Annotated in this window: 424 protein-coding genes, 11 tRNA genes, 1 other RNA gene and 1 pseudogene (2 of these 437 cut by a window edge); 161 read left to right on the top strand and 276 right to left on the bottom strand. The window is 72.7% G+C overall.

Annotated elements, in window-relative coordinates:
• Both AA0Z99_RS02485 and AA0Z99_RS02480 read left to right on the top strand, forming a co-directional pair.
• Positions 1-1,174: the final stretch of an AAA family ATPase gene (locus tag AA0Z99_RS02485; RefSeq protein ID WP_413319143.1), read on the top strand. It extends 1,910 nt beyond the left edge of the window; 1,174 of the gene's 3,084 nt are visible here — the last part of the coding sequence; its start codon lies beyond the left edge, outside the window; it ends in the stop codon at positions 1,172-1,174.
• A gap of 58 nt (positions 1,175-1,232) precedes the next feature.
• Entirely contained in the window at positions 1,233-2,393 is a 1,161-nt protein-coding gene (locus AA0Z99_RS02480; RefSeq protein WP_413319141.1) for an LOG family protein, read from the top strand.
• Positions 2,394-2,405: 12 nt separating this feature from the next.
• On the opposite strand, the gene AA0Z99_RS02475 is transcribed toward AA0Z99_RS02480, so the two are convergent.
• From AA0Z99_RS02475 to AA0Z99_RS02465, 3 genes are all read right to left on the bottom strand, one after another.
• Positions 2,406-3,113, bottom strand: coding sequence for a hypothetical protein (locus AA0Z99_RS02475; protein ID WP_413319139.1), 708 nt, complete (start codon positions 3,111-3,113; stop codon positions 2,406-2,408).
• Between the two features lie 34 nt (positions 3,114-3,147).
• On the bottom strand, positions 3,148-4,644 hold the full coding sequence (locus AA0Z99_RS02470) for an MDR family MFS transporter (protein WP_413319137.1): 1,497 nt from the start codon (positions 4,642-4,644) through the stop codon (positions 3,148-3,150).
• Between the two features lie 81 nt (positions 4,645-4,725).
• Positions 4,726-5,133, bottom strand: coding sequence for a VOC family protein (locus AA0Z99_RS02465; protein ID WP_413319135.1), 408 nt, complete (start codon positions 5,131-5,133; stop codon positions 4,726-4,728).
• Positions 5,134-5,205: 72 nt separating this feature from the next.
• On the opposite strand from AA0Z99_RS02465, the gene AA0Z99_RS02460 reads away from it, so the two are divergent.
• The 4 genes from AA0Z99_RS02460 (at position 5,206) to AA0Z99_RS02445 (ending at position 7,877) form a co-directional block, all read left to right on the top strand.
• Positions 5,206-5,859, top strand: coding sequence for a TetR/AcrR family transcriptional regulator (locus tag AA0Z99_RS02460; RefSeq protein ID WP_413319133.1), 654 nt, complete (start codon positions 5,206-5,208; stop codon positions 5,857-5,859).
• Positions 5,860-5,966: 107 nt separating this feature from the next.
• Complete coding sequence (locus AA0Z99_RS02455) at positions 5,967-6,587, top strand: CDP-alcohol phosphatidyltransferase family protein (RefSeq protein WP_413319131.1); 621 nt, start codon at positions 5,967-5,969, stop codon at positions 6,585-6,587.
• A 9-nt stretch (positions 6,588-6,596) separates the two neighbouring features.
• Complete coding sequence (locus tag AA0Z99_RS02450) at positions 6,597-7,052, top strand: hypothetical protein (protein ID WP_413319129.1); 456 nt, start codon at positions 6,597-6,599, stop codon at positions 7,050-7,052.
• Positions 7,053-7,148: 96 nt separating this feature from the next.
• On the top strand, positions 7,149-7,877 hold the full coding sequence (locus AA0Z99_RS02445) for a DsbA family oxidoreductase (RefSeq protein ID WP_413319127.1): 729 nt from the start codon (positions 7,149-7,151) through the stop codon (positions 7,875-7,877).
• On the opposite strand, the gene AA0Z99_RS02440 is transcribed toward AA0Z99_RS02445, so the two are convergent.
• Both AA0Z99_RS02440 and AA0Z99_RS02435 read right to left on the bottom strand, forming a co-directional pair.
• A complete protein-coding gene (locus tag AA0Z99_RS02440) occupies positions 7,856-8,599 on the bottom strand; it encodes a class I SAM-dependent methyltransferase (protein ID WP_413319125.1) in 744 nt (247 codons plus the stop codon). The two genes, AA0Z99_RS02445 and AA0Z99_RS02440, sit on opposite strands and share 22 nt — an antisense overlap.
• A 26-nt stretch (positions 8,600-8,625) precedes the next feature.
• Entirely contained in the window at positions 8,626-10,776 is a 2,151-nt protein-coding gene (locus AA0Z99_RS02435; RefSeq protein ID WP_413319124.1) for a DEAD/DEAH box helicase, read from the bottom strand.
• Positions 10,777-11,012: 236 nt separating this feature from the next.
• Here AA0Z99_RS02435 and AA0Z99_RS02430 point away from each other — a divergent pair, with 236 nt between their 5' ends.
• The gene (locus AA0Z99_RS02430; protein ID WP_413319122.1) at positions 11,013-11,888 is read left to right on the top strand and encodes a hypothetical protein; all 876 of its coding nucleotides are present in this window, start codon (positions 11,013-11,015) and stop codon (positions 11,886-11,888) included.
• A 96-nt stretch (positions 11,889-11,984) separates the two neighbouring features.
• Here AA0Z99_RS02430 and AA0Z99_RS02425 read toward each other — a convergent pair whose 3' ends face one another.
• The gene (locus tag AA0Z99_RS02425; RefSeq protein WP_413319120.1) at positions 11,985-12,434 is read right to left on the bottom strand and encodes an SRPBCC family protein; all 450 of its coding nucleotides are present in this window, start codon (positions 12,432-12,434) and stop codon (positions 11,985-11,987) included.
• A 100-nt stretch (positions 12,435-12,534) separates the two neighbouring features.
• Here AA0Z99_RS02425 and AA0Z99_RS02420 point away from each other — a divergent pair, with 100 nt between their 5' ends.
• Positions 12,535-13,398, top strand: a complete 864-nt coding sequence (locus tag AA0Z99_RS02420) for a TIGR02206 family membrane protein (protein ID WP_413319118.1) — start codon at positions 12,535-12,537, stop codon at positions 13,396-13,398.
• Here the strand turns inward: AA0Z99_RS02420 and AA0Z99_RS02415 are convergent.
• On the bottom strand, positions 13,395-14,633 hold the full coding sequence (locus AA0Z99_RS02415; RefSeq protein WP_413319116.1) for a saccharopine dehydrogenase family protein: 1,239 nt from the start codon (positions 14,631-14,633) through the stop codon (positions 13,395-13,397). The genes AA0Z99_RS02420 and AA0Z99_RS02415 overlap by 4 nt on opposite strands.
• 207 nt (positions 14,634-14,840) lie before the next feature.
• Between AA0Z99_RS02415 and AA0Z99_RS02410 the strand changes: the two genes are divergently transcribed.
• The 5 genes from AA0Z99_RS02410 (at position 14,841) to AA0Z99_RS02390 (ending at position 19,006) form a co-directional block, all read left to right on the top strand.
• Positions 14,841-16,394: an APC family permease gene (locus AA0Z99_RS02410; RefSeq protein ID WP_413319114.1), complete on the top strand. Its 1,554-nt coding sequence runs from the start codon at positions 14,841-14,843 to the stop codon at positions 16,392-16,394.
• The gene (locus AA0Z99_RS02405) at positions 16,391-16,810 is read left to right on the top strand and encodes a universal stress protein (RefSeq protein WP_413319112.1); all 420 of its coding nucleotides are present in this window, start codon (positions 16,391-16,393) and stop codon (positions 16,808-16,810) included. The genes AA0Z99_RS02410 and AA0Z99_RS02405 overlap by 4 nt, the downstream gene beginning before the upstream one ends.
• Before the next feature lie 72 nt (positions 16,811-16,882).
• Positions 16,883-18,223, top strand: coding sequence for an aspartate aminotransferase family protein (locus AA0Z99_RS02400; protein ID WP_413319110.1), 1,341 nt, complete (start codon positions 16,883-16,885; stop codon positions 18,221-18,223).
• A complete protein-coding gene (locus AA0Z99_RS02395) occupies positions 18,220-18,669 on the top strand; it encodes an Lrp/AsnC family transcriptional regulator (protein ID WP_413319109.1) in 450 nt (149 codons plus the stop codon). Before AA0Z99_RS02400 ends, AA0Z99_RS02395 begins: the two co-directional genes overlap by 4 nt.
• 22 nt (positions 18,670-18,691) lie before the next feature.
• Complete coding sequence (locus AA0Z99_RS02390; protein WP_413319108.1) at positions 18,692-19,006, top strand: biopolymer transporter Tol; 315 nt, start codon at positions 18,692-18,694, stop codon at positions 19,004-19,006.
• 77 nt (positions 19,007-19,083) lie between these two features.
• Here AA0Z99_RS02390 and AA0Z99_RS02385 read toward each other — a convergent pair whose 3' ends face one another.
• From AA0Z99_RS02385 to AA0Z99_RS02375, 3 genes are all read right to left on the bottom strand, one after another.
• Positions 19,084-19,368: a DUF3072 domain-containing protein gene (locus tag AA0Z99_RS02385; RefSeq protein WP_413319107.1), complete on the bottom strand. Its 285-nt coding sequence runs from the start codon at positions 19,366-19,368 to the stop codon at positions 19,084-19,086.
• Positions 19,369-19,496: 128 nt separating this feature from the next.
• Complete coding sequence (locus AA0Z99_RS02380; protein WP_413319105.1) at positions 19,497-21,161, bottom strand: ABC-F family ATP-binding cassette domain-containing protein; 1,665 nt, start codon at positions 21,159-21,161, stop codon at positions 19,497-19,499.
• Positions 21,162-21,211: 50 nt separating this feature from the next.
• On the bottom strand, positions 21,212-22,054 hold the full coding sequence (locus tag AA0Z99_RS02375; protein WP_413319103.1) for a formate/nitrite transporter family protein: 843 nt from the start codon (positions 22,052-22,054) through the stop codon (positions 21,212-21,214).
• 90 nt (positions 22,055-22,144) lie between these two features.
• Here AA0Z99_RS02375 and AA0Z99_RS02370 point away from each other — a divergent pair, with 90 nt between their 5' ends.
• The 4 genes from AA0Z99_RS02370 to arfB all read left to right on the top strand — a co-directional run bounded on the left by AA0Z99_RS02370 (position 22,145) and on the right by arfB (position 23,855).
• Complete coding sequence (locus AA0Z99_RS02370; protein ID WP_413319101.1) at positions 22,145-22,477, top strand: YrhK family protein; 333 nt, start codon at positions 22,145-22,147, stop codon at positions 22,475-22,477.
• A gap of 115 nt (positions 22,478-22,592) precedes the next feature.
• The gene (locus AA0Z99_RS02365; RefSeq protein ID WP_413319099.1) at positions 22,593-22,886 is read left to right on the top strand and encodes a TraR/DksA C4-type zinc finger protein; all 294 of its coding nucleotides are present in this window, start codon (positions 22,593-22,595) and stop codon (positions 22,884-22,886) included.
• A 125-nt stretch (positions 22,887-23,011) separates the two neighbouring features.
• The gene (locus tag AA0Z99_RS02360; RefSeq protein WP_413319098.1) at positions 23,012-23,386 is read left to right on the top strand and encodes a ribonuclease inhibitor; all 375 of its coding nucleotides are present in this window, start codon (positions 23,012-23,014) and stop codon (positions 23,384-23,386) included.
• 28 nt (positions 23,387-23,414) lie between these two features.
• On the top strand, positions 23,415-23,855 hold the full coding sequence (gene arfB / locus AA0Z99_RS02355; protein ID WP_413319096.1) for an alternative ribosome rescue aminoacyl-tRNA hydrolase ArfB: 441 nt from the start codon (positions 23,415-23,417) through the stop codon (positions 23,853-23,855).
• A gap of 88 nt (positions 23,856-23,943) precedes the next feature.
• Here the strand turns inward: arfB and AA0Z99_RS02350 are convergent, their stop codons facing one another.
• The 9 genes from AA0Z99_RS02350 to AA0Z99_RS02310 form a co-directional block, all read right to left on the bottom strand.
• The gene (locus AA0Z99_RS02350) at positions 23,944-25,230 is read right to left on the bottom strand and encodes a flavin monoamine oxidase family protein (protein ID WP_413319094.1); all 1,287 of its coding nucleotides are present in this window, start codon (positions 25,228-25,230) and stop codon (positions 23,944-23,946) included.
• Positions 25,230-25,889: a response regulator gene (locus AA0Z99_RS02345; RefSeq protein ID WP_413319092.1), complete on the bottom strand. Its 660-nt coding sequence runs from the start codon at positions 25,887-25,889 to the stop codon at positions 25,230-25,232. Before AA0Z99_RS02345 ends, AA0Z99_RS02350 begins: the two co-directional genes overlap by 1 nt.
• Positions 25,886-27,172, bottom strand: a complete 1,287-nt coding sequence (locus AA0Z99_RS02340; protein WP_413319090.1) for a sensor histidine kinase — start codon at positions 27,170-27,172, stop codon at positions 25,886-25,888. Before AA0Z99_RS02340 ends, AA0Z99_RS02345 begins: the two co-directional genes overlap by 4 nt.
• An 11-nt stretch (positions 27,173-27,183) precedes the next feature.
• Positions 27,184-28,035, bottom strand: a complete 852-nt coding sequence (locus AA0Z99_RS02335; RefSeq protein WP_413319088.1) for a hypothetical protein — start codon at positions 28,033-28,035, stop codon at positions 27,184-27,186.
• Positions 28,032-28,943, bottom strand: a complete 912-nt coding sequence (locus AA0Z99_RS02330) for an ABC transporter ATP-binding protein (protein ID WP_413319086.1) — start codon at positions 28,941-28,943, stop codon at positions 28,032-28,034. The genes AA0Z99_RS02335 and AA0Z99_RS02330 overlap by 4 nt, the downstream gene beginning before the upstream one ends.
• A 108-nt stretch (positions 28,944-29,051) precedes the next feature.
• The gene (locus AA0Z99_RS02325) at positions 29,052-29,339 is read right to left on the bottom strand and encodes a transcriptional regulator (RefSeq protein WP_413319084.1); all 288 of its coding nucleotides are present in this window, start codon (positions 29,337-29,339) and stop codon (positions 29,052-29,054) included.
• 7 nt (positions 29,340-29,346) lie between these two features.
• A complete protein-coding gene (locus AA0Z99_RS02320) occupies positions 29,347-29,790 on the bottom strand; it encodes a hypothetical protein (protein WP_413319083.1) in 444 nt (147 codons plus the stop codon).
• A 77-nt stretch (positions 29,791-29,867) separates the two neighbouring features.
• The gene (locus AA0Z99_RS02315) at positions 29,868-32,438 is read right to left on the bottom strand and encodes an excinuclease ABC subunit A (protein ID WP_413319081.1); all 2,571 of its coding nucleotides are present in this window, start codon (positions 32,436-32,438) and stop codon (positions 29,868-29,870) included.
• The gene (locus AA0Z99_RS02310; protein ID WP_413319080.1) at positions 32,435-33,160 is read right to left on the bottom strand and encodes a competence/damage-inducible protein A; all 726 of its coding nucleotides are present in this window, start codon (positions 33,158-33,160) and stop codon (positions 32,435-32,437) included. The genes AA0Z99_RS02315 and AA0Z99_RS02310 overlap by 4 nt, the downstream gene beginning before the upstream one ends.
• 80 nt (positions 33,161-33,240) lie before the next feature.
• Between AA0Z99_RS02310 and trxB the strand changes: the two genes are divergently transcribed.
• The 6 genes from trxB to AA0Z99_RS02280 all read left to right on the top strand — a co-directional run bounded on the left by trxB (position 33,241) and on the right by AA0Z99_RS02280 (position 38,566).
• Entirely contained in the window at positions 33,241-34,215 is a 975-nt protein-coding gene (gene trxB / locus AA0Z99_RS02305; RefSeq protein ID WP_413319078.1) for a thioredoxin-disulfide reductase, read from the top strand.
• A complete protein-coding gene (gene arsB / locus AA0Z99_RS02300) occupies positions 34,212-35,351 on the top strand; it encodes an ACR3 family arsenite efflux transporter (protein ID WP_413319076.1) in 1,140 nt (379 codons plus the stop codon). The genes trxB and arsB overlap by 4 nt, the downstream gene beginning before the upstream one ends.
• Positions 35,348-36,328 (top strand): metalloregulator ArsR/SmtB family transcription factor, encoded by a 981-nt coding sequence (locus AA0Z99_RS02295; protein ID WP_413319074.1) that lies wholly within the window; start codon positions 35,348-35,350, stop codon positions 36,326-36,328. The genes arsB and AA0Z99_RS02295 overlap by 4 nt, the downstream gene beginning before the upstream one ends.
• 106 nt (positions 36,329-36,434) lie before the next feature.
• Positions 36,435-36,845 carry an arsenate reductase ArsC gene (locus AA0Z99_RS02290; RefSeq protein ID WP_413319072.1) on the top strand — a complete coding sequence of 137 codons (411 nt, stop codon included), beginning with the start codon at positions 36,435-36,437 and terminating at the stop codon, positions 36,843-36,845.
• Positions 36,846-36,847: 2 nt separating this feature from the next.
• The gene (locus AA0Z99_RS02285; RefSeq protein WP_413319070.1) at positions 36,848-37,513 is read left to right on the top strand and encodes an arsenate reductase ArsC; all 666 of its coding nucleotides are present in this window, start codon (positions 36,848-36,850) and stop codon (positions 37,511-37,513) included.
• A gap of 195 nt (positions 37,514-37,708) precedes the next feature.
• Positions 37,709-38,566, top strand: coding sequence for a DUF2268 domain-containing protein (locus tag AA0Z99_RS02280; RefSeq protein ID WP_413319068.1), 858 nt, complete (start codon positions 37,709-37,711; stop codon positions 38,564-38,566).
• Positions 38,567-38,614: 48 nt separating this feature from the next.
• On the opposite strand, the gene AA0Z99_RS02275 is transcribed toward AA0Z99_RS02280, so the two are convergent.
• Positions 38,615-39,451, bottom strand: a complete 837-nt coding sequence (locus tag AA0Z99_RS02275; RefSeq protein WP_413319066.1) for an SDR family NAD(P)-dependent oxidoreductase — start codon at positions 39,449-39,451, stop codon at positions 38,615-38,617.
• On the bottom strand, positions 39,448-40,359 hold the full coding sequence (locus tag AA0Z99_RS02270) for an SDR family NAD(P)-dependent oxidoreductase (RefSeq protein WP_413319064.1): 912 nt from the start codon (positions 40,357-40,359) through the stop codon (positions 39,448-39,450). Before AA0Z99_RS02270 ends, AA0Z99_RS02275 begins: the two co-directional genes overlap by 4 nt.
• Positions 40,360-40,423: 64 nt before the next feature.
• On the opposite strand from AA0Z99_RS02270, the gene AA0Z99_RS02265 reads away from it, so the two are divergent.
• A complete protein-coding gene (locus AA0Z99_RS02265; protein WP_413319062.1) occupies positions 40,424-41,023 on the top strand; it encodes a TetR/AcrR family transcriptional regulator in 600 nt (199 codons plus the stop codon).
• 139 nt (positions 41,024-41,162) lie between these two features.
• Here AA0Z99_RS02265 and ychF read toward each other — a convergent pair whose 3' ends face one another.
• Positions 41,163-42,236 (bottom strand): redox-regulated ATPase YchF, encoded by a 1,074-nt coding sequence (ychF, locus tag AA0Z99_RS02260; RefSeq protein ID WP_413319061.1) that lies wholly within the window; start codon positions 42,234-42,236, stop codon positions 41,163-41,165.
• 112 nt (positions 42,237-42,348) lie between these two features.
• Between ychF and AA0Z99_RS02255 the strand changes: the two genes are divergently transcribed.
• The 4 genes from AA0Z99_RS02255 (at position 42,349) to AA0Z99_RS02240 (ending at position 45,308) form a co-directional block, all read left to right on the top strand.
• A complete protein-coding gene (locus AA0Z99_RS02255) occupies positions 42,349-43,167 on the top strand; it encodes an FkbM family methyltransferase (protein WP_413319059.1) in 819 nt (272 codons plus the stop codon).
• Positions 43,168-43,268: 101 nt separating this feature from the next.
• On the top strand, positions 43,269-43,697 hold the full coding sequence (locus AA0Z99_RS02250; RefSeq protein ID WP_413319058.1) for a hypothetical protein: 429 nt from the start codon (positions 43,269-43,271) through the stop codon (positions 43,695-43,697).
• 47 nt (positions 43,698-43,744) lie between these two features.
• Positions 43,745-43,990, top strand: a complete 246-nt coding sequence (locus tag AA0Z99_RS02245; RefSeq protein ID WP_413319056.1) for an acylphosphatase — start codon at positions 43,745-43,747, stop codon at positions 43,988-43,990.
• 253 nt (positions 43,991-44,243) lie between these two features.
• Positions 44,244-45,308 (top strand): Glu/Leu/Phe/Val dehydrogenase dimerization domain-containing protein, encoded by a 1,065-nt coding sequence (locus AA0Z99_RS02240; protein WP_413319054.1) that lies wholly within the window; start codon positions 44,244-44,246, stop codon positions 45,306-45,308.
• On the opposite strand, the gene AA0Z99_RS02235 is transcribed toward AA0Z99_RS02240, so the two are convergent.
• On the bottom strand, positions 45,305-45,955 hold the full coding sequence (locus tag AA0Z99_RS02235) for a DinB family protein (RefSeq protein WP_413319052.1): 651 nt from the start codon (positions 45,953-45,955) through the stop codon (positions 45,305-45,307). The genes AA0Z99_RS02240 and AA0Z99_RS02235 overlap by 4 nt on opposite strands.
• Before the next feature lie 77 nt (positions 45,956-46,032).
• Here AA0Z99_RS02235 and AA0Z99_RS02230 point away from each other — a divergent pair, with 77 nt between their 5' ends.
• Positions 46,033-46,491 carry a hypothetical protein gene (locus tag AA0Z99_RS02230; protein WP_413319051.1) on the top strand — a complete coding sequence of 153 codons (459 nt, stop codon included), beginning with the start codon at positions 46,033-46,035 and terminating at the stop codon, positions 46,489-46,491.
• 32 nt (positions 46,492-46,523) lie between these two features.
• Here the strand turns inward: AA0Z99_RS02230 and AA0Z99_RS02225 are convergent, their stop codons facing one another.
• Complete coding sequence (locus tag AA0Z99_RS02225; protein WP_413319049.1) at positions 46,524-46,907, bottom strand: VOC family protein; 384 nt, start codon at positions 46,905-46,907, stop codon at positions 46,524-46,526.
• A gap of 157 nt (positions 46,908-47,064) precedes the next feature.
• On the opposite strand from AA0Z99_RS02225, the gene AA0Z99_RS02220 reads away from it, so the two are divergent.
• On the top strand, positions 47,065-47,253 hold the full coding sequence (locus AA0Z99_RS02220) for a hypothetical protein (protein ID WP_413319048.1): 189 nt from the start codon (positions 47,065-47,067) through the stop codon (positions 47,251-47,253).
• A gap of 24 nt (positions 47,254-47,277) precedes the next feature.
• Here the strand turns inward: AA0Z99_RS02220 and AA0Z99_RS02215 are convergent, their stop codons facing one another.
• From AA0Z99_RS02215 to leuC, 6 genes are read right to left on the bottom strand one after another with little or no spacing between them, the layout of a single operon-like run.
• Positions 47,278-48,390 (bottom strand): D-alanine--D-alanine ligase family protein, encoded by a 1,113-nt coding sequence (locus tag AA0Z99_RS02215; protein WP_413319047.1) that lies wholly within the window; start codon positions 48,388-48,390, stop codon positions 47,278-47,280.
• A gap of 1 nt (position 48,391) precedes the next feature.
• Positions 48,392-49,390 (bottom strand): NAD(P)H-dependent glycerol-3-phosphate dehydrogenase, encoded by a 999-nt coding sequence (locus tag AA0Z99_RS02210; protein WP_413319045.1) that lies wholly within the window; start codon positions 49,388-49,390, stop codon positions 48,392-48,394.
• Positions 49,383-50,183 carry a lysophospholipid acyltransferase family protein gene (locus AA0Z99_RS02205; protein WP_413319043.1) on the bottom strand — a complete coding sequence of 267 codons (801 nt, stop codon included), beginning with the start codon at positions 50,181-50,183 and terminating at the stop codon, positions 49,383-49,385. The genes AA0Z99_RS02210 and AA0Z99_RS02205 overlap by 8 nt, the downstream gene beginning before the upstream one ends.
• Entirely contained in the window at positions 50,183-51,499 is a 1,317-nt protein-coding gene (gene murA, locus AA0Z99_RS02200) for a UDP-N-acetylglucosamine 1-carboxyvinyltransferase (RefSeq protein WP_413320732.1), read from the bottom strand. The genes AA0Z99_RS02205 and murA overlap by 1 nt, the downstream gene beginning before the upstream one ends.
• A 41-nt stretch (positions 51,500-51,540) precedes the next feature.
• Positions 51,541-52,149 (bottom strand): 3-isopropylmalate dehydratase small subunit, encoded by a 609-nt coding sequence (gene leuD, locus AA0Z99_RS02195; RefSeq protein ID WP_413319041.1) that lies wholly within the window; start codon positions 52,147-52,149, stop codon positions 51,541-51,543.
• Between the two features lie 2 nt (positions 52,150-52,151).
• Positions 52,152-53,576 (bottom strand): 3-isopropylmalate dehydratase large subunit, encoded by a 1,425-nt coding sequence (gene leuC / locus AA0Z99_RS02190; protein ID WP_413319039.1) that lies wholly within the window; start codon positions 53,574-53,576, stop codon positions 52,152-52,154.
• A gap of 166 nt (positions 53,577-53,742) precedes the next feature.
• On the opposite strand from leuC, the gene AA0Z99_RS02185 reads away from it, so the two are divergent.
• The 3 genes from AA0Z99_RS02185 (at position 53,743) to AA0Z99_RS02175 (ending at position 58,063) form a co-directional block, all read left to right on the top strand.
• Positions 53,743-54,774: a malate dehydrogenase gene (locus tag AA0Z99_RS02185; RefSeq protein ID WP_413319037.1), complete on the top strand. Its 1,032-nt coding sequence runs from the start codon at positions 53,743-53,745 to the stop codon at positions 54,772-54,774.
• A gap of 235 nt (positions 54,775-55,009) precedes the next feature.
• Positions 55,010-55,870, top strand: a complete 861-nt coding sequence (locus AA0Z99_RS02180) for an endonuclease domain-containing protein (RefSeq protein ID WP_413319035.1) — start codon at positions 55,010-55,012, stop codon at positions 55,868-55,870.
• Between the two features lie 297 nt (positions 55,871-56,167).
• Positions 56,168-58,063, top strand: a complete 1,896-nt coding sequence (locus tag AA0Z99_RS02175; RefSeq protein WP_413319033.1) for an FAD-binding monooxygenase — start codon at positions 56,168-56,170, stop codon at positions 58,061-58,063.
• Between the two features lie 103 nt (positions 58,064-58,166).
• Here AA0Z99_RS02175 and AA0Z99_RS02170 read toward each other — a convergent pair.
• Together AA0Z99_RS02170 and AA0Z99_RS02165 are read right to left on the bottom strand one after the other, a co-directional pair.
• Positions 58,167-58,242 (bottom strand) — tRNA-Glu (locus AA0Z99_RS02170).
• Between the two features lie 138 nt (positions 58,243-58,380).
• The gene (locus AA0Z99_RS02165) at positions 58,381-59,271 is read right to left on the bottom strand and encodes a diacylglycerol/lipid kinase family protein (protein ID WP_413319031.1); all 891 of its coding nucleotides are present in this window, start codon (positions 59,269-59,271) and stop codon (positions 58,381-58,383) included.
• A 117-nt stretch (positions 59,272-59,388) separates the two neighbouring features.
• Between AA0Z99_RS02165 and AA0Z99_RS02160 the strand changes: the two genes are divergently transcribed.
• From AA0Z99_RS02160 to AA0Z99_RS02150, 3 genes are all read left to right on the top strand, one after another.
• A complete protein-coding gene (locus AA0Z99_RS02160) occupies positions 59,389-60,021 on the top strand; it encodes an MBL fold metallo-hydrolase (protein ID WP_413319029.1) in 633 nt (210 codons plus the stop codon).
• 87 nt (positions 60,022-60,108) lie between these two features.
• Entirely contained in the window at positions 60,109-60,822 is a 714-nt protein-coding gene (locus tag AA0Z99_RS02155) for an IclR family transcriptional regulator (RefSeq protein WP_413319027.1), read from the top strand.
• Positions 60,823-60,825: 3 nt separating this feature from the next.
• On the top strand, positions 60,826-61,578 hold the full coding sequence (locus AA0Z99_RS02150; protein WP_413319025.1) for a TSUP family transporter: 753 nt from the start codon (positions 60,826-60,828) through the stop codon (positions 61,576-61,578).
• Positions 61,579-61,598: 20 nt separating this feature from the next.
• Here the strand turns inward: AA0Z99_RS02150 and AA0Z99_RS02145 are convergent, their stop codons facing one another.
• Positions 61,599-64,643: a cytochrome P450 gene (locus tag AA0Z99_RS02145; protein WP_413319024.1), complete on the bottom strand. Its 3,045-nt coding sequence runs from the start codon at positions 64,641-64,643 to the stop codon at positions 61,599-61,601.
• A 109-nt stretch (positions 64,644-64,752) separates the two neighbouring features.
• Here AA0Z99_RS02145 and AA0Z99_RS02140 point away from each other — a divergent pair, with 109 nt between their 5' ends.
• On the top strand, positions 64,753-65,688 hold the full coding sequence (locus tag AA0Z99_RS02140) for a LysR family transcriptional regulator (RefSeq protein WP_413319022.1): 936 nt from the start codon (positions 64,753-64,755) through the stop codon (positions 65,686-65,688).
• Positions 65,688-66,104, top strand: coding sequence for an HtaA domain-containing protein (locus AA0Z99_RS02135; RefSeq protein ID WP_413319020.1), 417 nt, complete (start codon positions 65,688-65,690; stop codon positions 66,102-66,104). The genes AA0Z99_RS02140 and AA0Z99_RS02135 overlap by 1 nt, the downstream gene beginning before the upstream one ends.
• Before the next feature lie 50 nt (positions 66,105-66,154).
• On the opposite strand, the gene AA0Z99_RS02130 is transcribed toward AA0Z99_RS02135, so the two are convergent.
• The gene (locus tag AA0Z99_RS02130; protein WP_413319018.1) at positions 66,155-67,564 is read right to left on the bottom strand and encodes an MFS transporter; all 1,410 of its coding nucleotides are present in this window, start codon (positions 67,562-67,564) and stop codon (positions 66,155-66,157) included.
• Between the two features lie 115 nt (positions 67,565-67,679).
• Entirely contained in the window at positions 67,680-68,381 is a 702-nt protein-coding gene (locus AA0Z99_RS02125) for a phosphotransferase family protein (protein WP_413319016.1), read from the bottom strand.
• 93 nt (positions 68,382-68,474) lie between these two features.
• Here AA0Z99_RS02125 and AA0Z99_RS02120 point away from each other — a divergent pair, with 93 nt between their 5' ends.
• The 6 genes from AA0Z99_RS02120 to AA0Z99_RS02095 are packed head-to-tail and all read left to right on the top strand — an operon-like array spanning position 68,475 to position 74,967.
• On the top strand, positions 68,475-69,989 hold the full coding sequence (locus AA0Z99_RS02120) for a fumarylacetoacetate hydrolase family protein (protein WP_413319014.1): 1,515 nt from the start codon (positions 68,475-68,477) through the stop codon (positions 69,987-69,989).
• Positions 69,986-70,687 (top strand): GntR family transcriptional regulator, encoded by a 702-nt coding sequence (locus AA0Z99_RS02115; protein WP_413319012.1) that lies wholly within the window; start codon positions 69,986-69,988, stop codon positions 70,685-70,687. The genes AA0Z99_RS02120 and AA0Z99_RS02115 overlap by 4 nt, the downstream gene beginning before the upstream one ends.
• A gap of 9 nt (positions 70,688-70,696) precedes the next feature.
• Positions 70,697-72,190 carry a 5-carboxymethyl-2-hydroxymuconate semialdehyde dehydrogenase gene (gene hpaE, locus AA0Z99_RS02110; protein WP_413319011.1) on the top strand — a complete coding sequence of 498 codons (1,494 nt, stop codon included), beginning with the start codon at positions 70,697-70,699 and terminating at the stop codon, positions 72,188-72,190.
• A 58-nt stretch (positions 72,191-72,248) separates the two neighbouring features.
• A complete protein-coding gene (hpaD, locus tag AA0Z99_RS02105) occupies positions 72,249-73,343 on the top strand; it encodes a 3,4-dihydroxyphenylacetate 2,3-dioxygenase (RefSeq protein WP_413319009.1) in 1,095 nt (364 codons plus the stop codon).
• The gene (locus AA0Z99_RS02100) at positions 73,340-74,170 is read left to right on the top strand and encodes a 2-keto-4-pentenoate hydratase (RefSeq protein ID WP_413319007.1); all 831 of its coding nucleotides are present in this window, start codon (positions 73,340-73,342) and stop codon (positions 74,168-74,170) included. Before hpaD ends, AA0Z99_RS02100 begins: the two co-directional genes overlap by 4 nt.
• Positions 74,167-74,967 carry an HpcH/HpaI aldolase family protein gene (locus tag AA0Z99_RS02095; protein ID WP_413319005.1) on the top strand — a complete coding sequence of 267 codons (801 nt, stop codon included), beginning with the start codon at positions 74,167-74,169 and terminating at the stop codon, positions 74,965-74,967. The genes AA0Z99_RS02100 and AA0Z99_RS02095 overlap by 4 nt, the downstream gene beginning before the upstream one ends.
• A 25-nt stretch (positions 74,968-74,992) precedes the next feature.
• Here the strand turns inward: AA0Z99_RS02095 and AA0Z99_RS02090 are convergent, their stop codons facing one another.
• The 4 genes from AA0Z99_RS02090 to AA0Z99_RS02075 all read right to left on the bottom strand — a co-directional run bounded on the left by AA0Z99_RS02090 (position 74,993) and on the right by AA0Z99_RS02075 (position 77,411).
• Positions 74,993-75,241 carry a hypothetical protein gene (locus AA0Z99_RS02090; RefSeq protein ID WP_413319003.1) on the bottom strand — a complete coding sequence of 83 codons (249 nt, stop codon included), beginning with the start codon at positions 75,239-75,241 and terminating at the stop codon, positions 74,993-74,995.
• Positions 75,242-75,367: 126 nt separating this feature from the next.
• The gene (locus tag AA0Z99_RS02085) at positions 75,368-75,766 is read right to left on the bottom strand and encodes a DUF1304 domain-containing protein (RefSeq protein WP_413319001.1); all 399 of its coding nucleotides are present in this window, start codon (positions 75,764-75,766) and stop codon (positions 75,368-75,370) included.
• A gap of 47 nt (positions 75,767-75,813) precedes the next feature.
• Positions 75,814-76,611 carry an ABC transporter permease gene (locus AA0Z99_RS02080; RefSeq protein ID WP_413318999.1) on the bottom strand — a complete coding sequence of 266 codons (798 nt, stop codon included), beginning with the start codon at positions 76,609-76,611 and terminating at the stop codon, positions 75,814-75,816.
• Complete coding sequence (locus tag AA0Z99_RS02075; protein ID WP_413318997.1) at positions 76,608-77,411, bottom strand: ABC transporter ATP-binding protein; 804 nt, start codon at positions 77,409-77,411, stop codon at positions 76,608-76,610. The genes AA0Z99_RS02080 and AA0Z99_RS02075 overlap by 4 nt, the downstream gene beginning before the upstream one ends.
• 111 nt (positions 77,412-77,522) lie before the next feature.
• Here AA0Z99_RS02075 and AA0Z99_RS02070 point away from each other — a divergent pair, with 111 nt between their 5' ends.
• Both AA0Z99_RS02070 and AA0Z99_RS02065 read left to right on the top strand, forming a co-directional pair.
• The gene (locus AA0Z99_RS02070) at positions 77,523-78,725 is read left to right on the top strand and encodes a sensor histidine kinase (RefSeq protein ID WP_413318995.1); all 1,203 of its coding nucleotides are present in this window, start codon (positions 77,523-77,525) and stop codon (positions 78,723-78,725) included.
• Positions 78,722-79,360 carry a response regulator gene (locus tag AA0Z99_RS02065; RefSeq protein ID WP_413318993.1) on the top strand — a complete coding sequence of 213 codons (639 nt, stop codon included), beginning with the start codon at positions 78,722-78,724 and terminating at the stop codon, positions 79,358-79,360. The genes AA0Z99_RS02070 and AA0Z99_RS02065 overlap by 4 nt, the downstream gene beginning before the upstream one ends.
• Positions 79,361-79,414: 54 nt before the next feature.
• Here AA0Z99_RS02065 and AA0Z99_RS02060 read toward each other — a convergent pair whose 3' ends face one another.
• From AA0Z99_RS02060 to AA0Z99_RS02010, 11 genes are read right to left on the bottom strand one after another with little or no spacing between them, the layout of a single operon-like run.
• Positions 79,415-80,620 carry a hypothetical protein gene (locus AA0Z99_RS02060; RefSeq protein WP_413318991.1) on the bottom strand — a complete coding sequence of 402 codons (1,206 nt, stop codon included), beginning with the start codon at positions 80,618-80,620 and terminating at the stop codon, positions 79,415-79,417.
• Positions 80,598-83,432, bottom strand: coding sequence for an FAD-binding and (Fe-S)-binding domain-containing protein (locus tag AA0Z99_RS02055; protein WP_413318989.1), 2,835 nt, complete (start codon positions 83,430-83,432; stop codon positions 80,598-80,600). Before AA0Z99_RS02055 ends, AA0Z99_RS02060 begins: the two co-directional genes overlap by 23 nt.
• Before the next feature lie 57 nt (positions 83,433-83,489).
• Entirely contained in the window at positions 83,490-84,248 is a 759-nt protein-coding gene (locus tag AA0Z99_RS02050; protein ID WP_413318987.1) for a glucosamine-6-phosphate deaminase, read from the bottom strand.
• Positions 84,245-85,867 carry an ABC transporter ATP-binding protein gene (locus AA0Z99_RS02045; RefSeq protein WP_413318985.1) on the bottom strand — a complete coding sequence of 541 codons (1,623 nt, stop codon included), beginning with the start codon at positions 85,865-85,867 and terminating at the stop codon, positions 84,245-84,247. The genes AA0Z99_RS02050 and AA0Z99_RS02045 overlap by 4 nt, the downstream gene beginning before the upstream one ends.
• On the bottom strand, positions 85,864-87,006 hold the full coding sequence (locus tag AA0Z99_RS02040) for a serine hydrolase domain-containing protein (protein WP_413318983.1): 1,143 nt from the start codon (positions 87,004-87,006) through the stop codon (positions 85,864-85,866). The genes AA0Z99_RS02045 and AA0Z99_RS02040 overlap by 4 nt, the downstream gene beginning before the upstream one ends.
• On the bottom strand, positions 87,003-88,082 hold the full coding sequence (locus AA0Z99_RS02035) for a dipeptide epimerase (RefSeq protein WP_413318981.1): 1,080 nt from the start codon (positions 88,080-88,082) through the stop codon (positions 87,003-87,005). Before AA0Z99_RS02035 ends, AA0Z99_RS02040 begins: the two co-directional genes overlap by 4 nt.
• 2 nt (positions 88,083-88,084) lie before the next feature.
• Positions 88,085-89,254: an anhydro-N-acetylmuramic acid kinase gene (locus AA0Z99_RS02030; RefSeq protein ID WP_413318980.1), complete on the bottom strand. Its 1,170-nt coding sequence runs from the start codon at positions 89,252-89,254 to the stop codon at positions 88,085-88,087.
• Complete coding sequence (gene murQ / locus AA0Z99_RS02025; protein WP_413318978.1) at positions 89,254-90,171, bottom strand: N-acetylmuramic acid 6-phosphate etherase; 918 nt, start codon at positions 90,169-90,171, stop codon at positions 89,254-89,256. The genes AA0Z99_RS02030 and murQ overlap by 1 nt, the downstream gene beginning before the upstream one ends.
• A complete protein-coding gene (locus AA0Z99_RS02020; RefSeq protein WP_413318976.1) occupies positions 90,168-91,052 on the bottom strand; it encodes an ABC transporter permease in 885 nt (294 codons plus the stop codon). The genes murQ and AA0Z99_RS02020 overlap by 4 nt, the downstream gene beginning before the upstream one ends.
• Entirely contained in the window at positions 91,049-92,020 is a 972-nt protein-coding gene (locus AA0Z99_RS02015; RefSeq protein ID WP_413318974.1) for an ABC transporter permease, read from the bottom strand. The genes AA0Z99_RS02020 and AA0Z99_RS02015 overlap by 4 nt, the downstream gene beginning before the upstream one ends.
• A gap of 46 nt (positions 92,021-92,066) precedes the next feature.
• Positions 92,067-93,623: an ABC transporter substrate-binding protein gene (locus tag AA0Z99_RS02010; RefSeq protein WP_413318972.1), complete on the bottom strand. Its 1,557-nt coding sequence runs from the start codon at positions 93,621-93,623 to the stop codon at positions 92,067-92,069.
• Between the two features lie 171 nt (positions 93,624-93,794).
• Here AA0Z99_RS02010 and AA0Z99_RS02005 point away from each other — a divergent pair, with 171 nt between their 5' ends.
• The 4 genes from AA0Z99_RS02005 (at position 93,795) to trxA (ending at position 96,640) form a co-directional block, all read left to right on the top strand.
• A complete protein-coding gene (locus tag AA0Z99_RS02005) occupies positions 93,795-94,685 on the top strand; it encodes a MurR/RpiR family transcriptional regulator (protein WP_413318970.1) in 891 nt (296 codons plus the stop codon).
• Between the two features lie 63 nt (positions 94,686-94,748).
• Positions 94,749-95,600, top strand: a complete 852-nt coding sequence (locus AA0Z99_RS02000; RefSeq protein WP_413318968.1) for an alpha/beta fold hydrolase — start codon at positions 94,749-94,751, stop codon at positions 95,598-95,600.
• Positions 95,593-96,141: a TetR/AcrR family transcriptional regulator gene (locus AA0Z99_RS01995; RefSeq protein ID WP_413318966.1), complete on the top strand. Its 549-nt coding sequence runs from the start codon at positions 95,593-95,595 to the stop codon at positions 96,139-96,141. Before AA0Z99_RS02000 ends, AA0Z99_RS01995 begins: the two co-directional genes overlap by 8 nt.
• 115 nt (positions 96,142-96,256) lie before the next feature.
• Positions 96,257-96,640, top strand: coding sequence for a thioredoxin (trxA, locus tag AA0Z99_RS01990; RefSeq protein WP_413318964.1), 384 nt, complete (start codon positions 96,257-96,259; stop codon positions 96,638-96,640).
• Positions 96,641-96,690: 50 nt separating this feature from the next.
• Here the strand turns inward: trxA and AA0Z99_RS01985 are convergent.
• From AA0Z99_RS01985 to gltX, 3 genes are all read right to left on the bottom strand, one after another.
• Positions 96,691-96,762: transfer RNA gene (locus AA0Z99_RS01985), tRNA-Gln, on the bottom strand.
• A gap of 188 nt (positions 96,763-96,950) precedes the next feature.
• Positions 96,951-97,862: an NAD(P)/FAD-dependent oxidoreductase gene (locus AA0Z99_RS01980; protein ID WP_413318962.1), complete on the bottom strand. Its 912-nt coding sequence runs from the start codon at positions 97,860-97,862 to the stop codon at positions 96,951-96,953.
• On the bottom strand, positions 97,862-99,352 hold the full coding sequence (gltX, locus tag AA0Z99_RS01975; RefSeq protein WP_413318960.1) for a glutamate--tRNA ligase: 1,491 nt from the start codon (positions 99,350-99,352) through the stop codon (positions 97,862-97,864). The genes AA0Z99_RS01980 and gltX overlap by 1 nt, the downstream gene beginning before the upstream one ends.
• A 37-nt stretch (positions 99,353-99,389) precedes the next feature.
• Between gltX and AA0Z99_RS01970 the strand changes: the two genes are divergently transcribed.
• A complete protein-coding gene (locus AA0Z99_RS01970) occupies positions 99,390-100,070 on the top strand; it encodes a permease prefix domain 1-containing protein (protein WP_413318959.1) in 681 nt (226 codons plus the stop codon).
• On the opposite strand, the gene AA0Z99_RS01965 is transcribed toward AA0Z99_RS01970, so the two are convergent.
• The 5 genes from AA0Z99_RS01965 to AA0Z99_RS01945 all read right to left on the bottom strand — a co-directional run bounded on the left by AA0Z99_RS01965 (position 100,039) and on the right by AA0Z99_RS01945 (position 104,216).
• The gene (locus tag AA0Z99_RS01965; protein WP_413318957.1) at positions 100,039-100,365 is read right to left on the bottom strand and encodes a PadR family transcriptional regulator; all 327 of its coding nucleotides are present in this window, start codon (positions 100,363-100,365) and stop codon (positions 100,039-100,041) included. The two genes, AA0Z99_RS01970 and AA0Z99_RS01965, sit on opposite strands and share 32 nt — an antisense overlap.
• 132 nt (positions 100,366-100,497) lie before the next feature.
• Positions 100,498-101,139 carry a DUF937 domain-containing protein gene (locus AA0Z99_RS01960; RefSeq protein WP_413318955.1) on the bottom strand — a complete coding sequence of 214 codons (642 nt, stop codon included), beginning with the start codon at positions 101,137-101,139 and terminating at the stop codon, positions 100,498-100,500.
• Positions 101,140-101,191: 52 nt separating this feature from the next.
• Positions 101,192-101,965 (bottom strand): fumarylacetoacetate hydrolase family protein, encoded by a 774-nt coding sequence (locus AA0Z99_RS01955; RefSeq protein WP_413318953.1) that lies wholly within the window; start codon positions 101,963-101,965, stop codon positions 101,192-101,194.
• Positions 101,965-103,080 (bottom strand): branched-chain amino acid aminotransferase, encoded by a 1,116-nt coding sequence (locus AA0Z99_RS01950; RefSeq protein ID WP_413318951.1) that lies wholly within the window; start codon positions 103,078-103,080, stop codon positions 101,965-101,967. Before AA0Z99_RS01950 ends, AA0Z99_RS01955 begins: the two co-directional genes overlap by 1 nt.
• Positions 103,077-104,216 carry a 3-isopropylmalate dehydrogenase gene (locus AA0Z99_RS01945; RefSeq protein ID WP_413318949.1) on the bottom strand — a complete coding sequence of 380 codons (1,140 nt, stop codon included), beginning with the start codon at positions 104,214-104,216 and terminating at the stop codon, positions 103,077-103,079. The genes AA0Z99_RS01950 and AA0Z99_RS01945 overlap by 4 nt, the downstream gene beginning before the upstream one ends.
• Positions 104,217-104,387: 171 nt before the next feature.
• Between AA0Z99_RS01945 and AA0Z99_RS01940 the strand changes: the two genes are divergently transcribed.
• The gene (locus AA0Z99_RS01940; protein ID WP_413318947.1) at positions 104,388-104,645 is read left to right on the top strand and encodes a DUF6458 family protein; all 258 of its coding nucleotides are present in this window, start codon (positions 104,388-104,390) and stop codon (positions 104,643-104,645) included.
• An 81-nt stretch (positions 104,646-104,726) separates the two neighbouring features.
• Here AA0Z99_RS01940 and AA0Z99_RS01935 read toward each other — a convergent pair whose 3' ends face one another.
• Together AA0Z99_RS01935 and AA0Z99_RS01930 are read right to left on the bottom strand one after the other, a co-directional pair.
• Positions 104,727-105,434: a lipase family alpha/beta hydrolase gene (locus AA0Z99_RS01935; RefSeq protein ID WP_413318945.1), complete on the bottom strand. Its 708-nt coding sequence runs from the start codon at positions 105,432-105,434 to the stop codon at positions 104,727-104,729.
• 55 nt (positions 105,435-105,489) lie between these two features.
• Entirely contained in the window at positions 105,490-107,028 is a 1,539-nt protein-coding gene (locus tag AA0Z99_RS01930) for an MFS transporter (RefSeq protein WP_413320730.1), read from the bottom strand.
• Between the two features lie 44 nt (positions 107,029-107,072).
• On the opposite strand from AA0Z99_RS01930, the gene AA0Z99_RS01925 reads away from it, so the two are divergent.
• Complete coding sequence (locus tag AA0Z99_RS01925; RefSeq protein WP_413318943.1) at positions 107,073-107,606, top strand: TetR/AcrR family transcriptional regulator; 534 nt, start codon at positions 107,073-107,075, stop codon at positions 107,604-107,606.
• Between the two features lie 4 nt (positions 107,607-107,610).
• Here the strand turns inward: AA0Z99_RS01925 and serA are convergent, their stop codons facing one another.
• Complete coding sequence (serA, locus tag AA0Z99_RS01920) at positions 107,611-109,203, bottom strand: phosphoglycerate dehydrogenase (protein ID WP_413318941.1); 1,593 nt, start codon at positions 109,201-109,203, stop codon at positions 107,611-107,613.
• Between the two features lie 150 nt (positions 109,204-109,353).
• On the opposite strand from serA, the gene AA0Z99_RS01915 reads away from it, so the two are divergent.
• Positions 109,354-109,749: a DoxX family membrane protein gene (locus AA0Z99_RS01915; RefSeq protein ID WP_413318939.1), complete on the top strand. Its 396-nt coding sequence runs from the start codon at positions 109,354-109,356 to the stop codon at positions 109,747-109,749.
• A gap of 18 nt (positions 109,750-109,767) precedes the next feature.
• On the opposite strand, the gene AA0Z99_RS01910 is transcribed toward AA0Z99_RS01915, so the two are convergent.
• The 8 genes from AA0Z99_RS01910 to ilvD form a co-directional block, all read right to left on the bottom strand.
• Complete coding sequence (locus AA0Z99_RS01910; RefSeq protein WP_413318937.1) at positions 109,768-110,208, bottom strand: hypothetical protein; 441 nt, start codon at positions 110,206-110,208, stop codon at positions 109,768-109,770.
• The gene (locus AA0Z99_RS01905) at positions 110,205-110,615 is read right to left on the bottom strand and encodes a hypothetical protein (RefSeq protein ID WP_413318936.1); all 411 of its coding nucleotides are present in this window, start codon (positions 110,613-110,615) and stop codon (positions 110,205-110,207) included. The genes AA0Z99_RS01910 and AA0Z99_RS01905 overlap by 4 nt, the downstream gene beginning before the upstream one ends.
• Positions 110,612-111,616 (bottom strand): DUF2332 family protein, encoded by a 1,005-nt coding sequence (locus AA0Z99_RS01900; protein WP_413318934.1) that lies wholly within the window; start codon positions 111,614-111,616, stop codon positions 110,612-110,614. Before AA0Z99_RS01900 ends, AA0Z99_RS01905 begins: the two co-directional genes overlap by 4 nt.
• A 41-nt stretch (positions 111,617-111,657) precedes the next feature.
• Positions 111,658-113,130, bottom strand: coding sequence for an FAD-dependent oxidoreductase (locus AA0Z99_RS01895; RefSeq protein WP_413318932.1), 1,473 nt, complete (start codon positions 113,128-113,130; stop codon positions 111,658-111,660).
• Between the two features lie 179 nt (positions 113,131-113,309).
• A complete protein-coding gene (ilvC, locus tag AA0Z99_RS01890; protein ID WP_413318930.1) occupies positions 113,310-114,335 on the bottom strand; it encodes a ketol-acid reductoisomerase in 1,026 nt (341 codons plus the stop codon).
• Between the two features lie 51 nt (positions 114,336-114,386).
• Positions 114,387-114,905, bottom strand: coding sequence for an acetolactate synthase small subunit (gene ilvN / locus AA0Z99_RS01885; protein ID WP_413318928.1), 519 nt, complete (start codon positions 114,903-114,905; stop codon positions 114,387-114,389).
• Positions 114,905-116,692, bottom strand: coding sequence for an acetolactate synthase large subunit (locus tag AA0Z99_RS01880; RefSeq protein ID WP_413318926.1), 1,788 nt, complete (start codon positions 116,690-116,692; stop codon positions 114,905-114,907). The genes ilvN and AA0Z99_RS01880 overlap by 1 nt, the downstream gene beginning before the upstream one ends.
• 61 nt (positions 116,693-116,753) lie before the next feature.
• A complete protein-coding gene (gene ilvD, locus AA0Z99_RS01875) occupies positions 116,754-118,451 on the bottom strand; it encodes a dihydroxy-acid dehydratase (protein WP_413318924.1) in 1,698 nt (565 codons plus the stop codon).
• Positions 118,452-118,575: 124 nt separating this feature from the next.
• Here ilvD and AA0Z99_RS01870 point away from each other — a divergent pair, with 124 nt between their 5' ends.
• Complete coding sequence (locus AA0Z99_RS01870) at positions 118,576-119,427, top strand: sugar phosphate isomerase/epimerase family protein (RefSeq protein WP_413318922.1); 852 nt, start codon at positions 118,576-118,578, stop codon at positions 119,425-119,427.
• An 8-nt stretch (positions 119,428-119,435) separates the two neighbouring features.
• Here AA0Z99_RS01870 and AA0Z99_RS01865 read toward each other — a convergent pair whose 3' ends face one another.
• From AA0Z99_RS01865 to AA0Z99_RS01835, 7 genes are read right to left on the bottom strand one after another with little or no spacing between them, the layout of a single operon-like run.
• Positions 119,436-121,067 carry a class I adenylate-forming enzyme family protein gene (locus AA0Z99_RS01865; protein ID WP_413320729.1) on the bottom strand — a complete coding sequence of 544 codons (1,632 nt, stop codon included), beginning with the start codon at positions 121,065-121,067 and terminating at the stop codon, positions 119,436-119,438.
• Between the two features lie 2 nt (positions 121,068-121,069).
• Positions 121,070-122,248 carry a cytochrome P450 gene (locus tag AA0Z99_RS01860; protein ID WP_413318920.1) on the bottom strand — a complete coding sequence of 393 codons (1,179 nt, stop codon included), beginning with the start codon at positions 122,246-122,248 and terminating at the stop codon, positions 121,070-121,072.
• Positions 122,245-123,036: a glycosyltransferase family A protein gene (locus AA0Z99_RS01855; RefSeq protein WP_413318918.1), complete on the bottom strand. Its 792-nt coding sequence runs from the start codon at positions 123,034-123,036 to the stop codon at positions 122,245-122,247. Before AA0Z99_RS01855 ends, AA0Z99_RS01860 begins: the two co-directional genes overlap by 4 nt.
• Positions 123,033-124,055: a 3-oxoacyl-ACP synthase III family protein gene (locus AA0Z99_RS01850; protein ID WP_413318916.1), complete on the bottom strand. Its 1,023-nt coding sequence runs from the start codon at positions 124,053-124,055 to the stop codon at positions 123,033-123,035. The genes AA0Z99_RS01855 and AA0Z99_RS01850 overlap by 4 nt, the downstream gene beginning before the upstream one ends.
• A gap of 46 nt (positions 124,056-124,101) precedes the next feature.
• Positions 124,102-126,285, bottom strand: a complete 2,184-nt coding sequence (locus AA0Z99_RS01845) for a hypothetical protein (protein WP_413318914.1) — start codon at positions 126,283-126,285, stop codon at positions 124,102-124,104.
• Positions 126,282-129,239 (bottom strand): MMPL family transporter, encoded by a 2,958-nt coding sequence (locus AA0Z99_RS01840; RefSeq protein WP_413318912.1) that lies wholly within the window; start codon positions 129,237-129,239, stop codon positions 126,282-126,284. Before AA0Z99_RS01840 ends, AA0Z99_RS01845 begins: the two co-directional genes overlap by 4 nt.
• Positions 129,239-129,877, bottom strand: coding sequence for a TetR/AcrR family transcriptional regulator (locus tag AA0Z99_RS01835; protein WP_413318910.1), 639 nt, complete (start codon positions 129,875-129,877; stop codon positions 129,239-129,241). Before AA0Z99_RS01835 ends, AA0Z99_RS01840 begins: the two co-directional genes overlap by 1 nt.
• A 122-nt stretch (positions 129,878-129,999) precedes the next feature.
• Here AA0Z99_RS01835 and AA0Z99_RS01830 point away from each other — a divergent pair, with 122 nt between their 5' ends.
• The 4 genes from AA0Z99_RS01830 to AA0Z99_RS01815 all read left to right on the top strand — a co-directional run bounded on the left by AA0Z99_RS01830 (position 130,000) and on the right by AA0Z99_RS01815 (position 133,034).
• Entirely contained in the window at positions 130,000-130,224 is a 225-nt protein-coding gene (locus AA0Z99_RS01830; protein WP_413318908.1) for a hypothetical protein, read from the top strand.
• A complete protein-coding gene (locus AA0Z99_RS01825) occupies positions 130,221-131,120 on the top strand; it encodes a PfkB family carbohydrate kinase (protein ID WP_413318906.1) in 900 nt (299 codons plus the stop codon). The genes AA0Z99_RS01830 and AA0Z99_RS01825 overlap by 4 nt, the downstream gene beginning before the upstream one ends.
• 71 nt (positions 131,121-131,191) lie before the next feature.
• A complete protein-coding gene (locus tag AA0Z99_RS01820) occupies positions 131,192-132,418 on the top strand; it encodes a pyridoxal phosphate-dependent aminotransferase (RefSeq protein WP_413318904.1) in 1,227 nt (408 codons plus the stop codon).
• 4 nt (positions 132,419-132,422) lie between these two features.
• On the top strand, positions 132,423-133,034 hold the full coding sequence (locus AA0Z99_RS01815; protein ID WP_413318902.1) for a GNAT family N-acetyltransferase: 612 nt from the start codon (positions 132,423-132,425) through the stop codon (positions 133,032-133,034).
• Positions 133,035-133,130: 96 nt separating this feature from the next.
• On the opposite strand, the gene AA0Z99_RS01810 is transcribed toward AA0Z99_RS01815, so the two are convergent.
• Together AA0Z99_RS01810 and AA0Z99_RS01805 are read right to left on the bottom strand one after the other, a co-directional pair.
• The gene (locus AA0Z99_RS01810) at positions 133,131-133,697 is read right to left on the bottom strand and encodes a sugar O-acetyltransferase (RefSeq protein ID WP_413318900.1); all 567 of its coding nucleotides are present in this window, start codon (positions 133,695-133,697) and stop codon (positions 133,131-133,133) included.
• Positions 133,684-134,619 (bottom strand): helix-turn-helix domain-containing protein, encoded by a 936-nt coding sequence (locus AA0Z99_RS01805; RefSeq protein ID WP_413318898.1) that lies wholly within the window; start codon positions 134,617-134,619, stop codon positions 133,684-133,686. The genes AA0Z99_RS01810 and AA0Z99_RS01805 overlap by 14 nt, the downstream gene beginning before the upstream one ends.
• 198 nt (positions 134,620-134,817) lie before the next feature.
• On the opposite strand from AA0Z99_RS01805, the gene AA0Z99_RS01800 reads away from it, so the two are divergent.
• Positions 134,818-135,852 carry a zinc-binding dehydrogenase gene (locus tag AA0Z99_RS01800; protein ID WP_413318896.1) on the top strand — a complete coding sequence of 345 codons (1,035 nt, stop codon included), beginning with the start codon at positions 134,818-134,820 and terminating at the stop codon, positions 135,850-135,852.
• Positions 135,853-135,913: 61 nt separating this feature from the next.
• On the opposite strand, the gene AA0Z99_RS01795 is transcribed toward AA0Z99_RS01800, so the two are convergent.
• Positions 135,914-135,989 (bottom strand) — tRNA-Lys (locus AA0Z99_RS01795).
• A gap of 70 nt (positions 135,990-136,059) precedes the next feature.
• Between AA0Z99_RS01795 and bcp the strand changes: the two genes are divergently transcribed.
• Complete coding sequence (gene bcp, locus AA0Z99_RS01790; protein WP_413318894.1) at positions 136,060-136,530, top strand: thioredoxin-dependent thiol peroxidase; 471 nt, start codon at positions 136,060-136,062, stop codon at positions 136,528-136,530.
• A gap of 50 nt (positions 136,531-136,580) precedes the next feature.
• On the opposite strand, the gene AA0Z99_RS01785 is transcribed toward bcp, so the two are convergent.
• Entirely contained in the window at positions 136,581-136,985 is a 405-nt protein-coding gene (locus tag AA0Z99_RS01785) for a hypothetical protein (protein ID WP_413318892.1), read from the bottom strand.
• 138 nt (positions 136,986-137,123) lie between these two features.
• Between AA0Z99_RS01785 and AA0Z99_RS01780 the strand changes: the two genes are divergently transcribed.
• Entirely contained in the window at positions 137,124-137,372 is a 249-nt protein-coding gene (locus AA0Z99_RS01780) for a WhiB family transcriptional regulator (RefSeq protein ID WP_072314150.1), read from the top strand.
• 108 nt (positions 137,373-137,480) lie between these two features.
• Here AA0Z99_RS01780 and AA0Z99_RS01775 read toward each other — a convergent pair whose 3' ends face one another.
• Genes AA0Z99_RS01775 through AA0Z99_RS01765 form a run of 3 tightly spaced genes read right to left on the bottom strand, consistent with a single transcriptional unit; the run spans position 137,481 to position 140,858 of the window.
• Entirely contained in the window at positions 137,481-138,992 is a 1,512-nt protein-coding gene (locus AA0Z99_RS01775; RefSeq protein ID WP_413318890.1) for a sensor histidine kinase, read from the bottom strand.
• Positions 138,993-138,996: 4 nt separating this feature from the next.
• Positions 138,997-140,250: an AAA family ATPase gene (locus AA0Z99_RS01770; RefSeq protein ID WP_413318888.1), complete on the bottom strand. Its 1,254-nt coding sequence runs from the start codon at positions 140,248-140,250 to the stop codon at positions 138,997-138,999.
• The gene (locus AA0Z99_RS01765) at positions 140,247-140,858 is read right to left on the bottom strand and encodes a hypothetical protein (RefSeq protein ID WP_413318886.1); all 612 of its coding nucleotides are present in this window, start codon (positions 140,856-140,858) and stop codon (positions 140,247-140,249) included. Before AA0Z99_RS01765 ends, AA0Z99_RS01770 begins: the two co-directional genes overlap by 4 nt.
• A 109-nt stretch (positions 140,859-140,967) precedes the next feature.
• Here AA0Z99_RS01765 and AA0Z99_RS01760 point away from each other — a divergent pair, with 109 nt between their 5' ends.
• Positions 140,968-141,216, top strand: coding sequence for a helix-turn-helix domain-containing protein (locus AA0Z99_RS01760; protein ID WP_413318884.1), 249 nt, complete (start codon positions 140,968-140,970; stop codon positions 141,214-141,216).
• Positions 141,217-141,222: 6 nt separating this feature from the next.
• On the opposite strand, the gene AA0Z99_RS01755 is transcribed toward AA0Z99_RS01760, so the two are convergent.
• On the bottom strand, positions 141,223-141,792 hold the full coding sequence (locus AA0Z99_RS01755; RefSeq protein WP_413318882.1) for a hypothetical protein: 570 nt from the start codon (positions 141,790-141,792) through the stop codon (positions 141,223-141,225).
• A 144-nt stretch (positions 141,793-141,936) separates the two neighbouring features.
• Between AA0Z99_RS01755 and AA0Z99_RS01750 the strand changes: the two genes are divergently transcribed.
• Complete coding sequence (locus tag AA0Z99_RS01750) at positions 141,937-142,350, top strand: Rv3235 family protein (RefSeq protein WP_413318880.1); 414 nt, start codon at positions 141,937-141,939, stop codon at positions 142,348-142,350.
• A 56-nt stretch (positions 142,351-142,406) separates the two neighbouring features.
• Here AA0Z99_RS01750 and AA0Z99_RS01745 read toward each other — a convergent pair whose 3' ends face one another.
• Complete coding sequence (locus tag AA0Z99_RS01745) at positions 142,407-142,697, bottom strand: hypothetical protein (RefSeq protein ID WP_413318878.1); 291 nt, start codon at positions 142,695-142,697, stop codon at positions 142,407-142,409.
• Positions 142,697-143,551, bottom strand: a complete 855-nt coding sequence (gene mca / locus AA0Z99_RS01740) for a mycothiol conjugate amidase Mca (RefSeq protein WP_413318876.1) — start codon at positions 143,549-143,551, stop codon at positions 142,697-142,699. The genes AA0Z99_RS01745 and mca overlap by 1 nt, the downstream gene beginning before the upstream one ends.
• A gap of 142 nt (positions 143,552-143,693) precedes the next feature.
• Between mca and AA0Z99_RS01735 the strand changes: the two genes are divergently transcribed.
• Positions 143,694-144,086 (top strand): DUF4307 domain-containing protein, encoded by a 393-nt coding sequence (locus tag AA0Z99_RS01735; RefSeq protein WP_413318874.1) that lies wholly within the window; start codon positions 143,694-143,696, stop codon positions 144,084-144,086.
• A 55-nt stretch (positions 144,087-144,141) separates the two neighbouring features.
• Positions 144,142-144,630 (top strand): transcription elongation factor GreA, encoded by a 489-nt coding sequence (gene greA / locus AA0Z99_RS01730; RefSeq protein ID WP_413318872.1) that lies wholly within the window; start codon positions 144,142-144,144, stop codon positions 144,628-144,630.
• Positions 144,631-144,696: 66 nt separating this feature from the next.
• Here greA and ilvA read toward each other — a convergent pair whose 3' ends face one another.
• Positions 144,697-146,004, bottom strand: a complete 1,308-nt coding sequence (gene ilvA / locus AA0Z99_RS01725) for a threonine ammonia-lyase (RefSeq protein WP_413318870.1) — start codon at positions 146,002-146,004, stop codon at positions 144,697-144,699.
• Positions 146,001-147,227 carry an AI-2E family transporter gene (locus AA0Z99_RS01720; protein ID WP_413318868.1) on the bottom strand — a complete coding sequence of 409 codons (1,227 nt, stop codon included), beginning with the start codon at positions 147,225-147,227 and terminating at the stop codon, positions 146,001-146,003. The genes ilvA and AA0Z99_RS01720 overlap by 4 nt, the downstream gene beginning before the upstream one ends.
• Before the next feature lie 69 nt (positions 147,228-147,296).
• Between AA0Z99_RS01720 and AA0Z99_RS01715 the strand changes: the two genes are divergently transcribed.
• Positions 147,297-148,505, top strand: coding sequence for a winged helix-turn-helix domain-containing protein (locus AA0Z99_RS01715; RefSeq protein ID WP_413318866.1), 1,209 nt, complete (start codon positions 147,297-147,299; stop codon positions 148,503-148,505).
• Between the two features lie 37 nt (positions 148,506-148,542).
• Here AA0Z99_RS01715 and AA0Z99_RS01710 read toward each other — a convergent pair whose 3' ends face one another.
• From AA0Z99_RS01710 to eno, 7 genes are all read right to left on the bottom strand, one after another.
• The gene (locus AA0Z99_RS01710) at positions 148,543-149,091 is read right to left on the bottom strand and encodes a LemA family protein (protein ID WP_413318865.1); all 549 of its coding nucleotides are present in this window, start codon (positions 149,089-149,091) and stop codon (positions 148,543-148,545) included.
• A gap of 32 nt (positions 149,092-149,123) precedes the next feature.
• On the bottom strand, positions 149,124-150,416 hold the full coding sequence (locus tag AA0Z99_RS01705) for a D-arabinono-1,4-lactone oxidase (protein WP_413318863.1): 1,293 nt from the start codon (positions 150,414-150,416) through the stop codon (positions 149,124-149,126).
• Positions 150,413-151,627, bottom strand: coding sequence for an alanine racemase (locus AA0Z99_RS01700; RefSeq protein WP_413318861.1), 1,215 nt, complete (start codon positions 151,625-151,627; stop codon positions 150,413-150,415). The genes AA0Z99_RS01705 and AA0Z99_RS01700 overlap by 4 nt, the downstream gene beginning before the upstream one ends.
• A 158-nt stretch (positions 151,628-151,785) precedes the next feature.
• A complete protein-coding gene (locus tag AA0Z99_RS01695; protein WP_413318860.1) occupies positions 151,786-153,120 on the bottom strand; it encodes an NAD(P)/FAD-dependent oxidoreductase in 1,335 nt (444 codons plus the stop codon).
• A 76-nt stretch (positions 153,121-153,196) separates the two neighbouring features.
• Positions 153,197-153,685: a DUF501 domain-containing protein gene (locus AA0Z99_RS01690; protein ID WP_413320727.1), complete on the bottom strand. Its 489-nt coding sequence runs from the start codon at positions 153,683-153,685 to the stop codon at positions 153,197-153,199.
• 68 nt (positions 153,686-153,753) lie between these two features.
• A complete protein-coding gene (locus AA0Z99_RS01685) occupies positions 153,754-154,206 on the bottom strand; it encodes an FtsB family cell division protein (protein ID WP_413318858.1) in 453 nt (150 codons plus the stop codon).
• A 62-nt stretch (positions 154,207-154,268) separates the two neighbouring features.
• The gene (eno, locus tag AA0Z99_RS01680) at positions 154,269-155,549 is read right to left on the bottom strand and encodes a phosphopyruvate hydratase (RefSeq protein ID WP_413318856.1); all 1,281 of its coding nucleotides are present in this window, start codon (positions 155,547-155,549) and stop codon (positions 154,269-154,271) included.
• A gap of 176 nt (positions 155,550-155,725) precedes the next feature.
• Here eno and AA0Z99_RS01675 point away from each other — a divergent pair, with 176 nt between their 5' ends.
• The gene (locus AA0Z99_RS01675; RefSeq protein WP_413318854.1) at positions 155,726-157,063 is read left to right on the top strand and encodes a hypothetical protein; all 1,338 of its coding nucleotides are present in this window, start codon (positions 155,726-155,728) and stop codon (positions 157,061-157,063) included.
• Between the two features lie 42 nt (positions 157,064-157,105).
• On the opposite strand, the gene AA0Z99_RS01670 is transcribed toward AA0Z99_RS01675, so the two are convergent.
• Complete coding sequence (locus tag AA0Z99_RS01670) at positions 157,106-158,356, bottom strand: histidine--tRNA ligase (RefSeq protein ID WP_413318852.1); 1,251 nt, start codon at positions 158,354-158,356, stop codon at positions 157,106-157,108.
• Between the two features lie 84 nt (positions 158,357-158,440).
• Between AA0Z99_RS01670 and AA0Z99_RS01665 the strand changes: the two genes are divergently transcribed.
• Together AA0Z99_RS01665 and AA0Z99_RS01660 are read left to right on the top strand one after the other, a co-directional pair.
• Positions 158,441-159,124, top strand: a complete 684-nt coding sequence (locus AA0Z99_RS01665) for a Pr6Pr family membrane protein (protein ID WP_413318850.1) — start codon at positions 158,441-158,443, stop codon at positions 159,122-159,124.
• On the top strand, positions 159,121-159,279 hold the full coding sequence (locus tag AA0Z99_RS01660) for a hypothetical protein (RefSeq protein ID WP_413318849.1): 159 nt from the start codon (positions 159,121-159,123) through the stop codon (positions 159,277-159,279). Before AA0Z99_RS01665 ends, AA0Z99_RS01660 begins: the two co-directional genes overlap by 4 nt.
• Positions 159,280-159,331: 52 nt before the next feature.
• On the opposite strand, the gene AA0Z99_RS01655 is transcribed toward AA0Z99_RS01660, so the two are convergent.
• The 16 genes from AA0Z99_RS01655 to AA0Z99_RS01580 form a co-directional block, all read right to left on the bottom strand.
• Positions 159,332-160,735 carry a PepSY-associated TM helix domain-containing protein gene (locus AA0Z99_RS01655; RefSeq protein ID WP_413318847.1) on the bottom strand — a complete coding sequence of 468 codons (1,404 nt, stop codon included), beginning with the start codon at positions 160,733-160,735 and terminating at the stop codon, positions 159,332-159,334.
• Positions 160,732-161,514, bottom strand: coding sequence for a DUF1775 domain-containing protein (locus AA0Z99_RS01650; RefSeq protein WP_413318846.1), 783 nt, complete (start codon positions 161,512-161,514; stop codon positions 160,732-160,734). Before AA0Z99_RS01650 ends, AA0Z99_RS01655 begins: the two co-directional genes overlap by 4 nt.
• Before the next feature lie 131 nt (positions 161,515-161,645).
• Positions 161,646-162,257, bottom strand: a complete 612-nt coding sequence (locus AA0Z99_RS01645; RefSeq protein ID WP_413318844.1) for a hypothetical protein — start codon at positions 162,255-162,257, stop codon at positions 161,646-161,648.
• Entirely contained in the window at positions 162,254-162,988 is a 735-nt protein-coding gene (locus tag AA0Z99_RS01640; RefSeq protein ID WP_413318842.1) for a MazG family protein, read from the bottom strand. The genes AA0Z99_RS01645 and AA0Z99_RS01640 overlap by 4 nt, the downstream gene beginning before the upstream one ends.
• On the bottom strand, positions 162,985-166,431 hold the full coding sequence (gene mfd, locus AA0Z99_RS01635; protein WP_413320725.1) for a transcription-repair coupling factor: 3,447 nt from the start codon (positions 166,429-166,431) through the stop codon (positions 162,985-162,987). The genes AA0Z99_RS01640 and mfd overlap by 4 nt, the downstream gene beginning before the upstream one ends.
• Positions 166,432-166,523: 92 nt before the next feature.
• Positions 166,524-166,997 carry a hypothetical protein gene (locus AA0Z99_RS01630; RefSeq protein ID WP_413318840.1) on the bottom strand — a complete coding sequence of 158 codons (474 nt, stop codon included), beginning with the start codon at positions 166,995-166,997 and terminating at the stop codon, positions 166,524-166,526.
• Between the two features lie 51 nt (positions 166,998-167,048).
• On the bottom strand, positions 167,049-167,627 hold the full coding sequence (gene pth, locus AA0Z99_RS01625) for an aminoacyl-tRNA hydrolase (RefSeq protein ID WP_413318838.1): 579 nt from the start codon (positions 167,625-167,627) through the stop codon (positions 167,049-167,051).
• 21 nt (positions 167,628-167,648) lie between these two features.
• Positions 167,649-168,290 (bottom strand): 50S ribosomal protein L25/general stress protein Ctc, encoded by a 642-nt coding sequence (locus AA0Z99_RS01620; RefSeq protein WP_413318836.1) that lies wholly within the window; start codon positions 168,288-168,290, stop codon positions 167,649-167,651.
• A 199-nt stretch (positions 168,291-168,489) separates the two neighbouring features.
• Positions 168,490-169,899: a GntP family permease gene (locus tag AA0Z99_RS01615; RefSeq protein WP_413318834.1), complete on the bottom strand. Its 1,410-nt coding sequence runs from the start codon at positions 169,897-169,899 to the stop codon at positions 168,490-168,492.
• Positions 169,900-169,963: 64 nt separating this feature from the next.
• Complete coding sequence (locus AA0Z99_RS01610; protein WP_413318832.1) at positions 169,964-170,548, bottom strand: gluconokinase; 585 nt, start codon at positions 170,546-170,548, stop codon at positions 169,964-169,966.
• Positions 170,545-171,609 carry a zinc-binding dehydrogenase gene (locus AA0Z99_RS01605; protein ID WP_413318830.1) on the bottom strand — a complete coding sequence of 355 codons (1,065 nt, stop codon included), beginning with the start codon at positions 171,607-171,609 and terminating at the stop codon, positions 170,545-170,547. Before AA0Z99_RS01605 ends, AA0Z99_RS01610 begins: the two co-directional genes overlap by 4 nt.
• 17 nt (positions 171,610-171,626) lie before the next feature.
• On the bottom strand, positions 171,627-172,442 hold the full coding sequence (locus AA0Z99_RS01600; RefSeq protein WP_413318828.1) for a glucose 1-dehydrogenase: 816 nt from the start codon (positions 172,440-172,442) through the stop codon (positions 171,627-171,629).
• Positions 172,442-173,497, bottom strand: a complete 1,056-nt coding sequence (locus AA0Z99_RS01595; RefSeq protein ID WP_413318826.1) for a D-2-hydroxyacid dehydrogenase — start codon at positions 173,495-173,497, stop codon at positions 172,442-172,444. Before AA0Z99_RS01595 ends, AA0Z99_RS01600 begins: the two co-directional genes overlap by 1 nt.
• Positions 173,498-173,575: 78 nt before the next feature.
• Positions 173,576-174,364 (bottom strand): fumarylacetoacetate hydrolase family protein, encoded by a 789-nt coding sequence (locus AA0Z99_RS01590; RefSeq protein ID WP_413318824.1) that lies wholly within the window; start codon positions 174,362-174,364, stop codon positions 173,576-173,578.
• On the bottom strand, positions 174,364-175,788 hold the full coding sequence (locus AA0Z99_RS01585; protein WP_413318822.1) for an MFS transporter: 1,425 nt from the start codon (positions 175,786-175,788) through the stop codon (positions 174,364-174,366). The genes AA0Z99_RS01590 and AA0Z99_RS01585 overlap by 1 nt, the downstream gene beginning before the upstream one ends.
• A 105-nt stretch (positions 175,789-175,893) precedes the next feature.
• The gene (locus tag AA0Z99_RS01580) at positions 175,894-176,691 is read right to left on the bottom strand and encodes an IclR family transcriptional regulator (protein WP_413318820.1); all 798 of its coding nucleotides are present in this window, start codon (positions 176,689-176,691) and stop codon (positions 175,894-175,896) included.
• Positions 176,692-176,791: 100 nt separating this feature from the next.
• Here AA0Z99_RS01580 and AA0Z99_RS01575 point away from each other — a divergent pair, with 100 nt between their 5' ends.
• On the top strand, positions 176,792-177,715 hold the full coding sequence (locus AA0Z99_RS01575; RefSeq protein ID WP_413318818.1) for an NAD(P)-dependent oxidoreductase: 924 nt from the start codon (positions 176,792-176,794) through the stop codon (positions 177,713-177,715).
• Here AA0Z99_RS01575 and AA0Z99_RS01570 read toward each other — a convergent pair.
• Positions 177,712-178,671: a TIGR03557 family F420-dependent LLM class oxidoreductase gene (locus AA0Z99_RS01570; RefSeq protein WP_413318816.1), complete on the bottom strand. Its 960-nt coding sequence runs from the start codon at positions 178,669-178,671 to the stop codon at positions 177,712-177,714. The genes AA0Z99_RS01575 and AA0Z99_RS01570 overlap by 4 nt on opposite strands.
• 138 nt (positions 178,672-178,809) lie before the next feature.
• Between AA0Z99_RS01570 and gndA the strand changes: the two genes are divergently transcribed.
• The gene (gndA, locus tag AA0Z99_RS01565; RefSeq protein WP_413318815.1) at positions 178,810-180,252 is read left to right on the top strand and encodes an NADP-dependent phosphogluconate dehydrogenase; all 1,443 of its coding nucleotides are present in this window, start codon (positions 178,810-178,812) and stop codon (positions 180,250-180,252) included.
• Between the two features lie 18 nt (positions 180,253-180,270).
• Here gndA and AA0Z99_RS01560 read toward each other — a convergent pair whose 3' ends face one another.
• The 9 genes from AA0Z99_RS01560 to AA0Z99_RS01520 all read right to left on the bottom strand — a co-directional run bounded on the left by AA0Z99_RS01560 (position 180,271) and on the right by AA0Z99_RS01520 (position 190,678).
• Entirely contained in the window at positions 180,271-181,314 is a 1,044-nt protein-coding gene (locus AA0Z99_RS01560) for a mechanosensitive ion channel family protein (protein ID WP_413318813.1), read from the bottom strand.
• A gap of 94 nt (positions 181,315-181,408) precedes the next feature.
• Positions 181,409-182,680 carry an APC family permease gene (locus tag AA0Z99_RS01555; RefSeq protein WP_413318810.1) on the bottom strand — a complete coding sequence of 424 codons (1,272 nt, stop codon included), beginning with the start codon at positions 182,678-182,680 and terminating at the stop codon, positions 181,409-181,411.
• Between the two features lie 49 nt (positions 182,681-182,729).
• Positions 182,730-182,858, bottom strand: coding sequence for a putative transporter small subunit (locus AA0Z99_RS01550; protein ID WP_413318808.1), 129 nt, complete (start codon positions 182,856-182,858; stop codon positions 182,730-182,732).
• A gap of 12 nt (positions 182,859-182,870) precedes the next feature.
• Entirely contained in the window at positions 182,871-184,574 is a 1,704-nt protein-coding gene (locus tag AA0Z99_RS01545) for a sodium:solute symporter family protein (protein ID WP_413318806.1), read from the bottom strand.
• Between the two features lie 257 nt (positions 184,575-184,831).
• Positions 184,832-185,959: a methyltransferase domain-containing protein gene (locus tag AA0Z99_RS01540; RefSeq protein WP_413318804.1), complete on the bottom strand. Its 1,128-nt coding sequence runs from the start codon at positions 185,957-185,959 to the stop codon at positions 184,832-184,834.
• A 9-nt stretch (positions 185,960-185,968) separates the two neighbouring features.
• Positions 185,969-187,255 (bottom strand): hypothetical protein, encoded by a 1,287-nt coding sequence (locus AA0Z99_RS01535; protein WP_413318803.1) that lies wholly within the window; start codon positions 187,253-187,255, stop codon positions 185,969-185,971.
• Between the two features lie 46 nt (positions 187,256-187,301).
• Positions 187,302-188,279 carry a ribose-phosphate diphosphokinase gene (locus AA0Z99_RS01530; RefSeq protein WP_413318802.1) on the bottom strand — a complete coding sequence of 326 codons (978 nt, stop codon included), beginning with the start codon at positions 188,277-188,279 and terminating at the stop codon, positions 187,302-187,304.
• Between the two features lie 11 nt (positions 188,280-188,290).
• Entirely contained in the window at positions 188,291-189,733 is a 1,443-nt protein-coding gene (gene glmU, locus AA0Z99_RS01525; RefSeq protein ID WP_413318801.1) for a bifunctional UDP-N-acetylglucosamine diphosphorylase/glucosamine-1-phosphate N-acetyltransferase GlmU, read from the bottom strand.
• Positions 189,734-189,757: 24 nt separating this feature from the next.
• The gene (locus AA0Z99_RS01520; RefSeq protein ID WP_413318800.1) at positions 189,758-190,678 is read right to left on the bottom strand and encodes a glycosyltransferase family 2 protein; all 921 of its coding nucleotides are present in this window, start codon (positions 190,676-190,678) and stop codon (positions 189,758-189,760) included.
• Positions 190,679-190,744: 66 nt separating this feature from the next.
• On the opposite strand from AA0Z99_RS01520, the gene AA0Z99_RS01515 reads away from it, so the two are divergent.
• A tRNA-Gln gene (locus AA0Z99_RS01515) sits at positions 190,745-190,815 on the top strand.
• Positions 190,816-191,110: 295 nt separating this feature from the next.
• The gene (locus AA0Z99_RS01510; protein ID WP_072314195.1) at positions 191,111-191,599 is read left to right on the top strand and encodes a MarR family winged helix-turn-helix transcriptional regulator; all 489 of its coding nucleotides are present in this window, start codon (positions 191,111-191,113) and stop codon (positions 191,597-191,599) included.
• A 63-nt stretch (positions 191,600-191,662) separates the two neighbouring features.
• On the opposite strand, the gene ahcY is transcribed toward AA0Z99_RS01510, so the two are convergent.
• The gene (ahcY, locus tag AA0Z99_RS01505) at positions 191,663-193,099 is read right to left on the bottom strand and encodes an adenosylhomocysteinase (RefSeq protein ID WP_413318797.1); all 1,437 of its coding nucleotides are present in this window, start codon (positions 193,097-193,099) and stop codon (positions 191,663-191,665) included.
• A gap of 116 nt (positions 193,100-193,215) precedes the next feature.
• Between ahcY and AA0Z99_RS01500 the strand changes: the two genes are divergently transcribed.
• Complete coding sequence (locus AA0Z99_RS01500; protein ID WP_413318795.1) at positions 193,216-195,291, top strand: acyltransferase family protein; 2,076 nt, start codon at positions 193,216-193,218, stop codon at positions 195,289-195,291.
• Between the two features lie 34 nt (positions 195,292-195,325).
• Here AA0Z99_RS01500 and AA0Z99_RS01495 read toward each other — a convergent pair whose 3' ends face one another.
• The 5 genes from AA0Z99_RS01495 to AA0Z99_RS01475 all read right to left on the bottom strand — a co-directional run bounded on the left by AA0Z99_RS01495 (position 195,326) and on the right by AA0Z99_RS01475 (position 201,047).
• A complete protein-coding gene (locus AA0Z99_RS01495) occupies positions 195,326-196,768 on the bottom strand; it encodes a sugar nucleotide-binding protein (RefSeq protein WP_413318793.1) in 1,443 nt (480 codons plus the stop codon).
• A 5-nt stretch (positions 196,769-196,773) separates the two neighbouring features.
• Complete coding sequence (gene rfbB, locus AA0Z99_RS01490; protein WP_413318791.1) at positions 196,774-197,772, bottom strand: dTDP-glucose 4,6-dehydratase; 999 nt, start codon at positions 197,770-197,772, stop codon at positions 196,774-196,776.
• Between the two features lie 637 nt (positions 197,773-198,409).
• Positions 198,410-199,303 carry a UTP--glucose-1-phosphate uridylyltransferase GalU gene (gene galU, locus AA0Z99_RS01485; RefSeq protein WP_413318790.1) on the bottom strand — a complete coding sequence of 298 codons (894 nt, stop codon included), beginning with the start codon at positions 199,301-199,303 and terminating at the stop codon, positions 198,410-198,412.
• A gap of 66 nt (positions 199,304-199,369) precedes the next feature.
• Positions 199,370-200,758: a phosphomannomutase/phosphoglucomutase gene (locus AA0Z99_RS01480; RefSeq protein WP_413318788.1), complete on the bottom strand. Its 1,389-nt coding sequence runs from the start codon at positions 200,756-200,758 to the stop codon at positions 199,370-199,372.
• Positions 200,759-200,786: 28 nt separating this feature from the next.
• Positions 200,787-201,047 carry a DUF3499 family protein gene (locus AA0Z99_RS01475; RefSeq protein ID WP_413318786.1) on the bottom strand — a complete coding sequence of 87 codons (261 nt, stop codon included), beginning with the start codon at positions 201,045-201,047 and terminating at the stop codon, positions 200,787-200,789.
• Positions 201,048-201,106: 59 nt separating this feature from the next.
• Here AA0Z99_RS01475 and AA0Z99_RS01470 point away from each other — a divergent pair, with 59 nt between their 5' ends.
• On the top strand, positions 201,107-201,529 hold the full coding sequence (locus AA0Z99_RS01470) for a hypothetical protein (protein WP_413318784.1): 423 nt from the start codon (positions 201,107-201,109) through the stop codon (positions 201,527-201,529).
• Positions 201,530-201,580: 51 nt separating this feature from the next.
• Here AA0Z99_RS01470 and AA0Z99_RS01465 read toward each other — a convergent pair whose 3' ends face one another.
• From AA0Z99_RS01465 to manA, 5 genes are all read right to left on the bottom strand, one after another.
• Entirely contained in the window at positions 201,581-203,182 is a 1,602-nt protein-coding gene (locus tag AA0Z99_RS01465) for a DUF5719 family protein (RefSeq protein ID WP_413318782.1), read from the bottom strand.
• Entirely contained in the window at positions 203,179-205,953 is a 2,775-nt protein-coding gene (locus AA0Z99_RS01460; RefSeq protein WP_413318780.1) for a glycosyltransferase, read from the bottom strand. The genes AA0Z99_RS01465 and AA0Z99_RS01460 overlap by 4 nt, the downstream gene beginning before the upstream one ends.
• A gap of 74 nt (positions 205,954-206,027) precedes the next feature.
• Entirely contained in the window at positions 206,028-207,230 is a 1,203-nt protein-coding gene (locus tag AA0Z99_RS01455; protein ID WP_413318778.1) for a glycosyltransferase family 2 protein, read from the bottom strand.
• Between the two features lie 30 nt (positions 207,231-207,260).
• Positions 207,261-207,518: a WhiB family transcriptional regulator gene (locus tag AA0Z99_RS01450; protein ID WP_072315077.1), complete on the bottom strand. Its 258-nt coding sequence runs from the start codon at positions 207,516-207,518 to the stop codon at positions 207,261-207,263.
• A gap of 186 nt (positions 207,519-207,704) precedes the next feature.
• On the bottom strand, positions 207,705-208,856 hold the full coding sequence (manA, locus tag AA0Z99_RS01445; protein ID WP_413318776.1) for a mannose-6-phosphate isomerase, class I: 1,152 nt from the start codon (positions 208,854-208,856) through the stop codon (positions 207,705-207,707).
• A 138-nt stretch (positions 208,857-208,994) separates the two neighbouring features.
• Between manA and AA0Z99_RS01440 the strand changes: the two genes are divergently transcribed.
• Positions 208,995-210,173: an acyl-CoA dehydrogenase family protein gene (locus AA0Z99_RS01440; protein ID WP_413318774.1), complete on the top strand. Its 1,179-nt coding sequence runs from the start codon at positions 208,995-208,997 to the stop codon at positions 210,171-210,173.
• Here the strand turns inward: AA0Z99_RS01440 and AA0Z99_RS01435 are convergent.
• Entirely contained in the window at positions 210,148-210,891 is a 744-nt protein-coding gene (locus AA0Z99_RS01435) for a polyprenol monophosphomannose synthase (RefSeq protein WP_413318772.1), read from the bottom strand. The two genes, AA0Z99_RS01440 and AA0Z99_RS01435, sit on opposite strands and share 26 nt — an antisense overlap.
• A gap of 148 nt (positions 210,892-211,039) precedes the next feature.
• Here AA0Z99_RS01435 and AA0Z99_RS01430 point away from each other — a divergent pair, with 148 nt between their 5' ends.
• From AA0Z99_RS01430 to AA0Z99_RS01410, 5 genes are all read left to right on the top strand, one after another.
• On the top strand, positions 211,040-212,320 hold the full coding sequence (locus tag AA0Z99_RS01430; protein WP_413318770.1) for an O-antigen ligase family protein: 1,281 nt from the start codon (positions 211,040-211,042) through the stop codon (positions 212,318-212,320).
• Positions 212,321-212,367: 47 nt separating this feature from the next.
• Entirely contained in the window at positions 212,368-214,512 is a 2,145-nt protein-coding gene (locus AA0Z99_RS01425; protein ID WP_413318768.1) for a glycoside hydrolase family 99-like domain-containing protein, read from the top strand.
• Positions 214,513-214,514: 2 nt separating this feature from the next.
• A complete protein-coding gene (locus AA0Z99_RS01420) occupies positions 214,515-216,650 on the top strand; it encodes a rhamnan synthesis F family protein (RefSeq protein ID WP_413318766.1) in 2,136 nt (711 codons plus the stop codon).
• A gap of 106 nt (positions 216,651-216,756) precedes the next feature.
• Positions 216,757-217,671: an ABC transporter permease gene (locus AA0Z99_RS01415; RefSeq protein ID WP_413318764.1), complete on the top strand. Its 915-nt coding sequence runs from the start codon at positions 216,757-216,759 to the stop codon at positions 217,669-217,671.
• Positions 217,671-218,882: an ABC transporter ATP-binding protein gene (locus AA0Z99_RS01410; protein ID WP_413318761.1), complete on the top strand. Its 1,212-nt coding sequence runs from the start codon at positions 217,671-217,673 to the stop codon at positions 218,880-218,882. Before AA0Z99_RS01415 ends, AA0Z99_RS01410 begins: the two co-directional genes overlap by 1 nt.
• A 38-nt stretch (positions 218,883-218,920) precedes the next feature.
• On the opposite strand, the gene AA0Z99_RS01405 is transcribed toward AA0Z99_RS01410, so the two are convergent.
• The 3 genes from AA0Z99_RS01405 to AA0Z99_RS01395 form a co-directional block, all read right to left on the bottom strand.
• On the bottom strand, positions 218,921-220,993 hold the full coding sequence (locus AA0Z99_RS01405; protein ID WP_413318759.1) for an acyltransferase family protein: 2,073 nt from the start codon (positions 220,991-220,993) through the stop codon (positions 218,921-218,923).
• Positions 220,994-221,052: 59 nt separating this feature from the next.
• Positions 221,053-221,919, bottom strand: coding sequence for a glucose-1-phosphate thymidylyltransferase RfbA (gene rfbA, locus AA0Z99_RS01400; RefSeq protein WP_413318758.1), 867 nt, complete (start codon positions 221,917-221,919; stop codon positions 221,053-221,055).
• 61 nt (positions 221,920-221,980) lie between these two features.
• The gene (locus tag AA0Z99_RS01395; RefSeq protein ID WP_413318756.1) at positions 221,981-222,955 is read right to left on the bottom strand and encodes a hypothetical protein; all 975 of its coding nucleotides are present in this window, start codon (positions 222,953-222,955) and stop codon (positions 221,981-221,983) included.
• Between the two features lie 95 nt (positions 222,956-223,050).
• Here AA0Z99_RS01395 and AA0Z99_RS01390 point away from each other — a divergent pair, with 95 nt between their 5' ends.
• Entirely contained in the window at positions 223,051-224,454 is a 1,404-nt protein-coding gene (locus tag AA0Z99_RS01390) for a cell wall-binding repeat-containing protein (protein WP_413318754.1), read from the top strand.
• 27 nt (positions 224,455-224,481) lie between these two features.
• Here the strand turns inward: AA0Z99_RS01390 and AA0Z99_RS01385 are convergent, their stop codons facing one another.
• Complete coding sequence (locus AA0Z99_RS01385; RefSeq protein ID WP_413318752.1) at positions 224,482-225,996, bottom strand: hypothetical protein; 1,515 nt, start codon at positions 225,994-225,996, stop codon at positions 224,482-224,484.
• An 80-nt stretch (positions 225,997-226,076) separates the two neighbouring features.
• Here AA0Z99_RS01385 and AA0Z99_RS01380 point away from each other — a divergent pair, with 80 nt between their 5' ends.
• Together AA0Z99_RS01380 and AA0Z99_RS01375 are read left to right on the top strand one after the other, a co-directional pair.
• Positions 226,077-227,087 (top strand): glycosyltransferase family 2 protein, encoded by a 1,011-nt coding sequence (locus AA0Z99_RS01380; protein WP_413318751.1) that lies wholly within the window; start codon positions 226,077-226,079, stop codon positions 227,085-227,087.
• A complete protein-coding gene (locus tag AA0Z99_RS01375; RefSeq protein WP_413318749.1) occupies positions 227,084-228,046 on the top strand; it encodes a hypothetical protein in 963 nt (320 codons plus the stop codon). Before AA0Z99_RS01380 ends, AA0Z99_RS01375 begins: the two co-directional genes overlap by 4 nt.
• Here the strand turns inward: AA0Z99_RS01375 and AA0Z99_RS01370 are convergent.
• Complete coding sequence (locus AA0Z99_RS01370) at positions 227,978-229,051, bottom strand: glycosyltransferase (RefSeq protein WP_413318747.1); 1,074 nt, start codon at positions 229,049-229,051, stop codon at positions 227,978-227,980. The genes AA0Z99_RS01375 and AA0Z99_RS01370 overlap by 69 nt on opposite strands.
• Positions 229,052-229,155: 104 nt before the next feature.
• Between AA0Z99_RS01370 and AA0Z99_RS01365 the strand changes: the two genes are divergently transcribed.
• The 3 genes from AA0Z99_RS01365 to AA0Z99_RS01355 all read left to right on the top strand — a co-directional run bounded on the left by AA0Z99_RS01365 (position 229,156) and on the right by AA0Z99_RS01355 (position 232,368).
• Positions 229,156-230,103 (top strand): glycosyltransferase, encoded by a 948-nt coding sequence (locus AA0Z99_RS01365; RefSeq protein WP_413318745.1) that lies wholly within the window; start codon positions 229,156-229,158, stop codon positions 230,101-230,103.
• A gap of 130 nt (positions 230,104-230,233) precedes the next feature.
• On the top strand, positions 230,234-231,217 hold the full coding sequence (gene rfbB, locus AA0Z99_RS01360) for a dTDP-glucose 4,6-dehydratase (RefSeq protein ID WP_413318743.1): 984 nt from the start codon (positions 230,234-230,236) through the stop codon (positions 231,215-231,217).
• Entirely contained in the window at positions 231,214-232,368 is a 1,155-nt protein-coding gene (locus AA0Z99_RS01355) for a glycosyltransferase (protein WP_413318741.1), read from the top strand. The genes rfbB (AA0Z99_RS01360) and AA0Z99_RS01355 overlap by 4 nt, the downstream gene beginning before the upstream one ends.
• 3 nt (positions 232,369-232,371) lie before the next feature.
• Here AA0Z99_RS01355 and AA0Z99_RS01350 read toward each other — a convergent pair whose 3' ends face one another.
• From AA0Z99_RS01350 to AA0Z99_RS01325, 6 genes are all read right to left on the bottom strand, one after another.
• Positions 232,372-233,745 carry an LCP family protein gene (locus tag AA0Z99_RS01350; RefSeq protein WP_413318739.1) on the bottom strand — a complete coding sequence of 458 codons (1,374 nt, stop codon included), beginning with the start codon at positions 233,743-233,745 and terminating at the stop codon, positions 232,372-232,374.
• Positions 233,742-234,284, bottom strand: coding sequence for a 5-(carboxyamino)imidazole ribonucleotide mutase (gene purE, locus AA0Z99_RS01345; RefSeq protein WP_413318737.1), 543 nt, complete (start codon positions 234,282-234,284; stop codon positions 233,742-233,744). Before purE ends, AA0Z99_RS01350 begins: the two co-directional genes overlap by 4 nt.
• Before the next feature lie 65 nt (positions 234,285-234,349).
• Entirely contained in the window at positions 234,350-235,471 is a 1,122-nt protein-coding gene (locus AA0Z99_RS01340) for a 5-(carboxyamino)imidazole ribonucleotide synthase (RefSeq protein ID WP_413318735.1), read from the bottom strand.
• A complete protein-coding gene (locus AA0Z99_RS01335) occupies positions 235,468-236,811 on the bottom strand; it encodes a UDP-glucose dehydrogenase family protein (RefSeq protein WP_413318733.1) in 1,344 nt (447 codons plus the stop codon). Before AA0Z99_RS01335 ends, AA0Z99_RS01340 begins: the two co-directional genes overlap by 4 nt.
• A 40-nt stretch (positions 236,812-236,851) precedes the next feature.
• Positions 236,852-237,391 carry a PH domain-containing protein gene (locus AA0Z99_RS01330; RefSeq protein ID WP_413318731.1) on the bottom strand — a complete coding sequence of 180 codons (540 nt, stop codon included), beginning with the start codon at positions 237,389-237,391 and terminating at the stop codon, positions 236,852-236,854.
• Positions 237,392-237,408: 17 nt separating this feature from the next.
• Complete coding sequence (locus AA0Z99_RS01325) at positions 237,409-238,134, bottom strand: biotin--[acetyl-CoA-carboxylase] ligase (RefSeq protein ID WP_413318729.1); 726 nt, start codon at positions 238,132-238,134, stop codon at positions 237,409-237,411.
• A gap of 231 nt (positions 238,135-238,365) precedes the next feature.
• Between AA0Z99_RS01325 and AA0Z99_RS01320 the strand changes: the two genes are divergently transcribed.
• Genes AA0Z99_RS01320 through AA0Z99_RS01305 form a run of 4 tightly spaced genes read left to right on the top strand, consistent with a single transcriptional unit; the run spans position 238,366 to position 242,396 of the window.
• On the top strand, positions 238,366-239,937 hold the full coding sequence (locus AA0Z99_RS01320) for an acyl-CoA carboxylase subunit beta (RefSeq protein ID WP_413320723.1): 1,572 nt from the start codon (positions 238,366-238,368) through the stop codon (positions 239,935-239,937).
• A 23-nt stretch (positions 239,938-239,960) separates the two neighbouring features.
• The gene (locus tag AA0Z99_RS01315) at positions 239,961-240,200 is read left to right on the top strand and encodes an acyl-CoA carboxylase epsilon subunit (RefSeq protein ID WP_413318727.1); all 240 of its coding nucleotides are present in this window, start codon (positions 239,961-239,963) and stop codon (positions 240,198-240,200) included.
• A gap of 37 nt (positions 240,201-240,237) precedes the next feature.
• A complete protein-coding gene (locus AA0Z99_RS01310; RefSeq protein ID WP_413318725.1) occupies positions 240,238-241,200 on the top strand; it encodes a DNA topoisomerase IB in 963 nt (320 codons plus the stop codon).
• Between the two features lie 59 nt (positions 241,201-241,259).
• Positions 241,260-242,396 (top strand): FAD-dependent monooxygenase, encoded by a 1,137-nt coding sequence (locus AA0Z99_RS01305; protein ID WP_413318723.1) that lies wholly within the window; start codon positions 241,260-241,262, stop codon positions 242,394-242,396.
• Positions 242,397-242,598: 202 nt separating this feature from the next.
• On the opposite strand, the gene AA0Z99_RS01300 is transcribed toward AA0Z99_RS01305, so the two are convergent.
• Positions 242,599-243,867: a class I SAM-dependent RNA methyltransferase gene (locus tag AA0Z99_RS01300; RefSeq protein ID WP_413318721.1), complete on the bottom strand. Its 1,269-nt coding sequence runs from the start codon at positions 243,865-243,867 to the stop codon at positions 242,599-242,601.
• 70 nt (positions 243,868-243,937) lie between these two features.
• On the opposite strand from AA0Z99_RS01300, the gene AA0Z99_RS01295 reads away from it, so the two are divergent.
• Positions 243,938-244,582: a Maf family protein gene (locus tag AA0Z99_RS01295; RefSeq protein ID WP_413318719.1), complete on the top strand. Its 645-nt coding sequence runs from the start codon at positions 243,938-243,940 to the stop codon at positions 244,580-244,582.
• Positions 244,583-244,601: 19 nt separating this feature from the next.
• On the opposite strand, the gene AA0Z99_RS01290 is transcribed toward AA0Z99_RS01295, so the two are convergent.
• The 4 genes from AA0Z99_RS01290 to AA0Z99_RS01275 all read right to left on the bottom strand — a co-directional run bounded on the left by AA0Z99_RS01290 (position 244,602) and on the right by AA0Z99_RS01275 (position 250,018).
• Positions 244,602-246,632: an ABC transporter ATP-binding protein gene (locus AA0Z99_RS01290; RefSeq protein WP_413320721.1), complete on the bottom strand. Its 2,031-nt coding sequence runs from the start codon at positions 246,630-246,632 to the stop codon at positions 244,602-244,604.
• A 124-nt stretch (positions 246,633-246,756) separates the two neighbouring features.
• Positions 246,757-248,487, bottom strand: a complete 1,731-nt coding sequence (locus tag AA0Z99_RS01285; protein ID WP_413318717.1) for an ABC transporter ATP-binding protein — start codon at positions 248,485-248,487, stop codon at positions 246,757-246,759.
• Between the two features lie 2 nt (positions 248,488-248,489).
• A complete protein-coding gene (locus AA0Z99_RS01280) occupies positions 248,490-249,137 on the bottom strand; it encodes a TetR/AcrR family transcriptional regulator (RefSeq protein WP_413318715.1) in 648 nt (215 codons plus the stop codon).
• Between the two features lie 77 nt (positions 249,138-249,214).
• Complete coding sequence (locus AA0Z99_RS01275; protein ID WP_413318714.1) at positions 249,215-250,018, bottom strand: hypothetical protein; 804 nt, start codon at positions 250,016-250,018, stop codon at positions 249,215-249,217.
• 131 nt (positions 250,019-250,149) lie between these two features.
• Between AA0Z99_RS01275 and AA0Z99_RS01270 the strand changes: the two genes are divergently transcribed.
• Positions 250,150-251,916 carry an acetyl/propionyl/methylcrotonyl-CoA carboxylase subunit alpha gene (locus tag AA0Z99_RS01270; protein WP_413318712.1) on the top strand — a complete coding sequence of 589 codons (1,767 nt, stop codon included), beginning with the start codon at positions 250,150-250,152 and terminating at the stop codon, positions 251,914-251,916.
• 167 nt (positions 251,917-252,083) lie between these two features.
• Here AA0Z99_RS01270 and AA0Z99_RS01265 read toward each other — a convergent pair whose 3' ends face one another.
• From AA0Z99_RS01265 to AA0Z99_RS01255, 3 genes are all read right to left on the bottom strand, one after another.
• Positions 252,084-252,965 (bottom strand): hypothetical protein, encoded by an 882-nt coding sequence (locus AA0Z99_RS01265; protein ID WP_413318710.1) that lies wholly within the window; start codon positions 252,963-252,965, stop codon positions 252,084-252,086.
• A gap of 170 nt (positions 252,966-253,135) precedes the next feature.
• Positions 253,136-254,575, bottom strand: a complete 1,440-nt coding sequence (locus AA0Z99_RS01260) for an NAD(P)H-quinone dehydrogenase (protein ID WP_413320719.1) — start codon at positions 254,573-254,575, stop codon at positions 253,136-253,138.
• Between the two features lie 46 nt (positions 254,576-254,621).
• Entirely contained in the window at positions 254,622-255,161 is a 540-nt protein-coding gene (locus tag AA0Z99_RS01255; protein WP_413318708.1) for a YaeQ family protein, read from the bottom strand.
• A gap of 97 nt (positions 255,162-255,258) precedes the next feature.
• Here AA0Z99_RS01255 and AA0Z99_RS01250 point away from each other — a divergent pair, with 97 nt between their 5' ends.
• Together AA0Z99_RS01250 and AA0Z99_RS01245 are read left to right on the top strand one after the other, a co-directional pair.
• Positions 255,259-256,089 (top strand): purine-nucleoside phosphorylase, encoded by an 831-nt coding sequence (locus AA0Z99_RS01250; RefSeq protein ID WP_413318706.1) that lies wholly within the window; start codon positions 255,259-255,261, stop codon positions 256,087-256,089.
• On the top strand, positions 256,086-257,759 hold the full coding sequence (locus tag AA0Z99_RS01245) for a phospho-sugar mutase (protein WP_413318704.1): 1,674 nt from the start codon (positions 256,086-256,088) through the stop codon (positions 257,757-257,759). Before AA0Z99_RS01250 ends, AA0Z99_RS01245 begins: the two co-directional genes overlap by 4 nt.
• A 60-nt stretch (positions 257,760-257,819) precedes the next feature.
• Here the strand turns inward: AA0Z99_RS01245 and AA0Z99_RS01240 are convergent, their stop codons facing one another.
• From AA0Z99_RS01240 to AA0Z99_RS01195, 10 genes are all read right to left on the bottom strand, one after another.
• The gene (locus tag AA0Z99_RS01240; RefSeq protein WP_413318702.1) at positions 257,820-258,278 is read right to left on the bottom strand and encodes a PTS sugar transporter subunit IIA; all 459 of its coding nucleotides are present in this window, start codon (positions 258,276-258,278) and stop codon (positions 257,820-257,822) included.
• Positions 258,275-259,381 (bottom strand): adenosine deaminase, encoded by a 1,107-nt coding sequence (locus AA0Z99_RS01235; protein WP_413318700.1) that lies wholly within the window; start codon positions 259,379-259,381, stop codon positions 258,275-258,277. The genes AA0Z99_RS01240 and AA0Z99_RS01235 overlap by 4 nt, the downstream gene beginning before the upstream one ends.
• Positions 259,382-259,493: 112 nt before the next feature.
• Entirely contained in the window at positions 259,494-260,783 is a 1,290-nt protein-coding gene (locus AA0Z99_RS01230; protein ID WP_413318698.1) for a thymidine phosphorylase, read from the bottom strand.
• Positions 260,776-261,201, bottom strand: a complete 426-nt coding sequence (locus tag AA0Z99_RS01225; protein WP_413318696.1) for a cytidine deaminase — start codon at positions 261,199-261,201, stop codon at positions 260,776-260,778. The genes AA0Z99_RS01230 and AA0Z99_RS01225 overlap by 8 nt, the downstream gene beginning before the upstream one ends.
• Before the next feature lie 9 nt (positions 261,202-261,210).
• Positions 261,211-262,506 (bottom strand): ABC transporter permease, encoded by a 1,296-nt coding sequence (locus AA0Z99_RS01220; RefSeq protein ID WP_413318694.1) that lies wholly within the window; start codon positions 262,504-262,506, stop codon positions 261,211-261,213.
• Positions 262,503-263,909 carry an ABC transporter permease gene (locus AA0Z99_RS01215; RefSeq protein ID WP_413318692.1) on the bottom strand — a complete coding sequence of 469 codons (1,407 nt, stop codon included), beginning with the start codon at positions 263,907-263,909 and terminating at the stop codon, positions 262,503-262,505. The genes AA0Z99_RS01220 and AA0Z99_RS01215 overlap by 4 nt, the downstream gene beginning before the upstream one ends.
• Positions 263,906-265,435, bottom strand: coding sequence for an ABC transporter ATP-binding protein (locus AA0Z99_RS01210; RefSeq protein ID WP_413318690.1), 1,530 nt, complete (start codon positions 265,433-265,435; stop codon positions 263,906-263,908). Before AA0Z99_RS01210 ends, AA0Z99_RS01215 begins: the two co-directional genes overlap by 4 nt.
• Before the next feature lie 129 nt (positions 265,436-265,564).
• Complete coding sequence (locus AA0Z99_RS01205) at positions 265,565-266,707, bottom strand: BMP family lipoprotein (protein ID WP_413318688.1); 1,143 nt, start codon at positions 266,705-266,707, stop codon at positions 265,565-265,567.
• Positions 266,708-266,828: 121 nt separating this feature from the next.
• A complete protein-coding gene (locus tag AA0Z99_RS01200) occupies positions 266,829-267,908 on the bottom strand; it encodes a BMP family lipoprotein (RefSeq protein ID WP_413318686.1) in 1,080 nt (359 codons plus the stop codon).
• An 86-nt stretch (positions 267,909-267,994) separates the two neighbouring features.
• Positions 267,995-269,107, bottom strand: a complete 1,113-nt coding sequence (locus tag AA0Z99_RS01195; RefSeq protein WP_413318684.1) for a mannose-1-phosphate guanylyltransferase — start codon at positions 269,105-269,107, stop codon at positions 267,995-267,997.
• A gap of 164 nt (positions 269,108-269,271) precedes the next feature.
• On the opposite strand from AA0Z99_RS01195, the gene AA0Z99_RS01190 reads away from it, so the two are divergent.
• The 6 genes from AA0Z99_RS01190 (at position 269,272) to AA0Z99_RS01165 (ending at position 275,175) form a co-directional block, all read left to right on the top strand.
• On the top strand, positions 269,272-270,423 hold the full coding sequence (locus AA0Z99_RS01190) for a glycosyltransferase family 4 protein (RefSeq protein WP_413318682.1): 1,152 nt from the start codon (positions 269,272-269,274) through the stop codon (positions 270,421-270,423).
• A 231-nt stretch (positions 270,424-270,654) separates the two neighbouring features.
• Positions 270,655-271,011 (top strand): succinate dehydrogenase, cytochrome b556 subunit, encoded by a 357-nt coding sequence (sdhC, locus tag AA0Z99_RS01185; RefSeq protein ID WP_413320716.1) that lies wholly within the window; start codon positions 270,655-270,657, stop codon positions 271,009-271,011.
• On the top strand, positions 271,011-271,466 hold the full coding sequence (locus tag AA0Z99_RS01180; protein WP_413318680.1) for a succinate dehydrogenase hydrophobic membrane anchor subunit: 456 nt from the start codon (positions 271,011-271,013) through the stop codon (positions 271,464-271,466). Before sdhC ends, AA0Z99_RS01180 begins: the two co-directional genes overlap by 1 nt.
• Positions 271,467-271,488: 22 nt before the next feature.
• Complete coding sequence (sdhA, locus tag AA0Z99_RS01175; protein WP_413318678.1) at positions 271,489-273,276, top strand: succinate dehydrogenase flavoprotein subunit; 1,788 nt, start codon at positions 271,489-271,491, stop codon at positions 273,274-273,276.
• On the top strand, positions 273,276-274,133 hold the full coding sequence (locus AA0Z99_RS01170) for a succinate dehydrogenase iron-sulfur subunit (RefSeq protein ID WP_413318676.1): 858 nt from the start codon (positions 273,276-273,278) through the stop codon (positions 274,131-274,133). The genes sdhA and AA0Z99_RS01170 overlap by 1 nt, the downstream gene beginning before the upstream one ends.
• 166 nt (positions 274,134-274,299) lie before the next feature.
• A complete protein-coding gene (locus AA0Z99_RS01165) occupies positions 274,300-275,175 on the top strand; it encodes a TspO/MBR family protein (protein ID WP_413318674.1) in 876 nt (291 codons plus the stop codon).
• A gap of 46 nt (positions 275,176-275,221) precedes the next feature.
• Here the strand turns inward: AA0Z99_RS01165 and AA0Z99_RS01160 are convergent, their stop codons facing one another.
• Positions 275,222-275,632, bottom strand: a complete 411-nt coding sequence (locus AA0Z99_RS01160; protein WP_413318673.1) for a hypothetical protein — start codon at positions 275,630-275,632, stop codon at positions 275,222-275,224.
• A complete protein-coding gene (locus tag AA0Z99_RS01155; RefSeq protein WP_413318671.1) occupies positions 275,619-275,813 on the bottom strand; it encodes a helix-turn-helix transcriptional regulator in 195 nt (64 codons plus the stop codon). Before AA0Z99_RS01155 ends, AA0Z99_RS01160 begins: the two co-directional genes overlap by 14 nt.
• 123 nt (positions 275,814-275,936) lie before the next feature.
• Here AA0Z99_RS01155 and AA0Z99_RS01150 point away from each other — a divergent pair, with 123 nt between their 5' ends.
• The 3 genes from AA0Z99_RS01150 (at position 275,937) to AA0Z99_RS01140 (ending at position 280,082) form a co-directional block, all read left to right on the top strand.
• On the top strand, positions 275,937-276,419 hold the full coding sequence (locus AA0Z99_RS01150) for a hypothetical protein (RefSeq protein WP_413318669.1): 483 nt from the start codon (positions 275,937-275,939) through the stop codon (positions 276,417-276,419).
• A 67-nt stretch (positions 276,420-276,486) separates the two neighbouring features.
• Entirely contained in the window at positions 276,487-278,385 is a 1,899-nt protein-coding gene (locus tag AA0Z99_RS01145; RefSeq protein ID WP_413318667.1) for a dynamin family protein, read from the top strand.
• Entirely contained in the window at positions 278,382-280,082 is a 1,701-nt protein-coding gene (locus AA0Z99_RS01140) for a GTPase family protein (RefSeq protein WP_413318665.1), read from the top strand. Before AA0Z99_RS01145 ends, AA0Z99_RS01140 begins: the two co-directional genes overlap by 4 nt.
• A gap of 158 nt (positions 280,083-280,240) precedes the next feature.
• Here AA0Z99_RS01140 and ptsP read toward each other — a convergent pair whose 3' ends face one another.
• Entirely contained in the window at positions 280,241-281,914 is a 1,674-nt protein-coding gene (ptsP, locus tag AA0Z99_RS01135; RefSeq protein ID WP_413318663.1) for a phosphoenolpyruvate--protein phosphotransferase, read from the bottom strand.
• A gap of 56 nt (positions 281,915-281,970) precedes the next feature.
• Here ptsP and AA0Z99_RS01130 point away from each other — a divergent pair, with 56 nt between their 5' ends.
• The 4 genes from AA0Z99_RS01130 to AA0Z99_RS01115 are packed head-to-tail and all read left to right on the top strand — an operon-like array spanning position 281,971 to position 285,405.
• Positions 281,971-282,936, top strand: a complete 966-nt coding sequence (locus tag AA0Z99_RS01130; RefSeq protein ID WP_413318661.1) for a YhjD/YihY/BrkB family envelope integrity protein — start codon at positions 281,971-281,973, stop codon at positions 282,934-282,936.
• 60 nt (positions 282,937-282,996) lie between these two features.
• Positions 282,997-283,824 (top strand): exodeoxyribonuclease III, encoded by an 828-nt coding sequence (locus tag AA0Z99_RS01125; protein WP_413318659.1) that lies wholly within the window; start codon positions 282,997-282,999, stop codon positions 283,822-283,824.
• A 7-nt stretch (positions 283,825-283,831) separates the two neighbouring features.
• Positions 283,832-284,827 carry a tryptophan--tRNA ligase gene (gene trpS / locus AA0Z99_RS01120; RefSeq protein WP_413318657.1) on the top strand — a complete coding sequence of 332 codons (996 nt, stop codon included), beginning with the start codon at positions 283,832-283,834 and terminating at the stop codon, positions 284,825-284,827.
• A 17-nt stretch (positions 284,828-284,844) separates the two neighbouring features.
• Positions 284,845-285,405, top strand: a complete 561-nt coding sequence (locus AA0Z99_RS01115; protein WP_413318655.1) for a GNAT family N-acetyltransferase — start codon at positions 284,845-284,847, stop codon at positions 285,403-285,405.
• A 285-nt stretch (positions 285,406-285,690) separates the two neighbouring features.
• Here AA0Z99_RS01115 and AA0Z99_RS01110 read toward each other — a convergent pair whose 3' ends face one another.
• The gene (locus tag AA0Z99_RS01110; RefSeq protein ID WP_413318653.1) at positions 285,691-286,551 is read right to left on the bottom strand and encodes a DUF559 domain-containing protein; all 861 of its coding nucleotides are present in this window, start codon (positions 286,549-286,551) and stop codon (positions 285,691-285,693) included.
• 483 nt (positions 286,552-287,034) lie between these two features.
• Between AA0Z99_RS01110 and ribD the strand changes: the two genes are divergently transcribed.
• The 5 genes from ribD to AA0Z99_RS01085 all read left to right on the top strand — a co-directional run bounded on the left by ribD (position 287,035) and on the right by AA0Z99_RS01085 (position 292,093).
• Entirely contained in the window at positions 287,035-288,051 is a 1,017-nt protein-coding gene (gene ribD, locus AA0Z99_RS01105) for a bifunctional diaminohydroxyphosphoribosylaminopyrimidine deaminase/5-amino-6-(5-phosphoribosylamino)uracil reductase RibD (RefSeq protein ID WP_413318651.1), read from the top strand.
• A complete protein-coding gene (locus AA0Z99_RS01100; RefSeq protein WP_413318649.1) occupies positions 288,051-288,674 on the top strand; it encodes a riboflavin synthase in 624 nt (207 codons plus the stop codon). Before ribD ends, AA0Z99_RS01100 begins: the two co-directional genes overlap by 1 nt.
• Positions 288,671-289,972 carry a 3,4-dihydroxy-2-butanone-4-phosphate synthase gene (gene ribB, locus AA0Z99_RS01095; RefSeq protein ID WP_413318647.1) on the top strand — a complete coding sequence of 434 codons (1,302 nt, stop codon included), beginning with the start codon at positions 288,671-288,673 and terminating at the stop codon, positions 289,970-289,972. Before AA0Z99_RS01100 ends, ribB begins: the two co-directional genes overlap by 4 nt.
• Before the next feature lie 2 nt (positions 289,973-289,974).
• On the top strand, positions 289,975-290,469 hold the full coding sequence (ribH, locus tag AA0Z99_RS01090) for a 6,7-dimethyl-8-ribityllumazine synthase (RefSeq protein WP_413318646.1): 495 nt from the start codon (positions 289,975-289,977) through the stop codon (positions 290,467-290,469).
• Positions 290,470-290,740: 271 nt separating this feature from the next.
• Complete coding sequence (locus AA0Z99_RS01085; protein ID WP_413318644.1) at positions 290,741-292,093, top strand: MFS transporter; 1,353 nt, start codon at positions 290,741-290,743, stop codon at positions 292,091-292,093.
• 80 nt (positions 292,094-292,173) lie between these two features.
• Here the strand turns inward: AA0Z99_RS01085 and surE are convergent, their stop codons facing one another.
• From surE to AA0Z99_RS01060, 5 genes are read right to left on the bottom strand one after another with little or no spacing between them, the layout of a single operon-like run.
• Positions 292,174-292,932 carry a 5'/3'-nucleotidase SurE gene (gene surE, locus AA0Z99_RS01080; protein ID WP_413320714.1) on the bottom strand — a complete coding sequence of 253 codons (759 nt, stop codon included), beginning with the start codon at positions 292,930-292,932 and terminating at the stop codon, positions 292,174-292,176.
• Positions 292,932-293,888, bottom strand: coding sequence for a PfkB family carbohydrate kinase (locus AA0Z99_RS01075; protein WP_413318642.1), 957 nt, complete (start codon positions 293,886-293,888; stop codon positions 292,932-292,934). The genes surE and AA0Z99_RS01075 overlap by 1 nt, the downstream gene beginning before the upstream one ends.
• A 29-nt stretch (positions 293,889-293,917) precedes the next feature.
• The gene (locus AA0Z99_RS01070; protein WP_413320712.1) at positions 293,918-294,745 is read right to left on the bottom strand and encodes an ABC transporter permease; all 828 of its coding nucleotides are present in this window, start codon (positions 294,743-294,745) and stop codon (positions 293,918-293,920) included.
• Between the two features lie 5 nt (positions 294,746-294,750).
• Positions 294,751-295,599: an ABC transporter permease gene (locus tag AA0Z99_RS01065; RefSeq protein WP_413318640.1), complete on the bottom strand. Its 849-nt coding sequence runs from the start codon at positions 295,597-295,599 to the stop codon at positions 294,751-294,753.
• Entirely contained in the window at positions 295,596-296,522 is a 927-nt protein-coding gene (locus tag AA0Z99_RS01060) for an ABC transporter ATP-binding protein (RefSeq protein WP_413318638.1), read from the bottom strand. Before AA0Z99_RS01060 ends, AA0Z99_RS01065 begins: the two co-directional genes overlap by 4 nt.
• A gap of 103 nt (positions 296,523-296,625) precedes the next feature.
• Between AA0Z99_RS01060 and AA0Z99_RS01055 the strand changes: the two genes are divergently transcribed.
• Positions 296,626-296,829, top strand: coding sequence for an AsnC family protein (locus tag AA0Z99_RS01055; protein WP_413318636.1), 204 nt, complete (start codon positions 296,626-296,628; stop codon positions 296,827-296,829).
• 33 nt (positions 296,830-296,862) lie between these two features.
• Positions 296,863-298,668, top strand: coding sequence for an ABC transporter ATP-binding protein (locus AA0Z99_RS01050; RefSeq protein ID WP_413318634.1), 1,806 nt, complete (start codon positions 296,863-296,865; stop codon positions 298,666-298,668).
• Between the two features lie 157 nt (positions 298,669-298,825).
• Here the strand turns inward: AA0Z99_RS01050 and AA0Z99_RS01045 are convergent, their stop codons facing one another.
• The 4 genes from AA0Z99_RS01045 to AA0Z99_RS01030 form a co-directional block, all read right to left on the bottom strand.
• A complete protein-coding gene (locus tag AA0Z99_RS01045; protein WP_413318632.1) occupies positions 298,826-299,254 on the bottom strand; it encodes a hypothetical protein in 429 nt (142 codons plus the stop codon).
• Between the two features lie 8 nt (positions 299,255-299,262).
• Positions 299,263-300,732, bottom strand: a complete 1,470-nt coding sequence (locus AA0Z99_RS01040) for an NAD-dependent succinate-semialdehyde dehydrogenase (RefSeq protein WP_413318630.1) — start codon at positions 300,730-300,732, stop codon at positions 299,263-299,265.
• 63 nt (positions 300,733-300,795) lie between these two features.
• On the bottom strand, positions 300,796-302,958 hold the full coding sequence (locus AA0Z99_RS01035) for an MMPL family transporter (protein ID WP_413318628.1): 2,163 nt from the start codon (positions 302,956-302,958) through the stop codon (positions 300,796-300,798).
• A gap of 68 nt (positions 302,959-303,026) precedes the next feature.
• Positions 303,027-303,599 carry an isochorismatase family protein gene (locus AA0Z99_RS01030; protein WP_413318626.1) on the bottom strand — a complete coding sequence of 191 codons (573 nt, stop codon included), beginning with the start codon at positions 303,597-303,599 and terminating at the stop codon, positions 303,027-303,029.
• Positions 303,600-303,704: 105 nt separating this feature from the next.
• On the opposite strand from AA0Z99_RS01030, the gene AA0Z99_RS01025 reads away from it, so the two are divergent.
• Positions 303,705-303,947, top strand: a complete 243-nt coding sequence (locus AA0Z99_RS01025; RefSeq protein ID WP_413318624.1) for a hypothetical protein — start codon at positions 303,705-303,707, stop codon at positions 303,945-303,947.
• Positions 303,948-303,981: 34 nt separating this feature from the next.
• On the opposite strand, the gene nhaA is transcribed toward AA0Z99_RS01025, so the two are convergent.
• Together nhaA and AA0Z99_RS01015 are read right to left on the bottom strand one after the other, a co-directional pair.
• On the bottom strand, positions 303,982-305,199 hold the full coding sequence (gene nhaA, locus AA0Z99_RS01020) for a Na+/H+ antiporter NhaA (RefSeq protein ID WP_413318622.1): 1,218 nt from the start codon (positions 305,197-305,199) through the stop codon (positions 303,982-303,984).
• Between the two features lie 195 nt (positions 305,200-305,394).
• Positions 305,395-305,467, bottom strand: a tRNA-Thr gene (locus AA0Z99_RS01015).
• Between the two features lie 170 nt (positions 305,468-305,637).
• Here AA0Z99_RS01015 and AA0Z99_RS01010 point away from each other — a divergent pair.
• Entirely contained in the window at positions 305,638-308,040 is a 2,403-nt protein-coding gene (locus tag AA0Z99_RS01010) for a phosphoketolase (RefSeq protein ID WP_413318620.1), read from the top strand.
• Between the two features lie 36 nt (positions 308,041-308,076).
• Here AA0Z99_RS01010 and AA0Z99_RS01005 read toward each other — a convergent pair whose 3' ends face one another.
• From AA0Z99_RS01005 to AA0Z99_RS00960, 10 genes are all read right to left on the bottom strand, one after another.
• On the bottom strand, positions 308,077-309,627 hold the full coding sequence (locus tag AA0Z99_RS01005) for an alpha/beta hydrolase (protein WP_413318618.1): 1,551 nt from the start codon (positions 309,625-309,627) through the stop codon (positions 308,077-308,079).
• 70 nt (positions 309,628-309,697) lie between these two features.
• A complete protein-coding gene (locus tag AA0Z99_RS01000) occupies positions 309,698-310,861 on the bottom strand; it encodes a DNA polymerase III subunit delta' (protein ID WP_413318616.1) in 1,164 nt (387 codons plus the stop codon).
• A gap of 66 nt (positions 310,862-310,927) precedes the next feature.
• Positions 310,928-311,560, bottom strand: coding sequence for a dTMP kinase (gene tmk / locus AA0Z99_RS00995; RefSeq protein ID WP_413318614.1), 633 nt, complete (start codon positions 311,558-311,560; stop codon positions 310,928-310,930).
• Positions 311,557-314,322 carry a type I DNA topoisomerase gene (topA, locus tag AA0Z99_RS00990; protein ID WP_413318612.1) on the bottom strand — a complete coding sequence of 922 codons (2,766 nt, stop codon included), beginning with the start codon at positions 314,320-314,322 and terminating at the stop codon, positions 311,557-311,559. Before topA ends, tmk begins: the two co-directional genes overlap by 4 nt.
• A gap of 156 nt (positions 314,323-314,478) precedes the next feature.
• The gene (locus AA0Z99_RS00985; protein WP_413318610.1) at positions 314,479-314,853 is read right to left on the bottom strand and encodes an Rv3654c family TadE-like protein; all 375 of its coding nucleotides are present in this window, start codon (positions 314,851-314,853) and stop codon (positions 314,479-314,481) included.
• Positions 314,854-314,885: 32 nt separating this feature from the next.
• Positions 314,886-315,212 carry a hypothetical protein gene (locus AA0Z99_RS00980; RefSeq protein ID WP_413318608.1) on the bottom strand — a complete coding sequence of 109 codons (327 nt, stop codon included), beginning with the start codon at positions 315,210-315,212 and terminating at the stop codon, positions 314,886-314,888.
• Entirely contained in the window at positions 315,193-315,366 is a 174-nt protein-coding gene (locus tag AA0Z99_RS00975) for a DUF4244 domain-containing protein (RefSeq protein WP_413318606.1), read from the bottom strand. The genes AA0Z99_RS00980 and AA0Z99_RS00975 overlap by 20 nt, the downstream gene beginning before the upstream one ends.
• Positions 315,367-315,466: 100 nt before the next feature.
• The gene (locus AA0Z99_RS00970; protein WP_413318604.1) at positions 315,467-315,673 is read right to left on the bottom strand and encodes a hypothetical protein; all 207 of its coding nucleotides are present in this window, start codon (positions 315,671-315,673) and stop codon (positions 315,467-315,469) included.
• A 9-nt stretch (positions 315,674-315,682) separates the two neighbouring features.
• Positions 315,683-316,582, bottom strand: coding sequence for a type II secretion system F family protein (locus AA0Z99_RS00965; RefSeq protein WP_413318602.1), 900 nt, complete (start codon positions 316,580-316,582; stop codon positions 315,683-315,685).
• A complete protein-coding gene (locus tag AA0Z99_RS00960; RefSeq protein ID WP_413318600.1) occupies positions 316,579-317,607 on the bottom strand; it encodes a TadA family conjugal transfer-associated ATPase in 1,029 nt (342 codons plus the stop codon). The genes AA0Z99_RS00965 and AA0Z99_RS00960 overlap by 4 nt, the downstream gene beginning before the upstream one ends.
• 286 nt (positions 317,608-317,893) lie before the next feature.
• On the opposite strand from AA0Z99_RS00960, the gene acs reads away from it, so the two are divergent.
• Positions 317,894-319,840 (top strand): acetate--CoA ligase, encoded by a 1,947-nt coding sequence (gene acs, locus AA0Z99_RS00955; protein ID WP_413318598.1) that lies wholly within the window; start codon positions 317,894-317,896, stop codon positions 319,838-319,840.
• Positions 319,841-319,965: 125 nt separating this feature from the next.
• Here acs and AA0Z99_RS00950 read toward each other — a convergent pair whose 3' ends face one another.
• A complete protein-coding gene (locus tag AA0Z99_RS00950; RefSeq protein ID WP_413318596.1) occupies positions 319,966-320,424 on the bottom strand; it encodes a RidA family protein in 459 nt (152 codons plus the stop codon).
• The gene (locus tag AA0Z99_RS00945; protein ID WP_413318595.1) at positions 320,421-320,594 is read right to left on the bottom strand and encodes a hypothetical protein; all 174 of its coding nucleotides are present in this window, start codon (positions 320,592-320,594) and stop codon (positions 320,421-320,423) included. Before AA0Z99_RS00945 ends, AA0Z99_RS00950 begins: the two co-directional genes overlap by 4 nt.
• Positions 320,595-320,642: 48 nt before the next feature.
• On the opposite strand from AA0Z99_RS00945, the gene AA0Z99_RS00940 reads away from it, so the two are divergent.
• The 3 genes from AA0Z99_RS00940 to AA0Z99_RS00930 all read left to right on the top strand — a co-directional run bounded on the left by AA0Z99_RS00940 (position 320,643) and on the right by AA0Z99_RS00930 (position 324,270).
• The gene (locus AA0Z99_RS00940; protein ID WP_413318593.1) at positions 320,643-323,219 is read left to right on the top strand and encodes a transglycosylase domain-containing protein; all 2,577 of its coding nucleotides are present in this window, start codon (positions 320,643-320,645) and stop codon (positions 323,217-323,219) included.
• A 19-nt stretch (positions 323,220-323,238) separates the two neighbouring features.
• On the top strand, positions 323,239-324,153 hold the full coding sequence (locus AA0Z99_RS00935; protein ID WP_413318592.1) for a metallophosphoesterase: 915 nt from the start codon (positions 323,239-323,241) through the stop codon (positions 324,151-324,153).
• A 43-nt stretch (positions 324,154-324,196) separates the two neighbouring features.
• Positions 324,197-324,270, top strand: a tRNA-Pro gene (locus tag AA0Z99_RS00930).
• 104 nt (positions 324,271-324,374) lie between these two features.
• Here the strand turns inward: AA0Z99_RS00930 and AA0Z99_RS00925 are convergent.
• Genes AA0Z99_RS00925 through AA0Z99_RS00915 form a run of 3 tightly spaced genes read right to left on the bottom strand, consistent with a single transcriptional unit; the run spans position 324,375 to position 327,122 of the window.
• A complete protein-coding gene (locus AA0Z99_RS00925) occupies positions 324,375-324,971 on the bottom strand; it encodes a thymidine kinase (protein ID WP_413318590.1) in 597 nt (198 codons plus the stop codon).
• A gap of 2 nt (positions 324,972-324,973) precedes the next feature.
• A complete protein-coding gene (locus AA0Z99_RS00920; RefSeq protein ID WP_413318588.1) occupies positions 324,974-325,594 on the bottom strand; it encodes a helix-turn-helix transcriptional regulator in 621 nt (206 codons plus the stop codon).
• Between the two features lie 10 nt (positions 325,595-325,604).
• On the bottom strand, positions 325,605-327,122 hold the full coding sequence (locus AA0Z99_RS00915) for a malate:quinone oxidoreductase (protein ID WP_413318586.1): 1,518 nt from the start codon (positions 327,120-327,122) through the stop codon (positions 325,605-325,607).
• Positions 327,123-327,236: 114 nt separating this feature from the next.
• Here AA0Z99_RS00915 and AA0Z99_RS00910 point away from each other — a divergent pair, with 114 nt between their 5' ends.
• Complete coding sequence (locus AA0Z99_RS00910) at positions 327,237-327,593, top strand: hypothetical protein (protein ID WP_413318584.1); 357 nt, start codon at positions 327,237-327,239, stop codon at positions 327,591-327,593.
• A 36-nt stretch (positions 327,594-327,629) separates the two neighbouring features.
• Here the strand turns inward: AA0Z99_RS00910 and AA0Z99_RS00905 are convergent, their stop codons facing one another.
• The 5 genes from AA0Z99_RS00905 to ffs all read right to left on the bottom strand — a co-directional run bounded on the left by AA0Z99_RS00905 (position 327,630) and on the right by ffs (position 333,186).
• Positions 327,630-328,706, bottom strand: a complete 1,077-nt coding sequence (locus AA0Z99_RS00905) for an aspartate-semialdehyde dehydrogenase (RefSeq protein ID WP_413318582.1) — start codon at positions 328,704-328,706, stop codon at positions 327,630-327,632.
• Positions 328,703-329,977: an aspartate kinase gene (locus AA0Z99_RS00900; RefSeq protein ID WP_413318580.1), complete on the bottom strand. Its 1,275-nt coding sequence runs from the start codon at positions 329,975-329,977 to the stop codon at positions 328,703-328,705. The genes AA0Z99_RS00905 and AA0Z99_RS00900 overlap by 4 nt, the downstream gene beginning before the upstream one ends.
• 70 nt (positions 329,978-330,047) lie before the next feature.
• Positions 330,048-330,647, bottom strand: coding sequence for a recombination mediator RecR (recR, locus tag AA0Z99_RS00895; RefSeq protein ID WP_413318578.1), 600 nt, complete (start codon positions 330,645-330,647; stop codon positions 330,048-330,050).
• Position 330,648: 1 nt separating this feature from the next.
• Complete coding sequence (locus AA0Z99_RS00890; RefSeq protein WP_413318576.1) at positions 330,649-333,039, bottom strand: DNA polymerase III subunit gamma and tau; 2,391 nt, start codon at positions 333,037-333,039, stop codon at positions 330,649-330,651.
• Between the two features lie 50 nt (positions 333,040-333,089).
• Positions 333,090-333,186, bottom strand: an RNA gene (ffs, locus tag AA0Z99_RS00885) — signal recognition particle sRNA small type.
• A 56-nt stretch (positions 333,187-333,242) separates the two neighbouring features.
• Here ffs and AA0Z99_RS00880 point away from each other — a divergent pair.
• A complete protein-coding gene (locus AA0Z99_RS00880) occupies positions 333,243-334,079 on the top strand; it encodes a cytochrome b5 domain-containing protein (RefSeq protein ID WP_413318574.1) in 837 nt (278 codons plus the stop codon).
• Between the two features lie 6 nt (positions 334,080-334,085).
• On the opposite strand, the gene AA0Z99_RS00875 is transcribed toward AA0Z99_RS00880, so the two are convergent.
• Entirely contained in the window at positions 334,086-335,273 is a 1,188-nt protein-coding gene (locus tag AA0Z99_RS00875; RefSeq protein WP_413318572.1) for an acetate/propionate family kinase, read from the bottom strand.
• Complete coding sequence (gene pta, locus AA0Z99_RS00870; RefSeq protein ID WP_413318571.1) at positions 335,270-337,405, bottom strand: phosphate acetyltransferase; 2,136 nt, start codon at positions 337,403-337,405, stop codon at positions 335,270-335,272. The genes AA0Z99_RS00875 and pta overlap by 4 nt, the downstream gene beginning before the upstream one ends.
• Before the next feature lie 227 nt (positions 337,406-337,632).
• Between pta and AA0Z99_RS00865 the strand changes: the two genes are divergently transcribed.
• Positions 337,633-341,496, top strand: coding sequence for a cell wall-binding repeat-containing protein (locus AA0Z99_RS00865; RefSeq protein ID WP_413318569.1), 3,864 nt, complete (start codon positions 337,633-337,635; stop codon positions 341,494-341,496).
• A 91-nt stretch (positions 341,497-341,587) separates the two neighbouring features.
• A tRNA-Ser gene (locus AA0Z99_RS00860) sits at positions 341,588-341,672 on the top strand.
• Positions 341,673-341,803: 131 nt separating this feature from the next.
• On the opposite strand, the gene AA0Z99_RS00855 is transcribed toward AA0Z99_RS00860, so the two are convergent.
• From AA0Z99_RS00855 to AA0Z99_RS00845, 3 genes are read right to left on the bottom strand one after another with little or no spacing between them, the layout of a single operon-like run.
• Complete coding sequence (locus tag AA0Z99_RS00855) at positions 341,804-343,630, bottom strand: helicase HerA-like domain-containing protein (protein WP_413318567.1); 1,827 nt, start codon at positions 343,628-343,630, stop codon at positions 341,804-341,806.
• A gap of 43 nt (positions 343,631-343,673) precedes the next feature.
• The gene (locus tag AA0Z99_RS00850) at positions 343,674-344,897 is read right to left on the bottom strand and encodes a multidrug effflux MFS transporter (RefSeq protein WP_413318565.1); all 1,224 of its coding nucleotides are present in this window, start codon (positions 344,895-344,897) and stop codon (positions 343,674-343,676) included.
• Entirely contained in the window at positions 344,894-346,114 is a 1,221-nt protein-coding gene (locus tag AA0Z99_RS00845) for an amidohydrolase (protein WP_413320898.1), read from the bottom strand. The genes AA0Z99_RS00850 and AA0Z99_RS00845 overlap by 4 nt, the downstream gene beginning before the upstream one ends.
• A gap of 149 nt (positions 346,115-346,263) precedes the next feature.
• Between AA0Z99_RS00845 and AA0Z99_RS00840 the strand changes: the two genes are divergently transcribed.
• The gene (locus tag AA0Z99_RS00840) at positions 346,264-346,893 is read left to right on the top strand and encodes a hypothetical protein (protein WP_413318564.1); all 630 of its coding nucleotides are present in this window, start codon (positions 346,264-346,266) and stop codon (positions 346,891-346,893) included.
• 27 nt (positions 346,894-346,920) lie between these two features.
• On the opposite strand, the gene AA0Z99_RS00835 is transcribed toward AA0Z99_RS00840, so the two are convergent.
• Complete coding sequence (locus AA0Z99_RS00835) at positions 346,921-347,367, bottom strand: SRPBCC family protein (protein WP_413318562.1); 447 nt, start codon at positions 347,365-347,367, stop codon at positions 346,921-346,923.
• A gap of 81 nt (positions 347,368-347,448) precedes the next feature.
• Here AA0Z99_RS00835 and AA0Z99_RS00830 point away from each other — a divergent pair, with 81 nt between their 5' ends.
• Entirely contained in the window at positions 347,449-348,807 is a 1,359-nt protein-coding gene (locus AA0Z99_RS00830; protein WP_413318560.1) for an MFS transporter, read from the top strand.
• A 21-nt stretch (positions 348,808-348,828) separates the two neighbouring features.
• On the opposite strand, the gene AA0Z99_RS00825 is transcribed toward AA0Z99_RS00830, so the two are convergent.
• Positions 348,829-350,034, bottom strand: coding sequence for a cystathionine gamma-synthase (locus AA0Z99_RS00825; RefSeq protein WP_413318558.1), 1,206 nt, complete (start codon positions 350,032-350,034; stop codon positions 348,829-348,831).
• A gap of 1 nt (position 350,035) precedes the next feature.
• Positions 350,036-351,466 (bottom strand): cystathionine beta-synthase, encoded by a 1,431-nt coding sequence (locus tag AA0Z99_RS00820; protein WP_413318556.1) that lies wholly within the window; start codon positions 351,464-351,466, stop codon positions 350,036-350,038.
• Between the two features lie 217 nt (positions 351,467-351,683).
• Here AA0Z99_RS00820 and AA0Z99_RS00815 point away from each other — a divergent pair, with 217 nt between their 5' ends.
• Complete coding sequence (locus tag AA0Z99_RS00815; protein WP_413318554.1) at positions 351,684-352,061, top strand: MGMT family protein; 378 nt, start codon at positions 351,684-351,686, stop codon at positions 352,059-352,061.
• A 70-nt stretch (positions 352,062-352,131) separates the two neighbouring features.
• Here the strand turns inward: AA0Z99_RS00815 and AA0Z99_RS00810 are convergent, their stop codons facing one another.
• From AA0Z99_RS00810 to AA0Z99_RS00765, 10 genes are all read right to left on the bottom strand, one after another.
• Complete coding sequence (locus AA0Z99_RS00810; protein WP_413318552.1) at positions 352,132-353,244, bottom strand: substrate-binding domain-containing protein; 1,113 nt, start codon at positions 353,242-353,244, stop codon at positions 352,132-352,134.
• A 73-nt stretch (positions 353,245-353,317) separates the two neighbouring features.
• Positions 353,318-354,598 (bottom strand): multiple monosaccharide ABC transporter permease, encoded by a 1,281-nt coding sequence (gene mmsB, locus AA0Z99_RS00805; protein WP_413318550.1) that lies wholly within the window; start codon positions 354,596-354,598, stop codon positions 353,318-353,320.
• A complete protein-coding gene (gene mmsA / locus AA0Z99_RS00800; protein ID WP_413320896.1) occupies positions 354,595-356,112 on the bottom strand; it encodes a multiple monosaccharide ABC transporter ATP-binding protein in 1,518 nt (505 codons plus the stop codon). The genes mmsB and mmsA overlap by 4 nt, the downstream gene beginning before the upstream one ends.
• Positions 356,113-356,241: 129 nt before the next feature.
• Positions 356,242-357,411 (bottom strand): ROK family transcriptional regulator, encoded by a 1,170-nt coding sequence (locus AA0Z99_RS00795; protein WP_413318548.1) that lies wholly within the window; start codon positions 357,409-357,411, stop codon positions 356,242-356,244.
• A gap of 117 nt (positions 357,412-357,528) precedes the next feature.
• Positions 357,529-359,382, bottom strand: coding sequence for an ABC transporter ATP-binding protein (locus AA0Z99_RS00790; protein WP_413318546.1), 1,854 nt, complete (start codon positions 359,380-359,382; stop codon positions 357,529-357,531).
• Positions 359,383-359,457: 75 nt separating this feature from the next.
• Complete coding sequence (locus AA0Z99_RS00785; protein ID WP_413318544.1) at positions 359,458-359,670, bottom strand: helix-hairpin-helix domain-containing protein; 213 nt, start codon at positions 359,668-359,670, stop codon at positions 359,458-359,460.
• A 123-nt stretch (positions 359,671-359,793) separates the two neighbouring features.
• Entirely contained in the window at positions 359,794-360,180 is a 387-nt protein-coding gene (rplL, locus tag AA0Z99_RS00780) for a 50S ribosomal protein L7/L12 (RefSeq protein ID WP_413318542.1), read from the bottom strand.
• Positions 360,181-360,213: 33 nt separating this feature from the next.
• Positions 360,214-360,732, bottom strand: a complete 519-nt coding sequence (gene rplJ / locus AA0Z99_RS00775; RefSeq protein ID WP_413318540.1) for a 50S ribosomal protein L10 — start codon at positions 360,730-360,732, stop codon at positions 360,214-360,216.
• 222 nt (positions 360,733-360,954) lie between these two features.
• The gene (locus AA0Z99_RS00770) at positions 360,955-362,451 is read right to left on the bottom strand and encodes a sensor histidine kinase (RefSeq protein ID WP_413318538.1); all 1,497 of its coding nucleotides are present in this window, start codon (positions 362,449-362,451) and stop codon (positions 360,955-360,957) included.
• 19 nt (positions 362,452-362,470) lie between these two features.
• Complete coding sequence (locus tag AA0Z99_RS00765) at positions 362,471-363,214, bottom strand: response regulator transcription factor (protein WP_413318536.1); 744 nt, start codon at positions 363,212-363,214, stop codon at positions 362,471-362,473.
• A 130-nt stretch (positions 363,215-363,344) separates the two neighbouring features.
• Between AA0Z99_RS00765 and AA0Z99_RS00760 the strand changes: the two genes are divergently transcribed.
• Together AA0Z99_RS00760 and AA0Z99_RS00755 are read left to right on the top strand one after the other, a co-directional pair.
• Positions 363,345-364,076, top strand: a complete 732-nt coding sequence (locus AA0Z99_RS00760; protein WP_413318534.1) for a YqaJ viral recombinase family protein — start codon at positions 363,345-363,347, stop codon at positions 364,074-364,076.
• Complete coding sequence (locus AA0Z99_RS00755) at positions 364,076-364,819, top strand: alpha/beta hydrolase (protein ID WP_413318532.1); 744 nt, start codon at positions 364,076-364,078, stop codon at positions 364,817-364,819. The genes AA0Z99_RS00760 and AA0Z99_RS00755 overlap by 1 nt, the downstream gene beginning before the upstream one ends.
• A gap of 148 nt (positions 364,820-364,967) precedes the next feature.
• Here the strand turns inward: AA0Z99_RS00755 and AA0Z99_RS00750 are convergent, their stop codons facing one another.
• Entirely contained in the window at positions 364,968-365,693 is a 726-nt protein-coding gene (locus AA0Z99_RS00750; protein ID WP_413318530.1) for a DUF998 domain-containing protein, read from the bottom strand.
• Between the two features lie 102 nt (positions 365,694-365,795).
• Here AA0Z99_RS00750 and AA0Z99_RS00745 point away from each other — a divergent pair, with 102 nt between their 5' ends.
• Together AA0Z99_RS00745 and AA0Z99_RS00740 are read left to right on the top strand one after the other, a co-directional pair.
• A complete protein-coding gene (locus tag AA0Z99_RS00745) occupies positions 365,796-366,749 on the top strand; it encodes an NADP-dependent oxidoreductase (RefSeq protein ID WP_413318528.1) in 954 nt (317 codons plus the stop codon).
• 38 nt (positions 366,750-366,787) lie between these two features.
• Positions 366,788-368,470, top strand: a complete 1,683-nt coding sequence (locus AA0Z99_RS00740; RefSeq protein ID WP_413318526.1) for a dipeptide ABC transporter ATP-binding protein — start codon at positions 366,788-366,790, stop codon at positions 368,468-368,470.
• A gap of 57 nt (positions 368,471-368,527) precedes the next feature.
• On the opposite strand, the gene AA0Z99_RS00735 is transcribed toward AA0Z99_RS00740, so the two are convergent.
• The 3 genes from AA0Z99_RS00735 to AA0Z99_RS00725 all read right to left on the bottom strand — a co-directional run bounded on the left by AA0Z99_RS00735 (position 368,528) and on the right by AA0Z99_RS00725 (position 372,193).
• Positions 368,528-369,442 (bottom strand): ABC transporter permease, encoded by a 915-nt coding sequence (locus AA0Z99_RS00735; protein WP_413320893.1) that lies wholly within the window; start codon positions 369,440-369,442, stop codon positions 368,528-368,530.
• 14 nt (positions 369,443-369,456) lie between these two features.
• Complete coding sequence (locus AA0Z99_RS00730; protein ID WP_413318524.1) at positions 369,457-370,461, bottom strand: ABC transporter permease; 1,005 nt, start codon at positions 370,459-370,461, stop codon at positions 369,457-369,459.
• Between the two features lie 109 nt (positions 370,462-370,570).
• Complete coding sequence (locus AA0Z99_RS00725) at positions 370,571-372,193, bottom strand: ABC transporter substrate-binding protein (protein ID WP_413318522.1); 1,623 nt, start codon at positions 372,191-372,193, stop codon at positions 370,571-370,573.
• 272 nt (positions 372,194-372,465) lie between these two features.
• Here AA0Z99_RS00725 and AA0Z99_RS00720 point away from each other — a divergent pair, with 272 nt between their 5' ends.
• Both AA0Z99_RS00720 and AA0Z99_RS00715 read left to right on the top strand, forming a co-directional pair.
• Positions 372,466-373,914: a sensor histidine kinase gene (locus AA0Z99_RS00720; protein WP_413318520.1), complete on the top strand. Its 1,449-nt coding sequence runs from the start codon at positions 372,466-372,468 to the stop codon at positions 373,912-373,914.
• Between the two features lie 7 nt (positions 373,915-373,921).
• Positions 373,922-374,572, top strand: coding sequence for a response regulator (locus AA0Z99_RS00715; protein ID WP_413318518.1), 651 nt, complete (start codon positions 373,922-373,924; stop codon positions 374,570-374,572).
• Positions 374,573-374,675: 103 nt separating this feature from the next.
• On the opposite strand, the gene AA0Z99_RS00710 is transcribed toward AA0Z99_RS00715, so the two are convergent.
• The 6 genes from AA0Z99_RS00710 to AA0Z99_RS00685 all read right to left on the bottom strand — a co-directional run bounded on the left by AA0Z99_RS00710 (position 374,676) and on the right by AA0Z99_RS00685 (position 379,335).
• A complete protein-coding gene (locus tag AA0Z99_RS00710) occupies positions 374,676-376,688 on the bottom strand; it encodes a bifunctional metallophosphatase/5'-nucleotidase (protein WP_413318516.1) in 2,013 nt (670 codons plus the stop codon).
• A 218-nt stretch (positions 376,689-376,906) separates the two neighbouring features.
• Positions 376,907-377,596 (bottom strand): 50S ribosomal protein L1, encoded by a 690-nt coding sequence (gene rplA / locus AA0Z99_RS00705; protein WP_413318514.1) that lies wholly within the window; start codon positions 377,594-377,596, stop codon positions 376,907-376,909.
• Positions 377,597-377,690: 94 nt separating this feature from the next.
• Complete coding sequence (gene rplK, locus AA0Z99_RS00700; protein WP_072314333.1) at positions 377,691-378,122, bottom strand: 50S ribosomal protein L11; 432 nt, start codon at positions 378,120-378,122, stop codon at positions 377,691-377,693.
• A gap of 75 nt (positions 378,123-378,197) precedes the next feature.
• Positions 378,198-378,980, bottom strand: coding sequence for a transcription termination/antitermination protein NusG (nusG, locus tag AA0Z99_RS00695; RefSeq protein WP_413318512.1), 783 nt, complete (start codon positions 378,978-378,980; stop codon positions 378,198-378,200).
• Positions 378,925-379,194, bottom strand: a complete 270-nt coding sequence (secE, locus tag AA0Z99_RS00690; protein WP_413318510.1) for a preprotein translocase subunit SecE — start codon at positions 379,192-379,194, stop codon at positions 378,925-378,927. The genes nusG and secE overlap by 56 nt, the downstream gene beginning before the upstream one ends.
• 68 nt (positions 379,195-379,262) lie before the next feature.
• Positions 379,263-379,335 (bottom strand) — tRNA-Trp (locus tag AA0Z99_RS00685).
• A gap of 182 nt (positions 379,336-379,517) precedes the next feature.
• On the opposite strand from AA0Z99_RS00685, the gene AA0Z99_RS00680 reads away from it, so the two are divergent.
• Together AA0Z99_RS00680 and AA0Z99_RS00675 are read left to right on the top strand one after the other, a co-directional pair.
• A complete protein-coding gene (locus AA0Z99_RS00680) occupies positions 379,518-380,711 on the top strand; it encodes a pyridoxal phosphate-dependent aminotransferase (protein WP_413318508.1) in 1,194 nt (397 codons plus the stop codon).
• Positions 380,712-380,716: 5 nt separating this feature from the next.
• Complete coding sequence (locus AA0Z99_RS00675) at positions 380,717-381,619, top strand: alpha/beta hydrolase (protein WP_413318506.1); 903 nt, start codon at positions 380,717-380,719, stop codon at positions 381,617-381,619.
• A gap of 37 nt (positions 381,620-381,656) precedes the next feature.
• Here AA0Z99_RS00675 and AA0Z99_RS00670 read toward each other — a convergent pair whose 3' ends face one another.
• The 5 genes from AA0Z99_RS00670 to AA0Z99_RS00650 all read right to left on the bottom strand — a co-directional run bounded on the left by AA0Z99_RS00670 (position 381,657) and on the right by AA0Z99_RS00650 (position 384,040).
• Positions 381,657-382,868, bottom strand: coding sequence for a UDP-N-acetylmuramate dehydrogenase (locus AA0Z99_RS00670; protein WP_413318504.1), 1,212 nt, complete (start codon positions 382,866-382,868; stop codon positions 381,657-381,659).
• 10 nt (positions 382,869-382,878) lie between these two features.
• On the bottom strand, positions 382,879-383,325 hold the full coding sequence (locus AA0Z99_RS00665; RefSeq protein WP_413318502.1) for a MaoC/PaaZ C-terminal domain-containing protein: 447 nt from the start codon (positions 383,323-383,325) through the stop codon (positions 382,879-382,881).
• The gene (locus AA0Z99_RS00660) at positions 383,322-383,771 is read right to left on the bottom strand and encodes a MaoC family dehydratase N-terminal domain-containing protein (protein ID WP_413318500.1); all 450 of its coding nucleotides are present in this window, start codon (positions 383,769-383,771) and stop codon (positions 383,322-383,324) included. The genes AA0Z99_RS00665 and AA0Z99_RS00660 overlap by 4 nt, the downstream gene beginning before the upstream one ends.
• 84 nt (positions 383,772-383,855) lie before the next feature.
• A tRNA-Met gene (locus tag AA0Z99_RS00655) sits at positions 383,856-383,929 on the bottom strand.
• Between the two features lie 39 nt (positions 383,930-383,968).
• Positions 383,969-384,040 (bottom strand) — tRNA-Thr (locus AA0Z99_RS00650).
• Positions 384,041-384,108: 68 nt separating this feature from the next.
• Between AA0Z99_RS00650 and AA0Z99_RS00645 the strand changes: the two genes are divergently transcribed.
• The gene (locus tag AA0Z99_RS00645; RefSeq protein ID WP_413318498.1) at positions 384,109-385,107 is read left to right on the top strand and encodes an epimerase; all 999 of its coding nucleotides are present in this window, start codon (positions 384,109-384,111) and stop codon (positions 385,105-385,107) included.
• Here the strand turns inward: AA0Z99_RS00645 and AA0Z99_RS00640 are convergent.
• Positions 385,104-386,024, bottom strand: a complete 921-nt coding sequence (locus tag AA0Z99_RS00640) for a LysR family transcriptional regulator (RefSeq protein ID WP_413318496.1) — start codon at positions 386,022-386,024, stop codon at positions 385,104-385,106. The two genes, AA0Z99_RS00645 and AA0Z99_RS00640, sit on opposite strands and share 4 nt — an antisense overlap.
• A gap of 71 nt (positions 386,025-386,095) precedes the next feature.
• Here AA0Z99_RS00640 and AA0Z99_RS00635 point away from each other — a divergent pair, with 71 nt between their 5' ends.
• Positions 386,096-387,031, top strand: a complete 936-nt coding sequence (locus AA0Z99_RS00635; RefSeq protein WP_413318494.1) for an EamA family transporter — start codon at positions 386,096-386,098, stop codon at positions 387,029-387,031.
• Positions 387,032-387,139: 108 nt separating this feature from the next.
• Here AA0Z99_RS00635 and AA0Z99_RS00630 read toward each other — a convergent pair whose 3' ends face one another.
• The 8 genes from AA0Z99_RS00630 to AA0Z99_RS00595 form a co-directional block, all read right to left on the bottom strand.
• A complete protein-coding gene (locus AA0Z99_RS00630; protein ID WP_413318492.1) occupies positions 387,140-389,110 on the bottom strand; it encodes a glycoside hydrolase family 13 protein in 1,971 nt (656 codons plus the stop codon).
• Between the two features lie 80 nt (positions 389,111-389,190).
• The gene (locus AA0Z99_RS00625) at positions 389,191-390,771 is read right to left on the bottom strand and encodes a cation acetate symporter (RefSeq protein ID WP_413318490.1); all 1,581 of its coding nucleotides are present in this window, start codon (positions 390,769-390,771) and stop codon (positions 389,191-389,193) included.
• Complete coding sequence (locus tag AA0Z99_RS00620) at positions 390,771-391,115, bottom strand: DUF485 domain-containing protein (RefSeq protein ID WP_413318488.1); 345 nt, start codon at positions 391,113-391,115, stop codon at positions 390,771-390,773. Before AA0Z99_RS00620 ends, AA0Z99_RS00625 begins: the two co-directional genes overlap by 1 nt.
• 148 nt (positions 391,116-391,263) lie before the next feature.
• Positions 391,264-391,392 (bottom strand): MetS family NSS transporter small subunit, encoded by a 129-nt coding sequence (locus tag AA0Z99_RS00615; RefSeq protein WP_413318486.1) that lies wholly within the window; start codon positions 391,390-391,392, stop codon positions 391,264-391,266.
• Complete coding sequence (locus tag AA0Z99_RS00610; protein WP_413318484.1) at positions 391,389-392,921, bottom strand: sodium-dependent transporter; 1,533 nt, start codon at positions 392,919-392,921, stop codon at positions 391,389-391,391. Before AA0Z99_RS00610 ends, AA0Z99_RS00615 begins: the two co-directional genes overlap by 4 nt.
• A 68-nt stretch (positions 392,922-392,989) precedes the next feature.
• Entirely contained in the window at positions 392,990-393,922 is a 933-nt protein-coding gene (locus tag AA0Z99_RS00605; protein WP_413318482.1) for a sugar ABC transporter permease, read from the bottom strand.
• Positions 393,922-395,526, bottom strand: coding sequence for an ABC transporter permease subunit (locus AA0Z99_RS00600; RefSeq protein WP_413318480.1), 1,605 nt, complete (start codon positions 395,524-395,526; stop codon positions 393,922-393,924). Before AA0Z99_RS00600 ends, AA0Z99_RS00605 begins: the two co-directional genes overlap by 1 nt.
• Positions 395,527-395,601: 75 nt before the next feature.
• Entirely contained in the window at positions 395,602-396,864 is a 1,263-nt protein-coding gene (locus AA0Z99_RS00595) for an extracellular solute-binding protein (protein WP_413318478.1), read from the bottom strand.
• A gap of 189 nt (positions 396,865-397,053) precedes the next feature.
• Between AA0Z99_RS00595 and AA0Z99_RS00590 the strand changes: the two genes are divergently transcribed.
• Complete coding sequence (locus tag AA0Z99_RS00590) at positions 397,054-398,700, top strand: glycoside hydrolase family 13 protein (protein ID WP_413318477.1); 1,647 nt, start codon at positions 397,054-397,056, stop codon at positions 398,698-398,700.
• A gap of 76 nt (positions 398,701-398,776) precedes the next feature.
• Here AA0Z99_RS00590 and AA0Z99_RS00585 read toward each other — a convergent pair whose 3' ends face one another.
• Both AA0Z99_RS00585 and AA0Z99_RS00580 read right to left on the bottom strand, forming a co-directional pair.
• Positions 398,777-399,913 (bottom strand): M23 family metallopeptidase, encoded by a 1,137-nt coding sequence (locus tag AA0Z99_RS00585; protein ID WP_413318475.1) that lies wholly within the window; start codon positions 399,911-399,913, stop codon positions 398,777-398,779.
• Positions 399,914-400,176: 263 nt separating this feature from the next.
• Positions 400,177-400,980: an inositol monophosphatase family protein gene (locus tag AA0Z99_RS00580; RefSeq protein WP_413318473.1), complete on the bottom strand. Its 804-nt coding sequence runs from the start codon at positions 400,978-400,980 to the stop codon at positions 400,177-400,179.
• Between the two features lie 99 nt (positions 400,981-401,079).
• Between AA0Z99_RS00580 and AA0Z99_RS00575 the strand changes: the two genes are divergently transcribed.
• Positions 401,080-401,162, top strand: a tRNA-Tyr gene (locus tag AA0Z99_RS00575).
• 119 nt (positions 401,163-401,281) lie between these two features.
• Here the strand turns inward: AA0Z99_RS00575 and AA0Z99_RS00570 are convergent.
• Positions 401,282-401,626 carry a hypothetical protein gene (locus AA0Z99_RS00570; RefSeq protein WP_413318471.1) on the bottom strand — a complete coding sequence of 115 codons (345 nt, stop codon included), beginning with the start codon at positions 401,624-401,626 and terminating at the stop codon, positions 401,282-401,284.
• A gap of 148 nt (positions 401,627-401,774) precedes the next feature.
• Here AA0Z99_RS00570 and AA0Z99_RS00565 point away from each other — a divergent pair, with 148 nt between their 5' ends.
• On the top strand, positions 401,775-402,263 hold the full coding sequence (locus AA0Z99_RS00565) for a YajQ family cyclic di-GMP-binding protein (RefSeq protein ID WP_413318469.1): 489 nt from the start codon (positions 401,775-401,777) through the stop codon (positions 402,261-402,263).
• Between the two features lie 16 nt (positions 402,264-402,279).
• Complete coding sequence (locus AA0Z99_RS00560) at positions 402,280-403,725, top strand: phospholipase D-like domain-containing protein (RefSeq protein WP_413318467.1); 1,446 nt, start codon at positions 402,280-402,282, stop codon at positions 403,723-403,725.
• A gap of 6 nt (positions 403,726-403,731) precedes the next feature.
• Here the strand turns inward: AA0Z99_RS00560 and AA0Z99_RS00555 are convergent, their stop codons facing one another.
• The 4 genes from AA0Z99_RS00555 to AA0Z99_RS00540 all read right to left on the bottom strand — a co-directional run bounded on the left by AA0Z99_RS00555 (position 403,732) and on the right by AA0Z99_RS00540 (position 407,815).
• Positions 403,732-404,577, bottom strand: a complete 846-nt coding sequence (locus AA0Z99_RS00555; protein WP_413318465.1) for a sulfite exporter TauE/SafE family protein — start codon at positions 404,575-404,577, stop codon at positions 403,732-403,734.
• Positions 404,578-404,632: 55 nt separating this feature from the next.
• A complete protein-coding gene (locus AA0Z99_RS00550) occupies positions 404,633-405,985 on the bottom strand; it encodes an FAD-dependent oxidoreductase (RefSeq protein WP_413318463.1) in 1,353 nt (450 codons plus the stop codon).
• A 67-nt stretch (positions 405,986-406,052) separates the two neighbouring features.
• Positions 406,053-407,063: a polyprenyl synthetase family protein gene (locus AA0Z99_RS00545; protein ID WP_413318461.1), complete on the bottom strand. Its 1,011-nt coding sequence runs from the start codon at positions 407,061-407,063 to the stop codon at positions 406,053-406,055.
• Entirely contained in the window at positions 407,063-407,815 is a 753-nt protein-coding gene (locus AA0Z99_RS00540; protein WP_413318459.1) for a class I SAM-dependent methyltransferase, read from the bottom strand. The genes AA0Z99_RS00545 and AA0Z99_RS00540 overlap by 1 nt, the downstream gene beginning before the upstream one ends.
• Before the next feature lie 88 nt (positions 407,816-407,903).
• Between AA0Z99_RS00540 and AA0Z99_RS00535 the strand changes: the two genes are divergently transcribed.
• Entirely contained in the window at positions 407,904-409,112 is a 1,209-nt protein-coding gene (locus AA0Z99_RS00535; RefSeq protein WP_413318457.1) for an isochorismate synthase, read from the top strand.
• 231 nt (positions 409,113-409,343) lie between these two features.
• On the opposite strand, the pseudogene AA0Z99_RS00530 reads toward AA0Z99_RS00535, so the two are convergent.
• From AA0Z99_RS00530 to AA0Z99_RS00510, 5 genes and pseudogenes are all read right to left on the bottom strand, one after another.
• Positions 409,344-410,174, bottom strand: a pseudogene (locus tag AA0Z99_RS00530) (PPK2 family polyphosphate kinase); the annotation flags it as partial.
• Between the two features lie 9 nt (positions 410,175-410,183).
• The gene (locus tag AA0Z99_RS00525) at positions 410,184-411,452 is read right to left on the bottom strand and encodes an AI-2E family transporter (RefSeq protein ID WP_413318455.1); all 1,269 of its coding nucleotides are present in this window, start codon (positions 411,450-411,452) and stop codon (positions 410,184-410,186) included.
• Positions 411,452-412,315 (bottom strand): SDR family oxidoreductase, encoded by an 864-nt coding sequence (locus AA0Z99_RS00520; protein WP_413318453.1) that lies wholly within the window; start codon positions 412,313-412,315, stop codon positions 411,452-411,454. Before AA0Z99_RS00520 ends, AA0Z99_RS00525 begins: the two co-directional genes overlap by 1 nt.
• Positions 412,302-414,035, bottom strand: coding sequence for a 2-succinyl-5-enolpyruvyl-6-hydroxy-3-cyclohexene-1-carboxylic-acid synthase (menD, locus tag AA0Z99_RS00515; protein ID WP_413318451.1), 1,734 nt, complete (start codon positions 414,033-414,035; stop codon positions 412,302-412,304). Before menD ends, AA0Z99_RS00520 begins: the two co-directional genes overlap by 14 nt.
• The gene (locus tag AA0Z99_RS00510; RefSeq protein ID WP_413318449.1) at positions 414,028-414,570 is read right to left on the bottom strand and encodes a PLDc N-terminal domain-containing protein; all 543 of its coding nucleotides are present in this window, start codon (positions 414,568-414,570) and stop codon (positions 414,028-414,030) included. Before AA0Z99_RS00510 ends, menD begins: the two co-directional genes overlap by 8 nt.
• Before the next feature lie 49 nt (positions 414,571-414,619).
• Between AA0Z99_RS00510 and AA0Z99_RS00505 the strand changes: the two genes are divergently transcribed.
• Entirely contained in the window at positions 414,620-414,964 is a 345-nt protein-coding gene (locus tag AA0Z99_RS00505; RefSeq protein ID WP_413318447.1) for a DUF4229 domain-containing protein, read from the top strand.
• Positions 414,965-415,031: 67 nt separating this feature from the next.
• Here AA0Z99_RS00505 and AA0Z99_RS00500 read toward each other — a convergent pair whose 3' ends face one another.
• The 7 genes from AA0Z99_RS00500 to AA0Z99_RS00470 form a co-directional block, all read right to left on the bottom strand.
• Positions 415,032-416,045, bottom strand: a complete 1,014-nt coding sequence (locus tag AA0Z99_RS00500) for a 1,4-dihydroxy-2-naphthoate polyprenyltransferase (protein ID WP_413318445.1) — start codon at positions 416,043-416,045, stop codon at positions 415,032-415,034.
• A gap of 26 nt (positions 416,046-416,071) precedes the next feature.
• The gene (locus AA0Z99_RS00495) at positions 416,072-417,070 is read right to left on the bottom strand and encodes an AMP-binding protein (RefSeq protein ID WP_413318443.1); all 999 of its coding nucleotides are present in this window, start codon (positions 417,068-417,070) and stop codon (positions 416,072-416,074) included.
• Between the two features lie 50 nt (positions 417,071-417,120).
• The gene (locus AA0Z99_RS00490; protein WP_413318441.1) at positions 417,121-418,020 is read right to left on the bottom strand and encodes a 1,4-dihydroxy-2-naphthoyl-CoA synthase; all 900 of its coding nucleotides are present in this window, start codon (positions 418,018-418,020) and stop codon (positions 417,121-417,123) included.
• Between the two features lie 67 nt (positions 418,021-418,087).
• The gene (locus AA0Z99_RS00485; protein ID WP_413318439.1) at positions 418,088-419,164 is read right to left on the bottom strand and encodes a hypothetical protein; all 1,077 of its coding nucleotides are present in this window, start codon (positions 419,162-419,164) and stop codon (positions 418,088-418,090) included.
• A 186-nt stretch (positions 419,165-419,350) separates the two neighbouring features.
• Positions 419,351-420,544, bottom strand: a complete 1,194-nt coding sequence (locus AA0Z99_RS00480) for a hypothetical protein (protein WP_413318437.1) — start codon at positions 420,542-420,544, stop codon at positions 419,351-419,353.
• A 48-nt stretch (positions 420,545-420,592) separates the two neighbouring features.
• Positions 420,593-421,006 carry a hypothetical protein gene (locus AA0Z99_RS00475; RefSeq protein WP_413318435.1) on the bottom strand — a complete coding sequence of 138 codons (414 nt, stop codon included), beginning with the start codon at positions 421,004-421,006 and terminating at the stop codon, positions 420,593-420,595.
• A 55-nt stretch (positions 421,007-421,061) separates the two neighbouring features.
• On the bottom strand, positions 421,062-421,394 hold the full coding sequence (locus tag AA0Z99_RS00470) for a hypothetical protein (RefSeq protein WP_413318433.1): 333 nt from the start codon (positions 421,392-421,394) through the stop codon (positions 421,062-421,064).
• A 34-nt stretch (positions 421,395-421,428) separates the two neighbouring features.
• On the opposite strand from AA0Z99_RS00470, the gene AA0Z99_RS00465 reads away from it, so the two are divergent.
• Both AA0Z99_RS00465 and AA0Z99_RS00460 read left to right on the top strand, forming a co-directional pair.
• Positions 421,429-422,400: an o-succinylbenzoate synthase gene (locus tag AA0Z99_RS00465; protein WP_413318431.1), complete on the top strand. Its 972-nt coding sequence runs from the start codon at positions 421,429-421,431 to the stop codon at positions 422,398-422,400.
• Between the two features lie 326 nt (positions 422,401-422,726).
• Entirely contained in the window at positions 422,727-423,605 is an 879-nt protein-coding gene (locus AA0Z99_RS00460; protein WP_413318429.1) for an endonuclease domain-containing protein, read from the top strand.
• A 135-nt stretch (positions 423,606-423,740) separates the two neighbouring features.
• Here the strand turns inward: AA0Z99_RS00460 and ccsB are convergent, their stop codons facing one another.
• Genes ccsB through AA0Z99_RS00435 form a run of 5 tightly spaced genes read right to left on the bottom strand, consistent with a single transcriptional unit; the run spans position 423,741 to position 428,304 of the window.
• Entirely contained in the window at positions 423,741-424,637 is an 897-nt protein-coding gene (ccsB, locus tag AA0Z99_RS00455; protein ID WP_413320891.1) for a c-type cytochrome biogenesis protein CcsB, read from the bottom strand.
• Positions 424,638-424,684: 47 nt separating this feature from the next.
• Positions 424,685-426,319 (bottom strand): cytochrome c biogenesis protein ResB, encoded by a 1,635-nt coding sequence (locus tag AA0Z99_RS00450; protein WP_413318427.1) that lies wholly within the window; start codon positions 426,317-426,319, stop codon positions 424,685-424,687.
• On the bottom strand, positions 426,303-427,058 hold the full coding sequence (locus AA0Z99_RS00445) for a cytochrome c biogenesis CcdA family protein (protein ID WP_413318425.1): 756 nt from the start codon (positions 427,056-427,058) through the stop codon (positions 426,303-426,305). The genes AA0Z99_RS00450 and AA0Z99_RS00445 overlap by 17 nt, the downstream gene beginning before the upstream one ends.
• Complete coding sequence (locus AA0Z99_RS00440) at positions 427,055-427,630, bottom strand: TlpA family protein disulfide reductase (RefSeq protein WP_413318423.1); 576 nt, start codon at positions 427,628-427,630, stop codon at positions 427,055-427,057. The genes AA0Z99_RS00445 and AA0Z99_RS00440 overlap by 4 nt, the downstream gene beginning before the upstream one ends.
• A 20-nt stretch (positions 427,631-427,650) precedes the next feature.
• Positions 427,651-428,304, bottom strand: coding sequence for a histidine phosphatase family protein (locus AA0Z99_RS00435; RefSeq protein ID WP_413318421.1), 654 nt, complete (start codon positions 428,302-428,304; stop codon positions 427,651-427,653).
• 111 nt (positions 428,305-428,415) lie between these two features.
• Between AA0Z99_RS00435 and AA0Z99_RS00430 the strand changes: the two genes are divergently transcribed.
• A complete protein-coding gene (locus tag AA0Z99_RS00430) occupies positions 428,416-428,682 on the top strand; it encodes a hypothetical protein (RefSeq protein WP_413318419.1) in 267 nt (88 codons plus the stop codon).
• A 10-nt stretch (positions 428,683-428,692) separates the two neighbouring features.
• On the top strand, positions 428,693-430,000 hold the full coding sequence (gene aspS / locus AA0Z99_RS00425) for an aspartate--tRNA(Asn) ligase (RefSeq protein ID WP_413318417.1): 1,308 nt from the start codon (positions 428,693-428,695) through the stop codon (positions 429,998-430,000).
• Positions 430,001-430,076: 76 nt separating this feature from the next.
• On the opposite strand, the gene AA0Z99_RS00420 is transcribed toward aspS, so the two are convergent.
• The 3 genes from AA0Z99_RS00420 to AA0Z99_RS00410 all read right to left on the bottom strand — a co-directional run bounded on the left by AA0Z99_RS00420 (position 430,077) and on the right by AA0Z99_RS00410 (position 431,376).
• Complete coding sequence (locus AA0Z99_RS00420; protein ID WP_413318415.1) at positions 430,077-430,325, bottom strand: glutaredoxin family protein; 249 nt, start codon at positions 430,323-430,325, stop codon at positions 430,077-430,079.
• A 105-nt stretch (positions 430,326-430,430) separates the two neighbouring features.
• Positions 430,431-430,529: a 30S ribosomal protein bS22 gene (locus AA0Z99_RS00415; protein WP_021011861.1), complete on the bottom strand. Its 99-nt coding sequence runs from the start codon at positions 430,527-430,529 to the stop codon at positions 430,431-430,433.
• A gap of 148 nt (positions 430,530-430,677) precedes the next feature.
• The gene (locus AA0Z99_RS00410) at positions 430,678-431,376 is read right to left on the bottom strand and encodes an ArsR/SmtB family transcription factor (RefSeq protein WP_413318412.1); all 699 of its coding nucleotides are present in this window, start codon (positions 431,374-431,376) and stop codon (positions 430,678-430,680) included.
• Between the two features lie 92 nt (positions 431,377-431,468).
• Between AA0Z99_RS00410 and AA0Z99_RS00405 the strand changes: the two genes are divergently transcribed.
• The 4 genes from AA0Z99_RS00405 to AA0Z99_RS00390 all read left to right on the top strand — a co-directional run bounded on the left by AA0Z99_RS00405 (position 431,469) and on the right by AA0Z99_RS00390 (position 434,540).
• Entirely contained in the window at positions 431,469-432,932 is a 1,464-nt protein-coding gene (locus AA0Z99_RS00405) for a TrkH family potassium uptake protein (RefSeq protein ID WP_413318410.1), read from the top strand.
• Positions 432,933-432,957: 25 nt separating this feature from the next.
• Positions 432,958-433,365: a hypothetical protein gene (locus AA0Z99_RS00400; RefSeq protein WP_413318408.1), complete on the top strand. Its 408-nt coding sequence runs from the start codon at positions 432,958-432,960 to the stop codon at positions 433,363-433,365.
• Between the two features lie 96 nt (positions 433,366-433,461).
• A complete protein-coding gene (locus AA0Z99_RS00395; protein ID WP_413318406.1) occupies positions 433,462-434,133 on the top strand; it encodes a potassium channel family protein in 672 nt (223 codons plus the stop codon).
• Positions 434,130-434,540 (top strand): YchJ family protein, encoded by a 411-nt coding sequence (locus AA0Z99_RS00390; RefSeq protein ID WP_413318404.1) that lies wholly within the window; start codon positions 434,130-434,132, stop codon positions 434,538-434,540. The genes AA0Z99_RS00395 and AA0Z99_RS00390 overlap by 4 nt, the downstream gene beginning before the upstream one ends.
• 29 nt (positions 434,541-434,569) lie before the next feature.
• Here AA0Z99_RS00390 and proC read toward each other — a convergent pair whose 3' ends face one another.
• Positions 434,570-435,400: a pyrroline-5-carboxylate reductase gene (proC, locus tag AA0Z99_RS00385; RefSeq protein WP_413318402.1), complete on the bottom strand. Its 831-nt coding sequence runs from the start codon at positions 435,398-435,400 to the stop codon at positions 434,570-434,572.
• Positions 435,401-435,479: 79 nt separating this feature from the next.
• On the opposite strand from proC, the gene AA0Z99_RS00380 reads away from it, so the two are divergent.
• Together AA0Z99_RS00380 and AA0Z99_RS00375 are read left to right on the top strand one after the other, a co-directional pair.
• Positions 435,480-436,442: a cation diffusion facilitator family transporter gene (locus AA0Z99_RS00380; protein ID WP_413318400.1), complete on the top strand. Its 963-nt coding sequence runs from the start codon at positions 435,480-435,482 to the stop codon at positions 436,440-436,442.
• Between the two features lie 32 nt (positions 436,443-436,474).
• A complete protein-coding gene (locus tag AA0Z99_RS00375; RefSeq protein WP_413318398.1) occupies positions 436,475-436,894 on the top strand; it encodes a hypothetical protein in 420 nt (139 codons plus the stop codon).
• A gap of 73 nt (positions 436,895-436,967) precedes the next feature.
• On the opposite strand, the gene tadA is transcribed toward AA0Z99_RS00375, so the two are convergent.
• A complete protein-coding gene (tadA, locus tag AA0Z99_RS00370; protein ID WP_413318396.1) occupies positions 436,968-437,429 on the bottom strand; it encodes a tRNA adenosine(34) deaminase TadA in 462 nt (153 codons plus the stop codon).
• A gap of 63 nt (positions 437,430-437,492) precedes the next feature.
• Between tadA and upp the strand changes: the two genes are divergently transcribed.
• Both upp and AA0Z99_RS00360 read left to right on the top strand, forming a co-directional pair.
• On the top strand, positions 437,493-438,131 hold the full coding sequence (gene upp, locus AA0Z99_RS00365) for a uracil phosphoribosyltransferase (RefSeq protein WP_413318394.1): 639 nt from the start codon (positions 437,493-437,495) through the stop codon (positions 438,129-438,131).
• Positions 438,132-438,553: 422 nt separating this feature from the next.
• Positions 438,554-439,300 carry a winged helix-turn-helix domain-containing protein gene (locus tag AA0Z99_RS00360; protein ID WP_413318392.1) on the top strand — a complete coding sequence of 249 codons (747 nt, stop codon included), beginning with the start codon at positions 438,554-438,556 and terminating at the stop codon, positions 439,298-439,300.
• A 219-nt stretch (positions 439,301-439,519) separates the two neighbouring features.
• On the opposite strand, the gene AA0Z99_RS00355 is transcribed toward AA0Z99_RS00360, so the two are convergent.
• On the bottom strand, positions 439,520-440,278 hold the full coding sequence (locus tag AA0Z99_RS00355; protein ID WP_413318390.1) for an alpha/beta fold hydrolase: 759 nt from the start codon (positions 440,276-440,278) through the stop codon (positions 439,520-439,522).
• A gap of 90 nt (positions 440,279-440,368) precedes the next feature.
• On the opposite strand from AA0Z99_RS00355, the gene AA0Z99_RS00350 reads away from it, so the two are divergent.
• A complete protein-coding gene (locus tag AA0Z99_RS00350) occupies positions 440,369-441,058 on the top strand; it encodes a type 1 glutamine amidotransferase (RefSeq protein WP_413318388.1) in 690 nt (229 codons plus the stop codon).
• 27 nt (positions 441,059-441,085) lie between these two features.
• Entirely contained in the window at positions 441,086-441,772 is a 687-nt protein-coding gene (locus tag AA0Z99_RS00345) for a Type 1 glutamine amidotransferase-like domain-containing protein (protein ID WP_413318386.1), read from the top strand.
• 21 nt (positions 441,773-441,793) lie between these two features.
• On the opposite strand, the gene AA0Z99_RS00340 is transcribed toward AA0Z99_RS00345, so the two are convergent.
• Genes AA0Z99_RS00340 through AA0Z99_RS00325 form a run of 4 tightly spaced genes read right to left on the bottom strand, consistent with a single transcriptional unit; the run spans position 441,794 to position 444,343 of the window.
• Positions 441,794-442,711 (bottom strand): asparaginase, encoded by a 918-nt coding sequence (locus AA0Z99_RS00340; RefSeq protein WP_413318384.1) that lies wholly within the window; start codon positions 442,709-442,711, stop codon positions 441,794-441,796.
• A gap of 9 nt (positions 442,712-442,720) precedes the next feature.
• Positions 442,721-443,350, bottom strand: coding sequence for a methylated-DNA--[protein]-cysteine S-methyltransferase (locus tag AA0Z99_RS00335; RefSeq protein WP_413318382.1), 630 nt, complete (start codon positions 443,348-443,350; stop codon positions 442,721-442,723).
• Entirely contained in the window at positions 443,343-443,822 is a 480-nt protein-coding gene (locus AA0Z99_RS00330) for an RNA polymerase sigma factor (RefSeq protein WP_413318380.1), read from the bottom strand. Before AA0Z99_RS00330 ends, AA0Z99_RS00335 begins: the two co-directional genes overlap by 8 nt.
• Entirely contained in the window at positions 443,819-444,343 is a 525-nt protein-coding gene (locus AA0Z99_RS00325) for a methylated-DNA--[protein]-cysteine S-methyltransferase (RefSeq protein ID WP_413318378.1), read from the bottom strand. The genes AA0Z99_RS00330 and AA0Z99_RS00325 overlap by 4 nt, the downstream gene beginning before the upstream one ends.
• Positions 444,344-444,435: 92 nt before the next feature.
• On the opposite strand from AA0Z99_RS00325, the gene AA0Z99_RS00320 reads away from it, so the two are divergent.
• Entirely contained in the window at positions 444,436-444,981 is a 546-nt protein-coding gene (locus AA0Z99_RS00320; RefSeq protein WP_413318376.1) for a histidine phosphatase family protein, read from the top strand.
• On the top strand, positions 444,978-446,321 hold the full coding sequence (locus AA0Z99_RS00315; RefSeq protein ID WP_413318374.1) for an FAD-binding oxidoreductase: 1,344 nt from the start codon (positions 444,978-444,980) through the stop codon (positions 446,319-446,321). Before AA0Z99_RS00320 ends, AA0Z99_RS00315 begins: the two co-directional genes overlap by 4 nt.
• Before the next feature lie 79 nt (positions 446,322-446,400).
• On the opposite strand, the gene AA0Z99_RS00310 is transcribed toward AA0Z99_RS00315, so the two are convergent.
• Complete coding sequence (locus AA0Z99_RS00310; RefSeq protein WP_413318372.1) at positions 446,401-446,772, bottom strand: FKBP-type peptidyl-prolyl cis-trans isomerase; 372 nt, start codon at positions 446,770-446,772, stop codon at positions 446,401-446,403.
• 55 nt (positions 446,773-446,827) lie between these two features.
• Positions 446,828-447,133: the end of a cation:proton antiporter gene (locus AA0Z99_RS00305; protein ID WP_413318370.1), read on the bottom strand. The gene runs 1,404 nt beyond the window's last position; the window shows 306 of its 1,710 coding nt (coding positions 1,405-1,710); its start codon lies beyond the right edge, outside the window; its stop codon occupies positions 446,828-446,830.

Genomic DNA, 447,133 nt, shown 5'->3' with positions numbered 1-447,133 from the left:
CCTGCTGGCCGCGCACGACGAGGAGGCGCGCGGGCGCGATGCGCGCATCCTCGAGCTCGAGCAGCGCGCTGCAGCCGCGCGCTCCGCTGCGGCGGCCGCCGCTGCTCGACTGGCCGACGCGCAGCGGCGCCTCGACGCAGAGCTCGGCGAGCACGCGGACGCGAGCGCGCTGCTGATCGATCGCACGGAGCGCGCCGGGGTGCTGCGCGCGTGGCTCGAGGCGGACGCGGAGCACGGCCGTGCCGCCGAGGAGCACCGCGAGGCACAGGCGGCGGGAGCCGCAGCGCTCGCCGAGCACGGCCTGCCGGAGCGGGCGGCGACCGCCGCGATGCGCCTGGAGCCGAGCGCGCGCACCGCGCTGCGCGAGCGCATCCGCACCCACGACGATGCCGTCGCGAGCGCGCGCGGCGTGCTCGCGCAGCCTGAGCTCGCCGAGCTGGAGGGCGAGGCGCCGACGCTCGACCCGCACGAGGCGGCGCTCGAGGCGGCCGAGGCAGCCGCCCGCGCCGCCGCCACGGCGGCGGCTGCGGCCACCACCGCCCGCGACCGCACGCTCGCCGACGTCGATGCTGCGCGGGCGGCGATCCGCGCCCTCGCCGACGGCGCTGCCGAGGCGGCGACCGTGCGGTCGCTCGCTCGCGCGCTGCACGGCGACAACGAGCTGCGGCAGGACATCGAGACCTACGTGCTCGCGACGCGACTGGGCGCCATCGTCGACGCCGCGAACCTGCGGCTCTCCGGGATGACGGCTGGGAGGTTCGCGCTGCTGCACGACGAGTCGACGGCTTACCGGCGCGCGGCCTCCGGCCTCGGCATCCAGGTGCTCGACGCGCACACGGGCGTGCCGCGCACCGCGGCGTCGCTCTCCGGCGGCGAGACCTTCCTCGCCTCGCTCGCGCTCGCGCTCGGCCTCGCCGACGTGGTGCAGGCGGAGTCGGGCGGCATCTCGCTCGAGACGCTGTTCGTGGACGAGGGGTTCGGCTCGCTGGACCAGGAGACGCTCGAGTCGGCCATGGCGACGCTGGACGAGCTGCGCGCGGGCGGGCGCAGCGTCGGCGTCATCAGCCACGTGCAGCAGATGCAGGAGCGCATCCCGGCGCGCATCCGCGTCCTGCCCGAGCCCGGGGGCGGGAGCCGCATCGTCGTCTCCTCCGGTGCGGCCCCGCTCGGCTGAGCCGCGCGCGACCGGGACGCCCCAGGAGCCCCGGGCGCGCGCTGGGTAGGCTCCCCGCATGCGCGACTTCGATCAACGACCGCAGCACGGCCGACGGCTCGACATCTCGTCGATCGCCGCCTTCGACCACTTCTCGCGCGATGCGTCGAGCATGCAGGGATGGCGGATCCAGGACGTCGACCTGCGCCAGCGGGCCGACGTGCTCGAGCGGCTGCACGGCGACGGCGCCCTCATCATGGGCTCCGAGCTCCCGCAGCCCGAGAAGGAGCGCTTGATCCGCGAGGGTGCCCTCGTCTTCGACGACGTGCCCGACACGCCCTTCAACGCCTACCGCTCGTCGCTGTACACGCCCGACGAGCTGGTGCAGGGCATCGAGCGCGGCTACGCCGAGAGCTTCGACGCGCGCGTCTACGCGTGGTCGCGCACGCGGCACCACGATGTCGCGGACACCCTCGCCGCAGCGCTGCACGACCACTCCATCGACGACGCGCTCGCCGAGTGGGTGCAGGGGCGGCAGATCGTCGGCATCATGGGCGGCCACGCGCTGCGACGCGATTCCGAGGAGTACCGCCAGGCAGCGCACCTCGCGCACGGGCTCGCGCGCGCCGGCCGCGTCGTCGCGACCGGCGGCGGCCCGGGGGCGATGGAGGCCGGGAACCTGGGCGCGCGCGCCGTCGGGCTCTCCCCCGACCAGCTCGACGCCGCGATCGACGAGCTCGCGAGCGTCGCCTCCTTCCACGGCGCGATCCCCGAGTGGATCGCCTCGGCGCGCAGCATCGCGCAGCGCGTCGGCGACGGGGTCTCGCTCGGCATCCCCACCTGGCACTACGGCCACGAGCCGCCCAACTCCTTCGCGACGTCGATCGCGAAGTACTTCCAGAACTCCGTCAGGGAGGACATCCTGCTGCGGGTGGCGAACGCGGGCATCGTCGTGCTGCCCGGCGGGGGCGGCACGACGCAGGAGATCTTCCAGGACGCGTGCGAGAACTCCTACGCCGAGGAGGGCGCGTGGGCACCGCTCGTGCTCGTCGGCGAGCGCTTCTGGAGCGAGACGCTGCCCGCCTGGCCGCTGCTGCAGGCAGTCATGCGCGGCAAGCCGGGCGAGGCGGGCATCGCGCTCGTCGACACGGTGGCGGATGCGGTCGCCACCGTCACGGCGTTCGAGCCGACGCAGGGGGCGGAGGCGCTGCACGCCGCAGCCCCCGAGGATCGCCGCTGACCGCAGCGGCGGCTACGCCTCGATCTCACCAGCGATGCGGCGCTCGATGTCGTGCGCGGTCGCGTCGGGCAGCGCGATCAGCCCGTCGAGCTCGCGACGCGCCTGGCGGTAGGCGCTCTGCCGCTCCGCCGGGGTCGAGGCCTCGTTCTCCGCGAGCGCCATCAGGCGCTGGGCTGCCTGCAGCCGCCCGCGCTCCGCGTCGTCGAAGTCGCTCTGGGCGCGCCGCTTCGCCTCGCGCACCGCGGCCTCGAAGGCCACCTCGTAGTCGCGCACCGCGTCGCGGTAGCGCTCGAGCGCGCCCTCGAGCCGAAGCTCCGCCGGATCCTCCGGCCGCAGCCCGTCCGCGATCCGCTTCGCGCGGTGGAAGGCCTGCGTCAGCGGCTCGCGCATGTCGGTGACGAGCGGGTAGTCGATGAGCTTGGCGACGTCGAGCTCGAAGTCGAGCCAGCGGCGGTCCACCTCGTCGTGATCGGCGAGGATCCGCTCGATCTGCCGATCGCGATCGACGGCGGCGGCAACCGCCGTCGCCGCTGCGTCCGCGACCGGGTGCGCGCCCTCCACCGGCGCCAGCGGCGCCCGACGGACGCGCTCGAGCTCGATCCGGTCGCGGCGCCGACGCTCGTCGTACTTCGCGACGCCGCCGATCCATCCGCCGACCACCGGCCCGATGATGAAGATCAGCCACCAGTAGTCGCCAGCGAACCGAAGGATCTCTTCCACACGCGCAATCTATCGGGCCCGGTGGGCCGGGCGATCAGGCGGGAGCGCTCCGCTCGGCCTCGCGCTCGTCCGGCACGACGTCTGCGGGCTTGCGCATCCAGAACGTCGCGGCGACGCCCACGAGCCACAGCGCCGCGGCGCCCATGAACGCGATGCGCGCGCCCTCCAGCAGCGCGTCGCCGCGCGAGACGCCCTCGGCGACCAGCTGGCCCTGCCTGGTCGCCATGACGGTGACGAACAGCGCCGTCCCGGCAGCGCCCGCGACCTGCTGGACGGTGCCGACGATCGCGGAGCCGTGGCCGTAGAGCCGCTTCGGCAGCGCCGCGAGCGACACCGTGAACAGCGGCGGGAAGGTGAAGGCGAAGCCCAGCATCAGCACCATCTGCATGATGAGCACCATCCACCAGGGCGTCGACGGGCTGAGGGTCGTGTAGAGCACGAGCGCCGCGAGCACGACCAGGCCGCCCGGGATGACGAGCGGGCGCGGGCCGAAGCGGTCGTAGAGGTTGCCGACCACCGGGCCGAGGAGCCCCGTCAGCAGCGCGCCGGGCATCGTGATCAGGCCCACCTGGAGCGGCTCGAGCCCCATGGAGTCCTGCAGGATCAGCGGCAGCATGATGAGCGTGCCGAACATGGCGGCCATCGCGAGCATCATGATGACCACGGTGGTGGTGAACAGCGGGTGCCGGAAGGTGCGGAGATCGAGCAGCGCGTCGTCGGTGCGCTGCAGGCGCAGCTGGCGGAGCACGAAGGCGACGAGGCTGAGCACGCCCACCGCGAGCGAGAGCGGCAGCTGCCAGGCCGGCAGGCCCTCGGCGCCGAGCAGCGAGAGGCCGTAGACGAGGCCGCCGAAGCCGAAGGCGGCCAGCGGGATCGAGAGCCCGTCGAGCTTGGGCCGGTCGTCGAGCGCGGCGCTGCTGAGGTTGCGCGCGCCGATCAGCAGCATGAGCAGCGCGAGCGGTGCGACGCCGAGGAAGATCCAGCGCCACGAGCCGAACTGCAGGATCACGCCGGAGACCGTCGGGCCGAGGGCGGGTGCGACCGACATGACCATCGAGATGGTGCCCATGAAGGCGCCGCGACGGGCGGGCGGCACGAGCTGCATGACCGTCGTCATGAGCAGCGGGAACACGATCGCCGTGCCCGAGGCCTGCACGATGCGGCCCAGCAGCAGCAGCGGGAAGGAGGGAGCGAACCCGGCGACCACGCTGCCGAGCACGAAGGTGCCCATGGCGGCGATGTAGAGCGTGCGCTTGCTGAAGCGCGCCATCAGCCATCCCGTGGTCGGGATGACGACCGCCATCGTGAGCAGGAACGCGGTCGTGAGCCACTGCGCCGCGCGCTCGTCGATGCCGAGCATCGGATCGGTGATGAGGGTGGAGATGGCGACGTTCATCGCCGTCTCGTTGAGGATCACGACGAAGGCCGAGATCAGGAGCGTGGCGATGATCAGGGCACCGCCGGCGGGCAGGCGCTGGGGCTCGGATGCGGGCTGCGGCGCGGGCCGCTCGTTCTGGGTGTCGATCTGCATGGTGCTCCGTGATGGCGAGACGAACCCAGCGGGAGTGCTCCCGCTGGGTTCGCGTCGGTGCGTGAGAGGAGGCGGCGCAGGTCAGGCCTGCGGGGCCTCCATGAAGAAGAAGTCGATGATGTGGCCGTCGGGATCGGTGAGCTGACCGCCGTACATGCCCCACTCATCCGCCGTGACCGGCTTCGACAGGGTACCGCCTGCGGTCGTGCCTGCAGAAGCGAACGCGTCGACCTCCGCTGTGCTTCCCAAGAGCATCGCGAGCAGGTTCTCGACCGATCCCTGCGGCGCGCGCTGCTGATCGCCCACCAGGAACTCGTCGAAGCGGTCGTGCTCGAGCAGCATGATCGAGGCCTGCTCGCTCACGACCATGCAGCTGGTGCGCTCATCGCTGAACATCTCGTTCTTCGAGAAGCCGAGGCCCTCGTAGAAGGCGGTCGCGCGCGCGATGTCGGCGACGGCGTAGTTGGGGAAGATCATCTGGACTGCCATGGCTGCTCCTCAGGGAACCGAGAGTGTGAACGGCGTTCACATTAGTGCGGGGGCCTAGTAGCGTCAAGGGCGATGGCACGGACCGGCTACTTCCACGGCGACCTGCGCAGAGCGCTGCTCGACGCCGGCATCCACGCTGCCCGCGACGGCGGGCCCGACGCGGTCAGCGTGCGCGAGCTCGCGCGCGCGACGGGCGTCGCCCCCTCCGCCGTGTACCGGCACTTCGACAGCCACCAGTCGCTCGTCTCAGCGCTCGCGCTGCGCGCGCTCGCCCAGGTGGCGGATGCGATGGAGCAGGAGATCGCGCAGGTGCCCCCCTCCGACGGCTCGCAGCACGGCGATCGCGCCTGGGCGGACGGCGCGATCGCGGCGGTCGGGCTGGGCTACATCCGCTGGGCATGGCGCGAGCCGGGCTTGTTCCGCCTCGCCTTCCGCGTGCATCGCGACCTGGATGCCGTGCACCTGGAGGAGGCGCGCGGCGCGTGCGGGCGCACGCCCTACGAGCAGCTCGAGCGAGCGCTCGACGCGCTCCAGGCCGCCGGCGAGCTCTCCCCCGCCGCCCGCCCGGGCGCCGAGGCGCTCGCCTGGTCGGCCGTCCACGGGTTCGCATCGCTGACGGTGGAGGGGCCGCTGCGCTCGCTCGACGACGACACCCGTCGGATGCTGTCCTGGCGGGTCGTCGAGATGGTGCGCCTGGGGCTGGCCGAGGCGACGCCGGAACCCTGACCGCCCCCGCGGCGGGCATGCGCTGCTCGGCTCCGTCGTCGCCCGGCGCCGGGGCGCCAGCTGCCCGTCGCTCGCCCGCGCCGGCGAGCCCGTGCTATCAAGAATGCATGCCCCGCACCTCGGATCGCGCTCGCGATCCGGACGACCCCTTCTTCACGCGCGTCCTGACGCTGCCCAACCTCGTCACGCTCGCCCGGCTGCTGCTGCTGGTGCCGGTGTGCTGGCTGATCGTCTTCGGCGCGCAAGGGTCGTGGCTGCCCGTCATCCTGCTCGCGCTCTGGGCGGCCACCGATTGGATCGACGGCGTGCTGGCGCGGGCGCTGCACCAGGAGTCGCGACTGGGCGAGGTGCTCGACCCGATCGCCGACCGCATCGGCATCATCGGCGTCACCCTCGCCCTCGCCCTCGGCGGCGCGGTCGACTGGTGGATCCTCGCCGTGATCTTCGCCGTCGACGTCGCGACCGTCGTGTTCGCCGGCAAGGCCGCCCGCGACGGCAGCATCCACGTCTCGTGGGCCGGCAAGGTGCGCACGGCGATGCTGCTGACCGCCATCGTGGTGCTGCTGATCGGCCACACCGTGCTCGCCTGGGCCATGCCGGTGGGCATGACCCTGATGGTGCTCGGCGTGGGGCTCCACGTGGTGGCCGGCATCGACTACATCGTGCAGGCGCGTCGCCCGCGACGGGTGCAGACTGGACGCGGTGAGCACACGGGTGGGGATCGATGAGGGGGATCGATGAGCGACTGGCTTGACGATCGCGAGCGGATCGCCGCGCGAGTCGAGGACGTGATGGCCGGGTGGCACGACACGGTCGAGCGCGTCGCGGGCGAGGACGGCGACGCCGACTCGATCGTGGGTCGTGACGGCGATCGGGTCTCGGCGATCCTGCTGCTGGACGAGGAGAACGTCGAAGCGCTCGCCGAGGCCGACGCCGACGGCACCCTCGCGCAGTGGCTGCGCGAGGAGCTGGCCGAGGATGACGAGCGCGACGAGGACGACGCGGAGGACGGCGACGACGAGCTCGACGCTGCCGCCGACGCGTGGCTCGGCGACGATGCCGACCCGGCCGACGCGCTGCCGGTCGTGCCCGCTCCGGCCGCCGCGGTCGCCGCGGGCGATGACGACGACTTCGACCTCGACGACTGGGACGACCCAGAGGCCGACGCGCTCATCGACGAGCTGCCGCGCTGAGCCCGCCGCGCTGAGCCGAGCGCTCCACGCCGCGGGGCATCCGGCAGCGGCTGCCGCAGCCGGAATCCCACGGCGACGGGAGCTGTTGCCTCCACCATGCAGATCGACATCTGGTCAGACGTGGCGTGCCCGTGGTGCTTCATCGGGAAGCGCCGCTTCGAGCGAGCGCTGGGCGCCTGGGAGCATCGCGAGGAGGTCGAGGTGACGTGGCACTCGTACCAGCTCGACCCCGGCCTGCCCGGGCACTACGACGGCACCGAGGCCGAGTACCTCGCCGAGCGCAAGGGCATGCCGGTCGCGCAGGTGCGGGAGATGTTCCAGCACGTGACGCAGCAGGCCGCCGGCGAAGGGCTGGCCTACGACTTCGACGCGCTCGTGGTCGCCAACAGCCTGCGAGCCCACCAGCTGCTGCACCTCGCGAAGTCGCACGAGCAGCCGGGTGCTGCGGATGCGGTGAAGGACGCCCTGCTGTCGGCCCACTTCGAGCGCGGCATCGACATCGGCGACGTCGATGCGCTCGTGGACATCGGCGCGGGCGCGGGGTTGGACGAGCAGGAGATCCGAGCGGCGCTCGCCGACGAGCGCCACCTCCCCGCCGTGCGCGCGGACATCGCGCAGGCGCAGGAGCTCGGCGTGACCGGCGTGCCGTTCTTCGTCTTCGACATGCGGCTCGGGCTCTCTGGCGCGCAGCCGGCGGAGGTCTTCGCGCAGGCGCTCGACCAGGCTCGCGCGTCGGCGCTGCAGGAGACCGTGCCCTCGACGAGCGATCCGGCCCAGGGGCGACCGGCTCAGGGGCGACGGGCTCAGGGGCGACGCGCCACGTAGACCCATTCGCGGCCCGGGCGGTCGGGCGCGTCGCGCACGTCGAGGACCTCGAAGCCGCACGCCTCGAGCGCGCGCTCGATCGCCTCGCGCGGCCGGAAGCGCAGCGTCGACGTCGAGTCGATCCGGTGCCCGTCGCGGTGGAAGATCGTCGGCGAGACGAAGGTGACGATCGCGCCGCCGTCGGCCGTCGCATCCACCGCCGTCACGTCGACCCAGTCCTCCACCTCGCCCTCGTGGGGCACGTCGACGACCTGCCGGCTCGCCTCCGGCGTCCACTCGAGCCAGGCGCGACCCTCGACCCGGCGTGCCTCGACCACCAGCGTGCCACCGGGCCGCAGCCGCTCGTGGGCGGCTGCGAGCACCGCGCGCCAGGCGGCGTCGTCGACGAAGACCTGCGCGACGTTCGCCGTCATGGTCACGGCGTCGACGGCCATCGGCGGCAGCGCATCCGCCGTGCCGACGTGCCACGCGACCCGCTCCGCCCCCGGCTTGCCGCGGGCGACCTCGACGGATGCGCCGGCGGGATCGACGCCGACCACCGCGAGCCCCCGCTCGGCGAGCATGAGCGCGAAGGTGCCGGTGCCGCAGCCGATGTCGAGCGCCGTTCGGGCGCCGAGCTCGTCGGCGACGAGCGCGGCGTAGACCTCGAGATCGCTGCGATCGGCGTCGAGCGCGTCGTAGACCGCGGCGAGGCGCGGATCCTCGAAGATCGCGTCTGCCACGGCCCGCCCTCGCTCCCGCGCGCCGACTAGGCGCGGCGGCTGCGCGCCACGACCGCGTCGCGCAGCATGCCGACGACCGCCTCGAGCCGCAGGTCGCCGCTCGTGGGCTCATCGCCCGCCGTGCCGTCGATGGCGCGGCCGACGAGGCCGGCCTTCGCGTCGAGCAGCTCGGCGATGCGCGTGTCGATCGTCTGCGCGGCGAGGATGCGCCACACCGTGACGGGCATCGACTGCCCGATGCGGTGGATGCGGTCGATCGCCTGGGTCTGCTCGGCGTCGGTCCACGAGAGCTCCGCGATCACCATGTCGGCTGCCGCCTGGAGGTTGACGCCCACGCCCGCGGCCATGAGCGAGCAGACGATGACCTGCACCGACTCGTCGTTCGTGAAGGCGTCGATCGCGCGCTGCCGCTGCGTCGGCGTCTGGTCGCCGCGGATCGAGACGGTCGAGATGCCCGCCTTCGCGAGCTTCTGCTCTGCGGTGTCGAGCACATCGATGTGTTTGGCGAAGAAGACCACCTTGCCGACCGAGTGCGCGAGCTGCGCCGTGTAGTCGGCGGCGAGGTCGGCCTTCGCGCGACCGATGCGGCGGGCGAGCGCGAACACGTTCTCGCCCGTGCCGCCCTCCTGCGTCTCGACCTCGCTGCGGGCGATGCGGCGGATCAGCTCCTCGTCGATCGTCGCGTCGTGGTCGGCGGTGCGCTGCAGCAGCGCGGCGTCGTAGCGCCGGACCATGCGGTCGATCAGCTCTCGCTCTGCCGCGCGGATCGAGCGCACCTCGGATTCGTCGAGCTCGACGGGGATGTCGGCGATGCGGCGAGCGGGGATGTCGCTCGCGACGTCGATCTTGCGGCGACGCACGATGCCCATGTCGATGACGGCCTTGCGGGCCGCGGGGTAGAACCCGCGATCCATCGGCGTCAGCCCGATCTGCTCGAGGTCGTCCGTGAGCTCGGCGTTCGGCTCCTTCTGATCGATCCAGCCGAGGAACCGCCAGATCGCGCCGAAGTCCTCGATGTCGTTGATGAGCGGCGTGCCGGTGAGCGCCATCAGCAGCGGGTTGCCGATGCGCTCACGCAGCGCTGCCGCGATCTGCAGCACGTGCCTTGAACGCTTCGAGCGCGTGTTCTTGATGAAGTGCGCCTCGTCGACGACCATGCCGCGGAACCCGAAGCGCTCGAGCCAGCTGAGGTGCCGGTCGAGCACCTCGTAGTTCACGACGACGACGTCGGCGAAGGCGTCCAGCTCGTCGCCGTCGCCCTGCACGACCGCCGCGCGCCGACCGGGCACCCAGCGCTCGGTCTCGCGCGCCCAGTTGATCTTGACGACGCTCGGCGCCACGACGAGCAGCGGGAAGGCGTCGGCCGCCTGCGCGGCGAGCAGCGCCTGCGCGGTCTTGCCGAGGCCGGGCTCGTCGGCGAGCAGGAAGGTGCGGTGACCCTCGCGCGCCGACTGCACGAGCTGCGCCTGATGCAGCATGAGCTCCTTGCCGCCCGGCGCGATGCGTCGCTGCGGCTCGGGCAGGGGCATGCACGCGGGCTTGCCGTCCGCGGCGACCTCGAACGAGAGGTAGAGGGGCGAGAGCAGGTCGAAGCCGGCGAGCCGGTCGCGCTCGGGCTTGCGGCGGATGTGGGAGAAGTCGGGCTCGAGGAACGGCTTCGCCAGCTGCACGCGGCGCACCGACGGCGGCACCACCTGCGGCGCGAGCGGCTCGGTGGGCTCGGGCTCGGGTGCCGACCGCTGCTCGACCTCGGGCTCGAGGCCCGCCGCCAGCAGCATCTCGCGCTTGCGCTCCCGCACCGCGTCGGTGATGGGCGCGCCCTCGCCGAGCAGCGGCAGCAGCGTGGGCTCGCGGCTGGCCGCCTTCGCCAGGATCATCGCGATGCCGTCGAGGCGCTTGAGATCCTCGGCGCGCTCCGCGTCGCTCAGCGCCGTGTCGGCGCGCACGCGGGCGCGCTCCTCGCGCGCGAGCATCGCCACGACCTGCAGCTTGACGCGGGTCGAGCGCGATGCGGCACCGCGCTTGACCCCGGCCTCGACCTGGCGCACGGCGCGGGCGAGCTGCGGGATGAGGGCGTCGCGGTCGCGCGACGGGTGCTCGGGCGATGCGTCCGGCTCGACGATGTCCGAGGGATCGGCATCCGCCTGAGGCGCATCGATGATCGCGGCGTCTGCCACATGTCCTCCATTCGAGGCGGGGCCGATGTCACGACCCCGGCGTTCATGCTGCGACGAGTGTGCCGCTCGACACGACCTGCATGTGCGGCGGCGACTCGACGAGCCGGCGACGGCGGCTGCGGTGCGCGGGATGCCACGATGTGACACCGGCGAGGACCGGCGAGCTGACGCCTGCGCACCATGCTACCCCTCGACCGAGGATCCGCGCGCAGGCCGTGCACAGCTAGCCTGTCGCCATGCGTGTCACGGACGACGTCGGGCGGGGCGCCTGGCTGCGCGATCGGCTCGGGGCGTGGGCGACGGTCGCCGGCGTCGCGGGCGGCGGCTTCGAGCGCTACGCGCGGGTGCTGCACCCCGTCGGTGCCCGCCGCCTCGATCTCACCACGACCGACGCGTGGGTCAGACACCCCGTCGCCGAGGAGGCGCAGTGGCCGTGGCGGGAGCTCGCCAAGCGCAACGGCAGGACGATGCATCCGCTCGTGCAGTGGCAGCGCATCACCGACGAGGAGCGAGCGCTGGAGTTCTCCGACGGCTGGGGCGCTGAGCAGAGCCGCGACGGCTGGTTCGATCCCGCGCTCATGGCCAGGCTCACCTCGAGCCTGCGCACGCACACAGCGGAGCCAGACGACATCACGGTCGGGATCTGGAACGGGTGGGGCACGCCCGCCCCCTTCGGCACGTTCGTGCCCGACGACGACGACGACGCCGCTGCTGCCGTCGTCGCGGCCCAGCTCCTGCGGCAGGAGCGGGCGGCCGGCGCCTCCGCGTTCTCCCCCGCGTTCCTGCGGGCGCGCGAGCGAGGGCCCCTGCTGCACCTCCCCCACCGGGACTTCGTGCTGCTCGCGGCGACGCTGACCGAGCTCGCCGATCCCGACTGGGGCTACCGCGCGGGCATCGGCTGGGACCCGCTCTTCCACGGCGCCCCTTCGCCGCAGCTCGTCTGGCCGGCCGATCGCGCATGGATCGTCGCCACCGAGATCGACTGGGACTCCACGCTCGTCGGCGGTCCCGCCGCGCTCATCGCCGAGGTGCTCGCCGACCCGGCCTTCGAGGCCTTCGAGGTCGCCGCCGACGCCGACCTGAGCTGGAGCGGCGACACCATCAACCGGTGACGCTCGGCAACCGGTGACGCTCGGCAACCGGTGACGCTCGGCAACCGGTGAGGCTCGGCAACCGGTGACGCTCGGCGATCGCTGCCGCTGGGCGGGTCAGCCCTCGAGCAGCCCCGCGAGGCGATCGATGGATGCGCGCAGGTTCTCGGCGCGCGTGGAGCGAGCGCGCTCGAGCCGGCTCTCGTCGTGCAGCTCGCTCCAGTCGTAGGTGTGGGTCACACGCGTGCCGTCGCCCTCGGGCTCGAGCTCCCATCGCCACACGTGCCCGATCGGCTGCCCGCCCTCGACGGCCGGCTTCCACGCGATGCGGCGGCCCTCCTCGAGCTCGACCACGTGGTTCTCCCGCACGGCGCCGTTCGTGAGCGTCATCGCGAAGACGTCGCCGACGGCGCGCACGCGCTGGCCGCCTGCCGCCGCACCGAGGTTGTCGTTGCCGTCCCAGGCGGGCTGCTTCGCGGGATCCGCGATGTGCTCGAAGACGGTCGCCGCCGGTGCCGCGATGACGCGGCTGGCCTGCACGACCCTGGATTCGCTGCTGCTGCTCATGGGTCGATCCAAGCGCACGAGCATGGCAGGCGCCCCGGCGACCGGCATCGTCTGTGGTGATCGCGCACCGAAGAGCGCCAAACCTACCTAGACTGCAAGAATGTTGCACGCTGCACCGGCGGTCGAGCGCATGGAGCCGTACGGCGCAGAGCACTTCGCAGCGCTGGCGCTGACCATCGCGCTCATCGTCGTGCTGCCGCGCCTCGTCCGCCGGGCGCGCGATCAGCGGCTCGTCGAGCGCTGGATGAGCGTGGCCGGATGGGCCCTCCTCGTCATCACGGTGCTGTGGACGGTGTGGGGCATGCTCCCCCACAACTACGACGTCCTCGAATCGCTGCCGCTCCACTTCTCCGACGCGCTCCGCGTCATCACCGCGGTCGCGCTGATCCGTCGCTCCGGCTGGGCCATCGCGGTCAGCTACTTCTGGGGCCTGACGCTCAACCTGCAGTCCATGCTGACACCGGACCTCACCTACGCCTTCGGCGTGCCCTGGCTCGACTCCGCCATGTACTGGATCCTGCACATCACGGTGATGGTCGCCCCGGTCGTGCTCGTGTGGGGCCTCGGGTACCGGCCGACGTGGTTCGGCTACGGCACCGCCTTCGCGCTCGCCGTCGGCTGGGCGGGGCTCGCGCTGGTCGCCAACGGCGCGATCGGCGCGAACTACGGCTACCTGAGCTACGCCCCGGAGGGGCCGACGCTGCTCGACGTGCTGGGGCCGTGGCCGATCTACATCCTCTGGGAAGCAGTGCTCGTCGCCTCGGTGTGGGCGCTGATGACCTGGCCGTGGACGACCGCTCGCAGCATCGCCTCCGCACCCATCGACGACCGCCTCGGCATCGTGCGTCGCAAGCGACTCGGCGCGGTGCGACCGCTGGCGAGCGTGGCCCGGAACGCAAGGGGCCGGCGGCGCACGGGCGTCGCGACGCAGGAGGCCGCGACGCCCGAGACCGCGACGCTCTAGACCGCGGGCGCGACCTCCATCTGCCCCCAGGGGCTGCCGTACTCGCCGAGCAGGTCGAGGAACGGCTTCGGCGGCATCGCCTCCGGCCCGAGCACGCCCGCGCCCGACCAGGCACCGGTCGCCAGGAGCTCTAGCGCGATGACCGGGTTGATCGCCGTCTGCCAGACGACGCACTGGTGGCCGTACTCCTCCATCGACCAGGCGTTGTCGACCACGTGGTAGAGGTAGGTCGAGCGTTGCTCGCCATCCTTGCCGGTGCCGCGCACCCAGACGCCGGCGCAGGTCTTGCCCGTCATGACCGGGCCGATCGTCGCGGGATCGGGCAGGCACGCCGCCACGACGTCGCGCGGCGACACCTCGACGCCGCCGACGCGCACCTTCTCGGTGCGGTCGAGGCCGAGCGTGTGGAGCGTCTGCAGCACGCCGATGAACTCGGCGCCCAACCCGTACTTGAAGGTCACGCGGTCGCAGTCGAGCCAGCGCGGCATCAGCAGCACCTCCTCGTGCTCGACGTTGACGCACTCGACCGGCCCGATGCCCTCGGGGAATTCGAAGACCTCGGGCTCGCTGAACGGCTCGGTGGTGTACCAGCCTCCGTCGACGCCGGCGCGTGCGCGCTCCCAGATCACCGGCGGGTTGAGGCACTCCTCGATCGTCGTCCAGATCGAGAACGACGGCGCGAAGATCTCGTTGCCGTCGTCGTCGTGCACCGCGAGGTTCGCGCCGTCGCGCGTGCCGAGCTCGTCGATGTGGTCGAACAGCTCGTCGGCGGCGTAGCGGGCCAGCACGTTCGAGAGCCCGGGCTCGACCCCGATGCCCACGAGCGCCAGGCGACCGGCCGACTCCCACGCCTGAGCCTTCGCGAACTGCTCGTCGCCGAGCTTCACGCCCACCTTCGCGTAGGGCTCGTCGGGGTGGCGCGTCGACAGGCTCATCGCCATGTCGAGGTAGTCGGCCCCGGCCGCGAGCGCACCGTCGAAGATCGGCATGACGAAGCGCGGGTCGACGGCGTTCATCACGTGCGTGATGCCGTGCTCGCGGCAGAGCGCCGCGACCGAGTCGGGGTCGGATGCGTCCACTCGCGCGGCCGTGAAGCGCGCATCGACGTCGGCGGCGCGCTGCGCGCGGGCCTCGTCGTAGTCGGCGATCACGATCGCCTCGTAGAAGTCGCGCCTGGCCGCGATCGCGGCGAACGCCCCTCCGACGCCCCCGGCGCCGACCAGCAGGATCCGCATGATGCTCCTCTCGAGGCCAGCGCCGCGGGCGCGAGCCGCGCGTGCCGCCGACCCTGGCCGTGCCAGACTCTAGCGCAGCGGCAGCGGAATCTATAGGCTTCGACACCAACGACGACGGATGCCATGTTCCAAATGGCGCTTGGCGAACGAATCCGTCGCGCGATCATCTGCGGGCCAGCGCCGGCAGCAGCACTAGGAGGAGCGCTCGTGCCCCACGATCCCACCACGACCGCCGCCCCCGATGGCGGCCCGAAGCTCAAGGCGAACGCGATCGGCTTCTTCGACGCGCTCGTCATCGGTCTCGCCTCGACCTCCCCCGCCTACACGATCGCCGCCATCATCGGCGGCCTCGTGCTGTACACCGGCGTGCACGCGCCCGGCGTGATGCTGCTCGCGTTCGTGCCGATGCTGCTCATCGCCTCGGCCTTCTACTACCTCAACACCGTCGACCAGGACTGCGGCACCACCTTCTCGTGGGTCACGCGCGCGATGGGGCCGTGGTTCGGCTGGATCGGCGGCTGGGCGATCACGATGACCGGCGTGCTCATCGTCGGCTCGCTCGCCGAGGTGGGCGTGCGCTACTCGCTGCTCACCTTCGGCCTCGAGGATCTCGCGTACGACCCCGTGCTCATCCGCGTGCTGACGGTGCTGCTGATCGTGCTGATGACCGCGATCTGCGTGTGGGGCACCGAGATCTCCGCGCGCGTGCAGAACGTCCTCATCGTCTTCCAGGTCGTCTCGCTCCTCGTCTTCGCGGTCGTGGCGCTCTGGCAGGTCTTCTCGAACAGCTCTGCCTACGACTCCATCACGCCAGAGTGGGCGTGGCTCAACCCCTTCGGCGGCGGGTGGACGGGCGTGACGGCCGGGCTCCTGCTGGGCGTGTTCGCCTACTGGGGCTGGGAGTCGGCGGTCAACCTCACCGAGGAGACCACCGATTCCTCGCAAGCGCCCGGCAAGGCGGCGATCTGGTCGACGATCGTGCTGCTCGTCACCTACCTCTCGGTCACGATCGCGGTCGTGGCGCTCGCGGGCACCTCGTTCCTCGCCGAGACCGCCGATGAGGAGGACGCGATCTTCCAGGTGATCGCGAGCGACACCATGGGCCCGTGGGCGTGGGTCGTGATGCTGTCCGTCGCGACCTCGGCGATCGCCTCGACGCAGACGACGATCATCCCCGCCTCGCGAACCGGGCTCAGCATGGCGCGGCGCAAGGCGCTGCCGGCGATGTTCGGCCGCATCCACCCGCGCTTCCGCACGCCCGACGTCTCGACCTGGTGGGTCGCGGTCATCGCGAGCGCCTACTACCTCGTCGTCGGCGTCCTGAGCGAGACGGCCCTGTGGGACACGCTCACGGCGCTGGGTCTGCTGATCGCCTTCTACTACGCCCTCACCGGCATCGCGTGCGCCATCTACTTCCGCAAGCGGCTCACCGCGAGCGTGAAGAACTTCGTCCTCATCGGCGTCGGACCGGTGGTGGGATCGCTCATGCTCATCGCGCTGCTCGTCGCCGCGATCATCGACTACGGCAACCCCGAGAACTCCTACAGCGAGACCGCGTGGTTCGGCCTCGGCCCGCCGCTCGTGATCGGCATCGGCATCTTCGTCACCGGCGTCGTGCTGATGATCATCTGGTACTTCCGGGATCGCCGCTTCTGGGAGGAGCGCCCGAGCACGGCCGAGCAGGACATCATCCGGTTCCAGACCGGCGCGCTGCCGCAGGTCTCGCCCACGACCGCCGCTGACGAAGGAGGCAAGCAGTGAGCATCATCCTCGGCTACGACGAATCCCCGGGTGCCAGGTCGGCGCTCGCCGTCGCGATCGACCTGGCGCAGAAGTACGGCGAGCAGCTCGTGATCGTGCACGGCACCGCACCGCCCTCGACCCTCGGCGAGGAGCAGCGCAGCCACGCCGACGCGCTGGCGCAGCTCGGGCGCGCCGCCCTCGGCCGGGGATTGGAGGCGGCCCGGGCCGCGGGCGTCGACGCCGTCGTCGCGGAGGTCCCGGCGAAGCCGGTCGACGCCCTGCTCGAGCAGGCGGAGGCGCGCGACGCGACGGTCATCGTCGTCGGCACCTGGGGCGAGAGCCCGATCCGCGGCGCCATCCTCGGTGCCACCCCGCACAAGCTGCTGCACCTGAGCCGGTGGCCGGTGCTGTGCGTGCCGGCTCCCGCCGCGTGACCGAGCGGCCCCCGGGGCCACCGCCGGGCACGCGAGCGACACCATGACGACGCTGACGATGGGACGAACGACATGAGCGCATCCACCGACCACCTCTGGCTGCACTTCAGCCGCATGGCCGGCGCCGACCGAGCGCCGGTGATGGTGCGCGGCGAGGGCGCCTATGTCTTCGACGACCGCGGCAAGCGCTACCTCGACGGGCTCGCCGGGCTGTTCGTGAACCAGCTGGGCCACGGCCGCGCCGATCTCGCCGAGGTCGCGGCAGAGCAGGCGCGCACGCTCGCGTTCTTCCCGATCTGGTCGTACGCGCACCCGAGCGCCCTCGCGCTCGCCGACAAGCTCGCGGCGCTGGCGCCCGGCGACCTGAACCGGGTCTTCTTCACGAGCGGCGGCGGCGAAGCGGTCGAGAGCGCCTGGAAGCTCGCGAAGAACTACTTCAAGCTGGTCGGCAAGCCGCTCAAGCACAAGGTGATCAGCCGCGCCATCGCCTATCACGGCACGACGCACGGCGCGCTCTCGATCACGGGCCTGCCGCCGCTGAAGCAGCAGTTCGAGCCGCTCGTGCCCTCGACGTTCCGAGTGCCGAACACGAACATCTACCGCGCGCCGGTGCACCGCGACGACCCCGAGGCGTTCGGCCGCTGGGCCGCCGACCAGATCGCGGTCGCGATCGAGCAGGAGGGGCCGGAGACGGTCGCCGCGGTGTTCCTCGAGCCGGTGCAGAACGCGGGCGGCTGCTTCCCGCCGCCGCCGGGCTACTTCGAGCGCGTGCGCGAGATCTGCGACGAGCACGACGTGCTGCTGGTCTCGGACGAGGTGATCTGCGCCTTCGGCCGGCTCGGCACGATGTTCGGCGCGGAGCGCTACGGCTACCAGCCCGACATCATCACGTGCGCGAAGGGCCTGACCTCCGGCTACGCGCCGCTGGGCGCGATGATCGCGAGCGACCGGCTCTTCGAGCCCTTCACCGAGCCTGGCGCGATGTTCGCGCACGGCTACACCTTCGGCGGGCACCCGGTGGCGACCGCGGTGGGCCTGGCGAACCTCGAGATCTTCGAGCGCGAGCAGGTGCTCGAGCACGTGCGGGCCAACGAGGGCGGCTTCCGCTCGACGCTCGAGCGGCTCACCGACCTGCCGATCGTCGGCGACGTGCGCGGCGACGGCTACTTCTACGGCATCGAGCTCGTGAAGGACACGGCGACGCGCGAGACCTTCGACGAGGAGGAGAGCGAGCGCCTGCTGCGCGGCTTCCTGTCGGATGCGCTGCTCGACGCCGGGCTCTACTGCCGGGCCGATGACCGCGGCGACCCCGTGATCCAGCTCTCGCCGCCGCTGATCTGCGGCCAGTCGCACTTCGACGAGATGGAGCAGATCCTGCGCGGGGTGCTGACGGATGCGTGGGCCCGCCTGTGACCGAGCCGGACGGCATCGACAAGGCCATCATCGCCGAGCTGCAGCGCGACGGCCGCGCCTCCTACGCCGCGATCGCCGAGGCGGTGGGGCTCAGCGAGACCGCCGTGCGCAACCGCGTCAGGCGGCTGACGGACGCGGGGGTCATGCAGGTCGTGGCCGTCACCGACCCGACGCAGCTGGGCTTCGCCCGCCAGGCGATGATCGGCATCCGCGCCTCCGGGGCCCTCGAGCCGGTCGCGGAGGCGCTCGCCGCGCTCTCGGAGGTCGACTACGTCGTCATCACCGCGGGCAGCTACGACCTGCTGGCCGAGGTGGTGTGCGAGAGCGACGGCCACCTGCTCGAGCTCGTGTCCGGCAGGATCCGCGCGATCGAAGGCGTGCGAGAGACCGACACGCTCATGTACCTGAAGCTGCAGAAGCAGTCCTACGCGTGGGGCGTGCGCTGAGCGCAGGTGGCATGCTCGAGGCATGACGGCTCCGGAGCGCACCGACGACGGCAGGTGGATCGTCGTCGACGGGCGGCGGTGGCGCGCGGAGGACCCGTCCCTCGACGCGGACGCGGCCGCGCGGCTGCGCTCCCACCTGGGCCGCGCGCGCTCCGCGGTGCGGAACGCCGAGGACGACGCCGCGCGCGAGGCTGCGCGCGACCGGGTGCAGCTCGCCAAGGAGGGCCTCGGGGAGCGCGGCGATCACTGGTGGGACCTCGCGCCCGCCGAGCGCGCCGCCCGCGCGAGCGACCGCCTCGCCGCGCTCGACTCCCTCGCGCCCCCAGCAGCCCGATGAGGCCAGAGCCGCACGTCGAGGCCGTCCCGCACGTCGATCGGATGTGACCGCCGGCTGCGCCGATCAGGCCTGGCCGATCAGGCCTGGCTGCCGGCTGCGCCTGCCTCGTCGCGACCGCCCTGCAGCCGCTCGATGTGCTGCGAGGCCTCGGCCTTCGTGAGGCTCGCGGGCAGCTCCTCGCCGGCCTCGCGGGCGAGCGTGTCGAGGTAGGAGCGCTGGGCCGCGGTCATCGGGTCGTCGCCGCTCACCCAGTCGGACGGATCCTTCTCGACCGAGGGGTCGGCGGCGCCCGGCGTCGCGCCGATCGTCTCGCCGGCGTCGGCGGATGCGTCGTGGGGCTCGGGGTTGGTCGCTGCAGCCATGGTGCTCCTCCTCAGGCGGTCGCGTGGATCGCGCCCGTGCCGGAACCCTAGCCTCCGCGCCCGAGCGCCCCGCTCAGCGACCGCAGGGCTCAGGGCTCAGGGCTCAGCGACCTCGGGGCTCAGCGAGCTCAGCGCTCGGTGACCGCGCCGCCCTCGACGTGCCAGCGCCGGTCGACGCGCACGGTGTCGAGCATCCGCCGGTCGTGCGTCACGAGCAGCAGCGCGCCGTCGTAGCCCTCGAGCGCCTGCTCGAGCTGCTCGATCGCCGCGAGGTCGAGGTGGTTCGTCGGCTCATCCAGCACGAGCACGTTGACGCCCCGCGCCTGCAGCAGCGCGAGCGCTGCACGGGTGCGCTCACCGGGCGAGAGCTCACCCGCGGGGCGACCGACGTGGTCGGCGCGCAGCCCGAACTTCGCGAGCAGCGTGCGCACCTCGCCGGACGCCATCTCCGGCACGAGCGCCTCGAACGCCGCCGCGAGCGGCTGCGACCCCGTCAGCAGCGAGCGAGCCTGGTCGATCTCGCCGATCGCGACGCTCGCGCCCAGGCTCGCGCTGCCCTCGTCGGGCGCCTGCCTCCCCAGCAGCGCGCGCAGCAGCGTCGACTTGCCGGCGCCGTTCGGGCCCGTGATCCCGATCCGCTCCCCAGCGCTCACCTGCAGGGAGACGGGGCCGAGCGTGAAGGACCCCAGCCGCACGATCGCGCCGCTCAGCGTCGCCACGACCGAGCTCGAGCGGGGCGCCGCGCCGATCGTGAGCTCGAGCTGCCACTCCTTGCGCGGCTCCTCGACCTCGTCGAGCCGCGCGATGCGGCTCTCCATCTGCCGCACCTTCTGCGCCTGCTTCTCGCTCGACTCGGTGGATGCCTTGCGGCGGATCTTGTCGTTGTCGGGCGCCTTCTTCATGGCGTTCCGCACGCCCTGGCTCGACCACTCGCGCTGGGTGCGAGCGCGGGCGACGAGGTCGGCCTTCTTGTCGGCGAACTCGTCGTACTGCTCGCGCGCATGGCGGCGGATCGTCTCCCGCTCCTCCAGGTAGGCGTCGTAGCCGCCGCCGTAGATGCGGTTCGAGTGCTGCGCGAGGTCGAGCTCGAGCACCCGCGTCACGCAGCGGGCGAGGAACTCGCGGTCGTGGCTCACGAGCACGACGCCGCCGCGCAGCCCCTGCACGAAGGCCTCGAGCCGCTCGAGTCCGTCGAGGTCGAGGTCGTTCGTGGGCTCGTCGAGCAGCACGACGTCGAAGCGCGAGAGCAGCAGCGCGGCGAGCCCGACGCGCGCCGCCTGGCCGCCGGAGAGCGCGGTCATCGGCACGCGCTCGATCGGCTCGCCGTCGAAGGCGAGGCCGAGCTCGGCGAGCACGATCGGGATCCGCTCCTCCAGGTCGGCGGCACCGCTCGCCAGCCAGCGCTCGAGGGCGGATGCGTAGGCATCGGCCGGTTCGGCACCGGGCGCCGCGAACGCGGGTTCCGCGAGCGCCTGGGCTGCCGCGTCCATCTCGCGCGTCGCAGCCGCGCACCCGGTGCGGCGGCCGATGTAGTCGACGACGCTCTCCCCCTCGACACGCTCGTGCTCCTGCGGCAACCAGCCGATGAACGCGTCAGCGGGGGCGAGCGCGACCGTGCCGGCCTGCGGCTGGTCGATGCCGGCGAGGATGCGCAGCAGGGTCGACTTGCCCGCACCGTTCGCGCCGACGATGCCGACCACGTCGCCGGGCGCGACGGTGAGGTCGAGGGAGTCGAAGAGCGTGCGGTGGCCGTGCCCGCCGGCGAGGCCCTGCACGACGAGGGTTGCGGTCATCCCACGATCCTCTCAGCAGCGGGCCGCCTCGGCGGTCGTCGGCGCGCTGCTCAGCTGCCCTGCTCCTCCGCGGGCTCGAGCGAGACGGTGCCGGCGCGGATGCCGCGCAGGACCCGCAGCGTGCGCACGACGCGCGGCAGCGCGATGATGAGCAGACCGCCGAGCATGTTGCACGGGATGACGATCACGAACCAGAGGGCGAGGTCGCCGAGCGCGATCGGCGCTCCCGCCAGCATCGCGCCGAAGATGACGATCGCGTTCAGCGCCCCGTGCAGCATGCCGAACCCGATCACGAGCAGGCCCGAGATCATGCAGGTGATTGCCGTGACGACGTCGTTCGAGGTGCCCTGCTGCATGCGGGTCGAGAGCGTGATGGTGGCGCCGGCGAGCAGGGCGAGCGCGACCATCACCGGCAGCGACGGCTGATCCATGTAGCCGAGCGCCGAGTCGATCATCGTCTGGTGGTAGTCCGGCAGGCCGATGACGACGATCGCCATGAAGCCGAGGCCGCCGAGCAGGTTGGTGACGAGCGTCACGCCCCACAGCCGCAGCACCTGCACCCACGTGCCCTGCCCGGCGATCACCGCGTTGAGCGGCAGCAGGAACTCCTCGGTGAAGAGCTCGGAGTGCGCGAGCTTCAGCGCGAGCAGGCCGACGCCGAACGCCATGCCCGCGAGGATGTCCGAGCCGGTCGCCTGCTTGACGAGGACCATCGCGAGGATCCCGAGGCCGACGTCCACTCCCCCGAAGAACCCGGTGACGATCAGCTCCGGCCACTTGCGGTTCAGCCGCTCCGAGCCCTTCACGACCGTCGTGACCGCCTCGTCGAGCAGCGCGTCCTCGATGTCGAGATCGCTGTCGCCGAGCTTGCGCCGCTGCTCGCCCTCATCCATGGGCACAGCGTACGGAGGCGGTGCTGGGTGTCGGGCAGGGGGTGCGGCGACTGCCACCGGACGGCCAGGCTCGCCTGCGACGATCGACGCATGTCCCCCGACGACCGACCCGGCGATGGACGACGCGCAGGCGCGGATCCGGGCCCCGACGACCTCGAGATCCCGGTCTCCCGCAGCGACGAGATCGTGATCCGCAACCGCTACGAGACCCTCAGCATCCTGAACGACGTGCTGATCGGGATCCTGTTCGTGGTCGGCAGCGTGCTCTTCCTGTCGGAGTCGACCTCGCAGGTCGGCACCTGGTTCTTCGTCGTCGGCAGCGCACAGTTCCTGCTGCGGCCGGTGATCCGCCTCTCGCGCCGCTTCCACCTCAAGCGCTTCGGGCCCGAGCGGGATCGCACCGATCACGCGGGCGACTACTGAACGGGCGACGGCCGTGCGGCGCCCGGGGCCCGCTCGGTGCCAGCGGCAGCGGCAGCGCTACGCTGACGGGATGACGGCCTCTCGGGCCGCGCGGATCGCGCGGAGGCGCACCGAGGTGAGCGAGCAGCTCCTCGCCATCGAGCACGAGCTCACCGAGCTGCGGCGCATGCGCCAGCGGCAGCACGACGACGACGAGCACGATCCCGACGGCGTCTCGCTCTCCTCCGAGTGGTCGCGCCTGGAGGGGCTCAGGCGCACGCAGCTCGACGCGCTCGCAGCCGCCGACGAGGCCGCTGCTCGCCTCGCGGCCGGCACCTCGACGGCATGCAGCGCCTGCGGCGGTCCGATCGCCCCTGAGCGCCTCGACGCGCGACCGGACGCGACCACCTGCATCGCCTGCGCGCGCTGAGGCGCCCTGGCGGCGCTGCTGATCCTGCGTGCGCGACTCCGGCGCCGCGTCGTGGTGGGATGGAGCCATGGTGCACGAGCGCGGATGGGACGTCGCACGATGATGCAGCGCGCGCGAGGCGAGCGGTGAACCGCTTCCGCATCGATGGCGCGGCCATCCACGGCATCGACGACCTCTACGAGCAGCTGGACGCGCTGCTCATGGCGGACGAGGAGTGGCGGCTCGGCCCCAGCCTCGATGCGCTGCACGACGTGCTCCACCGCTTCGACCGCGCGCCTGCCGCGTTCGTGTGGACGGATCACGCGCACAGCCGCGCTGCGCTCGGCGTCGACGCGACCCGTCGGTGGCTGCAGGGGAAGCTCGATCCCACCGGCCGCTTCGACCAGGCCCGCATCCGCGCTGACCTCGACGCGCTCGAGGCGGGCACCGGCGCCACCTACTTCGAGCTCGTGCTCGAGGTCTTCGCGCAGCACCCTGCGATCGCGCTCGAGCTGCGCTGACCGGGCGCCGGTGCGCCACACTCGAGGGGTGGACGATCTGCGCGTACCCCCCGCGCCCGGGGCGCCGCACGGCCTGCGGGTGCCGGCGGCCGAGCTCTTCGAGCAGTTCTCGCGCTCCTCGGGCCCCGGCGGTCAGGGCGTCAACACCGCGGATTCGCGCGTGCAGCTGAGCCTGGACCTCGCCACCACGACAGCCCTGGACGAGGCGCAGCGCTCGCTCGCCCTCGCCCGCCTCGCCGTGCGCCTCACCGGCACGGTGCTGACGATCACCGCCTCCGAGCACCGCTCGCAGCTCGAGAACCGGGCGGCAGCGCGACGGCGGCTCGCCGCGCTCCTGCAGGACGCGCTCGCGCCCAGCAGGCAGCGGCGCGCCACCCGGCCGACCCGCGGCGCCCAGCGCCGGCGGCTCACCGCGAAGCGCGTGCGCGGCGAGACGAAGCGCAACCGGCGGCCTCCTCGCGACGACTGATCGGCCGGTGCGGCGCCCCCGCACCGGCCCCCCGGCCGGTGTCAGCGCTGCAGCCGCTCAGCGAGCCGCGATCCGCGCCGTCGAGCCATCACGCATCGCGCGGCGCGCCGCCCCACCGGGCGACGACGGCCCGCGCCGCCGTGGCCCCGGCGACGAGGGCCCCCTGGATGGAGGCGGTCTCGCGGTGGTCGCCCGTCACGAGCACCCGCGACCCTCGCCACTCCGGACCCCGATCGAGGGGGCCGGGCGGCTGCGCCGGCACGGCGTGCGGGATCACGTGGTGCGCCAGCACCTCCCACCGGCGCGTCGGGGCGGCGTAGATGCGCGCGAGGTCGCGGCGCACGTCGGCCTCGGGGGCCATGCCGTCGGCGCGGCTGAGGAGCGTGGTGGCATGCACGAGGTGCTCACCGGGAGGGGCGTAGCCGGCCGCGACCTGCGAGATCGCGGAGGTGTTGATCACCGGCCCGCGCGGCCCGCCACCGGTCGCGGATGCGTCGAGCACAAGGAAGCGACCGGTGCGCGGCTGCCCCGTCGCCCGGAACCACCAGGTCGTCAGCCCGTGCGTCGGCGGCGGGGTCGCAGCGGTGAGCTCGCCCAGGTGCTCCGGGCCCACGGCGACCACGGCCGCCCGCGCGGTGAGCGCTCCGGCATCGGTGTCGATCATCACGGCGTCACCGCGCTCGCGCAGGCCGCGTGCCGGAGTGCGCAGCCGCACGGGAGCGCGCAGGGTGCCGGCCAGCTGCTCCGGCAGCGCCTGCATGCCGCGAGCGGGGAGCCCGGGCGCTCCGAGGGCGAACGAGCGCAGCAGCAGTCGCACGTAGTTCGCCGAGGCGCCGCCCGAGTCGTCCGCGAGCACCCCGGCGAGGAAGGCGTCGAGCACGTCGCGGCGCAGGCGACCCGTCAGCCCCACCCGGTCGAGCGAGTCGCGCAGCGCCTCGTCGTGCGCGGCGCGCGAGGCGAGGGTCGGCCGCGCGAGCGTCGGCCCCAGCCAGCGCGCGAGGGCGATGAGGTCGGATGCGGGGGTCAGGTCGCTGAGGATCGTCTCGAGCGCGAGGCTCGGGTGCCGCAGCGGGTGCGCGAGCCGCGAGACGCGCGCGCCCCGGCGCACGATCGCTCCGACCGCGAACCGCTGGAGGTCGAGCGCGGCCAGGTCGATCGCGCCGAGGTCGGCCGCGCGGCGCACCGCGGGGTAGGCGGGGTTCAGCACCTGGAAGCCGCGGTCGACGCGGAAGCCGTCGATCGTCTCCGTGCGGATCCTGCCGCCCACCGCATCCGAGGCCTCGAGCACGATGACGGCGTGGCCGGCGCGCTCGAGCAGCCCGGCGGTGCGCAGGCCCGCGAGGCCGGCACCGATGACGACGACGTCGGCATCCATCAGCGCCCCACCAGGCCCAGCTCGTAGGCCAGGATCACGAGCTGCACGCGGTCGCGCGCGCTGAGCTTGCGCAGCAGGCGGCCGACGTGGGTCTTCACGGTCGACTCCGACAGCACGAAGCGCGCCGCGAGCTCGTCGTTGGTGTCGCCCTCGGCGATGGCGATGAGGAACTCGCGCTCGCGCGGGGTGAGCACGTCGAGCACGGCGCCGTCGTGCTCGACGCTCGGCGTCGAGCGGTCGGAGGCGAACCGCTCGAGCATGCGTCGCGTCACCGTCGGCGCGAGCGCCGCGTCTCCCGCGTGCACCGCGCGGATGGCGGCGATCAGCTCCGCCGGCCGCGCATCCTTCAGCAGGAACCCGCTCGCGCCGGCGCGGAGGGCCGCGTAGGCGTACTCGTCGAGGTCGAAGGTGGTGAGCACCAGCACCTTCGGCAGGGGCCCAGCCGCACTGATGCGCTCCGTCGCCGCGATGCCGTCGAGGCCGGGCATGCGCACGTCCATCAGCACGATGTCGACCCCGCCGCGCGCCGCGAGCGCCACGGCCTCCGCGCCGTCCGACGCCTCACCGACCACAGCGATGCCCTCCTCCGCCTCCAGCACCATGCGGAACCCGAGGCGCACGAGCGACTGGTCGTCGGCGATGGCGATGCGGATGGTCATGGCGCTCCAGTCTCGGTGAGGGTGACGGCGACGCGCCACCCGCGTGGCGCTCGCGGGCCCGCGTCGACGCTGCCGGCGAACATCGCGGCGCGCTCGCGCATGCCGACGATGCCCCGCCCTGCGCCCGCGGTGGTCGCCGGAGCGCCCGAGCCGTCGTCGAGCACCTCGAGCCGCACGGCGCCGCCCTCGTGGCGCACGTGCACGTCGACGCGGCGCGCGTCGGAGGCGTGGCGCAGCACGTTGGTGAGCGCCTCCTGCGCGATGCGGTGCACCGTGAGCGCCATGGGCGCGTCCTCGAGCGCAGCGCCGGAGGTCGTGAGGCTCACGGGCATGCCCGCCTCGCGGAACGAGGAGACGAGCGCGTGCAGGTCGCCCGAGGCCGGCTGCGGGGCGAGCGATGGGTCGTCGCCTGGCTCGCGCAGCACCCCCAACAGCCGACGCATCTCGATCAGCGAGGCCCGCCCCGTCTCTGCGACGCTGCGCATCGTGGCGCTCGCGCGCTGCGGATCACGGCCGGCCTGGGCGGCAGAGCCCTCGGCGAGCGTCACCATGACGGTGAGCCCGTGGCTGACGACGTCGTGCATCTCGCGTGCGATGCGGGCGCGCTCGGCGGCGACGGCGAGGCGCGCCTGCTGATCGCGATCGCGGTCGAGGTCGGATGCCCGGGCGATCAGCTGGTCGACGTACGAGCGCCGCGAGCGGGCCGAGATGCCGAGCAGCACCGCGACGGCGTAGGAGGAGATCGCGAGCAGGTTCACCGACACCAGCGGGCCCACCATGCCGGGATCCGCGACACCCATGTCCGCGAGGCCCGGCAGCAGCGCGGGCAGCAGCGCGGTCGCGATCACCGAGCACACGGACGCGATGGCTGCCGCGATCCACGCGTGCAGGGCCCGGGCGTGCGCACCGACCGAGAACAGCGCGATGGCGAGCGCGATGAGGGCGCCCCCCGCGGCGTCGAAGGGCAGCGTGGTGAGGAGCGCGCAGGCGACGCTGACGAGCAGCGGCAGGCGACGGCGCCACAGCAGCGCAGCACCGGCGGCGACGGCGACGGCGATGAGGCCGAGCCCCTCGGGCAGCAGCGCGGGCGACCACGCGCCCGTCGCCGCCCCGAGGGCGAGCACGCACCCGACCGCGATCGGCAGCAGCTGCGGGCAGACGGCGAGCAGCCAGTCGACGAGGCTCGGATGCGCCAGGCCGAACCTCCGGAGCACCCCGGGCGGGCGGGGCATGCGCACGAGGCCCCCCGCGGGATCGCGGGGGGCCTCGTGCGTCGTGCTCACGTGGGCCGAGCCTACGCGTCGCGGCGCAGCATCGCCGCGGCAGCGCCCAGCAGCGCGACCGCCGGCCACGCGACGGTGACGGCGAGGGCGCGCCAGAACTCCTCGCCCGGCTCGGCGCCCGGCAGCGACATCGTCAGGCCCGCGTTCGGCAGCAGGTAGGGCCCGGCCTCCTGCACCGCCTCGAAGGGGATGAGGCCGACGACGGTCGGCAGCACGAGCAGCACGCCGAGGGCGATGGCGATGGCGCCGGCACCGGAGCGCACCAGTGCGCCGACCGCGAGCGAGAAGACCGTCAGCAGCGCGAGGTAGGTCGCGCCGCCGAGGATCGTGAACGGCACCTCGAGGCCGAGGCCCATCGTCTCGAGCTCGAGGCCGAAGGCGAGCGCGACGCCGATCGTCGACGCCATGCCGATGGCGAGCGCGATGCCGCTGGCGACGAACGCGATGACACCGAGCACGAGCGCCTTGCCGCCGAGCACGGGCAGCCGCCGCGGCACGGCGGTGAGGCTCGAGCGGATCTGCCCGCTGCCGTACTCCCCTGTGATGGCGATGACGCCGAGCACGGCGAAGACGAGCTGCGAGACCAGCAGCCCGGAGGCCCCGAGGCTCGCGACGGGCATCTCGCCGAAGAGGCCCTGCTCGATCGCGCCCTCCGGAGCGGTGGCGAGCGCCGCGAGGGTGGCGAGCGTGCCGACCCCTGCGGTGATGACGACGGCGATGGCGATCGCCCAGCCGATCGAGCGCACGCTGGTGAGCTTCACCCACTCGGAGCGCAGCACGCCCGCGAAGGTCACGCGGTGCTGCGTGGGGCGGAAGGTCGCGCGGCGGGACTCCGCCTCTGCCGCGCTGGTGGTGGTGGTCATCGGAGCGCCTCCGTCCGGTACTCGACTGCGTGGTTGGTGAGATCCATGTAGCGCTCCTCGAGCGTCGCCCTCCGCGGCGCGAGCTCCTCGAGCCCGATCCCGTTCGCGACGGCGATCTCGGCGATGCGCGGGGCGGGCACGCCTGCGACGTCGACGGCGTCGGGCGCGACCTGCGTGACGGTGACGTCGGGCCCGGCGAGGAGCTGCGGCAGCCGGTCGACGCCGGCGCCGCGCACGTGCACGTGCTGCGTGCCGCGCTGCGAGAGCATCTCGTCGATCGACTGGTCGGCGAGCACTCGCCCGCGGCCCAGGACGACGACGCGGTCCGCGACCTGCGCCATCTCGCTCATGAGGTGGGAGGAGAGCAGCACGGCGCGCCCCTCGCTCGCGAGCGAGCGCAGCAGCCCTCGCACCCATGCAACTCCCTCGGGGTCGAGCCCGTTGACCGGCTCGTCGAGGATCAGGGTGTGCGGGTCGCCGAGGAGCGCCGCGGCGATGCCGAGCCGCTGCCCCATGCCGAGCGAGAAGCCGCCCACGCGCTTGCGCGCCACGGCCTCGAGGCCCGTCAGCTCGAGCACCTCGTGCACGCGCGCCTTGCCGATGCCGTGGGTGGCGGCCATGCCGAGCAGGTGGCGCTCCGCGGTGCGACCCGGGTGCCACGCCTTGGCGTCCAGCAGCGCCCCGACCTCCGACAGCGGCGACCGCAGCTCGCGGTACGGCACGCCCGAGACGGTGACGGTGCCGTGATCGGGCCGGTCGAGGCCGACGATCATGCGCATCGTGGTGGACTTGCCTGCGCCGTTGGGGCCGAGGAACCCGGTCACGAGGCCCGGGCGGACCTCGAACCCGATGTCGTCGACCGCGACCTTCGCGCCGTAGCGCTTCGTGAGGTGCTCTGCTGTGATCATGCGTCCAGCCTCGCGCGCAGGCGCGGCGAGCGCGTCAGCCTGGAGGTGGAACCCCGCACCCGCGCACTGGTACCTGGGTACGACGGCGGGCCGCCCGTCCGGATCGCGTCACCGACCCGCGATGCGGTTGAGCGTCGCGAGGAGGGCCGTGAACGTGGCACGGCCCTCGGCGGTGAGCCGCACCAGCGTCGTGCCGTAGCGAGTGCGGCGCTCCTTGGTGACGGCCACGAGCCCGCGCTCCTCGAGGTCGCGGACGATCTTGGAGAGATCCGGGGTCGAGAGGCCTGTGGCCCCCTGCAGCCCGGGGTAGTCGGCCTGCTCCACCTGGTGGAGGTGCGCGAGCGTGACGAAGCGCTTCGGGGCGACGAGGTGCGCGTCGAGCTCCTGGAAGGTCATCGGAGCCTCAGCGGCGGATGAGCAGGACGAGGTAGTAGGCGAGCCACGCGAGCGGCGCGAGACCGGCGAACAGGAACGCCTCCGGGAACGGGATGACCTCGCCTCGGGTGATGCCTCGCCAGATCGGGATGATCAGCCACACGGTGAACACGACCGTGACCATCGCGGCAGCCCGCAGCCGTGGCTCGTTGGCGAGGCGCTGGCGCCGCGCCACCCAGTGGTGGGAGACGACCAGCGCACCGAGCCCCGGCAGGGTCGCCCACCATGGGTGGCCCGCGAGCGCGAGCGCGCCGGCGGCGAAGGAGAGCGCGATCGTCGCGAGCGCGCTGAGGTGGTCCATGGCGCGGAGTCGCCGTCGCGGGCGCGGCGGCACTGAGGCGAGGAGGCGCTGGGCCTCGCTCGCCGTCATGGCGTCGGGTGTCGACCTCGGATCGTCGGTTCGCTCGTCCATGTCGCCACCGTATCTACCACTTGCACATTCTGCAACTGGTTGCAGCGAGCTCGCGCACCGGGTGCCGCCCGCCACGATCAGGCGGCGGAGCCAGCCCTCCGCAGCGCCGCGGCGAGGTACGGAGCGGTGCGGCTCGCCGAGCTGGCTGCGACCTGCACGGGCGTCCCCTCCGCGACCACGGTGCCTCCGGCAGCGCCGGATCCCGGCCCGAGGTCGACCACCCAGTCGGCTCCAGCGACGACCCGCATGTCGTGCTCGACCATGATCACCGTGCTGCCGCCGTCGACGAGGTGGTGCAGGTGCGTCATCAGCCGGTCGGCGTCTGCCGGGTGGAGGCCGGAGGTCGGCTCGTCGAGCAGGTAGAGCGTGTCGCCCCGCTGCCCCCGGCGCAGCTCCGCCGCCAGCTTCACGCGCTGCGCCTCGCCGCCGGAGAGCTCGGTCGCCGGCTGGCCGAGCGCGACGTAGCCGAGCCCGACGTCGAGCAGCGCATCGAGGTGGCGGTGCACGTCGTCGTCCTCGAACCAGGCGCGCGCATCCGCGACGCTCATCGCCAGCACATCCGCCACCGTCTTGCCCTGCAGGTCGACCTCGAGCGTCTCGGGGTTGTAGCGGCTGCCGCCGCACGTGCTGCACGGCGCGTGCACGGTCGGGAGGAACAGCAGCTCGACCTCCATCGTGCCCTCGCCCTTGCAGGTCGGGCAGCGCCCGGCGGGCAGGTTGAAGGAGAAGCGGCTCGCCGAGTAGCGACGCCGGCGTGCTTCCGGGGTGGCGGCGAAGAGCGCGCGCACCCGGTCGAACAGGCCGGTGTAGGTGGCGACGTTGGAGCGCGAGGTGCGCCCGATGGGCCGCTGGCTGACCTGCACGATGCGCCGCAGCCGATCCTTCGGACCGCGAGCGGCGCCCGTGGTGGTCGCCGCCGTCGAGGCGGCCAGCGGGTCGTCGTCGGCGCTCGCGCCATCGTCGGAGGCGGCGTCGGCATCCACCTCGCTCGCCAGGCTCGCCTGCAGCAGCTCGGGCAGCGCCTGGGCGACGAGCGTCGACTTGCCGGAGCCCGATACGCCGGTGACCGCGGTGAGCGCGCCGAGCGGGAAGGTCACCGAGAGGTCGCGAACGGTGTGCCGGCTGACGCCGACGAGCTCGAGCCGGCCGCTCGCGTCGCGCGGGACCCGCGCGGTGCGCGCCGTCCGCGGAGCGTCGAACAGGTACTCCCGGGTGACGGAGGCCTCGGCATCCCGCAGCCCCTCCGGCGGGCCGGAGTAGACGACCGTGCCGCCCTGAGCGCCGGCGCCCGGGCCGATGTCGACGATCCAGTCGGCCGCTCGGATGACGTCGAGCGAGTGCTCGACGAAGTAGACGGTGCTGCCCGAATCGCGCAGGCGCGCCAGGATGCGCAGCAGCGGCTCGGTGTCTGCCGGGTGCAGGCCAGCGGAGGGCTCGTCGAGCACGAACACGACGCCGAACAGCTGCGAGAGCACCTGCGTCGCCAGCCGCATGCGCTGCAGCTCGCCGGAGGAGAGCGAGCCGGTGGTGCGGTCGAGCGAGAGCGAGCCGAGCCCCAGGTCGACGATGGGCGCGATGCGGGAGAGCGCCTCGGAGACCAGGCGCTGCGCAGCGAGCAGCTGCTCGGGGGCGAGGCCGCCGTCGGAGGCTCGCTCGTGCGAGGAGGCCCACGCCGGCGTCAGCACCTGCTCGAGCAGCGCCGCGACCTCGTCGAGCGGCATCGCCGAGAGCTCGACGATGTCGCGGCCCTCGAAGGTGACGGCGAGCGCCTCCGGCTTCAGGCGCTTGCCGTCGCAGCTCGGGCACGCGATGGAGACCATGAACGACGCCGCCCGCTCGCGCATCCGCGCGCTCTTCGAGCCCGCGAACGTGCTGAGCACGTAGCGCCGCACGCCGAGGAACGTGCTCATGTAGCGCGGCTCGACGCCCTCGGCGACCGCCCGCCGCACGTCGGCCGGCGAGCGATCGGTGTAGACCGGCACCTGCGGCGACTCGTCCGTGTGCAGCGCCCAGTCGCGCTGCTCCGGGCTCAGGTCGCGCCACGGGATGTCGATGTCGTAGCCGAGCGAGATGAGGCTGTCGCGCAGCTGCTTGCCGTGCCAGGCGGTCGGCCAGGCGGCGAGCGCCCCCTCGCGGATCGTGAGCGAGTCGTCGGGCACCATCAGCCGCTCCGGCACGTCGTGCACGCGGCCGAGGCCGTGGCAGGTGGGGCACGCGCCCTGCACCGTGTTGGTCGAGAAGTCCTCCGCGAGGAGCATCGGTGCACCGCCTGGGTAGGCGCCGACCCGCGAGTAGAGCATCCGCACCACGTTCGCGATCGTCGTCGCGCTGCCGACGGTGGAGCGGGCGGAGCCGCCGGAGCGCTGCTGCGGCAGCGCGACCGCGGGTGGGAGGCCCGTGATGGCGTCGACGTCGGGGCTGCCGACCTGGTGCATCAGGCGGCGGGCGTAGGGCGCGACGGACTCGAAGTAGCGCCGCTGCGACTCGGCGTAGATCGTGCCGAACGCCAACGAGCTCTTGCCGGAGCCGGAGACGCCCGTGAAGGCGACGAGCGCGTCGCGCGGGATGTCGAGGTCGACGCCCTGCAGGTTGTGCTCGCGGGCGCCGCGCACGCGGACGCGGTCGAGGTCGTGCTCCGGCGCCGTCACGCGACGGCTCGGCGGATCGCCTCGAGGCGCTCGATCGCGACATCGATGCGCGCGGCGTCGGTGCCGCGCACGACGATGGTGGTGCCGAAGATCGTCCCGTCGTGGAACGGGTAGGAGCCGATGCTGACCTCCGGCAGCTCGAGCGCGAGCTCGCGCAGCGGCGCTGCGATGCGCCCCTCCCCCACGTCGAACCGCAGCTCGCGCGAGTGCACCGGCAGGCCTGCCTCGAGCGTCGGCAGCAGCGCGTCGAGCATGGCCGCGAAGATCGCCGGCACACCCGCCATCACGTGCACGTTCTCGATCGAGAAGCCCGGTGCTCCGCTGATCGGGTTGACGATCAGCTCGGCGCCGTGCGGGATGCGCGCCATGCGCAGGTGCTCGGGCGTCAGCTGCCTGCCGGGGCCGACGGCCGCCTGCATCGCCGCGCGGGCGTCGTCGCGCACGTCGATGCCGACCCCGAGCGCGGCGGCGACCGCATCCGCCGTGATGTCGTCGTGGGTCGGCCCGATGCCGCCGGAGGTGAGCACGTGCGCGTGCCTCGAGCGCAGCGCGTCGAGGGCCTCGACGATCAGCGCGTGGTCGTCGGGCACCACCCGGATCTCCCGCAGGTCGATGCCGCGCCGCCCGAGCTGGCCGGCGGCATGGTGGGCGTTGGCCTCGCGCGTGCGGCCGGAGAGGATCTCGTCGCCGATCACGAGCATGGCAGCGGTCGGGTTGGTCATGGCTCCAGCCTGCCGCTCCTGCCGGCGCGACGCGAATCCCGGCACTTGCGCGCTGCATCGAGAGCAGCCAATATAGAAACATGTCAATACAGCGCGCTGAGCTCGTCATCGTCGGATCCGGACCAGCTGGATACACCGCAGCCATCTACGCGGCGCGCGCGGGGCTCGCACCCGTCGTGATCGCCGGCTCCGTCACCGCTGGCGGCGCGCTGATGACGACGACGGAGGTCGAGAACTTCCCGGGCTTCGTCGACGGCGTCGACGGCCCGCAGCTGATGGAGTCGCTGCGCGCGCAGGCTGAGCGCTTCGGTGCCCGCATCGTGTTCGACGACGCCACAGAGCTCGAGCTCGAGGGACCGGTCAAGCGCGTCCGCACGGGGGCTGGGGAGGAGTACGGCGCGAGCGCCGTGATCCTGGCGATGGGTTCCGCCTATCGCCGCCTGGGCCTGCACTCCGAAGACCGCCTCAGCGGCCACGGCGTCTCGTGGTGCGCCACGTGCGATGGCTTCTTCTTCCGCGAGCGGGAGATCGCGGTCATCGGGGGCGGCGATTCGGCGATGGAGGAGGCGCTGTTCCTCACCCGATTCGCGTCGAAGGTGACGATCGTGCACCGCCGCGACGCCTTCCGCGCCTCACGCATCATGGCCGAGCGTGCCCTCGCGCACCCGAAGATCGAGGTGTGCTGGAACAGCGAGGTCGTCGATCTCGTCGGGGAGCAGCAGCTCGAGTCGATCCTGCTGCGCGACACCGTGACCGGCGCCGAGCGCTCCCTGCCTGTGAGCGGAGCGTTCATCGCGATCGGCCACGACCCCCGCTCGGAGCTGGTCGCCGGAGAGGTCACGACCGACGCCGAGGGGTACGTGGTCGTCGACCATCCCTCGACGCGCACGAGCATCGCGGGCGTCTTCGCCGCGGGCGACCTCGTCGATCACACCTACAGGCAGGCGATCACCGCCGCAGGCACCGGCTGCGCGGCCGCGCAGGACGCGCAGCACTACCTCACGACGCTCGAGCTCGCAGCAGCTGGCCAGCGCGTCGGGAGCCTCGTCGCATGACCGCCCGGACCAGCGCCGAGCAGGCGCCGATCGCCGCGGCCGCTCCACCCCGCCTCTCGGCGCTGGACCGCTGGCTCCCGCTCTGGATCGCGCTGGCGATGGGCGCCGGACTGCTCCTCGGCAGCGCCATACCCGCAGTGGGGACCCTCCTCGCGCAGCTCGAGATCGGCGGCATCTCCGTGCCGATCGCGCTGGGCCTGCTCGTCATGATGTACCCGGTGCTCGCCAAGGTCCGCTACGACCGCGTCGCCGCGATCACGGGCGACCGACGCCTCCTCATCTCCTCCCTCGTGCTGAACTGGCTCGTCGGACCGGCGCTCATGTTCGCCCTGGCCTGGCTGCTCCTGCCCGACCTCCCCGAGTACCGCACCGGCCTCATCATCGTGGGGCTCGCGCGCTGCATCGCGATGGTCGTCATCTGGAACGACCTCGCCTGCGGCGACCGGGAAGCGGCCGCGGTGCTCGTCGCCATCAACTCCGTCTTCCAGGTCGTCGCCTTCGCGCTGCTGGGCTGGTTCTACCTGACCGTGCTGCCGACATGGCTCGGCCTCGAGACCCACGGACTCGACATCTCCGTGGGAGAGATCGCGATCAACGTGCTCATCTTCCTCGGCATCCCCCTGGCGGCAGGCTTCGCATCGCGCTGGATCGGCGAGCGCACCCGAGGCCGGGACTGGTACGAGCGGACCTACCTCCCCGCTGTCGGCCCCTGGGCGCTCTACGGGCTGCTCTTCACGATCGTGCTGCTCTTCGCGCTCCAAGGCGAGAACGTCGTGCAGCGACCGCTCGACGTCGCCCGGATCGCGCTGCCGCTGCTGGTCTACTTCGCACTGATGTGGTCGATCGGCCTCGTCACCGGCAAGGCGCTCGGGCTCGGCTACGCGCGCTCCACGACCCTCGCGTTCACGGCCGCGGGCAACAACTTCGAGCTCGCGATCGCCGTCGCGATCGGCACCTTCGGTGCCGCCTCGGGTCAGGCGCTGGCCGGCGTGGTCGGACCGCTGATCGAGGTGCCGGTGCTCGTCGGCCTCGTGTACGTGTCGCTGTGGGCCGGCCGCGTCTGGTTCCGCACCGCTCCGGTGCCTCACGACCTCGACGTCGCTTCGCAGCGCGGTCACGAACGGGGTGGAGCATGACCACGGCGCCTGAAGCAGCACGGTGCTCGCCGGTCACGTCGCACGCCATCAGCGAGCATGCCGCCGCAGCGGTCGCGGCCGCGCTCAAGTCGCTGGCAGACCCGCTGCGGCTCCGCATGCTGTCAGCGATCGCCTCCGACCCGCGGGGAGAGTCGTGCGTGTGCGACCTCGCGGAGCTCGCGGACGTCTCGCAACCCACCGTGTCCCACCACCTCAAGGTGCTCAAGGACGCCGGCGTGCTCGTCTCCGAGCGCAGGGGCACGTGGGTCTGGTACTCGATCGACGCGGCCGCGCGCCCCGCGATCACCACCCTCCTCGAGAGCTTCGCTCCAGCAGCGCTCGCCGCACCCCGCGGCGGCGACGCGTACCGCGGTCTCGACGACGTCGACGAAGCCCTCACGCATCTCGCCGCCGCCCTCGCGGGCCGGTTCCCGCAGCTGAGCGCCGACGCGGTGACCGGCGTCGTCCGCGAGTCCTACGCCGGCCTCGCGCGCACCGCGCGGATCACGACGCACCTGGTGCCGCTCACGGAGCGATTCGCGCGTCAGCGCCTCGTCGACCTGACGCGGGACCGCGCGGGAGGCGTGCCGCAGGTGCTGTTCGTGTGCGTCGCCAACGCCGGGCGGTCGCAGCTGGCGGCGGCGCTCGTCAACCAGGCAGCGGGCGGTCGCATCCTCGCACGCTCCGCGGGCTCCTCCCCCGCGTCCGCCGTCCACCCGGCCGTGCGTCCGCTCCTCGAGCAGATCGACGGCGCCGCCGCGTCCGAAGCCTTCCCCAAGCCGCTCACCGACGACGCCGTCAGGGCCGCCGACGTCGTCGTGACCATGGGGTGCGGCGACGTCTGCCCGATCATCCCCGGCGTCCGCTACGAGGACTGGGCCGTCGGCGATCCCGCACTCGCATCATCCGAGGGCGTCGCGGCGATCCGCGACGACATCGCCCAGCGCGTCGAGCGCCTCGTCTCCGAGCTCGCCTGAGCCGCCGGCCTTGCCCAGCACTGCCCCTCCACCCGCCCACGACCCCTGACCCCTGCACGCGCAGCGGCGCCGGCCCAGATCGACGCCAGACCGAGAGAGAGTCACCATGACCGAGAACCCCACCGTCCTGTTCGTCTGCGTGCACAACGCGGGCCGCTCCCAGATGGCCGCCGGCTTCGCGACGGCGCTCTCGAACGGCACCGTCGAGGTGCTGTCCGCCGGCAGCGCGCCGAAGGACCAGATCAACCCCGTCGCCATCGAGGCGATGGCCGAGATCGGCATCGACATCGCCGGCAACACCCCGAAGGTGCTGACGGTCGACGCCGTCCGCGAATCCGACGCCGTCATCACCATGGGCTGCGGCGACGCCTGCCCGATCTTCCCCGGCAAGCGCTACGAGGACTGGGAGCTCGAGGACCCGGCGGGCAAGGACATCGAGACCGTCCGCCGCGTCCGCGACGACATCCGCGGCCGCGTCGAGCGCCTGCTCGCCGAGCTCGTGCCGAGCGCGAGCTGACCATGGACCGGCTCGACGTCGGCGCACGCCGCGGACTGCCTGGCATCACCTATCCCGAGCGCTTCCTGCACACGCTCACCGATGACCTGAGGTCGGAGTTCGAAGGGATCTTCGCGGCCGAGACGATCGAGCGCTACGTCCTGGAGTCCTACGCGGCGCTGCTGCGCACATCGGCGGTGAAGGCGCACCTCGTCACACGCGTCACCCGGTTCGCGAAGGACCGACTGCATGCCCTTGCCGAGGCGAAGGGCGCGATCGCGCAGGATCGCCCCAGCGTGCTGTTCGTCTGCGTGCAGAACGCGGGGCGCTCGCAGATGGCCGCCGCCATCGCCGCCGAGCGCTCGGGCGGACGCCTCGTGGTGCGCTCCGCCGGATCGATGCCCGCCACCTCCTTGAACCCTGCCGTCGTGTCCGCGATGGGCGAGATCGGCCTCGACCTGACCGTGGAGTTCCCGAAGCCGCTGACCGACGACGTCGTGCGCGCCGCGGACGTCGTCGTGACGATGGGCTGCGGCGACGCATGCCCCATCTACCCCGGCAAGCACTACGAGGACTGGCAGCTCGATGATCCCGAGCACGCGACGCCGGACGATGTGCGACGCATCCGCGACGAGATCACCGACCACGTCGATCGCATGCTGCGTCAGCTCGGCGTGACCCCCGCCTGAGCTCGAGCGGAAGCCCCACGGCGCGCAGCGCGCGCCCGTCACCGCGATCGGCCCGCGGCGTCGTGCGGCGTGGCGCGGGTCGGGCACCCGTGACCCTCGGCTCGATCGTCGCGTCGGCTCGATCGTTGCCGGGCGGTGCGACGACGTCTATCGTGCCTTCCCATGACGGTTTCGGTGATCGACAGTGCGACAGCCATGCGACGCATCCTCGAGGCAGCGCCAGGCGCGCGCGAGGGGCTCGTCCGCGAGATGTGGTCCCCGCTCGCGGGGATGTACCGCTTCGTCCCGGGAGGCGCAGACCTGGCGGCGGTGCACCGGCAGGGCTTCGGCTTCGACTGGCAGGAGTCGGGCGCTCTGGTGGCCCAGGCCATCCAGCAGCTCGAGGACGCGCACGCATGGCGGCGCATCAGCGAGGCCCTGCACGATGGGCTCGCGCGCGTGGAGGCTGCGGGCTCCGCCGTGGAGGTGCCTGATCTGCGCGTGCTGCTCGTCCTGGGGGATCCGGCGAACGCGCACTTCATGGACGAGATCGAAGGCCTCTCGGCGTTCGGCGGCATCAGCGGCTTCATCACGCTCACGCTCTGGCCGACGAGCCAGGTGCTCGACCGTCTCGAGGCGATCGCCGTGCACGAGCTGCACCACAACCTCCGCTACTCGCCCGGTGGCATCGTGTGGGATCCCGCGACGGTCACCGTGGGCGAGCAGGTGATCGCCGAGGGCCTCGCCGACGAGTTCGCCGCCGAGCGATACGGCGAGCTCGGGTACACGCACTTCGTCAGTCAGCAGACCCGCGAGGACGACGACGTGCTCAAGAAGGTCGCGTCGGGGATGAGCATCACCGGCATGCAGGAGTTCACCGCGTGGATCCATGGAGACGCGAGCGCTCGACACGTCGGAGCGACGCCCGTCGGGCTGCCGACCGGCGCCGGGTACGCCGCGGGCAGCCGGATCGTGCGCGCATACCTCGATGCCGTGGGGACCACAGCGGCCGGGGCGCTCACCGCCACCGCAGACGAGATCATCGCCGTCGCGGCCCCGCGGCTGGGTCTCTGACGCGCCCGAGGAGGCCTCCAGCGCCGCCGTCCTCGGACCTCGCTCGCGTCACCGGGCGACGACGCGATCCATGAGGCGGTCGGGCATGACGCGGCCCAGCGGGAGCATGACGCCGGCGTCGACGCCGAGGGCGTACCGGATGCGCGGGCGCTTGGCGGTGGCGATCCTCGCGATCTTCGCCGCGGCCCGCTCCGCCGTGGTCGCCCGATGCAGGAAGGCGGACTGCAGCCGCACGGTCGAGGAGATCAGGTCGCCGTAGAGGCGGGAGTGCTCCGCATCCATGTCCCAGGCGAGCGCGAGGGAGAGCGGCCCGCTCTTGGCCGCCATCGGGGTCTGCACCCCGCCTGGCTGCACGATGACGACCTGGATGCCCTGCGACGCCACCTCCCGGCGAAGCGCATCGCTCGCGGCTTCGAACGCGGCCTTGGAGCCGGCGTACGCGCCGTAGATGGGGAGGGCGAGCTCCGCGCCGACGGAGCTGATGTTCACGATCCGGCCCCGGCTCTGCCGCAGCGCCGGCAGCAGCGCCTGGATCACGCGGATGTGGCCGAAGAGGTTGACCTCGAACTGCTCCCGCCACGTGTCGAGCGGCAGGACCTCGATCGGCGCGTTGATCTCGATGCCGGCGTTGTTGATCACCGCCCGGAGCGGCCGCCCCAGCGGATCATCGGCGATGCGGGATGCGAGCGCATCGACGTGCTCGCCGTCGGTGATGTCCAGCAGCACGGGCTCGATGCGCGGTGCGCGGATCGCCTCGGCGTCCGCATCCCGTCGGACGCCGGCGAGGATGTGGTGGCCGCGGGCGGCGAGCTCGCGGGCGACGGCAGCCCCGATCCCGGTCGAGGCGCCGGAGACGACGACGAGCTCCCCTGTCGGCGCGCTCATCGCAGCGCGTCCATGCCGAGCTGGTCGACGCTCCGCGGGAAGGCGGTGCCGGTGAGCCGCTCCGACTCCTCCCACAAGCGCCGCGCCACCTCGACCCTGCGAGCCTTGGCTGCGGGCTTCGCCAGCGCGGGCGACCCGCGCATGCCCAGCATCCGGCTCGGGCCGACGGAGCTGTCGCTGGGGATGTCAGCGGTCGCGGCAGTGAGGCTCGGCAGCGCGCCGGCGTCGGCGGACTGCGCGATCGCCCGGAGGACGGCTCGCTCGATCCGATGCCGCAGCCTCCGGCTCCCGGCATCCACCAGGTTCGTCGTCGCGATGCCCGGATGCGCGACGACGGATCTCACCGGCGAGCCGAGCGCGCTCAGCCGACGGTGCAGTTCGTGCGCCGTCAGGTGGTTCGCGAGCTTCGACTGGGCGTACGCGGCGGAAGGGCTGTACCTCCGGGTGCGCCAGTGCAGGTCGGTGAGGTCGATCGAGCCGATCAGGTGCGCGAGCGAGCCGACGGTCACGACGCGGTCGCGCACCTGCGGCAGGAGCAGGTTCGTGAGCGCGAAGTGGCCCAGGTGGTTCGTCCCGATGTGCGCTTCGAACCCGTCGACGGTGCGCTCCAGGGTGGGGATCGAGATGCCCGCGTTGGTGATGAGCGCATCGATCGGGTCGCCCCATCCCTCCGCGAACGACCGGACCGACGAGAGGTCCGCCAGGTCGAGACGACGCACGTGCGTGTCGCCGCCCATCGCGGCGGCGACCGCTCTGCCCTTCTGCTCATCGCGCACGGCGAGGATCACGCGTGCGCCGCGAGCAGCGAGGACGCTCGCGGTGACGCGCCCGATCCCGCTGGTGGCTCCGGTGATGACGAACGTGCGCCCCTCCGCGGAGGGGATCTCGGGTGCGGTGCGTGCAGTCATGCCCTCAATGTAGGCACCGCCTACACATGTTGTCAATGCCTACTCGCTGGCCTAGGATGGGGGCATGCAGGAGCAGGCAGCCCAGGCCCCGTATCACCACGGCGCCCTGCGCGCGGCGCTCCTCGAGGCTGCCGAGCGCAGCCTGCGCGAGCGAGGAGCAGCGCAGCTCTCCCTGCGCGACCTCGCGCGAGAGGTGGGCGTGAGCCACGCGGCCCCGCGGCGCCACTTCCCCGAGCGTCAGGATCTGCTCGACGCCCTGGCGGATGCGGGGTTCCGTCGTCTCGGCGAGCGCATCCGCCAGGCGATCGCGGAGGACGACCACGACTTCGCGACCCGGGTGCGGCGCGCGACATCGGCGTTCGCGGTCTTCGCCACCGAGCACCCTGCGCTCCTCGAGCTGATGAACGCGACGAAGCACCGGGCGCAGCAGGCCGCTGTCACGCAGTCGGCGGAGCGAGCCTTCGCTCCCCTCGTCGAGCTGATCCACGAGGGCCAGGACAAGCGCATCCTGCGACAGGCGCCTCACGAAGCGATCGGGCTCATCCTCTACGCGACGGTGAACGGCCTCGCCACCCTGGTCAACAACGGGCTCGTCGATGCCAGCAGGCTGGGCGAGCTCACGGACGACGCGGTGGACCAGTTCCTGCAGGGGAACGCCCCGTGAGGCCGTCGACCGCGCCGAGCGAGGCCCCCGCGCCCATGCCCGAGGGCGCCGGCCTCACGCTCGCCGCCGATGGCGTGGGTGCGGTCTCCGCAGCGCTCGGCGGGAACCCGCTCCATCAGGCGCGGCGTCGCCGCAGGACTCACACGTTGAAGCGGAACTCCACCACGTCGCCGTCGGCCATCACGTAGTCCTTGCCCTCGATGCGCACGCGGCCAGCGGCCTTCGCATCCGCCATCGAGCCGTGCGCGTCGAGATCCTCGAAGGAGACGACCTCTGCCTTGATGAAGCCGCGCTCGAAGTCGGTGTGGATGACGCCGGCAGCCTGCGGGGCCGTCCAGCCCTTGCGGATCGTCCAGGCCCGCGACTCCTTCGGCCCGGCGGTGAGATAGGTCTGCAGACCGAGCGTCTCGAAGCCGATGCGGGCGAGCTGGTCCAGCCCCGACTCCTCCTGGCCGAGCGACTGCAGCAGCTCGAGCGCCTCCGCGGGCTCGAGGTCGACGAGCTCCGACTCGACCTTCGCGTCGAGGAAGACGGCCTTCGCCGGCGCGACCAGCGCTGCCAGCTCGGCCTTCTTCGCCTCGTCCGACAGCACATCCTCGTCGACGTTGAAGACGAACAGCACCGGCTTCGCGGTGAGCAGCCCGAGCTCCTTGATGGGCGTCGTGTCGAAGCCCGCCTGCGAGAGCGTGCGACCAGAGCTGAGGATCTCGTTGGCCTCGACCGCCGCCGCGAGCACCGAGGCGTCGGCCTTCTTGCCCTTGACCTCCTTCTCGAGGCGCGGGATCGCCTTCTCGAGGGTCTGCATGTCGGCGAGCATCAGCTCGGTGTTGATCGTCTCCATGTCGGAGCTCGGGTCGACCGTGCCCTCGACGTGCACGACGTCGCTGTCGCCGAAGCCGCGCACGACCTGCGCGATCGCGTCGGCCTCGCGGATGTTGGCGAGGAACTTGTTGCCGAGGCCCTCGCCCTCGCTCGCGCCCTTGACGATGCCGGCGATGTCGACGAACGACACGGCGGCGGGCAAGATGCGCTGCGAGCCGTGGATCTCGGCGAGGCGCGTCAGGCGCGCATCCGGCAGCTCGACCACCCCGATGTTCGGCTCGATCGTCGCGAACGGGTAGTTCGCCGCGAGCACGGTGTTCTTGGTGAGTGCGTTGAAGAGGGTCGACTTGCCCACGTTGGGGAGCCCGACGATGCCGATGGTGAGTGCCACGACAGACCAGCCTAGCGACCGGGCGGTCAGGCCACGGCCAGCGGGCTGCTGGGCAGCGCGGGTAGGGTCGCGGCACGGCGCTGCAGCCGTCACCTCGATCTCGGGAGGCACCATGGCGGATGGCTCGACGGCGGAGGTCCCGGCTGTCCTCACCCCTGTCCCTCCGAGCCCGCGCGCGGCGAGCCCCGGGCGGATCGCGGTCGTCGCCGCGAGCCTGCGCCGCGCCGCCCGCTGGCGGCTGCTCGAGCCCGAGGTCCTGGGGCTCGAGCAGCTCGTGCGGCCCGGTGACGTCTGCATCGACGTCGGTGCCGCCTACGGCATGTACAGCTATCCCCTGGCGCACCTCGTCGGGCCCAGCGGTGCCGTGCACAGCTTCGAGCCGCAGCGCAAGGCGCACGCACTGCTGCGCGCGGGGAGCGCGCTCGCCGGCGCCAGGATCCGCCTCACGCGATCCGGCATCGGCCGCTCCGCCGGCGAGGCCGAGATCGTGCTGCCGATCCGCTTCGGGCTGCCGATCCACGGCCACGCGCACCTCGTCGACGGGCTCCTGGAGCGCTCCCAGCCGCGCCGCTGGCACTCGCGCACCAAGCGCATCCGCGTGCCCGTCACCACGATCGACGAGGTGTGCGCGGCGCGCGGCATCGAGCGTGTCCGCTTCATCAAGGTCGACGTCGAGGGCTTCGAGCCCGGTGTGGTGCACGGCGCGAGCCGGGTGATCCAGCGCGACCGGCCGAGCCTGCTGCTCGAGGTCGAGGATCGTCACCTGGAGCGCTACTCGACGACCGCCGCCGCCTTCACCTCGAGCCTGCGGGAGCTCGGCTACCGGATGCACGTGTGGCGCGACGATCGCTGGCAGCGCGTGGAGCGCGTCGAGCTGGGCACGCGCAACTACCTGTTCGCCACCGACGACGCGTGGGATCGCTCAGCGTGAGCCCGCCTCGCGCCGACGGTTCACCCAGGTGGTCGGCGTAGCGTCACCACCACACCGCCGCGAGCCGATCGGCGCGGGCGACGAGCGAAGGGCGATGCACCATGGGCGCTGACCAGACCGACCCCGACTACGACCGCCGACAGGGCGACCCCGTGAACCACGAGCAGGCCCCGGCGGACAGCGGCTCCGCCAGCTCGTTCGCCTCGCGGCACAACGAGTTCGCCCCTGGCGACGGGCACGACGCCGCAGCGCACGACCCGAAGACCGGCGAGCCCGTGCACGGCGACGGCACCCCGGTCGAGGCGCCTTCCACCAGCTGGGACAAGGGCGAGGCCAGCGGGCAGGATCCGGCCGCGCAGGAGGTCGAGGACCGCGACGCTCCGCATGAGCGCGAGCGTGCGGGCGACGCGCAGGCGCGCGAGGCGCACCCCGATCACGAGCCGCAGACGACCGAGCCGCACGAGGGTGCGGGCCGGCTCGACGAGGCGGAGCCCGGCGCGGCGCAGCCCGACGCGAGGGAAGAGCGCTGACGAGCAGCACCGAGAGCGCCGGCGGCACCGTCCGCCGGCGCTTCGTCGTGCACGGCAGCGTGCAGGGCGTGGGGTTCCGCATGGCCGCTACCACCGAGGCCCGGCGACTCGGTGTCGCCGGCACCGTGCGCAACCGCTTCGACGGCACGGTCGAGGCCGAGGTCGAGGGCGGTGCGGATGCGGTGGCCGCCATGGGCACGTGGCTCGAGGGCGGCCCGCCCTCGGCCCGCGTCGACCGCGTCGACGCCGACGAGCTCGAGCTGCGCGGCGACGAGGGGTTCCGCATCGCCTGACGGGTCGCGTCGGCCGCTCGCGGGCGACGACCGAACGGCCCCGGATGCCGGCCGCGGCACGACGGCGCGCACCCTCGTACCGTCCAGGTGCGCAGCGCCGCGTGTCGCAGCGCGCAGTCGCGCGCGACCGCAGCAGCCGGCGCTGCGCGAGGCGCGCAACCGCGATGCGCTCGCTTGCGCGCTCCGCGCATCCGATGCATGCTCGAAGGAGCCGCGCGATCCGCGGCGACCAGCACTCAACGAGGAGAGCACCATGAGCGCCATCCCTGAGTTCTCGCACGAGCGCGTCCTGACATCGCAGGGCGCCCGCAGCGGGCTCGTCATCACCGTCGCACTGCACTCGAGCGCCCTGGGCCCCGCGCTCGGCGGCTGCCGGATGTGGGCCTACCCGAGCTGGGCCGATGCGCAGGCCGACGCGCTGCGCCTGTCGGCCGCGATGACGCTCAAGAACGCCGCGGCCGGCCTGGATGCGGGCGGCGGCAAGTCGGTCATCGCACTGCCCATGGGCGAGCACGTCGACCCCGAGCGGCGCCGCGCGGCCCTGCTCGACCTCGGCGACCTCATCGAGATGCTCGACGGCCGCTACCGCACGGCCGAGGATGTCGGCACGACCGAGCACGACATGGTCGTCGTGCGCGAGCGCACCGAGCACGTCGTCGGCCTGCCCGCTGAGACGGGCGGCGCTGGCGAGCCCGCCGGCGCCACCGCGCTCGGCGTCTACTCGTCCGTCGCCCCGACGCTGGAGGCCGCGTTCGGCTCGGCGGAGATCGAGGAACGCTCCTTCGTGATCGCGGGGCTCGGTCAGGTGGGCGGGCGTCTCGCACGCATGCTCGCCGGGCACGGGGCTCGCCTCTTCGTCACCGACATCGACGAGCGCAAGCAGGCGCTGGCGCGCGAGATCGGTGCCGAGTGGATCGCGCCGACGCAGGCGCTCACCACCCCCGCCGACGTCTTCGTACCCGCGGGGCTCGGCGGCATCCTCACCGACGCGGCGATCGACGCGCTGCCCGTGCGGGCCGTCGTCGGCCCCGCGAACAACCCCCTCGCCGAGCGCTCTGGCGCCGAGCGGCTGCAGCAGCGCGGCATCGTCTACGCGCCCGACTTCGTCGTGAACGCCGGCGGCGTCATCCACCTCGAGGGCATCGCGAACGGGCTCGAGTGGCCCGCGATCGCCGAGCGCCTCACCGGCATCGCCGACACGCTGCGCGATGTCTTCGCGAGCGCGCGCGAGGGCGGCACGACGCCGCTCGCAGCCGCGGAGGCGATCGCCATCGCGCGCATCGCCGCGGCGCGGTCGCGCCAGGCGGTGGCCGCCTAGGAGGGCGCGGAGCCCGGGGCCATGACCTGCGGCCCCGCAGAGCTCGGCGCGGCGGCAGCCGGCCGCTGCGCCGAGGCCCCCTCGGCGACGGCCCGGAGGCGCGCGACGTAGGCGCTCCACCACCGCGCATCCTGCTGCGGCAGGTTCGAGACCCCGTCGCGCAGCCCGGCCGTGCCGTCGAGGGCCTCGCGCACGATGTCGGCGTGGCCGGCGTGGCGCGCGACCTCGGCGATCATGTGCACGAGCAGCCGCTGCAGCGTCGTGTCGCCGCGGTCGCCCCACCAGGGCACGTGCGCGGGCGCATCCAGCGGCAGCGCCGCGATGGAGGCGTCCGCGTGCGCCCATGCGCGATCCCAGAGCCCGAGCACCGACTCCGGCGACTCGTCGGCATCGGCCCACATGTCGGCGTTGTCCTCGGCCCTCTCGTCGTTCCACGCCAGCTGCTCGGGGAAGGGCCGGCCGACGCAGGCGCCGAAGTAGTCGGTCGTGACCGTCGCCACGTGCTTGACGAGGCCGAGCAGGTTGGTGCCGGTATCGGTCATCGGCATGCGCAGCTCGCGCTCCGAGAGCCCCTCGAGCTTCCATCGCAGCGCATCCCGCTGGGCCGTCAGGTATCGCTGCAGGGTCTCCTTGGCGTCGTCGCTCATGCGGGCATCCTGACAGACGGCGAGCGCGCTGGGCTCGACCGAAGGAGACCGCCGACGCCGGCTGGCAGACTCGACCCATGAGCGACGAGATGCTGCAGGGCACGTGGCACGTGGTCGCGTCGAGCCTCGGGATGTGGCAGCGCCGCAGCGAGCCGAGCATCACCTACGCGCCGCTGCCCGACGGCAGGATCAGCGACACCGTCCTCTCGAGGGGTCGTGGCGGCTGGAGCACGATCGTCGGCATCGACGAGCGGCAGCCCGACGGCTCGCTCGTCTGGCGGGGGCTGCAGCCGCTCACCCTGCTCGTGCGCAGCCGGTGGCGCGTGCTGCTGCACGACGAGCCGCTCGCCGCGATCCGCTTCGAGCGCACCCCGTTCACCGAGGCGGGCATCGACATCCTCGCCCGCGATGCCGGGGCCGCGCCGGAGGCGGTGGCCGAGATCGCGCGCCGCCTCGCCGCCGACCCCTCGGCGGCCTCCTTCGTGCCTCGTCTGCGCCCACCCAAGGGCCGCGGCGGCACGGTCGCTCCCGGCTGAGCCCACCGCACTGCGGGGCACCCGGCGGTCGGTCAGTCGACGCTCGAGCCGTCGCCCTCCATCAGCGCGATCACGTTGCCGCTCGGGTCGGTCGTCCAGGCGATGTCGGGGCCCATCCCGCGGGCGATGCCGCGCTCATCCTGCTCGAACCCGTCGTAGCGCTCGAACACGACACCGCGCCCGACGAGCTCGTCGACGGCGACCCGCAGATCGGGCACCACGAGGTTCAGGATGGTGAACACCGCGGGCGAGTGGTCCTCCTTCGGATAGGCCAGCACGACGGCGCCGCCAGGCAGCGTCAGGTGCAGCATCCCGTGCTCCTCCGCGACCTGCAGCTGGAGCACCTCGCCATAGAACGCCTTCGCCGCCGCCACGTCGGGCACGGCGAAGCCGCTGAAGCCATCGTCGTAGTGCATCCGGCACCTCCCGCGCACATCCTCCCCACAGCGCGCCCGGCGCGCAAGGCCCAGCTCGCTCGACCGGGGCAGAGCCAGCGCGCTCGGCGCACGCAGAGGTGCACCGCCTAGGGTCGGGCATGCGCGACCACGCGATCGCGCCGACGACGGGACGCACATGAGCGAGCAGCACGAGCAAACCCACGACGACCGCAGCGGCCAGACGGGACCCGACGGCGCCATGGGCGGCGACTACGGCGACCCGGGCGAAGCCGAGAGCCTCGCCGGCCAGCCGGTCGAGGAGACGGGCGCCGACGACAACGAGCCTGCGAGCGGCGAGGCGCCGCAGGAGCCGACCGACCGCTGATCCGCGGGCCGAGCGGTCGACGCGCTACCGCTGCGCGTCGACGCCCAGCTCGATGAGCTCGGTGATGAGGTCGCCGTAGGCGATGCCCGTCGCCTCCCAGACGACCGGGAACATCGAGATGGACGTGAAGCCGGGCATCGTGTTCACCTCGTTGAGGACGATGCCGCCCTCGGGCGTCACGAAGAAGTCGACGCGCGCGAGGCCCGAGCCGTCGATCGCCTCGAAGGCGCGGATGGCGGCCTCCTGCAGCGCCTGGATCGTCGCCTCGTCGAGGTCGGCGGGGCACTCGGTGCGCGCCGTCGCGAGCCCGCGGTACTTCGCGTCGAAGTCGTAGAACGTGCCCTCGTCCAGCACGATCTCCCCCGGCAGCGATGCTCGGGCGCGGCCGCCGCCCCGGCCACCGAGCACGCCCACCTCGACCTCGCGGCCCGCGACGCCCGACTCGACGAGCGCGCGCGTGTCCTCCGCGAGCGCGAGCTCCATGGCGCCGTCGAGCTCGGCCGCCGAGGCGACGCGGCTGACGCCCACCGACGAGCCGGCGCGCGCGGGCTTCACGAACACCGGGAACGACAGCTCGCCGAGCCTCGCCCGCACGGCCTCGGGGTCGTGCGACCACTGCTGGCGGGAGACCGTGACCCACGGCGCGACCGCGATGCCGGCGTGCTCGATGACGGTCTTCGCGAAGTGCTTGTCCATCGCCACCGCGCTCGCCAGCACCCCGTTGCCCACGTAGGGCACGTCGATCAGCTCGAGCAGGCCCTGCACCGTGCCGTCCTCGCCGAAGCGGCCGTGCAGGATCGGGAGCACGACGTCGACGTCGCCGAGCTGGCGCACCGCGCCCGAGGCATCCGTCACCGACAGCGCGCGCGAGGCGCTCGAGGCCGGCAGCTGCACCGCATCGCCCTCCACGACCTCCGGCACGCGCTCCAGCGCGAGCGGGGCGGGGTCGTCGGCCTGCAGGACGAAGCGGCCGTCGCGGGTGATGCCGATCGGCACCACCTCGAAGCGATCGCGGTCGATGTGCTCGAGCACGCTGCCGGCGGTCGCGCACGAGATCGTGTGCTCGCTCGAGCGGCCGCCGAAGAGCAGCGCGACGCGCGTCCTGCCGGGTGATGCGGATGGGGAGAGCTGTGCCACGTCATTCCTCGATCGGCTCGTCGTCGGTCGTCAGGTGGGGAGCGATGTCCCGCGGATCCATCTGCCCGTCGAGCACGAGCTTCACCTGCTCGAGGATCGGCATCCGCACCCCCTTGGCAGCCGCCAGCTGCGCCACCGGGTCGACGGAGGCGAGCCCCTCGGCGACCTGCTCCATGCGCGCGACCACGTCGGTGCGCGAGTAGCCCATGCCGAGCAGCCTGCCGGCCGTGAAGTTGCGCGAGAGCGGCGAGGCGCAGGTGGCGATGAGGTCGCCGAGGCCGGCGAGGCCGCGCAGCGTCTCGCGCTCCGCACCGTGCGCGACCGCGAAGTCGGTGACCTCGGCGAGGCCGCGGGTGATGATGGACGCCTTCGTGTTCTCGCCGTAGCCGACGCCGTCGACGATGCCGATCGCGAGCGCGACGAGGTTCTTCAGCACTCCCCCGAACTCGGTGCCGATCACGTCGGTGTTGATGAAGCTGTGGAAGTAGTCGTTGCGCGCGCGCTTGGCCACCGCGCGAGCCGTCTCGGCGCTCGCCGACGAGACGACGGCGGCGGTCGGATGCTCCTGCGCGATCTCGAGCGCGAGGTTCGGCCCCGAGACGACCGCGATGCGCTCGGCTCCGAGGCCGAGCTCCTCAGCGATCACCTCGCTCATGCGCATGCGCGAGCCCGCCTCGACGCCCTTCATAAGGCTCACGATGGGGGCGCCGGGCTCGATCGCGTCGCCGTGCTCGCGCAGCAGCTGCCGCAGCTGCTGGCTGGGCACGGCGAGGTACACCTGGGATGCGCCGGCCAGCGCCGCGCGCACGTCGCTCGTGGCGTGGAGGGTAGCGGGCAGCGTGATGCCCGGGAGGTAGCGGGTGTTGCGGCGGGCCTCGTCGATCTCGCGGGCCGCCTCGGGCCGGCGGGCCCAGAGCACGGTCTCGGAGCCGCCGTCGGCGAGCGCCTTCGCGAACGTCGTGCCCCAGCTGCCGGCGCCCAGGACGACGGCGTCAGCCATCGGCGCGCTCGCCCTCAGCGGCACCCGGCGCGTCCCGTCCGTGATCGAAGCGGCCGGTCTCGGCCTGGCCGTGCTTGCTCGGATCGTGGCGCTCGGCGGGCGGCGCCTCGCCGCGCAGCTCGCCGAGCAGCGCGGCGATCGCGGCCATCACCCGGTCGGTCGCGGCGTTCATCGCCTGCTGGTCGGTGCGGCCCTGGAACTCCGTCAGGTCGACCGGCGGTCCGAAGAGGATGTGGATGTCCTTCCGCGGGAACGGGTGGATGCGCTTGCCGTAGCGCGGCATCAGGTGCTGCGTGCCCCAGTGCGCCGCCGGGATCAGCGGCACGCGCGCTTCGAGCGCCATGCGCACGGCACCGGTCTTGCCGCGCATCGGCCACAGCTCGGGATCGCGGGTCAGCGAGCCCTCGGGGTAGATGATGACGCCGAGCTCGTCGCGCACGACCGTGCGCGCGGCCTCCATCGGCTGGCCGTGCGCGCTGGGGCGGCCGCTGCGCTCGACCGGGATCTGCCCGGCGGCGCGCAGGATCCGGCCGACCACGGGGATGCCGAACAGGCTCGCCTTCGCCATGAAGCGCGGGATCCGGCCCGACTTGTAGATCGCGACCGCCATCACGAGCGGGTCGATCTCGCTGTAGTGGTTCGGCGAGATGATGAACGCCCCGCGCGCCGGCACGTGCTCGTTGCCGCGAATGTGCAGCTTCGCCATCGCGGCGATCGCCGGCAGCACCGCAGCCGCGAGGCCGCGGTACACCGGCGTGCGCTCGTGCTTCGGCGGCTTGCCGGGCAGGCTCATCAGCCCTCCACGTCGAAGTCTGCGCCCAGCGTCTCCAGCTTCTCAATGAAGCGCTCGTAGCCGCGGGCGATGATGCCGACGTTCGAGATGCGGCTCGTGCCCTCGGCGGTGAGCGCTGCCACGAGGTGGCTGAAGCCGCCGCGCAGGTCGGGCACCGTGACGTCGGCGCCGTGCAGCTCCACGGGCCCGGCGATGACCGCCGAGTGCTCGTAGTTGCGCTGGCCGAAGCGGCAGGCGTGGCTGCCGAGGCAGTCGGTGTGGATCTGGATGCGGGCACCCATCTCGACCAGCGCCTCCGTGAAGCCGAATCGCTGCTCGTAGACCGTCTCGTGCACGATCGAGATGCCGTTCGCCTTCGCGAGCGCGACCACCAGCGGCTGCTGCCAGTCCGTCATGAAGCCGGGGTGCACATCCGTCTCGACCACGACGGGCTTCAGGTCGCCGCCCGGGTGCCAGAAGCGGATGCCGTCGTCCTCGATCTGGAAGGCGCCGCCCGCCTTGCGGTAGACGTTGAGGAAGGTCGTCATCTCGGGCTGGCGGGCGCCCTCGAGGAAGATGTCGCCGCCGGTCGCGAGCGCCGCGCACGCCCAGGAGGCCGTCTCGTTGCGGTCGAAGAGCGCCGTGTGGCTGTAGCCGACGAGCCGCTCGACGCCCTCGATGCGGATGGTGCGGTCGGTGTCGACCTGGATCTCCGCGCCCATCTTCTGCAGGATCGCGATGAGATCCATGATCTCGGGCTCGACCGCCGCGTTCGTGAGCTCGGTGCGGCCGCGCGCGCGCACCGCGCCGAGCAGCACCTGCTCGGTCGCGCCCACCGAGGGGTAGGGCAGGTCGATCTTGGCTCCGTGCAGGCCGTTCGGCGCCGTCATGCGGATGCCGCTGGGCAGCTTCTCGACGACCGCGCCGAAGTTGCGCAGCACCTCGAGGTGGAAGTCGATCGGGCGGTCGCCGATGTGGCAGCCGCCGAGGTCGGGGATGAAGGCCTCGCCGAGCTGGTGCAGCAGCGGCCCGCAGAACAGGATGGGGATGCGGCTGGAGCCGGCGTGCGCGTTGATCGAGGTCTCGTGCGCGGTGCGCACCTTCGCCGGGTCGAGGCGCAGGGTGTCGCCGTCGCGCTCGACGGTGACGCCGTGGAGCTCGAGCAGGCCCTGCACGACGCGCACGTCGCTGATCTGCGGCACGCTGCGCAGCTCCGAGGGGCCCTCGCCGAGGAGCGAGGCGACCATGGCCTTCGTGACCAGGTTCTTCGCGCCCTTCATCTGGATCCGGCCCTGCAGCGGCTTGCCGCCGCGCACGGTGATGCGGTCGACGTTCATGCCGACGGCTGCACCGGCGCTCTTGCTGAACTCGGTCAGGTTCACTGGGTTCCTTCCCTGACGGGCTGCGTCGTGGGCATCCACGTCGGTCGGTTCGCCTCGAAGGCCGTGATGGCGGCTTCGTCGCGAAGGGTCAGGGCGATGTCGTCGAGCCCTTCGAGCAGGCGCCAGCGAGTGTAGTCGTCGATCTGGAAGGGATGCGTCACGCCGTTCGCCGTGGCGGTGCGCGCCTCGAGGTCGACGGTGATCCCGGCGCCCGGCGTCTCGCGAGCGATCGCCCAGAGGGCCTCCATCGCCTCCTCGGAGATCTGGCCGACGAGCAGGCCCTGCTTGCCGGCGTTGCCCCGGAAGATCTCGCCGAAGCGCGGGCCGAGCACGGCGCTGAAGCCGAAGTCGCGCAGCGCCCAGACGGCGTGCTCGCGGCTCGAGCCGGTGCCGAAGTCGTGGCCGACGACGAGGATGCCGCCGTGCTTGTAGGGCTCCTGGTTCAGGACGAAGTCCGGATCCTGCCGCCACGAGTGGAACAGCGCGTCGTCGTAGCCGGTCTTCGTGACCCGCTTCAGGAACACCGCGGGGATGATCTGGTCGGTGTCCACGTTCGACCGCTCCAGCGGCACGATGGGGCCCGTCAGGGTGCTGATCTTCTCCATGCTCAGACCTCCTCGGCCGTCGGCTCGTGCAGATCCCAGGGGCTCGAGAGGGTGCCGCGGATCGCGGTCGCCGCCGCGACGAGCGGCGAGACCAGGTGCGTGCGCCCGCCCTTGCCCTGGCGACCCTCGAAGTTGCGGTTCGAGGTCGAGGCGCAGCGCTCGCCGGGGGCCAGCTGATCGGGGTTCATGCCCAGGCACATCGAGCAGCCCGCGAAGCGCCACTCGGCCCCGAAGTCGGTGAACACCTTGTCGAGGCCGAGCGCCTCTGCCTCGAGCCGCACCCGAGCCGAGCCGGGCACGACCATGACCTTCACGCCATCCGCCTTCTTCTTGCCGCGGATGATCTCGGCGGCGGCCGTGAGGTCCTCGACGCGGGAGTTGGTGCAGGAGCCGATGAAGACGGTGTCGACCGGGATGTCCTTGAGCTTCGTGCCGGGCTCGAGGTCCATGTACTCGAGGGCGCGCTCTGCCGCGGCGCGGTCGGTGGGGTCGGTGAACGACTCGGGCGAGGGCACCTCACCGGAGAGCGAGACGCCCTGGCCGGGGTTCGTGCCCCAGGTGACGAAGGGCTCGAGCTCGTTCGCGTCGAGGAAGATCTCGGCGTCGAAGACCGCGTCGTCGTCGGTCGGCAGCGTGCGCCAGTAGTCGAGCGCGGCCTCCCAATCGGCGCCCTTCGGCGCGTGCGGCTTGTCCTTGACGTAGGCGAAGGTGGTCTCGTCCGGCGCGACCATCCCGGCCCGCGCACCCGCCTCGATCGACATGTTGCAGATCGTCATGCGGCCCTCGACCGAGAGCGAGCGGATGGCGCTGCCGCGGTACTCGAAGACGTAGCCCGCGCCGCCGCCGGTGCCGATCTGGGCGATCACGGCGAGGATGATGTCCTTCGCGGTGACGCCGGGTCGCAGCTCGCCCTCGACGTTCACGGCCATCGTCTTGAAGGGCTTGAGCGGCAGCGTCTGCGTCGCCATGACGTGCTCGACCTCGCTCGTGCCGATCCCGAAGGCCATCGCGCCGAACGCGCCGTGCGTGGAGGTGTGCGAGTCGCCGCAGACCACCGTGACGCCGGGCAGCGTGAGGCCCAGCTGCGGGCCGACGAGGTGCACGATGCCCTGCTCCTTGTCGCCGAGCGAGTGGATGCGGACGCCGAACTCGGCGGCGTTGTGGCGCAGCGTCTCGATCTGCTTGCGGCTCGTCGGATCCTGGATCGGCTTGTCGATCGCGAGGGTCGGCGTGTTGTGATCCTCGGTGGCGACCGTCAGGTCGGTGCGACGCATGGGGCGGCCCGCCTGCCGCAGGCCGTCGAAGGCCTGGGGGCTCGTGACCTCGTGCACGAGGTGGAGGTCGATGTAGATGAGGTCGGGCGCGCCGTCCTCGCCCTTGACGACGACGTGGTCGTCCCACACCTTCTCGGCCAGCGTCTTGCCCATATCGTTCTCCCCCAACACGGCCGGGCAACCGTCGTGCCCGTCTGCCAAGTCTACGCGGGGGCCCGTGCTGACCCCCTGCAGGCGAACGCCGCCGCGGCTGCGCGTGTTCCCGCGGCTCGGCCGCGACGCCCTGGTGGTGCGGTCGGCGACGCGGCACGATGGGGGCATGAACGCTGACGCCTCCCCCGCCGCTGCCGCGCAGCCCGCGGGCACCCGCACGCCCGTCACCGTCGCCGTCACCGGCGGGGCCGGGCAGATCGGCTACCAGCTGCTGTTCCGCATCGCGGCGGGCGACATGCTCGGGCCGGAGCAGCCCGTTCGTCTGCGGATCCTCGAGGTCGAGCAGGCCCTGCCCGCCCTCGAGGGCGTCGTCATGGAGCTGCACGACGCGGCCTTCCCGCTGCTCGCCTCGGTCGACACGACGGCGGATGCGTCGGTCGCCTTCGAGGGGGCGGATCACGCGCTGCTCGTGGGCGCGCGGCCGCGCGCGAAGGGCATGGAGCGCGCAGACCTGCTCGCCGCCAACGGGGCGATCTTCGCCGCGCAGGGACGCGCGATCCAGGAGGGCGCGAGCGACCGCATCCGCATCACCGTGACGGGCAACCCGGCCAACACGAACGCGCTCATCGCGGCAGCAGCCGCGCCAGACATCCCGCGCGAGCGGTTCTCGGCGCTCACCCGGCTCGACCACAATCGCGCGATCGCGCAGCTCGCCGCGAAGACGGGCGCCGCGGTCGCCGACGTGCGTCGGATGATCGTGTGGGGCAACCACTCGGCGACGCAGGTGCCCGACGTGACGCACGCGCTCGTTGCCGGGCAGCCTGCGGTCGACCTGGTCGAGCGCGAGTGGGTGACGGGCGAGTTCGTGCCGACGGTGGCGAACCGGGGCGCGGCGATCATCGAGGCGCGCGGGGCGTCGTCTGCGGCCTCTGCCGCCTCGGCGACGGTCGACCACGTGCGCTCCTGGGCGCTCGGCACGGCCTCCGACGACTGGACGTCGATGTCGGTGCTCTCGCGCGGCGAGTACGGGGTGCCGGAGGGGCTCGTGTCGTCGTTCCCCGTCACCGCGGCTGGCGGCGAGTGGTCGATCGTCGAGGGGCTCGCGATGGATGCGGACGTGCGCGCGCAGCTCGACCGCTCGGTCGCCGAGCTGGCCGAGGAGCGCGACGCCGTGCGGGCGCTCGGCCTGCTCGGCTGAGCCGCCGCGCTGCCTCGCCCCGACGCCCCCGCGCCGCGCGATCACCAGCGGAGGCGTTGCTGCGCGGACCACCACCTGCGGAGGCGATCCGCGCCTCGACGCGGCCGTCTCGCCTCCTCTGGTGAGCGCCGTGCGCCCGTCGCTGCCGGCCCCGGAGGCCCACCGGCCGCCACGTGGATCCACAGGCGGGCACGCGGCGCCTGCGCGATCCCCCGCGCCCGCGCATCCTGTGCTGATGCGCGACCTCTGCACCGACGTGCACGCCGCCGGCGGCGCCACGACCCGCGGGGCGCTGCGCCGGCTCGGCCATCCGTACGGCGCCATCCGCGCGGCGGTGCAGCGCGGAGACCTGCTGGCCATCGGCAAGCGCTGGGTGCTGCTGCCTGCTGCCGACCCCTCGATCGGAGCGGCGCTCGCGCTCGGCGGCGTCCTGGGCGGCGCGACGGCACTGCGCTCCTTCGGCGTGTGGGTGACCCATCCCGCTCCGCTGCAGATCGCCACGCGCCCGCACGCCGGGCTCGGGCCCGCCGTGGGCGGTCAGCGCATCTGGGGCACCTTCGCGCTCGACGACCGCCCGTGGAGGGTCTCGCTGCTGGACGCGCTGACCCAGCACTGCAGCCGGGTGCCCAGGGAGGATGCGATCGCCTCGATCGACAGCGCGCTGCACCAGGGCCTCATCGGCCCATGCGAGCTCGAGACCCTGTTCCAGGCGCTGCCGGGCCGCTGCCGCTCGTGGCGGCGTGCCGTCGATGGGAGCGCGGAGTCCGGGCTCGAGTCGCTGCTGCGGGTGCCCTGCCGCGACCGCGGATGGCGGGTCGAGACGCAGGTCCCGGCGCCCGGCGGCGGGCGCAGCGACCTGCTGCTGGACGGCTGGCTCTTCGTCGAGGCCGACGGCTCGCGGTGGCACGACAACCCCGAACAGGCGGCGAAGGATCGGCGTCGCAACGCCGCGATCACCGCTGCGGGTGACCGGTGGCTGCGATTCGGGTACGCCGATGTCGTGCACGAGCGACCACGCGCGCTCGCGCTGATCGCGCTCGTGCTCTCGCAGGGCCGGCCGCGCGGGGCCCCGGGGCCCGGTCGGTTCGGTGCCTGAGCGAGCTGTCGAGCGCCACGACGCCGGGCCGGGCCGGTGTGGCGCAGGCACGAGACGAGGCGGCCGCCGTGCGGAAGCACTGGCATCACCTCCGCTGCTGCACGACCGCGGGACATCGCCTCCCCTGCTGAAGCAGCCAGGGGGTGGAGGGCGGGAGGGTGCGGCGGGCGGGGGCGGGTGCTTGTCGGCGGGAGGTCACCGCCGTATGCTCGGAGCAATAATCGAAGCGTGCGTTCAGATAACGAACGTGCAGCGTGACGAAGACGTCCGTCGTCTCACACAGGAGTGAGGAAGCCCGTGCAGTTCCACCACCACGGTTACGTGTCCACCGACCCGCGCGTGCAGCCTGCGGCCGGGATCGGCCTCGATCGGCCCGCCGAGCTGCCGGACGAGGTCGACGTGCTCATCGTCGGCTCCGGGCCTGCCGGCATGATCGCCGCCGCGCAGCTCGCGCAGTTCCCCGACGTCAACGTGCGCATCGTCGAGCGCCGCCCCGGCAGGCTCGCGATCGGCCAGGCCGACGGCATCCAGGCGCGCAGCGTCGAGACCTTCCAGGCGTTCGGCTTCGCCGAGAGCATCACGGCCGAGGCCTACCGCATCACCAAGATGTCGTTCTGGGGCCCGGATCCCGACGACCGCTCCCGCATCATCCGCACCTCGAACCCCGAGGACGACCCGGCCGGCATCAGCGAGTTCCCGCACCTGATCGTCAACCAGGCGCGCGTGCTCGACTACTTCGCGCAGGCGGCGCTCAACGCTCCCGGCCGCGTGCGGCCCGACTACGGGTACGAGTTCGCGGGGCTGCGCGTCACCGGCGAGGGCGAGCACCCCGTCGAGGTGACCCTCAAGCACAGCGCCGGCGAGCAGCTCGGCCAGGAGCGCACGATCCGCGCGAAGTACGTCGTCGGCGCCGACGGGGCGCGCAGCGGCGTGCGCACGGCGATCGGCTGCACCCTCGCCGGCCAGTCCGCGAACCACGCCTGGGGCGTCATGGACGTGCTGGCGAACACCGACTTCCCCGACATCCGCACCAAGTGCGCGATCCAGTCGGCCTCCGGCGGCAACATCCTGCTGATCCCGCGGGAGGGCGGCTACCTCTTCCGCATGTACGTGGACCTGGGCGAGGTCGCCGAGGGAGACGGCCGCAAGGTGCGCGACACCCCGATGGAGGCCGTCATCGCGAAGGCGAACGCGATCATCGCGCCCTACACGCTCGACGTGAAGGACATCGCCTGGAGCTCGATCTACGAGGTCGGCCACCGCATCACCGACCGCTTCGACGACGTCACGCCCGAGGAGCGCGGCACTCGCACGCCGCGCGTGTTCATCGCCGGGGACGCCTGCCACACCCACTCGGCGAAGGCCGGCCAGGGCATGAACGTCTCGATGCAGGACGGCTGGAACATCGGCTGGAAGCTCGGCCACGTGCTCGACGGTCGCGCCGACGCCGCGCTGCTCGACACCTACTCGCTCGAGCGCCAGGTGGTGGCGCAGCACCTGATCGACTTCGACAAGGAGTGGTCGACGCTGATGGCGAAGCCGGCGAGCGAGCTCGGCAGCCCGCAGGAGGTCGCCGAGTTCTACACGCGCACGATGGAGTTCCCGGCCGGGTTCATGACGGAGTACGAGCCGTCGATGATCGTCTCGGGCGAGCCGCACCAGCAGCTCGCCACCGGGTTCCCGATCGGCAAGCGGTTCAAGTCGGCGCGCGCCGTGAAGGTCGCCGACACGAACCCGGTGCACATCGGCCACTTCCACACCGCCGACGGCCGCTGGCGCATCTACGCCTTCGCGGACGCCGCCCGGCCGGGCGAGGCATCCGCGATCGCCGACTGGGCCGAGTGGGTGCAGCACGACCCTTCGTCGCCCATCGCGGTGCACACGCCCACCGGTGCCGACACGAGCGCCCTGTTCGACATCCGCGCGATCTACCAGCAGCCGCACGACGAGATCGACCTGGGCGACGTGCCGGACGCGTTCAAGCCGGTCGTCGGGCCCTTCGAGCTCGTCAACCTCGAGAACGTCTACGCGACCCTGCCCGAGGAGGACATCTTCGACGTCCGCGGCATCTCGCGCGACGGCGCGGTGGTCGTCGTGCGGCCGGATCACTACGTCGCGCACATCCTGCCGCTGACGGCGACGGCAGAGCTCGCGGCGTTCTTCCGCGGCGCGCTCCTGCCTGCCGCGCGCTGACGCCTCGCCGCCCGTCGGCCCGCGAGGTCGACGGGCGGGCCCGGTCGACGTCCTGCCGCCAGAGATGCGAAAGAGCCCCGGTCCGTGGACCGGGGCTCTGCGCTGGTGACCCCAGCGGGATTCGAACCCGCGTTACCGCCGTGAGAGGGCGACGTACTAGGCCGCTATACGATGGGGCCGTGCTGCGCATCCTGCGATTGCAACCTGGATAGTTTGCCACACGATCCGCTCCTGCGCCAAATCGGCGTGGCGCCCGCGCTCGGCCGGCGCAGCGGCACCGCTGCCGGCGGGGCAGACCCCTCTGTGCCGCAGCTCGTTCAGCGGATGCGGTGCACCTGCAAGGCCCCCGGCATGACGCTGCAGCGCACGGGCAGCCGACCGACGATCTCGCCGTCGGCGCAGACCATCACCGTCTCGTCGCTCGCGATCTCGGCGACCTCGCACTCGACGGTGTGCACGCGCGGATCGGTGGTGTGGCGGCCTCGCAGCACCTTGGCGAGCAGCAGCAGGAAGCGCGGGTAGGAGAGCTCGTCGGCGAAGACCGCGGTCAGCCGGCCGTCGCGCAGGTCGGCGCTCGGCGCGATCGGGATGCCACCGCCGAAGGTGCGGTTGTTCGAGATCGCAGCGACGAGGGTGCGCCAGGTGCGCTCGGCTCCGCCGTCGAGGCGCACGCGGAAGCCGCGATGGCGCGGCCGCAGCACGGTCGCGAGGATCGCCGCCTGGTAGCGCAGCCTGCTCGGGACGCGCGTGAACCGGAAGGAGCGCACGTTGACGTCGGCGTCGAAGCCGACCGAGACGATCCCCGCCGCGAGCGCCACGCCGTCCGGGTGCTCGATGCGCACGAGGTCGACCCGGTCGGGCTCCGAGGCCAGCAGCGCCTCGAGCGCGTGGATCACGTGCTCGGTGGTGCCGAGCGCGAGGGCCGCCGCGAAGTCGTTGCCGCTGCCGGCCGGCACGATGACGAGCCGCTTGGAGGTGCCGCCGACGACGTTGACCCCGAGGTGCACCATGCCGTCCCCGCCGACGACCACCAGCGCATCCGCACCGATCATCGCGAAGCGCGTCTGCTCGAGCTGGCCGGCGTAGTCGACCGCCGCGATGTGCTGCACGCGGTGCCCGAGGTCGGCGATGCGCGCCGCGACCAGCGCGCCCACCGGCTCGGAGCGCCCGGAGCGCGCGGTGGGATTGGAGGCGACGACGACGTGCACGGTGCGAGCCTACGACCGCGACGGCACGGATCCTCGTGGCCGTGCAGCCCCGCCGCTGCCCGCCGGATGCCGTGCCCGACTCGCGACGCCACCGCGCCAGCGCCTATCGTGGAGGGCATGCGAGTGACCAAGCGTGAGCATGCCTGCATGATCCTCGGCGACGAAGGGCAGCAGCTCGTCATCGACCCGGGCAACCAGACCGGCCCCGTCGCAGCCCCCGGGCTCGTCGCCGTCGTGATCACCCACGAGCACCCCGACCACTGGGATGCGGAGCACCTCTCGGCGCTGCGCGCCGCGCACCCGAGCGTGCCGATCTACGGCCCTGCGGGCGTCGCCGCAGCGGCGGAGGGCTTCGACGTCACCGTCGTCGAGGCGGGCGAGCGCGTGACGGCCGGCCCCTTCCGCCTGCGCTTCCTCGGCGGCCAGCACGCCGAGATCCACCGCACGGTCCCGAACGTCGACAACCTCGGCGTGCTCGTCAACGAGCGCTTCTACTACCCGGGCGACTCCTACACGACGCCCGACGTGCCGGTCGAGCTGCTCGCGACGCCCGCGGGCGCGCCCTGGCTGAAGATCGGCGACGTGATCGACTTCGTGCTCGAGGTCAAGCCGCGCGCGACCTTCGCGGTGCACGACGCGCCGCTGTCGGAGATGGGCCTGGGCATGGCGCACGCGCGCATCGAGGCCGCCGTGGCCGAAGGCGGAGGCACGCACCACCAGCTCGCGCCCGGGGCCTCGATCGACATCTGAGCTCTTCGCTATCTGAACGGGCTGTTCTATGCTCGTGCAGGAGAGCGCGCGGCTCCGCCGGAGCGCGAGCGCGGAGAGTGAGCGACGATGCCCGAGGGAACGCGCGCGCAGCCGCAGACGAGCGGCTCGCAGACGCTCTCTCGCGGCCTGACGGCGCTCTCCCTGCTCGCCGACCACGGCACGCAGAGCATCCAGTCGCTCGCCGACCTGCTCGGCGTGCACCGCTCGGTCGCCTACCGGCTCGTGCGCACGCTCGAGGAGCACCGCCTGGTGGTGCGCGACGCCGCCGGGATGCTCATGCTCGGCCCGCAGCTGGTCGTGCTCGCCCGCGACGTCGAGCACGACCTGCAGTCGGCCTCCCTCCCCCAGCTGCAGCAGCTGGCCGACGAGCTCGGCATGACCGCGTTCCTCGCGGTGCGCGACGGCGACGACGCCGTGACCCTCGCGACCGCCGTGCCCCGGGGCGTCAACGCATCCGTCGCCCAGCACCCCGGCCATCGCCACCCGCTGGCGCTCGGCGCACCCGGCATCGCCCTGCAGGCGCTGCTCACCGATGCGGCGTGGCGCGACCTCGGCCACGCCGAGCCCATGCACCCCGAGGTCGAGCGGGTGCGCACCCGCGGCTACGCCGTCAGCGCCAACGAGGTGATCCAGGGCATCACCGCCGTCGGCGCACCCGTCAGGGCCAGGGGCACGACGGATGCGGCGGTCGCCGTCGTCACGGTCGGCGAGCCCGACACGGCGCAGCTCGGCGCCGCCGTGCAGCGCACCGCGCGCGCCATCGAAGCCGAGCTGCGCTAGTCGGTGGACGTCGTCTCGTTCGTCGTCGCGCTCGGCGCGCTGCTGATCGGCGCCGCCGGCCAGCGCATGATCGGCATGGGCTGGGGGCTGATCGTCACGCCCGCCGTCGCGCTCGTCGCCGGGCCGCTCGCGGCGGTGCTGGTCGTGAACCTCTACGGCGCGCTCGCGTGCCTGATCATCCTGCCGAGGCTCTGGGCCGACATCGACTGGCGGCGCCTCGCGTGGCTCACCGTGCCGGCCGTGGCCCTCATGGTGCCCGGGATGCTGCTCGCCAAGGGCCTCGAGACCGACCTGCTCCGCATCGCCGTCGGCGTCATCGCGATCGTCGGCGTCGTCGTCGCGGTCGCCTGCACCGCCGGCGAGCGCTCGCTCGACGGGCCCGTGCTGCGCATCGGCGCCGGCGCGACGATCGGTGCGCTGAACGCGAGCGTCGGCATGGGCGCTCCCGCTGTCGGCGTCTACACGCTGCTCTCGGGCTGGCAGGATCGCACCTTCGTCGCGACGATGCAGCCCTTCTGGGTGATCGTGAGCGGCGTCACCGTCGCGGTGCGCCCCTTCGTCGCTCCCGAGGGCAGCCCTGACTGGCCGCTGTGGGCGTGGCTCGTGCTGTGCGTGCCGGTGGTCGCGGGCGTCGTCGTCGGCGACCGCTTCGCCCACCACGTGAACGCCGCCGTCGTGCGGTGGACGATCATCGCGCTCTCGGTGCTCGGGGGCGCGGCGCTCATCGTCACCGGCACGCTGGCGCTGCTCGGCTGAGCCTGCTCGCTCGCGCGCAGCTATGCCGCCGCGGCGAGCGCCTCGGCGAGCACGCCATCGGCCCACTCGGCAGCGGCCTCGGCCGCGAGCGCCGGCCCACCCGCGTCGTGCCTGCCGTACTCCCCCACGCGCGTCGCTCCGCAGGCCGCGAGCCCCTCGTCGATGAGCTCGCTGCCGCGCGAGTAGGTCTTCGCGTAGCTGCGGTCGCCCATGCCGAACACGGCGTAGCGCAGGCCGGCGAGCGGTGGGCGCTCGGCGAGCGCCGCGAGGAAGGGCCGCGCGGCAGTCGGCACCTCGCCGTCGCCGTAGGTGGAGCACACCACCAGGTGCAGCCGCTCGGCGTCCAGCTCGCTCGGCGCGACGTCGGCCAGATCCTGCACGGCGACGTCGGCTCGTGCGCTCAGCGTGCGCCGCAGCTCCTCGGCGACCAGCTCGGCGCCGCCCGATTCCGTGCCGAACAGCACGGTGACCGGCAGCGAGCCGCCGCCTGCGCCCGTCGCCTCCGGCACGATCCGCGGCAGCGGGATCTGCTCGTCGACGGCGGCAGCGAGCATCGCCGCGCGCTCGCGCAGCTTGGCTCGGGACCGCCCCGGCGCTGCGCCCAGCCGCTCGAGCAGGTCGATGCGCCGCCAGCCGTCGAAGGCCACCTCGTCCTCCCGGCTCGGCAGGCCGGGGGCGCCCAGCGCCAGCGCGCCGGCGTCGAGGTCGGCCGCGATCGTGCGCGCCAGCTCGCGCGCATCCGTCCGCTGATCGGGGATCGTGCCACGAGGGCCGCGGCGCAGCCAGCCTGCGGTGTAGAGGCCCGGTTCGACCCTGCCGTCCTGGTGAGCCCCGGGCTCGGCGAGCACCGCCGAGTCGGCAGCGAAGCCGACAGCCGTCACGACCGAGTCGGCCTCCAGCACGAGCTCGCCCTCGGCGCCCCGGAGCACCAGGCGCTCCACGCCGCCGTCTCCCTCCACTCGCACCGGCTCGACGCCGAACCACCAGTGCAGCTCGACGCGCGCATCCGGTGACGGCCCGGTGCCCGCCGCACCGGCGTCTGCCTGCGGCGTGAGCGCACGCACCGCGTCCACCCGCGCGTCCTTGCCCTCGACGACCTCGTCGAGCACGGCCCCGTGCACGCGGTGCACGACACCGGGCAGCCCGGCCAGCTCGCGCACCATCACGGGGTCGAACTTCGCCGCCGCCGGTGCGCTGCGCCCCACGAGGTGGATGGTGCGGAGCCGGCTCGCGAGGCGCTCGTGCGCGCCGTCGTCGACATCGCTGCCCTCGAGATCGGCGAGGTCGCGGGCCAGCAGCCGCGCGACATCCATCGCGACGTTGCCGTGGCCGACCACGACGGTCGAGGTGCCGAGCGACGGCGCCTCGCCCTCGTCGGCATGCGCGTTCAGCAGCCGGGTGATGCGGCCGGCGCCGTGCACGCCGTCGAGTCCCGCACCCGGTATCGGGAGCTCGCGGTCGACGCGGAGCCCGGTGGCGAGCACGACGGCGTCGTAGGCCTCGCGCAGCCGATCCAGGTCGACGCCGTCGGTGCCTGCCTGGCCGCTGCCGATGCGCACGTTGCCCCGGAATCGCACGCCCTCGTGGAGGAAGAGCCGGTCGAACTGCCGCGCGACGGCCTTCGTGCCGTGATGGTCGGGGGCGACGCCGGAGCGCACGAGCCCGTAGGGCACCGGCATCGCGTCGAAGACGTCGATGGGCGCCGCCGGGAAGCGACGGCGCAGCGCCTGCGCCGTGAAGCAGCCGGCCGGCCCGGTGCCCACGATCGCCATCCGCGGTGCGGGAGGCCCGTCGGAGCCCTGCGCGTCGCCGACGGAGGTCTGGGCCTGCGACCCGGACGCCGGCAGCTCGGGTGCCCCCGGCGCGGTCGCCGACCGCACGGACGCCCACCGCACGGGCAGGCTCAGCATGCCGCGGAACACCCATCCGCCGATCTCGGCCGGCCGCTCGGGCACGAGCTCGAGCCCCTGCAGCCGCTCGAACAGCATCGGCAGCGCCACGTCGGCGACCTGCGACCGAGCGACCCACGCGCCGAGGCAGACGTGGACGCCCTTGCTGAAGGCCAGGTGCGGCTTCACCTCGCGCCGCACGTCGAACGCGGCCGCGTCCGCCCACACGCGCTCGTCGCGGTTGGCCGAGAGGATGCAGATGCCCAGGCGGGCGCCGGCCGGCAGTCGCACGCCGGTGAGCTCGGTCTCGCGCGTCGTCTGGCGCGAGTAGAGCCCGATCGGGGCGATCCAGCGGAGCGTCTCGTCGAAGGTCGCGTGCCACAGGCTCGGATCGGCCTCCACCGCCCGCCGCTGCTCGGGGTGCGTCAGCAGCCCCCACGCGGCGACGCCGAGCGCATCGCGCGGCTCGTTGAGGCCGCCGCCGATCGTCATCTTCACGTTGGCGCGGATGCGCTCGATCGGCATCTCGTAGTCGGGGATGCGCAGCAGCTGCGAGAGCAGCGACTCGTCGGGGTTGGCCGCGTGCCACTGCAGCATCTCGTCGAGCGCGACGTCGACCTCGTCGAACGAGCGCTTGCCCTTCGCCCACACGGCAGGGTCGTCGGCGTAGTTGCCGGTCGCGTCGATCATGGTCTGCGACCAGCGCTGCATGTCCTCCTGCGAGGCGTTGTGGAGGCCGATGATCTGCCGCAGGCTCTCGGCGGCGAAGGGTGCCGCGAAGTCCCAGATGAGGTCTGCCTCGCGGTCGCGCTGCGCGAGCCCCTGCAGCAGCTGCTCGGCGGTGCGCTCGAACATCGTTCGCCAGTGCCGCTTGACGACGCCGGGCCGCAGCGCCGGCTGCCACGCCTTGCGCTCGAGGTAGTGCTCGGGGTCGTCGCGTCGCAGCATCGAGTGACCCATCGCCCTGATCTGCAGGGAGCCCTGCTCGTTCGCCGAGTAGGTGGCCTGGTCGAGCTCCGTCTCGTGGACGGCGGCGTAGGAGGTGATGAGGTACCTGCCGACCTGCGGCACCCAGTGCACGCCGCCCTCGGCGCGCAGCCGCTCATAGATCGGGAACGGGTCGCGGTACAGATCCGGGATCGTCACCCAATCGGCGACGGGAGCGTCGTTGCTCATGCACACTTCCTCGTGGTCGGAGCGCCGGGGCGCTCGACACGAGTCTGCCCGCGCAGCTACGGTGGCAAAAGCGCATTGAACTCGCGAGCAACCACGGAGGAACCGAACAATGGATCGCCTCGACGCCCCGAGCTTCACGCTCCGGCAGCTCTCGTTCCTCGTCTGCGCAGCAGAGGCCGGCACCGTCGCCGGTGCCGCGGCACGCCTGCACGTCTCGCCCTCCGCCGTCTCCGAGGCCCTCAGCGAGCTCGAGCGCGGCCTCGGCGCGCAGCTGACGGTGCGTCGCCGGGCGCGGGGGCTCTCGCTCACGAGCACGGGGGCGGATGTCGTGGCGCGCGCCCGCGCGCTGCTCGCCCAGTCGCGCGAGCTCGAGGCGTCGCTGCGAGCCACCGACGGCGAGCTGGTGGGGCCCATCACCATCGGCTGCTACCCGACCCTCGCGCCCACGATCCTCCCTGCCCTCCTCCAGGGCTTCGGGCAGGCGCACCCCCGGGTCGAGCTCGCGATCGTGGAGGCGACCCACGACCGCCTCGAGGGCCCGCTCGAGGCGGGGCAGATCGACGTCGCGTTCGTCTACGACACGCTCGTGCCCGGCGAGCCGCAGCGCGCGACGCTCTTCGAGCTGCCCGCGCACGTGATCGTCGCCGGCGACGATCCCCTCGCTTCCGCCCGCGTGGTCACGCTCGAAGCGCTCGTCGAGCGAGACCTGATCCTGCTCGACGCGCCGCCGTCGAGCGAGCACACCTTGTCGCTCTTCGCCGCTCGCGGGCTCACGCCGCGCGTTCGGCACCGCGTGCAGAGCTACGAGGCGGTGCGCGCCCTCGTCGGCCGTGGTCTCGGCTACGGGATCCTCGTGCAGCGCCCTGCGAACCCGGCGAGCTACGAGGGCTACCCTGTGGCCATGCTGGAGATCTCGCCCGCCGTGCCGCCGGTGGGCGTCGACGTGATCTGGCCGGCGCTGCCCGAGCCGAGCGCGCGCACGCGCGCCCTCGTCGACTTCGCCAGGGCGATGCCGTGGCCGCGCACGGCGACGCGAGGGGCGTGATGGCGATCGCTCACGGCGCGCTCGTGTGGGGCATCAAGGCCTCGCTGCTCGCCTACGTGCGCGGCATGCCCGACGGAGCGGTCGCGGCCAGCGGCGGCGCGCTCGAGACGCCGGGCGGCTTCCGCTTCCCTGCGGTCGGGCCGCTCGCGTTCGCGGGCGCCGTCACGCTCACGGGGCACCACGGCATGCTGCGGATCGTGGTCGCGGACCCGTCGATCGTCGAGGCAGCCGCGGGCTGGGCGCTCGAGATCGCCGATCCCGATGCGCCTGCTGGCCGACTGCGCTTCGCCGCGCTGGAGTGCTTCGACGGGGCGAGCGCGAGCGGCGCGGCCCTCACCGAGGACGGCGCCGACCTCTTCTTCGGGCCCTATGAGGCAGGCACGCCGCTCGACATCCCCCGCCTCGAGCGCGACTGAACGACGAGAGGGGGCCCGCCTCTCGGCGGACCCCCTCCACGCGCTGATCGTCAGCGCTCGACGTGCGCGGCGCGGTCGACCGCGGAGGCCTCCACGAACTCGTCGCCCTTCTTCCAGGTGTCCCACTTGCCCGAGTTCTCGAACTCGATCGACATGGGGATGCCCGTGCGGTCGCGCAGCAGCAGCGTGCCGATGATCGAGATGACCACGGTCGCGAGCAGGTAGCCGACGATGGCCCACGTGCTGCCAGTCGCCTGCAGCAGCGCCTGGGCGATGGTCGGGGCGAAGGCACCGCCGATGACCGCACCGATCGCGTAGGCGATCGAGACGCCCGAGAACCGCACCGAGGCGGGGAACGACTCGGCGTACCAGGCGGCCTGCGCGCCGTAGGTGAGGCCGAGGCCGACACCCAGGATGATCGTCGCCCACGCGACGCCGGCGACGCCGGTCTGCACGAGCAGGAACAGCGGCACGATGCCGATCGCGAGCACCACCCAGCCCATCAGGTAGAGCGGCTTGCGGCCGATGCGATCCGAGAGGTACCCGGCCACGAAGGTGAACACCAGCCAGGACAGCGAGCCGGCGAAGGCCGCGAGCTGCACGCCCACCGGGTCGAAGCCGTAGCCGGGCGGCGTGCCGTCGACCGGCCTCGACGCCAGGCCCTGCACGTAGCCGCCGGTGGTCATGTAGCCCGTGGCGTTGTTGGCCATGAAGACCATCGCGGCGAAGGCGATGACGGCGCCGTACTTCTTGAAGACCTGCACGATGGGGGCCGACTCCTGCTGCGCCGTCTGCTTGATCTCCTGGAACACCGGCGACTCGTCGACCGAGCGGCGCACGATGAAGCCCACGAGCACGAGGATGATCGAGACGAAGAACGGGATGCGCCATCCGAACTCGAGGAACGCGTCGCCCGGGTAGGCGGCTCGCACCGCGGCGAGGATGCCCGTCGCGAGCAGCATGCCGATCGGCACGCCCGCCTGCACGAACGATCCGTAGAGGCCGCGGCGGTTCGTGGGCGCGTGCTCGATGGCCATGAGCACGGCGCCGCCCCACTCGCCGCCGGCGGAGAGGCCCTGCAGGATGCGCAGGAGGATGAGCAGCACCGGCGCCATCACGCCGATGGAGTCGTAGGTCGGCAGGGCGCCGACGAGCGTCGTGGCGACACCCATGAGCAGCAGCGTGATGACGAGCATCGGGCGACGGCCCAGCTTGTCGCCGAAGTGCCCGGCGAGGAAGGCGCCCAGCGGGCGGAAGAGGAAGGAGATGCCGATCGTGATCAGCGAGAAGATCTGGCCGAGGCCGGGGCCCGCGGGCTCGAAGAACAGCGCCGCGAAGACGAGGTTGGCCATGAAGGCGTAGATGAAGAAGTCGTACCACTCGATGGTGGTGCCGACGACGACCGCGGCGAGCACCTTGTTGCGCTCGCGGGCGGACGTGTGAGTCGTGCTGTGAGACACGCTGACTCCTTTGTCAGAGAGGTGGGGCGCGCATCGCTCGCCCCCGGGGCTGTGAGGAACATATACGATTTCGTGCACGACAGCAAGGGCCTACCGGCCGCATGCCGCGGCGGCATCAGGCGGGCGGCCAGGCGCGCAGCTCAGCCGTGAGCTGCTCGAGATGCTCGGGCGGCCCGGCGTGGGCGAACCACAGCCAGAGCTCGGCCGCGTGGATCGGCACCCAGGCGCGCACGAGTGCAGGGTCGGCGTCATACCCGCGCACCATCGCGTCGAACGATCGCGGATCCTTGCGCGATGCTCCCCACGCTGCCCGCGAGAGCTCGCGCACCGGGTCGCCGCGGTGCGCCTTCTCCCAGTCGAGCACTGCGGTGATGCGCGACCCGATGGCCAGCAGGTTGCCGTCGCCCCAGTCGCCGTGGCAGAACGCGGGCGGGCTCGGCGCCGGCACGACGAGCGGCAGGGCCGGCCCTCCCGCGGCGCGGTACCGACGGATGATGTCCTCGTCGTCCGGCGCCGGCGGCAGCGCCGCGGGAGGTCGCGTCGCGTGCAGCTGGCGCAGCTGCGCCATCGACGCCGCCAGCCGTTCCACTCGCAGGTCCGCCGTCCCTGCATCGAGCCGCTCCCCCGGCATCATCGACATCAGGATCGAGCCGGGGCCGACCTCGACCAGCTCGGGCACGGGGATGCCCGAGCCCCGCAGCGCGGTCAGGGCGACGACCTCCGCGTCGTGCCGCGCCGCATCCGCCATGCGCTTCTCGACCAGGGTGCGCCCATCGCGAGTCTCCTGGCGCACGTGACCCACCGCTCCTTGTCGCACGATGCGAGTGTGGCAGTCGCCGCCCCGCCACCCCCAGAGGCCCGGCTCCACAGCCCCTTGCAGGTCGAATCGGAAATCGTATACGATGCCCGCATGGATGCACCGTCGCAGCCCGCTCAGGGCGCACCGCAGGCCGCCGTCGACGCCTGGGGTCTGCTCGGCAGCCGCCCCGGCAAGGTCTTCGCGATGCACATCGGCTACCGTGGCCGCGCCGCGCAGAAGGGTCGCACGCCCGAGGCCCCCGGCTACTTCCTGAAGCCGGCCACCTCGCTCTCCACCGGCGGCGAGGTCGTCGCGCCGGCGGGCACCGAGATCTTCGGCTTCGAGGGCGAGATCGCCATCGTGATCGGCACCGCGGCTCGCGCCGTCGCCGAGGCGGATGCGTGGGCGCACGTCGCGCACGTCACGGCATCGAACGACCTCGGCGTCTTCGACCTGCGCTGGGTCGACAAGGGCTCCAACATCCGCTCCAAGGGCGGCGACGGCTTCACGCCGATCGGCCCGACCCTGCTCGACGCGACGCAGCTCGACCCCCGCGCGATCGAGGTGCGGACGTGGCTCGACGGCGAGCTCGTGCAGGCCGATTCGACCTCGACCCTCCTCTTCTCGCTCGCGCAGATCGTCAGCGACCTCTCGCAGCTCGTCACGCTCGAGCCCGGCGATGTCATCCTGACGGGCACTCCCGCCGACGCCTCGACCTTCTCCCCCGGGCAGCGCGTCGAGGTCGAGGTGAGCGCGACCACCCTCGGCGGCGAGCGGGTCGCGACCGGCCGCCTCGCCTCCACGGTGCGCGTGGGCGAGCAGCAGCTGCCCGCCTACTCGGCCCAGCCGAAGCCGACCCCGGAGCAGTGGGCCGACGCATCCGGCCGCCCCGTCGCCGAGTTCGCGCCGCCCGCCGAGCCCGTCCTCGACGCCGCGCTCCGCGAGCAGCTCGCCAGCGTCGCCCTCGCGACGCTCTCCTCGGGCCTGCGCAAGCGCGGCCTCAACAACGTCTCGATCGACGGCCTGCGCTCGACGCAGCCGGGCAAGCGCATCGTCGGCACGGCCCGCACGCTGCGCTACGTGCCCAATCGCGAAGACCTCTTCACGAGCCACGGCGGCGGCTACAACGCGCAGAAGCGCCTCTTCGACGACCTGCACGAGGGCGACGTCGTCGTCATCGAGGCGCGCGGCGACAACCGCTCCGGCACGCTGGGCGACATCCTGGCGCTGCGCGCCCGGCACCTGGGCGCTGCCGGCATCGTCACCGACGGCGGCGTGCGCGACCTCGACGTGGTGACCGAGATCGGCGTGCCGACCTATCACGCAGGCGGGCACCCCGCGGTGCTCGGCCGCCTGCACGTGCCCTGGAGCCTCGACGAGACCGTCGCGTGCGGCGGGGCGACCGTGCAGCCCGGCGACATCATCGTGGCCGACGGCGACGGCGTGCTCGTGATCCCGCCCGCGCTCGCCCGCGAGCTCGTCGAGGAGGCCATCGAGCAGGAGCGAGCCGAGGAGTTCATCGCGCAGCAGATGGATGCCGGCGAGGTGCTCGACGGGCTCTTCCCGATGAACGCGCAGTGGCGGGCCAGGTACGAGGCGACCCTGCGCGACGCGGAGGAGCGATGAACGCGGCCACCCCCGTCGACGCGGCAGCACCGGCCGCCAAGGCGACGCAGTCGAAGTCGCAGCGCGCCTACGCCCTGCTGCACGACCGCATCGTCGACGGCACCTACTCCCCCGGCTACCGGCTCGTGCTCGACGCGATCGGCCGCGAGCTCGAGATGAGCGTGGTGCCCGTGCGCGAGGCGATCCGACGGCTCGAGGCCGAGGGGCTCGTGACCTTCGAGCGGAACATCGGCGCCCGTGTCGCCGAGATCGACGAGCTCGAGTACCACGACACGATGGAGACCCTCTCCTTCGTCGAGGGCGCCGCCATCTCGCTGGCCGCCGGGCTCTACGCGAAGCGCGACGTCGACGATGCGCGCGCCATCAACCAGCGGATGCGCGAATCGCTCGCCGCCTTCGACCCCGTGCAGTTCACGGCGCTCAACGAGGCCTTCCACCGGCGGCTGAGCGACGTCTCGCCGAACGGCGTGCTCGGCGACGTCATCGACACCTGCTGGAAGCGGCTCGCGCGGCTGCGCCAGTCGACCTTCTCGTTCGTGCCCAGCCGCGCGCTCCCCTCGGTGGACGAGCACGAGGCGATCCTCCGCCTCATCGAGGAGGGCGCGGACCCGCGCCGCATCGAGCTCGCCGTGCGGGCGCACCGCCTCGCGACGCCCGACGCCTTCCTCCACCGCACGCACGCCGACACCACCGACTAAGGAGCCACCATGGCCACCAAGCCCGCAGGCATCCCCGAGCTGATCCCCCACTACATCGACGGCGAGCGCGTGCCCTCCGTCGACGGCGACACCTTCGGCGTGCTCGACCCCGTCACGAACCAGGACTACACCGTCGCCGCCTCCGGCAAGCAGGCCGACATCGACCTCGCGGTCGCCGCCGCGACGCGCGCCTTCGAGGAGGGCCCGTGGCCGCGCATGAAGAACCGCGAGCGCGCCCGCATCCTCAGCCGCATCGCCGACATCGTCGAGTCGCGCGACCAGGAGCTCGCGCAGCTCGAGTCGTGGGACTCGGGGCTGCCGATCACGCAGGCGAAGGGCCAGGCCCAGCGCGCGGCCGAGAACTTCCGCTTCTTCGCCGACCTGATCGTCGCCGGGCGCGACGACGCCTACAAGGTGCCCGGCAGCCAGGTCAACTACGTCAACCGCAAGCCCAAGGGCGTCGCCGGCCTCATCACTCCGTGGAACACGCCCTTCATGCTCGAGTCCTGGAAGCTGGGCCCGGCGCTCGCCTCCGGCTGCACGGTCGTGCTGAAGCCCGCGGAGTTCACGCCGCTGTCCGCGTCGCTCTGGGCCGGCATCTTCGAGGAGGCCGAGCTGCCCAGGGGCGTGTTCAACCTCGTGAACGGCTTCGGCGAGACCGCCGGCGACGCGCTCGTCAAGCACCCCGGCGTGCCCCTCATCTCCTTCACGGGAGAGTCCAGCACGGGCAAGCTCATCTTCGGCAACGCGGCACCCCACCTCAAGGCGCTCTCGATGGAGCTCGGCGGCAAGAGCCCCGCCGTCGTCTTCGCCGACGCCGACCTCCAGGCGGCCATCGACTCGACGCTCTTCGGCGTCTTCTCGCTGAACGGCGAGCGTTGCACCGCAGGCAGCCGCATCCTCGTCGAGCGCTCGATCTACGAGGAGTTCCTCGAGCGCTACGCCGCGCGCGCGAGGAACATCGTGGTCGGCGATCCGCACGATGCGAAGACCGAGGTCGGCGCGCTCGTGCACCCCGAGCACTTCGACAAGGTGATGTCGTACGTCGAGATCGGCAAGCAGGAGGGCCGCCTGCTCGCGGGCGGCGGCCGCCCCGACGCGTTCCCCGAGGGCAACTTCGTCGCCCCGACGGTGTTCGCGGACGTCAGCCCGGATGCGCGCATCTTCCAGGAGGAGATCTTCGGCCCGGTCGTGTCGATCACGCCGTTCGACTCCGACGAGGAGGCGCTGGAGCTCGCGAACAACACGCGCTACGGCCTCGCCGCCTACATCTGGACGCAGAGCCTCACGCGCGCGCACCGCTTCGCGCAGGACGTCGAGGCGGGCATGGTGTGGCTCAACAGCCACAACGTGCGCGACCTGCGGAGCCCCTTCGGTGGCGTCAAGGCCTCTGGGCTCGGCCACGAGGGCGGCTACCGCTCGCTCGACTTCTACAGCGACCAGCAGGCCGTGCACATCACGCTCGGCGACGTCCACACCGCACGCTTCGGCGCATCCGCCTGACTCGCCCGCACGGGCACCCGTGCGCCGACACCCCATGCACTTCGAAGGAGAAGCACCCATGAACGAGATCCCGAAGCCGGTCGCGCCGGCGCCCGACATCGTGCGCTGCGCGGCGATGGACCTGGTCGTCACCGACCTCGAGGCGAGCCGTCGCTTCTACGTCGACATCCTCGGCCTGCACGTGACCGAGGAGGACGACGAGGCGATCTACCTGCGCTCCTACGAGGAGTTCATCCACCACAACCTCGTGCTGCGCAAGGGGCCGGTCGCCGCCGTCGCCGCGTTCGCCTACCGCGTGCGCACCCCCGAGGACGTCGACCGCGCCGAGGCCTACTACCAGGAGCTCGGCTGCCGCACCGAGCGTCGCAGCGGCGGCTTCCAGAAGGGCTTCGGCGACAGCGTGCGCGTCGAGGATCCGATCGGCTTCCCCTACGAGTTCTTCTACGCCACCGAGCACGCCGAGCGGCTCCACATGCGCTACGACCTCTACTCGGCGGGCGAGCTCGTGCGCCTCGACCACTTCAACCAGGTCACCCCCGACGTGCCGCGCGGTCGCGCGTACCTCGAGGACCTCGGGTTCCGGGTGACGGAGGACATCAAGGACGACCAGGGCGTCACCTACGCCGCCTGGATGCATCGCAAGGGCACCGTCCACGACACCGCGCTCACCGGCGGCAACGGCCCGCGCATGCACCACATCGCCTTCTCGACGCACGAGAAGCACAACATCATCCAGATCTGCGACAAGCTCGGCGCGCTGCGGATGTCGGACCACATCGAGCGCGGGCCCGGCCGGCACGGCGTCTCGAACGCCTTCTACCTCTACATCACCGACCCCGACGGCCACCGCATCGAGATCTACACGCAGGACTACTGGACGGGCGACCCCGACAACCCCGTCATCACGTGGGACGTGCACGACAACCAGCGCCGCGATTGGTGGGGCAACCCGGTCGTGCCCTCCTGGTACACCGAGGCATCCCCGGTGCTCGACCTCGACGGGAACGTCGTCGAGGTCGTCGAGCGCACCGACTCGAGCGAGCTCGAGGTGACGATCGGGGCCGACGGCTTCTCGTACACGCGGCCCGGCGACGAGGACGGCACCTACCGCGGTGAGGCGGCGAAGGGCTTCAAGCTCGGGAACCAGCTGTGACGCACGGCGTCGCTGCCGCCGGGCCCGCGGGCCCCGGGCGCGGCCTCGATGACGCGACCGTCGCCGCGATCGCCGACGAGCTCGCCGAGGCGACGCGGTCGCGCGGCACGATCGAGAGGATCTCGACGCGCTTCCCCGCGGCGACGATCGAGGACTCCTACGCGATCCAGCGCATCTGGCGCGCCCGGCGCGAGCAGGGCGGCGCGCGGCTCGTCGGCCGCAAGATCGGTCTGACGAGCAAGGCGATGCAGCTCGCCACCGGCATCACGGAGCCCGACTACGGCGTGATCTTCGCCGATCAGGCCTACGCCTCCGGCGCGAGCGTCGAGCACGACCAGTGGTCGAACGTGCGCGTCGAGGTCGAGCTCGCGTTCGTGCTGCGATCGCCGCTCGAAGGCGAGGGCCTCACGGTCGACGACGTGCTCGACGCGACCGAGATCGTCGTGCCGGCGCTGGAGATCCTCGACTCGCACATCGAGCTCGAGGGCCGCACGATCGTCGACACCATCAGCGACAACGCGGCGCTCGGCGCCATCGTGGTCGGCGAGCACGAGATCGGCCCGCGCGACCGCGACCTCTCCTGGGTGGGCTCGCTCTGCCTCGTGAACGACGAGATCATCGAGACCGGCGTCTCCGGCGGCGTGCTCGGCAACCCCGCGCTCGGCGTCGCCTGGCTCGCCGGCAAGCTCGCGCAGCACGGCGACCGGCTCGAGGCCGGGGAGCTGATCCTCGCCGGCTCCTTCACCCGGCCCGTCTGGGTGCAGCCGGGCGATGTCGTGCGCGCCGAGTTCCAGGACATGGGGATGGTCGAGGTGCGGTTCCGATGAGCACCTTCCGCGACGCACTCGCAGCCGCCGAGGCCCCGCTCGTCGGTCTCTGGAACGCATCCGGCAGCGCCGTCGCCGCCGAGATCATGGCCGGCTCCGGCGCCGACCTGCTCCTGATCGACGGCGAGCACGGTCCGATCACCGTGAGCGAGCTGCTGCCGATCCTGCAGGCCGCGGCCGCCTACCCCGTCACTACGCTCGTGCGGGTGCCGTGGAACGACCCGGTGGTCATCAAGCAGGTGCTCGACGTCGGCGCCCAGAACCTCGTGGTGCCGATGGTCTCGACCGCCGACGAGGCGCGCGCCGCGGTGCGCGCCGCCCGCTACCCCGGCGGCGCCGGCGAGCGCGAGGGCGCGCGCGGCATCGGGTCGGCGCTCGCGCGCTCCTCGCGCTGGGGCCGCATCCAGGGCTACGTCGGCGAGGCCGACCGCCACGTGTCGGTGACCGTGCAGATCGAGACGGCGGACGCCGCGGCGAACGCCGCGGAGATCGCCGCGGTCGATGGAGTGGACGCCGTGTTCATCGGGCCGGCCGACCTCGCCGGCTCCATGGGCCACCCCGGTGACCCCTCGGCGCCGGCGGTGGTGGACGCGGTGGACGCCACGATCGCCGCGGTGCGCTCGGCGGGCACACCGGTGGGCGTCAACGCCTTCGCCCCGGCCGATGCCGATCGCTGCATCGAGCGCGGTGCCGCCTTCGTCTTCGTCTCGGCCGACGTCACGCTGATGGCGCGCGGCTCGGAGGCCGCGGTCGCACGCCTGCAGCAGCAGCAGCGCGCGCAGGCCGACTCCTACTGATCGCGGGGAGCGCGCATCCGTCGGCTCACCCGAGTCGGCGGATGCCGAGCTCGCGCTCGATCTGCGGCGTGCGATCCCCGATCAGCAGGAACGCGACGAGGCCGGCCAGCGGCAGCAGGACGATCGCGAGCCCCCACGCGAGCTGCGAGACGGCCGCGACCTCCATGCCCTGGAGGCGACGGAGCGCCCACAGGCACGTCGCCGCCCAGGCGATCATGACGACGGCGGGCATCGCGGTCAGCAGCAGGTCGATCGCTCCAGCATCAGCGGGCATCGGCGCCCCCTCTCGGTCGCAGCCAGCATGCCACGGCTCGCACCGCTGCGGAAGGGGAGGCGAGCGCAGCGTGCCGAGCCCTGCTCGCACGCTGCGCGTCCGCAGCAGCGGTGCTGTCGACGCTCGTCAGACGACCTGCCCGAGGGCGATCAGCCCCGTCACGACCGCGATCAGCGGGAACAGGCCCTGCACGGTGGCGGCCCGCGCCTTGCTGCGGTCCGAGACGACGAGGAAGAGGGCGGCCGCGAGCATGATGCCCGTCGCCGTCAGCAGCACGGCGATGCCCGCTCCGCGAGCACCGGCCAGGATCGTGAGCACACCGGCGAGCGCGGCGAGGCCGAGCAGCAGGTTGTAGACGCCCTGGTTCGCGGCGAGCAGCTTCGACTGCGCCGCCTGCTCCGGCGTCGTGCCGAAGACGCGCCTCGTGCCCGGCTCCTCCCACCGCAGCGTCTCCAGCACGAAGATGTAGGCGTGGACGGCGGCTGCGAGCGCGGCGGCGATGCAGGCGATGACGACGAGGTCCATGCGCCGCAGTCTAGGCGCGGCAGCGCGCCGCGTCAGCGCCCATCGGGTCACTCCCAGCGGAAGAGCAGGCTCGCGACCACGGCCCCCACCGCGATCGTCGCGCCGAGGGCGATGATCGAGATCCCGTCGGCCGGCACCCCCGCGGTGGCAGCGCCGAGGGCCTCGACCGAGGCGCCGAAGGGCAGCAGGGGGGCGACCTCCTGCAGCGGCTCCGGCAGTGCCTGCACGCCGCCGAACATGCCGCCCATCGCACCGAGCCCGAGGAACCCGACCAGGCCGATCGCGACCGCCGAGTTCGGGGTCGGGGCGACCGCCGCGACGATCATGCCGAGCGCGCACATGGCCGCCATCGCGAGCGCCGCGACGCCGAGCCACACGAGCGGATGCGCGGGAGGCTCGGAGCCGAGCGCCGCCATCGCGACGAGCATCGCCAGGCCGATCCCCGCCGCCGCCTGCACGACGGCGACGATCGCCTGTGCCACGAGCACCAGCGCCGGTGACACCGGCGTGACGCCGAGCCGCCGCAGGACGCCGGTGCGGCGATAGGTGGCGAGGAAGCTCGGCAGGTTCACGATGCCGATCATCGCCATGACGATCGTGACCACGACGGGCAGCACGAACAGGTCGAAGGCGGTGCGACCCTCGGCGACCACCTGGTCGGCCGCGCCCGACGCGCTCATGACCATGATGAGCAGCGGCATCCCGAGCGGCACGATGAGGCCGGCGGTGTCTCGCGCCACCATCTTCGCCTCGCACGCGACGAGGGCGGCGAGGGCGCGCATCGCGCTGCGCGCGCCGCCGGCGGAGATCGGCCGGGTGGGAGCGGTCTCGACGGGCGCGCTCATGCTGCCTCCTCCATGTCGTCGACGCTGCGCCCCGTGAGGGCGAGGAACGCGCCCTCCAGGTCATCGGCGCCCGCCTGCTCGACGAGCGCTGCCGGGGTGCCGAGGGCGAGCACCCGGCCAGCGTCGATGATGGCGACGCGGTGGCAGAGCCGCGCGACCTCCTCCATCGCGTGGCTGACGAGCAGGATCGTGACCCCCTCCTGCTGCAGCCGCTCGATCGCGCCCCACATGCTGCGCCGAGCGCGCGGGTCGAGACCGGTGGTGAGCTCGTCGAGGATCACCGCGCGCGGGTCGCCCACGAGCGCGAGCGCGATCGACAACCGCTGCTGCTGGCCGCCGGAGAGCCGCTCGAACCGGGTGCGACGCTGCTCCCGCAGGCCCACGAGGTCGAGCAGCTCCTCGGCGCTGCGCGGCGCGCGGTAGAAGCTGCGGTAGAGCGCGAGCAGCTCGTCCACGCGCAGGGCGCTGTGCAGCTCGGATTCCTGCAGCTGCACGCCCAGCACCTGGCGCACGCGAGCGCGGTCGCGCCGCACGTCGAGCCCGAGGACCGAGACGCTGCCGGCGTCCGGCGATCGCAGCCCCGCGATCATCTCGACCGTCGTGGTCTTGCCCGCGCCGTTGACGCCGAGGATCCCGAGGGTCTCCCCCGCAGCGACGCGCAGGCTGACGCCGTCGACGACGGCTCTGCCGCGGTAGCGCTTGACGAGGCCGTCGGCGACGATGCCGTCGCCGACGGCTGCCGGCGGCGCAACCCGTGGTGTCGCATCCTGTGGTGTCGCATCCCGTGGTGTCGCATCCATGCCCTCGACGCTAGGGAGCGAGCCGGCCCGGCACACGTGCCGCCGGTCACGAGCCCCGGCCATGACCATCGGCACGGGTGCGCGGCCCCGTCGCGCGCATAGGCTGGCGGCGTGGCAGCGCACACGCGACCGGCGCCCGGCGTCACCGCCCCGCGGGCGCAGAGCATCGAGATCTGGGCCGGTGTCGCCGTGCTCGCGATGTCGGTCGGCGTCGCCTCGCCCGTGCTGCTGGGGCTGATCCCGCCGCTCGTGCCCTACCCGGTGTGGGTGGCGGTGCTCGCGCTCTTCCTCGCGGCGCTGCTCTTCGCCTCGATGGCGCGCCCAGGGGCGCGGCGCTCAGCGGCCTATGCCGTGGCGATGCTCGCGTCGTGGGCGCTGGTGCTGACGCTGCCGACCGTGGGCTTCGTGCTCGTGCTGCTCGTCGTGGTCGCCGGGCTCGGCGCCTACGTGGCACCGCTCTGGGCGTCGCTGACCGTGGTGGCGCTCAACACGGTCGTCGTCGCGCTCACCACCGCACTGGTGCACGTCGACGCCGTCGAGACGGCGATCCAGACCGGCTTCTACCTCATGATCCAGCTCGCGACGCTGCTCAGCTCGATCGCGCTGCTGCAGGAGCGCGCCACCCGTCGCGAGCTCGCCGCGGCCCACGTGGCCCTGCGGGCGGCGACGCTCGAGCGGGCCGAGTCGGCGCGCACGGCCGAGCGCCTGCGGATCTCGCGCGACCTGCACGACGCCCTCGGCCACCAGCTCACGGTGCTGACCCTGCAGCTCGAGACCGCGAAGCACGTCGACCCGCCGGATGCGCGCCACCACGTCGAGCGCGCCGACGAGCTCGCGCGCACCCTGCTGCGCGACGTGCGCCAGACGGTGATGCAGCTGCGGCTCGAGGCGCCGGACCTCGAGCTCGCGCTGCGCGACATGACCGCCGAGCTGCCGGGGCTCGAGGTGACGATCGCCGTCGAGCCCGGGGTGGCGGTCGACGACGTGGAGCGCGCCGCGCTCCTGCGCGCCGCGCAGGAGGTGGTGACCAACACCATCCGCCATGCCGAGGCCACCGAGCTGCACCTGCGGGTGCACGCCGACGAGCTCGGCACGACCCTCACGGGTCGCGACAACGGGCAGGGCGTCGCGGTCGTCCGGCCCGGCAACGGTCTGCGGGGGCTGCGCGAGCGGTTCGAGGCGCTCGGCGGCGAGGTGGCGCTCGACGGCAGCGACGGATTCGTCGTCACCGCCAGGCTCGCGGGCGCCGCCGGGCAGGGCGGCGCGCAGGGCTCCGGCGCGCAGGCAGCCGGGGCGCGGGAGGGTGCGCCGTGATCCGCGTCGTGCTCGTCGACGACCAGACGCTCATCAGGCAGGGCATCGGGGGGCTGCTGGGCGTGGCCGGGATCGAGGTGGTCGGCGAGGCCGCGGATGGCCGCGAGGCGCTCGACGTGATCGCGGCGACGAGGCCCGACGTGGTGCTGCTGGACGTGCGGATGCCCGGGTTCGACGGGCTGTGGACGCTGGAGCGGATGCGGGAGGCCGGCGATGCGACACCGGTGCTCGTGCTGACGACCTTCGACGACGACGGCCAGGTGCTCGACGCGGTGCGCGCGGGGGCGCGCGGCTACCTGCTGAAGGACGTGACGCTCGAGCAGCTCTCGAGCGCCGTGCGCACCCTCGCCGACGGCGGCACGGCGATCGCGCCGGCGATGACCGACCGGCTGCTGCAGGCGATCCGGGCGACCCCCGGCGAGAGCGATCAGACCCCGGTGCAGCAGCTCACCGAGCGCGAGCTCGAGGTGCTGCGGCTGCTCGCGCAGGGCTCGCCGAACCGCGAGATCGCCGAGGCCCTGTTCCTCGCCGAGGGCACCGTGAAGAACCACGTCTCGGCGATCATCATGAAGCTCGGTGCGCGGGATCGCACGAGCGCCGTGCTGCGCGCGCTGCGCGACGGCGTGCTGCGCTGAGGCGACCCGCGCGAGCCGCCGGCACGCCAGGGCCGCGGGCGCCGGCGCGAGCGCTCACGCCGTCGAGCGCGCCGACCGGCGCATCCGAGCCCGCGCGAAGGCCGCAGCCGCGCCCGCGAGCGCGACGATGCCGGCCAGCACGAGCCACGTCTCCCCTCGCGCCGGACCGAGCGCGCCGAGGAGCAGCAGCAGCGGGATCGTGGCGCCACCAGCGGAGCCCGCCGCGATCAGCGCACCGATGACCCAGCGCGCACGCGCCCCCTCGATCGTCAGCCCGATGACGAGGGAGTAGACCGGTCCGATGCCGATCACCGCGAGCGCGACGGCCGCGGCGCCCACGACCGGGGCGGCCGTCACCGATGCAGCGGCGGTCGCCAGCGCTGCCGCGCTGCCACAGATGGCGACCGCGAGGCACGATGATGCGGAGGCACCGAGCCGCATGGCGGTCGACGCCGCGAACCTGCCGCTCGCGAGCAGCAGCCAGAACGCGGAGGTGCCGATCGCGGCCTGGGCGGGAGCAGCGCCGAGCACGAGGTACGGGATGACGGCGGAGCTGCCCGCGAGCATCGACTCCACGCCCACCGCGAGCGCCAGGGCGAGCGCGGCTGCGCCGAGCGGCAGCCACTGCCGCACGGGAGCCGGGACCGATCTCCCGTCGGGCGCCGCGACCGGCGACCGCTGCCGGACGCGCCCGCTCGCCGCGATCGCGGTCGCGAGCGCCGCGGCGGCGGCGAGCACCGCTGCAGCGCCGTAGGTCGTACCGGCGACCAGCTCTGCGCTCACGAAGGACACCGAGAGGGGCAGGGCGGCCGCCACGAGCGCCACGGTGCCGGTGAGGGCCGTCAGGCGTCGCGCCGTCGCTGCGCGATCGAGGTCTCGCACCAGCGCGGTCGCCGACGCCTCGACGAGGCCGAACCCGATCCCGACCACGGCAGCCAGCACGACCAGCGCCTCCGGCGCCTGGAGCAGCCAGAGGGCCACGAACGCGCACGCCTGCAGGGCGCCTCCGGCGATCACGACCTGCGTCGCGGGGCGCCGGGTGCAGATGCTCAGCACCACGCCCACCAGCACGCCGAGGAAGAGGGCAGGCACCGCGCCTGCCGCCGTCGACGCCGCCTCGGGAGCTCGGGCGATGACCGCAGGCAGCGTCGCCGGGATCGCGGCAGCGGATGCGCCGAGCGACCCGAAGACGAGGAACAGTGCCGCGACGCTGCCGCGCGGCGGGCCCGCGCCGGGCTCAGGCGCGCGCGCGGGCCGCATCGGGGGCATCCGCGAGCAGCTCCAGCACGTGCCGGTACGCCGCGCCGGTCGCGCGGGTCATGCCCAGCTCGCACGTGCGGTTGCACGAGGCATGGGCGTCGGCGGCGAGCCCGCGCACCTCGGCTGCCTCGGCCGCCGTCGCGGAGGCGGTGAGCTCGGGATGCAGCATGCCCCTGTCGCCCGCGAAGCCGCAGCAGCCCCAGGCATCCGGTACCCGCACGTCGACGGCGACGGCCTCTGCGACGGCCCGCAGGTCCTCGTCGATCCCGAGCTGGCGCGAGGAGCACGTGGGATGCAGGACGAGCCGAGGGATCGAGGGCTCCACCGCGAGCAGGGGGAGCATCTCCCGGGCGGCGAACGTGACGGCATCCTCCACCGGGATGCCCGCGCCCGCCAGCATGGACGCGAAGCCCTCCGTGCAGCTGCTCGCATCGCTGACGACCGCGAGCCCTCCTCCTGCGGCGGCCGCGATGCGCTCCACCGTGCGCTCTCGATTCGCCTCCGCCCCGGCTGCCAAGCCCTTCGACGACCACGGGGTGCCGCAGCAGGTCGCCTCCACGCCCTCCGGCACGACCATCGCGAGCCCGGTGCGCTCGAGCAGCCGCTCGAAGGCGCGCATGATGCCGCCCGTGCCGTCGGCGGCGCCGAACATGCTGTTGACGCACGCCGGCACGTAGATCCCGGCGACGCGGCCGCCGGGGGCGCCGACGGTGCGGCCGAGGCTGCGACGAGCGGGGCCGCCGCGGGGCAGCTCCGCCGAGTACCGCGGGACGACCTCGTGGCCGAGCAGGGCGCGAGCGCCGTCGGTCGCGGCGCGGACGAGCGGAGCGGGGACCCGGTCGGCGACCGAGAGCGCTGCCGATCCGGCGCGGGTGACGGGCCCCCACGCCGTCGCAGCAGCCGCCCAGCCGGCCGCCAGCAGCGGCTTCGCCGACTCCTCCCGCAGGCGCTTCACGAGCTGTCCGGTGTCGATCTGGACGGGGCACGCGGTGCCGCACATGCCGTCCACCGCGCACGTCTGCACGCCGGCGTAGCCGTAGTCGGCGTCGAGCTCGGCGGCCAGCTGCGCATCGCCGCGCAGTCGCGCCGACTCCGCGGCGCGCCGGACGACGATGCGCTGGCGCGGCGTGAGCGTCAGGTCGCGACTGGGGCAGACGGGCTCGCAGTACCCGCACTCCACGCAGCGGTCGACCTCCGCGTCGACGGTCGGCGGCAGCGCGATGTGGCGCAGGTGCGCGCCCGGCTCGGTCTCGAGCAGGACGCCGGGGTTCATGATCCCCGCCGGGTCGCAGAGCCGCTTGAGCTCCCGCATGACCTCGGTGAGCGCATCGCCGTACTGGCGCCGCACGTACGGCGCCATCGCGCGGCCCGTGCCGTGCTCGGCCTTGAGGTTGCCGCCGGCGTCGAGCACGAGGTCGACCATCGCCTCGGTGAAGGCGTCGAAGCGCGCCAGCGCCGCATCGCTGTCGAAGCGATCGGTGAGCATGAAGTGGACGTTGCCGTCCTTGGCGTGCCCGAAGATCACCGCGTCGCGATAGGCGTACCGCTCGAAGAGCGCCTGCAGCCCGGCGCAGGTGTCCGCCAGTGCCGCCGGCGGCACGACGACGTCTTCGAGGAGCGCGGTCGTGCCGCTCGGGCGAGCGCCCGCGACCGAGGCGTACAGGCCCTTGCGCAGCGCCCACGCCCTCGCCCGCTCCCCCGCGTCCGCGCCGAAGGTGGCGGGTGCGTGGAGCTGCGCGGCGGCGAGCGCGGCTGCCCCGGCCCCGCTCGCCGCGGCGAGCTCGTCGGCATCGGTCGACCGGTACTCGATCAGCAGCGCCGCCTGCTCGGCCGGCTCGAACCCGAGGATCTGCGCTGGCGCGCCCGGCAGCCGCTGCCCGACGGCGATGGAGGTCGAGTCCATGAGCTCGATCGTCGCCGCGCCGGATCCGACGAGCGCGGGCAGGATGCGCGTGGCGGCGTCGAGGGTCGGGAACACGGCCAGCGCCGTGCTCGCGAGCGGCAGCACCGGCACCGTGCGGAACGTCGCCTCCGCGACGAAGGCGAGCGTGCCCTCGGAGCCGATGACGAGGCGCTGCAGCAGCTCGGCAGGCGACTCCGCGTCGAGGAAGGCGTTGATCCCGTACCCCATCGTGTTCTTCAGCGAGAACTGGCGCCGGATCGTGGCGACCGAGGCCGGGTCGTCCCGCACCCGTCGTCGCAGGCGCTCGAGCCCCTCGACGAGCGCAGGCTCCGCCCGGCGCAGCCGCGCGCTCGCGTCGGCGTCGCCCGTGTCGATGATCGTCCCCGATGGCAGCACGATCACCATCGACTCGAGGGTGCGGTACGCGTTCTCGTCGATGCCGCAGGCCATGCCGCTCGAGTTGTTGGCGATGACGCCGCCGATCGTGCACGCCGTCTCGCTGGCCGGGTCGGGACCGAGGCGGTGACCGTGGCGCGCCAGCCGGGCGTTGACCTGCGCGACCGTCGCCCCCGACTGCGCACGCACCCTCCGCCCGTCGTCGAGCACGGTGATGCCCCGGAACCGCTGTCGGACGTCGACGAGGATCCCGTCGCCGGCTGCCTGACCGGACAGGCTCGTGCCGCCCGAGCGCAAGGTGATCCCCACGCCCGATCGCGACGCCGCGGCGAGCACGCGCGCGACCTCCTCCGCGGAGTCGGCGACCACGACGGCGGTCGGGGTCAGGAGGTAGTGCGAGGCGTCGGCGGCGTAGGCCGCCACGTCGATGGCGCGCGTGCGCATCCGGCTCGGCTCCGCGACGGCGTCCGAGACAGCCCGCGGCACGCCCGGCCGGAGGATCGATGCTGGCATGGTGCTCCTCGTCGTTCGGTCAGGAGGGAGGGAGGGCCACGAGCGCGCTCCGCGCCCTCACGCCCGCTCGGCCGCCGCGCTCGGGCGACGCTGCTGCAGGGCCGCGGCCGCGGCCTCGTCGACGACGACCGTGACGTCGGGATGCCGCTGCAGCGCGGAGGCTGGGACGTCGGTCGTCACCGGTCCCTCCACCGCCGCCGCGATGGCTGCCGCCTTCGAGGCCCCGAAGGCGAGCAGGATGATGCTGCGCGCCTCGAGGATCGTGCCGATCCCCTGGGTGATGCAGGATCGCGGGACCTCGTCGAGCGATCGGAAGAAGCGCGCGTTGTCGCGGCGCGTCTGCTCCGAGAGCCGCGCGATGCGGGTGCGCGAGCTCGCCGCGGAGCCCGGTTCGTTGAACGCGATGTGGCCGTTGCGGCCGATGCCCAGCACCTGGATGTCGACGCCCCCCGCCTCGGCGATCGCCCGCTCGTAGCGCTGCGGCGCACCCTCGTCGCGCCCGTCGTCGCCGGGCGTCCGCACGAGCCGCGGGTCGAGGCCGAGCGGCCGGGTGATCTCGCGCTCGACGACCGCCGCGTAGCGCTCGGGATGGTCGGCCGGGATGTCCAGGTACTCGTCGAGCGCGAAGGCCCGCACCCTCGACAGGTCGAGGTCGCGCTCGACGAGCGCCGACCAGACGGGCTCCGGCGTGGAGCCCGTCGCGACCCCCAGCACGAGATCGGGCCGCTGCGCCACGGCGGCGGCGATGCGCTCGGCCGCGAGGCTCCCGCCCGCGCGCCGATCCCGGACGACGTGGAGCGCGAGCGTGCGCGTCATCGGTCCGTCGCCAGCGTCGCGCCGGGGATGGCGGCGATCAGCTCGCGCGTGTAGGGCTCGGCCGGTGCGGAGAAGAGCTGCTGCGGGGTGCCCGACTCCACGATCCGGCCGCGCTGCATGACGTGCACCTCGTGGGCGATCATGTTGACCACCGCCAGGTCGTGGCTGATGAAGAGGTAGCTCAGCCCGAGCTCCTGCTGCAGGCGCACGAGCAGGTCGAGGATCTGCGCCTGCACGAGCACGTCGAGCGCGGAGACCGCCTCGTCGAGCACCACCAGCTGCGGCTCGAGCGCCAGGGCGCGCGCGATCGCCACGCGCTGGCGCTGGCCGCCGGAGAGCTCGTGCGGCAGTCGCTCGGCAGCATCCGCGGGCAGCGCCACCTGGTGCAGCAGCTCGTGCACCCGCTCGGTGCGCGACCGGCGGTCTCCCACGCGGTGCACCCGCAGCGGCTCGACGATCGAGGCTGCCACCGTGTACCGGGGGTCGAGCGACGCGAAGGGGTTCTGGAACACCGGCTGCACGCGGCGCCGCATCGCGAGCAGCGCCCGGCGCGAGAGCCCGGCGAGCTCCTGCCCCTCGATGCTGATGCTGCCCTCGCTCGGATCCTCGAGACCGAGCAGCATCTTCGCGGTCGTCGACTTCCCGGAGCCCGACTCGCCGACGATGGCGACCGTCTGCCCGCGCGGGACGCTGAACGAGACATCCCTGGCCGCCCAGAAGTCCGTGCCTCGCGCTGCCCCGCGCATCCGGTAGCTGCGGCCGACCCCGGCCATCACGGCGATGGGCTCCGGCCGCTCGGCAGTGCCGGCGGGCGCGACCAGCGTCGTCGTGCTGAGGCTCGGAGCCGCGGAGACCAGGCGCTGGGTGTACTCGTGCTGGGGCCGCTCGAGGATCTCGCGGGCGGGGCCGGCCTCGACGAGCTCGCCGCGGAGCATCACGAGCACCCGGTCGGCGCGCTCGGCCGCGAGGGCCAGGTCGTGCGTGATCAGGAGCACCGCGGTCCCGGATCGTGCGGTCAGGTCCCCGAGCGTGTCGAGGATCCTCCGCTGCACGGTCACGTCGAGCGCGCTGGTCGGCTCATCGGCGATGAGCAGTCGGGGCTCGCACGCCAATCCCATGGCGATGAGGGCGCGCTGCCGCATCCCTCCGGAGAACTCGTGCGGGTACTGGTCGTACCGCTGGGCCGGCTCCGGGATGCCGACCATCTCCAGCAGCTCCAGCGTGCGGGCGCGGCCACCATCGGCGCCGCCCCGGCCGTGCACCTGGAGCGCCTCCGAGATCTGCGCCCCGACGGTGTGCACGGGGTTCAGGTTCGACATCGGATCCTGGGGCACCAGCCCGATGCCCGCCCCGCGCAGCCCGCGCATGGTGCGCTCGGGTGCCGTCGAGAGCTCCGTGCCCTCGAAGCGGATGCTGCCGCCGGCGATCCTGCCGTTGTCGGCGAGCAGGCGGTTGATCGAGGAGGCGATCGTCGACTTGCCCGAGCCCGACTCGCCGACCACCGCGACGGTCTCGCCCGCGGCGATCTCGAAGCTGACGCCGCGGACGGCCTCGAAGGAGCCGTTGGGGGTGCGGAACGCGACGCGCAGGTCGCGCACCGAGAGCAGGGGGGTCGTCACGGTCGTCCTCCGGTGGTGGGGTGCAAGATGGTGTCGGCCTCGCCGAGGGCCGTGCGCCAGAGGCGCTCCACGTCGACGAGGCGATCGCTGGTCGGCGCGGGTCTGCCGTGCAGCCTGTTGCTCAGCAGTGCGATGCGCAGCGCGGGCTCGCCCGCGCTCGCCGGGGCGGCGCCGACGAAGGCGCCGGTGAAGCCGGGGTGGCCGAGCACGGTCCGCTCGCGCCCGCGCCAGGAGACGCGGAAGAGGCGCACGCCCTGGCCCTGCCCGGGATCGAGCGCGACCCGGAGCCCGCGAGCGTGCTGCGGGTCGATCCCGGCGGCGGCGGGGTCGGCGAGCGCCGCAGCGACCCGCAGCAGCCCCTCCACGTCGCCGAACCAGCCGGCGTGGCCCGCGGCGCCCCGGAAGGCGTGGAAGGCGTTGCCGTCGGCGATCGATCGCCGCACGGGTCCCGCGCGCCAGTCGAACGCCGCGTCGTCCACGTCGACCGGGTAGGGCACGCCCGTGCGCACCATCGTGCGCTCGATCGCGTCGCCGTCCGGTCCTGTCAGCGTCGGTGCGCCCGCGGCGGGGGCACCTGCGGTGATGCTGGAGGCAGCCAGCGGAGCGAGCACCAGCTCGCCGACCGCTCGAGCCAAGGGCATGGCAGCGACGCGCTCGACGACCGCCCCCAGCGCCTGCATCCCGAGATCCGAGTAGCGGCGCTCGGTGCCCCTCGGAGCGATGGGCGAGAGGCTGAGCGCTGCACCCACGGGATCCTCGGCCGCCGCCGGCTCGAGGTAGAGCGGCCACCACGGGCGCATCCCGCTGCGATGGCGCAGCAGGTCGTCGACGCTCGCGTCGCGGTGGGCGCCGGCGCGATCGCCGAGGACCTCGCCGAGCGTGGCCTCCATGGTGAGCTGGCCGCGGCTCGCGAGCGCCTGCACCGCGAGGGTCGTCAGCACCTTGCTGACGGAGGCCAGGTCCTGGGCGTGCGCGACGCTCGCGGCCTCGCCCCGGAGGAGGTCGGCGGTGCCGGCTGCGGCAACGTGGACGTCGTCGCCCTCGGCGACGGCGAGCACGGCCGCGGGCGGCATCGCGGGGCCGTCGGAGCTCGAGCGCACGAGCGCCTCCGCTGCCGGCTGCAGCAGCGCGCCGCTCATGCCGCGACCCCGACGACGCCGAGGCCCGCAGCGTCTGCGAGCACGAGCGAGTCCTCGAGGGCACGGGCGCCGCCCTCGACCGGTGAGCGCCCGAGCCAGTGCGCTGCGTCGAGGTCGTGGACGGCTGCCGGCAGCGTGGCGGCGACATGGGCGGCCGCCGTCACGCCGACGATCGACTCGAGCATGCATCCGATGATCACGCCGACCTCGTGCTGCGCGGCGAGGGCGACGAGCTCCCGGGCCGCGGAGACCCCGCCGCACTTCGCGAGCTTGACGTTGACGGCGTCGGCGGCCCCGCACCGGATCACCTCCCGCAGGTCGCGCGCGCTCCAGACCGACTCGTCGGCGAGGATCGTGGTGTCGACGGCCGCGCGCACGCGGGCGAGCGCCGGCAGGTCATCGGCGGGCGTCGGCTGCTCGACGAGCTCGACCTGCAGCCCGTCGTCCTCCCACCCGCGAAGCAGTCGGATCGCAGCATCGGCGCTCCATCCCTGGTTCGCGTCGACGCGCAGCGTCGTCGTCGCCGCGGGCCCTGCGCGCAGCGCGCGCACCACGCGGTCGTCGTGCGCCGGATCGGTGCCGAGCTTCACCTTCACGGTGCTGAACCCCTGCGCGAGGTGCGCGGCGGCGTCGGCCAGCACCTCGTCGACGGAGCCGACGGCGATCGTCATGTCGGTGCGCACCGAGGTCGCCGAGCCGGTCGCGAGCACCTCGCACAGCGGCAGCCCCAGCCGCTGGGCGCGCAGATCCCACAGCGCCGCGTCGAGCGCCGCTCGCGCGGCGGGGTTGCGAGCCACGGCGCGCTCGATCGCCCTCCCCCACACCGGCGGCTCGTCGATCGGCAGGCCGATCACCGCATCCCGCAGCGGCCCCTCGAGCACCGCGGTCGCGCCGGCGGGCCCCTCCCCGGTCACCCGCCAGCTCATCGCCACCTCGCCCCAGCCGCTCCGGCCATCCTCGTCGACGGCCTCGACCAGCAGCACCTCGAGCGCATCGGTCGAGCGCACCGCGGTCGTGAAGGCGCGCCGGAGCGGCACCTCCGCGCGGTGCAGCCGCAGCTCGCTGACGCGCGTCACCCTCAGGCCCCCGTGACGAAGCGCACCGCGCTCGGGGCGTGCCGGGGCTCGGGCATGCGCAGCGGCCCGGAGCCCGGGGTGAGCGCGCCGAGGATCCGGGCCCCCTGCGCGCCGGTGGCGCTCGGCACGGTCGCCGGCACCCCGTGCCACGACAGCCAGCCGAGCATCGCCATGAGCACTGCTTCCTTCTCGTCCGCCCCGACGCCGAGCGCCTCCGTCGTCCGCACGGGCACGCCCTCCATGGCGTCGGCGAGGCCGCGCAGGAGCACCGGGTTGCGCGCGCCGCCGCCCGAGACGAACACCTCCGTCGCGCCCGCTCCGGTCAGCGCCTCGGCGACGGTGCGGACGGTGAGCGCCGCGAGCGTCGCCAACAGGTCCTCGGTGCCGATCGCGGCGCCGTGTGCGACGATCGCGCGCTGCAGGTAGTCGAGGTGGAAGAGCTCCTTGCCCGTGCTCTTCGGTGGCCGCAGCGCGTAGTACGGGTCGCGCAGGAGCCGCTCGAGCAGCGCCTCGTCGACCGAGCCCGCTGCCGCGAGCGCGCCATCCTCGTCGTAGCCGCGCGGATGCGCGTCGCGCGCCACCACCACCGCGTCCATGAGCGCGTTGGCCGGGCCGATGTCCCACGCGAGGGTCGGACCGTCCGCATCGACGACGGTGGCGTTGGAGATGCCCCCGAGGTTCAGCGCGGCCGGGCGGCCCGGCCGCCCCGCCAGCAGCAGCGCGTCGAGGGTGGAGGCGAGCGGCGCCCCTTGGCCTCCTGCCGCGACGTCGCGCGCTCGGACGTCGGCGAGCACGGGCGCTCCGGTGCGCTCGGCGATCCACGCGGGCTGGCCGATCTGCAGCGTGCCGAGCACCGAGGCGCCCTCCGCCCAGTGGAAGACGGTCTGCCCGTGCGAGACGATGAGGTCGACCGCTCCGGCCGCCTCGATCGCCGCCACAGCGGCGTCGGCGAACGCGTGGCCGATGTGCGTGTCCAGCCGCGCGACCTCCGCCAGGTCGCACGGCTGCGGCGGCAGCGCCGCGAGCAGGCGCTCGCGCAGCCGCGGGGCGTAGGGCGTCGAGTCGGCGTGCAGCACACGGGCCTCGAGCGCCGATCCGGCGCCGGTGAAGTCGACCACCGCCGCGTCGATGCCGTCGTGGGAGGTGCCGGAGATGAGTCCGAGGATGCGCATCAGTGCTCCTCCTCCAGCACGGCGCGCAGGCGCCCGTCTGCGGCGACGAGCGCCCGGCGCGCGGTCGCGACGTCCATCCCTCGACCGATCATCGCCGCCGCCACCTTGACGCTGTAGCCGGAGCCCTCGAGCGCGTCGAGGGCGAGCTGCCTGCTCGCGCCGGTGATGGTGCGGACGATGCGCACCGCTCGCTCCCGCAGCTTGTCGTTCGAGGCGTGCACGTCGACCATGAGGTTGCCGTAGGTCTTGCCGAGCCGCACCATCACGATCGTGCTGAACATGTTGAGCACCATCTTCTGCGCGCTCCCGGCCTTGAGCCTCGTGGAGCCGCTGATGAACTCCGGCCCGACGACGACCTCGATGCCGTGCTCGGCGACCGCGCTCAGCTGCGTGCCGGGGTTGCAGGAGAGCCCGATGCCGAGCGCCCCTCGTGCCCGTGCCTGCCGCACCGCGCCAATGACGAACGGCGTGCGGCCGCTCGAGGCGATGCCGATCACGGTGTCGAGCGGCCCGACGGCTGCCGACTCGATCGCCGCGGCACCCGCCTCGGCATCGTCCTCGGCGCCCTCGACCGCGTCCACGAGCGCTGCGGGCCCCCCGGCCATGATCGCGAAGACCTGCTCCGGTGGCGAGGAGAACGTGGGCGGGCACTCGGAGGCGTCGAGCACGCCGATCCTGCCCGGCGTGCCGGCGCCGACGTAGATCAGCCGACCCCCGGCCTGCATGCGCTCCGCCGCTGCTTCGAGCGCAGGGATGATCTGCGGCAGCGCCGCGCGCACCGCTGCCGGCACGTCGTGGTCGGTCTCGTTCATCAGCGTCGCGAGCTCCGCGATGTCGAGGCGGTCGATCGCGGCGAACCGCGGATCGGCCGACTCCGTCGTGAGGGTGTCGAGCTCCGAGGTGTGTCGAGCGGTCACCGTGCGCGCCTTCCGGTCGGGTCGAGCGCGTCGCGGAGACCGTCGCCCAGGAGGTTGAGCCCGACGACGAGCATGATCAGCACGCCGCCCGGTGCGAGCAGCGTCCACGGCGCCACCGTGACGAGCGTGCGCGCGTCGAAGATCATGGAGCCGAGCGATGCTGCCGGCGGCGGAGTCCCCAGCCCGAGGAAGCTGAGCGACGCCTCGGTGAGCACACCCCAGGAGAGGGACAGCGTGATCTGCACGATGAGGATGCCGGTGATGTTCGGCAGCACGTGCCGGAGCATGATGCTCGCGGCGTGCATCCCCGTGGCGCGCGCGGCCAGCACGTAGTCGGCCTCGCGGAGGCTCAGCACGGGCCCTCGCGTGACGCGGACGAAGATGGGCGTGTAGACGACGGCGATGGCGATCGCCACGGTGAACCAGGTGCGCTGCAGCACCGACGCGAGCGTGAGCGCGAGCAGGAGCGGCGGGAACGCGAAGAGCACGTTCGTGACCCCGCCGATCGCGAGGTCGGTCGCGCCGCGGACGAAGCCCGCCACCACACCGGCGAGGGTGCCGACGATCGCCGCGACGGCGACCGCGACGATCGCGACCAGGGCGGAGTTGGCCACCCCGGAGGCGACGCGGGCGAAGATGTCGCGGCCGAACTGATCGGTGCCGAACCAGTGCACGGCGTTCGGGGCCTGGAGCCGCGCAGCGGTGTCCTGCGCCGCGGGCCCGAAGGCGAGCGCGCCGGCCTGCGAGAGGATCGCGAGCACGAGCAGCGCGAGCACGAACGCGGTGCCGGTGGCGCCGCTCGGGCTGCGCAGCAGCCGCAGCGCGGTGTCGCTCCACGCTCTGGCGGGTGTCGCGCGGACGGCGGTGGTCGTTGCGCTCATGCGGCACGCACCCTCGGGTCGATCCGACGGTAGAGCAGGTCCGTCAGCAGGTTGACGATCACGAACATCACCGCGATCACGAGCACGGTGCTCTGCACGACCGCGTACTCGAACTGGTTGATGCCGAGGAGCACCTGGCGGCCGACGCCCGGCAGGGAGAAGATCTGCTCCACCACGACCGCTCCGCCGAGGAGGTAGCCGAACTGGAGCCCGGTCATCGTGACGATCGGCACGAGGGCGTTGCGCAGCACGTGCCGCCACTGCAGCCGTCGCGGCGGCACGCCCTTGGCCCGCGCCGTGCGGATGAAGTCCAAGCCCCGCACCTCCAGCACGGCGGTGCGCGTGGTGCGCATGATCGGCGCGGCGATGCCGAAGCCGAGCACGAGCGCGGGCAGCGCCATCTGCTGCAGGTTCAGGAGGGGGTCGTCGATGAGCGTCGCGTAGCCGAGGCCGTTGGGGTTGAAGCCGAAGCCCGAGGCGGCGACGGCGAGCAGCGTCGTCGCGAGTAGGAACGCGGGCACGCCGAGCCCGGCGAGGCCGAGCCCCTGCCCGAACCAGTCGCGCAGGGCGTTGGGCTTGGAGGCGGCCAGCATGCCCACCGGCACGCCGATCAGGATGGCGACGATGATCGCGAGCACCGCCAGCTCGAGCGTGACGGGCAGTGCCGCGGCGGTCATCTCCAGCACGCTCTGCTGCGACCGCGCGGAGTAGCCGAGGTTGCCGGTGAGCACGGCGCCGATCCAGGTGAAGAACTGCACGATGAGGGGCTGGTCGAGGCCGTAGTAGGCCTCGAGCGCCTCGCGCTGCTCGGGGCTGAGCGCGGCGGCCTCCGTGCCGAACGCGGCGGTGATCTGGTCCCCGGGCAGGGCCCGGAGCATGAAGAAGACGGCGATCGCCACGCCGAGCAGCGTGAGGAGGGCGCTGCCGAGCCGGCGCAGGCCCGTGGATGTGCGGATGCGTTGGATCATGGTGCTCCGTCGGTGCGGCCGGGGCTCGCGCCCCGGCCGCAGTCGGTCAGTCGAGGGTGACGTCGCGCAGGTGCTGCAGCGAGCCGTTCGGCATGGGGACGAATCCCGTCACGCCCTCGGCGGTGGCGGTGTAGTTGAAGCTCGTGAAGAGCCACACCCAGGCGGCCTGCTCCTCGAGCTCGGCGGAGACCTCGGCGTAGATCGACTCGCGCTCCGCCTGGTCGCTCGTCGCGCGGCCCTGCTCGAACAGCGCGTCGAGCGTGTCGGAGCTGTAGCCCGCGACGGCGTTGAGGTTGCCGGTGCTGGTGAAGTAGCGGGCGTACGCGGCGTCGGGGTCGGGCTGGCCGCCGTTGAGCGCCACGGCGAGCTGGAAGTCTCCGGCGACCCAGCGGTCGACGTAGGCGCCCGACTCCAGCACGTCCAGCTCGAGCGTGATGCCCACCTCGGCCAGCTGCGCCTGGATGTTCTCCGCCTCGGCGACCGCGGTGGAGTACCCGCCCTGCATCACGATGGCGCGCAGGGTCAGGCCGTCGCTGACGCCCGCGGCCTCCAGGTACTCCGCGACGGCGTCAGGGTCTGCCTCCGGGCACGGCCGCGCGCTGGGATCCGATCGGAACGCGGGCGACGTGATGGGGCCCGTGACCTCGCCCGCGCCGAGCGCCGCGGTGTCGAGCACCTCCTGGCGGTCGATCGCGCAGGCGATCGCGAGCCGCACGTTGACGTCGGCGAGCGCCTCGTCGCGCGCGTTCATCTGCAGTGCGTGGTAGCTGAGCTGCGGCGTCTCCGTCACCTCGACCGTGCCGCCGATCGTGTCGGCGACGAGCGCGTCGTCGAAGACCGCCATCTGCACGTTGCCGGACTGCAGCGCCGAGACGATCGCGGCCTGGTCGGGGATGACCCGGAACTCGATGCCGGCGATGGCCGGCGCTCCGCCCCAGTAGTCCTCGTTCGCGCTGAGCATGACGGCCTCGTTGGCACGGCGCTCGTCGAACACGAAGGCCCCGGTCCCCACGGGCGCTGCCTCCAGCGCCGCCATGTCCGCGTCCGAGGGCAGGATCGCCGTGGTGACGGGGGCGAGCTTCGAGGGCAGCGCGGCGTCAGGTGCCGAGAGCGTCAGCGTCACGGTGCGCTCGTCCGTCGCCTCGATCGCGGTGACGCTGGAGAGGTTGGTGGCGGACACCGCGGCGTTGTCGGGATCCTGGATCGCCTCGTAGGAGGCGACGACGTCCTCGGCGTCGAAGGCCGATCCGTCGGAGAAGACGACGTCGTCGCGCAGCGCGAAGACGACGGACAGGCCGTCCTCCGCGACCTCCCACGACTCCGCGAGGCCGGGGACCACGTTCAGCTCTGCGTCGAGCTCTGTCAGCGTGCCGTACACGTTCTGCAGGACGTTGATGGCCTGGAACTGCGTCGCCGTCCAGGGCAGCAGCGTGTCGACGTCGGTCGTCACGCCGACGACGAGGGATGCGCCGGCAGCGGCGTCGTCGCCGTCCGCGGCCTGGTCCGGTGCGCTCGTCGAGCAGCCGGCGAGCACGATCGCGCTGGCTGCGGCGAGCGCGAGGGATCCGGCGGCCGGGCGCCGGGATCGCGGGGTGGTGGTCATGGGTGCCTCCGAGGTCGAACGGGTTCCTGGTCGGGCACCGAGGTGCCGCGACGGTGCGGATGAGCCTACGGATAGAAAGTACATGAAGTACGTTGCGTAAGGAACTTCATTCCATGAACGGTAACGCGAACGTTACATACGGCTACAGTGGCGACGTCGAAAGGAGCGCCGATGCCTGTCGGACCCGCACGCCCGGTGCCGGGCACGCTGCTCGTCGAGGTGCGGGCGCTGCTGCCATCGCTCCGGCCGGCGGAGCGCCGCATCGGCGAGTCCCTGCTGTCGGATCCTGAGGCATTCGCCACCAGATCCATCGCGCAGATCGCGGAGCTCGCCGACACCTCGACCACCACCGTCGTCCGCTTCACCCGTCGGGTCGGCTACGACCGCTTCCGGGATCTGCGCCACGACCTCACCGAGCAGAACCTCCGCGAGCGCATGGCCGCGGACGAGCTCGGCGGCCAGCCGACCGACATCTCCCCGGACGACGGCATGGAGGAGATCGTCGCGAAGATCGCGCGCAACGAGACGATGTCCATCGCCGATACGGCGCAGGTCGTCGACATCGCGTCGCTCGAGCGCGCGGTCGCCGCGATCGACGCCGCGCATCGCGTCGACCTCTACGGGGTCGGCGCCAGCGCCATCGTGGCCGTCGACCTGCAGCGGAAGCTCGCCCGCATCGGGCGCGTCGCGCTCGAGTGGCCGGAGTCGCACGCAGCCTGGACCGCGGCAGCAGTGCTGGGCTCGACCTCGGTCGCCATCGCGATCTCCCACTCGGGAGCCACGACCGACACGGTCGAGTTCCTCAGGCTCGCGCGCGCGTCCGGCGCCGTGACGATCGCCATCACGAACCACGAGCAGTCGCCGCTGGCGCGGGCAGCCGACGTGGTCCTGCGCACCGCCGCGCGCGAGACGCCGTTCCGCTCCGGTGCGCTCGGCAGCCGCATCGCCCAGCTCATGGTCGTCGACTGCCTCTTCACCGGCGTCGCCCAGGCGCGCTACGAGGAGTCGATCGCCGCGCTGCGTCGCACGCGCGACGCGATCAGCCTGCGCACCGCCCGCTGAGGTCGACCGGGCTGGTCGCCGGCCGGTCTCCTGCGCCGAGGCTAATGGTGTTAGCCTCAGCGCATGACCGCCTCCGCTCCTGCTCCGCGCCTCGCCGTCGAGGGCGTCGAGCTCGCCTACGACGCCATCGGCCCCGCCGAGGACGCCACGGCCCCGCTCGTGGTGCTCCTGCCCGGCATGGGCGACCTGCGCAGCGCCTATCGGCACCTCGCGCCGCTCCTCGTCGCCGACGGGCTGCGGGTGGCGATGCTCGACCTGCTAGGGCACGGCGACTCGGGCCGCTCGCCCGAACCGGTCGGTCAGCAGCGCATCGCTCGCGCCGCGGTCGCGCTCGTCGAGCGACTGGGCGGGCCCGCGATCGTCGTCGGCCATTCCTTCACGCCGGACAGCGCGCTGCTCGCGTCGCAGCTCGCGCCCGAGCGCATCGTCGGCGCGGTCGCGATCGCGCCCTGGGCCTCGACGCCGCGCCAGCCCTGGCCGATGCGCGTCCTCACGCGGCTCGTGACGAGCTCACCGCTGCTCTGGTCGCTCTTCTACCGCTCCCTCCACAAGAGCCCGCCTGCCGACCACGCCGCGCACCGCGCCCGCATCGTGGCTGCGCTGCGGCGCCCGCGCGGCACCGAGGCACTCGTCGTCATGGGCGCCGGCAGGACGAAGGATGCGGAGGGCTCGCGCCGAGACCAGACGGCGCCGGTCGTCGTGGTGATGGGGTCGGACGACCCCGACTTCCCCGATCCCGCAGCGGAGGCGCAGGCGTACGCAGCAGCCGTCGGGGACGCCGCCTGCCAGGTCGAGGTGCGCATGATCCCGGGCGCGGGCCACTACCCGCACGGCGAGCGCCCTGCCCAGACGGCCGAGGCCGTGCGCTCGCTCGCGCGGCGCCTGGGCTGGAGCGTCGGGACGCCCGGTGCCTAGGGCCGGCCTCTCCCCCGCGGCGCTGGTCGCACTCGCCCTGGACGAGATCGACGCCACCCGAGGCGCACCGCTCTCCCTCGGTGCCGTCGCCGCACGAGCCGGCGTCCGCACTCCCTCGATCTACAAGCACGTCGCGGGGCTGCCCGAGCTCGAGGCCCTCGTCGCGGCCCGCGTCTACCGCGACCTCGGCGACGCGCTCGAGACCGCGCTGGAGGCCGCTGCCGACCAACGGCCCGGGACCGCCGACGCGGTGCGCGCCTTCCTGCACGGCTATCGGTCGTTCGCCGCATCGCACCCCGGTCGCTACCGCTGGCTCCCCGTGCAGCCGAGCGGCCATCCGGAGCTCGACGCAGCGGCCGAGCGCGTGCTCGCCGTCGCCGCTCGCGCGGTCGAGGGCGCCGGCGACGAGGCGATCCACGAGCTGCGCGGCCTGCGAGCGGTCGCGCACGGGTTCGCGATGCTGGAGGCTGCCGGGGGCTTCGGCATGCCGGCAGACGTCGACGACTCCTTCGACCGACTCGTCGAGCGCCTGGCCGGGTGAGCCGGAGCGGACGCGGGGGCGATGCCGGCGGTCACGAGCATGAGCGGGATCTGCGGCGCGACCTCGTTCGCTGAGAGCGGGACGCCCGCGGGGTGCGCAGCCATACGCTGGAAGCATGGCGACGACCGACATCACCAAGGACACCCTCGAGCAGGCGATCGACGGCGGCGGCATCGTGCTGCTCGACTTCTGGGCCGCGTGGTGCGGGCCCTGCCGCACCTTCGCCCCGGTCTTCGAGCAGGCCTCCGAGCAGCACGAGGACATCGTCTTCGGCAAGATCGACACGGAGGCCGAGCAGGAGCTGGCAGCCGGGTTCCAGATCACCTCGATCCCGACCCTCATGGCCTTCCGCGAGGGCGTGCTCGTGTTCTCGCAGCCGGGCGCGCTGCCGGCGCCGCAGCTCGAGCAGCTCATCGGCGCGGTCCGCGGCCTCGACATGGCCGAGGTGCACGCGAAGGTCGCGGAGCAGCGGGCGGCTGCGGCGGCCGATCCGAGCTGAACCGCACCCGGATATGGCGAAAGCCCCCGCGTCGCGGGGGCTTCTCAGCGCTGGGGTACCTGGACTCGAACCAAGAACAAAGGTACCAGAAACCTCCGTGTTGCCAATTACACCATACCCCAATGGTCACGCGCCGGAGCGGGCGAACCAAGAGTCGAGCATACCGGAGGCCGGGGCCGAGCGCCAATCGTGACCGTGGACGCGCTCACCGCGGCGCCGGCGCGGAGCGACAGGGAGCGGACCGCACCGCGCTCGGGCTCCGGGAGCGGGCAGCGCCTCGGCTCGGCTCGGGCAGCCGAGCCGGCCGGCGTCAGCGGCCGCGGGCGATGAGGTCGCGGTTGATGACCGACGCGGCGATCGTGCCCGCGCCGGCGGCGACAGCCAGCTGGCGGAAGCCCGGCGTGATGTCGCCCGCCGCGTAGATGCCCTCCACCGAGGCGCGCTGCGCGCGGTCGACCAGCACGAGGCCCTCCTCGTCGGTGTCGAGGCCGAGCGCCTCGGCGAAGCCGAGCTGCGGATGCCACCACGGGCGCACGAAGCCGCCGGTGCGAATGCTGCGCGTGCCGTCCTCCAGCACGATCGCCTGCATGCCGGAGCGGTCGCCCTCGATCGCCGCGATCGGGGTGCGCACGAGGGCGACCCCGTGCTCGGCGAGATGGGCCCGACCCGCCTCGCTCACCGCATCCGACCCGTTCGTGAAGACGGCGAGGTCGTCGGTGTGGCGGCGGATGACCATCGCGCGCTCGACGAGGTCATCGGTCTCGCCGATGAGCGCGAGCGCCTGCCCGCGCTTGTCGTAGCCGTCGCAGTCCATGCAGGAGTGCAGGCTCGTCCCGTACCAGGGGCGCACGTGCTTCGAGGCAGGCAGCGTCTCGCTGAGCCCCGTCGCGATCAGCACGGCTACCGCGCGGGTCTCGCTCTCGGCGCGCGAGCCGGGCTGCTCGGCCTGCACGGCGAAGCCGTCGTCGACGCGCGCGATCTGCTGCACCAGCGCGCGCTCGTGCGTGACGGTCGGGTAGCGCAGCACCTCGTCGCGGCCCATCGTGCGCAGCTCGAGCGGCGAGCTGCCGTCGCGCGTGATGAACCCGTGCGACTGCAGCGTCGCCGCGTGGCGCGGCCGGTTGGAGTCCAGCAGCGCGACGGTGCGCTGCTGGCGCGCGAGGTTCAGCGTCGCGGCGAGGCCCGCCGGGCCGGCGCCGATGACGACGACGTCGACCTGCATCAGACCCTCGCGGCCAGCCGGTCGATGCGGGCGAGCGTCGCCTCGCGGCCGAGCAGCTCCATCGACTCGAACAGCGGCGGCGACACGCGGCGACCCGTCACGGCGACGCGCAGGGGCGTGAACGCGAAGCGCGGCTTGATGCCGAGGCCCTCGACGAGCACCTCCCGCAGCACCTGCTCGATCGAGGCGGTGTCGAAGTCCTCGAGCTCGGCGAGCGCGCGCTTCGACGCCTCGAGCGTCGCGAGCGCGTCCTCGCCCAGCTTCGCCACGGCATCCGCGTCGTGGTGGATGTCCTCCGTCTCCAGGAAGAGGAAGCCCAGCATGTCCTCCGCCTGGCCGATCAGCTGCATGCGCTCCTGCACGAGCGGAGCCGCCTGCGCGAGCAGCGCTCGCTGCGCCTCGGTCGGCTCCCCGTCGAAGACGCGACCGAGGTAGGGCTCGAGGCGCTGCGCGAAGTCGTCGGCGGCGAGCATGCGCACGTGGTCGCCGTTGATCGACTCGGCCTTCTTCGGATCGAAGCGGCTGGGGTTGGGGTTGACGTCGGCGACGTCGAAGGCGGCGATGAGCTCGTCGCGCGTGAACACGTCGCGATCGGGCGCGATGGACCACCCGAGCAGCGAGAGGTAGTTCAGCAGCCCCTCGGGGATGAACCCGGCCTCGCGCAGCAGGAAGAGGTTCGACTGCGGGTCGCGCTTCGAGAGCTTCTTGTTGCCCTCGCCCATGACGTAGGGCAGGTGGCCGAAGCGCGGGATGGCGCTCACCACGCCGATCTCGGCGAGCGCGCGGTAGAGCGCGATCTGGCGGGGCGTCGACGACAGGAGGTCCTCGCCGCGGAGCACGTGCGTGACGCCCATGAGCGCGTCGTCGACAGGGTTCACGAAGGTGTAGAGCGGGGCGCCGTTCGGGCGCACGACCACGAAGTCGGTGAAGGAGCCGGCCGGGAAGGTGATCTCGCCGCGCACGAGGTCGTCGAACGAGAGCTCCTCGTCGGGCACGCGCAGGCGCAGGCTCGGCTGGCGACCCTCGGCCCGCAGCGCCTCCCGCTGCGCCTCGGTCAGCTCCCGCTCGAAGTTGTCGTAGCCCTGTCGGGGGTCGCGGCCCTGCTCGATGTTGCGCGCCTCGATCTCCTCCGCGGTCGCGAACGACTCGTAGAGATGACCGGACGCGCGCAGCCGCTCGATGATGTCGGCGTAGATCTCGCCGCGCTGCGACTGCCGGTACGGGGCGTGCGGGCCGCCGGTCTCGACGCCCTGATCCCAGTCGATGCCGAGCCAGCGCATGGCGTCGAGCAGCTGCTCGTAGGACTCCTGGCTGTCACGAGCGGCATCCGTGTCCTCGATGCGGAAGACGAGCGTGCCGCCGTGGTGCCGCGCGTACGCCCAGTTGAACAGGGCGGTGCGGATGAGCCCGACGTGCGGGGTGCCGGTGGGCGAGGGGCAGAAGCGCACGACGACATCGCTGCCCGTCGCGGCCGAGAAGGGGACGCTCATGATGCCTCCCATCCTAGGCGTGGGAGGATCGCGAGCGATGCCCACCACCGATCCGATCGCCGACCTGGTGGCCGGTCTCGCGCACGCCACGGTCGCAGGCCGGCGAGGCCGTGCCGCGACGGCGCGAGAGATCGAGGGCGATCTGCGCGAGGCCGTCGCGGCCCGCATCAGCGCCGGCGAGTCCGCAGGCGATGCGGCTGCCGCGGTCGTCGCCGAGTTCGGCGATCCTCGTGCGATCGCCGCCGAGCTCTCGACCGAGCTGCTGGCCGAGCGAGGGCTCCGCTACACCGCCGGCTCGGTCGTCGGCGCCCTGGTGCTGCTGGCCGCCTGGTTCGGCGCGATGAGCTGGCTCGTCACGGTGCCCGGCTTCCACGTGCCCGCTGAGCACGGGTGGATGCTGCGGGTCTCGCGCTCGCTCGACCTCGCGGGACCGCTGGTGATCGCCGCGGCGGTCGCCGGCTGGCTCACGATCCGCCGCTCGGGCTCGCTCGCCGCAGCGGCTGCGGTCGCGGCGCTGCAGCTCGGCTTCGCCGTCGCGCTCGTGGCCGGAGCGGTGCTCATGGCGTCGTCGCTCGTCGTGCCGGCAGCCGCGGCCGGCGTGCTGGGAGCGCTCGTCGCCACGACCGTCGTGCTCGGGACCGGCCTGGCGTCGGCCTCCGTGGGCCTGCTCGTGCGGTGGCGGCTCGTCAGGCGCGAGCCGAGCCGAGCACGCTCGTGATGAGCGACGAGGTGGTGGACCACGCGCTGCGCTCCTGCTCGAGCGCGGTCGCGCCGGCGGTCGTGAGGCGGTAGACGCGCTTGGAGCGGCCGCCCGTCTCCCACTCCCCCTCGATGAGACCGCGTCGCTCCAGCCGCTTCAGCGCCGGGTAGACGGTGCCGCTCGGGAAGTCGAGCGCTCCCCCGCTGCGCGCGCGGATCCGCTCCACCGCGCCATAGCCGTGCACCGGGCCGTCGGCGAGGACCGCGAGCAGCATCGCGTCGACGTGACCGCGGAGCGCGTCGGAGGTAGCCATGCCGTCATCCTAGGAGAGCCTGCCTGCATATGCAGACAGCCTGCAGCGCCACCGGAGGCAGGCTGCGGCCGCGCTCGGGTCGACCCGCGCCTGCTCGCCGCCCTCCGATGCCGACGAGGCGAGGAGGCGCGCCTAGCGGCGGCCGCCGCCGAGCAGCCCGCCGAGCAGGTCGCCCAGACCGCCGAGGCCGCCGCCCTGCTTGGAGCCGCCGCCCAGCACGCCGCCGAGCAGGTCGTCGAGGCCGAAGCCCTCGCTCTGCTGCCGCGCCTGGCCCTGCTGGCCGGGGGTCGGGATCTGCTGCTGGCTGCCGGGCGAGCCCTGGCCGAACGGCGAGTCGAATCCGCCGCCGGAGTGCTCCGGCGCCTCAGCCTGCGCGGGACCGCCCTGGGCGAAGAACCGGTTGGCGATCCACGCGATCACGATGGGCGCCACGATCGGGAGGATCTTCTGGATGATGCCGCCGAGCGCCGAGCCGCCGCCGGCCGCACGCGCGATCTGCTCGGTGTTGTCGCCGAAGACGTTGCGCACGATGCGCTGCCCGTCATCCGGGTCGATGTTGCCCGCCAGCCGCTCGTCCAGGTGCCCCTGGTGGGCGCCGAGCGCGCCCATCAGCGACTGCGCACCGGAGGGGTCGTGGGCGTTGGCCTGCATGCCGCCGACGAGCGCCGGCACGATGGCCTCGATCGCCTGCCGCGCCTCCGCCTCGTCGACGCCCGCCTGCTGCGCCACCTGCTGGATGGGGATCTGACCGATCAGCTGCTGGATCTCCGACATGACTCCTCCTCGAGCCTCGGGGGCGGCGGTGCCGCCGGTGCCCCGATGCTACTCAGACCGCCTGCTGCGCCACGACGGGATTCCTCAGGGTGCCGATGCCGGGGATCTCGACCTCGACGGTCTGGCCCGCGGCGAGCGGCCCGACACCGTCCGGCGTGCCCATCAGCACCACGTCGCCGGGCAGCAGGGTCATGGATGCCGTGATCCAGCTGAGCACGGTCGGCGCGTCGAAGATCCAGTCGGTCGAGGGCCCGTCCTGCGCGACCTCGCCCTCGAGGCGCGTGATGACGCGCAGCGCATCCCAGTCGGGCTCGGTCTCGACGGCAGGGCCGAGCGGGCAGAAGGTGTCGAAGCCCTTGGCCCGCGCCCACTGCGGCTCGCGCCGCTGCAGGTCGCGCGCCGTCACGTCGTTCGCGACCGTGACCCCGAAGACCGCGCCGAGCGCGTTCGCCGGCGTGAGGCGGCGGGCGACCCGCCCGATGACGAGCGCGACCTCGCCCTCGAAGTGCACGTCCTCCGACTCCGGCGGCAGCACGATCGCGTCGCCCGGCCCGATCACCGAGGTGTTGGGCTTCAGGAACACGAGCGGCTCGGTGGGCACCTCGTTGCCGAGCTCCGCGGCGTGCTTGGCGTAGTTGCGGCCGACCGCGACGACCTTCGAGCGCGGGATCACGGGCGCCAGCAGGCGCACGTCGCTGAGCGGCACGCGCGTGCCGGTCGTGTCGAAGCCCATGACGATCGGATCGCCGACGAGCTCGACGAGCGCGTCGTCGTCGACGACGCCGTACCCGATGCGGTCGCCGTGGGCGAAGCGCGCGACCCGCATCAGCGTGCCTCCGCGCTCTCGGTCGCCCCTGTCGCCTCCGTCAGCTGCACCATCCAGCCGTGCGGATCCTCGGCCCGTCCGTACTGGATGTCGGTCAGCTGCGTGCGCAGCGCCGTCGCGACGGGGCCGGCCGGCGCGAGCTCGTCGCCGATCACCTCGTCGGGGCTCTTCAGCGCGGCGATCGGGGTCAGCACCGCCGCGGTCCCGCAGGCGAAGGCCTCGGTGATGCTGCCGTCGGCGACGCCGTCGCGCCACTCTGCCAGCGTGACCGTGCGCTGCTCGACCGCGTGCCCCGCATCCGCCGCGAGCTGCAGGAGGGAGTTGCGCGTGACGCCGTCGAGGATCGAGTCGGAGGCCGGGGTGACGAGCGTGCCGTCCGCCTTGACGAGCACGACGTTCATGCCGCCGAGCTCCTCCAGGTCCGTGCCCTCCTCGTTCAGGAAGAGCACCTGCGCGCAGCCGTGCTGCGCGGCCTGCTGCGTCGGCAGGAGGCTGGCCGCGTAGTTGCCGCCGCACTTCGCGGCGCCGGTGCCGCCCTTGCCCGCGCGGTTGTACTCGCGCGAGAGCCAGATCGAGACGGGCTTGACGCCGCCCGGGAAGTAGGGCCCTGCAGGGCTCGCGATGACCATGAAGCGCACCGTCTGCGCGGCGCGCACACCCAGGAACACCTCGTTCGCGATCATGAACGGGCGCAGGTAGAGCGAGTCCTCGCCGCCCGTGGGCACCCACGCCTCATCGATCGCGACGAGCTGGCGCACGGCTTCGACGAAGTCCTCCTCCGGCAGCTGCGGCAGCGCGAGGCGCTCGGCCGAGCGCTGCATCCGGCGCGCGTTCTGATCGGGCCGGAAGGTCCAGACGGAGCCGTCGGCGCGACGGTAGGCCTTCATCCCCTCGAAGATCTCCTGGCCGTAGTGCAGCACCGCGGATGCCGGGTCCATCTGGAGCGGGCCGTAGGGCTCGACCCTGGCGTCGTGCCAGCCGCCCTCCAGCGTCCAGTCGATCGAGACCATGTGGTCCGTGAAGTGCCGACCGAAGCCGGGCTCGGCGAGCACGCCCGCACGGACGTCGTCGGCGGCGGGGCGGTCGCTGCGCGTGAGCGCGAACTCGAGGGTCATGCCTGCTCCTTGGAAGCGAAGGACGGGGAAGCGGTGGTAGCCGAGGAAGCGGGGGTGGGCGACGACGCGCCGGAGGGCGATGCGCCGCGGGATACCGCGATGCGGTCGACGATCGCATCGCCGACCTCGCTGGTGCTGCGCGCCCCGCCGGGCTCGCGCGCGTCGACGTCGGCATCGACCGCGTCGCGGATGCGCTGGCCCGCCGCCGGGTGCCCGGAGTGCTCGAGCAGCAGCGCAGCGGAGAGGATCGCGGCGGTGGGGTCGGCGATGCCGCGCCCGGCGATGTCGGGTGCGGAGCCGTGCACCGGCTCGAACATGCTGGGGTACTCGCCCGAGGGGTTGAGGTTGCCGGATGCGGCCAGGCCGATGCCGCCGCCGACGGCACCGGCGAGATCGGTGAGGATGTCGCCGAACAGGTTGTCGGTGACGATGACGTCGAAGCGGCTGGGCCGGTCGACCATGAAGATGGTGGCGGCGTCCACGTGCAGGTAGTCGACCTCGACGGCCGGGTGCTCGAGCGCGACCGCGTCGACGATGCGCTGCCAGAGCGCACCGGCGTGCACGAGCACGTTCTTCTTGTGCACGAGCGTCAGGCGCCGGCGGCGCTGCTCGGCGAGCTCGAAGGCGAAGCGCACGACGCGCTCGACGCCGAAGGCGGTGTTCACGCTCGTCTCGTTGGCGATCTCGTGCTCGGTGCCGGTGCGGAGCGAGCCGCCGTTGCCGACGTAGGGGCCCTCGGTGCCCTCGCGCACGACGACGAAGTCGATCTCCCCCGGGTCGCGGAGCGGGCTCTCGACCTTCGGGTGCAGGCGCGTCGGCCGCAGGTTCACGTGGTGGTCGAAGGCGAAGCGCAGGCGCAGCAGCAGGCCGCGCTCGATGATGCCGCCGGCGAGGCGGGCGTCGGCGGGGTCGCCGCCCACCGCGCCCAGCAGGATCGCGTCGTGCTCGGCGAGCCGTGCGAGCGTCTCCTCGTCGAGGACGACGCCGGTCTCGAGGTAGTGAGCCGCGCCGAGCGCGAACTCGGTCTCCACCAGCTCCACGCCGTCGAGCGCCGCGCGCATGGCGCGCCTCGCCTCGAGCGTGACCTCCGGCCCGATGCCGTCTCCTGCGATGACCGCGAGGCGCAGCTGCTCCACACTTCCTCCTTGCGGCGCTCCTGGGCGCCCGTCGACCGGCGGCGCTGCTGCCTCGCAGGCCGCGCGACCAGCCTAGTCGCGCGCATGTCGACCGCTGCGTCCCAGGCTTCCAGGGGTACAGTGCCAGCATCGGCGGCCTGCCATGGGCCGTCACGACGAACGGAGACCTCCTTGAGCATCGGCTTCGGCATCTTCCTCATGGCCATCGGCGCGATCGTCGCCTGGGCAGTGCCAGCACTGTGGCAGGTCGACGGCGTCGACTGGGCCCTCATCGGCTACATCCTGCTGGGCGCGGGCGCGCTCATCACCATCATCGGCATCGCCGTGAGCGCGCGCTCCGGGCGCACCTCGCAGGTGTCGCGCTCGAGCGTCGACCCGAGCACGGGCACGCGCGTGGAGCGCACGGAGCGTCGCGACGACCTGATCTGACCAGCGCACCGCGCCGACGGGGCGCTGCATCGCGAGAGCGAGGCAGCGCCCCGTCGCTCGTGCAGGCCGGGTCGGCTGCGCTCAGCCTCGCGCCGCCTCGTCGATGCGGGCCGCGAGCTCTGCAGGCTTCGACCACATCGGCCAATGGCCCGTGGGGAGGTCGACCAGCGTGAGCGCCCGGTGCTCGAGCAGTCCGGCGAGGAACCCCATGCCCTGCTCGGCGTAGGAGCGGTAGTCCTCTGCCGGGAACGCCGTGCAGATGATGGTCGCCGGCACGTCGAGCCGTCGGTCGTCCGTCAGCCGAGCTGGGTCTCGCACGGCACCTGCGGGCTCTGGCACCGCGCGACCGCGCAGTGCAGCCAGCTGCTCCTCGCTCAGGTCGCGCATGGAGCCCTGCTCCAGCTCGTCCTCCCAGTTCGCCTCGATCGGCAGCGCGTCGCCCTCGAAGCTCGCGTCCATGGCGAACCCGTCGACCACCGGAGCGGTGTCGACCCAGACCGAGCGCAGCACCCGGTCGACGTTCCGGTCGATCGCGACGGTCGCGGGGATGGCCGCGCCGCTGTGCGCGACGAGCACCACGGGGCCATCGCCGATCGCCGCCTCGATCGCGACGACGTGGTCCTCGAGCGCGATCTCCCCCGGGTGCGCGAAGCCGGGCTCGAGGCCGGGCAGCGTGAGCGCCTCGACGTCGTGGCCGAGCTGCCGCAGCCGCGCGGCCACGTCGTCCCACGCCCAGGCGCCGAGCCAGAAGCCGGGGATGAGCAGGATCCGTGCGGGTGCAGTGGTCATGCAGGCGACGCTAGCCGCTCCCGCCCACATCGGCGAGGCTCGATGCGGCGGGCGCTCAGTCCTCCGAGCCGCGCAGCGACACCCATGCGACGACCATCGCCAGCGCCATGAGCACAGCGCCCGAGACGCTCGTCGCGATCACGCCGTGGTCGAACGCGGTGCGCGCCGCCTCCAGCAGCCGCTCCCCCGCGGCGCCCGCGCCCTCCGTCGCGGCGACGGCGCCGCCGAGGGTCTCGCGCGCCGCTCCCGCCATCGCCGCGTCGGTGCCGGCCGGCACCACGAGCGTGGCGCGGTAGACCGCGGTGAGCAGGCCGCCGAGCACGGTGGTGCCGAGCACGGCGCCGAACTCGTAGGCGGTCTCGGACATGGCGGACGCAGCGCCGGCCTTGGCGGGCGGCACCGCGGTGAGGATCATGTCGTTCGAGACCGTCTCCGCGGCACCGATGCCGAGCCCGAGCAGCGCGAACGCGAGGGCGATGCCCGGCACCGAGACGCCCTCGCCGAGCACGGCGAGCATGCCGTAGGCGGCGAGCGAGGCGCTCAGCGCGACCACGACGGCGACGCCCGGATCCACCCGCCGCACGACGCGCACGACCAGCAGTCCGGAGCCGATCATCGCGATGACGCCGGGCACGAGCACGAGCGCCGCGTCGAGCACGGGCATCGCCTCGACGAGCTGCAGGTGCTGCGTGACGAAGAAGAGGAACCCGGTGAGCGCGACGACGCTCAGCAGGTTGACCAGCAGCGCGCCGCTGAACTGCGGCAGCCGGAAGAGCCCGACGTCGAGCATCGGCTGGGCGACGCGTCGCATGCGGCGCACGAACAGCCAGCCGGTCAGCACCGCGACCAGCACGAGCGCGATGCCGAGCGGGTCGACGCCCTTGACCGCGATCTCCTTGATGCCTGCGGCGAGCCCGCCGAGCGCGAGCATCGAGAGGGCGATGCCGATCGGGTCGATCGGGCCGGGCGCGGGGTCGCGCGACTCGTCGACGAGCAGCGGCGCGAGGATCAGCAGCGGCAGCAGCACGGGCACCGCGATGAGGAAGATGGCGCCCCAGTGGAAGTGCGCGAGCAGCGCGCCCCCGACGATGGGGCCGGCGGCCGAGCCGACCGAGAACCCCGTCGCCCACACGGCGACGGCGAGGCGGCGCTGCTGCCGGTCGAGGAAGATCGTGCGCAGCAGCGCGAGCGTCGCCGGCATGAGCGTCGCGCCGAAGAAGCCGATCGCGGCGCGCGCGGCGATCAGCAGCTCTGCCGTGGGCGCGAAGGCGGCGAGCACCGAGACGATGGCGAAGCCCGTGGCACCGATGAGCAGCAGCCGGCGGCGCCCGACGCGATCGCCCAGGTTGCCCATCGCGACGAGCAAGGTCGCGAGCACGAGCGAGTAGGCGTCGACGATCCAGAGCTGCTGCGACGAGGTCGGCTGGAGCGACTGCGCGATCTCGGGCAGCGCGAAGTTCAGCGCCGTGATGTCGATCGAGACCAGCAGCACCGGCAGCATCAGCACCGCGAGCGCGGCCCAACCGCGCGCTCCGGCGCGCGCGGGCGCGGTCGGAGGGGCGGAGGCGGTGCGGATGTCGTCGGTCACCCGAATACTGTACCGTCTGGACGGTTTTTTGTCGAGGTAGGGTGAGGACCATGAGCAAGGCAGACGACACGAGGGATCGCATCCTGGATGCGTTCGAGCAGCTCGTGCTCGAGCACGGTGAGCGCGCCGGCACGATCGCTGCGACCGCGGAGGCCGCCGGGGTGTCGAAGGGCGGCCTGCTCTACCACTTCGGCTCGAAGGCCGCGCTCGTCGAGGGCCTCGCCGAGCGGCTCGACCGCTTCGGCGTCGAGGAGGAGGAGCGGCTCTCGCCCATGCCCGACGCCGTGCAGGTCTTCCTGCGCGAGTCGCTCGCCGCCGAGCATCCGATCGACCGCACGCTCGTCGCGCTGCTGAAGCTCGGGCAGCACGACGAGCACCTCGCGGCGCGCGATGCGCTCACGCGCCTCGACGAGCACTACCTCGCAGCGCTCACCGCGAGCCTCGGGGATCGCGACCTGGCGCTGCTCGTGGTGCGGCTGAGCGACGGCATCTACCTGCGATCGGTGATCGGCGGATCCGGCTCCCTGCCGGCCGACTCGGTCGAGCGCGTGATCGCGCGCCTGGAGCTGCTGCTCGAGCGGTGAGCGGCTAGAGCTCGCGGATCTCGATCTGCCGGATCGCGCTCGCATCGATCGAGGCGCTGAGCTGCTCGATGAGCGCCTCGGGCGCCGCCTGGTCGATCGTGACGATCGACAGCGCGTCGCCGCCCGCCTCCGTGCGCGCGATCTGCATGCCGGCGATGTTGATGCCCGCCTCGCCGAACGCGGCGCCGTAGGTCGCGACGATGCCCGGCCGGTCGACGTACTCCATCACGACGAAGTGCTGCGCGAGCGGCACCTCGACCGACTGCCCGTTGACGCCGACGATCTTCTCGATCTGCTTCGGCCCGGTCAGCGTGCCCTCGACGCTCACGCGGCGGCCGTCGCTCGTCGCCAGCACGACCTCGACGACGTTGCGGTACTCCTCGCTGCGCTCGTCGGCGGTCAGCGTGCTCGTCACCCCGCGCGACTCGGCGAGCACGGGCGCGTTCACGAACGTCACCTGCTCGCTGACGATCGACGAGAAGAAGCCCTTGAGCGCCGCGAGGCGCAGCACCTTGACGTCGTAGGCGGCGAGCTCCCCGTGCACGGCGACGTCCACCGACTCCACCGGTCCCCCGGCGAGGCCGGCCGCGAACTGGCCGAGGCGCTCCGCCAGCGGGATCCCGGGGCGCACGTACTCGTCGATGATCCCGCCTGCGACGTTCACCGCATCCGGCACCAGGTCGCCGGCGAGCGCGAGGCGCACCGAGCGGGCGACGGCGATGCCCGCCTTCTCCTGCGCCTCGTCGGTGGAGGCGCCCAGGTGCGGCGTGACCTGGATGTTGGGGGCGCTCGTGAGCGCGTCGTCCTGCGGCGGCTCCGAGACGAAGACGTCGATGCCGGCGCCCGCGATGCGGCCGCTGCGGAGCGCTTCGGCCAGGGCAGCCTCGTCGATGATGCCGCCGCGCGAGGCGTTGACGATGCGCAGGCTGGGCTTCGCGAGCGCGAACTGCGCCTGACCGATCAGCCCGACCGTCTCGGGCGTGCGCGGGATGTGGATGGTGATGAAGTCGCTCTCCGCCATCAGCTCGTCGAGCGAGCGCAGCTCGACGCCCAGCTGCGCGGCGCGCGCGGGGCTGACGAAGGGGTCGAAGGCGATGAGCTTGGTGCCGAACGCGGCGAGGCGCTCGGCGACGAGCACGCCGATGCGGCCGAGGCCGACGATGCCGACGGTCTTCTCGTAGAGCTCGACGCCCGTGTACGCCGAGCGGTTCCACTCCCCGCGCTTCAGCGACGCATCCGCCGCCGGGATGTGCCGGGCGAGGCCCAGCAGGTGCGCGATCGCGAGCTCTGCCGCAGAGACGATGTTCGAGGTCGGAGCGTTCACCACCATGACGCCGGCCTTCGTGGCTGCCGGGATCTCGACGTTGTCGAGCCCGACGCCCGCGCGGGCGACGACCTTCAGCTGCGGCGCGTGCGAGAGGGCCTCGGCGTCGATGCGGGTGGCGCTGCGCACGAGCACGGCGGATGCGTCGGCGAGCGCCGCGAAGAGCGCGGCGCGGTCGGTGCCGTCGACGCTGCGCACGTCGAAGTCGGGGCCGAGGGCATCGACGGTCGCGGCCGAGAGCTCTTCGGCGATCAGGACGACGGGCTTGGACATGCGGACTCCTCGCGAGGTGGGGGCAGGCAGCACCACGTCGTGCCGCGACCAGCCTACCGAGCGGCGCGTGCCGGGCGAGCGCCGCCGTCACGGGGCGTCACCGTCGTGCCCCGGCCTGCGGGAGCGCCGGCGTGCGAGAGAATGGGCGTGATGGACGCCTTCGCACTCGCGCAGCTCGTGCTGCGCATCATCCTCGCCCTCGTCTTCGTCGGCATGGGTCTGACGCACTTCGTGCCGCGCGTGCGGCGCACGATGGCGGCGATGATCCCAGCCGGGATCGCCGGACCGGAGCGTCGTCGAGCCCTGCCGCTCGTCACGATCTCGGGCGTCGCCGAGGTGCTCGGCGGCATCGGGCTGCTCGCGCCCTGGTGGGGCGTGCGCTTCGCGGCGGGGATCGCGCTCATCGCGCTGCTGATCGCCGTCTTCCCGGCGAACGCCGAGGCGGCGAAGGATCCGAAGCGGTTCGGCGCCGTGGCGATGCCGCTCGTGCCGCGCGCGATCGGGCAGGTCGTGCTCGGGGCGCTGCTGCTCGTCGCCGTGATCTGACCGGTCGCCCGGGACGCCTCAGCCGCCGAGCGCGGCCACGGCGATCTGCCGCGCCAGCTGCTCGGCCAGCAGGCTGAGCTGCGCGCTCACCGCGAGCGCCACGAGCAGCACGCCGGCCTTCGGCACGAGGCGCATGCCCCGCCCGATCCAGAGCGCGGCCAGGAACAGCAGCGCGGGCAGCGCGATGCCGGCGACCAGCAGCCACCACGGCGTCGAGCCCTCGATGCCGCTGCCCAGGTAGAGCAGCGGCAGCTGCTGATGGTTCGCCACGGCCTCGACGGTGTCGTAGCCGAAGCCGAGCGCGAAGAGCAGCGCCACGATCCAGCTGTCGCCCGGCCGCTCCTCGCGCGGGGTGCGCTCGTCCCGCACCTGCTCGTCCTGCACCTGGTCGTCCTGCACCGCATCGTCCTGCACCGCATCGTCCTGCACCGGGTCGTCGCCCGCCTGCGCCGCGCTCATGCCAGCAGCCCTGCCACGAGCGGCCACGGCGCAGTGACGACGAGGCCGGCGATCCACCAGGGCCCGCGGCGCTCGAGCGGCGCGCACCGGTCGACCACGAGCCACCACAGCAGCGGCGCGAGCACCGCGAGCAGCTCGCCGAGCTGATACATCGCGAGGCCCAGCAGGCTCGGCTGGTCGACGGGGTTGGCGAGCACGACGACGATCCATCCGGCGGTCGCCGCGAGGGCGAGCAGCAGCACGAGCCAGCCGAGCGGCCCGCGCGGTCGCGCGGCGCGGACGGGGGCGGCGGATGCCTCGGCGCGGGCCGCGCGGTCCGCCTCGGCCTGCGCCTCCGCTTCGGCGACCGACAGGCGATCGAGATCGTCGTCGCCCTCCCAGCGGAGGGCGTCCTCGTCAGTGCTCATCGACTCGATGCTACCTGCGGCAGGTCGGCGGCCCAGGTGATGGAGGCGCCGTGCGGATGCGTGATCGCGAGCGGCTCGCCGTCGCGACGCAGCACGAAGTCGGCAGGCCCCGCCCACGGTGCCGCGGGCCCGAGCTCGAGCGTCGCGCCCTCGTTCGCCACCCACGTGACGGGCAGCCCGTGCATCAGCGCGGCGAAGTCGGCGCGCGCCGCCGCGGGCACGTAGGCCAGCACCGCCGAGTGCCACACGACCACGGTCGGCGCGTGCCGCGCGGCCTCCTCGACGATCGTCCGCGTGTCCGTGATCAGGTCGCCGCGCCGCACGTGGGCGCGCTCGCGCCGAGCGATCGCGATGCCCGTGCGCACCCGGTCGACGCGTGCGCCGTCGACGCCGCCCGACGCATCCGGCCACACCAGGGCCTCGAGCCACGCCCGCGTGTCGGGGTCATCGGGGTCGAGCGGCTGCAGGTCGAGGCCCCCGCGCCAGGCGACGGTCGGGGGCTGCGGCGGCAGGGGCGTGGAGGGCGACGCCTCGGTCTCGAGCAGCGGCAGGCTCGCGTCGCCCAGCAGCCTCCCCGGCCCGAAGCGGTAGCGCCAGCGATCGGGGTAGAGGCAGAGCCCGGCGGATGCGCCCACCTCGACGAGCGCGATGGGCCCGCTCAGGTGCGCGATCGCGGGCATCAGCGTCGCCATGCGGCGCGCCTCGTTGGTCTGCGTCATGCGCGCGAGCATCGTTGCGCGGATGCGGTGCCAGCTGCCGGCGATCATGTCGCGCACCTGCGCCCACGGCTGCAGCGGCACGCCCTCGAAGCGGGCGGCGGCGAAGAGCAGGTTGGCCTGGCGCTTCAGCGGATCGAGCTCGGCGATCGCCGCGCACAGCCGCGGATCGTCGGCGACGCCCTCCGCCCACTCGGCGTAGCGAGGCGAGCGCTCGCCTGCCTCCACCCGCGCCCAGCGCCGATAGGCCTCGCTGACCCGTTCCTCGTCGGTGACGCTCTGCATGCTGCCCAGCATGGCACTGCGGCCGCGCAGGCGCCGCCGGCCTAGGCCTCGGTGCGCTGCCGCAGCGGGCAGGCCGCCGGGCCCTCGAGCCTTGCGCCGTCGGGCGCGAAGCGCGAGCCGTGCGCGGTGCAGTCCCAGCTGCGCCCCTCGGCGTTCCACTGCACGAGCGCGCCGACGTGCGGGCAGAAGGCGGAGACCTGCCGGGTCTGGCCCTCGACGGTCGAGGTCGCGACGATGCGCACGCCCTCGCGACCGAGGCTGCCCTGGCCCTCGGCGGGCACGGACGCGGGCGTGAGCGCCTGGCCCCACGCCCGCATGTCCGCTGCGCCGCTCGCGGCGGCGGCACCTGCGAGGCGGCCGAGCGCGACGGGCGTGATGCCGCGCCGGCGCAGCGCGCGCGACCAGCTGGGCTCGTCGCCCACGATGCGACCCGCGAGCGCCAGCGCGCTCATCGCTCCGGCAGTCATGCCCCACTTGTCGAAGCCCGTCGCCAGCAGCACGCGGCCGCGCGAGCCCGGCCGCGCACCGACCCAGGGCAAGCGGTCGGGCGTGCGGTAGTCCTGCGCGCTCCACTCGTGGGTGCGCTCCGCATCGGGCCAGTGCTGCAGCACCCAGCGGTCGAGCTCAGCGACGATGCGCCGCGTATCGCGGTGGCGTCCCACCGCGTGGCCGCCCCCGCCGGCCACGAGCACCCGCTCCCCGCCGAGCATCGCCGTGCGCAGCGAGCGGCTCGGCTCGTCCACGCTGAGCGCCATGACCTCCGGCAGCGGTGCCGAGGTGCGGTACGAGGCGGCGTACGAGCGCTGCGCCTCCAGCAGCGTCGACGTGCCGCGAGCGGGAACCGGCGACCCCGTCGCCAGCACGGCGGTGCTCGCGTGCCAGTGCCCCGCATCCGACTCGATCTCGACGCCGTCGCGCCCCGCCCGCACCCGGCGCACGGAGGCGTGCGCGATGCTGCCGCCGTGCTCGCGCAGCTCGTCGGCGAGCGCGGCGAGCATCGTCATCGGCTGCAGCTGCGCCTGGCCGGCGAGCTGCAGGGAGCCGGCGGTGGCGAAGGGCAGTGGCTCGGCGCCCCCGCGCTCGACGGGCAGCCCCAGGCTGCGCGCCGCCTCGAGCTCGCGCTCGATGCTCGCGGCACCGCCTGCGCCGAAGGCGAAGGAGACGGCCGGGCGCAGCTCGGCGGGAGCACCGCGGCGCTCGAGCAGCTCGAGCAGCCAGCGCTGGCCGGCGAGCGAGCCGTCGACGTACGCCTGCGTGGCCTCGCGACTGGCGAGCCGCAGGATGCGGTGCAGGCGGTCGCCCTGCAGCAGGCTGAGCTTGGCCGTGGTGTTGCCGGTCGCGACAGCGCCGATCGGGCGCGCCTCGAGCACCACGACGCTCGCGCCGCGACGGGCGAGCAGCGCTGCGGTCGCGAGGCCCGTGACGCCTGCGCCGATCACCGCGACGTCCGGCCGCCGGTGCGAGGCATCGTCGAAGTCGATGGTCGGGCCGTCGGCGTGCCACAGAGCAGTCATGTACCCCAGCCAAGCGAGGCGGCGGGGCATGCGCAAGGGGCGAGCGCCCAGGTGGAGCCGCACGCCCCGGCTGCCGCGTCCGCGCCGCGCACGCGGGGCCGCGCGAGCGACGGTCGCGGGAAGAGCAGCAGGGGCGAGGGATCCGCGTGGACCCCTCGCCCCTGCAGTGGATCAGCGGCTCAGCGCTGGGCGCTGCCGTCCACGTAGTCGGCGTCCGGCTGCTCCCACGCGAAGAGGTCGCGCAGCTTCTTGCCGGTCGCCTCGATCGGGTGGCTCTCGGCCTTGGCGCGGAGCTCCTTGAACTCGGGGCCGCCTGCGTCCTGGTCGCCGATGAAGCGCTCGGCGAAGGCACCCGTCTGGATGTCCTTGAGCACGGCCTGCATGTTCTCCTTGACGCGCGCGTCGACGACGCGCGGGCCCGAGACGTAGTCGCCGTACTCGGCGGTGTCGGAGACCGACCAGCGCTGCTTGGCGATGCCGCCCTCCCACATGAGGTCGACGATGAGCTTCAGCTCGTGGAGCACCTCGAAGTAGGCGATCTCCGGCTGGTAGCCGGCCTCGGTGAGGGTCTCGAAGCCGTACTGCACCAGCTGCGAGACGCCGCCGCACAGCACGGCCTGCTCGCCGAACAGGTCGGTCTCGGTCTCCTCGGTGAAGGTCGTCTTGATCCCGCCGGCGCGGAGGCCGCCGATCGCCTTGGAGTACGACCACGCCGTCTGCCACGCCGAGCCCGACGCATCCGTCTCGACGGCGACGATCACGGGCACGCCGCGACCCGCCTCGAACTCGCGGCGCACCGTGTGCCCGGGACCCTTCGGCGCGACGAGCACGACGTCGATGCCCTCGGGCGCGTCGATGTAGCCGAAGCGCACGTTGAAGCCGTGGCTGAAGACGAGGGTCTTGCCCTCGGTCATGTGCTGCGCGACCTCGTCGTTGTAGATGTGGCGCTGGAACTGGTCGGGCGCGAGGAGGACGACGACGTCCGCCCACTCGGCGACCTCGGCGGGCGTGCCCACCTCGAAGCCGGCCTCCGTCGCCTTCTGGCGGCTCTTCGACTCCGGCTGCAGGCCGACGCGGACCTCGACGCCCGAGTCGCGCAGGTTCTGCGCGTGCGCGTGGCCCTGCGAGCCGTAGCCGACGATCGCGACCTTCTTGCCCTGGATGATGCCGAGATCGGCACCGTCGTCGTAGATGACCTCAGTCATGGATGACTCCTTCTGTTCGTTCGTACGTGTGTGGTGGCTCAAGGGCGCGCGTCAGCCGCGGTCGCCCTTGAGCACGCGCTCGCTGATGGACTTGCCGCCGCGCCCGATGGCCAGCAGGCCCGACTGCGCGATCTCCTTGACCCCGTAGGGCTCGAGCAGCCGCAGCAGCGCCTGGCACTTGGGCGAGTCGCCCGTGACCTCGATCACGAGCGCATCGGTCGTGACGTCGACGACCCGCGCCCGGAACAGCGTCGCCGCCTCGAGGATCTGCGAGCGGGTCGAGTTGTCGACGCGCACCTTGATCAGCATGTGCTCGCGCTGCACCGACTGCCCGGGCTCGAGCTCGACGATCTTCACCACGTTCACGAGCTTGTTGAGCTGCTTCGTGACCTGCTCGAGCGGCAGCTGGTCGACGTCGACGACGACGGTGATGCGGCTGAGCCCCGGCACCTCGGTGCGGCCCACCGCGAGCGAGTCGATGTTGAAGCCGCGACGGGCGAAGAGCCCGGCGACGCGGCTCAGCAGACCCGGCTTGTCCTCCACCAGGAGCGACAGGACATGCGTGCTCATCACTCCTCCTCCCAGACGGGGCTGTGATCCTTCGCGTACTGCACGAAGGAGTTCGACACGCCCTGCGGCACCATCGGCCACACCATCGAGTCCTTCGAGACGATGAAGTCGATCACGACCGGGCGGTCGTTCGTCTCGAGGGCGAGCCTGATGGCCGGGTCGATCTCCTCCGGCGTCGTGACGCGGATGGAGAGGCAGCCGTAGGCGTCGCCCAGCTTCACGAAGTCGGGGATCATCTTCGCGTCGGTGCCGGTCTCGAGGTCGGTGAACGAGTGCCGGCCCTCGTAGAACAGGCTCTGCCACTGCCGCACCATGCCGAGCGACGAGTTGTTGACGATCGCGACCTTGATGGGGATGTCGTTGAGCGTGCAGGTCGCGAGCTCCTGGTTGGTCATCTGGAAGCAGCCGTCGCCGTCGATCGCCCACACCACCCGCTCGGGGTCGGCGACCTTCGCGCCCATCGCGGCGGGCACCGCGTAGCCCATGGTGCCGGCGCCGCCGGAGTTGAGCCAGGCGTTCGGCCGCTCGTACTTGATGAACTGCGCGGCCCACATCTGGTGCTGGCCGACGCCGGCGGCGTAGACGCCCTCGGGGCCGGTGAGCTCGCCGATGCGCTGGATCACGTGCTGCGGCGAGAGCTTGCCGTCGGTGGGCGGCGTGAAGCCGAGCGGGAACCGCTCCTGCAGCCCGTGCAGGCGCTCCCACCAGTCGGTCAGGTCGGGGCGCTCGCTGACCGCGAGATCCTGGAACGCGATCGACAGGTCGGCCAGCACGTCCCGCACGTCGCCGACGATCGGCACGTCGGCGGCGCGGATCTTGGAGATCTCCGCGGGGTCGACGTCGACGTGGATCACCTTGGCGCCGGGCGCGAACTCGGCGACCTTGCCGGTGACGCGATCGTCGAAGCGCGCACCGAGCGCGAGGATCAGGTCGCACTCCTGGAACGCGAGCACCGCCGGCACCGCGCCGTGCATGCCGGGCATGCCGAGGTGCTGGGGATGCGAGTCGGGGAACGCGCCGCGCGCCATGAGCGTCGTGACGATCGGCGCGCCCGTCGCCTCGGCGAAGTCGAGCAGCTCCTGCGAGGCCTTCGCGCGGATCACGCCGCCGCCCACGTAGAGCAGCGGGCGCTGCGATTGCGAGAGCAGCTGCGCTGCCGCCGCGATCTGCTTGCCGTGCGCCTTCGTGACGGGTCGGTAGCCGGGCAGGTCGACCTTCTCCGGCCAGACGAACGGCGCGGAGTTGGCCTGCGCGTCCTTCGTGATGTCGACGAGCACGGGGCCGGGGCGGCCGGTGGAGGCGATGTGGAAGGCGGCCTTCAGCACGCCCGGCACATCGGCGGGGTCGGAGACCTGGAAGGTGTGCTTCGTGATGGGCATCACGATGCCCGTGATGTCGGCCTCCTGGAACGCATCCGTGCCGATCAGGTGGCTGAAGACCTGACCGGTGATCGCGACCATCGGCACCGAGTCCATGTAGGCGTCGGCGATCGCGGTGACGAGGTTCGTGGCGCCCGGGCCCGACGTCGCCAGGCAGACGCCGACGCGGCCGGTGGCTGCGGCGTAGCCCTCGGCGGCGTGCCCGCCGCCCTGCTCGTGCCGCACGAGGATGTGGCGGATCGCGCTCTGCTGCATGAGCTCGTCGTAGAACGGGATGATCGCGCCGCCGGGGATGCCGAAGACGTCGGTGACCCCGAGGAGCTCGAGCGACTTGAGGACGGCGCCGGAGCCCGTCAGGGTCTGCGGCGAGGCCTCGCGCGGGGGCGCGGGCCGTGGGGTGATGGTCATGGCTCTCCTGGGCTCGAACGGCCCGCGCGGGGCGGGCCTGGCTGGATCGACCGGGCGTGCGTCAGCCGGTGACAGCGCCGGTGGCGGCGGACTGCACGAGCTTGGCGTACTTGGCGAGGACTCCGCGCGTGTAGCGCGGGGGCAGCGGCTCCCAGCCCTCACGCCGGGAAGCGAGCTCTGCCTCGTCGACGATCAGGTCAAGCGAGCGAGCGGCGATGTCGACCTTGATGCGGTCTCCGTCGCGCACGAAGGCGATCGGACCGGAGTCGACCGCCTCAGGGGCGATGTGGCCGATGCACAGGCCGGTTGTGCCGCCTGAGAATCTGCCGTCCGTCAAGAGTAGTACATCCTTGCCGAGCCCAGCGCCCTTGATGGCCGCGGTGATGGCGAGCATCTCGCGCATGCCGGGACCGCCCTTCGGGCCCTCGTAGCGGATCACGACGACGTCGCCCGCCTGGATCTCGCCGTTCGTCAGCGCATCCATCGCCGCGCGCTCGCGATCGAAGACGCGCGCCGGGCCCTCGAAGACCTCGGCGTCGAAGCCGGCCGTCTTGACGACGGCGCCGTCGGGGGCGAAGGTGCCGGAGAGGATCGTCAGGCCGCCAGTGGCGTGGATGGGGTCGGCTAGCTCGCGGACCACCGTGCCGTCGATCGGCTGCGGGTCGAGCTCGGCGAGGTTCTCGGCGAGGGTCTTGCCGGTCACCGTGAGCACGTCGCCGTGCAGCAGACCGGCGTCGAGCAGCGCCCGCATGACGACCGGCATGCCGCCGACGCGGTCGAAGTCCTGCGCGACGTAGGCGCCGAAGGGCTTGACGTCTGCCAGGTGCGGCGAGCGCTCCCCCACGCGGCGGAAGTCGTCGAGGGTCAGCTCGACCCCGGCCTCGTGCGCGATCGCCAGCAGGTGCAGCACCGCGTTCGTGGAGCCGCCGAGCACCATCGCGACGGTGATGGCGTTCTCGAACGCCTCCTTCGTCAGGATGTCTCGGGCGGTGATGCCGCGCCGCAGCAGCTCGACGACCGCGGCGCCCGACTGGCGGGCGTAGTAGTCGCGGCGGCGGTCGGCCGAGAGCGGCGTCGAGGAGCCCGGCAGGCTCATGCCGAGCGCCTCTGCGACGCAGGCCATGGTGTTCGCGGTGTACATGCCGCCGCATGCGCCCTCGCCCGGGGCGAAGCCGCACTCGATGCGGTGCAGGTCCTCCGCCGAGATCTTGCCGGCCTTGTAGGCGCCGACCGCCTCGAAGGAGTCGATGATCGTCATCGACTTCGGGATCGTGCCGTCCTCGAGCTTCGCGAAGCCGGGCGCGATCGATCCGGCGTAGACGAACACGCTCGCCAGGTCGAGCCGCGCGGCCGCCATGAGCATGCCCGGCAGCGACTTGTCGCAGCCGGCCAGCAGCACGGTGCCGTCGAGGCGCTCGGCCATCACGACCGTCTCGACGCTGTCGGCGATGACCTCGCGCGAGACGAGCGAGAAGTGCATGCCCTCGTGGCCCATCGAGATGCCGTCCGAGACCGACACGGTGCCGAACTGCAGCGGGTAGCCGCCGCCGGCGTGCACGCCCTCCTTCGACGAGCGCGCGAGGCGGTCGAGCGAGAGGTTGCAGGGGGTGATCTCGTTCCACGAGCTCGCGATGCCGATCTGCGGCTTCTCCCAGTCGGCGTCGCCCATGCCCACGGCGCGCAGCATCCCGCGGCTGGTGGTCGCTTCGACGCCGTCCGTGACGGCACGGGAACGCGGCTTGATGTCGATCTCAGGCATGCTGCGATCCTACGCCGCGGGTGATGTCTGATCTGGCCGCGCGGCGCGGCCGAGGGCCATCGCAGCACCGCGTCCGCTCCCCGTCGGCTGGCTGGCACGCACCGAGAGGGTCTACCGTCGAGACATGATCCCGATCGGCCTCAGCACGATCTCCGTCTTCCCCAAGGGGGTCGAGGACGGCTTCCGCCTCTCGCGCGAATCCGGGTTCGACGGCGTGGAGGTCATGGTGACCACCGACTCGAAGACGCGCAGCCCCGAGCGCCTGCTGGAGCTCGCCGACCGCTACGAGCAGCCCATCATGGCGATCCACGCGCCGGTCGTGCTGCTGACGACCTTCGTGTGGGGGCGCGACCCGTTCGTGAAGCTCGACCGCTCGGCCGAGCTCGCCGTCTCGGTGGGCGCGCCGACGGTCGTCGTGCACCCGCCGTTCCGCTGGCAGGGCAAGTACGCCAGGACCTTCACCGACGCGGTGCGCGCCACCGAGCAGAAGCACGGCGTCGAGGTCGCTGTCGAGAACATGTTCCCGTGGGCGGCCGGCGGCATCGACCGCCAGGCCTACCTGCCGGGCATCGACCCGAGCCTCATGGACGTCGACCACGCGACGCTCGACTTCTCGCACTGCGCGCTCGCGAAGCGCGACTCGATGCAGCTGGCGCTCGACCTGGGCGACCGGCTGCGCCACGTGCACCTGACCGACGGCGTCGCCGCCGAGGAGGGCCGCGTGTTCGACGAGCACCTGATCCCCGGCCACGGCAACGAGCCGGTCGCCGAGGTGCTGCAGATGCTCGCGCAGCAGCAGTGGTCGGGTCAGGTGATCGCCGAGATCAAGACGCGGCAGGCCCGCTCGGAGCGCGACCGGCTGCGGCTGCTCACCGAGACGATCGAGTTCGCACGCGAGCACCTCGCGGTCGGCCCCACCGCAACCGGCGAGCCCGCACCGGCCTCCTCGACGCCGGAGCCCGAGCCCGGCAGCTGAGCTGCGGCTCAGGGCGCCAGCTCGCCCCGGCCCTGCACGGGCCCCTCCTGCGCGCGACCCTCGCGCAGTCGGCCCTCCCGCAGTCGAGCCTGGGCACTGCTCGCGTCGTCGACGAGCCGCGTGACGAGCGCGACGAGCGCTGCCCGGTCGGGCTTGCGCATCCGCCCCCGCCTCGGCAGCGCGCCGATCGCCACGACCAGGTCGGGCAGCGCGCCGTGGTCGATGAGGCCCGGCAGGGCCGCCGCGACGCGCCTGGCGAGCGGATGCGCGGGGTCGGGGCCGAGGTCGTCGGGCGCGCCCTCGGGCACGACGGCGACGACGACGCGGTCGTCGCCGATCGCGTCGGGCACCCCCACCATCGCCGCGTCGACGACGCCGGGCAGCGAGGCGATGAGCGGCTCGTACAGCCCGACGTAGATGTTCTGCGTGCCGCGCAGCAGCATGTCCTTCTTGCGGCCGAGCAGCGTGAGGCGGCCGTCATCGATGCGGGCGAGGTCGCCCGTGCGCACCTCGGCGAGCTCGTCGGGCAGCTCGTGCAGGTAGGCGCGCGCGAGCCCGGGCCCCGCGAGCACGAGCTCGCCGTCGTCGATGCGCGCCTCGACGCTCGGCACGACGTCGCCGACCAGGTCGCCGCCGCTCGGCGCGCGCAGCTTCTCGCCGCCGTGGGCGATGGCGACCGGCAGGATCTCGCTCATCCCGTAGACGCAGCGGATGCGCGCATCGGGGAAGCGGGTGAGCGCGCGCTCGATGAGCGGCGGCAGCACGGGCGCCCCGCCGAGGGCGATGAGCTGCAGGCCGCCGATCCCGGAGCCGCGCTCGTCGAGCAGGCGCAGGATGGCGTCGAGGCCGCCGGGCGAGGCGAAGACCGCGTCGGCGCGCTCGAGGTGGGGCAGGTAGTGCTCCGGCGAGGCGCCCGGGTCGAGGCCCGCGGGCGGGAGGGTCCAGTGGCTGCCGGCGATGAGCGCGGGGATGCCGATCATCAGCTGGTCGGTGAGCAGGCGGAGCCCGGGCGTGAGGCCGAGCCCCGCGCGGACGTCCGCCAGACCGGCGCCGAGCGAGGCGAGCGTGTGGAGCACCGCCTTCGGCTCGCCCGTCGTGCCGGAGGTGAAGATCAGCAGCGCGTCAGCGGCGGCGTCGGCGGGCGGCAGCCGCCTCGGGCGGGTGCGCGCCAGCGCGTCGAGGCGGTGCGCCCCTCGCGGCGAGCCCGGCAGCCGGCGGCCCGTGACGATGTGCCGCGCGTGCGGCAGCAGCTCGGCGTAGGCGGGCAGGTCGATGCCGCGGGTGCGCGCGACGCGGCGCAGGCCCGGGCTCGAGACGAGGTGCAGCAGCGACTCCGCAGCCGTCCACTGCGGCTGCGCGAGCGCGAGCCGGGCGGCGAGCAGCTCAGGGCCCGCACCCAGGTCGACGAAGGCGATCTGACCGCCCGCGCGGCAGATCGCGAGCGCGAGCACCACGGCGTCGGCCGATGGACGGACCGAGAACGCGACGCGATCGCCCGGCTGCATCCCCGCATCCGCGAGCCCCGTCGCGACCCGATCGATGCGCTCGCCGAGCTCGGCGAAGGTCAGCGTGCGGGGTCCGGAGGTGAGCGCCGGTCGCGAGGCGTGCTCGCGGGTGGCGGCCAGCACGGCCTCGAGCATGCTCACGGGCGGGCCTCCACGATCAGGCGCGAGTACGCGGGCAGCAGCTGGCCGCGGGCGGGGGTGCGCTCGATCACCCGCAGCGCGCGGCCGGCGCGCGCCACGCGGCGGAGCGCCGCGAGCAGCAGCCGGATCTCGGCCATCGCGAGCGGTGCGCCGATGCAGAAGTGGGCGCCGGCGCCGAACCACAGCTGCTTGAGCCCTGCGGCTCGATCGCTCGCGGGGTCGAAGCCGCCGGCGGCGCGGTCGGCGGCGTAGGTGACGATGATGACGCGATCGCCGGGTGCGACCGCGACCGACCCGATCGTGCGGGCCGCGAGCGTCGAGCGCAGCATGACGGGCGTCGGCGTCGTCCAGCGCAGCCCCTCGGCGATCGCGCGCTCGGCCGGCTCGTCGTCGAGGGCCTCGTGCAGCGTGTCGCTGTCGGCGAGCAGCGCGGCGATGCGCGGGATGGCTGCGGCGATCGTCTCGGTGCCCGTGAGGATGAACGCGCCGACCGCGCTCAGCGCCTCCTCCTCGCTGAGGCCGAGGCCGCGCAGCCGCCCCGGCACGGTCGACTCGTCACCGCGGTAGGCGGCCGCGGCGTGCTCGCCGAGCGCGTCGAGCACGGCGCGGGCGCTCCTGACCTGCGCGGGGCGCAGCGTCGGGCGAGTGAGGCGCACCATGCCCGTGATGCCCGCGATCTGCTGGAACAGCCGGTCATCGACGGCCTCCCGCTCGAGCCCGACGAGCAGCGCGATGGCGGCGCTCGCCGAGCGCCGGGTGTGGGCGGCGAGGTCGACGCGATCGCCCGCGAGCAGGCTGCGCTCGAGGGCGGCGGCGCCCTCGCCCAGCGACTGCTGCACGAGCGGTTCGACGAAGGCGGGCGAGAAGATCGGGGCGAGTCGGCGTCGCAGCGCCCGGTGGTCGTCGCCGTGCATGTTCACCAGCACCCGCGCGCCGAGCACGGGCGTCCACAGATCGCTCGACGCACCCTTGCCCTGCTTCGAGAAGCCCTCGCCGTCGAGCAGCACCTGGCGCGCGAGCGCGGCGTCCTTGACGACGACGCCGAGCCCCGGCACGCGCCGCACCGGCCCGCGCACCGCCTGCAGCAGCGGGTAGCCGATCGGGTGCACCGCGCGCATGAGCCGCGCGTCGTGGCGCATCGCGAGCGCCAGGCGACGCGTGCGGTCGGCCGTCATCGGATGTCCACGTGCGACGGCCGGTACGCGTGATCCTTGTACCAGAGCAGCGTGTTCTTCAGCCCCCACGCCTGCACGCGGCGCGACGAGCCGCGCACGACGACGTCGTCGCGACGCGCGACCCTCCCCGTCAGCCGCCGCACGGCGTTCACGAGCGCGCGATCCTCGTGCAGCTCCTCGATCGCGGTGCGCGGGAATCCGCCGCACGCCTCGTACATGGCGCTGGTGATCCCGACGTTGCAGCCGGCCGCCATCACGTAGGGGCCGTGGAACTCGGGGCCGTTGTTCGACGGCCGCAGCACGCCGAAGGCATCCGCCACCCTCACCGCCGCGGTGAGGCCCGCTCGGCGGAGCGGGCCCAATCCCTCGTCGTGCCGGGGCACGAGCAGCCCGGCGACGAGCTCGAGCCCCAGCCCGCCCTGCGCGCGCGGCGCGAGGGCGCGGCGGATGCGGGCCGTCCAGTCGAGCCGCGGGATGCAGTCGGCGTCGGTGCGCGCGAGCATCGTCGCGCCCGCGGCGATCGCGGCGCGCATGCCGGTGTCGGCGGCGGCGCCCGTGCCCTTCTGCGACTCGTGGATCACCCGCCAGCGCTGCAGGCCGCGCTCGGCGATGAAGGCCTCGATGATCGCGCGCGAACCATCGGTCGAGGCGTTGTCGACGAAGATCGCGTCGAAGTCGGCGTCGCGCTGCGCGGCGAGCTGGCGGAGCGTCGGGCCGATGCCGCGAGCCTCGTCGAAGACCGGCACCACGACGAAGAGGCGACCGGGCGCGCCCGCCGCACCGCTCACAGCCGCACCGCCGCGGCCCCGAGGCTGATGCCGCCCGCCAGGCCGACCAGCAGCACGAGGCTGCCGGGGCCGACCAGCCCGTCGTCGAGCGCGCGCCGCAGCTGGATCGGCAGGGTCGCCGAGGCGAGGTTGCCGTGCTGCGCGACGGTGGGCAGGATGCGCTCGACGCCGAGCCCCAGCCGCTCGGCGATCGGCGCGAGGTGGGGCTCGGCCACCTGGTGCATGAGCACCAGGTCGACGTCGTCGAGCCCGATGGCGTGGCGGGCGAGGAGGCCCGTCACGAGCTCGGGCCCGAGCGCCATGAAGGCCCGCTGCAGCCCTCGCCCGTCGATGTCGAAGTAGGTGGCCTCCGGATCGCGCGGGCGCATCGAGCCGCCCATCGGCAGCGTGCCGATCGACCAGTGGTGGCTCGCGGCCGAGAACGCCATCCCCACGACCCCCCGGCCGTCGCCCGCTGGCGCAGCCTCGAGGATGAGCGCGGCACCCGCATCGCTCATCGTGTAGCCGGGGAACGAGCGCACGAACTGGTGCCGGTCGGCGACCCGCCAGCGCACTGCGCTGGTCGGCGTCTCCCCGCTCGCGATGAGCACGCGCCGGGCCTGGCCCGAGACGATGAGCGCCTGCGCCACCTGCACGGCGTTCAGCACCGAGTTGCAGGCGTTCTTCACGTCGAAGACCGGCACGCCGAGGCCCAGCCTGTCGCTCACGATGTGCGATGTCGCCGGCTCGATCAGATCCTGGCTCGCGCTCGCGAACACCAGCAGGTCGACGGGCTCCGGCGAGGCCTCGATCGCTCGACGCGCCGCGTGCACCGCGAGGTCGGAGGCCTGCTCGCCCTCCTCGCGCTCGTGCACCCGGTCGACGCCCGTCATGCGATGGATGAGCCCGACCGGCAGCGGCACCCCCGGGTTCTCCTCCCGCAGGCGCCGCTCGGTCTGCGCGGTGGTGCGGATGCGGGAGGGCAGGTGGGTGCCCACCGCGGCGATGGCGGCGGTGAGCGGCGCGGAGGTCGTCGGCACTGTCGGAGCGTAGCCCGCCGCGCCGCCCGAGCCGTGATCCTCGGCGCTACGCGGCGGCGGGCGCCAGCGCGTCGAGGGCCCGGATCCGCTCCCCCGTCGCCCTCCGGCGCGCCGAGCGCACCGCGAGCGCTGCGGCCAGCAGGCCGAGGCCCGCGAAGATCACCAGCATCGCCACCGAGGCGCCCACCCCGCCGGCGCCCGCCGCGATCGCCTGCAGCGCATCCGCCGCGTGCGTCATCGGCAGCACGGGCGCGATGCTCGCGAAGCCCTCGCCGAGCGCCTCGCGCGGCACCAGTCCGCCGGCGGCCACCGCCTGCAGGCCGAGCAGCACGAGCGAGACGACCGCGCCGACCGGGCCCCACCACGCGACGAGCGCGAGGTGCAGCAGCGTCGCGACGGCGGCGAACAGGAGCGCGACCCCGATCGTGGCGGGAGCCGCCGACCAGGCGACGCCGCCGATCGTGTGCACGACGAGCGTGGCGAGCAGCGCCTGCAGGCCGACCAGCCAGGCCGAGCGGATCAGCAGCGTCGAGAGCACGCGGCCGTCGGGCTCGCCGGAGGCGAGGACGCGGCTGCGGCTGCGGGCCAGCACGAGGGCGAGCGCGAGCGCGCCGAGCCACAGGCCGATCGGCACCGCGACGGTCAGGATGCGTGCCTCGCCGGTGGGCAGCGGGTGCTGCTCGGCGAGGTCGAAGCCGACCGGGTTCGTCGCGACGTCGGAGAGGTTCTCCAGCTCGGTGTCGCTGAGCTGCGGCAGGGCGTCGAGCCCTTCGCGGAGGCCGTCGGCGAGCTGCGTGCCGCCATCGCCCAGCTGCTCGGCGCCGGTCTGCGCAGACCGCGCACCGGCGGCCAGCTGCACGGCGCCGGACCCCAGCTCGCCGAGGCCCGTGCCGAGCTCGCGCGTGCCGTCGGCGAGCTGCTGCGCACCGGTGACCGAGGCGCCGAACCCGCCCTCGAGCTCGCCGAGACCGCCGGCGAGCTGCGCCGCGCCGTCGCGCAGCGCCGGCGAACCGGCCGATGCCTGCGCGGCACCGTCGGCGAGCTGCGCCGCACCCTCTCGCACGCCTGCACCGCCGGCGATCAGCTGCGCCGCACCGGAGTCGAGCTGGTCCAGCCCCCCGGTCACCTCGCCGAGGCCCGCGGCGAGCGCGCCCCCGATGTCCTGCTGCTCGAGCTGCGCGAGCCCCGCGGCGAGCTGCCGCGCCGCCTCGAGCGCCGCCGGGTCGGTGCCCGGGTCGGCCTCGAGCGCCGCGACGATCTGGGCGGCAGCCGACGACGAGGAGCCGATGGCCTGCTCGAGCTGGCCGATGCCGCCCGCCTCGATCGCCTGGTCGAGCCCAGCGCCGATCTGCGAGGTCAGCTGCTGCACGCCGCCGGCGAACTGGTCGACGCCCGCGGTGTACTGGTCGATGCCGCCGCTCAGCTGCGCGGCGCCGCCGGCCAGCTGGTCGACGCCGCCGGTGTACTGCCCGACGCCGTCGCGGAGCGCGGCGCTGCCGTCGGCGAGCTGGCCGATGCCCTGCTGCGCCGTGCCGAGGCCGCCCGCGAGCTGGTCGCCGCCGTCGGCGAGCTGCAGCGCGCCGTCCTGCGCGCTGCCGGCGCCGTCGGCGAGCTGATCGACCCCGCCGGCGATCTCGCCGATGCCCTCCGCCAGTTCCGCGCCGCCGTCGCCGAGCGCATCCGCCCCGTCGACGACCGCGCCGAGCTGCTCGGCCATCGTGCCCATGCCGCCGTAGATCCCCGAGATGAAGCCGCTCGTCACGACGTCGCCGAACGACGCCATGATCGACTCGCCCGTCTCGGTCGCGAGGCTGGTCGCGAGCCCGCTCGAGCTCGCGTCCGTCACGATGCGGATGCCGGCCTGCTGCGGCTCGTCGCCCTGCAGGCTCAGCACGCGCTCGGAGAAGTCCTCGGGGATCGTCACGATCGCGCGCACGTCACCGGCCGCGAGGGCCTCTGCCGCGTCCTCCTCGTTCAGGATCAGGAAGTCGAAGCCGTCGTCGTCGTCGGCGACCAGGTCGGTGACGACCTGGCGACCGGCGAACATCGTCGACTCGGTGCCGTCGGCGGCCGTGGTCGTGATGATCTGGTCGCTGTTGACGACGGCCGCGGCGACGTCGCGCTCGCCGTCGACGGCCGGGCCCAGCGACCATGCGGCGAGCGCGGCGATCGCGAACGGTGTCGCGGCGGCCGCGGTCAGCGCGGCAGCCTTCCTGAGCGTGCTGGTCATCGGTCTGCTCCCGTGGTCGCGAGATCCCCGCTCGGGGATCCGCTGTCGGTCGGTCGGTCGTCGTCGGTGCCGGATGCGGCGTCGGCGCGGGCGGCCTCGGCCTCGCGAGCCTCTGCCTCGCGGTCCTCCGCGGCCGCGTCCGCTGGCGACAGCTCGAGGGTCGCCCGCCCGTGCGCCTCGGGCGAGGGCTCGCTGGTGACGATGGTGAGGTCGTCGCCGCCCAGGCGCGCCGCGAGCGCCGCGGCGCCGGTCGGGGCGCCGGCCGCGGCGTCGATCCAGACGAGGTTCGGCGTGCGCTCGAGCGCGATGGCGAGCAGCACGGCGGTGCGCTCGAGCGGTGCGAGCCTCGCGAGCGGCGCCGCGGCGTCGATCGCGCTGCCCGCGGCCGAGCCGGCGCGCTCCACGAGCTGGTCGGCGCGCGCGTCGAGCACGGGCCCGACCGCGAAGGGCGAGCGCAGCGCCAGCGCGGCCCTGGCCGCCTGGTGCGCCGACTCGACGTGCCCGTCCAGGTCGACGAGTGCGATGCGGTCGCGCAGGGCGGCGACGTCGCCGGGCAGCGCCGCTCCGCCGACGTGCGCGCGGCCGGCCGCTCCGATGTCGCCCAGCAGCGCGTGCGCGAGCCGCTGCCGGTCGGCGAAGGGGCCGTCGAGGCGCACGACCGCGCCGCGCGGCGCCGTGATCGTCCAGGAGGCGCTGCCGGGCTCGTCGTGGCCGGGCTCGGGGCGCAGGCGCTCGAGCGCGAGGTGACCACCCGCATCCGTCGCCCACGCGAGGGCGGTGCGGTGCCGTCCGAGGCTCTCGCCCTCGACATCCATGTCGGGCATCGCGCGGTCGAGCCACCTCGGCAGCCACCAGGCGCGCTCGCCCATGAGCGTCATGAGCGCCGGGATCAGCGTCATGCGCACGAGGAAGGCGTCCACCGCCACGCCGACCGCGAGGCCGAGCGCGATCGCCTTGATCATCGCCATGCCCTCCGGCACGAACGCGAAGAAGACGAAGAACATGATCAGCGCGGCTGCCGTGACGACGCGGGCGTTCGCGGCGAAGCCGTGGCGCACGGCGCTGATCGCGCGGTCGGGGTCGGAGGCGCGCCCGTGGGCGTAGGCCTCGCGCATGCCGGAGACGAGGAACATCTGGTAGTCCATCGCGAGCCCGAACAGCACGGCCATGAGCAGCACCGGCATGAACGACAGGATGGGCCCGGGCTCGGCGTGCAGCAGCTCGATGCCCCAGCCCCACTGCATGACCGCGACCACCGTGCCGAAGGCGGCGAGCACGGAGCCGAGGAAGCCGAGCGCTGCCGTGATCGGCACCAGGATCGAGCGGAACACGAGCATGAGCAGCACGATCGCGAGCGAGACGACGACCGCGCCGAAGGGCAGCAGCGCGTCGGCGAGGCGCTGCGAGACGTCGATCTGCACCGCGGTGGCGCCCGTGACGGCGATCGGGGTGCCGTGCTCGGCCTCGAGCGCGGGGGCTGCGTCGCGGATGCGCTGCACGAGCTCGGCGGTCGCGTGGTCGGTGGGGCCGGTCTCGGCGATCACCTGCACGATCGCGGTGTCGGCCGTCTCGTCCGGGTAGGCGCTGCCGATGCGGTCGACGCCCTCGATCTCGGCGAGGTCGTCGGAGAGGTCGTCGAGCACGCCCATGATGTCGGTGACCTGCGTGATGTCGGCCATCACGACCAGCGGGCCCGTCGAGCCGTCGCCGAAGCCCTCCTGCAGCGTGTCGTAGGCGACGCGCTGCGTCGTGCCCTGCGCCTCGCGTCCGTTGTCCGGCAGGGCGAGCTCGAGGCTCGCGGCGGGCACGGATGCGACGCCCACGACCGCGAGCACGGCGAGGATCGCGACCCACGGCCGCTTGGCGACGCCCGTGACCCAGCGCATCCCGAGCGTCGGCCGCTCGTCCACGTCGCGCTCGGCGAGGCGCGCTGCGCGACTGCCCGGCTTCGGGCGCAGGCGCTCGCCCAGCAGCGCCATGATCGCCGGCAGCAGCGTCGCGGCGGCGGCCACGGCGATCGCGACCGAGGCAGCAGCGCCGATGCCCATCACCGATAGGAACGGGATGCCGACGATCAGCAGGCCCGTGAGGGCGATGATGACGGTGAGCCCGGCGAAGAGCACCGCGGTGCCGGCGGTGCCGACGGCGAGCGACCCCGACTCGACGACGCCCATGCCGCGCGCGAGCTGCGAGCGGTGCTTCGAGAGGATGAAGAGCGCGTAGTCGATGCCGACCGCGAGGCCGATCATCAGCGCCATGAGCGGCGCGGAGTTCGAGACCGTCACGAGCGCTGAGGCGCCGAGCACGCCGCCCATCGTGATCCCGACGCCCACGAGCGCGGTGATCAGCGGCAGGCCGGCCGCCAGCAGCGACCAGAAGGTGACGAACAGCACGATGCCGGCGAAGAGCACGCCGAGGCCCTCGACCCAGGAGATCGGCACGCTCGTGGCCTGGAACGCCTGCCCGCCGAACTCGACCGCCAGGCCGGACTCGCGCGGCGCATCCGCCGTCGCCACCAGCTCGTCGAGCCCCGCGGGCGCAGCCCCGGAGCCGCTCGGCTCGAACTGCACCTGCGCGAAGGCGTAGCGGCCGTCGTCGGAGATCTGGTCGGCCGCGAACTCGTCCCAGGGACCGAGCGCCGTGGCGATGTCGTCGATCTCGGCGATCTCGGCGACCTGCGCCTCGATCTCGTCGCGGAACTGCTCGACCTGCTCCCCCTCGGGCGCGGCGTAGACGACCTGCACCGCAGAGCCGGCGACCTGCGGGAAGACGCTGGAGAGGCGATCGAGGGCCTGCTGCGACTCGGTGCCGGGGATGTCGAAGGATTCCTGCATGTCGGGGCCGAGCGCGAGCGCGCCGCCCAGCACGCCGCCGAGGGCGAGCACCCAGGCGATGATGACGAACCATGCGCGGCGCATCGAGGCTGCGCCGACGCGGGAGAGCCACGTGGCCATCAGGCGTCCTTCCGATCGGTGGTGGCGCTCGCTGCGCCAGCGGTGTGCGCTGCGACGGTCGCCGCAGGGTCGTGCTCCGCCGGCAGCGGCGGGCACAGGTCGACGATCGTGTCGATCAGCACGCGGCGCTTGAGCTCGCGGTCGAACTCGGGCACGTCGTCGCGCTCGGCCTCGCCGATCAGGAAGGCCGCGCCCGCGAGCCCGATGGAGAGGCGCATGACCTCCGGCGTCGCCGACGCCTCGGCGATGAGCACCTCGGCCATGCGGTTCACGAGCGCGTTGGCGCGGCCGATGACCGGCACGTCGAGCAGCGCGCCACGCTGGCTGACGAAGATCGTGACCGCGCGCGCGTGCGCCTGCAGCAGATCGACGAAGACGGTGATCAGCGAGACCAGGTCGTCGCGGCTGAAGGCGTGGTGCTGCTCGCTGGTGGGCACCTGCTGCAGCAGCGACTCGAGCGCGTCGAGCGCCGGCGCCATGGCGGCCTCCAGCAGCGACTCCTTCGAGTCGAAGTGGTAGAGCACGGAGGACTTCGAGGTGCCGACCGCGTCCGCGATCTGCTGGATCGAGGTGCCGAGGTAGCCGAAGCGGGCGAAGCGCTCGAGCGCCGCTTCCAGGATCGTGTCGCGAGTGGTCACGTGACACCACTGTACTGACCGATCGGTCAGAGTTCGACCGATCGGTCAGGATCCATAGCGGATGCGTGGGTTCCGGCGTCGCTCAGCCCGCGGCGCTAGGTTGGTCGCGACAAGGAGGCGTGATGCGCAAGTACCTGTTCAACGCTGGAGTCCTCAGCGCCATCGCGAGCGGCCTGGGGGTCGCGAAGGCGACGCGCCAGGGGCCGCGCGACTGGCGGCTCGGGCTGCTGTGGGCCAGCTGGGGCATCGGCGTCGCGCTCGCCCTCGGCTCGGTCAAGCAGCGCGAGGAGAGCATCCGCCAGCAGGAGCTCGAGCGAGAGCTGCGCAAGGCCGCCAAGGGCAAGTGAGCCCCGACCCGCGAAGCGCTGACGCCGATCGCGTGCTCGTGATCGGCGACGCGCTCGTCGACGAGGTGGACGGCGCCTCCATCGTGGGCGGCGCGGCGCTCAACGTGGCCGTGGGCCTCGCGCGCCTCGGGGTGCCGGCGCGCCTCGTGGCCATGGTCGGCGAAGACGCAGCAGGTCGACTGGTGCGCGAGCACTGCGCGGCGCACGACGTCGAGCTGCTCGCCGCGCCCGCACCCCGCGGCACCGCCGTCGCCCGCGCCGAGCGCGTCGGCGGCACGATGCACTACGCCTTCAACGAGGCCGGAGCGCGCCGCTTCGTCGAGCTCGCGGGGCTCGAGCACGAGCTCGAGCGCGCGCCGCTCGTCGTGGTCTCGTGCCTCGCGCTCGAGCACGAGTCGCAGATCGCGCCCCTGCTGGCGATGCCGCGCCCGAGCGAGCGGCTGCTCATCGATCCCAACGCGCGTCCCGGGTACCTGGGGTCGCCCGGCGCGCGCGAGCGCTTCGCCGCGGGCCTCGATGCCCTCGCCGCCCGCGCGCTGCTCGTGAAGGTGAGCGACGAGGACACCGAGCTCGTCTACGCCGAGGACGCCGCGGAGACCGCGGGTCGTTGGCTGGCGGCCGGCACCGGCGCGGTGGCGATCACACGCGGCCCCGACGGCGCCCGCGTGGCGACGGCTCGCGGCTGGGTCGACGCCTTCGTGCCGCAGCTCGCTGCACCCCTGGTCGACACCATCGGCGCCGGCGACAGCGTGCTGGCTGCGCTCACCGCATCCGTCATCGCCGGCGACCACGAGCGCGGATGGGCGGGGCCGCTCGCACGGGCGATGGCCGTGGCCGCCGCCACGACCCGCGTCGCCGGCGGCCTCCTGCAGCTCCCGGAGCAGCGGGCCTCCTGAGCCCGCCGCGCGTCGGGCGGCGCGAGCCACCTGCTCGCCAGTGGCGCGGCGGGCGCGCCTAGCATGGTGCAATGGCCCTGAAGTCGCTCGACCAGTCCTCGAAGCTCAAGCACGTCCTCTACGAGATCCGCGGCCCGGTGGCCGCCGAGGCCGCGCGGCTCGAGGCCGAGGGGCACCGGATCCTGAAGCTCAACATCGGCAACCCCGCGCCGTTCGGCTTCGAGACCCCGGACACGATCGTGCAGGACATGATCGCGAACCTGCCGCTCGCCGAGGGCTACTCCGACTCGAAGGGCATCCTCTCGGCCCGCCGCGCGGTCGTGACGCGCTACGAGGGCGTCCCCGGCTTCCCGCAGCTCACGGTCGACGACGTGTTCCTCGGCAACGGGGTCTCCGAGCTCATCACCATGACCATGCAGGCGCTGCTCGACTCCGGCGACGAGGTGCTGATCCCCGCGCCCGACTACCCGCTCTGGACGGCGATGACCTCCCTCGGCGGCGGCACGCCGGTGCACTACCTGACGGATGAGGCGAACGGATGGGTGCCGGACCTCGCCGACATCGAGGCCAAGATCACGCCGCGCACCAAGGCCATCGTGGTCATCAACCCGAACAACCCCACGGGTGCCGTCTACACGCGAGAGGCGCTGCAGGGCATCGTCGACCTCGCGCGGCAGCACTCCCTGCTGATCCTCGCCGACGAGATCTACGACCGCATCCTCTACGACGACGCCGAGCACGTCTCGATCGCGACGCTCGCGCCCGACCTGCTGACGCTGACGTACAACGGCCTGTCGAAGACCTACCGCGCGGCGGGCTTCCGTGCCGCGTGGCTCGCGATCACCGGGCCGAAGTCGCACGCGGCGGGCTTCCTGGAGGGCTTGACGCTGCTGGCATCGACGCGCCTCTGCCCCAACGTGCCGGCGCAGTACGGCATCCAGGTCGCCCTCGGCGGCGTGCAGTCGATCGAGTCGCTGATCCTGCCCGGCGGCCGGCTGCTCGAGCAGCGCGACGCGGCGGTGCAGGGCCTGCAGCGGATCCCGGGCGTGAGCGTCGTGAACCCGAAGGGCGCGCTCTACCTGTTCCCGCGGCTCGATCCGGAGGTGCACGAGATCCGCGACGACCGCCAGTTCGCGCTCGACCTGCTGCGCGAGCAGAAGATCCTCGTGACGCACGGCACCGGCTTCAACTGGCCGGCGCCCGATCACTTCCGCATCGTGACGCTGCCGTGGAAGCGCGACCTCGAGGATGCGGTCGAGCGGATCGGCAACTTCCTCGCCTCGTACCGGCAGGTGTGATCGGATGACGGGCCCGCTGCTGCTGCGCGCCGAGGCGATGCGCACGGCTCGGCTCGAGCTCGAGCCGCTGCGCGTGGAGCACGCCGACGAGGCAGCGGCGGTCTTCGACGACGTCGCGCTGCACGCCTTCATGGGAGGAGCGCCGGCGAGCGCCGAGCAGCTGCGCAAGCGCTACCGGCAGCAGGCGGTCGGGCACTCCCCCGACGGCTCGGAGGCCTGGGTCAACTGGTTGCTGCGCCGCCACGACTCGGGCGAGCTCATCGGCACGGTGCAGGCGACGGTCAGCCCCGCCGCGCCGCGCGCTGATGCCGCTGGCGAGCCCTGCTCGGCCGAGGTCGCGTGGGTCATCGCCGGGCCTCACCAGGGTCGGGGATTCGCCTGCGAGGCCGCGATCGCGATGGCCGCCTGGCTGCGGCGCAGCGGCGTGACCACCATCCTCGCCCACATCCACCCGGAGCACGGCGCCTCCGTCGGTGTCGCGCGCGCGCTCGGCCTGCGCCGCACCGCCGTGGTGGTCGACGGCGAGGAGCGCTGGGGCGACGGACCGCTCCTGGAGGAGCCCTCGCACCGCGCTGCGGACGGCGATCCAGCTCGCGGGGCACGAGCCGCTCGCTGAGCGCGCATCGCTCGCCATCGCAGCCGCCTGCGGTGTCGCCGCCGGCGGTGCCCGCACTGCGTCAGCAACGGCAGCGGCAGCGTCGGCGGCAGCCGATCAGCTGAGCGCGCGCACGACGCGGGCGGGTGACCCGACCGCGATCACACCCGCGGGGATGTCTTTCGTCACGACGGAGCCTGCCCCGATGACGGAGTCCGCACCGATGGTGACGCCGGGGAGGACAGTGACGTTGGCCCCCAGCCAGACGTTCCGACCGATGACGACGGGTGCGGGGATGAGGTCTGCGCGGTGCGCGGGGTGCATGCCGTGCTGCAGGGTCGCGATGACCGCGTTGTGGCCGATCAGGCAGTCGTCGCCGATGGTGATCCCGCCCTGGTCCTGGAAGCGGCATCCGGAGTTGATGAACACGCGCTCGCCGAGCCTGATGTTCTTGCCGAAGTCAGCGGTGAACGGCGGGAAGAGCGTCACCGACGCATCGACGGGACGGCCGATGAGGGCTCCCAGCAGCGCCCTGACGCGAGCAGGCGGGTGGTAGCCGGAGTTGAGCTCGCCCGCGATGCGGAGCGCCTCCTGACTGGCCGCGTGCATCGTCGCATGCCCGGGTGAGCCGCCGGCGATGGTCTCGCCCGCGTCGAGGGCCGCGAGGAGGTCAGTGAGCGACATCGTGGTCGCCTCCCGGGCGGTCGGTCGGGTGGGCGTGCGCCTTCGCTCCGTGCTCCACGGGGAGCGCGGGAACGTCGGAAGACCAGCTGGCGAGCAGCTGGAGCCGTTCGGCCGACGGCGATCCCTGTTCGGCGGTGTAGATGAAGAGGCTGAGCCCGTCCTCGGCGGTGACGACGAGCTCGTCGTAGCGGAGCTCGAGATCCCCGACGATCGGGTGGCGGAAGCGCTTGGTGCCCGAGCCGTGCGTGCGCACGTCGTGCGCCGACCAGAGGCGGGCGAACACCTCGCTGCGGGTCGTGAGCTCGCCCACGAGGTCCTGCATCGTGCGATCGTGCGGATCCCGCCCTGCCTCGACGCGCATGATGCCGACGCACATCTGCGCGAAGAGCTCCCAATCCGGGTAGAAGTCGCGCGACGCGGGATCGAGGAACTGGAAGCGCGCCAAGTTGGGTGCCCTTCCCCCGGCGCCGATCACGGGCGAATAGAACGCTGCGCCCAGCGCGTTCGTCGCGACGAGGTTCTGGTGTCGGTCCCGGACGAACGCGGGGCCGCCCGTGATCGCGTCGAGCATGCGCTGCAGCGCGAGCGACGCGGGCTGCTGCGGCGTGGCACGCCGGCGCTGGCGGCCGGAGGTCGGGATGCCGTCGGCCGCGCGCGCGAGGTCGAGCAGGTGCATCCGCTCCGTCTCGTCCAGGAGCAGGGCTCTGGCGAGCGACTCCAGGACCGCGGACGACGCGCCGGCGATGGCACCGCGCTCGAGCTTCGCGTAGTACTCGACACTCACGTCGGCCAGCATCGCGACCTCGGAGCGGCGCAGCCCCGCGACGCGTCGGTTCGCGCCGGCGACCAGCCCGACGTCGGCGGGCGAGAGTCGCGCACGCCGCGTCGTGAGGAACTCGCGCACCTCTGCCTCGTTGTCCATGCGGACCACCGTACGACGGCTCGGGCGGGCGAGGGATGCACTGCCGGTGCACCCCTCGCCAGGGACTCCCCGCCCGCATCGCTCCCGGCTTGACTGGCACCGTGGCCCGACGGCCCCTGGGAAGCCGGAGCCGCCGATGCCGAGCACGACGACCGCAGCAGCGTGCGCGTCGCGCGCACCACCGAGAGAGGAACCCGCATGCGAGCAGCCCTGATGTACGACGCCGGCGATGTCCGGGTCGAGGAGGTCCCCGACCCGTCCATCCAGCGTCCGACCGACGCGATCATCCGCGTGACGCACGCCTGCGTCTGCGGCTCCGACCTGCATCCGTACCACTCGCTGGAGGCGACGCCCGAGGGTCGCCCTATGGGCCACGAGGCGATCGGCGTCGTCGAGCAGGTCGGCTCGGCGATCGAGCGACTGGCGGTCGGCGACACCGTGATCGTCCCCTTCGCGTGGTCCGACAACACGTGCACGTACTGCCGCGAGGGCGTGACGACCTCGTGCGTGCACGGCGGGTTCTTCGACGGCGCGCCATCCGCGGCGCAGGCCGAGCAGCTGCTCGTGCCCCAGGCGGACGGCACCGCGGTCGTCATCCCGGAGGGCACGGACGAGGCGCTGATGCCCTCGCTCCTCACCCTCTCGGACGTCTACCTCACCGGCTACCACGCCGCCCGCACCGGCGGGGTCGAGGCGGGCAAGGTCGTCGTCGTGATCGGCGACGGGGCGGTCGGCCTCTCCGCGGTCCTCGCCTCCCGCCAGCTCGGTGCCGAGACGATCGTCCTGATGGGACGCCACGAGGATCGCACCGCGCTCGGCCGTGAGTTCGGCGCCACCCACGTGGTCGCCGAGCGGGGCGAGGCAGGCATCCAGCAGGTGCTCGACATCACCGGCGGCGAAGGCGCGCACGTCGTGCTCGAAGCCGTCGGTCACATGCCCGCGTACGAGCAGGCGTACGGCATCGTGCGTCCCGGCGGGACGATCTCCCGCGTCGGTGTGCCGCAGTACGAGGAGGCGCCGATCGGCTTCGCATCGCTGTTCGGCAAGAACGTGACCTTGACCGGCGGCCCTGCGACCGTCCGCGCCTACATCGAGGCCGCGCTGCCGCAGGTGCTCGACGGCACCATCACCCCTGGCAAGGTCTTCGACCGCGAGCTGCCCCTCTCCGAGATCGCGGAGGCATACCGCCTCATGGATGCGCGAGAAGCGCTCAAGGTGCTCATCCGCCCGTAGCCGCGCGGCGAGACGAGCAGAGCCCCTGGCCGGTGATCGATCACCGGCCAGGGGCTCTTCCTGGTACACCCCCCGGGACTCGAACCCGGAACCGATTGATTAAGAGTCAACTGCTCTGCCAATTGAGCTAGAGGTGCATGGCTTTCCAGCCGAGGATCAAGAATAGCAGACGATGTGGGCGCCGCGCACACTGCTTGGATGGAGCGGATGACGCACCTCGAGCCCGGCATGACCGCCCCCGACTTCACGCTGCCCGACCAGGACGGCCGCCCCGTGTCCCTCGCGGACCTCCGCGGCCGCAAGGCCATCGTCTACTTCTACCCCGAGGCGCTGACCTCGGCCTGCCAGCAGCAGGCCTGCGACTTCCGCGACCGGCTGCCCGACCTCACGCAGCACGGCTTCGCGGTGCTCGGCATCTCGCGGGACCCGCTGGAGCGCCTCGCCCGAGCCCATGCGCAGGACGGCCTGGGCTTCCCGCTGCTGAGCGATGAGGACCTCTCCGTGCACCGCGCCTGGGACACCTTCGGCGAGAAGAACAACTACGGACGCATCGTCCAGGGCGTGCGCCGCTCGACCTTCGTGCTCGACGAGCAGGGCGTCATCACGCACGCCTTCTACAACACGAAGGCGAAGGGGCATCTGCAGATGCTCGGGAAGCGGCTCGGGATCGCGAGCTGACCGCTCGCCTCGCGTGACGCGGGCGGCTGCGCACTCGCGCGTCGCCCGGCCTACGCCTCGACGTCCGGGTTCAGCCAGACCGTGACCGTGCGGCGCAGGACGAGCGCGAAGACGGCCACGCCGACCCCCGCCAGGATCAGCGCGAGCCACACCGGGCCCTCACCGCCGTCGAAGGTGCCGGCGGCCACGCCGATCTGCAGCACCTGCCAGACGATGGCGCCGGCCCGCGACCACGCCCTCCCGTCCAGCATCGCCTTCGCGACCTGGAGGAGGAAGAAGGCAGCGCCGGCCGCGAGCGCCGCGAGGAAGATGCCGCCCGCGATGTGCTCGGGCGGATCGCCGAGGGCGCTGACGGCGACCCAGACGGCGATCGCGAGCATGCCGAGCGCCTCCAGCAGGAGCAGCCCGCCGGCTGCTGTGGCGGTGGTCGGACGCACGCGCGGGTGATCGCTCACGGAAGAAAACCCTTGCCTCTCTTGGGGCGCTGTGGAAGCATGGAACGTCGGGCGGCACCGGTGCTGCGCCCCGAGACTTCTGCGCCGCGGGTACCGCGATGCGCGACTTCCCCCCTCCAATGTACAAGGAGCACATGTATGGATTGGCGTGATGACGCTGCCTGCCTCACGGTGGACCCCGAGCTGTTCTTCCCGGTCGGCAACACCGGCCCGGCGCTCGAGCAGATCGAGAAGGCCAAGGCCGTGTGCGCGACGTGCCCGGTGACCGAGATGTGCCTGCAGTACGCCCTGGAGACGAACCAGGACTCCGGCGTCTGGGGTGGCCTCTCCGAGGATGAGCGCCGCGCGCTCAAGCGCCGCGCCGCGCGCGCTCGCCGCGCCGGCTGACACGCACGCACCAGCACAGCGGGGTCGCCTCTCGGCGGCCCCGCTGTCGTGTGTGCGGCGGGCGGTGGAGCGCCTGTCGCCACGATCGCCCTGCGCTGCCGCCCAGGCTCAGAGCGCCTGGTCGTCCTCGCGGATGTAGGCGAGCGGCACCTGCACGGTGACCTCGGTGCCCTCCACCGCGCGAGCTCCCCAGTCGATCGTGCCGGACAGCTCGCCGGTGACGAGGGTCTTGACGATCTGGGTGCCGAGACCCGATCCGACGCGCCCCGGAGGCAGCCCGACGCCGTTGTCGCACACGCGCACGGTGAGCCAGCCGTCGGCACGCTTCGCGGTGATGCGCACCAGCCCGTCGGAGCGGCCGGCGAGCCCGTGCTCCACGGCGTTCGTGACGAGCTCGGTCAGCGCGAGGGCGAGCGGCGTCGCGTAGCCGCTCGGCAGCACCCCGAAGGTGCCCGCGCGCTCGGTCCGCACCTTCGCACCGTGGATCGACGCGAGCTCGCTCGTCAGCTTCATCGCCCGGTCGAAGACCTGGTCGAAGTCGACGGACTGGCTCAGGCCCTCGGACAGCGTGTCGTGCACGACCGCGATGGACGACACCCGCCGCTCCGCGTTCTGCAGTGCCGCGCGCGACTCCTCGCTCTTGGTGCGCCGGGACTGGATGCGCAGCAGCGCGGCGACCGTCTGCAGGTTGTTCTTGACGCGGTGGTGGATCTCGCGGATCGTCGCGTCCTTCGTGATGAGCGTCTGCTCCTGCGCGCGCATGTCGGTGACGTCGCGCACGAGCACGATGGCCCCCAGCCGCTCGGAGCGCAGCCGCAGCGGCACCGCGCGCAACGACAGCGTGACGAGGCGCGTCTCGATGTCGGTGCGCCAGGGCGCCCTGCCGGTCACGACGAGCGGCAGGGCCTCGTCGACCTCGTGCGACTCGTCGATGAGCTCGGTCGCGATCTCCGCCAGCGACTCCCCCTCGAGCTCGCCGCGGAACCCGAGCCTCGTGAACGCCGACAGGGCGTTCGGGCTCGCGAAGGTCACGGTGCCCGCCTGGTCGAGCCGGATGAGGCCGTCGGATGCGCGCGCTGCGCCGCGACGTGGGCCGGAGGGGGCAGCCTGGTCGGGGAAGTCGCCGTCGGCGATCATGCGGAAGAGGTCGTCGGCGCACTCTCGGAACGTGCGCTCCAGCCTGCCGGCACTGCGGGTGTCCGCGTGGTTGGCGTGCCGCGTGATGACGGCGATCGGGCGCGGCACCAGCACGGTCGACGGCTCTGCCTCGCGGCGGCGCACGGGGATCGCGCGCACCTTCGCGTCGGACTCGACTCCCCACTCGGGCGAGTCGGCGCTCAGCGAAACGCCCTCGTCGAAGGCGCGGCCGACCTGCTCGCGCCAGGCGTTCCGCACCGGCTGACCGACGATGTCGCGGTAGAAGAGCGTGGCGGCACCGGCCGGACGCGCATGCTGCACGGCGATGTACCCGTCGTCGTCGCCGGTCGGGAGCCACAGGACGATGTCGCCGATGGCGAGGTCTGCGAGCAGCTGGAAGTCGGCGACCAGCCGGTGCAGCCACCGCAAGTCATGGTCGTCCAGCAGGCCGTAGCGCGCGGCGATCGACGTCAAGCTCGTCACTCCCTCAGCGTAGCGCGGGCAGCCAGCGCCGCCCTGGCCGCTCGGCCGCCCGCAGCGCGGCGCGGCTGGTGGGCTCGGCGGCCGGCACGAGCGTGGTCGCGAACTCCTGCACGCGCCGGCGCAACCGCGAGCGGCCCGCGACGTCGACGAGCGGACGCCCCTCGAGCAGCGCGGCATCGGCGGCGCGGCTGTCGAACGGCCAGCAGGCCTCCGGCGTCAGCGCGGCGAGCCGACGCAGGGTCTCCTGCACCGAGCGCTCGGGCGCGATGCCGATGGCGGAGGCGCGCACCTTGTTCACGATCACCCGCACGTGCGCCTGCGGCACCAGCTCCCGCAGCTCCGGGAGCGCGCGCACCAGCCGAGCCACCCCGACCGCGTCGCCGCCGGCGATCACCACCACCTCGTCGCTCGCCTCCAGGGTCGCGTGCGTCGAGGCATGCCGTCGCGGAGCGAAGAGGTCGCTGGAGATCTCCTCGTCGCGCTCGATGCTGGCGCCGATGTCGACCACCGTGATGTCGGCCCAATCGCGGCAGCGCTCCAGCACCTCCGTCACGCGATCGCCCGCGAGCTCCGGCCAGCGGCTGGCTCGACCGATGCCGGTCAGGACGTGCAGGACACCGCCCATCGTCGGCACCTGCTGGCAGATGCGATCCAGCTCGTCGACCGTCAGGCTCCCCGCGCGCGCGAGGCGGGCGGCGGCGGCGAACCCCGGTGACTCGTCGAGCAGCCCGAGCGCCGGTGCGACCGACGCGCTCGTGGTGTCGGCGTCGACGAGCGCGACGCGCTGACCGAGCAGCGCCAGCTCGGCGGCGAGCGCGATGGCAGCCGTCGTGCGGCCAGGGGCACCGGCCGGCCCCCAGACTGCCACGACGCGGCCGCGCGCACGGACGGGCTCGCGGCCAGCCGGCTCGGAGGGCCTCGCGCGCGCCTCGACCGCCGCGAATCCCTCGGCCCAGGACAGGGACTCGACCCCGAGCGACTGCGCGCGCGTCCGCTCCGCAGCGTCGTCGGCCAGCGCCAGCAGACGCAGCCCGCGCGCATCGCATGCCTCGACCAGCTCGCGGTGCAGGTGCCGCCCGTCAGCCGCGACCAGCACGAGGTCGAGGCTCGGTGCGGCGTCCGGCGCTCTGCCGACGATCCGCTCCACGAGATCAGACGCCGTCGCGGCTCGGATGGCCACGCGGTGGCCGTGCCTGGCTGCCTCCCTCACGATCGCGTCTTCGCGCTCCAGCGGCGCGGAGACGGCGATGCCCATCATGGAGCGCCACCGCCGGGGGTCGCCAGCGGCACGACCGACAGCGCGTGGTCGTTGGACATCGCCTCGAGGAGCACTGACGTCTCGCCGCTCGGCACCAGCAGCTCCAGCTGGCGCGCCGAGGAGGCGAGGATCCCCTCGTCCTCCACCACCGCGACGACGATCGCGTCGTCGACGAGCACGGTCGGCGCCGCAAAGCCCTCCTCCACCGGCGCCGCTGTCCAGATGTCGACGAGCGATCCCGCGCGCACAGCCCTCGGCAGCGCGCCCTGCACGTCGATGACGATCGCGGCGCGATCGGCTCCGGCCGCCGAGCCGAGCGCGCGCACGGGCAGCACCTCGCCCTCACCCACCGTCGAGGCGACGACCATCCCCACCGGGTCGCTCTCCCCGTCCAGGTAGCGATGCTGCGACTGCAGCAGCCGCACCTCGACCCGCTCGACATCGGCCGCGGCGACCGCGTCGCCCGGCAGCAGCGTGCGCGTGGCCGCCCACGCGGTCTCGGTGCGAGCCGACTGCTGCACCACGAACCAGACGCCGGCGAGGGAGGCGAGCACCAGCATCACCCCGATCACCAGCCTCGGATCCATCCAGCTGCGACGCGTCGCCATGCCACCCCTCCCGTTCGATGGCATCAACCTGGCAGGGGGCTCCAGCGGGTCGCTGAAGTTCTCCACAGGCTCTGCTCATCCAGCCCGTGTCTGGCGCACAATGGGGCCCATGCCGTTCGAACCCCGACGTTTCCTCACCGTCGCCGACGTGGCCGAGCTGCTCGACGCGACCCCCAGCGCGGTCGTCGCGCTGCTCGAGGCGCGCGACATCCGGGGCGTGCGGGTCCGCGGCCAGTGGCGAGTCGCCCAGGACGAGGTGCAGGCGTGGGTCGATCGGCAGCTGGAGCTCGAGCGCCGGCGCGCCCTGTGGCGGCAGGCGCAGTCGGCGAGCGTCACGGACCTCTTCGGCGGCCGCTGACGCGGCTCAGGGCAGCCGCACCCAGTCGAAGGCGGCGAACGGCACGATCCGCCAGGTGCGCACCACGCCGAGGCGGGGCCGCTCGCCCGGCTCGTGCACGGCGAGGTCGAGGTGATCGCGGCCGACCCGGTCGATCGTGCCGGCGACGGGCGCGTGGCCCTCGAGGATGACGGAGGCCCGGCGGCGCGCGAGGTCGCGAAGCGCGAACGCGAAGCTCAGTCGGGCCTGCAGGTCGTTCGCCTCGGTGCCCGGCCGCACGGAGGCTGCCGCCCCGTCGCCGTCCAGCACGATCCCGCTGATGGCCTGCAGGGGCACGACGGCGCCGGTCTCAGCAGGCGCGCCGTCGACCACGATCCCGTTCAGCCAATCGCGGCCCAGCGCCATCCGACGCAGGCGCAGGCGCGTGCCGGCGCGCAGCGTGACGTCGAGCAGGCGCGGAGCCGCGGCGATGCGATCGCGGAGCTCGAGCCTGCCGATGCGGAAGCGCTCCTCCTCGGCCCGCAGGTCTCGCTGCTCGGCGCCCAGCTCTGCCTCGAGCTGGCTCTCCAGATCGTCGAACAGATCCTCGAAGCGCACGCTCGCGAATCTACCCGGAGCGCCGCGAGGCTGCCGCGGTTCTCCACAGCGAGCGCGCGCCGGTTGACACGACCGGGAGTAACAGCGTTATCTTCTGCACCTGGACAGCGCCGCGTGGGGCCGTCCCCCAAGCGAGGAGGCTCCATGCGCGCGACGAGACAGCGGATGACCTCGGTCGACGCCGAGGAGTTCTTCGACTTCCAGCCCTGCTCGTCAGCAGACCTCCCGGATCCCGCTCCCCTGCTGGAGAACCTCGCGCGGGGCGTGATCGAGATCCTGCTCGGCGTGCGCGAGGTGCAGCAGATCGCGCGGTGGGTGACAGAGCAGACCTTCGTGCTCCTGACGCAGCGGGCGCTGAGCGCGAAGCAGGCGCGGGCGCGGCGCCCGCAGCGCACGGTACCCGGCTTCGCGATCACCCGCGTGCGCGCGTGCCACACGGCCGACGGCGTGGTCGAGGGGGCTGTGATCGTGCGATCGGCGGGCCGCACGCGAGCGGTGGCGATCCGCCTGGAAGGGCTCGACGGCCGCTGGCGAGCGACCGCGATCGGCGTGCTCTGAGGCGGGCCCGGTGGCCGCGCCGCGCACCCGCCGGCCGCGCCGCGCATCCGCTGACGCTAGGCGCCGGGCTCCCGCTCGCGCACCTCGGGATCCACGGGCTCCGCGCCCGGCACGTCCGCGCTCGCGCGCTCAGCCCGCAGGCGCTCGCGCTCCTCCATCTCGGCGACCTCCGCCTCGAGGCGCTCTCGCGCGTCCGCGCGGTCGTTGATCCGCCGCACCCGGCGGTTGAAGTCCCACAGCAGCAGGATCACGACCGCCGCCACGAGCAGCGTCGCCAAGAAGCCGACCCAACCGGGGGTGACCTGGTTCGGGTCGTAGGGCAGCTCCTGCAGGAACAGGGGGTCCATCAGTCCTCCTCGACGCCCGCGAAGAGGTCGTCCTCCTGGCCGTCGACCCGCACGCGCGATCGCACCAGCTCGTAGTCATCGGTCGGCCACGTCTGCCGCAGCAGATCGTTCGGCCAGAAGAAGAAGCGCGAGTCCGGGTCGACCTGGCTCGCGTGGGCGCGCAGCGCCAGATCGCGCGCCTCGAGGTGGTCGGCGACCGAGACCCGCGTCGTCATGGTCTCACCACGATCGCCCATGCGCTCTGCCCACTCGCGCACGAAGGGCAGTCGCTCGTCCTCCGGCGCGACGGCCTCCAGGGCCGTCAGCAGCGCGCGCAGGCGGGCACCGCTCATGGTGCGGTCGAAGTAGACCTTCTGCACCTCGTGCGGCTCCCCGAGCTCCGGCATGCCTGCCGCCGCGTGCTCGACGGCCCACATCGTGACCTCGTGGCAGCGGATGTGGTCGGGATGCGGGTAGCCGCCCGTCTCGTCGTAGGTGACGACCACCTGCGGCCGCAGTCGGCGGATGAGGCGCACGAGCGGCCGTCCGGAGATCTCGAGCGGGATGGTGGCGAACGACAGCGGCCGCAGCGGGTCGCCCTCGTCGGGCAAGCCGGAGTCGACGTAGCCGAGCCAGGCGTGGTCGATGCCGAGCGCGGCCTGCGCCGCCCCCATCTCCATGCGACGCAGGCCCGTGATGTCGCGAGCGGCGCGGTGGCCCAGCTCGAAGCGCTCGTTGAGCACGCTGCCGCTCTCGCCACCCGTGCACGAGACGACGGTCACCGCAGCACCCTCTGCCGCGTACCGAGCGAGCGTCGCCGCGCCCTTGCTCGACTCGTCATCCGGGTGCGCGTGCACGGCGAGCAGTCGACGCATGGCTTCTTCCCTCCCACAGCGCGCGATGGCGCCGAGGCCCAGCTTCGAGCGCGCTGCCGCGCCCATGGCCCGCCCCAGCACGGCCACGCGGAGGCGCGGCGATAGGCTGGGAGCACTCCCATCATCCCACGGACGAGGCGCCATGACCCAGCTCGATGCCCGCTACGGCCGCACGCGGTCGCGCAGCCGGCGCGAGAAGCTGCTCGGCATCGTCGTGGGCGTCGGCGTCCTGCTCGCGGCGACGCTGTGGGTCTGGTGGGTCGGCACCGATCCGGCGACGACGCAGCTGCAGACGCGCACCATCGGGCACGAGATCGTCGACGAGTCGACGGTGCGCGTGATCTTCGAGGTCTCGGTCGAGGCCGGCACGGCGACGACGTGCGCCGTCGAGGCCCTCAACCCCTCCTTCGGCATCGTCGGCTGGGCGGAGCTCGAGCTCGAGCCGATCGAGGCCTTCACGAGCACGCACGCCGTCGAGGTGCGCACGAGCGAGCTGGCGACCACAGGATTGGTCTCGGAGTGCTGGGTGTCATAGGATGCCACGAGGACCGGCCCACTCGGGGCCGGTTCTGTGCATATCGGGAGACCACATGAACGGCACCACGGAGACCTGGCTGACCCAGGAGGCGTACGACCGCCTGCAGGGTGAGCTCGAGCACCTGCAGGGGCCCGTCCGCGCCGAGATCGCCAAGCGCATCGAAGAGGCCCGCGACGAGGGCGACCTGAAGGAGAACGGCGGCTACCACGCCGCGAAGGACGACCAGGCGCAGATCGAGGCGCGCATCGCCCAGATCACGCAGCTGCTGCGCAACGCCACCGTCGGCGAGGCGCCCCAGGCGAGCGGCGTGGTCGAGCCCGGCACTGTCGTCACGGCGACCATCGCCGGCGACGAGACGACCTTCCTCGTGGGCAACCGCGAGATCGCGGAGGTCGGGGACGACCTCGACGTCTACAGCGAGGCCAGCCCGCTCGGCGCGGCCATCCTCGGCCTGAAGATCGGCGAGAAGGCGTCGTACGAGGCGCCGTCGGGCGCGACCATCGAGGTCGTCGTCACCGACGTGCAGACCTACCGGGGCTGAGCCCCGCACGGAGCGGGCCCCGCGACGCGAGTCGCGGGGCCCGCTCCGTGTCAGGGCCCGCCGCGGTCAGACGATGACGGGTTCGTAGCCCGCGCGGCGCAGTGCCTCGAGCACCCGCTCGGCGTGCTCGGGCCCGCGGGTGGTGACGGAGATGTCGATGGAGACGTCGCTGATCGAGGTCCAGGCGTCGTGCTGCGAGTGCAGCACCTCGACGACGTTCGCCTGCTCGTCCGAGACGATCTGCGCGATGATGGCCAGCTGCCCGGGGCGGTCGGGCAGCGCGATGCGCACCTTGAGGTAGCGCTGCGAGGCGGCGAGGCCGCGCCCGATCACGCGCTCCATGAACAGCGGATCGATGTTGCCCCCGGAGAGCACCGCCACGACCGGCCCCTCGGATGCGACGAGGCCGGTCATGATGGCGGCGGTCGTCACGGCGCCGGCCGGCTCCACCACGAGCTTCGCCCGCTCGAGCAGCATGATCATGGCGCGCGCGATGTCGTCGTCCGAGACCGTCACGATCTCGTCCACCGCCTCGCGGATGATGGCGAAGGGCAGGCTGCCCGGTCGCGACACGGCGATGCCGTCGGCGATCGTCGGCTGCGTCGCGATCGTGGTCGGCTCCCCCGCCTCCAGCGAGGCGACGTACGAGGCCGCGCGCTCCGCCTGGACGCCGATGATGCGCACGGTGCGACCGTCGCGCTCGGCGCGCTGCCGGATCGCGGAGGCGACGCCGGCCGCGAGGCCGCCGCCGCCGATCGGGACGACGACCGTGGTCGCGTCCGGCGCCTGGTCGAGGATCTCGAGGCCGAGCGTGCCCTGGCCCTCGATGATGTCGGCGTGGTCGTAGGGCGGCACGAAGGTGGCGCCGGTGCGCTCGACGTGCTCGATGGCCGCGGCGAGCGCGGTCTGGAACTCGAGCCCGCGGAGCTCGACCGCGGCCCCGTAGTCACGGGTCGCCTGCAGCTTCGGCAGCGCGACGCCCACGGGCATGAAGATGGTGGAGCGCACGCCGAGCTCCGTCGCGGCGAAGGCGACGCCCTGGGCGTGGTTGCCGGCCGACGCGGCGACGACGCCGCGGTCGCGCTGCTCGGCGGTCAGCTTCGAGAGCATGTTGTAGGCGCCGCGGATCTTGTAGGCGCCCGTCCGCTGCAGGTTCTCGCACTTGAGGAGCACCTCGGCGCCGAGCATGCCGCTGAGGTGGCGGGAGAGCTCCATCGGCGTCTCCTGCGCGATGCCGACGAGTCGCGCGCGGGCGCCCTCGAACTCGGCGAGCGTCGGGCCAGGGAGCGGAGGGCGGCCGATCGCGGAGGCCGGCGGTGCCGACGGCGATGCGGCTGCGGGCGAGCCCGGCTGGGGCGTGGCGGCATCGGTCATGTGACGACATCCTCGACGGTGGGGTTCGGGTTCGTGCGCCAGGTGCCCTTGGCGATCGTCTTGACGAAGCTGTTGAGGAACGCCACCACCGGCACAGCGAACAGCGCGCCCGCGATGCCGGCGATGGTGGAGCCCGCCGCCACCGCGAGCACGACCGCGAGCGGGTGCACCTTGACGGCAGTGCCCATGATCAGCGGCTGCAGCACGTGGCTCTCGACCTGCTGCACGAGCAGCACGATGCCGAGCATGATGAGCGCCGGCACGAACCCGAAGGAGACGAGGGCCACCAGGACGGCGATCGCGCCGGTGACGACCGCGCCGATGATGGGGATGAAGGAGCCGAGGAAGACGAGGATCGCGATCGGGATCACGAGCGGCATGCCGCCCTCGAAGAAGAGACCGAGGATGAAGGCGCCGAGGCCGATGCCGACCGCGTCGATGAAGGCCACGAGCACCTGCACGCGCACGAAGTTGCCGAGGGTGACCCACCCGGCCCTCGCGGCGCCGTCGGCGGCGCGCTGCGCGTGCTTCGGCAGCAGGCCGGCGACCCAGCGCCAGATGCCGCGGCCGTCGCCGAGCGTGAAGATGAGGGCGAAGACCGTCAGGATCAGGCCGGCGGCGAAGTGCCCGACGGAGGAGCCCACCGACAGCGCGCTCGAGAGGATCGACGAGAGGTCGTCGCGCAGCGTGCCGAGGATGTTGGTGCCGAAGTCGCGCACATCCTGCTCGGAGATGTCGAACGGCAGCGAGAGGATCCACTGCTGCGTGTCGTTCCAGAAGTCGACGCCTCGCTGCTGCAGCACCGGGTACTCGGCGCGGATCTGGGAGACCGCGAGCCATCCCAGGCCGCCGACGACGATCACCACCCCCACCAGCGCGAGCGCCACGGCGAGGCCGCGGGGCCATCGCGCCCGGACGAGGGCATCGACCACCGGCCCGAGCAGGGCGGTGAGGAGGGCGGCGACGAGCACCGGGATGACGATCAGGCTGAACTGCATGATGAGCCAGATCACGATGGCGCTGGCGGCGGCGATCGCGACGAAGCGCCACGACCAGGCGCCAGCGATCTGCATGCCGCGCGGTACATCCGGATGGGCCCAGGCACGCGGCGCAGCGCGGCCACCGACGTCCTCTGACTGCGTGGTCTCTGGCCGCAGGGCCTCGTCGGAGCGCGAGGCTCCGTCGATGGCGGGCAGCCGCGGCGTGCGGCGGGCGAACAGCATTGCCCGATCCTACGTCCAGGCCGGGGGCGCCTCGGACATGTGTCGGCGGCCGTTGCTAGCCTCGCGACCGTGAAGCCTCGCACGATCTCGGCGGCCCTCGCGCGCCGCATCGCCGTCGCGGCCAGCGGTCTCGACGGCGCGCTGCCCGGCGAGCGAGGGAGGGCGGGCGCCCGGACGCTCGAGCGCACGATCGAGCGTCTCGGGCTGCTGCAGCTCGACTCGGTCAACGTCTTCGAGCGCAGTCACTACCTGCCGCTGCTCGCGCGCCTCGGCCCCTACGACCGCACCACGCTCGATCGGTCGCTGCACCACGATCACGGGCACGGCCTCGGCCGCTTCACCGAGTACGTGGCGCACGAGGCCGCGGTGCTGCCGGTCGACGACTGGCCGCTCTGGGGCTGGAAGCGCGAGCACCCCTACCGGCCGAGCACCCAGCGGTGGGCCGACGAGCACGCGAGCCTCATCGACGACGTGCTGGCCGAGTTCGCCGAGCGGGGGCCCATGCGACCGAGCGAGATGGAGCACCCCGCCCACGAGCGGCTGCCGGGCGGGTGGTGGAACAAGTCCGACGCCTACTGGGCCACCTCGGTGCTCTTCGGCCAGGGGCGACTGGTGACCGTCGGCCGCACGCGCTTCGAGCGGCGCTATGCCGCGGCCGAGGCGGTGCTGCCCGCGGCGGTGCCGGTGGTCGGTCGCTCCGACGCGCAGCGCGAGCTCGTGCGGCGCGCAGCGGTCGCCTTCGGCGTCGCCACCCTCGACGACCTCGCCGACTACTACCGCCTGCGCATCGTCGACGCCAAGGCGGCCGTCCTCGCGCTCGTGGAGGCCGGCGAGCTCGAACCGGTCGAGGTCGAGGGCTGGGGTCGGCCCGCCTACCTGCACGTCGGCGCCCGGCTGCCGCGGCGCATCCGCTCGACCGCGCTGCTCTCGCCCTTCGACCCGCTCGTGTGGTTCCGGCCCCGGGCCGAGCGGATCTTCGGCTTCGCGTACCGGATCTCGATCTACACGCCCGCGGCCCAGCGGCAGCACGGCTACTACGTGCTGCCCGTGCTGGTCGACGACGAGCTCGTCGGTCGCCTCGACCTGAAGAGCGATCGCAGGGCCGGTGTGCTGCGCGTGCAGCACGCGACGATCGAGCCGCAGCACGCGCAGCGCGCGGTCGAGCTCGCCGAGCGCATCGCCCCCGCCCTGGCCGAGGCCGCCGCGTGGCAGGGGCTCGCGCGGATCGAGGTGGCCGGGCCCGGCACGTGGGCGCACGAGGTCGCGGCAGCGCTCTGACGCTCGCGCCGGCGCGATGCCGGCAGCCGGTCGCGCGTCAGAACTGGATGCGGGGCGGCTCGGCGACGGCGCTCGAGTGGTCGACCTCGAAGAACTCGCGCGGGATCGAGAGCGATCCGGCGAACATCGACGCCGGGAAGCGACGGGCCTTCGCGTTCAGCTCACGAGCGCCCGTGTTGTAGTCGCGGCGCCGCGCCTGCGTCTCGTCGTCCAGCGCGGTCAGCGCGGTGCGCGCCTCCCCCGCCTCAGGGCTGCGCGAGCCCGGCGCAGCAGCCTGCACCAGCGGGCGCAGGACGCGCTGCACCTCCGCCTCCGCCTCTGCCTTGGCCGCCGGAGCATCCGATCGCTCGAGCGCGGCGAACGCCTCCGCCACCTGCGCGCGCTGCTGCTCGCTCGCCGAGCCCAGCAGCGGCGCCGCCACCGCCGCGCGCGCCTCGAGCACCGCCGAGAGCGCCGCCCAGCGGTCGTCGACCGTCGACGCCAGCCGGCGGATGGAGCCGCGCGTCGACACGATCCACACCAGCGCGAGGAGCGCGAGCACCACGACGGCGCCGACGACGATCCAGAGGGTGAGCATGGGATCCATGCCTCCCACTCTAGAGCCGAGCAGCCGAGGGGTCAGTCGCCGAGCACCCGTCGAGTCCAAGCGCTGGCGAACAGCCGCTCCGGGTCGAGCCGGTCGCGCGCCGCGAGGAACTCGGCGAACCCCGGCACCCGCTCGGCGAGCTGCGGCGCACGCAGCGAGTGGTGCTTGCCCCAGTGCGGGCGACCGTCGTGCGCGAGGAGGATCGGCTCGACGAGCTCGAACAGCGGCCGGGGATCCTCGCGCCACCAGCGGTGCGCGGCGATGTAGGCCGTGTCACGGCCACGCGCGGTCGAGAGCAAGGCGGTGTCGGCGGCGGTCGCCCGCATCTCGAACGGGAAGGTGGGGGTGAGGTCGGCGCGTCGCAGCGCACGGGCCACCTCGCGCAGCGCCTCGGGCAGCGCCTCGACCGGGATGCCGTACTCGAGCTCGCGGAACCGCACGGCGCGCTCCGCGACGAACACGCTGTGGCTCGGCTCGACGAAGCGCCCGCGCGCCATCCCGCGCGCGGCGACCGCGTTGATGGCCCGCGACGCCGCCGGCACGAGCGCACCGGCGGCCAGCAGCGCCCGATGGCCGACGTCGGTGAGCACGCGCTCGTCGATGAAGCGCCCGAGCGCCGAGCGAGGTGAGAGCGGGCCCTCGACGCGGCTGTTCGACTTCGTCACCGCGAGCGCGGTGCCGGCGAACCAGTAGAACTCGAAGTGATCGGTGCGCTCGAGCAGGCCCATCCAATCGCCCAGCACGGCCTCGAGCTCTACGGCCGCCTCGATCGCCTCGAGCGCGAAGGCCGGCACGCACTGCAGCGTCACGTCGACCAGCACGCCGAGCACACCGAGACCCAGCCGCACCGCGTCGAGCAGCTCCGGCTGCTCGGTCTCGCTCACGCGCACGACCGCGCCGGCTGCGGTGACGAGGGTCACGGCGACGACGGATGCGCCGATCGACCGGTGGAGGATGCCGGTGCCGTGCGTGCCGGTCGAGATGGCCCCCGCGATGGTCTGGCGATCGATGTCGCCGAGGTTGTCGAGCGCGAGGCCCCGGGCCTCCAGCAGCGTCGACAGCTCGCGGATGGTCGTGCCCGCCAGGACCGTGACGCGGCCGCGCTCCACGTCGTGGGCGAGGATCCCGCGCATCGCGTCGACGCTCAGCTGCGCGTCGTCAGGACGGGCGGCTGCCGAGAAGGAGTGGCTGCTGCCGAGCGGCCGGATGGTGCCGCTGCGCTCGCGCACGCGCACGATGGCGCGCCGCACCTCGTCGACGGTCGCGGGCGCGAGCAGCTCGCTCGGCTCCGCCCGTTGCGAGCGCGCCCAGTTCGACCAGGTCACAGCAGCTCCCTCCCCTCTCCACGATACGTGGGGACCGCGCCGGCCGCGGCGTCGCCGACGATCACCTGGAGCTCGCGCACCCGCTCGTTCGGCTCGCCGGACTTCGCCGGGCGCATCCACACCCGGTCGCCGAGCCGCATCCGGTCGGCGGCGCGACCGAGCACAGGGGTCTGCACCTCGCCGGCGCCCTCCGCGGGATCGAGGCGGAGCCCCGCGGGCCAGGCGATGACCGGGCTGCGATGGCGGCCCGGCGGGCCGGAGGCGATCCAGCCGCCGCCGAGCAGGGTGGCGACGCCCGGCGCCGGCTTGCGGACGACGGGCAGTGCGAAGCCCAGCGCCGGTGCGGGCATGAAGCGGCGGTAGCCGTCGAAGAGGTGACCGCCGAGCAGCCCGCTCCCCGCGCCGATCTCTGTCACGGCGGGATCGGCGGCGGTGGTCTCGATCGAGCCGGTGCCGCCGCCGTTGACGAACTCGAGCGGCGCCACCTCGCGCACCGCGGCGACGGCGGCCGTGCGGCGCTCGAGGAGGTCGGAGACCGACAGCCGCTGCATCGCCCGCACCGCGAACGCGGGAGCGATGCCGCGGTGGCGCGCGCTCTGCACGCCGGCGACCTGCGCCTCGTAGGACATCACGCCGACGAGCGCGAAGCCCTGCCGATCGACCACCGCCGTCGCCAGGGCGCGCATCTGCTCGGGCGTGTGCAGCGGCGAGCGGCGCACGCCAGCGCGCAGCGGCCCGAGCGCCAACCCTGAGTCGAGCTCGATCGCGACGCGGATGCGCGCGTGCCCCGGCGCCGCGCGGTCGATCGCGTCGAGGTGCTCGACGCTGTCGATCATGAGCGTGACGCGCTCGAGCGCGCGCTCGTCGGCGGCCAGCGCCCGGATGGACGCGACGTCGACCGTCGGGTAGCCCATCAGCACGTCGTCCACGGTCTCGGCCAGCCACAGCGCCTCGGAGAGTGTCGCCGCGAGCGCGCCGCGCCAGCCCGGCGTCGCGAGGACCGCCTCGATCACCGGGCGCGACCGCACCGACTTGGTCGCGAGCCGCAAGGTGGTGCCCTCGGCGCGGCGGACCATGTCGCGCGCGTTGTGCGCGAGCGCCTCGAGCGAGAGCGCCGCGAGCGGAGCGTCGAGGTGCGCGACCGCGGCATCCATCCGCTCCCAGTGGCCGTCGGCGCTCCAGGCTCCCGCCGCTACGAGGTCGAGGCTCATCGAGCGCGACCGAGCCCGAGGACCTGCGCCTGCGCTGCGTCTCGCGCCACGGTTGCTCCGATGCTGCGGAGGACCGCCCTATGACGATTCTTCACGTCTACAGGATACGACAGCGCCGCGGCCTCCGGGGAGGGCGCGGCGCTGTCGTCGGATGGTGCCTAGGCGTCGACCGGCGGCTTCGGTCGCGAGGCGAAGGTCTCGAAGGCCACGCGCGGCTGCTCGCGGTCCGAGATCTCGACGATGTCGCGGCCCAGCCAGAACTGCGCCCACCAGTCGCCGAAGACGCGCCACTTGCGCTCCCACATCGGCATCGCCAAGCCGTGGTAGCCGCGGTGCGCGAGCCAGGCGAGCGGCCCCTTGATGGCGATCTTGCCCTTCTGGAAGACGCCGTTCCAGAGTCCGAGGCCCGCGACGGCGCCCTGGTTGTCGTGGATGTACTCGCGCGGCGCCTCGTCGCGCAGGACGGCGACGATGTTCTTCGCGAGCAGCTTGGCCTGGCGGACGGCGTGCTGCGCGTTGGGCACGCAGAACCCACCCGGGCCGGGGGTCTTCGACTTGTCGGGGACCGCCGAGACGTCGCCGGCCGTCCAGGCGTCGGGCACGACCACGCCGTCCTTGGCGACCTGGAGCGTCGCGAGCGCGGTGACGCGGCCCCGCTCGTCGAGCGGCAGATCGGTCGCGCGCACGACCGGGTTCGCCATCACGCCGGCGGTCCAGATGATCAGGTCGGAGCCGAAGCGCTCACCGGTCGACAGCTCGACGACGCCGTCGACGGCGCCCTGCAGCTGGGTCTCGAGGTGCACGTCGACGCCCCGCTTGCGCAGATCCTCGACCACCCACAGCGCCGTCTGCTCGCTGACCTCCGGCATGATGCGACCCATGGCCTCGACGAGGTGGAAGCGCACCTCCTCGAAGGAGATCTCGCGGAAGCGCGAGAGCAGGTGGGTCGCGAAGTCGCGCAGCTCCGCGATCGTCTCGATGCCGGCGAAGCCGCCACCCACGACGGTGACCGTCAGCAGCCGGTCGCGCTCGGGCCCGACGGGCAGCGCCGCAGCCTTGGCGAAGTTCGAGATCAGGCGGTCGCGCACGGCGACGGCCTCCTCGATGGTCTTCATGCCGATGGCCTCGTCGGCGACGCCGGCGATCGGGAAGGTGCGCGAGACCGAGCCCGCGGTCATGACGACGACGTCGTACTCGAGCGTCCACTCGTCGCCCAGCTCGGGCTTGATGGTCGCGACCTTGTTCGCGTGGTCGACGTAGGTGACCTTCGCCTGCACGACACGGGTGCGGTGCAGGTGGCGGCGCAGCGGCACCACCGCGTGGCGCGGCTCGATCGAACCGACCGCGACCTCCGGCAGGAACGGCAGGTAGGTCATGTAGGGCAGCGGGTCGACGACGATGATCTCCGCCTCCGAGTCACCCAGCTGACGCTCGAGCCCTCGTGCGGTGTACAGGCCGGCGTAGCCGCCTCCGACGATCAGGATCTTGTTCACAGACGCACTTCTTCCCCGGTATCAGATGTGGATTGCTCCTGATTCTACCGTCTCCAGGATGCCGAGCTCGCGGGCGTCAGCGGCGGTCGGCGTCAGCGCGAGGGCCGCGGGCATCCGGGGCGCAGGCGCACGCGGCCGGCGACCAGTCGCCCAGCTCGAGCGTGCGATCCCCCATCGGGTTGACGCCGGGGCCCGCCGCGAGCGCGTGGGCCAGCACGGCGTGCAGGCACTTCACGCGCGTCGGCATGCCGCCGGCACTGATCCCGGCGATCTCCTCGACGTGCCCGTGGGCCTCCCGCGCCGCGAGGTACGCAGCGTGGGCCGCGGCATACGCATCCGCCACCGCCGGCTCCTCGAGCTGGGCCTGCAGCTGCGCCATGGTGCCGTCGGCCTCGAGCCGAGAGGCGGATGCGGCTGCCGCCGGGTGCGTCAGGTAGTAGAAGGTCGGGAAGGGGGTGCCGTCGGGCAACCGCGGGCTCGTCACGACCACGGTCGGCGCATCGCAGGCGCAGCGGGCGCCCACACCGAGCACACCGCGCATCGTGCGGCCGAGCTGGAGCGCCATGATCTCGAGGTCGCGGTCGCTGGCCGGATCGATCGGGGCCGCGGCCTGCGGAGGGAGGGCTGCCTCGTTCACTCGGGCTCCGGTGCGGTGCCGAGCGAGCCCGGCGCCTGGTTCGTGAGCCCGGCGAGCAGGACGGAGGTCGCGGCGCTGGTCGACCAGTCGCTGCTGGGCGCCTCGATGGTCGCGGACGGCACATCGGTCGGGGCCGTCTCGAGCGCCGAGCGGTCGTCGAGCAGGACGAAGCTGGTCTCCCCCGGATAGACGAAGAAGAGCCGGTCGCGCGCCTGCGCCTCGATGTAGGCGGGGTCGTCCCAGCGAGCCACCTCGGTCTCGAGCGACTCGACGTTGGCCTGCTGCGCGGCCACCTGCGCCTCGAGCGCGGCGATGTCGCGGCGCTGCTCGAGCAGCAGGCCCACCGTCGGCGCGAGCACGACGAAGCCCGCCACCACGAGGCCGACGACGACCAGCAGCAGCCACGAGACGCGCAGCTGCCCGAGGGCGACATCAGACGAGGAGGGCACCCGCCGATGCTACCGGCGAGTGCCCTCCTAAGACGGCCGAACCGCGGTCAGTCGCCGATGCGTCAGCCCTCGAAGCGCGGGTAGGCGCCGGCGCCGGCGTACTCCGCCGCGTCGCCGAGGTCCTCCTCGATGCGCAGCAGCTGGTTGTACTTGGCGACGCGCTCGCTGCGGGCGGGAGCGCCGGTCTTGATCTGACCGCAGTTCACGGCCACCGCGATGTCGGCGATCGTGGTGTCCTCGGTCTCGCCCGAGCGGTGGGAGAGCACGGATCCGTACCCGGCCTGGGTCGCGATGCGGATCGCGTCGAAGGTCTCCGACAGCGTGCCGATCTGGTTGAGCTTGACGAGCAGCGCGTTGGCGGCGCCGCGCTCGATGCCGTCGACGAGGCGCTCGGGGTTCGTGACGAAGAGGTCGTCGCCGACCAGCTGCACGCGGTCGTCGAGGGTCTCGGTCAGCGATGCCCAGCCGTCCCAGTCGTCCTCGTCCAGCGGGTCCTCGATCGAGACGAGCGGGTAGGCATCGACGAGCTCGGTGAAGTAGGAGGCCATGTCGGCGCTCGAGCGATCCTGCCCCTCGAAGCGGTAGACGCCGTTCTCGAAGAACTCGCTCGCGGCGACGTCCATGCCGAGGGCGATGTCGGTGCCCGGCGTGAAGCCGGCCTTCTCGATCGCCTGCACGAGCAGGTCGAGCGCCTGGCGGTTGCTCGGCAGGTCGGGCGCGAAGCCGCCCTCGTCGCCGAGGCCCGTCGCGAGCCCCTGCTCCTTCAGGATCGCCTTGAGCGTGTGATAGGTCTCCGCACCCCAGCGCAGGCCCTCGCGGAACGACTCCGCGCCGATCGGCAGGATCATGAACTCCTGCACGTCGACGCCGGTGTCGGCGTGCGCGCCGCCGTTGATGACGTTCATCATCGGCACCGGCAGCAGGAAGGCGTTCGGGCCGCCCAGGTAGCGGAACAGCGGGAGGCGCGACGAGTCGGCCGCGGCCTTCGCGACGGCGAGCGAGACGCCGAGGATGGCGTTGGCGCCCAGGTTCTTCTTGTTGTCGCTGCCGTCGAGCTCGATCAGCGTCGAGTCGATGAGTCGCTGGTCGTCCGCGACCATGCCCTCGATCGCCTCCGCGATCTCCTCGTTCACGGCGTCGACGGCCTGCTCGACGCCCTTGCCGAGGTAGCGCGCGCTGTCGCCGTCGCGCAGCTCGTAGGCCTCGAAGGCGCCGGTCGAGGCACCGGAGGGCACCGCGGCGCGGCCGACGGAGCCGTCGGAGAGCAGCACCTCGACCTCGACGGTCGGGTTGCCGCGCGAGTCGAGGATCTCGCGAGCCTGCAGGGTGTCGATGAGTGCCACAAGTGCTCCTTGGGAATCGCAGTGGATGGCCAGCACTGAGCCTAGTCCCGGCGGCATCCGCGCCACACCGAGTCAGCACAGGAGCGCAGTTATCAACAGGTGCCGTGCGACGCACGACCGCCGCGTCGGGTTCGTCCACACTTGGACCGGCACTTGACGAGACAGGACCTGCCACGATGAGCGAGCCGGAGAGCAGACCGCGAGCGAGCGAGACCGTCGCCGTGCTCGATCGCTACAAGATCTACTCCGGGCAGCTCTCGAAGGCGCTCGCCGAGGCCTTCGGCATCGGCCTCATCCTCTGCCTGCTGCTGCTGACGGTCTCCTGGCTCATCGGCCGTGCCCCCGCACCCGGCGTGCGGGTGGACACCGATCCCTTCAGCGGCAACGACAGCTCGATCGGCCCCGCGTTCGCAGCGGCGCTCGCGGTCTCCATCGGGCTGCAGCTCCTCGTGCGCTCCCCCAAGGACGAGCGGCACTGGAACACCCGTGATCAGCGGGCACACCTGCTCTTGCTCGGCGGCATCGCCCGCATGGTCGCCATCGGCACCGCCACCGGTGGCTTCACCCTCATCGTCCCAGGCTTCTTCCACCAGCTCGCCACCAGCGCGAGGACGCCGATCGACCTGATCACCCCGCTCGGCGCCGCAGCACTCGTGCTCCTCATCGTCGCGATCGCCTCGGATGCCGCGGTCGCCTCGGGTGCCGGGAGCTCCAGCGAAGAGATGCTCTCGGGCTGGAACGAGATCCGCAAGACGCAGATCGGCGAAGCGCTGCGTCGACTGGGGTCCGCCCGAGCGGCGTCCCCGAGTCGTCGTCAGCGAGCATGGGGGTACGCGCTGACGGCCACCGCGACCGCCGCCGCGGTCACCGCCTGCTCGCTCTGGAACATCGGAGACTGGCTCACCGCGGCGGTGAGCGCGCTCCTCGCGACGGTGATCCTCGCCGCGCTGATCCGCACGAGCGTCGAGACGCTGCGGAGGATCGCCGACGACCAGCCCATCGTCCTGGCGATCGAGGGGATCGTCTTCGCCCTGCTCTTCCTCGTCTACCTCGCCGTCATCGCGATCGTGCACTTCCCTCTCGTGCAGGACACGACAGGCTCGCGCGACCTCGTGCTGTTCCTGATCATGATGGTCGTCGCTTGCCTCGCCCCTGCGGCGAGCTGGCTGGTGCTCGTGACGCCCGCTCGGTGGCTGCCGTTCGACGCGCCGCTGATCGCGGCGGCGAGGGCGAGGCTGCTGGCGGAGCTCGAGAAGCTGGGCCGCAAGCGCACGACCGCGCAGCCTCCGTGGTGGAACCTGTCGAAGGCCGCGATCCTCTGCAGTGCGTTCTTCCCGCTCGGGCCGATCCTCGCGCTCCTGGCGCACCGGATCTGCGTCACCACCTCGGGTGCACGCCCCGACGCTCTCCTTCGATGGGCGATCTACACGACCATCCTCGTCCCAGTGGCGATCGTCGTGCTGCTGCTCGGCGTGCCCCTGGCGGCCCTCGGCTTCGGGTGGATCACGCTCTAAGCCTCGTCGTCCGCGTCGACGAGCAGGCTGCGTCGGCGCCCGTCACTCGATGGGCTTGACCTCCAGCGTGGTCGCCGTGGTGCCGGGGCGCACGAACGCGAAGTGGGTGGCGCCGGATGCGGCGAGCTGCTCGAGCAGCAACGTCGCGTTCTTCGGGCGTCGCTGCATGCGCACCGTCTGACCGGCCGCCACCAGCTCGCGCTTGATGGCCACCGCATCCGCGGGCTCGACCGCCTTGTCGACCAGCAGCGCGATGGTCTCGCTTGCCGCCTCGGGCGGGAGCGCCACGAGGTCGACCAGGCGCTCGAACCCGAGCGAGATGCCGACGGCCGGCAGCTCCTGGCCGAGGAAGCGCCCGACCATGCCGTCGTAGCGGCCGCCGCCGCCGATCGAGAAGGGCAGCTCGGGGTGCGCGATCTCGAAGATCGGGCCCGTGTAGTAGCCCATGCCTCGCACCAGCGTCGGGTCGAACTCGAGGCGGATGCCCGCGCTCGCGCCCAGCAGCTCGCGCACCGGGGCGAGCACCGCCGCGTCGAAGCCGTCGAGCGGTGCAGGGGCAGCGCCCTCGCCACCGGTCTCGACCATGGCCCGGATCGCCTCGAGCGTCGCGAGCAGCCGCTCGCCGTCGATGCCTCGGGCGCCCAGCTCGGCCACGACCCCCTCGGCGCCGATCTTGTCGAGCTTGTCGACGGTGATGAGCGCGCCCTCGCGCAGCCCCTCCTCCACCCCCGCGTGCTCCAGCGCGGCGAACAGGATGCGCCGATCGTTGATGCGGATGAAGGCGTCCGGGATGCCGAGCCGCGTGAGCGCATCGCCCGTCGCGGCGAGGATCTCGAGCTCCGCCGTGATGCCCGGCTCGCCCGCGATGTCGATGTCGCACTGCATGAACTGCCGGTAGCGACCGCGCTGGGGGCGCTCGGCCCGCCACACGGGCGCGATCTGGATCGCCCGGAAGACCGGCGGCAGGCTCGCGCGGTGGGTGGCGATGAAGCGTGCCAGCGGCACCGTCAGGTCGAAGCGCAGACCGAGGTCGGCGAGGTCGAGCGGCGCCGCAGCCTCGCGCAGGTCGTCGACGCCCAGGCCCCGTCGCATGACGGCGAAGGCGAGCTTCTCGTTGTCGCCGCCGAGACCCGCGTGCAGTCGCGCGGCGTCCTCGACCACGGGCGTCTCGATCTCCTCGAAGCCGTGGTGCTCGTACGCACCCCTGATGACGCGCAGCACGCGCTCGCGCACGCGCTTCTCGACCGGCAGGAAGTCGCGCATGCCGCGCGGCGGGTTCACCTGGGATGCCATGCCCCCATCCTCCCGCACGCGACACGCGCTGCGCGTCAGCGCAGCATCCGGCGCCGCGCGCGCCCGAGTGCGACGATGTGCCTCGTGCGACGACGTTGGCCCTTCCACGACCAGGCTGTGCCCGTGATCGCCTGGCGCGTCGCGATCCTGCTCATCGCGGTCGTCGCCGAGGGCTGGAACATCAGGAACATGCTCGCGAGCGGCGAGCGGGCCAGCGAGCACTTCGCCTACTTCACGGTGCAGTCGAACCTGCTCGTGATCGTCGTGATGGCATGGATGCTGCTGGTGCCGCAGGAGCGCAGGCCGCGGTGGTTCGACCACCTGCGCGGGGCGGCGACCGCCTACATCGTGCTCACCGGCGTCGTCTACGCGGTGCTGCTGGCGCAGCCCGACGAGGTCTGGTCGTGGTCGGTCGACTTCACGAACGCCGCGCAGCACCGCATCGTCCCGTGGCTGGTCGGCCTCGACTGGCTGCTCGTGGCGACCCGTCGACGGATCGTCGTGCGCCGCGCGGTGTGGTGGATGCTCTACCCGATCGCCTACCTCGCCTGCTCGCTGCTGCGCGGTGCGCTCATCGACGGCTGGTACCCATACCCGTTCCTCGACCCGGGCGAGCACGGGGGCTGGGCCGGGCTGCTGTGGCCGACCGGGCAGGTGCTCATCGCGTTCTTCGTCGGCATCCTGCTGGTGGCGGCCGTCGGGCGCGCTCGCTACCGGGAGCCGGCCGCCGATGCCGCGCCGAGTCCCTCGGGCGCCGCTTCGACGTGATCCTCGACGCGGTCGGCACCCTCACTCCTGCCCAGCTCGCGCACGGCGAGCTCGATCCGGTGCTGCAGGAGGCGATGCCGCTCGACGACATCGTCAGGGCGTACGAGATCGTCGACGCACGCCGCAAGGTCGAGAACCTGGTCGTGCGGCCGTGACGACCGCCCCGGGATCGCCGCGCAGCGACGACGATCCCGGCTCCGTGCGGTCTCAGCGGGCTCCGGCGGCAGCCCGCGGACGCGTGCGCAGCGCGACCAGCACCCCGTCGATGACGACGAACGCGACGAGTCCCCAGCCCACCAGCGGCAGCAGCAGCCCCACAGCGGCACCGACGGCGACCACCGCGAGGATCGCCCACCACGGTGCCCGAGCCAGCGCGCCGGCGGCCGGCGGCGAGCCCGGTCGGCCGTAGGGGCCGCGCGACCACCACATCCGCATGCCGAGCGCCACCATCGCGGCGATGCCGATCGCGAGCGCGGCGAGCAGGAGCTGGTTCGGCAGGCCGAACAGGGTGCCCATGTGCAGGTCGATCCCCCAGCGAGCGAGCTTCGGGATCAGCCCGAGGTCGTCGAAGTCGACGCGGTCGACCACCTGGAGCGACGCCCCGTCGATCGCGACCGCGTCGACCTCGGTCGGGAACGAGCGCTGGATCTCCTGGACGACCCACGCTGACGCGGCGTCGGCGGGCGGACGGATCTCGATGAGCCCGACGTCGATGCTCTGCGTCCTGGCCACGGCGAGCACCGCATCGAAGTCCACCGGGGCCACCGCTGCGGCCGCGACCGCCTCGCCGTGACCGGCGTGCGGATCGTCGATGCCGCCAGTGCCCTCGAGCGAGGTCGAGACCGACGGCGTCGACCAGCCGAGCGCCGCGCGCAGCTCGGTCACGTTCGCACCGGCGAGCTGCGACCACGTGATGCCGGTGGCCGAGAGGAAGAGCGCGCCGAGGGCGAGCCAGATGCCGAGCGACGCGTGCCACGAGCGCAGGCGCCGCACGCCGCTGGCCCTGCGCTCCGGCCGCAGCAGCTCGCGCCGCCGGCGGCCCGTGCGCCACGTCGCGAACCAGAGCCCGAGGCCGGCGACCACGACGATGCCGAGCCAGCTCGCCGCGAGCTCGGAGTAGAGCCGGCCGACGTCGCCGAGCCCGAGGCCGCGGTGGAAGTGATCGATCGCCGTGCGCAGCGGCAGCGAGCCGCTCGTGCCGTAGACCGTCATGTCGCCTCGCACCTCGCCGCTCACGGGGTCGAGGAAGATCGCGCGGCTCTCGCTCGCGACCAGCCCCTCCTCGGCGAAGAGCACGCGGGTCGTCGCGCCGGCCTCGGGTGCCGGTCGCACCGCCGAGAGCGCGGCGCCGCCCGCCTCCTCCTGCGCGATCCGCACCTGCTGGGCGAGCGGCAGCGGGTCGCCCTCGGCGGGCGCCGTGAGCGCATCGCGGTAGAGCACCTGCTCGACCGCCGGCGCGAGCGCGTAGGCGGCGCCCGAGAGCGCGGCGATCAGGATGAACGGGCCGACGAGCACACCGGCGAGCCAGTGCAGTCGGCGCAGCAGCGGCACGAACCACCGCTGCGCCTCGGCAGACGGGGCCTGCGGCGGTCGCGCTGCGGTGGCGGTCATCGCTGCTGGGCCTGCCGGCGCAGCGCCGAGGCGCCGAGGATCGCGGCGAGCACCGCCACGATGAGCGCCGCGATCGAGACGGGCACTGAGGCGCTTCCGGCGGGCTCGGCAGCAGGGGCTGCCGCTTCGGCATCCGCTGCGGCAGCGTCGTGGTCGTGCGCGCCCGCCTCGTCTGCTGCTCCCGCCGCGCCGCTGTCGGCCGCGGGCGCACCGTGGTCGTGCCCGTGGGCATCCGCCGCCGCACCGATCGTCAGCACCGGGGCCGGCGTCGCAGAGGCCTGATCCTCGTCGGCCCAGAGCCACTCGCCCGCCTCGCATCGCTGCAGCGTCGGGAAGACGAGCGTCGTGCCGTCGGCGGCGCTCTCCGGCAGCGTCACCTCGAGCTCGAGCGTCTCGCGCACGCCGTCGGGGATGGGCGCATCGGTGGTGAAGGTGACGAGGCGCGCGCCGCCCTCGCCGAGGTCGGCGGCGACCTGCCAGCCGGGGTTGGCGATCAGGGCGACCGAGGCGATCTCGTCGGGCACGGTCACCTCGACCGCGGTCGTGGGCGAGCCGTCGCAGCCGTGGCTGAACGACAGGGCCAGCATGCTCGTGGCGCCCGCTTCGGTCGAGCTCGGGCTGACGTGCACGTGGGCGCTGGCCGCGAGCGGGCCGGCGAGCACGAGCGCCGCGGCGGCAAGTCCGGTCGCGGCGCCGACGACGCCGCGGCGGGCGCGGCGTCGGGCGCTGGCGGGGGTGGGGTGGGTGTGGACGGCGTGGGTGTGGATGGGGTCGGTCATGACTGCTCCTCGCAGTGGGCGCGCAGGCAGACGGCGCTGCGCGCGGTGCGCCCGTGGGCGCGTTCGTCTGGGAGCACGCCGCCGAGGGCGGGCGTGCGGGAGCCGCGCGAGGCATCGCGCGGAGGATGGGCTCAGACGAGCGCGAGCGGCGGGCCGCGCGTGACGAGCGCGGCGTGCAGCACGTCGAGCGTGCGACGATGCGCCGGGCACGATGCCGTGACGGACGCGCGGCGTCGCGCGGGGATGCCCGCCCACCGCAGCGCTGCCACGGCGCGGCGCAGCGACATCGCCTCGAGCATCGCGGCGAGCGCCCGCGGCACGAGCCGCAGCAGCGCGAGCGTCAGGCCGCCCGCGACGAGGTGGGCGAGCGGCATGCTCGCATGCTCGTGCAGCACCGCGGCCGAGCCCGGCAGCGCCGCGTCGACGGCGTGGTGCGCGTGCCCGGCGGCTGCGGTCGGATGCGCGGCGCCCTGCAGCGAGTAGATCCCGTGCTGCACGGCCTGGGCGATCGCGACCGCGATGCCCTGTCGGGCGAGCGAGCGCCGCGTGCCGAGCACGGGCGCGAGCACGAGGAGCGTGGCGACGAGGCCGGCGGCCAGCAGCAGCGCATCCGGCGCGAGGCCGCCGCCGAGCGCATGCGCGAGGCCCGTGGCCAGCGCGGTGGCGCCCGAGACGACCAGCGCGGCTGCCAGCGCGCGGCGCCGTCGCTGCAGGGTGGCCTCGATCGTCACGGGCGCGCTCACGGCTCCCTGTCCTCCGCCCCGCGCGCGGCGGCCGCCTCCTGAGCGCGCAGCTCGCGCTCGAGCTCGCGGGTCGCGCCGCGCAGCGCGCGCTCGGCGTCGATGCCGTCAGCGGATGCGCCGCGCACCATCGTCAGGAGCGCACGACCGAGGCTCGCCTCGGCGTGCGCCGGCGCATCCGCCACCGCCTGCTCGCGCGCTGGTGCGTCGTCAGGCTCGACCGCCGACTCGATGCCCGCCCGCTGCGCTCTGCCCAGCAGCTTCTGCGCGCGCGCGAGCGCCGGCAGTCCGGCGGGGATGCCGTCGAGCGCGCTCTCCCGCTCGGGCTTCTCGGCGCGCTTGATGGCATCCCAGTTGGCGATGACGTCGCCCACGCCCTCGACCTCGGTGCCCGCGAAGACGTGCGGATGCCGGCGTCGCAGCTTCTCGATCAGGGTGCGGGCCACGTCGTCGAGGTCGAAGCGGCCCTCGGTGCGCGCGATGTCGGCGTGGAAGACGACCTGCAGCAGCAGGTCGCCGAGCTCCTCGCGCAGGTGCGCGTCGGCGGCCGAATCGCCGGTCGCGGCCTCGGCCGCCTCAGCGAGCTCGTGCGCCTCCTCGATCGCGTAGGGCGCGAGCGAGGCGTGCGTCTGCTCGGCGTCCCAGGGGCATCCGCCCGGCGCGCGCAGCCGCGCCATCACGGCGACCAGCTCGTCCAACGCGCGCTCCGCCCGAGCGCCCGCCGCGTCGCTCACGGCGCCGGCTCCTCGGCCGGGGGCTTCGGCGGCGGGAAGATCGCGGTCAGCAGCGCGTCGACCCACGCGACGAGCTCGGCGTCCGGCAGCGCCTCGGCCTGCGTGCCCGCGAGGCGCCCGCCGCCCGCCGTCGGCAGCGGCACCACGAGCGTCTTCGCCGCCGCGTTGAGCTTCGCCTCGGGATACATGCGGCGCAGCCGCAGCTGCACCGAGTCGGCGAGCTCGGCCGGGGCGACCCGCAGGTTCGGGCCGACGGTGATGACCTCGGAGAGCTTCGCGGTCTGCGCCTTGCGCCGCAGGCGCGCGATCGCGACGAGCGCGCTCACCTGCGCCGGCGGCTCGCCGTAGCGGTCCTGCAGCTCCTCGAGCACGCGGTCGATCGCGTCGTCGTCCCGCGCCGACGCCGCGGCGGAGAGCTTCTGGTACGCCTCGAGCCGCAAGCGCTCCGAGTCGACGTAGTCCTCCGGGATCACCGCGTCGACGGGCAGCTCGAGCCGCAGCTCGCGCGGCCCGTCGTCCTCCTCGCCGCGGAAGACCGCGACGGCCTCCCCCACCATCCGCAGGTACAGGTCGAAGCCGACACCGGCGATGTGGCCCGACTGCTCGCCGCCGAGCAGGTTGCCCGCGCCGCGGATCTCGAGGTCCTTCAGCGCCACCTGCATGCCGGCGCCGAGCTCGTTGTGCACGGCGATCGTCTCGAGCCGGTCGTGCGCCGTCTCCGAGAGCGGCTGCTCGCCGTCGTAGAGGAAGTAGGCGTAGGCGCGCTCGCGGCCGCGGCCCACGCGCCCGCGCAGCTGGTGCAGCTGGCTGAGCCCGTAGCGCTCCGCGCGATCGACGATGAGCGTGTTGGCGTTCGGGATGTCGAGGCCGGTCTCGACGATCGTCGTGGAGACGAGCACGTCGTACTGCTTCTCCCAGAAGTCGACGATCACCCGCTCGAGCGCCGTCTCGGCCATCTTGCCGTGCGCGACGCCGATGCGCGCCTCGGGCACGAGCTCCGCGAGCTGCGCGGCCACGCGGTTGATCGACGAGACGCGGTTGTGCACGAAGAAGACCTGGCCCTCGCGCAGCAGCTCGCGGCGGATCGCAGCCGCGACCTGCTGCTCGTTGTAGGCGCCGACGAAGGTCAGCACGGGGTGCCGGGCCTCCGGCGGCGTCGCGAGCGTCGACATCTCGCGGATGCCGGTGACCGCCATCTCGAGCGTGCGCGGGATGGGCGTCGCCGACATCGAGAGCACGTCGACGTTGGTCTTCAACGACTTGAGCCGCTCCTTGTGCTCCACCCCGAAGCGCTGCTCCTCGTCGATGATGACGAGCCCGAGCTCCTTGAAGCGCACGTTCTCCGAGAGGATGCGGTGGGTGCCGATCACGACGTCGACGGTGCCGTCGGTGATGCCGGCGATCGTCTCGCGCACCTCCTTGTCGGTCTGGAAGCGGCTGAGGGCCCGCACCTGCACCGGGAACCCGGCGAAGCGCGCCGCGAAGGTCTCGAAGTGCTGCCGCACGAGCAGCGTGGTCGGGACGAGCACCGCCACCTGCGTGCCGTCCTGGACGGCCTTGAACGCGGCGCGCACCGCCACCTCGGTCTTGCCGTAGCCGACGTCGCCCGAGAGCAGCCGATCCATCGGCACCTCGCGCTCCATGTCGCGCTTGACCTCGTCGATGGTGGTGAGCTGGTCCGGCGTCTCGGCGTAGGGGAAGGCGTCCTCGAGCTCGCGCTGCCACGGGCTGTCGGGGCCGAAGCGGCGACCCTTCGAGGCCATGCGCTTCGAGTAGAGCTGCACGAGCTCGACCGCGATCTCTCGCACCGCCTTGCGCGCCTTGGCCTTCGACTGCTGCCAGTCGCTGCCGCCCATCTTCGACAGCTGCGGGGCCTCGCCGCCGACGTAGCGGTTCAGCTGGTCGAGCTGGTCGGTGGGCACCGAGAGGCGATCGCCCGGGTGCCCGCGCTTGGAGGGCGCGTACTCGATGACGAGGTACTCGCGGGTGGTCTTCACGGGGTTGCGGCCGCCGGACGAGACGGTGCGCTGCGTCAGCTCGACGAAGCGGCCGACGCCGTGCGTCTCGTGCACGACGTAGTCGCCGGCCTTGAGCTGCAGCGGGTCCACGACCGAGCGACGACGGCCGGCGAGCTTGTGCGGCTGGCGCGCGTCCACCCCCACGGCACGGCCGAAGAACTCGGCCTCGCTGACGAGCTCGATGCGCTCCTCGGGCAGCGAGAACCCGTGCTCGACGGATGCCCGGGTGACGTGCACGACCCCGGGCTCCAGCTGCGCGGGCAGCGCCTCGACGACGCGCGCCGCCACCTCGTGCTCGCCCAGCACCTGCGCTGCGCGCTCGACGAGCCCCTGGCCCGCGGCGGTCACGACGACGCGCCAGCCATCCCGCGCGCGCTGCCGCAGGTGCAGGGCCGCGCCGTCGGCGATGCCGGTGAAGCTCGGCACCGGCTGCCCGTCGATCGCCGTCACCGTGTCGTCCGCGGCGAGCACGGAGTAGCTCCACCACGGGGCGTCGACCGCCGCGCGCAGCTCGTCGAGGCTCAGGAAGCCGCTCGAGAGGTCGACGGGTGCCTGCCCGCCTGCCGTCGCGGCGCTCCACGCGGCTTCGAGGAACTCCTGGTTCGTGTCGTTGAGGCTCGTGACGCGGTCCCGGATGCGCTCGGGGCCCAGGACGAGCACACCGGTGCCCGGCAGGTAGTGCGTGATCGGCACCATCCGCTCGAGCAGCGCGGGCGCGAGCGACTCCATCCCCTCCACGGGGATGCCCTCGGCGATCTTCTCCAGCATCTGCTGGATGCCGGGGAACTCGGGCGCGAGCTGCCGCGCTCGCGCGCGCACCGCATCCGTCAGCAGCAGCTCGCGGCTGGGCGGCAGCACGACCCGCGCCAGCGGCTCCGGGTCGGAGCGCTGGTCGGCGACGTGGAACCAGCGCATCTGCTCGACCTCGTCGCCGAAGAGCTCGATGCGCACCGGGTGGTCCTCGGCCGGGCTGAAGACGTCCACGATGCCGCCGCGCACCGCGAACTCGCCGCGCCGGGTGACCATGTCGACCCGGGAGTAGGCCAGGTCGACGAGCTGGCGGGAGAGCGCCGCGAGGTCGACACCCCGGCCGCCCGCCTCGAGCTCGATCGGCTCGACGTCGAGCAGGTTGTCGGCGACCGGCTGCAGCGCCGCGCGCACGGAGGCGAGGACGATGGTCGGCCGCGCGCCGTCTCGACGCGCGACCGCGCGCAGCGTCGCGCCGCGATGGCCCACGGTCTCGGCAGAGGGGCTCAGCCGCTCGTGGGGCAGCGTCTCCCACGCGGGCAGGTCGAGGATCTCGGCCTCGGGCAGCCAGGCGGCGAGGTCGTCGCGCACCGACTCGACCTCGCGCCGGGTCGCGGCGACGACGAGCAGCGGCCGGTCGTGCTGGTGCGCGAGGGCGGCGGCGACGGGGGCGCGCATCGGCTCGATGCCGGTGAGCGCGCCGCCGGTCGATGCCTCGACGACGGGCGCGAGCGCACCGCCCTCGAGCAGGTCGAGGAGCGGCCGCAGGCTCACGAGGTCATGACCGCTTCGCCCGCGGCGTTCCTCACCTCGAGCGTCCAGCCCTGCTCGTTCGTCTCGTACTCCGGCAGCCGGAGCGCGAAGACGGCGGGCGCCTCGTCGGAGAGCGGGGTGCCGGCGGTGAGCGGCAGCGACTGGCCGTACCACTGCAGCACGGCCTCGGTCGCGTCCGGGGGTGCGATCACGAGCAGCATCGTCGGCTGGCGCCAGTCGTCCCAGCAGTACCTCGGGGCCGAGCCCAGGCACGTGTGCACGTAGCCGCCCTCCGGCGACTCGAGGATCAGGTCGGTGAGGCCGGAGCCCTCGCTCAAGTCGCTCCAGAGCAGGCTGCCGTCATCGAGCGTCGCCGCGAGCGTGAACCCGTTGGGCGGCTGCGGGCCGCTCGGCTCGTCGGCGGTGGCGCAGCCCGCGAGCGCGAGGGTCGCGACGACGACGGCGGCGGCACTCATGGCGAAACGGCGCACGGACCCTCTCCTTCTGATCGGTATCCCATGCTAGCGGCGCGCGTGCCGGGCCTAGGACGGCGCGTGGATCCGCTGCTGCGCCGCGAGGAAGCCCTCGGCGACGATGCGCTCCACCGCGTCGGCGCCGAGCTGCACGAGCAGCTCGGCCTCCGGCTGCTCGGCCTTGGCGAAGGGGCGCAGCACGAACTCCGCGGCGTCCTGGCGGCCGGGCGGCCGCCCGATGCCGAGCCGCACGCGCAGGACATCGGGACCGCGCGCGGCGATGATGTCGCGCATCCCGTTGTGGCCCCCGTGGCCGCCGCCCTGCTTGAGGCGCAGCTCGCCGAGGGGCAGGTCGAGCTCGTCGTGCAGCACGATCACGCGATCGACGTCGACGCCGTAGTAGTCCATCAGCTTCCCGACGGGGCCGCCGGAGCGGTTCATGAAGGACAGCGGGAACGCGGTGACGACCTTCGGGCCGCCGATGACGCGCGACTCGGCGACCAGCGCCTCGGCCTTGCCGTGCTTCTTGGCGTTCGCGCCGGCGCGCCGCTCGAGCTCGGCGACGACCATGCGCCCGATGTTGTGGCGCGTGCGCTCGTAGTCGGGCCCGGGATTCCCGAGCCCGACCACGAGCCACGTGTCGGCCATGCCGGCGTCGATGGGTGCGGACTACTCCGCGGCGTCCTCGGAGGACTCCTCGGAGGACTCCTCCTCGGTGTCGCCCTCGGCTGCCTCGGCGTCCTCGTCCTCGAGGACGGGGGCGGCGGGCGTCACGATGCCCACCACGAGCGCCTCGGGGTCCGTGAGCAGCGTCGCGCCCTTGGGCAGCTCCACCTCGCCGGCGGTGATGTGCGCGCCCTCCTCGAGGCCCTCCACCGAGACGGTGATCGACTCGGGGATGTGCAGCGCCTCGACCTCGACCGAGAGCGCGGTGGTCTCGTGGTTCGAGATGGTGCCGGGAGCGGACTCGCCCTCGAGGTGCACGGGGACGTCGACCGTGACCTTCTCGCCGCGGCGGACGATCACGAGGTCGATGTGCTCGATCGCGGGCATGCCCTGGAGGACGGGGTTGCGCTGCACGTCCTTCACCAGCGCGAGCTGGTTCGAGTCGCCGATCTGCAGGTCGATGATCGCGTTCGAGCGACGGACGAGCAGGTACAGCGCGTGCGCGTCGACCGTGAGGTGCTGGGGCTCGCTGCCGTGCCCGTAGAGGACGCCGGGGACCTTGCCTGCCGCGCGCAGCTTGCGCGCGGCGCCCTTGCCGAAGGACTCGCGGATCTCGGTCTCGAGCTTGTCGTACTCAGTGGCCATGGAAGTGCTCCTTGTGGGCCGCAGCCCGTCGTTGTCGACTCGAACGCGCAAGCGTGAGGACTCGGTCCACTGCTCCCACCGCGTCGATCACGGATGCATCCGCATCCCTCGCCGAAGTTCAGCCTCCCACCCTACAGCACCGCGCGGTCGAGAGCAGCAGCGTCCGCCTGCCGCAGCCGAGGCCGACCGCGCTCCCCGCTCAGCCCAGCGCGCCGCCGACGAGGTAGATCGCGAAGGCGATCACGAAGCCGACGATCGACATCAGGCCCTGCGCCACCGTCCAGGTCTTCAGGGTCGTCTTGACGTCCATCCCGAAGAACTTGCTGACGAGCCAGAAGCCCGAGTCGTTGACGTGGCTGAAGCCGACCGAGCCGGCAGCCGTGGCGAGCACGATCGCGGCGGTCTCGACCGGGTTGAAGCCCCCGTCGACCACCACTCCGGCCATGAGCGAGGCTGCGGTCGTGAGCGCCACGGTCGCCGAGCCCTGCGCGATGCGCACGATGAGCGAGATGAGGAAGGCCGCGACGATGACCGGCATGCCGATCGAGTTCAGCGAGTCGGCGATCGCGTCGCCGATGCCGGTGACGCGCAGGACGCCGCCGAACATGCCGCCGGCGCCGGTGACGAGCACCACCGAGGCGATCGGCCCGAGGGCGCTGTCGGCGACCTTCTCGATCAGGGATCCGGCCTTGCCCATGCCCCAGCCGAGCAGCCACATGGAGACGATGACGGTGATGAGCAGCGCGACCGGCGTCTCGCCGAGCGCCCGCAGCAGCGCGACGACGGGCTCGGCCTTGAAGGCATCCGGGTCATCGGTCGTCGCGGCGAACATGTTGAGGCCGGTGTTGAGCAGGATCAGCACGAGCGGCAGGACGAGCAGGAAGACGACCTTGCCGAACGAGGGGTTCGACTCCATGTCCCGGTGGTCGTCGTTCGGGCCGCCGAGGATGTTGGGCACGGCGATGTCGTAGCGGCGGCCGACCCAGCCGCCGAAGAGCACGCCGACGACGTACCAGACGGGGATCGCGACCACGAGGCCGAGGATCAGCACGAGGCCGACGTCGGCGCCGAGGATCGCGGAGGCGGAGACGGGACCGGGGTGCGGCGGCACGAAGATGTGCATGGAGCTGAAGGCGAGCGCCGCGGGGAAGGCGACGGTCAGCAGCGATCCGCCCAGGCGGCGCGAGACGGCGTAGATGATCGGCATCATCACCACGAGGCCGGCGTCGAAGAAGATCGGGAAGCCCATGAGCAGGCTCGCGACACCGACGGCCATCGCCGCCCGCCGCTCGCCGAACGCGCCGATCAGCTTGTCGGTCAGCACGCGCGCGCCGCCGGACGTCTCGATCATGCGGCCGAGCATCGCCCCGAGCGCGACCAGCAGCATGACGCTGCCGAGCGTGGGGTTGAAGCCGAACTGGAGCGCCTCGATGAGCCGCGCGAAGGGGATGCCGGCCGCGACGGCGGTCAGCAGGCTCGTGATCATCAGGGCGAGGAAGGCGTGGATCTTGAACGCCATGATGAGCACGAGCAGCAGGGCGATGGATGCCGCCGCGAGCAGCAGGAGGCCGCCCGTGCCGAGATCCCAGGTGAGGACGAGGTCTTCCATCGGACGGGCTCCTTGGGTGCGTGTCGGGTGCGGAGGGATGCGGAGGCGCCGCGCGGCGGCGGGCTCAGCCGGGCTGGACGGTGATGGAGCCGGTGATCGTGGTGCCCGGGTCGGGCTCGATCGTGCGGCCCGCGGCTCGCGCCATCAGGATGCGCGTGACCTCGTCGACGATGGCCGCCGGCGTCTGGTCGACCGAGATCGCGATGCCGTGCTCCCAGTCGGCGAGCGGCTCGAGCGTGTCGATCTGGCTGGCGAGCAGCGTCGTCGGCATGTACTCGTGGTCGCGGTGCGCGAGTCGGTCGGCGAGCAGGCCCTCGCCGCCGACCAGGTGCACGAACACGAGCGACTGGTCGCTCGAGCGCAAGAGCTCGCGGTACCAGCGCTTCAGCGCCGAGCAGGCGACGATCGTGACGCGGCCGCGCGCGGTGCCCTCGGCGATCGTGTCGCCGATGGACTTGAGCCACGGCACGCGATCCTCGTCGGTGAGCGGCGTGCCGCCGGCCATCTTCTCCTTGTTGGCCGGCGGGTGCAGGTCGTCGCCGTCGATGAAGTCGATGTTGAGGCGCTGCGCGAGCGCCGCGCCGATCGTGGACTTGCCGGAGCCCTGGACGCCCATGATGATCATCGGCGGGTAGCGCGTCTCGCTCATCGGTCCACTCCTTCGTCGCCATCGGCCGCGGGGAAGCGCAGCAGCACCTTCGAGGATACGGCTGCGTCGCGCGCGAGCTCCAGGGCGCGCAGGCCGTCGTCGATCGCCAGCTCGTGGCTGATCACGGCACCGGCGTCCAGCGACCCGTCGGCGAGCGCGACGAGCACCTCGTCGAGCTCGTCGTTGAAGCGGAACGAACCGATGAGCGTCAGCTCGCGCGTGATCGCGCTCGCCATCGGCACCGCGACGTCGCCCGCTCGCTGCAGGCCCAGCATCACGACGGTGCCGCCGCGCCGCGCGCCGCTGATCGCGGCGGCGAGGCCCGGCGCGGTGCCCGACGACTCGATGACCACGTCGGCGTGCACGGCGGCGATCCCTTCGGCATCCGACGCGTGCAGCGTGGTCGCGCCGAGGCGCTCGGCGAGGGCACGCGGATGCTCGTGCAGGTCGGTCGCGAGCACCTCGCTCGCGCCGTGGTGCAGGGCGACGGCGATCGCGAGCGCGCCGATGGGGCCGGCACCGATCACGAGCACGCGGCAGCCGGCGACGTCGCCGGCCTGGCCGACGCCGTGCCAGGCGACCGCGGCAGGCTCGGCGAGCGCCGCGAGGCGCAGGTCGAGACCGGCCGGGAGCTCGCGCAGCATGCGCGACGGGAGCGCCGCGCGGCTCGCGAAGGCGCCGTGCGTGTGCGGCAGGCGCGCGGCGGAGCCGAGGTAGGTGCCGGCGGGGCTGAGGTTCGGCCGATCGGCCGGGAAGGGGGCCGAGCCGTCGTCGACGGGGGTCGCGGGGTGCACGGCGACGCGCGCCCCGGCCGCGGGCCCGCTGCCGTCTGCCGCGGCGCGCAGCACGGTGCCGACGATCTCGTGCCCGAGCACCATCGGCTCGCGCAGGATCGACTGTCCCGCGGCGCCGTGCAGCCAGTAGTGGAGGTCCGATCCGCAGATGCCGCCGTAGGCGATCGCGACGACCGCCTCGTCTGCGGCGGGCGAGGGCTCCGGCAGCGCCTCGACCCGCACATCCTCCTTGGCGTGCGCGACCAGCGCGAGGTTCGCGTCGCTCATGTGGCTCATCCTGCCCCTCAGACCACGGCCGTCATGCCGCCGTCGACGTAGATCGTCTGCCCGTGCACGAAGGCGCTCGCGTCGCTCGAGAGGAACACGAGCGCACCCACCAGGTCGCGGACATCACCCCAGCGGCCCGCGGGGGTGCGCTGGGCGACCCACGCCGAGAACTCGGCGTCGTCGACGAGCGGCTGCGTGAGCTCGGTGGCGAAGTAGCCCGGCGCGAGCGCGTTGACGCTGATCCCGTGCGGCGCGAGGTCGGCGCAGAGGCCCTTCGTCAGCATCACGATGGCGCCCTTCGTGGCGCTGTACGGCGCGATCGACGGCCGCGCGAGCTGCGACTGCACCGAGCCGATCGAGACGATCCGGCCCGAGCCCCGCTCGATCATGCCCCTCGCGACGCGCCGCGAGAGCAGGAAGGCGCTGGTCAGGTTGGTCGCGACGAGGTCGTGCCAGTCGGCGTCGGTGAACTCCGCGATCGGGTTGCGGCGCTGGATGCCGGCGTTGTTCACGAGGATGTCGGGCGTGCCGAGCCGCTCCTCGACGTCGGCGACCCCGGCGTCGACCGCCGCCGCATCCGTCACGTCGAAGGTCGCGACGTGCGCCTCGCGCCCGGTCGAGGCCGCGATCTCGCCCGCGGCCCGCTCGGCCTTGGCGCGGTCGCGGCCATGCACGACGACGGTGGCGCCGGCCTCGGCGAGCCCCTGCGCGAGCGCGCGGCCGATGCCCTGGCTCGACCCGGTGACGAGGGCGCAGCGACCAGAGAGGTCGAACAGCGCCGGGCCGATGCTCGACCCCGCGACCTCGCGAGCGCCCGCGGCGCCGCCCGCCATCAGTAGAACTCCTTCGTGCTCATCACGTTCTGCAGCGGCTCGCCGTCCAGCATGCGCGTGGCGTTCGCAGCGAAGAGCTCGGTGATGCGGCGCGGCTCCTGCACCGAGAGCGCAGCGGTGTGCGGGCTCAGCAGCACGCTCGGGTGCTCCCACAGTCGGCTGTCGGTCGGCAGCGGCTCCACCGCGGTGACGTCGAGCGCCGCGAAGCCGATGCGGCCCGCGTCGAGCGCGTCGAGCAGGGCCGGCTCGTCGACGACGGTGCCGCGGCCCACGTTGACGAGGATGGTGTCGGGTCGCACGCCGCCGAGCACCTCGGCACCCAGCAGGCCCGTCGTGTGCTCGGTGCCGGGCAGCGTGTTGATGATCGCGTCGACCTCGGTCGCAGCGCCAGCGAGCTGGTCGATCGGCACCAGTCGGTCGACGTGCTCCACGGGCGCGCCCGATCGCGTCGTGCCCCAGACGGTGGCGCCCAGGCCGGCGAACCGCTCGGCGACGACCGTGCCGATGCCGCCGAGCCCGACGACGAGCACCGTCATCTCGCTGACGTGGCGCATGATGCGACGGCCGTCGCCCCAGGTGCGCGTCGCCTGATCGGCCTCCAGGCGCCGCAGCCCCTTCGCGCCGGCGAGCACGCCGAAGACGGCCCACTCGGTGAGCGTCGAGGCGTGCATGCCGGCGCTCGTCGTGACGACGACCCGATCGAGCTCGTCGTCGGTGAGCTGCGCAGCCTTCACCTGGCCCCCGCCGCCGGCGGCCGTCGTGTGCAGCCAGCGCAGGCCCGGGTTGGCACGCACCGTGCGCGCGAGCGCGGCGGGCGAGACGTCGGGCAGCCCGAACAGCGCGTCGGCGCGGTCGAGCATCGCCTCGAAGGCGGCCTGCTGCTCGGGGGTGCGCTCCCAGTCGGGATCGCCCTCCCAGTCGCCGATCCAGCGCCAGGGTCGAGTGAGCGCGGGGTCGCGCAGCAGCTCGATCCGTGGCTCGAGCTCGGTGAGCAGAGCGGCGGATGCGTCGTCGAGGCTGACCGCGACGGCGACCTTCAGGGTGGGCTCAGGCATGGAGTCTCCTTCCAGGACAGGCTAGCGAGCGGCGCGCGGCCGCTGGGGCATCGATGCGCAGGTGCGCGTGCGCGTGCGTCAGCGCAGCGGCGTCTCGAGGCGGGTGTCGCCGACGATGACGGTGGCCAGCTGGCCCGGCTGCGCGCGGTGGTTCGAGTGCGGCGCGCCCGCCATGACGACGTCGCCGGGACCCAGGCGCACCCAGCGGGCGACGTAGGCGAGCGACTCCCGCACGGGTACCGGCATGGCGCGGGCGCTCGTGTCGCAGACGCGCTGGCCGTCGAGCTCGAGCGCGAGCACGAGGTCGTCGAGGGAGGCGTCCGTGTCGATCCAGGGCCCGAGGGGCGTGGAGCCCTCGCCGCCCTTCGACTCGAAGTTGCGCGGGTCGAGCGCGGCGCGGTCGGGGTAGGAGATGTCGTCGACGGCGCTGATGCCGAGCACGAACTCGTGCGCGCTCTGCTCGGTGAGCAGCGGGGCGCTGGGGTCGCCGGTGTCGCGGCCGATCACTACGGCGATCTCCGCCTCGACCACCAGCCTCCCGGCGTCCCGGCGCACGTGCACCGGCTGGCCGTGCGCCACGACCGTGCGGGGGCTCTTCAGCCATGCCTGGACGGGTGGCAGGTGGTCGGCCGTGCCACGGTTCTGCGCGATGCCGACGACCACCCGCGGCTCCGCGGGCGGCAGGAGCGCATGCCCTGCGGCGACGAGGGGCGCGCTCGAGGCGTCGCGCGGCGCGCGGCCCTCGGCGAGCGCGCGGTACGGATCCTCGAGGGGCATCCACGACGCCGGCATGCCATCCGGCCCCGGCTCGCCGAGGGGCCGCGCGTGGACGGCACGGCCCCCGACGTCGATCCGCGCGATGCGCATCAGCGACGCCCGCCGACGACCTCGTGCGCCGCGGTGCGCTCGTCCGAGCCCTCGCCGCCCGACACGTTGACCGCATCCTCGAGCCGCAGCAGGTCGCGCCCCTGCGTCTCGGGGACGAGGAAGGTCGAGGCGGTGGTGATGAGCGCGAGCGTGCCCATGTAGATGGCCGGCAGCAGCCAGTCGCCGTCCGAGACCGCCAGGAGGTAGGCGCCGAGCACACCGGCGAGGCCTCCGGCGAGGACGGCCGAGATCTCGCGGGCCATCGCGACGCCGAGGTAGCGGTGGCGGTTGCCGAAGAGCTCCGGCAGCATCGCGCACTGCGGCCCGAGCATGGTGTTGACGGCGACGCCGATGCCGATGGCGATGACCGCGACGACGATCGCCGGCTCGCCGAGCGACAGCAGCCACCACGCGGGGAAGGCGTAGAGCAGCATGAACACCGCGCCGAACCGGTACACCGCGCGCCGCCCGAAGCGGTCGGAGAGGTGGCCGGTGAGCGGGATGGTCCCCATGCCGATCAGCGAGCCGATGGTGACGCCCCAGGTCGCGATGCCCCGGTCGACGGGGTTGGCCAGGAAGTTGCCGGCGACGAACGCGAGGGCGAGCGTCTGGAACATGTAGGAGCCGCCGTTCTCCGCCATGCGGAGCCCGACGCCGACCGTGACGCCGGGCAGGCCCTTGGTGAAGATCTCGCGGATCGGCCGCGACGCGACCTGGTCGTGCTTCTCGAGCTCGACGAAGGTCGGCGTCTCGCGCAGCCGCAGCCGGATGAACAGGGCGACGAGGATCAGCAGGAACGAGGCCACGAACGGGATGCGCCATGCCCAGCCGAAGAAGACCTCGTCCGGCAGCAGCGCCATGAGCGAGAAGACGACCGCGGCGAGCAGGGTGCCGAGCTGGATGCCGATGAACGGCAGAGAGGAGAAGAAGCCTCGGCGCTTGACGGGCGCGTACTCCGCCATCAGCACCGTGGCGCCGGCCTGCTCGGCACCGGCGCCGAAGCCCTGGAGCAGCCGCAGGACGGTCAGCAGGATGGGCGCCCAGACGCCGATCTGCTCGAAGGTGGGCAGCGCGCCGATCAGCGTCGTCGCCCCGCCCATGAGCAGGATGGTGACGACGAGCACCCACTTGCGGCCCAGCTTGTCGCCGAGCGTGCCGAAGAAGAGGCCGCCGAGCGGTCGCGCGATGAAGCCCACGCCGAACGAGGCGAGCGAGGCGACGATCTGGAACTCGGGAGGCAGGTTCGAGAAGAACAGCTGGCCGAAGATCAGCGCTGAGAAGAGCCCGTAGAGGGCGAAGTCGAAGTACTCGAGGGCGCTGCCGACGCTCGAGGCGAGCGTCGCCCGGCGCAGGTTGGCCGCGTACTCCGGGTCGTCGGTGTGCGCGGGTGCGCGGTCAGGGCTCTGCGGGGTGGTCGGGCTCACGGTCCATCTCCTTCGACAGTCGTGCTGGCGTCGTTGCTGGAGCCGAACGTACCAGTGTGATGGACGACGTACAACCCACTGAACGATGCACCCGATGGGGCCCCGTCAGCGCCTGCTGCCGCCGAGCGGGTTCGTGAGCGCGGCGACGACCTGCAGCAGCGCCGCACCGACCTGCGCGATGCGCTCCTCGTCGACGTGCTCGGCAGGCAGCGCCGCGCCGATCGCGAGCGGCGGATCGGCGGGCGCCCACGGCTCGAGGGCGGCCGCGACGCCGACGATGCCGCCGAAGGAGCCCCCCTGATCGATCGCGAAGCCTCGCTCCCGGACAGCAGCGAGCTGCGGGAGCAGGTCATCGACCGTGGTGATGCTGTCAGGGGTGAGCTGCGGGAAGGGCTCGACCTCCTGCAGCAGCGCGCGCGCCTCCTCGTCGCCGAGGCGCGAGAGCAGCGCGACCCCGGTCGCGCTGAGCGGCGCCGGCAGTCGGGAGCCCAGCGGCGTGCCGAGCCGATAGGGCGAGCGACCCTCGTGCCGCGCGAGGTAGAGCGCGTCGCTGCCGTCGAGCATCGCGATCTGCACCACCTCGCGGTGCAGCACGGGCGAGGCGGCGACGAGGCCGTAGAACTCGCGCACCTGGTTGAACTGCTGCGCATAGGCGCCGCCGAGCTCTGCCGTGCGCCGACCGAGCCGGTAGCCGCCCGAGTCGCGCTCGATCATCGCGCCCTCCTCGAGCACGGCGCAGAGGTTGGCGGTGGAGGACTTCGCGATGCCGAGCGCGCGCGCGATCTCGCTGAGCGTCGTCGGCACGCCCTCCGAGTCCGCGAGCAGGGTGAGGATGCGCAGCGAGCGCGAGACGGCAGGTGCGGGATCCCGCTCGCCCTTCGAGGTCGGGTTCGTGTCGGTCATGGCCGCCCCTTCGCGGTCGAGGTCGATGCCGCACCAGCCTAGGGCGCATCCACTCATCTGAACGCTGTCCGAGGAGCTGGCCCTGCGCTAGCCTGCGGCCATGACCGCAGACGCCCCGCACCCGGCTTCCACCAGCACCTCGACCGCGCGAGCGGAGACCATCGGCGTCCTCGGCCTCGGCGCGATGGGCGAGCCCATGGTGCGCCGCCTGCTGGCGGGCCGGGGCGCGGCGATCATCACGGGCAGGTCCGCGAGGCCGGCGCTCGTCGCTGCCGGCGCGGAATGGGCGCAGACCCCGCGGGCACTCGCCGCACGGGCGGGGGTCGTGCTGTCGATGCTGCCCGACCTGCCCGAGCTCGAGGCCGCGCTCGACGGGCCGGAGGGCCTGCTCGCCGGTCTCGGCGACGCCGACGAGCTGCTCGTGCTGATCGGCTCGACCTCCTCGGCACCCGGCGTGCGAGCGCTGACCGAGCGCCTCGGCGAGCAGACCGACGGCCGCGTGCGCGTGGTGGACTGCCCCGTCTCCGGCGGGGTCGACGGCGCGACCGCGGGCACGCTCTCGATCATGCTCGGGGGCACCCGGGAGGACGCGGCGCGCGCCGCCGCCATGCTCGCGCCGTGCGGCACGCCCGTGCACCTCGGCCCGCTCGGCGCGGGCGAGGTCGCGAAGGCCTGCAACCAGCTCGTGGTCGCCGCGACCATCACCGCGCTCGGCGAGGCGACCGTGCTCGCCGAGCGCTCGGGGCTCGACCTCGATGCGCTCTGGACGCTGCTCGGCGGCGGCTACGCGGGCTCGAACCTCCTGGCGAGCCGGAAGGAGAAGCTGGTCGCGGGCGACGACTCCCCCTCGGGCATCGCGCGCTACATGATCAAGGACCTCTCCTTCGCGGCGGACATCGCCGAGGCGACCCGGACGAGCCCCGCGCTCATCCCCGCGCTCCGCGCGTTCTTCGACGAGATCGTCGAGCGCGGCTACGGCGAGCGCGACATCACGGTCTCGCGACGCGTGATCGCCGAGCGCTAGGCCGACGCGCGCAGGCGCGGCCCGAGCTCGTCCTGGAAGAAGCCCATGAAGGCGTCGGGGTCGGTGCTCGCATCCATGAGCACGAGGTGGTCGAAGCCTGCGTCGCGGAACTCGGAGAACACCTCGACGTGGCGCTCGACGTCGGGGCCGCACGCGAACGCCTCCTGCATGTCCTCCACCCTGATCGCCTGCGTCGCCTGGTCGAACGCGGTCGGATCGGGCAGCTCGGCGAGCACCTTCCACCCCAGGGGGCCGAAGCGGAACCGCGCGTGCGCGGCCTCGGCGCCCGAGCGGGCATCGGGCGCGTACGCCGTCGGCACCTCGCAGTAGCGGGGGCCGTCGCCGCCCGCGGCGCTCCACGCCTCGACGAGCGAGGCATCGGGGTCGGTCGAGAAGATGCCGTCGCCGAGCTCTGCGGCGAGTGCCGCGGCCTGCGGCCCGCCCGCCGCCACCACGATCTCTGGCAGCGTCTCAGGCAGGTCGAACACCCGCGCGTCGTGCAGCGTCAGGAAGTCGCCCCGATAGGAGTGCGTGCCGCCGGACCACAGCAGCCGGATGATCTCGAGCGCCTCGCGGAACCGCTGGTGGCGATCGCCCATCTCGGGCCATCCCTGACCGACGATGCGCTCGCTGAGCCGCTCCCCCGAGCCGACGCCCAGCGTGAAGCGGCCGTCGGAGATGATCTGCAGCGTCGCCGCCGCCTGGGCGATGATCGCCGGGTGGTAGCGGATCGACGGGCACGTGACGCCGGTCGCGAGCCGCAGGGTGTCGGTCTTCGCCGCGATCGCCGACAGGATCGCCCACGCGAACGACGAGTGCTGGTGCTCCGGCAGCCAGGGGTGGAAGTGGTCGCTGATCTCGACGAAGTCGAAGCCGGCGCGCTCGGCCTCCACCGCTCGCCGGATGAGCTCCTTGGGTGCGACGTCCTCGGCGAAGAGCTTGTATCCGATCTGCATGCTCTGACGCTAGGAGTTCCACCTGGGCGTCAGGTGGGGGACACGCGCGGGCGCCGACCGCCACGCCGTCGGCCGTCGCAGCGCATCCGGTGCTGAGTAGCCTGGAGGCAGACCACCGAGCCTTCCAGGAGGACCCCCGTGACCACCGCCAACATCGCCGTCGTCGGCCTCGCCGTGATGGGTTCGAACCTCGCTCGCAACCTCGCCAGCCGCGAGGGCAACACCGTCGCCGTCTACAACCGCACCACGTCGAAGACCGACGCCCTGCTGGCCGCGCACCCGGAGGCCGGCTTCGTGAAGGCGGCGACGATGCAGGAGCTCGCGGCCAGCCTGCAGGCGCCCCGCACCGCGATCATCATGGTGAAGGCCGGGCGCGCCACCGACGCCGTGATCGACGAGCTGGTGAGCGTCTTCGAGCCCGGCGACATCATCGTCGACGGCGGCAACGCGCTGTTCACCGACACGATCCGCCGCGAGGCAGCGGTGCGCGAGACGGGCATCCACTTCGTCGGCTGCGGCATCTCCGGCGGCGAGGAGGGCGCCCTGCACGGTCCCTCCCTCATGCCCGGCGGCACCGCGGAGTCCTACGAGACGCTCGGCCCGATCCTGCGCTCGATCGCCGCGGTCGCCGAGGGCGAGCCGTGCGTGACGCACATCGGCAGCGACGGCGCCGGCCACTTCGTGAAGATGGTGCACAACGGCATCGAGTACGCCGACATGCAGCTGATCGCAGAGGCCTACGACCTCATCCGCCGCGGCACCGGCAAGAGCCCGGCCGAGATCGCCGACGTCTTCGACGAGTGGAACCGGGGCGAGCTCGAGTCCTACCTGATCGAGATCACCGCGCAGGTGCTGCGCCAGGTCGACGCCGAGACCGGCCAGCCGCTGGTCGACGTGATCCTCGACGCCGCCGGCGCGAAGGGCACGGGTGCCTGGACGGTGCAGACGGCGCTCGACCTGGGCGTGCCGGTCTCCGGCATCGCCGAGGCGGTCTTCGCCCGCTCGCTCTCCTCCAAGCTCGACCAGCGCGCGGCGGCCTCCGACCTGCCCGGCCCGGCCGGCGCGTGGCAGGTCGACGACTCGGATGCCTTCATCGAGGACGTACGCCAGGCGCTGTTCGCCTCCAAGGTCGTCGCGTACTCGCAGGGCTTCGACGAGATCGTCGCCGCCGCCGAGGAGCACGACTGGCAGATCCAGAAGGGCGAGGTCGCCCGCATCTGGCGAGCCGGCTGCATCATCCGTGCGCGCTTCCTCAACGACATCACCGAGGCCTACGCCACCACGCCGGAGCTGCCCGCGCTGGTGCTCGCCCCCTACTTCCGCGACGTGATGGGGCGCACGCAGGAGGCGTGGCGCCGCGTCGTCGTCGCCGCAGCGCGGGCCGGCATCCCATCCCCCGCGTTCTCGTCGTCGCTCGCCTACTACGACGGGCTGCGCGCGGATCGGCTGCCGGCCGCGCTCGTGCAGGGCCAGCGCGACTTCTTCGGCGCCCACACGTACCGGCGCGTCGACCGCGACGGCACGTTCCACACCCAGTGGTCGGGCGATCGCACCGAGATCGAGGCCGTCGACACGCACTGACGCCCTCGGCGCCGCCCCTCACTCCTGCCGGAGCGCGAGGCGGCTCGTGGGCAGCGCGCCCTCGTGGTGCTCGCGCAGCCAGGTCACGAGCCCCTCCCGCACGTCGTGCTGCAAGGTGGCGAGCGAACCGCCGTCGGCCGCGGTGAGGAGCGCGCGCATCCGCACCATCCCGCCGGTCGCGTCGTACACCTGCAGCAGCTGCGCCCGGCCGTCCCAGAGCTCGTGGGCGCTCACGATGCGCCCCAGCTCGGTGCGCATCGCCTCCACCGGCACGCGCCAGTCGACGTCGACCTGCACCGACCCCCACACCTGGTTCGAGGTGCGCGACCAGTTCTCGAAGGGCGTCGTCGTGAAGTAGGTCGAGGGCAGCACCAGGCGGCGCTCGTCCCAGATGCGCACGACGACGTAGGTGAGCGTGATCTCCTCGATCTCGCCCCACTCGCCCTCCACCACGACCACGTCGTCGACGCGGATGGCATCCGAGGCCACGAGCTGGATGCCCGCGAAGACGTTGCCGAGCACCGACTGCGCCGCGAGCCCGGCGACGAGCGAGGCGACGCCGGCGGAGGCGAGGAGGCTCGTGCCGACCACGCGCGCAGCCTCGAACGTGAACAGCGCCACCCCGAGGGCGATCACGATGACGATCACCCCGAGCACGCGCCTGAGGATCAGCACCTGCGTCTGCACCTTGCGCGCGCGTCGGGCGTCGTGCGCGGACGCGACGCGAGCGAGCGTGGCATCGGCGCCGACGCCGATGAGCCGCACCAGCAGCCAGCCGCTGGCCATGATGGCCGCGATGCGCAGGCCGTGCTCCAGGATCGGGCCCCAGCGCTCCCCCATCGACTGCTGCAGGCCGGTGGCCGCGGAGGCGAGAGCGAGCCCGACGCTGACCGCGAGCGTCGCGGTCGGCGCCCGCAGGCGCCTCCGCGCGACCGCTCGGCGCTCGCGATGGCGCACGACCGCGGTGGTCGCGGCGAGCAGCGCCACGTGCGCGATGACGGCTGCGACGGCAGCGATGGCGACGGTCGTTCCCACGAGGAGCAGGATGTCGACGACGGGCAAGCGGGCCTCCCTTGACTCGGAGCCGGCCACGGTACGCCATCGGCGTGTGCAGGGCCTCAGGGCGGACGGGCCGTCGCCTCGAGGCCCGTCGTCCTCACCGCCGCAGCAGCGCCCGCGCTCCCAGGCCCAGCGCGAGCCACGCAGCTGCGCCCACCACGCCCTGCCACGGCAGGGTCAGCACGACGCCGAGGCAGGCGATCGCACCCAGCCACGGGATCCAGGCGGGCAGCCAGGGCCTCGGCCCGCGCCCGCGCATCCGCATCGCCGACACGTGCGCGATGGCGTAGTAGACGAGCACGCACGTGGAGGAGAAGGCCACCAGGCTGCCCGCGGGCAGCAGCAGCGCCGCTGCGATCGCCACCAGCGCGAGCGCGGCCTCGGCGACCACGGGCGTCCGGGTGCGGCGGGCGATGCGCGAGAGCGGCCCGGGCAGGTCGCGGGCCCGCGCCATCGCGAGCCCGGTGCGGCTCAGCCCGGCGAGGATGCCCATGAGCGAGCCGAGGCACGCGAGCGCGCCCGCACCGAGCATCACGGGGTGCAGCACCGGATCGCCGACGAGGTCTGCCAGCGGCGTCGCCGAGAAGATCAGATCGGGACCGAGCCGGGCGCTCGTCGCCCACGCGACCGCGGCGTAGAGGGCGAGCACGACCGCGAGCGCTGCGACGATCGCGACCGGCAGCGTGCGTCGCGGCTCCCGCACCTCCTCGCCGAGCGTCGCCATGCGCGCGTAGCCGGCGAAGGCGAAGAACAGCAGCCCCGCGGCCGTGAGCCAGCCCAGCGGGGCCGCGGCGCTGCCGCCGACGAAGCCGAAGTCGCCGCCGTGCCCCGCTGCCGGCGGCAGCAGCGCGAGCACGCCGGCGGGCTCCGCGGTGGGCAGCCCCGCGGCCGCCCAGCCGAGCGCGCCGAGCACCGCGATCAGCACCAGGGCCACGATCGCCGAGGAGACCCACGCCGTGACGCGCACGCCGAGCATGTTGAGGCCGGCGAGCAGCGCGACGGCCACCGCCGCGACCCAGCGCGCGTGCTCGGGCCACAGGTGCTGGCCGGCGATCACGGCGATCGCCGCCGCCGACGCCGTCTTGCCGGTCAGGAACATCCAGCCGGCGGCGAAGCCGACGCGCTCCCCCACCTCGGCCCGGCCGTACGCGTAGGCGCCGCCGGAGACCGGGTGCCGCATCGCGAGCTGCGCGGTCGAGAGCGCGTTCAGCACGGCGATCGCGGCGGCGAGCGCGAGCGCTGCCGGCAGCATCGGTCCGGCGAGCAGCGCCGCGGGCGCCCAGACGAAGAACAGCCCTGCGCCGATCATCGCGCCGAGCCCGATCGCGACGGCTCCTGGCACGCCGATGCGGCGCTCGAGGTCACTCATGGCGCCGACGCTACCCGTGCGCGGTGAACGGGGCGTGCCCGCGCGGAGCTCAGATGATGGGGCGCCCCTCGCGCTTCGCCGCTCGCAGCTCGCGGACGAACGAGCGGGTGATGACGGTCAGCACCCCGGCGACGATGACGGGCCACAGCAGGACGTAGATGGTGAGAGCGATGGTCATGGTCTCCTCGATTCAGTCTCGGGCGCGCGCGGATGCGCCGCTGGTCTCGTCGGTGGCTGCGCCCGCGTCGGCGGCCGCGTCGTCGAAGTCCCCTGTGAGGTCCTCGATGGTCGAGAAGTCGAAGCGCTGCTTCGAGCGGAACGACAGCAGGGAGCACACGAGGAACGACACCGCGTAGGCGACGAGGGATGCCGAGAGCACGGCGTAGTCGCGCAGGAAGAACAGGGTGAACGGCGACGCCGCCAGCACGGCGACGATCCCGACGATCGTGCCGACCCGGAGCCCGAAGAATCCGAAGGCCATGATGCCGAGCACCACGCCGATGCCGATCGTCGCCAGCACCTCGATCGGCAGCGCGAGCACGCCGGTGAGCGAGACCCACTCGAATCGCACGGGGAGGAAGACGACGAGCGCGGCGATGACGGAGGCCGTGAAGGCGAGGTTCGTGACCCGCTTCCAGTAGAACGAGGCGATGACGGGGAAGACCAGGCAGCCCCACAGCGCACCGACGAAGACCAGCAGGTCGAGGATGTTGAACTGGCTGGTGGCGAAGAAGAGGGCGGCTCCCGTCGCGACGATCATGCTGACCCGGCCGACGAGCAGCATGGTCTTCGGGTTCGCGCGCTCCTTGCCCACCGACTGGCCGTACACATCCGCCATCACGATCGAGGACAGCGCCGCCAGGTCGGAGTCGGCCGTCGAGGACAGCGCGCCGATGATCATGACGAAGGCGATCGCCAGCAGCACGAGCGGCAGGTAGCTCGCCGCCATCTGCGGGATCAGGTTGTTGACGTCGCCGTCGAGCGGCTGCACGCCGAGGTAGAGCGCCATCACGCCCAGCATGCCCACGCCGATCACGGTGGCGCCGTAGCCGACCGTGGCGGTGATGAAGGTGGGCTTGATGAGATCCTCGCGCACGGCGAACAGGCGCTGCGCGATCGTCTGGTTGCCGATGGCGTAGGCGAGGACGGCCGCGATGTAGGGCGCGCCCTGCTGCAGGAAGGCGTCCGAGGAGAAGAAGCTCTGCTGCTCGGGGGTGACGGCGCCGGCCGCGACCCCGGCCTCGAACATGGCAGGGCCGCCCGCGGCGAAGAAGATGACCGGGATCACGACGACGGCGGCGCCGAGCATGCACACCACCTGCGCGAAGTCGGTGAGCACCGAGGCGCGGAAGCCCGACCAGAGCGTGTACAGCAGCACGCCGGCCGCGATGATGAGGATGCCGGTGCCGAAGCTGAGCGGCGAGAGCATCGCGATGAGCGCGCCGCCGGCGATGAAGTTGGAGGTGAGCGAGATGAGCGAGCCCAGCACGTTGGAGCCCGCGAGCATCAGCTGCGAGGAGCGGCCGTGCCGGGCGTACATCACCTCGGCGAGGGTGTGCGCCTTCGGGGCGACGGCGCGGATGCGCTTGCCGAAGGGGTAGATGAACAGGATCATGAGCGCGCCCCAGAGCCCGTAGTGGATGGGGCCGGAGATCCCGTAGGTGTAGCCGGCGGTCGCCGAGGCGTACATCGAGGACGCCCAGATCCAGGTCGCGGTCATCGACGCGGCCGAGATGCCGAAGCCGATGCGGTTGCCGGCGGTCATGTAGCCGTCGGCGTTCTCCTTCTTGCGGCCGATGCCGAAGGTCATCAGCATCGTCCCCCCGTAGAAGACGACGAGCAGGATGATGACGGTCGCGATCCCGAGCTGGGCGATCTCCTGGGCGGGCGGCATGGGCTTCCTTCCGTTCGGCGGTCTCGAGCAGCTGCGGGCGCGCCGGATGGCAGGCCTGACGGCGGGCCCTCGCAGGCCCGTCCCGACCTCGCGGCGCAGCACCCGAGGGTCGGTCGGTGCGGCCGCCCGCGAGCCCTCTCGCGCGACTCGAACGGGGCGCTCAGCACCAGCGCCGGCGATCCGCCAGCGCTTTCACACTGTCATGGACGGCGGAGCATGGCGAATCGAGGCAGGGGCGCGCACCCCCGCGCGCGCCATCAGCGGCGAACGAGCTCGACCAGCACCTCGCCGTGCTCGGTGTGCGGGAACATGTCGAAGACGCGGGCGCGCACCGGCGCGAGACCGGGCATCGCTGCGAGGTCGCGGGCGAGCGTCACCGGGTTGCAGCTCGAGTACACGACCCGCTCGACGTCCGAGGCGTCCAGCCGCGCGGCGAGCTCGCCGATCCCGCGGCGGGGCGGGTTCACGACGACGAGCTGCGGCGCCCCCGCGCCCTCGAGGGCGACGCTCGCCGCGTCGCCGACGGCGAACGACGCATCCGCCCCCATCGCCGCGGCGGTCTCGCGGGCCGCGTCGATTGCCTCCGCCGTCACCTCGACGCCCGCGACCGACCTGCCCGCGCGGGCGGCGTGCAGCGCGAAGCCCCCGACGCCGCAGTACAGGTCGAGCATCGTGGCGGGGTCGGCCTCGTCGATCCACGCGGTCGCCTGCCGGTAGAGCGCGGACGCGACCGCCGTGTTGGTCTGGAAGAAGCTGCGGGGGCGCAGGCGCAGCCCGATGCCGTTGACGCGCATGACGATCACGCCGGCACCGGCCAGCAGCAGCTCCTGCGCACCCTCGAGCACCGCCTTGTGCTCGGGCTGGAGGTTCACCGAGACGCTCGCGAGCGGCAGGTGGTCGAGCAGGCCCAGGTGCTTCCGGATGCGCGGCAGCGACTCGCTCGAGCGCAGCACGATCCGGAGCGCGAGCTCGCCGTCGGGCGAGGCGGTGAGGATCAGGTGCTTCAGCTCGCCGCGCCGGCTCGGCACGTCGTAGGGCGTGAGCCGGGCGTCGCGCACCAGCTGCTCGAGCGCGGGCATCGCATCCACGATCGGCTGCTCGTGGAGCGGGCACGCCTGCAGGTCGATGCCGCTCCCGTCGGGCGCGAGGATGCCGAGCGTGGGGGCCTCCGCGGTGCCCGCGACCGCCATCTTCGCCTTGTTGCGGAACCCGCCGACGGCGCTGGCGTGCGGCGGAGCCCACGGCATCGGCGGCAGCAGGGCCTCGATGCGCGCCTGCTGCTCGGCGAGCTGCTCGTCGTACGGCGTGGCGAGCAGGGTGCACGATCGGCAGCGCCAGGTGTCGAAGTAGGCGCAGTCCAGCGCCACCGACTCGCTGCTCAGCATCGGACCAGCCTATGCGCGGGGCTCCGCCGCCCTGCGACGAGAGGATCGCGAGCGATGCGCGGCGGCGGTCGCGGTGCCGGGCAGCGGGTCGTGCTCGAGCAGCCGCTGCATGCGCGCGCGTCGGTCGATGGCCCCTCGAGCTGCGCGCGCGCCGAGCAGCCAGGCCAGCGCGAGGGCGGGGATCGCGAACCACGCGCCGGCCACGAGGTGCTGGAGCGGGGTGGCCTCCGCCGCGGAGACGAGCAGCCCGGTCGCTGCCGGCGCCAAGCCGAGCGCGAGCGCGAGCCATCCCAGGAGACCGAGCGTCGCCGCGAGGCGCTCGCCGCCGGCGCGATCCAGCAGCAGCGCGTCCAGCAGCGGCCTCGGGACCGCCTCGCCGCGCTCGAGCGCCCGCATCGTCGCCCGCTCCTGCCGCGCCCGCCACGCGGCGGCGCCGAGCCACGCGACCGCGAGCGCCACCGCGGCGAGCGCGACGACCAGGATGCCCAGCAGGACGAGCCCGTCGATGATCCGCTCCATCGGCGGGTCGTAGGAGAGGGGGTCGATGTACCGCAGTGGCCGGCGCAGCAGGGCCCCGACCGCGACGAGCGCCGCACCGAGCAGCACGGCGCGGCCGGCATGGCGCACGGCACGCTCGCTCCGTGGCCTCGGCGCTCTCGGCGTCGGTGTCCGACCCCGCCGCCAGCGCCGCGCGGTGCGGTCGGCGCGCTCGCGCCAGCGCACCCTGGCGCTGCCACCGCGCCGGCTGACGAACGCGAGGGGTGCTCCGGCGATCGCGGCGGCACCGACCAGCGCGGGCAGCGCGCCCCGCACCACCGGCGCCCACGCGTCCCGCTCCCAGAGGCCGATCGCGAACACGGCCAGCAGGCCCGCGACCATGAGCAGCGCGCGGCCGAGCGCGCGCAGCGCATCGTGCGGCCCTCGCTGCACCTCCGCGCGCTCGGCGGCCGGGACGGGCACGTCGTCGGCCGTGCGCTCCGCCGCCCGCAGCAGCAGCCAGCGCTCCGCCGCCAGCCGCACCGGCGTCCCGATCAGGCCGAAGGCACCCGCGACCGCGGCACCGGCGACCGCGGCGGCGAACAGCGGCTCGAGCGGCGCCGTCTCCAGCGGGACGGCCTCCGCGAGCACGAGGCTGAGCATCGAGCCTCCACCGAGCAGCGCCGCAGCGGCGACGCACCCGGGCCCCGTCAGCGCCCTGGATCCTCGAGCGAGGGCCAACGAGCGCGTGGCGGCCGAGGTCGCCGCGGCACCCGCTCCGCGCACGAGCCAGGGCGGGTCACCCGCCTCGACGCTCATCGCAGACCCCCTGCCTCTTCCCCGGCGCGGCAGGGCCCGCCGCGGCTCAGGCGGCGCCGTCGAACAGGCTCGTGACCGAGCCGTCCTCGAACACCTCGGTGATCGCGCGCGCCAGCAGCGGCGCGATCGAGAGCACCTCGAGCTTCTCGAAGCGCTGATCGTCGCCGAGCGGGAGGGTGTCGGTGACGACCACCTTGTCGATCACGTCGGCGTTCAGGATCTCGGATGCCGGGTTGGAGAAGATCGCGTGCGTGGCCGCGACGATCACGTTCGTCGCCCCGTTGGCCTTCAGGGCCTCCGCCGCCTTGACGATCGTGCGGCCGGTGTCGATCATGTCGTCGACGAGCAGGCACGTGCGCCCCTCGACCGTGCCGACGATCTCGTGCACCGAGACCTGGTTGGGCACCAGCGGGTCGCGGCGCTTGTGGATGATCGCCAGCGGCGCGCCCAGCTTGTCGCTCCACACGTCGGCGACGCGCACCCGGCCCATGTCGGGCGAGACGACCGTCAGGGTCTCGGGGTCCACCGTGTGCTTGAAGTGCTCGAGCAGCACCGGCATCGCGAAGAGGTGGTCGAAGGGGCCGTCGAAGAAGCCCTGGATCTGCGAGGCGTGGATGTCGATCGACATGATGCGGTCGGCGCCGGCGGTCTTGAAGAGGTCGGCGACCAGGCGCGCCGAGATCGGCTCGCGACCGCGACCCTTCTTGTCCTGCCGCGAGTACGGGTAGTACGGCATGACGACCGTGATGCGCTTCGCCGAGGCGCGCTTGAGCGCGTCGACCATGATGAGCTGCTCCATGAGCCACTCGTTCACCGGCCGGCAGTAGGACTGCAGGATGAACGCGTCGGAGCCGCGCACCGAGCCTTCGAAGCGCGCGTAGATCTCTCCGTTCGCGAAGGTGCGGCTGTCGACGTCCATGAGCTCGGTGCCGATCTCGGCAGCGACGGCGCTCGCGAGCTGCGGGTGCGAGCGACCCGTCGCCAGGACGAGGTGCTTGCGGTTCTTCGCGACGATCGATCCCACTCGGGTGCCTCCTAGGCCTCAGGTGCCTCGTGCTGCGCCGCCGCTGCTGCGTCGGCTGCCTTCGATCCGGGACGATTCGCGGCGACCCAGCCCGTCATGTTGCGCTGCGGTGCGACCGAGATCGCCAGCGCACCGGCTTCGACCTCCTTGCGGATGACCGCGCCGGCTCCGGTCTTCGCGCCTGCACCAATCGTAACGGGCGCGACGAAGCTGTTGTGGACGCCGGTCTGCACCTGATCGCCGATCTGCGTGCGGTGCTTGGCGACCCCGTCGTAGTTCGCGGTGATCGCGCCGCCGCCGATGTTGACGCCCTCGCCGATGGTCGCGTCGCCGATGTAGGACAGGTGGGGCACTTTGCTGCCCGCGCCGATCTGCGAGTTCTTCGTCTCGACGAAGGTGCCGATCTTGCCTCCCTCGCCGATGACGGAGTTCGGGCGCAGGTAGGCCCAGGGGCCGACGGATGCGCGGGCGCCGATCACCGACAGGGTCGCGTCGGTGCGCTTGACGACCGCGTCCTCCCCCACCTCGGTGTCGACGAGCGTGGTGTCGGGGCCGATGGTCGCGCCCGCGGCGACGACGGTCGCGCCGTGCAGCTGCGAGCCGGGCAGGATCGTGACGTCCTCGGCGAGCGCGACGTCGACGTCGATCCACGTCGAGGCCGGGTCGACGACCGTGACGCCCTCGCGCTGCCAGCGGCGGATGATGCGGTCGTTGAGCTCGTGCGCGGCGGCGGCGAGCTGCACGCGATCGTTGATGCCCCAGATCGCCCAGGTGTCGGCGGCGGGGACGGCCTGGATGCGGCCGCCGGTCGCCTGGATCCGCACCGCAGCGTCCGTCAGGTACATCTCGCCCTGCGCGTTGTCGCGGTCGATGGTGCCGAGCGCGGCGCGCAGCGCGGTCGCGTCGAAGACGTAGATGCCGCCGTTGACCTCGTCGATGGCGCGCTCGGCCTCGCTCGCGTCCTTCTGCTCGACGATGCGCAAGAAAACGCCGGCCTCGTCGCGCACGATGCGGCCGAGGCCGGTCGGGTCGGGCAGGTGCGCCGACAGCAGCGTGAGCTGGTTGCCCTCTCGCTCGTGGCGCTCGATGAGGTGGCCGAGCGTGTCGGCGTCGATGAGCGGCACGTCGCCGGAGAGCACGACCACGTGGCCGTCGAAGTCGGCGAGCGCCTCGAGGCCCTGCTCGACCGCGCGGCCGGTGCCGGGCACGTCGTCCTGGTCGGCGATGAGCACGTGCGGCGCGAACTCGAGCACGGCAGCGGCCATGCGCTCGCGCTCGTGGCGCACCACGGTCACGATGCGCTCGGGGTGCAGCTCGCCCGCGGTGCTGAGCACGTGGGCGATGAGCGGCTTGCCCGCGAGTGGGTGGAGCGGCTTCGGCGTGCGGCTCTTCATGCGGGTGCCCGCGCCAGCGGCGAGGACGATGACGGCGACCTGAGGCACGCTCTCTCCCATCGGATGCGTTCGGTTTCCCCCAGGCTACCCGCGCGCGGGGGGCGGCCCCTGCCGACCCCGCCAGCCGTCGCGGGCGCCGCGCGCCATCGCGCGGGCGTTGCGGATGCGCGGGGCGGCGAAGGCGGTCATGCGGGCCAGCTTGAAGAGCATGCGGGGCACGTCCTGCGCCGTCCAGACGGGCGGTGTGCCCTCGCGCCGCCAGAGCGCGACGCGGTTGCGGGTCATCATGTAGAGCCGCAGCGGCGAGTGCACGAACATCGTGCCGCCGCCCGGCAGGCGCACGAGCTCGTCGCCGATGGTGTGCAGCATGCGGGCGTCGGCGACCCCGACGAGCTGCAGGCCGGCGGCCTTGGCGCGGAAGCACCACTCCATGTCGACGCTGTCGATGAAGAGGCCCTCGTCGAACGGCCCGGCCGCCGCGATCGCGGAGAGCGGGATGAGCGAGCCGGAGGAGATCAGGAAGTCGGCGTCGACGTCGCCGCCGGGCGGGGCGTGCACCTTGCGGTTGAGCGGGAAGCCGAAGCGCACGAACGGCGCCCGCTCGCCGTCGCGGGCGTCGACGAAGGTGGGGCCGACGGCGCCGAGCGGGCCGAGCGCCGCGCGCGCGTCGGCGTGGCGCAGCAGGGCGTCGACGCAGCCGTCGTCGAGCTGGGAGTCCTGGTCGAGCAGGAGCACGAAGCGCGCGCCGCGCTCGGCGGCGATCGCGGCGGCGCGGTTGTAGGCGGCGCCGAGGCCGACGTTGGTGGGCGAGCGCTCGAGCTCGACGCCGGCCGGCAGCACGACGCGGTCGAGCCAGTGCTGGCCGTCGGTGGGCGGGCTGGCGTTGTCGAGCACCACGAGGGTGCCGACCTGCGCCGCAGCGCGCTCGAGCACGTCGCCGATCGCGGCCTCGTCGGGCCGGAAGGTGACGGCGACGGCGACGATGTCGGCGGCGGTCGAGCGCATGCCCCCATCCTGCCCCCTCTCCCTGCCGACGCGGGGCCGCTGCGCCGACTACCCTGGGAGCCGCGATCCGCCATGGTGTAACGGCAGCACAGCGGCCTTTGGAGCCGTTTGTCCAGGTTCGAATCCTGGTGGCGGAGCAGACGACCCGGTGGGTCGTCTGCGACGTCGCCAGTTCCGAGCGCAGCGAGGAAGGGCGGAGCAGACGACCCGGTGGGTCGTCTGCGACGTCGCCAGTTCCGAGCGCAGCGAGGAAGGGCGGAGCAGACGACCCGGTGGGTCGTCTGCGACGTCGCCAGTTCCGAGCGCAGCGAGGAAGGGCGGACCAGACGACCTCCCCCGCCGGCTGCGGAGCGCGGCGCAGCCGCACGCGTCTCGAAGCCCCGCCGCTCCGACACGCCCGGAGCGCGACGAGCCGAGTGCGAGACTTGCTGCATGGCCGCGCACCGCGACGACGTCGATCGCATCATGGAGCAGTGGATGCACGTGCGCCCCGACGCCGACGTCTCGCCGCTCGACGTGCTCAGCCGCATGACGCGCATCTCGCGCCAGCTCGGGCGCGTGCGCGCGGAGGCGTTCCAGCAGGCGGGCCTCGAGCCGTGGCAGTGGGATGTGCTCGCGGCGCTGCGCCGTCAGGACGGCCCGCTCAGCCCCAAGGACCTCATCGCGCAGACCATGGTGACGAGCGGCACGATGACGAACCGCATCGACAACCTCGTCGCATCCGGCCTCGTCGAGCGCGTCGCGGGCTCGGCCGACCGCCGCGTGCGCCTCGTCGCGCTCACCGACGAGGGCATCGACCGCGTCGACGTCGCCCTCGACGCATTGCTCGAGGCCGAGCGGCGGCTGCTGCGCGACATCCCCGCCGACGACCAGGCGCGCCTGGCCGAGCTGCTGCGCGTGCTGGCCGGCGCGATGCTCTGAGCGGGTCTCGTGACGCGTGCGGCTCCGCCGCTCGCCCCTCGACCGGCGGACGCGGGCGGCGCGTCAGTACCGGTAGTGCTCGGGCTTGAAGGGGCCCTCGACCGGCACGCCGATGTAGGCGGCCTGCTCGGGCCGCAGCGTCGTGAGCCGGGCGCCGAGCGCGTCGAGGTGCAGGCGCGCGACCTCCTCGTCGAGCACCTTCGGGAGGCGGTGGACGCCCAGCTCGTAGTCCTTCGTCGCCAGCTCGATCTGCGCCAGCACCTGGTTCGAGAACGAGTTCGACATCACGAACGACGGATGCCCGGTGGCGTTGCCGAGGTTCATGAGCCGCCCCTCGGAGAGCACGAGGATCGCGCGGCCGGAGGCGAATCGCCACTCGTGCACCTGCGGCTTGATCTCGATGCGCTCCGCGCCGGAGCGCTCGAGCGCGGCCACGTCGATCTCGTTGTCGAAGTGCCCGACGTTCGCGACGATCGCGAGGTGCTTCATCGACCGGAGGTGCTCGAGGGTGATCACGTGCTCGTTGCCGGTCGTCGTCACCCAGATGTCGGCCACGTCGAGGGCGTCCTCGACGCGCGCCACCTGGAAGCCGTCCATGGCGGCCTGCAGCGCGCAGATCGGGTCGACCTCGGAGACGATCACGCGCGCGCCCTGGCCGCGGAGCGCCTCCGCCGCGCCCTTGCCCACGTCGCCGTAGCCGACCACGAAGGCGGTCTTGCCGCCGATCAGCACGTCGGTGGCGCGGTTGATGCCGTCGGGCAGCGAGTGGCGGATGCCGTAGCGGTTGTCGAACTTCGACTTCGTCACCGAGTCGTTGACGTTGATCGCGGGGAAGAGCAGTCGCGACTCCGCGAAGAGCTGCTCGAGGCGGTGGACGCCCGTGGTCGTCTCCTCCGTCACGCCGCGCAGCTGCTCGGCGATGCGCGTCCAGCGCCGATCGTCGTCCGCGAGCGTGCGGGCGATCAGGGCGTCGATCACGCGCAGCTCCTCCGGCGCGCCCTCGGGCGTGACCGGTGCTGCCCCGGCGAGCTCCGCATCCCGACCCCGGTGCACGAGCATCGTGGCGTCGCCGCCGTCGTCGAGGATCAGCGTCGGGCCGCCCTCGAAGTCGAAGATGCGGTTCGTGCACGCCCAGTACTCCTCGAGCGTCTCGCCCTTCCAGGCGAAGACGGGCACGCCGCTCGGAGCCTCGGGCGTGCCGTCGCCGACGGCGATCGCCGCAGCCGCCTCGTCCTGCGTCGAGAAGATGTTGCAGCTCGCCCACCGCACCTCGGCGCCCAGCGCCACGAGGGTCTCGATCAGCACCGCGGTCTGCACCGTCATGTGCAGGCTTCCGGCGATGCGCTGGCCCGCGAGCGGCTGCTCGTCGGCGTAGCGCCGGCGCAGCTCCATCAGGCCGGGCATCTCGTGCTCGGCGAGGCGGATCTGGTGACGGCCCGCCTCGGCGAGGCCGAGGTCGCGCACGTGGTGCTCGAGGATGCGGGGTGCGGTGTCGGTCATGTCGCCCATCCTCCCACCCGCGGCGCCCGCCCGGGCGTCGCGCTGCGCGCTGCCCCGGGTCGCGTACGATCGCTCGGCGTGAGGGTCGACCGCAGCGGCATGCAGGGGCGGCAGCGGTGACCGCCGCCCTCCCCGTGCAGCGCACCCACCGCGAGGACATCCAGGGGCTGCGCGCCATCGCCGTGCTCGCGGTGCTCGTGTGGCACCTCGACCCGACGGTGCTGCCGGGCGGCTTCGCCGGCGTCGACGTGTTCTTCGTCGTCTCGGGCTTCCTCATGACGCGGTGGCTCGTGGAGCGGCCTACCCTCGACCGGGCGGCGCTGGCGGACTTCTGGGCGCGGCGCTGCCGCCGCATCCTGCCCGCCGCGACCCTCGTGCTGCTCGTCACGCTCATCGCCGGCTGGTTGGCGCTGCCCGCGACGCGCAGGCCGGAGCTCTCCGCCGACGCCCTCTGGTCCGCCCTCTACGTCGTGAACCTCCACTTCGCCCAGGGGTCGACCGACTACCTGCAGAGCTTCGCCTCGCCCTCGCCCTTCCAGCACTACTGGTCGCTCGCCGTCGAGGAGCAGTTCTACCTGCTCTGGCCGCTCCTCATGGCCGCAGCAGCCGTCCTCGCCGCGCGCTGGCGCCGCAGCCGACGCCTGCTGTCCGGCGCGATCGTGCTGATCGTCATCCTCAGCTCCGCCGTCGCGTCGATCCTGTGGACGGCCGCGGATCCCGCCGCCGCCTACTTCACGACCCCCACGCGGCTGTGGGAGCTCGCGCTCGGCGGGCTCGTGGCCGTCGTGCCTGCGCTCCGCGGCCGCGCGGCGGGGCCCGTGGCGCTCGTGGGGGTCGTCGCCGCGGGCGTCTCCTTCGTCGTGCTGCACGGCTCGACGCCCTTCCCCGGTGTCGCGGCCTGGTGGCCGACCCTCGCGACGGCGCTCGTGCTCTGGGCCGGCGGCAGCGACAGCCCGCAGCGCCCGAGCCTGGTGCACCGCGCCCTCGCGCTCCGCCCGGTGCAGTGGATCGGGTCCATCTCCTACTCGATCTACCTCTGGCACTGGCCCCTCATCGTGCTGACGAACCCCTACGACAAGGCGACGACGCTGCTCTCCTGGCGCACGCTGCTGCTCGTCGCCGCCACGCTCGCGCTCGCGTGGCTGACCTGGCGGCTCGTGGAGGAGCCGCTGCGCTCCCGCTCCCCGCGCATGCCGTGGTCGAGCGTGCGCGGCGGGATCGTCCTGGGGGCCGCCTGCCTGACGACCACCGTGCTCATCGTCGGCGCGGCAGCGGCCGCCGCGCCCTCGCTGTCGCAGGTGCCCGGCTACCCCGGGCCGGGGGCGACAGCGGGCGGCGCCGGGTCGATCCCGGCGGGCGCGACGGCCGATGCGATCGCCGACCGGCCGGTGACCGGCTACGTCCCCGCGCCGGAGGGTCTGCACGCGGACCTCCCGGCGACCTATGCCGACGGCTGCCACGTGCAGGCTGCCGTCACCGAGGCGGTCGAGTGCCGCTGGGGCGACGAGGGCCCGCTCGTCGTCGTCGTGGGCGACTCGCACGCGACGCAGTGGGTGCCGACCGTGCAGGCGCTCGCCGAGGAGCACGGCTGGCGGGTGCTCGCGATGACGAAGGCCGGGTGCCCCTTCACGGCGAGCGAGGTGGCGATGTCCGGCAGCGGCCTGCCCTACGCGGCCTGCATGGAGTGGAACGCGGCGGTCGCAGCGGTGCTCGAGCGGGAGCGGCCCTCGCTCGTCATCACCAGCAACGCGCCCACCAACGCCTGGGAGGGCGGGGTGGTGCCCGACGAGGCAGCGGGCGCGTCGCTGGGCACCGGGATGGCGTCAGCATGGCGCGCCGTGCTCGATCGCGGCGGCAGCGTGGTCGCGATGCGCGACACCCCGGCGGCGGGCTTTTCGATCGACGACTGCGTGCGCAACGAGCCGCAGTCGCTCGGCGCCTGCGAGTTCGACCGCGCGCCCGCGCTCGAGCGGGCGGGCACCGGCCAGGCAGAGGCCGCGCTCCTCGAGCCGCGCGCCGACGTCGTCGACCTCAACGACGCCATCTGCGGCAGCAGCCGGTGCTTCCCGGTCATCGACGGCGTCGTCGTCTTCCGGGATGGGAGCCACCTGACCGGCAGCTACGCGCGCACGCTCGCCGGGCAGCTCGAGCGCGAGCTCGTGGCGGCGGGCGCGATGCCGCCCGCGCCCTGAGGCCGAGGGGCGTCGCCGCGCGACGCGAGGCGACTCAGGAGGAGGCGCGCGCCTGCTCCGCGAGCGCATCGACGTACGCGTCGAGCGCCTCGTGCTGGTCGCGCGGCGCGAAGCCGGTGGCGATGATGCGGGAGAGGTCCAGCACGCTCTGCTTCGGCCGCGGCGCGATGCCCTCCTTGCCCGCGTAGTACGCCTCGGTCGAGACGGGCGAGACGCGGCTCGGCTCGTGCCCCAGGCGCGCGAACACGCGCTGCGCGATGTCGGCCCAGCTCGCCGGCTCGCCATCGTTGCTGAGGTTGTAGACGCCGTGGGGGGCGCCGGTGGTCAGCAGGTGGTCGATGCCGCGCGCCAGCTCGGCGGCGAAGGTGAGCCTGCCCACCTGATCGCTCACGACCGAGGGGTCGATGCCCCGCTCGGCGAGCCCCGCCATGATCGAGACGAAGTTCTTGCCGTCGCCGACCACCCACGAGGTGCGCAGGATGTAGTGCTTGCGGGTCGCCGCGACCGCGAGGTCGCCGGCAGCCTTCGACTGCCCGTAGACACCGAGCGGGCTCAGCGGCTCGTCCTCGGCGTGCAGGTCGCTCGTGCCGTCGAAGACGTAGTCGCTGGAGACGTGCACGAGCGACAGGCCGTGCGCGGTCGCGACGGCGGCGAGCCGCGCGGGTGCGGTCGCGTTGACCGCCCACGCCTCGCGGCGACCCTCCTCGGTCTCCGCGGCATCCACCGCCGTGGAGGCGGCCGCGTTCACGATCGTGCCGTAGGACGACCAGCGGATGCCCTCGAGCGTCTCGGGTCGCGCCAGGTCGATGCGGTCGCGCCCCGCGAACTCGACGTCGGTGCGGTCGGCCCACAGCTCGCGCAGCGCTCGTCCGAGCTGGCCGTTGGCGCCGATCACGAGCGTCGCGCGCGGCGGCATGGGCGACACCTCGGCGAGCATCGGGTGCGCGCGGTCCTTGTCCGAGAGCTCCGCCTGGTCGAGCGGGATCGGCCAGGCGATCGCTGCCGTCTCGTCGGCGAGGTTGAGGAACGTGTACTCGCCCTGGGCCTCGGCCGACCAGTGGTCGTTGACGAGGTAGGTGTAGGCGGTGTCGGGCTCGAGCGCCTGGAACGCGTTGCCGACGCCGCGCGGCACGAACACGGCGACCGAGGCGTCGATCTCGATCGTGAAGGTCGCTCCGAAGGACGGGCCCTCGCGCAGGTCGACCCACGCGCCGAAGACGCGGCCGGAGGCCACCGAGACGTACTTGTCCCAGGGCTCGGCGTGGATGCCGCGGGTGACGCCCGGCTGCGCGTTGAAGGAGATGTTGTTCTGCACCGGCCCGAAGTCGGGCAGGCCGAGCGCCACCTGCTTCTCGCGCTGCCAGTTCTCCTTGAACCAGCCGCGGTTGTCGCCGTGCACCGGCAGGTCGATCACCAGGAACCCCGGGATCGGCGTCTCCCGCACCCGCATCTGCTTGCCCGTCTCCAGCTCGCCCATGCGGATCAGTGCCCGGCCTGCGCGTACTTGGCCTCCGCTGCCGCCTTCTGCGGGCGCCACCAGCCCTCGTTCGCGCGGTACCACTCGATCGTGTCGCGCAGCCCCGCCTCGAAGTCGGTGAACGCCGGCTCCCAGCCGAGCTCGTCGCGCAGCTTCGTGGCATCGATGGCGTAGCGCATGTCGTGGCCGGGGCGGTCCGTGACGTGGTCGAAGGCGTCGGCGTCCTGACCCATCATCGTCAGGATCGCCTGCACGACCTCGAGGTTGCTCTTCTCGCCGTCGGCGCCGATCAGGTACGTCTCGCCCGAGCGGCCGGCCTCCAGGATCCGCAGCACCGCGGAGGAGTGGTCGTCGGCGTGGATCCAGTCGCGCACGTTCTCGCCCGCGCCGTAGAGGCGGGGCCGCACGCCGTCGATCACGTTCGTGATCTGCCGCGGGATGAACTTCTCGACGTGCTGGCGCGGGCCGTAGTTGTTGGAGCAGTTCGAGATCGTCGCCTCGAGCCCGAACGAGCGCACCCACGCGCGCACGAGCAGGTCGGAGCCCGCCTTCGTCGAGGAGTAGGGGCTGGAGGGGTTGTAGGGCGTCTCCGGCGTGAACTTCGCCGGGTCGTCGAGCTCCAGGTCGCCGTAGACCTCGTCGGTCGAGATGTGGTGGAAGCGCGTCGCGTGGCGACGCGCCGCCTCGAGCAGCGTGAACGTGCCGATCAGGTTGGTCTGCACGAACGGGGAGGGGTCGGAGAGCGAGTTGTCGTTGTGCGACTCCGCGGCGTAGTGCACCACCGCATCCGCCTCGGCCACGAGGCCGTCGACGACCTCGGGGTCGGCGATGTCGCCCACGACGAGCCGCACGCGATCCTCCGGCAGGCCCTCGAGCGTCGCCGGGTCGCCCGCGTAGGTCAGCTTGTCGAGCACGACGACGTCGTGCTCGGTGTTGGCGATCGCGTAGTGGACGAAGTTCGAACCGATGAAGCCGGCGCCGCCGGTCACGAGGAGCTTGCTCATGGCACCCAGCGTACTGGCGGCGCAGCGGCGCTCCGGCGCTCCGGCCCTCCGTCCCTGAGTGGCGCCTCCCGCACCTGAGTGGCGCCCTCCGCGCCTGAGTGGCGCCCTCCGCGCCTGAGTGGCGCCTCCCACACCTCAGTGGCGCCCTCCGCACCTGAGTGGCGCCTCCCACACCTCAGTGGCGCCCCCCGAGCCTGAGTGGCGCCCTCCGCACCTGAGTGGCGCCTCCCACACCTCAGTGGCGCCCTCCGCACCTGAGTGGCGCCTCCCACACCTCAGTGGCGCCTCCCAACGTCGAGTGGCGCCGCCCGCACCTGAGTGGCGCCCTCCGCGCCTGAGTGGCGCCCTCCAGCGGTGCGTGGCGCTCCCGGCAGTCACGGGCGCCTTCTGCACGCAGGGAGGACACGGCGGCAGCAGCTGAGGAGAGCGCCCCGCATCCTCGCGAGGCGCCCGTCGGGCGCGGGAAGCGCCAATCAAGTCCCGGAGGCGCCAGTCAGGCGCGGGAGGCGCCAGTCAGGCGCGGGAGGCGCCACTCAGGCGCGGGAGGCGCCACTCAGGCGCGGGAGGCGCCAATCGAGGTGCGGGGTGCGTGGTGCGGGGGCGGGGCGGGGGGCGGAGGCGGCGGGCGCTGGCGGGGTCAGCGCTCGAAGCCCTCGACGAAGTCCGTGAGCCACGCGCGCAGGCCCGGCCCGAGGTCCTCGCGCTCGACCGCGAGCTGCACGTTGGCCTTGATGTAGTCGAGCCGGTCGCCCGTGTCGTAGCGGCGGCCGCGGAAGACGACGCCGTGGAGCCCGCCGAAGACCTCGTCCTCCGCCATCGTCAGCAGCGCATCCGTCAGCTGGATCTCGCCCCCGCGCCCCGGCGCCGTCTGCTCCAGCACCGGGTAGATCTCGGGCTTCAGCACGTAGCGGCCCACGATCGCCAGGTTCGACGGCGCCCTCCCCGGCTCCGGCTTCTCCACCAGCCCCCGCACCCGCACCACATCCTGCTCGTCGGTCTCCTCGACCGTCGCGATGCCGTACAGGTGCGCCTGCTCCGGATCCACCTCCATCAGCGCCACCACGCACGAGTCGCGCGCATCGTGCACCTGCAGCATCCGCTCCAGCAGCAGGTCGCGGTGATCGATGATGTCATCGCCCAGCAGCACCGCGAACGAGTCGCCGCCCACGTGATCGCGCGAGCGCAGCACCGCGTGCCCGAGCCCCTTCGGATCCCCCTGCCGCACGTAGTGCACGTTCGCCAGGTCCGTCGACTCCGCCACCCGCGAGAGCTTCTGCGCGTCGCCCTTGCTCGTCAGGATCATCTCGAGCTCCGTGGCCCGATCGAAGTGGTTCTCCAGCGCGTTCTTGTTGCGGCCGGTCACGAACAGCACGTCCTGCAGGCCCGCCCGCACCGCCTCCTCCACCACGTACTGGATCGCCGGCTTGTCCACCACCGGCAGCATCTCCTTCGGCAGCGCCTTCGTCGCCGGCAGGAAGCGAGTGCCGAGCCCTGCAGCGGGGATCACGGCCTTGGTGACGGAGTGCGGCATGTGGGCAAGGCTACTTCGGCCGGCCGCGCTTCGAGCGCATCGCCGCGCGCTCGCGCTCGCCCGGCCTCAGTGGCGGATGAGCGCGAGCACCTCGTCGCGGATCGCGACCATCGCCGCCTGCGTCTCGCCCTCGGCGTTCAGTCGCAGCAGCGGCTCGGTGTTCGAGGGGCGCACCGAGAACCACCAGGTGCCGTCGGGAGCGGTGACCGTCAGCCCGTCGAGCTCGTCGAACTCGCCGCGACCGGTGAAGGCCTCGACGATGCGCGTGTACGCGGCGGGCACGTCCGCGACGGTCGAGTTGATCTCGCCAGAGGCGAAGTAGGGCGAGTAGCGGGCGCCGAGCTGCGACATCGGCTCCTGGCCGGCGCCGAGCGTGGCGAGCACGTGCATCGCGGCGAGCATGCCGTTGTCGGCGCCCCAGAAGTCGCGGAAGTAGTAGTGCGCCGAGTGCTCGCCGCCGAAGACCGCGCCGGTCTCGGCCATCCTGTCCTTGATGAGCGAGTGGCCGACGCGCGTCCGCACGGGCGTGGCGCCGGATGCGCGGATCACCTCGGGCACGACGCGGCTGGTGATCAGGTTGTGCAGCACGACGATGTCGGACTCCCCCGCTGCGCGCACGCGGGCGATCTCGCGCTCGGCGACGATCGCCGCGATCGCCGAGGGCGAGACGGCCTCGCCGCGCTCGTCGATCACGAAGCAGCGGTCGGCGTCGCCGTCGAAGGCGAGCCCGATGTCGGCGCGGTGCTCGACCACGGCGGCCTGCAGGTCGACGAGGTTCTTGGGGTCGAGCGGGTTCGCCTCGTGGTTCGGGAAGGTGCCGTCGAGCTCGAAGTACATCGGCACGACCTCGATCGGCAGCGCGGGCAGCCCCGCGGCGGTGCCGAGCACCGCCGGCACCGTCATGCCGCCCATGCCGTTGGCGGCATCCACGACGACGCGCAACGGCCGGATGCCGCTGAGGTCGACGAGCCCTCGCAGGTGCGCCGAGTAGCCGGCGAGGATGTCGCGCTCGACCAGCTCGCCGTGCCGCTCGGCCTCCGGCAGGCCCGTGTCGAGGTAGCGCTGCGCACCGTCGCGGATCGCCGCGAGGCCGGTGTCGAGGCTGACGCCCCTGGCACCCGCGCGCGAGAACTTGATGCCGTTGTAGGCGGCCGGGTTGTGGGATGCGGTGAACATCATCGCGGGCGCGTCGAGCGAGCCGGAGGCGAAGTAGGTGCCGTCGGTCGAGCACAGCCCGATGAGCACGACGTCGGCGCCGCGGCGACGAGCGCCGTCGGCGGCGGCGGCGGCGAGCTCCGGCGACGAGGGGCGCATGTCGTGCCCGATGACGATGGGGGCGTCGCCGCCCACCTCGTCGGCGAAGGCAGCGCCGAGCGCCCGCACCACCTCGGTGGTGAGCTGGCCGTCGACGAGCCCTCGCACGTCGTACGCCTTCACGATGTCGGTCAGCGCCATGGCTTCCCCCTCCACACTCGTCGCGGCCTCAGCGGCTCGCGTGACCCGGCTCGTATCGCACGACCTGCCAGCCCGAGGGCCCCGCGTGCCGATCGGCGTGCGGCGAGCAGAGGTCGTAGCTGCCCTCGATCGCGCCCTTCCGGGTCACCGGCTGCAGCGGGCCGACCACGAGCAGCTGCGCGGCGTAGTCGACCGTGACGGTGCGGTCGGCGTAGCGGCGGCAGCCGGGTCGCGAGCACATCCTGTCTGCGCCGAGGCTGTCGCCGGTGCGTTCGAGGCTGGCGTCCATCCGACCCAGGCTAGTGGCGACGGGGTCGGGCGCCGGGCCGCGACACGTAGGATGGCGCCATGCCTGCCCGCACGCGCTCTCGCGGATCCCGGCACGGGCGCGAGATCCGCTCCTCGGTGGCCGGCCCCGTCCTCCCCTTCCTCTCGTCGAGGGAGACGCGCTTCGAGGATGTCGCAGCGGATGCCGCCGACTACGTGCTCTCGCTGTGGCCGGCGGAGCTGGGCGACGTGCGCTTCCAGTGGGCCGACATGCCGCCAGGCGCCCTCGCCGACCGCGTCGACGAGGTGCCCGAGTGGGCGATCGACACCGCTCGACGCACCATCACGATCTTCCGCCTGCCGCTGCAGCGCTTGCCGCGCGTGCACATCGACGACCCGTGGCACCGGCAGATCGCGATCGAGGGCGCCGTCTTCCGCGCGGCGGCCGAGCTCATCGGGCGCGACCCGTGGGAGGTCGCGCCGGATCGCTGGCGCCACCACTGATCGCGGCGCCACCGCTGGGGCGGCGCGCCGACTCGCTCCGCTCCGCTGCGGCTAGTGCAGGACCCGCACGCCCGCGGCGGCCGGGCCCGGCGGGCTCGCCGTGAAGCCTCCCACCTCGCTGTCGCTGCGGTACGCCACGCCGAGCACGAGCTGCTCGCCCGCGACCTCGACCGATCCGCCCTCCACGGGCTGCTCGTGCACGCCTCCGGCCGCCAGCTGCACGGTCTCGCCGTCCACCGTGATCTCCTGCGCCTCATCCGCGGCGCTGACGATGTGCAGCGTGGCACCGGGGCCGGGCGGCACGGCGACGGCCGAGGCGCCGGAGCGCGGCTGCCCGCCGGCCACCCAGTCGAGATCGAGCCCGGCCCCCGCGATCGCGACCGTGCGCGCACCGGCGACGACCGGCGCATCCGCCTCAACCCTGATCGCGAGCGTGCCGACCGGCAGCTCCTCGAGCGGGAAGTCGGTGACGCGGCCCGCCTCGAGCGAGCCGGCCGACTCGATGGTGGAGCCGTCCTCCGACTGGAACACGATGCGCACGGGACCGCCGGAGGGCGAGAGCAGGCGCAGCACGGGAACGGTGTCGTCGTAGCCCTCCTGCGTCTCGAGGCCCGTGGGCTCGGAGACGGTGACGCCCGGCAGCACCGCGCTGCCGAGGGCGGGGACGGGGTCGATGACCTCGAAGCCACCGCGCTCGAGCCCGCGCGTCGTCACCTGCTGCAGGTGCGCCGCCACCGGGGCGCCGACCGCGGTGACCTGCACGACGACGTCCGGGACGTCCGGCGCGATCGCAGCGAGGTCGAGCGCGACCTCGCTGCCGCCCAGCACGGCGATGCCGGTCGAGCCGACCGAGGGCACCGGGCCCTCGGCGCCGTAGACCGTGACGTCGACGCTGGCGGAGACGTCGGAGGCGTTCGCGATCGTCAGCACCGCCTGCCGGCCGGTGCGCGTCGATCCGCCGACGAGCCACTGCTCCAACCGGGGCTCGGCGCACTCGCTCGCAGCGAAGCCGCGCACCGCCTCCGAGTCGAGCTCGAGCGCCTGCGCTGCCGAGAGCGCCGACTCCTCATCCCGCTGCACGACGACCTCGCCGCCGGGCACCGCGTCGTCGCCTGCCGCGGCGGAGCCGGCGATCTCGACCCGTCGCTGCTCGACCTCGCCGCCGCGGCTGCCGAGCGCGAGCTCCGGCTCGGCGAGCGCCGCGACCGCGAGCGCATCCTCCCCGTCGGCGGTGCCGATGCGCAGCGCCGGGCCGGCGCAGACGCGCGTCTGCAGCGGCGACGCCGGCTGCACGATCGACGAGGGCGGCTCGGTCTCGACGCGCGCGGTGTCGGGCACCGCTCCCGCGGCGAGCACGGCGCCGACCCCCAGCGCGGCAGCCGCCGCGCCCGCGAGGGCTCTGAGGCCCCAGCGCACGAGGTCGCGGCGCTCGCCGCGCCGCCCGCGCTCCGCCGCCTCGTTCGCCGCAGCCTCGCGGTCGGTGAGCGTCACGTCGCTGGCGATGTCGCCGCTCGCCTCGGCCTCGGCCTCGACCGCGAGCTCCTCGGGCGCGGGGCGGTGCTCGCGCGGCTGCTCGCCGTCGGGGATGGGCGAGGGGTCGTCGAACTCCTGCGATTCGTCGAGCGGCTCGCGCTCGTCGTCGCGATCGGTCATCGCCACTCCCCCGATCCCTCGAGCCGGCGCGTGCGGCTGCGCGCGCCCCTGCGCAGCGACGGCAGCGCCGTCACCACGGCGCCCGCGAGCGCGAGCAGCTGGCCGAGCAGCAGCCAGCCCGCCCACGCGGGGCGCTCGACGGGCGTCGTGCTGCCTCCGTCGATGCGCTGCCACAGCAGCCCCGCCTCGGTCTGGCCGATCGACTGCAGGTCGCCGCGCGCGTCGAGCGAGCGCTGGGCGCGGTCGTGCAGGTCGGCACCGCCCTCGCGCTCCTGCTCGAGCAGCACGAACCGCACGCCCTGATCGTCGAGCAGGCCGGCGACGTCGGCGTCGCCGCCGGAGGTCATGTCGACCGCGGCCTGCGCGAGCGCCGCCTCGGCGTCGCTGGGAGCACCGCGCACGAGCTCCGCGGTCGAGGAGCGGTCGAGCGTCGTACCGGTGCCTCGCTCGACGTCGACGCCGAGCGTCGCGTCGGCGAGCGGCAGCAGCACCAGCGTGCCGAGGCCCGGCTCCTCGAGCGCGGCGGCCTCCACGAAGGCGGGCATGCGCCGCTCCGGCCCCGCGATGACGGTCGCGGGCGTCAGGAACGACGTGGCGACCACGGGCACGGCGGCGACCAGGGCGACGAGCGCCACGAGGCCTCCTGGCACCGCGCCGCGCCGGTCGTCGACCTCGACGGCGACGACCGCGAGCGCCAGCAGCGCCGCGAGGCACAGCGACGCCCCGGTGCCCGCCCAGACCGTGACGGGCTCGCCGTCGAGCGACGTGAGCGAGAGCCGCGTCGATGCGATCGCGGTGGCGTAGCCCGCGAGCAGCACGATCACCCACGGCCAGGCGCGCGAGGGCCGCAGCACGACACCGGCGAGCGCGCCGAGGGCGAGCGGCACGAGCAGCGCGAGCGCGAACCACGCGGCGTCGACACCGGGCGCGAGCCAGGCGACCACGCCGTCCAGCGAGGCGAGGGTGCCCTCCGGTGCGAGCAGCGCCGCCTCGGCGGCGGTCGGCGGCAGGGATGCCCTCGGCACGCCGGGGTCGGCGAGCGCGGCCAGCGGGGCGCCTGCGAGCCAGCGGTCGACGACCACGGGGGCGAGGAGCGCCGCTGCGGGCGCGAGCGCTGCGATCGGGCGGAGGGCCCCGCGCCAGCCGATCGCGGCGGCGAGCACCGCGAGCAGCACCATGGCGGGCAGCAGCACCGGCGCTGCGGCGACCACCACCGCGACGGGGATCGCGGCCGCTCCGGCAGCGCGCCAGGATCCCGGGGCGCGCAGCAGCCCGACGACCGCCAGCGGCAGCGCGAGGTGCGCGAGCACGGCACCGAGCCTGCCCTCGGCGATGCTCGCCAGGAGCAGCGGCGAGAGCGCCCACACGGCCGCGGCGACCGCGGGGGCCCAGCGCGAGGTGGTCATGCCCCGCACGGCGAAGAACGCGGTGATCGAGGCGATCGCCGGTGCCAGGAACAGCAGCAGCACGACGGCCGCCGACGGGCTCCACGGGGTCAGCGATCCCAGCAGCGCGAGCAGCAGCACGAACGGGTCGGGGGCGCCGATCACCTCGCCGAGCGGATCGCGCGCGCCGGCCAGCGCGTTCGACCACAGCTCGCCGAGCGTCGAGGAGAGCGGCAGCAGCGCACCGCCCGTCGCGGCGCCCGCGGCGATCAGCTGCGGCGAGAGCACGATGCCCACCACGACCGCGAGCGCCGTGACCCAGAGGCCGGCGCCCTCGACGAAGCCGACCCGCTCGTCGACCGCGATCTGCATGCGCTCGGGGTCGCCGAGCGCGCGGCGCTGCGACCGCACGGTGCGCCACGACGCGCGCAGCGGCCGGAGCGAGCGCCAGCGGAGTCGCCGTGCGCCCGCGATGCGACGCCGGGCTCGCGCGACCGACGGCAGCGCGACGAGCGCGGTGAGCGTCGCGCGCCACTCGGAGAGCACCGCGGCTGGCCGCTTCGCCACCAGGTGCACCACGGTGCGGACCAGACCCGTCGGCAGCAGCAGCAGCCAGTGCAGGAGGAGGGCGAGCGGATGCGCGTAGGCGAGCCGGCGATGCAGCTGCGCCCGCCGCGCGACGGCCACGCGCTGCGCGTCGCTCACGGAGCGCGCCGCGAAGTGCTCGGGACCGCCGGCGCGGCGCACCTTCGCGCGCGGCTCCACCGCGACCCGGTGGCCGGCGAGGCGGACGCGGACGCCCAGGTCGAGGCCCGCGTCGATCGATCGGAGCACGGGATCGAAGCCGCCGACGGCCGCGAACACGTCGCGGCGCACGAGCAGCCCCGTCTCGGCGACGCCCAGCCGGTCGCTGTCGTCGTCGTGCTGCCCCTGGTCGAGCTCGCCCTCGTGGAGCAGCAGGCTGCGACCGAGGGGCGTCATGGTCTGGCCGAACTCCGCGAACCGATCCGGCGCATCCGCCCGCATGACCTTGGGCCCGACGAGCACGACGCTCGGGTGCGACTCCACGTGCGCGAGCAGGGCCTGCAGCGCGCGCGGATGCGGTGCGGCGTCATGCGCGAGCAGCCACAGCCAGTCGCCCGCCTCCGGCTCGGGCAGCGACGCGACGCCGCGGGCGATCAGCTCGCCGTAGGGCAGGCGGGGCGCGACCACGACGCTGTGCGCGCGAGAGGATTCGAGCAGGGCGCGGGAGTCGTCCTTCGAGCCGCCGTCGACGGCGAGCAGCCGCTCCGGCAGCACCGTCTGCGCGTCGATCGCCTCGAGCGTCGCCGGCAGGTATGCGGCACCGCTGCTGGCCGCGAGCACGGCGAAGACCCTCGGATGCACTCGGCAAGGCTAGGCGCGAGGGCGCAGCGCGCGCCGCGTTGCCGTCGGTGTGCCGTGGGATCGGCTCGACGCCGTCAGCGTCGCAGCAGCCCGCCGAGCGCGCGCTGCGCGCGGTGCAGGAGCACGCTCGGGCGCATCGGGTGCGGGCGCTCGAGCTCGACGATGCGCTCCTCGAGCACGCGCTCGCGCTCGTGCGCCTCCTGCAGCTCTCGCTCCAGTCGGTCGGCGAGGCCCTGCGTGCCGTCGCGCTGCACGCCGAGCCGGTCGCGATCCTCGCGCAGCGAGTCGGCGTCGAGCCGGGCGTTCGTGAGCTCCTCCAGCACGAGCGCCTCGAAGGGCGCGACGACGGCGGCGCGCTCGCGCTCCGCGAGCACCTGCTCCGTCTCGAACAGCTGGTCGTCGGCGTCGTCGAGCGCGGCGGCGAGCCGCTCGGGCAGGAGCCCCGGCAGTGCCGCGAGCGAGTGGGCCAGCCGCTCGTCGCGCTCGTACGGACCCTGCTCCGCCTCGTCGTGCGTCGGCAGGCGGCACGCGACGAAGGCGGTCAGCAGCCCCGCCCGCATCCGACGCCAGTCGCGCATGCCGTGGTGCTTCGGCGAGGGGTGCAGGTCGGGGCTCGCGTCGTAGCCCTCGCCCATGTTGCGCGTCTTGCGCTCGATCTGCGCCATCGAGCGCCACGGCAGGTGCAGCACCTCGAGGGCCAGCTCCGGCGGGATCTCGCCGCGCTGCTCGATCGAGACGCGGTGGTTGCCCTGCGCGACCTCCACCGAGGGGTCGCCGACGTGCACGGCGTTGGGCGTCGGGTGCGCGACCAGCCCGGCCGCCCGCAGCTGCTCCTCGCTGCGCTGGTCCCGGTGGGTGAGGCGACGGATGCCCGAGCCGGACCGGGCGAGCGGGCCGACCATGTTGACGACGGGCACGAGGAACGAGCCGAGCGAGGTCGGCAGCTCGTCGAACACCTCGGCGAGCGTGCGGGAGCGGTCCACGGGTCGCAGGAACTCGTCGGCGTCGCCGTTGATGACCCAGTCGGCGCCGTGCTCGGTCGCCGCGAGCCGCGCCATGGCGGTGACGACGCGCGACTGCTGCTTGGTGTGCTCGAGGTCGTCGAACACCGTCACGGGCGCGACGCTCGCGTACTCGGCGAGGATCTCGCGGGTGCCGTCGACCGAGCCGTTGTCGGTCACGAGGATCCGGTCGACGCCCTGGGCGAGGTGGTGCTCGAGGAAGGCAGCGAGGATGTCCGCTTCGTCGCGGACCATCAGAGTCAGGACGAGGGTCACGCGCTCATCCTATGAGCGCGGCGCAGCCCCTCAGGCGAGCTTGCGCAGCTTGCGGCGCTCGCGCTCCGACAGGCCGCCCCAGATGCCGAAGCGCTCGTCGTTCTCGAGGGCGTAGTCGAGGCACTGCTGCCGCACCTCGCACGTGTCGCAGATGCGCTTGGCATCGCGGGTGGAGCCGCCCTTCTCGGGGAAGAACGCCTCGGGATCGGTCTCGGCGCACAGCGCGTCGGCCTGCCATCCCAGCGGGTGGTCGTCGGCCTCGGTGCGGACGCCCGGGACCCCGAGCATGATCGGGTCGACGAACCAGTCACCGGGCACGCCGCGTCGGAGACCTCCGTCGTCGCTGCCCCGCGCTGCTGTCGTGCTGCGCTGCACTCCCTCTCGCATGGCTTCCCCCGGTTCTGCGAGACCCCGGCCGGGCTCGCGCTGCACCAATTACACCGGTGTAGTTCGCCCCACGTCAAGTCGAGGATTCTAAGCGTGTCGCCCGCCGATGGGCGGCAGCGCGGCGCTCGGCGTGTCGAGCTCGATCGCCAGCCACGCCTCGGCCGAGTCGACGGCGAACGGGGCGTCGACGTCGATCCACGCGGCCTCGCCGCCGGCGAGCCAGCGACGCTCGCCCGCCAGCTCCACCTCGGTCGGCGCGACCGCCAGCAGCAGGGCCCTGCGAGCGTCGACCGCGTGCGCCCCCTCGATGCGCCGCAGCTCGAACGGCGCCGCCGGGCGATAGGCGAGGGCGCCGTCCAGCTCCTCGGCCGCGAGCCGAGGGTCGTCCACCGGCGCCGTGTCGACGACCGCGAGCAGCTCGGCGACGTCGACGTGCTTCGGGGTGAGGCCCCCGCGCAGCACGTTGTCGCTCGGCCCCATGAGCTCGATGCCGAGGCCCTCGAGGTAGGCGTGCAGGTTGCCGGCGGGCAGGAAGAGCGCCTCGCCCGGCCGCAGCGACACGCGGTTGAGCAGCAGCGCGACGAGGATCCCGGGGTCGCCGGGGTGCGATGCCTCGAGCCGCCGGAGGGTGTCTGCCTCGCCCGGCAGCGCCGCGGCGATCGCGGTGCGCTGCTCCCTGGCCGCGACGAGCGCTGCCGCCACGTCGGGCGATCCTGACAGCAGCCACGCGAGCGCGTCCCCCGCGCGCACGCGGTCGGCCACCGGAGCGAAGCGAGCATCGATGCGCTCGAGCGCGCCGACGGCGTGGGAGGCGGCCGCGCGCGGCCGGAATCCGCTCAGCGCCTCGAAGGGCGTCACCGCGACGACGAGCTCCGGCTTGGCGAAGGGATCGCGGTAGCTGCGGTGCGCGGCGTCGCGCGGCACCCCCGCCGCCTCCTCGCGCTCGAAGCCCGCTCGGGCCCGCTCCGCATCCGGGTGCGCCTGCAGCGACAGGGGCTCCGCGGCGGCGAGCACCTTCAGCAGCATGCGCGGCTGCGGGCGCTCGAGCGCCTCCAGCGCGGCGTCCAGGTCGAGGCCGGCGTGCTCGCCCCCGGTGACGCGCGCCGGGCACCCCGGGTGCGCGCCGAGCCAGAGCTCCGCCTCCGGTCCACCCGAGGGCGCGCGGCCGAGGTAGTCGCTCAGCAGGCGCCGGCTGCCCCAGGCGTAGTCGCGCGGCACGTTGGCGATCGGCACAAACACGTCCCGGTCTCCTTCCCGCGATTTGCACGAGCGTACCAACGGGAGCGCGGCCCGCTCCGCCCTCCGCATAGCCTGACGCGCACGGCCCCAGGGGCCGACCGCATCCGCGGCACCGCCGCCGACAGGAACCGAGGAGCCATGACCTTCACCCCGCTCACGAGCGACTTCTACGGGTTCGCCGCAGACCTCAGCGAGGCCGAGCAGGCCTCGCTCGCCGAGATCCGCGCCTTCATGGAGGAGCGCGTGCGCCCCGTCATCGACGACCACTGGCACCGCGACGCCTTCCCGATGGAGCTGATCCCCGGCATCGCGGGGCTCGGGGTGATCGGCGCGGGCTGGGCGGAGACGGCGGCGTTCGAGAACTCCGCCGTCTACCGCGGCTGGGTCGCGCTCGAGATGAGCCGGGTCGACGCATCCGTCTCGACGTTCGTGGGCGTGCAGAACGGCCTCGTGGCGGGCTCCATCGGCGTCGCCGGCAGCGAGGCGCAGCGCGCGGAGTGGCTGCCGAGGCTCGCGGACTGCTCGGTGGTCGGGGCGTTCGGGCTGACGGAGCCGCTGTCGGGCTCCGACTCCGCGCAGGGCCTGCGCACCGTCGCCCGGCGCGAGGGCGACACCTGGGTCATCGACGGCGCCAAGCGCTGGATCGGCAACGCGACCCACGCCGACATCGTCGTGATCTGGGCGAAGGACGCCGAGGACGGCCAGGTGAAGGGCTTCATCGTGCCGACCGACTCCCCCGGCTTCACCGCCACGAAGATCGAGCGCAAGATCTCGCTCCGCATGGTGCAGAACGCCGACATCGTGCTCGAGGGCGTGCGGGTGCCCGAGTCGATGCGGCTGCAGGGTGCGACGAGCTTCCGGGACACGGCCCGCGTCCTGCGCCTCACCCGCGCCGAGGTCGCCTGGAGCGCGGTCGGCATCATGGTCGGCGCCTACGAGGCCGCGGTCCGCTACACGACCGAGCGGGTGCAGTTCGGCAAGCCGATCGCCGGCCACCAGCTGGTGCAGGACATGCTGGCCAAGTCGCTCGGGCACATCACCGCATCGATCGCGCTGTGCGTGCAGGTGTCGCGGATGCTCGACGAGGGCAGGCAGGGCGATGCGCACTCGGCGCTCGCGAAGGCCTACGCGACGAGCCGCATGCGCGAGGTCGTGGCCTGGTGCCGCGAGGTCTGCGGGGGCAACGGCATCGTCACCGACTATGACGTCGCGCGCTTCTTCGCCGACGCCGAGGCGATCTACACCTACGAGGGCACCGCGCAGATGAACTCGCTCATCGTGGGGCGCGCGATCAGCGGGCAGTCGGCGTTCGTCTGAGGCGCCAGCGATCGGTCGCCGCGGCCGCAGCGCGACCGATCGCCCAGCCCGTCACGCTCGTCAGCGCCTCGCGCACGATGCCGGGCGTCATCTTGGAGACCCCGAGCTCGCGCTCGCGGAACAGGATCGGCACCTCGACCACGGTCGCGCCCGCCTCGTGCGCGCGCCTGGTCATGTCGATCTGGAAGCAGTAGCCCTGGCTGCGCACGTCGTCGAGCGGGATCCGGCGGAGCAGCGCTGCGGTGTAGGCGCGGCAGCCGGCGGTCATGTCGCGCACCGGCGAGCCCAGCAGCACGCGCGCGTAGACGTTGCCGAGGCGCGAGATCACCTGCCGGTGCCACGGCCAGTCGACGATGCCGCCTCCCGGCACCCACCGCGAGCCGATGACGAGGTCCGCCCCCTGGGCGATGCCCTCGAGCATGCGCGGCACCGCGTCGGCGGGGTGCGAGCCGTCGGCGTCGAACTCGACCACCGCATCCGCCCCGCGCTCGAGCGCGACGCGGATGCCGTGGAGGTAGGCCGCCCCCAGGCCGTCCTTCGACGGCCGGTGCAGCACGCTGATGCGCGGGTCGGCGGCGGCCATCGCATCTGCCAGCGCGCCCGTGCCATCCGGGCTCGCGTCGTCGATGACGAGCACCTCGACCTCGGGCGCCGCGGCGAGCAGCCGCTCGATCGTCACCGGGAGCGCGTCGCGCTCGTCGTAGGTCGGAACGAGCACAGCGACGCGCAAGAGGACCCCGGTTCGTCAAGGAGGACAGCGCTCGACATCCTCGCACACGCAGCCCCCTCACCCGGGCGAGGCGCGGAGTGCGAGCCTCGCGGGCGCAGCGGCGCTCCTCTCGGCCCGCTCGTGCCACGATGGGGTGGTGTCCGGGCAGAAGCGCAGGACGATCCTCGCGACGTGGATCGTCGCCAACGCGGCCTGCGGCGACGCCGTGCGCAACATCACGGGGTATCCCGTCTGGGGAGCGATCGTGCTGCTCAGCTTCGTCTGGATCGCGATCGAGCTCGTGCTGCTGCGCGTGCGGCTGCAGCGGCTGCCCGTGCCGGTCGTCGCCTTCGCCGCCGCAGCGGTGGTCTCGGCCGCGTGGGCCATCGCGCCGGGCTGGTCGCTGCTGGGCAGCCTGATCCTGGTGGGGACGATCGCGAGCGCCGTGCTCATCGCCTCGCTCCCCTACCGCACCATCCTCGACGTCGTGCACTGGACGATGCAGGGCCTGCTCATCGCGTCGGTGCTCTTCGAGTCCTTCGTCGCGCTCGTGCTGCGCCGCCCGCTGTTCCCGCTCTGGGCCGACTACCCGCCGGACGTCAGCGGCGAGCTGCACTGGTCGAGCGGTGCCATCTTCATCGGCGGCCGGGTGCAGGGCGTGATGGGCAACGCCAACCTGCTCGGCATGGTCGCCCTCATCGCCCTCATCATCGCCGGGTGTCGCGCCGTCGCGCGCATCGACCGCGCCTGGCCGGTGTGGGTCGCGCTGCCGCTGCTGATGCAGGCGGCGACCCGCAGCGCGACCATCCTGTTCGCGACCGCCGTGGTCGCCGTGCTCACGCTCCTCGTCATCGCCTGGGTGCGATGGCGCGGCGCCGTCTTCTACCGGATCTTCGCGCTCGCGATCGCCGCGGGCGTCGTGATCATCGGCCTGCTGATCGCGAACTGGGCGACGGTGACCGACTTCCTCGGCCGCGACGCCGACATGACCGGCCGCTTCGACATCTGGGAGCGGGTGATCGACCTCGGTCTCACGAGCCCGGTGGTCGGCGTCGGCTACCTCGGCTACTGGATGCCGTGGGTGGCGCCCTTCGACGAGCTGGGCGAGATGCACGGGATGGTCTACCTGCAGGCGCACAACGTCTGGCTCGACGTGTTCATGCAGCTCGGCATCGTCGGGGTGCTGCTGTGGGCTGGGCTGCAGTACCGCGCCGCCGCCAACTGCCTCGGCACGCTCTACCGCTCGCCGCGCGGCGAGCACGCGCTCAACGCCATCCCGCTGCTGCTGTGGGTCGCGCTGTTCGTGCAGGGCCTGGCGGAGTCGCGCCCCTGGATCGAGTTCGGGATGATGCTGCTCGTCATCTTCGCGATCGGACCGCTGCGGCGGCAGATCGCACCGCGCGCGCCGCGCACGGTGGCGATGCCGATCGCCCGCTGACCCCGCTGCGCTGCATCTCTCCGGCCCGGCCTCGTTAGGCTGGCTCGGTGACCGACGACGAACAGACCGCGCGCCAGGACGAGCTGATCGCCCTCCGCCAGCAGCTGGACGAGCTGCGTGGCGCGCTGCGCAGCGCCGAAGATCGAGCCGCCCGCCAGGACCCCCTGGACCCGCGGCTGTGGAAGTCGCGCGCGGAGCGCATCGTGCGCTTCGGCGGCAGGGCCGCGCGGGCCGTCGTGCACGGTCGCCGACGCCCCACGCCGCTCGCCAGCGGCGACGCCGACGCGCCCTCCTCCTTCGCGCGCTGGTCCGCGCGCATGGAGGGCTCGCGCTTCGTGGGCTTCCCGGTCGACTGGCGCTTCAGCCGCGTGCCCGTCGCGGAGCCGGCAGGCATCGCCGCGGTCGTGCACTGCCACTTCCCCGAGCTGCTCGACGAGCTGCTCAGCGGGCTCACCGCCATCGACGAGCCCTTCGACCTCTACGTCACGAACTCCTCCGGCACGCCGATCTCGGCGCAGCAGCTGCGCGCCGCCGGTGCGCGGCACGTCGAGGTGCTGACGGTCGAGAACCACGGCCGAGACATCTGGCCGCTGCTGCAGCTGGTCAACGCCGGCATCCTCGACCCGTACCCGATCGTGCTGAAGGTGCACACCAAGCAGAGCGCCTGGCGCGCGGCGCACGAGGAGCTCGAGGGCGACGGCGCCTCGTGGCGGGCGTCGCTGCTCGGATCCATGCTGGGCTCGCGCGAGAACGTCGGCGCCATCCTCTCGGCGATGCGCGCCGACCCCGACCTGGCGGTCGTCACGGCCGACGGCAGCATCGCCGGCCCGGAGCACTGGGGCGGCGACCTCGAGCTCGTGCGCGGCCTCTACCGCCGCCTGAGCATGCCGCTCGACCCGGATGCGCTGCGCTTCCCCGCAGGGTCGATGTACTGGATCCGCGGCTTCGTGCTGCAGGGCCTGCGCGCCTTCCGCTTCGACCGCGACGACTTCGAGCCCGAGGCGGGCCAGGTCGACGGCACCTGCGCGCACGCGGTGGAGCGCATGATCGGCCTCCTCTCGGAGGAGGCGGGGATGCGCGTGATCACGCGCTCGGAGGTCCCGGAGTCCCCCGGGGCCGCGTGCACGGAGCCGCGAGCGCGGCTGGTGCCCTTCTACCTGCCGCAGTTCCACCGCGTCGCGGAGAACGACAAGTGGTGGGGCAAGGGCTTCACGGAGTGGTACAACGTCGCGAAGACGACGCCGCTCTACCCCGGCCACGACGTGCCGCTGCGGCCGACGGAGCTCGGCTTCTACTCGCTCGAGCTCGACTCGGTGCGGGAGCAGCAGGCAGCCCTCGCCGCCGACCACGGCATCGCGGGCTTCATGTACTACTACTACTGGTTCGCGGGCCGTCGCCTGCTCGAGCTGCCCATCGAGCGCCTGCTCGCGAGCGACCTGCAGCAGCCCTTCTGCATCATGTGGGCGAACGAGAACTGGACCAGGCGCTGGGACGGCGGCGACACCGACGTGCTGATCGGGCAGGAGTACGAGACCGTGCCGCCCGAGGACTTCATCGAGGACGTCATGCCGCTGCTGCGCGATCCGCGCTACCTGCGCACGGGCGGTGCCGTGGTGCTCGCGGTCTACAAGCTCGCCCAGCTGCCCGACCCCGCCGCGACCGTCGAGCGCTGGCGCCAGCGATGCCGCGAGGAGGGCGTCGGCGAGCTGCTGCTGCTGCAGGTCGACGTCGGCACGGCCATGGGCAGCCTGCGAGAGGCGGGCGCGCTCGGCATCGTCGACGGCTCCCTCGACTTCGCGCCGCACAACCTCGAGTGGGTCGCGACCGAGATCCCCGCGGACCAGTGGGATCCGCGCTTCGAGGGCAGGGCGATGAGCTACCGCGCCATGGTCGACGCCTACGACGAGCGGCTCTCGCGCCTGGCGCACGACGCCTACCCTGGCGCGATGGTCACGTTCGACAACACCGCCAGGCGGCAGTGGCTGCCCGACCTGTTCACCGGCACGAACCCATACACGTTCCGCCGCTGGCTCGCCGCCAGCGCCGCGGCGATCGCCGACCGCGAGCCCGACCAGCGCATGGTCTTCGTGAACGCCTGGAACGAGTGGGCGGAGTCGGCCGTGCTGGAGCCGACCGAGCAGTACGGGCGCTCGTACCTGCAGGCGTGCAGGTCGGCCGTCGGGATCGGATGACCGTGGCCCGCCCGATGACCCGAGCGCTGGTGTGGGCGTTCCACGACGTCGACGGCGTGCTCGACGCGGCCAACGCCCGCTACCTCCGCGCGCTGTTCGAGCACGTCGAGCATGCGGTCGTCGTCGTCAACGGCGAGCTCGACGAGGCCGGGCGGCGGCTGGTCGCCGAGCTCGGCGCCGAGCTCATCGTCCGCGAGAACCACGGCTACGACGTGGAGGCCTTCAAGGCGGGCGTCGCGGCCCTGGAGAGCCGACTGCCGGCGCTCGACGAGCTCGTGATCGCGAATTCGTCGGTGTTCGGGCCGCTGCGACCGCTCGGGGAGATGTTCGATCGCATGGCCGAGGTCGACGTCGACCTCTGGGGCATCACGCGGCACGCGCCCGCGAACCCGGAGTCGGGCACGACCGCGCCGCGCGCCGAGCGCGCCCACATCCAGAGCTACTTCACCGCCTACCGCGCGAGCGTGCTGCAGAGCACCGCCTTCGCCGACTACTGGCACGCGCTGCCTCCCATCGAGGGCTATGCGGACGCGGTGCGCCTGCACGAGCTGCAGCAGACCGGCTACTTCGAGGATCACGGCTTCACCTGGCAGGTCGCGGTCGACACCGCCGACCTCGAGAGCCTGTCGACGAACCCGATCATCGGCCTGGCGGCGCAGCTGGTGCGCGAGCGCGGCTGCCCGGTGTTCAAGCGACGGATGCTGTACCTCAGCACCGAGGAGCTCACGGTGCACTCCGACGGCGCCGCCACCGCGGAGCTGTGGCGACTGCTGCGCGAGCTGCCTGCGCAGCAGCGGGACGAGCTCGTCGCGCACGCCGTCCGCACGATGCCGGCCGATCGGGTGCGGCGCACGCTGCAGGACGCGGTGTGGCTGGATGCGCCCTCGCGCGACGCCGAGGCGGCGGGCGCAGCGGGCGGCGCGGTCGCGATCCTCGACGGCCCGATGGCTCGCGCCTCGCTGCTCGAGTGGTCGGCGGCGATCGGGCCGGAGCGCGTGGCGCTGCTCGGCGACCACGACGACACGCCCGCGGCGCTCGCCGCCGCGGAGGCCGGCGCCCGCGTCCTGCGCACGGGCGACCGACCGGCGATGCTCGCGGCGCTCGACCTCGATGCCGAGCTGCTGCTGGTGCTCGGCGACGACGCGCGCGCCGGCTGGGCGGAGGACGCCCGCATCGCGCGCTCGCACGCGCGCGCCGCGCTCGGCTCCGGTGCCGCAGCGCTGCGCGCGGCGAGCGAGGCGTTCCGCGACGACCCCACGCTCGGCGCGATCGTGCCGCCGACGGCCCTCGGCCGCCGGCTGGTCGGGGCCCAGGCGCGCATGCCCGACGCCCGCGCCCGCACCGCCCTCGAGGCCGCGGCGCCCGGCAAGCCGATCGGCCAGCCGCTCGCTCCGACGCCCGGCGCATCGCTCTGGGTGCGCAGGGCCGCGCTCGAGCACCTCGCCGAGGTGGCAGCCGGCCTGCGGGGCGTGCGCCAGCTCGACCACCCGACGCTCGTCTCGGTGCTCGTGCAGGGCCTGGGCACGATCGGGCTCCGCGCTCGCACGGGCATCACCCGCGTCGCCGCTGCGACCCGCGTGGAGCTCGGCGACGCAGCGCTCAGCGCCATCGCGGCAGCGGTGGGCGCCGGCGCCCACGACACGCTCGCCGACGTGATCGCCCGCGCCGGCGGGCGCCCGCTCGACGCGAGCATCTTCTTCGACACCGGTGGCGGCTACCGCCACGTGGGCGCCGTGCAGCAGAGCTTCCCGAACGGCGGCGCGATGGTGCTCCAGGCCGTGGTGCCCGACGGCACCCTCGGCATCCGCTTCGACCCCGCCGAGGGCACGGGCCTGCTCGTCAGCGGGATCAGGGTCGACGAGCGCGGCTACCGCATCCGGCCCGTGAACGGCTCGCGCGCCGGTTCGCTCGACCTCTTCTCGACGCACGACCCGGCCTACGACGTCGCCGGGCCGCTGCGCGCGGGCGACACGGTCACGATCCGCATCGAGCACGCGGAGCGCATCGACGGCTCCACCGCGGCGCTCGAGCGCATCGAGCGCCGGTTCGGCCCGCTGGGCCCGCTCGGCCGCGTGCGCTCGGCGGGTGTGCGCGTGGTGCGCAAGGCGAGCCGCGTGGTGCGCTCGCGCATGCGCTGAGGCCTGCCGGCGGCGGTGCCGTCGTCGCCGACTGGGATACGATGGCGCGGTCCATCCGATCCGCCGGCGCTGCCGGCACCGGGTCATCGTGAGGCAGGAGCTGGCATTGTCGGAGGTCGCGACGCGCCGCGCGCAGCAGCTCGCCAGCACACCCTGGGAGCACGCCGGAGCGAGGTCGAGCGGCGTCGGCGGCTTCGTCGCCTCGGTGCGCGACATCTGGCGCTACCGCGAGCTGCTCGGCAGGCTCACGAAGCGTGAGCTGAAGGCGCGCTACAAGGATTCGAAGCTCGGCTTCGCCTGGAGCCTCGTGCGGCCGCTGACGATGCTGTTCGTCTACGCCATCGTCGTCGGCCAGTTCCTCGGCGCCGCGCGCTCGATCGAGAACTTCGGCATCTACATCTTCGCCGGCCTGGCGATCTACACCGTCTACGCCGAGGTGATCGGCGGCGGCACGAGCGCGATCGTGACGAACGCGGGCCTCATCAAGAAGGTCTACCTGCCGCGCGAGGTCTTCCCGCTCGCGACCATCGGGCCCGCGCTGTTCACGCTCGCGATCCAGCTGGCGATCCTCATCGTCGCCGCGCTCGTCACGGGCGCGCTCGCCCTCGGCCCGCACCTGCTCTACGCGCCCTTCGCCATCGTGGTCGCCCTCGTCTGGAGCGCCGCGTTCGCGATCCTGCTCTCGGCGATCAACGTCTACCTGCGCGACATCGCCTACCTCGTCGACGTCGTGCTCGTGCTGGTGATGTGGGGCTCCCCCATCCTCTACTCGATCAGCATGGTCGAGGGGCAGCTGCAGGGCAGCTCCTTCGAGTGGCTGCTCACGCTCTACGTCAACAGCCCCGTCACGCTCTCGGTGCTCGGCTTCCAGGAGGCCTTCTGGCAGGCCGGCGCCGCCTCGGCCCACGTGCCCGACCTGTGGCTCAACATGCTCATCTCGGTGGGCGCCGGACTCGTGGCGCTGTTCTTCGCGCAGCGCGTGTTCGCGCGCCTGCAGGGCGACTTCGCACAGGAGCTGTGATGTCCGACGTCTCCGTCATCCGGCTCGACGACGTGTCGAAGCACTTCACCGTCCGCAAGGACAAGAGCCTCAAGGAGCGCATCGTGAACGCGGCGCGCGGCCGCGCGCACGCCGAGCGGTTCGAGGCGCTCAAGCACATCTCGCTCGACATCGGCTCCGGCTCCACGATCGGGCTCATCGGCCCCAACGGCTCCGGCAAGTCGACGCTGCTGAAGACCATCGGCGGCATCATCCAGCCCTCGAGCGGCACGGTCGAGCGGCGCGGGCGCATGGCGGCGCTGCTCGAGCTCGGCGCCGGCTTCCACCCCGACCTCACGGGCCGTGAGAACGTCTACCTCAACTCGTCGATCCTCGGGCTGACCGAGCGCCAGATCGACCGCTACTTCGACGAGATCGTCGCCTTCTCCGGCATCGAGCAGTTCATCGACCAGCAGGTCAAGTTCTACTCCTCCGGCATGTACGTGCGGCTCGCCTTCGCGGTCGCCGTGCACGTCGACCCCGACATCCTGCTCGTGGACGAGGTGCTGGCGGTCGGCGACGAGGCCTTCCAGGAGAAGTGCCTCGACAAGATCCGCACCTTCCAGCGCGAGGGCCGCACGATCGTGCTCGTCACGCACACCCTGAGCCAGATCACCGACCTCTGCACGCGCGGGGTCGTGCTCTCGCGCGGCTCCGTCGTCTTCGACGGCCCGCCCATCGAGGCCGTCGACGTGCTGCGCGGCGGGTTCCGATCGCAGCGCGAGTACGAGGACGCGCGCGTCGCTCGCGAGGCGGAGGCGCGCACCGCGAAGCCGCTCGAGCGCGTCACGATCGACGCCGTGCGGATGGTGGACGCCCGCGGTGAGCGCACCACGAGCGTCGACGTCGGGGACGACGTCGCCCTCGAGGTCGACCTGACCGCGCACGACCCGGTCGAGGACTGGCGCATGGGGGCTGCGCTCGCGAACGGGTTCGGCCAGACCGCGCTGTTCACCACCACCGAACGCCTCGGCCTCGACGCCGGCACGCTGCGCGGCAGCACCCGCATCCGCTTCGAGATGCCCGACCTGCACCTGGGCGCCGGCTCCTACGCGGCGAGCATCTCGCTGGAGCACCGCTCCGGCGGCGAGCTCGCGCGCGTCGACGATGCCGCGACCTTCCAGGTCTCGGCCGACGACGCATCCGTCGGGCCCGCCCGCACCGCGCTGCGCGTGCACCGCGAGCAGCGCTGAGGCGAGGGCGCCTCAGCGGCTGAGGTCGATGCCTGCGCTCACGACCACGGGTCGGCGGGGTACCACGGCGCGTCGCGGTGCAGCTCGGCGCTGAAGAGCCCTGCGAGCGATCGGGCGAAGTGCTCGCCGAGGTGGCTGTTGTCGACGTACGTCACGATGCCGCCGAGCGCGGGTCTGCAGGAGCCCCCCGGGCAGATGCGGTCGTTCAGGTCGATGAACACGCCCCCGGCCTGCTCGATCTGCCGGCCGTAGTCGTCGAGCCCCGAGACCGCCAACGTCGTCTCGAACGAGCACCCGGGGCTGTCGAAGCCGTCCCGGGCGGCGCACTCGAGCGGGTCGAAGTCGGTGCGCGGGTTGTCGCGCAGTCCCACCACGAGCGTGCCCGTGCGCTCCTCGAGGAAGCGCACCCAGCCGGGGAAGCTCCCGCCGAAGAGATCCTCGCTGCCGTCGGTGTGGGTGAGGGAGGCGATCGTGAAGACCATGTCCGGCGAGGTCGCGAGGATGTAGTCGTTCGCGACCTTCCAGGTGTTGCTGCACGCGCTCACGTCCTCCGGCCACGCGTTGTCCTCCGGCCAGTGGAAGTAGCACCCGGGCGACGTGTAGGTGCGCACGTGCCACGTCGGGTGCTGCTCGATCGTCTCCATGAGCGTCGCCGACATCGCCGCCGAGTGCGAGCTGCCGACGATCACGATCGAGCGCTCCGGGGACTCGACCTGGCCCCAGTCGCGGCAGATGCCCGCGAGGTAGGGGTCGTCCTCTGCGCAGGGCTCCCCCGGTTCCTGGGCGAACGAGGCGGTGAGCGCCTCCCCGGGGTAGACGGTGTCGAACACCTGGTCGGGATCGGCGTTCGCGCCCATGACGGCCAGGTCGAGGCTCGATCCCTCGACGGCCTGCTCCTCGGTCGCCCGGTCGAGGGTGGCGCGGATGCCGGCGATCGCACCGAGCACGAGGGCGACCGAGACGACGATCGCGACGAGCTGCTGGAGGGTGCCCGAGCGCAGCAGCGCGGGCCCCTCGCCTCGCCGGCTGCGGCGGGTGAAGCGCGAGGCGGGGAACTCGACGAAGTGGTAGATGAGCACGCTCGCGAGCCCCGAGGCGAGGAGGATGGCCAGGCCCTGCAGGGGGTCGGGGCGCTCGATGCCGGTCGCCGCGGCGAAGAGCACGAGCGCGGGCCAGTGCGTCAGGTAGAGCGCGTACATGTACGTCCCCGATCGCTCCAGCACCGGGTGGCGCAGGAGCGCGTTGCCGCGATCCCCCTCCTGCCTGGGCGCGTCCGCGGCGAGCAGCACGAGCCCGGCCGCGACCACCGGCCACAGCGCAGCGAGGCCGGGGAACGCCGACTCGACGGGCAGCAGCCAGCCCGTCGCGAGCACGGCTGCGAGCCCGACCCACGTCATCCACTGCTTGAGGCGGGGCGAGAGCCGCAGCGACGGGGCGATGAGCGCGAAGATCGACCCTGCGGCGAACTCCCACAGCCGCCCCCAGGTGTCGAAGTAGGCGAGCTGCTGGTTCTGCGCGACGGAGATGACGGACCACGTGAGGGAGGCCACGAAGATGGCGGCGAAGACGATGAGCAGCGCGCGCCGCACCCGATCGCGGAACAGCAGGGCGACCACCACGTGGATGATCGGCCACAGGATGAACATCTGCCCCTGGATGGAGAGCGACCAGAAGTGCTGGAAGACGCTCGCCGTCGAGCGCGCCTGCGCGAGGTAGTCGACCGCGTTGCCCTGCAGCCAGAAGTTCATCGTGTAGGTGATCGCCGCGAGCGCCTGCTGCGCGAGGTCCTCCCAGTGCCGCTGCGAGAGCAGCAGCAGCGCGCCGGCCAGCGCGAGCAGCGTCGCCGCTGCCGCCGCGGGCAGCAGGCGGGCGAACTTCCGCAGGATGAAGGGCACCAGCTGCACTCCCCTGCGCTGCTCGACAGCGGTCATCAGGGATCGGGTCAGCAGGTAGGCGGAGATCAGCAGGAAGACGTCGACGCCGCCCGAGACGCGGCCGAACCAGATGTGGAACGTCGCCACCATCAGGAGCGCGACCGTGCGCAGCCCCTGGATCTCGGCGATGTACTGCTGGGCGGCGACCGGCTTGGCCGGCGCGCGGAGGGATGTCATCGTGCTCGTACCCTGCTTCGGAGTGGACGGTGGTGCGGGCGCCGACGGGCGCTGCCGGGTCAGCCGCGCTGCAGCAGCCGCGTCATGTACTCGCCGTAGCCGCTCTTCAGCAGCGGCTGCGCGAGCTGCTCGAGCTGCGCGTCGTCGATCCAGCCTGCGCGCCAGGCGATCTCCTCGATGCAGCCGATCTTGAACCCCTGGCGATCCTCGATCACGCGCACGTACTCGCTCGCCTGCATCATCGACTCGAAGGTGCCGGTGTCGAGCCAGGCGACGCCGCGGTCGAGCACCTCGACCTGCAGGCGACCCTCCTGCAGGTAGCGCTCGTTGATGCTCGAGATCTCGAGCTCCCCCCGAGCGCTCGGCGTGATCGACTTCGCGATCTCCACCACCTCGTTGTCGTAGAAGTAGAGGCCGGGCACCGCGTAGCTGCTCTTCGGCTGCGCGGGCTTCTCCTCGATCGAGACGGCGCGCATCTGGTCGTCGAACTCGACGACGCCGTACGCGCTCGGTTCTGCGACCTGGTACGCGAAGACGAGACCGCCGTCGACGTCGCGGTGCTGGCGCAGGCTCGAGCCGAGCCCCGTGCCGTGGAAGATGTTGTCGCCGAGCACGAGCGCCACCGACTCGCCGTCGAGGAACTCCTCGCCGATGATGAAGGCCTGCGCCAGGCCGTCGGGGCTCGGCTGCACGGCGTACTGGATGTCCATCCCGAGCGACGACCCGTCGCCCAGCAGGGCCTGGAACTGCTCGTTGTACTCCGGGGTGGTGATGACGAGCACCTCGCGGATGTCGGCCATCATGAGCGTCGACAGCGGGTAGTAGATCATCGGCTTGTCGAAGATGGGCATCAGCTGCTTCGAGATGCCCTTCGTGATCGGCCACAGCCTCGTGCCCGATCCTCCCGCCAGGATGATGCCGCGCATGCGCACTCCGTTTCGTCGTCGCTCGCCGCATCCGGCGGCGCAGACAGTCTAGTGCGAGGGCTCAGGTCGGCTCCGCGCGGTCGGCGATCACCCTCGCCCGCTCCTCGGGGCCGAGGCATGCGGCGATCGCTCGGTCGTTGCCGTCGCCGAAGACGTTGGCGATGTACAGGCCGCCTGTCTGCGTGCCCGGCACGAACGGGTAGTTCGCCGACTGCGCCCGCACCTGCACGGTGCGGAAGCCGGTCGCGACCGCCGTGGCGTGCAGCCAGACGTCGTCCTGGTGGGGCGCGCGCTCCAGGAACCCCTCGCCCCGATCGCGCAGCGCGTCGACGAGCCCCGGCGGCAGGAGCTGCCCGGAGACCGAGGTCCCGAAGGCCGCGTAGCTGGGCCGGGTGTGCGCGACGGGCGACCAGCTCAGGTAGCTGCCGACGCGGTCGCCCTCCGCGCTGATCTCGTGCGCGCGGTGGGCGACGACGGTCGCGGGGTGCTCGGCAGCGGTCAGGAGCAGCTCGGCGAGCCAGCCGTGCGGGTAGAGCTGGTCGTCGTCGCTCGTGACCATGGGCAGCGCGTGCACGCGCTCGCTGAGGGCGTGCGGGCGCCACTTCGTGTGGACGCCGAGGCCCGGCGGCACGTGCCGCACCTCGAGCCCCCGCCGCTCGAGCCGCTCGATGGAGCGCGGGAGCCGGGTGAGCGAGGGGTCGTCGAGCCACAGGACGAGGCGCTGCGGCCGGCTGCTGCCGGCCGCGATGGACTCGATCGCGGCCCAGGCGAAGGCGATGCGGGATGCGGTGGTCGTCATCACCACGACGGCGGGCGCGTCGCCCAGCACGGAGCGCCGCGAGCGGAGGTTGCGCTCGCGGAGCCGAGCGAGCCGTCGGAGCGTGTCGAGACCGGGGCGGTCGTCGTACTGGCCCGCGCCCATGCCGACGCCGAGGGCCCGCAGCGCCACGCGCTCTCCCCGCGCCCGGGCGTCACGAGCGGCGCTGCCGACCGCCCTCGGGAGGGCGCGGATCGGCAGGTCTCGGGCGTCAGGCACAGCGGCACTCTACTCACGGCGACAGCGCGAAACATTGCGCCTCGGGCACGAAGGCGACAGGATCAGGTGTTCCCCACCACGTTCGGAGCCCCACCGTGCCCACTCGCACTGCAGCACGTCGCTGGCCGCGCATCCTCACCGCTGTCGCGCTGGTCGCCATCGCCACGGTGCTCGCTCCCACCGCGCCAGCGCACGCCGTGCGCGAGGTCGATCGCGTCGCCGGCAAGGATCGGTACTCGACGAGCGTCGACATGTCTCGCACCATCCCCGGAGGCACGGACACCGTCTTCCTGGTCTCCGGCGAGGACTACCCCGACGCGCTCGCCGCCGCCCCGGTGGTCGCCGCCGAGCGCGGCCGGATGCTGCTCACGACCCGCCACCAGATCCCGGCGATCGTCCAGCAGGAGATCCGGCGGCTCGCACCGGCCCAGGTCGTGCTCGTCGGCGGGGAGCCGACGCTCTTCCCCCGGATCCAGGCCCAGGCCGCGGCGATGGCGCCGCGAGCCGAGATCGTGCGCATCGCCGGGACGAACCGCGTCGACACGGCGATGCAGCTGCTCGACCGCCTCCGCCAGCGCGCGGCCGCGGGCGTCGTCTGGGTCGCGAGCGGCCGCAACTTCCCCGACGCCCTCGCCGCCGGCGCGGTCGCCGCCCGCCAGGGCCACGGCCTGGTGCTCACCCTGGGCGCGAACGAGCAGTTCACGCAGCAGATCCAGGAGCGCCTGCCTGCGACGACCCGCTTCATCATCGTCGGCTCCGCGGCCTCCGTCGACTCGCGGGTCGAGGCGATGCTGCGGCAGACGGGCAGGGCGGTCGAGCGCATCGAGGGCCGGGATCGCTACGCGACCGCAGCCGCGGTGAACACCAGGTTCACCACCTCCACCTCGACCGGCCGCATCCTGCTCGCCAGCGGCGCCGGGTTCCCCGACGCGCTCGGCGGTGCCGTCGTCTCGGGCCTCACCGGCAGTCCGCTCTACCTCACCACCCCCGCGTGCGCCTCCACGGATGCGGTGCTGTGGGACACGCGCCGCATCAGCGCCACCGGTGCGATCGTGCTGGGCGGCCTGCCGTCCGTGAGCACGGCGGCGGCGCACCTGATCGGCTGCGGGCGAGAGACGGCGCTGCAGGGGGTCTCCTCCCTCATCAACGCCGAGCGCGCCGAGCTCGACGAGCCGGTCGACCCGCTGGCGGCGCACGCGTGCCTCGACTCCGCGGCACAGGGCTGGGCCAACCACATGGCCTCTCGTCAGCTCGCCGGCACGGTGCACAACCCGAACCTCACCACCCATGCTCGCGCCTGCGCGGTCAGGTCCTGGGGAGAGATCGTCGGGCGCACCGTCGGTGCGGAGCCGGATCCGGAGGCCATGGTGGAGCGGTGGATGGACTCGGCCCCGCACGCGCGCATCATCGAGCGCGGCTCCTTCGACCACTTCGGCGTCGGCGTCGCTCGATCGAGCACCGGCTCCTGGTACTACGTGGTCGTCTTCGGCACCGTCTGACGCCACCCGCCCGGCGAGCGCCGGGGGCTAGATCGGCGGCACCTCGACCTGCGCGACGAACCGGTCGACGAAGCGCTGCACGGATGCGATGAGGTCGCCGAAGGTGACGCCGGGCTCGTACCAGCTGCCCTGCGCCGAGATGATGAAGGCCTGCGCCCCGCCCTGCGTGGCGAGCGCCAGCATCCCGAGCGCGGCCACGGCGAGCAGCACCGGCGCGAACCGCGCGCGGCGGAGGGAGTCGGCGGCGCCGTGCATCGCGAGCGCGGTGATCGCCACCACGGCGGGCAGCAGGTAGCGCCCCTGGACGCCGTACGGCTCGCCGAACGCGCGCCACTCCCCGTAGTTGTGCCAGAAGAGGAAGACGAGGTACACGACGCTCGAGAGCACCAGCGGCAGGAGCGCGCGGCGGCGGGGCGCCGTCGGACCGGTCACGAGGGCGATCGCGAGCACGGAGATGACGGCGATCGGGATCGCGACGGTCACCACCGTCGAGATGAGCGGCGGCGCGTGCCAGAACCAGACCGCCTGCAGGTAGAGCATGAGGCGCGGCACCCACACGTCGAAGAAGAACTCCGCTCCGTTCCCGACCGCGATCGGCAGGTCGGGGAAGGCCGCGTCCGCGACCCGGTTGCGCTCCCACACGCCATAGGTCGAGCACCGGAGCTCGTCGAGCACCGCGGCGCAGTCCGGCGACGGCGAGCCGTAGGCCAGCAGGTTGCCGACGTAGCGCTCGACGCACAGCGCGATGAGCACGAGCAGCGCGAGCGCGACCACGCCGAGCGCGATCCGATGGGAGGTGCGGGAGGGCATCCGCGGCAGCGCGCGATCCCGGATGATCGCGAGCACGATGAAGCCGAGCAGCACGAGCACCAGCGGTGCCGCGTGGAACTTCGTCAGCACCGCCGCCAGGCCGAGCGCGACCGCGCCGAGCACGCCGAGCCACGTCATCGAGCGGCGGCCGTCCTCTCGCCGGCTGCACTGCCGAACGGTCACCCAGCCGCAAGCCGCGACGAGCATGAGCATGGCCGAGTCGTAGTTGACCTGGGCCGCCAGGAACGGCGTGACCGGGAGCGCCGCGTACGCGAGGCCCGCGAGGTTCGCGACGGTGCGCGAGACGCCCGCGGCCCGCACAGCCTCGATCATGCACAGCAGCGCGATCGCGTGCATGGCGACGGTGAGCAGGCGCAGGATGACGATGCGGTCGAGGTCGCCGGCGCCCGCGTCTGCCATCCAGCGATCGGGGAAGGACATCAGGAAGTGGTAGAGGTAGGAGTTGCTGCGGCTGATCGCGCCGACGCCCTCCTGGGGAACGGTCTCCTCGAACCACGGCGCCGGGTGGCCGCCGTACACGGCGATCGACTCGAGGTGCCACTGCTCGTCGAACACCATGCCCGCCCTGGCGATGATGGCGACCCACGCCGCACCGAGCGCCAGCCACAGGACGATCGCCGCCGTCATCCATCGGCTGCCGATGCCGCGGAGCACCGCTTCCGCCACCGCGACCGAGCGGTCGCCCGCGACGCGCATCCGTTCGAGAAGCACTGCCTCACCCCTGTCCCCGGGCGAAGCGCCCGTGGCAGTCTAGCGACCGAGCGGCCCGGCCAGCGGTAGGCTGGGCCCCCGTGAGACGGAACCCCGTGAAGCTGTTCATCCAGATCCCTTGCCTGAACGAGGAGCAGACGCTCCCGATGGTGCTCGAGACCATCCCCAAGGAGATCCCGGGCGTCGACGAGATCCACATCCTCATCATCGACGACGGCTCGAGCGACCGCACCGTCGAGGTCGCCCGCGCGCACGGCGTCCGTCACTTCGTGCGGCACCGCCGCAACATGGGCCTCGCCCGGTCGTTCCACGACGGCGTCGAGTACGCGCTGTCGCACGGCGCCGACATCGTCGTGAACACGGACGGCGACAACCAGTACCCGCAGGCCATGATCGGCGAGCTGGTGCAGCCCGTGCTGCGCGGCGAGGCAGAGATCGTGGTCGCAGACCGCCAGACGAAGACGATCGAGCACTTCTCCCCCTTCAAGAAGGCGATGCAGCGCTTCGGCAGCTGGGTGGTCAACCGTGCCGCCGGCACCGACCTGCCCGACGCGGCGAGCGGCTTCCGCGCCTACTCGAAGTACGCCCTGATCCGCCTCAACATCGTCACCACCTTCAGCTACTGCATGGAGACGATCATCCAGGCGGGCAACAAGCGCCTGGCGATCACGTCGATCCCCATCACCACGAACCCCAAGACGCGCGAGTCGCGGCTGTTCAAGAACATCTGGCAGCACATGCGCGAGTCGGGCTTCGCGATCCTGCGCGCCTACTTCATGTACAAGCCGTGGGCGCTGTTCGCCACCCTCGGCGCGCTCTTCACCATCGCGGGCTCGGTGCCGTTCGTGCGGTACCTCGTGCTCATCCTGACGGGCACCCCCGGCAGCCACGTGCAGTCGCTGCTGCTCGGCGTGCTGCTCTTCGTCGGCGCGCTGCTGTCGTTCGCGCTCGGCGCCATCGCTGACCTGACGCGCATCACGAGATCGCTGCAGGAGGATTCCCTCGAGCTCGACAAGCTCGATCGGTACGGCTCGACGCGCAACTGGGTGACGGAGGCCACCGCGCCCGAGCAGGACGCGACCGCGGCGTGAAGGAGCGCCTCGCCCGCGCGCGGGCCATGCTCACGCGCCTGGCGGGGAGCCCACCGGCCCGCTGGGTCGGGCGCCACAAGCGCGCGCTGGCGATCGCGGTGCTGGTGCTCGTCGCCGCGTTCATCGCGATCTACGTCGCGGTGCGCCCCGAGATCATCGGCGAGGTGCTCGCGGTGGGTCCGGTCGCGCTCGCGTGGCTCACGGCCCTCTACATCGTCGTCATCGCCTCGCACTGGCTCATCCTCCTGCTGACCGTGCGCTGGTGCGCCGCCCGCATCGGCGGTCGGGAGGGTCTGCTGCTGACCGTCTACTCGACCGTCGCGAACTTCTTCGGGCCGCTCCAGAGCGGCCCGGGCGTGCGAGCCGCCTACCTCAAGGCGAAGGTCGGGGTGCGGCTGCGCGACTTCACGGCGGCGACGATGGTCTACTACCTCGCCTTCGGCGCCGTCAACGTCTCCCTGCTGTTCGCCCGCACCCTGCCGTGGCTGACCGTGCTCGGCCTGCTGCTCACGGTCCTGGTCGTCGGCGTCGTGGCCTGGCGCTCGGGCAAGGGCAGGCGCGTCGCCACCGCACTGATCGCGGCGGTCACGGCCGTGCAGTCGCTGCTCATGGCGGCCGTCTACTCCGTCGAGCTCAACGCGATCGCGGGGCCGGGAGCCGACGCGCTCCAGAGCCTCGTCTACAGCGCATCCGCCAACCTCTCGCTCTTCGTCTCGATCACACCCGGCGCGATCGGATTCCGCGAAGCGTTCCTCAGCTTCGCGCAGACGCTCCACGGGGTCGGCTTCGACGCGATCCTGGCGGCGGGCATCGTCGACCGCGCCTTCTACGTCCTGTTCCTCGGGGTGCTCTTCCTGCTCTCGAGCCTGCTCAACCTGCGCTCGATGTTCTCAGGCCCGGCGCAGCGCAGCGATGTCAGCGAGCGCGGCGCCGAGAGCACTGGCGATCCTCGGGCGTGACCACAGGCGCTCGAACAGCGCACGGCCGCGCTCCCCGATCCTGGCGAGCTCCTCAGGGTGGTCAGCAGCCCATGCGCAGGCCTCCGCGACCGCTCCGGGGTCGCGCTGCGGCACGACGAGCGCATCGCGGCGGTCGCTGAAGGCGCCGCTCTCGAGGTTCGCGCCCACGAGCGTCGGCACCGCGGAGGCGAGGAACTGGTAGGTCTTGCCGGTGACGACGTAGCGGCTCTGCACGGTGTCGCCCAGCGGGCCGCCGATGGCCAGGCCCGTGGTCGAGAAGAGCGCCGGCAGCTGCTCGTAGGGCACCCAGGACCGGTAGTCGATGCGAGCCCCGCGAGCGACGGCCCCGTCGACCAGCGCCTTCGCGGCGGCATCGCCGCCGACCACGTCGAAGACGACGTCGTCGCGCTCGGCCAGCAGCACCGCCGCCTCCAGGAGCACGTCGAGCCCGTGGAGCGGCAGCATCGAGCCGTAGTACAGCACCCGCATCGGCGCGGCGGGCGCTCGGGGCGCCGGGGTGAAGGTCGCCTCGTCGGTGCCGACCGGCACGACCGACCAGCGCGAGCGCGGCAGTGCCATGAGCGCCGCCGCGTGGTCGGCGTGCGAGGCGGTGTCGGCGAGCACCCTGGCGCAGCGCTGCATCAGCAGCCGGAAGCCCGCCCGGAGCGCGCGAGCCGGCACGCCGCCCGCGCGCAGCTTGCCGTGCTCCTCGACGAACCACTCGACCGGGTTGATGAACTCGTCGTAGACCACGGGCCGGCGCCCCGCGAGCGCGAGCACCGCCGGCAGGATCTCGAACGCCCGGAAGCTGACGACGTAGGCGTCTGGCCGATCGCGGCGGAGGCGCCACAGCTGGGCGAGCACCTCTGGGTAGCGGCGCACGCCCGTCGAGCGGTTCTTCACGACGATGGCCTCGTGGCCGAGGTCCTCCACCGCGGTGCGGAGCGTGATGGCCCGCACGTAGTCGGGCTGTCGGTAGCACGTCACGACGGCGATCCGGAGCAAGCTGCTTCCTTCCGATGGGGGCAAGCTCGGGTCAGGCTAGTCGAGGTTCAGCCGGTAGGCTCGGAGGCTGGCTCGGTGGTCGCCTGAGGAGAGGGTCCGCACCTATGCGCGCAGGGGATGAGACGGGTTCGCCCGATCGCAGCGTCCTCGTGCTGCTGGCGACCCACAACGGCGCCGCGTACCTCGAGGAGCAGGTCGGGAGCATCCTCGCGCAGCGCGACGTCGCCGTGCGGCTGGTGGTCTCCGACGACGCGTCCACCGACGGCACGGGCGAGCTCCTCGCGGCCATGGCGAGCGACCCCCGGGTGACGCTCCTCCCGGCCGGGCGGTTCGGCACGCCGCAGGCGAACTTCCTCCGGCTGCTCCGCGACGCGCCCCTCGACGACGCGGCCGCCGTCGCGTTCGCCGACCAGGACGACGTCTGGCACCTCGACAAGCTGGCCAGGCAGCTCGGACTGCTCTCGCGCCTCGGCGTCGACGCCGTCTCCTCGAACGTGGTGGCCTTCTGGGCACGCCCCGACGGCAGCCGCCGCACCCAGCTCATCGACAAGGCGCAGCCGCAGGTCGCGCTGGACTACCTGCTCGAGTCGGCGGGGCCCGGCTGCACCTTCGTGATGACCCCGCACGCCGTCGCGGGCATCCGCGCCGGGCTCGAGCACCTGCACGACGACGGCATCGTGCCGCACGACTGGCTCGCGTACGCGATCGTGCGCGCGAGCGGCGGCCGCTGGCACATCGATGCCGAGCCGACCCTCGACTACCGCCAGCACGGCGCCAACGCCACCGGCGCCAACCGCGGCCTGCGGCAGGCCACCACGCGCTTCCGCCGGCTCGAGTCCGGTCACTACCGCGCCCAGTGCGCCGCGGTCGCCAGCCTCTGCGCCGCCGTCGCGGACGACGAGCAGCGCCCCCGGCTCGAGCGCATCGCGCCGCTGTTCGAGCGCACGGACCTCGGCTCGCGACTCGCGCTGCGCCGCCTCGCGGGCGAGCTGCGTCGCGAGGCGCGCGAGCGCCGGCTGCTGCGCAAGGCGCTGCTGCTCGGCGTGTGGTGACGCCCCGGCGCTGAGCGGACGGGCGCAGCCGCCTCCGCGCGCGTCCACGGCCTGCGCGTCCTCCCCGGCTGCGGCTCGACGACCACTAGAGTCAGCACTCCCTCCTGTCGACCGAAAGGCCTCCTGCTCCGTGAAGATCCTGGTCACCGGCGGCGCCGGCTTCATCGGATCCACCCTCGTCAGGATGCTCCTCGACGACCGGCTCCCTGGGCTCGAGGGCGCATCCGTCACCGTGCTCGACGCGCTGACGTACTCGGGCAACCGAGCGAACCTCGCCGGCGTCGAGGAGCACCCGCACTGCACCTTCGTGCACGGCGACATCCGCGACACCGGCCTGCTCGATCGCGTGATGCCGGGCGTCGACGCCGTGGTGCACCTCGCCGCGGAGAGCCACGTCGATCGCTCGGTGCGCGACGCCTCGATCTTCGTCGAGACGAACGTCGTCGGCTCGCAGCGCCTGCTCGACGCCGCGCTGCGCCACGGCGTGCGCCGCTTCGTGCACATCTCGACCGACGAGGTCTACGGCTCCATCGCGCAGGGGTCCTGGGCCGAGCACGACCCGCTGGAGCCGAACAGCCCGTACTCGGCGTCGAAGGCGGGCAGCGAGCTGCTCGCCCGCAGCTACCACCGCACGCACGGCCTCGACGTCAGGATCGTCCGCTCGTCCAACTGCTACGGGCCCTTCCAGTTCCCCGAGAAGCTCGTGCCGCTGTTCGCGACGAACCTCATCGACGGCCTCCCCGTGCCGCTGTACGGGGACGGCGAGAACGTGCGCGACTGGCTCCACGTCGACGACCACTGCCGCGGCATCGCGCTGGTGCTCACCGGCGGCCGGCCGGGCGAGGTGTACAACCTCGGCGGCGGCACCGAGCTCTCCAACCGCGAGCTCACCGCCATGCTGCTGGAGGCGACCGGCCGCGACGAGTCCGACATCCGCACCGTCGCGGATCGCAAGGGCCACGACCTGCGCTACTCCGTCGACACCGCGAAGGCCGCGCGGGAGCTGGGCTTCGCGCCGCAGATCCCGTTCGCGCAGGGCCTCGCGGACGTCGTGCAGTGGTACCGCGAGCACCGCTCGTGGTGGGAGCCCCTGAAGGAGCGTGCAGCGCTGTGACCGACCCCGCAGCGACCGACCCCGCCGCGACGTCGGGCCACACCGAGGACGGCAGGCTCACCGTCGTGCTCGACGAGGTGGCCGAGCGCTCGCGCACGATGGTGGGGCGCTACGCGGCCGAGTTGACGCGCGGGCTCGTCGCCACCGCGCCCGCCGGCTTCGGCGTCGCCGCCCTCTCGCCCAAGATCTCGCCCTCGCGCGAAGCGCGCGTGCGCGAGCAGGTGCCGGGGCTGACCGACCTCCGGCAGACCGCGATCTCGGCGCGGGAGCTGCGGGAGGCGTGGCTGCACACCATCACGACCCTCCCGGTGCGCGGCCTCGTGCACGCGACGAGCCTGATGGCACCGCTCGTGCGCGAGCCCGAGCCGGGCGACCAGGTGACGGTCACGGTGCACGGCCTGCAGTCGTTCTCCGACCGCAGCGAGCGCAAGCAGCGCTGGTTCGACCGGGCGCTGAAGCGCGCCCTCGCCCGCGCCGACGGCATCGTCGTGCCCACCACGGCGGTCGCCGAGGATCTCGCGCTGCTCGCCGACGTCGCGGGCCGGGTGCGCGTCGTGCCGCCTGCGCCGTCCGCGACGCTGCTGGCCGCATCCGCCGCCGAGCCGGCGCGCGCGCTGAGCCTGCCGAGCGAGTACGTGCTCGCGCTCACCCAGCCGGGCGGTCGCGGCCAGGCGCAGCGCCTGATCGAGACCATCGCGAGCGCGCAGATGCCGGATGTCCGGGTCGTCGTGGCGGGGCCCGTCGAGTGGGGAGAGACCCGGCTCGCGGCGCTCGCGGTGGAGGCCGGCATCCCCGCCGGCCGCATCGTCGTGCTCGGCGAGCTGGGCGACGCGGACCTCGCCGTCGTGCACGCGCGCGCGCTCGCGCACCTGCACGCGTGGGAGCAGGATGCCCTCGGGCTCTCGCTGCTCGACGCCGCAGCCCTCGGCACCGTGACCGTGCACCCCTCGACCCGCTCCCTCGACGAGATCGCGGGCGGCGCGAGCGTGGCCGTCGAGGGCGGCACGCACGAGCTCGCCGCGGCGCTCGCCAGGCTGCTCGACGACGACGCGGAGCGCGCCCGCCTGCAGCTGCACGCGCAGGACCGCGCGCAGGCGTTCACCTGGGAGGGCGCCGCCCGCCAGGTCTGGCAGCTGCACGCCGAGCTGTAGGCCCTACGGGCTCGGCGCCGGGCTCTCGGTCCCCACGGTGAGCGCAGCCGCATCGGCGAGCGCCTGCTGCACCATCGCGTGGATCTGCGCGAAGTCGGGATCGGAGGTGTCGACGCCGGCGTCCGGCACCAGCTCGACGTTCGTGATCGGCAGGGTGCGCGTCTCGAGCGCCAGCTCGGAGAGCGATCCGACCATCGACTGCGGGATGTCGGTGTCCACCAGGTTCTGGCCGGCTGCCGAGAGCTCGGCGTACTTGGTGAGCAGGGTCTGCGGGGTGAACTGCTCGATGATGGCCTCCTGCACCAGGCGCTGCCGCGCCATGCGGTCGTAGTCGGAGGTGCCGGTGCGGCTGCGGGCGTACCAGAGGGCGGTCGGGCCGTCCATGCGCTGCAGCCCGGGCGTGATGTAGCCGAAGGGCTCCGCACCCTCGACCCCGAGCGCCACCTCCGTCGGCACGTCGATCTCGACGCCGCCCAGCGCGTCCACCACGTCCTCGAAGCCGTGCATGTCCACGGCGACGTAGAACTGCACCGTGAGGCCGGTGACGCCCTCGACGGCGTCGCGCGTCGCCTCGATGCCCGGGCTCGAGCCGCTCTCCTCCGCATCCGGGTAGAGCTCGGGGTGCTCCTCGCCGTAGGTGAAGGAGCCGTTGAGCATGCAGTCGCTCGACGCGCAGTCGAACCCGTTCGGGAACGGCCCCCACATGGGCGAGCCCTCCGAGAAGGGGGCGTTGCGCAGGTTGCGGGGCACGCCGACCATCGTCGCCGCGCCGCTCTCGGCGTTGACCGCGACGACGGTCATCGAGTCGGGGCGCGTGCCCATGCGATCCTCGCCGGCGTCGCTGCCGAACAGCATGAAGGTGTAGTGGCCGTCGATCGGCTCGACCGTGGGCCCGGCGAAGTCGAACAGGTTCGAGACCAACCCGCGCGAGGCGTCGACGAGCGATGCGCCGTACCCGGCGAGGGCTGCGGGAGCGACGGTGGCGACGACGGCCACGATCGCGATGGCCGCGCGACCGCGGCCGGCGACCTTCGGCAGCCGCGCGAGGCGCAGCGTGTCGATGCCGAGCACGATCCAGAGCACGGCGTAGGCGATCAGCAGCACCTCGATCACGACGAGGCCGATCGAGTTGGCGACGAGCGTGAGCAGGGCGCTGCGCCACGAGAACCACAGGATGCCCGCGAGCAGGAGCAGCGCGACGAGCACGGTGGTCGCTGCGAGCCCGAAGCGGCCGAGCCGCCGGTTGCCCGCGAGCACCTGGGCGCTGCCGGGCAGCAGGAAGCCGACGGCGACGAGCCACCAGCCGCGTCGCTGCATGACCTCCGGGCTGCCCGAGTCGGGGTTGCGCAGCGGCGTGCCCACGTCCAGCAGCGTCATGCGCCCGTCGCCGGCAGCTCGGCCTCGTGCGCGCCGACGCGATCGCGCAGGGCGCGGGCCTTGTCGTCCACCTGCTGCTCGAGCGCGGCGGCGTAGCCGTCGAGGCGCGCGCCCAGCTCGGCGTCGAAGGCGCCGAGGATGCGCGCGGCGAGGATGCCGGCGTTCTTGGCCCCGCCGATGGAGACGGTCGCCACCGGGATCCCGGCGGGCATCTGCACGATCGAGAGGAGGCTGTCGAGGCCGTCGAGGCGCTCGAGCGGCACCGGCACGCCGATCACCGGCAGGCGCGTCATCGAGGCGACCATGCCGGGCAGGTGGGCGGCGCCGCCTGCGCCGGCGATGATGACCCGGATCCCGCGCTCGGCGGCGCCGCGCGCGAACTCCACCATCTTCTCCGGCGTGCGGTGCGCCGAGACGACGTCGACCTCTGCCGCGACCCCGAGCTCGTCCAGCACCGCCTTCGCCGCCTCCATGACCCGCCAATCCGAGTCGGAGCCCATGATGATGCTGACCTGCGCTGCCGTGCCGTCCGCTGCCATGGGGTCCAGGGTACGACGGCTGCCTATGGCCGCCGACCGCGCCCCGCCGCTCGCCGCGCCCTGCCTCACGCGTCGAAGAGCGCGCCCGCGGCGCGTGCCCGGTAGGCGACCTCGTCCATGTCGTCGCCGACCGCGGTCACGTGGCCGACCTTGCGGCCCGGCCTGGCCGCCTTGGCGTAGGAGTGCACCTTGACGTCCGGATGCGCTGCGAGGGCCGAGGCGTAGCGGTCGGCCATCGACCCAGAGGCCGGGCCGCCGATGACGTTGACCATGACGCTCGCGGGCGCCAGGAGCGCGGTCGAGCCGAGCGGCAGGTCGAGCACCGCGCGCACGTGCTGCTCGAACTGGCTGGTCACCGAGCCGTCGATCGTCCAGTGGCCCGAGTTGTGGGGCCGCATCGCCAGCTCGTTGACCAGGACGCGCCCGTCGCTGGTCTCGAACATCTCGATCGCCAGCACGCCCGTGACCGCGACGCCGTCGGCGACGGTGCGAGCCAGGTCGTCCACGACGGGCTGGATGCTCGCGGCGTGCGGCGCCGGCGCCAGCACCTCGACGCAGATCCCGCCCTCCTGCACCGTCTGCACGAGCGGCCACACGACCGCCTCTCCGGAGGGTCGTCGCGCGATCAGCTGCGCCAGCTCGCGCCGGAAGGGCACGAGCTCCTCGACGAGCAGTCGCGGTCCGCCCGCGGCTGCGCCGTCGAGCCAGTCGCGCGCCTCGTCGACCGAGCGCACGACGCGCACGCCCTTGCCGTCGTAGCCGCCCGTGGCGGTCTTCACGACCCCGACGCCGCCGTGATCGGCCAGGAACCGCGCCAGGTCCTCGGCCGCGTCCACCGGCGCCCAGTCGGGCTGGGGCACGCCCAGCGCCGCCATGCGCTGGCGCATCTCTCGCTTGTCCTGCGCGAAGCGCAGGGCGTCCGGGCCCGGGTGCACGGCGACGCCCGCGTCGACGAGGGCGCGCAGCACCTCCTGCGGCACGTGCTCGTGGTCGAAGGTGACGGCATCGACGCCCTGGGCGAAGGCGAGCACCACGGATGCGTCGCGGTAGTCGCCGACGTCGGTCGCCGCGAGCGAGGCCGACATGCCCTCCGATTCGGCCAGGACCCTGATCTCGATGCCGAGCGCCACGGCGGCGGGGATCATCATCCGCGCGAGCTGGCCGCCACCGATCACTCCGAGGATCATGCCGACGGCCCCTCAGCGACGGCGGCGCTCCGCGCTGCCGTGTCGGGCCGGCCGAGCCCGATGACCGTGAAGCCCGCGGCCGCCCAGCGTGGGGCGTCGAGGGTGTTGCGCCCGTCGACGATCACGCGGGCCCGGGTCTGCTCGGCGACCGCTGCGGGATCGAGGTCGCGGAACTCCTGCCACTCGGTGCCGAGCGCCAGCACGTCGGCATCGCGGATGGCGTCCTGGACCGACGCCGCGATCGTCAGCGTCGGCACCGAGCGCAGCGCCGTCTCGCCGGCCTCCGGGTCGTAGCAGGCGACGACCCGACCCTGCTCCTGCAGGCGTCGCGCCACGTCGATCGCGGGCGAGTCGCGCACGTCGTCGCTGTTGGGCTTGAAGGCCAGCCCGAGCAGCGCGACGCGGTCACCGCCGATGCGGGCGAGCTCCCCGTCGACGAGCGCGACCATCCGGTCGCGGCGGCGCAGGTTGATCTGGTCGACCTCGCGCAGGAACCCGAGGGTCTGCGCGTGCCCGAGCTCGGCGGCGCGGGCCTGGAACGCCCGGATGTCCTTCGGCAGGCAACCGCCGCCGAAGCCGAGCCCGGCGTTCAGGAACCGTCGGCCGATCCGCGCGTCCAGCCCGATCGCGTCCGCGAGCTGCGTCACATCGGCGCCCACCGTCTCCGACAGCTCGGCCATCGCGTTGATGAACGAGATCTTGGTGGCGAGGAACGCGTTGGCGCTCACCTTGACGAGCTCGGCGGTCGCGAAGCCCATCACGAGGCGCTCCGTGCCGCGCGCCAGGATCGGCGCGTAGACCGCGTCGAGGGCGGCGACGGATGCGTCGTCGCCGTCGGCGACGCCGTAGACCAGGCGGTCGGGCGCGAGCGTGTCCTCGACGGCGAAGCCCTCGCGCAGGAACTCCGGGTTCCAGGCCAGCGTGGCGCCGGTCGGGGCGACGATCGCGGCGAGCCGCTCCGCCGTGCCGACGGGCACGGTCGACTTGCCGGCGACCAGCGTGCCGGCGCTCAGGTGCGGCACGAGCGAGCCGATGGAGGCGTCGACGTAGGTGAGGTCGGCGGCGTCCGAGCCCGCGCGCTGCGGGGTGCCGACGGCGATGAAGACCACGTCGCTGCCCGCGGCCTCGGCGATGTCGGCGGTGAAGCGCAGCGTGCCGGCGTCCACGCCCGCCCGGAGCAGCTCCGGCAGCCCCGGCTCGAAGAACGGCGGCTCGCCCCGGCGCAGTCGCTGGATCTTCGCCTCGTCGATGTCGATGCCGACGGTCTCGTAGCCGAGGGACGCCATCGCTGCAGCGTGCACGGCACCCAGGTACCCGCAGCCGATCACGGCGATCTTCATGTGAGCTCCTCTTCGTGCGCCCGCGGGCGCGGTGGGTGGATCAGGCGCGGGGGCCTGCGTGGGGGCCGGCGCCCGGGAAGCCGCCTCCCGGGAGTCCGGCGCCGGGGAGGGCGGAGGGGGATGGGATCGCGCCGCGCGCGCTGAGCTGCTCGGAGAGCATGCGCTGCACGAGGGATGCGACGGGCACGTCCGGCAGCACCACGGCACGATCGCCGCCGGTCGAGAGCAGCACGTCGCCCGCGCCGAACAGCGCCTGCAGCCCGCGCCGCCGCACGGTCACGTCGTGCACGCGGGCGAGCATCGTCTCGCGCCGCGTGCCGCCGAAGCCGGTGCGGATGATGACGCGCTCGGTCGTGAACGTGAAGCCGCGCGAGAGCCAGGCGAGCGTCGGCACCACGGTGAGCAGCACGACGACGATGGCGAGCACCGTCAGCAGCGCCGTGTTCCAGAGCGCCCAGTCGACGGTGTCGACCAGCAGCATCGCGAGGCCGGCGCAGCCCCAGAGCACGAGCACGGGCACGATGAGGGCGCGCCCATGCGGTCGCATGCGCGCGATGACTCGCTCCTCGCCGGCTGGCACCCGACGATTCTCCCCCATCAGCGCACGTGCACCACGTCACCGACCCGCACGTCGACGATTTGCCCCTCCTGCTCGACCTGCAGCTCCCCCGTCGGCCCGAGCCCGACGGCGCGACCGAGCAGCTCCCCCTCGGGCAGCTGCACGCGCACATCGCGCCCGATCGTCACGAGCCGAGCGGCGACCGCCTCGCGCAGCCGCTCGCCGCCGAGCGCCGGCAGCAGCGCGTCGAGCGAGCGCAGCATGTGCCAGAGCACGGCGTCGCCGAGCACCGCGGCCGTGCCCTCAGCCCCCTCGAGCGTGAGCGAGGTGGCTGTCGCGGTCGGCAGCTCGTCGCGCTCGAGCGTCAGGTTGACGCCGAAGCCCACGGCCACGGCGTTCCTGCGCCGCTCGCAGAGCACGCCGGCGACCTTCCGCCCGTCGACGAGCACGTCGTTGGGCCACTTGAGGCCCGCGCGGTCGCCGACGAGCGTGCGCAGCGCGTCCGCGAGCGCCAGGCCGGCCGCGAGCGGCATCCACGCCACCGCGTCCTCGCGCATCCGCCGCGTGTGCACGAGCACCGTGGCCGCCAGGCACTTGCCCGGCGGGCTCACCCACTCGCGGCCGAGCCTGCCGCGACCGGCGCGCTGATCGAGCGTCGCCCAGGTGGTGAGGTGGCCGGCCCGCTCGTCGACGGCGTCGAAGGTCGACGCGACCGACTCGAGCTCGATGACGGGGGCGATGCGGGCGGCGCCGGGGAACAGCATCCCCACAGGCTAGGGCGCGCGGCAGGCTCGGGCGCGCGGCGTCGGATCGCGCACGCCCAGGAGCGGGTCGGGACCGCCGCCGGGTGGTGGGGATCTCCACCGCTTCACGCGCATCCGCTGTGGGAGTCCACAAAGGCCCAGCATGCGGCGGCGTCTAGAGTGGCATCCGTGACCGACGAGACCGTGACCGAGGGCAACAGCGCGTCTGACGACTCCGCGGCCGCAGCCCCCATGTCCACCACCGCCGACCGCATCGCGGATCTGCGGGTGCGCCACCGCGAGGCGGTGACCGACAAGGAGGCGCGCGCGAAGGAGCGCCAGGGCGCCAAGGGCAAGAAGACCGCGCGGGAGCGGATCGAGCAGTTCGTCGACCAGGGCTCGTTCGTCGAGTTCGACGCGTACGTGCGCCACCGCACGAGCGCCTTCGGCATGGAGAAGAACCGGCCCTACGGCGACTCGGTGGTCACGGGCATCGGCACCGTCCACGGTCGTCGCGTCGCGGTCTACTCGCAGGACTTCACCACGTTCGGCGGCTCGCTCGGCGAGGTCGCCGGCGAGAAGATCACGAAGATCCAGGAGTACGCGATGAAGGTCGGCGTGCCCATCGTCGGCATGCTCGACTCCGGCGGCGCGCGCATCCAGGAGGGCGTGGTCGCGCTCGGCAAGTACGGCGAGATCTTCCGCAACAACACGGCCGCCTCCGGCGTCATCCCGCAGATCTCGATCATCATGGGCCCGGCAGCCGGCGGCGCGGTCTACTCGCCCGCGCTCACCGACTTCGTCATCATGGTCGACAAGTCGAGCCACATGTTCGTCACCGGACCGGACGTCATCAAGACGGTCACGGGCGAGGAGGTCGGCTTCGAGGAGCTCGGCGGCGGGCGCGCGCACAACACGGTCTCCGGCGTCAGCCACTACCTCGCCGCCGACGAGGACGACGCGCTCGACTACGTGCGGGCGCTGCTGGCCTACCTCCCCGACAACAACCAGGCAGAGGTCCCGGCCTACGACCACAGCGCGGAGCGCGTCGTGAACGACGCGGACCGCCGCCTCAACACGATCATCCCGGACTCGCCGAACCAGCCCTACGACGTGCTCGCCATCATCGAGACGCTCATGGACGACCGCGAGTTCCTCGAGGTGCAGCCGCTCTACGCCCCGAACATCGTCATCGGCTTCGGGCGGCTCGAGGGCCGCACCGTCGGCGTGATCGCCAACCAGCCGAACGCCATGGCCGGCACGCTCAACATCGAGGCGGGCGAGAAGGCCGCGCGCTTCGTGCGGTTCTGCGACGCCTTCTCGATCCCGATCCTCACCGTCGTCGACGTGCCCGGCTACCTGCCCGGCACCGACCAGGAGTGGTCGGGCGTGATCCGCCGCGGTGCGAAGCTGCTGTACGCCTACGCCGAGGCGACCGTGCCGATGGTCACCGTCATCACCCGCAAGGCCTACGGCGGGGCCTACATCGTCATGGGCTCGAAGCAGCTCGGCGCCGACATCAACGTCGCGTGGCCCTCCGCCGAGATCGCCGTGATGGGCGGGCAGGGCGCCGTCAACATCCTCTACCGCAACGAGATCAAGCAGGCGGAGGCCGACGGCGACGACGTGGCCGCCGTGCGCCAGCGCCTCGCGAGCGAGTACACCTACAACGTCGCCTCGCCGTTCCTCGCTGCCGAGCGCGGCGAGCTCGACGGCATCATCGAACCTGCTGAGACGCGCGTCATGATCACGCGGGCGTTCCGCTCGCTCCGCACGAAGCGCGTGCAGCGGCCGGAGCGCAAGCACGGCAACATCCCGCTGTGATTGTGCGAGACGACGGTGGGGCGATGCACGACGGCGCAGCGATGACCGCGCCCGACCGCCCGGCGCACGCCGAGGCATCCGAGCCCCTCATGCACGTGGTGTCGGGCTCGCCGACGGCGCAGGAGCGAGCCGCGGTCGAGGCCGTGCTCGTCGGCCTCGCGGAGGAGTGGGCCGAGACGAAGCACCGCCGCGTGCTGGACTCCGAGAGCGAGTGGCAGGCGAAGTCGCGGCTGCCCTCCGGCGCGCGCTGGAAGCGCGACTGACAGCAGACGCGGGGCTCGGCCTCGCTAGCATCGCGGCATGGTGAGGCTGCGCAAGGCGCGTCCGGGCACGGACGCGGGGATCCGACGACGCAAGGCGGGCCGCGGCTGGTCGTACGCGCACGACAGCGGCCGCAAGGCCTCGGCAGACGATCGCGAGCGCGCCGAGTCGCTCGCCGTGCCGCCGGCGTGGCGCGACGTGTGGATCGCGGCGGATCCGCTCGCGCACATCCAGGCGATCGGCGTCGACGACGCCGGCCGCACGCAGTACCGCTACCACCCGGAGTGGCGCGAGCGGCGCGATCGCGCCAAGCACGAGCGCGCCCTGGACCTCGCGGAGGCGCTGCCGGCGCTGCGGCGCCGGGTCACCCGCGACCTCGCGCTCGAGGGGCTCCCGCGCGAGCGGGTGCTGGCAGCGGCGCTGCGGATGCTCGACGTGGTCGCGATCCGCGCTGGCGGCGACACCTATGCGCAGGAGCGCGGCTCCCGCGGGCTGATGACGCTCCTGTGCCGCCACGCCACCGTCACCGGCGACGCCGTGCGGCTGCGGTTCCCGGCGAAGTCGGGGCAGCGATTCGACGTGACGATCGACGACGCGCCGCTCGCCCGCTGCATCGACGAGCTGCGCACCGGGCGCTCGGGGCGCTCGCGCCTGCTGGCCTGGCGCGATGCCGCCGGGGTGCATGCGCTGCGCGACGTCGACCTCAACGCCGCCGTCCGGGAGGCGACGGGCGGCGAGTTCACGGCGAAGGACTTCCGCACGCTGCACGGCACGCTCGTCGCCGCCGACGCGCTCGCCCGGGCACGCGACGTGGGCACCGAGACGGCGAGGCGGCGGGCCGAGCGCGCCGCCGTGGTCGCGGTCTCCGAGGCCCTCGGCAACACCCCCACCGTCGCGAGGTCGAGCTACATCGATCCCGAGGTCTTCGCGCGCTTCCAGGCGGGCGCGACGATCGGGCTGCGCGGCTCGCGCGAGCGGGCGCTGCTGGACCTGCTGCGATGAGTGGTGCCCACGGGCGCGCGGTGCCGGGGCCCGGCGATCCCGCGGGGGCTGTGCCGCGCATGCATGCGGTCATCTCCGGCGCCGGCGTCGCCGGCCTCGCGCTCGCGGGCCGCCTGGCGCGCGACGGGTGGAGCGTCGAGGTGGTCGAGCGCGCCCCCGAGCCACGCGCATCCGGCTACCTCGTCGACTTCTTCGGGCCCGGCTTCGACGCGGCCGAGCGCATGGGTGTGCTCCCGGCGCTGCGGGCGCGCGCCGAGTCGTTCGACGAGCTGCGCACCGTCGACGCGTGGGGCAAGGTGCGCGCGCGGCTGCCGATCTCGCTCGTCGAGCGCGCGGCGCGGGGGCGATACCTGACAATCCTGCGCCCCCAGATCGTGGCGGCGCTCACCGAGGCGCTGCCGGGAGCGGTGCGGATCCGCTGGGGCACGCAGGTCGAGGCGGTGCACGACGACGGCACCAGGGCGCACGTGCTGCTGTCGGACGGGGAGCGCGTCGCAGCCGACCTGCTGGTGGGCGCGGACGGGGTCGGATCCCGGGTGCGGCGGCTGGTCTGGGGGCCGGCGGACGATGTCGTGCGCCCGCTGGGCGACCTGACCGCCGTCGCCTGGATCGGCGATGACGCCCGGCTGCACCACGACCTCGACGGCATGGTCGCGATGCAGGTCGAGCAGGATCGCCAGCTCGTCGTGGCGCCGCTCGGAGACTCCGGCGTGACGGGCTTCGCGGTGCTGCGGGGCGTCGGCGCGGCCGACGCCCGCCGAGCGCTCATCGGCATGGGCGCGCTCGGGCGGCGGGCGGTGCGCGGGATCCGAGACCCGTACGTCGACGCGGTCGCGCAGACGGTGGTCGAGCCCTGGGTGCGCGGGCGCGTCGTGCTGCTCGGCGACGCGTGCGCCGCCGTCTCGCTGCTGGCCGGCCAGGGCGCGTCCCTCGCGATCGCGGGCGCCGAGCGGCTCGCCGAGGAGCTCGCGTTCGCCAGGCACCCGAGCGACGTCGCGGCCGGGCTCTCGGCCTACGAGCGCGAGTGGCGGCCGGTGATCGAGCGCGAGCAGGCGCGGGGGCGGCGCGTGCAGGCGACCTTCGCGCCCCACAGCCGGCTCGAGCTCGAGGCGCAGCGCGCCGCGTGGCGCGCCGCCGCCCTCCCGGGCGTCGCCCACCTCATCGCCCGCGCGGGCGGCGTCACGAAGACGCGCTGACGCAGCCCCCGACTCCCCCGCGCCTCACCCCGCCGCGCGCACAACGCAAGCCCTCGCGCCCCGCCCCGCCGCGCGCACGACGCAAGCCCTCGCGGCGGGGCGCACCGGCTGCCGCGGCACTGCTGCCGGTGCGCCGCTGGTCGGGGCCGGCGGGCGTGCGTTGTGCGCGAGCGGCGGCCGCAGCGGCGGCCGCGCCGGCTGCTCAGTCGCGGCGGAAGGCCGCGACCGCCTCCACGTGGTGCGTGTGCGGGAAGAGGTCGAAGGCCTCGAGCGAGTCGATGCTCCAGCCGCGCTCACCCAGCAGCTTCGCGTCGCGCGCGAGCGCGACCGGGTCGCAGGCGACGTAGACGATCTGCGCCGGCGAGAGCTCGACGAGCTGCTCGATGACGTCGCGACCAGCGCCCACGCGAGGCGGGTCGAGCACGACGAGCCCGTTCGAGAGCCGCTCGCGCTCCTGCTTGCTCGCGCGGCCGGCCAGCTCGCGCAGCCAGCGGTCGACGCGCCCGGTCTCGGCGTTGGCGCCCAACCACTCGGCCAGGTTCTCCGAGGCGTGGTCGGTCGCCACCTCGTCGCCCTCGACGCTCGTGACGCGGGTGCGCTCGCCGAGCGCCTCGGCGATGGTCGTCGCGAAGAGCCCCACGCCGCCGTAGAGGTCGAGCGACCAGCCGCCGGGGTCGACGCGCGCGACGTCGATGACGCGCCGCACCGCATCCGTCAGCACGGCCGGCGCCTCGCGGTGCACCTGCCAGAAGCCCGAGCGGTCGAGCTGGAGCTCGCGCTCGCCCACCGTCTCCACGATCGTGTCGGAGCGGCCGCGCTCGGGCGCTCCCTCCGAGGCGATCACGTCGACCTCACCGTCGCCCCACTCGACGTAGTCGACCGCGGTGACGCCCCCGAGGCGCTGGTCGAGCTGCGCCGAGAGCTGGATGCCCTGGGTCGCCAGCGGCAGGCTCGTCACGGGCACGACCTCGTGGCTGCGCGGCGCGAAGGGGCCTTGCCGGCCGCGGTCGTCGACGTGCAGGCGCACCCGCGTGCGCCAGCCCAGGCCACCGCGCTGCTCGTCGCCGGGTGCGGCCTGCACGGGCACCTCGCGCGTGATGCCGCCGGTGCGCTGCAGCGCATCCTCGATGACGCGCTGCTTGAGCTCGCGCTGGCGGGCCAGGCGGATGTGCCCGAACTCGGCGCCGCCGGCGCGCTCCGCCGGCGCGCGGTCGATCGCCGCCTCGGGCCAGATGTGGGTGACGCGGTCTGCGGACGCGTCGACCACCTCGAGCGCGACGGCGGTCGCGAACGACTTCTTCACCTCGACGACCTGCGCCCGGACGGTCTCGCCCGGCATGGTGTCGGGCACGAAGACGACGCGGCCCCGCTCCCCCTCGCTCGCGCCGTGGCGGCCGACGAAGCGGCCCCCGTGCGCGACGTTGTCGATGGTGAGGTCGACGATCTGGCCTTCGGTGATGTCTGCGGGCATGGCTCCATCCTCCCGCACCGATGCGGCTGCCGTGCTCAGGCGGCGCAGCGGCAGGTGCGAGGATCGAGGCGTGCAGCTCATCCTCGCCTCCGCCTCCCCCGCCCGACTCGCGCTGCTGCGCCAGGCAGGCATCGAGCCGATCGTCACGCCCACCGATCTCGACGAGGAGCTGCTGATCGCCGCGCACGAGGCCGAGCACGGCCCGCTCTCCCCCGCCGCCTACGTGCTGCTGCTCGCCCGCGCCAAGGCCGAGGCGCTGCTCGACCAGGATCCGCTGACGGGCTTCGACGGGCTCGTGCTCGGCGGCGACTCGTCGCTCGAGCTCGACGGCGCCATGCTCGGCAAGCCGCACACGCCCGAGCGCGCCCGCGAGCGCTGGCTCGCGCAGCGCGGCCGCTCCGCGACGCTGCACTCTGGGCACTGGATGCTCCGTGTGCGCGAGGGGCGCGTCCAGGATTCGGCGGGCGTCACCACCGCGACCGACCTCGACTTCTCGCCTGACATCGACGAGGCGGAGATCGATGCCTACGTCGCCACCGGCGAGCCGCTCGAGGTGGCCGGCGCGTTCACGATCGATGGCCGCGGTGCCGCCTTCATCGACCGCATCCACGGCGACCCCTCGACGGTCATCGGCATGAGCATCCCGGCCGTGCGGCGCCTCGCTCGACAGCTCGGCGTCGCCTGGCCGGCCCTGACCGCGCCGCCCGTCGCCTGAGCCCGCCGGCGGCGCGGGCTCAGGTCGTCTGCTGCGCGGGGATCGTGCCCGTCTGCGCGAGGCCGTCCTCGAGGTCGAGGTCGGTCGCCGCCTGCTCGAACTGCGCGTTGAGCAGTCGCCAGTAGGCACCCTCCGCCGCCACCAGCTGCTCGTGCGAGCCCTGCTCGACGATGCGCCCCGCCTCCATCACGAGGATCAGGTCGGCGTCGCGGATCGTCGAGAGGCGGTGCGCGATGACGAACGATGTGCGGTCGGTCCGCAGCGCGGCCATCGCCTGCTGCAGCAGCAGCTCGGTGCGCGTGTCGACCGAGGAGGTCGCCTCGTCGAGGATCAGCACGCTCGGCTGCGCGAGGAAGGCGCGGGCGATCGTGACGAGCTGCTTCTCCCCTGCCGAGAGGTTGGAGGCCTCCTCGTCGATGACGGTGTCGTAGCCGTCCGGCAGCGCGTGCACGAAGCGGTCGACGTAGGTGGCCTGCGCCGCCTCGATGATCTCGGCCTCGGTGGCCTCGGGCCGACCGTAGGCGATGTTCTCGCGGATCGTGCCGCCGAAGAGCCACGTGTCCTGCAGCACCATGCCCGTCTGCGCGCGCAGCGCGTCCCTCGTCATCGTCGCCGTGTCGACGCCGTCGAGCGTGATGCGACCGCCGTCGAGCTCGTAGAAGCGCATGAGCAGGTTGACGAGCGTCGTCTTGCCCGCGCCCGTCGGCCCCACGATCGCCACCGTCTGACCCGGCTCCACGTCGAGCGACAGGTCGTCGATCAGCGGCTTCTCCGGTGAGTAGGAGAAGCGCACGTGGTCGAAGACCACGCGGCCGCTGCCGGGCGCTGGCCGCGCGCCGCCCTCGTCGGAGGACTCGTCCTCCGCGTCGAGCAGGTCGAAGACGCGCTCGGCGCTCGCGACGCCCGACTGCACCATGGTGACGGTCTGCCCGATCTGGCCGAGGTTCTGCGAGAACTGCTGCGAGTACTGGATGAACGCCTGCACGTCGCCGACCAGGATCTGCCCCGCCGCCACGAACAGGCCGCCGGCGACGGCCACGAGCACGTAGCCGATGTTGCCGACGAAGGTCATCAGGGGGAAGACGAGGCCGGAGATGAACTGCGCCTTGAAGGATGCGGCGAAGACGCTGTCGTTCTCCTCTGCGAAGCGGGCGCGCACCGCGTCCTCGCGGCCGAACACCTTGACGAGCGCGTGGCCCGCGAAGGCCTCCTCGACGATGGCGTTGAGCTTGCCGGTGCGCTTCCACTGCTCCTTGAACAGTCCCTGAGCGGGGCCCATCACCGCCGCCAGGATGATGCCGGTCAGCGGCACCGCGATGAGCGCGATGAGCGCCAGCCAGACGTTGATGGTCAGCATCATCACGAGCACGCCGATCACCGTCAGGAAGCCGGTCACCAGCTGCGACATGGTCTGCGACATCGACTGCGCGACGTTGTCGAGGTCGTTCGTCACGCGCGAGAGCAGCTCGCCGCGCTGGGTGCGGTCGTAGTACGACAGCGGCAGGCGGTGGATCTTGTCCTCCACGTCGCGGCGCAACCCGTGCACGGTGCGCTGCACGACGCGGTTGATGACGAAGCCCTGCAGCCACTGGAACAGCGCCCCCACCAGGTAGACGCCGAGCACGAGCAGCAGGATGCCGCCGAGCGCCTCGAAGTCGATGCCCTGCCCCGGCTGCAGGTCGGGCATGCGCTCGACCAGGTTGGCGAAGTCGCCCTGCCCCTGCTGCCGCAAGCCCTCGACGATCTGCGCCTGCGTCGCGCCCTCCGGCATCTGGCGCTGGATGAAGCCCTGCACGACGACGTTCGTCGCCTGCCCGAGCAGCTTCGGGCCGAGCACGACGAGCACGACCCCGATGGCGCCCAGCACGAAGACCACACCGAGCCACCAGCGGTAGGGGTGCATGAGGCCGAGCAGCCGCCGGCCCGACGACCAGAACGACTTGGCCTTGCCGGGCGGCGGCTCCCAGTCGCCCGCGCCCAGCCGCGCGGCCTCCGCGAGCTCCTCCTCGAGGCGCTCCTCCTCCGTCAGCTCACGCTCCGGCGTCGCCATCCGCGCCCTGCGGGCCTCCGCCCGCTGCTCGCGCGTGCGTCGGCGGTCGCCGCCCGCATCGCTCGGGGCGCCCGCGCCCGCTCCGTCGCCCTGCATGGCGCCATCCTTCTCTTCCCGTGCCATCTCAGGCCTCCACAGCCATCTGCGACTCGACGATCTCGCGATAGGTGTCGCTGCTCTCGAGCAGCTCGGCGTGCGTGCCCGTGCCGACGACCCTGCCGGCCTCGAGCACCACGATGCGGTCGGCATCGACGATCGTCGACACCCGCTGCGCGACGACGATCTGCGTCGTCGCGCCCACGGCCTCCCGGAGCGCCGCCCGCAGGCGCGCATCCGTCGTCAGATCGAGCGCCGAGAACGAGTCGTCGAAGACGAGCACGTCGGGCTCGGCGACGAGCGCCCGCGCGATCGAGAGCCGCTGGCGCTGGCCGCCGGAGACGTTGGTGCCGCCCTGGGCGATGCGCGCCTCGAGCTGGCCGTCGAGCTGCTGCACGAAGCCCGCGGCCTGCGCGATCTCGAGCGCCCGCCAGAGCTGCTCGTCGGTGGCGTCCTCGTTGCCGTAGCGCAGGTTCGACGCGACGGTGCCGCCGAACAGGTAAGGCCGCTGCGGCACGATCGAGATGCCGCTCCAGAGGGTCTCGGCATCGACCTCGCGCACATCGGCGCCGCCCACGAGCACCCGGCCGCCGGTGGCGTCGAAGAGGCGAGGGATGAGGTTGACAAGCGTCGTCTTGCCCGCGCCGGTCGACCCGATGATCGCGAGCGTCTCGCCGGGCTCCGCGCGGAGCGAGACGCCGTCCAGCACGGGCGTGTCGGCGCCCGGGTACCGGAAGACGACATCCTGCAGCTCGACGGTGCCGGGCGTCGGCATCGTCGCGCCCTGCCCGGGCGCGACCTGCACGACGGAGGAGTCGGTCTCGAGCACCTCGCCGATGCGGTTCGCCGAGACGGCGGCCCTCGGGATCATGATCGTCATGAAGGTCACCATGAGCACGCCCATGAGGATCTGCATGAGGTACTGCAGGAAGGCCATCATCGTGCCGATCTCGAGCTCGCCGCTGTCGACGAGGCCGGCGCCGAACCAGATGACCGAGATCGACGAGACCTCGACGATCAGCATGATGATGGGGAACATCAGCACGAAGAGGTTGCCGGTGCGCAGCATGGCGTCGGTGACGTCGTCGTTCGCGACCGCGAAGCGCTGCCGCTCGCGGCGCTCCTGCACGAAGGCGCGGATCACGCGGATGCCCGTGAGCTGCTCGCGCAGCACCTTGTTGATCGCGTCGATGCGAGCCTGCAGCTGGCGGAAGATCGGCACCATGCGCGAGACGATGACGCCGAGCACGACGAGCATGAGCGGCACGGCCACGGCGATGAGCCACGAGAGCGTCGCGTCTGCGCGCACCGCCATGATGACGCCGCCGACGGCGAGCATCGGCGCCGAGAGCAGCATGGTGCAGCACATCAGGATCAGCATCTGCACCTGCTGCACGTCGTTCGTGTTGCGCGTGATGAGGCTCGCCGCGCCGAAGCGCTGCACATCCTGCTCGCTGTAGTCGCCGACCTTGCGGAAGATGTCGCTGCGCAGGTCGCGGCCCGCGCGCATCGCGAGCCTCGCGCCGAAGAGGATCGCCAGGATGTTCGCGGCGACCTGGCCGAGGCTCATGGCGAGCATCAGGAGGCCGAGCCGCCAGATGGTGTCGGTGTCGCCGGCGAGCACGCCGTCGTCGATGATGTCGGCGTTGATCGTCGGCAGCATGAGCGAGAGCACCGACTGCGTGAACTGGAACGCGACGACGAGGATGAGCGGAAGCCAGGAGGGCTTCACGGAGCGGACGATGAGCTTCCAGAGCATGGTCAGGCCTTCTGATCCTGGAGGGCGGGGGCCGGCGAGCCGGCCATGGTGCGGACCGGCGAGCCGGCGGGTGATGACGGGGCGGATGCCTCGGGCTCCACGGCGGTGCGGACGATGCCGTGCAGCAGCACCTGCAGGATGTCATCGGCCGATGACACGGGGTCGTCCTCGCCCCAGGAGGCGGCGGCTGCCCACGAGAGGGAGCGGACGAGGTCCGCGGCGACGAGCGGCGTGACGCGCAGGCGGTGCGCGTAGGGCTCGAAGTGCGCGGCGATCCAGTGCTTCGACTGCTCGAAGTCGGCGCGCCGCTCGGCGGCCACCCGCTGGGCGATCGGTCCGAGCGCCACCACCAGCTGGTACATGAAGCGCATGCGCTCGACCAGCACCCCGACCATCGTCTCGACGACCGCCTCGAGCGAGTCGCTCTCGAAGGCCTCGGCGCGCTCGTCGGTCATGTGGTGCTCGACCAGCGCGGTGAGCAGCGACTCCTTGTCGCCGAAGGCCTTGAAGAGCGTGCCCTCGGCGACGCCTGCGGCATCGGCGAGCTGTCGGCTCGTGATGGCCGCGCCGTGCTGGAGCACCGCGGGGGTCACCGCCTCGATGATCTGGGCACGCCGATCGTCGCTGCTGAGCCGTGGGATGGGGGTCACGCCGCCATGCTAGATGAGTGAGCGCTCACTCACCAAGTCCGAGCCGGGATCGTCCGGCGTCGCCAGGCGCGCCGGGCTCACGCGCCGGAGCGACCGCGACGATCGCGCTCCGTGCGCTGCCAGGCCTCGATCGAGCGGACGACGGCGCTCTGCGCGCTCTCGATCAGGTCATCGGCGAGCGCTGCCCAGCCCGCGCGCGGGTCGCGGCCGCCGGGCAGCGCGCCCCGCGCATCCGTCGCCGCGCGCTCGGCGGCGTCGAAGGCGCGCGTCGCTCGAGCGACCGCGTCGCGATACGCGGCGAACTCGGACGGGCGCATGCGCGCCCGGCCGTCGCTCGGCCGGAGCTCGAGCGCGTCGCGCTGCGCCCGCAGGAACTCCTGCAGCCGCGGCGAGGCGGTGTCGTGCATCGCGGGCGCGTCGAGGGCGCTCGCCGGCTCGGTCTCGTAGGCGAGCCACCGACGCGTCACGGCGTCGTGCGCATCGCGCAGCTGCGCGAGCGGCATCGCCTCGGCCGGTGCGCGCATCGCCGGGAGCGCCGCGCGCGCGGCGGCTACGGCCGCCCGACGAGCCGCGACCTCGGCGACGGCGGCCTTCACGGCGCGCTCCGCATGCCGCACGCGCCGCTTCGCCTCCGCGATCGCGGCAGGCCCCGCCTCGTCCGCGCGATCGCGAGCGAGCTCGGCGCGCACGCGCTGCAGCCCCGCCCTCGCCCCCGCCAGCACGCGCCGCGCATCGCGCACGTCCTGCTTCGCGGCGTCGAGCTCGAGCCGGCGTCCGGCCGGGCCGAGGCGTCGAGCGCCGAGCACGCCGACCGTGCCTGCGCTCGCACCCGCCGGCGCCACCCACCACCACTCGGCGAGCAGCAGGAGCACGGGTTCCACCCCTCGATGCTAGGGCGCGCCGCTCGCGCCCCGCCAGGAGCGCCCGACTGTGGGAATCCGCAACGGAACGCCCATGATCTGTGTGGCGAGTGCACGCATCCGTCATGCATGGACGCCTAGGCTGAGGAACCATGCCCCGCATCACGAAGGTCCTGATCGCCAACCGCGGTGAGATCGCCGTCCGCATCATCCGCGCAGCGCGCGACGCGGGCATCGGCTCGGTCGCCGTCTACGCCGAGCCCGACCGCGACGCGCAGCACGCGCAGCTGGCCGACGAGGCCTACTCGCTGCACGGCTCGACGAGCGCCGAGAGCTATCTCGTGATCGAGAAGATCCTGTCGGTCGCGCGCCGCTCGGGGGCGGATGCGGTGCACCCCGGCTACGGGTTCCTGGCCGAGAACGCGGCGTTCGCGCGCGCGGTCATCGCTGCGGGCCTCACCTGGATCGGGCCGAGCCCCGAGGCCATCGAGCAGCTGGGCGACAAGGTCTCGGCGCGGCACATCGCCGAATCGGTCGGCGCCCCCCTCGCGCCCGGCACGATCGAGCCGGTCTCGGGTGCGGCAGAGGTGCTCGAGTTCGTCGACGAGTTCGGGCTGCCCGTCGCGATCAAGGCGGCGTTCGGCGGCGGAGGGCGCGGCCTCAAGGTCGCCTTCACGCGCGACGAGGTCGAGCAGCAGTTCGAGTCCGCGACCCGCGAGGCGGTCGCGGCGTTCGGCCGCGGGGAGTGCTTCGTCGAGAAGTACCTCGACAAGCCCCGGCACGTCGAGACGCAGTGCCTGGCCGATGCGCACGGCACCGTCGTCGTCGTCTCGACGCGCGACTGCTCGCTGCAGCGCCGCCACCAGAAGCTCGTGGAGGAGGCGCCCGCGCCGTTCATCACCCCCGAGCAGGATGCGCAGCTGCGCAGCGCGTCGAAGGCGATCCTGCGGGCCGCGAAGTACGTCGGCGCCGGCACCTGCGAGTTCCTGATCGGTGCCGACGGCACGATCTCGTTCCTCGAGGTCAACACCCGCCTGCAGGTGGAGCACCCGGTCTCCGAGGAGGTCACGGGCATCGACCTCGTGCGCGAGCAGTTCCGCATCGCCGAGGGCGAGCAGCTCGGCTACGACGACCCCGAGGTGCGCGGTCACTCGATCGAGTTCCGCATCAACGGCGAGGATGCGGGCAGCGGCTTCATGCCGCAGCCCGGCCCCGTCCGCATCTACCGCACCCCCTCCGGCCCCGGCGTGCGCGTCGACTCCGGCGTCGTGGCCGGCGACGTCATCGGCGGCAACTTCGACTCGATGCTCGCGAAGCTCATCGTGACGGGGCGCGACCGCGCCGAGGCGCTCGAGCGCTCCCGCCGCGCGCTCGCCGAGTTCGAGGTCGACGGCCTGCCGACCGTGCTGCCCTTCCACCGCGCGATCGTCGACGACCCGGCCTTCGCGCCCGAGGGCGACGCCCCCTTCCGCATCTACACCTCGTGGATCGAGACCGAGTTCGACAACCGGCTGCAGCCGTGGGCGGGCGAGGCGGGCGAGCTCGGCGGCCCCGAGCCGCGCCGCACCGTGGTCGTGGAGAGCGACGGCAAGCGCATCGCCGTCTCGATGCCGAAGCGGCTCTTCTCGGACGCGAAGGACGCCAAGGGGCCGGCGCCGCGGCGCACCCGCCGCGCGCTCGAGGGCGGAGCGGGTTCGGGCTCCATCGTCTCGCCCATGCAGGCGACGGTCGTGAAGGCCGAGGTGCAGGTGGGCGACCGCGTGGTCGCGGGCGACCTGCTCGTCGTGCTCGAGGCGATGAAGATGGAGCAGCCGCTGTCGGCGCCGATCGACGGCACGATCGCCGCGATCGACGCGCCGGTCGGCAAGACGGTGCCCTCGGGTCACCCGCTCCTGACGATCACGCCCGACGCCGCCTAGCCTCTCCCTCCGTTCTGCAGGCTTGTGGGGCGCGCCGAGGGCGTGCTTCCCTCCCCTGCCGTCAGGAACCTGCAGAACGGACAAGGCCTGCAGAGCGCGACAAGGCATGCAGAACCGCGACAGGGCTGCAGCGCGCGACAGGGCCGCGCGCCTGAGCGGTCACTCCGTCACGCATCCGCAGGACGCGGAGCGCGTCGCCGGTGCCGGTCGTCCCGCACGATCTCCAGCACCGTCGCGAGCGTGTCTGGCCAGCGCTCCATGACGTCCTCGTAGGCGAAGCGGAGCATGATCTCGTCGCGGCGCTGCACTTCGCGGTCGATGCGACGGTCACGTGCGAAGTCGGCGACGCGTGTGTGGTGCTCGCGGCCGTCGAGCTCGATCCAGAGCCGTTCGCCGATGCGGAAGTCGCGGGGGCCGAAGCCCGGCAGGTCCACCTGCGTCTCCACCCGGAGCCCAGCAGCGCGGAACCCGTAGCGAGCGATGCTCTCGAGCCCCGATCCCGCACCGGGGTCGACGAGCTCGCGCAGGAGGCGTCCGCGCTCGGACCCGCCGAGCAGCCCGCGCAGTGCCGAGACGGTGGTGCGCTCCCGGCGCACACTGGCGTCGAGCACAGCGAGGGCCAGCGCTGGCGGTTGACACTCGACGACGTGCAGCAGTGCGTCATCGAGCGACTGCATCGCGCGCCCCGGCTCCGTTCGGCCACGCCAGTGCAGCACGACACTCGGATCGTCGATCGCGGCGAGACCGCCTCGCACCCGGGGGTTCAACCGCGAACCGTTGCCCGGCACCGCGACGTGCAGCTTGCCGTCGGCCTTCGTCCAGAGCCCCATGCTCGCGGTCGCAGAGATGCAGGTCAGCTGCCCGCGCATCCGCACCGCCTGCACGAGCTCGGGTGCGGCATCCGGGACGGCGACCCATGCCCGTCGCACCGAGTTCAGCAGGCCCGCCATCCTCGCCTCGACGACCTGCTCGCGCGCGATGCCGTGCTCGCGCAGGTCATCGAGCGAGACGACGCCGCCGAGCGCGCGCACGAGCTCGTCGATCGACATGCGCCACACCTTGGCGGGGCCTCGCGGCGCGCGCAGACCCGAGGCGTTCAGCTGTGGAGAGCCGCCGCCTTCCGCCGGCACGCCGCATCCGTTGTGCAGGCCGCGCTCTCGACCCGGGGGAAGACTCCCCTCCGCACGGGTAGATCACCTGCAGAACGGAAGCGGGTTCGTCAGTCCTCGAACCGGTGCATCGCGCGCGCGGCGTCGGTGATCGAGCCGGTGAGCGAGGGGAAGACCGGGAACACGCGCGCGAGCTGGTCGACGGTCAGGCGGTGCTCCATCGCCATCGTGACGGGGAAGATCAGCTCCGACGCCTTGGGCGCGACGATCACGCCGCCGATGACCGTGCCGGAACCGGTGCGGGCGAAGAGCTTCACGAAGCCGTCCTCGACCCCCATCATCTTGGCGCGAGCGTTCGTGGACAGGTCGATCCGGTAGATCTCGCCCTGCGCGACGCCCTGCTCGATCTGCGTCTGCGACCAGCCGACCGTCGCGATCTCGGGCTGGGTGAAGATGTTCGACGCGACCGTGCGCATCGAGATCGGGTGCACGGCGTCGCCCATGGCGTGGAACATCGCGGTGCGGCCCTGCATGGAGGCGACGGAGGCCAGCGGCATCGCGTTCGCGCAGTCGCCGACGGCGTAGATGTTGGGCAGGTTGGTGCGCGCCACGCGGTTGACGAGGATGTGGCCGGAGTCGGCCATCTCCAGCCCCGCCTCCTCGAGGCCGATGCCGGCCGTGTTGGGCACGGAGCCGACCGCCATGAGGCAGTGCGATCCCTCGACGGTGCGACCGTCGGTGAGCGTCACGACGACGCCGTCGCCGTCGCGCTCGACCTTCTCCGCCCGCGACTTCGACAGCACCTGCATGCCCTGGCGCCGGAAGACGTCCTCGATCACGCGCGCGGCGTCGGTGTCCTCGCCGGGCAGCACCTGCTCGCGGCTCGAGACGAGGGTGACCTCCGCGCCGATGTGGCTGTAGGCGCTCGCGAACTCGGCACCCGTGACCCCCGAGCCGACGACGATCAGGTGCTCCGGCACCTCCTCGAGGGCGTAGAGCTGCGTCCAGGTCAGGATTCGCTCGCCGTCGGGCATCGCCGAGGGCAGCTGGCGCGGCGCAGCGCCGACGGAGACGACGATGGTGTCCGCCTCGAACTCGTCGAAGTCGGCGCCCTGCTTCCCCGTCGAGACGACCACGCGCCCCGGGCCGTCGAGCCGGCCCTCGCCCTGCACGAGCGTGACGCCGACCTTCTCCAGGTCGGCCTTCATGTCGAGCGACTGCTTCGCCGCGAGCGACAGCAGCCGACGGTTCACGGCGCGCAGGTTGACCGCGACCTCGGGCTTCTGCGGGCGGCCGGCGTCGCCGCGCACCGAGAACTGCACGCCCAGCTGGTTCGCGTCGCGGATGGCGGCGGCCGACTCGGCGGTCGCGATCAGCGACTTCGAGGGCACGACATCGGTGAGGATCGCGCTGCCGCCGACCCCGGTGCGCTCGATGAGCGTCACGTCGGCGCCGAGCTGCGCCCCCGCGAGGGCCGCCTCGTAGCCGCCCGGTCCGCCGCCGATGATCACCACGCGCTGCTTGCGCTCGAATGCACTCACGCGCACCATCATCCCGCATCCGCGCCGTCGCGCCGCACGCGAGAGCCGTCGGGCCTCAGCCCGCGCGGCGCTCGTGCACGTCGGAGCTCAGCGCCGTGCCGTTGACCTCGACATACAGCACCTGCTCCGTGACCGAGACCGACATCGTCGTGCGGCGATCCACCGCTCCCGCCACCGCATCGATGAAGCCGTCGTCGAACCAGACGAGCCGCACCTCGTCGGCGCGATGGATGCGCTTGCCCGCCCAGCGCGCAGCGAGCCGGTCGGGATCGTGGTGCGTGTAGACGGCAGCGCGCGCCGCGGCCATGCTGCCGCGGTGCACGCGCTCGGCCTCGGGGGCGCCGACCTCGATCCACGCGGTGATCGCGCCCGTGGCGTCGCGCGCGATCACGGCCGGCTCCGCGCCGCTCGCGACGCCCGAGCCGAAGGCGATGCCCTCCTCGTGCTCGAGGCACAGCGCGAGCACGCGCGTGGCCATGAAGGCGAGGGTCTCGGAGGCGTGCTGCGCCACCTTGAGCGAGAGCTCCTCGTAGACGCCGCGGTCGACGTCGGCGAGCTGCACGCTGAAGGTGTGGACGGTCGCGCCGATGGCCATGGTCGCCGAGCCTACGCGAGCGCCGCCGTCATGCAGCGCGCTGCCGACCGGCGCGCGTCCCTGCTCGCACGACGGCGGCACGCTTAGAGTGGGCGGCATGACGCACCCGCTCGACCCGCCCGCAGACCCCCGCGACGTCGCCCGCCAGGCCGCCGACGACATCCGCCGCATCACCGGCGTCGACCGCCACGACATCGCCCTGACGCTCGGCTCCGGCTGGGCGAAGGCCGCAGACCTCATCGGCGAGACGACCCACACCATCCCGGCCACCGAGGTCACCGGCTTCTCGAAGCCCGCGCTCGAGGGGCACGTCGGGACCATCCGATCGGTGCTGACCGACGACGGCCGCCGCGCCCTCGTCATCGGCGCCCGCACCCACTACTACGAGGGCCACGGCGTGCGCCGCGTGGTGCACTCGGTGCGCACCGCCGCCGCGGCCGGCGCCACGATCATGGTGCTCACGAACGGGGCGGGCGGCATCAAGCCGCAGTGGGAGCCGGGGCAGCCCGTGCTGATCAGCGACCACCTGAACCTCACGGCCGACTCGCCGCTCGAGGGCGCCACCTTCGTGGACCTCACCGACCTCTACTCCCCGCGCCTGCGCGATGTCGCGCGCACGGTCGACGCGAGCCTCGACGAGGGCGTCTACGTGCAGTTCCGCGGCCCGCACTACGAGACGCCCGCCGAGGTGCAGATGGCGAAGGCGATGGGCGGTCACATCTGCGGCATGTCCACCGCGCTCGAGGCGATCGCCGCTCGCGAGGCCGGCATGGAGGTGCTGGGGCTCAGCCTCATCACGAACCTCGCCGCCGGCATCCAGACGACGCCGCTGTCGCACCAGGAGGTCATCGACGCCGGCCGCGAGGCCGAGGGCCGCATCTCGCGCCTGCTCGCCGACGTGATCGGCGCGATCGGCGCGCAGGCATGAGCTCGCTGCTCGCGGCCATCGAGGCGGCGCGCGCGTGGGCTGCGGCCGATCCCGACGCCGAGACCCGGGCAGAGCTCGAGGCGCTCGTCGTCGCAGCCGAGTCGGGCGATGCCGCCGCGTCGGCCGAGGTGACGGATGCGTTCCGCGGCCGACTGCAGTTCGGCACGGCGGGACTGCGCGGCAGGATCGCACCGGGACCGAACCGCATGAACACCGTGGTCGTGCAGCAGGCCTCCGCCGGGCTCGCCGCGTACCTCGTCGGCCGCGAGCCGCATCCCTCGGTGGTGATCGGCTGGGACGGCCGGCGGGGCTCCGAGCGCTTCGCGCGCGACGCCGCCGAGGTGTTCGCGGGCGCGGGCGTGCGGGCGATCCTGCTGCCTCGCATGCTCCCCACGCCGCTCGTGGCCTTCGCGGTGCGGCACCTGGGCACGAGCGCGGGCGTCATGGTGACCGCGAGCCACAACCCGCCGGCCGACAACGGCTACAAGGTCTACCTCGGCGGCGCCGACGAGGGCAGCCAGATCGTGCCGCCCGTCGACGCGGAGATCGCGGCGCTCATCGAGCGCGCATCGCAGGCGCCCGTCGGCGAGTACCCGCGCGGCGAGGCGGAGGTCGCGGGCGAGGGCGTGTGGCGCGCCTACGTCGAGGCCACCGCCGCGATCGGCCAGCCCGATCAGGGCATGGCCGGCGCGAGCGGGCCGAAGGTCGTCTACACGCCGCTCCACGGCGTGGGCCTCGAGACGGTGGAGGCGGTGCTCGACGCCGCCGGCTTCCCCGCGGTCATCGCCGTGCCGGAGCAGTCGCAGCCGGACGGCGCCTTCCCGACCGTGGACTTCCCGAACCCCGAGGAGCATGGCGCGCTCGACCTGGCCATGGCGCTCGCGACCGCGGAGGGCGCAGAGCTCATCGTCGCGAACGATCCCGACGCCGACCGCCTCGCCGTGGCGGTGCCCGACGAGGGCCCCACCGGCTGGCGCATGCTGACCGGCAACGAGGTCGGCCTGCTGCTCGGGTGGGATGCCGCGCGCTCGGCGCGCGGGCGGGGCGTGCTGGCCGCCTCCATCGTCTCCTCCCCCGGTCTCGGCGCCATCGCCGAGGCGCACGGGCTCGCGTTCGTGCAGACGCTCACCGGCTTCAAGTGGGTCTCCCGTGTGCCTGGGCTCACCTTCGGCTACGAGGAGGCCCTCGGCTACCTCGTCAACCCGGGCACCGTGCGCGACAAGGACGGCATCTCGGCGCTCGTGCGCGTGCTGACGCTCGCGAGCGCGCTCCACGAGCGCGGCTCCTCGCTCTCGGAGGAGCTGCTCGCGCTCGCGGGCGAGTTCGGCGCCTTCGAGTCCGGCCAGGTGAGCGTGCGCGTGACCGACCTCAGCCGCATCCCGGCCACCATGGCGGCGCTGCGCGCGCATCCGCCGATCGCGCTCGCCGGCGCCGCGGTCCTCGCGGCCGACGACCTGGCGCTGCCCGAGCACGGCGCCGTCGGCGACATCCTGCGCTTCACGCTCGACGACGGCTCGCGCGTGATGGTGCGGCCGAGCGGCACCGAGCCCAAGGTCAAGGTCTACATCGATGCGACGTCGACCGACGGTCCTCCCTCGCAGCGCATCCGCCTCGCGCGCGAGCGCGTGGCGGCGCTCACCGACGCCGTGCGCCCCCTGCTCGACGCCTGAGCGCGCACGCGCGACCGGCACCGCGGGAGCCCGAGCCGGCTCCGGGCTCCGACGCCCGGCTCACCCCTCGTGCGTCGGGAGCGCGGGGCGCAGCGCCTCGATCGCCTCGTCGCGCGTGGTGGCCGCCGCGATGCGCTCGGCGACGCCGGATGCGTCGAGGGCGTTGGCGAGCTCCGCGAGGATCGTGAGGTGGCGCTTCGCGCTCGTCGCCGCGAAGCCGATCACGACCCGCACGGGATCGTGGTGCGGGTGGCCGAACGCGACCGGCTCGTCGAGCACGACGATCGCGAGCGCATCGCGGCGCACGACAGCGCTCGCCCGGGCGTGCGGCACGGCGACGCCCGGCGCGACCACGCAGTAGGGGCCGGACTGCTCGATCTGCTGCACGAGCTCGTCCACGTAGGCGCGCCCGACGGCGCCGGCCGTCACGAGGTCGACGCCCGCAGCGCGCACGGCTGCGCGCCAATCGGCGGCGCGGACCCCGGGCGAGAAGGTCGCCTGGTCGAGCGGCAGCGTCATCGGAGGTCGTCGAACCCGTCGGAGATCTCGTCGGCGAGCTCGTCGCGCTCCTCGATCGTGCTGAAGGCGCTCGCCGCGGCGTTCTGGGTGACCTGCTCGAGGTCGTCGAGATCCCAGTCGAAGGCCTCCACCAGCAGGCCCAGCTCGCGCGTGAGCGTCGTGCCCGACTGCAGGCGGTTGTCGGGGTTGACGGTGACGCAGAAGCCGAGCTGGTGCAGCAGATCGATCGGGTGGTCGGCCAGCGCCGAGCCCCACTGCGCGATCGTGCCGGTCTGCAGGTTCGACGACGGGCTCACCTCGAGGGCGATCTGGCGATCCTTCACCCATTCGGCGATCTCGCCGAGCCGCACGACGATCGCGTCGTCCGACTCCTCCTCGATGACGATGTCCTCGGCGATGCGCGTGCCGTGGCCGAGCCGCAGCGCGCGGCCGGAGAAGAGCGCGTCCGCGATGGAGTCGATGCCGGCTCCCTCCCCCGCGTGCACCGTGGCCGGGAAGTGCGCCTGCGCGAGCAGGTCGAACGCCGACCGCATGCGCGAGGGCGGGAAGCCGTCCTCCGGGCCGGCGATGTCGAAGCCCACGGCGCCCGTGTCGCGGTGCCGGAGCGCGAGCTGCGCGATCTCCTCACCGCGGTCGAGGTGCCGCATGGCGCTGATCAGCTGGCCGACGCGGATGCGCCCGCCGTGCGTCGCGACGAGCCCGATGGCCTCCTCGATGCCCGCCTGCACCGCCTCGACCGCCTGGTCGAGCGAGAGGCCGCGCTGCAGGTGCTGCTCCGGCGCCCAGCGGATCTCGCCGTAGACGACGCCGTCCTCGGCGAGGTCCAGCACGAACTCCTTGGCGACGCGGTGCAGCCCGTGCTCGGTCTGCATCACCGCGGTCGTGACGTCGAAGGTCTGCAGGTACTCCGGCAGCGAGCCCGAGTTCGACTGCTCGCCGAACCACGCGCCGAGCGCAGCGGCATCGGTGGAGGGCAGCTCCAGACCGATCTCGTCGGCCAGCTCGATGATGGTCTGCGGGCGCAGCCCCCCGTCGAGGTGGTCGTGCAGGCTCACCTTGGGCAGCGCCTGGATGTCGACGCCGTCGACCTCGTATCGGGACATTCCGCCTCCGTCGTCGGGTGCCTGGGGCTTCGATGCTACCTGCCCAGGATGACGGCACGACGACGGATCCGCGCCGCGGCTCGAGCGCGCCCGGCGGCGGCGCCGCGCGCCCTCAGGCGATGCGCTCCCGCACGATCGGCGGCACGTCCACGACCGTCCCGGGCGGGGCGAGCTCCCAGGCGCCCTCGAGCGCCTCGAGCGCCCGAGGGATCCGCGTCTCGTCGTCCGCCGAGATCGTCCAGAGCGGTTCGCCCGCGCGCACGCTGTCGCCGGGCTTGACGTGCAGGTCGATGCCCGCCGCGTGGACGACCGGGTCGCTCGCGCGCGCGCGGCCGGCCCCGAGGCGCCACGCGGCGATGCCGAAGGGCAGCGCCTCCTGGCGGGCGAGCACGCCGTCCTGCTCGGCGAGGACCGTGTGCGTCTCGTTGGGCGTCGGGAGCGCCGCGTCGGGGTCGCCGCCCTGCGCGATCACGAAGCGTCGCCAGACGTCCATCGCCCGCCCGTCGGCGAGCGCAACCTCGACATCCGCATCGCCCTTGCCCACCGCGTCCAGCATCTCGCGCGCCAGCGCGACGGTGAGCTCGACCACGTCGGCGGGGCCGCCGCCGGCGAGCACCTCGACCGACTCGCGCACCTCGTTGGCGTTGCCGATCGCGAGGCCGAGCGGCGTGTCCATCGTCGTCAGCAGCGCCCGGGTCTCGACGCCCGCGTCGCGGCCGAGCGACACCATGGTCTCCGCCAGCTCACGAGCGCGGTCGAACTCCTGCATGAAGGCGCCGGAGCCGAACTTCACGTCGAGCACCAGGGCGCCCGTGCCCTCGGCGATCTTCTTCGACATGATCGAGGATGCGATGAGCGGGATCGCCTCGACGGTGCCGGTGATGTCGCGGAGCGCGTAGAGCCGCTTGTCTGCCGGCGCGAGGCCCGCGCCAGCGGCGCAGATCACGCCGCCGACGGTGCGCAGCTGCTCGAGCATCGCCTCGTTCGTCAGGTCGGCGCGCCACCCGGGGATCGACTCGAGCTTGTCGAGCGTGCCGCCGGTGTGACCGAGCCCGCGGCCGGAGAGCTGCGGCACGGCGGCGCCGAACGCGGCGACGAGCGGCATCAGCGGCAGCGTGATCTTGTCGCCGACGCCCCCGGTCGAGTGCTTGTCCACGGTCGGCGCCTCGAGCGACGAGAAGTCCATGCGCTCGCCGGAGGCGATCATCGCGGAGGTCAGGTCGTGGATCTCGCGCCGCTCCATGCCGTTCAGCAGGATCGCCATCGTGAGGGCCGCCATCTGCGGGTCGTCGACGTAGCCGCGCGTGTAGGCGTCGATGAGCCAGTCGATCTGCTCGGTCGAGAGCGCTCCCCTGTCGCGCTTGGTGCGGATGATGTCGACGGCGTCGAAAGCCTCAGCCACGGGTGCTGCTCCTCTGGTGCTCGGTGTAGTCGTCCAGCGCGGCCGGGCCGAAGGCATCCGGCAGCACCTCGGCCATCGTGCGGATGCCGCTGACGGTGTCGAGCAGCATGCCCGGCGCCGCGTGCTCGGAGAGCAGCTGGCGGCAGCGCCCGCACGGCATGAGTCGCTCTCCCGCGCCGTTCACGCAGGCGAAGGCCACGATCCTGCCGCCGCCGCCCATGACCATCTCGCTCACCAGCGAGCACTCGGCGCACAGCGTCACCCCGTAGGCGGCGTTCTCGATGTTGGCGCCGGAGACGACGCGCCCGTCGTCGACGAGCGCGGCTGCCCCCACGGGGAACCGCGAGTAGGGCACGTAGGCCTTGCTCGAGGCCTCCACGGCGCGCGCGTGCAGGAGGTCCCAGTCGATCTCGGTCACGTGGCCGCCCTACTGCTTGATGTAGGCCTTGCCGCTGGCCGCAGGGGCGCGCGACTGACCGATGAAGCCCGCCACCGCGAGGATGGTGATGACGTAGGGCAGCATGAGCATGAACTCGCTCGGCACCGGCGAGCCGATCGCGCCGAGCGTCTGCTGCAGCGCTGAGGCGAAGCCGAACAGCAGCGCCGCGAAGGTCGCCTTGATCGGGTGCCACTGGCCGAAGATGACGGCGGCGAGCGCGATGTAGCCGAGGCCGGCCGTCATCTCTCGCGTGAACGCCCCGTTCGAGTCGAGCGTGAAGTAGGCGCCGCCGAGGCCGGCGACCGCGCCCGCGAGGGAGACGTTCCAGAAGCGCAGCTTCGTCACCTTGATGCCGACCGTGTCGGCAGCCAGCGGGTGCTCGCCGATCGCGCGGAGCCGCAGCCCCCACGTGGTGCGGAACAGCCCCCACGCGATGACCGGCACGATGACGTACATCGCGTAGACGATGATCGACTGCTTGAACAGGGCCGGGCCGAGGAGCGGGATGCTCTCGAGCAGCGGGATGGGGATCTTCGGCAGCCGCTCCGGCGAGTTGAGCGCCGGGTTGTCCGAGAGCACCGAGGAGTAGAGGAAGTTGGTGAGGCCGGCGATCAGCACGTTGAGCACGACGCCGACGATGACCTGCTCGACGTAGTAGCGGATCGCGAAGACCGCGAGCACCATCGAGACGAGGACGGCGGCGAGCATCGCGGCGAGCACGCCCAGCATCGTGACGCCGGTGGTCGAGGCGACGACCGCTCCGGTGAACGCGCCGCAGAGCAGCTGCGCCTCGATCGCGATGTTGACGACACCGGCCCGCTCGGAGATCACGCCGCCCATCGCACCGAGGATCAGGGGCACCGAGAGGCCGACGGTGGCGAACAGGAGCCCGGGGATCGGGATCATGGCGCCGGCGCCGGCCCAGGTGAGGAAGCCGAGCACGAAGACGATGCCGAAGACGATCGGGAGCCACGCGCCCTGCTTGCGCACGGTGGCGACCGCCCAGAACGACAGGGCGGTCAGCGCCGCGAGCAGCACGACCACCACGACGCCGGTCGCGCGCGCCGGCAGCACCGCGTCGGGCAGCGCGAAGAGATCGCCGGAGGAGGCCAGGCGCAGCCGCGCCTCGCCGTCCCGGCCCAGGAGGACCATCAGGAGCAGCGCGATCACCGTCAGCACCGAGTAGGAGATCGGCGCCTTCCAGTGCTTGACGACGGCGCGCTCGAGCTCGACGGTCTCTGGCTGCGCGGGGGTCGGGGCTGCGACGGGCTGCTGCGTGCTCATGCCTGCGTTCCCTTCTGCTCGGTCATGGCTCGCAGCGCTGCCTCGTCGCGGCGCTGGCGGCGCGACTTCTTGCCCGGCTGCGGCAGCCCGAACATGGCCCGCACGAGCGGCGGGGCTGCGATGAAGAGGACGATGAAGGACTGGACGACGAGGATGATGTCGATCGGCACGCCCTCGGCCGCCTGCATGCGGAAGCCGCCCGCCTTGAACGCACCGAAGAGGAGGCCGGCGAAGAACGTGCCCCACGGGGTCGAGCCGCCGAGCAGCGCGACGGTGATCGCGTCGAAGCCGATGCCGGCGTCGATGCCGGAGGTGAAGCCGGTCGTGACCGAGCCCGTCACCTGCTGCGCGCCGGCCAGGCCCATGAAGCCACCGGCGAACAGCATCGCGAGCACCGTGATGCGCTTGACGTTCATGCCCGCGTTCAGCGCGGCGCTCGGGTTGTAGCCGACGGCGCGGAACTGGAAGCCGAGGTTCGAGCGGTTGATGAGCCACGAGCAGAAGACCACCGCGGCCACCGACAGCACGAACCCCCAGTGGAGGACGAACGGAGGCCCGAAGATCGATGGCAGCACCGCCGTCTCCGGCATGGGGGGCGAGATGGGGTTGTTGTTCACGCTGTTCTGCAGCAGGCCGGGCGTGCGCAGCATCCAGGTGATGAACCAGAGCGCGACGAAGTTCAGCATGATCGTGACGATCACCTCGTGCGCGCCGGTGTAGGCCTTCAGCGCACCCGCGACGGCGCCCCAGAGCGCACCCGCGACGATGCCGACGGCGATCGCGACGAGCACGTGCAGCACCGGCGGCAGCTGGAACGAGAAGCCGACCCAGCCGGCGGCGGCTGCGGCCCACAGCATCTGGCCGCGGCCACCGATGTTGAACAGGCCCACGCGGAACGCGATCGCGACGCCGAGGCCGGCTGCGATGAGCGGCGTGGCGAAGTTCAGGGTGTCGGTGAAGGGCTTGACGAGCTGGGCGAAGCCGGCGTCGGCGCGCGAGAGGTTCAGCACGGAGCCCTGGAAGAGTGCCGAGTAGGCACCGAAGACCGCCTCCCAGACCGCGGTCAGCATGTCGGTCGGGCGGGCGAAGAAGTAGCCGCTCGTCTCCTGCACGCGCTCGTCGGTGAGGGCGATGAGGATGCCGCCGACGATGAGCGAGGTGACGATCGCCAGCAGCGCCATGACCAGGTTGCCGCCCATGATGCGCTGGAACGCGCTGTTCCAGGGGTCGGTGTCCTCGACCTGCCGGTCGTCGGTCGGCGGCGCGGCAGCGGGCGCCTGCACCTCGGCCTCCTCCGGCGCGTGCACCACGGGTGCCCCCTCGCCGGAGTCGGGCGTCCCGCCGACGTGCGGCTGCGGGTCGGGCTGGATCGGGTCGTCGGCGTCGCGCGGCTGGTCGTTCACGCTGCGGCTCCTTCCGAGGGCTGCGTCTGTCGTTCGCCGGCCATCATCAGGCCGAGGGTGTCGCGGCTCGTGTCCGAGGGCACGATCCCGACGATGCCGCCGCGGTACATCACGGCGATCCGGTCGGCGAGCCCCACGACCTCGTCGAGCTCGGTGGAGACGACGATGACCGGGATGCCCGCGTCGCGAGTCGCGATGATCTGGCTGTGGACGAACTCGATGGAACCGACGTCGAGGCCGCGCGTCGGCTGCGATGCCACGAACAGGGCGAGCGGCCGGCCCAGCTCTCGGGCGAGCACCACCTTCTGCTGGTTGCCGCCGGACAGCGTGCCGACGCGGGTGTGGATGTCCTGCGCGCGGATGTCGAAGGCGCCGAGCTTCTCGGTCGCGAACTCGTCGCGCGCGCCGCGATCGACCGTGCCCGCCGAGACGAAGGGCGCGCCCTGGTAGCGGTCGAGCATGAGGTTCTCGGCGATCGAGTACTGCCCGACGAGGCCGTCGACGCTGCGGTCCTCCGGCACGAAGCCCACGCCGGAGTCGAGCACGTCGCGCACCGACTTGCCGAGCAGCTCGTGGCCGTTGAGGCTGATGGAGCCGGCCGACTTCGGCTGCAGCCCCAGGATCGCCTCCGTGAGCTCGGTCTGGCCGTTGCCCTGCACGCCTGCGATGCACAGCACCTCGCCGCCGCGGACGGCGAACGAGACGTCGTTCACGACCTTCTGCCCGATCGCGTCCAGCACGGTCAGGCCCGTGACCCGCAGCTCGTTGTCGGTGTGCACCGGCGGGTTCTTCTGCACGGTCAGCTCGACCGGGCGGCCGACCATCATCGACGCGAGCTCGGTGCTCGAGGAGTCGGGGCTCGCAGCCCCCACGACCTTGCCCAGCCGGATGACGGTGATGCGGTCGGCGATCGCGCGCACCTCGCGGAGCTTGTGGGTGATGAAGACGATCGCGGTGCCCTCGTCGCGCAGCTGCTGCATGATCGCCATCAGCTCGTCGGTCTCCTGCGGCGTGAGCACGGCGGTGGGCTCGTCGAAGACCAGGACCTTCGCGTCCTGCGAGAGCGCCTTGATGATCTCGACCCGCTGCTGCACGCCGACGGGCAGGTCCTCGATCTTGGCGTCGGGGTCGATGTGGAAGCCGAAGCGCCGAGAGATCTCGAGCACCTTCTGCTTCGCGCCGGCGAGGCCGCCGAGCGCTCGCTCGTGGCCGAGCAGGACGTTCTCGGCGACGGTGAAGACGGGGATCAGCATGAAGTGCTGGTGCACCATGCCGATGCCTGCGCGCATCGCGTCGCCTGGTCCTGCGAAGTGCTGCACCTCGCCGTCGAGGAGGATCTCGCCCTCCTCGGCCCGGTACAGGCCGTAGAGCACGTTCATCAGCGTCGACTTGCCGGCGCCGTTCTCGCCCAGGAGGCAGTGGATCTCGCCCGCCTTGACCTGCAGGTCGATGTGGTCGTTTGCCGTGAGCGCCCCGAAGCGCTTCGTGATGCCTCGGAGTTCGAGGGTCGAGTGCTCGAGAGTCATGGGTTTCCTTCGACGACGCGGACGACGTAGGTGAATCTAGCCGGTGACGAGCCATGCGCGCTCGCGGACCGGTGGCCGTGCACGCGCGTGGGGGCCGGCCGGAGCCGACCCCCACGCGTGCTGCGCTCCTTACGGGCTGGCGGGCGACTCGACGACGATCTCGCCGGCGATGATCGCCTCGCGGATCTCGTCGAGCTGCGTCTGCAGCTCTGCGTCGACCGAACCCTCGAAGTCGTGGAACGGCGCGATGCCGACGCCGTCGTTCTCGAGCGTGCCGACGTAGGGCTCGTTGGAGAACTCGCCGTTGGCCGCCTCGGTGATGACCGTCTCGACACCCGTCGCCATGCCCTTGAGCACCGACGTCAGGAAGAGGTCGCCGTTCTCGGGCGAGGTCTCGTAGAGGTCGGCGTCGACGCCGACCATCGCGATGCCCGAGTCGTCGCCCGCGTCGCGGATCGCCTCGATGGCCGAGAGGAAGATCGGGCCGCCGACCGGCATGAGCACGTCAGCGCCCTGGTCGATGTAGGTCTGCGCCATGGCCTTGGCCTCGACGCCGGCGCTGAAGCTGCCGGTGAACGAGCCCGACTGGCCCTCGGCGTCCCAGCCGAGGATCTGCACGTCGGCGTCGTTCTGCTCGTTGAAGTACTCGGCGCCCTCGACGAAGCCGTCCATGAAGATCGTCACCGGCGGGATCTGGATGCCGCCCCAGGTGGCGATGATGCCCGACTCGGAGTGCGAGGCGGCGGCGTAGCCGGCGAGGAACGCTGCCTCGGCCGTGTTGAAGACGATCGGCTGCACGTTCTCGGCCTCGATCGAGTTGTCGTCGATGATGGCGAAGTTGACGTCGGGGTTCGCGGTCGCGGCAGCGCCCGTCGCCTCGGCGAGGTTGAAGCCGACCGAGACGACCATGTTGCAGCCCTGGGCGATGACGCTGTCCAGGTTCGGCGCGTAGTCCGACGGCGAGGAGGACTCGACCTCGACGCCCTCGACGCCGAGCGCCTCGGAAGCGGCGCGCAGGCCCTCGGCACCGAGCTGGTTGAAGGAGCGGTCGTCGAACCCGCCCTCGTCCGAGACGATGCAGGGCTGGATGTCGGTGGTGGGCTCTTCGGCGGCGGGCTCGGAGCCCGACGGTGCCTCAGGAGCGGCGGAACAGCCTGCGAGCAGCAGCGCTGCGCCGACGGCGAGCACGCCGCCACGCGCAACAGAACGGGTGAACTTCCTCAAGGGATCCTCCAGTGCAAAGGATGCTCGCCGCGACGCGGCTGAGCGCATGATGGGTCGAGCATAGGGCCGCGCGCGAAGGCGCCGAGCCGATCCCCGAGCACCGCAACGCAATCGTTGCAATCCGAGGGAGCCTCAGTGCGCGCGGCGCCGGGCCCGCCGACGACGCGGCTCAGGGGCCGGAGGGCGACTCGACCGCGATCTCGCCGGCGACGATCTGCTCGCGCAGCGCCTCGAGCTCGGCCTTCGTCTCGTCGCTCACGCGGCTGTCGAGGTCGTGGAACGGCGCGATGTCGACGCCGCCGTTCTCCAGCGTGCCGATGATCGGCTCCGACGAGAGCGTGCCGTCGGCGGCGTCGCCCACGGCCTGCACCACGGCATCCTCGGTGTTCTTGAGGATGCTCGTCAGCAGCAGCGGCCGGAACTCCGCCGGCAGCGTGTCGTACCCGTCGTTGTCGACCCAGATGACGAGCGCCTCACCGCCGCCGTCGAGCGATGCGCGGAAGGCTCCCTCGCCGACCTGCCCTGCCACCGGCAGGATCACGTCCGCGCCCTGCGCGATGAACGCCTGCGTCTGGGACTGGCCGAGGCTGACGTTCTCGAAGTCGCCGGTGAAGGTGCCGTCCTGCTCCTCGGCGTCCCACCCCAGCAGTCGCACGTCGGTGCCCTTGGCCTCGTTGTAGGCGTCGATGCCCGCTGCGAAGCCGTCCATGAACAGCGTCACCGGCGGCTGGTTGCCGCCGCCGAAGGTCGCGACCACGCCCGTCTCCGTGACGGAGGCGGCCGTGTACCCGGCGAGGTACGCCGCCTGCGCCGTGTCGAAGACGATGGAGCGCACGTTGTCGCCCTCGACCAGCTCGTCGACGATGGCGAACTGCACGTCGGGGTTGGCGGCGGCCTGCTGCTCGGTGGCGGCCACGAGCTCGTAGCCGACCGTCAGCACGAAGCCGCAGCCGGTGTCGACCGCTGCCTGCACGTTCGGCGCGAGATCGCTCTCGGAGGTCGAGACGAGGGCGTTCACGTCGATGCCGAGCTCCGCATCGGCGCGCTCCATCCCGGCCCAGCTCGTCTCGTTGAACGATCGGTCGTTCAGGCCGCCGGAGTTCGTGACCATCTGGGCGCACTCGAGCACCGGTTCGGCGTCGGGAGCGCTAGCGGAGCCGGAGGTGCCGCCGGTCTCGGGCGGAGGCGTGCTGCACGCGCTCAGCAGCAGGAGGGCGGCGAGCGCGGCGAGCGCGGGGACAGCGGGCATGCGGGACACGGCGACTCCTTCGGGCGATGGCGACATGCTAGCCCGCGGGTCGCGCCGCGAGCGCGCTCCGCTGCACCGCCGCGCGATCAGAGGGCGTCGGTGTTGCCGCTGCGCCGCACGGCGTCGACGACCTGCTTGACGCGCTGCGCGTTGTCCGTCGTGGTCACCAGCAGCGCATCCGGGGTGTCGACGACCACGACGTCGTGGATGCCGACGACGGAGATGATGCGGTTCGACTGCGACACGACGATGCCGCTCGCCGAGTCCGCGATCACGGTGCCCTCGGAGCCGAGGATCGCGAGCCGGCCGCGACGACCGTGGTTGTGCAGCTTCGCGACCGCCGAGAAGTCCCCGACGTCGTCCCAGTCGAACTCCCCGGGCACGACGACCATGCGTCCGCGCGCCGCCGCTGGCTCCGCGACCGAGTAGTCGATGGCGATCTTCTTCAGCTGCGGCCAGATGCGGTCGACCGCCGGTCCGCGCCTGCCCGGCTCGTCCCACACCGCCGCGAGCTCCTCGATCTGGGCGGCGAGCTCGGGCTCCTCCTTCGCCAGCTCCTCCAGCAGCACGTCGGCGCGCGCGATGAACATGCCCGCGTTCCAGAGGTAGTCCCCCTCCTGCAGGTAGCGGCGGGCGACCTGCGCGGAGGGCTTCTCGACGAACTGCTGCACCACGGCGGCGTGCGGGGCGCCCTCGACGCCCACCGGGTCGCCGGCGCGGATGTAGCCGAAGCCGATCGCGGGCTCGGTGGGCGTGATGCCGATGGCCGCGATGTAGCCGGCGCGGGCCGCCGCCACCGCCTCCGTCACCGCGCGGCGGAAGGCGCGCTCGTCCTCGATCACGTGATCGGCGGCGAAGGAGCCGATGATGACGTCGGGCTCGCGCCGCCGCAGCACGGCGGCGGCGAGGGCGATCGCGACGGTCGAGTCCCGCGGGTCCGCCTCCAGCACGATGTTCGCGTCCTCGAGCTCGGGGATCTGCGCCTCGACGGCGGCGCGGTGCGCGCGACCCGTCACGACCATCGTGCGGCCCGGGCCCGTGAGCGGCGCGAGCCGGTCGAAGGTCGCGCGCAGGAGCGTCTTGCCGCTGCCCGTCAGGTCGTGCAGGAACTTGGGCGCATCGGCGCGCGAGAGCGGCCAGAGCCTCGAGCCCGCGCCGCCCGCGGGGATGATGCTGGTGAAGTCGTCGATGGTCGCCACGCTGCGAGCCTAGTGATGCGCGAGGGCGTCGGCCGGGAGGGCGGCAGCAGCAGCGCGCGGCCCGCGGCCCCGCTGCATCGACCGGCATCTCCCCAGGGGCCGTTCACCGCGCGTTCACCCTCCACTCCCCCACCCGCGCCCGGTCGCGCCGTAGCGTTGCTGCCGTGAGCATCGAGCGAGTCGCGATCGTGACCGAGAGCTTCCTGCCGACCGTCAACGGCGTGACCACCTCGGTCTGCCGCATCCTCGACCACCTCGTCGAAACCGGGCGCGAGGCGATCGTCATCGCGCCGCGCTGCGGTGCGCCGCGGCACTACCGCGGGGTGCCGGTGCACGAGGTGCCCTCCTTCGCCTACCGGCAGTTCCCCGTGGGGCTGCCGAGCCCGCGGGTCGCCGAGCTGCTGCAGCGGTTCCAGCCCGACGTGCTGCACGCGGCGAGCCCGTTCATGCTGGGCGGCCAGGCACTCGCCGAGGCCTCCCGCATCGGGCTGCCGAGCGTCGCGATCTACCAGACCGACGTCGCCGGCTTCGCTCGCCGCAACCGCCTCGGCGCCGGTTCCGCGTTCGCGTGGCAGCTGATCCGCCTCATCCACAACGCGGCAGACCGCACCCTCGCGCCCTCGACCTCCGCGATCGCCGACCTCGAGTCGGCAGGCATCAAGCGGGTGCACCGCTGGGCGCGCGGCGTCGACCTCGACGGCTTCCACCCGGATCACCGCACCAGCGCCACCGCGGCCGCGCTGCGGCGGCGCATCGCCCCCGACGGCGAGGCGATCGTCGGCTACGTCGGCCGCGTCGCACCGGAGAAGGGGCTCGACCGGCTCCGCGCCCTCGTCGGCGTCCCGGGGATCCGCGTGATGATCGTCGGCGATGGTCCCGGCATGCAGGAGACCCGCCGGCAGCTGGCACCGCTGCGGCCCGCCTACCTGGGCCAGCTCGGCGGCGCCGAGCTGCGCACCGCCTACGCGGCGATGGATGCCTTCGTCCACACCGGCGCCGAGGAGACCTTCGGGCAGACCCTCCAGGAGGCGGCAGCGAGCGGCCTCCCCGTCGTCGCGCCCCGCGCGGGCGGACCGATCGACCTCGTCGACCACGGCACGACCGGTCTGCTCTTCGCCGTCGACGACGCATCCGCGCTGCGGCTCGCGATCGAGCGGCTGGCCGTCGACCCCGGCCTGCGAGCGCGGATGGGCGAGGCCGGTCGGCGGCGCGTGCTCGGGCGCTCGTGGCCCGCGATGGTCGAGCAGCTCATCGGCCACTACGAGCTGGCCGCCCGTCGCGCGCGCCGCGGCGCGGGGGATCTGGTCGGCGCCTGACCGGTGCAGCGCGCTCGGCGACCCCGCGGACGGGGCTCGGCGCCGGTGCGGCGGAGGCGCCGCAGCGCTCCGCGCCGATGCTCCGGCGCGCGGGCATAGGATGGGAGGACTTGCCCGGTCGAATCTACGGAGGGAACGCGCGTGTCTGAGACATCGAGCAGCCTCACCCTCCCCGACCCCACGCCTCGGAGGACCACGTTCAGCGGCACGCTGTATCGCGGCAACGAGGGCATGTGGTCGTGGGTGCTCCACCGGATCACCGGTGTGGCGATCTACTTCTTCCTGCTTGTCCACGTGCTCGACACCTCACTGATCCGCGTGAGCCCCGAGGCGTACAACGCAGTCATGGCGACGTACAAGAACCCGATCATGGGCCTCGGCGAGGTCGTGCTCGTCGGCGCCGTCGTGCTGCACGCCATCAACGGCCTCCGCATCATCCTGGTCGACTCGTGGTCGTGGGCGACGCGCCACCAGCGCGCGCTGTTCTGGGTGGTGATCGGCATCGTCGCGGTGCTGATGGCCTACTTCGTGCCGAACCACCTCGCCAACGTCTTCGGCGAGTTCTCCGAGATCGGGGGCGAGCACTGATGACGACCATCGAGGCTCCGAACTACGCCTATCCCGCCCGCTCGAGGGGCCGTCGCGGCCCCAACCTCGAGAAGGCCGGCTGGATCTTCATGCGCGCCTCCGGGGTGGTGCTGGTGGTGCTCATCTTCGGCCACCTCGCCTACAACCTCATCTGGACCCCCGGCGGCATCCACGCCATCGACTTCGGCTTCGTCGGCGGCAAGCTCGCGGATCCGTTCTGGAAGTGGTGGGACGTCCTGATGCTGTGGCTGGCGATCCTGCACGGCTCGAACGGCATGCGCACGATCGTCAACGACTACGTGCACAAGCCCAGGCTGCGCGCCGTGGCGCTGTGGGCCATCGGCATCGCCGCGGCGATGCTGATCATCCTGGGCACCCTCATCACGTTCACGTTCGACCCCTGCCCCCCGAACGCCGACCCCTCGCTGCTGCCGTCGTTCTGCGCAGAGCTCTGAGCACCGAAAGATCTCCTCATACATGGTTGAGCAGTCCCCCGTCACCGACGGCATCCACTACCACCAGTTCGACGTCGTCATCGTGGGCGCCGGCGGCGCCGGCATGCGCGCCGCGATCGAGGCTGCCCCCAAGGCCTCGACCGCGGTGATCACGAAGCTGTACCCGACCCGCTCCCACACGGGCGCGGCGCAGGGCGGCATGGCCGCTGCCCTCGCGAACGTCGAGGAGGACAGCCACGAGTGGCACACGTACGACACCGTCAAGGGCGGCGACTACCTGACGGATCAGGACTCCGCCGAGATCCTGACGCGCGAGGCGATCGACGCGATCTACGACCTCGAGAACATGGGCCTGCCGTTCAACCGCACGGAGGACGGCAAGATCGACCAGCGCCGCTTCGGCGGGCACACGCGCGACCACGGCAAGGCGCCCGTGCGCCGCTCCTGCTACGCCGCCGACCGCACCGGCCACATGATCCTGCAGACGCTGTACCAGAACTGCGTCAAGCACGGCGTGAACTTCTTCAACGAGTTCTACGCGCTCGACCTCGTCATGGCAGAGGTCGACGGCGTGAAGCGCGTCGCCGGCATCGTCGCCTACGAGCTCGCGACCGGCGAGATCCACGTCTTCCAGGGCAAGTCGGTGGTGTTCGCCACCGGCGGCTTCGGGAAGATCTACAAGACCACCTCGAACGCGCACACCCTCACGGGCGACGGCGTCGGCATCATCTGGCGACAGGGCCTGCCGCTCGAGGACATGGAGTTCTACCAGTTCCACCCCACGGGCCTCGCCGGCCTCGGCATCCTGCTCACCGAGGGCGCGCGCGGTGAGGGTGCGATCCTCCGCAACGCCTCGGGCGAGCGCTTCATGGAGCGCTACGCCCCCACCATCAAGGACCTCGCGCCGCGCGACATCGTCGCCCGCTCGATGGTGCAGGAGGTGCTGGACGGACGCGGCGCCGGCCCCCACAAGGACTACGTCTACCTCGACTGCACCCACCTGGGCGCCGAGGTGCTCGAGACGAAGCTGCCCGACATCACCGAGTTCGCGCGCACGTACCTGGGCGTCGACCCCGTCACCGAGCGCGTGCCGGTCTACCCGACCGCGCACTACGCGATGGGCGGTATCCCGACCAACAACGACGCGCAGGTGCTGAGCGACAACGACACGGTCGTGCCCGGCCTCTACGCCGCCGGCGAGTGCGCGTGCGTCTCGGTGCACGGCGCCAACCGCCTCGGCACCAACTCGCTGCTCGACATCAACGTCTTCGGCAAGCGCGCCGGCAACCACGCGGTCGCCTACGCGCAGTCGGCCGACTTCGTCGACATGCCGACGGATGCGGCAGACGGCGTCGTGAAGCTGCTCGCGCAGCTGCGCGAGGGCAGCGGCAGCGAGAACGTCGCCGAGATCCGCAAGGCGCTGCAGGAGACGATGGACCGCAACGCGCAGGTGTTCCGCACGGAGGAGACGCTGCAGACGGCGCTCGCCGACATCGCGGCGCTGCGCCAGCGCTACCCGAACGTCCGCATCCACGACCGGGGGCGTCGCTTCAACACCGACCTGCTCGAGGCGGTCGAGCTGGGCTTCCTGCTCGACCTGGCCGAGATCGTCGTGGTCTCCGCGATCAACCGCAAGGAGTCGCGCGGCGCGCACATGCGCGACGACTACCCGACGCGCGACGACGTCAACTTCATGCAGCACACGATGGCCTACCGCACGGCCGGCGACACCGGCGTGCCGCAGGAGATCCGGCTCGACTGGAAGCCCGTGCGCATGACGAACTACGAGCCGCAGGAGAGGAAGTACTGATGGCAGCGACACAGGTGGGCACGCCCGGCCAGGAGACGGCCGCGGAGGCTGCCTCGGTGGAGGGCGGCACCGCGCCGGACTCGGTCGACTCGGCAGCCGAGGGGCACGACCGCCCGCTCGAGGCCGCAGAGCCGATCGAGGAGCCCCAGAGCTTCCCCGTCACGGTCATCGTGCGTCGCTACGACCCCGAGGTCGACGACGAGCCCCGCTGGGTGGACTACGACGTGCAGATGTTCTCGACCGAGCGCATCCTCGACGCCCTGCACCGCATCAAGTGGGAGCAGGACCCCTCGCTCACGTTCCGCCGCTCGTGCGCGCACGGCATCTGCGGCTCGGATGCCATGCGCATCAACGGCAAGAACCGCCTCGCCTGCAAGGCGCTCGTGAAGGACTTCGACGTGTCGAAGCCCATCTACGTCGAGGCGATCAAGGGCCTGCCGCTCGAGAAGGACCTGATCGTCAACATGGAGCCGTTCTTCGACTCCTTCCGCGAGATCCAGCCCTTCCTGCAGGCCACGGGCAAGCCCGACAAGGAGCGCCACCAGACGATCGCGGAGCGCGAGCGCTTCGACGACACGACGAAGTGCATCCTGTGCGCGGCGTGCACGACCTCGTGCCCGGTCTTCTGGACCGACGGCCAGTACTTCGGCCCGGCCGCGATCGTGAACGCGCACCGGTTCATCTTCGACTCGCGCGACGAGGCGAGCCAGGTGCGCCTCGACATCCTGAACGACAAGGAGGGCGTGTGGCGCTGCCGCACGACCTTCAACTGCACGGACGCCTGCCCGCGCGGCATCCAGGTCACCAAGGCGATCGCCGAGGTCAAGCAGGCCATGATGACGGGCGTCAAGCTCTAAGCACCGCCCGCCGACGAGGCCCGCTCCGCGCTCAGGCGCCGAGCGGGCCTCGTCGTCCGCGCACGGATCGATGCGACCCGCCGGGGCATGCGGGGATCGCGAACGGGACGCGCTCCCCGAGCACTTCGCTCAGAGAATACTTAGCCTGGCAATGTATCCTGTCGGCATGGACGCCACAGCGAGCACCGATCCCGCACCCCAGGACGCAGACCGCACCGCGGCCCCCACCGAGCGCCCGGTGGTCGGCGGCGCCCCGCGCTCCGCGGCCGACCGCATCCGCCCCTGGGCCGTGCTCGTCGCACTGCCGGCGACGCTGGCGATGGCGGTGCTCGGCGGCGGCGCGTTCGGCGGCCAGGAGGTCTCGCGGGCATCCTCCGGCGCGCTGTCGGCGGATGCGACCCCGCTCGCGCCCGCGGGCCCCGCCTTCTCGATCTGGTCGCTCATCTACCTCGGGCTCGCCGCCTACGCCATCTGGCAGGTGCTGCCCCGGCACCGGCGCGACCCGCGGCAGCAGCGCATGGGGTGGCTCGCGCTCGCCTCCCTGGTGCTGAACGCGCTCTGGATCATCTGCGCGCAGGCGGGACTGCTCCCGCTCACGGTCGTCGTGATCCTCGCCCTGCTGGTGGTGCTCGCGCTCATCATGCGCGTGCTAGCCAGCTCGAGGGCGGCGAGCTGGCAGGAGGCCGCGGTCGTGGACGGCACGTTCGGCCTCTACCTCGGCTGGGTCTCCGTGGCGACGGTCGCCAACGTGGCGGCCTGGCTGGCAGGCTCCGGCGTCCGCCCCGAGGCGTTCGAGCTGCCCGCCATCGGCATGATCGCGGTCGTCGTGGTCGTCGGCGTGGTGCTCGCCCTCTGGAGCCGAGGGCGGCTCGCCCCCGCCGCAGCGATGGCATGGGGCCTGGCCTGGATCGCCGTCGGCCGCGCCTTCGACGAGCCCCACAGCCTGCCCGTCGCCATCGCCGCCGCCGTGGCCGCGCTCGCCATCGCCGTGGCCGCGCTCGCGCTGCGCGCGCGCCGGTGGTCCGCGCCCGGGCCCGCCTGAGGCATCCCCGGGGCGCGGCGCTCCGGTCGACCGACCGAGCGGGCGCTCAGGAGCGCCGGACGGCCACGACGTTCGCGACCGCCCAGGCGATGGTGAGCAGCACGACCTGCGCCCACGCGATGAAGGACATCGGGTCGCCCGGCTCGAGCAGCAGCATCGCCGCCACGAGCACGCCCATGGCGATCAGCATGGCGCAGACGCCGACGATGGCCAGCGCGTGCACGCCGATCGTGCGATCGCGCTCGTCGAGGTACTCGGCTGCGTTGAGCCGCGTGAAGTCGCTCGCCCGGCCCGAGCGCGCGTAGATCGCGCTGCCTGCCACCGCGGTCGCGATCACGGCGAACGCGATCGCGACGAACCACTGGGCGCGCGTCGCGAAGATCACGGCCGTGAGCAGCGCCGCTGCCGTGAGCGCGGCGTTCCACCACGACATCCTCAGCCACCTACGCGTCGACATCGAACAGCTCCTCCACGGTGGTCCCGAAGTGCCGCGCGAGGTGCACGGCGAGGGCGAGCGAGGGGTCGTAGCGACCCGTCTCGATCGCGTTGATCGTCTGGCGCGAGACGCCCATCGCCCGAGCGAGCGCGAGCTGCGACAGCTCCTGCTGCAGGCGCAGCGCTCGGACGCGACTCTCCATGTGGAAAGCGTACTTGACACCGGGAAGCGCGACAAGCAGACTTGTCATGACAAGCCCACTTGACACGCCCCAGACGTGATGCCGGCGCGCCGCCGAGCATCCGCCACCGAAAGGAACCCTCGCATGCTCGAAGCCCTCTCCGACTTCACCACCGGCCTGCCCGGCTGGGCGCAGTGGCTGGGCATCATGGCGATCAGCGCCATCCCGTTCGTCGAGAGCTACTTCGGCTCGGTCATCGGCATCCTCGCCGGAGTGCATCCCGCCGTCGCCATCGCCGCCGCCGTCGTGGGCAACGCGATCTCGATGCTCGTCTTCGTGCTGCTGGCGGATGCGGCCCGCAGGAAGGCGACCGGCGGTCGCGAGGCCGCCCAGGAGCCCTCGCCCCGCCGCCAGCGCCTCAAGCGCATGTTCGACCGCTTCGGGGTGCCGGGCGTCAGCCTCCTCGGGCAGACGCTGCTGCCGAGCCAGATCACCTCCGCCGCCATGGTGTCGTTCGGCGCCTCCCGCAACGCCGTGATCCTCTGGCAGTGCATCTCGATCGTGCTGTGGGGCGTCGCCTTCGGCCTGCTGGCGCTCGGCGGCGCAGAGCTGCTCTCGCTGCGCTGAGCGCCCGCCTCCGGGGTGCGCTGCAGCGGGCAGCGCACCCCGGAGGGCGGTGGGGCAGACTAGCCGCGTGAACCACGCGACCATCGCCGCCCTCGACCGGCTCGACGCCCTGCGCACCGCGCTCGACGGCGTCGACCTGCCGCTGTCGATCGCCGGTGCCGATGCCGCTCGCGATGCGCGTCGCGCCGCCGTTCGCCAGATCGACGACTACATCCGACCGCGGCTCAGCAACCTCGACGCGCCGCTGCTGGCCGTCGTGGGCGGATCGACGGGGGCGGGCAAGTCGACGCTCGTCAACGCCCTCGTCGGCCTGCCGGTGACGCGCACCGGCGTCATCCGGCCGACGACCCGGCAACCGGTCCTCCTGCACTCCCCCGCCGATGCCGCCTGGTTCGCCTCGACCCGGATGCTGCCGGGGCTCGCGCGCGTCACCGGCATCGTGCGCGAGGCGCCGGCGCACGAAGCGGGCGACGACCCGGATGCCACCCGCATCGGCTCGGTCGTGCTGGTCGCCGACCAGCGCGTCCCGCGCGACCTGGCGATCCTCGACGCCCCCGATGTCGACTCCATCGCCGACGAGAACCGCGAGCTCGCCGGGCAGCTGCTGGCGGCGGCCGACCTGTGGCTGTTCGCCACCACCGCCAGCCGCTACGCCGACGCCGTGCCGTGGACGCTGCTCGACGACGCAGCAGGTCGCGACATCACCGTCGGGGTGGTGCTGAACCGCGTGCCGCCCGGCGCCGAGGCCGAGGTCGAGGCCGATCTGCGCACGATGCTCACCCAGCGAGGGCTCGGCGCTGCGCCCGTCTTCGTCGTCACGGAGTCGGCGCTCGACGAGCGCGGCATGCTGCCGCAGTCGGCGGTGGCCGAGATGCGCGCGTGGCTCACCGGCATCGCCGGAGACCGCGCCGAGCGGGCGCGCATCGCCGGCCGCACGCTCGCGGGCACGGCCGAGCGGCTCAGCACCACTGCCCGGACGGTCGCCGATGCTCGGGACGAGCAGCTCGTTGTGGCGCGCGACCTGCGCGAGACCGTGCGCGCCGCCCACCACGACGCCGCCGAGCGGGTCGGCGACGCCACGCGCGACGGCGTGCTGCTGCGTGGCGAGGTGCTCGCCCGCTGGCAGGACTTCGTGGGCACCTCCGACGTCTTCCGCACGCTCGAGTCCTGGTTCTCGCGCACCCGCGATCGCGTGACGGCCTGGTTCCAGGGCAAGCCGGCACCGACCGTCGAGGTCGAGCAGGAGATCGAGTCCGGCCTGCACGCGGTGATGGTCGACGAGGCCGGCCGCGCTGCCTCCGACGCCTGGGTGCGGGTGCGGCAGGGCGCCGTCGGCAGGCAGCTGACCAGCGGCGCCGACCTCGCGCATCCGGCCGCAGACCTGCCGGAGCGCGCGTCGAGGCTCGTCCGCGACTGGCAGCAGTCGCTCATCGAGCTGATCACCGAGCAAGCAGCGGGCAAGCGCACGAAGGCACGGGTGATGTCGCTGGGGCTCAACGTGATCACGGTCGCCCTGATGGTCGTCGTCTTCGCCTCGACGGGTGGGCTCACCGGCGGCGAGCTCGCCATCGCGGGCGGCTCGGCCGTCGTGGGGCAGAAGCTGCTCGAGACGATCTTCGGCGAGGACGCGGTGCGGCGGCTGGCGGCGCAGGCGCGCGCCGACCTCGAGGAGCGCGTGCACGCGCTGCTGCTCGAGCAGGCGGAGCGCTGGGATCCGCTGCTCGCCCCCGTCGAGGCCGGTGCCGACGGCGATGCCCTGCGCGACGCCGCCGCGGGCCTGCAGCTCGCGATGGCGGCGGTGGGCACGCCGGGCGACGCTGCTGGCGATCGCTCGACGCACCGCGAGCTGCTGCCGAGCGACCTGGTCGAGGGTGAGGCGATGGATGCGCCTGCCACCGGCGCCTCGGCCGATCCGCCGCTCGAGGGCGATGCCGACGACGTGCACGAGCTGGAGCCGCCCCGATGAGCGACCGGCGCGATGCCGGCGTCGACGGGCTGCTCACCGCGCTCTCCGAGGCGGCGGAGCTCGGTGCCGGTCGGGTGCCGGCCGACGAGCTGGAGGCGGTGCGGCGCATCGCCGATCGCGCCGGAGAGCGGCGCGCGCTCTCGTCGGAGCACACGGTCGTCGGCTTCTTCGGCGCCACCGGCTCCGGCAAGTCGTCGCTGGTGAACGCCCTCGTCGGCGAGCCCGTCGCGCGCACGCACGTGCGCCGGCCCACCACGTCCGCGCCACTCGCCGCGGTCTGGAACCCCCGCGGCGCATCCGCGCTGCTCGACTGGCTGCAGATCGGCGACCGTCGCATCATCGAGCGCCCCTTCGCAGCGAGCCTCGACGCGGGCGACCGCAGCGGCGGCGGCCCGGGGTCGAGCGACCCGGGCCCCTCCCTCATCCTGATCGACCTGCCCGACTTCGACTCGGTCGCGCTCGAGCACCGCACCATCGCCGAGCGCCTCGCCGGGCAGGTCGACGTGCTGGTCTGGGTGGTCGACCCGCAGAAGTACGCCGACGCCGTCATCCACCGCGACTTCATCGCCCCGCTCGCGACGCACGCCGCGGTGACGGCGGCGGTGCTCAACCAGGTCGACCGGCTGCCCACGCGGCAGGTCGAGCAGGTCGTCGACTCGTTGCGCGGGCTCCTGCGCAGCGACGGCCTCGACGGCGTGCGGGTGCTGCCGGTGTCCGCCACCGAGGGCACCGGGATCGACGACCTGCGGGCGCTGATCGCGCGGTTCGCGGCCGAGCGCACCGCGGCGACCCAGCGGCTGGCGGCCGACGTGCGCGGCATCGCGGCGAGGCTGGAGTCCGCGGGCGTGCCGGGAACCCTGCGGGGCGCAGACGCGCAGGCGCTGGAGCGCGGTCTCGCGACCGCGGCGAGCGTCGAGGCCGTGGCGGGCGCCGTCGCTGGCAGCTATCGCAAGCGCGCCGGGCAGCTGACGGGCTGGCCGCTCACCTCGTGGATGCTGCGGCTCGCGCCGGACCCGCTGCGCCGGCTGCACCTGGCGTTCGGTCGAGAGCGCGCGGCGCTGGGGCGCGCGCGCGACGGCGGTCGCGACGCTGAGCTGCACCGCACCGGCCTCCCGCCCATGCGAGCGGCGCAGCGAGCGCAGGCGGGGCTCGCGGTGCGCGCCTACGCCGACGCGGCAGCCGCAGGTCTCGGCGAGGGCTGGTCGGCCGCGATCCACGAGCGCGCGGCGGAAGCCCTGGAGGCGCTGCCGGGCGAGCTCGACCGGGCTGTCGCGCGCACGGATCTCGGCGCCCGAGGCTCGTGGTGGTGGCCGCTGCTCGCTGCGCTCCAGTGGCTCGCGCTCGCGGTGGCGATCATCGGCGGGGTCTGGCTGCTGCTGCCGCTGGTGCTGCCGCTGTGGGGCATGGTGGCGCCGGCGATCCCGCAGCTCGACGGCACGCAGACGTGGTTCGACGGCTGGCCGATCCCGCTGCTGGCGCTCATCGGCGGCGTGCTGCTCGGCATCGTCGTCGGTCTGCTCGGCGCGCTCGTCGCCGGGGCGGTCGGCGCCGCCAGGCGCTCGCGGGCCAGACGGCGCCTGCGCCGCCAGGTCGCGGCCGTCGCCCGCGAGACGGTGGTGCAGCCGATCGAGCACGAGCGCGAGCGAGCCAGGGCGTTCGCGGCCGCTGTCGCGCGAGCACGGGGCCGCACGCGCTGAGGTGCGCACGCACTGAGGTGCGCACGCGCTGAGGTCCGCACGCGCTGAGGCTCCCACGCGCTGAGATGCCGTGTGCGCCGCGCTGCGCGCACGTGGCTGGGTGCACCTGGCTGCGCCCACCGCACTGCCCGGCCCGGCAGCCGCAGCGCCTCGGAGCGCTACCCGGCGGTGAGGCCGTCGTCGTCGGGCTCCGCTGCCGCCTGCCGCGCCTCGGCGGCCGAGCGAGCGGTGAGCGCACGGGCCGCGCGAGCCCTCGCCTGCTCCATGGTGACCGTGCGCAGCTCGGCGCGCACGTCGGCGATCGCCGACGCGCTCATCGACAGGCTCGTCGCCCCGAGCCCCACGAGCACGACCGCCAGCGCCGGATCCGCCGCCGCTTCGCCGCAGACGCCCACGGGCTTGCCCGCAGCGGCACCGGCATCGCCGATGAGCTTGATGAGGCGGAGCACCGCCGGGTGCCACGGATCCTGCAGCGCGGCCACCGAGCCGAGCTGGCGGTCGGCAGCCATCGTGTACTGGGTGAGGTCGTTCGTGCCGATGGAGACGAAGTCGGCCGCTTCGAGCACCTGGTCGGCGAGCACGGCGATGGACGGCACCTCGGCCATCGCGCCGACGCTCGCGAGCCCGAGCTCCTTGCCGAGCGCGACGAAGTAGGCGGTCTCGTCGTGATCGGCGATCATGGGTGCCATCACGTGCAGCTCTGCGTCCGTCGCCGCCTGCGCGGCCGCGAGCGCCGTGAGCTGGTCGCGCAGGATCTGCTCGCTCGCCCGCAGCGCGCGGATGCCGCGCAGCCCCAGCGCCGGGTTCTCCTCGTGCGCGTCGTTGAGGAACGACAGCGGCTTGTCGGCGCCGGCGTCGAGCACGCGCACGACCACCTTCTTGCCCGGGAACGCCTGCAGCACCTCGACGTAGGCCTTCGTCTGCTCCTCGACCGAGGGGGCGCTCGACGAGCCGAGGAAGAGGAACTCGGTGCGGAAGAGGCCGACGCCTTCGGCACCCAGCTCCACCGCGCCCGGGGCATCCTTGCCAGAGCCGACGTTCGCCATGAGCGGCACCTTCGTGCCGTCGGCGAGGGCGCCGTCGGTGATGGGCGCCGAGGCCGCGGCCAGTCGCGACTCGCGCTCGGCGCGCGCAGCGTCCACCGACGCGGCGTCAGGGTCGAGCACGACGCTCCCCGCCTTGGCGTCCACGATCGCGAGCTGTCCGTCGGTGACCGCGCTGAGGATCCCGACCACGCCGACGACCGCCGGCAGCGACTTCGAGCGGGCGAGGATCGCGGTGTGCGAGGTGGGGCCGCCGTCCTCGGTGATGAGCGCGAGGGTCTGCTCGAGGTCGAGGGTCGCGGTGTCGGCGGGCGCGAGGTCGCGGGCGACGAGGATGAAGGGCTCGTCCGACTGCGGGACGCCGGGCGCCGCGACGCCGCGGAGGCGAGCGACCACGCGCTGCGCGACGTCGTCGAGGTCAGTGGCGCGCTCTGCCATGTACCCGCCCATCGCCGTGAGCATGTCGCGGAAGGCGCCGTAGGCATCCCACGTCGCCCGCTCGGCGTTCGCGCCGTCGGCGAGGCGGGATCGCACGTCGTCGAGGATCGCCGGGTCCTGCGCCATGAGGGCCGCCGCCTCGAGCACCTGCTGCGCCTCGCCGCCAGCCGCGACGGCACGGGCGTTCAGCTCCTCCGCGACCTCCTGGAGCGCCTCCTGCACGCGCTGGTGCTCGCTGTCCGCGTCGGCCGCGAGCGGCTCGTCGCTCGGCGGCGCCAGCGGCTCCGGCATCTTCAGCACCTTCGCGGCAGCGATGCCGCGACCGACCCCTACACCTGACAGCGCACTCATGCGGCCACACTACGCTGAGCCGTCGAAGCGCCGCCACGGGGACCGGAAGGCTGGGGATGCAGCAGTTGATCGAGCGGGTCATGCGCTCCCGACCCGTCCGCGCCTGGCAGCGCTACGCCGAGCAGCGCGGCCCGGTGCTGTCGCAGGGCATGACCCTCCAGGCATTCCTGTCGCTCTTCGCCGCGCTCTTCGTGGGCTTCACCCTCTTCATGGCGATGCTCGGCGGCAACCCGATGCTGCGCGACGCCGTGATCGACTCGATCTCGGGCGCGGTGCCCGGGCTCATCGGGCCGGACGCCGCCATCGACGTCGACCAGCTCACGCGCTCGCGCGGGCTCGACCTCGCCGGGATCATCGCCGCGCTCGCGATCCTCGTGACGGCCATCGGCTACATCGCGGTGAGCCGCGAGGGCTTCCGCGCCATGTTCCAGCTCGGCAACCCGCCGACCAACGCCGTGCTGCTGAAGCTGAGCGACCTCGGCGTCGGTGTCGGCATCGGGCTGCTCGTGCTCGTCTCGGCGGGCGTGCTCGTGCTCTCCCAGGGCTTCGCGGAGGCGATCGGGCTCGGGTGGACCTCGGGCCTCATCGGCTTCGCGGTGCAGCTCGCGCTCGACACCGCGATCGTGCTCCTGCTGTTCCGCTTCGGCGGCAGGCTGCGCCTGCCGGCCAAGCAGATCGTGCCTGCCGCCCTCGCCTGCGCCGTCGGCTTCCAAGTCCTCAAGCTGCTCGCGTCGCGACTGTTCGGGTCCGTGGAGAACAACCCGCTGCTGGCCGGTGTCGCAGCACCCGTCATCATCCTGCTGTGGCTCGGGTTCATCATGCAGGTCCTCATGCTCGTGCTCGCCTTCGTGGCGGTCGGGCCGACGGGCCGGGCCTACACGCGGCTCGTCGAGGTCGGCGGCATCGATGCCACCCTCTCGCCGGCTGAGGCGCGGGCGCTGCTCGAGCAGGTGCGCGAGGCTCGTCGCGAGGGCGACGACGCCGCCAAGCTGCACCGCAGGCTGGCCAAGCGGCGACGCTGACCGCCGGTCGCCGACCCGCACCGGCACGCGCTGTCGGCGGGGCTCGGTAGGCTCGACGGCATGGTCCGCATCGCCTCCGTCAACGTCAACGGCGTCCGTGCCGCGTTCCGCAAGGGCATGGGCGAGTGGCTGGAAGCGGGCGGCTTCGACATCGTCGCGCTGCAGGAGGTCCGGGCGCTCGACGAGGATCTCCTCCCCCTGGTGCCGGGGTGGCACGTGCTGCACGACCCCGCCACCGCCAAGGGCCGCGCCGGCGTCGCCGTGCTCTCGCGCGAACCCTCCATCGCGCACCGCACCGACATCGGCCTCAAGACCTTCGACACGAAGGGCCGCTGGCTCGAGGCCGACTTCCTCATCGGCGAGACCCCGCTGACCGTCGTCTCCACCTACGTGCACTCGGGCGAGGTCGGCACGCAGAAGCAGGTCGACAAGTACCGCTTCCTCGACTCGATGGCCAAGCGCCTGCCGCAGCTGCGCAAGCACTGCGATCACGTCGTGGTGATGGGCGACCTCAACGTCGGCCACACCCCGCTCGACATCAAGAACTGGCGGGGCAACCAGAAGAGCGCCGGCTTCCTGCCGGAGGAGCGCGCGTACTTCGACCGGTTCTTCGGCACCGGCATGGTGACCGGCGTCGACGGCTCGCGCGGTCGCGGCCACGGCTGGGTCGACGTGGGCCGAGCCGCGCATCCGGAGACCGACGGCCCCTACACCTGGTGGTCGCAGCGCGGCAAGGCGTTCGACACCGACACCGGCTGGCGCATCGACTACCAGATGGCGAGCCCCGCGCTCGCGGCCCTCGCCAGCGACTACCGCGTCGACCGCTACCCCTCGTACGACACCCGCTGGTCAGACCACGCCCCCGTCGTCGTCGACTACAACCTCTAGGGACCTCATGGCACAGCCCCGCATCTACTCGGGGATGCAGCCCTCCTCGGGCTCGCTCCACCTCGGCAACTACATCGGCGCGCTGCAGCAGTGGCGCCGCATGCAGGCAGACGCCGAGGCCTTCTTCTCGATCGTGGACCTGCACGCCATCACCGTGCCGCAGAGCCCGGAGGTGCTGCGCGAGCAGGTGCGCACCCTCGCCGCGCAGTACATCGCGGGCGGCATCGACCCCGACAGCGCCTGCCTCTACGTGCAGTCGCACGTCACCGCGCACGCGCAGCTCGCCTGGTTGCTGAGCACCATCACGGGCTTCGGCGAGGCGAGCCGCATGACGCAGTTCAAGGACAAGACGGCCAAGGGCGGGCAGGAGGCGGCCTCGGTCGGCCTCTTCACCTATCCGATCCTGATGGCAGCCGACATCCTGCTCTACGACGCCGACATCGTGCCGGTCGGCGACGATCAGAAGCAGCACGTCGAGCTCACGCGCGACCTGGCCGAGCGCTTCAACAAGCGCTTCGGCGCCACCTTCGTGGTGCCGAAGCCGCAGATCCTGGCGGACGGCGCGCGCATCTACGACCTGCAGAGCCCGCAGTCGAAGATGTCGAAGTCGGCCGACAACGACAAGGGCATCGTCTGGCTGCTGGACGAGCCCGCCAAGACGGCCAAGAAGATCCGCTCGGCCGTCACCGACACCGAGGGCTCGATCCGGGCCGACAAGGTCGAGAAGCCCGGCGTGACCAACCTGCTGGGCATCATGAGCGCGGTGACCGGCGCCAGCGTGCCGGATCTCGAGGCGCACTTCGAGGGCCAGGGCTACGGCGTCTTCAAGACCGAGGTGGCCGATGCCGTCGTGGCAGAGCTCGGCCCCGTGCGCGAGCGCACCCTCGAGCTGCTCGCCGACCCGGCCGAGCTCGACCGGCTGCTGGCCGCGAACGCCGAGCGCGCCGCCGCCGTGGCGGACGCGACCCTGCGCCGCGCGATGGAGGCGATGGGTCTGCGATGACCTCCTCCACTCCCCGCATGGCCGGCCCCACGCTGCCGGTGCTGGGCGCGAAGGTCGTCATGAACGCGCTCGTGGAGGGCGACGTCCAGCGCGTCCTGGAGGCCTGCACGACCGACCAGGCCGCACGGTTCCTCGAGACGCCGCTGCCCTACTCGCGCGCCGACGCTGCGTCGTTCGTGCGGGAGTTCGTGCCCGCGGGTTGGCGCGGCGAGCACGACGAGCGGGTGTACGCGATCCGCGAGTCGCTGCGCGGTCCGCTCGCCGGGGTCATCGGCCTGCGCGAGGGCGAGCGGGAGCTGGGCTTCTGGCTGCACCCCGACGCGCAGGGCAAGGGCCTGATGGCGGATGCGGTGCGCACGATGGTCGAGCACGCCGAGGGGTGCCTCACCTGGCCGGAGGTCACCTGGAGCTGCTTCGACGGCAACACCGCCTCCATGCGGGTCGCGAGGGCAGCCGGCTTCGCCTACCTCGGCACGATCGAGTCGACGCAGCGAGGCCGTCCGGTCGTCCAGCACGTCGGGGTCTGGCGCCGCTCCGGTGCGCCCGAGCGAGCACTGCCCTGGCCGAGCCTCGACTGAGGCGCGCCCGCCCGATCGCGCTCCCCCGCCCCCGCCGCACAGCCGCGCACACCGCAAGCCCCGCCGCCGCGCCTCCCGCACGCCGCGCACACCGCAAGCCCCGCCGCCCTCCCGCGCGCCGCGCACACCGCAAGCCCCGCCGCCCTCCCGCCCAGCCGCGCACAACGCAAGCCCCGCCGCCGCGGGACGGGCGGCACGGGGCCGCACAGCTCGCCTCGGCGCGGATCGAGCTGCGTCGACGTGCGTTGTGCGCAGCCGGAGGCGAGCGTGCGCGATCAGCGCTCGTCAACCTCTCGGATGCAGCGCGAGTGCCGCGCTGACGAGCTCCACGAAGCGGTCGGGATTGCCTGCGAGCCACGTGGCTGAGACGCGCACGGTGATGTAGCCCTGGAGCAGTGCCTCAGCGTCCCGAACCCTGTCGCGCTCGAACGCCTGCTCGTGCGTCGCTCGACCGTCGACCTCGACGATCACGCAACCGCCCACCACGAAGTCGACCTCTCCGACGCGTGGGATGGCCACCTGCTGGCGGTGCTCGAGGCCGGCTGCGCGCAGCAGCAGCTTCGCATCGGTCTCGTAGCCCGATCCGCACAGCGCATCGACCGCTTCGATCGCGGGCTCGTCGTTCCACTCGAAGCCGTCCAGGGCTCGGCGCATGTCGCCGAGCGTCGCCCGGTGTCGCTGCATCGCGGAGTCGGCGACTCGGATGGCCTCGTGCACCCCGAGGCAGCGCGCGATGCAGCGCACGGTCGCGGTGACCGAGGTCGAGCAGCGAGTGCCGTCATCGACGTCCAGGTCGGACCAGTGCAGGACCACGCCGTCTCGGCGCATCAGGCGCTGGAAGCGGTCGCTCGGATCGCGCAGTCGCGTCGATCCGTCCCACAGGTGCACGTGCAGGCGCGTGTCCCGCGGCTCCCAGAGGCCGAGCGCTCGCGCAGCAGTGGCGCATGCGAGCCGCCCGCCGATGCGGAGCGCCTGAAGCAGCTGCTCATCGACGGATCCGCGGACGTAGACGTCTCGGCGCGCCCGCACCAGCGCGCCTGAGCGCAGGGCCTCCTCGATCTCGCGGCGGCTGAGCCCTTCGGCTCGCAGCTCCCGGTACTCATCCACTCGGGTGGCGCCCTGAGGCAGTGGTCTGAGCGTCGACATGGAGGCGAGGATGCGGCGCGGACGGGTGCCCTCGCTCGGCGGCCACCGCTCGATGTGGACAGTCCGCCCGCGCACCGGCTGCACGACGCAAGCCCGAGCGCCGCGGCACGCGGGCGGATGCGCGGGCGCGGCGCGCATCGGTGTGGTTCGGCCGATCGGGCTTGCGTTGTGCGCAGGAGAGCAAGCGGGGGCGCGGGTGGCGAGGGCGGGGGGCGAGGGCGGGGGGGGCGAGGGCGGGGGGGCGAGGAGGCGCGGAATGAGGGGGCGACCCCGCGAGTTGTAGGCTGGGAGCGCAACGTGCCCGGGGTCAGTGCAAGTCTGAACCGGCGGTGAGAGTCCGCGAACCGAGCGACCGCGTCATGACGAGCGATCGCGCGGCCGAGCTGGTGGAATTCCAGCACCGACGGTGAGAGTCCGGAGGGGAGGCGCACGCGAGGTCGTCAGCGACCCCTCGGATCCCCGTGCGCGTTCGGAGAGGAACGGATGTCGGGGATCACCGCTGCAGAGCGCGCCGCGATGGCGCGCGCTCGCGCGCTCGCCCTGCGGGGGCCGCGAGGCGTGAACCCCCAGGTCGGCGCCGTCATCCTCTCCCCCGATGGTCGCATCGTCGCCGAGGGCTGGCACCGCGGTGCCGGCACCGCGCATGCCGAGGTCGACGCGCTCGCGCGGCTCGGCGCAGCCGACGCCCGCGGCACCACCGCCGTCGTCACGCTCGAGCCGTGCAACCACGTCGGCCGCACCGGCCCGTGCGCCCTCGCGCTGCTCGAGGCCGGCGTCGGCCGCGTCGTCTACGCCGCTGCCGACCCGGGCGAGGCCTCGAGCGGCGGGAGCGCGCGACTGCGGGCGGCCGGCGTGGAGGTCGAGCGCCTCGACGAGGCCGAGGGAGCGGCGCTCATCGCCGATTGGCTCTTCGTGCAGCGCGCACGCCGGCCGCGCGTCACCGTCAAGTGGGCGCAGTCGCTCGACGGTCGAGCCGCGGCCTCCGACGGCACGAGCCGCTGGATCACCGGCCCCGAGGCGCGCGCGCACGTGCACCGCGAGCGCAGCGCGCACGACGCGATCGCGGTCGGCACCGGCACGGTGCTCGCCGACGACCCACGCCTCACGGCACGCGTCGACGGTGAGCCCGAGGCTCCGCAGCCGCTGCCGGTCGTCTTCGGCGAGCGCGCGATCCCCGAGTCGGCAGCGCTGCGCGAGCACCCGCGCGGCCTGCGCACCGCCGGCCACGACCTCGAGCGCGAGCTCGCCGAGCTCGCCGCCGCGGGCATCCAGACCCTCTACGTCGAGGGCGGGCCGACGCTCGCGAGCGCGTTCGTGCGCGCCGGCCTCGCCGACCGCCTCACCGTCTACCTGGCGCCGACCCTCCTCGGAGGCCCGCGCACAGCGCTCGACGATCTCGGCGTCCACACGATCGACGAGCAGCGGCGCCTCACGGTGACGCGGCTCGAGCAGCTCGGCAGCGACCTCCTGGTCGAGGCCACGACAGAGAGCGAGCAGTGATGTTCACCGGCATCATCGAAGAGCTGGGCGAGGTCGTCTCGTTCGAGCCCCACGCCACCGACCCTGGGGCTTGGCGACTGACCGTGCGCGGACCGCTGGCCGTCAGCGACGCGTCGCACGGCGACTCGATCGCGGTCAACGGCCTGTGCCTGACCGTCGTCGACCAGACGGCGGAGGCGTTCACCGCCGACGTCATGCGCGTCTCGGTCGACATGTCCACGCTGGGCGACCGGCGGCCGGGCGACCGGGTGAACCTGGAGCGCGCTGCCGCGGTCGGCGATCGGCTCGGCGGTCACATCGTGCAGGGCCACATCGACGGCACCGCCACGGTGCTGGCGATCACCGAGGGCCGCGGCCAGCGCACCGTGCGCTGCTCGCTGGACGCCGAGCACGCGCACCTCGTCACCGCGAAGGGGTCGATCGCGGTCGACGGGATCTCGCTCACCGTCTCCGCGATCAGCGCCCCGGAGGAGGCGGAGCACTGGTTCGAGGTGTCGCTGATCCCCGAGACGCTCGCGTCGACGACCCTGGGATTCCGGGCGGTCGGCGAGCGGGTCAACATCGAGACCGACATCGTCGCGCGTCACGTCGAGCGCATGCTGCAGCTGGAGGCGAAGCGATGAGCATCACCACGATCGACGTCGCCCTGCGGGCGCTGCGCGAGGGCCGCCCCGTGATCGTCGTCGACGACGAGGGGCGCGAGAACGAGGGCGACCTGATCATGTCGGCGCACCTCGCGACCGCCGAGTGGGTCGCCTTCATGGTGCGACACACCTCCGGCTACCTGTGCGCACCGCTCACGGCTGAGCGCGCCGACGACCTCGGGCTGCCGCTGATGGTGCTCGAGAACCAGGACGAGCGGCAGACCGCGTACACGGTCACCGTCGATGCGGCGGATCGCGCCTCGACCGGCATCTCGGCCGACGACCGCGCGCACACGCTGCGGGTGCTCGCCGACACGTCCTCCACCGCGACGAGCCTGCGACGCCCCGGCCACATCGTGCCGCTGCGCGCCGTCGAGGGCGGTGTGCGCGCTCGTGCCGGCCACACCGAGGCCGCGGTCGAGCTGATGCAGCTCGCCGGGCTGCCCCCGGTCGGCGTCATCGGCGAGCTCGTCGAGGATTCGGGCGAGATGCGGCGACTGCCGGCGCTCATCGCCTTCGGCGACGAGCACGACCTGCCGGTCATCACCATCGAGGACCTCATCGACTACCTCGAGGCCGGCGGGATCCCGACAGCGTGCAGCGGCACGAACGAGGAGTCGGCGCGCGTCTCCTTCGAGGTGGAGACGAGCGTGCCGACCGCGTTCGGCACGTTCCGCATCGCGGCCTTCCGCGATCGTCAGACCGGTGCCGACCACCTCGCGATCATCGCGGGCGACGCGCTCGGCGACGGCGCGCTCGTGCGGGTCCACTCCGAGTGCCTCACGGGCGAGGCCCTCCACTCGCTGAAGTGCGAGTGCGGGCCCCAGCTCGACGCGGCGCTCGAGCAGATCCAGGCCGCGGGCAGCGGCATGGTGGTCTACCTGCGCGGCCAGGAGGGCCGCGGCATCGGGCTCATCAACAAGCTGCGCGCCTACCGGCTGCAGGAGCAGGGGCTCGACACGCTCGACGCCAACCTGGCGCTCGGCCTGCCCGCCGACGGCCGCGAGTACGGTGCGGCCGCCGCGATCATCCGGCAGCAGGGCATCGCCTCGATCCGGCTGCTCTCCAACAACCCGCTCAAGCGCGCGGCGCTCGAGCAGCACGGCGTCGCCGTGCAGGAGCTCGTGCCCCTGCTGGTCGGCGTCGGAGCGCACAACACCGCGTACCTGCAGGCCAAGCGCGACCGGATGGGGCACACGCTGCCCGAGGCGCTGTCGGTGCCGGCAGCGGCCGCCGCGCCGATCGGCACCCACCACGACGAACAGGAAGAGGGCTAGCCATGGCCGGAGCAGGACGACCCCAGCACGCAGCGAGCGCGGATGGCGCCTCGCACCTCGACGCGCGCGGCCTGCGCATCGCGGTGGTGCACGGCCGCTGGCACGAGCAGATCGCGACCGGGCTGCTCGAGGGCGCTCGCCGCGCCCTCGACGAGACGGGCGCCGACGTCACCGAGCTGCCCGTGCCCGGCTCGTTCGAGCTGCCGGTCGTCGCGCAGGCGGCACTGGAGGCCGGCTTCGACGGCGCGGTCGCGCTCGGCGTGATCATCCGCGGCGGCACCCCGCACTTCGAGTACGTCTCCCAGGCCGCGACGATCGGGCTCACCGAGGTCGCCGTGCGCACCGGGAAGCCGATCGGCTTCGGTGTGCTCACCCTCGACGACGAGCAGCAGGGCATCGACCGCGCGGGCCTCCCGGGCTCTAAGGAGGACAAGGGGCGCGAGGCCGCGGAGGCGGTCGTCGAGGCAGCGCTGGCGCTGCGCAGCCTCCGCGCCTGAGCCGGGCGCCCGGGGCGCGGGCGGCGATGACGAGCGCCGGGAGCGCCGGCCGCTCCACAGCAGCGAGCCGCAGCGCCCAGCGCCTCGACGCGGATGCGCCGCGCGCGTTCCTGTGTGCGCGCCCTGGAGCACGTGAACGGTTACGATGAACCGTCGTCCACGCGGAGCCGAGGGTGTCTCCGACGCGACCGGCCCGTCACGAGCGGTCCGCACCACCCACGCGCACCGCACACCCGCATCCGACCCGCGCGTGCATCCACCAGGAAGCAGCATGTCCACCTCCGCTCCGCACACGGCCACCGCGCCGAAGCCCGCCAACTCGCGCGGGCGCGTCCTCTTCGCCACGCTCATCGGCACGACCGTCGAGTTCTACGACTTCTACGTCTACGCGACGGCCGCAGTCCTCGTCTTCCCGTACCTCTTCTTCCCCGCGGGCGATGACACCACCAGGCTGCTGTCGTCGTTCGCGGTCTTCGGCGCGGCCATGGTCGCGCGCCCCATCGGGTCGATCGTCTTCGGGCACCTCGGCGACAAGCACGGGCGCAAGCTCACGCTCGTCGGCGCACTGCTCACGATGGGCATCGCGACGTTCCTGATCGGCCTGCTCCCGACCTACGAGCAGATCGGCTGGTTCGCGGCAGCGCTGCTCGTGCTCATGCGCCTCGCGCAGGGCTTCGCCATCGGCGGCGAGTGGTCTGGAGCAGCCCTGGTCGCGACCGAGAACGCCCCGGCCGGCAAGCGCGCGTGGTTCGGCACCTTCCCGCAGCTCGGTGCGCCGATCGGCTTCATCATCGCCAACGGCCTCTTCCTCATCATCGCCGCGGCCCTGCCGAGCGACGACCCCTCGATGCCCTCGGACGCGTTCCTCGAGTGGGGCTGGCGGATCCCGTTCCTGTTCTCCGCCGTCATGGTGATCGTCGGGCTCTACGTGCGCCTCAAGCTCGTCGAGTCGACCTCGTTCGAGAAGGCGAAGACGACGGGCACGATCCAGCGCCTGCCGATCGCGACGGTCTTCCGCGGCTACTGGAAGGAGCTGATCCTCGGCACCTTCTTCATGCTCGCCACGTACGTGCTGTTCTACCTGATGACCGCGTTCTCGCTCACCTTCGGTCGCGCGCCCGTCGACGCGGCGGTGCCGGGCCTCGGCTACTCCTACAACTCGTTCGTGATGATGCTCATCGTCGGCGTCGTCTTCTTCGGCATCTTCACGCTCATCTCCGGCCCTCTGGCCGACCGCTTCGGCCGACGTCGCACCCTCATCATCGTCACCCTGGCGATCATCGTCTTCGGGCTGCTGTGGGTCCCCCTCACGGGCGGCGGCACGTTCGGCGTCATGGCGTGGCTGATCATCGGCATGTCGCTGATGGGCTTCACGTTCGGGCCGATGGGCGCGCTGCTGCCTGAGCTGTTCCCCACCAACGTGCGCTACACCGGCTCCGGCGTGAGCTACAACGTGTCGTCGATCATCGGCGCGGCCGTCGCGCCGTTCATCGCGGTCGCGCTGTGGACCGCGGGTGAGGGCAGCCCGTTCTGGGTGGGCGTCTACCTCTCCGGCGCCGGGGTGCTGACGCTCATCGCGCTCATCCTCTCGAAGGAGACGAAGGACCTCGACATGGAGCGCTGACGCGCCCCGCTGCTCCACTGCGAACGGCCGGCCGCCCGAGAGGGGCGCCGGCCGTTCGGCTGTGCAGGACGCGTGCTGCCTCAGCCGGTGCGCTCGGCGATCGTCCGCACCGCGGTGACCGTCGCGGCTCCTGCCGCCAGCCGCTCCATGTCGGTCCCCGGTGCATCGGAGGCGCTGTGCTCGCGGATGGACAGGCGCACCTCGTCGCCGTCGAGCTCGGTCATCGTGGTCTGCACGATCCCGAAGGGGGCGAGCGGCGCCTCCACGAGCTCGAGCGCAGCCGCGTCGGGCACGTTCGGCACGTTCACGTTCAGGATGGTGGCCGGCGGCGACTCGAGCAGCCGCGCGAGCGCGCGCCCGGCGATCGTCGCGGCGGTCTCCCAGTGCTGCTGCGGCAGCTCGACGAGCCCGACGTCGAGCGAGACGGCCAGGGCCCGCACCCCGCCCTGCCCTGCGGTGAGCGCGGCGCCCACCGTGCCGGAGTGCATGATGGCGCCGCCGACGTTCGCGCCCCGGTTGATGCCGCTGAGCACCACGTCGGGCGCTCCTCCGAAGGAGCCGTGCAGTGCCAGCAGCGTGATGAGCGCCGGCGCCGCGTGCACCGCGAAGGCGTCGCCCTCGATGCCGGGCAGCTGCCGTCGCTCGGAGCGCACGGTGCCCTTGCCTCCGGCCGCCGTCACGGCGGCGCCCTGGGTGGCGATGATGGATGCGCTGGCGCCCGAGTGCTCGTGGGCCGGCGCTGCGACCACCACCTCGAGCCCAGCGGCCGAGGCCACGCGCGCGAGCGCCGTGAGCCCCGGGGAGTCGATGCCGTCGTCGTTGGTGATCAGTGCCCGCATCACTCGCCGTCCCTCTCGTCGCCGTCCTCGTCCTCGGTCGTCAGCTCCTGCAGCTCGACGCGCTCGGCGATCGCCCGCACCGCCGCCGCGTCACCGGTGCCGAGCCCGCGCCTGGTGGCGTTGACGGCGCCGGCTGCGGCTGCGGTGCGCACGGCCTCCTCGTGGCCGCCGCCGGCGGCGAGCACCGCGGCCAGGCCTGCAGCGTAGGAGTCGCCGGCCCCGCGGGTGTCGACCGGCTCGAGCTGGGGCGCCGAGACGCGCCAGCTGCCCTGCTCGCCCACCACGATCGAGCCCTCGTGGGCGCGGGTGATGGCGACGAGCCCGATGCCGCCTGCCACCAGCTCGCGCGCCGCCGCGAGCAGCTGCCCCTCGTCGTCCCCGTCGTCGACGCGACCGTCGGCGACGAGCTCCTCGTGGCTCACCTTGAGCACGTCGACGCCGCCCTCGAGCGCCGCCTCGAGCCGAGGGCCCGCGAGATCGATGAGCACCGGCTTCCCGAGCTCGCGCATGTCGCTCGCGAGCCTGCGGTAGACGTCCGCCTCGATCGTCGTCTCGCCGTCGGGGCCCGAGAGGATGACGAGGTCGGCCTCCGTCGCGGCGCTCAGCATCGCGGTGTAGAGCGCGTCCAGGTCGTGCCGCGAGATCGGCTCCCCCTGCGTCTCGACGATCGGCTCGCGCTCGCCGCCGCGTCGGTCGTGGATGTAGGCGGGGCTGCTGCCCTCCCGCTCGATCGCGACGACGTCGAACCCCTCGCCGTCGAGCAGGTGCCGCGAGACCGATCCCGCCTCGCCCGTGACGGTGCAGACGATGGTGACCTCTGTGCCGAGCGCCTCGAGCATCCGCGCCTGCCAGACGCCCTGGCCGCCGACGTGCAGGTGCACGTCGGGCTCGCCGTGCAGCTCCTCGATGGTCACGGTCAGCATCGGGGCGGGGGCGAAGATCACGACGCGCGGCATGTCGCCACCCTAGGATCGCCGGCTGAGCGTCAGCGCAGGAAGAGCACCCGCAGCCGCGCGGTCGTGAACCACAGGCCCAGCACGATCATGACGCCGAAGTAGAGCAGGTGCAGCCAGATGGACGGCTGGATGAGCCCGGTCGTCAGCTGTCGGATCATGTCGACCCCGTGCCACAGCGGCAGCGCCTGGATCACCCACTGCATGCCCTGCGGGTAGACCTCGATCGGGAAGAAGGTGGCCGAGAGCATGAACATCGGCGCCATCAGGAAGAAGACGTAGTCGAGGTGCTGGAACGTCTTCATGTAGCTCGTCACCGCCATGCCGAAGGACGCGAAGCCGAAGGCGATGACGAGCGCGGCGGGGATGGCGAGCACCGCCGTCCACGAGAGGTTCAACCCCATGAGGGTCGTCACCGCCATGAAGCCGCAGGCGTAGAGCAGGCCGCGGAACAGTGCCAGCACGATCTCCCCCAGCGCCACGTCCAGCGGGCCGAGCGAGGTGGAGAGCATCTGCTGGTACAGCTTCGCGTGCCGCATCTTGAAGAAGACGTTCATCGTGGAGTCGTAGACGGCGCCGTTCATGGCGCTCACCGCCATCAGGGCGGGCGCGATGTAGGCGGCGTAGGGCACGTCGGTGCCGGCGAACTCGACCGTGCCGATCAGCGCGCCGAGGCCGATGCCCATGGAGAGCAGGTAGAAGACGGGCTCGAAGAAGCCGGTCAGCACCACGACCCAGTTGGTGCGCGCCATCACCTGGAGGCCGCGCGCGACGACCGAGCGGGTGTTGCCGGCGTAGAGGCCGCGGAGCGGGCCGCGGACGGTGGGGGCGGGAGCCTCGAGCAGCTCGTCGGTGCGCAGCTGGGTCACGTGTCGAGCCTCTTCCGGAAGACGCGGATGGAGAGCGCGCACGTCACGGCGGCGAGCAGCACGAGGAAGCCGACGTGCACGAGCGCCATCAGCGGCGAGAGCTCGGCGCCGTAGAGCGCGCTCCTGCCGAGCTCGGCCGCGTGCCAGAGCGGCGAGATCCACCCGATCCAGTGCAGGAACCAGGGCAGTGTCTCGAGCGGGAAGTAGGTGCCGGAGAAGAGCGTGAGCGGCAGCACCACGAAGCGCTCGATGAACGAGAGCTGGCCGCGATCCTCGGTCTGCGTCGCGACCCACGCCATCACCGAGAAGCCGACGGATGCGGCGAGCAGCAGGCCGATGGGCAGCAGCAGGAGCGCTCCCAGCGGATCGCCGAGCCGCAGGATGAGCACCATCGCGGTGAACGTGAGCAGCGGCAGCGTGACCCGCACGAGCGTGGCCAGCTGGTAGCCGAGCACGATCTGCGCTGCGCTGATCGGCGTGCCGCTCATCGCGAAGAACATGGGGAACCACTTGAAGCCGCCGAAGACGCCCCACGTGTTCTCGTTCGCGGCGGTCTGCATGGCGGAGGCCATCATGAGCGCGGGGACGATGAAGACGAGGTAGGGCACCCCGTCGACGCCCGACTGCTGGTTCTGGTCGACGAGCAGCGCCAGCCCCAGGCCGAGGCCCAGGACGAACAGGAAGGGCTCGCCGATGCTGAGCCCGAACCACGAGGCGACGTAGGAGCGCATCGAGCGGATCCGGTGCTCGCACACGTACCACCACCCCCAGCGCCGGCTGCGGCTGGCGATGCCCCGGTGGTCGACGCCGTCGACGGCGAGCGAGGGCTGCGTCGTCTCGCTCATTCGATCAGGCTCCTGCCGGTGAGCCGCAGGAAGACGTCCTCCAGGCTCGAGCGACGCACGAGGCTCGTGATCGGGCTGAGGCCGCGCTCGTGCACGGCGGACATCGCCGCCTCTCCGTCGTCGTCGTAGACGAGCACGCGATCGGGCAGCACCTCGATGCGGTCCCCGATGCCCTCGATGGTCTTCGCCGCGGCCTCGTTGTGCGCCGAGCCGAAGCGCACCTCGAGCACTTCGCGGGTCGAGTACTGCCGGATCAGCGAGGCGGGGCTGCCCTCGGCGACGATGGTGCCCTTGTCGACCACCACGAGCCGGTCGCAGAGCTGCTCCGCCTCGTCCATATAGTGGGTGGTGAGCACGAGCGTCGTCCCCTCCTCCTTGAGCCGGAAGAGGCGATCCCAGAGCACGTGGCGGGCCTGCGGATCGAGGCCGGTGGTCGGCTCGTCGAGGAGCATCGCCTTCGGGCTGTTGATGAGCCCCCGGGCGATCGTCAGGCGGCGCTTCATGCCGCCCGAGAGGCCGTCGACGCGCGACGTGCGCTTGTCGGTGAGCTGGGCGAACTCCAGCAGCTCCTCCGCGCGACGACGGACGTAGGGCATCGGCATGCCGAAGTAGCGACCGTAGACGATGAGGTTGTCGATCACCCGGAGCTCCTCGTCGAGCTGATCGGCCTGCGGGACGATGCCGAGCTGCGCGCGGATCTCCGGCCCGTGGTCGGCCGGGTCGAAGCCGAGCACCTCGAGCGCCCCGGAGGTGCGGGTCGAGGTCGCGGCGATCATGCGCATCGTGGTCGACTTGCCGGCGCCGTTCGGCCCGAGGAACCCGAAGGCCTCCCCCGGCTGGATGGCGAAGTCGATGCCGTCGACCGCGGTGAAGCCGCCGTAGCGCTTGGTGAGGCCCGTGGCCTCGATGACAGGTGCTGGCACGAGACCTCACAGTAGCGCCAGGCGCCCACACCGCACCGCTCTCCTCGGGTGCGGATCGTCAACCCTCGTTGACACATCCCTCGTTGTCAACCATCATTGACAGATGGACGAGATGACAGCCCAGGGCGAGCGGCCGCTCGGCGTGCTCGAGCGACTGGCCGAGGCGGCCGCCGCGCGGCGCGAGGTGGAGCGCGAGGAATCCGCGCTCGTCAGACGCGCAAGAATGGAGGGGTTCGCCTGGCAGGCGATCGCCGACGCGCTCGGCGTCTCGCGCCAGGCGGTCCACAAGAAGCACGGGAAGCGGTAGCGGATGCCGACCCGGGAGCCGGAGAGCGCGGGGATGAGCGAACGACGAGGCATGTTCGGCAGGCGCCGCAGCGAGGACGACGGGCCGCGCGCGAGCGTCAAGGAGCTGCTGCCCTACCTCTTCCCGAAGAAGGGACTGCTGGCCGGCGCGATCGCGCTGTCGTTCCTCGGCGCGGTCTTCGCGCTCGCGCAGCCGCTGCTCGTGCAGGAGCTCATCGCGCGCGTCGAGCAGGTGCAGCCCCTCGAGTGGCTGCCGTGGCTGCTCGTGGTGGTCGTGATCGTGGGAGCGGTGTCGGACGGGTTCCAGCACTTCCTCCTGCAGATCCTGGGCGAGCACGTGGTCCTGCGCACCCGCCGCACCCTCGTCGGCCGCATGCTGCGCCTGCCGATCGCCGAGTTCGACCAGCGCCGCATCGGCGACCTGGTGAGCCGGGTGGGCAGCGACACGACGCTGCTGCGGGCCGTGCTGACGCAGGGGCTCGTCGAGTCGATCGGCGGCGTCCTCACGCTGGTCGGCGCGGTGATCGCGATGCTCATCATCGATCCGCTGCTGTTCGGGCTGACCGTGCTCGTGCTCGTCGTCGCGATCGCGGCGATGCTCGTGGTGATGCCGATGCTCACGCGCGCATCGGGGAAGGCGCAGGAGCAGGTCGGCCACCTGACGAGCGCGCTCGAGCGGGCGATCAGCGCGGTGCGCACCGTGCGCGCCGCAGGCGCCACCGAGCGCGAGGTCGACGAGATCGGCGCACGGGCCGGCGACGCCTTCGGCGCCGGCGTGCGCGTCGCCCGCATCTCCGCCTTCGTCGTGCCGATCCTCGGCGTCGCCGTGAACCTGTCGTTCCTCATCGTGCTCGGCGTCGGCGGCCTCCGCGTCGCCACCGGAGAGATCGAGATCTCGCAGCTGGTCGGGTTCCTCCTGTTCCTGTTCCTGATGGTGATGCCGCTCGGCCAGCTCGCGGGCGCCATCGCCGCCGTCAGCGTCGCGCTCGGCGCGCTCGGCCGCATCCAGGAGATCGTGCGACTGCCCGGGGAGGCGCACGCCGACGCCGCGGTCGCGCTCTCACCGCTCGACGGCGCCCCGATGGTGGCCTTCGAGGGCGTCGGCTTCGCCTACCCCGCTGCCGAGGATGCGCGCGTGGTGCTCGAGGACGTGTCGTTCGCCGTCCCAGCCGGTTCGCGCACCGCGCTCGTCGGGCCCTCTGGTGCCGGCAAGTCGACGACCTTCGCCCTGGTCGAGCGCTTCTACGACGTGACTGCCGGCCGCGTGACGGTCGGCGGCGTCGATGTGCGCGACGTGGATCGCGACAGCCTGCGCGCGCGGATCGGCTACGTCGAGCAGGATGCACCGGTGCTCGCCGGCACGCTGCGCGACAACCTGCGCCTCGGTGCGCCGGGGGCGAGCGACGAGCAGCTGCTGGCCGCGCTCGAGTCGGTGAACCTCAGCGATCTGGTGCGTCGTGCGGGCAAAGGCCTCGGTGCCGAGGTCGGCGAGGGCGGCGTGCTGCTCTCGGGCGGCGAGCGGCAGCGGCTGGCGATCGCCCGCGCGCTGCTGGCGTCCACGCCGATCCTGCTGCTCGACGAGTCGACCGCCAACCTGGACGCCCGCAACGAGGCCGCGCTGAAGACGGCGCTGGATGTCGCGAGCGAGGGGCGCACGACCCTGGTCATCGCGCACCGGCTGGCGACGGTCGTGGACGCCGACCAGATCGTCGTGCTGGACGGCGGCCGGGTGCTCGCGACGGGCACCCACGCCGAGCTGCTCGAGACCTCGCCCCTCTACCGCGAGCTCGCGGCGCACCAGCTGCTCGCCCCGGCGGCACCCGCTCCCTCCGCCGGCTGAGCGGCTCCGCGCCTGGCCGCAGCCGGTGACCTGCTGCTCGCGCTCCAGGAGCGCTTCCCGCTCGAGCGCTCCCGCGAGGCCCATGAGCGCCTGATCGAGGGTCGCGTGCGCGGCGAGCTCCTCGTCGGCCTGACCCGCTGCTGCCCGCGGTCGGGTCTCAGCGGAAGGCCGCGACCACTGCTGCCGCCCACCTGCGGGCGCTCGGGGCGATGAGGCAGGCGCCGATCAGTGCGCAGAGCACGACCATCGTCACCGAGCCGAAGGAGGCGTCGAGCACGGTGCGCACCACGCCCGAGGCACCGAAGGCGGCGATCGCGGCCACCAGCGCGGCGAAGGCCCACGGGCGTCCACGCTGCATCGCGACCGTGCACGCCGGCACCACCGCGGTCAGCAGCACGCCGGAGACCGCCGCCACGAGCACGTCCTCGACGGGCGCACTCCCGATCGACGCGAGCGCCGCGATCACCAGCAGCACGCCCTGCACGAGCACGAGCAGCACGATGAGCACGACCGCCGACCGGATGGCGCGCGGCGCCTGCGGCACCGACGGGGACGCCGGCTCAGCAGGAGCGCGGCCATCGACCACGTCGCGCCTCAGGCGAACGGGTTCGGCATCAGCGTGTACTTCGTCTCGAGGTACTCGTGGATGCCCTCGGCGCCGCCCTCGCGCCCGAGGCCCGACTGCTTCACGCCGCCGAAGGGGCCGGCAGCGTTCGAGACGACGCCGACGTTGAGGCCCATCATGCCCGTGTCGATCAGCTCGATCATGCGCTGACCGCGCTTCGCGTCCTCCGTGAAGACGTAGCCCACGAGGCCGTACTCGGTCGCGTTCGCGAGCCGCACCGCGTCCTCCTCGGAGCTGAAGCGCTGGATCGCGACCACGGGGCCGAAGATCTCCTCGATCGAGACCGCCATGCTCGCCTCGACGCCGTCGAGCACCGTGGGCTCGAAGAACGAGCCGGGCCCGTCGATCGCCTTGCCGCCGGTGACGAGCGTCGCGCCGGCCGACACCGCGTCGTCGACCAGTCGCACCGCGTTGTCGACCGCCTTGTCCTCGACGAGCGGGCCGATCGTCACGCCCTCCTCGGTGCCGCGGCCGACCTTCATCGCCTTCACGGCGTCGCCGATGCGCTGCGCGAACTCGTCGGCGACCGACTCGTGCACGATGAAGCGGTTGGCGGCCGTGCAGGCCTGTCCGATGTTGCGGAACTTCGCCAGCAGGGCGCCCTCGACGGCCTTGTCGAGATCCGCGTCCTCGAACACGACGAAGGGAGCGTTGCCGCCGAGCTCCATCGACGACTTCAGCACGTTGTCGGCTGCCTGCTTGAGCAGCTGCACGCCGACGGGGGTCGAGCCGGTGAACGAGACCTTGCGCAGTCGCGGGTCGGCGAGCAGCCGCTCCGAGAGCGCCCCGGTCGACTTCGTCGTGATGACGTTGACGACGCCCTTCGGCAGCCCCGCCTCCTCGAGCAGCCCGACGAGCGCGAGCGTCGTGAGCGGCGTGAGCGTCGCGGGCTTGACGACCGCCGTGCAGCCTGCGGCGAGCGCGGGGCCCAGCTTGCGCGTCGCCATCGCGAGCGGGAAGTTCCACGGCGTGATGAGGAAGCACGGGCCGACCGGGCGGTGGGTGACGATCATCTGCCCCGTGCCCTCGGGGGTCATCGTGTAGCGACCGTCGATGCGCACGGCCTCCTCCGAGAACCAGCGCAGGAACTCGCCGCCGTAGGCGACCTCGCCGCGCGCCTCAGCGAGCGGCTTGCCCATCTCCAGCGTCATGAGGAGCGCGAACTCCTCCTTGCGCTCCTGCAGCAGGTCGAAGGCCTTCCGCAGGATCTCGCCGCGCACGCGAGCAGGGGTGCGCGCCCACTCGTCCTGCGCCGCCACCGCAGCGTCGAGCGCGCGCACGCCGTCCTCGACCGAGCCGTTCGCGATCTGCTTGATGACCTCGCCGGTCGCGGGGTCGCGCACGTCGATCGTTCCCTGTTCGCCATCGACCCACGAACCGCCGATGAACAGCTGGCCGGTGACGGCATCCAGCACCTGGGTCTCGGTGGTCGCGCTCATGGAGGACTCCTTCGTCGTGACTTCGTCGGATGCACACATCGTATACGAAGCGGTCTCGATCGGTCAGGCGTGCTTCCCGGATCGCTGCCGATCCTCGCGCGCCAGCTTCGACGGCCACCACGTCTTGGGGCCGATCTCGAGCGCGAGCGCCGGCACCAGCAGCGAGCGCACGAGCGTCGTGTCGATCAGCACGCCGAGCGCCACGATGATCGCCAGCTGCAGCAGGAACAGCACCGGGATCACCGACAGCGCCGCGAACGTCGCTGCCAGCACCACGCCTGCCGAGGTGATGACGCCGCCGGTGACGCGCAGGCCGCGCAGCACACCCTCGCGATGGCCGCGCAGCCCCACCTCCTCGCGCACCCGCGTCATGAGGAAGATGTTGTAGTCGACGCCGAGCGCGACGAGGAAGACGAACGCGAACAGCGGCACCGCCGGATCCATCGCCGGAATCCCCATCAGCCCGAGGATCACCGCGCCGACGCCGAGCGCCGTGTAGTACGACAGCACCGTGGTCGCCAGCAGCAGCACCGCCGCGACGATCGAGCGCAGCAGCACCATCAGGATCAGCGAGATCACCAGCAGCACGATGGGGATGATGAGCGCCCGGTCGCGCGCGGATGCGTCGTTGGTGTCGATCGCGGTCGCGGTGGTGCCGCCCACGGCGACATCGGGCGAGATGGCATGCACGACCTCGCGGATCTCGCGCACCACGGCCTGCGCCGCGTCGGAGTCCGGCGCGTCCACGAGCGTGGCCTGCACGAGCACCTGGCCCTCGACGACCGTCGGCGAAGCCGCGGCGAAGGGCGAGGCTGCGTCGACCGGCAGCGGGATCGACCCGGAGGGCGAGTCCTCGCTGACGACCGCGACGCCCTCGACGCCCTCGACGCCTGCCAGCGCATCCGCGACCTGGTCGAGGTCCGCCTCGTCGGCGAGCACCTGCGTGGGCGCGCCGGAGCCTCCCGGGAAGTGGGCGGAGAGCAGGGCCTGGCCGTCGCGGGCCTGCGACTCGCCGACGACGAAGTCGCTCGAGGGCACGCCCTCCGCCTGCAGCTGCGTCACACCGACCGCGCCGATGCCGAGCACGAGCGCGGTGGCGATCCAGACGGTGCGCGTGCGGCGCTCGACCACGGCGGAGACGCCGCCCCACAGGCCCTTGCCGTCGGGCTTCGTGCGCGGCCGCGCTGGCGTCGGCGCGAAGGGCCAGAAGGCGACCCGCCCGAAGGCCAGCAGCAGCGCCGGCAGCAGGGTGAGCCCGGCGACGATGGACGTCGCGATGCCGATCGCGGCGACGGGCCCCAGCTGCTGGTTGGAGACGAGGTCGCTCAGCAGCAAGCAGAGCAGGCCGGCGATGACCGTGCCGCCCGAGGCGACGATGGGCTCGACGGAGCCCTTCAGCGCGCGGAGCGTCGCCTCCCAGCGGGAGTCGACCTCGCCCAGCGCCTCTCGGAACCTCGCCGTGTAGAGCAGGCCGTAGTCGGTGGCTGCGCCGACGACCAGGATGAAGAGGATGCCCTGCGTCTGCCCGCTGAGGGTCAGCACGTCGGCCTTCGCCAGCTGGAAGACGACGAGGATCGCGAGGCAGAGCGCGGACACCGAGGTGAACAGCACGAGCAGCGGCAGCAGCGGCGAGCGGTAGACGATCACCAGGATGATGAAGACCGCGCCGAGCGCGACGAGCAGCAGGATGCCGTCGATGCCCCCGAAGGCCGCGCTGATGTCGGCCGTGAAGCCCGCGGGCCCGGTGACCGCGGTCTGCACCGCATCGTCGAGGCCTGCGGCGGCGACGGCAGCGCGCACCTCCTCGACGACGTCGGCGACCTCGCCCGAGCTGTCGAGCACCGCGACGAACTGCGCGGCCCTGCCGTCCTCGCTCGGGATGAGGGGTGAGGCCTCGACGACGCCCTCGATGTCGGTGATCGACGCCTGCAGGTCCTCGAGCGCGGCGACGGCCTCGGCCGGCAGATCCCCGTCGGTCGCGGCGACCACGATCGCGGGGATCTCGTCATCGCCGACGAATTCGGGCAGCGCCTGCTGCACGGTCGTCGACTCGGCGCTCGAGGGCAGGAAGCTGCTCTGGTCGTTCGAGACCACCGACGAGAGGCTGCCGAACGTCGGCCCGCCGAAGCCCGCCGCGGCGAGCCAGCCGAGGATCAGGATCGCGGGCAGCACCGCCCGCAGCCAGGTCGGGATCCGTCGGGAGGCAGGGCGTTCGCGCAATGACACTTCGCCATACTATCTTTTAGCCTGGCTATCTACAAGCCAGGCGCACGACCTGTTGACCGGGCAGCTCCTCAGGCCGAGCGCACGACCTCGACGCCCCCGTCGCGCAGCTCGTCGAGGGCAGCCGCGCGCGTCTCCGGCGTCACGGCCGAGGTCAGGCCGTCGATGACGCGCACGCGGATGCCCGCGAGCGCGGCGTCGAGCGCCGAGGCCTTCACGCAGTGGTCGGTCGCGATCCCGACGATGTCGAGCCGATCGATGTCCTGCTCCTCCAGCACCTCGGCGAGCGTCTCGCCCTCCTCCGTCGTGCCCTCGAAGGCGGAGTAGGCCGGCTCGCCCTGACCCTTCTTGATGTGCACGTCGATCGCCAGCACGTCGAGCGCGGGGTGGTAGTCGGCCCCCGTCGTGCCCGCCACGCAGTGCACGGGCCAGGTGTCGACGAAGTCGGGCTCGCCCTCGGCGAAGTGCCCACCGTTGTCGCCCTCGGGATCGTGCCAGTCGCGGCTCGCCGCGACCAGCGCGTAGTCGTGGGTGCGGAGGTGCTCGGTGATGGCCGCCGCGACGGCAGCGCCGCCCGCGGTGCCGAGGGCGCCGCCCTCGGTGAAGTCGTTCTGCACGTCGACGATCAGGATCCCTGCGCTCATGCGCCCAGGCTACGCGGCCCGGCGCCGGGAGCAAGGCGGATGGGCTGCGGCGCCACCGCAGCCGACGCGGTCCTCATGGGGTACAGATTGGGGTACATTCTTGACGTGCTCATCTCGCCACGCCCGCAGGTCTTCAGCACTGCTGACATCGCCGCAGTCCTCTCCGACCTCCAGGCCCGCGCGAACGACGCTGCCAGCCTGCGCACCTGGGCGCAGGACGCGAACGTGGCGATCGAGCGCGTCGTCGCCACCGACGACCTGACCTACGTGCGACTCGCCGCTCGGGACGACGACGGCTCACCGATCGTGCTGATGCTGCTCGAAGGCGTCTGGGAGCGCGCGGTCTGATCGACCGCCGCGCGGCCGCGCGGCACCGACCGCCTCAGTCGCCGATGCGCGCCTGAGGGGTGTCCACCGCTCCGTCGCGATTCTCGTCCTGGCTGCGCGTGCGCCTCGCATCCCATCGCAGCAGCGGGGCGGCGAGCAGGGCGGCGATCCCGGAGCCGATCAGCACTGCCAGCTTCGCGGCATCGGTGCGGGCGGCGTCGTCGAACGAGAGCTCCGTGATGAGCAGCGAGACGGTGAAGCCGATGCCGGTCAGCAGCGCGACCGGCACGAGGTCACGGATGCCGATGCCATCGGGCAGGCGCAGCGGCGTGACCCTCGTGACGAGCGCGGTGACCCCGAGCACGCCCACGAGCTTGCCCACGATGAGGCCGCCTGCGACCGCCAGCAGCACCGGCTGCGCGGCGAGCTCGGCGAACCCGCCGCCGCCCGCGACGGAGACGCCCGCTGAGCAGAACGCGAAGACCGGCAGCGCGACGGCGGTCGACCAGGGTCGCACCGCGGCCTCGTGGCGGTGCGTCCGCGCCTCACGCTCCCCGTGCACGGGCGATGCAGGCACGAGCGCACCCAGCAGCACGCCGGCGATCGTCGCGTGCACGCCCGATTCGTGCATGCACCACCACGCGACCAGCGCGATCGGGATGAGCACCCACCACATCGCGTACCGCGAGCGCACCAGCAGGCCGAACGCGGTGAGCGCGAGCACCGCGCCGAGCAGCGCGAACAGCTGCACCGTCGCGGTGTAGAAGACGGCGATCACGATGATGGCCAGCAGGTCGTCGACCACGGCCAGTGTCAGCAGGAAGGTGCGCAGCCCGATCGGCAGCCCTCGACCGAAGATCGCCAGCACCGCCAGCGCGAAGGCGATGTCGGTGGCAGCGGGGATCGCCCACCCGCTCAGCGCTCCCGGATCGCCGGCGGCGAGCACCACGCCGATGTAGACGGCAGCAGGCAGCGCCATGCCGCCGATCGCTGCCAGCACCGGCACGGCCGCTCGCTTCGGATCGCGCAGGCTGCCCGCCACGATCTCGTGCTTGAGCTCGACGCCGACCACGTAGAAGAAGACCGCCAGCAGGCCGTCCGCGGCCCACGCCGCGACGCTGAGGTCGAGGTGCAGCACCTCCGGCCCGATGCGCAGCTCCATGAGCGATGCGTACGCATCGCGCCAGGGCGAGTTGGCCCAGATGAGCGCCGCAGCGGCTGCGATCAGCAGCAGCACACCGCTCGTCGTCTCCAGGCGCAGGGCCTGCGCCACGCGCGCTCGTCGTGCTCCGGTGGGCGTTCGGGTCGGTTCCACGGGTCTCCCGTCGTCCCCGCCGAGCCGGATCGCTCGGCGGCACGCCGACCAGGCTTCCCGGCACACCATGCTCGCGCCTCGCGAGCGGAGGAGGGGCACCGCGGGGCGTCCGCGCCATCGGAGATGACCGGACGACCGACGAGGCCGTTCCCGTGCCGCCTGGGAGAATCGAACTCCCGACCTATTCATTACGAGTGAATCGCTCTGCCGACTGAGCTAAGGCGGCGTGCCGAGGCACGATCATCGAGCATAGCGCATCCTCCTCTCCGGGCTCGACCTCGGCGAGGCTGGTGCCAGGGCCGTTCCCACTCCCCCGTGCCGCCTGCGCACGCGCTGCGCATCCGCCGCACCGACGGGAGGTTGACGCCCCGAGCGGTCTCGTTCAGGCTCGGACGCATGACCGCCCCGACCTGGAGCCCCAGCCCCGCCCCCGCCTCCCAGGGCGCGCTCGAGCGCGTCGATGCCTGGTGGCGCGCAGCGAACTACCTCAGCGTCGGGCAGATCTACCTGCAGGAGAACCCGCTGCTGCGCGAGCCGCTCGAGCCCGCGCACCTCAAGCGGCGACTGCTCGGGCACTGGGGCACGACGCCCGGGCTGAACTTCGTCTACGGCCACCTGAACCGCGCGATCCGCGAGCGCGAGCAGCGCGCGCTGTTCGTCATCGGCCCCGGCCACGGCGGGCCGAGCGGCGTGGCCTGCGCATGGCTCGAGGGCACCTACACCGAGCGGTTCCCCGACATCGAGCAGAGCGAGCGCGGGATGCAGCGCCTGTTCCGTCAGTTCTCGTTCCCCGGCGGCATCCCGAGCCATGCGGCGCCAGAGACGCCCGGCTCCATCAACGAGGGCGGCGAGCTCGGCTACTCGCTGGCCCACGCCTACGGCGCCGCGCTCGACGATCCTGATCTGCTCGTGGCGTGCGTCATCGGCGACGGCGAGGCCGAGACGGGCCCGCTCGCCGCCTCGTGGCACGCGAACAAGCTGCTGCACCCCGCTGCCGACGGCGCGGTGCTGCCGATCCTGCACCTCAACGGCTGGAAGATCGCGAACCCGACGCTGCTCGCGCGCATCCCCGAGCACGAGCTGCTCGAGCTGCTGCGCGGCTACGGGCACCACCCGATCCTGGTGACGGTCGGCGACGACGCCGAGGATGACGCGCTCGGCTCGCACCGCCGCTTCGCCACCGCGCTCGACGACGCGCTCGACCGCATCGCCGCCATCAAGGCGGAAGCGGCGACGGGCGCGCGCGCAGGCCGCCCGGCCTGGCCGATGCTGGTGCTCCGCAGCCCCAAGGGCTGGACCGGCCCGCGGGAGGTCGACGGCCTCCGCATCGAGGGCACGTGGCGCGCGCACCAGGTGCCGCTCGAGGAAGTGCGCCAGGACCCGGAGCACCGCCGGCTGCTCGAGCAGTGGCTGCGCTCCTACCGGCCCGAGGAGCTCTTCGACGAGCGGGGCGCACCGCGCCCGATCGTCGCCTCGGCCGCACCGGAGGGAGATCTCCGCATGAGCGCGACACCGGTCGCGAACGGCGGGGTGCTGCGCCGGCCCCTCGCGCTGGCGCCCATCCGAGCCGCGGCCCCTGAGGTCGATCCCGCGCGCCGCGGTGCCGGCAGCACCGGATCGACGGCGGTGCTGGGCGCCTGGCTCGCCCTGGTGCTGCGCGACAACCCTGCGACGTTCCGCCTCTTCGGGCCCGACGAGACCGCATCCAATCGCCTCGCGCCCGCGGTCTACGAGGTGACCGAGAAGCAGTGGAACGCCGAGGCCCTGCCCGGCGACGAGCACCTCTCCCCCACCGGGCGCGTCATCGACGTGCTGAGCGAGCACCTCTGCCAAGGGCTGCTGGAGGGCTACCTGCTGACCGGCCGCCACGGGCTGTTCACGACCTACGAGGCGTTCGCCCACATCGTCGACTCGATGCTGGGCCAGCACGCGAAGTGGCTCGAGTCAGCCATGCACGTGCCGTGGCGCGAGCCGATCGCGGGCCTCAACTACCTGCTCTCGAGCCACGTCTGGCAGCAGGATCACAACGGCTTCAGCCACCAGGACCCGGGCTTCATCGACGTGGCGCTCAACAAGAGCGCAGCGGTGGTGCGCGTGTACCTGCCCTTCGACGCGAACACGCTGCTGGCGACGGCCGAGCACTGCCTGCGCTCGACCGGCACGATCAACGTGATCGTCGCCGGCAAGCAGCCGCAGCCGCAGTGGCTGACGCTCGACGAGGCCGCGGAGCACTGCGAGCGCGGGCTCGGCATCCTGCCCTGGGCAGGCACCGAGACCGAGCGGCGGCCGGCGGATGCGGTGCTGGCGGCCGCGGGCGACGTGCCGACCCTCGAGGCCCTCGCCGCGGCGACGCTGCTGCGCGAGGCGGTGCCCGAGCTCTCGCTGCGCGTCGTGAACGTCGTCGACCTCGGCCGCCTGCAGCACGAGGAGCACCACCCGCACGGGCTGCCGGATGCGGAGTACGACCAGATCTTCACCACCGACAAGCCGGTGGTCTTCGCCTACCACGGCTATCCCTGGACGATCCACCGCCTGACCTACACGCGCACCGGCCACGACCAGCTGCACGTGCACGGGTTCCTCGAGCGGGGCACGACGACCACGCCGTTCGACATGGTGATGCTCAACGGGCTCGACCGCTACACGCTGGCGATCGACGTGATCGACCGCGCCGGCTTCGCCGACTCGCACGCCCAGGCGCGCCAGTCGTTCGCGGAGGCGCGGGATCGGGCGAAGGCGTACACGCGCGAGCACGGAGTCGACATCCCCGAGGTGGCCGATTGGGAGTGGCCGGCCTGACGCACGACCGCGGGTCGGGCGCGCTGCGAGGCGCCCTCAGCAGTCCAGCGCACCCACCGGGGCGGACCCGGTCAGGAAGTACTCGTTCACGGGCCGGTCGACGCACGCGTTGCCGTTGTTGTACTGCCCGTGCCCCTCGGCGTCGACGGAGATCAGCACGCCCGACTCGAGCATCTCGGCGAGGTCCACCGCCTGCTGGTAGGAGGTGGCCGGGTCGTTGACACCGCCGATCACGATGATCGGCTCTGCGCCGGGCGCCGTGATCTCGTGCGGCTCGCGGGTCGCCTCGAACGGCCAGGCAGCGCAGGAGCCGACGCCGACGAAGTCGGGCCCGAGCGTCGGGGCCGCCGCCATGATCTCCTCGGCGTTCGCCCGGATCTGCGCGAAGTCGGTGACCGCCGGCGAGTCGAGGCAGTTCACCGCGATGAGCGCCTCGAGCGAGTTGTCGGCGAAGGATCCGTCGGGGTCGATGCCGTAGTAGTCGTCCGCCGCCGCGAAGGCGCTCTCACCGCTGCCGGCCTGCACATCGGCGATGATCTCGCGCAGCACCTCCCACTGCCAGTCGGCGTAGAGGTTCGCGGCGATGGCGATGAAGAGCGCGCCGGTGCCGAGCTCGCGGCCGTCGGCCACCGGGATGGGGTCCTCCTCGAGCGACTCGATCAGGGCGCGGGTCTGTGCCAGCGCATCTGCCTTCGACCCCGTGAAGGGGCACTCGCCCGAGGCGAGGCAGTCGTCGACGAAGTTGCCGTACGCCAGCTCGAAGCCCGCTGCCTGGAAGAGGGTGCCCTCGAAGTCGGTGGCATCCGGTGCGACCGCGGCGTCGAGCACCATGCGGCCGACGCGCTCGGGGAAGAGGTCGGCGTAGGTGGCACCGATCAGCGTGCCGTAGGAGACGCCCAGGTAGTCGAGCTGCTCCTCGCCGAAGAGCGCGCGCAGCAGGTCCATGTCGCTCGCGACCTGCTCGGTGCCGACGAGCTCGAGGTAGGGGCCGGTGTGCTCGAGGCAGGCCTCGCCGAACCAGCGCGACGACTCGAGCTGCTCCTCGAGATCCTCGTCGCTGAGGGGCTCGGGCGCGGGACCCTCGGGGATCTCCCACAGCCAGTCGTAGAGCTCCTGCGGGTCGTCGTAGCAGGAGATCGGGGTGGAGCCGCCGACGCCGCGAGGGTCGAAGCCGACGAGGTCGTAGTGCTCGCGCACATCGGGGTGCAGCAGGTAGTCGCCGTAGTCGCGCACGTACTCCACGCCGGATGCTCCCGGGCCGCCGGGGTTGTAGAGGATCGCTCCTCGCCGCTCGCCCGTCGCCGGGGCCACCGTGACGGCCAGCTCGATCGAGTCGGCGGAGGCGTCGTCCCAGTTCATCGGTGCTGCGACCGTGCCGCAGTACAGCCCGGCGCACTCCGCCCAGTCGACCTGCTGGTCGAAGAAGGGCTCGAGCTCCGGCGCGACCTGCTCGCCCGTCGGGCTCCACTGCGGGGGGCCGAGGCGGTCGTCGCCGGGCAGCTGCGGCGGCAGGATGCAGCCGGTGAGCGCGAGCGCCGTGGCGGCGATCGCGGCGAGGGCGGCCAGGCCGCGGCGGGTGCGATGCATGCCTCTACGCTACGGCCCGCGGACCGGTCGAGCGCGCGGAGAGGCCGCCGCGCGGGGCCGACGCCGACCCTCAGCGGCGCTGCGCTGCCCTCGCCGCGCGCACCAGCATCGCCTCGAGCGCCAGCAGCGGCGGCACGTTCGCCTCGATGCGCTCGCGGGCGAGGCGGATGGCGTCCAGCACGTCGATGACGTCGGCGCGTCGCAGGTAGTCGGCCGCGGCCTGCACCGTCGGCTGCATGGCGGCGTTCACGAGCTCGCGCCCGACGCCGAGCTGCGTCATGAGGATGTCGCGGTAGAGCGAGAGCAGATCGACGAGGATGCGATCGACGCCGTCGCGCATGCCGCGCTTCGCCCGGTGCTTCTGCGCCTCGTCGAGCTCCTTGAGCTGCCGGCGCAGCTGCGGCGGCACCGTTCCGCCCGGCTCGATGCCCAGCTGCCGCAGCGCCTGCGTGCGCTCAGCGTCGTCGCGCTCGGCCGAGAGCGCGTCGGCGTCGGCCGTCGCGATCTCCACGAAGCGCGCTGCCGCCAGGACCGCCGACGCCGCGGTCGAGACCCGCATCGCGATCGTCAGCGTCTCGGCGCGCCGAGCGCGAGCCTCGTCGCTCGTCGCGAGCCTGCGCGCCATGCCGATGTGGCTCTGCGCCTCCCGGGCGGCGCGATCGGCGACGCCCGGGTCGACGCCGTCGCGCTCCACCAGCAGCCGGGCGACCTCGGCGGGATCGGGCACCTGCAGGGTGAGCGTGCGCACCCGGGAGCGGATGGTCGGCAGCAGGTCGGCCTCGCTCGGGGCGCACAGGATCCACACGGTCTCGGGCGGCGGCTCCTCCAGCGCCTTGAGCAGCGCGTTCGAGGTGCGCTCGGCCATCCTGTCGGCGTCCTCGACGACGACCACCCGGTAGCGCGAGCTCGACGGCGCGAGCGACGCGCGCTGCACGACGGCACGTGCCTGCGCGATGGTGATGAGCACGCCCTCGGTCGAGAGCGTGACGAGATCGGGGTGGGTGCGCGCCTCGACGAGGGTCGCGACCTCTGGGTCGATGCCCTCCGGCGACGACAGCAGCGCGGTCGCGAAGGCGTAGGCCAGGTTGGAGCGCCCGGAGCCCGGCGGCCCCGTGAGCAGCCACGCGTGCGTCATCGCGCCCGAGGAGTCGGCGCCGCCGAGGTCGCTCGCGGCGCGCTGCAGGGTCGCGACGGCGTCGGCCTGGCCGACGATCTCGCTCCACCCGCCTGTCATGCGCGCTCCTCCATGTCTGCACCCGTGCCTCGCGCCGGTGTCCTGCAGCGCCTAGTGCTGCAGCGCCTAGTGCTGCGCGTCGAGCATCGCACGCACGTGCGACACCACGCGCGCGTGCACCTCGTCCGGGGTGCCGGATGCGTCGACCACCGCGAAGCGATCGGGCTCGGCCTCGGCGAGCCCGAGGTACGCGGCGCGCACGCGCTCAGCGAAGTCCAGTCCGGTGTCCTCGAGCCTGTCGTACGGCGCATCCGCCCGACCCGCCATGCGCTCCCGACCCGCAGCCGGGTCGATGTCGAGGAGCACCGTCAGCTGCGGCAGCAGGCCGTCGGTCGCCCAGAGCGACAGATCCCTGATCTGCGCCCCGTCGAGCGCTCTGCCCGCGCCCTGGTAGGCGACGGAGGAGTCCAGGTAGCGGTCCTGCACGACGACCTCCCCGCGCTCGAGCGCGGGCCGTACGAGGGTCGCGACGTGATGAGCGCGGTCGGCGGCGTAGAGCAGCGCCTCGGCGCGGGGCGCCACGTGCCCCTCCGTGTGCTGCACGAGCCGGCGGATCTCGACGCCGAGGTCGGTGCCGCCGGGCTCGCGCGTGCGCACGACGGTGCGGCCCGCAGCCTCGAGCCACGCCTGCAGCAGCGCCGCCTGCGTCGACTTGCCGGAGCCGTCGCCGCCCTCGAGCGTGATGTAGGCGCCGGTCATGCGTCTGCGGGCGGGGTCTTCTTCGCGGCCGGCTTCTTCGCCGCCGGCTTCTTGGTCGCCGGCTTCTTGGCCGCCGGCTTCTTGGCGGCCGGCTTCTTGGCCGCGGCCTTGCGGATCGGCTTCTTGGCCGGCCCCTTCTCGCGCTTGATCTGGAGCAGCTCGATGGCGCGCTCGAAGGTGATGCCCTCGACGTCCTCGCCGCGCGGGATGGTGGCGTTCGTCTCGCCGTCGGTCACGTACGGGCCGAACCGCCCGTCGCGCACCTTCACGGGCTTGCCGCTGACCGGGTCGGCGTCGAACTCCTTCAGCGCCGACGCCGCCTTGCGGGCGCCGTACTTCGGCTGCGCGAACTTCTCGAGCGCCTGCTCGAGCGTGATGGAGAAGATCTGCTCCTCGTCATCGAGCGATCGGGTGTCCTCGCCCTTCGACAGGAAGGGCCCGTAGCGACCGGGCCGCGCGGTGATGTCGTTGCCCGACTCCGGATCCACGCCGACGACGCGCGGCAGGCCGAGCAGCTTCAGCGCGGTCTCGAGGTCGACGCTCTCGGGCTCCATCGACTTGAAGAGCGATGCGCGACGCGGCTTGGGCGCGGCCTTCCCCTTCTTCGGCGCCACCGGCTTGCCCTCGTCGTCGAGCTCGACGGGCAGCGACTCCTCGATGTAGGGCCCGAAGCGACCGTTCTTCACGACCACGTCGAGGCCCGTCTCGGGGTGCTCGCCGAGCACGCGATCCTGCACGGGCTCGGCGGCGAACAGCTCCTGCGCCTTCTCCGGCGTCAGCTGGTCCGGCGTCAGGTCCTCGGGGATGTTCGCGCGCTTCAGCTCGCCATCGGCACCGGTGCCCTCGAGGTAGGGGCCGTACTGCCCGACGCGCAGCGTGACGCCCTCGGCGACGGGGATGGAGTTGACGGCGCGCGCATCGATGTCGCCCAGGTTCTCGACGGTCGACTGCAGTCCCGGATGCTCGGGGCTGCCGAAGTAGAAGCGCTGCAGCCACTCCTGCCGGTCGAGCTCGCCGTCGGCGATGCGGTCGAGGTCGGAGAGCATCGCGGCGGTGAAGTCGTAGTCGACGTAGTCGCCGAGGTTGTCCTCCAGCAGCTTGATGGTCGAGAACGCGATCCAGTTCGGCACCAGCGCGCCGCCGCGCTGCGTGACGAAGCCGCGCCGCACGATGGTGTCGATGATCGACGCGTAGGTCGACGGACGGCCGATCTCGAGCTCCTCGAGCGCCTTCACGAGGCTCGCCTCGGTGTAGCGAGGGGGCGGGGTCGTCGCGTGCGCCTTGCGCTCGAGCTCGGTCAGCCCCAGCGCGTCGCCCTGCTTGACGTCGGGCAGCCGCGACTCGCTCGCCGATGCATCCGCCTGCGCCTCGTCGGCGTAGCGCGCGGCGTCCTTCGACTCCTCGTACGCCTGCAGGAAGCCGGGCTCGGTGATCACGGTGCCGGATGCGGTGAACTCCGCGATCCCGCGGCCGGTCTTGCCAGAGGCGATGGTGATGGTGGCCGTCTGCCCCGTGGCGTCGATCATCTGGCTGGCGACCGTGCGCTTCCAGATCAGCTCGTAGAGCCGCTGCTCGTTCGGCGTGAGCGACGAGCGCACCTCGCTGGGCGTGCGGAACGACTCGCCCGAAGGCCGGATCGCCTCGTGCGCCTCCTGCGCCGACTTCGACTTGCCGGCGTAGTGGCGCGCGGCCGGCGGGATGCTGCCGGCGCCGTAGAGCGCGGTGGCCTGCGACCTCGCGGCCTGGATCGCCTGCTTCGAGAGCGAGGGCGAGTCGGTGCGCATGTAGGTGATGTAGCCCTGCTCGTAGAGCGACTGCGCGACCGACATCGTCTGCTTGGCGGAGAGCTTCAGCTTGCGCCCGGCCTCCTGCTGCAGCGTGGAGGTCGTGAACGGCGCCGACGGGCGACGGCGGTAGGGCTTGGACTCGACGCTCGAGACCGCGAACGCGCTCTGCTCGAGCTCTGCGGCGAGCGACTCTGCGGCCTCGGCGTCGAGGATGGTGCGGACGCCCTTGATCTGGCCGCGGTCGTCGAAGTCTGAGCCGGTCGCGACCCTGGCGCCGTCGAGCCGCACGAGACGCGCGCCGAAGCGGCCTGCGGGCGCGCTCGCCTCGGCGTCCGGCGCCTCGAACTGCGCGGTGATGCTCCAGTAGTCGGCGGCGACGAAGGCCATGCGCTCGCGCTCGCGGTCGACGATCAGGCGCGCCGTCGGCGACTGGACGCGGCCCGCGGAGAGGCCCTGCCGCACCTTCCTCCACAGCACCGGGCTGACCTCGTAGCCGTAGAGGCGATCGAGGATCCGTCGGGTCTCCTGCGCGTCGACCAGCGGCATGTTCAGCTCGCGCATCTGGTCCTTGGCCTGCTGGATGGCGTCCTCGGTGATCTCGTGGAACACCATCCGCTTGACCGGCACCTTCGGCTTCAGCACCTCGAGCAGGTGCCACGCGATGGCTTCGCCCTCGCGGTCCTCATCCGTCGCGAGGATGAGCTCGTCGGCGTCCTTGAGCGCCTTCTTGAGCTCGGAGACGGTCTTCTTCTTCTCGTCGCTGACGACGTAGTACGGGGTGAAGCCGTTGTCGACGTCGACGGCGAACTTGCCGTAGGAGCCCTTCTTGAGCTCGGCCGGGAGGTCGCGCGGGCTCACGAGGTCGCGGATGTGCCCGACCGACGCCAGCACCTGGTATCCGTCACCCAGGTACCGCTCGATCGTCTTGCCCTTGGCCGGGGACTCCACGATGACGAGCTTCTTGCCCATGCTCACGCTCACTGCTTCTTGGGGTTGCCGGGCCCGACTGGGCCACGGATCGACACCTTACACACGGCGCCATTGCGCTCTCACCGCCGAGGGCCGCTCGTTCGCTCGCGGCGCACACCCGACCCAGGCGGTGGCGGGACGGCACGGGAGCGCGATCGTCGCTCACGGCGGCGGGCCCGCTCGGACGGTGGCGGATGCGAGCAGCTGGCCCAGCGGGACGGCCACGGTGACGCGCACCTCACGCCCGTCGACGGCGCACGCGAGCAGCCGCGCGCCGCTCGCCGTGGCGACCGCCTGCGCGAGCGCGCACGCGCTGCCGTCGACGAACCCGGAGCGCGCGTCCGCCGCAGCGAGCGCGGCGGCATCGGCGGCCGCCGCGGCGCGCGCCTGAGCGATCGATGCGGTGCCCGCGCCGACGACCAGCAGCGCCAGCAGCATCGCCGCCGCCGCGACCGCGAGCGCCAGCACGGCGCCTGCACCCCGCTCGTCGAGGAGGCCGCCGGTCACCCTCGGCCCGTCGAGGAGGTCGCCGGCCATCGGCCCGCTGCCGTCACGGGACGGCGCCCCGCTCACCGTCCACCTCCGTGCGCGCAGCTGCGCGCGGTCAGCGGCAGCGCTCCGCCCAGCGCGTCGCGACGGAGCACGGCGCAGACGAGCTCGCCCTGCTGCTCGACGCGCAGCGCGGCGCCGTCGCTGTAGGGCGCCGGATCGTCACCCCGGCCGGCGGCCCTGGCGGCTGCCCCTGCGGACTGCTCGAGGCCGACCTGCGTCGCCGTCGCGGCCACCGCCCCGACGGCGATGCCGAGCACGAGCACCGCTGCCGGCAGCGCCGCGGCGAGCTCGGCGGTGACCGCGCCGAGCTCGCCGTCCCGGCTGCTACTGCACCGTGAGCGCACGCTGGACCATGTCGGTGAGGATCCCGCGCACCTCGTCGCTGCGCAGGATCACCACCAGCAGTCCGGCGAAGCCGACCGCCGCCATCGTCGCGATGACGTACTCAGCGGTCGCCGCGCCGTCCTCCTCGTGCACCAGTCTCGTGAGCATCCGCATGCTCGCCTCCTTCCCTCGGGGAGCCCCAGGGTGAGGGAGACCGCACGTCGCTCGCGCCGCCGCGGAGGCGACCTGTGGAGAGCGCTCGCGAGCGCCCAGATCAGCGCTGGTGCCGCTCGGGGTCCTCGTCGGGACCCGGCACCTCGGCGGCCGGCTGCGGGCGCTCGTGCTCGCCATCGCTCGGCTGGCCCGCATCACGAGAGCGCGGGCCGAGGTCGTCGGTCGCCACCATCGGGTGGGGCGCGCCGCCGATCGCTCCCACGAGCGCAGCCACCCAGTTGACGATGCCGTTCCAGAGATTGCGCATCCCCCGACGCTAGCCCAGCGGTCTGAGCGCCCCGTCGAGCATCGAGACGACGAGCGGCACGATCACGAGCAGCGAGAAGGCGGGCAGCACGCACGCGCCGAGCGGCAGCGAGAGGTGCACCGCCGCCCGCTGCGCTCGCGCCTCGCCCTCGAGCCGCGCGCGCGTGCGGGCTGCCGCTGCCTCGGCGAGCAGCAGGCCGCGCACCGGCACCCCGGCGTGGCGGGCCAGCTCGAGCGCGGCATCCACCTCGCTCCAGCCGCTCCCGACGACACCCGCCGCCTGCATCGCGTCGACGGCCGCCGCGCGGGCGCTCGTCGTCGCGCCTCCCCCCGCGAGCGCCACCGCCACGAGCTCGAGCGCGATCCCCGGCGCCCGGTCCCCGCGGGCTGCCCGACGCACGATGGCGCGCGACCACGCCCAGGCGGCGGCGAGCAGCGTCGCGCCGGCGATCACCGACCAGGTGCCGATCCCCCCGCTCGAGGCTGCAGCCAGCACGTCGAGCCCGAGCGCCAGCCCGAAGACCATGCCCACGACCGGCAGCACCATCACCAGGCGGGCGGTGGACCGGGGCCCCGCGAGCGCAGCCTCGATCGCGCGCTGCTGCGCCGCCTGCTCGCGCAGCAGGGCTGCGAGCCGCTCGAGCGTCGGCGCCGTGGGCGCCCCCGTCTGCTGCGCCACGGCGAGCACGGCATCGACGAGGCCGCCTCCCGCGCGGCGCCCGAGCGTCGCCGCATCGGTGCCCAGCAGCGACCATGCCCGCTCGAGGGGCAGCCCGCCCGCGACGAGGGCAGCGAGGCGATGCACCGTCGCCGCGGCGTCCTCCTGCTCGGCAGGTGCGTCTCGGGCACGCTCGCTCCTGGTCGCGCGGCCGGCGCGACCGATGCCGAGGGGCAGCCGGCGAGGGGTCATGCTGCACGCACCACCAGTCGGTCCCGCTCGAGCGCGAGCGCGCCGATCGCGGCAACCCGGCGACCGGTCGCGGTTCGCTCGACGTGCAGCACGGCGTCCAGCGCGCTCACCGCCTGCCTGGCCAGCGCCGCCGTGCCGAGCCCCGCGAGGGCGCCCAGGGCCTCGAGCCGGGCCGGCACGTCGTCGAGCGAGTTGGCGTGCAGCGTGCCCGCCCCGCCGTCATGCCCGGTGTTGAGCGCCGACAGCAGCTCGCGCACCTCTGCGCCTCTGCACTCCCCCAGCACCAGTCGATCGGGGCGCATGCGCAGCGCTTCCCGCACCAGCTGCTCCAGCCCGACCGCGCCGGCCCCCTCGGCGTTGGCCTGGCGAGCCTCGAGGCCCACGACGTGCGGGTGGCGGATGCGCAGCTCGGCGACGTCCTCGATCGTCACGATGCGCTCGGCGACGGAGGCGGAGGAGAGCATGGCACCCAGCAGCGTCGTCTTCCCGGAGCCGCCGGCGCCGGTGACGAGCACGTTCGCGCGCCGCTCGACGAGCGCGCGCACGCGCTCGAGCGGCACCACCGAGAACGCGCCGCCCTGCTCGAGCTCGTCGAGCGACAGCGCCGCGACGCGAGGCAGGCGGATGGACAGCTGGCTCCCGCCGATCGCGATCGGCGGGAGCACGGCGTGCACGCGGATGCCGTCGTGCAGCCGCACGTCGACGCAAGGCGTCGCCTCGTCGACGTGCCGGCCGCCCGCCGCCACGAGCGCCACCGCGAGCGCCCTGGCCCGATCGGGCTCGAGCACCAGCGGCGCCCGCTCGGCACCGCTGCCCCGGTCGACCCAGACCTGCCCGGCCGTCACGAACACGTCCGTCACCGCCGGCTCGGACACGATGGCAGCCAGCTCGCCGAACTCGCGAAGGGCGCCGCCGTCGACGGCGGTTCGCGAGGGCCCCGGGGTGAGCGCGGCCGGCCGCGCCCCTCCGGCGACGAACGGGATGCCCGTCCCTCGCCCGAGGTCCTGCCCAGCACGCGCCGTCATGAGGCGCACGGTAGGCCCACGACGCCCGTGCACGGGCGCGGGGACCTGCGGCCTGTGGAGGGCGCGCCAGGTGCGACGAGAAGGCGGCGCCCACCCGGGGGAAGGGGGCGCCGCCGCAGGAAGGGCGGATGGGGGATCCGCCGTGCACCTGCTCACGTCGGCAGGGCCGACTGCGACCATGCTATGCACCACCCGCACAGATGACGCCATGCAACACGGCGCCGAGTCGCGCTCGGTCGTCGCCGATAGGGTCGGATCGACGACGACGACGTCTGGAGGAACCGCTGTGTCTGACCGCATCGACCATCTGCTGCACGAGACCCGCCGCTTCGCGCCGCCCGAGGCGCTCGCGCAAGGCTCTGCCACCTCTGCCGAGCTCTACGCGGAGGCGGAGGAGGATCGGCTCGCCTTCTGGGCAGAGCAAGCGCGGTCGCTGCAGTGGGAGACGCCCTTCAGCGAGGTGCTCGACTGGCAGCCGCCGCACGCGAAGTGGTTCCACGACGGCACGCTCAACGTGGCGGTCAACTGCCTCGACCGGCACGTCGAGGCGGGCAACGGCGATCGCGTCGCCCTGCACTGGGAGGGTGAGCCCGGAGACACGCGCACCCTCACCTATGCCGACATGACGGCAGAGGTCAAGCGCCTCGCGAACGTGCTCGAGTCGCTGGGCGTGCAGGCGGGCGACCGCGTCGCGATCTACCTCCCGATGCTGCCGGAGGCCGTGGCCGCGATGCTCGCGTGCGCGCGCATCGGCGCCGTCCACACCGCCGTCTTCGGCGGCTTCAGCCCCTCGAACCTGCGCGGCCGCATCGACGACGCCGGCGCCACCTTCGTGATCACCACCGATGGCGCGTGGCGCAAGGGCAAGGTGTTCGCGCTCAAGCCCACCGTCGACGAGGCGCTGCGCGAGCCCGGCCACGGCGTCACCAACGTGCTCGTGGTGCGCCGCGGCGAGAACGAGATCGACTGGACCCCCGGCCGCGACGTCTGGTACCACGAGGCGATGGCGGATGCCGCGGAGGAGCACGTGGCGCAGGCGTTCCCGGCCGAGCACCCGCTCTTCATCCTCTACACCTCCGGCACGACCGGGAAGCCGAAGGGCATCCTCCACACGAGCGCCGGCTACCTCGCCCAGACCGCGTTCACGCACCGCCACGTGTTCGACCTGCAGCCCGAGACCGACGTCTTCTGGTGCACGGCGGACATCGGGTGGGTGACGGGCCACAGCTACGTCGTCTACGGCCCGATGGCGAACGGCACGACGCAGGTCATGCACGAGGGCACCTTCGACACCCCCACGCCCGAGCGCCCGTGGCAGATCATCGAGCGGTACGGCGTGACCATCTTCTACACCGCGCCCACGGCCATCCGCACGTTCATGAAGCTCGGCCGCCAGCACACGCAGTCGAGCGACCTGTCGAGCCTGCGGGTGCTCGGCACGGTGGGCGAGCCCATCAACCCCGAGGCCTGGATGTGGTACCGCGACGTGGTCGGCGGCGGTACCACGCCCATCGTCGACACCTGGTGGCAGACGGAGACCGGCGCCATCATGATCTCGGCGCTCGCCTCGGTGACGACGCTGAAGCCGGGCAGCGCCCAGGTGCCTATCCCGGGCATCGCGATCGACGTGGTCGACGAGTCGGGCGCGCCGGTCGCCGACGGGCAGGGCGGCCTCCTCGTCGCCACCCAGCCGTGGCCGTCGATGCTGCGCACCATCTGGGGCGACGACGAGCGCTACCGCGAGACCTACTGGGAGAAGTTCGGCGATCGCTACTTCGCCGGCGATGGCGCCCGCAAGGACGAGGACGGCGACATCTGGCTGCTCGGCCGCGTCGACGACGTCATGAACGTCTCAGGCCACCGCCTCTCGACGGCGGAGATCGAGTCCTCGCTCGTCTCCCACGCCGGCGTCGCCGAGTCGGCGGTCGTGGGCGCGACGGATGCGACGACGGGCCAGGCGGTCGTCGCGTTCGTGATCCTGAAGCAGTCGGCCTCGCAGGAGCACTCCGTCGAGGAGGCCGAGCAGATGCTCCGCCAGCACGTCGCGACCGACATCGGCGCCATCGCGCGGCCCCGTCAGGTGTTCATCGTGCCCGATCTGCCGAAGACGCGCTCCGGCAAGATCATGCGGCGCCTGCTGCGCGACCTCGCGGAGGGGCGCGCGCTCGGCGACACCACGACGCTCGCGGATCAGAGCGTGGTCGAGGCGATCAAGCAGCAGTTCCGCGGCTGAGCGCGCCCCGTTCCCGCAGGTCGAGGAGCGCGCGCCGCGGGCGAGCGCGTCACGAGACCGCAGCCTCTCGGCCTCGTGGCGGCAGCGGCGCTCTCGCCGCACCCTCCTCGACCTGCGAACGCGCGTCAGGCGAAGGCGACGACCAGCTCGACCTCGACGGGCGCGCCCAGCGGCAGCTCCGCGACGCCGACGGCGCTGCGGGCGTGGACTCCCGCGTCGCCGAAGATCTCGCCCAGCACGTCGCTCGCGCCGTTGACGACGCCGGGCTGGCCCTGGAAGCCCTCCGCCGAGGCGACGAAGCCGACCACCTTCACGATGCGGGTGATGCGGTCGAGCGAACCGATCTCGGCATCGATGGCGGCCAGCGCGTTCAGCGCGCACTGCCGGGCGTCGAGGGCGGCGGCCTCCGCCGACACCTCGGCTCCTACCTTGCCGGTGCGAGGCATCGCGCCGTCCACCATCGGCAGCTGCCCGGAGGTGAAGACGAGGCCGCCTGTGGAGACAGCCGGCACGTAGGAGGCGACCGGCGGCACGACGGCCGGCAGCTCGATCCCGAGCTCGGTCAGGCGATCGGCGACGCTCACGCCTGCTCCGGCGCCTCGAGCGGACGCTTCAGGAACGCGACCATGCCGCCCTCCGGCCCGTTCGCGACGTGCACGAGCTCCCAGCCGTCGCTGCCCCAGGTGTTGAGGATGGCGGTCTCGCGGTGGATGAGGAGCGGCGTGGTGGCGTACTCCCAGGTCGTGTTCGGCATCGTCGGTCGTCCCCTGCGTCATAGGTTGGTCGCGTACCCTCGTATGCTATGGCCGCTACACGACACAAGCCAGGAAGCCTGATCGGCTCGCTCCTCGGGCTCATCGGGTTCTCCGCGATCGCCGGGATCCTCGTCTCCGCGACGCTCACGCCTGCGCTCGCGGTGGCCTCGAGCACCGCCAACAGCGGCCTCGACCTCTTCGAGAGCCTGCCCTCCTACGCGCAGATCAACCAGCAGGCAGAGCGCAACCGCATCTACGGCGTGCGCGACGGCCAGCCGGTCGAGATCGCCCAGTTCTACGCCCAGGACCGCCAGGTGCTGCAGTGGGGCGACGTGCCCTCGAACGCGGTGCACGCGCTCATCTCGGGAGAGGATCGCCGCTACTACTCGCACGGCGGCGTCGACGCGCCCTCGGTGGTGCGCGCCGGCATGTCGCAGCTCGGCTTCGGCAGCGACTCGGGCGCCTCGACGCTCACGATGCAGCTCGTGCGCATGCAGATCGCGATCGACGCGTGCCTCTCGGACGACGAGGAGTCGCAAGCGGTCTGCGACGCGCAGTACACCGAGTCCTACCAGCGCAAGCTTGCCGAGATGCGCCTGGCGATCGGGCTCGAGCAGCAGTACACGAAGAACGAGATCGTGCTCGCGTACCTGAACATCGCGAACTTCGGCGGCAACATCTACGGCATCGAGTCGGGTGCGCAGCGCCTGTTCGGGAAGCCCGCGTCAGACCTCACGGTCGCGGAGTCGGCCGCGCTGATCGCGACGGTGCAGAACCCGTCGATCCGCAGGCTCGACAACGCGGAGAACTGGCCGCGCAACCAGGAGCGCCGCGACTTCATCATCAACCGCATGGCGGACGACGGCTACATCACCGCCGAGGAGCGCGACGAGGCGCTCGCGACGCCCGTGGACGAGAGCTTCGTCAACATCCAGGCGCCGAACAACGGCTGCATCACCGGCTACGACTCCGCCCGGTTCTTCTGCGACTACGTGCAGCGCGTGCTCCAGATCGACACGGTCGAGGGCGGCAACCACATCCTGGGCGCGACGCCGGAGGACAACGCCCGGGCGCTGGCCCAGGGCGGCTACAGCATCTACACCTCGATCGACCTCGACCTCAACGACGCCGTGCAGGCGACCGTGGATCAGTACGTGCCGAACGACGAGACCCGCTGGGAGTCCGGCGCAGCGGTGACGCAGCTGGAAGTCGGCACGGGCCGCATCCTCGCGATGGTGCAGAACAAGGACTACGACAACCGCACCGAGCACGCCCCCACGGGCACAGCGGTGAACTTCAACGCCGACTACGCCCACGGTCGCTCCACCGGCTTCCAGCCGGGCTCCGGGTTCAAGATCTTCACGCTCGCGCAGTGGATCATCGACGGCAACTCCGTGAACGAGCGCCTGGACGCCACGCGGCAGGAGTGGCCGACCGGAGCGTTCCGCGCGGAGTGCACGGGCCTGGTCTCCGAGGAGTGGAACCCGCAGAACAACGAGGGCAACGAGTACTCCCGCATGACCCCGACCGAGATCATGGTGAACTCCGTCAACACCGGCATCGCGACGATGGCGAGCCAGCTGGACCTCTGCGACATCCACGACACCGCCTCCCGCATGGGCGCCTACCCCGCGAACGGCTCGGAGTGGGAGATCTTCGCGCCCGCAGTCATCGGCTCGGGATCGACCGTGACGCCGATGGGCATGGCCTCGGCCTTCGCCACCATCGCGAACGGCGGCGTCGCGTGCGCGCCGATCGCGATCGACCGCATCGTGGCCCGCGACGGCACCGAGGTGGCCCCGCCCGGGCAGGACTGCGACCAGGCCCTGACGCCCGAGGTCGCCTCGGTGATGCAGTCCGTGCTCGAGGAGGTCACGCAGCGGAACCCGCTCAACAACCCGCGCGGCGCCGCCCCGGTGATCTCGAAGACCGGCACCACGAACAACGTCGAGCAGACGTGGGTCAACGGCGCGAGCCCGACCGTGGCGACCTCCGTCTGGGTCGGCAACATCATCGGGCCGAACCGCAACCTGCAGGATCGCTGGAACGTGCGATCCTCGGTCTTCACCGCAGCGATGGCCGAGGCCATGAACCGCTACCCCGGCGGGCAGTTCCTCGCTCCCGACGAGGACACGCTGCGCGGCGACGCGAGCGAGCTGCCCGACGTCTCGGGACTGAGCGTCGCGGATGCGCAGGCGACGCTCGAGGGCGCGGGCTACACCGTGCAGGTGGCCGACGCGATCGAGGGCCTGCAGGCCGAGGGCGTCGTCGAGTACACCGCTCCCGGCGCCGGCTCGCTCGTCTCGTCGCAGACGCCGATCATCATCTACCCCTCGAACGGCGGGCTCGGCGCCGACGCGGAGCAGGATCCCGGCGCGACCGAGGATCCCGCCGCAGCGGCCTGGCCAGACCTCGTCGGGCAGGCGATCGCCGACGCGAGAGCGGCGGTCGGCAGCGCCGGCTTCGATCCCGAGCTGATCCAGATCACCTGGCAGGACCACGGCGAGCCGAACCTCTGCACCGTGCTGGCGCAGAACCCTGAGCCGGGCGCCCCCGGCGGACCGGACGACCCGATCTCCGTCGTGGTGGGCACCGACGCCGGCGGAGGCGACCCTGGCTGCTAGCCCCAGAGCGCTCGGCGCGGTGGTCGGCGGCGTGCTCGCCGCCGGCGCCGCCGTCGCTGCCTACGCGACCGCCATCGAGCCCCGTGCCTTCCGCATCCGCAGCGAAGAGCTGCGCGTGCTCCCCGCGGGCGCGCGCCCGATCACGGTGCTCCACCTCGCGGACATCCACCTCGCGCCCTGGCAGTCGGGCAAGCTCGACTGGCTCGAGGGCCTCGCGACGCTCGAGCCGGATCTGGTCGTCAACACCGGCGACAGCCTCGGGCACGCGGCCGCGCTGCCCGCGCTCGCCGATGCCCTCCGCGTCTTCCGCGGCGTCCCCGGCTTCTTCGTGCACGGCTCCAACGACGTCTTCGGGCCGCAGCTGAAGAACCCGCTGCGCTACTTCGGCGGCCCCTCGACGCACACCGGCCCCGACACGGCAGAGCGGCTCGACACCGCGGGCCTCGAGCGCGCCTACGAGGAGCTCGGCTGGCTGAGCCTCAACAACACCGCGCGCGCCGTCGAGGTGCGCGGCACCACGGTCGCAGGCTTCGGGGTCTCTGACCCCCACCGCGACTGGGATCGCCTCGACGAGACCGAGGCCGCGATCTCGCGCATGCGCAAGGCGCTCGGGGACGGCCCGCGCGTCATGCTCGGGGTCACGCACGCGCCGTACCGGCGCATCCTCGACGCCTTCGTCGACCTCGGGGCGGATGCGATCCTCGCCGGCCACACGCACGGCGGGCAGGTGCGGGTGCCGGGTGGGCACGCGATCGTGACCAACTGCGACATCCCGCGCGACCAGGCCTCGGGGCTCAGCACCTGGGTGCACGACGGCCAGGCAGTGCCGCTCAACGTCTCGCAGGGCATCGGCGCATCGATCTTCGCGCCCTTCCGCCTCGGCACTCCCCCCGAGGCCGTCGTCGTGTCGCTGCGGGCCCGCGACATCGGGTAGACTGGTCCGGTTGCTCAGCGGATCCTGATCCCGCAGTCGACATCGGGGTGTGGCGCAGCTTGGTAGCGCGCGTCGTTCGGGACGACGAGGTCGCAGGTTCAAATCCTGTCACCCCGACAGCATGGGAAGGGCTCATCGCGGCGAGGCTGCGGTGAGCCCTTCGTCGTCGATGTCGAGCAGCACGCGACATCCGGGCCGGCCGCTGGGCCCTGCGCGCGGAGCTAGGCGCCCAGCTGCCCGCCGGATTCCTGCAGGTAGCAGGTCGCGCAGAGCGACTCGTACGTGACCTCCTCGCCGTCGATGGCGACCTGATCGCCGTCGAAGACGAATCCTCCGCCGATCTTGCGACCGTTGAACATCGCCTTGCGGCCGCATCGGCAGATGGTCTTGAGCTCCTCGAGCGAGTGCGCGAGCTCGAGGAGGCGCGCGGAGCCGGGGAAGGCGTGCGTTAGGAAGTCGGTGCGGATGCCGTACGCGATCACGGGCACGCCGCGCTCGACGGCGATGCGCAGCAGCTCGTCGACCTGGGCAGGTGCCAGGAACTGGGCCTCGTCGATGAGCAGGCACGCGACCGGCTCCTCGCGCTCAGCGGCAGCCGTCGCGAACGCTGCCTCTGCCGACTCCCCAGCCCCGATGAGGACGTCGACCTGTCGCGTGACGCCGAGGCGCGAGACGATGTCGCGCTCGCCCTTCGTGTCGGTCGCGGGCTTCGCCAGCAGCACGCGCTGGCCGCGCTCCTCGTAGTTGAAGGCCGCCTGCAGCAGCCCCGTCGACTTCCCCGAGTTCATGGCGCCGTAGCGGAAGTACAGCTTCGCCAACGCTAGAGGATCCCGTCTTCCTCTGCGCGGTTGATGAGCTGCGACCGCTTGCTCGCGGGGCGATCGAGCGCCGCGTACTTCGCGCGCACACGACGCAGGAACGTCTTCGCCGTCTCGTAGCCCACCCCCATCTCGGCCGCCACCTGCACGGTGGTGAGCCCCTGCACGTAGTGCGCGAGCGCTCGCCGCTCGCCGGAGGAGAGGCGAGGGCGCCGCTCGAAGTCGCCCAGCAGTCGCGAGCTCCGACGCCGCGCAGGGCGCGTCGCCCCGATGCGCTCGGCGACCGCCGCAGCGCTGTCGGCGAGCGGCACGATGGTGGCGCCAGTGGCGGAGAGCGCCTCGTGCAGATCCTCGTCGACGTCGGCGTGCACGACGACGAGCGCGCCAGCCGCGGCCGCGGTCTGCGCGTGGGCGAACAGCGCACGGCCCGGCTCCTCGGCCAGCACGACGACATCGCCCGGGAAGCCGCTGTCGACCACCAGCTCGGTGAAGCGCCCGGCGACGGCGTTGAGGGTGAGGGAGGGATCGCCCGCGATCGCTTCGCGCAGCGCTGCTCCGAGCGCCCCGCCGGCGACGACGCTCACCGAGCGCGGGGCGCCGGTCTCGGTCTCGGTCGTGGGCATGATCGGTGCCTCAGACCTTCACCGCGGCAGCCTCGTCGAGCGCTGGAGCACCCGACGTCTCCACGAGTCGCAGGGTGCGCGCGGTGCGCTCGAGCGCTGCTCGTGCAGCCTCGGGGTCGTCGTTGAGCTTCGTGCCGTAGCTGGGGATCAGCTCGCGGAGGGTCTCGCTCCAGACCGGCATCTTCTCGGGGAAGCAGCGCTCGAAGAGCGTCAGCATGACGTGCACGGCGGTCGAGGCGCCGGGCGAGGCACCCAGCAGGCCGGCGATGGTGCCGTCGGCGCCGGTGACGAGCTCGGTGCCGAACTGCAGCACCCCGCCCTTCTCGGCATCCTTCTTCATCACCTGCACCCGCTGACCGGCGACGATCAGGCGCCAGTCCTCGTCCTTCGCGTCGGGCATGAACTCGCGCAGCGCGTCGAGCCGCTGCTTGCGGGAGGCGAAGACCTCGCCCACGAGGTAGCTCACGAGATCGAGGTTCGCGAGCCCAGCGCGCGCCATCGGCCAGATGTTGTGACCCTTGATGGTCTCGAACATGTCGGTGACGCTACCGGTCTTCAGGTACTTCGGGCTCCAGCCGGCGTAGGGGCCGAAGAGCAGGCTGGCCTCGCCGTCCACCACGCGCGTGTCGAGGTGCGGCACGGACATCGGCGGGGCGCCGACGCTCGCCTTGCCGTAGACCTTCGCCGTGTGGCGCGCGACGACATCCGGGTTGTCGGTGCGCAGGAACGCGCCGGAGATGGGGAAGCCGGCGAAGCCCTTCGCCTCGGGGATGCCGGACTTCTGCAACAGCTTGAGCGCACCGCCGCCCGCGCCGACGAACACGAAGCGGGCCTTGACCTCGAACTTCGCCTGACCGACCTCCCGCCGCAGCCTGATGCGCCAGTCGCCCTCCGGCAGCCGCTTCAGGCCCGTGACGGTCACATCGGTGCTGAGCGCAGCGCCCTCGTCCTGCAGCTTGCCGATCAGCATGCGCGTCAGCGCGCCGAAGTCGACGTCCGTGCCGTCGGTGGAGCGCGTCGCCGCGATCCGCTGCGACTTCTTGCGACCGGGGATCAGCGTGGGGGCCCAGCTGCGGATGACCTCGGCATCCTCCGAGTACTCCATGCCTGCGAACAGCGGCTCGTCCTTGAGGAGCTCCCAGCGGCGGCGCAGGTAGTCGACGTTCTCCTCGCCCCAGACGAAGGTCATGTGCGGCGTGGGCGAGATGAAGCTCTTCGGGTCGGGCAGCGTGCCGTCCTCGACGAACGACGCCCACAGCTGGCGCGAGAGCTGGAACTGCTCGTTGATGTCGACGGCCTTCGCCGTCGTCATCGAACCGTCCTTGCCCTCGGGCATGTAGTTCAGCTCGCAGAGCGCCGCGTGGCCGGTACCGGCGTTGTTCCAGGGGTTCGACGACTCGAGGCCGACGTCGGAGAGGCGCTCGAAGATGGCGATCGACCACGTCGGCTCGAGGCGGTGCAGGAGGGCTCCGAGCGTCGCGCTCATGATCCCTCCACCGATGAGGGCTACGTCGATGGTCTTGGTCACGCCACCGATTCTAGAACAAGGCTCCAGAACGGGGGGACGCCATCCCCAGATGACGCCCCTAGCATGGCCCGCGACCGACGGCGCTGCCGCCGGTCACCGACGAGAGGGAGCACCATGGGAATCCTGGATGACGCCAAGGGCAAGCTGGGCGACGCGGCCGGCTGGGTCAAGGATCGTGCCGACCAGATCGGCGATCAGGCGCACGGCGCGGGCCAGACCATCGGCGAGCGCGCCGCCGACGCGAAGCACTGGGTCGAGACGCGCATCGGTTCGGGTGAGGCAGATGCGGGGTCGCCCGTCGAGCGCACCGGTGGCGGCGGCGACTTCGCGCGCACCTCGGAGGCTGCGGACGACGAGCCCGCGGACGCGCCGCTCGTCGCCGGCGTCGAGGGGCACGACGCCGGCGACAGCGAGGCCGCCGGCCGGCACAGCGCCGAGCCGCCCTCCCCCTCGAGCGCACCGGCTGCGTGATCGCTGCCGGCGGCTCCGCCGCGTGCGGGGCCGCCGTCAGCCGAGGCGCTCGGCGACCAGCTCTGCCAGCTGCACGGCGTTGAGCGCCGCTCCCTTGCGCAGGTTGTCGTTCGAGACGAAGAGGACGAGGCCCTTGCCGGGCTCGGCCGACTGGTCGGCACGGATGCGCCCCACGAGCGAGGGGTCGGCGCCGGCCGCCTGGAGGGGCGTCGGCACGTCGACCAGCGCCACGCCCGGCGCGTGCGCGAGCAGCTCACGGGCGGCCTCGGGGCTCAGGTCGCGCTCGAACTCCGCGTGGATCGCCAGCGAGTGGCCCGAGAACACCGGCACCCGCACGCAGGTGCCAGCGACGCGCAGCTCGGGGCGCTGCAGGATCTTGCGCGACTCGTTGCGCAGCTTCTGCTCCTCGTCGGTCTCCCCCGTCCCGTCGTCGACGATCGACCCGGCGAGCGGCAGCACGTTGTGCGCGATCGTCTGGGTGTAGACGGCGGGCGCCGGGAAGTCGACGGCGCCGCCGTCGTGCGCCAGGCGCTCCGGGTGCTGCGAGGCCGCCTGCTCCAGCTGACCGCGCAGCTCCTCGACACCGGCGAGGCCGGAGCCGGACACGGCCTGGTAGGTCGTCACGACCAGCCGCACGAGCCCGGACGCCACATCGAGCGGCTTCAGCACCGGCATCGCGGCCATGGTGGTGCAGTTGGGGTTCGCGATGATGCCCTTCACGGCGCCCGCGATCGCGTGCGGGTTGACCTCCGCGACGACGAGCGGCACGTCGGGATCCATCCGCCACGCCGACGAGTTGTCGATGACGATCACCCCGGCGTCGGCGAACCTCGGCGCCAGGCGCTTCGAGGTCGCCCCGCCCGCTGAGAAGATGGCGATGTCGAGGCCGCTCGGGTCTGCCTGCTCGGCATCCTCGACGGTGATCCGCTGCCCGCGGAACTCGAGCTCGGTGCCCGCCGAGCGCGCGGACGCGAACAGCCGCAGCTGCTCGATCGGCACGTCGCGGTCGGCGAGCAGGCGCAGCACGACGCCGCCGACCTGCCCGGTGGCGCCGACGACGCCGATCGCGATGGGCCTGCGGTGCCCCGGCTCGGCCTGCAGCTGCCGGATCATCGACCCGTCCCCGCGTGCACGACAGCCGCTTCTGCGGCGTCGAGGTCGAAGGCCGAGTGCACCACGCGCACCGCGTCGATCAGCTGATCGGCGCGGGTCACCACCGAGATGCGGATCTCGGAGGTGGAGATCATCTCGATGTTGATGTCCGACTCCGACAGCGCGCGGAAGAGGCGTGCGGAGACGCCCGCGTTCGTGCGCATGCCGGCGCCGACGAGCGCGAGCTTGCCGATCTGGTCGTCGTAGTGCAGCTGCTCGAAGCCGGCGTCCTCCCGGTGCGCCTCGAGCGCGTCGAGCACCGTGCCCGCCTCCTCCTTCGGGAGGGTGAAGGAGATGTCGGTGCGGCCGGTGGTGGCGGCCGAGACGTTCTGCACGATCATGTCGATGTTCGCGCCGGTCTCGGCCACGATCGTGAAGATGCGGGCCGCGACGCCGGGCACGTCGGGCGTGCCGACGACGGTGACCTTGGCCTCTGACAGGTCGTGGGCGACGCCCACGATCATCGGCTCTTCCATTTGGGACCCTGCTCTCTCTGGGTCGTACACGATGGTGCCCTCGTCGTTCGTGAACGACGAGCGCACGTGAAGGGTGACGCCGTGGCGGCGGGCGTACTCGACGCTGCGGATGTGCAGCACCTTCGCCCCGCCGGCAGCGAGCTCGAGCATCTCCTCGCTGGTGATGCGAGGGATGCGGCGGGCGAGCGGGACGACGCGGGGGTCGGCGGAGAAGACCCCGTCGACATCCGTGTAGATCTCGCACACGTCCGCCTCGAGGGCGGCCGCCAGGGCGACGGCGGAGGTGTCGGAACCGCCCCTGCCGAGGGTGGTGATGTCGCCGGTGACCTTGTTGAAGCCGGCGAAGCCCTGCACGATCGCGATCTGGCCGCGGTCGAGGGCGTCGCGCACGCGGCCGGGCGTCACCGACACGATGCGGGCCGAGCCGTGGCGGTCGTCGGTGAGCATGCCCGCTTGGCTGCCCGTGAACGAGACGGCCTCGGCTCCCTGCGACTTGATCGCCATCGCGAGCAGCGCCATCGAGATGCGCTCGCCGGCGGTGAGCAGCATGTCGAGCTCGCGGCCGTGCGCCGGCAGGGTCGGCACCACCTGGTGCGCGAGGTCGAGGAGCTCATCGGTCGTGTCGCCCATGGCGGAGACGACGACGACGACGGAGTGCCCGCGCTTGCGGGTCTCGACGATCCGCTTGGCGACGCGCTTGATCCCCTCGGCGTCGCCCACACTGGACCCGCCGTACTTCTGCACGATGAGGCTCACGTCGCTCCTCTGCACCCCTGGAACTCCCCAGTCTAGGCTTCGGGCGCGCCGATTCCGGCCATGCGGCGACTCAGTGCTCGACCGCGCGACGCCCCTCGAAGGCCCTGCCGAGCGTCATCTCGTCGGCGAACTCCAGGTCGCCGCCGACCGGCAGGCCGCTCGCGAGCCGCGAGATGCGCACGCCCATCGGCAGCAGCGAGCGGATCAGGTAGGTCGCGGTCGCCTCGCCCTCGACGTTCGGGTCGGTGGCGATGATGATCTCCTCGATCGCCGCATCCTGCAAGCGGCTCATGAGCGACGCGACCCGCAGCTGATCGGGGCCGATCCCCTGCATCGGGTTGAGCGCCCCGCCGAGCACGTGGTACAGCCCGCGGTACTCCCGGGTGCGCTCGATCGCGACGACGTCCTTCGCCTCCTCGACCACGCAGATGGTCGTCGGCACCCGCCGCGGGTCGCGGCAGATCGAGCAGCGCTCCTGCTCCCCGATGTTGCCGCAGACGACGCAGAAGCGCACGCGCTGGCGCACGGTCTGCAGGATGGTGGCGAGCCGGTCGACGTCGAAGGACTCGGTCTGGATGATGTGGAAGGCGATGCGCTGGGCAGACTTCGGGCCCACGCCCGGCAGGCGGCCGAGCTCGTCGATCAGGTCCTGGACGATGCCGTCGTACATGTCAGCGCTCCCCTCGCACGCGTGGTCGTTCCTCGATCAGCTCTGCACCGAGCTCCTCGCGCACGACCGCCTCGCCGTAGCGAGCGGCTTGTGAGGCGGAGAGCGCGGGTTCGGGCGCCGGCGCCGCCTTGGCGAGCTCGCTGAGCGAAGGGCCCGCAGGCAGGGGAGCCGATGCCGCCGGCTCGGAGCGCGTCGGCACGGCGGGCGCCGGGGCGTCGGGAGCGGACACGAACGAGAACGGGTCGGGCTCGGGCTCGTCGGGCAGCGACTGCTCCGGGAGGTCCTCCGGCGGCGCCTCGGCGTCGCTCGGGATCGCGGCGACCGCCCACCCGACGACCGGTCCCGCTGCGGGCTCCGCCGTGGCCGGGGGCGCCGAGGCGGCGCCGGCAGCCTCGGGCTGCTGGCTCGGCGCCTCCGTGTCGGTCGGCTGCTGCGCGGGTGGCGCCGAGTCGGTGGCCTCCTGTGCCGGGGCCACTGCCGCTCGGCGCTCCTCGCCGGGCTCGGAGGGCTGCGGCTGGCCGGGAGCGCGACCGGATTGCCGCGTGCGCGGGACGTACTTCACCTGGATGCCGAGGAGCTCCTCGATGGCCGTGCGCAGCAGATCCGCCACGCTGGGCTTCGCGCCGTGCGCCTCCCGGAACCGCTGCACGTCGCTGTCGGACTGGAAGCCGAGCAGCAGCACATCGCCGTCCTTCAGGTCGATGGGCGTGGTGTTCGACACGAGCATCCAGGCCGTGCGGTGGTGGTCGGCGAGCTTCTGCAGCACCTCGTCCCAGCTGTCGCGCAGCTGCTTGAACGTGATCGGGGCGGCGGGGGCCACCACGAGCTGTTCGGCGGCCGGCCCAGCGACCGGCACCTCCGACGCAGCTGTCCCGTTCGCGACGGGCACCTCGGCGGACGCGCGCACCGCGGGCGCAGGCTCGGCAGGGGCACGATCGGTGGTCGCCGACTCGGTGGTCGCCGACTCGGTGGTCGCCGATTCGGCAGGCACGGCCTCGGTGGGCGCGGACGCGGTGCGTGCAGGCTCGGCAGGTGCTGGCTCGGCCGCCGCAGGCTGGGTCGACGCGGTCTCGGCCGCCGCAGGCTGGACCGACGCGGTCTCGGCCGCCGCCGGACCGGCCGACGCGGGCCCGGCAGGCTCGACCTGGGCAGCGCTCGACGGCGCCCGGCTCGCCGCCCGACGCGGAGCAGCCGGCTCCTGCTGCACGGGCGGCGCGGCGGGAGGCGCAGCGACCGCGCCCTCCAACCGCTGCTCGATCCGCTCGACGCGCGCGAGCGTGCCCACCTCGACGTCGCCGGACTCCGGGACGAGCAGGCGCGCGGCCATCAGCTCGAGGTGCAGGCGCGGGCTCGTGGCACCGGCCATGTCCGTGAGCGAGCGCGCGACGATGTCGGCGGCGCGCGAGAGCTCCGCGGCGCCGAAGCCGCCGGCCTGCTCGACGAGGGTGGCCAGCTCGTCCTCCGGCACGCCGTGCAGGATCGCCGCCGGGTCGCTCGCGGCGTGCGCGACGATGAGGTCCCGCAAGCGCTCGAGCAGGTCCTCGACGAAGCGGCGCGGATCCTGCCCGGTCTGCACGACGCGATCGATGGATGCGAACAGCCTCGACGCGTCCGCCGCCGACAGGGCACCGACGATGTCGTCGAGCAGCTCGCCGTGCGTGAAGCCGAGCAGCGCGACGGCGCTCTCGTACGCCACGCGCCCCTCCGAGCCCGCGATCAGCTGGTCGAGCAGGCTCAGCGTGTCGCGAGCCGAGCCGCCGCCAGCCCGCACGACGAGCGGCAGCACGCCCGGATCCACCTCGACGCCCTCCTCGCCGCAGAGGCGCTGCACGTACTCCAGCATCGGCGCCGGCGCGATGAGCCGGAAGGGGTAGTGGTGCGTGCGCGATCGGATCGTGCCGATCACCTTCTCGGGCTCGGTCGTGGCGAAGATGAACTTGATGTGCTCCGGCGGTTCCTCCACGATCTTCAGCAGCGCGTTGAAGCCGCCAGAGGTCACCATGTGCGCCTCGTCGATGATGAAGACCTTGTAGCGGTCGCGGCTGGGCGCGAAGGTCGCACGCTCCCGCAGGTCGCGGGCGTCGTCGACGCCGCCGTGGCTCGCGGCGTCGATCTCGACCACGTCGAGCGAACCGCCGCCGTCGCGACCGAGCTCGACGCACGAGTCGCAGGTGCCGCAGGGCTCGGGCGTCGGCCCCGACGCGCAGTTCAGGCAGCGCGCCAGGATGCGGGCGCTCGTGGTCTTGCCGCAGCCGCGAGGGCCGGAGAAGAGGTAGGCGTGGTTCACGCGGTCTGCGCGCAGCGCGGTGCGCAGCGGATCGGTCACGTGCGCCTGCCCGATGAGCTCGGCGAACGACTCCGGCCGGTACCGGCGGTAGAGGGCTGCGACCATGGGCTCCAGGCTACTTGGCACCGGTGACACCCGCAGACGGCCTCCACGACGAGGAAGACTCCCCGCGCACCCGCCAGAGCCCGGTTGCCCTTGCTTCGTCTCCGACCTGGGGGAGTTGGCCTGGATGGCGCCACGCGGGGAGCCGCCACCATGGTACCCAACGTCGCCGCTGTGCGCGAAGCGAGCCGCTGTAGCGTTGCGCCATGCGCTCCATCGCCGAATCGACCAGCCCCTTCGACCTCGCGTTCGGGCTGCCGCTGCACCCGCTCGCCGTGCACATGCCGGTCGTGCTGCTGCCCCTCGGCGCGATCGGGGTGGTGCTGGCGCTACTCGTGCCGCGCTGGCGCGCCTCGCTCGCCTGGCCGGTCGTCGCGGTGCTCGGCATCGCGACCGTCGGCGCGCTCGTGGCGAAGCTCTCCGGCGAGGCGCTCGCCGCTCGCGTCGGCTCCCCCGGCCAGCACGAGCAGCTCGGCAACTGGGTGCTCATCATCAGCGCGCTGCTGTTCGCGGCGACCCTCGCGTGGTGGCTGTGGCAGGGCAAGGCCGACCGGCGCAACCGCTCGACGGGCGTGATGGGCCTGATCGCAGGCACCGTGCTCGCCACCATCGCGGTCGGTTCGATCATCGTCGCCGTGCTGACCGGGCACACGGGCGCCACCGCCGTCTGGGAGGACCGCATCGGTGCCGGCCAGGCAGAGGCCCCGCTGGATCCGAGCGCCCCGCAGGGCGCGGATGCGACGCAGGCGCCCGGCGCATCGGCCGAGGACACCCCCGCACCGTCGTCGAGCAGCGACGGCTCGACGCAGATCGGGCTCTCCGAGGTGGCGCAGCACGACGACGCCGCGTCCTGCTGGGTCGCGATCGAGGGCACGGTCTACGACGTCACCGAGTGGGTGGCGCAGCACCCAGGCGGCCCCGACCGCATCCTCGCCATCTGCGGCACCGATGCGACCGACGCCTTCGGCGCCCAGCACGGCGGTCAGGCGCTGCCCACCGAGCAGCTCACCCGCTTCGCGATCGGCGAGCTCGCCGAGCGCTGAGCGGCATCAGCGGACGAGCGCCGCCACCTGCCGCGCGATCTCGAGCTCCTCGTCGGTCGGCACGACCCACACCTCGATCGCCGAGCCGTCGGCCGAGATGCGGCGCTCGCCGCGGCCGGCGTTGCGCTCGGGGTCGATGACGATGCCGAGGCCCTCGAGGCCCGCGAGCGCGGCTGCGCGCACCGCGGGCGCGTTCTCGCCGATGCCGGCGGTGAAGGCGATCGCGTCGGTGCGGCCGAGGTGCGCGAGGTAGGCGCCGACGGTGCCGCGCAGCCGATGGGCGACGATCTCGAGGGCCTCGCCAGCGCGCGCGATGCCGGCGTCCGCGGCCTGCTGCACGTCGCGCATGTCGCCCGTGCCCGTCAGGCCGAGCAGGCCAGAGCGCTTGTTGAGCAGCGCGTCGATCTCGTCGATCGACATGCCGGCGGTGCGGTGCAGGTGGAAGACGACGCCCGGGTCGATGTCCCCGGACCGCGTGCCCATCACGAGACCCGCCAGGGGCGTCATCCCCATCGAGGTCTCGATGCTCTCGCCGCCGCGCACCGCCGTCGCCGAGGCGCCGTTGCCGAGGTGCAGCACGATCGAGTTGACCTCCGTCAGCGGCTTGCCCAGCAGCTCGGCCACGCGACGGGAGACGAACTGATGGCTCGTCCCGTGGAAGCCGTACTTGCGGATGCGGTGCTCGGCGGCGACCTGCTCGTCGATCGCGTAGCGATGCGCAGCGGGCGGGATGGTGAGGTGGAAGGCGGTGTCGAAGACGGCGACGTGCGGGAAGCCGGCGAACGCGGCGCGGGCGGAGCGGATGCCCTGGAGGTTCGCGGGGTTGTGCAGCGGCGCGAGCGGGGCGAGGTCGTCGATCTGCTGGGCCACGTCGTCGTCGACGAGGACGGCCCGGTCGAAGCGCGCGCCGCCCTGCACGACCCGGTGGCCGATGCCGATCAGGTGGGCGTCGTCGAGGTCTGGCCCGTGCGCGTCGAGCTGCCGCAGCACCCAGCCGAACGCGTGCGCGTGATCGGTGATGACGCGCTGCTCCACGACGTCCTCGCGCCCGGGCACCTGGTGCTTCGCGCGCCCGGTGGTCTCGCCGATGCGCTCGATCAGCCCGCTCGCGAGCGCCTCGCCGGAGTCGACGTCGACGAGCTGGTACTTCAGGCTCGACGACCCGGCGTTGATGACGAAGACCGAGGCGGTCATGCTGCACCCTGCGTGCGCGCGTCGGGCGCCGGCTGGTCATCGTCGCGCGCGCCCTGGGCCTGGATCGCGGTGATGGCGATGGTGTTGACGATGTCGCTCACGAGCGCGCCGCGGGACAGGTCGTTGACCGGCTTGGCCAGGCCCTGCAGCACCGGGCCGATGGCGAGCGCCCCCGCCGACCGCTGCACCGCCTTGTAGGTGTTGTTGCCCGTGTTGAGGTCGGGGAAGACGAACACGGTCGCGCGCCCCGCCACCTGCGACTGCGGCAGCTTCTTCTGCGCGACGGCTGCATCCGCCGCCGCGTCGTACTGGATCGGGCCCTCGACCGCCAGCTCGGGCGCGCGCTCGCGCACCAGGGCGGTCGCCGCGCGCACGCGGTCGACCTCAGCGCCCGTGCCCGACTCGCCCGTGGAGTAGGAGAGCATCGCCACGCGCGGCTCGATGCCGAAGTCGCGCGCCGTCTGCGCCGAGGAGACCGCGATGTCCGCGAGCTCCTCCACGGTCGGCTCCGGGATCACCGCGCAGTCGCCGTAGACGAGCACGCGGTCGGCGAGCGCCATCAGGAACACGCTCGAGACGACGGAGACACCGGGCTTGGTCTTGATCGTCTCGAACGACGGCTTGATGGTGTGCGCCGTGGTGTGCGCCGCACCGGATACCATCCCGTCGGCGTCACCGGTGTGCACCATCAGGGTGCCGAAGTAGCTCACGTCGAGCAGCCGCTCCATCGCCTGCTCGATCGTGACGCCCTTGTGGGCTCGCAGGCGCTGGTACTCGGCGGCGTACCTCGGTCGCAGCTCCTCGTCATCGGTCGAGACGACGCGCGCGCGGGAGAGGTCGAGCCCGAGGCTCGCGGCCCGCTGCCGGATCGATGGCTCGTCGCCGAGGATCGTGAGCTCGGCGATGCCGCGGGCCAGCACCGTCGAGGCGGCCTGCAGGATGCGGTCGTCGTCGCCCTCCGGGAGCACGATGTGGCGCACGCTCTGCCGGGCGCGCTCGATGAGGCTGTGCTCGAAGATGAGCGGGGTCACCACGTCGGTCGTCGCGACCTCGAGCCGCTCGAGCAGCGCCTCGGCGTCGACGTGCTGCTCGAACAGGGCGAGCGCCGAGTCGCGCTTGCGCTGGGTGCCGTCGATCAGCGATCCCCTGGTCGTCGCGATGCGGCGGGCGGTCTCGTAGGTGCCGTGCGGGCTCGTGCCGATCGGCAGCTCCAGGTCGAGGCCGTCGAGCAGTCGCTGCACGGCGGGGTGCAGCTCGAAGCCGCCGTTGAGGATGATGCCGGCGATCGAGGGGAAGGTGTCGGACTGCTGCGCGAGCAGGGTGCCGACGACCACATCCGAGCGGTCGCCGGGCATGACGAGGATGCCCCCCTCGATCAGCCGCTCGAGCACGTGCTCCATCGACATGCCGGCGACCACCGTGCCGAGCGATTCGCGCGCCAGCCGGTCGGCGTCGCCGCGCAGGAGGCTCGCGTCGGTCGCGGCGAACAGCGCGCCGACGCTCGGGGCGCTCAGCAGCGCGTCCTCCGGGATCGACCAGATCGGCACGCCGTCGGGCACCGCATCCGCCACCGCGCCCGGGATCGCGTCGATCGCCGAGGGCTCGGCGCGGTTGACGACGATGCCGGCGATGGACGCGTGGGCCTGGGCGAGCTCCGCGGTGGTGACGTCGGCGAGCTGGCGCAGCTGGTCGGCGCTGCGCGGCGCGTCCGTCTCGGGGTCGCGACCGCCGAGCACCAGCAGCACCGAGGCGCCCAGGTTGGCTGCGACGCGGGCGTTGAAGCCGAGCTCGGTCGGGCTGCCGACGTCGGTGTAGTCGGAGCCGACGATCACGATGGCGTCGAAGCGCTCGTCGATGCGGTGGTAGCGGTCGACGATGGTGGCCAGCGCTGCCTCTGCGTCGTCGTGCACGGCGGCGTAGGTGGTGCCGATCGCCTCCTCGTAGTCGAGGTCGACGGCCTCGTGCGCGAGCAGGAGCTCGAGCACACGATCGCGCTCCTGCGCGGAGCGCGCCACGGGTCGGAAGACGCCGACTCGCTCGACCCTTCGGCTGAGCGCTTCGAGGAGCCCCAGCGCGACGATCGACTTGCCTGCGTGGCCCTCGGGGGAAGCGATGACGATTCGGGTCGGCATCGCCTCAGGCTAGCCCGCCGACCTTAGGTCACGAAACGGTAACGCTTGTTCCGGCGCCATATCGGGCCACCACAGCACGAGCATAGATTCGAGCCATCCGTCCCGCCTCTCTGCGGGACTTCGTCACGAACGAAGGATCACCTGTGAATTCACACACCACCAGGCGTGTGCGTCTCCGCCGTGGCCTCGCACTCACAACTGCCCTCGCGCTCAGCGCGGGGGCATCTGTGCTCGGTGCGGCCGCAGCCGGCGCAGCGCCGATCGAGCAGCAGCGCTCGATCGACACGAGCGGGTTCGAGAGCGGGCGCTACATCGTCGTGCTCGACAACGACCCGCTCGCGACCTACCGAGGGGGGCTGCCCAACCTGGCGCGCACCGCTCCGACGGGGGAGGCGGACATCGACGTCTCGACCTCCGCGGCGACCGCCTACGCCCAGCACCTCGAGAGCCAGCAGAACGCTGTCGCGAGCTCGATCGGCGCGCAGGTCGCCGCGAGCATGACGGTGACCATGAACGGCTTCATCGCCGACCTGTCGTCCGAGCAGGCGCTCGAGCTCGCCAGCGACGCTCGCGTCTCGCAGATCTTCCCGGACGAGATCCTCCAGATCACCGCGAGCCCCGCCAACGAGTTCCTCGACCTCGAGGGCCTGTGGGCCGAGGTCGGCGGCGTCGACGAGGCCGGGGCCGGCGTGGTCGTCGGTGTCATCGACACGGGCATCGCTCCCGAGAACCCGCTGTTCGCCGGTGAGCCGCTCGGCACCACCGCGGGCGCGGAGCCCTACTGGGACGGCGACGCCATCGTCTACGAGAAGGGCGACGGCAACACCTTCTCCGGCGCCTGCGAGACCGGCACGCAGTTCACCGTCGACGACTGCTCGACGAAGATCATCACGGCGCGCTACTTCGTCGACGGCTTCGGCACCGGCGGCCTCGGCTCCGAGGACCAGGTCCCCGGTGAGTACGTGTCGCCCCGTGACGGCGACGGCCACGGCTCGCACACCGCCTCGACCGCGGCCGGCAACGCCGAGGTCGCGATCACGTCGGCTGGCGGCGAGGACCTCGGCACCATGTCCGGCGTCGCGCCCGAGGCGCGCATCGCGTCGTACAAGGCCTGCTGGTCAGGACCCGACCCGACGATCACCGACGACGACGGCTGCGCGAGCAGCGACCTCGTGCAGGCGATCGACCAGGCCGTGATCGACGGCGTGGACGTCATCAACTACTCCATCGGCGGCGGCGCTGCCACGTCGGTCGCCACGGCCACGGACGTCTCGTTCCTGGGTGCCGCGGCTGCCGGTGTCTTCGTCTCCGTCTCGGCCGGCAACAGCGGCCCGGACGCCTCGACGCTCGACCACGCCGCTCCGTGGTACACCACGGTCGCCGCATCGAGCGTCCCGAACTACGAGGCGACGGTCGTCCTCGAGGGCGACGTCCGCCTCCCGGGCGGCTCCATCACGGTCCCCATGGGTGACGACGCCGAGCCGATCACCGGCCCGTTCGTCTACGCCGGTGACATCGCCGCAGCGGGTGCTGACCCCGCTGAGGCCGCGCTCTGCTTCACGGACACCCTGGACCCGGCACTCGCTGCCGGCGCCATCGTGCTCTGCGACCGCGGCGTGAGCGCGCGCGTCGACAAGTCTGCCGAGGTCGCCGCCGCAGGCGGCATCGCGGCGGTGCTCGTCAACGTCACGCCGGGCTCCGTCGACCTCGACGACCACGTCATCCCGACCGTGCACCTCGACGCGCAGTACCGCGACCAGCTCCTGGCCGCAGCGCAGACGGACGGCGCGACGGTCACCCTCGAGGCCGGCAACAGCTCGGGCATCGAGACCCCCGCGCCCATCGTGGCGGGCTTCTCGTCGCGCGGCCCGGCGCTCGCCGATGGCAGCGACGTCATCAAGCCCGATGTCGCCGCTCCCGGCGTCGGCATCATCGCGGCCGGACCCAACCCGGCGGACGGCGAGCCGAGCTACGCGCTGCTCTCCGGCACCTCGATGGCCGCACCGCACGTCGCGGGCCTCGGCGCGATCTACCTGGGCGCGCACCCCAACGCCACCCCGGCAGAGGTCAAGTCGGCGCTCATGACGACGGCGACGGACACGCTGAACGAGGACGGCACGGAGTCGACGGACGTGTGGGCACAGGGCGCAGGCCACGTGAACACGCAGTCGATGCTCGACGCCGGTCTCATCTACCAGAACGGCACCGCCGACTGGTACGGCTACCTGCGCGGGATCGGCTACGGCCTGCCCGACGCGTGGGTCGGCTCGCCGATCGACCCGAGCGACGTGAACATCGCGTCGATCGCGATCGGCTCGCTCGCCGGCACGCAGACGGTGACCCGCACGGTCACGGCGCTCGAGGCGGGTTCCTACACCGCTTCGGTCACCGATGTGCCGGGAGTCGACGTCGAGGTCTCCCCCTCGACGCTGACCTTCGACGCCGCCGGCGACACGGCCACCTTCGAGGTGACGTTCACGACCGCGGACGCCCCGCTCGCATCGTGGTCGACGGGCTCGCTCACGTGGACGAGCGCGGAGCACACCGTGCGCTCGCCGCTCGCCGTCCGCCCGGTCGCCGTCGCGGTGCCCGAGTGGGTCGAGGGCATGGGCACGTCGGGTGAGACGCCGATCTCCGGCATCTCCGGCCTCGCCGGCGAGATCGACCTCCAGGCGAACGGCCTCGCGCCGTTCGAGCAGCTCGCCGCCGCCAGCGGCGAGGAGGGGCAGACGCTGGTCTACCCGCTCGAGATCGCCGAGGGTGAGATCGCCCGGTACATCTCGCTCGACGGGCTGGACAACACCGCCGACCTCGACCTCTACCTGCAGCGCCTGGAGAACGGCGTCCCGGTGGAGCAGTGGGTCGGCGGCACGGCAGCAGCCGACGAGGAGGTCCTCCTCGAGGACCCCCAGGCCGGCAGCTACCGCGTGCTCGTCGTCATCTTCGCCGAGGGCAGCGAGGGATCGCCGGTCGACTTCACCGTCGACTACGCGGCCGTCATGCCCGGGCAGCAGGAGGGCTCGTTCACGACGGACCCGACCTCGCTGACGGGTGAGATCGCCGCTCCCTTCTCCTTCACGGCGGAGTGGCGCGGTCTCGACATCGATCGCGAGTACCTGGGCGCGATCGGCTACAACGACTCCGAGGAGCGCACCTTCGTCCACGTCACGAGCGGCGAGGTGGCCATGCCGGCACCTGACCGCATCGCCGGCGGCAACCGCTTCGAGACCGCTGTCGCGATCTCGCAGCAGGGCTACCCGGAGGGCGCGGACGTCGTCTACATCGCCAGCGGTCAGACGTTCCCGGACGGACTCGCAGCGGCACCCGCTGCGGCTCGCGAGGAGGCTCCCCTGCTGCTGACGATGGCCAACGCGCTCTCGCCCGCGGTCGTCGATGAGATCGAGCGCCTGTCGCCCGAGCGCATCGTGATCGTCGGCGGCGAGCCGTCGGTCTCTGCGGCGGTCGCCGACCAGCTCGCCGACATGGCGGCGACGGTCGACCGCGTCGGTGGCGTCAACCGCTTCGAGACCAGCCGTCTCATCGCGGAGTACGCCTTCGAGAGCTCGGCGAACGCGTTCATCGCGACCGGTCGCAACTTCCCCGACGCCCTGTCGGCGGGAGCTGCAGCCGGTTCGGTCGACGCGCCGATCCTCCTGGTCGACGGCATGGCCGGGGACGTCGACGAGGCCACCATGGCCGAGCTCGACCGCCTGGGCGCGCAGAACGTGTACCTGCAGGGAGACCAGCGATCGATGTCGAACGGCATCGAGCTGGACTTCGACAACGCAGGCCTCGTCGTGCACCGCTTCGCGGGCGCGAACCGCTTCCAGACGGCGGTGCTCGTCAACCAGGCGTTCTTCACGGCGCCGGTGCCGGCGATGTACATCGCCAGCGGCATGAAGTTCCCGGATGCCCTGAGCGCCTCGGCGCTCGCGGCTGCCGAGGGCGCGCCGCTGTACCTGGCGCAGCCGACGTGCATCGACTCGCAGATCGTCACGGAGAGCCTGCGACTCGACCAGCCGCCGGTGTTCCTGCTCGGCGACGAGAACACGCTGTCGGCTGAGGTCGCGGAGTACGCGATCTGCGGCTAGCAGCAGCACATGAGCGGGGGCGGGGACTTCGGTTCCCGCCCCCGTTCTCCGTGGGGCTAGAATCGCAGGGTTGGCCTCGCGAGGCCGGCACGGAGGATTCGCCTAGTGGCCTATGGCGCACGCTTGGAAAGCGTGTTGGGTGCAAGCCCTCAGGGGTTCGAATCCCCTATCCTCCGCCGAAGGACGAAGCGGGACATCGAGTGCGGTGTCCCGCTTCGTCGTGCGCGGCGCCGCTCCCGGCAGCGGCGAGCAGCGAGCGCGCCGAGCGAGCGCGTGGTGGCGGCGCGCAGGGCGACGAGGCCGAGGCTCAGCGGCGACGGTTGCGGAAGATCCCGCGCACCACGTCGCGGATCATCGCCTGCCCGGACCTGGAGCCCAGGAAGTCGGTGATGACGTTGCCGCCGGCCGGCTGCTTCGCGCTGCCGGTGCTGCGCGGGCGGTTGCGCTTCGACTCCGCCTCAAGCCGCTCGGCCTCCTCCTGCGCCGCCTGCCGGGCCGCCGCATCCTGCTCCGCCCGCTGCGCCGCCTGCAGCTTCGCCTGGAGCATCTCGTACGCGGACTCGCGATCGACCGCCTCGCCGTACTTCGGCAGCAGCGGCGATGCCTGCACCGCGCTCGCGATGTCAGCGGCGGGCGTGGGATCCATCGAGCCCTGCGGGGCGCGCATCCGCGTCCACGCGACGGGCGAGGGCGCACCTCGCTCGTTCATCACCGTGACGATGGCCTCACCGATGCCGAGCATCGTCAGCACCTGCTCCAGGTCGTACTCGCTCGTGGGATAGGTGCGCACGGTCGCCCGCAGCGCCTTCTCGGCGTCGGGCGTGTGCGCGCGCAACTGGTGCTGCACGCGCGAGCCGAGCTGCGCGAGCACGTCGGCTGGCACGTCCTTCGGCGTCTGCGTGACGAAGAAGATGCCGACGCCCTTGGAGCGGATCAGGCGCACCGTCTGCACGATCGCCGCCAGGAAGTCCTTCGAGGCATCCTTGAACAGCAGGTGGGCCTCGTCGAAGAAGAACACCAGCCGGGGCTTGTCCACGTCGCCGACCTCGGGGAGATCCTCGAAGAGGTCGGCCAGCAGCCACATGAGGAAGGTCGAGAACAGCGCGGGCTGATCGGCCACCCCAGGGACCTCGAGCAGGCTGATGACACCACGCCCCTCGGGCGTCGTGCGCAGCAGCTCTCGCGTGTCGAAGTCGGGCTCGCCGAAGAACACGTCGGCGCCCTGCGCGCTGAAGGCGGTGATCTCGCGCAGGATCACGCCCGCGGTCTGCGGCGAGATGCCGCCGAGCCGCTTCAGCTCGGCCTTGCCCTCGTCGCCGGTGAGCCACAGCAGCAGCTCCCGCAGGTCCTTGAGGTCGACGAGCGGCAGCTTCGCGGCATCGGCGTAGGCGAATACGATGCCGAGGCTGGACTCCTGCGTGTCGTTGAGGCCGAGCACCTTGGCCAGCAGCGTCGGGCCGAAGTCCAGCACGGTCGCCCGGATGGGCACGCCGTGGCCGACGCCGCCGAGCGCGAAGTACTCGACGGGAGCCGCCGTCGGCGCCCACGCCTGACCGATGCCGGCCGTGCGCGCCAGCAGCGTGTCGCTCGATGATCCCGGCGTCGCCACGCCGGAGAGGTCGCCCTTGATGTCGGCGGCGAACACGGGCACGCCCGCGGCCGAGAGCTGCTCGGCGAGCACCTGCAGGGTCTTGGTCTTGCCCGTGCCGGTCGCGCCGGCGATCAGGCCGTGCCGGTTGACCATCGGGAGCGGGATGCGGATCTGCGTCTCGGCGTCGGCCTCGCCGTTGACGAGCGCACCCATCTCGAGCGCCGGACCCTCGAAGGCGTAGCCCTGCCGCACGGCGGCGACACCCTCCGGGCCCAGGGGCCCGACGACGTCGTGCTCCTCGACCGGAGTGCCCGGCTCCGCGGGGTGCTCGGGGTCGGCGGGGGCCGCCGCCGCGGGCGCCGGCTCGAAGCCCCCGGGCACCGGCGGCGCCTGATCGGGAGCCGCGCGCTCCGCGGGCGCAGGAGCGGGGCGAGCCTGCGGCGCCGCGCTCTCCTGCAGCTCGGCCAGGCGCGCCTCGGCCTCGCGCTGCGCCTTCCTGGCCGCCTCGATCTCCGCCTGCAGCTGTGCGAGCTCATCCGTCATGGCGCAATCCTAGATGCGCCGCCTCGCGGCACGCCCCGGTGGTTCACTCGATCTGGGGCACGCTCCTCGGCCGCACGACCAGCCACAGCGCGCACGTGGCCAGCACGCCGCAGACGAGCATGATCGTGCCCATCGGGATGGCGTTCTGGATCTGGAACAGCCCCACGATCGGGCTCACGATGCCCGCGATCGACATGTTGAGCGCACCCAGCAGCGACGCTGCCGTGCCCGCCTCCCCCGAGTGCCCGGCGAGCGCGAGCGTCTGCACGCACGGCATCGACAGGCCGAACGCGAAAGCGAACAGCGCCAGCGGCGGCACCAGCCCGACGATGCCGAGTCCTGCGATGTCGAGGGCGACGATGCCCGCGGCACCGACCACGAGCAGCGCGGTCGAGACCGCGAGCACCCACTGCGCACCGAAGCGGTTCGCCGCACGGCCCGCGGTCTGCGTGCCGATCAGCACCCCCACGGAGCAGAGCGCGAAGACGAGGCCGAACTCGCCGGGCGAGAAGCCGTAGACCTCCTGCAGCAGCAGCGAGGCCGTCGAGATGTAGGCGAACATGCCGCCGAAGATGCTCGCGCCGATGATGGCGACGCCGACGAAGACCCGGTCGGTCAGCACGGCGCGGTAGCGCTGCCGCAGCGTCGAGTGCCCGGGAGCGTGGCGCAGGTGCGGCGGCAGCGTCTCGCGCAGGAACAGCAGCTGCAGCACGATCACGAGCACGGCGTACGCCGCCAGCACCCAGAACAGGCCGCGCCAGTGCATGATGCCGACCAGCCAGGAGCCGATCACCGGCGCGGCGATCGGCGCGATGCCGATCACGAGCGCGAGCCGCGACAGCGCCGTCGTGAGCTGCTTGCCGCCGAAGAGGTCGCGCACCATGGCCATCGCGACCACGGTGCCCGCCGCAGCGCCGAAGCCCTGCACCACGCGCATGAGCGAGAGCGTGACGATGTCGGGGGCCATCGCGACCGCCACGCTCGCGAGCACGTGCACGCTCGTGGCGATCAGCAGCGGGCGACGACGACCGATGCGGTCGGAGAGCGGCCCCACCACGAGCTGCCCGAAGGCGAAGCCCAGGGTCGTGGCCGAGAGCGTCAGCTGCACCGCCGCATCCGTGGTGCCGAAGTCCTCCTTCACGGCCGGGAACGCCGGCAGGTAGAGGTCGATGGTGAACGGTCCGAGCCCGGCCAGCAACCCGAGCACGAGCAGCGTCGTGACGCGGCGCCGCCTGCTGAGCTGCGCGCCCGGCTGTGCGGCGCTCACTCGTGCGTGAGGCGCAGCGGCACCTCGTGGCGCGATGCGACGCGCTCCTCGCCCGTCGCCGCGTCGTGCTCGAACACGACCCGGCCGTCGATGAGCACGGTGCGCGGGCGTGCCATGGGGTCCATCCAGTCGCCGCTCCACACGACGACGTCGGCGCGCTTGCCGACCTCGAGCGAGCCGACCTCCGCTGCGACGCCGAGCACCCGCGCGGGGTTGATGGTGATCGCGCGGAGCGCCGTCTGCCGGTCGAGCCCCTCGCGGACGGCGAGGGATGCCTGGTGCACCAGGAACGAGATGGGGATCACCGGGTGGTCGGTGATGATCGAGATCTCGACGCCGGCCTGCGCGAGCTTGCCGGGGTTGGCGATCGAACGACCGCGCAGCTCCATCTTCGACTTGGTGGTGAACAGCGGGCCGATCAGCACCGGCACGCCGCGCTCGGCGAGCAGGTCGGCGACGACGTGCGCCTCGGTGCCGTGGTCGATGACGAGGTCGTAGCCGAACTCGGCCTGGATGCGCAGCGCGGTGACGATGTCGTCGGCGCGGTGCGCGTGCTGCCGCCACGGGATCTCCCGCTCGAGCACCTTGACGAGCGCCTCCATCGTCAGGTCGACGTCGTGGCGCTTGTCGTTGTCGGGGTCGGCGTGGCGGCGACGGTAGCTCTGCGCGGCGACGAAGGCGTCGCGGATGACCTTCGCGGTGCCGAGGCGCGTGGACGGCATGACCTTCTTCTCGCCGTAGACGCGCTTCGGGTTCTCGCCGAGCGCGCTCTTGACGCCTGCGGGCTCGCGCAGCACCATGTGGTCGACGATGCGGCCGTGCGTGTGCAGCGTGGTCGCCTGCCCGCCGATCGGGTTGCCGGAGCCGGGGTTGACGTTGACCGTCGTCACGCCGCCCGCGAGCGCCAGGTCGAAGCCCTCGTCGAAGGGGTCGATGGCGTCGATGGTCCGCACGCCCGCCGTGTTCGGGTTCGTCATCTCGTTGGTGTCGCTCGCGCCGGGGCCGTCGCCCTCGGGGTGCACGCCGAGGTGGACGTGCGCGTCGACCAGGCCGGGCGTGACCTGCGCGCCCTCGACGTCGAGCACGGTGGCGCCCTCCGGCACCTCGACGTCGGCGCCGAGCGCGGCGATGCGCCCGTCGCGCACCAGCACGGTGCCCTCGAACTCGTCGCCCTCGACGGGCACGACACGGGCGTTGACGATGGCGAGCAGCATGATCCCTCTTCCTGTCAGACAGCGTGCTCAAGCCTACGCCTGCTTAGCCCGACGAACGATCCAGCATCATCCGCGACGGCCCGCTGATGCCGTGCTCAGCCCGCTCCCATCGCGTTGCGCAAAGGTGAGACTGGCGACAGGACGGGGATGCGGTGACGACACGGGCGACGAGCCAGCGCGCCGGCGACCCCGAGAGCCCCGGCGGCACTCCGCGCACACCACCGTGGGCGATGCGCCTGTGGGCCGGTGTCACCGCGATCGTCGGCGGGCTGCTCGCCGCGGGCGCGTGGCTGCCGCAGGCCTCCGGCGCCGCTGCGACGCTGCTCGGCATCGCGTCGGCCGCCGCGATGTCGGTCTCGACGCTGCTGCTGATCACCGCGCTGCTCGGCAGGCGACCGCGGCTCGGCTGGGCGAAGCTGGGCGGCATCGCGCTGATCGTCTTCCACGCCTCGTGGCTGGCGGCGTGGGCGACGCCGCTGCTGCTCGGCGACGCGGACGCGGTGCCGAGCCAGGCCGCAGCGCTCGTGCGGCAGATCGCGGGCCTCGCTGCGGCGACGGCGATCGCCGCCCGCTGGCCGGTGTCGGGCCTCGACCGCTGGTCGATGTTCCTCGTGGTCGCCGGCGATGTGCTCACGACGCACGGATGGGTCGCTGCCGCCTTCGGGAGCATGGCGGCGTTCGGAGCGCTCACGCTGACCCTCCCCCTGGCGCTGATGGCCTTCGGGGTCGGTCACGCCGTGAGCGGGTGGCGCACGCGTCGCGCGCACCGTGCGCCCGCGTGACGCCCGCGCCGTCGCGCGGACGACGCATCAGTCGTCGAAGTGCTCCTCGAGCCGCGTCAGGCAGTCCTGCCAGCCCTCGCGCAGCGGCTCGAGCTCGTCGAGCGGGCCGGTCTGCGTGACGCGCACGTGCGTGCCGTCGCCGAGCTCCGCGAGATCCACCACGACGAGGTCCTCGCGCTGGTCGCCGCCCTCGTCGCCGCTCATCCAATCCCAGCTGAGCACGATGCGCTTGGGCTCGTCGAGCTGCAGGAATCGGCCCTGCACGCCGAAGCCGCCCGTGGCCGTCCGGAACCGGTAGCTGCCGCCCTCGCGCGCATCCACCTCGTAGCTCGTGTCCCCGAACATCGGCCACCACCACTGCTCGTAGCCCTCGGCCGTGGTCCAGAGCTCCCAGACCGCATCCGCCGACGCCATCACGAAGGCCTCGACCTCGGTGCGCTCGACCTCGTCGGGGATCTCGATTCGCTCGCTCATGCCGCAACGCTAGCCCCCGAGTCCGGGCGCCGCACTATCGTGGGTCCGTCTGGCCGAAGCGCTCCCGACGAGAGGCCCCGCATGCCCGTGCTCCCCGCCGCAGACGGCGCGACCCGCTCCGAGCGGCTCGACCGGCTGCCCTTCACCCGCAAGCACGGCCGCCTCCTGGGCACCGCGGGCATCGGTTGGGCGCTCGACGCGATGGACGTCGGGCTGATCGCCTTCGTCATCGCGGCGCTGGGCGAGCAGTGGGGCCTCAGCAGCGGCGACAAGGGCTGGATCGCCTCGGTCGGCTTCATGGGCATGGCGCTGGGCGCCACCGTCGGCGGGCTGCTCGCGGATCGGATCGGCCGCCGCAGCGTCTTCGCCATCACCCTGCTCGTCTACGGGCTGGCGACGGGGGCCTCGGCGCTCGTCGGATCGCTCGCGGCGCTGCTGGTGCTGCGCTTCGTCGTGGGGCTGGGGCTCGGCGCCGAGCTGCCCGTCGCGTCGACGCTCATCAGCGAGTTCGCGCCCAAGCGGATCCGCGGCCGCGTCGTCGTCTGGCTCGAGGCGTTCTGGGCGGTGGGCTGGATCGCGGCGGCCGTCATCGGCACCTACGTCGTCGGCGCCTCGGACGAGGGATGGCGGTGGGGCCTCGCGATCGGCATGGCGCCGGCGCTCTTCTCGATCGTCGTGCGCTGGGGCATGCCGGAGTCGGTGCGCTTCCTCGAGTCGAAGGGCCGCTCCTCGGAGGCGGAGCGCACGGTGCGCCCCTTCGAGGAGGCGGCGGGCATCGCCGCACCGGCCGCGCCGCCCGAGCCCCCGCAGCACAGCCCGGGCGCCGCGGAGGCGCCCAGCGCAGCGGAGCCCAAGGTGTCGATCTGGTCGCCGCTGCTGCGCCGCCGCACCATCGCGCTGTGGACGGTCTGGTTCTGCATCAACTTCTCCTACTACGGCGCCTTCATCTGGATCCCGTCGCTGCTGGTCGACCAGGGCTTCTCGCTCGTGCGCTCCTTCGAGTTCACGCTCATCATCACGCTCGCGCAGCTCCCCGGCTACGCCGCCGCCGCGTTCCTGATCGAGCGGTGGGGCCGGCGGCCCACCCTCACCGCGTTCCTGGTCGGCTCGGCGCTCGCCGCAGCCTGGTACGGCACGGCATCCACCGAGGGCATGATCATCGCCGCCGGCTGCACGCTGTCGTTCTTCAACCTCGGCGCCTGGGGCGCGCTCTACGCGATCGGCCCGGAGCTCTACCCCACGAACGTGCGCGGCACGGGCACGGGTGCGGCGGCCGGCTTCGGCCGCATCGCGTCGATCCTGGCGCCGCTCGCGGTGCCCCTGCTGCTCGGCAGCGGCGGTGGCTCACTGCTGCTCTTCGGGGTCTTCGCGGCAGCGTTCGCCATCGCGGCGATCGCAGCCTGGACCCTGCCCGAGCAGCGCGGCAAGGCGCTCGAGTGATGGCGGGCGCCTCGGCGGCGGCTAGCTGAGCGCGTCGAGCGCCTGCCGCAGGTCGGCGACCAGGTCGCCGGCATCCTCGAGGCCGACCGAGAGGCGCAGCAGATCCTCCGGCACGGCGAGCTCGGTGCCCTTGACCGAGGCGTGCGTCATCTCCGACGGGTAGCAGACGAGCGACTCGATGCCGCCGAGCGACTCCGCCAGCTGGAACAGGCGCGTCCGCCCGACGAGCTCGTGCACGGCCGGCACGCCGCCGCGCAGCTGCAGCGACACCATGCCGCCGAAGCCGCGCATCTGCCGCTGCGCCAGCGCGTGCTGCGGGTGGTCGGGCAGGCCCGGGTAGTGCACCGCGGCGACGGCCGGGTGGCCGACGAGCGACTCGGCGACGGCCTGCGCGTTCGCGCAGTGCCGGTCGATGCGCACGGCCAGCGTCTTCAGCGAGCGGCTCGTGAGCCACGCGTCGAACGGGCTGTTGATCGCGCCCACCGCGAACTGCTGGAACCCCACGCGCTCCGCGAGCGCCGCGTCCGAGGTCACCACCGCACCGCCCACGAGGTCGGAGTGGCCGCCGATGTACTTCGTGGTCGAGTGCACGACCGCGTCGGCGCCCAGCGCGAGCGGCTGCTGCAGGGCGGGCGTGGCGAAGGTGTTGTCCGCGACGACCACCGCGCCGGCGGCGTGGCCGATCTCGGCGAGCCCGGCGATGTCGGCGACCTTCATGAGCGGGTTCGAGGGGGTCTCGACCCAGAGCACGCGAGTGGTCGGGCGCACGGAGGCGCGCACCGCATCCAGGTCCGAGGCGTCGGCGGTCGAGATCTCGACGCCCCACTGCGCGTGGATCTGCGAGACCAGCCGGTGGGTGCCGCCATAGACGTCGTTGCCCATCAGCACGTGGTCGCCCGGCCGCAGCACGGCGCGCAGCAGGGCGTCCTCGGCCGCCAGCCCCGAGCCGAAGGTGAAGGCGTGCGAGCCGCCCTCGAGGCTCGCGAGCTGCTGCTGCAGCGCGTCGCGGCTCGGGTTGCCGCCGCGCGAGTACTCGTAGCCGTCGCGGAACCCTCCCACCCCGTCCTGCACGAACGTCGACGTCATGAAGATCGGCGGGATCACCGCACCGGTGCGCGGGTCGAAGGGCTGCCCGGCGTGGATGGCCCTGGTCGAGAACCCGGCGTCGGCGTGCGCGGCGGCGCGCGATGCTGCGCCCTCCTGCTGGTCGGCGGATGCGTCGGTCATGTCAGGCCTCCTTCGAGAGGTGGGAGAGCAGGTCGGTGCGGGTGATCACGCCGACGGGCTTGGCGTCCTCGAGCACGAGCACCGCGTCGGCCGAGCGCAGCGCGGTGCGCAGCGCGTCCACCGACTCGGTCACGCCCAGCTGCGTCAGGCGCGCGCCGAGGTGCTTCGCCACCGGGTCGGCGAGCAGCGCCTCGTCGGCGAACACCGCGTCCAGCAGCGAGCGCTCGTCGACGGCGCCCGCCACCTCGCCGACGACGACCGGCGGCTCGGCGGTCAGCACCGGCAGCTGGCTGACGCCGAACTCGCGCATGATCTCGATCGCGTCGTGGACGGTGTCGGTCGGGTGCGCGTGCACGAGCGCGGGCAGCGCCCCAGCCGCGCCGCTGCGCCCCTTGCCGGTGAGCACGTCGCGCACGGTCGTGCCGATGGCGGGCCCGGCGAAGCCGTAGGAGCGCATCCACGCGTCGGAGTAGACCTTCTGCAGGTAGCCGCGGCCGGAGTCGGGCAGCAGCACCACCACGACCGCGTCGGCGGGCAGCCGCTCGGCGACGCGCAGCGCCGCGACCACGGCCATGCCGCTCGAGCCGCCCACGAGCAGGCCCTCCTCGCGGGCGAGGCGCCGCGTCATGGCGAAGGCTGCGGCGTCGTCGACCGCGATGACCTCGTCCACGACGCTCGGGTCGTAGTTGCCCGGCCACATGTCCTCCCCCACGCCCTCGACGAGGTAGGGGCGGCCCGTGCCGCCGGAGTAGATCGATCCCTCGGGGTCTGCGGCGATGATGCGCACGCGCCCGCCGCCGGAGCTGTCCCCGCCGACCGCGCCCGCCGCGTCGCCGGCGGTCGAGACCCGTCGCAGGTACCTGCCGGTGCCGGTGATCGTGCCGCCGGTGCCGGCGCCGGCGACGAAGTGCGTCACCCTGCCCTCGGTATCGCGCCAGATCTCGGGGCCGGTGCTCGCCTCGTGCGCCGCCGGCGCTGCGGGGTTGAAGAACTGGTTGGGCTGGAAGGCGCCCTCGACCTCCTCGGTGAGCCGGTCGGCGACGCCGTAGTAGCTCTCGGGGCTGTCGGGAGCCACCGAGGTGGGCGTCACCACGACCTCAGCGCCGTAGGCGCGCAGCGTCGCCCGCTTGTCCTCGGAGACCTTGTCGGGGCACACGAAGATGCAGCGGTAGCCCCGCTGCTGCGCCACGAGCGCCAGGCCGACGCCGGTGTTGCCGCTCGTCGGCTCGACGATCGTGCCGCCGGGGCCGAGCAGGCCTCTCGCCTCGGCGTCGTCGAGCATCGCCACGGCGATGCGGTCCTTCACCGAACCGCCCGGGTTCATGAACTCGACCTTCGCGAGCACCGTCGCGGCGATCCCCTCGGTCACCTTCGTCAGCCTGACGAGCGGGGTGTCGCCGATCGTCTCGACGATCGACTCTGCGTAGCGCATGGGGCCTCCTGCCTTGCCGCACGAGCCTATCGCCGGGCGCAGTGCCGCTCTGGCGCCGCCGGCGCTCACGGCGCTCCGCGCACGACGCACGCCGCCGGCCCCGGTGCTGCGGCGCTCGAGCGCTCCCGCCTCCAGATCGCCGAGCTGCGCAGCGGGGGCTTGCGTTGTGCGGGGGGGGGGGAGGCCTCGAAGCTGGTCGCTGCGGCATCATGGGGTGGTGGATGCGCGCCGGGAGCTCGTCGTCGAGCTCGTGCTGCGCTGCGTCGAGCTGATCCCCGCGGGCCGCGTCGCCTCCTACGGCACCGTGGCCGAGATCTGCGGCATCGGTCCGAGGGAGGTCGGCTCCGTGCTGCGCCACTGGTCCGACGGGCTGCCCTGGTGGCGGGTGACGAACCACGCCGGCGACTTCGCGCCCGAGCTCCTGCAGCGGGCGCTGCCGCACTGGGAGGAGGAGGGGATCCTCCTCAAGCCCAACGGGCGCGGCTGCCGCTACCGCGACCACGCGGCAGACGCGCAGGAGCTCGCTCGGCGCTGGCGGGAGGCGACCGCCGACCTGCCCGGCCTCGCCGGCCCCGTGCGCAGCGCATCCGCCTGACCGCGGACGACGGACGGGCGGCCCCGCGATGGGGCCGCCCGTCCGCAGGCGCGGATGCGCTCCGCTCGTGCTACTCGGTGAGCGGCGCGAGGTCCTCGTTGTCGGCGTAGGCCTCAGCGGCGTTCGCCTGCGTCACGATGACCGGCTCGAGCAGGTTCGCGGGCACCTCGACGGCCCCGTTATCCGACGTGCCGGTGGTGGTGGGCTCCTCGCCAGCCTGCAGCGCCTGCGCCATCTCGATGGCCGCGGCGACGAGCGCGCGCGTGTCCTTGTAGATGGTGGAGTACTGGTCACCGGCGACGATCGACTGCACCGACTCGACCTCGGAGTCCTGACCGGTCACGACCGGCAGGTCGCGCCCGTCGTTCTGCACCGAGGTGAGGATGGCGCGCGCGAGGTTGTCGTTCGGGGAGAGCACGCCGTGCAGGTCCTCGCCCTGGTACGAGTTCTGCAGGATCGTGTCCATGCGGTTCTGCGCGTTCTCCGCCGCCCAGTCCTCGGTGGCCGTCTGCTGCACCGTGGTCTGCTCGGAGACGACCGTCAGCGTGCCGTCGTCGATCTTCGGCTGCAGCACGCTCATCGCGCCGTCGAAGAAGACCGCCGAGTTCGAGTCGTCCGCGGAGCCCGAGAAGAGCTCGACGTTCCAGGCGTCCTCGTCGCCGTAGCGCTCCTCGAGGCCGTCGAGCAGCGACTGCGCCTGCAGCTCGCCCACGTGGTAGTTGTCGAACGCCACGTAGTAGTCGACCAGGTCGCTGTTCTGGATCAGGCGGTCGTAGGCGATGACCGTGATGTCGGCGGCGTCGGCGGCCTCCAGCTGCGTGGCGAGCTGGTTGGTGTCCGCGGCGCCGACGATGATGACCTCGGCGCCGGCCGAGATCATGCTCTGGATCTGCTGCTGCTGGTCGCCGACCGAGTTCGACGAGCCGGCGTACTGCACGTTGCCGGTGAAGCCCGCCTCCTCGAGGCCGTTCGTGAACAGGTCGCCCGCGAGCACCCAGTTCTCGCTCGTGCGGTCGGGCAGGGCGACGCCGATCGTGGCGTCGGCGGCGAAGCCGCCGCCCGCGGCAGCGGTCTCGCCGCCCTCGGCGCCGGTCTCCGCCGGGGTGTCTGCGCGGCCGCAGCCGGTCAGGGCGATGCTGACGGCGGCGATGCCGGCCAGCGCCGCGAAGGTGGTCTTCTTCATGAGTGCTCCTGGTGTTCGGTGGGGGTGTTCGTGAGGCGTCGGTGGTCGATGGCGGTGGGTGCGGATGCGCGGGTCACGACGAGGCGGTCAGCCCGTCCCTGTCCCGCCCGCGGGTGAGGCCGCGCTGCAGCAGCGCGATGATCGAGAAGCGCCCCTGGCGCTTGTTGAGCACGTCGATGGCGACGGCGATGAGCAGCACGAGGCCCTTGATGACCTGGATCCAGTCGGATCCGGTGCCGATGGCGAAGAGGCCGTTGGAGAGCACGGCCATCACCAGACCGCCGATGATGCTGCCGGCGACCGTGCCGATGCCGCCGGCGACGGCTGCGCCGCCGATGAAGACGGCCGCGATGGCGTCGAGCTCCCAGCCGTTGCCGTCGGCGGGGCCGGCGGCCTGCGAGCGCGCGATCCACATCATGCCCGCGACCGAGGCGAGCACCGACATGTTGGTCATGACGAAGAAGTCGACCCAGCGCGAGCGCACGCCCGAGAGCTCGGCCGCGCGCCGGTTGCCGCCGACCGCGTAGATGTGGCGGCCGAGCGTCGTGCGCTGCGTGACGAAGCCGTAGGCGAGCACCACGGCCACCAGCAGCACGCCGGAGAGCGGGAAGCTCGTGCCCTGGCGGCCGCTCGCGAACAGCAGCGCTGCGACGACGATGACGGCGGAGATCAGCACGAGGCGGGTGATGAGCACCCACGTCGGCGAGACCTGCGCGCCCATGCGCGCCCGGCGAGCGCGAGCGCGCAGCTCGAAGACGACGATCGCGACGATCGCGGCGGCGCCGAGCAGCAGCGTGAGGTTGTTGTAGCCGGTGTTGGGGCCGACCTCCGGCAGGTAGCCGGCGAGCGCGTTCACGAAGCCGGGGTCGACGCCGATGCCGCGCGACTGGCCGACGAGCTGGTTGAGGCCGCGGAACATGAGCATGCCGGCGAGCGTGACGATGAACGCGGGCACGCCGACGAACGCGACCCAGAAGCCCTGCCACGCGCCGATCAGGAAGCCGAGGCCGAGGCCCAGCAGGATGCTCAGGCCCCAGGGCAGGCCCCAGTCGTTCATCGAGATGGCCACGACGACGCTCGTGAAGGCGGCGACGGAGCCCACCGAGAGGTCGATGTGCCCGGCGATGATCACCATCACCATGCCGATCGCGAGGATCAGGATGTAGGACTGCGCCTGCACGATGTTGATGACGTTGCCCGGCGCGAGCGTCGTGCCGCCGGTGGCGAACTGGAACGCCAGCACGATCACGATGAGCGCGCCGAGGATGCCGAACTCCTTCAGCGATCCCTGCTTGCCGAAGAGCTGGCTGAAGTCCTGCAGGAACCCTCGCCGCTCCGCCACTCGTCCGGTCATGCGTCGTCACCCTTCGTCGGCGCCATCCGGCGCATGAGCATCTCCTGGTCGGCGTCGGCGGCGCGCAGCTCGCCCGTGATGCGACCCTCGAAGATCGTGTAGATGCGGTCGGCCAGGCCGAGCAGCTCTGGCAGCTCGGAGGAGATGAGGATCACGCCCTTGCCGGCATCCGCCAGCTCGCGCACGATCTGGTAGATCTCGCTCTTCGCCCCCACGTCGATGCCGCGGGTCGGTTCGTCGAGGATCAGCAGGTCGGGGTCGGTGAACATCCACTTCGCCAGCACGACCTTCTGCTGGTTGCCGCCCGAGAGCGTGTCGACGCCCTGCTCGACGCTCGGCGCCTTGATGCGCAGCGACTGGCGGTACTCCTCCGACACGGTCGACTCCTGCAGCGCGTCGACGACGCCGGCCGGTGCGATCTTCGACAGCTTCGCCGAGACGATCGAGCGCTTGATGGTGTCGAGCAGGTTGAGCCCGAGCGCCTTGCGATCCTCGCTCACGTAGGCGATGCCGTGGCCGATCGCCTCGGTGACCGAGCGCACCTTGATCTCCTGGCCGTCCTTGAGGATCGTGCCGCCGAGCCACGTGCCGTACTGGCGGCCGAAGATGCTCATCGCGAGCTCGGTGCGGCCGGCGCCCATGAGCCCGGCGAAGCCGACGATCTCGCCTCGGCGCACGGTGAAGCTCGAGCCCTTGGCGACCAGCCGCTCTGCCGAGAGCGGGTGCTGCACCGTCCAGTCGCGCACCTCGAAGAAGGTCTCGCCGGTGGTGTGCGCGCGCTCGGGGAAGCGCTGGCCGAGCGTGCGGCCGACCATGCCGCGGATGATGCGATCCTCGTCGACGCCACCGGCGGCGATGTCGAGCGTCTCGATGGTCTTGCCGTCTCGGATGATCGTGATGGCGTCCGCCACCTGCTCGATCTCGTTGAGCTTGTGCGAGATCATGATCGACGTCACGCCCTTGGCCTTCAGGCCGACGATGAGGTCGAGCAGGTGCTGCGAGTCGGTCTCGTTGAGCGCTGCGGTGGGCTCGTCGAGGATCAGCAGCTTGACGTCCTTCTCGAGCGCCTTCGCGATCTCGACGAGCTGCTGCTTGCCGACGCCGATGTGCTTGATGGGCGTGTCGGGATCCTCGCTGAGGCCGACGCGAGCGAGCAGCTCGGTGGCCCGCATGCGCACCGTGTCCCAGTCGATGGCGATGCCGCGACGCGGCTCGTTGCCGAGGAAGATGTTCTCGGCGATCGAGAGCTCCGGCACGAGCGCGAGCTCCTGGTGGATGATCACGATGCCGGCCCGCTCGGACTCGTTGATGCTGCCGAAGGCGACGGGCTCGGTCTGGTAGACGATCTGGCCGCTGAAGGTGCCGTGGGGGTAGACGCCGGAGAGCACCTTCATGAGCGTCGACTTGCCGGCACCGTTCTCGCCGCAGATCGCGTGGATGGTGCCCTTCCGCACCTCGATGCTCACGTCGTCGAGGGCGCGCACGCCGGGGAACTCCTTCGTGATGCGCTGCATCGACAGGATCACCGGCTCAGCCACCCTTGGCTCCCTCCATCGTCCGCCGCCATCGACGGATCGCGGATCAACCTACGCTCGCGCGATCGTTGCGTCAAGTCATGAACGCAAACAGGCCAGCCGCGATCGTCAGATGAACGCTCTTGCGCGTGCGGTCTGCCGCGCGAGCGTCACCGCTCCCAGCACCTCGGCGCGCGAGCCGAGCGACGAGCCGGCGATCTGCGTCGTGGTCACCAGCGCGTGCAGCGCGAAGCGGCGGAAGCCCTCCCGCACCGGTTCCAGCAGCAGCTCCCCCACTTCGGCGAGCGGGCCGCCGACGACGACCACGGAGGGGGCCAGCAGGTTCGAGAGGTTGGCGACCGAGCGCCCGATCGCGACGCCGGAGTCGGCCACCACGCGCCGCGTCGCGAGGTCGCCCTCGATCGCCTGCCGCACGATGTCGCCGGTCGTGATGGGCCTGCCGAAGGCCTCGCTGAGCGACTGCGCCATCACGCGCACCGAGGCGAGCGTCTCGAGGCAGCCCCTGCTCCCGCAGACGCAGAGCGTCCCGCTCGGCTCCACCTGCACGTGCCCCAGCTCGCCGGCGATGCCGAAGGCGCCTCGGTGCAGGCGACCGCCGAGCACCAGCCCGCACCCGATGCCGGTGCCGATCTTGACGAAGATCAGGTCGTCCACGTCGGCGTAGGGCCCGAACGCCCGCTCGGCGATGGCACCGAGATCCGCGTCGTTCGCGACCTCGACGGGCATGCCGAAGGCCTCGCCGATCCGGTCGCGGGTCACGCCGTCCCACTCCGGCAGGATCGTGTGGCCGACGATCGCCCCCGTGCGCATGTCGATCGGGCAGGGCACCCCCACGCAGACCGCCGCGACGTCGTCGCGGTGCAATCCGGCCTCGCGCAGCATCTCGTCGAGCCGCTCGACGGCCATCGCCAGGCTGTCGTCGGCGCGATGGCCGACCGGCAGCACCGCCTCGTCCTCGATCAGCACCACCGGATCGTCCGCGGCGACGGCGATCCGCACGTGCTGCCGCCCGAAGTCGACGCCGACGACGGTGGGCCCCTCGGCGCGCTCGAGGGTCACGAGGCTCGCGCGACGACCCTGGTGCACCGTCGGCGTGGTCGACACCGCGCCGCGCTCGCGCAGCGCCCGCACGATGTTCGAGACGGTCGCGTGCGCGAGGCCGGTGCGCTCCGCGAGCTCCGACTGGGTCGCCGGCGAGCCGCGCAGCGCCTGCACGACCCGTGCTTGGTTGGCCGCGCGCAGCGCGCCCTGGGAGCCGGGGCTGCGTCGCGTTGCCATGGGGCCATGCTGACGAGCCGACCGCTTGTTGTCAAGAAATGAACGCGAGGTCGGGGACGCGGCGTCGACATCCGGCGTCGGCGGCGGTCGCGCGCACCGGGGCTCGACCCGCTCGGCTCAGCGCGCCGCCTGCTGCGCGAAGAGGGCGGCGTAGGTGCCGCCGAGCGCCAGCAGCTCCTCGTGCGTGCCGCGCTCGACGACGCGCCCCGCATCGATCACGAAGATGACGTCGGCGTCGCGGATCGTCGAGAGCCGATGCGCGATCGCGAGCGTCGTGCGGCCGCGCGCGGCCTCGTCGAGCGCCCCTTGCACCACGCGCTCCGAGACCGTGTCGAGCGCGCTGGTCGCCTCGTCGAGCACGAGCACCGCCGGATCCTTCAGCAGCACGCGCGCGATGGCGATGCGCTGCTTCTCGCCGCCGGAGAGCCGGTAGCCGCGCTCGCCGACGATGGTGTCGTAGCCGTCCGGGAAGCGCTGGATGGTGTCGAAGATGCTCGCCGCGCGCGCGGCGGCGTCGAGCTCGGCGTCGGTGGCGTCCGGCTTCGCGTAGCGGAGGTTGTCGGCGATGGATGCGTGGAACAGGTAGGGCTCCTGGCTGACGATCCCGATGTTGTCGGTGAGCGCCGAGGGGTCGATCTCGCGCACGTCGACGCCCGCGAAGCGCACCGCTCCCCCGGTGACCTCGTGCAGCCGCGGCAGCAGGTAGCCGATCGTGGTCTTGCCGGCTCCCGACGGACCGACGAAGGCCGCGAAGGTCCCCGGCTCGAGCGTGAACGAGACCCCGTCGAGCGTGTTCGGCTCGCTCGCCTGCGCGTCCGGGTAGCGGAACTCCACCGCGTCGAACTCGACCTCCCCCATGCGCGCCGCCTGCGGCTGCACCGGCTCGGCGGCAGGCACGATCGTCGGCCTCAGGTCCAGGTACTCGAAGATGCGCGCGAACAGCGCAGACGAGGTCTGCAGGTCGAGCGCCACGCGCAGCAGCCCCATGAGCGGCATGAGCAGGCGCGACTGCACCGTCGTGAAGGCGACGAGCGTGCCGGCCGTGACCCCGAGATCCCCGCCCGTGATCAAGTAGCCCGCGATCACGTAGATCACGGCGGGCAGGATCGAGATGAAGATCGAGACGAGCGCGAAGAACGTCTGGCCGCTCATCGTCAGCCGCACCTGGAGGCCGATCTGGCGATCGTTCTCGGCGCGGTAGCGGCGCGACTCGTCGGTCTGACGACCGAACGCCTTCGCGAGCAGGATGCCGGAGACCGACAGCGACTCCTGCGTGATCGCGGTCATCTCGCTCAGCGACTCCTGCGTCTCGGTCGCGATGCGTGCGCGCACCTGGCCGACGCGGCGCTGCAGGATCACCAGCAGCGGCGTGAGCAGCACGGCGGCGATCGTGAGCTCCCACGACAGGATCAGCATCGTCACCAGGCTCGACAGCACGGTGACGGTGTTGCCGACGACCGAGGAGATGGTGTTCGAGAGCACGTTCGCGACGCCGCCGACGTCGTTCTGCAGGCGCGACTGGATGACGCCCGTCTTCGTGCGGGTGAAGAAGGCGAGCTCCATGCCCTGCAGCCGATCGAAGAGGCTGTTGCGCAGCTCGCCCATGACGCGGTTGCCGACCCGGGAGGTGAGCCACGTCTGCCAGATGCCGAGCAGGCTCGTGGAGACCCAGAGCGCCACCATCACGCTCACCAGCACCCACAGCAGCCGCAGGTCCGGCCCGCCCTCCGGCGGGAAGAGCGCCTCGTCGAAGACGCGCTGCGTCAGCAGCGGGGGGAAGACCGAGATGGTCGCGACGACGAGCACCAGCGCGATCGTCAGCGCGATCTGGCCGCGGTGCGGTGCGAAGAGGGCGAGGATGCGCTTGCCCAGGTCGGGCACGCGCGGAGCCGTCGCGTTCGCCTCGCGCTGCGCGGACTCGTCGCGCATCGCCACTCGGCCGCCGCGGCCGCCGCCCATCCCCATGCTCATGGCCCAACCGTAGCGGCGACGACCCCGGCGGCGCCCCGGCCCGAGGCAGCCGAGCGGGCGCGCAGCTCGGCTGCGTCAGGCGAGGAAGCCTCGGCCCTGCTCCTCGAGCGCCTCGCGCAGGATGCGCACCGCCTTCGGCCCCACGCCGTGCAGGGCGAGCAGCTCGGCCTCGCGCATCGCGGCGACCTGCTCGAGCGTGGTCACGCCGATCTCGACCAGCGCGCTCGCCGCCGGCCGGCCGATCCTGGGCAGATCCCCGACCTGCTCCGGCATGCCGCGCGTGCTCATGCGCACAGTCTGCCACCGGAGCGCCCGACCGTCACCGCTCGCTGACGCCGCCGGCGAGCAGGCGGCGCACGACGAAGGGCCGCACCCTCGCGGGTGCGGCCCTTCGTGCTGGATCGAGCGGTCTTACTTGACCGTGACCGTCGCGCCGGCCTCTTCGAGGTCGGCCTTGGCCTTCTCGGCGTCCTCCTTCTTCGCGCCCTCGAGCACGTTGGCGGGAGCACCGTCGACGAGGGCCTTCGCCTCGCCGAGGCCGAGCGACGTGAGCGCACGCACGACCTTGATGACCTGGATCTTCGCCGAGCCGGCAGCCTCGAGGACGACGTCGAACTCCGTCTTCTCCTCGACCTCCTCGGCAGCAGCGCCACCGGCGGCGGGGGCCGCGGCGACCGCGACCGGAGCCGCAGCGGTGACCTCGAAGGTCTCCTCGAATGCCTTCACGAACTCGCTGAGCTCGATGAGGGTGAGCTCCTTGAACTGCTCGAGCAGCTCGTCAGTCGACAGCTTTGCCATCGTCTTCTCCTTGTTTCTGGTACCGACCGGGCCTTATTCGGCCGCGGACTCCTGCTTCGCACGCAGCGCGTCGACCGCGCGAGCGGCCTGGGCGAGCGGTGCGTTGAACATGTATGCAGCGCCGAACAGCGAGGCCTTGAAGGCACCTGCCAGCTTGGCCAGCAGCACCTCCCGCGACTCGAGATCGGCGAGCTTGTTGACGTCCTCGGTCGTGAGCGGGTTCCCGTCGAAGAAACCGTTCTTGACCACGAGCGCCGGGTTCGCCTTGGCGAAGGCACGCAGCTCCTTCGCGACGGCGACAGGGTCGCCGTGCACGAAAGCGATCGCCGACGGGCCGACGAGCGACTCGTCGAACGCCGTGATACCGGCGTTGTTGGCAGCGATCTTGGTGAGCGTGTTCTTCACCACGGCGTACGTCGCGTGCTCACTGATCGCACGGCGCAGCGTCTTCATCTGGCCGACGGTGAGACCGCGGTACTCGGTCAGCAGGACGGCGTTCGAGGTCTCGAAGAGGTTCGAGAGCTCGGCGACCGATGCTTCCTTGTTCGCCATGGTGCTCCTTGCATCGTTGCTGGCTGCCCTGGCCCGAACATGAAAATGAGCTCCGGCGACAGCGCGGGAGCTCGGTCCTCGACGGGACTCTTGCACCTGCGCGGGCCGACGCTCTCACGAGCAAGCCTTCGGTCAACACGCGCCTTTCGAGCACGCGCCAACGACCAGCGGTCTTTGGTATGCGGCAAGACTACGGCACGACGGAGGCGCGGCGCAAGCCGATCACGGCGCCGGCGGCGCGTCGACCGGCGGCGCGGGCTCCGCGGCCTCCGCCTGCCACAGCGGCAGCCGCACCTCGAAGGCGGTGCGGCCGGGCTCGCTCTCCAACCGGATGCTGCCGTGGTGCGCGTCGACGAGCGCCTGCACGATCGCCAGGCCGAGCCCCGACGAGCCCGTCGCCCGCGAGCGGCTCGAGTCGCCGCGCGCGAAGCGCTCGAAGGCCGTGCGCTGCAGCGGCTCCGGGATCCCGGGGCCCGCGTCGACGATGTCGATCACCGCATCCGCCCCCTCGGCGCGCAGGTGCACATCGATCGCGGTGCCGTCGGGCGTGTGGACGCGCGCGTTGGCGAGCAGGTTCGCGACCACCTGCTGGAGCCGCAGCTGGTCGCCGGCGATCACGACCGGCTCCTCGGGCAGCTCGAGCGAGATCGGATGCGCCGGCCCGGCCGCCTGCGCGTCGGCGACGGCCTCCACGACCATCAGCGACAGGTCGACCTCGCCGCGCTCGAGCTCGCGTCCCTCGTCGAGGCGGGCCAGCAGCAGCAGGTCGTCCACGAGCGCCTGCATGCGGTGCGCCGCGGCCTCGATGCGCTCGAGCGAGGCCCGGGAGTCGCTGCTCAGGTCCGCGTCGTGCTTGCGCGTGATCTCTGCGTAGCCGCGCACGGCCGCGAGCGGGGTCCGCAGCTCGTGCGATGCGTCGGCGACGAACTGCCGCACCCGCCGCTCGCTCAGCGCACGAGCCTCGAAGGCCTCCTCGATGTGCGTGAGCATGCGGTTCATCGACTCCTGCACGCGGCCCACCTCGCTCGCCGGCTCCTCGATGCGCACGCGGTTCGTCAGCTGCGCGTCACCGGAGGCGAGCGGCAGCTGCGAGATGCGCTCGGTGGTCGCGATGACAGCCGTGAGGGGCCGGAGCGCCCGGCGGATGATCCAGTCGCCCAGCATGAGCACGACGGTCACGGCGGCGATGGCGGAGACCGCGATCACGAACGCGAGCGCGGCGAGGGTCTGGTTGGTGTCGATCAGCGAGATGCCCACGATGACGCGGGAGTCCCCCACCGCCGTCGCGATGACCCTGAACGTGCCGTGGGTCGGGAGCGAGACGGTGCTGGGGATGTCGCTCGCCACCCGCACGAGCACGGTCTCGTCCTTCGCCGACAGCGCCTGTTGCGTCACCCTCGTCAGCACGAGGTGGTCGGTGAGCGCGCCGTCCGACTCGATCGCGTAGAGCGTGCCGGAGCCGCCCGCGCGGGGGTCGACCCGCGCGCTGCCGGACTGCTCGACCTGCTGCGCGGTCTGCGCCGAGATCTCCCGCAGCTGCTCGTCGACGCGCGACTCCAGCACCAGGCGCATCGTCATCACGCTCGCGATGGCGACAGCCGCCGTGAGCGCCGCGAACAGCAGCGCGACGACGACCAGCAGCCGCCGGCGCAGCGACCACGACGAGGGGTTCTGGATGCGGCGGCCCAGCTGGGCGGCCGACGCAGCGGCCTGGCTCACGCCAGGGGGCCCGAGCCCGTCACTCGGCCGCGCGCAGCTGGTAGCCCACGCCGCGCACGGTGTGGATCATGGGCGGGCCGAGGGTGTCGATCTTCTTGCGCAGGTAGGAGATGTAGAGCTCGACGACGCTCGCGCGGCCGCCGAAGTCGTAGGACCAGACGCGGTCGAGGATCTGCGCCTTCGAGAGCACGCGGCGCGGGTTGCGCATGAGGTAGCGGAGGAGCTCGAACTCGGTGGCGGTGAGGTCGACCTGCTGCCCGCCTCGGCGCACCTCGTAGGAGTCCTCGTCCATCATCAGGTCGCCGACCCAGAGCACGCTGGACTCCTCGGCGGCGGTGGCGGTGCGGCGGATCAGGCCGCGCAGGCGCGCCACGACCTCCTCGAGCCCGAAGGGCTTCGTGACGTAGTCGTCGCCGCCCGCGGTGAGGCCGGCGACGCGGTCGTCGAGCGAGTCCTTCGCGGTGAGGAAGAGCACCGGCACGTCGAAGCCCGCGGAGCGCAAGCGCTGGAGCACCGTGAGCCCGTCGATGTCGGGGAGCATGATGTCGAGCACGACCGCGTCGGGTCGGTACTCGCGCACGGCCTGCAGCGCCTGCTGGCCGTTGGCGGCGGTCTTGACGTCCCAGCCCTCGTACTTCAAGCCCATCGCGACGAGGTCGGCGAGGCTCTGCTCGTCGTCGACGACGACCACGCGGATGGGCGAGCCGTCCTGGCGGGTGAGGCGCGGCTGGGAACGCAGCTGCTGCTGAGCGGTATCGGTCATGCCATCCATTTCGCCAGAGTCTCCTATGCGCGCATCCGAGCACATCCTATGTGCTTCCTGTGCGGTTTCTGTCCCTGCTGGGGCGCCGCGTCGCGAGCGCGCCGCCCGTGCGCCGTGGGACGATGGGCGGATGGACCTGCAGCTCGACATCTTCGGCGATCTCGCCGAGGAGCCGACCACCGCACGCTCCAGGTCCAGGGTCGCGTTCGCGCCGACGCCCGCTGCGGCGACCGCAGCCGCGCCGACGGCGGTGGCCGCCACCGCGGTGCTCGTGCCCGAGACCGCATCCGCGCCCGGCATCGTGATCGCGGGCCACGTGCACCGCATCGTGGCGCGCTCGAGCGACCGCATCGCGTGGTTGCGCGCCCGCTCGCGGGGCGTGACGGCGACCGATGCCGCCAAGCTCAGCACGCCGCGCTCGATCGCGACGGTCGCGCGCGAGAAGTTCGCGCTGCGCGGCTTCACCGGCAACGCCTTCACCGACCACGGGCGCGCGCGCGAGCCGCACATCGCCAGCTGGGTCCACGACCACTTCTCGCTGTCCCCCTCGGACGCGCTCTTCCACTCGGTACCGGATCGACGGCACCTCGCCACGCCCGACTGCATCAGCGACGACGGCTCGGTGCTCGCCGAGATCAAGACCACCTCGAAGCCGTTCGAGCGGATCCCGAAGTCCTACCTGCGGCAGATCTGGTGGCAGCAGTACGTGCTCGGCGCCGAGCGCACGCTCTTCGTCTGGGAGCAGCACGACGAGTTCGTGCCCGTCGGACCGCCGCGGCACCAGTGGGTCGAGCGCGACGAGGATGAGATCGCCGCGCTCGTCGACCGCGCCGAGCAGCTGCTCGAGCTGCTGCGCGGCTGATGCTGCTCGCGCTCCACGGGCTCGGATCGGACTCGAGCGCGCTGCGCGGCTACCTCACCGGCGCTGTGCCGCCAGGCGTGCAGGTGCTCGCGCCCGACCTGCGCGCGCATGGAGCGAACCCGCTCATCGGCGGGCCGGACGACTTCGCGCTCGAGGCGATGGCCGACGAGGTCGCGCGGGAGCTCATCCGGGTCGGTGACGGCTCGCCGGTGTCGATCGTCGGCGTCTCGCTCGGCGCGGCGCTCGCGGCGACGATCGCCCGCTCCGGCCGCTTCCCGCTCGACCGGGTCGCGCTCGTGCGGCCCGCGTTCACGACCGAGCCGCTCCCGCCGAACCTCGCGATCTTCCCCCTCCTCGGCCGGCTGCTCGAGGAACCCCGTCCGCAGCGGGTGCTCGCGCAGCTGCGGGCATCCGGAGCCTGGCGGAGCATCGCGCACGAGTCGCTCGCGCACGCGCGCGCGCTCGAGGCGCAGGTGACGCAGCCGCTCGCGGCCGAGCGCCGCATCCGCCTGCTCGAGATCCCGCGCAATGCCGGCTATCGGCCGGGAGCGCTGCGCATCCCCGCGCCCACCGTCGTGCTCGCGAGCCTGCGCGACCCGGTGCATCCCCTGCACGTCGCCGAGGCCTGGCGCGACGAGCTCGGCACGCGGATGCTCGTCTCGCCCGCCCGCGACGACGGCGAGGAGCCGATGCTGCGGTGGTTCCAGCAGCAGCTCGGCAGCTTCCTGCTCGGGATCCGCTAGCCGTCGCGGATCGGCCGCCAGTGCCGCACGGTGCCGGCCGCGCGCTGGTGCCCAGCGGTGCGCGGTCCCTCGCCGGTGCGCAGCGGAGCCCGGATCGCTCGCCGCCTCGCGCTTGACGCTCAACCGGCGTGGAGCGGGCTCGAGCGGACTATCCGGTCGGCCCCGCCCCTCGCCGGTCGAGCGATGGTGCCGCCGCGTCGGCGAGCGAGGCACCGTCGAGCGCGCTGCGCCCAGGCAGCGCGCGCGGCCGGTGCGGCAGGCAGTGCACGACCGCCATGACCATCAGCCACACGAGGCCGATCGCCGCCGCGATGTACTCGAGCGTCGAGCCGATGTCGGTGTTGCCGCGCGCGAGCGAGATGATGCCGCCGGTCGCTGCGATGACCCCGACCGCGAGCCCGCTGACCGTCGACAGGCGCGCCACCCAGCGCTCGTGCGCCGTCGCGAACTGCAGCATCGCCACGCAGCCGGCGACGAACGCGAGCACCGCCGCGACGATGTGCACCCAGTCGCGCCACTGCGCGGCGTCGGTGAGCAGCGACGGGCAGCCCATCGAGCACGGCACGGCGGCAGCAACGAGGAAGAGCGCGCCCGCAGCGATGAGCGCGGCAGCAGGCGTCACGCGACGCAGCAGCGGCAGTCGCGAGCGCACGTCGCGCAGCACCACGGCGACGAGCAGGATGCCGACCGCCACCAGCACGAACCCGACCTGGAACCGCGCCGCCGTCGGCATCCCGATGGCTCCGAGCTCGGAGATGTACAGGAAGCGGTCCGCGGCCGCCCGCGCCAGACCGATGATGACGGCCCCGGCGATCAGGGAGCCGGAGGCGAGCGTCGCGACGAGGGGGTCGACGGATCGGAGTCGCGGCAGCACACGAGCACTGTAGCCGCGCGGCGCTGTGCGTCACGCGCCGTCATCCGGACATCTGCGCGTCACACGCTTGCGCTACCGTCGAGGCGATCGGGAGGAAGTGCGATGCGTGCAGTGCTGGTGCGGGAGTTCGGGCCGACGGAGGACGTCGAGATCGGGGAGATCGAGGCCCCGCTGCGGCTCGGCACCGAGGTGCTCGTCGACGTCCACGCGGCGGGGATGAACCCCATCGACTTCAAGACGGTGCTCGGCAAGGGCGCCGCCAAGGCCGTCGAGCCGCTCCTGCCCTGGATCCCGGGCGGCGACATCGCCGGCATCGTCGCCGAGGCGCCCTACGAGGCGCACGACCTGCAGCCGGGCGATGCCGTCTTCGGCTCCGTGAACCACTGGCGCACGCGCGGCAGCTACGCCGAGCAGGCGGCCGTGCCGAGCCTCGCGCTGGCGCTGAAGCCGCAGTCGCTCAGCTTCGAGGAGGCCGCGGCGGTCCCGTGCGCGGCGCTCACCGCGTGGGACGCGGTCGTGCGCATCGCGAAGGCGCGAGCCGGGCAGCGCATCCTGATCCACGCGGGCGCCGGCGGCGTCGGCCACTTCGCGGTGCAGTTCGCGAAGTACTTCGGCGCGCACGTCGCCACGACCGTGTCGGAGCGCAACGTCGACTTCGTGCGCGGCCTGGGCGCAGACGAGGTCGTCGACTACCGCGCGCAGCGCTTCGAGGACGTGCTGCAGAAGGTCGACGTGGTCGTCGACCTGATCGGCAACGTCGCCGACGACACCGGCACGCGCTCCCTCGACGTGCTGAAGCACGGCGGCCTCTACCTCAACGTGCCCACCGGCTCCTGGCCCGACTACGCATCCGTCGCCTCGGAGCGCGGACTGCGATCCTCGGCGGTCAAGGTCGAGGCCGACGGCTCGAACCTCGGCATCATCGGCCGGCTCATCGACGCGGGCGACGTGCGCGTCGAGGTGCAGCGCACCTACCCGCTCGACCGCGTGCACGAGGCGTTCGACGCGCTGCAGGGCGGCCACGTGCGCGGCAAGCTCGTGCTGAAGGTGCGCTGAGTCGGCGAAACCGCGCGAGACAGGGCAGGATGGTCGCCATGAGCGACGCGAAGAAGCCGCTGCTGGACGTCTCTGGCCTCAAGGTCGAGTTCACCACGCAGGATGGCGTGGTGACGGCGGTGCACGAGGCCAACCTCACGATCGGCGCGGGCGAGACCCTCGCCATCGTCGGCGAGTCCGGCTCCGGCAAGTCGACCACCGCGATGGCGGTCATCGGGCTGCTGCCCGGCAACGGGCGCGTCACGGCCGGGAGCATCCGACTCGACGGCGAGGAGCTGGTGGGCGCGAGCGAGTCGACGCTGCGCGCGGTCCGCGGCCGCCGCATCGGACTCGTGCCGCAGGACCCGATGTCGAACCTGAACCCGGTCGCGAAGATCGGCACGCAGGTGGCCGAGACGCTGCTCGCGCACGGGCTCGCGACCAAGAAGGACGTCGAGCAGAAGGTCATCGAGACCCTCGAGGCGGCAGGGCTCCCCGACGCCGCGGCGCGGGCGAAGCAGTACCCGCACGAGTTCTCCGGCGGCATGCGCCAGCGGGCGCTCATCGCCATCGGCCTCGCCTGCCGGCCGCAGCTGCTCATCGCCGATGAGCCGACCAGCGCGCTCGACGTGACGGTGCAGCGCACCATCCTCGACCAGCTCGAGACCATGACGCAGGAGCTCGGCACGTCGGTGCTGCTCATCACGCACGATCTCGGACTCGCCGCCGAGCGCGCCAAGCAGGTCGTCGTCATGCACCGCGGCCGGGTGGTCGAGCAGGGGCCCGCCAAGCAGATCCTCGAGGACCCGCAGCACCCCTACACGCAGTCGCTCGTGAAGGCCGCGCCCTCGGTGGCGATGGCTCGCCTGCGCCCCGAGGACTTCATCGCCAAGGGCGCGGGCACCACCGCGCCGCGCACAGCCGAGGCGTCGGAGGCGCCGAGCGGCGCCGCGCCGGAGACCATCGTCGAGTTCGAGGGCGTCACGAAGGAGTTCCCCGTGCGAGGCAGCCGCGAGCCCTTCAAGGCCGTGGACGACGTCTCGCTCAAGGTGCCGCGGGGCACCACGGTGTCGATCGTCGGCGAGTCGGGCTCCGGCAAGACGACGACGGCTCGGATGCTGCTGAAGGCCTTCGAGCCCACCAGCGGCACCGTGCGCTTCGAGGGCAAGGACATCTTCTCCCTCACCCGCGAGGAGCAGCGGTCCTTCCGCCAGCGCGTGCAGCCGGTCTTCCAGGACCCCTACTCGTCGCTCAACCCGATGTTCACGATCGAGAAGATCATCGAGGAGCCGCTGTCGTTCTACCGCAAGGGCTCGCGCGCCGAGCGCGAGCGGCGCGTGCGCGAGCTGCTCGACCAGGTGGCGCTGCCGAGCGACATGGCTCGCCGCTACCCCTCGGAGCTCTCCGGCGGCCAGCGGCAGCGCGTCGCCATCGCGCGCGCGCTCGCGCTGCAGCCCGACGTCATCGTCTGCGACGAGCCGGTCTCGGCGCTCGACGTGCTCGTGCAGGATCAGATCCTGCGGCTGCTGGGCGATCTGCAGCAGGAGCTCGGCCTCAGCTACCTCTTCATCTCGCACGACCTGGCGGTGGTGCGGCTCATCAGCGACTACGTCGCAGTGATGCAGCACGGGAAGCTCGTCGAGGCGGCGACGTCGGAGGAGATCTTCACGAACCCGCGCGACCCCTACACGCGCGCGCTGCTCGCGTCGATCCCCGGCAACGAGCTGCAGATCGCGAGCTGACCGCTCGACGCGGTGCGCGCCGTCGGCGCACCGGTGCAGGGCGAGGCCCCGGAGCGGCTAGCGCTTGCGGGTGCGGGGATCCATGGCCTCGCGCAGCGACTCCCCCAGCAGGGTGAAGCCGAGCGCGGTGATCATGATGCAGATGCCGGGCAGGAACGCCAGCGACGGCGCGATCGCGAGCTCCGCCTGCGCGTACGTCAGCATGCGGCCCCACTCGGCCGTCTCCGGTCGCCCGCCGCCCAGGCCGAGGAACGACAGGGCAGCGGCGTCGATGACCGCGGTCGCGAGCGTCAGCGTCGCCTGCACGATCACCGGCCCGACCGAGTTCGGCAGCAGGTGCGTCATCGTGATGCGCCCCGTGCCGAGGCCGAGGGTGCGTGCAGCCAGCACGTAGTCGGCGCTCCGCTGCCCGAGCATGGAGGAGCGCAGCAGGCGCGCGAAGATGGGCACCTGCGCGACACCGATCGCGATCATGATGGCGAGCGGCGTGCGGCCGAGCACCGCGGCGATCGAGACGGCCAGCAGGAGGTGCGGCACCGAGAGCAGGATGTCGACCACGCGCATGATGACGCTGTCGACCCATCCGCCGAACGCCCCGGCGAGGGCGCCGAGCACCATGCCGCCGACGAGGCCGAAGAAGGTGGAGATGATGCCGATCAGCAGCGAAGCCTGCGCGCCCCAGATGAGCTTCGAGAGCACGTCGCCGCCGAAGCGGTCGATGCCGAGCGGGAACTGCGGGAGCTCGCCGATGCCCGGCAGCTCGGTGGGTCGCAGGTACTCGCGGCCGGGGGTGTCGAGCTCGGCGTAGGGCGCGAGCACCGGCGCGAGCACGGCGACCAGGATGAACAGGGCGACGACGACGGCGCCGACCCAGGCGGCCGGGTTGCGGCGCACCCGACGGAGCACGTCGCCCCAGAAGCTGCCGCTGCGGCGCTGCGGGCCGCCGGCCTCGGGCCCGGTCGGTGTGGGCAGGACCTCGGCGGCGCTCACTGGATCCTCACTCTCGGGTCGATGAAGCTGTAGGAGATGTCGACGAGCAGGTTGATCAGCGCGTAGGCCACGGCGATGAAGAGCACGAAGCCCTGCAGCACCGGGAAGTCGCGGCCGAAGATGGCACCGGCGAGGAACGCGCCGATGCCCGGGAAGGCGAACACCGTCTCGGTGAGCACCGCGCCGGAGATCAGCAGGCCCGTCTGCAGGCCGATCGTCGTGACGACGGGGAGCATCGCGTTGCGCAGCACGAAGCGGTCGCGGATGATCTGCTTCGACACGCCCTTCGCGCGCCCGGTGCGCACGTAGTCGGCGTTCACGACCTCGAGCACGGATGCGCGGGTGATGCGGACGATGATCGCGAGCGGGATCGTGGCCAGCGCGATCGCCGGCAGCAGCAGGTGCAGGAAGGCGTTCCACGCGGCGTCGAACTCGCCGGTCAGGAAGCCGTCGAGCACGTAGAAGCCCGTGAAGTGCGTGGCGTCGATGCCTCGATCCTGCCGGCCGGTGGTGGGCAGCCAGCCGAGCTGCACCGCGAACAGCCACTTGAGCATGAAGGCGAGGAAGAAGACCGGGATGGTGATGCCGAGCAGGCTCATGCCGACCGAGATGTGGTCGATCAGCCTGCCGTGGTTGCGCGCTGCCCAGTACCCCAGCGGGATGCCGATGCCGACCGCGATGATGAGGGCCAGGACCGAGAGCTCGATGGTGGCCGGGAAGCGGTTCATGAACTCTTCGAGCACCGGTCGCCGGGTCTCGATCGAGTTGCCGAAGTCGCCTTGCAAGAGGCGCGTGAGCCACGTGAGGTACTGCTCCGGCAGCGGCCGGTTGAAGCCGTAGGCCTCGTTGATGCGCTCGATCGCCTCCGGCGTCGCGCGCTCACCTAGCAGCGCTGCAGCGGGGCCGCCGGGCAGCGACCGCACCCAGAAGAACAGCAGCACGGACAGCCCGAAGAGGGTCGGGATCAGCAGCAGGAGGCGTCTGCCGATGGTTCGAAGCACGTCGTCTCTCCGTCAGGGGCGGGCTGGGCTGGCGATGACCGGTTGAGGCCGGTCGTGCCGGATGCCGTGGGACGAAGCCGCCCCACGGCATCCGGATGACGGATCGAGACTACTCGCTGAGCTCGATCAGGTTGTAGACCTCGTCGTTGACGGGGCTGGCCGGGTAGGAGGTCACGCGCGGGTCGAACGCCAGCGACGGCGCCGGGTGTGCCAGCGGCACACCGGGCACGAACTGCGCGATCTGCTCGTTGATCTCCTGGTAGGCGCTGCCCGCCTCATCCGCGTCGGGGATCTGGCGAGCCTCGGAGAGCGCCGAGAACAGCTCCGGGTTCTCGAAGCCCCACTCGTTCGACGGGCTGCCGAAGAAGACGCCGACGAAGTTGTCGGTGTCGTTGTAGTCGCCCGTCCAGCCGAGCAGGTGCACGCCGTGGTCGTCCGAGCCGCGCATCAGGTCGAGGTAGTCCGTCCACTCGTCGGCGACGGGGTTCACCGTGATGCCGACGGCCTCCAGCTGGCCGGAGAGCGCCGAGAAGATCTGCTCGGGGTTCGGCATGTAGGGGCGCGAGACGTTGACCGGGTAGTTGAAGTCGATCTCGAAGCCGTCCTCGTAGCCGGCCTCCGCGAGCAGCTCCTGCGCGCGCTCCGGGTCGTACTCGTAGTCCGTGACGGCGTCGTTGTAGCCGTTGACCACGGGCGGGATGAACTGCGAGGCGACCTCGGTGCCCTCGGGCAGGACCTGCGTCACGAGCGCCTCGCGGTCGATCGCGTGGGTGATCGCCTGGCGCACGCGCACGTCCTGCAGCTCCTCGATGGCCTGGTTGAAGCCGAGGTAGAGGATCGTGAAGGGGTCGCGCTGCATGACGTTGAAGCCGGCCTCGTCGAGCGCGGCCGTGTCGGCGGGAGCGACGAGGTCGTAGCCGTCGACGTCTCCGGCCTCGAGCGCCTGACGGCGTGCGGTCGGGTCGTCGATGACGCGGAAGACGACCTCCTGCACCTGGCCCTGCTCGCCCCAGTAGTCGGGGTAGGCCTGCAGCACGACCGACTCGCCGGGCGACCAGGAGTCGAACGTGAACGGTCCGGTGCCGACCGGGTGCCCCTCGGCGTACTCGCTGTACTCCGGCGCCTCCTCCGAGCCGCCCACCTCGTCGGCGGCGTACTCCTCGAGCGCCGTCGGGCTCTGCATCGCGAAGGCGGGCAGCGACAGTGAGGGGATGAAGCCGGAGAAGGCGCGGGTCAGGGTGACGGTGGCGGTGAGCTCGTCGTCGGCGGAGCACGACTCGTAGAGCGCGTCCTCGTCGCCGGCGTAGCCGCCGAAGAGGTTGCCGTAGTAGTACGACAGGCTCTCGGTGGCCGTCAGGCCCTCCCAGTTGTACCAGCGGTCGAAGTTGGCGCAGACGGCCTCGGCGTCGAAGGGCGTGCCGTCGTGGAAGGTGACGTCGCCCTTGAGCGCGAACGTGGTGGAGAGGCCGTCCTCCGTGGTCTCCCACGACTCGGCGAGCAGGGGGGCCGGGTCGGCCGTGCCCGGCTCGACGCCGACGAGGCCCTCGAAGATGTTGCGCGAGATGCGGAACGTCTCGCCGTCGGAGGCGAAGGCAGGGTCGAGGCCCGACGGGTCGCTCGAGGCGGCGAAGGTGAACGTCGAGTCGACGTCGCTGGGCGCCGCGGAGTCGCCGCCGGTGTCGCCGCTGTCATCGCGCTGGCTCTGGACGCAGCCGGTGAGCACGAGCGTCATGGCTGCGCCTCCGGCCAGGCCTGCGAGCAGGCGCCGCTTTGCGGGTGAGATCACGATGCTGGACCTTTCATCAAGGGACTCATCGCACGCGCTCCGCGCTCGGCGTCGAACGTGCGTGAGCACCAACCTAGCCCGCGCTGGGCGCAAACACCGTGCTCGCACCGTCACGATCGCGCAACGACCTCGTCGTCGGGGCCGGATCCCTCCTCCCTGAGGACGAGATGAGCGCGGATGCGGTGCCGCGGCGAGAGGCGTCGGCCTAGCCTGAGCGCATGCTCCTCACCGACGCCGTGCGCCTCGCCCTGCGGTGGACCCCGACGCTGATCGCCGCGTGCTGCTTCGCCTCGCTGATGCTCAGCATGCAGATCGACGGGCTCGGCGGGCTCTTCTCGACGCTGCTGATCCTCGGCGGCTTCGCGGCGATGCCGTGGTGGCCGCGGGCCGCCTTCGTCGCGGTGCTCGTCGGGGTCTGGTCCGCGTCGCCCACCGAGCCCGCCCACTCCGCCATCCTCTTCGCGCTCGGCCTCGGGGCGGCCGCGCTGATCGCCTGGCGCGTGGAGCCCCTGCGGCTGCGGCTGCTGTCGGGCCTGCCGCTCGGGCTCGTCGCCGCCCTCGCCCTGACGTGGCGGAGCTCCGTCCAGGTCAGCGCGCAGGGCTACGGCCAGACCGATGTCAGCACGGTCGCGGGGCCGTGGTTGCTCGCGATGCTCGCGTGGGCCGCGGTGGTCGGCGCCAGGGGGCTCCGGGATGCGCTGCGCGCCGAATCGGCGAAGCAGCAGGCCCTCGCGCGCACCACGGTCGTCGAGTCGGAGCTGCGCGACGAGCGGCTGCGAGCAGATCTGACCCACGACTTCCACGACGTGATGGCCCACTCCCTCGCCGTGCTGGCCGCACAGGCCGAGGGCCTGCGCCTGAGCCACGCCGCGCATCCGGAGCGCATCGAGCCCGTGCTGACCACCATCAGCGACACCGCGCGCCACGCCCTGGTCGAGGTGCGCCAGCTGCTCGAGCGCGTCGACGACGACGCACGACGGCCGCAGGCGACGAGCGCCGACATCCCCAGCCTCATCGCGCAGGTGCGCTCGGCGGGCCCGAGCGTCAGCCTGCTCGACGTCGGCGAGCACGGACGGCTGACGCGGCTGGGCGACATCGCGGCCTACCGCATCGTGCAGGAGAGCCTGACCAACGCCCTCCGGCACGGCGGCAGCGGCATCGACATCGCCGTCAGCCTCACCTGGACGGGGCCGGGCCTGAGCTTCGCCGTCTCCTCCCCCATCGCCGACCGCGCCGCGCTGCGGCCCGCCGGCCGCGGCATCGCCGGCATGCACGAGCGTGCCGAGCTCGCCGGCGGTGCGCTCGAGATCAGCGCGGCCGGCGGCCGCTTCGTCGTGAGCGGGCACCTCCCCTACGCGGCGGAGCCGCAGGCGGACGAGCCGGCGTTCCGGAAGGTGAGCGAGGCCCCGACCGCGCCGCTGACGGAGTCGCAGCTGTTCACGCTGCCGGTCACGACGCAGCCTCGGCCGGAGGACGTCGTGGCACCGTGGATCGTGGAGGCGACGCGGCTCCACCAGCTGCGGCACCCTGAGGCGATGCGCACGCAGCCCACCACCGCGCCTCCGCCCGCCGGCTGGGCCGAGGCGACCACCGTCGACCTGAGCCCCGCGCTCCCTCCCGAGGGGCGCATCCCCAACCCCATGGCACCTGGCGGTGCGCACCAGTGAGCCCGCGATGATCAGGCTGCTGCTCGTCGACGACCAGGAGCCCTTCCTGCAGGGCCTCGTGATGATCCTCGAGAGCCAGGAGGGACTCGAGGTCGTCGGCACCGCGCTCGACGGGGAGCAGGCGATCGGGCGCACGCGCGAGCTGCAGCCCGACGTCGTGCTGATGGACATCCGGATGCCCGTGCTCGACGGGGTGCGCGCGACCGCGGCCATCCGGCGCGACTCGCCCGAGCCGCCGCCGCACGTGATCGTGCTGACGACCATCCGCCACGACGCGGCGGTGGTGGATGCGCTGCGCGCCGGAGCCAGCGGGTTCCTGCTCAAGGACGCGCGGCCCGAGTTCCTGGTGCAGTCGATCCGGGCGGTCGTCGACGGCCAGCAGGTCATCGCGCCCGCCGAGACCTTCGACCTGCTGCGCGCCTTCGCGCCGGTGCGGCCGGCGCCCGACGCCTCGATCCTCGCGGAGCTGACCGAGCGGGAGCGCGAGCTGTTCGGGCTCGCCGCTCGTGGACTCTCGAACGCCGACATCGCCGCGCGGCTGTGGGTCGCGGAGACGACCGTGAAGACGCACATGCGGGCGATCCTCACGAAGCTGGGCGTGGCGAGCCGGGTGCAGCTGATCGCGCTCGCCTACGAGCACCGCCTGATCGAGGTGTGACCGAGCGCGAGCCGCGGCGCCCGGCGTGACGCGCAGCGGACCCCTTCCGCCGAGGCGGACCCGGTGCACCGGGTCCGCTGAGGCGGAAGGGGTCCGGATGCGCTCAGGCGCGGCGGGTGCGACGCGTCAGCAGCACGCCGGCGGCGATCAGCGCGCCGGCCAGCAGCAGCACCGCGATCGCGGGCTCGCCGCCGGTGCGGGGCAGCTCGCCGCCTGCGCCCGGCGCAGCGCCACCGGTCGGCGCGGGCGACGCCTCGTCGGTCGGCGCGGGCTCGCTGGGCGCGGGCTCGCTGGGCGCCGGGTCGCTGGGCGCGGGCTCGGACGGCGCGGGCGTCGCGGCGAGCGGCGTCGTCGTCAACGACCAGTTGCCGTCGGCGAAGTCGGCCGGGTCGATGGATCCGCGCTCGATGGCGTAGTCGATGAGCAGCTGCCGCAGCTCGAGCAGGCCGTCGTAGACCACAGGAGCGTCGACGACGTGCGGGTAGCCCGAGCCGCCCGACTGCCGGTAGTTGTTGATGCCCATGACGAACAGGTCGTCGTCAGCGATCGGGGTGCCGTCCTCGTGCTGGAAGCTCACCAGGCGCTCGCCCACCGGCTGCGAGATGTCGAAGACGTACTCGACGCCGTCGACGACGTCGTAGGCGTAGTCGGGGATCGGGCGGTTGGCGGCAGGGTCGAAGGCGCCCGCGACATCCGCGGTGATCGGCGCACCCTCCTCCTGCTGGATGAAGTAGCGCGCCGACCACTCGAGGTAGTCGCGCAGCTCGGCACCGGTCAGCTCGACCGCCATCAGCGTGTTCTCGTAGATGTACAGCGCCGCCATGTCGCGCACCGTCACCGGGCCGGCCTGGAACACCACATCCCGGTTGAACGGCGACGCCTGCGAGAGCACCGTCGCGCCCTCGTGCTCGGTGCCGACCAGCGCGTCGCGGACGGTGGCGGTCTGGACCTCGTTGACGAAGTCGAGCAGCGCCGTGTCCTCGAACCGGCTCGTCGCGCCGGACATCGTCTCGGTGAGCGTGGCGATCTGGGTGTTCACGTAGTCGACCGTCTCCCGGTGCTGCTCCTGCACCGCGGCCACCACATCCGGGTGCTCCGCGACCTCGCCCGAGGTGGTGCGCTGCTGCCCGCTCGGCGCCGCATCCGTCCAGTCGACCTCGAAGCCGTCGCCGGAGGGGACGAGCGTCAGATCGACCTGCGAGACGCTGCCGCCCCAGAAGACCGGCTGCGTCACGATCGCCTGGCCGCCGTCGGCCTGCTCGACGATCACCTCCGGGTTGTCCTGGTGCGAGTGGCCCGCGACGACCACGTCGACGCCCGGCACGCGCGCCACCGAGGTCGCGAGGTTCTCCTGCAGCGCTGCCGGGTCGTAGGTCTGCGCCTCGGGGTCGAGGCCCGTGTGCGCGAGCACCACCACGAGGTCGGCTCCGGCCGCCTCGAGCTCCGGCACGTAGCGCTCGACGGTCTCGACCTGATCCTCGAACTCGAGGATCCCCTCGACGATCGCGCGATCCCAGACGCGCACCCCCGGTGCCACGACACCGATGACGCCCACCTGCACGGTCTGCCCGTCGACGGTGCGCTCGACGATGGTCGTCGGCGGCAGCACGGGCTCGGCGGTCTGGGCGTCGACGGCGTTGGCGCCCAGCAGCGGCGCGTCGAGCTGCGCGTCGTAGGTCTCGAGCAGGTCGAGGCCGTAGTTGTACTCGTGGTTGCCGACGACCTGGGCGTCGTAGTCGAGCGCGTTGAACGCGGCAGCCATCGGGTGCGTCTCACCCGTCTCGGTGACCGGCTCGCGCAGGCCCGTCAGGTAGGTCAGCGGCGTGCCCTGGATCGCGTCGCCGTTGTCGAACAGCAGCACCGACGCATCGCCGCGCTCCTCGCGCACCTGCTCGATGACGGAGCCTGCGCGCGCGAGCCCAAGCTCCTCACCCGCGGGGTACGGCGCATCGGCGAAGTAGTCCCAGTTCAGGACGTGGCCGTGGATGTCGGTCGTGGAGAGGATCGTCAGCTCGATCGGGTCGCCGGGAGCGGCAGCCGCGGCGGTCGCGGGCGCGAGGGCGAGCGCCGCCGCTGCGACGGCAGCGGTGATCGCCGGGAAGGTGCGGGTGGGCATGAGGGCCTTTCTCGATGATGCGGGACCGGCGCGCTCACGCACCTCGTCGAGCCAATCGGATGCCGCCACGGGGGTCAAGCGCGCCGGTGTGAACATCCGGTGACATCGGAGACGACGAGAGCCCCGCCGAAGCGGGGCTCTCGCGCGGGTCGCGCGACCCGTGCGCCTGTGGCGCGGGCCGGGACCTGAGCCGGCCGCGAAGCGACCGGCGGGGTGGGTCAGATGGTGGTGACGTCCACGGGGATGCCGGGGCCGAAGGTCGTCGAGACCGTGGCCTTCTGCACGTAGCGGCCCTTCGACGACGACGGCTTCAGGCGCACGATCTCGTCGAGCGCAGCCTGGATGTTGTCCGTGAGCTGCTCGGCCGAGAACGAGGCCTTGCCGACGATGAAGTGCACGTTGGAGTGCTTGTCGACGCGGAACTCGATGCGACCGCCCTTGATGTCCGTCACGGCCTGCGCGACGTTCGGCGTGACGGTGCCGGTCTTCGGGTTCGGCATCAGGCCGCGCGGGCCGAGCACCTTGCCGAGACGACCGACCTTGCCCATGAGCTCGGGGCTCGCGACGGCTGCGTCGAACTGCGTCCAGCCCGCGGCGACCTTCTCGATGAGCTCGTCCGAGCCGACCTCGTCGGCGCCGGCAGCGATCGCGGCCTCGGCGGCCGGCCCCTGCGCGAAGACGATGACGCGAGCGGTCTTGCCGGTGCCGTGAGGAAGAGAAACGGTACCGCGGACCATCTGGTCGGCCTTGCGGGGGTCGACGCCGAGCTTCAGCGCGACCTCGACGGTCGAGTCGGTCTTCGCCGAGCCCGTCTCGCGAGCGAGCGCGACGGCGTCGGCAGCCGTGTAGGACGTGTCAGCGTCGATCTTCGCCGCTGCGGCCTTGTAGGCCTTGGACTTCTGTGCCATGTGATTCTCCAGTTCAGAGTGCGTGGTGCGCGCCTGGCCGGCGCTCCCACTGGTGAGCCTGCGGCTCGGGTGCTGCGCGAGCGCAGCGACGGGATCAGCCCTCGACGGTGATGCCCATCGAGCGGGCGGTGCCGGCGACGATCTTCGCAGCGCCTGCGAGGTCGTTGGCGTTGAGGTCCTGCATCTTCTGCTGCGCGATCTCCTCGACCTGCGCCTGCGTCAGCTTGCCGACCTTCGTCGTGTGGGGGACGCCGGAGCCCTTCTTGACGCCAGCGGCCTTCTTGATGAGCTCAGCGGCCGGCGGGGTCTTGAGCACGAAGTCGAACGAGCGGTCCTCGTAGACGGTGATCTCGACCGGGATGACGTTGCCGCGCTGGTTCTCCGTGGCAGCGTTGTACGCCTTGCAGAACTCCATGATGTTGACGCCGTGCTGACCGAGCGCCGGACCGACCGGCGGCGCGGGGTTGGCGGCGCCGGCCTGGATCTGCAGCTTGATCAGACCCGTGACCTTCTTCTTGGGTGCCATTTCTCTTCCTTCTTGGTGTGTCGCGGTGGCGGGCTCGCGTGTGGAGCCCTGGACCGCTTCCAGCCCGCGTGGGGGCTAGAGCTTGCTGACCTGGCCGAAGCCGAGCTCGACGGGAGTCTCGCGCTCGAACAGGCTGACGAGCACGGTGAGCTTGCGGCTCGCCGGCTGGATCTCGGAGATCGTGCCGGGGAAGCCCGCGAAGGAGCCCTCGGTGATCGTGATGGTCTCGCCGACCTCGAAGTCGACCTCCACCGTGAGCTGCGTGGGCTTCGCGTCGGGCGTGGCCTTCTGCTGCTCGGCCAGCTGCTCGTCGGCGATGGGCTTCAGCATGGTGAAGGCCTCGTCGAAGCGCAGCGGCGCGGGGTTGTGGGCGTTGCCGACGAAGCCGGTCACGCCGGGCGTGTGGCGGACGACCGACCAGGTGTCCTCATCGAGGTCCATGCGGACGAGCACGTAGCCGGGGACGCGGACGCGGTTGACGCGCTTGGCCTGGCCGTTCTTCGTCTCGAGCACGTCCTCCGTCGGGACCTGGATCTCGTAGATGCCCTCGACCTGCATGTTCTCGGCGCGCGAGGCGATGTTGGCCTTGACCTTCTTCTCGTAGCCGGCGTACGAGTGGATGACGAACCAGCGACCCGGCTTCATGCGCATCTCGCGCTTGAAGTCCTCGTAGGGGTCGACCGTCGACTCGGTCGGCTTCTCGTCCTCGGGGACGAGGTCGTCGAGCGCCTTGTTCAGCTCGATGTCGAGGTCGTTGACGTCTGACACGTATCCACCTTCTCCTTCACGTCTCGAATCGGGCTCAGCCACCGAGGCCGAACGGCGGGATGTCGCCGAACAGCCACCCTGCGAAGCCATAGAAGAGCGTGTCGAACAGCAGCACGAGCGCCATCATGAAGACCACGAAGACGAGCACGACGAGCGTGTAGCGGATCAGCTCCTTGCGCGTCGGCGTGACGACCTTGCGAAGCTCGACCAGCACTTCCTTGAGGAAGGCGACCAGGCGCGCGAACGGGTTGCGAGAAGCAGCCTCGCGTGAGCGGGGTGCCTCCTCGATCGCGTTCTCAGCCACAGTGACCCTTCGTCCGTTCGGCCCGGCGATTGCCGGAGCCCATCAGGCTCCACTGCTGGAGCCCCGAGCAGGGCGGACAGGACTCGAACCTGCAACCTGCGGTTTTGGAGACCGCTGCTCTACCAATTGAGCCACCGCCCTGGGCTGGTGGCATCCCATGCGACCGTGAGCCCGGAGGCACGCAACAGCATGGCGATCGTCAACCACCAAGGGAACAGCATACGTCGAGTCGGAGGCCGCTGTCCACTTGGCCGCGCGCTGCTGGCGCGTCGGCTCGGCCTCGCTCCGGCGCGCCGCATCCGCTGCCGCCTAGGCTTGGTGGCGTGAACCGCATCGCTGCGCGCATCGCCGCCATCAACGAATCCGCCACCCTCAAGGTCGACGCGAAGGCCAAGGCCCTCAAGGCCGAGGGTCGCGACGTGATTTCCTACGCGGCGGGCGAGCCCGACTTCGCCACCCCGCCCACCATCGTCGAGGCGGCGCAGCGCGCGCTCGCCGACCCGAAGAACTACCGCTACACCCCCGCAGCCGGGCTCCCCGAGCTGCGCGAGGCCATCGCGGCGAAGACGCTGCGCGACTCGGGGCTCGAGGTCGCGCCCAGCCAGGTGCTGGTGACGAACGGCGGCAAGCAGGCCGTCTACCAGGCCTTCCAGACGATCCTCGACCCGGGCGACGAGGTGCTCGTGCCCACGCCGTACTGGACCACGTACCCCGAGGCGATCGCCCTCACCGGGGCGACCCAGGTCGACGTCTTCGCCGGCGCCGACCAGGGCTACCTCGTCAGCGTCGACCAGCTCGAGGCGGCGCGCACCGATCGCACGAAGGCGCTGCTCATGGTGAGCCCGTCGAACCCGACGGGCGCGGTCTACCCGGCCGAGCACATCCGCGCCATCGCGGAATGGGCAGAGAGCCACGGGCTGTGGGTCGTGAGCGACGAGATCTACCAGAACCTCACCTACGACGGCGAGCGCGCCGTGTCGATCGTCGAGGCGCTGCCGGCGATCGCCGATCGCACGATCCTCGTCAACGGGGTCGCGAAGACCTATGCGATGACCGGCTGGCGCGTCGGCTGGATGGTCGGCCCGGCCGACGTCATCAAGGCGGCGGGCAACCTGCAGTCGCACCTGACGAGCAACGTCAACAACGTCGCCCAGCGCGGCGCGGTGGAGGCGCTGAGCGGCCCGCAGGACGCGGTGGCCGAGATGCTGGCTGCCTTCGACCGCCGCAGGCGGACCATCGTCGGCGAGCTCTCGGCGATCCCCGGGTTCTCGGTGCCGATGCCCAAGGGCGCCTTCTACGCCTACGCGGATGTGTCGGGGCTGCTGGGGCGGGAGTGGGGCGGCGTCACGCCCACGACGAGCCTCGAGCTCGCCGACCTGATGCTCGAGCAGGCCGACGTCGCGGCCGTGCCCGGCGAGGCCTTCGGGCCCTCCGGCTACCTGCGCTTCTCGTACGCGCTCGGCGACGACGCGCTGCTCGAGGGCGTGCAGCGGCTGCAGCGCCTCTTCGGCGCCTGAGCCGCATGGAGCTCGACCGCGTCGATCCGGCGCTGCGCGCTGCGGTGCAGCGGCCGCTCGGGCTGCCGATCGACACGCGTGCCGGGCGCCTGCTCGGTCGGCTCGGCCCGCGGTTGATCCGGTGGCCGCGCGAGCCGGGCGTCCGGATCGGGCGCAGCAGGCTCGGCGGCGTGCGCGTGCGCACCTACGCGCCCGCGACGCGGCGCACGGAGGCGGTGCTGCTGTGGATCCACGGCGGCGGGATGGTCCTCGGCGCGCCTCCGATGGACGACCGCTTCTGCTCGGAGATCGCCGCGGAGCTCGGCATGCGGGTCGCGAGCGTCGACTACCGGCTGGCGCCCGACCACCCGTTCCCGGCACCGCTCGACGACTGCGCGGCGGTGCACGAGGCCCTCGTCGAGCGAGGGTGCGCTCGTATCGCGATCGGCGGGCAGAGCGCCGGCGGTGGGCTCGCCGCAGCGCTCGCGCTGCGGCTGCGGGATGCCGGCGGGCAGCGACCGATCGCGCAGCTGCTGCTGTGCCCGATGCTCGACGACCGCACCGCGGCGGATCGGTCGCTCGATGCCGCGGAGCACTTCGTGTGGTCGAACGCGAGCAACCGCATCGGGTGGCGCGCGCTGCTCGGGCAGGAACCGGGTGGAGCCACGGCGCCGGCGCACGCCGTGCCTGCGCGCGCGGCCGACCTCAGCGGGCTGCCCAGCGCCTGGATCGGGGTCGGCGACATCGACCTCTTCCACGCCGAGGATCTCGCCTACGCCGAGCGGCTGCGCGCGGCGGGCGTCGAGGTCGAGGTGCGCGAGGTGCCCGGCGCGCCCCACGGCTTCGAGTCGATCGCACCGAGCACCGAGCCCGCCGTCCGCTTCCGCGCCGCCGCGCGAGCGTGGCTCGCGGAGCACGCGGCGCCGTAGCGACTGCCGCGCGCCCGGCGCCGCCAGCCAGCTCGGGCTACAGCGGCAAGCCGACCAGCACCGGCTCGGGCACCAGGTGCACCCCGAACTGGTTCTCGACCCTCGCCTGCACGAAGCGCGCGAGCTCGGCGACCTGCTCGCCCGTCGCGCCGCCTCGGTTCGTGAGCGCGAGCGTGTGCTTCGAGGAGATCGCTGCGCGCGAGCCCGGGAGCGAGAAGCCGCGCCCGATGCCCGATCGCTCGATGAGCCAGGCTGCGGACAGCTTGACCTGCGGCACCGGCCGATCGAGCGGCGGCAGCGCGTCGAGCCCTGCCGCGTCGACGCCCGCACCGTCCACAGCCGCCGCGTGGTCGAGCGGCACGACCACCGCGGAGGGCTGCGGCGACATCGACCAGCGCGGGGCGTCCTCGGGCAGCGTCGCGGCGAAGCGCGCCGAGACGACCGGGTTCGTGAAGAACGAACCGGCGCTGACGGAGTCGGCGTCGTCGGAGAGCACCATGCCCTTCGAGCGACGCAGCTCGAGCACCGCGGCGCGCAGGTCGTCCAGCGGCACGCGCGTGCCGAGGTCCACGCCGAGGGCCGTCGCGAGCTGCTGATAGGCGATCGGCTGGCTCCGCCCGTCCGCCGAGCGCCGCAGTCGGAAGTCCACCGAGAGCACGACCCCTCTGAGCAGGCCGCGCTTGATCGCCGACTCTCGGTAGCCGAGCCGCAGCTCGGCGGCGGGCACCCAGCGCACCTCGAGCTCCCCGTGCTCGCCGCGCGTCAGCAGCTCGATGCCGAGCAGCGTCGACGCCACCTCCTGGCCGTACGCGCCGATGTTCTGGATCGGCGCGGCACCGACCGAGCCGGGGATCCCGCTGAGCGCCTCGAGGCCCGCGAGGCCGTCCGCGACCGTCTGGGCGACCAGCGCATCCCAGCCCTCGCCGGCCTCGACGCGCAGCACCACCGAGTCATCGGCGGGCGGCTCCTCCCCCGGCGGGCGGTGGGGTCGCTCGGCCGGCGGCAGGGTGCGGATGCCTCGGGTCGCCACGTGCAGGACGGTGCCGTCGAAGGGCTCGGACGACGCGACCGTGTTCGAGCCGCCGCCGAGGAGCAGCAGCGGCGTGTAGTCGTCGTCGATCGCCGCCGCGTAGGCGGCCGCGACCTCATCCCGCGTGGAGGCCTCGACCCACGTCGTGACCTCGCCGCCGACCTGCATGGTGGTGGCGTCGGCGAGGCTGCGCGGGCCGTGGCCGGGCTGCTCGCTCATCGATCGTCCCTCATCGATCGGTGGCGACGACGACCTGGGCCTTGCCCAGCACGGTCGACCCATCGACGGTCACGGTCAGGTCGATGCGGGCGGTGCCCTCGCCGACCTGACCGACCTTGGCGAGCACGTGCAGCTGCGCACCGGCGTCGGGGTCGACGACCACCGGTCGCGTGAAGCGCACCTGGTAGTCGAGGATGCGCGATGGGCCGGCCCAGTCGACGACCGGCTGCACCGCGGCCCCCATCGTGAGCATGCCGTGCGCCAGCACACCCGGGAGACCGACGGCTGCGGCGACGTCGTCGCGGTAGTGGATGGCGTTGAAGTCGCCGGAGGCGCCGGCGTAGCGCACGAGCGACTCGCGCGTGAAGGTCACGTCGCGCTCGGCGACGACCTGGCCGACCTCGAGCTGCTGGAGCGCTCCTGCCCCGGCCGCTGCGCCCTCTGCTGCCCGGCTCATGCCGCCTCCCCCGCGATCACGAGCGACGAGGTGGCCGTGACCACGTGGCTGCCCGCCGCATCGCTCACCTCGGTCTCGCACGTCACCATGTCGTTGCCGCCCAGCGAGCGCACGCGGGTGACCGTCAGCTGCGCGGTGAGCTCGTCGCCGGCGACGATCGGGCGCGTGGCGGTGAAGCGCTGGTCGCCGTGCACGATGCGCTCGAGCACGATGCCTGCGCTCGGGTCGTCGAGCAGCTGGTTCCAGGTGAGCTGCTGGATGACGATCGGGAACGTCGGCGGCGCGACCACGTCATCGTGGCCGGCAGCGCGCGCGACGTCGACGTCGTGGTGCTCGGGGTGCAGCGCCTGCACGGCGCGCGCGAACTCGCGCACCTTCTCGCGGCCGACGAGGTAGGGGGCCGTGGGCGGGTACTGCCTGCCCTGGATCTCGGGGTTCACTGGCACCCGCCCAGCCTAGCGAGGGGCGCTGATGCGCACGGCGGCGGCGACGCGGAAGGGCCCGGTCTGAGACCGGGCCCTTCGTGGCGGTAGCGAGGGCGGGGTTCGAACCCGCGACCTCACGATTATGAGTCGTGCGCTCTCACCAACTGAGCTACCCCGCCAGATGCGCCCACCCAAGCCCGAAGCGTCAAGCAAGCGCGAGCCCCGAGCGAGGATTGAACTCGCGACCCCTTCCTTACCATGGAAGTGCTCTACCACTGAGCTATCGGGGCGATGCCGTGCAGGCAACCGAACGATCATAGCATCGGGTGCACCCGCATCGCACACCCTGGAGGGCACCGTGACCGACGTCGTCATCGCCGGAGCATCCGGCTTCATGGGCCGCCACCTCGTCGACGCCATGCGGCGCGACGGGCGCACCGTGCGCACCGTCGGGAGGGGGCGCGGAGCGGATGCGTCGTGGGGCGATGCCGAGGCCATCGCGCGCGCCGTCGACGGGGCGGGCCTGCTCATCAACCTCGCCGGCACGCCGGTGCACGCCCGCTACGACGATGCCACGCGGTCCGAGATCCTCCGCTCCCGCGTGGAGACCACGCGCGAGCTCGGCGAGGCCGTCGCCCGGGTCGCGGCACCGCCGGCGGTGTGGATGAACGCCTCGACCGCCACGGCCTACGCGCACTCGACCACCCACGCCCACACGGAGGCCGACCCGGCGAGCGAGCGCGGCTTCTCGGAGGACGTCGCGCGAGCGTGGGAGCGCGAGCTCGAGCGCGCCGATGCCCCCGCGACGCGGAAGGTTGCGCTGCGCACCACGATCGCGCTCGGCCACGACGGCGAGGCGACGCGCCTGCTGTTCCGCCTCGCGCGGCTCGGGCTCGGCGGCCCGCAGCTGGATGGGCCGTGGTTCCGGCACGAGCGCTACCGGGGGCTGACCGCCGATCGCGGTACGCCCGAGGCCTCGGCGCCGAGCGCAGGCCGACCCACGCGCGGCGGGCAGCGCTTCTCGTGGATCCACATCGACGACGTCGTCGGCGCCGTGCGCCACATCGAGGCCACGCCGGAGCTCGACGGGCCCGTGAACCTCGCGGCACCCGAGGCGGTCACGAACCGGCAGCTGATGGCGCTGCTGCGACGCACCGTCCGCATGCCGATCGGCATCCCCGCGCCGCGCTTCGTGCTGGAGCCGGCGATGTGGGCGCTGCGCACGGAGAGCGAGCTGGTGCTGAAGAGCCGCTGGGTCTCGCCGGGCAGGCTGCTGTCGACCGGCTTCGCCTTCCAGCAGCCGCGGCTCGACTGGGCGCTGCGAGCGATCTGGGCGCGGATGCGGGCCGGCTCCTAGCCGGCCGCGGCCGCGCCGGCCTCGAGCGGCGCGACCTCCGCGGCGCAGCGGCGCAGCGCTTCGATCGTGTGGCCGACCACTGCCCGGGCTGCGACATCGGGGCGCGCGAGCACGCTCACGACGCGGCCGGTCTGCACGCCTTCGAGGGGCAGCAGCGCGATGCCGCGGCCGGCGCGCGTGCTGCAGCGCGGCAGCATGCCGATGCCGAGGCCGGCGGCGACGAGCGCCTCGACCAAGCGGTTGTCGCGCACGCGCTGCACGACGGCGAAGGGCTCGCCCGCGGCGTCCTCGATCGCGAGCCGGAGGTCGTCGAAGGGGTAGCCCTCCGGCACCCCGATCCACCGCTGACCCGCGATGTCGCGGGGCCGCACGACCTCGGCAGCCGCGAGCGCATGGGCGGCGGGCACCGCGATGTCGATCGGCTCGCGCAGCAGGTCGAGCACGTGCAAGCCGCGCCACGCGGGCAGCGGCGTCGGCGCCATGCGGTGACCGATCACCAGGTCGTGGTCGCGCGCGAGCGCCGCGTAGCTCGCCTCCGGCACATCGTGGTCGTGCACGCGCAGGTCGATGTCGCTGCCGAGCGCCGCGATGAGCGCAGGCAGCAGCACGACGCCGGCGCTCGGCAGGGCGGCGACGTCGACCCTGCCGCGGATGCTGCCGCGGTGGGCCGCGAGCCGCGCCTCGACGCGCGCGACGACGGCTGCGACCTCGATGGCGCCGGCCGCGAGCAGCCGCCCGACCTCCGTGAGGCGCACGCCGCGGCCGAGCGGCTCGATGACGGAGAGGCCGAGGTCGCGCTCCAGCGCTCGGATGCGCTGCGACACGGCCGAGGGCGTCACGTGCGTCGCTCGCGCGACGGCCGTGAGGCTGCCTCGCTCGTCGAGCTCGCGGAGCAGCGTCAGGTCCCGGAGTTCCATGCAGCAACGCTACACAGTGCGTGTCGCACTCTTCGCTTGTGCTGCACAGCGAGGGGCCCGATGCTCATCGCATGACGACTCGCGAGCGATTGCTGGGCTGCCTGGTGGCCGTGCTCTGGGGGATGAACTTCCTCGCCATCCACCTCTCGCTCGAGCAGTTCCCGCCCTTCTTCCTCGTCGCCCTGCGGTTCGCGCTCATCGCCGTCCCGACCATCCTCCTCATCCCCCGCCCTGAGGTCCCGCTGCGCTGGCTGATCGGCTACGGCATCGGCTTCGGCACGCTGCAGTTCCTCTTCCTCTACTGGGCGATGGCGTCGGGCATGCCGACCGGGCTCGCCTCGCTCGTGCTGCAGGCATCCGCTCCCTTCACCGTGCTGCTGGGCGCCACGCTGCTGCGCGAGCGCCTCGACCGCGGCCAGGTGGTGGGCATCGTGCTCGCGGCGGGCGGGCTGACGCTGATCGGCGCGCAGCAGCTCGGCTCCGCGGCGCTCGGCCCCTTCGTCCTCACCCTGCTCGGCGCGCTCGGGTGGGCGCTGGGCAACCTCTCGAGCCGTCTCGCCCGCCCTGCGAAGCCGCTGCACCTCACGCTGTGGATGTCGGTCGTGCCGGTGCTGCCCATGCTCGCGGCCTCGCTGTGGGTCGAGGGACCCGCCCGCATCGCGGAGTCCTTCGTCGGGCTCGCACAGCCGCAGGGCCTGCTGGCGATCGCGGGGCTCGCGTACACGATCCTGCTCGGCACGATCGCGGGCAGCGGCATCTGGACCTGGCTGCTCAGCCGGCATCCCGCAGCGCGCGTCGCCCCGTTCTCCATGCTGGTCCCCGTCGTCGGCCTGCTCACCGCCTGGCTGGTGCTCGGCGAGACGCTCACCGGCGTCGAGGTCGCGGGTGCCGCCGTGGTCGTGCTCGGCGTGCTGCTCGGCTCCGGCGCGCTGCTGCAGCGGCGATCCCCGACCGGCCCGGCAGCGGCGACGGCGCCGACCGCGGCGGCCGTCGTGCCTCCGCGCTGAGACGCTCGTCCAGATCCCGCCGCGAGCGCCTGCTGACGCTCGACCGGCCCGGCGGCCATCCGAGCCGCCATGCGGTTCGCGCACTCGGCGGGCCGGTCGAGCGCGAGGTCAGTCGGCCTCCAGCGTGTCCTTGCTCCAGGCGGCGGTCAGCGTCGGCGCGACGGGCTCGCCGTGCGCGAGCGCGGCATCCTGCGAGGCGTTCTCGTCGAGCAGCTCGCGCTGCTCCTGCTCCAGCTCGCCCTGAGCCCGCGGCAGCTCGACCCCCGGCAGCCCCCACGCGGCGTACGCCGGCCCAGCGCCGGTGAGGCGCAGGCCGCCGGCTCCGAAGACGCTCGCGCCACCATCGCCGAAGAGCCGCTCGGGCTCGCCGTCGAGCAGCAGGTCGCCCTCGTCGACGACCACGTCGTAGAACCCGCGCGCCGCGACGCAGAGCACGCTCGAGCCCTCGGTCTCGCGCACCCAGACCAGCACCTCCTCGCCGACGTGCAGCCACCGCATCCCGCCGCCCCGCAGGGCCGGCTGCGTCGCGCGCAGCGCGAGCAGCTCGCGGTGCAGCGCGATCGAGTCGTGGTGCTCGTCGAGCGAGTCCCACGGCATCGGCGTGCGGGAATCCTCGCCGTTCACGCCCGACAGGCCCAGCTCGTCGCCCGCCCAGACCACGGGGATGCCCGGGAGCGACACCGCCATCCCGAGCGCGACCGGCACGGCACCCGGGAGCGCGTTCGTGACGAAGCGCGGGGTGTCGTGGGTGTCCAGCGCGTTCATGTTGTGCAGGCGCGTGCGCCACGGGATGCCGGCGACGAAGCGCTGGTGCTGCGCGTGCAGGTCGACACCCGTGTACGAGGGGATCACCGAGCGAGCCATGCCGAGGCCTCCGAACGCCGCGGAGCCGGGCACCGACAGCCAGCCCCAGACCGGCCGCGTGAAGTTCGCGTAGGTCATCGCCCCGTGCCACGCGTCGCCCTGGAAGTCATCCGTCGCGTCGTTCGTCGACTCGCCCAGCAGCAGGGTGTCGGGGTTGATGTCGATCATCGTGCGCCGGATGATCTGGCGCACCTCGGCGTTCAGGTCGTCGCCCTCGTAGCGGCCCGTCATGTTCGCGACGTCGATGCGCCAGCCGTCGAGGGAGTACGGCGGCCGCAGCCACCTGCCGACCACGGAGTCGGGGCCCTCGATGAAGCGCTCGCGCAGCTCCTGCGAGCTCCAGCGGAGCTTCGGCAGCGAGCCGTGGCCGAGCCATGCGGCATAGGTGCCGCCCTCGTGGAAGTAGTAGAACTCCCGCTCGGGCGCCTGCTCGTCGGCGAGCGCTGCCTGGAACCAGGCATGCGTGTCGCCGGTGTGGTTGCTCGTGAGGTCGCCCATCACCTTCAGCCCGCGCGCGTGCGCCGCCTCCACGAGCGAGACGAGCGCCTCGTCGCCGCCGAGCAACGGATCCACGACGTCGAAGGTGGAAGCGTCGTACCGGTGGTTCGACGCGCTCGGGAAGACGGGGGTCAGGTAGAGCACGGTGGCGCCCAGCTCGACCAGGTGGTCGAGGTGCGCCTCGACGCCCGGCAGGTCGCCGCCGTAGAGCTGCTGCGAGACCCCCGGGCCCGAGCCGATCACCGGCTCGCCCCACTCGGCCGGCTGCGCCCACTCCGGGGTGGGGTGCTGCGCCGCCTGCTCGGAGCGCGCGAACCGGTCGGGGAACACCTGGTACAGCACCGCATCCGTCGCCCACACCGGCGGCGCCGGGTGCGCGACCAGCGCGAAGTCGGCGTCGTCGCGAGTCTCGATGCGGTGCACCCCCTCCTGGTTGATCCACGCGGTGTGGCCGGAGGCGTAGTGCACGAGCCAGCGGTAGCGGTGCACCGGGTTCGCGACCCGGATCTCGGCCTCCCACCAGTCGTGCGCGCCGGCGGAGCCGATGTGCACGGCCTTGTTGAAGAACGGCTCGCGGTCCGGGTTCGAGCGCACGAGCACCTCGAGGGGCGCGTCGTGCGAGACGGGGATGCGCAGGCGCACCCTCACGACGTCGCCGAGCTCGGGCGTCAGCGTCGAGACGTGGAGGGGTGAACCGTCGTGGTGGGGCTGCAGCACGCGACAACGCTAGGGCACCCGAGCGGGCCGGTGCGCACCCACACCGGCCCTCTCGCGAGCCGTCGAGACGGCGTCCCGGCTCAGTGCTCGGAGGCCTTCTCCGAACCGGCACCCGTGAAGGAGCGCACCTCCATCTCGGCCTGCTTCGCGTCGTGGTCGGCCTCCGGCTTCGACAGGAAGGTGCCGACGATGCCGAGCAGGAACGCGAGCGGGATCGACACGATGCCGGGGTTCGACAGCGGGAAGATCGCCCAATCGGCGTCGGGGAACATCGACTTCGGCCCGCCGGAGACCGCGGGCGAGAAGACGATCAGCACGACGCAGGAGATGAGACCGCCGTACATCGACCACAGCGCCCCGCCGGAGTTGAAGCGGCGCCAGAACAGTGAGTAGAGGATGGTCGGCAGGTTGGCGCTGGCCGCGACGGCGAACGCGAGCGCCACCAGGAAGGCGACGTTCTGGTTCTGCGCCACGATGCCGCCGACGATCGCGATGACGCCGATCACGACGACCGTCATGCGTGCCACCTTGACCTCCGCACCCGGCTTCGTGCTGCCCTTCTTGATGATGGAGCCGTAGATGTCGTGCGCGAAGGACGTCGCCGCCGTGATCGCGAGGCCGGCGACGACCGCGAGGATCGTCGCGAACGCGACCGCCGAGATGATGGCCATCAGGATCGGTCCGCCGAGCGCGAGGGCGAGCAGCGGGGCTGCGGCGTTCTCGCCTCCGGGAGCCTCGGCGAGCGCCTCGGGCCCGACGAGCGCGCCTGCGCCGAAGCCGAGCACGAGCGTGAACAGGTAGAAGATGCCGATCAGCCAGATCGCCCAGACGACACTGCGCCGGGCCTCCTTGGCAGAGGGCACGGTGTAGAAGCGCATCAGCACGTGCGGGAGGCCCGCCGTGCCGAGCACGAGCGCCAAGCCGAGCGAGATGAAGTCGACGGGGTTCGTGTAGCGCAGACCCGGCGCGAGGATCGCCTCGCCGTCGGGTGAGGCGTCCACCGCCTGGCGCAGCAGCTCGTTGAAGTCGAAGCGCACCGCGAGCAGCACGAGCAGCACCATGATCGCGGCACCGGCGATCAGCAGCACCGCCTTGATGATCTGCACCCAGGTCGTGCCCTTCATGCCGCCGAAGATCACGTAGACGATCATCAGCACGCCGACGACCGCGATGGTGATCGAGGTCGCCGCCGGATCCGTGAAGCCCATGAGCAGCGCGACGAGGCCGCCGGCGCCGGCCATCTGGGCGACGAGGTAGAAGAAGCACACCGCGAGCGTGGCGAGCGCCGCCGCCATGCGCACGGGGCGCTGCTTCAGGCGGAAGCTCAGCACGTCGGCCATCGTGAACCTGCCGGTGTTGCGCAGCAGCTCTGCCACGAGCAGCAGTGCGACGAGCCACGCGACCAGGAAGCCGATGGAGTAGAGGAAGCCGTCGTAGCCCGCGACCGCGATCGCGCCGCAGATGCCGAGGAAGCTGGCGGCCGAGAGGTAGTCGCCGGCGATCGCGATGCCGTTCTGCCTGCCGGAGAACGAGCGTCCGGCGGCGTAGAACTCGTTCTCGGTCGCCTTGCGGCGCGAGACGCGGAAGACGATCACGAGGGTGACCGCCACGAAGGCGGCGAACACGATCATGTTGATGACCGGGTTGATCTCCTGCTCCATCAGCGCTCACCGCCTGCGAGCGCCTGCTCCATCTCGGCGGCGAGCGGATCGGCGGCTCGGTCGTAGACGCGGTTCGCCCAGCGGCTGTAGAGCATCGTGATCGCGAAGGTCGAGACGAACTGCCCGAGGCCGAACAGCAGCCCGACGGTGACGTAGCTCTCCCCGAGCCGGGTGGCGAAGAACTCCGGTGCGTAGCTGGCGATCAGCACGTAGGCGAGGTACCAGGCGAGGAAGGCGATCGTCATCGGCAGGATGAACGTCATGAACGTCCTCCGCAACCTCTGGAACTCCGGGGAGCGCTGCATCGCGATGCTGCGCTCGGCGACGGACGTCGGATCGGCCATGAGCGTCACTCCATTCCCAGGCGCGCCGTTGCGCCTTCTGCAGTCGGGCAGTGCCGCGATCCTAGCCGCATCCTCAGGACAGGCTCAGGATCAGCGCAAGGGGTGTCGCTGGCGGGCGCCGGCCGCGGGACCGCCGGCCGTCGCCGCATCAGAGGTCTCGCCGCACCTCGGGCGCCTGCGGCCCCTTGAACCGCACGATGTTGATGATCGCGGCCGTGAGGCCTCCCCACAGGACGAGCATGCTGACGCTCATCATGACGATCGCTCCGATGGTCATCGGATCACCTCCTCGTCGCGCTCCGGCACCTGCATCGGTGTCGTCTGCTTCCACTTCGGCAACGACAGCACCACGCCCGCCGCCAGGGCCAGCCCCGCGATCCCCCAGCCGAAGATGCCGAGCATCCACGCCGGGTAGCCCTCGTAGGGCGTCGTGATCGCCGTGACGAGCTCGAGCACCAGCATCAGGCCGATCAGGACGGGGGTCACGACGGTGATCAGCGCCACCCACCAGCGGCCGAGCCGGATCGAGCCGAACCGGCTCATGTGCTCGGCGAACGCCGGCACCCTGCGGATGCCCCAGCCGACGGCGAGCATCGCGACCAGCGCGGCGAGCAGGATCCCGAAGCGGTTGATGAAGTAGTCGGAGATGTCGAGCACGAGGATGCCGCTCGTGGTCGAGAAGAGCAGCACGCTCACGAGCGCGATCGGCACCGTGACGATCAGCGTCGCGCGCACCCGCCCGAGCTCGAGCTTGTCGCGCACCGCCGAGATGACGACCTCGAGGATGCTCACGAGCGACGTGAAGCCCGCCAGCACCAGCGAGGTGAAGAAGAGCACGCCCAGCACCGCTCCGAGCGGCGCCTGCGAGATGATCGCGGGGAAGGCCACGAAGGCGAGCCCGATGCCGCCGGCCACGACGTCGGCGACCTGCGCGCCGGACGCCTGCGCGAGGAAGCCGAGGGCGCCGAAGACGCCGATGCCCGCGAGGAGCTCGAAGCCGGAGTTCGCGAACCCGACGACGAAGGCCGAGCCCGTCATGTCGATCTTCCGCCCCACGTAGGAGGCGTAGGTGATCATGATGCCGAAGCCGACCGAGAGCGAGAAGAAGATCTGACCGAAGGCGCTCGCCCACACGGCCGGGTCGGCGAGGGCAGCCCAGTTGGGGGCGAACAGGGTCTGCAGCCCGTCGATCGCGCCCGGCAGCGTCAGCGCCTGGATCACGAGCGCTCCGAAGGCGACGAGCAGGATGGGGATGAAGACGACCGCGGTCGCGCCGATGCCTCGCTGCACGCCGAGCGCCATCACCACGATGGTGATGAGCCAGATCAGCACCATGGGGATGAGCACGGCCGGCACGAAGTCCAGCGTGATCGTGTTGTCGGCGGCCTGCAGGAACTCCCCGAAGAAGAAGGCCTCGGGATCATCGCCCCACGCCTGCGTGAAGGAGAACCCGATGTACTGCGACGACCAGGCGAGGATCGCGGCGTAGTAGACCGCGATGACGACGCAGATCGCCACCTGCCACCATCCGATGAACTCGAGGCGACGAGAGAGGCGCGCGAACGCCAGCGGCGCCGAGCCGCGCTGGGAGTGGCCGATGGCGTAGTCCAGCAGCAGCAGCGGGATGCCGGCGACCAGGAGCGCGATGAGGTACGGCAGGATGAACGCGCCGCCGCCGCCCTCGTACGCGACGTAGGGGAATCGCCAGATGTTCCCGAGCCCGACCGCGGAGCCGATCGCGGCCATGATGAACACGGTCTTGTTCGAGAATCGACCTCGGTCGATCGGGGCCTTGGTCGCCGTCATGGCAGCGCTCCTTCTTCGCAGGTGCAGTGCGGGTCGCCCCACCTTGCCACACGCGCCGCGCTCGTGGGCTACTTCACGGCGCCGGCGGTCAGCCCTCCCACGATGTACTTCTGCAGGTAGAGGAACAGCGCGACCACCGGGATCGCAGCCAGCACGGCGCCGGCGGCGAAGACGGCGTAGTTGGTGTTCGTCTCCTCGCTGACGTAGCGGAACAGCCCGACTGCAAGGGTCAGCTTCTCGGGGCTCGTCAGCAGCGTCGAGGAGATCACGAACTCGCTCGTCGTGCCGATGAACGACAGCAGCGCGACGACGGCGAGGATGGGCGCGACCAGTCGCAGGATGATCGTGAAGAAGATGCGCGCGTGGCCCGCGCCGTCGAGCTTCGCCGCCTCGTCGATCGAGGTCGGCACGGTGTTGAAGAAGCCGTACATCAGGTAGGTGTTCACCCCGAGCGCACCGCCGAGGTACACGAGGATGAGGCCCGTGAGCGAGTTCAACCCGATCGCGGGGAAGATCTGGTCGATGCCGCGCATCAGGATGTAGATCGCGACGACCGCGAGCAGCTGCGGGAACATCTGCACCAGGATCAGGCTCAGCAGCCCCACCCGCCGCCCCAGGAACCGCATGCGCGAGAAGGAGTAGGCAGCGAGCGCGCCGAGGAACACCGTGCCGACCGACGTCACGACGCCGACGATCATCGTGTTCGCGAACCAGGCGGCGTAGGGGCGCCGCTCGTCGCTCAGCAGCGTCGCGTAGTTCTCGAGCGAGATCGAGCGGAAGAGGTCGTTCGAGCCGGTGAGCGTGCCCCCGGGGTTGAGCGAGGCGCTCAGCACGTAGACGATCGGGAAGAGGGCGAAGATGACGACCGCGATGCCGATGAGGTGCCGCCAGCCGAGGGTGCGCGCCCACGTGCCGAACGACATCCGGGGCTGCGGCGCGGGCGTGCGCGGTCGGTCCTCCGAGGGCTCGGAGATCGCTGCGGGATCGATCTGGATGCTCATCAGTGCAGATCCTCCAGTGCCTTGGTCTGCCGGAACGAGATGGCGGAGACGGTGGCGACGATGATGAAGATGATGATCGCGAGCGCTGAGGCGAGGCCGTAGTCGCGACCCTCACCGCCTGCGAACGCGGTCTTGTAGACGAGGGTGATGAGCAGGTCGGTGTGGCCCACGTTCTCGCTCACGCCTGCGATGCGCGGACCGCCGCGCGTCAGCATGTAGATGATGTTGAAGTTGTTGAAGTTGAACGCGAACGACGAGATCAGCAGCGGTGCGATCGAGACGAGCAGCAGCGGGAACTTGATGAGGCGGAAGACCTGCCAGGGCCGGGCTCCATCGACCGTGGCGGCTTCGGTGAGCTCGTCGGGGATCGACTGCAGCGCGCCCATGCACACGAGGAACATGTACGGGAAGCCGAGCCAGACGTTGACGAGGATCACCGAGAACTTCGCCAGCCACGGATCGGTCAGCCACGGCACGTCGGCGCCGCCGAGCAGGACGCCGTTGATGAAGCCGAACTCGGTGTTGAACAGGCCAAGCCAGACGAGCGCCGACAAGAAGGAGGGGAAGGCGTAGGGCATGATCGCCAGCACGCGATAGACCTTGCGAGAGCGCATGCGCGGGTCGTTGAGCGTGACGGCGAGGAAGAGCCCGAGGACGAAGGACAGCGCGACCGAGATGGCGGCGAACGCGAAGGTCCAGATGGTGACGCCGATGAGCGCGCTGCCGAACTGCTGGTTCTCGAACGGGTAGAGGAAGTTCTCGAAGCCGACCAGGATGCGCCAGCCGGTGCCCAGCGCCTGGCCGTCCTCCGACTCGAACAGGCCGTTGCCCAGGTCGCGGTAGACCGTGCCCGTCGCGTCGTCCGTCATGGTGCCCGCGTCGGCGTCCCAGACGTAGCTCGACTGGAAGACGAAGGCCTGCGTGGCGTTGCTGGTGCGCAGGAAGCCGTCGGCCAGGTCGTCGGAGAGCGGCACCTGCAGCGCTGCGACCTCCTGCTGCCGCTGGAGGATCGTCTGCAGGTCGAGCGACGTCCAGCCCTCCACCGCCACGGCGCGATCGCCGTCGAAGGTGACGGCCGCGGGATCCACGGGCTCCAGGCCGTCCTCCGCCGAGCCGACGAGGACGCTGCCGTCAGGTGCGGTCGCGAGCAGCCCCAGCCCGGGCAGCGCCTCGACGACCTGCACGTCGTACACGGGCGAGCCCTCGACGCGCTGCGTGTTCTGGGACACGATCGCGCGGATCGCGTCGTCCTTCGTCGAGTTGTGGCCGTCGCCGTAGTTCGTGAAGGCGATGTAGCAGGAGTAGACGACGACGAAGATCTGGAAGATCGCCAGGAAGATCAGGCCCGGGGTGAGGTACTTCGCCGGCAGCATGCCCGGCGAGAGGTAGATGACGTTGACCAGCAGCGTCGCGAGGGCGACCACCGCGAGCACCGTCCAGTTCTCCTGGAAGAACAGGATCGTCATCGCGAACACGGCGATGGCGTCGACGATCGCGAGCATCGCGATCTTCGCGACCAGCACCCGCATGCTCGGCGGTTGGTGCTGGATGCCTCGCCTCGGCGCGCGGCGGCGCTGGGCGAGGTGGGGGGACGTCGTCGTCACTCGTGCTCCTGGGTGAGGTGGGAACGGGGGCGACGGCCGGCCGAGGCTCGCTCGGCCGGCCGTCGCGACTCGGTGTCAGCCGTCGATCGTCGACTGGATCGAAGCCGCCAGGTCTGCCCACGCAGCGGCCGGGTCAGCTGCCTGACCGCTGATGATCTGCGCCTGGATCGCGCCCCAGTCAGCCCAGACCGCATCCATCTCGGGGATGTTGGGCATCGGGACGCCCTCGGCGCCCACCTCGCCGAACGCGGCGACGGTCTCGTTGGACTGCGCCGCGTCGAACGCCGCGGTGAGTGCAGGAGCGCGGTCGCCGGCCTCGTAGATGGCCGTCTGCGCCTCTTCGCTCGCGATGTAGTCCGTGAGGAACTGGGTCGCGACGATGGGGTTCTGGCTGTAGGCCGAGAGGAAGAAGCCCTGCACGCCGACGAACGGCGTCGCCGGCAGGTCGCCGGCAGCGGGGATCGGGTCGATCGCGTACTCGATGCCCGCGTCGTCGAACTGCTCCAGGCTCCAGGGACCGGTGATCGTGAAGGGGCTGGCGCCGGAGGCGAACTGCTCCTTCGCGATGTCCTGCGAGATGTTGAGGTTCAGCACCCCGGACTCGCCCCACGCCGCGAGGGCCTCGGCGAACTCGAGGTTGCCCTCGTTGCCCATCTGCAGGTCGTCCGCGTTGTACGAGCCGTCCTCGTTGACACCGAAGATGGGGCCGCCGAAGGAGGCCTGCAGCGGGTACAGGTGGTAGGGGTCGGCGGCGTTCGGGTCGAGCCCGATCAGCACGGGGTACTCGGCGTCGCCGGCCGCGACCGCGGCCTCGCCGACCTGCACGAGCTCATCCCACGTCGCCGGAGCCTCCGGTGCCAGCGCGGTGTTGCGCACGAGGGCGATGCTCTCGATCGAGACGGGCACGCCGTAGACCGAGCCTCCGTTGCTCATCGCCTCGATGCCGACCTCCTGGAAGTCGCCGACGGCGTCTCCGAGCTCGATCGGCTCCGCGACGCCGTTCTGCACGAGCTTGCCGATCGCGTCGTGCGGGCCGAGCACGATGTCCGGCCCGTCGCCCGACGGCGCCTGCGTGATGAAGTCGGCGGCGAGCGTGTTGAACTCCTTGATGATGACCTCGACGGTCGTGCCCGTCGCTTCCTCGAACTCGGCGATCACCGGCTCGAGCGCCGAGGCGCGGTTCTCGTCCATCCAGACGACGAGCGAGCCGCCTCCGGAGGCCTGCGTCTCGGTCGGACCGCTCTCCGCCGGCGCAGGGGTCCCTCCGCCGGAGCACGCCGCGAGCGTGAGCGCGAGCGCTCCGACCCCGGCGGCCTTCATGAGGCTGCGTCGCTTCATGGTGCCTTCTTTCGTGTGTTGGGCTCCGGGGCCGACGGCCATCGTCGGCTGGGCCGAGCACAGCGTGGCGGAGCGCAGCACCCCGCGCAACTCGGCGGCGCGTGGCGGCCGAGATCGTTGATGATTCGTTACCTTCTCCGCTCAGCGCCCTCGCACGCACCGCGCGCCGGCGGGTCGTAGCCTGGGTCAATGCATCTCGACTCGACGCGATCCATCCCGACTCCGACTCCGCCCGGCGAGGAGTGGTGGCGCTCCGCCGTCATCTACCAGATCTACCCGCGATCCTTCGCCGACGCCGACGGTGACGGCATCGGCGACCTCCGCGGCATCGCGGAGCGCCTGCCGCACATCGCCGAGCTCGGCGCCGACGCCGTCTGGCTGAGCCCCTTCTACCGCTCCCCGCAGAAGGACGCGGGCTACGACGTCGCCGACTACTGCGACGTCGACCCCCTCTTCGGCACCCTCGACGACTTCGACCGGATGCTGTCGACGGCGCACGGCCTCGACCTCCGCGTGATCGTCGACCTGGTGCCGAACCACTCGTCCGACCAGCACCCCTGGTTCCAGGAGGCGCTCACCGCGGGACCTGGCAGCGAGGCGCGCTCCCGCTACATCTTCCGGGACGGCAAGGGAGCGGAGGGCGAGCTGCCGCCCAACAACTGGCAGAGCGTCTTCGGCGGCCCGGCCTGGACCCGCGTGCCGGACGGCCAGTGGTACCTGCACCTGTTCGACTCCTCGCAGCCCGACTTCGACTGGGAGCACCCGGCGGTCGGCGACATGTTCGTCGACGTGCTGCGCTTCTGGCTCGACCGCGGTGTGGACGGGTTCCGCGTCGACGTGGCGCACGGCAACGCCAAGGCGCCGGGGCTCCCGGACGTCGACGAGGTGCTGCTCGCGGCCGGTTCGATGGAGTCGCCGTACTTCGGCCAGGAGCACGTGCACGAGATCTACCGCCGCTGGCGCGCCGTGCTGGAGGAGTACGAGGGCGATCGTGTCCTGTGCGCCGAGGCCTGGGTGAGCCCGCTCGAGAAGATGGCGCGCTTCGTGCGGCCCGACGAGATGCACCAGGCGTTCAACTTCGTGTACCTCGAGACGCCGTGGAGCGCGCCCAAGCTGCGCGCGGCGATCGACGAGTCGATCGAGGCCTTCGGTGCCGTCGGCGCTCCCCCGACCTGGGTGCTCTCGAACCACGACACGATCCGCCACCGCACGCGCCTCGCGCTCGTGCCTCCGCCGGCCCACGGCGTCGGCATCGGGCCGACCTCGGCGTCGAAGGCCGACCCGACGGTGTCGCTGCGCCGCGGCCGCGCGGCCACCGCGCTGATGCTCGCGCTGCCCGGCGGCGCCTACCTCTACCAGGGCGAGGAGCTCGGCCTGCCTGAGGTCACCGCGATCGAGGCGGCGCAGCGCCAGGATCCGACCTTCATCCGCACGCAGGGCGAGCTCTGGGGCCGCGACGGCTGCCGCGTGCCGATCCCGTGGGAGGCCGACGCCATCGGCTACGGCTTCAACACGACCGGCGAGAGCTGGCTGCCGCAGCCGCCGGAGTGGGCTGCCCTCGCGCGGGACGCGCAGGTCGGCGTGCCCGACTCGACGCTCGAGATGTACCGGCAGGCGCTGCGCGTGCGACGCGAGCTCTCGCTCGGCGCGGGCACGCTGGAGTGGCTCGACATGGGCCCGACCGCGCTCGCCTTCCGCAACGGCCCGCTCACCGTGGTCGCGAACCTCGGCCACGACGCGGTCGACGTCCCGCGGGGCGAGATCGTGCTCGCGTCGTCGCCGCTGGACTCCGCGTCACTGGCGGCCGACGAGGTCGTCTGGGTGCGCACCAGCTAGCGGCTCCCCCGCGACAGCGAGAGCCCCGCCGAGCGATCGGCGGGGCTCTCTCGCTGCGTGCGTCAGGAGGCGAGGCCTAGCGGTACTCGAGGTTCATCTCTCGCGTCTGCAGCCACAGCATCGGGTCGAACGACACGTAGTCGGCGTTCTTGAGCTCGAGGTGCAGGTGCGGGCCGGTCGAGCGGCCGGAGTTGCCCACTTGACCCACGACGTCGGTGATGTCGACGACTTGGCCGACCTCGACCTGGATCGACCCTGGCATCATGTGCGCGTACCAGGACTGCACGAACTGCCCGTCGATGTTGTGGTCGATGAAGACCGCGTAGCCGCCGCCGCCGGGGTTGTTGCCCTGCCAGACGGCTGAGACGACGCCGTTGGCGATCGGTCGGATGTCGGTGCCGAGCCCCGGGGTGAGGTCGCTGCCGCCGTGGAAGCCGCCGGGTCGGTAGCCGAACTGGCTCGACATCGGCACCTGGTCGAGGTTCGGGAACGGCGTCTGCACGAACCCGGTCTCGAGCATGCTCCAGACCTGCGGGAAGGCGGCGTCGCCGGTGTACGAGGGGCCGGCGACCTCGCCGTTCGCGACCGCCTGGTAGGCAGCCCGCTCGCCCTCGGACATGCGCGCGGCAGCCATCTGGTCGTTGACCGTGACGTCGTCGCGCGCGAAGTAGGTGGTGGTCTCTGCCGAGACGCTCTCGAGCGTCTGCACGTCGTGGATCTGCGCGACCTCGGGGTCGATGCCGATCGCCGGCTGCACGGCCTGCGCCGGCAGCGAGGTCACGACGACGAGCGAGCCGATGAACAGCAGCGCGCCGGCGGCGGAGATCTTCTGCGCGAGGCGACGGGTGCTGCCGGCGGCGCGGGTGGGCGGCGCGACGGGCGCGGGGTGCACGACGCGCGGCGAGAACGGGCGGGCGGGGCGCACGGCGGGCGCGACGATGCCGCCGTTGCCGAGCGACGGCGCGTCGACGGTGATGATGGGGGCGGTGTAGGTCGGCTCAGCGATGGTCACCGAGATCTCCTGCGCGACGCGCGTCGCTGCCTCGCGCATGGCGCGGCGGCTGGTGTAGATCGGGGCGGAGCCCTCCACGACCGTGACCCGGGCGGCGGCGCGCGCCTCCTTGGCGGTCAGCGCGATGGCCGCGGCCGCGCGCTCGCGCTCGCGCAGCTCCCGGCGCGTGAGCTGCGGGCCTTCACGTCGCCCGGCGTCCACAGCAGACGAGCGAAGTGCTCGTCGGGTGGGGTGCGTCACGCTTGGGCCGTCCTGGGGTGTCTGGGTCTGGGGTTGCTCTGCACGCGGGTGAACGAGCGACGTGTCTTGCGTTCCCGCAAGTCTCGCGCGCAAGCCTCGCCTGCAATCGAACCGGCATCGATCGTCGCACGAACCGGCGATCGGCTGCAACGACGTGCCGCAGCAGCGCGCACGGCGTCGTTCACCGGTCAAAGATAACGGATTGGTAACAGCCTCGCAAGGCGTCAGACATCGTGCGGGCGGAGGGGCTCGAGCAGCGCCATCAACGCCGCAGCGACCTCGGGCTGTGCGGCGAGGAGGAAGTCGGAGCTCGCGGGCGCGCCATCCCAACCGAGCACGGCGCCACCCGCCTCCTCGACCAGCAGCGCACCGGCTGCCATGTCCCACGGCTGCAGCCCGCGCTCGAAGTAGGCGTTGAGGCCGCCGCTGGCGACAGCGGCGAGGTCGAGGGCGGCAGACCCGATCCGTCGGATGTCGCGGACCGATCCGATCAGGCCCTGCACCACCGCCGCCTGCCGCGTCCGGCGCTCAGCGCTGTACCCGAAGCCCGTGCCGACGAGCGCGACCTCCGCGGGCACCGCATCCGCCACCCTGATCGCGCGGCCGTCCTTCCTGGCGCCGCCGCCGCGCTGCGCCTCGAAGAGGTCACCGGTGGCGGCGTTCACGACGACTCCTGCGATGGATCGCCACGTGCGCGGATCGGGGTCGCCCTCGACGAGCGCGATCGAGACCGCGTACGCGGGGATCCCGTAGAAGTAGTTGACGGTGCCGTCGATCGGGTCGATGACCCAGGTGAGGCCGGAGGTGCCGGCGACGCTCGTGCCCTCCTCGCCCAGGATGCCGTCCGCGGGCCGCGCGGCGCGGATGCGGTCGACCACGAGGCGCTCGACCTCGCGGTCGGCCTCGGTCACGATGTCCTCGAGGCTCGACTTGCTGGCGGCGACCGTGACGCCGACATCGCGGCGCTGCTTGGCGAGGGTGGCGGCGTCGACGGCCATGCCGACGAGCAGGTCGTGGAGCTCGCTCATGCCTCGAACCTACCCGCGGCGAGCGCGCGCGACCGACCGCTCGAGTGGTCGAGCACTCCGCGCGCCATGTATGCTGGTCGGCGGCCTTGCACGGCCATTGGCGAGTTACCCAAGTGGCCAAAGGGATCTGACTGTAAATCAGCTGGTGTATGCCTTCGGGGGTTCGAATCCCTCACTCGCCACGTGCCGAAGCCCCGTCCATGCGACGGGGCTTCGTCGTTGCGGGGCCGCGCTCTGGCGCCGCCCGTGCAGCAGGCCTCAGGCGGCCCGCTCACGCGCGACAGGGCTCGACCAGAGAGCGCTAGTACCGGCCGCGCCCCGCCTCGCGCACCGCCTCGCGCGAGGCGAACGGATGCCAGCCGATCCGGGCGGTCGCGACCGACGTCCCGGGCGACACTGCACGGGGATAGGCGACGCCGGTGACGACGAAGCCGAGCACGATGAGCACGATGGGCACGATCGACGCGAAGAGGTCGCCCGGGGCAGAGGAGCCCCCGAAGAAGTATGCGGCGGCGAACTCCGCTCCCGTCTCGCGCACGATGCTCATCGCCACGCCGATGCGGTCGGCGACCATCGTGATCCCGACGATCACCAGGACCCCACCGAGCGCCAGCACCAGCACCGCGATCAATCGACGAACCCGCATCCGAACCCCTTCGCTCTCGCCGGCCACGCTAACGCGACCCTTGGCTCGCTGCCAGGGGAGGAATGGCAGCGGGCCTCGCCGAACACGCGCGCGCGGCTCCGCCAGCCGTCCAAGGGCCTGCGATCCGCGGTGAACTATGGTTGACAGCATGGCGGATTCAAGTTTCGACGTGGTCAGCAAGGTCGACAAGATGGAGGCGGAGAACGCCGTCAACCAGGCGCGCAAGGAGGTCGAGCAGAGATACGACTTCAAGGGCGTCGGCGCCGACGTCGCCTGGAGCGGCGACACGCTGCTGCTCAAGGCGTCCTCGGAGGAGCGCGTGAAGGCGGTGCTCGACGTCGTGCAGTCGAAGTTCATCAAGCGCGGCATCGAGCTGAAGATGCTCGACCAGGGCGACCCCTACCCCTCGGGCAAGGAGTTCCGCATCGAGATCGCCCTGAAGGACGGCATCTCGACGGAGAACGCGAAGAAGGTGACCAAGCTCATCCGCGAAGAGGGGCCGAAGTCGGTCAAGACGCAGATCCAGGGCGACGAGGTGCGCGTCACCTCGAAGAGCCGCGACGATCTGCAGTCGACGATCGCGCTGCTCAAGGGCGGCGACTTCGACATCGACCTGCAGTTCATCAACTTCCGCTGAAGCACATCCAGTGGAGGTGACGCTCACCCAGGCGCTCACCTGGCTCTTCTTCGCGGTCGACATCGCGCTGCGCCTGCTGGCGCTCGTCGTGGTCCCCTACAACCGCCGGCCCGCCTCCGCGATCGCGTGGCTGCTGATCATCATGATCCAGCCGATCGCTGGCTGGATCGTCTTCGGCGTGCTCGGCAACACGCGGCTGCCGCGTGGCCGGCGCAAGAAGATGGCCGCGATCCAGGAGCTGATCCGCGAGAGCACGCTGAGCGTCGAGGACTCCCCCGCGCTCCCTGGCAGGCCCGACTGGCTGCCCGGCGTGCTCGAGCTGAACCGCGGCCTCTCCTCCATGCCGCACGTCGGCCCCACGAAGGCCCTCGTCATCGACGACTTCGACGAGCAGCTGGCGGCCATGGCCCGCAGGATCGACGAGGCGGAGCGATTCGTGCACGTGGAGTTCTACCTCATCGTCGCCTCCGAGCGCACCGAGGTCTTCTTCGCCGCGCTCGAGCGCGCAGCCGCCCGCGGCGTCACCGTGCGCGTGCTCGTCGACCACCTCACGAGCATCCGCTACCCGCGCCGCCGAGAGACCGTCGCGCGTCTGCGCGCCATGGGCGCCGAGCTGCGCGACATGGTGCCGCTGCGCCCCTGGCGAGGCCAATGGCAGCGCCCCGATCTGCGCAACCACCGCAAGCTCATCGTCATCGACGGCGACGTCGGCTTCACCGGCTCGCTGAACCTCGTCGACCCCTCCTACTTGTGGCGCAAGAACATCCGCCGCGGCCTCCAGTGGCGCGACTCCTGGGTCGAGCTCGAAGGACCCTCGGTGGTCGCCCTCGACGTGCTCTTCTGGTCGGACTGGTGGGCCGAGACCAACGAGCTGGTGGAGCTCGCCAGCCGAGCCCGCGAAACCGACGGCGACCTCAACGCATCCGTCGTGCCCTCGGGCCCTGGCTTCGAGGGCGAGATCAACCTGCGCATCTTCCTCGAGCTGGTGCACGCCGCCGAGCGCCGCATCACGATCGTCAGCCCCTACTTCGTGCCCGACGAAGCCATGCGCTACGCCATCACCTCGGCTGCGATGCGCGGCATCGAGGTCGAGCTGTTCGCGAGCGAGGTCGGCGACCAGTTCTGGACCTACCACGCGCAGCGCAGCTACTACGAGGAGCTGCTGCGCGCGGGGGTGAAGATCACGCTCTTCGCCAAGCCCACGGTGCTGCACTCGAAGTTCATGACCTTCGACGACCGTGTCTCCATCATCGGCTCGTCGAACATCGACATGCGCTCGTTCGGCCTGAACTTCGAGCTGTCGATGCTCATCGAGGGCACCTCGATGGTCGACCAGCTGCAGGCGACGGTGCGCGGCTACCGGCAGCAGTCGACGGAGCTCACGCTCGAGGCGTGGATGGCCAGGCCGCGCATCGCGCAGGCCTTCGACAGCATCGCGCGACTGACCTCGGCGCTGCAGTAGCCGAGGTCAGGTGAGCAGCATCGCGACGGCGACGGCCAGCGCGAAGGCGATCACGACGACGCGGAGCAGCCAGGTCGGCACGCGGCGCGACAGCCATCCGCCGAGCAGGCCGCCCAGCAGCGAGGCGCCCAGCATGGTCGCGACGACGCCCCAGTGGATGAGCGGCGAGAACGCCAGGATGACGGCGCCCGTGCCGTTGATGACGGCGGCCATGATGTTCTTCAGCGCGTTGTGGTGCTGCAGGGTGTCGTGGATCACCAGGCCGAGCAGCGCGAGCATCATCACGCCGATGCCGGCGCCGAAGTAGCAGCCGTAGGCACCGATGAGCACGAAGGCGAGCTTCGCCGGCCATCCGCCGGTGTCGTCCCGTGTCGCGGGCGCCTGCGGCGCGCGCTCCTCGGCGGGCGCAGCGTGCGCATCGGCCGACGGAGCCGCGGGTGCTGCGCGCGGCGGCAGGCCCCCGTCGGCAGCGCGGCCCAGCCGCTTCGTGAGCGCCGGCTGGATCGCGAAGAGCGCGGCCGCCAGCAGCACGAGCCACGGCACGATCTCGGTGAACGCGTCGGAGGGCGTGACGAGCAGCAGCACCGCGCCGATCACACCGCCGACCGCGGCGAAGGGCGCGTTCACGAGGAACCTCCGGCGCTGCCGGCGCAGCTCTGCCCGGTAGCTCCAGGCGCCGCCCAGCGTGCCGAACAGCAGCCCGATCGACGACGTCATGTTGGCCGCGAGCGGGCTCATGCCGGCGGCCAGCATCGCCGGGAAGGTGATGAGGGTGCCACCGCCCGCGGCGGCGTTGATCGCGCCGGCGCCGACCGCGGCGACCGCGATCAGGAGGTAGCCGGTCAGATCCATGCGGGGTCTCGTGACGCGGGCGCCTGCGGCGCGCGCTCCTCGACCGGCGAGGGGATCACTGCTGGCGCGAGACCGCGATCATCTCGTCGCGCGGCACCACCTTGATGCGCGCACGCCCATGCGGCTCGCCCAGGCCCATCTCGTGCTCGTCGAGGCGGATCCAGCCCGCGATGTCCGTCCAGGCCACGCCGCGCTCCTCGAGCAGCCGCGGCACGGCCTGCTCGTCGTAGGCCTCGGGCGTCCACCACGAGTGCTCGTCGCCGAGCAGCTGCTCGATGGTCTCCTTGGCATCCGACTTCGTGTGCCCGATGAGGCCGACCGGCCCGCGCTTGATCCAACCGGTCGCGTACATGCCGGGCATCGGGCGCGTGCCGTCCTGCACGCGGCCGGCGATGTTCGGGATCACGCCGCGCAGCTCGTCGAAGGGCACACCCGGCAGCGGCGACGAGAAGTAGCCGACCGCGCGGTACACGGCCTGCACGGGGATCTCGCGCAGCTCGCCGGTCGTCTCGAGCCCCTGCTCGCCCGGCTTCGTGCGCTCCACGCGCAGGGCTGCGACCCTGCCGTCCTCACCCAGCACCCCATCCGGCTTCGACCAGAAGTGCAGGTGCAGGCGACGCGACGCCGCGCCGGTCTCGCGCTGGCGCCACTGGTCGAGCACGCGCGAGATCACGAGGATCTGCTTGTTCTGCTTCAGCGTCTCCTCGTCGGGGTCGACGCCGAAGTCGTCGTCGTGGAGGATCATGTCGACGTCGCGCAGCTCGCCCAGCTCGCGCAGCTCGAGCGGCGTGAACTTCACGTGCAGCGGCCCGCGGCGGCCGAAGACGTGCACATCGGTGACGGGGGATGCCTCGAGTCCGTCGACCACGTTGGCCGGCACCTCGGTGGGCAGGAGATCCTCGGGGTGCTTCACCAGCATGCGAGCGACGTCGAGCGCGACGTTGCCGTTGCCGATCACGGCGATCTCGCGCGCCTCGAGCGGCCACTCGCGCGGCACGTCGGGATGCCCGTCGTACCAGGAGACGAAGTCGGCGGCGCCGTAGGAGCCCTCGAGGTCGATGCCCGGGATGTCCAGCGGGGCGTCCTTCGTGGCACCGGTCGCGAAGATCACGCCGTGGTAGAGCCGCTCGAGATCCTCGACCGTGATGTCCTCGCCGAAGCGCACGTTGCCGAACAGGCGCACGACGCCCGCCTCGAGCACCTCGCGGAGCGCCGCGATGATGCCCTTGATGCGCGGATGATCGGGCGCGACGCCGTAGCGCACGAGGCCGTAGGGGGCGGGGAGCTGCTCGAACAGGTCGATGAAGACGTCGCGGCCGGTCTCCGCGGCCGACTTCTTGAGGATGTCGGCGGCGTAGATGCCGGCCGGGCCGGCACCGACCACGGCGATGCGGAGCGGTTCGCTCACGGTTCTCCTTCAGCGGGGGCGGCAGCGCCGCGGGTTTTCAGCGAGTCTTGGGGCAGCGAGTGCGAGGTCAGCGGGTGCGGGCGACGACGTGCTCGGCGAAGGCCTCGAGGCCGCGGCGCACCGTGCCAGAGGGCAGCGGCTGCAGCGCCTCGAGCGCGCGGCGCTGGAAGCGCTCCGCCTCGGCGATCGACTCCCGGACGACGTCGTGCGCGGCGAGCTCCGCGATCGCCGCTGCCAGGTCGGCGTCGTCGGCCGGCGAGGCGAGGCGGGCGCGCAGGGCGGCCGATGCCTCGTCGTCGCGCTTCGCCAGCAGCAGCACCGGCAGCGTCTGCACGCCGGCGCGCACGTCGTTGCCCTGATCCTTGCCCGTCGCGGGGTCGGCCGAGAGGTCGATGATGTCGTCGACGAGCTGGAAGGCGACGCCGATGCGCTCGCCGAACTCGCGTAGCGGCGCGCGATAGGCGTCATCGGCGCCGCTCACGACGATGCCGAGCTCGGCCGCGGCGGCGATGAGCGAGCCGGTCTTGTCGCTCAGCACCTGCAGGTAGTGGGCGACGGGGTCGGCCTCGCCCGGGCCGAGCGTCTCGTGCAGCTGCCCGAGGCACAGCCGCTCGAAGGTGCGCGCCTGCAGCTGGGCGACCTCGCGGCCGAGCGGCGCCGACACGGCACCCGCGCGGGCGAACAGCAGGTCCCCGGCCAGGATCGCGACGGAGTTGCTCCACACCACGTGGGCGGCCGGCACCCCGCGCCGGGTGTCCGCCTCGTCCATGACGTCGTCGTGGTAGAGGCTCGCCAGGTGCGTGATCTCCACCACCTGGGCGGCGGCGAGCACGTCGTCGTCGATGCCCCGGCCCAGGTGCGCGGCCAGCAGGAGCAGCAGCGGCCTGGCGCGCTTGCCGCCGGCCTCGTTCAGGTATCGCGTCACCGCATCCGCCACCGGGTCGGCGATCTGCAGGTGCGCTGCCAGCAGCGTCTCGAGCTGCTCGAGCCCCGACTCGACGGCGTCGACGATGCGCTTGTCGGCGGGCATCGCGAAGCGCGCCCCGCGCAGCCCGAAGGCCGAGGTGACGGCAGCCATCAGGCGTCCTGCTCCTCCGGGTGGGCGTGGCGGGCGAGGCGCATGGCGCTCGTGACCTCGGTGGGCTTGCGACCGCGGTGCAGCGCGACGACGCCCATCGTGAGGTTGCGGTGCGCGACGCGGGTGAAGCCCGCGGTGCGGATCCACTGCGACAGCGTCTGCTGGTCGGGCCACGCTCGGATCGACTCCACCAGGTAGCGGTAGGACTCGGGGTTGCTGCTCGCGACCTTCGCCAGACCCGGCATCACGGTGCGCATGTAGGTCTCGTAGCCCTTGCGCACCACGGTCACGGGCGGCTGCGAGAACTCGCAGATGACGATGCGGCCACCGGGCTTCAGCACGCGCAGGAACTCGCTGAGCGCCGCGCGCGGGTGCTGCACGTTGCGCAGACCGAACGAGATGGTGACGGCATCGAAGGAGTCGGCGTCGAAGGGGAGCTCCTCGGCGGAGCCGTGCACGAACTCGATGTCGGGGTGCCGACGGCGGCCCTCGTCGATCATGCCCTGGCTCAGGTCGAGCGCGGTGACGAGCGCACCTGCCTTCGCCATCGGAGCGGCAGAGGCTCCGGTGCCGGCTGCGACGTCGAGGATCCGCTCCCCCGCCTGGGGCCGCACGGCGCGCTGCATGTGGATGCGCCAGAGCTTGTCGTTGCCGCCCGACAGCAGCGAGTTCAGCAGGTCGTAGCGCTTGGCCGTCGCGTCGAACATGCCCGCAACCTCGTCCGGGTCCTTCTGCATGTCTGCTCGGCTCACCCCTCCATCCTAGGCTCCCGCGCGTGCGCGCTCCCCGGGGGGGTCGCGGTCGCCGCCGACGCGGTGCGCCTCGGCGTAGGGTTGTGGCATGCCAGGCCTGCGGGTGCGCTCCGAGCGCGCGGAGCTCGGGCGCCTGCTGGAGCACGCCGATCCGCGGTTCCCGCTCGCCGTCCGGCGCGGCGCCGACGGCATCGTCGGGCGCGGCGAGGCGCTGCGGCTCGAGTTCCACGGCCCCTCGCGGTTCACCGACGCGGCGGATGCGTGGCGAGCGGTCGCGCGCCAGGCCTCGGTGGACGACGCGGTCGGGGTGCCAGGCACAGGCCTGATCGCCTTCGGCGCCTTCGCGTTCGACGATGCGTCGAGCGCGACGAGCGTGCTGATCGTGCCGCAGGTCGTGGTCGGACGGCGCGGCGACGACGAGTGGATCACCTGGATCGGCGATGAGGGTCGGCTGCACCCGACCGCGGTGGACGAGGTGCGCGTCGACCTCTCCGACGGCGCGATCGACGGCGAGCGCTACCGAGCCGTCGTCGCCGAGGCGACCGAGCGCATCCGCGCCGGCGCAGCCGAGAAGGTGGTCGTCGCGCGCGACCGCGTCGGCCAGCTGCCGGAGGGCGGCGACGTGCGATCGGTGGCTGTCGGCCTCGTGCAGCGCTACCCCGACGCCGTGACCTACGCGGTCGACGGACTGATAGGCGCCAGCCCCGAGACCCTCATCGCCGCCCACCGCGGCCACTTCTTCTCGCGTGTGCTCGCCGGCACCGCCGCCCGCGGCGCGACACCGGCCCTCGACGCCGAGATCGCCGAGTCGCTCGCATCCGGCGACAAGGATCTGCGCGAGCACCGCTTCGCCTCCGACTCGGCCATGGCGGTGCTGCGGGAGCTCGCGCCCGACGCCCGCGCGTCGGAGCCGTTCCCGCTGCGCCTGCCGAACCTCTGGCACCTGGCGACCGACATCACCGGCACGCTCGGCGACCGCTCGACCCTCGACGTGCTCGCGCTGCTGCACCCGACCGCCGCGGTCGCCGGCACGCCGCGCGCCGCGTCGCTCGCGATCATCCGCGAGCTGGAGGGCGTGGACCGCGGCCGCTACGCGGGCCCTGTCGGCTGGATCGACGAGCAGGGAGGCGGCGAGTGGGTGATCGCGCTGCGGGGAGCCGACATCGCGGCGGACGGCTCGATCCGCGCCTTCGCCGGAGCGGGCATCGTCGCGGGCAGCGACCCCGATGCCGAGCTCGCCGAGACCGCCGTGAAGCTGCGACCGATCACCGACGCGCTCGCCGACCCGCTGCCCTGAACCCGAAGGCTGCGGGCGCCGCGATCAGCCCTGGCGGTCCGCCTCCTTCGACGTCTTCGACGTCTTGGACTTCTTCGACTTCTTGGACTTCTTCGACGTCTTCGACTTCTTGGACTTCTTGGACTTCTTGGACTTCTTCGGATTCTTCGACGTCGTCGACTCGGCCTCCGTCGGGGCGACGGCGTCGTCGGGCTCGGGCTCCTCTTCGGCCTCCGGCACCGCGACGTCGCCCGTCGCCAGCAGACGCTCCCGCTCGGCCTCCACGTCGAACTCCGCGACCGGCCACTGCGGATCGATGGTCTCGAGCGCGTCGAGCAGCAGCTCGCGCACGGCGAGCCGCGCGTACCACTTCCGGTCGGCGGGCACGACGTGCCAGGGCGCGCCGGCGCGGGCCGTGCGGTTGATGGCGACCTGGTAGGCCTCCATGTAGTCGTCCCAGCGCTCGCGCTCGTCGACGTCGCCGGGGTTGTACTTCCAGTGCTTGTCGGGGCGGTCGATGCGCTCGAGCAGTCGCGACCCCTGCTCGGCGCGAGAGATGTGGAGCATCACCTTCACGAGCCGGATGCCGCGCTCGGCGATCTCGCGCTCGAACTCGACGATGCGGCCGTAGCGCTCCTGGATCTCGTCAGCGGGCGAGAGCTGCCGCACGCGGTGGATCAGCACGTCCTCGTAGTGCGAGCGGTCGAAGACCCCGATCATGCCGGGCTTCGGCAGCGCCTGCTCGATCCGCCACAGGAAGTCGCGCTTGCGCTCGGCGGCCGTCGGCGCCTTGAACGCGGTGATCTCGACGCCCTGCGGGTCGACCTGGCCGACGACGTGGCGCATGATGCCGCCCTTGCCTGAGGTGTCCATGCCCTGCACCATCAGCAGCACCGCGTCCCGCGCCCCCGCGCGGCTCGCGGCGAAGAGCCGCTCCTGCAGCTCGGCGAGGCGCTCGACCCCCTCAGCGAGAGCGAGGTGGCCGGCGAGCTTGTCGCCGTCGAAGCCGGGGGTGGATGCCGGATCCAGCTCGGCGAGCCGGATGGATCGGGTGATGCGGAGAGCGTCGGTGATCTCGGTCATGCGCCGACACTACTGCTGCGGGGCTCCGCGCTCGCCTCGGCGTCGTCCGGCGCCGCTGCCGCGCACGCCCCGGCCGCGCTTGGCCGAGCGCCGCGTCTGCGGCTTCGGCGGCACCTCGCGCTCGCCCACCTGGACACCCGGGCCGATCGCCCTGCCGATGCGTCCGTCGCGGGCGGGCTCGAGCTTGTTCGAGATGAACCTGCTCACCCAGTGCAGCTTGGGGTCGGGGTCGATGAGCAGCGTCTTCACCGCGAGGGTCGCCGGCAGGGCCAGCAGCGCGCCGACCGGCCCGAGCGCGAACGCCCACACCAGCAGCGAGAGGAACGAGGTCGCGGGGGTGACGCCGACCGCATCGCCCGCCACCTTCGGCTGGATCAGCGACTGCATCACGAAGTTGATGACGCTGAAGAGGATCGCGGTGAGCAGCGCGTTGAGCGGCCCGTTCGCGAGCAGCGCCATCAGCGTCGGCGGGATCACGCCGAGCACGAAGCCCACGTTCGGGATGTAGTTGGTGACGAACGCGAAGACCGCCCAGACGAGCGCGAGCGGCACCCCGAGCGCCGTGAGCGCCACGAAGTCGAGCACCGAGACGATGAGGCCGAAGATCGTCGCGACCACCCAGTAGCGCTGGACACCGGCTGCGAAGTGGTCGATGCCGCGCACGATCGCGGGGTTGGATGCCGCGATGCGCTTCATGCGCTCCGGCAGCCCCATGGAATCCCAGCACAGGAAGAAGATGACGACGAACAGCGTCGCGAGGAACGCCAGGGCGACGCCGGCGTCGGAGGCCACCATGCCGATGGCGCTCGCGATCGCGCTCGGGCTGAAGGCGTTCTGCAGCTGCTCGAGCGCCTCGTCCTGCGAGATGCCGAGCGACTCGAGCCAGACGAGCGTGTCGCGGTACATGCGGTTGAACTCGGCCGAGTAGCCGGGCAGCTCGACCACCAGCGATTGCACCGACCAGTAGATCGACCACAGCAGCGCGATGAGGAAGGCGTAGATCGTCAGGAGCGACGCGAGCGCCGCCAGCACCTTCGGCGTGCCGATGCGCAGCAGCCACTGCTGCAGCGGCATCACCGCGATCACGAGGTTGAACCCCAGGAAGACCGGCGCGACGAAGGTGCTGACCTGGCTGAGCAGGATCAGCACCGCGATGACCGCGATGATCGACAGCAGCACGATGAGCGTGCGCGGCAGCATCCAGCGCTGCGCCGCCTCCGGCGTCATCTGCGGCACGGGCGGCGGAGCCGGGGTGCGGCGCTGCCACGGCCAGCGCATCAGGCGCCGCGCCCTCGGTCGGCGGGGGCGGCCGTCCGGCCGCGGAACCCGTCCATGCCCTGGTTGACGCCCAGCGCATCCGCCACCCAGTCGCCGAGCGCCGTCGGCAGCGCCTTGATCGCGGGCACGAGGCGCACGAGCGGAGGCAGCGCCAGCAGCGCGCGGCGGGACTCGATCGCGCCGAGGACCTGGCTGGCGACGCGGGCCTGCGACAGGATCGGCAGGAGGGCCGGCACCCGGGTCGTGACCCCCTCGAACATGCCGGTGTCGATGTAGTACGGCGCGACGGTGAGCGACGTGATCGGCGATCCCTGCGTGCGGAGCTCGGCCCGCAGCGACTCCATGAAGCCGACCGCGGCGAACTTGCTCGCGGCGTAGTCGGTCTGGCCGGCGACGCCGATGAAGCCCGCGGCGCTCGCGATCGTGACGATGCGGCCCCTGCCGGCATCGCGCATGGCCGGCAGCAGCGCGCGGGTGACGAGCATGGGAGCGATCGCGTTGACGCGCATGGTCAGGTCGATCTGCGCTGCGGTCAGCTCGGTGAGCGGCTTGCCAGAGACGACGCCCGCGTTGTTCACGAGCACGTCGACGGGGCCGAGCATCAGGGTCTCGGCGGCAGCGAGCTCGATCGCGTCGGCGTCGGCGAGGTCGACGACCACCACCGTGCCCCGGCCGCCCGCCGCGCGCACCTCGGCCGAGACCCGACGCGCTGCTGCCTCGTCGCGATCCCAGATGACGACGTGCGCGCCCTTCCGGGCGGCGCCCAGCGCCACCAGCCGGCCGATGCCGCTCGCGGCGCCGGTGATGACCATGGTCGTCCCGGCATCGATGCGGGTCGTCGCGACCGCGTCAGCGCTGCGCATCCGGCGCCCCTTCCACCTCGGCCTCCAGTACGGCTTCGATGATGCCCGGTCGTGACTGCGAGAGCGCCCGGCGCAGGCCCGCGCGATCGGTGACGCGCTCGTAGGGCCAGCCGTAGGCGGCGGCGAGGTGCTCCAGGTCGATGTCGTGGGGCGTGCGCTGCACGCGCTCGAAGTCGCCGGGGTGCGCGCTGGCTGCGACCTCGAGCAGCGTGAAGAGACTGCCGCCTCGATCGTTGCCGACCACGATCTGCAGCCGCGGGCGATCCTCTCCCGGAGGCACGTGCAGGCCGCCGGCGTCGTGCAGCAGCGCCAGGTCGCCGATCAGCAGCCGCGTGAGCCCCGGGGCGCCGGATCGAGCATGCGCGATGGCGATGCCGGATGCGGTGCTGACGGTGCCGTCGATGCCGGCGAGCCCGCGGTTCGCCCGCGCGGTCACGGCCTTCGGGCCCGCCACGTCGTCGAGCTCGCGGATCAACCGGGAGGCCGCGACCACCAGGCGGTCGTGCGGCCAGGTGCGATCCCAGACCTGCGCGACGAGCTCGCCGCGGGTGATGGGCGTGCGGCCTTCGGCGAGCTCGGCGCGCGCGTACTGGGCGCGCGGCAGGCTCGAGTCGGGCGCGGCCTCGCGGTCGCTGGCCGCGGTCAGCGCGCGGCCTGCAGCGACCCAGCGCTGCGTCCAGGCGCGACCGGCGGTCTCGGTCTCCTCGCCCAGCTCCTCCACGAGCACGCGGCCGCTCAGCACCGTCGAGCGGCCCGTGCCGCGCACGTTGTCCTGGTGCGCTCGCCCGATCGTGACCACCTCGACATCGGGTCGGCGGATCAGCCCCGTCACGGCCCGCGACAGGGTCGGGTGGCCGAGCACCACGACGCGGCGCACCTCGTCGCCCAGCTGCTCGAGGACCGAGCGCGCGTGCTGCACGAGCGAGGGCCCGAAGCGGGCGCGGGAGGTCGGTTCGGCGATGAGCGGGGATCCGATCGCCTCGGCGAGGTCGACGGCGCTCTCGCCCGCGTCGGCGCCGGCGATCACGACCGTGCCGTCGGCGGGCTGCAGCACGGCGGTCGGCATGGGCGGACGCTCGACGCGCTCGACCGGCGTCCCGATCGCGGGGGCTCCGCCAGAGAGCGGCTCGCGGAACGCGATGTTCAACTGCACCGGGCCCGGCTCGGTGTGCTCGGTGTGCTCGGTGTGCGAGCCCGACTCCGTGCGATCGACCGCTTCACCGTCCCCGGCTTCCCGCCAGCCGAGCGCGCCGCGCACCGCCCTGACCGCGTCGCCCTCGGGGTCGTGCAGCGCATCCGCCCCCACGTCGAGCACGACGCGCGCGCCCTCGCCGAAGATGCCGGGCTGGCGCGTCGTCTGGTTGGCCCGCACCCCCTGCAGCTCTGCGGGGCGGTCGGCGGTGATCGCGATGATCGGCACGTCGCTGTGGTGCGCCTCGAGCATCGCCGGGTGCAGGTTCGCGAGCGCGGTGCCGCTCGTCACCACGATGGCGGCGGGCATGCCCGTCTCGCGCGCGAGCCCGAGCGCCAGGAAGGCGGCGCTGCGCTCGTCGATGCGCACGTGCAGCTCGAGCAGCCCGTCCCGCGAGGCGCGGGCGGCCGCGAGGGCGATCGCCTGCGAGCGCGAGCCGGGGCAGACGATCAGATCGGTCACTCCCGCGGCGCCGAGCGCGGCGACCAAGCGGTCGGCGTACGCCGCCGCCGTCAGGCTCTCACGCACGCGCGGAATCGCCGTCGTCAGGAGCGCGGTGCTCCTGCCCGTCGGTGTCATCCTCAGCAGCCGCGTCGTCGCCATCGGCCTCGACGTCGGCGGCGCCTGCTGCAGCGTCGCGCGCTCCTGCTGCCGTCTCGGCATCGCTCACCGACGTCGGCGTCGCATCGGGCTCGCCCGAGGTCGGGTCGTCGGCGGCCGCGGCGCGCTCTGCCTCTGGCACCCCCGCGAAGTCCTCGTCGTCGAGCGCAGCGAGCTGCGCCTCCAGCTCGGCGATGCGCCGGTCGGCCTCCTCGTCGCTCACGCCGCTCGAGCTCGTGAACGAGGGGTCGTCATCCGGCGCGAAGGGTCGTGCGGAGGAGCGCGGCCCCTTGCCCCACGCGAGCCAGCCGATCGAGCCGAACACCGGCACGACCACGATGAGCACGACCCACAGCACGCGGTTGAGTCGGCGGATGCGGCGATCGTCGGTGACCGTCAGGTCGACGAGCGCGTAGACCGTGACCACTAGGGCCAGGATCCCGCCAATGATGAGCCACCGCATGCACCCCAGGGTAGGGCCCTTGGCTATGGGCCGCTCATAGACTTGACGCATGGCCCCCTCCCTGCGCTACCTCGTCGTGCGCGCCCTGCTGTTCGTCGTGCCCTTCGCCGTGCTGATGATCGCGCGCGTGCCGTGGGTGCTCTCGCTCGTGGTCGCGATCGCCTTCGCCTTCGCCGCCTCGATCGTGTTCTTCGGCCGCTTGCGGGCCGAGGCGGCAGCGGATCTGCAGCGGATGCGCGATGGTCGCAGGCGAGAGGACGCGGCACCCGACGACGGGGACGTCGAGGACGCGATGCTGCACGGCGACGCCCGGCGCCCCGGCGAGCAGGCCGCCGACGATGACGACGCGCGCGACGACGACGGGAGCGCGCCCAGCGCATCCGACCGCCCCTGACCGCGGCGCTCGCCGCCGAGCGCTCCGGCACGGTGCGCTACGGCACGTTTCGCTCCGGCACGGTTCCCTACGGCACGGTGACGAAGCCCGCCGGCCCGCCCCAGATCGCGATCGCGAGGCCGACGCCGTAGAGCAGCGCCGTCATGCCCGTCAGGCCGAGCGCCGTGACGAGGTCGCGCGGCGTGCGCGCGAGCGCGACGATCACCATCGCCGGTCCCGCGAGCAGCAGCACCGCGAAGACCGCGACGCCGTAGGCGAGCGCGTAGGCGAACAGCCAGAGGATGCCGAAGGGCACGAGCATCAGGACGATGTAGAGCGCCTTCGAGGGCCGGCGGCCGATGATGGTCGCGAGGCTGCGCTTGCCGGCGGCGCGGTCGGTGTCGATGTCGCGCAGGTTGTTGCAGAGCATCAGCGCGGCCGAGATGGCGCCGATGGCGATGCCGAGCGCGATCGAATCCTCGGTGACGCGGCCGATGATGGCGTAGGTGGTGCCGATCACGGCGACGGGCCCGAAGAACAGGAACGCCATCAGCTCGCCGAGCGCGAAGTAGCCGTAGGGACGCTTGCCGCCCGTGTAGGTCCAAGCGGCGACGACGCACGCGACCCCGACCAGCAGCAGCCACCAGCGGCCCGAGAGCACGACGACCACGACGCCCGCGAGCGCGCCGGCGGCCAGGAAGGCGATCGCGACGTCGCGCACCGTGCGCGCGTCTGCCTTGCCGGCGCCGACCAGCCGACCCGGGCCGACGCGCACGGCATCCGTGCCCTTCACGCCGTCGGAGTAGTCGTTGGCGAAGTTCACGCCGATCTGCAGGAGGATGGCGAGGGCGAGGCACGCGAGCGCGATGCCGAGGTGGTAGCCCTCCGCGTTGAACGCGCCGGCGGTGCCGAGCGCGACGGGCGCGATCGCCATGCCGAGGGTGCGCGGCCGGGCAGCGGCGATCCAGTCGCGCCAGGTCGCCGGCGACGGCGCCTCGCCGCGCTCCTGCGCGCGCCTCGCCGGGTTGCCGGATCGGGGTCCGGTGGCCGACCGGGCCCTGTCGGCCGATCGGGCCTGCTTGCCTGAGCTCTGCTGCGCCATCCCCTCGATGGTATTCCCCGCGGGCGTCAGCCGAAGAAGCCTCGGCGGCGCTCCTGCGTGCGGCTGGCGACCAGTCGCGCGAGGCGCTTGCGGTCGGGCTTGCCGGATGCGGTGGTCGGCATCACCGACACCGTCACCAGGTGGTTCGGCCGAGCGGGCTTGCCGAGGGCGTTCGCCACCGCCGAGCGGATCTCGGCGAGCGAGGGCTTGAGCGTCGTGACGACCGCCGGCACCTCGCCCCACTCGGGGTGCGGCGCCGAGACCACCACCGCGTCCGGGGCGAACACCTGCACGACGTGCTCGACGGCGGCGAGCGACACCTTGATGCCGCCCGAGTTGATGACGTCGTCGATGCGGCCGGAGACCTGCAGCGTGCCGCCGATCAGCGAGCCGGCGTCGCCCGTCTTGTACCAGCGGGTGCCCATCGCGTCGGTGTGGAAGCGCTGCGCGGTGAGCTCGGCATCCTCGTAGCCGTCGGCGAGCTGCGGGCCGGCGATCTCGACCTGGTCGGTCAGGCGCACCTTCACGTCGCGCAGCGGCCGGCCGTCCCAGACGCAGCCGCCGACCGTCTCGGTCGCCCCGTAGGTGCGGGTGATGCGCCAGCCGAGCCGCGCGGCCCGCTCGATGAGGCCGAGCGGCGCGCGCTGGCCGCCCAGCAGGATGCGGTCGAGCCTCGCGATCGGCCCGATGAACGAGCGATCGAGGGAGGCGGCGTCGACCAGCCGCGCGAGCTGGGTGGGCACGAGCGAGGTGTACTTGCGGTCGTGCTCGAGGCTCTGCACGGCCTCGACGAAGGCCTCGGCAGTGAAGGCGCCGGCGGTCCTCACGAGCGGCGCCCCGCTGACCTCGTTGCGCCAGATGACGTTCAGGCCGGCGATGTAGTGCTCCGGCAGCGCCAGCACCCACTGGCCCGGCGCGCCGAGCCGATCGATGGCAGCGTCGGTCGAGGCGGCGATCGCCTCGTCCGAGAGCACGACGCGCTTCGGGACGCCGCTGGATCCGCTCGTCTCGACGACGACTCCCACGGTGCACCTCCTCTGCGCTGCTGCTGCTGCTCGGTCGTTCGTTCGTTCGTTCAGTAGTGGTACGGGAAGGGCGACCAGTCCGGCTCGCGCTTCTCGAGGAACGAGTCGCGCCCCTCGACCGCCTCGTCGGTGCCGTACGCGAGCCGGGTCGCCTCCCCCGCGAAGACCTGCTGACCGACGAGCCCGTCGTCGACGGCGTTGAAGGCGAACTTCAGCATCCGGATCGCGGTGGGGCTCTTGCCCAGGATCTCGCGCGCCCACTCGATCGCGGTCGACTCGAGCTCCTCGTGCGGCACGGATGCGTTGATCGCACCGGCCTGCAAGGCTCGGTCCGCGCTGTACTCGCGGGCGAGGAAGAACACCTCTCGCGCGAACTTCTGGCCCGTCTGCCTCGCCATGTAGGCACTGCCGTAGCCGGCGTCGAACGAGCCGACATCCGCGTCCGTCTGCTTGAAGCGCGCGTGCTCGCGGCTCGCGATCGTCAGGTCGCAGACGACGTGGAGCGAGTGCCCGCCGCCGGCGGCCCACCCGGGCACGACCGCGATGACGACCTTCGGCATGAAGCGGATCAGGCGCTGCACCTCGAGGATGTGGAGGCGACCCGAGCGGGCGGGGTCGATCGTGCTCGCCGACGCTCCCTCGGCGTAGCGGTACCCGTCACGACCTCGGATGCGCTGGTCGCCGCCGGAGCAGAAGGCCCAGCCGCCGTCCTTCGCGCTCGGTCCGTTGCCGGTCAGCAGCACGACGCCGACGCGGCTGTCCTGCCGGGCGTCGTCGAGCGCCCGGTAGAGCTCGTCGACCGTGTGCGGGCGGAAGGCGTTGCGCACCTCTGGCCGGTCGAACGCGATCCGCGCGATGCGGCCATCGCGGGAGCGATGGACGGTGATGTCGTCGTAGCCGGGCTCCGCGTCGGCCCACTCGGCAGGGTCGAAGAGGGGCGAGATCGTCACGACGCCAGCCTAGCGAGCGCCACGCCGGGGAGGGTGGCGCGTTCGGCCGCGCGGCGGGGGTCGGCGCTCACACCGCTGGGCACGGCTCGGTCGGGGGCTCGAAGCCGCCGATGGGGGTGCACAGCCACTCCGATGCGACGCCGTCGTCGTCGCGCGGGATGCGGATGCCGAGGTCGAACCAGATGCCGCTGTGCTCGCCGCCCACCACCACCTGCGCGCGCAGCTCGAGGAACTGCGGCGCCACGGCCGCGAGGAACGGGGCCCCGGCGCTTCGGATGTCGCCGTCGGGCACCTCGGCGCAGGTGCCGTCGGCGCGGCAACGCTCGGCCACCGCGACCGCGATGCTGCTCGCGCGATCCAGCAGCCCCTCGGCGGGCATCGCCTCGAAGTGCACCTCGCCGCGGGTCGAGGGATCCCCGTCGACCGCGAACGCCTCGCCGCGCGCCTCCAGGAGCGGATCCTCGACCTTGTCGAAGGCGTACACGCCCGGGTGCAGCTGCATCGTCGCGCTGCTCGGCACGGCGATCCCGGCGATCCGCGGCTCGAGGCCGCCGCCGTTCGCGTAGACCGCGACGCCCTCCACGAGGGAGTCGGTGAGCTGCCAGGTGCCGGCAGCCCGCTCGGCGCTCAGCGGGCGCACGACGTCGTCGCCCCCGACCGCGTACGAGACCTCGACCGTCGCCTCGTCGCCGTCGATGTGCACGAGGCGCACCCCGGGGTCGGTGATGCCCTCGGCCGACTGCAGCACCGCATCCGACACCGCGCGGCTCCCGCGGGAGCCGCCGATCATCGCCTCGGCGTCGACGGCGCGCCCCTCGACGATGGCGGTGAGGTACTCCATCGCCGTCGCTCGCAGGCGATCCTCGTCGGCGCCGACGGCCGCGCGCTCGGCGAGCTGGATGCCGCCGGGCAGTAGCGCGCCCACGATCGCGCCGACCACGCCGGCGACGAGCACGTGGCGCCACTCGATGCCGCGGCGCGGGCGACGGGGACGGCCGCGATCGCTGCCGCGGGGCGGTGTCGCGTCGTCGAGCGCGTCGGGGTCGCCCGTGTGCGCCGGGCGCATCGCGGCCGGCTGCTCGAGGGCGGGCAGTGGCGCATCGCCCTCGGGGGGCATCACGAACTCCGGCATCGACGACGGCACCGGCCCATCATCCCGTGCTGCGCTGATCGCGCCGCCGACGCGGCGCGGATCGTTGCAGAACGGATGCGGAGCGCGCGCCTCGGTCGCGGGCCTAGGGCATGGCGGGCGGCTCGAGCTGCGGCCCGACCTCCGTGCCGACCGGGCTCGACCGGGCCGACGCGTGCTGGAGCCCAGCGCCGCGGGGCCTCAGAGCGTGCAGCTGCGCAGCGCCTCCGGCTCCCCCGGCTCCCCGCAGCGCCACTCGATCGGCACGCCGCGCTCGTCGAGGATCGCCCGCAGGCGCACGTCGAACCACTCCGCCTGGACGCCGGGATCAGCGCCGACCGCCGTGATCGACACCATCAGCTCGACCACGCCGGCCGCGGCATCCGCCGCCACCGGGTACGGCTCACCGACCGGCAGCAGGCGCAGCCCGAGCGCCACAGGGCAGCGGGAGCGCTGCTGGCAGTCGGCCACGACGTCGAGCGCCAGCTCGGTGGCATAGTCGCGGACGCGCGGCACCACTCCTGCGGTCACGTACGGCACCGTCGGGGTGCGCGCGTCGCCGTCGACGACGAACCGGTCGCCGCCGGAGAGGAGGAACGCGCCGGAGTGGGCGTCGATCGTGTAGCTGCCGGGGTAGAGCAGCACGGGCGAGCGACCGTCGAGCGGCACGCCCGCCACCTCGACCCGTCCGATCGGCTCGCGGAACCGCACGTCGACCACCTCTGCGAGCGAATCCCGCAGCCGCCACTCGCCCTCGACCAGCGCAGCCTCGAGCGACCGCAGCACATCGGTGCCGCCCACCCGGAACCGCACGTCCACCGAGCCCGACGCGCCGGCGACCTCGACGAGCTGCACCGAGAAGTCGGTGATCGGCTCGGCGGAGGCGAGCACGGCATCCGGAGCGATGCGCCCTCGGCTCGTCACCGGAGCGAGCGCGGTCGCGACCCCGGCGCGACCGGTCGCGATCGCGGTCAGGTAGTCGAGGGCGACACCGCGCAGGCGCTCCGACTGCGCCGTCGCTCCCGCGTCGTCGAGCGCGCGCATCGCGGTCGGGAGGGCGATGCCGAGCAGGGTGCCGACGATGCCGGCGACGAGCAGCTGCCGCCAGCCGAAGTGCCGAGCCGGATGCGCGCTCGGCCGCCGGAGGGTCGGCTGGACGGGCGGCCGGAGCGATCGTGGTGACCAGCGGGATCCGGATGATCCGAGGGGCCGAGGCGCTTCCTCATCGACTGCTGCTGGCGCACGGCGCGCGCTGCGCGACTGCACCGGCTCCGCGTCCTCGGCGGCGGCCATCGGCGCAGGCCGCTCGGCGCGCGCCGCGGGTCGAGCCGCAGCCGCCGCTCCAGGCGGTGTCTCGAACTGCGGCATCTCGAACTCCGGCATCGCCGTCGACACGCCACCATTGTCGCGCCGCCGGGTCGGCGGCGGAAGGTGCGACCTGCGTCAGGCGGGTGCCGACAGCGCCTGGAGGAAGCCCCACCCGAAGGAGCTCGCCGCGGCGAAGAGCACGAGGAGCGCGAGCCCCAGGGCGACGCCGAAGATGCCCGTGCGTCGGCCATCCGTCGTGGTCGCCGCGAGCGCGCCGCTGACCACGCCGGCACAGCCCACGAGCGAGGCGAGGATCACCGTCGTGAGCACGAGCGGGAGCTCGCCCTCCCGCGGCGCGAAGAGGTAGCTGAGCTGCTGCACGAGCGAGACCGTCTGCAGCACGACCGCGAGCGCGAGCAGCCAGAGCGAGAGCGGCCCGAGGCGAGCGCGGCGGCGCTGCGCGGGCGTGGAGCCGGCACCCGCTCGAGCGGAGGGACGGGCGGCATCCCGGTCGGAGCCCGTCTCCGAGCGCAGCAGGTCGTCGATCACGCGACGATCGTATGGAGGCCTCGGCGCGCGCCGGATGAGGCGCGCCCCGGATCCGCTACTGCAGGATGCCGGTCGCGAGCGCGATGATCAGGAAGACCACCGGGTTCGAGATGACGAGCACCCCGCCGGCGATCGCAGCCATCGTGACGTTGGCCGTGCCGCGCTTCACGAGCGCGGTGACCGCGAAGGCCACGGCGAGCAGCGTGATGATGCCCCACACCGGCAGCAGCCAGATGACGAGGCCGTCGAGCTCGACCCACGCGATGCCGAACGACACCAGGAAGCTCGCGCCGCTCAGCGCGGCGCCGACGAGCGCGAGCACGCCCCAGACCGGATTGCGGCGACGCTGCACGGCGCGCGTATCGATCACCCATGGCAGCTCGGTCACGCGTCGATTCTGCCAGGCGTGCGAGCATGGGCGCGTGGACCTCGACCTGGAGCGGCTCGCCGACCGCATGCACGTGGTGTCGCTGCCGCTCGTGACGCGCTTCCGCGGCGTCGAGCACCGCGAGGTGGCGCTGCTGTCGGGGCCGTCCGGCTGGGGCGAGTGGAGCCCGTTCCTCGAGTACGGGCCGGTCGAGGCCGCCCGCTGGCTGCACGCGGCGCTCGAGGATGCCGATGTCGAGCGACCCGCCCTGGTGCGCGAGCGCATCCCGGTGAACGCGACGCTGCCCGCGGTGGCACCGGAGGCCGTCGCCGGGGTGCTCGCGCGCTACGACGGCTGCCGCACGGTGAAGGTCAAGGTCGCCGAGCGCGGCCAGACGCTCGAGGACGACGTCGCGCGGGTCGCCGAGGTGCGGGCGCTGCTGCCGGATGCGCGCATCAGGCTCGACGCGAACGGCGGCTGGAACCTCGACGAGGCAGAGACCGCGATCCGTGCGCTCGAGCGCTTCGACCTGGAGTACGTCGAGCAGCCGTGCGCGACCGTGCCGGAGCTGGTGGAGCTGCGGCTGCGCGTGCACCGCCTCGCCATCCCGATCGCGGCCGACGAGTCGGTGCGCAAGGCGGAGGATCCGCTGCTCGTGGCGCGCGCCGGGGCCGCCGACGTGCTGGTCATCAAGGCGCAGCCGCTCGGCGGCATCCGGGCGGCGCTCGCGATCGTCGCAGAGGCCGGGCTGCCTGCCGTCGTCTCGAGCGCGCTCGACTCCTCGGTCGGGCTCTCGCTCGGGGCAGCGCTGGCGGGGGCGCTGCCGTCGCTGCCCTTCGACTGCGGGCTCGGCACCGGCGCGCTGCTGGAGGCGGATGTCACACCCAGCCCGCTCGTACCCGCGGGCGGCGAGATCGACGCCGCGCGCGTGACGCCCGACCCGGCGCTGCTCGCGGCGCACGCAGCCTCCCCCGAGCGCGTCGATCACTGGCGCACCCGCCTCGCGGCGACGCTGCCCCACCTCTGACGGCTCGACGCGCGACCCGGCGCGCGCCGCGCGCCTTCGACGCCGCCCCGAACCGTCAACCGGTCTCGCGGGCTGCCGACCCGATCATCCGGTCGAGATGCGCTGTCGCCGGTTGGGGCCACACCGCCGGAGCCCGCCCGGCTGCGCGCCGCGATCGTGCGCGCCGCGCGCCTTCGACGCCGCCCCGAACCGTCAACCGGTCTCGCGGGCTGCCGACCCGATCATCCGGCCGGGGTCCGCTGCCGCCGGTTGGCGAGCTCCGGCGCTCTCCACAGGCGCCGCTCGGAGCGGCCCGCGCTTGGCCGCGCCTGCCCGACCCTGCCGCCATGGACTTCCTGGCCTGGCTCAGCGCGATGGGCGGCGTCTGCACGACATCGAGGGCGCTGGAGCTGCTCACGCCGCGCGAGCTGCGAGCGCTCCGGCGCCGAGGCGCGCTCTGGGTGCCGCTGCGCGGCTGGACGGCGCTCGACGGCGTGCGCAACGATGTGACGCGCGCCCTCGACCTCGGCGGCGTCGTGAGCTGCGTGAGCGCGTTCCGTGCGCACGGCCTCTGGACCCCGCATGGCGACCGCGACCTCCACATCCGCGTGCACCGCGAGACCCACAGCGCCAAGCTCGCCAAGGCTGAGGACGCCGACGGCGTCCACGTGCATCGACTGCTGGGGCGCCTCCCGGAGCAACGGCCCTGGGACGGCGTCGACAGCGTCCTGACCTCCCTCGCCGTGGCGACGAGCTGTGTGTCGGCGGCGGACGCGGTGGCTGCGGCCGATGTCGCGCTGCGCCTCGGGAAGCTCCAGCTCGAGGACCTCTCCGAGCTTCGGCAGCAGCTCCCGGAGTCGCGCAGCCGGGTCCTGGCGACCGCGAACGGCCTCGCGGGCTCTGGCACGGAGTCGCTCTTCGCGGCCGTGCTGCGTCGCGCGGGCATCCGCTTCCAGCAGCAGCCGCAGCTGCTCCCTGGCGAGTTCTTCGACTTCCTGATCGGGACGTCGCTCGTCGTGGAGATCGATTCGCTCGCGTGGCATGGCTCGCGCGAGCAGATGGCGAACGACCGCCGACGCGACGCCGAGCTCACCCTGCTCGGCTACCGCGTGATCCGGTTCACGTACGAGCAGGTGCTGCTCGATCCGGAGCGCGTGCTGTCGACCGTGCTCACGCTGGTTCGGCGCGACGTGCACGAGCGCGCGCTGTTCCCGCGGGACGCGTGACCGTCAACCGGCCAGCCGCGTCAGCAAGCGATCGATCCGGTCGACCCCGGCTCTCGCCGGTTGACGGACCACGACCGCCGGGCGCGGTGCCGCGCGACCGTCAGCCCCGACCCGCGCCAGCGGCCGTGCGTCAGCTCAGAGGCCGGAGTAGGCGTGGAGCCCGGCGAAGAACTGGTTGACGATCGTGTAGTTGAAGACGATCGCTCCGAAGCCGATGATCTGCAGCCACGCCGAGCGCGAGCCCCGCCAGCCCCGCGTCGCACGAGCGTGCACGTAGCCCGCGTAGATGACCCAGATCACGAAGGTCCAGACCTCCTTCGTGTCCCAGCCCCAGTAGCGGCCCCAGGCCTGCTCGGCCCAGATCGCGCCGGCGATGAGCGTGAAGGTCCAGAAGATGAAGCCGATCACGCCGACGCGGTAGGCGAGATCCTCGAGCTGCACCGGCGAGGGCAACGAGCGCAGGAACCCGTTGTCGCGTCGCTCCTTGAGCAGCTGCAGCACGCTGAGACCGGTGCCGAGCGCCAGGAAGCCCATCGCGAGCGTCGCGACGAACACGTGGATCACGAGCCACGGCGACTGCAACGCCGGTGGCAGCGGCGTGACGCTGACGTAGAAGTTCACCGTCGCCGCACCGAGGCTGACCGCCGCGAGGCCGCTGATGAAGACGCCCAGGTAGTTGAGGTCCTTCCACAGCCGCGAGAGCACGAAGACACCGACGATCACCGCGACGCCGGTCATGGCGAACTCGTACATGTTCGACCACGGCACGCGCCCGGCGGCGACCCCGCGCAGCACGGCGCCGGCGAGGTGGAGCCCCCAGGCGAGCACGATGAGCGTGAAGCCGATGCGCGCGCCTCGGCCGGCCTTCCCGGCTGCGACGGAAGTGGCGGCGCTGCTCGCGTCGGCGTCGGCCCGCGTCACCGGCGCGCCGGCTCCGACGAGCTCTCGAGCCTCGACCGGCGTCGACTTCGCGGCCGAGCGGCGCGCGACATCCACCGCGTAGGCGATGAACGACAGCACGTAGACGCCCATCGCCGAGTAGATGAGTAGCAGCGAGAAGGAGTCGAGTTCGGCCGGGGTCACGAGTCGATCCTACGCTCGCCCCGGGCGGCGGATGCGGGCGCATCGGGCCCGCCGAGCCGAGCCGCGAGGTCGTCCACGGCCCGGTCGAGCGTGGGGTCCTCCCCGCGCGCCAGGCCAGCGAGCTCGAGCCGGTCGCCGACCGCCTTCACCCACAGTCGGCGCCGAGGGATCAGCAGCGATCCGATCAGCGAGCCGACCAGCACCATCGTGATCCAGAACACCGGCGTCTGCGTATGGTCGACGTGCACGTCGATCACGCCGTAGCGCCGCACATCCTCGAACGTGATCGAGCCGAGCCCGTCGGGCAGCTCGAGCGTCTCCCCCGGCGCCATCGTCAGCGCCTCCGCATCCGCGTCGCCGCCCGCGAGCGGGGTCATCTCGTCGGTGTCGAGCGTGTAGACGGAGCGCGGGATGCCGCCGTCGAGCCCGAGGTCGCCCGTGAAGGCCTGAAGCGACAGCACCGGGTTGGCGAGGTCGGGGTAGGCGGAGGCGAGCGCTCCCGTCTCCAGCGGCACCGCCGTCGGGTAGAAGAAGCCGCGCAGGCCCAACTGCTCCTCGAGGCCGCCGGCCACCTTGATGACGCCCAGGCTCGTCATCATCGGGTCGTCCTGCGCGAGGAAGGGCGTGTACTCGTCGTAGACCACCTCGCCGTCGGCGTCGCGCACCGAGATGCGCGGCGCGTAGCCGTTCGAGATCAGGTAGAGATCCGCGCCCGCGACGCTGAGCGGCTCGTTCACCTTGATCTGCGCCTCGCGGGTCGCGTCTCCCTCGGTCACCGAGACGCTGGCGGTGAAGTCGAGCGGCGCACCGATCGCGTCGGGGTTCGAGGTCTCGTAGACCACGTCGAGGTCGTCGAGCTGCACCGCGAAGGGCGGCAGCGACGCGTCGTCGAACCACTGCCCGGCGCTGAAGGTGTCGTAGCTGGCGAGCGAGTTGGCGAAGCCGCGGCCCTCGACCAGCAGCCGCTGCCCGTTGTACCCGAAGCCAGAGCCGAGGCCCACCACCAGGATCAGCGCGAGCAGCGAGATGTGGAAGAGCAGGTTGCCGGTCTCGCGCAGGTAGCCGCGCTCGGCCGAGACCGAGTCGCCGTAGCGCGCCGTGCGGTAGCCGAGCCTGCGCAGCACGCCGTCGGCGCGGTCGAGGTCGGCTGCGGTGCCCGCCACGGTCTGGAACCCGACGAGGCGGGACAACCGGGCGGGCGTGCGCGGCGGGCGCGCCCGCATCGCCTTCCAGTGGTGGGCGAGGCGCGGGATCACGCATCCGATGAGCGAGGTGAACAGCAGGATGTAGATGGCCGAGAACCACGGGCTGGAGTAGACGTCGTGGAGCGAGAGCGCGTCGTAGAGCCAGATGAGATCCGGGTTGTCGGCGCGCACCTGGATGACGCCGTTCGGGTCGCTCGAGCGCTGCGGCACGAGGCTGCCGGGGATCGCTCCCACCGCGAGCAGCAGCAGCAGCACGATGGCGGTGCGCATCGAGGTGAGCTGGCGCCACCCGAACCGCAGCCAGCCGGTGAGGCCGAGCCTCGGGCCGGATCCGGAGCGCTCGGCGGGCTCCGGCGAGTCGAAGTGATCGCTCGGGCGCAGCGGATCAGAGGAGCGCTCGGGCGCGGGGCTAGATGACGGTGACAACGGAGGCGATCCATCCCTGGAGCGATTGCATGATGGCGTTCCACGCGCCGGTGACCATGAGCAGGCCGATGGCGACCAGCATGGCACCGCCCGCGATGTTCACTGCTCTGATGTGCCGCCGCAGCCACGCCACGGCCCCGCCGGCCCAACCGAGGCCGAGCGCGATGAGCAGGAACGGGATGCCGAGGCCCAGCGCGTAGGCGAGGCCGAGGATCGCGCCCTGGCCGGCGCTGCCGGTGGTGACGGTGAGGGCGCTGATCGCGGCGAGCGTCGGCCCTGAGCACGGCGTCCAGCCGAGGGCGAAGACCACGCCGACGACGGGCGCGGCCCACATGCCGCCGGCCGTCACCTGTTGCGGCTTCCAGACCCGCTGCAGGAACGAGAACTGGCCGACGAAGACGAGGCCCAGGACGATGAGCACGAGCCCGAGGATGCGCACGAGCAGGTCGGCGTGCTGCAGCAGGAAGGAGCTCGCGGCGCCCACCACGGCCGTGCCGAGCACGAACACGAGCGTGAACCCGGCGATGAAGAGCGAGACGCCGGCGATCAGTCGCCCGCGGCCGCCGTCCTTGCCGCCGACGAGCGAGCCGACGAGCCCGAGGTAGCCGGGCACGAGCGGCAGGATGCACGGGCTCGCGAAGGAGACGAGCCCGGCGAGCAGCGCGATGGGCACGGAGACGAGCAGCTGCCCGCTGAGGACCGCGCCCGCGGGGTCGAACGCCGCAGCATCGAGGCTCACCGCTCGAGCTCCTCCCTCAGCAGCGTCGAGAGGATGCTGGTGTCGCTCACCGCGCCGGAGACGCGGGCGGCGACCCGGCCCTCGGCGTCGAGGATGATCGTCGACGGCACCGCGTTCGGCGCGACGATGCCGGTGAAGGCGAGCTGCGCCTGCGCCGACTCGTCGTCGAGGATCGAGGGGTACTCGATGCCGAACTGCTCGTCGAAGGCCGCGGCCTGCGCGGCGCCGTCGCGCACGTTGACGCCGAGGAAGTCGACGCGGTCGCCGTACTCGGCGTGCAGCTCGGCGAGCACGGGTGCCTCGACGCGGCAGGGCGGGCACGCGGCGTACCAGAAGTTGACCAGCGCGACGCCGTCGAGCTCGGCCGAGTCGAAGTCGCCGCCGTCCACGAGCGGGCCGCTGAAGGCCTCGGGCGCGACCCGCTGCTCCGGTGCGAACTCCGTCCAGAGCCCGTCGCCCGCGATGTAGCCGGCGTCGCCGACCTGACCGGCGACGCCGTCGCTCGATGCGCAGCCGGCGAGCGCCAGCCCGGCGGCCAGCGCGACGCAGGCGGCGAGGCGCCTGCGGCGCACCCCGCGTCGCGCGCCCGCGCTCACACTGCCCCCGTGTCGATCGCGTCGACGGCAGCTGCCGGCTCGACGTAGTCGACCTCGATGAAGCGGCCGTCGACGAGCGCGAAGCTCGTGATGGAGGAGAGCTGGCAGCGACGCGAGCGCGGATCGTGCCAGAGGCGCTTGCCGGCCAGGTGCAGGTGCGCCATCCAGATCGGCGACTGGTGGCTGACCATCACGATGTCGCCGTCGTCGTCGGACTCGTCGAGCTCTGCCCAGGCATCCTCCATGGCCGCGCGCACGCGCTGGGCGATGGCCGTGTAGGGCTCGCCCCACGACGGCCGGAAGGGGTTGCGCAGCAGCGGCCACGACGCCGGGTGGGAGAGCGCGCCGCTCGCCTCGAAGGTCTTGCCCTCGAAGGCGTTGGTGGGCTCGATGATGCGGTGCTCGGTGCGCACCTCGAGCCCGAACGCGTCGGCCCACGGCTTGGCCGACTGCTGGGCGCGCTCGAGCGGGCTGGCGGCCAGGCGCACGACCGAGCGCGCGGCGTCGCCGGTCGCGAGGTGCTCTGCGGCGAGCTGCGCCATGCGGTGGCCGCGCTCGGAGAGGAAGTAGCCCGGCAGGCGGCCGTAGAGCACGCCCTCGGGGTTGTGCACCTCGCCGTGGCGCACGAGGTGGAGGCGGCGTGCAGGCATGGGTGCCATCGTACCGGCGCAGGCTATGTGCGCCGGAGGCGACCGCGGCGCCGCGCGCTCAGGGAGCGCACGCGGCCCGCCCCATGCGCCGCCGGCCTCCATACTGGGAGCATGCCCCTGCTCGTGCCCGTGCTCGTCGCGCTCGGCATCGTGCTCGCCGCCGTGATGCTGTGGGTGTGGGCGACGTCGATCGCGCGCGTGCAGCACGGCGGGCGGGTGGCGAGCGCCGCCGGGGCGGCCGCCGCGATCGCCATCGGGCTGATGGTGGCGGATGCGTCGCTCGAGTGGGTGGGCTGGGTGCTGCTCGCGCTGGGCGCGACCGCGCTCGTCGCCGGGTGGATCTGGCTCGCGCGGTGGGGACCGCCCGCGGCTCGGTAGGATCGAGCCTGTGACTCAGCGGACTCTCATCAAGGACCTCGCATCGCTCCCCGACGGCCCCGTGAAGGTGGCGGGCTGGGTCGAGACGGTGCGCGACCAGAAGCGCGTGCAGTTCGTGATCCTGCGCGACGAGTCGGGCTCTGCCCAGCTCGTGAACCCCGTGAACGAGGAGACGGCGGAGACCGCTGCCTCGATCTCGGCCCTCATGCACGGCTCGTTCGTGTCGGTCGAGGGCGACCTCAAGGCTGACGAGCGGGTCAAGCTCGGCGGCCTCGAGGTGAAGGTGCGCGCGCTCACCGTCGAGTCGGTGGCGAAGGACTCCCCGATCGCCGAGGACTCCTCGATCGACAAGCGCCTCGACTGGCGCTTCCTGGACCTGCGTCGCCCCGAGGCGCAGCTGATCTTCCGCGTGCAGACGACGATCGAGCACGCGATGCGCCAGCACTGGGTCGACGAGGGCTTCATCGAGCTGCACACGCCGAAGCTGATGGCCACCGCCTCCGAGTCGCGCGCCGAGCTCTTCGAGGTGCCCTACTTCGACACCACCGCCTACCTGGCGCAGTCGCCGCAGCTCTTCAAGCAGATGGCACAGTCCGCCGGCTTCGGCAAGATCTTCGAGATCGCTCCGGCGTTCCGCGCCGACCCCTCGTTCACGAGCCGGCACTCGACCGAGTTCACCTCCATCGACAGCGAGCTCTCGTGGATCGACTCGCACGAGGATGTGATGCAGCTGCACGAGGCGCTGCTGACGAAGGCGATCACCGCCGTCGTCGAGCGCCACGGCGAGGCCATCCAGCAGCACTTCGACATCGACCTGCAGGTGCCGACGACGCCCTTCCCCCGCATCACGCACGCCGAGGTCAAGGCCATCGTCGAGGCGCGCGGCCACACCATCGAGCGCACGGACGGCGACCTCGACCCCGAGGCCGAGCGGCAGATCTCGCAGCACGTCAAGGATGAGCTGGGTCACGACTTCGTGTTCGTCACCGAGTACCCCTCGAGCGTGCGGCCGTTCTACCACCTGCGCCCCGAGGGCCGCGCCGAGGTCACGAACTCCTACGACCTCATCTACAACGGCGTCGAGATCTCGACCGGCGCGCAGCGCGAGCACCGCGTCGACGTGCTCGAGGCGCAGATCGTCGAGAAGGGCATGGATCCGGCCGAGCTCGAGGAGTACCTCGACTTCTTCCGCTACGGCGTCCCCCCGCACGGCGGCTTCGGCATGGGGCTGGCGCGCGTCGTCATGCTGATGCTGGGCCTCGGCTCGATCCGCGAGACGACCTTCCTCTTCCGCGGCCCGACGCGCCTCACGCCGTAGGCGCATCCGCCTCGCGCGGTCGCCGGGCACGGCAGGATCAGCGCCGACGCGCTGTCGCGCTGCGCTGCGCCGCGCCTCAGCCGAGCCGGGCTCGGATGCGGTCGGCCAGCTTCTCGGGGTCGACCCGCCAGGAGGAGTGCGGGCGGCCGTCGATCAGCACCACCGGGATGTCGTCGGCCCAGCGCTCCTCGAGCGCAGGGTCGTCGAGGATCGAGACCTCGGTCAGCGTGGTGCCGTCGAAGCCGGCGACGACGCGCTCGACCACGGGCCTCGCCTCGTCGCAGAGGTGGCAGCCGGGCTTGGCGATGAGCGTGATCTCGACCATGCCGCAAGCCTAGGCGGCGCGGGATCCGGGGCGTCGCGCGCGCATCACCCCGGGAACGCCGAAGGCCGGGCGCCTGCTTTCGCAGGGCCCGGCCTCTCGAACCGACTACTTGCGGTTGCGGCGCTGGTGGCGCGTCTTGCGAAGCAGCTTGCGGTGCTTCTTCTTCGCCATGCGCTTGCGGCGCTTCTTGACCACAGAACCCATTGAGGTTCCTCACTTCCGTTGGAGATTGCTCGTCGACGCTGCGCGATCGCCTTCGCCGGAGGGCGAGTCGACATCAGCGCATATGAAAACGCTCGGGATAGCGTACCGGAATCCTGCTGCGCGCCGCATGTCGGGGCGAACGGAGCCCTCAGTCGAGCCTGGCGTCGTCGCCCTCGCGAGCCGGATGGTCGCCGCGATCGATGCCGCCGACGCCTCCCGACGGCAGCTCGTCGCGGCCGCGCATCTTCTCGCGCACCCCGTCGATCCGCTGCGACGCGCGCGACTGCATCTCGTGCAGGCGATCCTGCACCTCCTGGATGCGGTCGCGCGCCTCCTGCACCCGGTCCTGCAGGTCGTGCACGCCCTCGGCGGCGCGGCGACCGAGGGACTTCCCCACCGGCGCCGGGTGCTCGACGCTCTCGGTGACGCGCGCGAGCGCGGCCTCGGTGGCGACGCGCGCCTGCTCCGCGGCCTGGCGAGCCTGATCCGCCGCGGCGCGCAGCGGCGCCTGCACGTTGACCCCCGCCCAGGCAGCGAACGCGGCAGCGCCGAGGTTCGCCTCCTCCTGGTCGCTGTCGGCGAAGATGAAGGGCATCAGCCAGTCGTCGACCTCGTCGAACGGGGCGAGCAGGATCGAGTAGTACCGGTGCTGGCCGTCCTCGCGCACGGTCACGAGTCCTGCGTCCCGCAGGGTGCGCAGGTGCTTCGAGACCGTCGGCTGCGGCACGCCCAGCGCGTCGACGATCTGGCTCACGCTCGCCTCGCCCGAAGCGCCGCGGCGGTCGAGGAGCACGCTGAGGATGTCCCGTCGCGTGCTGTCCGCGATCACGCTGAAGATGTCGGCCATGCGCTCAGCATGCCAGCGCGGCGCGGGCGCGACAAACCACGATGCATCGGCGCTCGACGCGACGGGCTACGCTGGGCGCGTTCTGCGCCGAGATGCGGCGCTCGCAGCATCGGGAGGCGCGTCAGGTGGCGGAGCGGCAGTCCCTCAGCGCTCGGGAGACGCTCGCGCTGGCGCGCGATCGGCTGGAGGCGTTCACCACCGCGTACCCCGCCCGCTTCGCGATCTTCGTCTTCGCGGCGCTGAACATCGTCTGCATGCTGCTGCTGATGACCCCGCTCGCCGCGGCCGACGGGAGGGCGACCTCGGCCGTCGACGCGTTCTTCCAGGCGGTGAGCGTCGTGTGCGTCACGGGCCTGACCGTGGTCGACATGGCGACCCACTGGAGCCCCTTCGGCAACGCCGTGGTGCTCATCGGGGTCGAGGTGGGCGGCATCGGCGTGCTGACGCTCGCCTCGCTGCTCGGCATGACGGTGGCCCGCAGGCTCGGGCTGCGCCAGCGCCTCATGGCCGCCAGCGACAGCAACCCCTCGCGCGTGCGCAAGGGAGTCGTGAAGGAGGGGCAGGCGATCCGCCTCGGCGAGGTGGGCGGGCTGCTGCGCACCGTCGCGCTCTCGGTGCTCGTGTTCGAGGCGGTGCTGATCGTCCTGCTGTTCCCTCGCCTGCTGCTGGCCGGCAAGGATCCCCTGACCGCGCTCTACGAGGCGACCTACTGGGCCATCATGGCGTTCACGAACTCGGGCTTCGTGCCGACGGTCGAGGGGCTCGAGCCCTTCGCGACCGACCCGTGGTTCCTCATCGTGCTGATGCTGGGCGTCTTCATCGGCTCGCTCGGCTTCCCCGTCTACTTCGTGCTGCTGCGGCACCTCAGCCACCCGCGGCAGTGGTCGCTGCACGTGAAGATGACGATCTCGGTGTCGATCATGCTGTTCCTCGCCGGCGGCCTGGCGTACCTGGTGCTCGAGTGGGGCAACGAGGACTCGTGGGGCACGCGCGACTTCGGGCAGCAGATCCTGCACGCCTTCTTCCTCTCGTCGATGGCGCGCTCCGGCGGGTTCGCGGTCGACGACCTCGGCCTGCTGCACAACTCGAGCCTGCTCGTGACCGACATGCTCATGTTCGTCGGCGGCGGCTCCGCGTCGACGGCCGGCGGCATCAAGGTGACGACGCTCGCGATCCTCTTCCTCGCCGCGGTCGCCGAGGCACGCGGCCGCAAGTCGATGGAGGCGTTCGGTCGCCGCATCCCCTCCGACGTGCTGCGCCTGGCGGTCTCGGTCACCCTGTGGAGCGCGACGATCATCGCGACCGTCACGGTCGTGCTGCTCGAGATCACCGGTGCGCCGCTGTCGTTCGTGCTCTTCGACGTCATCAGTGCCTTCGGCACCGTCGGGCTCTCGACCGGCTTCACGCACTCGGGCCTCGAGGACCCGGCGAAGGTGATCCTCGCGCTGACGATGTTCGCCGGGCGCATCGGCAGCGTGACGCTCGCCGCAGCCCTCGCTGCCAGCCAGCGCACGCAGCTGTTCACGCGCCCCGAGGAGCGACCCATCGTCGGCTGAGCCGCCGCCCGCGTAGGCTCGCCGCATGACAGCGACCGTCACCCGGCCCCTCGCCGTCGCCCTCGTCGGCGGCCTCGTCGCGATCGGACTGACGGCCTGCGCGCCCTCGGCATCGTTCTCCGTGCTCGATCGCGAGGCCTCGGCGGGCGACGCGGTGCCCGCCGAGCTCGGTGGCGACGACTTCGGCGACGCCGACCCCGACTCCGCTCGCTTCGTCGGCGAGCACGGCGACGCGCAGCTGTGGCTGATGCGCGGCGGCGAGTCGCCCGTCTGCCTGCTCGTCTACGTCGACGCGGCCGACTGGGGCCACGCTTGCGGTGCGGCGCCCGTGGGCCTCGACATCGGCATCGGCTGGTTCGAGGTCGTGGCCGACGGCCAGGCCGCACCGGAGGGGTCCGTCCAGATCAGCGAGAACGTCTACGCCCGAGGGTGACCGCGAGACGGCCAGTGCCGCCCGACTGCGGCACGCGGGTCGCACCCCGGATTCGGTGGGGCGCCGAGGAGGGCCGTCGGACGTAGGGTGGTGCCCATGGTTGACAGGATCCCCCACGACGCCCCCGTGCTCGTGATCGGCCTGGGGCGCTTCGGCGCCGCCACCGCCGGACAGCTCGCGCGCCTCGACCGAGAGGTCCTCGCGATCGACGGCGACATCAACCTCGTGCAGAAGTGGTCGGAGCGGCTCACCCACACCGTGCAGGCCGACGCGCGCTCGATCGACGCGCTCAAGCAGCTCGGCGCGCAGGACTTCTCGATCGCCGTCTGCGCCGTCGGCTCCTCGATCGAGGCCTCGGTGCTGATCGTCGCGAACCTCGTCGACCTCGGCGTGCCGCAGATCTGGGCGAAGGCGATCAGCCAGTCGCACGGCAAGATCCTCAGCCGCATCGGCGCGAACCACGTGATCTACCCCGAGGCCGAGGCCGGCGAGCGCGTCGCCCACCTGGTCTCGGGCCGGATGCTCGACTACATCCAGTTCGACGACCGCTTCGCGATCGTGAAGATGTACCCGCCGAAGCACATCCGCGGCGTCACGCTCGCCGAGTCGAAGATCCGCTCGAAGTACAACCTGACGGTGGTCGGCGTGAAGAGCCCCGGCGGCGAGTTCACCTACGCCACCCCGGAGACGGTGGTCTCGAACCACGACCTCATCATCGTCTCGGGCGAGCAGAACGACATCGAGCGCTTCGCCAGCGTCGGCTCATGAGCAGCCCCTCCCCGCAGCCGGCGCTCGCCGACACCGACCGCTGCCCGTGCGGCACCGGGCTGCCCTTCGGCGAGTGCTGCGCGCCGATCCACCGCGGCGAGCGGCAGGCCGCGACAGCCGAGGCGCTCATGCGCTCCCGCTTCACGGCCTACGCCGTCGGCGACGTCGACTGGCTGCTCGCCTCCTGGCACGCCTCGACCCGGCCGCGCTCGCTCGAGCTCGACCCGGGCATCCGCTGGTTGCGCCTCGACGTGCTCGGCACGACCGGCGGCGGGCCCTTCGACCGCGAGGGCACCGTCTCCTTCGCCTCGCACTGGCTGGCTGACGGCAGCCGAGGCTCGATGCGCGAGCACAGCCGGTTCCGGCGCGACGCCGGGTGGCAGTACGTCGACGGCGACTCCCTCTAGGAAGCCCGCCAGGTCGGCCGCTCGCCTCCTCAGCCGGCGGCCAGCTCCTCGGCCCGCGCGAGCGCTGCGGCCGTCGCCCGGTCGAAGATGCCGCCCAGGTCGGCCGCCTGCAGCACCCCCACGGCCTGCTCGGTCGTGCCCTTCGGACTCGTGACGCGCCGCCGCAGCTCTGCGGGCGAGGCGCCCGTCTGATCCGCAGCGAGCAGCTCGGTGGCTCCGCGGAAGGTGCCCTGCACCATCGTCGCCGCCTGCTCCGCCGTGAAGCCCATGCGCTCTGCGGCCTTCGTGAGCTCTTCGATCAGCAGGAAGACGTATGCGGGGCCGGAGCCGGAGATGGTCGAGAGCGCGTCGATCTGCGACTCGTCGAGCACGATCACGTCGCCCACCGCCTCGAACACGCGGGCCACGAGGGCGACGTCCTCGTCGGTGGCCCGGCTGCCCCCGGCGACGCCCGTCACGCCGAGGCCGACGGTCGAGGGGGTGTTGGGCATCGCCCGCACGACGGCGACGGATGCCGGCAGCGCGGCCTCGATGGAGGCGGTCGTCGTGCCCGCGGCGATCGAGACGACCACCGCATCCGACGCGAGGTGGGGAGCGATCTCGCGCGCGAGGTCGACGATGCCGACGGGCTTGACGCCCAGCACGACGAGCTTCGCGCCCGCCACCGCGCGAGCGTTGCCGTCGGGCTCGTCGGCGAGCGCGATCGACTCGACGCCGTCGAGCTGGATCGCGGCGGCCTTCTCGGCGGTGCGGTTCGTCACTGCGACGCGCTCGGCACCGTGGCGCACGAGCCCGTGGAGGATCGCGCCGCCCATCGAGCCGACGCCGAGCATGGCGATGGGAGGGAGGAGATCGGTCATGCCGGCCAGGCTATCTGCGCTGCTCGCCGCGCGTGGCGAGGGCACCGGTCGGCTGCGCCGCGAGCGTAGACTTCCCGCCGTGAGCGCATCCCACGGAACGAAGGCAGTCGTCGCGGCATTCCTGGCCAACACCGGCATCGCCATCACCAAGTTCATCGCCTGGTTCTTCTCGGGCTCGGCGTCGATGCTCGCCGAGGCCATCCACTCCGTCGCAGACGCCGGCAACCAGCTGCTCCTCCTGCTCGGCGGGCGGCTGGCGAAGAAGCAGGCCGACCAGGAGCACCCCTTCGGCTACGGCCGCGAGCGCTACGTCTGGGCCTTCATCGTGGCGCTCGTGCTCTTCTCGGTAGGTGGTCTCTTCTCGATCTTCGAGGGCATCTCGAAGATCCAGGACCCGCACGAGCTCGAGATCATCTGGCTCCCGCTCCTCGTGCTCGGCATCGCGATCGTGCTGGAGAGCTTCTCCTTCCGCACGGCCATCAAGGAGTCCAACAAGGTGCGCGGCAAGGCCGGGTGGTGGCAGTTCATCCGCCGCTCGAAGAGCCCCGAGCTGCCCGTGATCCTGCTCGAGGACCTCGCCGCGCTCGTCGGACTGGTCTTCGCCTTCGTCGCCGTCGGCCTCACCGCGCTGACGGGCAACCCGCTGTTCGACGCGATCGGCACGCTGTTCATCGGCGTGCTGCTGATCGCCGTCGCGGCGATACTCGCCGTCGAGATGAAGTCGCTGCTGATCGGCGAGGGCGCGACGAACGAGGATCGCGCTCGCGTGCAGCGCGTGCTGAACGGGAACCCGGGCGTGGAGGCCGTCATCCACATGAAGACGCTCTACCTCGGCCCGGACGAGCTGATGATCGCGGCGAAGGTCGCCTTCCCGCCGCACTCCGACATCGAGCACATCGCGACGACCATCAACGCCCTCGAGGCCAGCCTGCGCGACGAGGTCGAGCATGCGCGGGTGATCTACATCGAGCCCGACCTGTACCTGGCGAAGCCCGAGATCGCACCCTCCACCGACCACATCGTCATCCAGTCCGGCAACTAACGCCGCGAGGGGCTGTTGTGTAGGCTGACTACATGGACTTCCTGCACTCGCTCCTCGTCGCGGCACACCTGATCGGCGCTTCGCTGCTGGTCGGCACCTTCTTCGTGCAGATGCGCGCGAAGACGGGCTTCCACTTCCCCATCATGCTGACGGGGGCGTCGATCCAGCTCGCCTCGGGCATCGCGCTCTACGGCCTCGCGATGACCGGCGAGGGCGAGCCGAACCACATGAAGCTCGGCATCAAGGCCCTCATCGCCCTGATCGTGTTCGTCGCTGCGCTGCTCGGCTTCCTGCGCAGCCGCGCGATCCAGCACGAGAAGGCGGGCCTGCGGCAGGGCGGTGCGGTCTCGGTCGGGAACCTCGAGCTGCCGGAGCGCCGCGTCAAGACCTTCTTCCACATCGCGGGCGGCCTGGCGCTCGTCAACCTGCTCATCGCGGCCCTCTGGCAGTAGGCCCGTCGGCCGACCGGCTCCGCGGCAGCGCGAGGCCTCGGCTCGGGCGGCCACCTGACCGGCAGGCCGAGGCTCAGCGGCGGCCGGCGAAGAAGGCGCGCAGCTGCGCTTCAGCCTCGCCCGCGAGCACGCCCGCGACGACCTCGACGCGGTGCGGCAGCCGCCGCTCGCGCAGCACGTCGATCACGCTGCCCGCAGCGCCCGCCTTCTCATCCCACGCGCCGAAGACGACGCGACCGATCCGGCTCGCGAGGATCGCCCCCGCGCACATGACGCACGGCTCGAGCGTGACGACGAGCGCGCACCCGTCGAGCCGCCACGTGCCGAGCCGGGCAGCGGCCTCGCGCAGCGCGACGACCTCGGCATGCGCGGTCGGGTCGTGCAGGGCCTCGCGCTCGTTGCGGCCGGTGCCGATGACGGTGCCGGATGCGTCGACCACCACGGCGCCGACCGGCACGTCGTGCGTGGCCTCGGCCGCGAGGGCCTGCGCGAGCGCCTCGCGCATGTGCGCCTCGTCGCGCGCAGCTGGCCGCATCCGATCTCCTCGCGCTGGTCCTCGACGCTCGACGCACCGCGTGCGCCCACTACCCTGAACCCTATGCGAGTCCATGTCGCCGACCACCCGCTCATCACCCACAAGCTGACCGTGCTGCGGGATGCGGCTACGCCCTCCCCCACGTTCCGCGCCCTGGTGGGCGAGCTGATGACGCTGCTGGCCTACGAGGCCACCCGCAACGTGCGCGTGACCCCGAAGGAGATCCAGACCCCCGTCACGACCACGACGGGCGTCGCGATCGCCGAGCCGCGTCCGCTCGTGGTGCCGATCCTGCGCGCCGGGCTCGGCATGCTCGATGGCATGACCGCGCTCGTGCCCACCGCCGAGGTCGGCTTCCTGGGCATGGCGCGCAACGAGACGACCCTCGAGCCGACCACCTATGCCGAGCGCCTGCCCGACGACCTGAGCGACCGACAGTGCTTCGTGCTCGACCCGATGCTCGCCACGGGCGGTTCGCTCTCCGGCGCGATGCAGTTCCTCTTCGACCGCGGCGCCGTCGACGTCACGGCGATCTGCCTGCTGGGGACCCCCGAGGGCCTCGAGCGCGTCGAGCGCGACATGGCCGGCCACGACGTCACGATCGTGCTGGGAGCCCTGGACGAGCGCCTGGACGAGCGCGGCTTCATCGTGCCGGGCCTCGGCGACGCCGGCGACCGGCTGTACGGCACCGTCGGGCACTGACCGGCGACCGCGCGCGTCGGACCGTCGACGGCATCGATCGGATGCGCGCCTGCGCGCGCCTGCGTCACACTTCGTCACATCGTCGCGATGTTTGACATCTCGCGCGAGGAGCCGCGATACTGACACGCATGACGACCACCTCCCGCCCCCAGTCCGTCCTCGCGACGAACGGGTCGAACGGCATGATGATGCCGAAGGTCGCCATGCGTCGAATGTGTGCTTGAGCACAGCTCGCACCGCCTGACCGCTCCGACGAGGAGTCGCTGACGCTCTCGCGTCGCATCCTCCGGGCTTGAGCAGCCCCTGGAGCGGTCCCCGAACCAGCACCGGTTCGCACACGACTGATCGACACCCACGTCGACGGCTGCATCATCCGTGCCTCTCGGCACGCCAGCCGACGACGGCACGCCGGAAGGCCCCTCATGACCATCACCGCCCTCAGCACCCGCACCCGTCGCCCCTCCTTCGAGCAGCCCGCCGCTCGCGGCGCGAACGCCCTCGCCCGTCGAGTCGCGACCCTCCCGTCCCCCGCTCCGCAGCCGCATCCGGCCGCAGCCCGTCCTGCCGCTCCCAGCCCGGTGCGCGCCGTGCCCGAGGGCACTGAGGCACGCGGCTTCGTGCTCTACGTCGGGCTCGGCGAAGACGCAGCGGCGGCTGACCAGATCGAGCTGGCCCGACTCGTCGGCGAGCTGCGCGCGCTCACGACACGGCTGGCGCCCAGCGCGCAGACGCACGCCGCCGTGGCCCTCGCCCCCTCGGGCTCCGGGGGCCGCGACGTCGAGGTCGTGCGGCGCGCGCTCGGCGATCCCGCCGTGCAGCAGCCCGCGCCCGAGGTCGAGCAGGGCATCGTCATCGACCTGACCCGCAAGCGCGTCGCGATCGGCGACGACATCGCGCCGCTCACCTACCGCGAGTTCGAGCTGCTGCAGCACATCGTGCTGCGCGAGGGCTCGACGGTGGGCCGCTGCGACATCATCGACGCGCTCTGGCACGACGACGCCGACGACCGCCCCAACGAGCGCACGATCGACGTGCACGTGCGGCGACTGCGCGCGAAGCTCGGCGGCTACGCCGAGATCATCCGCACGGTGCGCGGAGCCGGCTATCGCTTCGACCGCCACGCCGACGTCACGGTGCTCGCGAGCGGCCCGAGCCCCGATCGCTTCTGAGCGGCACCGCCGGCCGAGGGCCACAGCCAAATCACAGCCGGTGCTGGGCTCGTTCGTTACCGATCCGTTATACATTCGACGCACGTTGATCGTAGTGCTGTGGCGGTCAGCGGAAGCGAAGGCCAACGCCTCGCTTGGTGCAAGGGACTGGGGCCGGCCGAGAGAACTCGGTCGGCCCTGCACCATGTCTGGGGCCGTCAGCGAGCGGCCCGGCCGCCGTCAGGCCAGGTGCTCCGCCAGGAACGCGGCGGCGCGCCGCCGGAAGGTGCCGGAGGTCGGCGCGTTCACGTGGTTGCGCCCGGGGATCGGCTCGAACCGTCCGTCGGGCAGGATCGGCACGAGCGTCTCCGTGTCGCTCGCGCGCGCATCCTCGGCGCCCGTCATGAGCAGCGTCGGCACCGCCGGCGGCGCCTCCTCCGGGTCGAACAGGGTCGCCGACACCTCCCCCGCCAAGGTCACGAGCGTGGCGGGGTCGTGCTCGGGGAAGACCCTCGCGAGATCCACGATGAAGGACTCCATCGGGCCGGGCTCGGCCTCGCCCGCGAGCGCTCGATGCGCCAGCTCGAGGTCGAAGCGCTGGAAGGGGTCGCCCGCCGGCAGGCCGCCGAGCACGAGCGCGCGGAACGCGTGCGGCCGAGTGCCCGCGTGACGCCACAGCAGCCGCGCACCCATCGAGTAGCCGATCGCGCCCGGCGCCTCGTCGAGCGCGAGCTGCTCGAGGACGGCGTCGACGTCGTCGACGAAGCGCTGCACGTCGTAGCCGGTCGTCGGGCGATCGCTGTCGCCGTGCCCGCGCAGATCCATCGCGATGCCCCGCAGACCCGCGCCCGCGAGCGCCTCGCCCCACCGCGTGTCGATCCAGTTGCGCTGCGCGTTGGAGGAGAAGCCGTGGATCAGCAGCACCGGCCGGCCGTCAGGATCCCCCAGCTCGTGCAGCGCGATCCGCACGGCATCGGGCGCCATCGCGAAGACGGTCATGCGGTGGCCGCCGCGGTGTGGGATCCCGCTCGGGCGTCGAGCTCTGCTGCATGCATGGCTCTAGGCTATGCGTCGAGAGAGAGGGCCCCGGTGCCGCGTTCCGTCCTGTTCATCAAGCACATCGAGTACGAGACGGGCGGCCACGCCACCACGATGCTGTCGCACCTGCCGACGCGGGAGGCCGTCTTCGCGACCGAGCTGCCGAGCCTCGACGAGCTCGCCGGCGTCGTGATCCTCGGCGGCCAGATGAGCGCCGCCGACGTCGACGCGTTTCCCTCGCTGCAGCACAGCGCCGACCTCGCACTCCGCGCGATCGACGCCGAGATCCCCGTGCTCGGCCTCTGCCTCGGCCACCAGATCATCGGCCGCGCACTCGGCGGCGAGCACCGCGAGGGGGCCGTGGACTCGGTCGGGGTCGTCGACATCGAGCTGCTCGAGCCCGATCCGTGGCTCGGCGACCACGTCGGTCGCGTCGGCGCGATGCGGTGGAACAGCGACGTCGTCTCGCTGCCCCCTGGCGCCACGCTGGTCGCGCGCAGCGAGAGCGTCGAGAACGACGCCTTCCGCTACGGCTCCGCCCTCGGCCTGCAGTTCCACCTCGAGGCCGACGACCGCGTGATGCGCCTCTGGGACTCCGTCGCGACCCCCACGCTCTCCCAGCTGCGGGGTGCGGATGCGGTGGCGCGGTGGCGCGAGCACCTCACCACCGATCCGACGCTGCTGGGTGTCGTGGAGCGCGGCTTCCGCGCCTTCGCGAGCGCGTGCCAGCAGCGGCTCTGACCCGGCACCGACCCTCCGGAGGGCGACATGAGGCTCCTGCTCACCTCGATGGGCGTCACGAACGCCAGCATCGCCGACGCGCTGGTCGACCTCCTCGGCAAGCCGATCGCCGAGTCGAGCGCGCTCATCATCCCGACGGCCGCCCATCCCTTCCCGGGAGGCGCCGGCATGGTGTGGGAGGCGGTCGCGGGTCGCGCACCGGGCCCGCTGGCGGAGCTGGGGTGGAAGTCGCTGGGCGTGCTCGAGCTCACCGCGCTGCCCACCATCCGGCCCGAGAGCTGGGTGCCCGCGGTGCGCGACGCCGACGCGCTGCTGGTGTGGGGCGGCGACGTGCTCTACCTGTGCCACTGGCTGCGGCAGTCCGGTCTCGCCGACCTGCTCCCCTCGCTCGACGCCACCGTCTACGTGGGCGTGAGCGCCGGCAGCATCGCCCTCGCGGCACGCAACCCGGATGCGGCGTTCGACCTCCAGTTCGTGCCCGACGGCAGCGCCATGGCCGAGGAGGCCGACCAGACGCTCGGCCTGGTGGACTTCGCGCTCTTCCCGCACCTCGTGCCCGACGGCACCCCGGGCGCGACCCTCTCCGCCATCCAGCGGTGGGCCGACGGCATCCCGAGCCCGACGTACGCCATCGACGACGCGACGGCGATCACCGTCGTCGACGGCGAGGTGCGAGTCGTCTCCGAGGGCGACTGGCACCTGCTGCAGCCCTAGCCCGCAGCTGCTGACGCCGCCTCAGATCGCGACGCGCAGCCGGCCGACCGGCTCGTCGGCGCTCAGCTGCAGCAGCCCGAGCGGCTGCGCGAGCCGGTCGAGCGTGCCCGCGGGGATCGCGCCGGCGCGCTCCAGCAGCGCGAGCGCCACGGGTGCGCCAGCCCGACGCGCCCCATCCGCCGTCTTGACGACCGCGGTGGTGCCGTCGGGGGCGACCATCGCCTGGGTGCCCTCCGCCCCGAACTTCGTCGCGCATCCGGTCGCCTCGATCACGACCGCATCGGGCTTGCCCGTGCCGTCGATGAGGGTGGGATGCGCGCGCATCGCGTCGCCGACCACCCGGTGCGCACCGACGCCGTCGGGCGCGAGGCGGCGGAACGCGCGCGCGAGGCCCACGGGCGTGGTCGGGAAGACCACCGCGCCGCAGCCGTCGTGCGCGAGCCCGTCGATGCGCTCGCCCGTCGCGCTGGCAAGCCCATCGCGCAGCAGCGCGGTCAGCGGGTGGTCGTCGCGCCAGTAGCCCTCCGCTGCGCCGAGCGCCCTGGCAGCCGCCGCGAGCCCGATGTGCTTGCCGGAGCACATGTGCGCGAACCGACGCTGGGTGCCGTCAGGAGCGCGCATGGGGGTGCATCGCAGGCCCTCCTCGTCGACGCCGTGCAGGGCCGCCATCTGCCGCGCCGCGTCGAGGTGCTGCTGCTCGGCGTGATGGCTGGCGCTCGCGAGCGCCGCGTGGGCGGGCTCGAGCTCGAGCAGACCGGCGTCGATCAGCGTCGCGGCATACAGCGGCTTGAGGCTGCTGCGGGCGAGGAACGGCCGACCGACGTCGCCGTGCGCCTCGACGACGGTGCCGCTCGGATCGATGACCACCGCGACGCCGCGGTGCTGGGATTCGTCGAAGCCGTCGCGCTCGACGACGGCCAGGAGCTCGGTGGTGGGCATGCCTCCACGCTAGCCGGAGGCGCGAGCGGCCTCGACGCCGAGCAGCAGCTGCTTCGCCGCGGATCCGCCCGCGTACTGCCCGATGCCGCCGTCGCTGCGCACCACCCGATGGCACGGGATGGCGATCGGCAGCGGGTTCTTGCGACAGGCGGTGCCGACCGCGCGCACGGCGGCGGGCGAGCCGACCGACTGCGCGACCTGGGCGTAGCTGCGGGTCTCGCCGTACGGGATCTGCCGCAGCTGCTCGACGACCCGGCGGCCGAAGCCTCGGGCCAGCGCGAGGTCGAGCGCGCCGTCGTAGGCGCTCGCCTCCCCCGCGATGAGCCGCTCGAGGCCGCGCGCCGCGTCGTCGAGGAGCGCGGGCGCCTCGAGCACGCGCGGGCTGAGCGTCGTCGCGAGGCGCCCGAGCGTGGCATCGGGAGCATCGCCGTCGAACGTCACCGAGACGAGTCCGGCGGGCGTGGCCGCGAGCAGCAGGGTGCCGAGCTCGGTGTCGAGCCTGCGATAGCCGACGTCCAGCAGCTGCTGCGCCGCGGCGCGCGCCGCCAACCCGGCGCGCAGCGCTTCGAGCGGCGGGTCGGGCAGGCTCCACGGCCCGAGCGGGCTGAATGAGCCGGGCAGGTCGAGGTGCTCAGCCACCCTCGCCTCCCAGCAGCGCGCGGAGCCGGCGCATGCCGTCGGAGGAGGCGCGACGCGCCGCATCCGCCGTCCCGTCGATCGCAGCGGCGACCTCGGCGAAGGGCAGGCCGCCCAGGTGGTGCAGCACCACCGCCTCCCGCTGCCGTGGCGTCAGCTGGGCGAGGGCGCGCGCGAGGTCGAGGTCGCGCGCGTGCCCGGGCACGGTCGAATCGGGGGCTGCGCGATCGGGCACCTCGCCGACGACGAGCCGCGAGGCGCGCCGCAGCACGTCGATCGACTTGCGGTGCGCGATCGTCACGAGCCACCCCTCGATGCTCGCGTCGTGCGCCAGGCGCGGGTAGGCCTCGAGCGCCGCGAGGAAGGTCTCGCTCCACGCGTCGTCTGCGTCGGCCTCCGGCAGCAGCGCTCGGCAGACGCGCCAGACCCTCGTGCCGTGCTGCGCGACGATCGCGTCGAACGGAGCACGGGTCACGCGACCGAATCTAGCCCGCTGGAGGGCCCGCCGGGGTCGCCGAGGTCGAGCGAGGCGCCGATCTCGAGGTCGAGCAGGAAGCGCTTGCGCTCGACGCCGCCGGCGTAGCCGGTGAGCGCACCGCTCGCCCCGACGACGCGGTGGCACGGCACCACGATCGACAGCGGGTTGCGGCTGTTCGCGAGGCCGACCGCGCGCACCGCCGTCGGCTGGCCGATGCGCGCGGCGATCCACCCGTAGGTGCGCGTCTGGCCGTAGGGGATCTCGCGGAGCGCGCTCCACACCCGCTGCTGGAACGCGGATCCGGCGGGCGCCAGTTGGAGGTCGAAGGCCGTGCGCTCCCCCGACCAGTACTCGCCGAGCTGCGCCACGGCATCCCCGAACGCGTCGTCGTCGCGCTCGCCGAACGCGGCCTCGTCGGGGGCGGGCCGGTGGTCGAGCATGAACAGGCCGCTGAGTCCCGCCTCGCGGCGGACGAGCGTGAGCGGGCCGATGGGGCTCTCGATGGTGGTGTGCGTCATGGTCGTCTTCCTCTCATACTCTGCCAACGCGCGGGGCGGGTCAGATGTGAGGCTGTGGATCGCGCGCGCCTGCGCCGCCGTAGGCTCGGAGCATGGAGATCGCGCTCGTCCGCCACGGCCAGACCGACTACAACCGCGACGGCCGCATGCAGGGCTCGAGCGACATCCCGCTGAACGAGACCGGCATCGCGCAGGCGCTCACCGCCGCGCGGCTGCTCGCGGACGAGCGATGGGATGCGGTGGTGTCGTCGACGCTGCAGCGCGCGATGGTCACCGCCGATATCATCGCCGCCGAGCTCGGGCTCGACGTCGCCGGCCGCTACGCCAGCCTCATCGAGCGCTCCTACGGCGAGGCGGAGGGCCTCACCAAGGAGGAGGCCGTCGCCCGCTTCGGCGACGACTGGCCGGGCGAGGAGGCCTTCGAGGATCTGCAGCGGCGCGCGGTGGCGGCGGTCGACGAGGTGGCCGCCGCGAACCCCGTGGGAAGCCTGGTGATCGTGGCGCACGGCACCCTCATCCGCGCGTTCGCCGATCGGGTCACGGGCGTCGAGACGGAGACGCCTGCCAACGCGCACTCGGTGCGGTTCGCCGGGCTGCCGGGCGCGTGGCGGCTCGTCGACGGGCTGGTGCTGCGGTGAGCCTGGAGGCACTGCGGGCCGCGCTGCCCGAGGGCGTGCTGGTCGTCGACCCCGCTGCGCTCGAGATCGCTCGCGCCGACAAGTCCGGGCACCGCTCGGCATCCGCGCCGCTCGCGATCGTCGAGGCGCGGGCGCCCGAGCACGTGCAGGCAGCGATGCGCTGGGCGAGCGAGTACGGCGTGCCGGTCGTGCCGCGCGCCGCCGGCACGGGGCTCGCGGGCGGCGCGATCGCCAGCGGCGGCGAGCTCGTCGTCTCGGTCGACGCGATGCGGCGCGTGCTCGACGTCTCGCTCATCGATCAGTCCTGCGTCGTCGAGCCGGGCATCCGCAACGCCGAGCTCAACGAGATCCTCGCGACCCACGGGCTCTGGTGGCCGCCGGATCCGGCCAGCCGCGCCATCTCGACCGTCGGCGGCAACATCGCCACGAACGCCGGCGGGCTGCTGTGCGCGAAGTACGGCGTCACGCGCGAGTGGGTGCTGGCGCTCGACGTCGTGCTCGCCGACGGCAGCCGCATCTCGACCGGTCACCGCACGGTCAAGGGCGTGACGGGGCTCGACCTCACCGCGCTCATGATCGGCTCCGAGGGCACGCTGGGCATCGTCGTCGGCGCGACCCTCAAGCTGCGACCGCTCGTCGATGGCCCGGTGTGGACGGTGGGGGCGTTCTTCGACGACGAGAGCACCGCTGCTGCCGCGTGCACCGCCGTGACCGCCTCGCGCATCCGCCCCGCCATCATGGAGCTCGTCGGGCGCGACGCGGTCTCGATGCTCGCCGCCTACACGGGCCGCCCCATGGAGGGCGCCTTCGTGCTCGTGCAGACCGACGACCTCGGGGCCGAGGCGACCTCGGAGACCGTGGCCGAGATCCTCGTCGCGCACGGCGGCCGGGTCGAGCGCACCGACGACCTGAGCGAGTCGGATGCCCTGGTGCAGGTGCGCCGGCAGGTGCACTTCGCGCTCGAGTCGTTCGGGACGGTGCTCGTCGAGGACGTCTCGGTGCCGCGATCCCGGCTGGCCGAGATGTTCGCCGCCTGCCACGAGGCCGCAGCCCGGCACGGCGTGCGGCTCGCGGTGACGGCGCATGCTGGCGACGGCAACCTGCACCCGACCTTCGTCTTCGACGGTCCGGAGCCGAGCGAGGCGATCTGGGCGTGCGCGAACGACGTGTTCGCGGCGGGCATCGCTCTCGGCGGCACGCTGACCGGTGAGCACGGGGTGGGCATCCTGAAGCGACGATGGCTCGTGGATGAGCTGGGCGAGCGTCAGCTGGCGCTGCAGCGGGCGGTGAAGGCGGCCTTCGACCCGCTCGGCATCCTGAACCCCGGCAAGGCGCTCTGAGGCTCCGGACGCTGGACCGGCCAGGCGGTCTCACGTCGCCCCACCGGGCTCCGCCGACCGCCTGGCCGGTCGGGGGTCATCAGCGGACGGCGACCAGGTCGCAGACGAAGATGAGCGTCTCGTTCGGGCCGATGACGCCGCCGGCGCCGCGCTCGCCGTAGGCCAGGTGCGGCGGGATCACGAGCTTGCGACGCCCGCCGACGCGCATGCCCTCGATGCCCTGCTCCCAGCCGGCGATCACCATGCCGACGCCGAGCGGGAACTCGAGCGGCGCGCCGCGCCCGTAGGAGGCGTCGAACTCCTCGCCGCCGGAGTGGGTCACACCCACGTAGTGCACGCTCACCTGCGAGCCCTGCACGGCCTCCTCGCCGTCGCCGACGGTGATGTCGGTGATCTCCAGCTCGGTCGGTGCGGGCCCCTCGGGGGCGTCGATCTCAGGCTTCTCAGTCATGCCTCAATCCTCGCACGCCCGCTGCTGGGCGCTCGGTGCGGCGAGCGCGACCGCGTCAGTGCTCGTCCTCGTCGGCCTGCAGGCCGATCTCCTCGCGGTCGATGATGCGCTGCACCGTGCCGACCGTCTTCGAGTCGAATCGCCCCGAGCGCCGCACGTGATCGAGCCACAGGCGCTCCGCCTCGACGGCGAGGTGGCGCAGGCGCGCGATCTGCGCGACATCGGTGGAGGCGTCGTCCGGGTCGACCTCGGCGACGTGCGCCGCCCACGCGCGACGGGAGCGCATCCGCTCGCCCGCGGCCTCCACGAGCGCGCGGTCGATGCCCTGCTGCTCGGCGGAGCGCTCCATCGCCTCGATGCC

Source organism: Agrococcus phoenicis (assembly GCF_047302415.1).
Lineage (GTDB): Bacteria > Actinomycetota > Actinomycetes > Actinomycetales > Microbacteriaceae > Agrococcus.
Note: the sequence above shows the minus strand (reverse complement) of the source record. Positions and strands in the feature narration are given on the sequence as shown.

Excerpts from the sequence above, each read along its gene's own strand:
- AA0Z99_RS02295 (WP_413319074.1), top strand. The coding sequence starts at position 35,348 with ATGACCACGGCGCCTGAAGCAGCACGGTGCTCGCCGGTCACGTCGCAC.
- AA0Z99_RS00325 (WP_413318378.1), bottom strand. The coding sequence starts at position 444,343 with ATGACGCACACCACCATCGAGAGCCCCATCGGCCCGCTCACGCTCGTC.
- AA0Z99_RS01600 (WP_413318828.1), bottom strand. The coding sequence starts at position 172,442 with ATGGCGGGCGGCGCCGCGGGCGCTCGCGAGGTCGCGGGGTCGAGCATC.
- AA0Z99_RS02375 (WP_413319103.1), bottom strand. The coding sequence starts at position 22,054 with ATGGATGAGGGCGAGCAGCGGCGCAAGCTCGGCGACAGCGATCTCGAC.
- AA0Z99_RS02060 (WP_413318991.1), bottom strand. The coding sequence starts at position 80,620 with ATGCGGCCCGCGCGCGCGCCTGAGCCCGGCGCGGGCCCGCCGCGCGGC.
- AA0Z99_RS00725 (WP_413318522.1), bottom strand. The coding sequence starts at position 372,193 with ATGACGCTCGTGCTCACCGGCTGCGTCCAGAGCCAGCGCGATGACAGC.
- trxB (WP_413319078.1), top strand. The coding sequence starts at position 33,241 with ATGTCAATACAGCGCGCTGAGCTCGTCATCGTCGGATCCGGACCAGCT.
- AA0Z99_RS01805 (WP_413318898.1), bottom strand. The coding sequence starts at position 134,619 with ATGGACAACGAGGCAGAGGTGCGCGAGTTCCTCACGACGCGGCGTGCG.
- AA0Z99_RS02430 (WP_413319122.1), top strand. The coding sequence starts at position 11,013 with ATGCGTGTCACGGACGACGTCGGGCGGGGCGCCTGGCTGCGCGATCGG.
- AA0Z99_RS00510 (WP_413318449.1), bottom strand. The coding sequence starts at position 414,570 with ATGCGGTGGCTCATCATTGGCGGGATCCTGGCCCTAGTGGTCACGGTC.
- AA0Z99_RS02265 (WP_413319062.1), top strand. The coding sequence starts at position 40,424 with ATGCAGGAGCAGGCAGCCCAGGCCCCGTATCACCACGGCGCCCTGCGC.
- rfbB (WP_413318791.1), bottom strand. The coding sequence starts at position 197,772 with ATGAGCAAGCTCCTCGTGACCGGCGGCGCCGGCTTCATCGGTTCGAAC.
- AA0Z99_RS00565 (WP_413318469.1), top strand. The coding sequence starts at position 401,775 with ATGGCGGATTCAAGTTTCGACGTGGTCAGCAAGGTCGACAAGATGGAG.
- AA0Z99_RS02155 (WP_413319027.1), top strand. The coding sequence starts at position 60,109 with ATGCCCGAGGGAACGCGCGCGCAGCCGCAGACGAGCGGCTCGCAGACG.
- AA0Z99_RS02020 (WP_413318976.1), bottom strand. The coding sequence starts at position 91,052 with ATGAGCGCAACGACCACCGCCGTCCGCGCGACACCCGCCAGAGCGTGG.
- AA0Z99_RS01935 (WP_413318945.1), bottom strand. The coding sequence starts at position 105,434 with ATGACCACTGCACCCGCACGGATCCTGCTCATCCCCGGCTTCTGGCTC.
- AA0Z99_RS02250 (WP_413319058.1), top strand. The coding sequence starts at position 43,269 with ATGGGCGCTGACCAGACCGACCCCGACTACGACCGCCGACAGGGCGAC.
- AA0Z99_RS01595 (WP_413318826.1), bottom strand. The coding sequence starts at position 173,497 with ATGCCTGAGCCCACCCTGAAGGTCGCCGTCGCGGTCAGCCTCGACGAC.
- AA0Z99_RS02135 (WP_413319020.1), top strand. The coding sequence starts at position 65,688 with ATGGCGATCGCTCACGGCGCGCTCGTGTGGGGCATCAAGGCCTCGCTG.
- AA0Z99_RS00620 (WP_413318488.1), bottom strand. The coding sequence starts at position 391,115 with ATGGCCGATCCGACGTCCGTCGCCGAGCGCAGCATCGCGATGCAGCGC.
- AA0Z99_RS02030 (WP_413318980.1), bottom strand. The coding sequence starts at position 89,254 with ATGCGCATCCTCGGACTCATCTCCGGCACCTCCCACGACGGCATCGAC.
- surE (WP_413320714.1), bottom strand. The coding sequence starts at position 292,932 with ATGCGGGCACTGATCACCAACGACGACGGCATCGACTCCCCGGGGCTC.
- AA0Z99_RS01820 (WP_413318904.1), top strand. The coding sequence starts at position 131,192 with ATGGCCCTGAAGTCGCTCGACCAGTCCTCGAAGCTCAAGCACGTCCTC.
- AA0Z99_RS02050 (WP_413318987.1), bottom strand. The coding sequence starts at position 84,248 with ATGACGCGCACGCTCGCGCTCCACGTCGTCCGGGATCGGCGCGCGGGC.
- AA0Z99_RS00590 (WP_413318477.1), top strand. The coding sequence starts at position 397,054 with ATGCATCTCGACTCGACGCGATCCATCCCGACTCCGACTCCGCCCGGC.
- AA0Z99_RS02255 (WP_413319059.1), top strand. The coding sequence starts at position 42,349 with ATGGCGGATGGCTCGACGGCGGAGGTCCCGGCTGTCCTCACCCCTGTC.
- AA0Z99_RS01475 (WP_413318786.1), bottom strand. The coding sequence starts at position 201,047 with ATGGACGCCAGCCTCGAACGCACCGGCGACAGCCTCGGCGCAGACAGG.
- AA0Z99_RS00760 (WP_413318534.1), top strand. The coding sequence starts at position 363,345 with ATGGACCTGCAGCTCGACATCTTCGGCGATCTCGCCGAGGAGCCGACC.
- rfbA (WP_413318758.1), bottom strand. The coding sequence starts at position 221,919 with ATGCGCGGCATCATCCTGGCGGGAGGATCGGGCACGAGGCTGTGGCCG.
- AA0Z99_RS02325 (WP_413319084.1), bottom strand. The coding sequence starts at position 29,339 with ATGACCTTCCAGGAGCTCGACGCGCACCTCGTCGCCCCGAAGCGCTTC.
- AA0Z99_RS01545 (WP_413318806.1), bottom strand. The coding sequence starts at position 184,574 with ATGCCGCCCGCCCAGGAGATCGCCCAGCTCGGGATCGCGACCGTCATC.
- AA0Z99_RS02310 (WP_413319080.1), bottom strand. The coding sequence starts at position 33,160 with ATGACCAACCCGACCGCTGCCATGCTCGTGATCGGCGACGAGATCCTC.
- AA0Z99_RS00420 (WP_413318415.1), bottom strand. The coding sequence starts at position 430,325 with ATGGTCGAGATCACGCTCATCGCCAAGCCCGGCTGCCACCTCTGCGAC.
- rplJ (WP_413318540.1), bottom strand. The coding sequence starts at position 360,732 with ATGGCGAACAAGGAAGCATCGGTCGCCGAGCTCTCGAACCTCTTCGAG.
- AA0Z99_RS01405 (WP_413318759.1), bottom strand. The coding sequence starts at position 220,993 with ATGACATCCCTCCGCGCGCCGGCCAAGCCGGTCGCCGCCCAGCAGTAC.
- AA0Z99_RS01830 (WP_413318908.1), top strand. The coding sequence starts at position 130,000 with ATGCGCAAGTACCTGTTCAACGCTGGAGTCCTCAGCGCCATCGCGAGC.
- AA0Z99_RS01065 (WP_413318640.1), bottom strand. The coding sequence starts at position 295,599 with ATGAGCGAGACGACGCAGCCCTCGCTCGCCGTCGACGGCGTCGACCAC.
- pth (WP_413318838.1), bottom strand. The coding sequence starts at position 167,627 with ATGGCCGACACGTGGCTCGTGGTCGGGCTCGGGAATCCCGGGCCCGAC.
- AA0Z99_RS02290 (WP_413319072.1), top strand. The coding sequence starts at position 36,435 with ATGACCGAGAACCCCACCGTCCTGTTCGTCTGCGTGCACAACGCGGGC.
- AA0Z99_RS02465 (WP_413319135.1), bottom strand. The coding sequence starts at position 5,133 with ATGGCAGTCCAGATGATCTTCCCCAACTACGCCGTCGCCGACATCGCG.
- AA0Z99_RS00740 (WP_413318526.1), top strand. The coding sequence starts at position 366,788 with ATGAGCGACGCGAAGAAGCCGCTGCTGGACGTCTCTGGCCTCAAGGTC.
- rplA (WP_413318514.1), bottom strand. The coding sequence starts at position 377,596 with ATGGCACAGAAGTCCAAGGCCTACAAGGCCGCAGCGGCGAAGATCGAC.
- AA0Z99_RS00710 (WP_413318516.1), bottom strand. The coding sequence starts at position 376,688 with ATGCCCACCCGCACCTTCCCGGCGATCACCGCTGCCGTCGCAGCGGCG.
- AA0Z99_RS01815 (WP_413318902.1), top strand. The coding sequence starts at position 132,423 with ATGACGGGCCCGCTGCTGCTGCGCGCCGAGGCGATGCGCACGGCTCGG.
- proC (WP_413318402.1), bottom strand. The coding sequence starts at position 435,400 with ATGACCGATCTCCTCCCTCCCATCGCCATGCTCGGCGTCGGCTCGATG.
- AA0Z99_RS01055 (WP_413318636.1), top strand. The coding sequence starts at position 296,626 with ATGGACGAGATGACAGCCCAGGGCGAGCGGCCGCTCGGCGTGCTCGAG.
- AA0Z99_RS00890 (WP_413318576.1), bottom strand. The coding sequence starts at position 333,039 with ATGGTCGCAGCCCTCTACCGCCGGTACCGGCCGGAGTCGTTCGCCGAG.
- glmU (WP_413318801.1), bottom strand. The coding sequence starts at position 189,733 with ATGGGAGAGAGCGTGCCTCAGGTCGCCGTCATCGTCCTCGCCGCTGGC.
- AA0Z99_RS00400 (WP_413318408.1), top strand. The coding sequence starts at position 432,958 with ATGACAGCGACCGTCACCCGGCCCCTCGCCGTCGCCCTCGTCGGCGGC.
- AA0Z99_RS00985 (WP_413318610.1), bottom strand. The coding sequence starts at position 314,853 with ATGGCCGGCGACCTCCTCGACGGGCCGAGGGTGACCGGCGGCCTCCTC.
- AA0Z99_RS02330 (WP_413319086.1), bottom strand. The coding sequence starts at position 28,943 with ATGATCACAGCAGAGCACCTCACGAAGCGCTACGGCGCGAAGGTCGCG.
- gltX (WP_413318960.1), bottom strand. The coding sequence starts at position 99,352 with ATGAGCGTCCCCTTCTCGGCCGCGACGGGCAGCGATGTCGTCGTGCGC.
- AA0Z99_RS00855 (WP_413318567.1), bottom strand. The coding sequence starts at position 343,630 with ATGACGGATGAGCTCGCACAGCTGCAGGCGGAGATCGAGGCGGCCAGG.
- AA0Z99_RS02000 (WP_413318968.1), top strand. The coding sequence starts at position 94,749 with ATGACCGCCTCCGCTCCTGCTCCGCGCCTCGCCGTCGAGGGCGTCGAG.
- AA0Z99_RS00355 (WP_413318390.1), bottom strand. The coding sequence starts at position 440,278 with ATGACCGTCTTCGCGATGGCGCCCGATGCCGTGCGGATCGCGCTGCAC.
- AA0Z99_RS02320 (WP_413319083.1), bottom strand. The coding sequence starts at position 29,790 with ATGGACGAGCGAACCGACGATCCGAGGTCGACACCCGACGCCATGACG.
- AA0Z99_RS00945 (WP_413318595.1), bottom strand. The coding sequence starts at position 320,594 with ATGCCGAACACGACCTGGGAGTACGCCACCACGCCGCTCCTCATCCAC.
- AA0Z99_RS01250 (WP_413318706.1), top strand. The coding sequence starts at position 255,259 with ATGACGCACCCGCTCGACCCGCCCGCAGACCCCCGCGACGTCGCCCGC.
- AA0Z99_RS01555 (WP_413318810.1), bottom strand. The coding sequence starts at position 182,680 with ATGAGTGACCTCGAGCGCCGCATCGGCGTGCCAGGAGCCGTCGCGATC.
- AA0Z99_RS01900 (WP_413318934.1), bottom strand. The coding sequence starts at position 111,616 with ATGCAGAGCGTCACCGACGAGGAACGGGTCAGCGAGGCCTATCGGCGC.
- AA0Z99_RS01810 (WP_413318900.1), bottom strand. The coding sequence starts at position 133,697 with ATGTCGCTCACTGACCTCCTCGCGGCCCTCGACGCGGGCGAGACCATC.
- AA0Z99_RS01005 (WP_413318618.1), bottom strand. The coding sequence starts at position 309,627 with ATGCATCGCACCCGCCGCGGCCTGGCCGCCCTCGCCGCGATCGCCGCC.
- AA0Z99_RS00430 (WP_413318419.1), top strand. The coding sequence starts at position 428,416 with ATGCCCCTGCTCGTGCCCGTGCTCGTCGCGCTCGGCATCGTGCTCGCC.
- AA0Z99_RS01450 (WP_072315077.1), bottom strand. The coding sequence starts at position 207,518 with ATGCTCGGGGTCCCGGGCGTCCGCACCGAGGCCGACGACCACCCGCTG.
- AA0Z99_RS01100 (WP_413318649.1), top strand. The coding sequence starts at position 288,051 with ATGTTCACCGGCATCATCGAAGAGCTGGGCGAGGTCGTCTCGTTCGAG.
- AA0Z99_RS01860 (WP_413318920.1), bottom strand. The coding sequence starts at position 122,248 with ATGACGGCCGACCGCACGCGTCGCCTGGCGCTCGCGATGCGCCACGAC.
- AA0Z99_RS02210 (WP_413319045.1), bottom strand. The coding sequence starts at position 49,390 with ATGGCTGACGCCGTCGTCCTGGGCGCCGGCAGCTGGGGCACGACGTTC.
- AA0Z99_RS02400 (WP_413319110.1), top strand. The coding sequence starts at position 16,883 with ATGAGCGCATCCACCGACCACCTCTGGCTGCACTTCAGCCGCATGGCC.
- AA0Z99_RS00715 (WP_413318518.1), top strand. The coding sequence starts at position 373,922 with ATGATCAGGCTGCTGCTCGTCGACGACCAGGAGCCCTTCCTGCAGGGC.
- recR (WP_413318578.1), bottom strand. The coding sequence starts at position 330,647 with ATGTACGACGGCATCGTCCAGGACCTGATCGACGAGCTCGGCCGCCTG.
- AA0Z99_RS00745 (WP_413318528.1), top strand. The coding sequence starts at position 365,796 with ATGCGTGCAGTGCTGGTGCGGGAGTTCGGGCCGACGGAGGACGTCGAG.
- AA0Z99_RS01270 (WP_413318712.1), top strand. The coding sequence starts at position 250,150 with ATGCCCCGCATCACGAAGGTCCTGATCGCCAACCGCGGTGAGATCGCC.
- AA0Z99_RS02005 (WP_413318970.1), top strand. The coding sequence starts at position 93,795 with ATGCCTGTCGGACCCGCACGCCCGGTGCCGGGCACGCTGCTCGTCGAG.
- AA0Z99_RS01265 (WP_413318710.1), bottom strand. The coding sequence starts at position 252,965 with ATGTCGATCGACGAGCTCGTGCGCGCGCTCGGCGGCGTCGTCTCGCTC.
- AA0Z99_RS01895 (WP_413318932.1), bottom strand. The coding sequence starts at position 113,130 with ATGACTGCTCTGTGGCACGCCGACGGCCCGACCATCGACTTCGACGAT.
- AA0Z99_RS01770 (WP_413318888.1), bottom strand. The coding sequence starts at position 140,250 with ATGATGGGCATCGCCGTCTCCGCGCCGCTGGAGCGCGAAGACGCGATC.
- AA0Z99_RS01750 (WP_413318880.1), top strand. The coding sequence starts at position 141,937 with ATGCGCGCGACGAGACAGCGGATGACCTCGGTCGACGCCGAGGAGTTC.
- AA0Z99_RS02015 (WP_413318974.1), bottom strand. The coding sequence starts at position 92,020 with ATGATCCAACGCATCCGCACATCCACGGGCCTGCGCCGGCTCGGCAGC.
- AA0Z99_RS01440 (WP_413318774.1), top strand. The coding sequence starts at position 208,995 with ATGACCTTCACCCCGCTCACGAGCGACTTCTACGGGTTCGCCGCAGAC.
- upp (WP_413318394.1), top strand. The coding sequence starts at position 437,493 with ATGCGAGTCCATGTCGCCGACCACCCGCTCATCACCCACAAGCTGACC.
- AA0Z99_RS01535 (WP_413318803.1), bottom strand. The coding sequence starts at position 187,255 with ATGAGCGTCGAGGCGGGTGACCCGCCCTGGCTCGTGCGCGGAGCGGGT.
- AA0Z99_RS01075 (WP_413318642.1), bottom strand. The coding sequence starts at position 293,888 with ATGCCGCGCGTCGTGATCTTCGCCCCCGCCCCGATGCTGACCGTGACC.
- AA0Z99_RS00785 (WP_413318544.1), bottom strand. The coding sequence starts at position 359,670 with ATGAGCACGCGCGGCATGCCGGAGCAGGTCGGGGATCTGCCCAGGATC.
- AA0Z99_RS02425 (WP_413319120.1), bottom strand. The coding sequence starts at position 12,434 with ATGAGCAGCAGCAGCGAATCCAGGGTCGTGCAGGCCAGCCGCGTCATC.
- AA0Z99_RS00525 (WP_413318455.1), bottom strand. The coding sequence starts at position 411,452 with ATGCGCTGGCCGTGGCAGCGCCGCACCCCGGCTCCGCCGCCCGTGCCG.
- AA0Z99_RS01085 (WP_413318644.1), top strand. The coding sequence starts at position 290,741 with ATGTCCACCTCCGCTCCGCACACGGCCACCGCGCCGAAGCCCGCCAAC.
- AA0Z99_RS00835 (WP_413318562.1), bottom strand. The coding sequence starts at position 347,367 with ATGAGCGAGCGAATCGAGATCCCCGACGAGGTCGAGCGCACCGAGGTC.
- arsB (WP_413319076.1), top strand. The coding sequence starts at position 34,212 with ATGACCGCCCGGACCAGCGCCGAGCAGGCGCCGATCGCCGCGGCCGCT.
- AA0Z99_RS01235 (WP_413318700.1), bottom strand. The coding sequence starts at position 259,381 with ATGTCCCGATACGAGGTCGACGGCGTCGACATCCAGGCGCTGCCCAAG.
- ilvC (WP_413318930.1), bottom strand. The coding sequence starts at position 114,335 with ATGACTGAGGTCATCTACGACGACGGTGCCGATCTCGGCATCATCCAG.
- AA0Z99_RS01840 (WP_413318912.1), bottom strand. The coding sequence starts at position 129,239 with ATGGCCACGTGGCTCTCCCGCGTCGGCGCAGCCTCGATGCGCCGCGCA.
- AA0Z99_RS01150 (WP_413318669.1), top strand. The coding sequence starts at position 275,937 with ATGCTCGAAGCCCTCTCCGACTTCACCACCGGCCTGCCCGGCTGGGCG.
- AA0Z99_RS01700 (WP_413318861.1), bottom strand. The coding sequence starts at position 151,627 with ATGAGCCTCGACCTCGTAGCGGCGGGAGCCTGGAGCGCCGACGGCCAC.
- AA0Z99_RS00790 (WP_413318546.1), bottom strand. The coding sequence starts at position 359,382 with ATGAGCATGGGGATGGGCGGCGGCCGCGGCGGCCGAGTGGCGATGCGC.
- AA0Z99_RS02385 (WP_413319107.1), bottom strand. The coding sequence starts at position 19,368 with ATGGCTGCAGCGACCAACCCCGAGCCCCACGACGCATCCGCCGACGCC.
- AA0Z99_RS01220 (WP_413318694.1), bottom strand. The coding sequence starts at position 262,506 with ATGAGCACGCAGCAGCCCGTCGCAGCCCCGACCCCCGCGCAGCCAGAG.
- AA0Z99_RS01735 (WP_413318874.1), top strand. The coding sequence starts at position 143,694 with ATGACCCAGCTCGATGCCCGCTACGGCCGCACGCGGTCGCGCAGCCGG.
- AA0Z99_RS02120 (WP_413319014.1), top strand. The coding sequence starts at position 68,475 with ATGGATGCACCGTCGCAGCCCGCTCAGGGCGCACCGCAGGCCGCCGTC.
- AA0Z99_RS02085 (WP_413319001.1), bottom strand. The coding sequence starts at position 75,766 with ATGGACCTCGTCGTCATCGCCTGCATCGCCGCCGCGCTCGCAGCCGCC.
- AA0Z99_RS00640 (WP_413318496.1), bottom strand. The coding sequence starts at position 386,024 with ATGGAACTCCGGGACCTGACGCTGCTCCGCGAGCTCGACGAGCGAGGC.
- AA0Z99_RS01140 (WP_413318665.1), top strand. The coding sequence starts at position 278,382 with ATGAGCGACCGGCGCGATGCCGGCGTCGACGGGCTGCTCACCGCGCTC.
- AA0Z99_RS00635 (WP_413318494.1), top strand. The coding sequence starts at position 386,096 with ATGACGACTCGCGAGCGATTGCTGGGCTGCCTGGTGGCCGTGCTCTGG.
- AA0Z99_RS00820 (WP_413318556.1), bottom strand. The coding sequence starts at position 351,466 with ATGCGCTACGCAGAGTCGATCGTCGAGACGATCGGCGACACCCCGCTC.
- AA0Z99_RS01970 (WP_413318959.1), top strand. The coding sequence starts at position 99,390 with ATGCCCACCACCGATCCGATCGCCGACCTGGTGGCCGGTCTCGCGCAC.
- AA0Z99_RS01205 (WP_413318688.1), bottom strand. The coding sequence starts at position 266,707 with ATGCGCTCAGCCGCGTCGCGGCGAGCATCCTTTGCACTGGAGGATCCC.
- AA0Z99_RS00795 (WP_413318548.1), bottom strand. The coding sequence starts at position 357,411 with ATGGCAACGCGACGCAGCCCCGGCTCCCAGGGCGCGCTGCGCGCGGCC.
- AA0Z99_RS01240 (WP_413318702.1), bottom strand. The coding sequence starts at position 258,278 with ATGACGCTGCCGCTCGACCAGGCGACCTTCTCGCCCGGGGTCCGCGCC.
- AA0Z99_RS01960 (WP_413318955.1), bottom strand. The coding sequence starts at position 101,139 with ATGTCGGAGATCCAGCAGCTGATCGGTCAGATCCCCATCCAGCAGGTG.
- AA0Z99_RS01590 (WP_413318824.1), bottom strand. The coding sequence starts at position 174,364 with ATGCGCATCGCGCGGATCGACGTCGGGGGCCGTGCCGTCCACGCGCGG.
- AA0Z99_RS02350 (WP_413319094.1), bottom strand. The coding sequence starts at position 25,230 with ATGGATGCCGACGTCGTCGTCATCGGTGCCGGCCTCGCGGGCCTGCGC.
- AA0Z99_RS00825 (WP_413318558.1), bottom strand. The coding sequence starts at position 350,034 with ATGACCGACGCATCCGCCGACCAGCAGGAGGGCGCAGCATCGCGCGCC.
- ilvA (WP_413318870.1), bottom strand. The coding sequence starts at position 146,004 with ATGACCGATGCCGCCACGCCCCAGCCGGGCTCGCCCGCAGCCGCATCG.
- AA0Z99_RS01310 (WP_413318725.1), top strand. The coding sequence starts at position 240,238 with ATGGTGAGGCTGCGCAAGGCGCGTCCGGGCACGGACGCGGGGATCCGA.
- AA0Z99_RS00810 (WP_413318552.1), bottom strand. The coding sequence starts at position 353,244 with ATGAAGAAGACCACCTTCGCGGCGCTGGCCGGCATCGCCGCCGTCAGC.
- AA0Z99_RS02480 (WP_413319141.1), top strand. The coding sequence starts at position 1,233 with ATGCGCGACTTCGATCAACGACCGCAGCACGGCCGACGGCTCGACATC.
- ribH (WP_413318646.1), top strand. The coding sequence starts at position 289,975 with ATGGCCGGAGCAGGACGACCCCAGCACGCAGCGAGCGCGGATGGCGCC.
- AA0Z99_RS01925 (WP_413318943.1), top strand. The coding sequence starts at position 107,073 with ATGAGCAAGGCAGACGACACGAGGGATCGCATCCTGGATGCGTTCGAG.
- AA0Z99_RS00960 (WP_413318600.1), bottom strand. The coding sequence starts at position 317,607 with ATGACGGCGCGTGCTGGGCAGGACCTCGGGCGAGGGACGGGCATCCCG.
- AA0Z99_RS02240 (WP_413319054.1), top strand. The coding sequence starts at position 44,244 with ATGAGCGCCATCCCTGAGTTCTCGCACGAGCGCGTCCTGACATCGCAG.
- AA0Z99_RS01965 (WP_413318957.1), bottom strand. The coding sequence starts at position 100,365 with ATGGCTACCTCCGACGCGCTCCGCGGTCACGTCGACGCGATGCTGCTC.
- AA0Z99_RS01325 (WP_413318729.1), bottom strand. The coding sequence starts at position 238,134 with ATGCTGTTCCCCGGCGCCGCCCGCATCGCCCCCGTCATCGAGCTCGAG.
- mfd (WP_413320725.1), bottom strand. The coding sequence starts at position 166,431 with ATGCGCGCCCCCGTCGCCGCCGCCCTCGCGCACCAGCACGACCGGCCG.
- AA0Z99_RS02185 (WP_413319037.1), top strand. The coding sequence starts at position 53,743 with ATGAACGCTGACGCCTCCCCCGCCGCTGCCGCGCAGCCCGCGGGCACC.
- AA0Z99_RS00535 (WP_413318457.1), top strand. The coding sequence starts at position 407,904 with ATGCCAGGCCTGCGGGTGCGCTCCGAGCGCGCGGAGCTCGGGCGCCTG.
- AA0Z99_RS02455 (WP_413319131.1), top strand. The coding sequence starts at position 5,967 with ATGCCCCGCACCTCGGATCGCGCTCGCGATCCGGACGACCCCTTCTTC.
- purE (WP_413318737.1), bottom strand. The coding sequence starts at position 234,284 with ATGGCAGCGGACGGCACGGCAGCGCAGGTCAGCATCATCATGGGCTCC.
- AA0Z99_RS01210 (WP_413318690.1), bottom strand. The coding sequence starts at position 265,435 with ATGACTCTCGAGCACTCGACCCTCGAACTCCGAGGCATCACGAAGCGC.
- AA0Z99_RS01410 (WP_413318761.1), top strand. The coding sequence starts at position 217,671 with ATGTCCGACGTCTCCGTCATCCGGCTCGACGACGTGTCGAAGCACTTC.
- ribB (WP_413318647.1), top strand. The coding sequence starts at position 288,671 with ATGAGCATCACCACGATCGACGTCGCCCTGCGGGCGCTGCGCGAGGGC.
- rplL (WP_413318542.1), bottom strand. The coding sequence starts at position 360,180 with ATGGCAAAGCTGTCGACTGACGAGCTGCTCGAGCAGTTCAAGGAGCTC.
- leuD (WP_413319041.1), bottom strand. The coding sequence starts at position 52,149 with ATGGAGAAGATCAGCACCCTGACGGGCCCCATCGTGCCGCTGGAGCGG.
- AA0Z99_RS00940 (WP_413318593.1), top strand. The coding sequence starts at position 320,643 with ATGGCCGCTACACGACACAAGCCAGGAAGCCTGATCGGCTCGCTCCTC.
- AA0Z99_RS01760 (WP_413318884.1), top strand. The coding sequence starts at position 140,968 with ATGCCGTTCGAACCCCGACGTTTCCTCACCGTCGCCGACGTGGCCGAG.
- AA0Z99_RS01620 (WP_413318836.1), bottom strand. The coding sequence starts at position 168,290 with ATGGCCACTGAGTACGACAAGCTCGAGACCGAGATCCGCGAGTCCTTC.
- AA0Z99_RS00435 (WP_413318421.1), bottom strand. The coding sequence starts at position 428,304 with ATGCCTGCACGCCGCCTCCACCTCGTGCGCCACGGCGAGGTGCACAAC.
- AA0Z99_RS00415 (WP_021011861.1), bottom strand. The coding sequence starts at position 430,529 with ATGGGTTCTGTGGTCAAGAAGCGCCGCAAGCGCATGGCGAAGAAGAAG.
- AA0Z99_RS01780 (WP_072314150.1), top strand. The coding sequence starts at position 137,124 with ATGGATTGGCGTGATGACGCTGCCTGCCTCACGGTGGACCCCGAGCTG.
- AA0Z99_RS01765 (WP_413318886.1), bottom strand. The coding sequence starts at position 140,858 with ATGGCGACGCGTCGCAGCTGGATGGATCCGAGGCTGGTGATCGGGGTG.
- AA0Z99_RS01180 (WP_413318680.1), top strand. The coding sequence starts at position 271,011 with ATGACGACCATCGAGGCTCCGAACTACGCCTATCCCGCCCGCTCGAGG.
- AA0Z99_RS01480 (WP_413318788.1), bottom strand. The coding sequence starts at position 200,758 with ATGGCGCTGACCGACATCGTGAAGGCGTACGACGTGCGAGGGCTCGTC.
- AA0Z99_RS00395 (WP_413318406.1), top strand. The coding sequence starts at position 433,462 with ATGGTTGACAGGATCCCCCACGACGCCCCCGTGCTCGTGATCGGCCTG.
- AA0Z99_RS02075 (WP_413318997.1), bottom strand. The coding sequence starts at position 77,411 with ATGGATGCGACACCACGGGATGCGACACCACAGGATGCGACACCACGG.
- AA0Z99_RS02275 (WP_413319066.1), bottom strand. The coding sequence starts at position 39,451 with ATGAGCGCGCCGACAGGGGAGCTCGTCGTCGTCTCCGGCGCCTCGACC.
- AA0Z99_RS01320 (WP_413320723.1), top strand. The coding sequence starts at position 238,366 with ATGTCCACCACCGCCGACCGCATCGCGGATCTGCGGGTGCGCCACCGC.
- AA0Z99_RS01110 (WP_413318653.1), bottom strand. The coding sequence starts at position 286,551 with ATGTCGACGCTCAGACCACTGCCTCAGGGCGCCACCCGAGTGGATGAG.
- AA0Z99_RS02470 (WP_413319137.1), bottom strand. The coding sequence starts at position 4,644 with ATGCAGATCGACACCCAGAACGAGCGGCCCGCGCCGCAGCCCGCATCC.
- AA0Z99_RS01910 (WP_413318937.1), bottom strand. The coding sequence starts at position 110,208 with ATGAGCGCGGCGCAGGCGGGCGACGACCCGGTGCAGGACGATGCGGTG.
- ribD (WP_413318651.1), top strand. The coding sequence starts at position 287,035 with ATGTCGGGGATCACCGCTGCAGAGCGCGCCGCGATGGCGCGCGCTCGC.
- AA0Z99_RS00765 (WP_413318536.1), bottom strand. The coding sequence starts at position 363,214 with ATGACCGATACCGCTCAGCAGCAGCTGCGTTCCCAGCCGCGCCTCACC.
- AA0Z99_RS02160 (WP_413319029.1), top strand. The coding sequence starts at position 59,389 with ATGCGAGTGACCAAGCGTGAGCATGCCTGCATGATCCTCGGCGACGAA.
- AA0Z99_RS01285 (WP_413318717.1), bottom strand. The coding sequence starts at position 248,487 with ATGCTCTGGAAGCTCATCGTCCGCTCCGTGAAGCCCTCCTGGCTTCCG.
- AA0Z99_RS01650 (WP_413318846.1), bottom strand. The coding sequence starts at position 161,514 with ATGACCGACCCCATCCACACCCACGCCGTCCACACCCACCCCACCCCC.
- AA0Z99_RS00505 (WP_413318447.1), top strand. The coding sequence starts at position 414,620 with ATGGCCCCCTCCCTGCGCTACCTCGTCGTGCGCGCCCTGCTGTTCGTC.
- AA0Z99_RS02230 (WP_413319051.1), top strand. The coding sequence starts at position 46,033 with ATGAGCGACGAGATGCTGCAGGGCACGTGGCACGTGGTCGCGTCGAGC.
- AA0Z99_RS00375 (WP_413318398.1), top strand. The coding sequence starts at position 436,475 with ATGGACTTCCTGCACTCGCTCCTCGTCGCGGCACACCTGATCGGCGCT.
- AA0Z99_RS00615 (WP_413318486.1), bottom strand. The coding sequence starts at position 391,392 with ATGACCATCGGAGCGATCGTCATGATGAGCGTCAGCATGCTCGTCCTG.
- AA0Z99_RS02420 (WP_413319118.1), top strand. The coding sequence starts at position 12,535 with ATGTTGCACGCTGCACCGGCGGTCGAGCGCATGGAGCCGTACGGCGCA.
- AA0Z99_RS01745 (WP_413318878.1), bottom strand. The coding sequence starts at position 142,697 with ATGGACCCCCTGTTCCTGCAGGAGCTGCCCTACGACCCGAACCAGGTC.
- AA0Z99_RS02270 (WP_413319064.1), bottom strand. The coding sequence starts at position 40,359 with ATGACTGCACGCACCGCACCCGAGATCCCCTCCGCGGAGGGGCGCACG.
- AA0Z99_RS02280 (WP_413319068.1), top strand. The coding sequence starts at position 37,709 with ATGCGACGCATCCTCGAGGCAGCGCCAGGCGCGCGCGAGGGGCTCGTC.
- mmsA (WP_413320896.1), bottom strand. The coding sequence starts at position 356,112 with ATGCAGCGCATCACGAAGGAGTTCCCCGGCGTGCGCGCCCTCGACGAC.
- AA0Z99_RS01510 (WP_072314195.1), top strand. The coding sequence starts at position 191,111 with ATGGCCGCGCACCGCGACGACGTCGATCGCATCATGGAGCAGTGGATG.
- AA0Z99_RS00555 (WP_413318465.1), bottom strand. The coding sequence starts at position 404,577 with ATGGATCTGACCGGCTACCTCCTGATCGCGGTCGCCGCGGTCGGCGCC.
- AA0Z99_RS01845 (WP_413318914.1), bottom strand. The coding sequence starts at position 126,285 with ATGACCAGCACGCTCAGGAAGGCTGCCGCGCTGACCGCGGCCGCCGCG.
- AA0Z99_RS01155 (WP_413318671.1), bottom strand. The coding sequence starts at position 275,813 with ATGGAGAGTCGCGTCCGAGCGCTGCGCCTGCAGCAGGAGCTGTCGCAG.
- nusG (WP_413318512.1), bottom strand. The coding sequence starts at position 378,980 with ATGGCTTCGCAGGGTGGCTGTTCGGCGACATCCCGCCGTTCGGCCTCG.
- AA0Z99_RS00610 (WP_413318484.1), bottom strand. The coding sequence starts at position 392,921 with ATGACGGCGACCAAGGCCCCGATCGACCGAGGTCGATTCTCGAACAAG.
- AA0Z99_RS00675 (WP_413318506.1), top strand. The coding sequence starts at position 380,717 with ATGGAGCTCGACCGCGTCGATCCGGCGCTGCGCGCTGCGGTGCAGCGG.
- AA0Z99_RS01170 (WP_413318676.1), top strand. The coding sequence starts at position 273,276 with ATGGCAGCGACACAGGTGGGCACGCCCGGCCAGGAGACGGCCGCGGAG.
- AA0Z99_RS02095 (WP_413319005.1), top strand. The coding sequence starts at position 74,167 with ATGAGCACCTTCCGCGACGCACTCGCAGCCGCCGAGGCCCCGCTCGTC.
- AA0Z99_RS01580 (WP_413318820.1), bottom strand. The coding sequence starts at position 176,691 with ATGACCGACACGAACCCGACCTCGAAGGGCGAGCGGGATCCCGCACCT.
- AA0Z99_RS00970 (WP_413318604.1), bottom strand. The coding sequence starts at position 315,673 with ATGCGCAATCTCTGGAACGGCATCGTCAACTGGGTGGCTGCGCTCGTG.
- AA0Z99_RS02415 (WP_413319116.1), bottom strand. The coding sequence starts at position 14,633 with ATGCGGATCCTGCTGGTCGGCGCCGGGGGCGTCGGAGGGGCGTTCGCC.
- AA0Z99_RS02380 (WP_413319105.1), bottom strand. The coding sequence starts at position 21,161 with ATGACCGCAACCCTCGTCGTGCAGGGCCTCGCCGGCGGGCACGGCCAC.
- pta (WP_413318571.1), bottom strand. The coding sequence starts at position 337,405 with ATGCCGACCCGAATCGTCATCGCTTCCCCCGAGGGCCACGCAGGCAAG.
- AA0Z99_RS02140 (WP_413319022.1), top strand. The coding sequence starts at position 64,753 with ATGGATCGCCTCGACGCCCCGAGCTTCACGCTCCGGCAGCTCTCGTTC.
- AA0Z99_RS01290 (WP_413320721.1), bottom strand. The coding sequence starts at position 246,632 with ATGGCGACGCCGGAGCGTGAGCTGACGGAGGAGGAGCGCCTCGAGGAG.
- AA0Z99_RS01690 (WP_413320727.1), bottom strand. The coding sequence starts at position 153,685 with ATGGCGCTCCAGCTCGGCCGCACGATGCGCGGTGTGCTCGGTGTGGGC.
- AA0Z99_RS00920 (WP_413318588.1), bottom strand. The coding sequence starts at position 325,594 with ATGCCCACGACCGAGACCGAGACCGGCGCCCCGCGCTCGGTGAGCGTC.
- tadA (WP_413318396.1), bottom strand. The coding sequence starts at position 437,429 with ATGCGGCCAGCTGCGCGCGACGAGGCGCACATGCGCGAGGCGCTCGCG.
- AA0Z99_RS01200 (WP_413318686.1), bottom strand. The coding sequence starts at position 267,908 with ATGCCCGCTGTCCCCGCGCTCGCCGCGCTCGCCGCCCTCCTGCTGCTG.
- AA0Z99_RS00570 (WP_413318471.1), bottom strand. The coding sequence starts at position 401,626 with ATGCGGGTTCGTCGATTGATCGCGGTGCTGGTGCTGGCGCTCGGTGGG.
- AA0Z99_RS01315 (WP_413318727.1), top strand. The coding sequence starts at position 239,961 with ATGCACGACGGCGCAGCGATGACCGCGCCCGACCGCCCGGCGCACGCC.
- AA0Z99_RS01950 (WP_413318951.1), bottom strand. The coding sequence starts at position 103,080 with ATGACCCTCGAGTTCGCGCTCACGCGCAGCGACCGCCCCGCCGCCGAC.
- AA0Z99_RS02080 (WP_413318999.1), bottom strand. The coding sequence starts at position 76,611 with ATGAGCGCGCCCGTCGAGACCGCTCCCACCCGGCCGATCTCCGCCGGC.
- mca (WP_413318876.1), bottom strand. The coding sequence starts at position 143,551 with ATGCGTCGACTGCTCGCCGTGCACGCGCACCCGGATGACGAGTCGAGC.
- AA0Z99_RS01465 (WP_413318782.1), bottom strand. The coding sequence starts at position 203,182 with ATGACCGATCGCGACGACGAGCGCGAGCCGCTCGACGAATCGCAGGAG.
- AA0Z99_RS01880 (WP_413318926.1), bottom strand. The coding sequence starts at position 116,692 with ATGACCATCACCCCACGGCCCGCGCCCCCGCGCGAGGCCTCGCCGCAG.
- trxA (WP_413318964.1), top strand. The coding sequence starts at position 96,257 with ATGGCGACGACCGACATCACCAAGGACACCCTCGAGCAGGCGATCGAC.
- AA0Z99_RS02205 (WP_413319043.1), bottom strand. The coding sequence starts at position 50,183 with ATGAGCCTGCCCGGCAAGCCGCCGAAGCACGAGCGCACGCCGGTGTAC.
- AA0Z99_RS01865 (WP_413320729.1), bottom strand. The coding sequence starts at position 121,067 with ATGCTCGAGGCCGTGCTGGCCGCCACCCGCGAGCACGCCTCGCGACCG.
- AA0Z99_RS01335 (WP_413318733.1), bottom strand. The coding sequence starts at position 236,811 with ATGAAGATCGCCGTGATCGGCTGCGGGTACCTGGGTGCCGTGCACGCT.
- AA0Z99_RS00720 (WP_413318520.1), top strand. The coding sequence starts at position 372,466 with ATGCTCCTCACCGACGCCGTGCGCCTCGCCCTGCGGTGGACCCCGACG.
- mmsB (WP_413318550.1), bottom strand. The coding sequence starts at position 354,598 with ATGACCGGACGAGTGGCGGAGCGGCGAGGGTTCCTGCAGGACTTCAGC.
- AA0Z99_RS02145 (WP_413319024.1), bottom strand. The coding sequence starts at position 64,643 with ATGAGCAACGACGCTCCCGTCGCCGATTGGGTGACGATCCCGGATCTG.
- AA0Z99_RS01365 (WP_413318745.1), top strand. The coding sequence starts at position 229,156 with ATGCGCGCAGGGGATGAGACGGGTTCGCCCGATCGCAGCGTCCTCGTG.
- AA0Z99_RS00320 (WP_413318376.1), top strand. The coding sequence starts at position 444,436 with ATGGAGATCGCGCTCGTCCGCCACGGCCAGACCGACTACAACCGCGAC.
- AA0Z99_RS00500 (WP_413318445.1), bottom strand. The coding sequence starts at position 416,045 with ATGGCGCAGCAGAGCTCAGGCAAGCAGGCCCGATCGGCCGACAGGGCC.
- AA0Z99_RS01915 (WP_413318939.1), top strand. The coding sequence starts at position 109,354 with ATGGACGCCTTCGCACTCGCGCAGCTCGTGCTGCGCATCATCCTCGCC.
- AA0Z99_RS01160 (WP_413318673.1), bottom strand. The coding sequence starts at position 275,632 with ATGTCGACGCGTAGGTGGCTGAGGATGTCGTGGTGGAACGCCGCGCTC.
- AA0Z99_RS01495 (WP_413318793.1), bottom strand. The coding sequence starts at position 196,768 with ATGGGCGAGCTGGAGACGGGCAAGCAGATGCGGGTGCGGGAGACGCCG.
- AA0Z99_RS00340 (WP_413318384.1), bottom strand. The coding sequence starts at position 442,711 with ATGCCCACCACCGAGCTCCTGGCCGTCGTCGAGCGCGACGGCTTCGAC.
- serA (WP_413318941.1), bottom strand. The coding sequence starts at position 109,203 with ATGTCCAAGCCCGTCGTCCTGATCGCCGAAGAGCTCTCGGCCGCGACC.
- AA0Z99_RS00410 (WP_413318412.1), bottom strand. The coding sequence starts at position 431,376 with ATGGCCGACATCTTCAGCGTGATCGCGGACAGCACGCGACGGGACATC.
- AA0Z99_RS00965 (WP_413318602.1), bottom strand. The coding sequence starts at position 316,582 with ATGACCCCTCGCCGGCTGCCCCTCGGCATCGGTCGCGCCGGCCGCGCG.
- AA0Z99_RS00580 (WP_413318473.1), bottom strand. The coding sequence starts at position 400,980 with ATGAGCGAGCTCCACGACCTGCTCGTCGGCATGGCCGTCGACGCCGCC.
- AA0Z99_RS01870 (WP_413318922.1), top strand. The coding sequence starts at position 118,576 with ATGATCCCGATCGGCCTCAGCACGATCTCCGTCTTCCCCAAGGGGGTC.
- AA0Z99_RS00875 (WP_413318572.1), bottom strand. The coding sequence starts at position 335,273 with ATGACCGCCTCGGTCTTCGTCATCAACGCCGGGTCGTCGAGCCTGAAG.
- AA0Z99_RS00520 (WP_413318453.1), bottom strand. The coding sequence starts at position 412,315 with ATGCGCAGCGCTGACGCGGTCGCGACGACCCGCATCGATGCCGGGACG.
- AA0Z99_RS01000 (WP_413318616.1), bottom strand. The coding sequence starts at position 310,861 with ATGACAGGCGGGTGGAGCGAGATCGTCGGCCAGGCCGACGCCGTCGCG.
- AA0Z99_RS01165 (WP_413318674.1), top strand. The coding sequence starts at position 274,300 with ATGGACGCCACAGCGAGCACCGATCCCGCACCCCAGGACGCAGACCGC.
- ahcY (WP_413318797.1), bottom strand. The coding sequence starts at position 193,099 with ATGACCGACACCGCACCCCGCATCCTCGAGCACCACGTGCGCGACCTC.
- AA0Z99_RS00390 (WP_413318404.1), top strand. The coding sequence starts at position 434,130 with ATGAGCAGCCCCTCCCCGCAGCCGGCGCTCGCCGACACCGACCGCTGC.
- AA0Z99_RS02090 (WP_413319003.1), bottom strand. The coding sequence starts at position 75,241 with ATGCCCGCTGATGCTGGAGCGATCGACCTGCTGCTGACCGCGATGCCC.
- sdhA (WP_413318678.1), top strand. The coding sequence starts at position 271,489 with ATGGTTGAGCAGTCCCCCGTCACCGACGGCATCCACTACCACCAGTTC.
- AA0Z99_RS01570 (WP_413318816.1), bottom strand. The coding sequence starts at position 178,671 with ATGCAGATCGGATACAAGCTCTTCGCCGAGGACGTCGCACCCAAGGAG.
- AA0Z99_RS01710 (WP_413318865.1), bottom strand. The coding sequence starts at position 149,091 with ATGGATCCCATGCTCACCCTCTGGATCGTCGTCGGCGCCGTCGTGGTG.
- AA0Z99_RS00670 (WP_413318504.1), bottom strand. The coding sequence starts at position 382,868 with ATGAGCGAGCAGCCCGGCCACGGCCCGCGCAGCCTCGCCGACGCCACC.
- AA0Z99_RS01050 (WP_413318634.1), top strand. The coding sequence starts at position 296,863 with ATGAGCGAACGACGAGGCATGTTCGGCAGGCGCCGCAGCGAGGACGAC.
- ccsB (WP_413320891.1), bottom strand. The coding sequence starts at position 424,637 with ATGGGCGTCTACGTGCTGTCGTTCATCGCCTACGCGGTGGATGTCGCG.
- AA0Z99_RS01115 (WP_413318655.1), top strand. The coding sequence starts at position 284,845 with ATGGCCGGCCCCACGCTGCCGGTGCTGGGCGCGAAGGTCGTCATGAAC.
- AA0Z99_RS01540 (WP_413318804.1), bottom strand. The coding sequence starts at position 185,959 with ATGCTGAGCAGCGAGTCGGTGGCGCTGGACTGCGCCTACTTCGACACC.
- AA0Z99_RS01675 (WP_413318854.1), top strand. The coding sequence starts at position 155,726 with ATGAGCGAGCCGGAGAGCAGACCGCGAGCGAGCGAGACCGTCGCCGTG.
- AA0Z99_RS02055 (WP_413318989.1), bottom strand. The coding sequence starts at position 83,432 with ATGCCAGCATCGATCCTCCGGCCGGGCGTGCCGCGGGCTGTCTCGGAC.
- AA0Z99_RS01955 (WP_413318953.1), bottom strand. The coding sequence starts at position 101,965 with ATGCGGGTCGCGCGCTTCGCCCACGGCGACCGCATCGGGTACGGCGTC.
- AA0Z99_RS00405 (WP_413318410.1), top strand. The coding sequence starts at position 431,469 with ATGCGGCGCTCGCAGCATCGGGAGGCGCGTCAGGTGGCGGAGCGGCAG.
- AA0Z99_RS01610 (WP_413318832.1), bottom strand. The coding sequence starts at position 170,548 with ATGAGCGAGACGCGCTACCCGCCGATGATCATCATGGGCGTCCAGGGC.
- AA0Z99_RS01125 (WP_413318659.1), top strand. The coding sequence starts at position 282,997 with ATGGTCCGCATCGCCTCCGTCAACGTCAACGGCGTCCGTGCCGCGTTC.
- AA0Z99_RS02115 (WP_413319012.1), top strand. The coding sequence starts at position 69,986 with ATGAACGCGGCCACCCCCGTCGACGCGGCAGCACCGGCCGCCAAGGCG.
- rplK (WP_072314333.1), bottom strand. The coding sequence starts at position 378,122 with ATGGCACCCAAGAAGAAGGTCACGGGTCTGATCAAGCTGCAGATCCAG.
- AA0Z99_RS02180 (WP_413319035.1), top strand. The coding sequence starts at position 55,010 with ATGCGCGACCTCTGCACCGACGTGCACGCCGCCGGCGGCGCCACGACC.
- AA0Z99_RS02040 (WP_413318983.1), bottom strand. The coding sequence starts at position 87,006 with ATGAGCGGCGCGCTGCTGCAGCCGGCAGCGGAGGCGCTCGTGCGCTCG.
- sdhC (WP_413320716.1), top strand. The coding sequence starts at position 270,655 with ATGTGGTCGTGGGTGCTCCACCGGATCACCGGTGTGGCGATCTACTTC.
- AA0Z99_RS00625 (WP_413318490.1), bottom strand. The coding sequence starts at position 390,771 with ATGGAGCAGGAGATCAACCCGGTCATCAACATGATCGTGTTCGCCGCC.
- AA0Z99_RS01905 (WP_413318936.1), bottom strand. The coding sequence starts at position 110,615 with ATGAGCACTGACGAGGACGCCCTCCGCTGGGAGGGCGACGACGATCTC.
- AA0Z99_RS01575 (WP_413318818.1), top strand. The coding sequence starts at position 176,792 with ATGACCGCAGACGCCCCGCACCCGGCTTCCACCAGCACCTCGACCGCG.
- AA0Z99_RS00310 (WP_413318372.1), bottom strand. The coding sequence starts at position 446,772 with ATGACTGAGAAGCCTGAGATCGACGCCCCCGAGGGGCCCGCACCGACC.
- AA0Z99_RS00595 (WP_413318478.1), bottom strand. The coding sequence starts at position 396,864 with ATGAAGCGACGCAGCCTCATGAAGGCCGCCGGGGTCGGAGCGCTCGCG.
- AA0Z99_RS01040 (WP_413318630.1), bottom strand. The coding sequence starts at position 300,732 with ATGAGCGCGACCACCGAGACCCAGGTGCTGGATGCCGTCACCGGCCAG.
- trpS (WP_413318657.1), top strand. The coding sequence starts at position 283,832 with ATGGCACAGCCCCGCATCTACTCGGGGATGCAGCCCTCCTCGGGCTCG.
- AA0Z99_RS00975 (WP_413318606.1), bottom strand. The coding sequence starts at position 315,366 with ATGCGGATGCTCACGAGACTGGTGCACGAGGAGGACGGCGCGGCGACC.
- AA0Z99_RS02285 (WP_413319070.1), top strand. The coding sequence starts at position 36,848 with ATGGACCGGCTCGACGTCGGCGCACGCCGCGGACTGCCTGGCATCACC.
- AA0Z99_RS01615 (WP_413318834.1), bottom strand. The coding sequence starts at position 169,899 with ATGGAAGACCTCGTCCTCACCTGGGATCTCGGCACGGGCGGCCTCCTG.
- AA0Z99_RS01350 (WP_413318739.1), bottom strand. The coding sequence starts at position 233,745 with ATGACGCTGCTGGACGTGGGCACGCCGCTGCGCAACCCCGACTCGGGC.
- AA0Z99_RS01340 (WP_413318735.1), bottom strand. The coding sequence starts at position 235,471 with ATGATCCTCGGAGTGATCGGTGGCGGCCAGCTCGCGCGGATGATGATC.
- ilvD (WP_413318924.1), bottom strand. The coding sequence starts at position 118,451 with ATGCCTGAGATCGACATCAAGCCGCGTTCCCGTGCCGTCACGGACGGC.
- AA0Z99_RS02390 (WP_413319108.1), top strand. The coding sequence starts at position 18,692 with ATGACGGCTCCGGAGCGCACCGACGACGGCAGGTGGATCGTCGTCGAC.
- leuC (WP_413319039.1), bottom strand. The coding sequence starts at position 53,576 with ATGGGCAAGACGCTGGCCGAGAAGGTGTGGGACGACCACGTCGTCGTC.
- AA0Z99_RS01655 (WP_413318847.1), bottom strand. The coding sequence starts at position 160,735 with ATGACCGCCACCGCAGCGCGACCGCCGCAGGCCCCGTCTGCCGAGGCG.
- AA0Z99_RS02010 (WP_413318972.1), bottom strand. The coding sequence starts at position 93,623 with ATGACCACCACCCCGCGATCCCGGCGCCCGGCCGCCGGATCCCTCGCG.
- hpaE (WP_413319011.1), top strand. The coding sequence starts at position 70,697 with ATGGCCACCAAGCCCGCAGGCATCCCCGAGCTGATCCCCCACTACATC.
- AA0Z99_RS01670 (WP_413318852.1), bottom strand. The coding sequence starts at position 158,356 with ATGGCATCCCAGGTGAACCCGCCGCGCGGCATGCGCGACTTCCTGCCG.
- AA0Z99_RS01980 (WP_413318962.1), bottom strand. The coding sequence starts at position 97,862 with ATGCAGGTCGACGTCGTCGTCATCGGCGCCGGCCCGGCGGGCCTCGCC.
- AA0Z99_RS00755 (WP_413318532.1), top strand. The coding sequence starts at position 364,076 with ATGCTGCTCGCGCTCCACGGGCTCGGATCGGACTCGAGCGCGCTGCGC.
- AA0Z99_RS01300 (WP_413318721.1), bottom strand. The coding sequence starts at position 243,867 with ATGCCCGCAGACATCACCGAAGGCCAGATCGTCGACCTCACCATCGAC.
- AA0Z99_RS01260 (WP_413320719.1), bottom strand. The coding sequence starts at position 254,575 with ATGGTGCGCGTGAGTGCATTCGAGCGCAAGCAGCGCGTGGTGATCATC.
- AA0Z99_RS00905 (WP_413318582.1), bottom strand. The coding sequence starts at position 328,706 with ATGATCCGGCAGCTGCAGGCCGAGCCGGGGCACCGCAGGCCCATCGCG.
- ilvN (WP_413318928.1), bottom strand. The coding sequence starts at position 114,905 with ATGAGCACGCATGTCCTGTCGCTCCTGGTGGAGGACAAGCCGGGTCTG.
- AA0Z99_RS00665 (WP_413318502.1), bottom strand. The coding sequence starts at position 383,325 with ATGAGCCGGGCAGCAGAGGGCGCAGCGGCCGGGGCAGGAGCGCTCCAG.
- hpaD (WP_413319009.1), top strand. The coding sequence starts at position 72,249 with ATGAACGAGATCCCGAAGCCGGTCGCGCCGGCGCCCGACATCGTGCGC.
- AA0Z99_RS02445 (WP_413319127.1), top strand. The coding sequence starts at position 7,149 with ATGCAGATCGACATCTGGTCAGACGTGGCGTGCCCGTGGTGCTTCATC.
- AA0Z99_RS00460 (WP_413318429.1), top strand. The coding sequence starts at position 422,727 with ATGGACTTCCTGGCCTGGCTCAGCGCGATGGGCGGCGTCTGCACGACA.
- AA0Z99_RS00880 (WP_413318574.1), top strand. The coding sequence starts at position 333,243 with ATGCGCTCCATCGCCGAATCGACCAGCCCCTTCGACCTCGCGTTCGGG.
- AA0Z99_RS02220 (WP_413319048.1), top strand. The coding sequence starts at position 47,065 with ATGAGCGAGCAGCACGAGCAAACCCACGACGACCGCAGCGGCCAGACG.
- greA (WP_413318872.1), top strand. The coding sequence starts at position 144,142 with ATGAACGGCACCACGGAGACCTGGCTGACCCAGGAGGCGTACGACCGC.
- AA0Z99_RS00545 (WP_413318461.1), bottom strand. The coding sequence starts at position 407,063 with ATGGCTGCCGTCACCTCGGCCTTCGGGCTGCGCGGGGCGCGCTTCGCG.
- murA (WP_413320732.1), bottom strand. The coding sequence starts at position 51,499 with ATGAACGTCGACCGCATCACCGTGCGCGGCGGCAAGCCGCTGCAGGGC.
- AA0Z99_RS01605 (WP_413318830.1), bottom strand. The coding sequence starts at position 171,609 with ATGAGCGACGCGAACCTCGCGCTGGTCGCGCACGCCAAGGAGGATGTG.
- AA0Z99_RS01010 (WP_413318620.1), top strand. The coding sequence starts at position 305,638 with ATGACCGCCCCGACCTGGAGCCCCAGCCCCGCCCCCGCCTCCCAGGGC.
- AA0Z99_RS02335 (WP_413319088.1), bottom strand. The coding sequence starts at position 28,035 with ATGACCACCACCACCAGCGCGGCAGAGGCGGAGTCCCGCCGCGCGACC.
- tmk (WP_413318614.1), bottom strand. The coding sequence starts at position 311,560 with ATGACCGGCGCCTACATCACGCTCGAGGGCGGCGACGGCTCCGGCAAG.
- AA0Z99_RS00830 (WP_413318560.1), top strand. The coding sequence starts at position 347,449 with ATGCCCGTGCTCCCCGCCGCAGACGGCGCGACCCGCTCCGAGCGGCTC.
- AA0Z99_RS02460 (WP_413319133.1), top strand. The coding sequence starts at position 5,206 with ATGGCACGGACCGGCTACTTCCACGGCGACCTGCGCAGAGCGCTGCTC.
- AA0Z99_RS01305 (WP_413318723.1), top strand. The coding sequence starts at position 241,260 with ATGCATGCGGTCATCTCCGGCGCCGGCGTCGCCGGCCTCGCGCTCGCG.
- AA0Z99_RS02235 (WP_413319052.1), bottom strand. The coding sequence starts at position 45,955 with ATGAGCGACGACGCCAAGGAGACCCTGCAGCGATACCTGACGGCCCAG.
- AA0Z99_RS00910 (WP_413318584.1), top strand. The coding sequence starts at position 327,237 with ATGGGAATCCTGGATGACGCCAAGGGCAAGCTGGGCGACGCGGCCGGC.
- AA0Z99_RS01720 (WP_413318868.1), bottom strand. The coding sequence starts at position 147,227 with ATGCTGTTCGCCCGCCGCACGCCGCGGCTGCCCGCCATCGACGGAGCC.
- AA0Z99_RS01520 (WP_413318800.1), bottom strand. The coding sequence starts at position 190,678 with ATGCGCTCGACCGCCGCCGACATCGTCGCCGTCGCCGTCACCTTCCGG.
- AA0Z99_RS01255 (WP_413318708.1), bottom strand. The coding sequence starts at position 255,161 with ATGGCCATCGGCGCGACCGTCCACACCTTCAGCGTGCAGCTCGCCGAC.
- AA0Z99_RS00345 (WP_413318386.1), top strand. The coding sequence starts at position 441,086 with ATGAGGCTCCTGCTCACCTCGATGGGCGTCACGAACGCCAGCATCGCC.
- galU (WP_413318790.1), bottom strand. The coding sequence starts at position 199,303 with ATGCCGCACTCCGTCACCAAGGCCGTGATCCCCGCTGCAGGGCTCGGC.
- AA0Z99_RS01800 (WP_413318896.1), top strand. The coding sequence starts at position 134,818 with ATGCGAGCAGCCCTGATGTACGACGCCGGCGATGTCCGGGTCGAGGAG.
- AA0Z99_RS02225 (WP_413319049.1), bottom strand. The coding sequence starts at position 46,907 with ATGCACTACGACGATGGCTTCAGCGGCTTCGCCGTGCCCGACGTGGCG.
- AA0Z99_RS02370 (WP_413319101.1), top strand. The coding sequence starts at position 22,145 with ATGTCCCCCGACGACCGACCCGGCGATGGACGACGCGCAGGCGCGGAT.
- ptsP (WP_413318663.1), bottom strand. The coding sequence starts at position 281,914 with ATGAGTGCGCTGTCAGGTGTAGGGGTCGGTCGCGGCATCGCTGCCGCG.
- AA0Z99_RS00605 (WP_413318482.1), bottom strand. The coding sequence starts at position 393,922 with ATGAGCATCCAGATCGATCCCGCAGCGATCTCCGAGCCCTCGGAGGAC.
- AA0Z99_RS01245 (WP_413318704.1), top strand. The coding sequence starts at position 256,086 with ATGAGCTCGCTGCTCGCGGCCATCGAGGCGGCGCGCGCGTGGGCTGCG.
- AA0Z99_RS01130 (WP_413318661.1), top strand. The coding sequence starts at position 281,971 with ATGCAGCAGTTGATCGAGCGGGTCATGCGCTCCCGACCCGTCCGCGCC.
- AA0Z99_RS01030 (WP_413318626.1), bottom strand. The coding sequence starts at position 303,599 with ATGAGCGCAGGGATCCTGATCGTCGACGTGCAGAACGACTTCACCGAG.
- bcp (WP_413318894.1), top strand. The coding sequence starts at position 136,060 with ATGACGCACCTCGAGCCCGGCATGACCGCCCCCGACTTCACGCTGCCC.
- AA0Z99_RS02450 (WP_413319129.1), top strand. The coding sequence starts at position 6,597 with ATGAGCGACTGGCTTGACGATCGCGAGCGGATCGCCGCGCGAGTCGAG.
- AA0Z99_RS02345 (WP_413319092.1), bottom strand. The coding sequence starts at position 25,889 with ATGACCATCCGCATCGCCATCGCCGACGACCAGTCGCTCGTGCGCCTC.
- AA0Z99_RS01550 (WP_413318808.1), bottom strand. The coding sequence starts at position 182,858 with ATGACCATCGCTCTCACCATCTACGTCCTGCTGTGGCCCGTCATCGTC.
- AA0Z99_RS01470 (WP_413318784.1), top strand. The coding sequence starts at position 201,107 with ATGCCTGCCCGCACGCGCTCTCGCGGATCCCGGCACGGGCGCGAGATC.
- AA0Z99_RS00360 (WP_413318392.1), top strand. The coding sequence starts at position 438,554 with ATGACCATCACCGCCCTCAGCACCCGCACCCGTCGCCCCTCCTTCGAG.